Genomic DNA, 455,504 nt, shown 5'->3' with positions numbered 1-455,504 from the left:
GACGTGGACGACGCCGACGATGTGATCCTTGTCCTCATCGGCGACCGGGAACCGGGAGAAGCCGGTGTCGCGTGCCTGCTCGATGATTCGGCGTGCCGTGGTGTCCTTCTCCACCGTCGACATGCGGGTGCGCGGCGTCATGACATCCTCGGCGGTGCGTTCGGAGAAGCTCAGAGTCCGCTCCAGCAGATCCGCCGTCTGCTCATCGAGGGCGCCCTCTTCCGCTGAATGGCGCACCAGTGAGGTCAGCTCCTCCGGGGAACGACCGACCGAGCCCTCCTCTTGGGGTTCGATGCCCATGGACAGGAGGATCTTGTTGGCCGTGCCGTTGAGCACCGCGATGACGGGTCTGAACACGATCGAGAAGCCGTACTGCAGCGGCGCGGCGATCCGTCCGGCACCGAGGGGCACCGCGATCGCCAGGTTCTTCGGGACGAGCTCGCCGAAGATCATCGACGCGATCGTGGAGAAGATGAGTGCGATGGCCAGGGCCAGGGACGCGGAGAGACCGGGCCCCACACCCCAAGCCTCGAAGACCGGGGCCAACAGGCGACCCAAGGACGGCTCCATGAGGTAGCCTGTCAGCAGCGTGGTGATCGTGATGCCCACCTGGGCCGCAGAGAGCTGAGTGGACAGGTGGGTCATCGAGGCGCGCAGGGTCTTTGCCCCGAACACGCCGTCCTCGACGGCTTTGTCGGCCGTGTGACGATCGATGGTGAGCAGTGAGAACTCGGCCGCGACGAAGACGCCGGTGCCGAGGATGAGGACCAGGGCAAGAGCGAGGAACAGCCATTCCATCAGCGACTGACCCCGCCCTTCGGCGACCGAAGTTCAGGACATATGAAGTGACGGACCCTCACGGGGTGAGGGTCATCATCTGGGGCGCCGGCTTCCCGCCGGCCGGGACTGTCACTGTGCATGAGGTGATCTTACCAACTTCCCGACAGCGGTCGGCCCTCGTCGTAGCCCGCGGCGCTCTGCACTCCGACGGCGGCCACACGCGAGAATTCCGCGAGATCCGCGGCCCCGGCGTAGGTGAAGGAGCTGCGCACGCCCGAGGTGATTCCGTCGAGCAGGTCCTCGACTCCAGGAGATTCGGGGTCGATGTACATCGTCGACGAGGAGATCCCCTCTTCGAACAGGCCCTTGCGGGCACGGGCGAAGGCGGATTCCGTCCGGGTGCGGTTGGCCACGGCCCGCGCCGATGCCATGCCGAAGCTCTCCTTGTACTTCCGGCCTTCGCCGTCGACGAGGAGGTCGCCCGGCGACTCGTGCGTGCCGGCGAACCACGAGCCGACCATCACCTGCGAGGCTCCGGCGGCAAGTGCCAGAGCGACATCGCGGGGGTAGCGGACTCCCCCGTCGGCCCAGACATGGGCTCCGAGCTCACGAGCCGCCTCGGCGCATTCGAGCACGGCGGAGAACTGGGGACGGCCGACGGCCGTCATCATGCGAGTCGTGCACATCGCACCCGGGCCGACGCCGACCTTGACTATCTGAGCACCGGCGGCGACGAGATCGCGGACTCCGTCAGCGGTGACGACGTTGCCGGCGACGATGGGGACCCCGAGGTCCGCCGCGGCGATCGCGGAGAGCGTATCGAGCATCTTCACCTGGTGTCCGTGGGCGGTGTCGACGACGAGGACGTCGGCTCCGGCTTCGACCAGGGCGCTGGCGCGTTCGACCGCGGCACCGTTGACGCCGATGGCCACGGCGATCTTGAGCCGACCCTGTTCGTCGACGTTCGGCGCATAGATCGACGACCGCAGCAGCGACTTCGGCGTGAGCGAGCCCAGCACTGTGCCGGAATCATCGACGACGGCGGCGAATTCGGCCCGCGACTCCGTCATGGATTCGAACAGCGCCTCCAGCTGCGCATCGTCGGACCAGTCGATCTCAGAGGCGCGGACGACGAGGGCAGAGGAGTCGAGGAGTTCGGCGACCGAGGTGAACCGGTCGACGCCGCGCAGGTCGGCGGCGTTGATGACGCCTTCGAGTCGCCCCGAGGAGTCGACGACGACGCCGAAGCCGTGGGGGCGCTTCGCCAGCACATGGAGTGCATTGAGCACGGTGTCATCCGGTGCGAAGCGCAGAGCCGACTCGAAGATCGTGTCCCGGCTCTTGACCCACGAGATGGTGTCTTGGGCGGCGGTGAGGGGAATGTCCTGGGGCAGGACGGCCAGACCGCCTCGGCGGGCCATCGTCTCGGCCATCCGACGACCGGACACAGCGGTCATATTCGCGGCCACCAGCGGGGTCGTCGACCCCGTCGGATCGGTCGTGGTCAGGTCGACTTCGAACCGGGAGGTCAGGGACGAGGAATTGGGGACGAGGAAGACATCGGAGTAGGTCAGGTCACTGTTCGGGTCATTTGAGATGAAACGCATAACACTATTGTCCCTTATGTGCACATTGCAGGGCACATCGCGTTAGGCTGGGTGTTGTCGTTAAGCAGCAAGTCTTGAATCAGGAAGTAGGCGATCAACGCCGTGTCCATCAATACTCCGAACCGCACCGTTGAAGACTTCGGGTCGAACGAGTGGCTGGTCGAGGAATTGTATGAGCAGTACAAGTCAGATAAGAACTCGGTCGACAAATCCTGGTGGCCGTTCTTCGACAAGTACGAGAAGAACAGCGGCGGCGCGAAGCCGACTGCTGAGAAGCCCGCTGCGAAGCCGAACGCGAAGAAGTCGGAGCCGAAGAAATCGGACGCGAAGTCCTCTGCTCCTGCAGCGTCGCGTGAGACCTCACGTGAGACCTCCCGCGGAGTCTCGCCGTCCTCGGCCGAGTCCGAGACGCTGAAGGCCGAAACGAAGTCCGTGCCTCAGGTCGCGGTCAAGGACACCACCCCCAAGCCCGCGCCGGAGGAGACGATCACTCCGCTGCGCGGCCCTGCGAAGCTCATCGCCAAGAACATGGATGAGTCGCTCGAAGTCCCGACGGCCACCTCGGTCCGGGCACTGCCTGCCAAGGCGCTCATCGACAACCGCATCGTCATCAACTCGCACCTCAAGCGCACCCGTGGTGGAAAGGTCTCCTTCACCCACCTCATCGGTTACGCCGTCATCCGGGCGCTGCAGAACTTCCCGTCGCAGAATGTCTCCTACGACATCCGCGACGGCAAGCCCGTCATGGTCTCCCCGGCCCACATCAACTTCGGCCTGGCCATCGACGTGCCGAAGAAGGACGGCTCCCGCACGCTGCTGGTGCCCAACGTCAAGAAGGCCGAGACGCTGACCTTCCGTCAGTTCGTCGATGCCTACGACGGACTCGTCGACAAGGCGCGCAAGGGCAAGCTCACCGCTGACGACTTCGCCGGCACCACCGTCTCCCTGACCAACCCCGGCGGCATCGGCACCGTGCACTCCGTGCCCCGCCTGACCAAGGGACAGGGCTGCATCATCGGCGTCGGCGCACTCGACTACCCCGCCGAGTTCCAGGGCGCGAGCCAGCAGACCATCAACTCCCTGGCCGTGTCCAAGGTGCTGACCCTGACCTCGACGTATGACCACCGCGTCATCCAGGGCGCCGGTTCCGGCGAGTTCCTCAAGCTCGTCCACGGCTACCTGCTGGGCGAGGACGGCTTCTACGACGACGTCTTCGAGTCCCTGCGCCTGCCGTATGAGCCTGTGCGCTGGGTTCCCGACGTCTCGGCAGAGGACCAGGACGACGTCAACAAGACCGCGCGCGTCATCGAACTCATCGACGCCTACCGCACCCGCGGTCACCTCATGGCCAATATCGACCCCCTGGTCTACCGTCAGCGCTCCCACCCGGACCTCGACATCAACCAGCACGGTCTGACCCTGTGGGACCTCGAACGTGAGTTCCCCACCGGCGGCTTCGGCGCGAAGGCCATGATGCCCTTCCGCAGCATCCTCGGACTGCTGCGCGAAAGCTACTGCCGGACCATCGGCTTCGAATACATGCACATCGCCGATCCGGTGCAGCGGCGCTGGTTCCAGTCGAAGATCGAGGTGCCCCATCAGGAGCTGACCCGCTCCGAACAGGGCCACATCCTCGGTCGCCTCAATGCCGCCGAAGCCTTCGAGACCTTCCTGCAGACGAAGTACATCGGACAGAAGCGCTTCAGCCTCGAAGGCGGCGAGTCCGCGATCGTCCTGCTCGACGAGATCCTCAACCAGTCCGCCGACACCGGACTCGACGAAGTCGCGATCGGCATGGCTCACCGCGGTCGCCTCAACGTGCTCACGAACATCGCCGGCAAGTCCTATGCGCAGATCTTCCGGGAGTTCGACGGCACGATGTCGCCCGACAGCGTGCAGGGATCCGGTGACGTCAAGTACCACCTCGGCACCCAGGGCTCCTTCACCTCGCCATCGGGCAACACCACCGGCGTCTACGTCGCGGCGAACCCCAGCCACCTCGAGACCGTCGACCCGGTCCTCGAAGGTATCGTCCGCGCCAAGCAGGACCTCGTCGATCAGGGTGAGGCCGGCTTCACCGTGCTGCCGGTCCTCGTCCACGGCGATGCCGCCTTCGCCGGTCAGGGCGTGGTCACCGAGACGCTCAACCTCTCCGAGCTGCGCGGCTACCGCACCGGCGGCACCGTCCATGTGATCATCAACAACCAGGTCGGGTTCACCACTCCCCCCGCCTCGGCGCGTTCGTCGTTCTACTGCACCGACGTGGCCAAGTCGATCAACGCCCCGATCTTCCACGTCAACGGTGATGACCCCGAGGCGGTCGTGCGCGCCGCACGGCTGGCCTTCGAATACCGCCAGGAATTCAACCGTGACGTCGTCATCGACCTCGTGTGCTACCGCCGCCGCGGCCACAACGAGGGCGACGATCCGTCGATGACCCAGCCGACGATGTACTCCCTCATCGAGAAGAAGGGTTCGGTGCGCAAGCTCTACACCGAATCGCTGGTGGGCAGGAAGTGCATCACCGACGAAGAGGCCGCCGAGGCGCTCAAGGACTACCAGTCGAAGCTGGAATCGGCCTTCGCCGAGACCAAGGAAGCCGAGACCGGTCCGTACGACGGCGAAGCGTTCAACGCCCCCTACGAGCCCAGCGACATCGAGACCTTCAACGATGCCGAGACGGCCATCAGCCCCGAGACGCTCCAGCGCATCGGCGAGGCCTTCGCCGAGGTGCCCGAGGGCTTCACGGTGCACAAGAAGCTGCGGGCGCTGCTCGAGAAGCGCAAGGAGATGTCGCTGTCCGGCGGCATCGACTGGGGCTTCGCGGAGCTCATCGCCTTCGGTTCGCTGCTCATGGACGGTGTGCCTGTGCGTCTGGCCGGTCAGGACTCGCGCCGCGGCACCTTCGTCCAGCGTCACTCCGTGCTCATCGACTCGACCAACGGCAACGAGTGGACGCCGCTGCAGAACCTCACCGAGGATCAGGCCCGCTTCTGGGTCTACGACTCCCTGCTCAGCGAGTATGCGGCCGTCGGCTTCGAATACGGCTATTCCGTGCAGCGCAAGGACGCCCTCGTGGCGTGGGAGGCGCAGTTCGGCGACTTCGCGCAAGGTGCGCAGACGGTCATCGACGAGTTCATCTCCTCTTCCGAGCAGAAGTGGCAGCAGAACTCCGGTGTCGTCATGCTCCTGCCCCACGGCTACGAGGGACAGGGACCCGACCACTCCTCGGGCCGCATCGAGCGCTACCTGCAGCTGTGTGCGGAGTCCAATATGACGGTCGCCTATCCGTCGTCGGGCGCTTCGTACTTCCACCTGCTGCGGCGCCACGCCGCGACGACGAACAAGCGTCCGCTCATCGTCTTCACCCCGAAGTCGATGCTGCGTCTCAAGGCCGCGGCGAACTCGCCGGAGGAATTCACCTCGGGCAAGTTCCAGACCGTCATCGACGACACGGACGTCGATTCTTCGCAGGTCGAGCGTGTCGTCCTCGTCTCCGCCAAGCTCTACTGGGAGCTCAAGGCCAAACGGGAGAAGGACAACGATACGAAGCTGGCACTGGTGCGCCTCGAGCAGCTCTACCCGCTCGACGAGGCCGCCATCACCGCCGTCCTCGACCGTTTCCCGGCCGACGCCGAGATCGTCTGGGCTCAGGAGGAGCCGGAGAACCAGGGCGCATGGCCGTTCATGGCTCTCCACCTGCCGCAGCTCCTCGGCGGCCGTGAGGTCAGTGTCCTCTCACGTCCGGCTTCTGCCGCCACCTCGACAGGCCTCAAGCACATCCACGAGGTGCAGCAGAAGGAACTCGTCGAGCGGATCTTCAGCCGGTGAGCAGCGACGTTCCTACGACGATCGCCGTGGTCGGCGGCCCCCTGGTCGCCGGCCACGGCGATGGTCGTGGCCTCGGGTGGGTCGGTCGGGTCACGGCCAGGACGCTGCCGAGCCTGCCGGGGCTGAAGGTCTATCCGCTTGCCGTGCCCGCCGAGGATTCTGCCGGGCTCCACGCCCGCACCATCGCCGAGGCGTCGCTGCGGTTCACCCCTGAGGGTGACAACCGTCTGGTGCTGGCTCTGAGTTCGGGAGATCTCGACACCGGCCGTTCCGTGGCTCGGGCTCGTCTCGATGTGGCCAATATCCTCGATGAGGCTCTGGCCAGGAAGGTCTCGACGTTCGTCCTCGGGCCGCCGCCTGAGCACGATGGGGACCGCAACCGGCGCATCGCCGAACTCAATGCGAGCTTCTCCGACGTGGCCAAGCGGCGGGGAATCACCTATGTCGACACCTTCACTCCCCTGCTCGGCCATCCGGTGTGGCAGCGTGAGGTCGCCTCCTCACACGATCACCTGCCGGCGCAGGAAGGTTACGGCCTCCTCGCCTGGCTCGTTCTGCATCGCGGCTGGTTCTCCTGGCTGGGTGTCCAGGACGTCCTCGGCGACAGCTGAAATTCCACTTCCGACCAGTCTGAGGCAGCGCGCTGACGAGGGCTGTCGCCTCGCAGCGACTTTGCCCTGCCCCGACGATCATGAGATAATGAACCGTCTATTTAAAGGAGATCACTATGAGCAAGCGTGGCCGTAAGCGTCGCGATCGCCGCCGTAACAAAGCTAACCACGGCAAGCGTCCGAACAGCTGATATGCACTGATTCGTTCAGTGAATGACGAGGGCGGGAAGAGATTCTGATCTCTTCCCGCCCTCGTCGTCTGCAGGCTCAGACCTCAGATGCCCGGCATCGTGTTCTGCTCGAGCGCAATCCTCTGGCGGATCTTCTCGCGCAGACCCATCGGTGCCCGATCGTGGCTGCATGAGCGACGGACGAGCTCCTTGAGCAGAGCCTCGATCTCATACTCGTCGTGGCATGAGGGACACTGTTCCAGGTGCACGGAGATCTCACGGATCTCAGTTGTCGTCAGTTCGCCGTCAAGGTAGTGGTAGATGCGCATCAGAGACTCGGTCCTGACGCTTTCGCAGCACTCTTCGTCACTCATTTCGCACCTCCCTCCGGGCTCACGAACCCGCGTTCGGCAGCGTAGTCGGCAAGCATCTCCCGCAGCTGCCGACGCCCACGGTGCAGACGCGACATCACGGTGCCGATCGGGGTCTCCATGATCTCGGCGATCTCCTTGTAGGGCAGACCTTCGACGTCGGCATAGTAGACGACCATGCGGAAGTCTTCGGGCAGTGCCGACAGCGCTTCCTTCACATCGTTGTCAGGCAGATGATCGAGCGCTTCGAGTTCAGCGGAGCGACCCCCGGACGACGAGTGGCTGTTCGCCTGCGCGATCTGCCAGTCCTCGATGTCCTCGCTGCCGTGCTCCTTCGGCTGACGCTGCTTCTTGCGATAGCTGTTGATGAAGGTGTTCGTCAGGATCCGGTACAGCCAGGCTTTGAGGTTGGTGCCCGGCTTGTACTGATGGAACGCCGCATATGCCTTGGCGTAGGCTTCCTGCACGAGATCTTCGGCGTCAGCCGGATTCCGGGTCATGCGCAGAGCAGCAGCATAGAGCTGATTGACATATTCCAGAGCATCCCGCTCGAAACGCTGCGATCTCTCCGCAGCGGTTTCGGGGACTTCTTTGACTGATTCGGTCATCGCAGTCAATGGTACGCCCGTTCTCTCCAGGACGGCAGTGGCGCTCATAGACCTTCCCTTCTGCCTGTCGATTCGCGACGGGTACGGCCCGTCGAATGCCTTCACCCCTTCCAACATCGGAAGCAGGTCCCACTATTCCCCGATCAGCAGTTATGCTTGCCATTGAGATGCCCGCCACTGAAGGAAGGACCACAGTGTCTCCTATTCGCCTCATCGCACGGCCCATGTTGGCCGCCGGCTACATCCTCAACGGCGTCGACCGTCTGCGCAGGCCCGATGCCGCCGCGGCTTCGGTCGGTCCGCTGCTCAACCAGGCCCGTAAGCAGGTCGACGTCCCCATCGACGCCGTCACCCTGGCTCGGGCGACCGGTGTCGCCCAGGTCGCGGCCGGTTCGCTGCTGGCCATCGGCCGGTTCCCCCGCGTGAGCGCCACGATCCTCGTCGGCACCTACCTTCTGGACACCGTCGGCGAGCGTCTGTCGGCTGAGAAGGCAACGACGAAGGAGGAGAAGAAGGCGCGCAACGAACGCACCGTCCTCCGCACCTCTCTGCTCGGCGGTGCCCTCCTGGCCAGCGTCGACACTGCAGGGCGACCTGGCCTGTGGTGGCGCACCCAGCACGCTGCCGAAGATCTGTGGTCGAGCGTCGAAGACACGTCGAAGCAGGCCCTGAACGCCCTCGGAGTTGACTGACATCACTACGCACACTCCCCCGGTGACCGGCGACTGGCAACCGCCGGTCGCCGGTTCCGGTGTCTCTGCCTCTGTCTCCGTGCCCGGTTCGAAGTCCCTGACGAATCGCTACCTGATCCTCGCCGCGCTTGCGCGCTCCGGCTCTGATCTCAAGGGCTGGCTGCGCAGCCGCGACACGCTGCTGATGATCGAAGCGCTGCGCCGCCTCGGTGCCGTCATCGACGAAGACGGCGATCTGCTCCACATCGAACCCGTCTCTCTGCCCGGCACCGCAACCGCAGCGGACTCGCCCACCGCCGCCGAGGATCTTCCGCCGACCGCCATCGACTGCGGACTGGCCGGAACCGTCATGCGCTTCATCCCCCCGGTCGCAGCACTGACCGGCCGTGAGGTCGTCCTCGACGGCGACGAACAGGCCCGGGTGCGCCCGATGTCGGTGACCGTCGAGTCGCTGAGACGCCTCGGCGGCCAAGTCACCTCCGCCGACGGCATGCTGCCGGTGACCGTCCACGCCTCCTCACAGCTGCGCGGCGGGCACCTCGAGATCGATGCCAGCGCATCGAGCCAGTTCGTCTCCGGTCTGCTGCTGGCCGGCGCGGTCATGCCGCTGGGCCTCGAACTCGTCAACACCGGAGCGACGGTGCCCAGCCGCACCCATGTCGACATGACCCTGGAGGTCCTCCGTGACGCCGGGGTCGACGTCAGCGAACCCGAACCCGAACGGTGGATCGTCGAACCGGGTCAGCCGCGCGGACTCGACGTCCAGGTCGAACCCGACCTGTCGAACGCGGCCGCGTTCGCCGCTGCGGCGATCGCCGCCGGCGGAACCGTGACCATCGCGGACTGGCCGGCACACACCACACAGGCCGGTGACGGATTCCGGGACATCGCCGAAGCCTTCGGCGCGCAGGTCGTCCTCGACCGGCAGGGACTGCATGTCACCGGCCCCGAGGTGATCTCCGCCGTCGATCTCGACCTGTCCGCCGTCGGCGAGCTGACACCAGTGGTCTCTGCCCTCGCCGCCTTGGCCGACGGAACCTCGCAGCTGCGCGGCATCGGACACCTGCGCGGCCACGAGACCGACCGCCTGGCCGCTCTCACCCGGGAATACACAGGAATCGGCGTCGACGTCATCGAACACTCGGACGCCCTGACGATCACAGGCACCAGCGATCTGCGTCCTGCGCTGTGGCACACGTATCGCGACCATCGCATGGTCATGGCCGGAGCCATCCTCGCGCTGCGCAACGACGGGATGGTCATCGAAGACGCCGGCACCGTGGCCAAGACCCTGCCGGAATTCACCCACCTGTGGGAAGCCATGCTCACCCCCGGAGCCTGAGATGGCGAAGATCTACCGCGACGAGGACTACCGTCCCCGACCGAACCGACGCGGCTCACGTCCCCGGACGAAGACCCGCCCCGACCACAAGGACGCCGTGTCCGGACTGGTCACCGAGGTCGATCGGGGACGATACCGCGTCGTACTCGCCGATGACGACGGGAAGTTTCCGTCCTCCGCCCACCGGCAGAAGACGGCCGGGAAGACGGGACGGCGAGCCTCCTCGGTGACGGCCGTGCGCGCCTCGCATCTGCGCCGTCAGGCGATCGTGCCCGGTGATGTCGTCAGGCTCGTCGGCGACACCTCAGGCAACGAGGGCACTCTTGCTCGGCTGGTCGAGATCACCGAACGCACGACCCTGCTGCGCCGCAGCGCCGATGACACCGACCCGACCGAACGGGTCCTCGTCGCCAACGTCGACGTCCTCGGAATCGTCACGGCCACCATGGACCCCGACCCCTCCTTCGGGCTCATCGACCGCGCTCTCGTCGCGGCCTTCGACGCGGGAATCACTCCTCTGCTCATCGTCACCAAGACCGACCTGCGCTCTGCCGACGAGATCCGACAGCGGTTCTCCGCCTGCGAAGTCGACATCGTCGAATCGGCCATCGGTCCGGACCCGGGAGCAGTGGAATCCGGTACGGAGATCATGGACCGCCTCGGCGGGCGCATCAGCGTCCTCGTCGGACACTCCGGAGTCGGCAAATCCACCCTGACGAATCTGCTGGTCCCTGCCGCCGAACGCGCCACCGGGCACGTCAACGACGTCACGGGACGGGGACGGCACACCTCCTCGTCCGCCGTCTGCCTGCCGCTGGAGCACGACGGCTGGCTCATCGACACCCCAGGGGTGCGCAGCTTCGGTCTGGCCCATGTCGACCGAGAGACCCTGATCTCAGCGTTCCCCGAACTCGTCGAGGCCACCGCCGAGTGCCCCCGCGGGTGCACTCACCTGGCCGACGCGCCCGGCTGCCGCCTCGATGACTGGGTCGCCGAAGGCAAGGGGGGTCCGGGCGGAGTCTCACGTCTGGAGTCGCTGCGAAGGCTCCTGCCCACGACTGGATAGGCTATGGGCATGAACGACCTCGACTTGGCGAAAGAACTCGCCGATCTCGCCGATGCCATCAGCTTCCCGCATTTCACGGACCAGGACTTCTCCGTCGAAACCAAGCCGGACCTGACTCCCGTCACCGAATGCGACCGAGCGGTCGAGCGGGCAATTGTGAACCGCCTCGGTGAGCTCCGTCCGGATGACAGCGTCCTCGGTGAGGAATTCGGCTCTCACGGCGAGTCGTCCCGTCGCTGGATCATCGACCCCATCGACGGGACGAAGAACTTCGTCCGCGGTGTGCCCGTCTGGGCGACGCTCATCTCCCTCTACGACGGCGACCGGCCTCTGGTCGGGGTGGTCTCCGCTCCGGCTCTCGGGCGACGCTGGTGGGCGGAAACCGGTCACGGAGCGTTCGTCGAAGCATTGGGATCTGCGGCGAAGCAGATCTCCGTGTCCGAGGTCGACAGCCTCGCCGATGCATCGCTGTCGTACTCTTCCCTCTCGGGTTGGAAGGACCTCGGCATCTTCGAGGAGTTCCTCGGGCTCTGCGCATCGCTGTGGCGGACCCGCGGCTACGGCGACTTCTACTCCTATATGCTCCTGGCCGAAGGGGCGGTCGACCTCGCCTGCGAACCGGAGCTCGCCCTCTACGATATGGGCGCTCTCGTACCGATCGTGCTCGAGGCCGGAGGCACCTTCACGAACACGGCCGGAATCCCCGGGCCCTTCGGCGGAAATGCCTTGGCCAGCAACTCCCTCCTTCACGAAGCCGCGCTCGATCAGCTCGGTCGGGTTGCTCCGGAGGTGACCGCCTGATGCCGGACATCCACCGCAGCGAACTCTGGTATGACATGGCCGCTGCCGCCGGACTGACCAACGCCGACGGATCGATCGGCGAAACCATCTACGGGCAGATGACGAAGCGGGCCGCCGAACTCGGCGCGGTCAATCTCGGCCAGGGGGCGCCCGGCACGGAACCGCCCGAGGAACTCATCGCCGCGACCGCTGCGGCGATGCGCGCCGGGTTCAATCAGTACGCTCCGGGCCAAGGCTTCCCTCAGCTGCTGGAAGCCGTCGCACAGCAGCGGCAGCGGGACTTCGGACAACAGGTCGATCCAGCAGAAGTCCTCTACACCGCAGGTGCCACCGAAGGACTGACTGCCGCGACCCTCGCTCTGCTGCCCAGAGGCGGCACGGTCGTGGCCTTCGAACCGTTCTACGACTCCTACCCGGCTGCGATCACAGCGGCTGGCGGAAGCCTGCACACCGTGGCGATCCTGCCCGATGGTCGGGGCGGATTCGCCCCCGATTGGGCCGAGTTCGACCCCCTCGTCGCCGAAGTGCGCCCAGCGATCATCCTCATCAACACCCCGCACAATCCGACCGGGCACATCTTCTCGACCGAGGAGCTCGCCCACATCGGTCGGGCCGCCGAATCCGTCGATGCCTGGGTCCTCACCGACGAGGTGTACGAACAGCTGGTCCTCACTGAGTCGGCGCATGTTCCACCGGCCGTCGCCATCGACGATGCCGAGCGCGTCGTCACCGTCTCCTCTGCGGGCAAGTCGTGGAACACCACCGGGTGGAAGGTCGGCTGGGTCATCGCCTCCCCCACAGTGCGGCAGGCAATCCAGACGGTCAAACAGTTCCTCACGTTCACGGCCAGCGGCCCGATGCAGATCGGAATGGCTGAGATGCTTTCAGGTGACTCCCGGTTCGTCGCGGAGAACCGTGCCTCACTGCGCGACCGCGCCGAGGTGCTCGTTCCGGCGTGTCGCAGCGTTCCCGGTGCGGTGGTGTCGACGCCCCAGGCCGGGTATTTCACCGTGATGGACTTCGCGGAACTCACGGATCTCGATGCTTTCGAACTCAATGACCTCCTTGGCCGTGAGTTCGGCCTGATCGGAATTCCCGTACCAGCCCTGTGCCGGCCCGGCAGCCCTGCCTACGACGCCTATCGGTCCTCGATCAGATACTCGTTCTGCAAGTCAGCCTCCGACGTCAGCAAGGGCGCCGAGCTGTTCACCGCTCTCGGCAGCCAGTTGCGAGAGAATCCGGACGCGCTTCGTCGCGCGAGCTGACGGATCTGGCTGACGGACCGAACCGGTTGGCTGACGCATCTGGCTGACGGACCTGGCGAAATGGCGGATTCGGTGCGCTGACGGATTTCGGCAGCAGATCGACTGCGCGCATCGGAGCCGGTTCGACAATGACGCAAGGGGCGAACCGCGTAAACGCGGTTCGCCCCTTCGTGCGTCAGTACCCGGTCAGCTCGGCGTTGAGTGTGCTCTGCACTCTGCCGACGCAGTGGCCGAGACCGACCGTGGTGGCCGGTTCAGGCCTTGTGGTAGCTGGTTCAGGCCTGGTCGCGGCCCGTTCAGGCCTTGACGAGCTCGAGTTCGAGTTCGATCTTGATCTTGTCGGAGACGAGGAGCTCGCCACCGCCCAGAACGGCGTCGAAGGACATTCCGAAGTCCTTGCGGTTGACCGTGGCGGTTGCCGAGAGGCCGGCGACCTGATTTCCGTTGGGGTCGGTGGCGGCGCCGCCGAACTCGGTCTTGAAGGCGACTTCCTTGGTCACGCCGCGCATGGTCAGTTCGCCGACGGTCTCGAACTCTTCGGAATCGGAGGCCTTGATCTCGGTGGACTTGAAGGTGAGCTTGGGGTGCTCCTCGGCGAGGAAGAAGTCACCGCTCTTCAGGTGACCGTCACGCTGCTCCTGGCGAGTGGTGATCGAGTCGACGACAGCCTCAGCAGAGACCGAGCTGTCTTCGAGAGTCTCGGCGACGTTGACGCTGCCGCCGATCTCTTCGAAGAGGCCCCGGACCTTCGAAACGCCTGCGTGGCGTGCAGTGAAGGTGAACTCCGAGTGGATGGGGTCGATGTTCCAGGTTCCGGCGGTGAGTCCCTGAGGCAGTGCAGTCATGATGTCTCCTTTTGGTTGAAATTTGAAGTACAAGAATGACTATAGTTCAACTTTCAACCATGCGCAAGCCCTGCGGATGAATAGCAAGTGACCATGTGGCGGAGGTCACCTGTATTCGGTTTGGCCGCCAGGTAACCCCTCGTGTAGAGTTAAGAACACGCCGCGGGGTGGAGCAGTTCGGTAGCTCGCCGGGCTCATAACCCGGAGGTCGAGGGTTCAAATCCCTCCCCCGCCACGAAAGCGGCAGAACCCCCAGTCAGTTCATCTGGCTGGGGGTTCTTCTCATTCAACAACGCCTCAACTCCGGGTTATAAGGGATGTATGCCCGGTGCTCCCCTCGATGCTGTGACCACTGAAGCCCTCCGCGCCCGATCTTTTGCGTTCGACGGCCGGCCCGGACTCTCTTTCGCCCCGCGCCTGCAGCGCATCCATCATGCTCACCTGAGCTTCATACCGTTGGCGGAAGCCCCTACCCTCAGCGGCTCCTCCTACAGGCGCCCCGGCATCCCGCACCGTCAGCGGCAATTCCATCCGTTGCACCGGGGTGTTCTGCGGGCAACGGTGTCGGATGCTTCGGTCACAGCAGCGGACAGCACCCGGAGCGGCCGCTCACTGGTCTGCCGGCGGAGGACCCCGGGGACGACGAACGCCCCTGGGCGGTCCCAGGGGCGTTCGCATCAGTCGGTGCAGACTCTAGTTGCCCGAGTCGCCTCCGTTGTCGGCAGGCTCCGAAGCCGGGGCGGAGGAATCGCTGCTCGCTCCGTCCTCAGCGATCGAAGGATCAGCCTCAACCGCGTCATCGATCGCATTCTTCAGGCGTTCCTGGGCCTTTCCGTACTCCGCGAAGTCGCCGTCCTTCAGCGCTGCGTCGGAGTCCTCCATGGCCTTCCGGGCTTCCTGCAGCGCATCGTTGAGCGCCTTGTCTCCCGAGCCGGAGCCTCCCGACTTATCATCCGAGCTGGACGATGCACCGGACTGGCCGTCTTCGCTCTCTTCAGTGCCGGCATCTCCGGCGGTCGCACCGGAGTCGCCGCCGAACACCTGGTCGAGCGCCTCGTCGAGGGTCGGCGCGAAGCCGATGTCCTCACCGAAAGCGACGAGCACGTGCTGGAGCAGCGGGTAGGAGGTCTCGCCGGCCGACCGGACGTAGACCGGCTGCACGTAGAGCAGACCGCCGCCGATGGGCAAGGTCAGCAGGTTGCCGTTCTCTACCTCGGACTCGCCCTGACGCAGCAGGTTGAGGCTGCGCTGGACGTCGGGCGCGGTGTTGAAGTTGTTCTGCGCCTGGCCCGGTCCGGGCACCGTCGTATTGCGCGGAAGCTGCAGCAGCCTGAGCTTGCCGTAGCCTTCGGCGGTCTCACCCTTCTTGTTGCCTGCGTCGGCGTCGGCCGACAGGAATCCGGTGAGGTTGTTGCGCGACTGTCCCTCGGACGAACGAGCAGGGATGTAGGAGCTCGTCAGCGAGAAGGACGGTGACTGCTGACCAGGCATCTGCAGCGTCATGTAGAACGGAGGCTGCGTCAGTCCGCTGCTGGCCTTCTTCGTCGGGTCCGTCGGCAGGGCCCAGAAGTCCTGTCCGGTGTAGAACTCGCTTGCCGTGCTCACGTGATACTTCGTGAGCAGATCGCGCTGAACCTTGAACATGTCCTCCGGGTAGCGGACGTGGCTCATCAGGTCGCCGGACATCTCCGAGGAGGACTTGATGAGACCGGGGAAGACCTTCATCCAGGTTTTGAGGACCGGATCTTCCTTGTCCCACTGATACATGTCGACCGAGCCGTCGTAGGCATCGACGGTGACCTTCACGGAGTTCCGGATGTAGTTGACCTCGTCATCGGGCAAGGTGGCCACGTTGTTCGGAGCCGTCGCCGTGGTCGAGTCCTCGGTGGCCTGCTGGAGAGGCTGCGGTGTCGAATACGGGTAGTCCTCTGCCGTCGTGTAGGCATCGAGGATCCATTTGATCTTGCCATCGACGACGGCCGGGTACGGATCGCCGTCGACCTTGAGGAACGGAGCGAGCTTCTCCACACGCTCACGCGGGTGACGCTCGTAGAGGATCTGAGATTCCTCGTTGAGCGCGTCAGAGAGCAGAATCTGCTCGTCCTGGAACTTCAGTGCGTAGGCCAAACGGTTGAACAGATTGCCCACCGAGGGGCCGCCTTCACCGGTGAAGGTGCTGTTGACCTGACCGGAGCCTTCCTTCTCGTCAGAGGGGTAGTCGAGCTCGCGCGGAGTCGCACCCTTCGGAGCGCCGACGATCGAGTAGTCAGGTGACGATTCACCGAAGTAGACACGCGGTTCGTACTCTGGGAAGTCGCCCTTCGGCGGGATGTCCGACTCCATGAACGTCGGTTCTCCGTCGGGATTGCGCTGGTTGCCGTTGGCCGCGACCACACCGAAACCGTGGGTGTAGACGATCGCGCGGTTGAACCAGCTCTGGTTGTTCACCGAGCTCGGAGCGAGCTCGCGCACAGAGATGACAGTGTCGCGCATTTCGCCGTCGATGTTGTAGCGGTCGACGTCGAGCTTCTGCGGGAATGAGTAGTACGGTCGCACCTGCTGCAGCTGACGGAACGTATCGGAGACGAGGTTCGGGTCGAGCAGTCGGATCGATGCCGCGGTCTCTGCGTCCTTGCGCAGAGCGCCCTTCTTGCCCGAGGTGCTCGGCTCGTAGGGCGTCACCTCGATATCGTCGAAGTCGAAGGCATCGCGGGTGGCGTCGATGTTGTGCTGGATGTAATCCGACTCCAGGCTCTGCTGCGACGGGTTGACCTGGAACTGCTGGATCAGCGCCGGGTAGGCGATGATCGAGACCCCGCCGAGGACGATGAGCGTGAGCGTGGCGATGATCGAGATCCGCCAGTTGCCCTTCCACGCGGTGTAGACGAACAGCAGCGCGACCAGCACTGCGGCGACCGCGACGATCGCCATCGCCGGAAGTGCCGCATGATCATCGACATAGGTGACACCGGGGACGATCCCGCCGGCCGCCGTCATGCGATCGTAGCGAGCCAGCCACAGACGCCCAGCCTGCACGATGACGAGCAGGGCCACCGTGATGCCCAGCTGCCACTGAGCCGTCTTCGTCAGGATCACGCCTTTGTTCTCCCCCGGACGGATTCCGCCGAAGAGGTAGTGGGCCACGACCGCTGCGATGAGCGAGAGCAGCAGAACCATGCCGAGCTGATTGCCGATGAGGCGCAGCCCCGGCAGAACGAACACGAAGAACGACTTGTCGAGTCCGAACTGCGGATCGGTCGAGCCGAAGGAAGTGGAGTTGATCCATTCGAGGACCGTGTTCCAGTTCGCCGAGGCGGTGATGCCCGCAAGCGCACCGACGACGGCGGGAATCGCGATCGTCGCGACCCGGCGCAGCGGTTCGATGGCCTCACGGTAGCGGTCGAGGTTCTCCTGCCGCGGTGTCGTCGGAGCATAGACCGGGCGGTTGCGGTAGGCCAGGTGAAGGCTGAACCACACCGGCACGGCCATGAGGATGAACCCGGCGATGAATGTCAGTCCGCGGGTGACCCACACGGTGCGGAAGACCTGCGAGGCATCGATCTGACGGAACCACAGCACCTCGGTGTAGACCTGGGTGAAGGAGATGAAGGCGACCAGCAGGATCGCCACTGATACGAGGGTGAGCAGCAGCGGCGAACGTCTGGGCCGATTCGCCGGCATGCGTGCGGAGGTGGGTGAGGACGAGGTGCTCACTACTGCCCTTTCTCATTGTTGTCGGCACCATCGGCAGGACACTTCGGAAGGTCCGAAGTGTTGCCGGCGGCGTACTGCTCCACAGTGGTCTGCGCGTCATCGAGAGTGTCGATGCGCGCCACCGTGATCTTGGATTGGTCTGCAGCGGAGAGGACCTCCGCACAGTTGTCGGCGGGCGAAAGGAACAGCGTTGCTCCCTTCTCAGTGGCGGCAGCCACCTTCTGGCGGGCACCGCCGATCGGGCCGACCGTTCCGTCAGGGGTGATCTCCCCGGTGCCGGCCACATGCTTGCCGCCGGTCATCGCTCCGGGGGTGAGCTCATCGATGATAGCCAGAGCGAACATCGTCCCCGCCGAGGGGCCGCCGACGCCGTCGACGTTGAACTTCACGTCGACGGGGAATTCGAAGTCCTGCTTCATGGTGACGCCGATGGCTTTGTTGCCGTCGATGTCACCCGGAGTCAGAGAGATGTCCTCGGACTTGCCATCACGGTCGATAGTGACATCGACGGTGTTCGACTCTCGCACTGTCGCGCTCATGATCTGAGCGGCGTCCGGATCGGAGTCGAGTTTCTTGCCGTTGACCGACATGAGTCGGTCGCCTTTGCGCAGCTTGCCTTCGGCCGGCGACTTCGCCACGACGTCGTCGACGAGCAGATGCACGGAATAGGGTTTGTCCAGCTGCTCCATGGCTGCGGCGACCGCGACGTCCTGGCTCGAGGACATCTCCACGGCGTTCGACGCGGTCACATCGTCGCGAGTCGTGTCGAGCGGGTAGTAGGCCTCGGTGGGGATCACAGTCTCTTTGCCGTTGAGCAGCGCACCGAGGGCCTGGGATGCGAAGGTGTCGCGTCCCGGTCCGCCGCTGACGGCGACAGTGAGCATATCGATGCGTCCGTCTGTCGGGTACGTCTTCGCTCCCGAGACACTGATCATCGGGTCGCCCTGGTAGTCGCCGAGAGTGTTGAAAACCGGTCCCGGCAGCTGAAGCATGTACGGGACCGGCAGCAGAACGGCCAATGCGATGAAGACGTAGGTGAGGACACCCGAAGTCGCGGCCAGACGTGGAGTCCGTCGGCGTCTGGTGCCGCGAGGTGGTTCCGCTGGCACCGGCACGGCCCGAGGGGCGTTCTCTGTCATGTATTCCTTTCACTGCACCGCCCCACCAGTCTAGTTGAAACCTGGGGGTCCGATTCACAGACTCCTTTCGCCCGGTGCGAACATCCTGCGAAACCTCGACGAATTGGGAAGCTTCGCACATTCGGAACCGTTAACGTGGGTGTCAAACCAATTCATGGGGGCTGTAGAACAATGACCGATGACAACAACAACGAGCAGAATCCGTTCGAGCAGATCTTCGGAATGCTCTTCGGCGCCAATGGTCCCGGTGCCGGTCAGGGCGATGACAAGAACGAGTCGGGAATGCCGCAGGGCTTCCAGATCGATCCGGCCATGATGTCGACGATCATGAATCAGATGCAGGGACTGTTCGGCCAGGGCGCCGACTCGCAGGCGCAGGCGGTGTCGATCGCCCAGAAGGCCGTGCCGACCCCCGACCCTGCGGTCACCGATGACGCCGAACGAGCCACCGCCGATGCCTTCCGCTTGGCGGAGCTGTGGCTGGCCGAGGTCACTGACTTCTCCGTCGCCAATCGCTCCGCCCGTCCGCTGCGCCGTGCCGACTGGGTGAAGGAGACGATGCCCGGGTGGCAGAAGTTCGTTCTGCCGATCAAAGAGAACATGTCGAGCGCACTGACCGAGACTCTCGAGTCGCAGGTGCCGGCGGAGATGAAGGGCATCCTCGCCGGAGCCTCATCGATGTTCGGATCGATGAGCGATTCGATGTTCGCCATGCAGATCGGCCAGGCCGTCGGCGCACTCTCCGAGAGCGTCCTCACCGGCACCGAGGTGGGACTCCCCCTGCTCCCACACGACTCCGCCGTCCTCGTAGAGACCAATGTGTCATCCTTCGCCGCCGATCTCGACGTCGATGTCTCCGAAGTGCGCATCTACCTCGCTGCTCAGGAGCTCGCCCACCTCGCCCTGTTCGAACGCGCTCCGTGGCTGAGCGCCCAGGTCGAGACCGCACTGACCCGGTATGCGCAGGGACTCAAGGTCGACACCTCACAGATCGAGGACATGGCGACGAACATCGATCCCTCGAACATCTCCGACCTCAGCGACAACATCCGCCAGGGTCTGTTCAATCCGCCGACGACGGAAGACCAGAAGAAGGCACTGACCTCTCTGGAGAACCTGCTCGCCGTCATCGCTGGGTGGGTCGACGTCGTCGTCTACGAAGCGTGCAAGCATCTTCCCGGTCGTGACCAGATCAGAGAAGCGCTGCGCCGTCGTCGGGCGACTGCGGGACCGGCGGAGAAGACGTTCTCCACACTCGTCGGCCTTGAGTTCAATCCCCGCCGCCTGCGTGACGCCGCTGCACTGTTCGCCTACCTCGAGACCCAAGGCGGCGCCGAGTCCAGGGACAAGGTGTTCTCTCACCCCGACCTGCTGCCGACGACGCAGGACCTCGATGACCCCCTCGGATATTCCGAGCGTCGTCACGCCGAGTGGACCAATGAGTCGAGCATCGACGAAGCTCTCAGCCGAATCCTCGCCGAAGGTCTCGACGGTGCCGGTGGCACCGATGAAGCCGGACCGGAGTCCCCGAGCTCCGAAGCGGACTCCGCCGCCGACAATGATTCCGAGACGGATTCGAGCACAGGATCGGACGCGGGCGATGACGACTCCGACTCCTCCGACGATCGCTGAATGATCGATCTCGAAACGGCCCGCGGGGAAGTCTTCCAGGCTCCCTCCGGGCCGTTCTCTGCAGACTTCGTCGACCTCTTCGGTCGGCTGGGGGCGAACTCTCTGCGCCGTGACGGAGGACCCCACCACGTCACTGCCAGTTGTCTTGTCGTCGACCCCGACACCGAGTCTGTCCTGCTCAATCACCACCGCAAGGCTGGGCTGTGGGGTCAGTTCGGCGGCCATCTCGAACCCGAGGATGAGTCAGTGCGTGCCGCCGCCCGCCGAGAGGCCGAGGAAGAGAGCGGCCTGCAACCGCTCTCCGTCTCCCCCGCTCCCATCGACCTGCACGTCCATGATCTGTCATCGGCGTTCGGCAGCTGCACGCGGCATTTCGATGTCGTCTTCGCCGCATACGCTTCGGTGAAGGCTGTCCCGAGTGTGTCCTCGGAGTCTCTCGACGTCGCCTGGTTCTCCCTGCAGGATCTGCCGGCAGCGCTCATGCCGGACCTGCCCGCACGCCTCCCGGGCCTCTACAGCGCTGCGCTCCGGGCTCTCAGCGCCCGTCGCTGACGCGTCCCAGGATCTCGGCTGACTCGGTGTCTCAGCCCCTGCGAGCGAATCGCTCGCCGTCGCTGAAGCCTTCGAGATAGAGCTTCGCGTCCGCCTGCCTGGGGTGCCTGTTCGCCAAGGTGTGGAACTCCTTCGAATGGGGACCGATCTGCAGATGAACGAGTTCGTGCACGACCACCGTCTCAAGCACCCAGCGCGGCACGGCCTGCAAGCGGTGAGAGATGCGAATATCTCCGGTCGAGGTAGTCGTCGAGGCCCACCTGCTGAGATTCTGGTTCGTCACCCACCGAATCGACGCCGGGCGGAACCGTCCTGCGAAGTAGCGTCGGCTCATTTCGTCGGCCAGTTCGACGAGATCGGCCGCAGAGGAGTGATCGCGCGCGGAGAGACGATTGAACAGGTCCGTCAGGGACCGGATGTTGTTCTCGACGCTGTAGCGCACAGGAGTGCGCAGCACATAGGTCTCGATCTCCTTCGACACGGCGACGGTCTTCTTGCGTTTGGCCGATCGGCGCACTTCGATCTCACCGCGGGCAATCGCCCGCAGGACCTCTTCTTCGCTCCACCGCTGTCCTCTGGTCACTGCTCCATCATAGGAAACGCCACTGACGCAGACCCGCGCGGCCCTGTACCCCGCTCCTCAGTTTGTGAGTTTCCTGAGTATCGGGGATCTTCTGCCCTCGATTCGGTCGTCCACAGCCGCCTCGGGGACCCGATCGCGCCTCAGCGCGGAGTTGCCACCGCCCGATGGATGGCTTATCAACAGCTCCGCCCACCTTCAAGGCACCTTTCCTCCACAGCCTGACTGGCGATTCCCACAGGTTATCCACAGGCTGTTGACGTGTCTGTGCATGACCGTCCATTGACGCGACGCCGAATGCGGAATAAGTTCTATGCTTGACCCCGGAAAACCCGAAGATGCGTGCGGAAGGGGAAGCCGCACGAGTCTTCGCGAGCGCCTGGGGCATCATGCGGTTGAGGGCAAGCCCGAACACGTCTTCCGGCTTGTCCTCAACCGTTTCCCACAGGGTTATCCACAGTTTCGTCTCTGCCATGGCTATTCGTCGCTCGCTTCACTACCGTGGAAGTCCAGTGAGTTGCCGAGGCGAGGATGCCGAGATGTTCAGGATCTTTCCCAGTGTTCCCATCACATGGCGTTCGTCCTCCTGTGTTCAGTTCGGCGCCGAAGACCCCGTGCTCATCGACGGACTCCTTCCGGCCGATGTCAGCCTCATCGAGGATCTGCGGCTGGGCATCGGCTCCGCCCAGTACTATTCGCGCGCCCAAGAGCTCGGAGCTGATCTCAGTCGGGCCGGTTCCCTCATCACACTGCTCAGCGAAGGAGGTGTGCTCATCCCTGAAGGGGCGGACTCCGGTGTCGTGCGGAAGGGTTCGCCCGTCTTCGCCGCCGCGCGTGCCTTCGGCCTGTCCCCCGATCGGGTCTCCCGAATCCTCGGGTCCCGCCCGGTGCTGGTCACCGGTCCGCTGCGCGCTCAAACCGAGGGACAGCTGGCCGCCATCGGCTTCGCTGTCTCCTCGGCCCGACGCATCGAGGAGCTGGATCCGATGAACGCTCCGCTCGTCATCTGCAGTTCGCATCTGGTGCCGGATCTCCATGCGTCCATGTGGTTGAACGACCGTGAGATCGACCATTGTCAGGTGGTCCTCGGTGAGCAGACTGTGGAGATCACCGGGCTCATCCGTCCAGGTCGAACCCCGTGCACTATGTGCTCCTGCCTGCACCGCAAGGACAGTGATAACGGATGGTTGGACCAATATCCGCTCCTCCAGGCTCTGCCGGATCGGGAAGACCTGTGCGATCCGGCCGCACGAATCCTTGGTTCGGCACATGTCGTCCAACTGCTCCGACAGTCTCTTCTGCGTCCTGAGCTCGCGCCGGTGGCCCGAATCGTATCGGTCGAGACAGGAGAGCTCGAGGAGCAGGGTCTGACATTTCACGACCGCTGTCGATGTCGGGCGCCTGTGCCCGACTTCGGCTCACTCGGAGAGCAGGCTCAATAGTGCCTTGCCGTACAGTTCGAGTTTCGTCGCTCCGACACCAGGGACTCGGGCGAGTTCTGCCAGGTCACGCGGACGGACTTCAGCGATGACCGACAATGAGGTGTCGGTGAGCACCAGGTAGGGCGGGAGCCCCTGTTCCATCCCGACCCTGACTCTCCATTGCCTGAGGCGGTCGAGAAGGTCGAGGTCGACCTCTGCGGGACAGTCCGAGCACCGTCCCACGGACCGGTCCACCTGCGACACCAATGCTCGTCCGCACCGACGGCAGCGGTTGAGCGTCGCCGACTTCGCAGTTCTGCTTCCATCGCCCATGGTGTGGTCGACCTGCCCGAGTTCGGAGAGGAACCGGGAGGATTGACGAGGCCTCTGCTTCGACTCGAAGCGGGCCAACGACCAGCTCATCCGCAGCTCCCTGCCGGCTCGTGTCAGCGCCACATAGAACAGGCGCCGCTCCTCGGCGATCGCCCTCGGCGTCTGCGCATAGCTGATCGGCAGCAGTCCCTCGCTGAGACCGACCAAGTGGACGCTGTCCCATTCCAGGCCCTTGGCCGCGTGGAAGGACGCCAAGGTGACTCCTTCGATATCGGGGGCGAATTGATGTTCGGCCCGATCGGCCAGATCGTCGATGAAAGTCGCCATCGGCACGGGCAGCTCCTGGCCTGCTTGGTGCTCTTCGGCGAGATCGACGAGTGCTTTGAGTGACTCCCACCGCTGACGGCTCGCACCAGGACCGGGTGGTTCTCGGGTGAAGCCCAGTGAACCGAGCACCTCCATGACTGCTTCGGGCAGTCGCTGTCCGCTCGAGGTCGCCCGAGCGGCTTTGAGCATGAGGACCGCTTCCTTGACTTCCTTGCGCGCGAAGAAGCGTTCGCCTCCGCGTAGGACGTAGGGGATTCCCGCAGCGGCCAGAGCCTGCTCGTAGGCGGGACTCTGCCCGTTCGTGCGGAAGAGCACCGCGATATTGCGGGGGCGGCGTCCCGCCCGGATCTCAGCGGAGATCGCTTGGACGACACCGGTCGCTTCGGCCTCGTCGCTCGGGTATTCGGCCATGCTCGGCGGCCTGCCGTCGGGATTGTCCGTGCGCAGAGTCAGAGCGGTCTTCGCAGTGTGCCTGAGCAGACTGTTCGCGGTCGCCACAATCGACTTCGACGACCTGTAGTTGCGCACCAGCCGGATCGTCCTGGCTTCGGGCATCGCGGTGCCCAAAGTACCGAGCAGGCTCGCATCGGCCCCGGCGAACGAATAGATCGTCTGTGCGGGGTCGCCGACCACGCACAGATTGTCTCGTGGGCCCAACCATCGGGAGAGCACATCGAACTGCAGCGGAGAGACGTCCTGGAACTCGTCGACGACGAAGTGTCGGTACTGATCACGGATCTCCGCAGCGATCGCGGGATATTCGGCCAGGACACCCGAGAGGACGAGCAGCACATCGTCGAAGTCGAGCAGGCGTCCGCGAGTCTTCGCTTCGCCGTAGGCTTCGAAGATGCGAACCATATCGTCGACGTGCAGCTGACCGGGCAGGTCACGGGCGGCGGCCTTCGTCGCATAGTCCTCGACGCCGAGCAGCGACGCTGCGGCGAACTCGATCTCCGAGGCCACGTCTCTCGTCAGTTCCCGGCTGGTCTCCATACCGAGACTCTGCATCACCGAACCGATGATGCCGGCCTTGTTGTCGATGATCCGAGGAAAGTCGCCGTCGGCGAACCGGTCCCAGAAGAAGCGCAGCTGGCGAAGCGCCGCCGAGTGGAAGGTGCGAGCCTGCACCGCGGGCACCCCGAGGCCGCGCAGCCGTGACCGCATCTCACCGGCCGCCTTCGCGGTGAATGTCAGTGCGAGGACGTGGTTGGGAGGGAACACCTCGGTGGCGATTCCGTAGGCGATGCGATGTGTCATGGCGCGAGTCTTGCCCGTGCCGGCACCGGCGAGCACGATCACCGGGGAGTCGAAGTGAGTGGCGACTTCACGCTGCTCCTCGTCCAGGGCCTCCAAGAGGGCCGTGGCCGAAGCATTCATCCGTTGTCCAACCAGCTGTGCAGAAGCTGCCCGGCGATGGAGATCGTCGAGGGGGCACGGACCGTCTTATCGGCGATGGCTGCGCGCAGTTCGTCGCGGGTGAACCAGCGCAGCGAAGCGATCTCGGCTTCGTCCGCGGCGAATTCCCGGCTCGGTGCCTCTGCGGAGAAGCCGAGCATGAGCGAACAGGGGAACGGCCAGGGCTGAGAGCCGAGGTACCGCGGGGCCGTGACCTCGAGGTGAGCTTCCTCCCAGATCTCACGGATCACCGCATGTTCGAGCGTCTCCCCCGGTTCGACGAATCCGGCCAGGAGCGAATACCGGTCGGCTTCCCATGCGGCGTTGTTGCCCAGCAGCACCCGTTCGACCCCGTCTTCATCCGTGTTGACGATGACGACGATGACAGCCGGGTCGGTGCGGGGAAAGTGTTCGCTCCCGTCCTCCGGATCCCGACGCACCCACCCGCCCAGGGCCGGTACTGTCGGAGTGCCGGTGCGCGGAGAGAACTGGTGAGCCCGATGCCAGTTGCCGACGCCGACGACCTCGACGGCCAGCGACACCTGCACTTCGTCGAGCGTCTCGGCCAAGTGCCGCAGCGGCAGCCACACCGGCTCCGAGCTGTCGAGGCCCTCCCCCGGTGCGGTGAGAAGGTCGCTGGCATCGCGGGCACGAGAGGTCTCCAGGACGGAGTCGAGGCGGCTGCGCCCCTCATCGTCCAAGGACACCCCGATATACCGGATGCCTTCAGGATCCCGCCCGAGATAGATCTCCGTCTGCCCTGCCGGCACCAGGGTGCGGTCGCCGAGGAAGAGTCCGCCGGCAGCCACGAGCAGACTGCCGCGATGTTCGAAGACCGGCACGGCTCCCGCCGCCCAGATCTCGCGCAGATCTCCGTCCGCACCTCGGGTGAGGTGGTCGCGATCGATTCCGTGACGGGCGAGGCTGGTCGGCTCCACGAAGGGCAAGGGCTTCATGTCGTCCACGATAACGCAATGCTCTGACACCGACGGCCGAGTCCTCAGACGATGGCAGACACGCTCGACGGCGAGTCCCGTGTCTCAGCGGGAGGCAGACGGTAGATTGGGAAAGGTGGATACCAAGGCGCTCAAGTTGGCTGCGATCGCGTCGACGATGCTCGACGGCTTCGCCCCGACGAAATGGACACCCCTGCCGCCCCTCGACGCCGGAGTCCGGGTGCTCCTCGGCGATGACCGGCAGGAGCTCGTCGCGACGGCCCAGACCCAGCTCGACCGCACGGCGGACATCGGTTCCGCCGCCGAGGCGGGGCGCATCTACGATTCCATGTACCCGCATGCCGGCTTCACCTGGCCGCACCTGCGCGCCATCACCGAGGTGGAGGCTGAGTACTTCGAGACCTCGACACCGACGACGGTGACCTTGGTCGATCCTCTGCCCGGGGCGCCGCTGGGCGATGTGCCCATCGCCGATACGGCCCGAGCGAGCTCTCTCGCACAAGCGCTGGCGACCGTGCATTCAGCGGCTCCGGAACCGGTGTCCGAGGCCGGTTTCCCTGTCGAGGATCCATCACGTTCGCAGTTCCTCATCCTGGAGCGACTCGATCAGGCGGCGAGCACCGGACGGGTGCCCGCAGCACTGCTCCAGCATTGGGAAGAGGAGTTCGAGAAGGTGGCCCTCTGGCATTTCCTGGCCACACCGATCCATGGCTCCATCGATGAGTCGAGCGTCTACACGGATCAGGAGCGAGTGCTGGCTCTGTCCGAGATCGGCCGACTGCGTGTCGCTGATCCCGCGATCGACCTGGCGGCAGCCTCGGCGCTCATCGACCCGGCCGCATTGCCGACGTTCTATGAGGAGTACCGCAACTCCCGTCCCCGTGCCGACGACCATGTCATCGCACGCGCCGAGCTGCTCGCCGAGTTCGCGGTCCTCGACTGGCTGCTCGAAGCCGTCGACTCCGGGGACGAAGCCGCCATTCAAGACGCAGCCGACCTGCTCACCTCGTTCAACGAGGTGCTCTTCGCCGGGCCTGGAGAGCCTGCCGGGCCTGCGGAGTCGGCCGATTCCGGCCGGACCGGAGCCTCCGCGGCGACGGACGAGGGAGTCGCGGACGACACAGCGCCGGCCGCTGGATCCGAGGCAGCCGAGAACGCGGACGAACCGAATGTCGAAGCCGCCATCACCGAACACGAACCTGCCGCTGTGTTCATCCCCCACGCACGGCCGACCGGGTCGACGCCTGACGACGCCACAGACTCCGATTCCATACCGGGATCCGGTGTCAGCACCGAACCCACCTCGGGTTCGGACGACGGTGACGAAACCGGACCGATCTCACGGTCGAACCGCTCCTGATCCGCTGCGGGTCTGCCCTGCCTTCGAGGGGACCTGTCCGACCCTTGAGCGGGTGACCGGCAGCACGGTGTGGATCAGCGAAGGTCGTTGGCTTCCAGCCACTGGATCACTTCGTCCTCGTCGGGCAGCTCGGTGAAGCGCACGACGTCGTCGCTGCCGACGAAATAGAACGTCCCGGTCACCTCGGTGATCTGCGGATGAGCGCGCAGGATCGCGAAGCGGTAGAGAGCGAGCTGCCACTTCATCACTTCGAGCACGTCCCCATCGGGCTTCTTCGACGTCTTCCAGTCGACGACCTCGGCATGGCCGTCGGTGATGAAGACGGCGTCGATCTTTCCCGGCACCCGGAACCGTCCGAGGATGAGTTCGAAGGACATTTCGACGTGGTCTGCGCGTCGAGTGGCGAACTCCGAGGCGAGGAAAGTGGCCTGCAGCCGTTCGATCGTGGCGGCATCGATCGGGCGAGTCGCGTTGTCTTCATCGATGTCGATGCTGGACTGGCCGAAGTGCTGCTCGACCCAGGAGTGGAAGTTCGTGCCGATCTCCGCCGCCCGGCTCGGCGGGGTGGGAATCGGGCGCAGCACCTGCGTGCGGAACTTCTGCGGGTCTCGTCTCCAGGAGACCAGAGCGGTCGCCGACAGTCGGTCGGGCATGCCGGCTGCAAGGCTCGACTCCGGTCGGGAACCGATCCGCAGCGCTTGTGCAGCGTAGTCGCCGACGTCGCCCGGAGCCTCGGCGAGGGTCTCCAAGCTGACCTCGAGACTGGTCTCGACCCAGTCGGCGGCCTGTTGGGCCGCTGCTACCTGACGTGTGCGAGGAACCGGCCATTCGGTGGTTTCGATCCGATCTTCCGCGGACTCATCAGCCGGCTCCGGGATATCGACCGTCAGTCCCAGCGCTTCGACCGCCTCTGTGAGGAACGGCGAGAGCTCATCGGGTTCTGTCCGGGCACCCATCAGTTCCGCACCGAGCCACAGGTGGCGTTTGGCGCGGGTGAAGGCGACATAGGCCAGTCGTCGCTCCTCGGCCACATGCGCATCGGCGATATGTGGGCGGATGAAGTCTGCGATCCATTCGTCGAGTGCCTTCTTCGTGTCGAATTGTGCGTCCCTCAGATCGAAGTCGACGAGGTGTGCCCGGTCTCCCCGCAGCGGGTAGGGCAGCGCGGTGCGGTCCATCCAGCCTTCTTTGTCCCGCGGTTCCGTCGGAAAGTCTTTGACCACCAGTGACGGCACGGCGACTGCGTCGAATTCGAGTCCCTTCGACGCATGCACGGTCATGATGTTGATCGCATCTGCCGCGGCCGTCGGTTCCGCCGTGCTCAGCGCGTCGTGGGCTTCCATGAGGCTCAGCCAGGACAGGAACCCGGTGATCGAGGGGCGGTCGTCGGCGGCCGAATATTGGCTGGCCGCGGACAGGAACGCGTCGAGAGACGATCGGTGCAGGTTGCGCAGCGAATCGCTCAGTCCCCAGACGTCGGAGTCGATGCCGGTTTCCGCCAGGGCGGTGCGGATGATCGAGGAGATGGTGCCGGTGCCCGATCGGACGGTGCGCAGCGCGCGGGCGAGCCGCACCAGCCGCTGCAGCGCCTCGGTGCTCATGCCTGAACTCCGGTAGTCGGCCATCAGTGCCTTGTCGGTCGCCGAACGCGGCCCGTGGTCGAGCACCCGGGCGACCTCGATGAGTTCATCGATGCCTTCGACGATCGTCGCCTGGTCGATGGCTTCGACGATGACGTCGTCGGCATCGGCACCGGTCTCGGCGCGGTCTTCCTGCCGCCGTTCCGTCTGTCTGCGCGTGAAGGTCTGCAGTCCCGCGATATCGCCGGCGCCGAGCCCGAGCATGCGGCCGCTGATGAGACGCATGACTTCGTCCCCGGCCATGGGATCGATCGCGGCGGTGAGGACCGCCCTCACATCGGCGACGAAGGGGTCGCTGAGGAGTCCTGAGGAGCCGTGGACATGGACCGCGAAGCCGGCGGCTTCGAGGGCGGCCGCGACCGGTGGGAAATGGGCGCGTTTGCGGCAGAGCACGGCCTTCGTCGCACCCTCGGGGATGGTGCGGAACCAGTCGGTCAGCGCTCTCAGGCCGTTGCTCAGGTAGTCCGGGTCGTGGGCGCCCGAGCTGATCTCGACACTCACCTCTCCGTCGCCTGCTCCGTCCCGGGCCGACAGCGGGGATTCACGGCTGTCGGTGAGGCCATCGGCGATGCGATTGGCGGCCTGCAGAATCGTGCGGTCGTTTCTCCAACTCGTGCTCAGAGTCAGCGATTGAACGTCGTGGAAGTCTGCGGAGAATCGGAACATGTTGTCGGCACTGGCGCCGCGCCAGCCGTAGATGGCCTGCCGCGGATCGCCGACGGCGGTCACGGCCGTGGAATGGTAGAGGTCACGCAGAAGTTTGAGCTGGGCGACCGAGGTGTCTTGGAACTCGTCGAGCAGGACGATCTTCCACCGGGCCCGTTCGGCTGCGGCGGCCGCCGGGACCTGATCGATGATGCGTTGGGCGAACCGCACCTGGTCGGAGAAGTCCATCGCCAGGTTGCGTCGCTTCGCCCGCATATAGGCGTCGGCCAGACGGGCCGTGCGGATCTTCGCCTCGAGCTTCGCCCGTCGCCCGTTCGGGTCGACGGGTTTGCCTTTGCTCGAGACGAGCGCGGCCAGGCACTGTTCGAGGTACGTGGTGACTTCGTCGACATCGCGTCCGTGGTCGTTCATCGCCCCGGCGAACGCGATGACATCGGAGATCATCGTTTCGCGGGAGAAGCTGCCGGGGATCTCATCTGCGGAAGTGGAATCGATGAGATCCCCGGCGATGGTGTGCGCGGCAGCATCGTCGAGGAGCACCGTTTCGGGTTCGATGCCGATGCTCACCCCGTGTTCGCTGACAATCGAGGCCGCATAGGAGTTGTAGGTCGACACCGTCGGGTTGTCGAGCCCGGGCAGAGACAGCTCTCGTCCCATGCCGAGGTTGTGGCGCAGCCGTGACAGGAGCACGCGGATGCGCCCGCCCAGTTCGCCGACGGCCTTGCGGGTGAAGGTGAGTCCGAGTATCTCCTCCGGTGAGACATGTCCGTTGGCGACCAGCCACACCACGCGTTGGGAGATGACGGTGGTCTTGCCCGATCCGGCACCGGCGGTGACCTTCATCGACTGTGCCGGATCGGCTTCGATGATGACCTGCTGCTCCGGGCTGGGAGGGAACGCTTGGGCAGGGTCGGCCGCAGTCAGTCGTGCCAGCTCCTCGGCGCTGTAGCGCATCAGTTCTCCTCCAGCATCTTCGGACCGATGGCCGGGCAGGACGAACGCACCGGGCAGGATTTGCACTTCTGCTGCTCGACGCGGGCGGGGAAGCTCGCCGCCCGCATCCGGCCGGACACGTCGTCGATGAGTTCACGGGCCCATTTCGGGTTGTCGTCGACGTCGAGGGCCGGCTGCTCGCGGACGGTGCGGGCGGAATTGCGGAGGAAGACGAGTTCGGCGCCGTAGGCCTGCGCATCGAGTTCCCTGTCCTCGCCGACTCTGATGGTGCCGGAGTTGATTGCCTCCTGATACACACCGAGCTGCGCGTGGCGATCCATCTCTTTGCCTGCGACGACGTTGCGTCCCGTCTTGAAATCGACGATGCGCAGTCCTCCGGCGACTTCCTCGACTCGGTCGAGGCGACCGGTCACTTTCCATTGACGTCCGTTCTCATCGACCCCGACAGCGTAGACCTGCGCTTCGACGCCGATGAGGCTGCCGGGAGCGTTCGTGATGTACTCGCCGAGGCGGTCGGCCATTTTCATGGCCACGTCGAATTCGCGTTCGCGCTCCCATTCTGCGTCGAACTCGAGGGAGGAGAATTCCTCTTCGACGAAGCTGCGAATCGCCGAGGTCGGTCCTTCGGGGTAGTTCTCGGCGGCCGCGTGGATGATGGTGCCCAGATTCTGCGCTGTCGAGCTCGCACGGTCTCCGCCGTTGCGGGTGAGGAACCAGCGCAGAGAGCAGTCCGTGAAGGACTCGACCTGTGAAGGTGAGACGCGGACGGTGTCGGAATCGGTGAACAGCGGATCGAATGTGGTGATGTCTTCGGCCTCACGCCAGCTGCTCGGCGCGACGACGGCCGGGCTGGCTGCAGACAGCGCACGCATCAGCTGTGCCCAGCTCTGTGTCTCTGAGTCCGGCGAGGCTGTCGGCTCAGCTGCGGCCGTCTGCAGCAGATGCGCCCTGGCGTGGGCGGCCATCTCCGGCAGGGTCAGCGGCGGCAGCTCGTCCTCGTGGGTGATCGCATAGCCGTCGGCCGCCTCGGTGCCCTTGGCGGTTCCCGCCGCCAGCACGTCGAAGAACGGTGAGGGTTCGGTCTCGGCGTCGGTCACGGCTGTGACGATGACCTGCTGTTGAGCGCGGCTGAGAGCGGTGTAGAAGAGTTCGCCCTCTTCGCGCAGGTTCGTCTTCTTCGCATGCGCGTGGTAACCGGGGTCGGCGGTGACGGTCTCACCTGTGGACAGTACGGATGCGAGGTCGGTTAGTCCGAGGATGCCTCCGCGCAGTTTCGGGTTCGGCCACACCCCCTCGTTGACTTCGGCGATGATGACCAGCGGCACCCGCACGTGAGCCAGGGACGAGGGTGTGCCGACGCGGACATGGTCGGAGAAACCGGCGGTGTCTGCCAGGGAATCCTGGGCGATGTCCTGTTCGGCAACGATTCCGGCGAACGACTTCGCGGTGAAGCCGCCGCGGTCGGCGATCTTCTCCGCCAATGCGAACAGACGCAGCACCGAGTCGAGATAGCCGTTCGTCACTGACTCCGGGTTGTGCAGCGCCTCGGCCTGCCATTTCTCAGCCACACCGGATGCCTCCCAGATCGTCCACAGTGCCTGGTGTGGGTCCTCTGTGCCGACCGCGGCGGCAGCGTGGAGCATACGCGAGACCGTCGCCAGTCCCTGCGGCAACGACTCGTCGATGGGGCTGCGCAGCGCCAGCGCCAAGGAAGCGGTGCTGCTGGGTGCAGGGAATCGACGGCGGACGGTACGGCGGAAGCGGCGGATCTGCACGGGGTCGAGCCGGACGTAGATGCTGCCGGCCAGGGACAGTGCGAGTTCGGCGATGGACTCATCGTCGTCGAAGTCAGGGGTCGTCGACAGCAGCTCCAAAAGCGGAGCGGTGGCCGGGTCGACGTTGAGCGGCTGCATCAGGGTGGCGATCGAGACGCCGGAGGCCCGCAGCTCATTGGCGATCGCCCGAGCACTGTTCGCATTTCTGCAGATGAGTGCGACATCGGACCATGCATGTCCGTCTTCGACGAAGTTCGTGATCCGTCGCGCCAGGTAGCGGGTCCCCGAGGCGCTGCCCTCGAAGACGTGCGTCTCCAGCCGGGACCCACGGGTGAGTTCGGACGACGTCTCCACGGTGGGGTCGGTGGTCTCCTCTGCTGTGGAGTCAGCGGCCGCCTCCGTGGTGAGGTCTGTGGTCGCCGCTGCGGTGGATTCGGTGGTCTCCGCCGTGTTCGCCGGAGTCGCCGTCAGGTCAGCGGGTGCGGCGGCAGGGGCCTGCGCAGGGCGCGGTCTGGGCATATGACCCACTGACCAGCGGGTGGTGATTCGAGCGCCGAACCCGTCGATGACGTCGGCCAGGGCCGGGGCGACGTCCCATTGACGGTCGAGGACGATGTCGTCGAACCCCGAATCCGCAACGGCCCGGTCGATGATGGAAGCGTCGGCTCCGTGGAAACGGCCGGTCACCGTCTCCGGTGTCCCGAAGAGCGCGATCGCGCTGCCGCGATCGCGCAGCTGTTCGAGGATGCCCCAACTGGCGGCAGGGAAATCCTGCACACCGTCGGCGAGCACCACGGTGGGAACCTGATCGGGCGCGAACGACCAGGTTCTGCCCGCGACCGCCTCGGCGGGTTCCCTGAAGATCTCGAAGGCCGCCAACGCGAGCACAGTGGCGGAGTCGACTCCGCCGTAGCCGGGCATGGACATGATGCCGAGGTATTCGTCGAGGATCTCTGCGATGGCTTCCCACCGCGGATCGGGGTTTCGGCTGAGGGCACGAGCCAGAGCCGAGCGACCAAAGTCGAAGACGTGCTCCCCCGCGTGTGCACCGGTCGATGACGCTTCGGGCATCCGGATTCCGAAGTCGAACTCCATCACTCTGTTGAGCGCATCACGGACTTCGGTGCGGAAGGCCGAGGTCGAGCGCACCTCGGCGGTGATCTCCGTGGGCCACGTCGGGCCCAGCGACCGACCGAGTTCATGCCCGGCGAGAAGATCGGCGAGGAAGACGTCCTGGTCTGCACCGGAGATGAACTCCAGGTCCTCACCGGTCCGTGTCGTGTGTGCGGCCCGTGCGATTCCGTAGGCATAGGAGGCGAGGCTGCGGGCAGGGGCGCCGGTGAGCACCGCGTCAGCAGGTGGCCGCAGTCGGTTGCGGAGGACATCGGCATGATCGCGGTCGGGGGTGAGAACGAGAACCGAGGCAGGGTCGACCTGGGTGACCAGATCGGCGTAGACGGTTTCGAGCAGCGTCGTCTTGCCGGTGCCCGGCCGTCCGATGATGTTCAGGCAGCTGCCCGAGAGCAGAGCGCTGCCCATTCGCTCGGTCATCTCATCCATACTCGTATTCCATCACGAGCCGCTGACACGAGAGGATCGACTCTGGCCTCGGCGCGTCGTCGAACCGGTCAGCGGCACTGATCCGACGACCGGTGCCCGGCCGATGCCGACCTGATACCCGGTGTGAGGGCGATCGTCGCGTAGCATTGAAGAATGTCGAGTCCACAACAGAGATTGCCCCGTGATCAACGACGCAACCAACTGGTAGCCGTCGCGCGCTCCGTCTTCGCCACCCGTGGATACCGAACGACTTCGATGGACATGATCGCCGAGGCCGCCGGCGTGTCCAAACCCGTGCTCTACCAGCACTTCGATTCGAAGCAGGACCTCTACCTCGCGCTCATCGATTCATCTGCCGCGCATCTGGACTCACGACTCGCGGAGGCATTGGAATCGACAGACGATCCCGAAGAGCAGATCCGCGCGACCTACCGCGCCTACTTCGACTTCGTGGTGTCTCATCGCGAAGAGTTCGTCATCATCTTCAATTCGGATGTCTATGAGACCAAGGCTGAGCAGAGACTCCGCGCTCTGCGGGAGAGCGCCGCTTCACGCGTCGTCGCGGCTCTGCAGAACTACGCCCGACTCAGCGACGACGAGGCCCGCCTCCTGTGCCGGGCGCTCATCGGCACGGCCGAGGTCGTCGTCAAACAGCTCGACTCCCAGCACGGCGTCGATGTCGATTCGGCCGTCTCGCTGCTCACGCAGATGAGCTGGGGCGGGCTGAAGTCCTTCGGCGAACGCTGACGGCAATGCACCGGGCCGTCCGCCGACAGCGGAATCCGTGAGGGAAGAAACCCCTCCGGCCTGACGTTAAGCTGAACACAGTACAGATCCATCAACCGCCACCGAGAATCCGCACAAGGAGCACCATGGAAATCAAGATCGGCGTCAAGCAGACACAGCGTGAGATCACCCTCGAAACCGATGAGGATTCGAAGACACTCGCCGCCCGCGTCGAGGAGAAGATCCAGTCCGAGGGGCTGCTGACGTTCACGGACACGAAGGGCCGTCAGATCTTTGTTCCCTCGGCGTCGCTCGGCTACATCGAACTCGGTACGGAAACCACGCGTCGCGTCGGCTTCAGCGCCTGAGCACGCCGCAGCGCCTCAGTGCTGCGCAAGCGAAGAGGCCCCGGTCGCCATGACCGGGGCCTCTTCGCATGCACTGACTCGCGCGACCTCACTCCTCACCCGCTCACGCGACGAGGCCGAGAGCCGACATCCGCTTCGAGTGATTCGAGGTCACCGCAGGGATCAGATCGACGACGACGTCTTCGTCGAGGCCGAGGAACGGGTCGGTGAGCAGACTGCGTGCCCGCCCCAAGGTCTCGGCGACGAGCTTGCGTCCCCACAGCGCCAGACGCGATGCCAGCTGTGTGTCGACGGACACCTCGGATGTCAGTCGATTGCGCGCATAATCGCTGGCCCGTGTATCATCGAGAATTGCAATAGCCAGGCTGTATCCGGGCTCCGCGAGTTCGTCCACCGCCGTGCGGTAGAAATCGTTCATGATTCCGTCGAAGACGAATCCCTTCATGAGGCTTTCGTACCAGTCGCGAGGACGAGTCCTTTCAGCCAGTGTGTTGAAGGTCGGCTCGAAGTGCTGACAGAGCTCGATCGCATCCTGGCCCATCTGATCGATGTGCTGTGAGAGCTGTTCGAAGTTCGCGAAGGACTGAGAGGCCAACCGCGCCAGGGTGACCTTGTCATCCAGATCGGCTGCGGTCGTCGCGTTGATGGCCATACGTTCGAAACCGGTCAGCTCGCCGAACGCAAGAAGAGCGAGCGTCGCAGCATCATTACCGGCCAATGGGACAGAATCGGGCATAGTTCAAGACTACCGGTTCTGGACCATGACAAGCGCAGAGGCGCTAAAAGGAGTTTGGAATATGGCGGAGACAGAAGCGGATTTCGCGGACCTGGGAGTCGCCGGACCGATCGTGGCCTCGCTGGCCGCAGCAGGGATCACCCATCCCTTCCCGATTCAGGCGCTGACGCTGCCCGTGGCGCTGTCGGGAGCCGACATCATCGGACAGGCCAAGACGGGCACCGGAAAGACCCTGGGCTTCGGCATCCCCCTGCTCCAGCGCGTCGTCGGCAAGACCGAGGACTCCTCGGTGACCACCGACCCCGAGGCGACTCCCGACAGCCTGGGTGACGCCAAGGAGCAGCGCCTGCCGCAGGCTCTCGTCGTGGTGCCCACCCGAGAACTGGCGAAGCAGGTCGCCGCCGACCTTGTGACCGCCTCGGTGCAGCGCGATATCGACATCATGACGATCTACGGCGGCATGGACTTCGATCCGCAGATCAACCGGCTCAAGGCCGGTGTCGATGTCGTCGTCGGCACTCCCGGACGGCTTCTCGACCTCTATGGGCGCAAGATCCTCAAGCTCCACCGGGTCCGCACCGTCGTCCTGGACGAAGCCGATGAGATGCTCGACCTCGGCTTCCTGCCCGATGTCGAGAAGATCATCAACGCTGTGCCCGCACACCGTCAGACCATGCTGTTCTCGGCAACCATGCCCGGCGCGGTCATCACCCTGGCCCGCCGCTACATGAGCCAGCCCACGCACATCCGCGCCCAGGACCATGAGGACCTGTCACTGACGGGCAAGAACACCACTCAGTACATCTACCGGGCGCACTCGATGGACAAGTCGGAACTCGTCGCCCGCATGCTTCAGGCCGAGGGCCGGGGCCGCACCATCATCTTCACCCGCACCAAACGCACCGCCGACAAGCTCGCCGCCGAACTCGGCGATCGCGGATTCGACGTCAAGGCGCTGCACGGCGACCTCGGTCAGTCACAGCGTGAGAAGGCACTGAAGTCCTTCCGCGACGGAAAGGTCGACGTACTCGTCGCCACCGATGTCGCCGCCCGCGGAATCGACATCGACGATGTCACACACGTCGTCAACTACCAGTGCCCCGAGGACGAGAAGACCTACGTCCACCGGATCGGCCGCACCGGCCGCGCCGGGCACACCGGCATCGCCGTGACCCTTGTGGACTGGGACGACATGCCCCGCTGGCGACTCATCAACAAGGCTCTCGGCCTCGACTTCGACGAACCGGCCGAAACGTATTCGACCTCCCCGCACTTCTTCGCCGACCTCGGCATCCCGAAGGGCACGAAGGGCCGTCTGCCCCGCCAGCACCCCGAAGGCGACGAAGAGACGAGCGGAGAGAAGAAGAGCCGCGGATCAGATCGCCGAGGCGGCTCCTCCGACCGTTCGTCCGCCGACGCCGGCGAGGAGAACCGCAAACCGCGCCGCCAGCGCAATCGTCGCCGCACCCGCGGCGGAAAGCCGGTCAACCGCGGTCAGACCGGCCAGGGCGGACAGAGCGGACACCAGGCCTCCGACGCCGGCGAGAACTGAGCCGACTCCTCCGCACAGCCGCTCTCACATGCAGGGCCCCGACCGTTCGGTCGGGGCCCTGTGCCGTGCCCGTCCGAATCGCCCGTTCACGTTCATCCTGCGTTCAACCCGACCTCCGAAGCCGTTCAAATGGGCACCTCATACAGACAGATGCCCTGTCTCCGATGACGAACGAGAGCGATTCATTGTTCGGTTCCCGCCGTATGGCTGCCCAAGCCCCCACAGCGTCTGCTCCGGTCCCGGATCTCGCCCGGAACGGGGACCTGACCCCGAACGGGCAGTCCTCGGTCTCCGACTCCGCGGATCAGGGTTCCACGACTGAGACGGCGTCGGTCCGCACCATGAGCGGCTCCTCCCCCGGCACGCGCCCCCGCAGAGCCCATCGGCATGATGTCGATGTCATGCGTGTCCTCGCCGGGCTGACTGTGATGGTCGGTCACTCCGGGGGTGTGCTCATCGGTTGCAGCGAGGAAGGCAGCGACGCCTGGTGGCTCGGTCACCTCGCCGAGGCGGTCAACCCCTGGGCCGTGCCCATGTTCTTCATGATCGCCGGCTGGGCCGTGCTCGCCGGTGCGCCGCCGCGCACTGAGGCGAAGATGTGGGATAGGATCATCCGCCACCTGGTTCCGCTGGCCGCGTGGTCGGTGATCTTCGTCCTGGGCTTCAATCTCTTCGACACCGATGAGGTGAATGTCCGCCATGACCTTGCGCGCAGCTTCCTCGAGGCGGGCCGCCCGGCCTTCCACCTCTGGTACCTCTATGCCTACATCCCCTTCATCCTCGTCTTCGGCACACTCGTCCTGTTCTGGAAGAACCAGCGCCCCTGGAAGCTTGCCGCCCTGGCTCTCCTGCTTGCGGGGTCGACGGTGTGGGCACCGTTTCTGCTCGGCCTCATCGGATCCGAGCAGGACGCGTGGAAGTGGGGATTCGCCACCTATCAGGTCGCGTACTTCGTCATCGGCGCCTTCATCATCCACCACGCCGAGGAGCTGCGCCCGCCGATCTGGTCGCTGTGCCTGCTCTTCGCCGCCTCGGCCCTCGGCGTCCTCTGGTGGGAATCGCAGAAGTCCTACCCCATCGAGAACGCGAATCCGCTCATCGTGGGGCTGGCGGTCAGCGTGATCCTCCTCGTCTCGCGCCTGCGCCTCGGCGAGCGGACGAAGAAGGTCTTCACACGTCTGGCCTCAGCATCGTTCGGGGCGTTCCTGTGCCATGTGTTCTTCCTCGAACTCTTCTTCGAACGCCTCTACGACGTCGACACAGGACCGATCCTCCTGGTCGCCCAGTACCTCGGATTCCTCATCGCCATGGCCGCCGCATCCTATGCGCTCAGCCTGACGTGGGGGAAGCTGCATCTGCGCCGAATCCTCGGCTGAGGTCGGCCATGGGAAGGGTCGGCTGCGTTCAGCCCCTCTGCCGGGGGTGCTGCGGTCGGCCGTCGGACAGGCGCGCTGCGTTCAGCCCTGGATGTAGCCGACGCCGCCCGGACGGGAGGAGGCTCGGTCGAGGAGTTTGGCGAGCATGTGGTCGGACGTGGTGTGCTCGCCGAGGCGGTTGGGTTTGCCCGTGCCGTGGTAGTCGCTCGATCCGGTGATGATGAGGTCGTGCTCGTGGGCGAGCCGACGCATCGACTCGCGTTCCTGCGGCGGATTGTCCCGGTGATCGACTTCGAGACCGTCGAGGCCGGCCGCGATGAACTCGGTCATCGCGGTATCAGGTACGACTCTGCCCCGCATGGCGGCACGAGGATGGGCGAAGACCGAAACCCCTCCCGCTTCGCGGATGAGGCCGATCGCAGTGATCGGATCGATCGTCGGCAGCGCCACATGATATTTTCCGCGGCTGGAGAGGATCGAGGAGAACGCTTCGGTGCGATTCTCCACGACACCGGCGGCGACGAGGGCATCGGCGATGTGCGGTCGCCCGATCGTCGCGTCCTCACCGGACACCGACAGGACCGCATCCATGTCGATGGGATAGTCCTCGGCGAGACGGTCGATGATGAGATGCGTGCGGTGCAGGCGTGCTCGTCTCGTCTCCTGCACCACCTCGGCCAGTCCCGTGTCGTAGGGGTCGTGAAGGTACGACAGCAGATGCACGCTGATGCCTTCGTAGCGACAGGAGATCTCCATTCCCCGGACCAGCCCGAGCCCGTAGACGCGGGCGGCATCCTCGGCCAGCGTCCACCCTGCGGTGGTGTCGTGATCGGTGAGGCCGACGACGTCGATGCCCTCCATCGAGGCTTCGGAGATGAGTTCGGATGGGGTCTGGGTCCCGTCCGAGAATGCCGTGTGCACATGGAGATCGATGACCATGGTCACAGTGTATCTGCAACTGTCGTCTCCCCTTCCACGAGTACCGGCTCTGTCAGCCGCGACGCCTAGACTGGGAGACATGACAGAGCAGAATTCAGATTCTTCAGACACGACTCAGGCCCTTTCCGACCGCGTCAACAACCGCTCGCATCGACCCAACTCTCAGGCCTTCCGCGATTTCGTCGCCTCCGGTTGGGACCGCACTCCACTCGACGCCGAAGCTCTGACCGCGGCCGGCTTCACCCCGGCGCGTCGGGCGCAGGTCTCCGCGGCGTTCCCCGGTGAGCGCCTCGTCATTCCCGCCGGCGGTCTCAAGGTCCGTTCGAACGACACCGACTACCGCTTCCGCGCACATTCGGCGTTCATCCACCTCACGGGTCTCGAAGCCGATTCCGAACCCGATGCCGTGCTAGTCTTCGAACCCGAGGACGACGGCCACGATGTGACCCTGTACTTCCGCCCCCGCGCCGGATCCGACACGGAGGAGTTCTTCTCCGACTCCCGCTACGGCGAATACTGGGTCGGCCCCCGGGCGGACCTCGAGGCCATGTCGACGATGACCGGAATCGCCGCGGCGAACTCCGCCGTCGTCGATGACGTCATCACGAAGGACCTCGGTGCCATCTCCGTGCGCCTCGTGCGCCAGGCCGACACTCGCATCGACGGTGTCGTCGACCTCGCCCGCACTCAGGTCCAGGCTGATCTCGAGACATCCGAGGCAGGCGATGCCGAACTCGCTCAGATGCTGTCCGAACTGCGCCTGATCAAGGATGACCATGAGATCGCGGCCCTGCGTGAGGCCGTCGCGATCACTCGTGCCGGCTTCGACAACGTCGTCGCCTCTCTGCCGACGGCTCTGGGCCACCGTCGTGGTGAGCGCATCATCGAAACCGCCTTCGAGACCGCTGCCCGCTCCGACGGAAACGGCGTCGGCTATGACACGATCGCTGCCTCGGGCAACAACGCCTGCACCCTGCACTGGATCCGCAATGACGGTCAGGTCAGGGACGGAGATCTCGTCCTCGTCGACGCCGGTGCCGAGGCCGATTCCCTCTACACTGCGGACATCACCCGCACCCTTCCCGTTTCGGGCACCTTCACCGAGGTGCAGGCGAAGATCTACGACGCCGTGCTCGCGGCCTCCGACGCAGCGTTCGCCGTCGCCGCCGACCATGCGAACCGGCCGGTGAGGTTCCGTGAGGTCCACGAGGCGGCCATGGAGGTCATCGCCGAACGTCTCGAGCAGTTCGGCGTCCTGCCGGTCTCCGCCGCCGAATCACTCTCCCCCGAAGGTCAGCATCACCGTCGCTGGATGGTCCACGGCACCAGCCACCACCTCGGCCTCGACGTCCACGACTGTGCTCAGGCACGGGCGGAGATGTATCTCGATGCGACCCTCGAACCGGGAATGGTCTTCACGATCGAACCGGGCCTGTATTTCAAGGCCGACGACCTGCTCCTGCCCGAGGAGTTCCGCGGCATCGGTGTGCGCATCGAGGATGACGTCCTCGTCACCGACGCGGGCGTGGAGAATCTCTCCGCCGACTTCCCCCGCACTCGCGCCGAGGTCGAGGCCTGGGTCCAGGGACGATGACCGACGCGGGAGAATCCACCGGACGGGGGCTCAGCGGCCCGCGGCTGATCCGCGGGCGGGGGATCCTCGAGGTGCCCGGAATCCGGCTGGGCCACGCGAGCGGATTCTCCCGCACACGGCTGACCGGGCTCAGCGTCGTGGTGCCCCCGACAGGGTCCTCCGTCGGCGTCGACGTTCGCGGGGGTGGGCCGGCCACCCGTGAGACCGATGTCATCGCCCCCGGCACGCATTCCTATGGTGCCGATGCCATCGTCCTCACCGGCGGTTCCGCGTTCGGTCTTGGTGCCGTCAGCGGAGTCGTCGACGCGCTCGCCGAGGCGGGACTCGGCTTCCCCGCTCCCGGACTGTCGGATACCGTCATTCCCATCGTCCCCGCGGCCGCGATCTATGATCTCGGCCGCGGGGACGGAAACGCTGCCCCGCCGACACCGGATGAGGGTGCGGAGGCCGCACGTGCCGCGCTGACGGAGGCGACGACCGGGGTCAGGGGCAGCATCGGTGTTGGAACCGGTGCGCGTTCGGGGTTCCAGAGTCTGCGCAGCGGACTCGGATCCTGCGCGATCCGACTGCCCGACGGCGTCACTGTCGCAGCGCTCGTGGCTGCGAACTCGCTGGGCACGATCGGCACTCCCGCCGGCGGACTGTGGTTGGATCCGCTGCTGCGGTCATACTCGCTCGACCTTCCGCCCGTGAACGGCCTTCCCTCGGCTCCCGTGCCCGATGCGCAGACGGCCGCGAAGAATACGACGATTGCGATCGTCGCCACCGATGCTCGCCTCGCTCCAGCCCAGGTGACGCGGATGGCGTCGGGCGCTCATGCCGGCATCGCCCGTGCCGTGCAGCCCTCACACACCCTCTATGACGGTGACACGGTCTTCGGCATCGCCACCGGATCGCACGAGCTGCCTGCCGACTACGACGCAGCCACCCGCGAACTCGTGTCGATCACTGCGGCCGCGGCCGATGCTCTGAGCCTGGCGATCCTCGATGCCCATGCTTCCGCGGCACCAGCGGACGACGCATGGCGGCAGCCGCCGACGCTGGGCGATCTCGCACCGGATTTCACCGCCGCGTTCACATCGCTCTGAGCAGCACGGGGCCCGCCATCAGGCGGGCCCCGTGCTGCTCAGACGAGCTGTGCGTCAGTCGTTGCGAGCCGACTGAGCCTCGTCGGAGTCAAGGCCCTTCGGCTCCCTGATCTCCTTCTTCTGCTGAGTGTCGAAGCCGTCCTGACGCAGCAGCTTCTGCGATTCGGACTGCGCCGCGGACTCGTCCTCGACCACGGTGAACCGGACCGTTTCGGTGAAGTCACGGCCGTAGCGGTCGGTTCCGGTCACCTCGGCGGTGTGAGTTCCCAGGTCGAGGTTCGACGGGATCTCCGTCCGCCACAGGTGGGAGCTCGACTGTCCGACATTTCCGGAGGTGCGCAGGTTCTGCGAGGCGGTGTACGGGTCGGTGTACTCCCAGCCCTTCGCCAGTGCTTCGCCCTTGCCCGGCTGCGTGTGCTCGGACTGCTTCGGGGCCTTGCCGTCGAAGCTGACTTCGACCCGGGCGTCGGAAGTTCCGGCCAGGAAGCTCGAGGTCAGCCACGTCTCGCCCTGCTTGAGATCATCGCGGGTGACGACACGTTCGGACACGGCCTTCGGCTCAGTGCCCTTCTTGTCCGCATCCTGCCAGTCCTGGGCCTTCTGCGCCCAGTCGCGCCACTCCGGAGAGTTCACACCGAGCAGCAGCTGATGATCGTCGGACTCATTGCGCACTGTGTAGCGTTCGCTGCGCGAGGCTCCGTCGAATTCGAGGGTGAGCACACCCGGCTCCGACGCGTCCTGCGTGAACGAGTACGGCAGTCCGTCGGCGTTGAGCCCGCCCGAGTACCAGTCACCGGAGACGGCGCCCGCGACGATCTGCGTGTTCGGCAGCTTCTCGATTCCGGCATCGGCCCATTCCTTGCGGGTCTCCCCGGCCACGAGGTTCTCCTGCGTATGCGTGTGGCCGCCGATGGTCACGGCATTCGGGTAGTCGGCGATAACGTCGTAGAAGTCCTTCGCATTGTCGACGACGACCTGTTTGTGCGTGAGGATCGGTGCGTGCGTGGCGATGACGACCTGGGCGTTCTTCGGCACGTTCTTCAGGTCGTTCTCCAGCCAGGTCAGCTGCTCGTCGGTGATGTTCTCCTTGTACTTCTTCGCATTCGCCTTGCCCTCGTATTCGATGCTGTCGAGGACGACGAAGTGGGTCTTGCCCACATCGTAGGAGAAGTACGACGGGCCGAACTGGTCACGGAACGTGTCGAGGGCGTGATCGTCGTCGACGGCGTCGTAGTCCTGGTCGTGATTGCCCGGGGCAACGCGAACGGGGCCGTTCATCTGCGAGTAGACGTCGCGCAGTTCGTCGTTGAGGCTGAGATCGTCACCGACGTTGTCTCCCAGCAGCAGCACACCGCAGGCACCGTAGTCGCTGCGGTCGGCGAGGTCGCCCACGGCACCGTCGCGGGCGTAGCCCATCTCGGTCTTGTCATAGGCCTGCGTATCGGAGGCGATCGGGCAGTTCTGCTTCGAATCCGCCGAAGCCTTCGACTCGACCATCGGGAAGTTCACGGCCTTCGGGGTGTCCCCTGTGGGTTTGATGCCGCCGTATTTGAGGTCCCCGGAGCCTTCCGGCAGGTGGTTGTAGCTGAACTGCGCGACCTTGTCCTCATCGACGGGCACCTGCCAGCCGGCCGGCTGGGTGACGGAAACGGTCATATTGTCCCGGACCGGCAGCTCATAACGGCCCTCGCCGTCGGTCTGGACGACGTCGACCCCGTTGGACACGGCGACTCCGGCCACACCCTTCTCGTCGCCGTCGAGCTTCGAGTTCTCGTTGACGTCGTCGAAGACCTGGCCCTTGAGCGTCTCCGGGTCATCGGCCTTGCCGCGATCGACCTGGACGTGGCCTTCGTAGAGCTCGGCGGGCGCATTCGCCGCCAACGCCGCTGTGGGCGAGAGCAGCGGAGCAAAGAGCGCGAGTGCGGCGCAGGCACCGAGGCCTGCGACGGTGGTGCGGGATCGGAATCGTCGTGTCTGCATGGATTTCTCCTGTTGTCGACTCTGGCTGGATATGCCGGGAGACGACGCTATGCAGGCTGAACGACAATGGAGTGAAGCCGACAGGACCACTTGATGAATAGGAGAAGTGCCCGCATTGAACTCGGCTTCTCGACCGCCGGGACACAGGACGGTCAGTGCAGCGGTCAGTGCAGCGGTCAGTGCGACGGTCATCAGGCGCTCACACATCGCAGCGCAGAATGTGATCTGGGTTCAATTCGCCGAGGCGGCCCCGCAGAAGTCCGCCCACCACGTAGTCTGAGACTATGAGTGGTCCACCGAAAAGAGTCTTCGTCGCCCGGCTCGTCTCCGCGCCAGTCTTCGACCCTCTCGGCGATCAGGTCGGGCGGGTCCGTGACGCGGTCATCGTCTACCGTGCGACCATGCGACAGTCCCCACGCGTCATCGGACTCGTCGTCGAGGTTCCCGGCCGACGCCGCGTCTTCGTCCCCATGGGCCGGGTCACCGCCATCGATTCCGGTCAGGTCATCACCACGGGCCTGGTGAACATGCGCCGTTTCGAACAGCGCGAATCGGAGACCCTGGTGATGAATGACCTCCTCGACCGCCGGCTTCGTCTGCGCGAAGACAACTCCCCTGTGCTCGTCGAAGACGTCGGCATCGAACAGCAGGTGAACAAGGACTGGGAGGTCACCCGCCTGTTCGTGCGGCGAGTCCCCGAACGCACCGCATTCGCCGCGTTCCGCAGGCGCGGTGAGACGAAGCAGATCGACTGGTCCGATGCCGACCATCCTGCCGACTCCGAGGTCGACCAGGAAGCCACCCAGCTCATCGCCGCCTACCAGGACACGAAGCCTGCCGACCTCGCCGATGTGCTCTTCGAGATGAACCCGGCCCGGCGACTCCAAGTGGCCCGCGCCCTCGATGACGAGCGCCTCGCCGACGTCGTCGAAGAGCTGCCGGCCGAGACCCAGGTCGAGATCCTCGTCGGCCTCGACACCGAACGGGCCGTGACGGTTCTCGAGGAGATGGAGCCCGATGACGCCGCCGACCTCCTCGGTGAGTTCAGCGACGAACAGGCCGAACGCTTCCTCGCCCTGATGGAACCCGATGACGCCGAAGACGTGCGCACGCTGCTGGCCTACGACGATGACACCGCTGGTGGCCTGATGACGACCGAGCCCGTCATCCTCACCCCGGAGACCACCGTCGCCGAGGCGCTGGCCCATGTCCGCCGAGAAGATCTGCCCGCAGCCCTGGCCGCAGCGGTCTTCGTGTGCCGCCAACCGGTGGAGACGCCGACGGGAAAGTACCTCGGACTCGTCCACATTCAGGAGATGCTGCGCCATCCGCCGCACGAGGCGGTGGGCATCATGCTCGACACCGAGGTCGAACCGCTGCCGCCTGAGGCTCCCCTCGGTGAGGTGTCGAAGCTGCTGGCCGCGTACAATCTGGTGTCGGTGCCGATCACGGATGAGAACGACCGCCTCATCGGTGTGGTCACCGTCGATGACGTCCTCGACGAGCTTCTGCCCGAGGACTGGCGGACCACCGGCCGTGACGAACGCAGGAGGGGGTAGACATGGCTGTCGACGATTTCGAGATCCCACGGTCGAGCAAACGCAAGCTGCCCAGCGTCACCGTCTCCCCTGAGACCTTCGGTCGCGGCGCCGAGGCGTTCGCCCGATTCATGGGCACCCCGGCGTTCCTCGTCGGGATGACCGTCTTCTGTGCGGTCTGGCTGCTGTGGAACACGCTGCTGCCCGAGTCCTGGCAGTTCGACCCGCGGTCGCTGAACTTCACTCTGCTCACGCTCATCCTGTCGCTGCAGGCCTCGTACGCCGCTCCGCTGATCCTGCTCGCGGAGAACCGCAGCACCGACCGCGACCGCGTCGAATTCGAACATGATCGGCAGCGTGCCGAACGCAATCTCGCTGACACCGAGTACCTGGCCCGTGAGGTCGCGGCGCTGCGCATCGCGATGCGAGAGGTCGCGACTCGCGACTTCATCCGGTCCGAGCTCAAGGACCTGCTCAAGGAACTCGACGAGGAGAGCAGAGAGGCGAAAGCCGAGGCCAAACGGCCGGCCGCAGCGTCGGATGAGCTCGGACACAAGTCCCGGAAGCCGGATGACGGCGCCGAATCCTAAGGGGTAGGCTGGAGGCCCCAAGAGCATCTGACTGGGGAGGAAAGGACGTGGGCATGACTGGTCCCGATGTGGACGCGGTGAGAGAGGCACTGACCGGCGTCATCGACCCGGAGATCCGCCGCAACATCGTCGAACTCGATATGGTCGACGACATCAGCATCCACGGCGGAGAAGTCACCGTCACAGTCCTGCTCACCATCGCCGGATGCCCGCTCAAGGACACCATCACCAAGGACACGAAGGCCGCGGTCGCCCGGGTCGACGGAGTCACCGAGGTCAATGTCGTCCTCGGGACGATGACACCCGAGCAGCGCAAGGAGATGAAGGAGAAGCTGCAGGGCAGCGGGACCCGTGAGATCCCCTTCAACCGCCCCGACTCCCTCACCAAGGTCTATGCGATCGCCTCCGGAAAGGGCGGGGTCGGCAAGTCCTCTGTCACGGCGAATCTCGCGGTCTCCCTGGCAGCCAAGGGGCTGCGCGTTGGCCTCGTCGACGCCGATATCTACGGCTTCTCGATCCCGGGCATGCTGGGACTCTCCGGCAAGCCGACTCGGGTCGATGAGATGATCCTGCCGCAGATCGCCCATGACGTGAAGGTCATGAGCATCGGCATGTTCGTCCCTCCCAGCCAGGCCGTCGTCTGGCGCGGCCCGATGCTCCACCGGGCCCTGCAGCAGTTCCTCACCGACGTGTTCTGGGGCGATCTGGACGTGCTCCTGCTCGACCTGCCGCCCGGCACCGGTGACATTGCGATCTCCGTCGCACAGCTGCTGCCCGGTTCGGAGCTGCTCGTCGTGACCACCCCGCAGGCGGCAGCGGCGCAGGTCGCCGAACGCGCCGGCTCCATCGCCACCCAGACGAAGCAGTCGCTGTCAGGAGTGATCGAGAATATGTCCTGGATGGAGATGCCCGACGGCACCCGAATGGATGTCTTCGGCACCGGCGGCGGAGCCAGCGTGGCAGAGAACCTTTCGCGCACGCTCGAGACTCAGGTTCCGCTGCTCGCGCAGATCCCCCTCGACACGCTCGTGAGAGAAGGCTCGGACGCCGGTGCTCCCGTCGTCCTCAGCAGCCCGAAGTCCCCCGCGGCTCAGGCCTTCGACGCTTTGGCCGAGTCCCTGCGCAGACGCACCCGAGGTCTGTCCGGCAGGTCCCTGGGTCTCAGCCCGGTCTGACAGCGTGCGGCTGCCTGTCCGTGGAGACGCTCTCGTCTACACGGTGTTCACCTGCGCTCTGGCGCTCACCATCCTCATGCTCCTGCCGGGAGCCGTCGTCACCGCGAAGCGAGACGCCGGTCCCAGCGCGGAAGAGATCACAGCAGCACGGCATCGGTCCACTGCCGAGGACAATCGAACCCTCCTGACCGCCTCGATGCGCAGCTATGCGATCGTCGCCGGGAAACGGGATCCGGGCCTGAATATCCACGTCTTCGGTCTCCCCGGAGCACCCTCACTCAACTCGGCAGTCGAGGCGCGACTGCTGGCGATGATCGAGAAGTCCGGCGGATTCGGCGGCAGAGCCGCTTTCTCTCCTCCCCAGACGTCTCCGGTTCACCGGTGGCCGACGACGACGTTCGCTCCGCCCATGGCCGCGGGGGCCGAGGCGGCCACGGAACCGCCCGGGTCGAGGGCCCCCGATCCGCGCTCGCTGAACATCGACAGCTCGGTCCTCACCGCCGGCGGGCGATTCCTTCTGACGACGCTTGACCGCCGCTCCCCGCAACCGCACTCAGCAGTGCTGCTCACCGATCTCGATGCGGAGACCACTGTCGATGCACGCAGACTCTTCACCGCGAGCGTGGACCCTGCCGCCATCTCCGCCGATGATTCCGGTGCACTGACGATCGACGGTCGACCGGTGCGCGAATCAGAGCTCACCCCGCTGGGGGCTCAGGTCGCCGACGAGCTGCATTCTCCGCTCCGACTGCCCCAGCCGGCCGATCAGAGGTCCCCCGACTTCTCCTGCGGACTGCTGCCCTGTGTGGCGCTGACCTATGACGACGGGCCGGGAGACGAGAAGACCGAACAGGCCATTCTCGATGCCGCTGCAGATGCGGACATCCGGGTCACCTACTTCTTCCTCGGCAGCGCCGTCGACCACTCCCCCGAGGCGGCGCGGAAGATCATCGACGCCGGTCACGAGGTCGACAACCATACCTACGGGCATCCGCGTCTCAATCGGATCCCGTCCGAGAAGGTCCGGAAGGAGATCCGCCGGACCAGGAAGTCCCTCCAGTCGGTCGGGATCGGTGCTCAACCTCTGCTCCGGCCGCCCTACGGCGCGCTCGACAAACGGTCCGCCCACGCCGTGAACGGTCCCTCGATCATCTGGGACGTCGACACCGGCGACTGGCAGAGCAAGGACCCGAAGAAGATCGTCAAGCAAGTGAGTGCACATACCCGTCCCGGTTCGGTCGCCCTCATGCACTCCATCCACCCGTCGACCGCCCAGGCTGCACCGGCTGTCTTCGAGACCGTTGCCGACAAAGGACTGTATGCGGTCACTGTGCGTGAGCTCTTCGCCGGAATCGCCTGGGAGAAGGGCGGATCCTATTTCTGCCGCGGATATTCCGATCCGCTGTGTTCGAACCCGGAGCACCCGTCGGTGCAGAAGAACTGACCGCTGAGGGCTCAGAACGAGTGCTCGGTCATTGGCCCTTTGATGAGCTGAAGTCGAAGCCTCAGGTGGCTTCGGAATCGAACGGAGCGGCCGCGGAACGGTCGCGCAGATCGACCTGCGCCTGGAATCGTTCGATCGGGGATCGCTCGGCCACGGCCGCCTCGGTGACGGTGTTCTCTGTCGCGTTCGCCGAGTCCTCGGCCTCCGCTGCGGGAGCCTCGATCGCGGTGCGCTCACGACGTTTGGATTCGCGGATCGCGGCATCCTCTTCGACGAGGGCCTCGCGCACGATGCGCCGCGGATCATACTGCCGCGGATCGAGCTTCTGCCAGTCGACGTCCTTGAAGTCGTCGCCGAAGTCACGACGGACGCTGTCCTTCGCCCCTTCGGCCATCCGTCGCATCTGGCGAACCAACTCACGCAGCTTCTGCGCGTATTCGGGCAGGCGCTTGGGTCCGATGACGACCAAGGCCACAACGATGAGGATCACCATTTCGGTGCCGTTGATACCCAACATGACATCAAGTCTACCGTGGACGGCGGTAGCATCGACTCATGGTCAGCACAGGTTCGGCGACTGAAGGTCGGAGGAGCGCCGATGGATGAGACAGCGGTCGAACGCGTGCTGCGCATCGTCGAACTCGTCCCCGAAGCACGTGTCGTCGCCTATGGCACCGTGGGCGCCGTGGCCGGCTGCTCACCCCGCTACGTCGGGCGGGTGATGAGGGAATTCGGGTCGAACGTCACCTGGTGGAGAGTCATCAATGCCGCCGGTGCCCTGCCGGCGGAGATCTTCGCCCGCGCCCGCACCCACTGGGCCGACGAAGGCACTCCGCATACACACGCCAAGGTCGACCGCAGCGCATTCCTCGACATCGATGAGCTGGATGAGCTGTGGCGCACCCACGGAATCGATCCCGAATGCGGTTAGACTTGGGAAGACTCAGCAACGGAAGGAGGGGGCCGATTGTCCCGTGATCTTGCAGGTGATCTCACCTTCTCCGAACAGTACAACGGCCCCGATCCCCTGCTCGACGCGGCACGGACCCACTCCCACGAATTCGGTCTGGCACCGGTGTCGCAGACGACGGCGAAGACGCTGACGCTCCTCGCCCGGCTCCTCACCCCGGTCGCTGCCGTCGAAGTCGGGACCGGTGTGGGCACCTCGACCCTGGCTCTGCTGCGCGGCATGCCCACCGCAGGGATACTCACCTCCATCGACACGAATTCGACGGCACAGGGCGCGGCCCGTGACCTCGTCGATATGGCAGGCATCCGCCCGGGTCGACTGCGCCTGATGAGCGGACGGGCCGAAGAGGTGCTCAAGAAGCTCGCTCCGGCCGCGTATGACATGGTCTTCATCGACTCGGAGCCGAGCAATCTCGAACGCATGATCCAGCCGTCGCTGCGCCTGCTCGATGCCCACGGCCTCCTCGTCATCCACCAGACGATGCTCAAGGGTGCAGTCGCCGATCCCGTCGATCGCAGTCCGCGGACCCAAGCCGCCCGCGGCATGCTCAACCGGATCGCTCAGCAGGAGAACCTCGAGCGTGTGCTGCTGCCCATCGGCCAAGGGCTGCTGCTGCTGCAGAAGAGCGGGTGAATACGACAACAGCAGAGACTTCCGAGAAGTCTCTGCTGTTCGGGCGGTTCGTTCCGGCCGCTTGAGCGGCCGGCGGCTCAGAGTCCCAGAGTCTTAGCCAGAGTGTCGTGCAGTCCGGTGGCTTCGTCTCTGCTGAGCTCGATCACCAGACGACCTCCGCCTTCGACTGGAAGCCGCATCACCATGCTTCGGCCTTCTTCGGTCACTTCCAGAGGTCCGTCGCCGGTGCGGGGTTTCTGGGCTGCCATGTGGGCTCTTCCTTCCGTTGTCATGCAAAGACGGTCCACACCAGGTGTACCGAATGTTGTACTTCGATTATTCCATGATCCGGACGATCCGGGTAACTTTCTCGTCCATGAATGCTCACGGCGGCAGATCTGCCGGCGGGGTGAAGTGCCACAGGTAGCCCACCCAGATGATCTGGAACAGGATGAACGCGACCAGAATCACGGCCCGGTAGCCGCGCGAACGCACCAGAGACAGCGTCAGTGCGACTGGGAACAGCGGCAGCAGCAGCCGCAGGGTCGACGTCTGCGGGTTGAAGAAGATGAGCAGGTAGGCGCCGTAGCCGAGGCAGAACAGCTGCAGCGTGCGGCCCATCCGCGCGCCGGCCGGGGAGAAGATCAGCGCGATCATCCCGGCCACGACGATGATGAGCAGCACGGGACCCAGCGGGCCGATGAGATTGATCGACTGCGCCACCCACTGCACGACGAACGTCGTCTCTCCGGTGTGCCAGGCCGCCTCGGTGTCGGTGTAGGCGGTCAGGGAGCCCGTCGCCCACCAGGCTTGGATGGGGTGGATGAGTGCCGCCGCGCACGACAGCACACCCAGAGTCCAGGACCGGACCACCTCGGCGGTGGGATAGGGGTCCTGGCGACGTCGGACGAACCGGTCGATGAGGTGGAAGAGCATGAAGAACGAGAACGCCACCCCGATCGGTCGGGACAGATCCATGAAGACGACGACCGGCAGCGCCATGAGGTAGCGGCGTTCGACGATGAGGAACAGCGCGGTGGCCTGCAACAGCAGGGTCAGGGATTCGGCGTATCCGGTGGAGAAGATCGCCGCCGGTGGGAAGAACATGACCAGTGCCAGGCCCATGAGCGCCTGGTCAGGACCGACGTATCTGCGGAAGAGGTGGAGGATGACGATGGCTGCGAGCCCGGCGGCCACCGTGGAGACGATCGGCGAGATGATGTTGTAGCTGATCCCGGTGAGGTCGGACAGGGTGCCGACCACGGAGGGGTGGAGAGGATAGAAGGCCCATTGGTTCTCGGCGACGGCGCCGGTGTCATCGTGTGGGAGGACGCGCGGGTAGCCCTCTTCGGCGACTCGTGCGTACCAGCCGCTGTCCCAGAAGTTGAGGAAGTCGTTGAGCGTCGTCGTCACCGGCGAAGATGACCAGTTCGCGGGGTCCTGCCGTTTGAGGACTGCAGCGAAGATCGACATGCTCACAACTCGCGAGACGAAGTACACAGCCACGGCCTGCAGCCACACCGGCAGTGCGATGAACAGGGCGCCGAGGCGGGAGAACCGGGAGGAGTCGAAGGCTTCGGGGGCGAGGGTGATTCCGGGCAGGTCGGACGGACGGCTCATCGTGGTCGGGCAGCCGTTTCCGACGCCTCATCGGAAGCGTCGGCGGGGACCGGGGCTCCGGCGGAAGTGGTGGCGGAATCGTCGGCGGGAGTGGCGGCTGGAGTGGTGGTGGGAGTGACGTCGGCCGAAGAGGCGGCGGAAGTGACGGCACCCGGAGAGACAGCGGCGGGAGAGACAGCGGCCGATTCGAGGGCGCGCAGGCGCTCCTGCAGAATCTGCATGGCCTCGTCGACATCCTCCATCCGGTAGCCGCGCAGAGCGGGCCTGAAACTCACCGCATCGAGATCCGCGCTGGTGAATCCTTCGGGCAGGCCGGTCCACCGTTCCTGCGCTTCATCACCGGTTTCGGCGGAGAAGACGTTGAAGCTGGCCGCGACGACGATCACAAGGACGAAGACCGCGGCCGCGACACCGATCACAATCCACAGAGGCATGGGTCCATTTTCGCACAGACCCGTGCCTCGGACGCTCAGCGGAGGCCGCGCACGGTGTGTTTCGGGTCGGCTTCTCCGGTGATCGCAAGAGCCACAGCGATCGCGTCGGCCGTGGCGCGGACGTCATGGGTGCGGATCATCGACGCGCCCCTCTCCACAGCCAGAGCAGTGGCCGCGATGGTCCCGTGCAGCCGGTCTTCAGGGGAGACATCGCCGATGGTCTCGCCGATGAAGTCCTTCCGCGAGATCGCCAGGAGCACCGCGAATCCGGTCGCGGTGAAACGGGAGAGGTCGCGCAGCAGGCGCAGCGAATGGTAGGTGTTCTTCCCGAAGTCGGGGGTCGGATCGATGATGATCCGCTCGTCGGGGACACCGGCGGCACGCGCCGCCTCGGCGAGTTCGATGACTCCGCTCTCGGTGGCGTCGACGACGTCCCCGGCGTGGAGTCCGTACCTGTTGCGGTGGGCGTCGGTGCGTGGGTCCAGTCCCCCGGTGTGTGAGCACACGATGCCGACCTCGTGTCGGGCGGCGACTGCGGCCAGCTGGGGATCCACTCCGGCCCACGTGTCGTTGAGAAGTCCCGCACCGGCCCGGCAGGCTGCCTCGGCGACCTCATGGCGCCAGGTGTCGACGCTGATGAGCACGTCCGGGTGGGCGTCGGCGACGGCTTCGATGGTTGGGCACACGCGGTCGATCTCCTCGGCGACGGAGATCTCCCGGCCGCGACCTGCACGCACTCCCCCGATGTCGACGATCTGGGCGCCTTCGGCGGTGGCCGCGGCGACGGCGGAAATCGCCTCGTCGAGGGTGGCGGCGGATTCGTAGAACGAATCGGTGGTGCGGTTGATCACCGCCATGATCGCCGGCGAACCGGGTCGAGCCTGGCTGAGGTCGAATCGGGAGGTCTCGGCTGCGGAGTCTGTCCGGTCTTTCATGCTGGACTGCCGGGTCCGATCGCGGTCACGACCTCGTCGATGTCATCGGTGAGAGTGAACAGGGAGAAGTCCTTATCGCTGATGGTGCCGCTGGCGAGCAGGGTATCGCGCATCCAGTCGACGAGTCCCCGCCAGTAAGCGGTGCCGAAGAGGACGATCGGGAACGATGTGACCTTGCCGGTCTGGACCATGGTGAACGCTTCGAAGAGTTCGTCGAGGGTGCCGAAACCGCCGGGCATGACGACGAAACCGCGCGAGTACTTGAGGAACATCGTCTTGCGCACGAAGAAGTAGCGGAAGTTCACGCCGAGTTCGACATGCTCGTTCAGGCCCGACTCGAAAGGCAGTTCGATGCCCAGGCCGATGGACACCCCTCCGCCTTCGACCGCGCCGAGGTTGCCGGCTTCCATGATCCCCGGTCCTCCGCCGGTGATCACGGCATTGCCCGATTCGGCGAGGCGACGAGCGATCTCGCGGGTATCGGCATAGGCCTGGGTTCCGGCGTGGAGGCGAGCCGAGCCGAAGATCGAGACCGCCGGACCGATTTCGGCGAGGGAGCCGAATCCTTCGACGAATTCGGCTTGGATGCGCATGACCCGCCACGGATCTTCGTGCACCCAATCGGAACTCGATCCCGCTTCGAGCAGGCGCTGGTCCGTCGTCGTCTCCGGCACCTGGTCGCCGCGCAGCTGCAGCGGCCCCTTGTTGTAGACCCCGGGCTCAGTGCTGCTGGAGGGCTCGGTCTCGGCGGCGCTGTGGGATTCGGGCCCAACGCCGCTGGGCGCGGGCTCGGGCTCAGCGCCGCTGGGCGCGGGTTCGTCTCTGTCGTTCATCGTGGTCACCGGCCTTCGAGGTAGCTGCGCAGGGTACGGGTGGCCTGCTCCACCTCGGCGACTCTCACATGCTCGTCCGACTTATGAGCGTACAGCGGGTTGCCGGGACCGAAATTCACGGCCGGAACGCCGAGCGCGCTGAATCGGGACACGTCGGTCCATCCCAGCTTCGGGGCAGGCGACAGACCGAGGGTGTCGATGAAGTCCTGCGCGATCGCACGGTCGAGACCGGGTCGGGCACCTTCAGCGGCATCGGTGACGACGACGTCGAAGCCGGTGAAGAACTCGCGCAGGAACGCTTCGGCCTCGGCCGCCGACTTGCTCGGAGCGAACCGGTAGTTCACGGACACGACGCATTCGTCGGGAACGACGTTGCCGGCGACTCCCCCGCGGATGTTCACCGCGGACAGTGATTCGCGGTAGTCGAGGCCATCGACGGTGACAGTGTCCGTTTCGTGCTCGGCGAGCCGGGTGAGCACTTCGGCGGCGGCATGGATGGCGTTGACTCCCATGAATGCGCGCGCCGAATGGGCGCGCACGCCCGTGGTGGTGACATCGACGCGGATCGTGCCGTTGCAGCCGCCTTCGACCGAGGCGTTCGAGGGTTCGCCGAGGATCGCGAAGTCGCCGGCCAGCCAGTCAGGGTGGTTTCGGGCGACCCGCCCGAGGCCGTTGAGGGAGGCGTCGACCTCCTCATGATCGTAGAAGACCCAACTGACATCGCGATTCGGGTTTTCGAGCGCAGCGGCCGTGGACAGCTGCATAGCCACTCCGGCCTTCATATCGCAGGCACCGCGACCCCAGATCACGGCGTCGTCGGGATAGTCCTCACCGGTCATCGTGGTGCGCACCGGCGGCAGATTGTCTTCGACGGGAACGGTGTCGAGGTGCCCGGCGATGACGATTCGCTCAGCCAGGCCCAGATGGGTGCGGGCGACGATCGTGTCACCGTCACGGAGGATCTCGAGCGTGGGTCCGGCACCGGCGCTGATGCGTTCGAGCACGGCGACGACGGCATCGGCCAGTGTGGTCTCATTGCCCGAGACCGACTCGACGGCGCACAGTCGTCCGGTGAGCTCGGCCGGATCGTCGAGAGCGGCGAACAGGTAGTCCCCGAGGTCGGAACTCGGCGCGAATGTGGACTCGGTCTCAGCAGATGGATCGACAGTCATGTCTCTTAGCCTAGTACTGCCCCCACCGTCTAGGCTTGGGGGCATGACAGAACGCATCGTATCCGCACGTGGGCTCGCCACGATCCATTCCGACATCGTCCTCTCCGTCTGGTACCCCGCCCTGAGCACGGGCGACACCCACGAATCCGCCGAGGCGGCCGCCACCGCTCGAGCGGCCGACGACGGTCTCGACGCTCTGGTGGGAACCGACGACGCTCGCGGCACCCGTGCCGAAGTCGTGACCACCACGATCGATCTGGACGCCGGTCCCGCCTCGGCGGCGGATGCGTACCTGCGTCTGCACGCACTGTCCCACCGTCTGGTGACACCCAATGACGTCAACCTCGACGGGATCTTCGGTCATATCGCCAACGTCGTGTGGACCTCGTTCGGAGCCTGCTCGCCCGAAGACTTCGAAGCCACCCGCGCGAAGCTTCTGGCACGCGGACCTGTCGCCGTCTACGGGCTGGATAAGTTCCCCCGCATGACCGACTTCGTCATTCCCTCAGGTGTGCGCATCGCCGATGCCGACCGTGTCCGCCTCGGCGCGCACCTCGCATCCGGAACCACAGTCATGCACGAGGGCTTCGTGAACTTCAACGCCGGCACGCTCGGTTCGGCCATGGTCGAGGGACGCATCTCGCAGGGCGTCGTCGTCGGCGACGGTTCGGACATCGGCGGCGGCGCATCGATCATGGGCACGCTCTCCGGCGGCGGCACCCACCGGATCTCCATCGGCGCGGGCAGCCTCCTGGGCGCCAACGCCGGTGTGGGCATCTCGATCGGAGATGACTGCATCGTCGAGGCTGGCCTCTACATCACCGCCGGCACACGCGTGACGGTTCCCGGCGAGGACAATGCCGTGGTCAAGGCCGCCGAGCTCAGCGGGAAGAACAACATCCTCTTCCGCCGCAACTCGGTGTCCGGCACGGTCGAGGCCATCGCCCGCGATTCCAAGGGCATCGAACTCAACCCCGAGCTGCACTGATCGTCCGCTGACGACAGCCGTCTCGGATTCCTGCAGCCTTCCAGCTGCGCAGGGTTCCTACGGGGCGACGTGCGAGGGCGCGTTCACTTCATGTGAGCGCGCCCTCGTCGCATTCACACCAAAGGAGGGCACTCCGTCTTCTCCTCCAGTCAGCTGCACAACGCACTGGTCCTGCGGGAGGATTTGCGGCTGCCGGTGACTGATGCTGACGCGCCTGTAGGAGAAGCCGTCGGAGGTGAGGGGTGCTTTGAGGCCCGACGAGTCGCTGCACCACACTGGCTGGCTACAGAGGCGTGACGAGTGGTGGCTTCTTGCGGAGGCGTCGTCGGGCTGAGACGCAGGCATCACCCACCGCTGGCAGCTCAACACCGTGGTCCTGCAGGGTGTTATGCCGCCAGCGGTGACGGGTGCGTTGCAGGCTGTAGGAATAGTCGCTAACGGTGAGGGATGCGGCACGCGGACGCGCGGTGAATAGGCGACGGCGCCGGGCAGAGGATTCTGCTCCGGCGCCGTCCTGCGCTGACTGAGGCGACTGAGCAGTCAACTAAGCCGCAGGCTCAGCAACGGACTCAGCGGTCGCCGATGTCCTTGTAGTCGCGCGAGTGCGCTCCCGTGTAGATCTGGCGCGGGCGGCCGATCTTGGTCTCGGGGTCCTTGATCATCTCTCGCCACTGAGCAATCCAGCCGGGCAGACGACCGACGGAGAAGAGCACGGTGAACATGTTCGTCGGGAATCCGAGAGCCTTGTAGATGAGACCCGTGTAGAAGTCGACGTTCGGGTAGAGCTTGCGCTCGACGAAGTAGTCGTCCGCCAGCGCGATCTCCTCGAGCTGCTGCGCCAATTCGAGCAGCGGATCGCCGCCGGACCGTGCAAGCACCTCATCGGCGGTCTTCTTGATGATCTTCGCGCGCGGATCGTAGTTCTTATACACGCGGTGTCCGAAGCCCATGAGACGGACGCCGTCTTCCTTGTTCTTCACCCGTTCCATGAACTTCTTCGGGCCGTCATCAGATGCCGCAATCTGCTCGAGCATTTCGAGCACCGCGGAGTTCGCGCCGCCGTGCAGGGGCCCGGCCAGAGCATTGACCCCGGCCGAGATCGACTGGAACACATTGGCCTGCGACGAACCGACGAGACGCACGGTCGAGGTCGAGCAGTTCTGCTCGTGGTCGGCGTGGAGGATGAAGAGCTGATCCATGGCCTTCACAGCCAGCGGGTCCGGCTCGTACTCCTCAGCGGGAACACCGAAGTTCACGCGGAGGAAGTTCTCGACCAGACTCAGCGAGTTGTCGGGGTGGATGACCGGCAGACCCATGTTCTTCCGGTGAGCCAGAGCGGCGATGGTCGGCATCTTCGCGAGCAGGCGGAACGAGGAGGTGTCGATCTGTCCCTCGTCAAAGACATCGAGGTCATCTTGGTAGAACGTCGACAAAGCCGCGACTGCTGCTGCAACCATAGGCATCGGATGCGCATCGTAGGGGAACGCACGGAAGAAGCGACGCAGGTCCTCGTGGACGATCGTGTGTCCGCGCAGACGGGAGTCGAAAGCGTCGTACTGTTCCTGCGTCGGAAGCTCGCCATAGATGAGGAGGTAGCAGACTTCGACGAAGTTCGACTGCTCAGCGAGCTGTTCGATCGGGTACCCGCGGTACTGCAGCACACCTTCGTCACCGTCGATGAAGGTGATCGACGACGAGGTGGATGCGGTGTTGGCAAACCCTGGATCGTAGGTGACCGAGCCGGTCTCTTTCAGCAGAGAGCCGATACGGTATCCGTTGTTGCCCGCTGACGCCGACACCTCTGGCAGTGTCAGCTCCGTATCAGCGATCCTGAGGTTCGCCTCCGAAGTCATTCGATCTCCTCACCGTTGACGTACCTCAAGAACTTCCTGAGGTGTCTTGCACAGTTCTTTCAAAGACTACCGACAAGTGCGGGAATGAGAAAATCAGTTCACCCCGCATCTACCGGTCGGTAATACGGTTGATCTCGCCTGATGCGAGATTTTTCGCCCTGAATGCCGCCTTGGCACGACCTTGGCGGAACTTAAGAATTCAGGGATCGTCGCCTGTCCGGATCCGGCGCCGAGGCGGACCGACGTTGCCGTCGTCCGATGCCGAATCCCATGGCTCAGGCTGCAGCGAGCCGAAGCCTCTCCGCTGCGGCGGCGATGCGCTCATCGGTCGCCGTCAACGCGATCCGCACATGGTCATCGGCGGCCTCCCCGTAGAACTCTCCCGGTCCTGCGACGATGCCCAGCTCGGCGAGATCGGCTAGGGAGTCCCAGCAGCTCTTGCCCGCCGTCGACCACAGGTAGAGGCCGGCGGACGAGTGATCGATGCGGAATCCGAAGTCCTCGAGCCCCGATCGCAGCGTTTCACGTCGCTGCCGGTAGGTCTCCTTCTGTGCGAGCACGTGTGCGGTGTCGCGGAGCCCGGCGATCATGGCCGCCTGGATCGGGAAAGGAACGATCATTCCTGCGTGTTTGCGCGATTTGGTCAGATCCGCGATGAGCTCACCGTCTCCGGCGACGAATGCGGCGCGGTAGCCTGCAAGGTTCGACTGCTTTGACATCGAGTACACACTCAGCACGCCTGCGCATCCTTCCCCTGCCACCGAGAGCACACTGGGGGCCGGTTCGTCGGCTTCCCAGTTGAGCAGTCCATAGCATTCGTCGGAGGCGAGGACGACTCCGGCGGCGCGTGCGCGGCGGACCACCTCGGCGAGGGTTTCGGCGTCGAGCACTTCACCGGTCGGGTTGCTCGGAGTGTTGATCCACAGCAGGCCGATGCCCTCGAGCGGGGCTCCGGCGATGATATCGGCGGCATCGATGCGTTGGCACTCGACTCCCGCGATCGTCGCACCCATCTCATAGGTCGGGTATGCCGCGGATGGACAGGCCACGGCCAGTCCCCGCTGTCGCAGACCCAGAAGCGTCGGCAGCCAGGCTACGAGCTCCTTCGACCCGACGGTCGGCAGAATCTCCGAGGCGGGGTCGAGCTGGACGGAATGCCAGTGCTCGTACCACCAGGCGATCGCTTCGCGCAGTCCGGCGGTGCCCGCAGTCGTCGGATATCCGTGTGCGTCCGACGCCTCGGCCAGGGCCCGACGGATCACGTCAGGGGTGGGGTCGACAGGTGTGCCGATCGAGAGATCGCAGACTCCGTCGGGGTGTTCGGCAGCTCGGCTGCGGAATTCGGTGAGCCGGTCCCAAGGGTAATCTGGCAGGTCAAGTCCGTAGGAGTTCGGCATTGCTCAGACGTCGTGGCTCTGCGGCGGTAGGGCCGAGATGATCGGGTGGTCCTTGTGGGTGTTGCCGAGCTTGGCGGCGCCGCCGGGCGATCCGAGGTCGTCGAAGAATTCGACATTCGCCTTGTAGTATTCTTCCCATTCCTCCGGCACATCGTCTTCGTAGAAGATCGCTTCCACCGGGCAGACGGGTTCGCAGGCTCCGCAGTCGACGCACTCGTCGGGATGGATGTAGAGGCTGCGTTCGCCCTCGTAGATGCAGTCGACCGGGCATTCGTCGATGCAGGCCTTGTCCTTGAGATCGACACAGGGCTGGGCAATGATGTACGTCACTGGACTGACTCCTCGCAAGACTTACTGATGGTGCGCATATGCATCCCACAATACGCCTTCGCCGCAAACCTGTGACCATCCGTCTCAGGTGATCCGCGTTGCATCTGCCCCCGACCGCGATGATCTCCGACGGCAGGTCGACATGGTGTCATAGGCTGGGAGAACACAGTTCCGGCGGAGGAAGGCGAGAAGTGGACGATCTGCAGCCCGGCAGACGAGTGGTCGTGCGGTATGCGCTCGACCCCGGCGATACCCATTCGACGTCCGATGCGCTCGGTGTCGTCACCGCTGTGCACGAGGCCGGTGTCGAGATCGATACGAAGCGCGGTCCGCTGCGCATCGCCCGTGACCAGATCCTGCTCGTCCACGAAGTGCCGCCGGCGCCGACGAAGGCCGGACGGACCCATGAGATCGTCTCCGCCGTCGATCTGCGGCGCATCTCTGCCGCGGCCTGGCTGCCGCAGGATGTGTCCTGGCTGCACGTGGAGAACCTGCGCAACGAAGGAACCGAGTCCGGTGCAGATGTGGACCTGCTGCAGAAGGGCTGGCTGCTGCGCAGCTCCGAATCCGCGACCCGGCGGGCCAACAGCTGCCTGCCCGTGACCGATTCCGGCCTGGGCTGGGAACAGGCACTTGACGCAGTCGAGGAATGGTACCGAACCAGGGAGAAGCCCAGCCGGATCCAGATCTTCTCCGCCGATGATTCGACGGCGTTGGCGCCCGAATGCGAGGGGCTCGCTCCTCTGCTCTCAACCCGCTCCTACACCCCATCCGCAGCCGTGCTCCTGCTCACCGGTGCCACCGCGGAGGCCGCATCAGGTGCGTCCTCCCCCGCCGAGGCGGCCGCCCCCGGACTTGCCATCGACGTCTCCGATGCGCCGACCCCGGAGCATTTCGCAGCGTGGACGAGTCAGCGCAGCCCCGGTGAAGCACCCGGTTCGGCCGACGCCTTCCGAGCACTCGTCACCGCTGACCAGCCGTGTGAGTTCGTCACCGCCTACGCTCAGCACCCCGACGGGTCCCGATCGATGGTTGCCGCCTGCCGAGTCGTGGAGCGCAGCAAATGGGGTGTCATCACGAACCTGATCACCCGCCCCGACCTGCGTCGCCGTGGGGCGGGCCGGTCGGTCGTCCAGGCGGCCGCGGCACTGCTGTCCCAGCGTGGGGTGCGCTCCTACCTCGTCGATATCGACGTCGGCAACGAGGCTTCGATCAACCTGTTCACCTCACTCGGTGCGACGGTTCGCCACCGGTCCTGGTACGCCGAGCAGAGCTGAGAGCAGAACAGGGCTGAGCGCCGAACAGCGCTGAGTTCAGCCCTTGCACTCGACCTTGTTCACCGGCCGGTAGACGGTGGTGAAGTCATCCTTCGTCGTTCGCCCGGTGCTGACGTCCTTGAGGGTGCGAGTGATCTTGATCGACCAACCGCCCTTGGGTGCCTGCGGGGTGCATGACGATCCGCTCTCGGTGACGGTTCCCGGCGAGGTGTGATTGAAACGGTCGGAGGCGTCGGCGGAGACGTCGTACTTCTTGACGCCGAAGACCTTCGCGTGGACTTCCCCGCCCTTGAGGTACATGTCGAGGACGACCGGTGACTTCGTGGTGTTCGTGAACTTCAGGTCGATCGAGGACCAGTCGAGCGTCGTCTCACGGCCTTCGGGATAGCGAGAGATATAGCGCGAATGCGCCTGATGCTCGTCGAGGTCGAATCCGGCGAAGAATGCAGCGTTGAACAGAGTCGTCGACACCTGCGAGACTCCCCCGCCGAAGTCTTCCTTCATCTGCCCGTCCGAGATCACACCGGCCGGTTTGTACCCGTTCGCTGCGGTGCGCTGACCCAGGGCCTCGTTGAGGGAGAACTGCTCACCGGGCTGCAGCACGGTGCCGGAGACCTTCTTCGAGGCCACCCGCAGATTGTTGTCGCGGTTGGGTTCGGAGTTGTATCCGGTGGAGAAATGCGAAACGGTCGAGGACACATCGGCCTTCTCCGCCTCCTTCGTCGTGAAGTCCGGTTTCACCGAGGCCAGAGTCACGGTGGGCTTGTCGTCCTTGCCCTCGATCACATCGGTGACGGCGGTGCTCAGTTCCTTCGCCTTGATTCCGATGCCGTTTTCGGCGGGCACGACCTCAGGCTTTCCGTCCTTGATGGTGAAGCTCGCGTCCTTCGCAGGTTTCCCGATGTCCTTGTTCGCAGCCAGCACCGACTCCTGGAGTGCGTCCTGGTCGAAGACCGGCACGAGTTTGGAGTCCTCGGCCTTGAACGTCAGCGTCTTCGCGATGATCTTCGGGGAGACGCTGAGCTCTCCGCCCTTCACGGACGAATCAGCGTCCTTGCCGGGCTTCGCGGTGATCGTCACGTCTCCGCTCACCGCATCGGTGGCGAAGCCGTCGGCCGTCTCCTTCGCCTCGGCCGTGGTGATATCCGGTTCGACTGCGCTTGGCTTCACGGGCAGAGCATCGTCGTGGCGCAGCCAGTGCTTGTCGATGGCTGTGCGCACCTGTTCGGCGTCGACGGACTGTCCGTCTGCGCCGTCTTTGACCTTCGGAGCGGTCTTCTCGAAGCTCAGTTCGGCGTTCGTCGGTTCGACGGCCAGGGATTCTGTGACCTTCGCGGTGGCGGAGTCGAACTTCTTCTCATCGACCTCGATGACCGGGGCGACATCGTCTTTGCCGAAGAGTCGATGCCAGATGACGGTGGGGTCGAGGGAGAATCCGGTGACGCGGTCGACGGTCGCCTCGGCGTCGAAGGTGATGCCGGCCTTGGACGGATCGAGTTTTGCGGTCGATTCGCCGGCTTGGAGAACAATGGTCTTCTCCGCGGGCTCCCGCAGATCGTTGCGCAGGGTGTTCTCCGCCTCGGTGGCGCTCTTGCCGCCGATGTCGATGCCGGCGACGGTGGTGCCGGCCCCCAGCACTCGTCCGCTGAAGAATCCGAGAGCAATATAGATTGCCGCGAGCACGATGACGATGAGGAGGACGACGAAGGGCCAGATCTTCTTCTTCGGTTCGTCGTCACCGGCCGGGTTGCGCCGGCTGGGGTACGAGTTTCCGTCGGATAGTGTCTGAGTCGGCATCATTCTCCCGAGAGTGTCGAAGACGACTGGTTCGGCTGTGTGCGAACGAGTCTAGCGAGTCCCTTTCCGTCCGTACACGCTGATGAACGAGAACACTGCGGCCAACAGCATCGGGCCCAGCAGCCACGCGACGGAACGCAGCATCCCGGTGACGATCATGTCCGCACCAGGCAGCCAGTTCGTCTGTGCGAGCACGTAGGTGAGCACCGCGATGACGATGGCGGCCACGAGCATCGGACCGCTGCTGCGATACATCGTCTTCAGATGCCACAGGCCCGCCGCCGCCAACAGCAGAGACAGTACGAGTCCCCAGGGCAGGATGAGCGGAACATCGCCGAGGTTGACCACCGTGGCGTTGAGGTGCTGCATGGCGCCGAGGAAGGCGATGAGCACGGCGAGCACCGCGGCATGCAGGTAGGCGAAGATGCCGGGCTTCTTCGGTTCGCGGCGACGACGCAGCGGAGCAGCGCCTGCGGCCTGCTCCTGAGCTTCGACGGCTGAGAGATCGAGGCCGGTGAGCACGTGCGGGGCCGGCCCCTCCCGCAGCGCCTCGGCAGGAATGTCGGCTCCGGCTCCGATGGAGAAGTATTCGTGATCGCCGATGGCCTGACCGACGCCGTTCGACAGGGCGAAGAACCTGCCGGAGACGCTGACCTGGGTGCGGTGGGCCTCCAGGGCGGATCGCTTCGCTGCGAGAACGGAGCTCACGTCCTGATCGACGACGATCCGGCCGACAGGAGGTTTGGCTGGGATCGTCTCGGCGGCGGCGAATCCGGTGGCCGAGAATCCGTCCTGGGTGGGGTCGAAGTTTCGGCGGGCCACCTCGGTGGGGGTGTCGACGCAGAGCAGTCGACCGGTCCGCCACTCGGCGAGGTCGATCGCAGCCTTCGTCGCCTCATGCACCCGGACGTGGTCGGGGTGGCCGTAGCCGCCGTTCGCGGCGTAGGTGATGACTGCGTGCGGTGTCACGGCATCGATGACTGCAGCGATGTGGCGGCCAGCAGTCGTGATGTCCGCCGCGCACAGCGCATCGTCGGGCATCGAGGAGGCCGGCCGGGCATGCCCGTCAGGTCCCCATTCCATCCCCGAGTCTTCGAAGGTGCGGGTGGTTCCGCCGAGGAAGGCGTGCATCCTCACTCCGAGGGCACGCATCGCCTCGGCGATCTCCTGTTCGCGCACCTTCGCTAGGCCCGCGCGATCACCTTCGAGGTGCCGCAGTTCGGCCGGGATGACCTCGCCGCCCTCACCGCGCGTGGCGGTGAGGACGGTCACCTCGGCACCCTCGGAGACCAATGCCGCGATCGTGCCGCCCGTCGTGATCGTCTCATCGTCGGGATGAGCGTGCACGAAGAGGACGCGTGGGGTGATGGTCATCTGTTCCTGGGTGCTCATACGGTGGGAGGGATCAGGCGTTCTGGCGGCGCAGCTTGGCGTAGAGCTTCGCGCGTTCCTTCTGATCGAGTTCGACCTTGCGGATGCGGATCGCGCCCGGGGTGACCTCGACGCATTCGTCCTCGCGGGCGAATTCGAGGCTCTCCTCCAGGGTGAGCCTGCGCGGCGGGGTGAGGTTCTCGAAGCTGTCCGCCGATGCCGAGCGCATGTTCGTCAGCTTCTTCTCCTTCGTGATGTTGACGTCCATATCGTCGGCACGCGAGTTCTCGCCGACGATCTGTCCCTCATACACCTCGGAGGTGGGTTCGACGAAGAAGGTGCCGCGATCCTGCAGGTTGATCATCGCATACGGGGTGACGACGCCGGGGCGGTCGGCCACGAGCGAACCGTTGATGCGGAACTCGATGTTGCCGGCCCAGGGACCGTAGCCTGCCGAGATCGTGTTCACGATGCCGGTGCCGCGGGTCTCGGTGAGGAACCGGGTGCGGAACCCGATGAGACCGCGGGCGGGGACCTTGAATTCCATGCGCACCCAGCCGGTGCCGTGGTTCGTCATCGTCGCCATGACGCCCTTGCGGGCGGCGAACAGCTGCGTGACGGCGCCGAGGTAGTCCTCCGGAACGTCGATCGTGACGTCTTCGAAGGGCTCATGGAGCTTGCCGTCGACCTGCTTGGTCACGACCTGCGGCTTGCCGACGGTGAGCTCGAAGCCCTCACGGCGCATCTGCTCGACGAGGATGGCCAGTGCCAGCTCGCCGCGGCCCTGCACCTCCCATGCGTCGGGGCGCTCGGTCGGGACGACCTTGAGCGAGACGTTGCCGACGAGTTCCTGGTCGAGGCGGTCCTTGACCATGCGGGCGGTGACCTTGGTGCCCTTCTCACGGCCGGCCAGCGGCGAGGTGTTGATGCCCACGGTCATCGAGATCGCCGGATCGTCGATGATGATCGCCGGCAGCGGCTTCGGGTTGTTCATATCGGTGAGCGTGTCACCGATCATGATGTCCGGGATGCCGGCGACGGCGACGATGTCACCGGCCGAGGCCTCGGTAGCCGGAACACGATCGAGACCCTGGGTCTCGAGCAGTTCGGTGATCTTCACCGAGCTGATGTCGTCGCCGCGGGCCCAGGCGACCTGCTGGCCCTTCTTCAGCGTGCCGCCGAAGATGCGCAGCAGTGCCAGACGGCCGAGGAACGGCGAGGCGTCGAGGTTGGTGACATGGGCCTGGAGGATTCCGTCGGAGTTGATCTCCGGTGCCGGGATCGTCTCGAGGATCGTCTTGAACAGCGGTTCGAGGTCAGGGTTGTCCGGGACCTCTCCGTCGGCGGGCTGTTCGAGGGAGGCGGCACCTGCCTTCGCGGCGGCGTAGACGACGGGGACGTCGAGGACGGCGTCGACGTCGAGGTCGGGGACCTCATCGGCGAGATCGGAGGCCAGACCCAGGAGGAGGTCCTGAGCTTCCTCGACGACTCCGTCGATGCGGGCATCGGCACGGTCGGTCTTGTTGATGAGCAGGATCACCGGCAGCTTCGCGGCCAGGGCCTTGCGCAGCACGAAGCGCGTCTGCGGCAGCGGACCTTCGGAGGCGTCGACGAGGAGGACGACTCCGTCGACCATGGACAGTCCGCGTTCGACCTCGCCGCCGAAGTCGGCGTGGCCGGGGGTGTCGATGACGTTGATGACGATGGGGTCGTCGCCGGCCGACGGTCCGTTGTAGAGGACCGAGGTGTTCTTCGCGAGGATGGTGATGCCCTTCTCGCGTTCGAGATCGCCTGAGTCCATGACGCGTTCGGCGAAGTCGCCGTGTTCGCTGAACACACCGGTCTGCCGGAGCATGGCATCGACCAGCGTGGTCTTGCCGTGGTCGACGTGAGCGACGATTGCTACGTTGCGGCGGTTTTCCCGTCGTGTGATGGCTTCAGTCATCAAGAACCTTTTGAGATAGAGAGATCGGTCCAGCCCGGACCCAACAGACAATTATACGGCCACCCGCACACTCTCGCGTGCAGGTGGCCGTAAGGGCGAGTGAACTCAGGCGTTCATCGTGGCTTCGAGGACCGCGTCGCGGGCCTCACGGCGCTTGCGCTGCTCCTTCGGATCCGGCACCGGAACCGCGGACAGCAGCCGCTGGGTGTACGGGTGAACCGGATTCGACACGACCTGCGAGGACCTGCCGATCTCGACGAGGTAGCCGTGCCGCATCACCGCGATGCGTTCGGCGATCCGCTCGACCACAGCCAGGTCGTGGCTGATGAACAGGCATGCGAAGCCGTACTCCTGCTGCAGCCCCTCGAACAGGTCGAGCACCTTCGCCTGCACGGACACGTCGAGTGCCGAGGTGGGCTCATCGGCGATGAGCAGCTTCGGACGCAGCGTCAGCGCCCGAGCGATGCCGATGCGCTGGCGCTGACCGCCGGAGAGTTCGTGCGGGTACCGGTTGCGCATCGACGTCGGCAGCTCGACCGCGGTCAGCAGCTCCTCGACTCGACGACTGAGCTTCGGACCCTTCATCCCCTCGTGGAGATACAGGGGCTCGCCGATCGACTCACCGACGGGCAGGCGCGGGTTGAGCGACGACCCCGGATCCTGGAACACGATTCCGACCTCTTTGCGCAGAGGACGCATCTGCTTATTGCTCAGGCCCTTGATGCTCTTGCCGTTGACGACCATATCGCCTTCGACGGTGGGCAGCAGGCCGAGAGCGGCACGGCCGATCGTGGTCTTGCCCGAACCGGACTCACCGACCAGACCCACGACTTCTCCGGGAGCGATCATGAGGTTGATGTGGTGAGCGGCGCGGAAGGCCTTCTTCCGACCCGAAGCGGGATACTCGATCGCGGCGTCGCGCAGCTGCAGCGCCGATGGCTTCGAGAAGTCGGCCTGCGAACCGGGATGGTAGTACGTCTCCGTCGAATCCATCTCGATGTCGGGTCGCGTGGTCTCTGTGGCCTCGGCACGTGCCTCGGCCACTGCCATGTCCGCGCTGCCCGCCTCGGTGAGACCGTCACCGCCGAGTCCGGAGTCGGGCTGTCCGACCGGATCCGCAGCGTGATCGGCCTGATCGGAGCTGATATCGCTCAATGACGATTCGACGTCGCTGATGCTTGCGCCGAACGCTTCGCCTTCGGTTCCCGCACCGAGGTGGGGCACCGCTTCGAGCAGCTGCTTCGTGTACGGGTGCTGCGCTTTGTAGAAGATGTCCTCCGCAGTGCCCGCCTCGACGACCTTGCCGGCGCGCATGACGATGATGGCATCGGCCATATCGGCTACGACGCCCATATCGTGGGTGATGAGGATGATTCCCGCGTCGAGCTTCGACTTCAGCTCACGCATGAGCTTGAGGATCTCAGCCTGCACCGTGACGTCGAGAGCCGTGGTCGGCTCGTCTGCGATGAGCAGCTTCGGCTGACACGCCAGGGCCTGCGCGATCATGATGCGCTGACGCTGACCGCCGGAGAGCTGGTGCGGGAACGAGTGGAATCGATCCTCCGGGTCCGGGATCTCGACGAGGCGCATGAGCTCGAGGGCCCGTTCCTTGGCCTCGCGAGGTCCGATGTCGAGGTGGACTCGCAGCGTCTCGACGATCTGATAGCCGGCGGTGTAGACCGGATTGAGCGCTGTCATCGGCTCCTGGAAGATCACCGAGATGTCATTGCCGCGGACGTGCTGCATCTTCTCAGGCGGCATGCCGATGAGCTCGCGGCCGTTGAGTACGGCCGAACCGGAGGCTCGACCATTGGACGGCAGCAGGCCGAGCAGAGACATGCTCGACTGTGACTTTCCGGATCCCGACTCACCGACGATGGCCAGCACCTCACCGGCGTTGACGGTGTAGTTCAGATGTTCGGCGGCCATCCACCATTCATCGCTGACCCAGAACTTCACGCCGAGGTCTTTGACCTCGAGGATCGGCGTTCCCTTTGCGGATTCGGTGGTCGAAGGTGTGGACTGTTCAGTCATCACTTCGCCCCTTTCTGCGCCATGCGCTCGGCCTTCTTCATCTTCCTCCAGCTCGGGATGGTCTTCATCCGCGGGTCGAAGGCGTCACGCAGACCGTCGCCGATGAAGTTCACGCACAGTGCGATGACGATGATGAACAGGCCGGGCCACCAGAACAGCCACGGACGGGTGGCGAACGACGTCTGGTATTCGCTGATGAGCTGACCCAACGAGATGCCGGGCGGTTTGATGCCGAAGCCGAGGTAGCTCAGCGACGCCTCGAGCACGATGGCCTGGCTCATGATCAGCGTGGTGTTGACGATGATGACGCCCATGGCGTTGGGCAGCATGTGCTTGAACATGATCCGGAAGTCACTCGCCCCGGCGACGCGCGCCGAATCGACGAATTCGCGTTCGCGCAGGGACATGAAGTCACCGCGGACGAGACGTGCGAGGCCGACCCAGAGGATGCAGCCCAGCGCCACACCGAGCAGCGGGCCGCTTGCTCCGCCGACGAGGACGCCGAGGATCGAACCGACGACGATGACCGGCAGGATGATGAAGCCGTCGGTGATGCGCATCAGAACCGAGTCGACCCAACCGCGGTAGTAGCCTGCCACGGCGCCGACGATCGTGCCGATGATCAGGCACACGATGCCGATGATGAACATGACGATGAGGGAGATCTGCGTCCCCTTCATCACCCGGGCGAAGTTGTCGCGGCCGATCTCGTCCTGCCCGAAGGGATGGTCACCCAGCGAGAAGAGGTTCGAGAACGACCAGGTCGGTGCGCCGCCGGGGTTGAGGACGGGTCCCGACGCAGTGTGGCTGAACTTCCACCAGCCGGGCACAACGCCGAAGCCCTGGGCGCTGAAGGCGAAGATCGCCACGAGGACGAGGACGACGATGGAGATCATCGCGCCCTTGTGCCGGAGGAACTTGCGCAGGACGATCTTGCCCTGCGACAGACCTTCGGTTTCCTTCGACTCGATCGCGTTGTCCCCGACTTCGTCGAGAGCGAGAGCCTTCTGATTGTCGTTGTTGGTACTCATGCATTCACTCGGATTCTCGGGTCGAGGACGGCGTAGAGGAAGTCCGCGACCAGGTTGGCGATGATGGCGAGCAGCCCCGTGATCAGGATGTATGCCATGACCGGATCGAGCTCGGCGTTGCGCATCGAGTCGATGAAGAGCTTGCCCATGCCGTTCCAGCCGAAGATCGTCTCCGTGATCACGGCGCCGCCGATCATCGTGATGATGTCGACGGGGACGATCGACGCCAGCGGCAGCAGCGCATTGCGCATCGCATGGCGCATGATCACCGTGCGTTCATTGAGACCCTTGGCACGTGCTGTGCGGATGTAGTCCTGCCCCATCACCTCGAGCATCGAACCACGCGTATAACGGGTGTACGAGGCGAAGGAGATGAGAACCAGGGCGATCGAGGGCAGCAGCAGGTGGGTGAACGAATCGAGGTTCGTGATCCAGAAGTCCCCGTCGATGTTCGGTGCCGACGCTCCGATCGTCGCAATCGGACGATTGTTGATCGCCGGATCGTCGGAATACTCCTGCCAGCCCTGGAGCACGCGGTCGGCGAAGATGAGGACGGCCACGATGACTGCGGTGAAGCTGGTCGTGCGAGCGGTGTCCCAGGGGTCGGGCCCGCGGAAGGCGAGGCCGACGCCGATGGCCACGGCGATCGCGACGATGAGCAGGCCGAACATCCACAGCCAGTTCATCTCGACGTAGTAGAAGAGGTACTGCAGAGGCATGTAGAGCAGGGCGCCGATGACGGCGATGCTCAGCGAGGCGTAGAGGACTCTTCTGTTCTTCAGTCCCGTCGACAGATAGGTCATGACGACGGCGGCTCCGAGGCCGATGACGATGACGCCGACGACTCCGATGCTCGGGTGCTGCATCCAACCGCTGGCGAGGATGTAGTAGATCGTCGCGAAGGTGATCAGCGCGGCGGCACCGAAGGTGATGACGCGCCGTTTCGCGCCGCCGCCCAGCGCACCCATCCAGAACAGGCCCATGGCCACGCAGAAGATGATGATCGGCCACCAGGAATCCAATGTCGGATCATTGATGAAGTTGTTGATGTCGATCGCTCCGTACTGCTTGAGCAGCACCGCCACCCAGAACACGGGAAGCGAGTAGAGAAGGAACGAGACGAAGGTGATGAAGTAGTCGAAGCCCGAGTATTGGCGGATGGCTGAGATCATGCCGACGGCGATGCCGAGGATGATGGCCACGATCGTCGAAGCGGTGATGAGCTTGATCGTGTTGATGATCGCGCCCTGCAGCTGATCGGTGACCTCTTGGCCGGACTTCCAGGCGATGCCGAAATCACATTGGCCGATGGCGCATCCGCCGACGCCTGCCAGCCACTTGAAGTAGCGGACGACTGCGGGAGTGTCGAGATCAAGGAGCCGTCGACGCGACTCGTAGAGAGCTTCGATGTTCGGGGAGGTGCTCGCGCGCAGGTCCCAGAAGAAGTCCAGGGCGACGTTGAGCAGCAGGTAGAGGACGAAGGTGACGACGAGGAGCACAAGTGCCGTCGACAGCAATCGTCGAAGGATGAATCTGATCATAATGGGGGTTCCGTTTCAATCTTCCGAAAACGCCGCTGTGGGGACCACACAGTGATCCCCACAGAAGGCTTGGGTGGAGAAGAACCGATCGCGTCAGACGCTGATCAGTTCACTTCCCACTCCCAGTAGTTCCAGAACATCGTCGGCGACACGGCGGTCGACTTCACGTTCTTGACGCTGTCGCGATAGATCGTCAGTTCGGGGAACTGGAAGATCGGCGCGCCGAAGGCGTCCTCGGTCAGCTGCTTCTCCATCTGGATGAGCAGATCCTGCTGCTGGTCCTCCTTGGACACGAGCAGCTTGTCGAGGATCTTGTCCATCTTCTCGTTCGAGTAGCCGCCGTAGTTGTTCTGAGCGCCGGTGCGGAAGTTCGCATCGTTCTCGGTCACACCGGTGCCCTCGGACTGCCAGCCGAACAGCGAGACGTCGTAGGTGCCGTCGCCGAGGCGGGTGCCCCAGTTGACGTCGCCGACGTCCTTGATCTTGAAACCGGCCTTTTCGGCCGACTCCTTGATCAGCTGGAACTCCTGCTGACGACGCGAGTTCGTGTTGTCGTACATGACGCGCACGGTCGGGGCGTCCACTCCGGCTTCCTTGAGCAGCTTCTTCGCGGCCGCGACATCACCGTCAGCGGCGTCGGCGACGCCGTTGACCTTCGTGATCGCGTCGTACATCGGCGAACCGGGCACCTGCGAGTACGAATCGCGGGTGGTTGCCTTGTCGTTGAGCGGCTTGATGATCTTCTCGACGATGTCCTCGCGGGGCAGAGCCTTGAGGAACGCCTGACGGACCTTCTTCGCCTTCTCTTCGTCGCCGCCGTTGGCAGCGGGATCGAACGGACCCTTGTTGTCGAAGGTGAAGTCGACGTGCTCGTAGGTCGCACCATCGGCCGCATCGACGTTGACGCCTTCGATGTCTTCGGCGGCGGAGAGGACGTCGGCGGTCGCCTGCGGCTGGGTCATGTCGACCTCGCCGTTCTCGATCGCCTGGATCATGGCCATCGGGTCGCCGTTGTAGCGGACCGTGACGGTCTTGACCTTCGGCTTGATGGGACCGGTGTACTTGTCGTCGAGTTCGAGGGTCACGTACTGGCCCTCTTCGAACTTCGTCATCTTGTACGGGCCGTTGTGGACCAGCAGGTCCTCGTCCTTCGGCATCGAGGTGAAGTCGAACCCGGTGTTCCACATGTTCGAGATCTTCGACAGGGCGGCAGTGTCCTTGTCCTTGATGGCCTTGAGGATCGCGTCCTTGCCCTTCTGGGGGTCGTCGACGCCCAGAGCCTTCTTCGCCACGATGTGTGCGGGAACGCCGACGCCGTCGGCGCCGGTGCCGAACTCCGTCTGCCAGTCCGCGTACGGCTTCGAGTACTCGAGGGTGATCTCCTTGCCGTCCTCGGAGATCTCCGGGAACTTCTTGACCAAGGCCGAACCTGCGGTCGACGAGTCGAAGTAGACGGTCTTTCCGTCGTTCTTCTTCACCGAACCGTCGTCGTTGTTGTTCGACTCGACGGTGTTGAAGTTCGCCGAGGTGCCGGCCCAGGTCAGCGCGAGGTCAGCGGCATCGACGGGGGTTCCGTCCGACCACTTGGCATCGTCGTTGAAGGTGTACTTGACCTTGAGCGGATCGTCGGAGACCTTTTCGATCTTGCCGAGAGAGCCTTCCTGCACCTCGAGCTTGTCGTCGTAGTAGCCGAAGTTGTCATTCATCATGTAGGTGAGAATGGCGTTCGACGTCGCGTTGCCGTTGGCGGTCAGAGTGTTCATCGACCGGAAGGATTCGTTCCATCCGATGTTGACTGCGGTGTCCTTCGATGCCTCTTCGTCATCGCCGCCGCCAGGGGGTGTGCAGGCGGTGAGCACCATTGCAGCGGCAGCCACGGAGGCGCCGGCCGCGAGGAAGCGCTTGTTCACGTTCTCTCCTTGTTGTCTTAGGGCGAGTCACCCTCGTACGTGCACCCCAAGGCCGGGGTGCATTCCGATCACTGAATCCGGGCAGGCGGTGCCGCCCCGATTGTGATCGCGTTCATGCTTTTCACATGGATTGCATCAAAGTTAATTCACCGGCGACTGTGACGGAGTCCACATATTGAGCAAATTTCCGAATCGTTACCGTTTCGAGACCAATAGAACAGACAAGTTTTGCCCAGTCTCAATGGATAGGATGATCAGGTGGCTAGCAGTGAGATAGATCGCAATCAGACCGAACCGACGATCGTGCGGACGACGAGCTCGACCGTCCTGTTCTTCACCGTCGCCGGTCTCTGTGCGCTCGGGGTGATCTCGATCGTCATCGGCGATTTCACCCTGCGCGGACTCGCCGCCGCCGGCATCCCCTCGGCGGTCGGAACCTTGGTCTATGTCTTCTACCGATTTCCGCGGGTGGAGCTGCACCGACACCAGCTCGTGCTGGTGAATCCGCTGCAGACTGTGACGATCCCGTGGAACCACGTCGACGGCTTCGAGACGCACTTCGGGCTGAGCGTACGCACGCATGAGAAGACGTTCTCGTCGTGGCCGCTGGCGGGCAAAGGCAAGAAATGGGAGAAGGACGAGCACGGCATGCGTCGACTCGTCGAGGACCCGAGCCCCGCTGTCGATACCGTGCTCGACCGCTGCGCAGGCCTCAGCGACGAGGAACTGGCCAACCCCGGCGGGAAGCGCACGATCGACAGGCGATGGAACCTCGGCATCATCGCCGCAGGCGTCGTCGCCGTGGCCTGGGCACTGGTGGGATTGGCCGCACTGCCCAGCTGATCACCAGCCCCGTTCGCGCCACTCCCCCAGCTTCGGGCGCTCCTGACCCAGAGTCGTCGAATCCCCATGCCCCGGCAGCACGAGCGTGTCATCGGGAAGTTCACCGAACACGCGCTCGTCGAGATCGTCCATGAGCGAGGAGAAGTCTTCGCTCGACCAGGTCTTGCCGGGGCCTCCCGGGAACAGCGAATCACCGGAGAACAGGATCGTCTTGCCCCCGTCGCGCAGCAGCAGAGCGATCGAACCGGGAGTGTGTCCGCGCAGGCTGATCGCCTGGAGGACGAATCCGCCGAAGTCCCCGACGTCGAGGTGGTCGACCGAATGCGCGATCTCCACGCCTTCCGCCTCGGTGATGGCGGCCGCGTCTGCGGCTCCGGCGATGGTCATCGCCTCGGGAAACTTCGCCGAGGCGGCCGGCAGAGCCCGGATATGATCCCAATGCTGATGAGTGGTGATGATCGCCCGCAGCGTCGGTTCCGCCTCGGTGTCCTGGGCACCGGAACCGATGAGTTCCGTGATCGCGTCCGCATCATCGGCGGCGTCGATGAGCACCTGAGAGCCGGTTTCTCTGGCCGTCAGCAGGTACACGTTGTTCGCCATCTCGGAGACCGCGATGGATCGGATGACGACGTGCTCGGTGTCGATGGTGTTCATTTGCCTGCTCCTCTGTGTCTTGTCTCTGCAAACGTTTCGGTGCTGATGGTGCAAACGGTTCGGTATCGGCAGTGCGGACGGTTCGGGCGCTGAGGCACCCGCAGGGATCAGCGGTGGGTCACCACGCTCCGCGGGTGTACTGCGGCGGATAGGGACCGGGATCGACGCCGAGGACATGGGCGGCGCGCTGCGGCCACGACGGTTCGCGCAGAGCGGCACGGGCCATGAAGATCGCATCGGCCTGGCCGGTGCTCAGGATGGTCTCTGCCTGCTTCGGGTCGGTGATGAGGCCGACTGCCCCGGTCGGCACTCCTTCGGCGCGGATGGCGGCGGCCAGCGACACCTGATATCCGGGACCGATGGGGATCCGCACCGGGCAGTTGCCCCCGGAGGAGACGTCGATGAGATCGACTCCGGCTACGGACAGGCCACGTGAGACCTCGGCGGCCTCGGCGATGTCGAAGCCCCCTTCTGTCCATTCGCTGGCCGAGATCCGGACGAACACCGGAACCTGTTCACCGACTTCGCCGCGCACGGCGGCATAGACCTCGTGCAGGAGCCGAGACCGACCGGCGAGGTCGCCTCCGTAGTCGTCCCCACGCTGGTTCGACAGCGGAGACAGGAAGGAATGGAGCAGATAGCCGTGCGCGGCATGGATCTCGACGAGGTCGAACCCGGCGTCGATCGAGCGGCGGGCCGCGGACGCGAACGCGGCGACCACCTCGGCGATATCGTCTTTCGTCATCTCCGCAGGCTCCGCGAGCTTCGGGTAGGCGATGGGACTGGCGCCGAGGGTCGGCCAGCCTCCCTCAGATTCGGCGACGCTGCCCTTCGGCTCACCGGTGAAGGGACGATAGGTGCTGGCCTTGCGGCCGGCGTGAGCGAGCTGGATGCCGATGACGCTTCCCTGGGAGTGGACGAAATCGACGACTGCCGACCACGATTCGGCCTGCTCGTCGTTCCAGATCCCGGCGTCCTGAGGAGAGATGCGTCCTTCCGGGACGACGGCGGAGGCCTCGGTGAGGATGAGACCGAAACCGCCCTGCGCCCTGGCTCCGAGGTGAACGAGGTGCCACGGGCCGGGCATACCGTCCTCGGCTTCGCAGGAGTATTGGCACATCGGGGCGAGCCAGATGCGGTTGGGAATCTCGATGCTGCGCAGGGTCAGCGGCGTGAAGAGCTCGGTCATGGCTCCAGTCTGCCAGTTCGAGCCGGACTCAGACAGGGAGACCGGGGACCGAAACGGCCCGCGCCCGCGCAGACTCAGAGCCCGCCGCAGAACTCCTGGATGTGATCGACGACGATGTCCGGGTGTTCGACCATGAGCAGATGCGCGGAATCGGGAACCGTGACGAAGCGTGAGCCGTCGACCTGACCGGCCATGGCCTCCATCGCCTCCGGGGTGCACCCGGGATCCTGAGCCCCTGCCATGAACAGAGTCGGGGTCGTGATCGAGGTGAGCGCACCGGTCAGGTCATAGGTTCGCAGCGCCGAGGCGGTCGCGATGTAGGCCTCGTCGTCGACGAGAGCAAGGTCGGCGAGCACGATGTGCCCGGTGGCGATGTCCTCACCGAGGAATCCCGCGGCGAACCACCGGTCGGCAGTGTCGTCGACGAGACCGCGGGTGCCCGAGGCCTGCACTTCACCGATCCGCTCATCCCAGGATTCCGGGGTCCCGAACTTCTCTGCGGTCGCACACGCGATGAGCCCGGTCAGTACCTCGGGATGGTTGCGCGCAAGCGTCAGACCGATCGCACCGGAGATCGACACTCCGCAATAGGCGAACGACGTCACGCCTTCGGCGACCATGGACTCGACCAGACCGGAAGCCAGCTCGTCGATCGTCACCGCCGGCGTCGCCTCGGCGAGGGTGTCGGGGCCGGGAACGGTGTGTCCGGGCAGATCGGCGACATAGATCTGGAAATCATCGGCCAGGCGGGCGGCCACGGACGACCACAGCGTCATCCGCGTGCCCAGGGCACTGCCGAAGACGAGGACAGGGGAACCGGAATTGTCATTGAAGGCACGGACGGCGATGCGCATGGGAGGCTCCTCGTGAGAAGTGATGCGAAAAGGATGTCGACGGGACTGAGTCGTCGGGATCGGTCAGGAGTCTGTCGAGGTCAGCCTACCGCCGGAGAACTCGAGATAACAGCGTGGACACAGCGACTCATAGGTCACGGCATTGCCGTCGATGGCGACCTGATCTCCGGCGAAGATGAACTCCCCGTCGACGAGGCGACCGTTGAACATCGCCTTGCGTCCGCAGCGGCAGATCGTCTTGAGCTCTTCGAGGGTATGGGCGATCTCGAGCAGCCGAGCAGACCCTGGGAAGGCCTTCGTCTGGAAGTCGGTGCGGATTCCGTAGCACATGACCGGCACCGAGGCGTTCGTTGCGATGCGCATGAGCGAATCGACCTGAACGGGGGTGAGGAACTGCGCTTCGTCGATGAGCAGGCAGGCGACGGGGACCTTCGGGGCGTCGATCGATTCGAGCAGAGCATCGTGGTCGACGTAGTCTGCGTGTTCGGCATAGATCGTCTCGACGTCTCCGCCCGCGGGGATGAGGAAGTCGACTTCGCGGGTGACGCCCAAGCGGGACACGATCTCAGAAGCGCCCTTCGTGTCGATGACCGGTTTGGCCAACAGAACCCGCTGTCCGCGCTCCTCGTAGTTGAACGCGGCCTGCAGCAGGGCGGTCGACTTGCCGGAATTCATCGCTCCGTACCGGAAGTAGAGTTTGGCCACTGTCGTCCTCTTTCTGTTGTCCGTGCCGACACAGAAGACTACCGGGTGCCGCGATGAGGTGTGAGCACCGTCATCGGCCCGCACCGACTACCGAAATCGTCCAGAAGGTAAGATGGAGGGCGACAAACCCCAAGAAGATGCGGAGTAGTCCATAACTATGGCTAAAATCATTTACACGCGCACGGATGAAGCACCGCTTCTGGCGACCTACTCGCTCAAACCGATCATCGAAGCCTTCGCCACATCGGCCGGTGTCGAGGTCGAGACGCGAGACATCTCACTTGCCGCGCGCGTGCTGGCCCAGTTCAGCGACCGCCTGCCCGAAGATCAGCAGGTCGGTGACGCCCTGGCCGAACTGGGCGCCCTGGCTCAGACCCCCGATGCCAACATCATCAAGCTGCCCAACATCTCGGCTTCCGTGCCGCAGCTCAAGGCCACCATCACCGAGCTGCAGGGACAGGGCTACGACCTGCCCGACTACCCGGAAGAGCCTGCGAACGACGAAGAGAAGGACGTCCGGGCGCGGTATGACAAGGTCAAGGGTTCGGCCGTCAACCCGGTGCTGCGCGAAGGCAACTCCGACCGCCGTGCGCCCGAGGCCGTGAAGAACTTCGCCAAGGCTCACCCGCACTCGATGGGCGAATGGTCCAAGGATTCGAAGACCCGCGTGGCGACCATGGCCTCCGGGGACTTCCGCGACAACGAGAAGTCCGTCATCATCGACGCCGACGACACCCTGACCATCCGTCTGCGCACCGCAGCCGGTGAGACCCAGGTCCTCAAGGAGTCGCTGCCCGTCCTGGCCGGTGAGATCGTCGATTCGACGAAGATGAACGCCGCCGCCCTCGACGAGTTCGTCAAGGAGCAGATCGCCCAGGCCAAGGCCGACGGGGTCCTCTTCTCCGTCCACCTCAAGGCCACGATGATGAAGGTCTCCGACCCGATCCTCTTCGGCAAGGTCATCGAGGCCTTCTTCCCCGGCGTCTTCGCCGAATACGGCAACGTCCTCGCCGAGGCGGGGCTGACCTCCGACAACGGACTCGCCGCGATCCTCGCCGGCCTCGACACCCTGCCGGCCGATGCCGCGGCCGGCATCAAGTCCGGAATCGAGCAGGGCCTGACCGACGGACCCGACCTGGCCATGGTCAACTCGCACAAGGGCATCACGAACCTCCACGTGCCCTCCGACGTCATCGTCGACGCCTCGATGCCCGCGATGATCCGCGTCGGCGGCAAGATGTGGAACAAGGACGACCAGACTCAGGACACCCTGGCGGTCATCCCCGACTCCTCCTACGCCGGCGTCTACCAGACCGTCATCGAGGACTGCAAGGCCAAGGGCGCCTTCGACCCGCGCACCATGGGCACCGTGCCCAACGTCGGTCTCATGGCGCAGAAGGCCGAGGAATACGGCAGCCACGACAAGACCTTCGAGATCGCCGAGGCCGGTGTCGTCGAGGTCGTCGATTCCGCCGGTGAGGTGCTCATGAGCCACGAGGTCGCCACCGGTGACATCTGGCGCGCCTGCCAGACCAAGGACATCCCGGTCCGCGACTGGGTCAAGCTCGCCGTCACCCGTGCCCGCCTGTCGGACACTCCAGCCGTGTTCTGGCTCGACGAGACCCGGGCGCATGACAACAACATCCGCGCGAAGGTCGAGGAATACCTCAAGGATCACGACACCGAGGGCCTCGACATCCGGATCATGAACCCGGTGGAGGCCACGCAGTTCTCCATCGACCGCATCCGCGAGGGCAAGGACACCATCTCGGTGACCGGCAACGTGCTCCGCGACTACAACACGGACCTGTTCCCGATCCTCGAGCTGGGCACCTCGGCGAAGATGCTCTCCGTGGTTCCGCTCATCGCGGGCGGCGGACTCTTCGAGACCGGTGCCGGCGGTTCGGCTCCCAAGCACGTCCAGCAGCTCGTGGAGGAGAACCACCTGCGTTGGGACTCCCTCGGTGAGTTCCTCGCCCTGGCCGAGTCCTTCCGCCACGAGTTCAACGTCCACGGCAATGAACGCGCCGGCGTGCTCGCCGATACGCTCGACGCCGCCACGGGCCGGTTCCTCGAGGAGAACAAGTCCCCGTCGCGCAAGGTCGGCGAGATCGACAACCGCGGAAGCCACTTCTACCTCACCCTCTTCTGGGCGCAGAACCTGGCTGAGCAGACCTCCGACGAAGCGCTGGCCGAGGCCATCACTCCCGTCGCGAAGGCACTGACCGAAAAGGAAGAGACCATCGCGGCCGAACTCCTCGAGGTTCAGGGCAGCCCGGTCGACCTGGGCGGCTACTACTACCCGAACGAAGAGAAGATCACTGCGGCCATGCGCCCCTCGACCACCCTCAACGAGATCATCTCCTCGCTGAGCAAGACCGTCTGATCCTCTGATCGTCATCATGTGAGAAGTGTCCCGGCAACGGTTTCCGAACACATGCCTCACACCCCGACTCATGCGCCCCATCAGCAGATATGATGGGGCGCATGAGTACTCAAGACCCCCGCGGCGAATCGCAGACACCCGAAGAGCTCCTTGCCGAGACCGACTCCGTGCTCGGGGACGAGACTCCCACTCAGGCTGATCCCACTGCAGGCGACACCCGTGAGATCTCCCCACACGGGCAGACTCAGCCGCCCGAGCAGACGCCTCCCGAACAGACGCCGGCCGGGCACGACGATAGACTGCCCTCGACGAAGGGCGGGGCCGGGATGTCAGCGGGCATGTGGATCTCCCTCATCATCGGGGCGATCATCGTCATCCTGCTCCTCATCTTCATCCTGCAGAACAATGTCCCTGCCGAGTTCAAGTACTTCGGCTGGCAGTTCGAGCTTCCCCTGGGAGTCGCCATGCTCTTCGCCGCCATCGGCGGCATCCTCATCGCCGGGCTGATCGGATCGGTGCGGATCTTCGTCCTCAGCCGCAAGCTCAAGAAGATCAACAAGGCGCTGGGCCGCTGAGCGATGGCGTTCCACCCCAGCTTCACCGAACTGCCCACCGATCTGCCCGTGACACTCATCCTCGCCGATACATCGGCTGCGGCTGCGTGGGCACGCGAAGACGATTCCGTGCTCACCGAGCAGGAACGCAACTATGCCCGCGAATTCGGCGCCGAGGCCGCCGCCACCTGGTCGGCCGGCCGCGTCGTCCTCCGCCACGTGCTCGGCTCCCACCTGGGCCAGGACCCGGCCACGATTGAGATCCGACTCGATTCGGCCGGCAAACCGCGCCATGATGACTGCGAGTTCTCCGTATCTCGGTCGCGTCGGCTCGTCCTCGTCGCCGTGGCCGAGGACCCGGTCGGACTCGACATCGAAGCGGTCCCCGACCGCGATGTCGCCCTCGAGGCGATGCAGATGCTCCATGCGAGTGAACGCGCCGAGCTCGAAGCGCTTCCCGACGACGAGGTGGCCGCCGGTTTCGTCCGCGTATGGGCACGCACCGAAGCGTTCCTCAAGGCATTGAGCACCGGGCTGGCCCGCGATCCCGGCCTCGACTACATCGGCGCCGGCACACGCCCGCAGTCACCGCATCCTGATGTCGACATCCACGACCTCGAGGCGGGCATTCCAGCCGGGCACTGCGCTGCTGTCGCCTTCAATCGCTGAGCTCGTTCAGTCTCTGAACGGACTCACTCTCTGAACTGCGGCCCGTTCTCTCCGGTGGTGAAGAGCACGGCGATTCCCAACGACCCCAGAGCCACCAAGCCGAAGAGGATCCAGGCACCGGCGGGGTTGGCGGCCGCGACGAGGACGAGACCGATGACGATTGCCAGGACGATCAGAGCGTCGAAGATCATCGGGAACTTCAGGTAGTGCTTCTCACCCTTGCCCACGGCGTAGGAGATCTGTGTCGCGGCGCTGAGGAAGAGCAGCACCATAGCGGTGATGACCAGCCAGCGCGGGCCCAGGAAGAATTCGGAGACGCTGCTCGAGAACACCCCGCCGAGGACGGCGAGGACCATCTTGATCGTGCCGTCGACGGCGAATCCGGATTTCCTCATGACTGCATCCTACTCAACAGCTTCTGCACCGTTCCCAGTGCCTCACGCAGCACCGAGGCCTCGACGTTCGAGTGGGCGATGACGACCCCGTGACGCACTTCGTCGCCTCCGGTCCACCCCCTGGCCAGGGAGGCGACGAGGATGCCCTGATCGGACAGATCCCGCAGAAGGTGCTGGGCATCGGCCTCCGTTGTTTCGATGACGAGAGTGCGACCGTCATGGACCAGTCCGGGGATCGGTCCGATATCGGCGACGACCTCCTCGGCGGCTCGCAGTCGTCGCCGGCCGCGAGAGATGCGCCGGCGCAGTCCCCCGGAACCGAGATAGGACGCGATGGCCATCTGCAGGATCGGCGAGTAGGCCGGCCCCAGCGCGGTGCGCAATGCCATCAGCCTCCCGGCGATCTCTCCCCGGGCGATGAGGTAGCCGGTCGACACGGCCGAGGTCAGCAGCGTGGAGAAGGTTCCGATGTGGACGACCTCGGCAGCGCCGCCGGTCGTCGAAGCGAGGTCGAAGAGCGTCGGCAGCACCGTGCGCGTGAAGCGAGCTTCACTGTCGTAGTCGTCTTCGACGAGGATGATGCCGGACTCTGACGCCCATGACAGCAGCCGCACTCTCTGGTCGACGGGCATGGGGGTGCCGTGCGGGAATTGGTGGTTCGGAGTCACGACCGCTGCAGACACGTGGCTGGGGATCGGTGCTCCCTGAGTGATGTCCAGCGGCACGAGCTCCTGATCGGTCATCGCCTGCCGGAGACCGGGGAATCCCGGGTTCTCCACAGCGATCCTGCCATCGATGCCGAGACTCAGCAGCAGACGCAGACCATCACGGGATCCGCTGGTGAGGATGATTTCGTCGGGATCGACGGCCATGCCCCGGCTCAGGCGCAGATAGTCGGCGATGGCCCAGCGGGCGTCCGGCTGACCCAACGGGTCGACGGGGCCGGGATCCACGTCGAGTGAGTCTCTCCAGGCTCGTCGGAATGCCGGTTCCCGCAACGGGTCGTCACCGCCGAAGCCGGGCCGCAGATCGACGTAGTTTCGCAGGCGCCGCCGCGGCGAATCCGGCACGCGAGGCCGTCGATGAGCTGCCTCCGGGGCGGTCGGCAGGTCCGGATTGATGCGCGTCGTCGAGCGTTCGGCCGTGACGAGGAAGCCTTCGACGGCGAGCTGGGCATAGGCTGTCTCCACGCTGCCGCGTGAGATGCCGAGGTGCTTGGCCAGTCGGCGGCTCGAGGGCACCACATCCCCGGGACGCAGTGCGCCCTCGGAGATGAGGCGTCGCAGCTCCTGGGTGAGCTGGTCGGGCAGAGAGGTCGACCGGGTCTTGTCGACCGACAGCGGCAGGGCGATGCCCTCGGCGCTCGATGCGTGTCCGGTCGCAGCGGTCCCGGCAGGCACCTGTCCGGTCGCAGCGCTCCCGGCTGGCCCAGCGGGCGCCTGCCCAGTCGCAATGGCCCCAGCGGCCGTCTGTCCGCCCCGTGCACTCGTGTCCATCAGTCGATCGTAGTTCTCCACCTGCCATCTGGCCTAAAATTCTTCTGCAGTTCTGGCTCTCCTGTTGAGCCACTTCGGTGTTTAGGCTGGAGCGGAACGGCCGTTCACCTGTTAAGAGTTCTGCTCATCGACGCGAATGCTCACCGCGGCGCACTGCGTACGCTTGCCTTCGGTCGACCCGAATCGCACCCACAACAGTGAATGGACACCTACTGCAATGACCGAAACACAGACCCTGCTCAACACCGGACTGGCGCAGATGCTCAAGGGCGGCGTCATCATGGACGTCGTCAATGAAGAGCAGGCCCGCATCGCGGAGGCCGCTGGAGCCTCGGCCGTTATGGCGCTCGAGCGCGTTCCCGCCGATATCCGCGCGCAGGGCGGGGTCGCCCGCATGAGCGATCCCGACCTCATCGATTCGATCATCAGCGCCGTGTCCATTCCGGTCATGGCCAAGGCCCGCATCGGCCACTTCGTCGAAGCCCAGATCCTCGAGACCCTCGGTGTCGACTACATCGACGAGTCCGAGGTCCTCTCCCCCGCCGACTACGTCAACCACATCGACAAGTCGGTCTTCCAGGTTCCTTTCGTCTGTGGAGCGACCAACCTCGGTGAGGCCCTCCGCCGGATCACCGAGGGAGCGTCGATGATCCGGTCGAAGGGCGAAGCCGGCACCGGGGACGTCTCCGAGGCGATGCGTCACCTGCGGACCATCAACTCCGAGATCCGCGCCCTGGGTGCAAAGAGCGAAGACGAGCTCTACGTCGCTGCGAAGGAGATCGCCGCTCCGTACCACCTGGTCAAGCAGGTCGCGAGCCTCGGACGTCTGCCCGTTGTCACGTTCGTCGCCGGCGGAATCGCCACCCCGGCGGATGCGGCGATGATGATGCAGCTCGGCGCCGACGGTGTGTTCGTCGGCTCGGGCATCTTCAAGTCCGGCAATCCCGAGGCCCGGGCCAAGGCCATCGTCGAAGCCACCACCCACTTCGATGACGCGGCGGCTGTGGCGGCGGCCTCACGGGGACTCGGCGATGCGATGGTCGGCATCAACGTCGCCGATGTTCCCGCCCCGCACCGTCTGGCCGAACGCGGATGGTGAGAGTCGGCGTCCTCGCCCTCCAGGGAGCCTTCCGTGAGCACCTGCTCATGCTCGGTTCCCTGGGGGTCGAGTCGCGTAAGGTCACCCGGTCCGAGCATCTCGCCGACCTCGACGGTCTCATCCTGCCGGGCGGAGAATCCACGGCCATGGTCCGCATCGCCTCCGGCACCGACCTCTTCGCTCGTCTGCGTGAGCTGATGGCGGCCGGTCTGCCGGTCTTCGGCACCTGCGCCGGCCTCATCCTCTTGGCCGATCGGCTCAGCGACGATTCGCTGGGCGGCTACGAGCGCCTCGGCGGTCTCGATGTCACGGTGGCCCGGAACGCCTATGGACGGCAACGTGATTCGTTCACTGCACCGATCGACGTGGCAGGGCTGAGCGACCCCTTCCAGGCGACCTTCATCCGTGCCCCGCAGATCCTCGACGCCGGTCCGGGCACCGAGGTGCTCGCCGCCCATGAGGGCCGGGCCGTTCTGGTGCGGCAGAACAATGTCTGGGGCGGCAGCTTTCACCCCGAGTTGGGGCAGGACCTGCGAATCCATGCAGAATTCCTCCACCGCCTCGGTGTTGCTGTGTAGAGTTTGCGTCATGACAGCTGAGGCACTGCAGACACTCAAAGACGGCTACACATTCGATGGTGAGACTCTCGAACTCGGGGTCGCGCTCGACGGGGAAGAGCTCTCGAAGGAGACGCCGATCTCCATCCCCCTGTCCATGCTCAACCGGCACGGCCTCGTAGCAGGTGCCACAGGCACCGGCAAGACCGTGACCCTGCAGGTGCTCGCCGAGCAGCTCTCCCGCGCAGGTGTGCCGGTCTTCGCCTCCGATATCAAGGGTGACCTGTCAGGAATCGGCGCTCCCGGCGTCGAATCCGACAAACTGCGCAAGCGTCTCGACGCTGCGGGCCAGGACTGGGAGCCGAAGGCCAACCCGACCGAGTTCTATACGCTCGGTGACTCGGGTCTCGGCACTCCCATGCGCGCGACCGTCACCTCTTTCGGCCCGATCCTGCTGGCCAAGGTCCTCGAGCTCAATGACACGCAGGAATCCGTGCTTTCGCTGGTCTTCCACTATGCGGATCAGGCGGGACTGGCTCTGCTCGACCTCTCCGATCTCAAGGCCGTGCTCACCTTCCTCACCTCTGCCGAAGGCAAAGCCGATCTCGAGGGCATCGGCGGGGCATCGAAGGCGACAGTCGGCGTCATCCTGCGCAAGATCTCCGAACTCGCCGCTCAGGGCGGAGATGTCTTCTTCGGGGAACCCGAGTTCGACACCGCAGATCTGCTGCGCACCGATGACAACGGGGCGGGCATCGTCTCCGTGCTCGAACTGCAGAAGCTCAGCCAGTCCCCCGCTCTGTTCTCCACGTTCCTCATGTGGCTGCTCGCCGACCTGTTCCAGGACCTGCCGGAGGTCGGCGATCCTGACAAGCCCACACTCGTGTTCTTCTTCGACGAGGCACATCTGCTCTTCGCCGATGCGTCGAAGGCGTTCTTACAGTCGGTGACGCAGACGGTGCGTCTCATCCGGTCCAAGGGTGTCGGCATCTTCTTCGTCACGCAGACCCCGAAGGATGTGCCCGATGATGTGCTCGCCCAGCTCGGCTCGCGCATCCAGCATCAGCTGCGGGCGCACACCCCGAATGATGCGAAGGCGCTGAAGGCCACTGTGCAGACGTTTCCGAAGTCTGATTACGATCTCGAGGAGCTGCTCACCTCGTTGGGCACCGGCGAGGCTGTGGTCACGGTGATGGATCCCGACGGAGCGCCGACCCCGGTCGCCCCGACGCGGATGCGCGCCCCGGAGTCGAAGATGGGGCCGATGAGTGAGGACGAGATCACGTCCGCCGTCGCCGCCTCCCCGCAGCAGCAGAAGTACGGCACTGCGATCGACAACGAGTCGGCTCGGGAGATCCTCGCGAAGCGGCTCGAAGGCGGTTCCGAGGCGCATGCCGAAGAGCAGCGCACCGCGACCACCGATTCTCTCGGCGATCAGTCGGCCGGGAATGACAACGGGTCTGCGGACAGGATCGACTTCCCCGAGGAGTCCGATGGTTCCCGACGGAAACCTGCGGAGAAGGACGATGGGAATCTCTTCACTCAGGTGGTGAAGTCTTCAGCCTTCAAGCAGTTCACGCGCACCGCCGCCCGCGAGATCGCCCGCGGAATCTTCGGCACTTCACGACGCAGGCGCTGATACCCTCAATCGGTGCTCACCGGCGTTCACTCGCAATCCGAGGCAGTCACCGATGAGGTCCCCGTCGAGTTGTGCAGGGGCAGGTTCAGTGAGTTCGATCGACGCCGAGGTGGCCCTGCGGTAGTGCATGAGACGGTGGTCTGAGGGGGTACCCCGCAGGCAGGCCGCGGCGATGCCGCGCCAGGCCCGAAGCCGCGCAGCGATTCTTCGCGGCAGGGGTCCGACGGTGAGCACGGAGAATTCGCGTCCGGCGATGTCAGCGTCCGGAAAGACCGTGACCGGCCCGGCCGGACGCGCCGCTTTCGAGGCCATCAGGGACCAGATCCGCTTGGGTTCGCGCCGAGGTGGGTCCTCCCGCTCCGTCACTGCCGACAGGTCTGCGGCGAAGAGGGCCCGGCCGGCACCGAGCATGTATCCGAGCAGTCCCGGCGCCAGATGGTGGTGGGCCACGGCACGGGCGTCGCCTCCGACTCCGGCCAGGCTGAGAAACGCCTGCTGGGACCATTGCCCCGCAGCGTCTCGGACCTCCGCGGTGTTGACCGGGACAAGCCTTTCCTGCGACTGCCCAAGCGCCGTCGGGGAGCTCGAGAGCTGTTGCACGGTCTCGATGCAGTGGTCGATCGCTTGTCGGGCGGAGCTGAACCCCAGGTGTCGGCTGAGCACATTCGCAGTCCCCGTAGGCACGATGAATGTCAGCACCCCGGCCTCGGCAAGGATAGGTGCAGCGGCCCGGATGGTTCCGTCACCGCCGAGGATGATGATGCTCGCGGCTCCCCAGTCCAGCAGCTGCTCGGCCTGCCACCGACCGGATCGAACTGGGGTCGTCGACATGGTCCGATAGTCGATTCCGCTGCTGTTCAGCCCGGTGACAAGGGCGAAATAGGCACGGTGCGTGGAGACATGTTTCGGGTTGACGATGATGCCGATACCGCTCATCGGACGCGCACGCTTCCACCGCTCTTCCATCGGCGCTGGTGCATTCAGGCGAATGCCGGATGGTCGGCGGCGACGGATTCGACGGCTGCGGTGTCGACCGTGTGACCGGGGAAGGCGACGACGATGACGCGCGGGCCGGTCTTGCGCGGTGAGCGTTTCCAGGTGCCTTGGGCGCGGGTGCCGGTGACGACAGTGTTCTTGAACATTCCGTTGCCTCCGGGCACGACGAGTTTCTCGTGCTCAGCGTCAAGGGTGGCAGTGCGGTCCTTGTATCCGAGGATGATCTCGTCGAATCCCGGCAGCAGCATGGTCTCGTGAGCAGCCGACTCCCATTCTGAGAGCCGGTCCTCGAGGTCGGGCGCCTGAACATGGTCGATTTCGCCGATCCGCACGCTGACGATCTCACCGGCGTCGACGCAGGAGCGGACGGCGTTCCTGACCTGCGTCTTCGGCAGTCCTGTCCACCTGGTCGCGTCATCGATCGTCACCGGTCCATGGCTGAGGACGAAGCGTCTCATCCATTCGCGGAGGGCCGCCTCGGCGTCCAATTCTGTGGGCGTCGGCACCCAGTCAGCCGTGAGCACGTATTTCATATCGTCTTTGCCCTCGATCATGGGCGCTTGGACGATGAGGTTCTGCAGTGCCAGGGAGGTGATGAGGTATCGTGCGTGTCCGTATTCGTCTCCGGCACCCAGCGGTGCGAAGGCTTCGAGCAGTTCTTCCCGGGTCAAGGCCCCGTGTTCGCGGAGCGCCGCGACGGCCAGCTCGGCTGCCGCGTCGAGCATCGGATCGGTGATGCCGAAGAATTCGCGTCGTTTTGCGGTGGATCGCATCGTCCGGGCGCCGGTCAGGCTGAGCACCCAGCCGATGTCCTTCGCTGTGGTCAGGTGGATCGTGCCGCGTTGAGTCCAGGAGCGGACGATCTCGCCCGCGTCGATGGCCGCCCGGACGGCGGCCACACCGTCAGTCGCGTCGGCACCGAGGCGCAGCGCAACCGAAGTCAGGGCTCCTCCGAGAGCTTGGGCTTGAACGCAGCCGAGGTGTTCGACGACAGCGCCTGCGGGCGAGAGACTGCTGCCCGTCGGAGACTCGGGTGGTGGCCCGACGAGACCTTGGGAGAGCAGACGTGCGGCCGAGATCTGGTGAGCGTCCATGATCCAACGGTAGTCGACGCCGGTGACACGATGGTTGTGAAATCACGACACCAGGACCGATGCGCCGCCGGTGCACCATTGGTGCAGCAGTTCAAGGCACCGGTTCAGCCCATGATGTCGACGAGGCCGGGCACTGGCACACGGGGCAATGCCCCGGAGACGGCGAACCGGCCCCAGATCTTCCGCAGCTCAGGTCCGGCGATGGCGGTGGTCTCACCGTAGTCGAGGAACGAGTCGTGCCAGATCTCTCCGGGAAAGATCAGCGGCAGGTCGCCTGAATGCGCTGCGTCGAAGAAGCTGCCGTCGCCGCGGGAGACGATGAGCAGACGTGCCCCTTGTCCGCCGGACATGCGGTGACGGTCGTAGAATTCGCGCCCGGCGCGGGTGTACACCGCCGAGGTGATGCCGGAGATGAGCGATTCGAGCATGGGCGAGGTCAGGTGTCGGTCGTGGAGGCGGCGAAAGGTGGGCACGAACCCGGCGAAGAACGCGATCTCGCGTTCTGTCCGGGTCATGAGCACATCGTATTTCGGTGCGACTTCGGCCCAGGCAGCCGCTGCCTGCGAACGGGTCGGCAGCGGATACCGACCGTAGTGGACGCCGAAGCACATTCCCGCGTGCAGGCCTCCAACGAGGGCAGCCTTGTGGACCTCTTCCTGAGCTTGGAGGATGTCATCGACGCCGGCTTCGGGGTCCATCTTCTCCGCGACCTTCGCCATCGCCCAGTTCATCGTGTCAGTTCCGCCGGCCAGTCCCAATGGGGCTGAGGCCATGAGCACCCGGTGGAAGAGACCGTCGGTGCCGTCGGCGATCATCAGGTGGGCACAGGCGTCTGCTCCGGCGCTCTGTCCGGCGATCGTGACATTGTCCGGGTTCCCGCCGAAGGAGGAGATGTTCGTTCGCACCCAGCGCAGCGCGGAGATCTGGTCGAGCACACCGAGGTTCGAATGTTCGGGTCTGCCGGTGCCGAGGTAGCCGAGGACGCCGAGGCGGTAGGTCACGGAGACGACGATGATGTGCTGTTCGGAGGCCAAGGTGTGCGGATCGTAGATCTCGGCGTCACCGGCCCCGGCGACGTAGGCTCCGCCGTGGATCCACACGAGGACGGGAAGTCCAGCCTCGGTGTCGGTGCCCTCCGGCATTGTCACGCTCAGTCGCAGGCAGTCCTCGCTGATGGGCAGGCCGCCGAGCTGGTCGAAGGTCATACCGGCGTTCGGGTCCCGACGCAGCTGCGGGCTCGCCGGCCCCGGATCGCTGCCGTCGATGAATTCGACGGGCGGTTCGTCGATGGGCGGGTGGAAGCGCTCGGCGCGGGCATAGCGGATTCCCCGTGCTCGGATCACATCGTCGTGAGCGTAGGCGCGGACCCGTCCGCACGGGGCGAGGAAGTCCCGTGACTGCTGACTCATACGGTCAGCTTACTTGCTGGGCTCCACCGGGGGTTCGGCCGACCACGGGAAGACGATCCACTGATCGGTGCGCTTCCACACGAAGTCCGGGTCGACGATCGACGCGGACTTCGCGTAGATGACGGCTGACTGGGCCTCGGCGCCGTGCTTGCGCAGCAGTTCGAGGACGAGAGCCAACGTACGGCCGGAGTCGGCGACATCATAAACGACGAGCAGCTTCTTGCCCTTGATCGCGTCGATGTCGAGCATCGGGGCGAGCAGGATGGGATCGGGCAGAGTCTCGTGCACGTCGGTGTAGAACTCGACGTTGATCGCGTCCGAGAGCTTGAGACCGAGAGCGTATGCCAGCGCTCCGGCGGGCAGCAGACCGCCACGGGCCACGGCGATGACGATCTCGGGATCGTAGTCGGAGTCCGCGATGGTCTGGGCCATCTCACGCGCCGATCGGCCGAACATGTCCCAACTGAGAATCTCTTTTTCTTCGAGATCGGTCGAATCGGCGTGATAGGCCATGGATGCTCCTTGTGTCTGCCCGGTGGTGGCTCGAGCTTCAAGGATACGCCGTCGCCGACTCAGCGCAGAAATGCCGCGAGGCCGGCCATCTCCTGCGCTTGTGAACCGGAGTATGTCGGCGGGTTCGGATTCACCCAGTACCGCCCGGTGTGGGCGTCTCGTTCGAGTAGGCGGTAGTCGATGAGTTCCCGCCGAAGGAGCGCGAAGTCCGGGTGGAATTCGGCGAGGAGGGCATTGAGCTGCTTCTCCTCGTAGATTCGATCGGCGTCCACGGCTGCGAGCACCTCGATGAGGAGGACGGCGAGGGCCCTGCGTTTGGTGGGGATGGCTGTGATGCGCCTGTTCGGCATGAACGTTTTGAGTGTCTTCGTCCGGAATCGTTCGATGCTCGGTTCAGCCGGTTCGATGCTTGATTCAACGGACTCCGCCGGTTCGGATGCAATCGCAGCTGCGGTGGGCGTCATCGCGCGGGTGTTCGTATCAAGCAATGCCCGGCGGGCGGCGGTGAAGTTCTCACCGGTCGTCGTCATCCGCGAACGAACGAGCTTCTTGAAGTCTTTGTCCTTGGTCATGGTGTCGTGTTCCTCTGCGACCAAGCCTCCCCCAGCGCGAAACCTGGTCAGGAAGTCACCGTGCCGGTTTCGTCCGAGGATTCTCTCCCCTTCGCCATGGGGTCGATGCGCTGGGATCATGACCTCGGCTGGGCGTTGGATGCGTCGAAGCACAGTATAGGCACAGTCGCGTTCAGTTCTCGAGCGCTTCGAGGTACATCCAGCGACCGGCGCGACGGACGAAGGAGGAGTTCTCCTCGAGATCATGGTCGCCGAGGTGGTCCCGGAATCGCGCACGGAAGTGCACCGTTCCGGTGGCGTCGTCGACTCCCCCGCCGGAGGTGTCCAGGATTTCGAGGCCGAGCCATTCGGTGTCTTCGTCGACTCCGAGATCGGTGGGGCGGGTGCGGGCATGCCACGTGCGGAAGAGGTGGTTCTCGTCCTTGCGGACGAACGCGGTGTAGCGGGAGCGCATGAGCGCCTCGGCGGTGGTCGGCCAGATCTCACCGTCGAGCGCGGGCCGACAGCAGTGGTCGAAGTCGGTGCCAGGGGGCATTCCGGAACAGGAACAGATCATTCGACGATGATATCCGTGGATGATCGGCGGGCGCTTGCGTGCGAAGATGGAGTCATGAGTTCAGTGTTCCTTTCAGGAGATCCGAAGGCCGATGCGCTGTTGGCCGAAGACCGCTTCGCTCTGCTTGTCGGCATGTTGCTCGACCAGCAGGTGACGATGGAGAGTGCCTTCGCGGGGCCCGCGAAATTGGCTGAGCGTTTGGGGACTCTCGACGTCGAGGAGATCGCCGAGATGAACCCTGACGACTTCCTTGACGCTTTCGCGCAGACCCCAGCGGTGCACCGGTTCCCGAAGTCGATGGCGGCACGGGTGCAGAAGTTGGCCGCGGCCATCGTCGATGACTATGACGGTGATGCCGAGGCCATCTGGACCGATGGTGATCCGAGCGGCGCCGATGTGCTCAAACGGTTGAAGAAGCTGCCTGGGTTCGGCGATCAGAAGGCGAAGATCTTCCTCGCTCTCCTGGGCAAACAGTTCCGGCTGAACGCCGAGGGCTGGCAAGAGGCTGCCGGTGATTACGGGGCTGATGGAGCACGGCGCTCTATCGCCGATGTCGTCGACGAGGGGACCCTTCAGGAAGTGCGTGCTTTCAAGAAGCAGCAGAAGGCCGCGGCGAAGGCTGCCAAGGCGGCGAAGAACTAGGGCGGCGTTTTCTGTCCCGTGAGTTATCCACAGATTTGACTTCGCCTGTTCTAAAAAGCGTTCCTGTCGAATAATGTAGGGGTTTCCGGGTGTCGGCCGAGGTGCCGCACCGCAGTTGCAGACCACAGAGGCGTGGAATGAGAACTGGAACGACCCGAACCTGCCGTCGACCGACCCTGCTGTTGTCGGCGCTCTGTACCGCATTGAGCCTGATAACGCTGGCAGGGTGTGCCGACAGCTCCCCTGTTGCAGTGCCGACGTCGACGTTGCCCGAACAACAGCCCGATACTGGCTCGATGGGTGACGCAGGCGAGGTGGACATCCCCGAATACGAGACGGACCTCGACCTGACAGACGACGAGAAGAAGGCAGTCGACGGGGCTCTTGTAGCCCTGGATGGTTACGTCGCCAACCTAAATCAAGCGTATTCAAGCGGCGGAACGAAAACAGACAAAATTCGCGACTTTTCGACCGGAGAAGCTTTAAAAGTTCTGGTAGCCGATTCGAAAGAGCTCAAACAGAGCGACAAATATATGGCTGGCAAATTCACAATTGACGATCGAACGATTCAGAAGATCGATTCGAACCTTGACGAAGTCACGATTCTTACCTGCGTGGACAATTCTCAATTTGCAACCGTTGATAACGGGGAATCCTTACCCACAGGTTCTCCCGAGCTCTTGCGCGTCGTGTTTATGGCTCAGCGAACTGAAGAGGTCTGGAAAATTGATTCTCAAAGTCTATGGAGCGAGTCTTGCGACGAATAGTCCTACTAGCTTCGCTGCTTTGCGGAATCATGCTGACTGGCTTCGGCCCGCCGACAGACGTCCATACTGCCCCTGGATGCAGCGCACTAAGTCTTAAGAAGTGCAAGGTCGTGAATCCGCCACCCCCGCCACCACCTCCAGGCGGAGGAGGCTCTGGCGGTGGATCAGGAGGAGGCGGCTCAGGTGGCGGCGGCTCTGGCGGCGGAGGGTCAGGGGGCGGCTCCGGAGGTGGCGGAGGCGGCGCCGCATTGCCCGACTGCCCTGTCGAAGTATTCGGCCACATCTGTGCCATCGAACCCGGCCCCGGCGGTGGAGGCGGGGGTGGCGGAGGCGGCGGGGCCCCTGCTCGTCCCGATCCGCCGACTCGGATCCCCGAGTCTCAATTCCAAAGCTTCGACATTCCGGCTCCAGCAATCTACGCCTGGCCGAAAGACTGGGCTGTTGTCGGCAAACCCACTGCCTTCTGGACCGACACCGAAGTCAGCTATATCGATATGACGTTGTTGACCTACGCGGTCACCGTGAAAGTCACTCCGGAGAAGTTCAACTGGGACTTCGGCGATGACACGGGCACGACCACCTCGGCGAAGGGAGCGAAGCCATTGCCCGGCGGAAGTCCCCAGATCGGGCACGAATACCAGAAGTCGGGGAAGGTTTCGGTCTCGATGACGGCAACGTTCAGCGGGGAGTTCTCCGTCGATGGCGGGCCCTGGCTGCCGATCGACGGATTCGCCCACGTCGCCAGCAACGACATCAGCATCGATGTCTACCGCTACCACCGCTACCTCGTCGATGAAGACTGCTATGCGAACCCGGGCGGACCCGACTGCGCGAGCGCGGCCCGCTGACACCGACACAGCCGACCACCTCGGCGATGTCTTCATGACCGCTGTCACCGCCGACCTGAGCCCGCTGCGCAGTCAGCTGCGCACGCGCGGCTTCGGTCGTTCGAAGAACATGACTGCAGCGAATCCGATGATCACCAAGCTCGCCGGGACCCACAACGACTGCCCCATCGCATGAGCGAATCCAGTGGCGATCGCATCCGGCATGCCTGCCGCCGCCGCTCCAGACGCATCGGCCCCGCCTTGCCCCGCCTCGGCGCCGGAGTCTCCGACCATGCCGCTCGAGGAACCGATGTTCGCTTCCAAACGCGCCTCCATCGCCACCGCGATCGCAGCACTGCCGAGCACAGCACCCACCTGCCGAACTGTGTTGTACACCCCGGATCCCGCTCCGGCATGATGCAGAGGCAGATTCCTCGTCGCCGTCGAGCTGATCGGTGCCCACATGAAACCGTTGGCCACGCCCAGCAGCAGAATCGGTGGGATGAGAGCCCACAGCGAGGTATGGACATCGAGAATCGCTCCCAGCCAGAACAGAGCCGCCGCAAACGAACCCAGCCCGATTCCGGCCAACACTCGCGGGCTCCCATGGTCAACGAGGCGACCCACGAATGGAGCGAGCACACCGGAGAGGATCGCCATCGGTGCCAACAGAAGCGCCGACTGGGTAGGCGAATAGCCGAGCACGGTCTGTGCCCACAACATGATCGGGAACGCCATCGCCGTCACCCCGAACCCGACCGTGATCATCGCGATTGCAGCGATCGTGAAATTCCGGTCCTTGAACAGCGACAACGGCACGAGCACCTCGGCGCGGTTGACCTTCTGCCACCACACGAAGGCTGCGAGGAACACCACCCCACCTGCGAGCACGAACGGCACAGTGACAGGGCCGATGAGCGGGCCCCAGTTCACCCCGTGAGCCTGCTGGATCCCGTAGACCAGCAGGAACATGCCGCATGCAGAGAGCACGACACCGAACCAGTCGAAGCGGTGAGGATGCGTCTCCAGCCGCGGCACCAACCAGATCGCCATGGCCAAGGCGACGATGCCGACCGGGACATTGATGAAGAAGATCCATTCCCACCCCAGTGCGTCGACGAGCACCCCGCCGAGGATCGGCCCGACTAAGGTCGCGACGCCGGCCACGGCGCCCCACATGCCCATCGCCGCTCCCCGACGGTCGGGCGGGAAGATGCGAGTGATCACGGCCATCGTCTGCGGCGTCATCGCCGAAGCACCCAGGCCCTGAACGATTCGGGCGACGATGAGTGCCCCGACCGTCGTCGTCATTCCGCACCACAGGGAGCTGAGCGTGAACACGACGAGCCCGACGAGGTAGACACGTTTGGGACCGAACCGATCACCGAGGCGACCGGTGATGAGAAGCGGCACGACGTAAGCGAGCAGATACGCTGAAGTCACCCAGATAACGGCGTTGATGTCCGCATCGAGGGAGGTCATGATCTCGCGGATGGCCACGGAGACGATCGTCGAATCGACGAGGATCATGAAGAAGCCGAGGCACAGCGCCCACAATGCTCGCCACGGATTGGATACAGCGTTCGGTTCAGTGCTCACTGCATCATCCTTCTCCCATTTCAGGACCCGGTCAATCCGATCCGCGACCGTTCCACTCCCCCTGAGACATGGCGATGGGAACCTGAAACAATGGTGCCATGGTGTGCCGAATCAATGAGCTCCTCGTCGACTCTCACTGGCCCGTCGTGATCATCGGCGCCGGTCAGGCGGGCCTGTCGGCCGCGCACTACCTCTGGCGCGACGGTCTGGTTCCGGGACGGGACTTCATCGTCCTCGACGCCGGAGAGGGGCCCGGTGGGGCGTGGCGCGAACGGTGGGACTCCCTGACCCTGGGTTCGACGAACCACGTCTCCGATCTGCCCGGCTTTCCGCTCGGTCGTCCGAACCCGGACGTGCCCGCTTCTGAAATCGTCTCCGACTACTACGGCCAGTTCGAGCGTGAACTCGAACTCTGCGTCGTCCGTCCCGCCGATGTCTCCTCCGTGACGTCCGACGAACCTGGGGCCGGACGTCTCCACATCACGGCCGACATCGACGGCGAACGGGTGCGGCTCTCGAGCGATTTCCTCATCAACGCCACCGGTACATGGACTCAGCCGTACGTTCCCTTCGTTCCGGGTATCGCCGATTTCGAGGGCCACCAGCTGCATACGGTGAATTTCCGTGATGTCGAGGACTTCCGCGGGCTGCGCACTCTCGTCGTCGGCGGCGGCATCTCCGCCACCCAGTTCCTCCTCGAACTCGCCGAGGTGACCGACACTCTCTGGGCCACGCGCCGTCCCCCGAACTTCACCAAGAGGGAGTTCGACGGACAGTGGGGCCTCGAGGTCGAACGTGCAGTGCGCGAGAGGACTCTGTCGGGACAGGCACCGGCCAGCGTCGTGCGGACCACCGGTCTGCCGATCCGGAGAGAGTTCCGTGACGGAGTCGACTCAGGGGTGCTCGTGTCCCGCGGCATGTTCGACCGCGTCCTCCCCCACGGTGTGCACTTCCCGGGTACTGCCGATTCCTCGCAGCCGACCACCTCGGATGGTTTGGGTCCCTCAGCCGCCGATGGTCTGGCCGTTCCGGAATCCTGGGCACCGTTTGCGTCCGAACGTGTTGAGGACGTTGACGTGATCTTTTGGAATACCGGTTTCCGTGCCGCACTGAAACATCTCGCGCCCTTGCATCTGCGCACCCCGGAAGGCGGCATTTCCATGGACACCGAGGTGGCCGTCAAGGATGATCCCCGGCTCTTCCTCGTCGGCTACGGTTCGGCCAGTTCGACTGTCGGAGCAACCCGTGCGGGCAGGATCGCAGGCCGGGAGCTGCTCAAACGGATGTCCCGTGGACGAGGCTCGCCAGTGTCTGTCCGCACGGATGCCGCGTACAGGCCGCGCTCCGAAGCCACAGGTAACGCGGCTGAGGCCTGAGGCCCTCAGGTGAAGGTGGGAGCCTTGAGTTCCTCATCGTCGAGGCGAACCGTCGGCAGCATCTGCCGGAACTCTTCGGCGGCTTTCGCATCATCAGCAGGGGCCAGCATGTCGACGCTGACTTTGAACAGCGTCCCGTCGACTGAGACACCTGCGACAACGCCGAAGAACACCGATTCCTGCTTGTTCACCGCACGCATGTCGTCACCGGAGAGGCGACCGTGGACTGTCCAATATTCGCCGCCCTCAAGTGCTCCCGTGGCGTCGCTGACTTTGGTCGACCCCGAGGTGCTGAACATTCGCTCCCGCGCTTTGTCGATCAGATCTTTCGCCGATGATTCATCGTCTTCGAAGCAGTTGACCGTGATGATTGCGTCCGTGTCGCTGGAGAAGAGCCGGTAACCGTCGTACCCGGACTCGTCCATCCACTCCGGACCCATGGCGAGGCTGACGTCGACAGGGCACTCGTCACCGAGCTCGACGGGCGTCTCTGCCATCCCATCAGGGATCTGCGCCTGCGTCGGAGTCGCCGAGGCGGTGGACGACCCGTCATCGATCCCCACCTGGGCCGGTTTCGATCCGGCCTCCTCGGAGCTGGTGACCTTCAATGCCGAACATCCGCTGAGCATCATCGCCAACGCCACCGTTGCCGTTACGATCACGCTGTTCTTCATCGGCTGCCTTCGGTCGGTCAGAGGTTCCACCACATCGTACCCACAAACACGCTCAGGCATCGCCACAGTGACCGCGAGAGTGCCTCTGGCGGAACGTCACCCGGCCACATAGCCTGGAGGCATGACTGAACTCCCGCGCTTCGATGACTCCGACGTCGACCGGATCCTGTGCGTCGTCGCCCACCCCGACGATATGGAATACGGCGGTTCGGCGGCCGTGGCCAAATGGACCGACGAGGGGAAGGAGGTGTCCTACCTGTTGCTCACCCGCGGTGAGGCCGGCATCCGAAACATGTCTCCGGATGAGGTTGCTGCGCTCCGAGCCGAGGAGCAGCGCAAGGCCTGCACCATCGTCGGAGTCGATGACTTGGAGATCCTCGACTTCCCCGATGGGCTCCTCGAAGCCGACCACGAGCTCCGCCGCGCGATCGCCCGCACGATCCGCCGCTTCCGACCCAATGCGGTGGTGATCACGAACTTCGACCTCAAGGTCGGATGGGGGCTCAACCACGTCGATCACCGCAACGCCGGCATCGCCACCGTCGACGCGATCCGCGACGCCGACAATCCGTGGGTGTTCACCGAACTCAAGGACGATGAGGGCCTTGAAGCGTGGAAAGCGGACCGTCTGCTCATCAATGGTGCGGAACCCACTCACGCAGTGGCGCTGACAGCTGAGCACGTTGACCGCGGCGTGCGGTCGCTCGAAGCGCACAAGGCCTATCTTGAGGCTCTTCCCGATCACCCCGCGCCGAAGGACATGATTCCGGACATCACCACCGCCGGCGGTGAGGCCGCCGGGGTGGACTACGCTCTGCCGATCACAGTCGTGGGCATGTGAGGGCAGGTCGCAATACGAGAACCGGGCGGGACGCTGGAATGCGTCCCGCCCGGTTCTGTTGCCACTGGGCTCATCGACCTATGGGGCGATCGACGGTCTCGACTGTGTCGGTTCAGGCTCCCAGAGCGGCAATCGCTGCGTCATAGTCGGGTTCAGTGGTGATCTCATCGACGAGCTGCGTGTGTGTCACGGTGCCCTTGTCGTCGAGAACGACCACGGACCGAGCCAGGAGGCCGGCGAGCGGACCATCGACCATGGTCACTCCGAAGTCCTTGCCGAACGAGCTGCGGAATCCCGAAGCGGCAACGACGTTCTCGATGCCCTCGGCACCGCAGAAGCGGCCCTGGGCGAAGGGAAGATCGTTGGAGACGCAGAGCACGGTGGTGTTCTCCAATCCCGCTGCCAGCTCGTTGAATTTGCGCACCGAGGCGGCGCAGACTCCCGTGTCGAGGCTCGGGAAGATGTTGAGCACGACGCGCTTGCCCGCGTTGTCCTGCGAGTTCACTTCGCCGAGGTCGGTGCCGACGAGGCTGAAGGCCGGAGCCTGCTCACCCTTGCCCGGCAGATCGCCGACAGTCTTGACCGGAGATCCCTGGAATGCTGTGTTGGCCATGCTTGTCTTTCTCCTTCTTCAGAGTTGACTGCTGTCCCTCTCACTGTACGTGAGAAGCAACCGGAACAGTCCAGACGTTCGTTCCGCGGCCCGAAGCGCCCCCACGGTCGTGCGATAGCGGTTGAAATTCCAGCTCGGTTCAGTGTCGACGGCGCCGAGAGAACAGGATGAGAGCTGCGCCGAGCGCAATTGCACCGGCCGCCAGACCGATTCCAGTGGCGATTTCGACGCCGGTGCGCGGCAGATGTCCACCGCCGTCGGCATCCGCAGAGTCTGCGCCGCCGCTGCTGTCGGAGTTTCCACCGGCTTCATCTGCGGAGGTGGCATCGGCTTCGGCGCGTGTCGTGCCCGCAGCGTCATCGTCGGCGTTGTCGCTGCTGCCGGCGCTGCCACCATCCGCAGTGTCGCCTCCGCCGGAGCTGTCGTCGCCTTCAGTGTCGGATACCCCACCGCTGTCAGCGTCGGAATCGCTGCCGTCTGCATCTGCTTCGGCATCTGCTTCAGCAGAGTCTGTTCCCGAGGAGTCCGCATCCGCATCGTCTCCGGGGGCCCGGCTGCTCGTGACGACCTGCCAGTTCTCGTCGAAGAAGTCAGCGGGGTCGACGACCTTTTCGTCTTGGACCCAGTCGATGAGCGCCTGCCGCACTTCGACTTGCTCGTTGTAGACCTCTTTGAGGCCGTCGACCGGATAGGCACCGCCACCGGACTGTCGGTAGTTGTTGATGGCGAGAACGAATCGATCGTCATCGCGGACTTCTGCACCGTCGGACTGTCGGAGGTCTTCGATCCTCTCCCCCACTGGCTTCGACACATTGATGTCGTAGTCGATTCCTGACAAGGCGTCATAGTTGTAGTCGGGAATCGGTGCATCTGTGGCTTCGTCAATGGCATTGGTGCCGTTGGCGGGGTCGAAGTCGGCGCCTTCGTCCGTCCGTTTGAAGTATCGGGCGGAGAACTCGAGGTAGTCCTTCAGTTGCGAACCGTTGATTTCGACACCGGAGAGAGTGTTGTCGAAGACGTAGAGTCCGGCAACATCGCGGATGGTGATGTCACCAGCGGGAAATTCTGCGGTGCGGCTGAACGGTGATGCCTGGGAGATCACCGGAACATCTGCGTAGTCGGTCCCTTTGAGTCCGTCTCGCACGGTCTGCGACTGGACGTGTGAGATGAAATCGAGGATTGCGGTGTCTTCGTAGTAGGACGTCTTCGCCGACAGCGTCTCGGTGACCGAACCGATCTTCGTGTTCACGTAGTCGATCGTCTTCTGGTGCTGCTCGTCGACGAGATCTCTGATCTCCTGGTCTTCGGCAACGTCGCCCTGAGTGGCCAACGGTCGAGCCGCGGGGTCCATCGTCCCCCAGTCGACGTGGTGGGTGTCCAGATTGATGGGCAGATCCACCTCAGAGACCGAACGGGCCCAATAGTTGGGCTGGGTGATGAGGGCCTTGCTGCCGTCGTCACGGGTCACGACCTGACTGGGTTCGTTCTGGTGGGTGTGCCCGGCCACGAGCACGTCGACCCCCGGCACTTTCGCCACCGATGTGCTCACGTTCTCCTGCAGCTTGGCCGGATCCCAGTTCTGTCCTTTGGGGTCTTTGCCCGAATGGGAGAGAACGACGATGACGTCGGCCCCCTTGCTCTTCATCTCGGGCACGTACTTCTGTGTGGTTTCGACCGGATCGTCGAAGTGAACCTTCCCTGACAAGTTGTTCTTGTCCCAGATCCGACTGCCGGGCGTCGTCACGCCGAGCACCCCGACGGTGACAGTTTCACCGTCGACCTGTTTGTCAATCATGGTGTACGGGTCAAGGTGGGGCTGTCCGTCATCGTCGTCGATGACATTGGCACCGAGGAGCGGGAAGTCCACTTGGTCTTCGTAGGTCGAGAGAAGATCAAGACCTTAGTTGAATTCGTGATTGCCGACCACCTGCGCGTCGTAGCCTAGGTGGTTGTAGGTTTTGGCCAGCGGGTGTGTCGCGCCGCTGTCGGTGATCGGTTCCTGCTTCGCGTAGTAGTAGGCCAAGGGAGTGCCCTGGATTGTGTCGCCGTTGTCGACGAGCATGACCGAGTCCGCGCCCTTGTCCTTGCGGACTCCCTGATGAGAGATGAGGCACGTGACATGCCCAACTCTTCACCATCCGGGTAGGGCTTGTTCGCGAAGTAGTCCCAATTGAGGACATTCCCGTGCACGTCAGTGGTAGCCAGCAGAGTGAGCTCCCCGACGTCTGCAGCCTCAGGGTCCGCTGAGGACGAAGCGTCTGCAAGGCCGGCAGCTGTCGCCGCGGACGGTCCGGAGACTATAAGAGTGAGTGCAAGTGTCGATGAGGCGAGTGTGCGCAGGCGCATGAGTCTCCAGAGATTCGATCAGCGTGGATAGAAGTGATCCAGATCTCTCACCCTAGCGGCCGCTGACCTTTTCCTGGGTATATCTTGAGCGAAATTTGCACAAATTCTCTTGTGCCCACTCGGCCTTCTTCGCAGCCGATGTGATGTCGCTCGTTCATCAGTCGACGTCCACGCTCTCCTTTGCTGCGCCGGAATCTGCGGTGGAGAACTTCGCCTCGACGATGATGAGGGCCACCACAACAACCGCCCCGAGCGCAGCCAGCAGGATCGGTCCCAGTACCGGGTCACCGGGTGCGAGCAGGCTTCCGGCACCATGTGCTTCACCGTCAGCACCGATTTCGCCCTCGGACTGCCAGGGCCACAGTGCCCGCAGAGAGCCGAGCATCAGCCCAGCCATGACGACGAGAGTCCACCACCGATGGTTGTGGAGGAAGTACCGGAGGATGTTGACGAAGACGGCCAGACCGAGAACAGCGCCGAGCATGAAGATCCCGAGATAGCCGAAATCGCGTCCGTCCACCGCACGCAGAGTCGTCGAATACATGCCGACGGCAAGGAGGAAGAAGGATCCGGACACGCCGGGCACGACGAGTGCACAGATCGCGATCGAGGCGACGAAGAAGACGGCGATGAGCGGAGGATTCTCCACATCAGTACCGCCGGCCAGACCGGTCATCCAGAAGGCGAGGGCTGCCGCGGCCAGGAAGGCAAGGAGTCCGAGCAGGATCGGCTGGCGGAAGGTACGTGCGGGCAGCATCCGCAGCGGAACGGCGATGCTGGCTGCAACGAGGCCGAAGAACAGTCCCCGCGACAGCTCGGGGTTGGAGCTGACAAAGGATTCCATGACGCCGGCGATGGTGAACACGGCAGCGGCCATCCCGATGAGGACGGGGATGACGAGGAACCAGTCCGTGCGGCGCAGCTCGGCTAAGGCCCCAGATACTCGGTTGGGTCCGGTCACCAGTGTCTTCGCGGCGGAGACGACGTGCGCCGCAGAATCGATGAGCTGGTCGTAGACTCCGGTGACGAGCGCAATCGTGCCTCCTGAGACACCGGGAACGAGTTCGGCGCTGCCGATGAGGAAACCACGGATGAGATCGAGCGGAATGAGTGCTCTGGATCGATTCGGGGCGGTTTCGGTATCGGCCGGCGAAGAATTCGTCATGTTGTCAACCCTAGGCGACAACCGATTCGGCAGTCGACTGCGGGCTCAGCCGTCCGTCCGAAGCCTCAGTCATCCGTCTGTCCGTCGATGTCCTCTCGGATGAGATCGGCGTGCCCGGCATGGCGGGCGTATTCCTCGATGAGATGGATGAGGATCCAACGGACATTGAATTTCGCACCGCCGCTGTCTCCCCGCGCGGTCAGCGCGTCGAGGTCGTCCACCTCGGCGAGGATCCTGCGGGAGTGCTCACACGAACGAGCGTGCGCTTCCAACAGCTCCTCCGCGGTTGCGCCGGCAGCACTGTCGAAGTCCCAGTCGGGCTCGGATCGCCAATCGACGCTGGCCCACGGATCGCTGAGATCCTTGCCCTGCAGCACCTCGACGAACCAGGACTCCTCGACGAGGGTGAGGTGACGGACGATGCCGCCGATCGTCAGCGATGACGAAGCGACCTTGTGTGTCAGCTGCTCAGGCGTCAGCCCATCGGCCTTCCTTCTCACCACCTGGCGGAAGTAATCGAGGAACTCTTCGAGCCCCTGTCTTTCGGTCGGGGTGATTGACGGGTCGGTCAATGGAAGTGCCACACTGAGCCTCTCTGATCATGCGGACCTCGGTGAGCTTCGGACGAAACACCGGAGTTTTCAGGTTACCGTGCGGCGACCGATGTCGAAGACGTTTCCTTCGGGGTCTTTCAGCGTGGTCCATTCGATCCCGTACTCGGAGAAGGAGCCCAGCCTCTCCGCGCCCAGCTCCACTGCTCGCTCGACATCCGCCGGGTAGCTCGGGTCGTCGAGATCGATGTGCACGGGGTTTTTCCCTTCGATGCGATCGTCGACCTTGAGGAAGAGCATGCCCGGAGTCGGTGATTCGGAATTGTGCACGCCTCCGATGCTGGCGACGAATTCGTTCGCGCCCGGATCGAGTTCTGCGCGCAGGAGTTCGGCCCAGAAGATCGATTGCGCTTCGACATCGTGGCAATCGAAGGTGATGCTCAGTGATGACAGTGACGCCATTGGGGTGGTCCTTTCACTGCGAGTGCTGGATGGCTCCGACTCTAGCCCTGACCCCTGACACAGCACATCGGGCAAGTCATCAACGGCAATCCAGCGTCATCTTCGCTTCAGCCGCGCGGCTGGCGAGCCAGTTGGCGTGATTGCGCGACGAGGCGGCCGGTGGAGTCCCACAGTTCACAGTCCTCTTCGAACATTCCCCCGGCGATGTTCCGGGTGAACAGGCGGGCGCGGATCCAGCCGGAGGCGGGCAGGGCGCGTACGTGTGCGGTCAGTTCCATGGTCGGCGCCCAGTTGAAACGCCCGAGGTCGAACATCACCGGCGGGAATGAGTCGAGGAAGGTCAGCAGCGACAGCGGTTCCGGGTCCGTTCCGTCGATGAATCGTATCCAGCCCTGCAGCTCTCCGCGCCCGCTGGGTTTGCCGACCGCGAATCCCGCGGTGGCCGGGTCCAGGCGCATATCGAAACGTGAGATGAGCGGTGCGGCCTTCTTGAAGTCCTCACTGGCCTCGGCGACGCTGACGCACTCTTCCGGTGGCGGCAGCTGCGGCGGGGTGGCTGTGGTGGCGACGTCATCAGGAAGTTCACCGAGGCTGCCCATCGTTGCCATCGCCGAAATCGTCGGCGCCCCGTTCTGGGTGAGTTCGATGCCGTAGCTCGCCGTTGATCGACCTTCGCGCAGGGTGCGCGTCGTGATGTCCACGGTTCCCTCTGTACTCGGACCGAGGTAGAAGGTAGAGATCACCAGGGGGTCAGGTGTGGTCGGGTTGAGGTTTCGCAGGGCCCGACCGGCGACGCCAAGGAGGTATCCGCCGTTTATGGCACCGGCGACTTTCCATCCGGCGTCGAGTTCGGCGGTGAAGCTGTGATCGCCGGTCCGCTCGACTGCGGTGGCGCGGGCGAATTCGCTGGATGTGTCGTCAGTCATAGCGCAAGGATACCAACCGCTGAACGAACGTCCAGCTAGGGAAGATTTCAACGAGACTGTCTTTCGTTTCCGTGCCGGTAGTTTCCCGTCGCACGAGCCAGCAGCTGCTGGTCGGAATCGGCGTCTCGGCCGAGCTTGGGGATGAGTGCGGCAGCCTTCTTTCCGCCGAGTTCCATGATGGTTCGGCCGCCTCGGCGAATGAGAAGCAGTCCGGATTTGGTGATCTGGTAGTCGAACGGATCGCCTTCGAGGCTCATGCACGGACTCCTTCGTCGTGTGGATCGACCATCTTCTCGTAGTCGGACGATCTGCTCTGCTGGGATTCGCTGAGAAGTCCGCTGGCAGAGACGTTCCTGCCGATCTTAGTCGGAGAAGATGAAAGTGCCCCTGACCAACTGGTCAGGGGCACTTTCGCTCACGCGGTCAGCGGATGACCATCAGAGCTGGTTTCAGTTGTTCTTCTTGCGACGCATCGTCAGAACAACGGCGGCTCCACCGACGAGGAGGAGTCCGGCTCCGGCCGCGAGGCCAGTCAGCTCGGCACCGGTGCGAGGCAGATCGGATCCACCGTCACCGTTTCCGTCGTCGTTGCCGTTGTCGTCACCATCGTTGCCGCCGCCGTTGCCGTCTTCGTCGGCAACGACCTGGAACGAACCGGTCAGAGCGGACTCGTCCTCGGTGTCGTTGTCGCCGGTGACCTCGAGGTCGTACTTGCCGAGGTAGGCCTCGGCGTCTTCAGCACTGGTGCCGTAGATCGAGAATCCGACGACTCCGTCAGCATTGGCGGTCTCCTCGAGGGTGATGCCCTCGACGTTTTCCGGACCGGCAACAACCTCGAGGGTGACGTTCTCGCCCTCTTCGAAGCCTTCAGCGGTGACCTGCACGCCCTTGTCCTTCTGGACGAAGTCCGAAGCAGAGATCTCCTTCGGGTCGACAGTCAGCTTGCGCTCGGCAGCCTGGACGGTCACCGTGAAGTTGGTGGCCTCCGAGGTCTGTCCGTTTGCGGTCACCGTGGCGGAGTAGGCGTAGTCGCCAGCCTCGGCAGGAGCCTCGGCTGAGAAGTTTCCGTCAGCATCGGTCTTGACCGTGGCGGTGCCCTCGGCCGGTGCGGCCTGAGCGGAACCGGCGTTGGCGCCGACAGGCTTCCAGGTCAGGTTCACTTCAGCGTTCGGAGCGGCCTTACCGGTGATCTTTCCGCCTTCGACGACGGTCTGGTCGCCGACCTGGGGCGCTTCGGGCTTCTCGTCACCGTCAGCGTCGGAATCGGCTTCGTCATCCTTGCCGTCTGCGGCAGCGGATGCGTCAGCGTCGTCGCCATCGGCAGCGGCCGAAGCGTCGTCGTCCTTGCCGTCGGCGTCGGCCGAAGCTTCAGCGTCGTCGCCTTCGGCGGCAGCGGATGCATCTGCATCCTTGCCATCTGCAGCCGCGGAGGCGTCAGCATCTTTACCGTCGGCGGCGGCAGAAGCATCTGCGTCATCGCCATCGGCAGCGGCCGAAGCGTCTGCATCCTTGTCGTCGTCGCCTGGGGGTTCCTCTGTGGGATCTTCGAAGTTGATCGACTGGCCCGACTGTTCGAGCGAATAATCAAGGTCAGCAACCCAGCCGAGCTGGAAGGGGGTGCCGTCGCTCCATTCAGCAGGTCCGCCACCGGAGATCACGCCGACGGCTGTTTCTCCCTGGAAGACTGCGCCGCCGGAGTCACCCGGCTGTGAGAACGGATCGTCGACAGACGACTCAACGGCAAATCCATGCACCCAACGCTCACTGACGTTCATGTAGTCGAACGGCGCCCGCTCGCGAGGGATGACCTTGCCTTCGGTGAGTCCGGTCGTGCGACCGGACTTCTCCACAGTGCCCTCAGTGTGAGCTCCGACCTTGGTGATGTCGGTGGCGAGTTTCGCGCCGAGGTCATCACTGTCGGCGGACGTCCAGTCCGTCACTCCGGTCTTGACGTTGTACTTCGAATCATCGACATTGATGACGGCGAAGTCGATGTCGCCTTCACTGCCGGTCTCGTCTCCGGGCTCGACGGGGCTGCCGTACTTGTTGTATCCCCAGGAGCCGATGGAGCCGATTCCGGCAGGTTCGCCGCCCTCGCCGCCGACTGCAGGAGCAGATTTGGGACGCTCGGTATCGGCGATCTCGGTCGAGCCGAGGTCTTCCCCGGACTCCGCCGTGTCCTCGGCACAGTGGCCGGCAGTCAGCACGACTGGATCGCCCTGATCGTTCCATCCTGAGAATCCGGTCGAGCAGGCACCGAGTCCGCCACTGCTCGGGACGTTCATGAGGTAGCCAGCGCCACCGACCAGATCGCCAGCGGCGTGGGCCTTGACTTCGGAGATTCCGGCCTGGACGACGACGTTGTCAGCACCATACTTTTTCTGGAGCTTCTCGATCTCTGCCGAATCGATATCTTCTTCGTTTTCGACACCGAGGTGAAGAGTGCCGTTGTCGAATCCGAAGGCGTTGACTACGGAAATGGACTTCGCGGCCTTCTGCGCAGTCTGCTGGGTGAGCTCCGGCGAATCCGCCGCTGCGGGAGCAGCGACGAATGCGCCGCCGAGGCCGAGTGCTGTCGCTGCTGCCAGCGCCAGCGAACTCTGCACGAGTTTCTTCTGCATAAGTAGTTGTCTCTCTTGTCTGAGGGATCAATGTCACGAAACGATGACCTAAGTCACGATAAGGTTACGGGCCTTACCCAGCGACTACCAAGAAAGTCCTCAAAAACTGTGAACTAAATGAACGAAACTTCAGGCGATGTAGACAAGATCAGTTGGCAGAATGTGGACTTCGAGCTCGGTTGAATTGACAATGCCCCCGGTCACAGGACCGGGGGCATCATCTTAGAGCTGCTCAGCAGACCGTCAGACGGTCGACCTCACTGTGGCTCAGTTGTTCTTCTTGCGACGCATGGTCAGAACGACCGCGGTTCCACCGACGAGGAGGAGTCCGGCTCCGGCCGCGAGGCCGGTGAGCTCGGCACCGGTGCGAGGCAGATCGGATCCACCGTCACCGTTTCCGTCAGCGTCGTCTCCATCGCCGGATCCGCCGTCAGCATTGCCGCCGTCGTTTCCGCCGTCAGCGTTGCCGTCGTCATCTCCGCCGGATCCACCGCCGTTGCCGTCTTCATCGGCAACAACCTGGAACGAACCGGTCAGTACCGACTCGTCCTCGGTGTCATTGGCACCGGTGACCTCGAGATCATACTTGCCGAGGTAGGCCTCAGGATCCGACGCGCTGGTGCCGTACACGGAGAAAGCGGCGGCGCCGTTCTCGTTCGCGGTCTCATCCATCTCGAAGTCGTCGACACCCTCGGGGCCGTTGGCGACCTTGAGGGTCACCTTCTCACCCTCGTCGAAGCCCTTGACCGTGATCGTCACGCCCTTGTCTTCCTGAACGAAGTCAGAGGCAGCGATCTCCTTGGGGTCGACGCTGATCTCACGCTCGACCGGGGCAGGAGTCTCGGACTCGTCCTTCTCAACGGTCACGTCGAACTCTGCTGTCTTGGACTTCTGTCCGTCGACGATTGCGGTCGCAGTGAAGTTGTAGTCGCCTTCAGCCTTCGGGCCTTCGACGGAGAAGTTGCCGTCCTTGTCAGCCTTGACCTTCTCAGAGCCGTCCTCGGCGCCCTTTGCGGCTTCCCACTTGACCTCGACCTGGGCACCGGCTTCAGCCTTGCCCTTGATCTTGCCCTCGGGCTCGACGGTCTGGTCCTCGACCTTGGGAGCGGCAGGAGCCTCAGGGGTCTCCTCGCCCGGCTTCTCGAGGTTGAAGTCCGTGCCGGACTCCTCGAGCGAGTGGTCCAGGTCGGCAACCCAGGTGAAGGACGTGTTCGCGTCGAGGTCGCCGCCACCGGAGATGACACCGACAGCGGTGCTGCCCTGGTAGACGCCGCCACCGGAGTCGCCCGGCTGCGAGAAGGGCTTGTCGGCCGGTGCGGTCACGCCGAATCCGTGGACCCAGCGGCCACCGACGTTCTGGTAGTCGAAGTCGTACTCCGAGCGAGGCAGAACCTTGCCTTCGGTCTTGCCCGTGGTCCGACCCGACTTGCTGATCGCACCTTCCTTGTGCTCTCCGACCTCGGTGATCTCGGTAGTCGACTTGGCCAGATCGTCCGAATCGGCGGTCGACCAGTCGGTGATGCCGTTCTTGACGTTGTACTTCGACTCGTCGACGTTGATCACGGCGAAGTCGATGTCCGACTCGCTCGGCTCGGGCCACTTGTTCTGATCGGCGCCTTCGAGCAGGTCGCCGCCGAAGTTCGCGAAGCCCCACTTGCCGATGACGCCGTTGCCGGAGGCCTGGAAGCCTTCGCCGCCGTTGGCCTGCGAGATCGAGGGCTTCTCGGTCTGATCGACGGTGGTGTCGCCTTCGAACTCGTTGCTCTGCTCGTTGATGATCTTCGAGCAGTGTCCTGCAGTCAGGACGACGGGCTTGCCGTCTCCGTCCCAGCCGGAGAAGCCGGTCGAACAGGCTCCGCCGCTCTCGCCGGCCTTGACGAGGTAACCGGCACCGCCGACGAGATCCTTGCTCGCGTAGGGCTTGAGTTCCTTGACGCCCTCAGTGACGTTGATGTTGTCGTACTGCTTCTCAAGATCCTTGATCTCGGAGGTCTTCTTGGCAACGCCGATGTTGAGCTCGCCGCTGTCGGCACCATAGGCGTTGACGCCCTCGATTCCGGACAGTGCCTTCTGGATCTGCGCTTCGCTCTGAAGGTCCAGCTTCTGCGGGGCTTTGTCGGCCATCGCCGGTGTGGCGACGAACGCGCTGCCCAGGCTCAGCGCCGCAGCGGCGCTCAGAGCCAGTGAACTCTGCACGAGTTTCTTCTGCATACTGTTGTTTCCCTTGATCGTTGTCGGTGCTTCGATTGTCCGGCCCTCGACTCGGTCCGCCGTCACCGGCAGTCGCGTCTCTGGTGTCAGATTTTCAACCGTGTGAAAGATTACGGTTTGGTCACGACGGAGTGCAAAAACAATGTGTGTTGCAGGTGAACACAACTTACAGAAGTCGCCGACTCCCCTGCCGTCAGCGTTCTGACAGGTCATGCCGAATCCAGGCCGTTATGATCGGGGCATGCCGAAACACACACTGCTTCGACCGTTGCCGACTTCGCGCATGGCTGCCCGCCTCGCGCTGGGAGTGGGGGCATTCGCGCTCACGTTCTCCCTTGCCGCCTGCGATACCGGAGTCGATCCGCGCAATCCCGATACCCCCTCGCCGAGCGAATCCGCTTCCTCGGAATCGCCGAGCGAAGGCGCCGATTCCCTCGATCCGGTCGGCAAATGGACCTCCCCCGAGGCGGGTGACCCGTTCCTCGAATTCGCTGAGGACGGTTCCCTTGAAGGTTCGGACGGCTGCAACGCGATCGTGACCACGTGGAAGGCCGAGAACGAGGAGATCGTCATCGACTCATTCATGTCCACGCAGAAGGCCTGCGCAGGAGTCGACACCTGGCTGAGCAAGGCATCGACAGCAACGATTGAAGGCGATGTCATGAAGGTCAAGGACAGCAACGGAAAAGTCATCGGCGGACTGGAGAAGGAAGACAAATGACACACGCAGTCATCGGCCGCTGGACGGCTGAGAACAACGACCGGGCCTTCCTCGAATTCCACGAGGACGGCACATTGCGCGGCAGCGATGGCGCCAACGGCCTCGCCACATCCTGGTCCGACGAATCCGCAGGGGTCACGGTCAAGCCGTCGATGACGACTCTCAAAGCGGCCCCCGGAATGATCACTTGGGTCACGAAGGCCCGGCGGGTCGAAGCCGACGGGGATCGCCTGGCGCTCTTCGACGCGGCCGAGAACCACCTCGGCGATCTCCATCGTCAGCCGCCGGGCACCACCTACAAACTCGGCGGTCGGTAGATGGCCGGGGGTCTGATAGCGCTGCTCGACGACGTGGCCGCACTCGTCAAACTCTCTGCCGCCAGCCTCGACGATGTGGCCGCAGGTGCCTCACGAGCAGGAGCGAAAGCTGCGGGCGTCGTCATCGATGATGCGGCGGTGACGCCGAAGTTCGTCGAAGGGGTGGATCCCAAACGTGAGCTGCCGATCATTCAGCGCATTGCTTTGGGCTCGCTGTTCAACAAGATCGTCATCATTCTGCCGATCATCCTGCTGCTCAGCCAGTTCCTGCCCTGGCTCCTCACACCGCTGCTCATGATCGGCGGCACCTATCTGTGTTTTGAGGGCGCTGAGAAGGTCGCCGAGAAGTTCGGCTGGATCGCCCATCATGAGAAGGAGACCCCGGCCGCGGAGAAGTCGTCCGATGGTGCTGCGGCGGAGAAGAAGGTCGTCCGCTCGGCCATCACCACCGACTTCGTGCTCAGCTGCGAGATCATGGTCATCGCCCTCAACGAGGTGGCCGCTGAGTCCCTGACAAGCCGCGCCATCATCCTCGGCGTCGTCGCCCTGGCGATCACACTGGGTGTCTACGGTGTCGTCGCGCTCATCGTGAAGATGGATGACATCGGTCTGCATCTGGCGAAGAAAGATGCGCCCGGGCCACAGAGATTCGGTCGGTTCCTCGTCGAGGCCATGCCCAAGCTGCTCGCGCTTCTGTCCGTCGTCGGGACTTTCGCCATGCTGTGGGTCGGTGGGCACATCATCCTCGTCGGCACCGACGAGCTCGGCTTCCACGCCCTCTACGGTTTCGTCCACCACCTCGAGGAACCGGCCGCAGCAGTCGCAGCGGTCGGCGGCCTCCTCGGATGGCTGGTCAACACCTTCTTCTCCCTCATCCTCGGCGCGATCTGGGGCGGGATCGTCGTCGCAGCCGTCTTCGGGGTCAAGGCGCTCTTCGGCTCGGGCAACCGGCACGAGACGACAGACGCGACCGCGGGCAACGACAGCGCTGAATCCTGAGCTTCAGGAGATTCTTGAGCTTCAGGAGATAAGGCCGAGCCTCAGACGAAAGGCTGACGCTTCAGACGAAAAGCCTGTGCCTCAGACGAAAAGCCTGTGCCTCAGGCGAAGGTCTTCTTCGGCATTCCGGCCACGATCATCGGCGCTCCCGTCACAGGATCGTCGATGACCCGGCAGCCGATGCCGAAGACCTCGTCGACGAGCTCGGCGGTGATGATCTGCTCAGGCGGTCCCTGGGCGACGATCGCTCCGTCCTTCATAGCGATGATCTCGTCGGCGTACCGGCAGGCCTGATTGAGATCGTGGAGCACAGCCACCAGCGTGTGCCCGTATTCGTTGTTCAGCTGTGCGAACAGATCGAGCAGCTCGATCTGGAAGGCGACGTCGAGGAATGTCGTCGGCTCGTCGAGCAGCAGCAGCGACGTCTCCTGAGCCAAGACCATCGCCACCCACACCCGCTGCCGCTGCCCGCCGGAGAGCTCGTCGACGAGTCGGGACGACAGTGATTCGGTATTCGTGGCGCGCAGCGCGGACAGGACGGCCTTCTCATCGACGTCGGTCCATTGCCGCAGGAACGACTGGTGCGGATGGCGACCGCGGGAGACGAGCTCGGCGACGGAGATCCCCTCCGGGGCGATGGATGACTGTGGAAGCAGACCCAGGCGCTGAGCGATCTTCTTCGTCTTCATCTGCGCGATATTGTGTCCGTCGAGCAGCACCGACCCCTTGGCCGGGGACAGCAGCCGTGCCAGGGCTCGCAGCAGCGTCGACTTGCCGCAGGCGTTGGGTCCCACGATGATGGAGAACTTCCCGTCGGGAATCTCCACATCGAGGTCGGTCACGATCTGCCGATGATCATAGGCGAGGTCGAGATGTCGGGCGACCAGCGGCGAGTTGCCTGCGTCTGAGTTGAGAGAGCTCATGATGCCTTCCGAGCTTCTTGGATGAGGAGCCAGATGAGATAGATGCCGCCGATGACCACGGTGATGACGCCCACGGGCAGTTGGATGTCGCCGAAGGCGTGCTGGGCGACGAGGTCGGCGGCGACGAGCAGCAGGGCACCGACAGCCGCTGAGGTCAGCAGGCTCGTCCCCTGTGCTCTGGCGATGCGCCGCCCGATCTGGGGAGCGGCCAAGGCGACGAAAGCGATCGGACCCGCTGCTGCGGTGACCACTGCGACGAGGGCGACGGCGATGACGATGAGCACCGCGCGCACCAGCTCATTGCGGACGCCCAAGGCCTTCCCCGTGTCATCGCCGAGTTCCAGGGTTCCCAGGTCACGGGCGAAGAGTCCGCACGCAAGTCCCAGCACAACCGTGGCGATGGCCGCCGGGGTGATCGTCGACCAGCCCATTCCGTTGAGTGTGCCCGCGCCCCACGTGGCTGCGGCCATGGCGAGGTCGAGATCGGCCCGCATGATCAGCCAGGTGTTGAACGCATTGAGCATGGCGGTCAGTGCGATGCCGACGATGATGAGTCGGAAGCCTTGGACCCCGCCTTTCCACGTCAGCAGGTACACGATCACTGCTGTGAGCAGACCGCCGATGATCGCACCGGCCGCGGTCGAGACGAAGCTCGTGCCGAAGACGATGATCGTGACGATGCCGCCGGTGTACGCCCCGGTGGAGAACCCGATGATGTCCGGGGATCCCAGCGGGTTGCGCGTGAGTGATTGGAACACCGCGCCTGACACGCCGAGGCCCGCCCCGAGGACGATGCCGGCGATGATGCGCGGGGCCCGCCACTCCCCGACCACGGTGTTGACGATGCGTTTGTCCGCAGCGCCGAACAGGCCTTGGAACACCTCTGCGGGCGTGAGCGAGAATTTGCCCATCATCAGACCGGCGAACCCGCAGGCCAGGGCGAGAAGAGTGATGATCCCGGCGCTGGTGACGACGCGCATATCGATGCGGAACCCGAACATCCGCAGCATCGGGCGGCCGAAGTCGACCTTCTCCCCCGGCAGAGCGCGCGGATGAGGCGTGAGTGTGCGGTCGTGCACCGCCGAGTCAGTGCTTCTCACAGTCCGCTCGCCTTCTTCCGGCGCACCAGCGCAATGAGGACGGGAGCGCCGACGAACGCGGTCACGACACCGACCTGGAGTTCACCCGGCTTCATCACGACTCGGCCGATGACGTCGGAGGCCAACAGCAGAATCGGTGAGAGCACCAGGGAATAGCCGAGGATCCAGCGCTGATCGGGACCGACGATCCACCGAGCGATGTGCGGGATCATCAGCCCGATGAACCCGATCGGCCCAGCGGCCGCAGTAGCGGCACCGGCAAGCAGGGTGACGGCGAGGATGGACAGGACGCGGGTGCGATTGACCGAGGTGCCCAAGCTCGCGGCGAGGTCATCGCCGAGGGCGACAGCGTTGAGCGAATGGGACACCCCCAGTGCCAGGACCACGCCGATGATCAGAAACGGCAGGATCGCGGTGACGGTGTCGAAATCGCGTCCGGCGATGGCGCCGACATCCCAGGAGCGGAACGAGTCGAAGGCACGTTCGTTGGTCAGCAGGATGCCCTTGGTCAGTCCGGTGAGCACGGCGGCCACGGCGACACCGGCCAGGGTGAGTCGGATCGGGTCGACGGAGCGGCTGCGCCCCGAGGAGCCGATGATGTAGACGCCGACTGTGGCGATGAGCGCTCCGGCGAACGCGAACCAGATGTAGCCGGTGATCGAGTGGATGCCGAAGAAGGCGACTCCGATGGTGATCGCCAGCGATGCTCCGGCATTGACGCCGAGGATGCCCGGATCGGCAAGCGGATTGCGGGTCAGAGCTTGGATGAGTCCGCCGGCGAGTCCGAGCCCCATGCCGACCAGGACGCCGAGCACCGTGCGCGGCAGACGGAGTTCGAGGACGACGAGCTGGTCATCGCTGCCGGAGGGATTGAAGAATGCCCCGATGACTTCGGAGACCGGCATGTCGCGGGCACCGATGGCCAGCGAGGCCGTCACCACTGCAATGAGCGCGATGACCGCCGCCGCCAGCCCGACCACTCGCTTGAGCCACAGACTCCGACCGATCGCCTGCGGGTTCTCGGTGTGCGGTTCCGCCGAGGCGGTGGTGGCAGAACCGGTCATCGAGGTGGTCCTTCGCGGTGGGGTGATGGTCAGTGGACTAAGGGCAGGCTAACCACACTGTAACCCACTGTCCCACCTCAGCCAAGCGAAGTCGGTCTCACGCGACTGTGATCTTGCCGATCCTCTCGGACACCTGACGCTGGATCCGTGAGAGCATGCCGCTCATTCCGCGCAGACGCAGCGGACTGACGATATCGGACAGCGACAGCCGCAGGGGCAGGTCCGCGGGGACCGAGAGGATCGCCGCGGCGGTGGAGCCGTCGAGACCTTCGTGGAGGATTCCCGCGAATCCGCGGGTCGTCGGCGCTTCCGGCGGTGCGGAGAAGTGCAGTCTCACTTCGGCCTGCTCCCCCGCCTCGGGGGATTCGATCTCGGTGACGAGGAAGATCGGCGACTGGCACTCGGGCACGGGCTCGAGCAGCTCGGGATGATCGGTGTACTTCTCCGGCAGGTCCGGAAGATCCGTGGCGAGTTCGAGCAGCAGCTGCAGACGGTCATCTGCCGGCGTCTCAGCGAAGTCGGTGACGATCTCGGCCAGGCCCTCGGGCAGGTCCGCCGTCTCAGGTGTGGGGGTCTCTGCCATCAGCGTCCGGGCACCTCCCCCGGCTCGGCTCCGGTGACGATCGGCACGCCCACGACATTGCCCCATTCGGTCCAGGACCCGTCGTAGTTGCGGACGTTGTCGTAGCCGAGCAGGTGCTTGAGCACGAACCAGGTGTGGCTGGAGCGTTCGCCGATGCGGCAGTAGGCGATGACCTCTTCGCTTTCACCCAGTCCGGCCTGCTCAGTGTAGAGCTCGCGCAGTTCGGCGGCAGACTTGAAGGTTCCGTCCTCATTGGCAGCCTTGCCCCAGGGCATCGACTGCGCGCCGGGGATGTGGCCGCCGCGCAGTGCACCCTCTTCCGGGTAGGCGGGCATGTGCGTGCGCTCACCGGAGTACTCTTCGGGGCTGCGCACGTCGATGAGCGGCAGGTCGCCGAGGCTGTCGCGGACCTCGGGGAGGAACGCGCGAATGGTCGAATCGTCACGGTCGACGACCGGGTATTCGGTGGGTTCGGGCTGCGGCTTCTCCGTGGTCATCTCACGGCCTTCGGCCTGCCACTTGGCGCGTCCGCCGTCCATGAGGCGGACGTCTTCGTGGCCGAAGAGGGTGAAGACCCACAGAGCGTAGGCGGCCCACCAGTTGGATTTGTCGCCGTAGACGACGATCGTGTCTTCACGGGAGATTCCCTTGCGGGACATGAGCGCAGCGAAGCCTTCCCCGTCGACATAGTCGCGGGTGACGGAATCGTTGAGCTCGGTGTGCCAATCGACCTTGACCGCACCTGGGATGTGACCGGTCTCGTAGAGCAGCACATCCTCGTCGCTTTCGACGATGACGAGTCCGGGGTCACCAGCATGTTCAGCCACCCAATCGGTGCTCACCAGTCGGGCTCCGTCCGCATATTCGGCGAACTTCGGTGCGGGATCGGCCGGGATCGAAGTGCTCACGCATTCCTCCTGAAATATAGTCACGGTGACGTGCTCGCTGGGGGGCAACGTCGTACTCGACCAGCATATTCCCCTCTCAGGGTCTGCCGAGAAATGCCTTCAGCGACGAGACGAAAGCCTCCGGCTTCTCCGAATGCACCCAGTGCCCGGAGCCTTTGACGGTGAGCAGCGTGGCGCGCGGGAACAGCGCCCGCATCTGCGGAAGGTCGTCGCGGCTGACGTAGTCGGATTCCGCCCCGGCCACCCACAGAACCGGGCCGTCGAATTCGGAATCGCCCATATCGGGAAAATCTCCGATGATGTCAAGACTCGAGTGCAGCAGGGTGAGGTTGGGCTGCCAGGCGAAGCCCGCCGAGGTGGGGCGCAGGTTCTGCAGCAGGAAGCCCCTGATCGCCGCTTCCGGGATGGGTTCGCGCAATGCGGCGTCGGCGTCCTTGCGTGAGTCCAGCTGGTCGAGGTCGAGCACGGCGAGGCTGGAGAGCAGGTGGTCGAAGACCCCTGTCGATCCCCCGGCGTTGGGTCCGATGTCGACGATGACGAGTCGGCTGATCAGCTGGGGGTGGCGCAGGGCCAGCACCATGGCGACCTTCCCACCCAGGGAATGTCCGACCAGATGCACAGGTTTCCGGTCGGTCTCGGTCACCTCGGAGATGTGCTCGGCCACGGCATCGGCGATGGCGATGTAGTCGAAGGTCTCCGTCCAGTCGGAGTCCCCGTGGTTGGGCAGATCGACGAGCAGGCTCGAATATTCGGGTTCGAGCGCCTTCGCGATCTGGGTGAAGTTCTTGCCCCGGCCGAAGAGTCCGTGGAGGAAGACGATGCGCGGACCGGAGTCACCGACGAGTCTGCTGTTGATGGTAGTCACCCCTCCAGACTATCGGGTGCCGGTTTCACTCGGCCCGGGTCACAGCACGCTCGAGGCTTGCCAGGGATTCTTCGAGGAACTCAGCGGGGAAGGGAGGGAAGCCGCCGAAGGCCTGCCGGGTCTCCTCGCTCGTGGCGGACCAGTCGTAGGTCAGGGTCACCTCGGTGCCGGTCTCTCCCTCATCGAGGTCGTAGCGCCATCGCCAGCCGCCGGGGGTCAATGTTCCGGTGTCGTCGGTCTGGCCGGGGTCCCACGCGATAGCACGCAGCGGTTCGTATGCGGTGACGGTGTTGTCGATGCGGTAGGCACCGCCCGCGGCGTCGAGGAACATATTCATCGAGAACACCTGTCCGACTCCGGTCAGCGGAGCGTCGTCGATGGCATCGCGGACCCAATCTCCGGGTTCGGTCTCGCGGTGTCGCTGCGGATCGGTCAGAAGGGTGAAGATCGCCTCCGCCGGAGCCGGTATGTGGCGGCGGCGGACGAGTCTGGTCTCGGCCTGTGCTGTCTGCTCGGTCATGGCATCAGACTATTCACCCGTACGCCGAGGCGGCAAGGGGACGGCAGCAACCACCGTCGTCGTCACGACGATCGGGCGCGGGTAGGGTGAGGTCATGCACTTCTCCGAATATGACACTCGCCTTGCCGGTTACGCGGTCATCGTCAACGATGACGACGAAATCCTCCTCAGCTGGTTCAACGGCGGGCGGGACCGCGCCCACGCTATCTGGACGCTGCCCGGCGGCGGGATCGAATTCTTCGAGACGATCGAAGAGGGAACGATCCGCGAGATCAAAGAGGAGACCGGCTACGATGCGCAGCTCCTTCGCCCGTTGACGACGCATTCGTTCACGGACTCGCGGCGCAATCCCGCTTTCGGGGAATCGACCGACCGGCCGTTCAAAGGGGTCCGTGTCGTCTACGAAGCTCGGATCACGGGCGGGACCCTGGGCACTCTCGAGGTCGACGGGACGACGGATCGTGCCGAATGGCTGGCGATCGACTCGCTCGCCGATACTCACCATGCCCGCATCATCGACGTCGGTCTGGATGCGCTGCGCGGCAGCCGCCGCTGAGCGTCACTTCAGCCGGTCGGCGATGAGCCCGGGCATCTTGTCAGCTGCATAGGAAGCTGAAAGCACCGAGTTGAGCGAGAAGGCCTGGCGCACATCATTGAGGTCTTCTGTCAGCACCAGGTCACGACCGTCTTCGACCGCGGGGATGCGCTTGAAGGCGGGGTCGTTCGTGACCTCTGAGTCTCCGATGTAGATGGGGAAGACAACGAGCAGGTCGGCATCGAGCTGGTCGAGCTTCTCTTCGGAGATGCTGACGCTGAAGCCTTCGGGTTTGAGGGCCTCGATCTTCTCTGACTGCTCGAATCCGAGCTTCTTCATGAACTCCACTCGCTCGGAGCCGCCGACATAGGCTCCCCAGCCTTCCGAGGTCTTCGATCCCACGGTCACGGACTTTCCGTCGAACTCCGGATGGTCCTTGCGCACGGACGCGAACTTCTCGTCGAGGTCGCTGAGCAGCTTCTCGCCCTCGTCTTCTCTGCCCAGAGCCTGGGCGACGAGGTCGACCTGCTGGTCCATCGTCGTCAGGTAGTTGTCGCCGCCTTCCGGCGAGCCGACGGTCGGTGCGATCTCGGAGAGACGGTCGTAGCGCTTCTTCTCACCGGAGCTCTTGGTGTCGAGGATGAGGTCGGGTTCGAGTGCGGCAATCGCCTCGTAGTCGGGTTCCATGGTGGCGATGATCTCGGGGGCTTCATCGTAGAGGTCTTCGGCCCAGGGGCCGACGCCCTTGCCTCCGAATTCGACCCAATCGGAGGCGCCGACCGGCTGCACTCCCAGGGCCAGGGCCGTTTCGGCGTCTCCCCATCCCAGCGCGACAACGCGCTGCGGATCGGCGGGGACTTCGACGGAACCGAACTTCGTCTCGACGCTGGGCCCGGAGGCCTCCTCGGCGGCGCCTCCCCCACCGCAGCCGGCGAGAACGAGAACAGAGGCGAACAGTGGGGCGAGAATACGACGCATGGAATCCTTCTTGAGTAGTTAGGCGAGCCTAGCTTAACCTACGATTCCGGGCTTGGCGACTTCGCCCCACGCCGCTATTCAGGAAGCCGTCGCCTCATCGTCCTCAACCGCTTGAGTACGGCCTCATCACCCTCGACATCGAGGACACCCTCGACGTCGAGTGAGAGCAGCCTGCCGAGCGTCTGGGCGACCAGGTCGAGCGAGTCCGCGCTGACGTGTACGTCACAGCCGCCGTCGGCTCGATCAATCACCTCTCCCACGATGGTTCCGTAGTACAGTCTCCCCAGCTCAACAGCGCTGATCCCGAAGGAGACTGTGGCATTGAATCTGTAGCGGGCCGCAGCAAATGAGCGCTGCAGGAAATCCACCGCGTCGATGGCAGCAGGCTCGAAGCGATGATGTCCCACCTTGACCCTGTTGATCCGGTCGACCCGAAACGAGCGCCAGTCATTTCGATCGCAGTCGAAGGCTACGAGGTACCAGCGGCCCGAAAGTGTCGCGAGCCTGTGAGGCTGAACCTGACGCATGCTTAGGCCGCCGTCCCGCCTCTCATGCATGAATGACACCTGGCGATGTTCCGTTGCGGCATCGGCGAGTTCGATGAGTGTATCGGCGTCGGGTATGGATTGTTCAATCGGTCCTTGCCACACATCGATCGAGTCGGCGAGGCGACGATAGGTGCCGCGCAGCCGGGCAGGGAGCAGTCGTTCGATCTTGATCCGCGCACTGTCGATCCCCGCTTCAGCCGCACCTCCCCCGTACGAGGCAAGGGCGATGGCGACAGCGACAGCTTCTTCGTCGGCGAGTTGAAGAGGCGGCAGTTTCGTTCCTCCCCCGAGTGAATAGCCCCCCTCGGGTCCTGTGCGACTGCGGACGGGATAGTCGAGAGCACGCAGGCGGTCGATGTCGCGTCGCAGAGTTCGTCGACCGACACCGAGGCGGTCGCTGAGTTCCTCGGCCGACCATCGTCCGCGGGTCTGGAGGAGGGTGAGGAGCCGGAGCAGTCGCCCCGGCATCTCACTGCTCTTCGCCCTGTCGCTCACGGGCCCACTCTATTGCGGTCACGTTCTGGCCACAACCAGATCTACGGTGGAGGCATGAACTCGCTTACAGGATTTCAACTCGCCCATCCGCACACCCCTGCCCGGGCCGTTCGCGCCGAGTCGGTCGCCGATGTCATCGCGGCCGTCACCAACGAGAAACTGTCACCATCACCACTCATCGCCGTTCAGGCCACCGGCCATGGACGGACCCGCGGCATGAGTGACGGCACTCTCATTGACACCTCCGGACTCGACGATGTCACGGTCGACTCCGTTTCGCGTACGGTCACAGTGGGAGCGGGTACGCGATTCTCCGCTGTCATCGCAGCCGCGGCACAACACGGGCTCGCTCCCCTATCGGGCAGCTTCCCCGCGGTAGGAGTCGTCGGCTACTGCCTGTCAGGCGGTTTCGGGCTGTTGTCGCGGGCCTACGGTTTCGGTGCCGACTCCGTCACCGAGGTCGAGCTGGTCACCCCTGATGCTCGACGGCTCACGGCGAGTCCGACCGAGAACCCCGAACTGTTCTGGGGAGTGCGCGGGGCCGGATCCAATTTCGGAATCGTCACGTCTCTGACTATGCGGCTCTTCCCGGTCACCGAGCTGATCGCCGGTTCACTCTCAATCGATCTCCTCGCCAACCCCGGGGCCCTGCAGGTGTGGCGAGACTGGGCCGAGACTCAGAGTCCGGACATGATGACGGCAGCCACATTGATGGCGGCACCGACCGATGCAGAAGATCTGCCCCCGTTCCTCCGCGGTGCCCACCGGATGCAGATCCAGGTCTCTTGGTCGGGCGAGCCACAGCGCGGACTCGCCGTGATCGATGATCTGAAGAGCTCACTGCACTGGGCGGGAATCGACTTCGAGCCCACGGTCGACCGTCTGCCGTTCTCTCGGTCCGGCGAAATCTTCGCCGAACCCGCCGACCCCCATGGCTACACCAGCGAGGCTTTTCTGCTCTCCGACCTCGACGACGCATCGCTCGAGCGGATGCGCATCGCCGGTGCTCCGAGCCAGGTTCCCACGTTCACGGTCACTGGAATCCGCATCCTCGGTGGCAAGTTGGCGCAGCCGGCGTCCTCGCCCAACGCGATCGGACACCGGAATGCACGGTGGTTGCTGTCGGTTCTCTCACCTCTGGAGCCATCCGAACAGACCGGCCAGACATCATCACAGCTACGCCATCTCAAACACATCTCCGGGGCTCTGGATAAGCCCGACGGGTCCACGATCTTAGGCAGAGCATTGAACTTCACATTCCGTGAACTCGATTCGGCTGAAGTCGCCTCTGCGTTCGAACCGGAGGACTACGGTCGGCTATGTCGACTTCGAGACATCTACGATCCCGACCGAGTGCTCATGCCTCAGTTTCCGCTGTGATCTCGAGTCCGTCGACGTCCATCTCCGACAATCCGACCATGCGTGAGCGTCGGCCGGTGACGATGCGATGGATGAGCCACAGCAGCAGGAATGCGGGAAGCCCGGCATAGGCGCTGGCGACTTGGACCAGCTGCCCGTTGACGATGGCCTGCACGTTCTGGCCGATGATGACGATGATGAGCATGATGAGTGCGATGACCGGACCGATCGGAAACAGCGGCGCACGGTACGGCAGATCATCGATGCTGTTGCCCTGGCGCACATAGGCACGACGGAACCTGAAGTGGCACCAGGCGATGCCGACCCAGACGATGAAGCCGGACAGGCCCGAGACGTTCATCAGCCACGTATACGCTCCGCCGTCACCCATGATCTCCGTGAGGAAGCCGAACAGACCGATGACGGCGGTGGCCAACAGAGCCGTGACGGGGACGCCGCGCGCATTGAGCCGGGCGAACAGCCTCGGCGCGGTGCCCTCTTCAGCCATGGCGTAGAGCATGCGGGTCGAGGCGTAGAGTCCGGAGTTGCCGGCGGAGAGGATGGCGGTGAGGATGACGGCGTTCATCACTCCTGCGGCGATGGCGATCCCGGCCCGTTCGAAGACGAGGGTGAATGGTGAGGCCGTGATGTCCTCATTGTTCGCCGAGGCCAGCAGCGACGGGTCGGTATAGGGCAGGAGGAAGCCGATGATGACGATGGCGCCGATGTAGAAGAGCATGATCCGCCAGAACACTGTGCGGATGGCCCGGGGCATGTCCCTGCGCGGGTTCTCCGACTCACCGGCGGTGACGCCGACGAGTTCGGTGCCTTGGAAGGAGAAGCCGGCGATCATGAACACGCTGATGACCGACATCCAGCCGCCGACGAACGGGGCATCGCCGGTGGTCCAGTTGTCCACCCCCGGTGAGGTGCCGCCGATGATGCCGACGATCATGAGCACGCCGAGGACGAGGAATGCGATGACGGCAGTGACCTTGATCGCAGCGAACCAGAATTCGCCTTCGCCGAAGGCCTTGGCGGAGAGGAAGTTGAGTCCGGCCAAGAGAAGGAGGAAGCTCGCCGCCCAGATCCATGAGGGCACATCGGGGAACCAGAAGGACATGATGACACCGGCGGCCACGAGTTCCGCGGCGAGCGTGATGGCCCAGTTGAACCAATAATTCCACCCCATGGCGAACCCGAAAGACGGACTGACGTATTTCGTGCCGTAGGTGTGGAACGAACCGGCCACGGGAAGATGCGTCGACATCTCCCCCAGCGACTGCATGACGAAGAGGACCATGACGCCGATGGCCGCATAGGCCAGGAGTGCACCGCCGGGTCCGGCCTGGGAGATCGTGCCTCCGGAGCCGAGGAAGAGTCCGGTGCCGATGGCTCCGCCGATGGCGATCATCTGCAGATGCCGTGATTTCAGTCCTCTGTGCAGGTGGCGCTCTTCGCTCACCGAGGCGGCTGGTGTTCTCATGGTCGTCCTCGCTCGTGGATCCTCAGGTCCACGCACGAGGACCCTGGCCATTCCTACCACATGCGCAGGTGGTGCAGGCAGCGACCCCACGAGAGTGCAAGCAGGGTCACATCCGGCCGACCGGAGCCTTCAGCAGCTTGACGATCGGTCCCAGTGCGATCTTGAGACTCACGAACCGAAACACCTGGTCGCGGACGGCTGCGACGATCCGCGACCGGTCGAACATCATCCTGGCCAGCGAACGGGAATTGTCATGGGCGGCTTCGACGCGCGGGCGCTGCCGTGATTCGAACCGCTTCAGCACGGCATCCGGGTCGAAGGACGCCGCAGCACTGACGGTGCTGCTCGAGTCTGTGTGCCCATCGGCGAACGTCCGGAGTTCGGCCGCGAGCACTCCTGCCGCTTCCATCGCCATGCCGGCACCGATTCCTGCGGTCGGCAGGAATCCGGCCGCAGCATCTCCGAGCAGCACTGTCCGACCGTGGACCCAGCGCTGTGTTCGTGAGTCGCGCAGAGGCCAGAAGAACGGGTCCCCTGCCGCCGCGATCGCATCGAGACAGGCGTCGATCCGCGGTGTGGTCTCCCTCAGCCTGCCGCGGACCTCATCGGCGAAACGGCGGGGCCCGAGCGGCTGTCGGGAGTCGGGACAGCCGAGGAAGACTCCGATGCCGTCCTTGACCGGGTACATGCCGAGGAAGAACCCATCTCCCCAGACCTCATCGACGGCGTCGACGTCGGCATCCGCGTCGGCCCAGCAGACCCATCCGCCCCACGCCGTGTCCACGGCATCCGCGCAGGCAGGGTTCGCCTCTTCGGGCCCTCCCGAGACGAGGCCCCGCGTCCGGGAATTCATTCCGTCAGCGATGACGACGACATCGAAATCGTCTCCGGGCGACCGTTCTTCACGCGGATGGTCCTCCGCCCAAGTCACGCTCACCGACTCGCCGTCGTCGGACAGCCGTCCCACAGCTGTGTCGAAGGCGATCGGGCAATCGCTGCCGGTGAGTACGGTGAGCAGTGCAGCTCGGGAGATTCCGCGATAGTCGCCGTATTCGGCCAACAGAGCGCCGAGATGGTCCTGTCGGAGGACTCTGCCGGTGTGCGCATGTGCGATGTAGCGGTCGATGCCGACGCTGGCCTCGAGGTAGCTCTCCCTGCACCCGAGCTCGTCGATGACAGGGTCGACCATGGGCATGAGGGCGAGCATGTATCCGGCCCTGTTGTCACCGATCATCCGCTCGGCGTCGGCGGAGCGGTCGATGAGAACAGGGTGCAGACCGTGAGCCCGGAGCAGCTGAGCCACGGTGATGCCGGCGATCCCGGCTCCGACGATGAGGATGCGCGGCTCGTCCGAAGTCACTGCTTTCAGCTGTTCGTCGACGGTGGCTGCAGTGATCATTCTCGACTCCATTCGATGCATCGACTCGATTGTGGACCAGGTGGTCCAATCACGGTAGCACCTCGTGGACCGGGCGGTCCAGAGGTGGGTGGAATATTGCTACACTGACCTCGTGTCCGAGACTGCGCTGGCGCGCATGCGCCCCGAGAGGAGAGCCGCACTCGTTCGGGCTGCCGCGCAGGAATTCGCCACACGGACGTTCGACGAAGCCTCGCTCAATCGCATCATCTCCGCTTGCGGGATGAGCAAGAGCTCCTTCTATCACGTCGTCGATTCGAAAGACGACCTCTTCTCCCTCGTCGTCGCCGAGCTGGCTGCTGCAGCGCGGAGTCATTGGACTCCGCCTGCGCCCGACAGCTTCGCGGACGAGTTCTGGGGGCGTGCGCGCTCGGTTTGGGCCGACGTCACACAGAGTTGGCCCGACAGTCGCGAACTCACCCTGCTGTGGCATATCGTCTATGCGAATCCCGACAACTCCGCTGTGCGAGAGCTCGCCGAAAACGTCGAAGAATGGGTGAGCGCGGTGCTCGCCGTCGGGCGTGAGACCGGAGCGGTCGACGATGAGTGTCCGCTCGAGCTTCAGTCCGTGACGGTGTTCTCGCTCCTGCGCACCTTCGATGAGTGGGCTCTGAAGCTGACCGACGATGATCGTGCAATGGCATCCTCCGCTCAGGTCATCGACCCGGCCGAGGCCGGCGCCCATCAGTTCCGTCTGCTCACACGGCTGCTGCGAGCCTGACCGGATCTCAGACTGCGTCGACTGGGATCTCGCTGCCTGAGGCCGGTGGTCGCGGCAGGTTGCGGGCGAGATCGGGGCCGAGGTCCGCGATGCTGCGCGCACCCATGAGACCCATGGCAGTGAGGATCTCCTGTCGGATGAGGTCGATCGCCCGTTCGACTCCCCGCTGGCCGCCGGCCATGAGTCCGTAGAGATAGGCGCGGCCGATGAGCACGAAATCGGCTCCGGCGCACAGTGCGGCGACGACGTCGGTGCCCGACATGATTCCGGAGTCGAAGATGACTTCCATGTCCGTGCCCACCTCGGCGCGGACCTCGGCCAGGGAGGTCAGCGAGTCCGGAGCCCGATCGAGCTGCCTGCCTCCGTGATTGGAGACGACGAGTCCGTCTGCTCCCGCTGACTGAGCTCGCCTGGCGTCGTCGGCGGTGAGAATGCCCTTGACGAAGAGCGTGCCCGGCCACTGCTCACGAATCCACCGCAGGTCGTCGAGGTCGAGTGTGGGGTCGAACATCGTCTGCGTCAACTCGGCCAATGACTGGGAGGTGTTCGACAGGGAGGCGTATTTCGGCGGTTCTGTGGTGAGGAAGTTGAACCACCAGCCGGGCCGGTACGACGCGTCGAGGATCGTCCCCAGATTCAGTCGGGGAGGAATCGACAGTCCATTGCGGTGGTCGCGCAGCCGCTGACCGGTGATCGGGGTGTCGACGGTCACCAGCAGAGTCTCGTAACCGCTGGCGTGGGCACGTCTGAGCAGTTCGAGGCTGCGCTGACGGTCCTTCCACAGATAGAGCTGGAACCACCGCGTCGAATCCGGTGCCGCCTGGGCGACTTCTTCGACGGATGTTGTGCCCATCGTCGACAGGGAGAACGGGATGCCGGCCTTCGTCGCCGCTCGCACACCGGCGACCTCTCCGGCGGAGTGCATCATCCGCGTGTAGCCGGTCGGGGCGATGCCGAAGGGCAGGCGGGTCTTCGCACCGGCGATGGTCGTCGACGTGTCGGGAGCGTCGACACCGTGGAGGATGCGCGGCAGCAGCTCGACCTGGCCGAGGGCCTCACGGTTCTTCCGCAGGGTCCTCTCGTCCAGTGCCGCCCCGTCGACGTAGTCGAAGGGGGCTCGCGGCGTGACCCGTTTGGCGATGCGGCGCAGGTCCCAGATATCGGCCGCGGATTCGAGCCTCGCCGCGACTCGGTCGAACCGGGGCGGTTCGAACTGCAGCAGCGGTGCGAGTTCTCTGATGTCGGGGAAACGACGCTTCATCTCTCTCCTTGCGCATTGTCCCGAGATAGTTCTCGGACCGGACAACGCCAGTCTATGGACGCGGCCGCGCCTCCCGTTCGAGAGCCCATCATGCAAACATCGTGCGAGAGCCCGTCATGCAGACGATCAGGACCGGTCGAGGAACGATTCAGGATCGGTCGAGGTAGGCGAGCACCGCTGCGACTCGGCGGCTCGTCGTCTCCCCCGCGTGCAGGCCGAGTTTGTCGAAGATCGCACTGATCGCCTTCTCCACGGAGCTGATGGAGACGAAGAGTCGTTCGGCGATGCCCCGGTTCGACAGTCCCTCGGCCATGGCTTCGAGCACCTCGGCTTCCCGCGGTGTCAGTGACGAGAGGGTGTTCTGCTTTTCCGAGGTGCTCAGCAGCTGTCGGACGACCTCAGGATCGATGACGGTTCCGCCTGCGGCGATCCGGTTGACGGAGTCGAGGAACCGGTCGATATCGGTCACTCGGTTCTTCAGCAGGTAGCCGACGCCCACGGATTCGGTGCTCAGCAGCTCCGTCGCGTATTCCCGGAGCACGTACTGGCTGAGCACGAGCACTCCGATGTCAGGGAAGCGCCGTTTGATCGCCAGAGCGGCTTCGAGGCCCTCCGTCGTGTGGGTCGGCGGCATCCGCACATCGACGATCGCAAGATCAGGGTGGAGCTCTGCGACAGTGCGCAGCAGTTCGTGTCCGTCGCCGACGGAGGCGACGACGCTGATCCCCTCGTCCTCGAGCAGACTGCGGACTCCTTCACGCAGCAGCACAGCATCATCGGCCAGAACGACGCGCATTCCGGTCTCATCAGGTGTTTCGGTCATGGTCACCTCTCGACGGTCTCGGTTTCAGGGGCGATCCCGTGCGGGATCCGAGCACTCACTGTGGTGCCTGCACCGGCGGGTGAGTCGATGCTCAGCGCTCCGTCGAGGGCTCCGACACGTCGTGCGAGTCCTTGCAGTCCGCCCCCGTTCGGGTCGGCTCCGCCGCACCCGTCATCGACGACTGTGACGGTCAGCATCGCCTCGTCGTCGATGATGGCGACGGTGACGGATTCCGCCTCGGCGTGTTTGACGACGTTGGTCACCGCCTCGCGGATGAGGAAATAGGTCGCGGATTCGATGGCAAGGGGAAATCTGCGGTCCGGCACCTCGGTCACGGTCAACGGCACGGGACTGCGGTCTGCGATCCTCACGAGCACGGGACCGAGCCCATGGTCGTCCAACGCTGTCGGGTAGACCCGCCACGCCACTTCCCGCATTTCGTCGATGAGGTCCTGGGACTGGACGAGCGCATCGTCGAGCAGCCTGCGAGCCTTGACCGGATCCGTGGCGCGCTGGGCTCGGGCGAGGAGCACGGACAGGGACACGACGTTCTGCTGCACTCCGTCGTGCAGATCCCGTTCGATGCGGCGTCGTTCCTCGTCGATGGCCAGGACGACTCCGCGCCTGGTCGTCAGCAGCTCACCGATCCGGGTGTTGAGAGCGTGAGGACGGGTCACCTCGGCGAATGTCGCGTCGATGCGGCCGTGCGCCCAGTTCGCCGCCTCGGCGATCACGACGGCACCGATGAGGTTGGCCGCGCCGTAGAGGACGCCGACGAAGAGGGTGGGCTGGGAGATCGTCCACATATCGAAGCCGATGTCGATGGCTCCGCCGATGAAGAGTCCCTGGATCAGGGAGCCGATGGTGACGACGATGAACCCGCCGAGGAGGTTGAGAGTCGGTGCGATGGCGATCCCGGCGACGAGTCCGCTGCAGAGAAGAAACCGGCGCTGGTGCGGAGGGGTCGAGAGGACGAGGCCGAAGCCGCGGGAGTGCCGGGACAGTTCCCAATTCCGCACCCGCTCGGCCCACGGTGAGGCAGGTGAGAGCACGGATGTCACGAGGAGCGGCAGGAAGAGCAGACCGCCCCAGAGGACGGCGAGGAGGGAGCGGCCCCACCGGGCGGCGAACATCCGGGTCTCGGGTGGGATCCGGGTGGTCAGCGAACTCGGCCAGGGCATGGATCGATCGTAGCAACGCGCACCGCCGGTCCACAGGGGTTCGCCCGCAGTCTCTGGTTCCGGTTTTCCGCATCACGCCTGCCGGCCGACCGCTCACATCATGCGCTCGACCGCGTTCTCGCACCTCGACCGGGTCTCTAACGTGGATGAGCATGGACCTCGCACTCGAGCTGCTCACCGCCGTACTCACCTCCCCGTGGGTCTACCTGCTCATCGCCGTGGCCGCGAGCCTCGATTCTCTGGTGCCCGTCGTGCCTTCGGAGACGCTGCTCATCAGCGCCGCCGCCTTCTCCGCTTCCGGGATCCCCCATCCGGCCGGCCTCGTGCTCGCGGCCGTGCTCGGGGCGCTTGCCGGTGATCTGGCCGCTCACGGGGTCGGTCGATTCGCCCGGTCGCGACTGGCACGGTCACGAACGCGACGGTCACGGACACGGCCGTCACGTCAGCGCGCCTCGCGGCTGGGACGGTCACAGACCAGCCCTTCGCGACTGCGAACCTCGTGGCTGCGACAGGTCGCCTGCCGGCTGCGGCAGCGCACCTCGGGAGTCGTCGATTCCGCCTGTTCCGCCTTCGCTCGGCGAGGCGCGTCCGCCCTCGTCGCCGGTCGCTTCATTCCCGGGGGTCGCACGCTGACGACGATCGGTTCGGGGATGCTCAGGTTTCCCGTGCGTCGGTTCCTTCTCTGGGACGCGATCGGCAGCCTGGCCTGGGCACTCTATTCGACGGGGATCGGGCTGATCGGCGGCGCTGTGTTCGACGACCGGCCGCTGCTCGGAGTGGCCGTCGGCATCGGCATCGCACTGTTCATCACCGGGGCGGCCGAATTCGTCCGACGCCTCCGCCGCACGGCCTGGGTCTCCGGGGCGCGAATCGGCAAGGCCCCGACCGGCAAGTTCCCGACGGACAAGTTCCGCGACGCCGGGCCCCGCGTCGACACGTCGCGGGGCCGAAGTGGCATCATGGAGACGATGTCGAATACGCACGTATGGTATGTCAGCTACGGATCGAACATGGCTCGCGACCGGCTCGCCTGCTATCTGCAGGGTGGTCGACCGCCCGGCGCGCATGTCACCTATCCGGGAGCGCGGGATGGCACTCCGCCCCGCGCAGAAGCCGGAATCGAACTGCCCGGCGCGATCTACTTCGCCGGAGCCTCGAAGGTGTGGGGCGGAGGAATGGCGTTCTACGACCATCACATTCCCGGCCCCACTCCGGCCAAGGCCTACCTCATCACCGCCGCACAGTTCGCCGATGTCGCAGCCCAGGAGATGCATCGGCGGCCGGCCGCCGATTCACCGCTGGAGCGCCTCGTCTTCGACCTGCCCGCGGGATCCTCGCATTCGGTGGGGCCCGGCGGGTACGAAACGCTTCTCGTCCTCGACGTCGCTGACGGCGTTCCGGTGGTCACGTTCACCGCCCCGCACGGTTCGGCCGACATCGAACACACCCAGCCGAGCGCACCCTATCTGGCGATGCTGCGCACGGGCGCGGCGGAAGTCAGCGCTGCTTCTGGGCAGCTCCTGCACGCAGCTGCACGAGTGTGAGGTCGAGCAGCGGAGTCTGCACTCCCAGCCCGGCGGCCTTCGTCGACAGATCGCCGAGGATGTGCTCGGCTTCGCTGGGCAGCCCGGCGGTGACATCCCGGTAGAGGGACGAGGTGAACGCCGAACCGTCCTCGGTGAGCATCTTCACCGACATGGCATGCGACTTCTCGGACACCGGATGGCCTGCCGCTGCCGCCACGGCTTCGACTTCGGCGATGATCTGCAGCACGTGATCGTGACCACCGGCGGTCATGATCGCCCCCACCGGGGCACGGAACAGGCAGGTGACGACCCCGGCGGCGGCGATGAACGCCCATTTCTCCCACAGCCCGCCGGTGATGTCGTCGATGACCTGCAGTCCGAAACCGGGGACGTCGAGTGCGGCGGCGATCGGCGCGGGAACCTCTCGGCCGTCGAGGTCGCCGATCGTCATCACCGACAGTCCGGTGAGCTGATGGACCGCATCGCCTTTGATGGTGCCGACGATCTTGACGAATCCGCCGAGCACCTGTCCCGGATAGCTCTCCTGCAGCAGGTCGATCTGGGCCATGCCGTTGAGGAATGGGATGATCGTCGTCTTCGGTCCGATGGCGGGGCGGATATCGCCGAGCACCGAATCCAAGCCGTTCGCTTTGACCGCGACGATGACGAGGTCGAATGTGCGTGGGTTCGCCTCCAGTTCGGGCGCGGTGATCACGTCGACGGTGTTCGTCCGGTCGGCATCGGGAGACACGAAGCGCAGCCCGTCGGTGCGGACCCGCTGCGCTTTGGCCTCACGGAGTAAGAAGGTGACGTCCCGACCGGCTTCGAGCAGGTAGGTGCCGAAGGCTCCGCCGGTGGCGCCGGCCCCGGCGATGAGGATCGTGAGTCCGTTTCCCTCAGCTGTTGGGTGCGTGGTCTCTGTCATCCGAGTTCCTCCTTCAACGCCCGTGCGGCTGCGCCGGGATCCTCGGCCGAGGCTATCGCACGGACGACGACGGCGCGGGAGGCGCCCGCGTCTCGGACCTCATCGAGTCTGGCACCGGCGGCGATCCCACCGATGGCGAACCAGGGTTTGTTCGCCGCCGAGGCGGCCACCTCGGTGAGCAGCTGTGTGCCCACGGCGGGACGGCCGGGTTTCGTCGGCGTCTCCCACACGGGACCGACGCAGAAATAGTCGATCTCCGGGTCCGCCTCGGCGGCGAGCGCCTGGTCCAGGGAATGGGTGGAGCGGCCGAGGATGACCTCGGGGCCGAGCACGGCCCTGGCCTGGGCGCTGGTGAGATCTCCCTGCCCGACGTGGAAGACGTCGGCGCCGGTGAGCAGTGCGATATCGGCACGGTCATTGACGGAGAACAGTTTCCCGTGCTCGGCGGCGACGTCGCGAAGCACTTCGAGGACGGCGATCTCGGCTCTGGCTTCCAACGATTTGTCGCGCAGTTGGATGATGTCGACTCCCCCGGAGTAGGCGGCGTGGAGGAACTCGGGAAGATCGCCCTGGGCGCTCCTGGCGTCGGTGCACAGGTAGAGGTCGGCTGCGGCCAATCGGTCGTGCCGCTGGGCACGGAGCGTGCCGGGCACCTCGGTGTGCGGTGGCATATCTGTGGTCATGGTCATAGAGTAGAGGAAGTTCGCGGGAGCCTCACAACGAGGCTGAGAGGGCGTAGGAGCCGACCGTCAGACCTGATGCGGATCATGCCGCCGGAGGGAGAATCCATGCACGTCATCGTCGTCGGGGCCGGAATCATCGGCCTCTCGACCGCGTGGCATCTGCGCCGCCTCAGTGCCGAAGTCACCATCATCGATCCCACCCCGGGCCAGGGGGCGACCCACGCTGCGGCAGGGATGATCGCTCCGGCTGCCGAAGTGGTGTGGGGGCAGACTCCCCTGTACCCGCTGATGCAGACCTCGGCCCGGCTGTACCCGGATTTCGCTGCAGAGGTGGCGAGCGCAACCGGTGCCGATCTCGGCCTCACCGACACAGGCACACTCGTCTGTGCCGGGGACCGTGCCGATCTGCAGGCGCTGCGGGAGCTGCGAGAGAACCAGGACGAGGCCGGCTTCACGACCGAACTGCTCACCGGCTCGCGCGCCAGGAGTCTGGAACCGGCCCTGTCACCGTCGGTGGCCGGGGCCGTCCGCATTCCCGGGGATCATTCCATCGACCCCCGGCGGATCACCTCGGCGCTGCTGACTTCCTTCGCCTCCGGTCTGCTGAGACGACGGGTGACAGGACTCGTCCGGGACGGCGGTGCCACTGTGGGTGTCGAGGTCGAGGACGGCAGTCATCTGTCGGCCGATCAGGTCATCATCGCCGCCGGCACCGAGGCGAACGGCATCACCGGCGTACCTGTCCTGCCATTGCGGCACGTGTGGGGTGATGTCCTGCGACTCCGTGCCCCGGCGGAACTGGACCCCCTCCTCACCTCGACCATCCGTGGATTGGTCAACGGTCGGCCCGTCTATCTCGTTCCCCGTCCCGACGGTGAGATCGTACTCGGGGCCAGTTCCCGTGAGGACGGCCGGTCCGGCATCTCCGCCGGGGCGATGCACCGGCTCCTCCAGGACGGTCAGCGGCTGGTCCCTGGCGTCCTCGACTGTGAGGTCACCGATGTCACCACTCGCGCCCGCCCCGGCTCCCCCGATGATCTTCCGCTCATCGGCCGAGTCGATGACGGCTGCATCGTGAGCACCGGGTACTTCCGCCACGGAATTCTTCTCGCCCCTCTCGGGGGACGCCTCAGCGCCGAGCTCGCGTTGGGTCTTCGCTCGGACTGGCTGCCCGACGGTGCCCTCGACTCCGTGGACCTCCAGCGATTCTCTGCCGACGCCACGATGCCTGCCTCCACCTATGACCCTGCTGATGATCCGCTGCCCACCACCGACTCCCAGAGGAGCCTGTTATGACTCGCACAACATCCGCACCAGCTCAGTCACCGGCCATCGTGCTCAACGGCGAGTCCCGCGCCCTGCCCGCCGCCACCTCGGCGCTCGAGCTCGTCGCCGAGGTCACCGGGCGTCAGCTCCGTGAGGACGGAACCCCGGCCGACGGAGGGCGGCTGGGTGTCGCCCTGGCCGTCGACGGTGAGGTGATCCGCCGCGGCGCCTGGTCCGATTTCACCCTCGCCGACGGGCACACCGTCGACATCGTCACCGCAGTGCAGGGAGGCTGAGATGACCTGGACGATCGATGATGTGGAACTGTCCTCCCGACTCGTGATGGGCACCGGTGGGGCGAGCTCATTGAGCATCCTCGATGCGGCTCTGCAGGCATCGGGCACGGAGCTGACGACCGTAGCGATGCGCCGCTTCGATGCCGAGTCCCGCGATTCTGTGTTCATGCTGCTCGACCGTCTGGGCATCCGCATTCTGCCGAACACCGCCGGATGCTATACCGCTCGGGATGCCGTGCTCACTGCACGGCTGGCCAGGGAGGCGCTCGAGACGAACTGGGTGAAGCTCGAAGTCATCGCCGATGAGGACACCTTGCTGCCGGACCCGATCGAACTCTTCGCCGCAGCCGAGGAACTCGTCCTCGACGGGTTCACCGTCTTCGCGTACACGAACGACGACCCCGCTCTGGCGAAGCGACTCGAAGACGCCGGCGTGGCAGCAGTGATGCCCGCCGGGGCACCCATCGGCAGCGGACTGGGCATCCTCAATCCGCACAACATCGAAACCATCGTCGCCCGAGCACAGGTGCCGATCATCCTCGACGCCGGTGTCGGCACCGCCTCCGATGCGGCGCTGGCGATGGAACTCGGATGCACCGCGGTGCTGTTGGCCTCGGCGGTCACCCGCGCCCATGATGCGCAGGCCATGGCTCGGGCGATGGCGCTGGCCGTCGAAGCCGGACACCTGGCGGCCGGTGCCGGCCGCATTCCGAAACGGCCCCTGGCGCTGGCGTCGTCGACCTTCGACGGAATGGTCAGCACGTCATGACCACGGTCAACGCCACCCCAACACCGGACACCGGACTGGCCCCACTCGTCGCCCCCGGTCCACCGCTGGCACAGGAGGAGATCGCACGCTACGCCCGCCACCTCAGCCTGCCGGGATTCGGACTCGAGGGGCAGCGGCGGCTGCGGGCCGCCTCGGTGCTCGTCATCGGGGCCGGGGGTCTCGGGTCCCCTGTGCTCAACTATCTGGCGGCCGCCGGGGTCGGGTCTCTGACGATCATCGACGATGACGCGGTCGAGACGTCGAACCTGCAGCGCCAGATCATCCACCGCACTGCTGATGTGGGCCGGTCGAAGGTCGAATCGGCTGCTGCCGCGCTGCACCGCCTCGATCCGCACCTCGAGGTCCGGACCATCAACGGGCGGCTGAGCCCCGACAATGCCCTCGAACTGTTCGCTGACCATGATGTGGTGCTCGACGGGGCCGACAACTTCGCCACCCGGTACCTGTCCAATGATGCCGCCGAACTCACCGGCACCCCGCTCGTGTGGGGCACGATCTTCCGGTTCGCCGGCCAGGTGAGCACCTTCGTCCCCGGTCACGGACCGATGCTGCGCGACCTGTTCCCCGATATCCCCGAACCCGATTCTGTGCCCAACTGCGCCGAGGGCGGAGTGCTCGGCGTGCTGTGCGGGACCGTCGGTTCGGCCATGGCCACCGAGGCGATCAAACTCATCTGCGGCATCGGCACCCCGTTCATCGGCAGGCTGCTGCGCTACGACGCTTTGGCCGGTGAGTATTCGACCCTGCGCTTCTCCCCCGATCCCGACCGGCCGGCCGTCACCGACCTCACCGAGGTGGCCGCCGCCTGCGCCGTCGCCTCTTCTGCTGCCGTCGGCGGTTCCGGGGACCGTGGGCCCGCAGATGGGGTGGATGAGATCGATCCGGCCGGGCTGGTGAGGCTCGGGGATGCTGCGGTGGTTCTCGACGTCCGTGAGGAGTGGGAACGTGCCCTGGCGATGATTCCGGGCTCTGTGCATCTGCCCTTGGATCGGATCCGCGCACACGGTTGGGAGGCCGTCGCCGAGGCGGTGGATCATGCTGAGGGCGGGCAGGATCGGACCGAGGTCGTCCTCCACTGCAAGTCCGGTGCCCGGTCGGCGGAGGCGGTGTCTCTGCTCACCGAGGCGGCCCCGCCCGGGGTGCGGCTGCGGTCGCTGGCCGGCGGCATCGACGCGTGGCCCGGGCAGGTCCGAGAGTTCAGCGGTGCTGCTGTGCGCTGAGCCGTGTGTCAGTCGCCGGCGGTGCCGGAGAGTCGCCGGCGGAGTCCGCGTTCACCGGCTGCCATCACCAGCGCATGCATGATTCCCGACACCGGCCGCATCATCGTGATGAGCGCACGGATCGTCGTCACACACCACTGTGCGTCGATGCGGGTGGCTCCGCGCTCACGAGTGAGTGTCCAGATGCCTTCGCCTCGCAGGTCGCCGGAGGCACTGAAGCGGATGTATCGCGGTGAGTCCACCTCTTGGAGTGTGATGACGAACCGCAGGGTGACGCCGATGGGTGTGCGCACGAGGATGCGTGCGCGTGCTCCCGGGACGAGCGACTCCCCGAAGCGGTGTGCCTCGGTGAGACCCGGCCACCACCGGGACCATTCTTCGACGTCCTCGAGCACCGCCCACACAGTCTCAGGCTCGGCCTCGACGATCCACCGGTCGGCGAAATGGAACGGTGCGGATTCGCCGGCTCGCCGACTCACATGTTCGTGGCTCATGGTACGACGGTAGTGTGAAAGATGTGAGTGAGGAAAACAATGTCAGCAGCCGCAGGCCCTCCCCCTTGGGCGGTCGCAAACCCACGAAGGACGACCTCGCGGCGTTCGCCACGGATGACCCGAATGCGATCGACGACATTCTGCCCCCAGACTCCGAGGGGCTGAAGCTGCTCATCGTCGGCATCAATCCCGGACTGTGGACGGCCGCGGTCAATGCTCCGTTCGCTCGACCCGGCAACCGGTTCTGGCCGTCTCTGCATCAGGCGGGTCTGACCGATCACCTCGTCGATGCTTCCCGTGGGCTCGATCCGGCCGACGAACAGCAGCTGCTCAGACGTGGAATCGGGTTGACCAACCTCATCGGTCGGGCCACCGTCCGAGCCGATGAGCTCTCCCGGCAGGAGCTGCGTGATGCGGCCGCCCATCTCATCGACCGACTGCCGGTCATCCGTCCGAGGGCAGTGGCGATCGCCGGAATCACGTCATTTCGGGTCGGCTATCGCCAGCCGAAGGCCCAGTTCGGCGAGCAGGACACCTCGCTCATCGATGGATGGCCGCCCGAGGTGGCCCTGCATGTGGTGCCTCAGCCCAGCGGACTCAATGCCCACTATCAGGTCGCCGACCTCGCTCGGATCTGGCGAGAGGTCTGGGACAGCATCGAGGAGTGAGTGCCCTGCGGGCTATTGCCGCGCGCTGGTGAAGTGTTCGCGGCATCGGGCGACATACGTGTCGAGTCCGCCGATATGGCGGGCGTCGATGGTGGTTGCTGCGAGGTCCGAATGGTCTGTGCGCTGGTGGAAGACGGCGTCACGGCCGCAGATCGTGCACACTGCGGTGAGTCTGAGGACCTCTTCGGCCACGGCCATCAGACTCGGCAGCGGTTCGAACGGCTGTCCGTCGAAGGTCACGCACAGACCTTCGACGATGACGTCGATGCCTCTGCCGAGGAGGTCGTCGACGACGGGGATGAGGTCGGGGCCGAAGAACTGTGCCTCATCGATGGCGATGAGGCCGTAGTCGGAGGTCTGGGCCGCCTCGGCGAGGGAAGGGGCGTCGCTGAGGGGAACCGCCGGGATATTCATCCCGACGTGCGAGGTGATCGTGGCGATATCGGCTCGGGTGTCGAGGGAATGAGAGACGACGAGCACGTTGATCCCGGCAATCGTGGCTCGCCGGACTCGACGCATGAGCTCTTCGGATTTCCCGGAGAACATGGGGCCGGCGATGACCACGAGTCGACCGAAAGTGGTCATCGATTCAGTCATCGACGGAGACGCGCTTGCTGTCGGTGTCGACGGTGGCTTCCATCTCTTCGCCGTCCTTGTCGAAGTCGAACTGGTACTCCTGCTTGTCGTCATCGTATTCGAGCTTCCAGCTGACGAGCTTCCCGGAGGCCTTCTCACCGGCGAGCTCGAGTGCTTCGTCGAAGGTCATCGGATCATTGAGATCGATGTTCCTCTCCTTGTCATCGCTGTCGTCCTGGTCGTCATTGACGATCTTGCCGGAGTTCGCGTCGATCTCGATGTCATGGTCGGTGTTGCCGTCGAGGACGGACACCTCGTATTGCCAGGCCTGATCGTCATCGTCCCAATCGAGTTCGATGTCGTGGACGATTCCGTTCCCGGCCTTCTTCTTCGCCGTCTTGATTGCGTCTTCGGCGCTGGTCGCCGGCGATTCCCTGCTCAGGTCGGCGTCGGCGGACAGGCCTGACCCGGATGCGTCTTGGGTGGAGTCCTTCGCGTCGTCCGTCTTATCGTCCTTGCCGTCGTCGGCGTTGTCAGCCTGGTCGTCGGCCGTGCCGGCCGGCGCCGATTCGCTTGCTTCCGGTGAGCTCTGAGCCTCGTCGGCTTCGTTTCCGGAATCATTTCCGCCGCACCCGGCCAGGCCGAGAGCGAGCGCCGCCAGTCCTGCCACTGTGCTCATTGCCATGCGATTCGTCTTCATGGTTCTCACGCTAGCAAGCAACCGCACCTCACCTGGGGTTTCTGAGAAGAATCTCATCTCGTCTGAGAAGTCTCTCATCTGGTCGTCGGCCAGAGTTGTCCGGCGCTCAGTCGAGGCAGAACTCGTTGCCTTCGGGGTCGGTCATGACGATGAACCCGGCTTCCATGGGCGGGTCGGGGTCGACTCTCCGAAGCCGACTCCCTCCGAGGGCCGTCAGCCGGGCGCATTCGGCTTCGAGCGTGTCCATCCGCTCATCGCCGTCGAGTCCGGGCGCGGCACGGATATCGAGGTGCACTCTGTTCTTCACCGTTTTGTCCTCGGGCACTGTTTGGAAGAAGACGCGTGGGCCTGTCCCTTCGGGGTCTTCGATGGCGGCGACCATATTCTCCGGACCCAGTTCGATTCCGAGTCCGGCGGCGAATTCCTTCCAGGCGGCGATGGGATCGTCGTCCTCGCCCAGCTCGATCCCGGGCGGGCCCGGCACGATGTAGCCGAGTGCTTCGGCCCAGAACCGGGCGAGCCGTTCGGGGTCGTGGCTGTCGAAGGTGACTTGGACTGTTCTGCTCATCGGTGATCCTCTGCGTTGAGGTGGGTTTGTCTCTGTCGTCGATGTGGATTGGTCTGTGGCGATGAGGCTATTGCCCGGTTCTGCCGTCGATGCATTCGCGCAGCAGGTCAGCGTGCCCGCAGTGGCGGGCGTATTCTTCGATCCGGTGGACGTGGAGTTCTCGCACCGCGATCGCCGCGCGGCCCAGCCGTGTGCCCAGATCGTCGTGTCTGCTGATTTCAGTGTCGGTTGCGTCCTGTTCCCGTCTGAGCAGATCGAAGGTCGCCGTGAGGGTCGAATCGTCGTCGGTGGTCACTTCGCTGAGGTCGAACGCCTTGTCCAGGCTGCCGTAGAGGGCTGGTTCGGGTTCGTTATCGGTGATCCAGTTCCTCCAGTCCCGTTCGACGTCGGTCATGTGGCGGATCAGGCCGAGCAGCGACATCGTCGACGGCGGAACGGACTTCAGTGCCAGCTGCTCCAATGACAGTCCGTGGCATTTCATCACCAACGTCAGTCTGTAGTCGCGGATGAAGTCGAGCAGGGTTGCCAGCTCACCGTCGGGACTGCGTCCGTCTGTGTTGCGCGGGTCGTCTGCGGGATCGATCCACATGTTCGGGTAGACGGTGGCTGCGGTCCAGCGCTGCGGTGGGGTCGGCATAGGGTTCATTGTGCTCTCATCGGGCGTTGAGCACCAGGGTTCGATCGGAGTTGATGAGGCTCGGCGCGGAACGTTCAGACGGCCAGACTGTCGTCGAGCTCGAACAGGCTGGGCACCTCATGACGCACCGTTTCCCCGAATACGAGCGCCCCGCCGAAGAGATGCTCGATCGCATCGACTGTGTGCAGGACACGATCGCGTGAGAATGCAGGAATGAGCTCACCGTGTTTGAGGTAGCCCTTGAGCGTTCCTGTCGCGGCGGCCCTCAGCCCGAGTCGACCGGCGATGAGCCAGGTGATGCATTCGGTTTCGAAGCGCAACGCAGCGGCATCCGTGTGTGCTGTGGCTGCCGCGATCCCGAGTTCGGGCCGCGCTCCTCGACGACCGGTGAGGATGAGGGCGAGTTCGTCGAGGAGACGAGTGAGCATGACGGTGGCGCTGCGGGTCTGCGGCAGGTGCTGTGGCAGCAGGTTCTTCTGCCGCAGCACCTGGAGGATTCGGTGCAGACCGTCCCACGTGGGTGCTCCCGCCGCGGTGACGGGACTGAGCGCTTCGGTGTCGACGACTGTGGCGTCCGGCCGCTGGTGGGCGATGAGAGCCGCATCGACTGCGGCCAGCTGAGGGAACCGGCGGATGAAGGCGAGCAGCTCATCCCATGGCATGAGCGGACGATGGTCATGCGCTTCGTCGTCGAGGGCGTCGAACGTGTTCGAGTTCTGATCCATGTCCTCACGGTAGGTTCCGCCACTGACATGAGATTCAGTTCTGATCGGCGCTCTGGGCCCGGCCGCGGCAGTAGGCTCGCTCACAGAAGGAATCAATGTGAGAGGACGGTGCGATGGCTGAGGGCAATTACGACATTCATCTGCGGATCGGACGCGAGGAACTCGTCATCCGGCAGCGCTACCAGGTCATCAGCATCGCCAATGACGTGCTCATCGGCCTGTGGTTCCTCGTCGGCAGCTTCATGTTCTTCTCCGAGACCTTGACGTTTACGGGAACGTGGCTGTTCGTCATCGGCAGCGTGGAGATGCTCATCCGCCCCGTCATCCGGCTCATCAGGCACCTGCATCTGCAGAGGCTGCGCAGCCCTGCAGCCGCCGGGGACGACTCCTTCGACTTCTGAGCACGTTCGTCCAGTCGATGCGCACCGTGAGTTGGGCGGCCGCAGCGATTCATCTCGTCATATCCTCACGATTGAAGCCGACCGTTCGCCAGCTGCAGGCTCCGGTGCGCCGCCTCACTCGCCCAGCGCCGGTCATGGGTGGTCGCCAGAACGGCACCGCCGCGTCCGAGGAAGCGTTCGATGATCGCATTCAGCCGGTTCATCCCCGCCAGGTCACGCCCGATCGTCGGTTCGTCGAGCAGCAGCACAGGTGAACCGGTCATCAGTGCTGAGGCGATGACGACGTCTTTGCGTCGAGGCGCGTCGAGGTCGAACGGGTGTTCGTCGGCGACCTCAGTCAGTTCGACCTCGGCAAGCACGGTGTCCACATCTGACCGGCGTTGGTCCCGCACTCGCCCCCGATCACGCCATCGATGCGCCGGCAGCGGAGAGGCGTGCAGCAGTTCGTCTGCCACCGTGGCTGCGGAGAGCTGCAGTCCCGGATCCTGCCCGACCCAGCCGAGGTGGGTGCTCCGTGCGTGGGCGGGCAGCGCATCAACTCGTGTCATCTCGCCGAGGCGACTGACCGCAATCGTGCCCGTCATCCTCGCAGACCGGTCGAGCAGTCCGATCATGCCGCGCAGCAGTGTGGACTTCCCGACCCCGTTGTCTCCTGTCACGGTGACGAGTTCGCCGGGCCGCAGGTCGAGGTCGAGGCCGTCGAGGATGCGTCTGCTCCCACGGTCGACTCGCAGTCCGGCCACCGTGAGCCGCGGATCGGGCCGGTTGATCGACGCGTGCTCGACGGCCGTGGCAGCAGCGGGCAGACAGTCCCAGATGCCGATGGACTGCGTTGTGTCTGTCGTTGGTCGCAGACGTCCGGAGTCGAGGAGATGCACCGGCTCGCAGGCTTGGGTCAGTTCGTCGATCTGGTGTCCGGTGATGAGCACAGTGCCGCCCCGGGCGCAGAACTCCTGCAGCACAGCTGCCAGGCGGATCCGCATCGCAGGGTCCAGGGACTGAGCGGGCTGGTCGAGGATGAGCAGATCGGGATCTGCGGCGAGGAGCCGTGCCAAGGCGACCAGCTGTCTCTGACCGCCGGAGAGCGTGTCCACTCGTCGTGCCCACAGTCCGGCGATGCCCAGCCGTTCCAACATGTGCCTGGCCCGCGCCTGGGCATCAGCCGGATCGCGGCCGTGCAGCCGGCATGCCAGCTGGGCCTCATCGCCGAGGTAGCTGGTCATTCCGCTCAGCTGCGCTTCCGGATCGTCACCGAGGAGCGCGACCGTGCCGCCTGGGTCGACGGTGCCGGTCGCTGTGCCGCGAGAGGTGAGCTGCCCGGCCAGCAGTCGGCACAGCGTCGAGGTGCCCGACCCGACTGCTCCGAGCACCGCGGTCATGGTGCCGTCGGCGAGTTCGAGGCTGATGCCCGTCAACGCGGGAGCGTCGTCTCCTCGATACGTGAATCCGACATCTGTGAGAACGAACGTCATCTCAGGCACCCCCGATCAGGTGTGAGGTCTCCGGCAGCGGCAGGAGTCCTGCCACGGAGGCGGCGATGAGCCCGAGGGTGACGAGCGGGGTGAGGATGCGCAGAACTCTCTGTCCTGTTCCGTCTCTGTGGTCCTGCAGAGAGGCCGTGGTCGGGCCCATATTCAGTCCGCTCTGCTCGAGCACGTCGTGACGCTGGTCGACGGTGATGAGGATCGCAGTGATGAGTCCGACGACGATCCCGGGCAGCAGGCGCATCCGCACCGTCCACCGATCGGTCGCCCATCCGCGCGCTTTCCGGGCATCGATGATCTCTCGGGTGCGTGCCCCGATGAGAGGAATGAGCCCGATGGCCGAAGCACACACATAGGCCAGTCCCGCAGGCAGACGGAGTCGGCGCAGCCCGTCGAAGAGTCGAGCGGAGTCCGCGCCGAGCCCGAACAGTGCGCACAGACCGATCAGTGCGCTCACACGCAGCCAGATCTGCACGGCGATGCTCAGCCCTTCGACGCTCAGGCGGGCGGGTCCGGCCTCCCAGAGCACGTGGACCTCCACACCGGGGTAGAACAGTCCCTGCACGATGATGAGCACGAGCAGTGTCGGCAGGCACAGAATTCCCACTGCCAGCGACCACGAGCGCAGGCGGACGGTCCGGGAATTCACGACGGTCACGATCGTGCCGGTCAGCACGGCTGCCGGCACGATCGGGGACGGAAGGCCGAAGATGAGCAGCAGGCCGCAGGCCAAGATGACCAACTCTGTGGCCGGGTGCAGACGACTGGACGTTCTATCGGCTTCGACGGTGCTCGCCTCAAGATCCCGGAGACCGGAATCGGGTGAAGCGCTGCTCATTCAGCAGTCTGTGCAGACTCGACCGAAGACGCAGACGTGGACTCTCTCGCCTTCGTCGGCCCGGTTCGAGAGGTCGAGCGGGGCCGACTGTGGGAGGCGAACTCGTAGCGATCGATGATGCGTTTGGGCAGCGATCGGATGACGACATAGGCCAGAGCGAAGATGAGCGCCTTGTCGACGATGTCGGAGATCATGCTCTGGGCGAAGGTGGCGTTGAACATCTCCAATCCTGCGGCTTGGAGGATGGCGACGACTCCCCCGGTTCCGGCACCCAGGCCTCCGCCGAAGACGTAGGCGGCAACGGGTGCGCCGATGGCACCGGCCGGAACACCGGCGATAGCGCCGACGATGATCGCGGTCCACGGTGTGCGGAAGACGCCGAGCCGTGCGGCCCAGCCTGCAGCGGCGCCGATGAAGGCGGCCCCGGAGCTGAACGCGATGACACTGGGGCTCAGGGTCACACCCCAGATGAGGTTCGAGATGATGCCGGTGAACGCTCCTGCGGCAGGTCCGGCGAGGACGCCGATGAGCACGGTTCCGATCGAGTCGAGGTAGAGCGGGACGGGCGTGTAGTTGCCGATGATCTGCCCGATGACGATGTTGAGCGCAATGGCGACGGGAATGAGCGCGAGGACGCTGCGGGGAATGAGTGGGAGTGTGCCGGCGGCGAGCAGGATACCTCCGCCGAGATAGCCGAGCATGACCCACAAGGTGGTGTGGCCGAGGTCGACGCCGAGGTTGGCCGGTTGGGTCAGCAGCACCGCAACGTAGGTGCCGATGACGACGAGGGTGCCGAGAAGTGTGAGGGTGAGGGGAAGGGCGAGGTTGCGGTTTTGTCCGGGACCGACCGTGGTGGTCGGCCCCTGCCCAGACCCTCTGGAGTGTGCGCTCATGCTTGTGGTCCTTTCATCAGGGTGGTGCTGAGGTGGTCGAGGAATGTGGGGGCGTCGAGGGTGCGGATGATCTCTGCGTTCACGGGCCGGCCCCACCGTCCGAGCCAATCGGCGACGGTTTCGCCTCGTGTGAGTGTACCTGTGAGTTCGACGTCGACCGGCGCCCACAGCGTTGTCGCCCAGGGAAGCACGCCTGCTGTTCCTCTGACAGGCTCTGATGAGGGGGCCGGCACCGAGGAGGCTGCCGGTTCCGCGTGCGTGCCCGGTTCCCCATCCGCTTGGTCGGTGGGTCCCGTGGCATCGTGTCGCGCCCAGGTCAGGGCACAGGCGAGCACGAAGGGATCGTGGATATGGGCGAGATAGCCGAGTCCGTCGGATTCGTGGAACTCGAAGTAGAACCGCAGCGCTTCTGACAGTTGGGTCACCATCCCTTGCCACCGTGGTCCGGCAGAGGCAGCGCCGTCGATGATGCGGGTCAGTCGTTCGGGAGTCATCTCCACGGCCTCGGTGGCTTCGATCGGGGCGATCACCGGAAGGTGCTCGAGGTGGCCGTCTGTATGCGCCTCTCCGAAGGCCGCGAGGACCCGGGAGGTGGATTCCGGGTCGAAGGTGACGTTCCATTCCGTCGTCGGATGAGTGTTGCCCCGGTAGTTGAAGGCCCCGCCCATGATGAACAGCCGCTTGAACAGCCGGGGCAGCTCCGGGTCGATGTCGAGGGCCAGGGCGAGGTTCGTGGCCGGTCCGATGACCACGCCGACCAGCTGTCCGGGATAAGCGTGGGCCGCGTTCACCCAGGCGTGGGCGGCCGACACAGAGCTGACCGGGGCCGGCGATTCCGGCAGCCGTGCGTATCCGCGTCCGGTCTGTCCGTGGGTGAGGTCGGCGTATTCGAGCGCTTCGTCCGGTGCTGTCGCCGGGGTCTGCCGCGCCAACGGAAGGTCATGTCCCGAGTGGACGGGAATATCGCTGCGTCCGGCCAGTGCCAGCCATCCACGAGTGTTCTCAAGGACCTGGGTGGTAGCGACGTTGCCTCCTGAGGCTGCGATGCCGACGACGTCGATATCGTTCTGGCAGCACAGGTAGGCCAGGGCGAGCGCATCGTCGATCCCGGGATCGCAGTCGAGAAACAGCGGCAGAGTGGAATACATAGTCCCATTCTGCCGGAAGCGTGTGCTCACCACCGTCGGATGCGGGCCCAGTTTCCGCAGGCTTGGGTGGACCCCCGCCGCACCAGTCGACAGCAGAGGTAGAGCTTCGTCGAGGGAGGTTCGTCGATTCCGAACCTTTCTCTCATGTCGATGGCTTCCTCGCTGCCGAAGGCAGTGCCGATGAGCTCGCCGAACGGCATGCTGGTGATCCACGGTTTGGCTGCAGGAGTGAAGGCGTTGAGGAACATTTCGCAGTCACAGCAGCAGGCACCCATGCTGCTCAATCGCGCAAGCAGCGCCGTGGCACGTGGAGCCGTGCGGTCGCGGAAGCTTTCTGCGAAGCGGTGAGTGCCATTGCAGCCGAATTCGCCGAGCTGGCGGAACACATAGCAAGCCAGGCATTCGCCCGGCCGAGGGGCGAAGACACGGGCTGTCTCCTCGTCGATGATCGTTCTGACGTCGTTGTCAATGGTGTTCTTGTCCATGACCACACGCTCCCAGACGGCACTGACACGAAATGACGTCGATTCGCTGTAATCACCGATTTGCGAGCTATTTCTGCACCTCGCGGCCGGTGGAAGCGTTTCACCTTAGAATCGTGCCCATGAACATTCTGGTCATCGGTGAAGCCCTCATCGACATCGTCAGCACTCCCGGGGCCCGGGACCGGTACGCACCGGGCGGTGCCCCGGCGAATGTCGCTCTCGGATTGGGCCGCCTCGGCGATGATGTCGAGTTCCTCACCGATGTCGGTGATGACTTCCACGGCGGGTTCCTGCTGGCGCATCTGCGGGAGTCTCACGTCTCCGTTCTCGCGTCCCCGCACGGTGCCACGTCCACGGCGCTGGCCCGCCTCGCTCAAGACGGTTCGGCCGAGTACGAGTTCCAGCTGCGGTGGGATCCCGATTCCTCGCTTCTCGAGGACAGCGCACCGTCCGTTCTGCACTTCGGCTCGATCGCGGCATTTCTCACCCCGGGGTCTGCCGTGATCGACAGGCTCCTCGACACCATCACGGCGCAGTCGGGACCGCAGACGCACGGATCACTCATCAGCTTCGATCCGAATATTCGGCCGTCGATCATCGGCTCCCGCGAGGAGGTCCTGCCGCGCTTCGAGGACCTCGCCGGACGTGTCGACGTCCTCAAACTCAGCGATGTCGACGCCGCTTGGCTCTACCCCGAACTCGATGTCGACGCTCAGATCGACTGCCTGCTCGGCCTCGGTGCGGATCTGGTGGCGATGACGCGAGGAGGTGAGGGCGCGATCATGTCGACCGCCTCGGCGCGGGCTGCGGTGTCCTCGACCCCGGTTGAGGTCGTGGACACGATCGGTGCCGGTGACACGTTCATGGTCTCCCTCATCCACGACCTGCGGGCCCGGGCGACGGCACTGTCCGACCTCACGACGGCAGAGCTCAGGGCTCTGGGCGAACGGGCGACCGCCTTGGCGGGAATCACCGTCAGTCGCGAAGGCGCAGATCTCCCCTGGGCTGCCGACCTCAGGAGCTGAGGAACTCTCCGAGCTGTCGCAGGCAGATCTCGTGGCCGTTGCGGTGGCCGTCGATCATCCCCTGTCCGACGAACGACACGACCTGGTCGACGAGGTCCACCCGAGTGCCGGTCGATGTCGCGGTGAATGTCCAGGTGATGATCGCGCTCGAGAGCGTCCCGCCATCCTTGGTCAGGGTCTCGGTGGTCACGATGAAGTGCTCGTCCTCGATGGCGCAGTACTGTCCGGACGAGTCGAATTCCAGGGCTCCCGGAGATCCGCAGCGGGCGCGGATGGATCCGCCGGTCCGGAACTCGTCGATGTCACAGACCATCGCCTCGCCCGCGGGGACGCCCCAGCGCACCCGCTGATCGGTGTCGGCGAAAGCGTTCCACACCGCTGAGATCGAGTGGTCGATATCGGCGCTGAGGCTGATCGTCGCAGTCATCGGGGTGGGCTTTTCTGCTGCAGGGCCATCCGGGGCGGGCAGCTCATTCACCGAAGAACACCACCTGGTTTCCATCCGGGTCAGTGACCGGGAGGATGCGCTGTCCGCCACCGGGGCTCGGCTCGTCGTGGTCGATTCCGGCCGCACGCAGACGCTCAGCCACCTTGTCGAGGTCGTCCACGTCGATGACCACATTGGAGCCTCCGGCCCGCTGCGGGTCTTCCCAGATCTGGATGCCGAACTTCTCGTCGAAGCACCATTGGGCCAGGCCCGCCATCGGTGTGCCGTCCGGCTGTCTTTCGAAGAGTCGGGAATACCATTCGGTCGCTTCCTTCTCGCCGGTGACAACGATATTGGCCATGAGTCCTGTGAACATGATCGCTCCTTCGGGATCAGTGCTGCGGGAAAGTAGTTGCTTTTCGCAATCACTTAATCCATGGAACCACAGACGGCAGGGGCGCACAAGAGTGCTGTCGAAGCCGTGTTCAGCTGTCGGCGACCTCCGCTTCGAAGGCTGCCTGCAGTCGCTCGGAGGCGCGCGGCGATTGCGGGTCGGGGCGCGGAACGCCGAGGTGGATCTCCCGCAGCTCGTCCATGAGCTCGGCGACGAGCTGAGGGTCCTCGGCCATCAGCCGGGATCGGATCGTCAGTTCCGGGGAGGTCTCCCTGTGGGTCATTCCCCAGGTCCCGAGGGCGACCATGACCGGCAGGGTCTGGATGCCCGCCTCGGTGAGGGAATATTCGGCCCTCTGCCCACGCACGGCCTCCGCCTTGGTCAGAAGCCCTTCATCAACGAGCTTCTTCAGCCTGCTGGCAAGCACGTTCGAGGCGATGCCCTCATCATTGAGTGTGAGGAGCTCGCGGAAATGCCGCCGATTGCCGAAGATGATGTCGCGCAGGACGATGAGCGACCAGTTGTCCCCCAGAACTTCGACAGCGGCATTGATGGCACACCCCGAGCGCGGTTCAGCAGGCATCGATCCACCTCCAGTGATTGCACTCTACAACTACTCGATCGTACACTGAGTCCACTGTGCGTACTGCACCGTTGACAGACACCGCCGCACCACCACACTGGAGTGATCATGGCCAAATCATGTGTCAACAATCTCTTCGTCTCTCTCGACGGCTTCGCGGCCGGAGAGTTCGTCACTCTCGACCAGCCCATCGGCAAGGCGCAGGCACTGTTCTCGTTCTTCGACGGGCGCGGAATCGAGGGCGTCGACAAGGTCGATGCTCCCGTGACCGCGGATCGCGCGCTGTTCGCGATGTGGGGGCAGGGCATCGGCGCCGAGATCATGGGTCGGAAGAAGTTCGGACCCCAGACGGGGCCCTGGACCGACGACGGGTGGCGCGGCTGGTGGGGTGAGGAACCGCCGTTCAAGACTCCCTGCTTCGTCCTCACCCATCACCCCCGCGAACCCATGGAGTTCGACAACGGGACGAGCTTCCATTTCATCGATGCCTCCCCCGCCGAGGCTCTCGCCGAGGCGACCGCCGCGGCTGACGGTCTCAACGTGCGCATCGGCGGTGGCCCTTCGATGGTCAAGCAGTTCCTGGCCGCCGGTCTCATCGATTTCCTGCACATCGTGGTCGTCCCGGTCACTCTCGGGCGCGGGGTCTCCCTCTGGGAGGGTCTTGACGGGGTGGAGGAGGGCTTCACGATCGAATCGCTGACCACGGCGAGCGGCTTGACCCATCAGCTGTGGAATCGCCGAGGCTGAACCACCCGAGTAGGCGAGCGTCGGTCACCGCCGGTGGGATAGCACGATGGTCCGCCGTTCCTGTTCGGAACGGTGGACCATCGTTCGGTGGGCTGCTCAGGGCTCGGTGAATACTCGGACCGTTGAGACTCTGATCGTTTGAACTCTGGTCAGCGGATCGCCTCGGCGATGGGAGTCTGCCCGTCGTAGAAATTCACCGTCTCACGCACCGCCGCCGATTCGGAGATGACGTGGGTGATGACATCGGCGACGAGGTCACGGGACGTCACCCGCACATCGTCTGCCGGCTTCTGTCCGTCGAGGTCACCCGCGGCATCGGCGACGAGGACCTTGCCGCTGGACGGTTCGAGGGTCAGTCCGCCGGGTCCGAGGATCGTGAAGTCGAGTCCGCTGGCCCGCAGGTGCTCGTCGGCACCGTGCTTGGCCTGCACGTACGGATAGAACGAGCTCTCGGGATCGACCCGGTCGAGGTCCACGCTCGCGCTGGCATAGGAGACCATGACGAAGCGCTTGACCCCTGCCTGACCGGCGGCGTCGACGGAGCGCTTGGCGGCTTCGAGGTCGACGGCCTTCGTCCGCTCCGGATTGCCGCCGCCGGCACCGGCGGAGAACACGACAGCCTGGGCTCCGGCGAAGGTGTCGGCGAGCGCCTGGGTATCGGCAGTCTCGATGTCGAGGACAACCGGGTTCGCTCCGGCGGCCTCGATATCGGCCGACTGGTCGGGGTTGCGGATCACGGAGTCGACCGCGAATCCTGCGGTCTTGAGCTTGGGTGCGGCCAGGAGGGCGATCTTCCCATGGCCGCCGAGAATGACTACACGAGCTGAATCAGACATATCTTCCTCTGCTGTTGGTGATGGTCGTACTACGCACAGCGATCAACCTGGCCCGATTATTCCCACCGCCCGAGCTCAGCTTCCCAAGGCCATGGCCTCAGCGCCTGCTGCCTGCCGCCGGTATCCTGATGCCTATGCTCGAGGACCTCTCGCCCGCCGCCGTGGTGCGTCGGCTCGACCGTGGACAGCAGGTCACCATTCCCTCATCGACTCGGCACATCATCTTCACCCTGGCCGTCGCACTCATCGTCGGGCTCGGGCTGCTCGCCGCCTTCGTCTGGATCGTTACCGCCACGATCAGCGACGGCCGCAGCTGGTGGCTGATCATCGTCAATCTGCGCATGTGGGCGTTCGTCATCGGCATCATCGGCTGCCTCATCGTCGCTCCGATCGGTGTGGTCATGCGCTTGCGCCGTCGTGAGTCCCTCGTCCTCTCCCCTACGGGCGTCGCGTTGGCCCGCAACGGACGGATACTTCCCACCACGCTGCTGCCCTGGCACGACATCGACGCTGTCGTGTTCGAACGTGCTGTCTCCCGCGGGCCGAAGGTGCTCGCTTATATCCTCACCGAGGAGGCGACCCGGCGTCTGCGCGGACGGAGCCTCAACCCGCGGCAGATCGTGCGCAACGGGTTCGCCCTCAGCCACCGTCGGCTCTACCCGGTGCTGAAAGCCGCCCATGACCGGTTTTCGGCACGACCCCAGCGTCGTTGACAAGCTCACCCATTCGCGTACTCTACCGTTGAGTTCATGATCCGACGCCTCCTCGCCCGCGCCTTCTGGACTTTCAGCAAGTGGAAGCTCGTCACCGAGCCCGCACCGAACCGACCGACCATCCTCATCGGGGCACCGCACACCTCGAATTGGGATTTCGCGGTCATGCTCGCGATCGCCTGGCGCCTGCGCGTCGACGTCCACTGGCTGGGCAAGCATTCGCTGTTCACCGGGTGGCGCGGACCGATCATGCGCGGCCTCGGAGGGATCCCCGTCGACCGAACCGATCCCAGCAAGATCGTCGCCGAGGTGGTCGACCGTGTCCGTGCCGGTGAGGTCTTCGCCCTCGTCATCACCCCCGACGGCACCCGCGGCGGGCACACGCATTGGAAGTCCGGGTTCCATCGCATCGCTATGTCGACCGGAATGCCTGTGACCTTCGGGTATCTGGATTCCGTCACCCGCACGACGGGGCTGGGCCCGACCGTGGAGATGACCGGGGACATCGGCGCCGATATGGACCGGATCCGCGAGTTCTATGCCGATAAGCACGGCATCCGTCCGCAGCAGCAGATCACGCCGAGGCTGCGCGAAGAGGGTGCTGCCGGTGACGATCGCGAAGGCGAAACGGAGCAGAGCTGAGATGGACGGCGATCTGCGTGTCCCGGCGGGGCCCGGGATCCCTGCCGGACTCATCGTGCCCGCCGCCGAACTCACCGAACAGTTCTCCCGCTCATCGGGCCCAGGCGGCCAACATGTCAACACCTCGGATTCCCGAGTGCAGCTGAGCCTGGATCTGGCGACGGCTTCGTTCCTCTCCGAGACTCAGCGCGAGCGCGTCATACAAGCCTTGGCGCCGAGGCTATCCGGCACGGTGCTCACCGTGGCCTCGGAGAAGCAGCGATCACAGCTGAAGAACCGACAGGACGCGCGTATCCGCCTGGCGCAGCTGCTCCGAGACGCGCTCGCGCCCCCGACTCCACGGCGAGCGACGAAACCCTCGCGCAATTCCCGCCGTCGCCGCGTCCGAACCGAGCAGCGCCGGTCGGAGATCAAACGCAATCGGCGCAAGCCCCGTCCTGACTGAACCCCCCGGGGTGACACGGCTTGCCTCGAAGAGCAGAATGGGCGGCATGAACAGCATCGAGATTCTCACCGACCTGGCCCAGCGTCCCGGGCAGGCGGCCGACGCGCTGCCCAAACTCTCCGCAGACCAGCTCAACGACCACCTCGGCGGTCATCCGAATTCGGTGGCCTGGCTGCTGTGGCACAGCGGACGTGAAGTCGACGTCCAGCTGACCGACCTCACGGGACAGCCTGAGCAATGGGAGCGATTCCGGGACCGCTTCGACCTGGGCGAGGCAGGTGACGGCTTCGGTCTCGGGCACACTCCGGAGCAGGCGGCGCAGATCCGTGTCGAGAATCAGCAGCTGCTCGTCGACTATCTCAAGGCCACCTTGAACGCGTTCACCGAATACCTGAATACCCTCACCGAGGCGGACCTCGACGAGGTCATCGACGAGAACTGGACTCCGGTGGTCACTCGCGGCGTCCGTCTGGTCTCGATCATCGACGATGCCGCCCAGCACGTCGGACAGGCGGCGTTCGTCGCCGGGGCGTTCACCTGATCCGCTCGGACCGAATATGGTCAGGACGGCGGAAGTCCATGACCTCGCCGAGGATGCTCATCCCGGCCGACCGATATGCGGCGACGGCGGCGGTGTTCGATGATGGGGTGGCCACGGTGATGCTCGAGGCTCCCATGTCGCGCAGCGCAGCGGCGGCGGCGCGCGCCATGTCGACGCCGAAGCCGAGCCCCCTGTGGTCGCTGTGCACGCCCAGGGGTTCGATGATGCCGGGCCGACCAGGTCCAGCTGACCAGACGGTCGTCGCTCCGGCCGCTTCGCCGTCACTGGTGTACCCGACGAGGCATCGCGCCTGCCGATAGGCGCAACCGGCGGCCATGTCCTGCCAGCGGTCGTGAGTCAGTGAGGCGCCGGGGAACGCGGAGGCTTCGACTGTGATGCGGTCGTCGATGTTCCCTGGTTCGACGACGTCGATCGTCAGGGACACAGGCGGGATCGGGTCGTCCAACGATCGGTGCAGCAGGGTCCACGGTTCGTCGGATGTCCATCCCGCCTCGGCGAGGGCGGTCTGCAGGGCCGGCCCGAAACGGGCTTCGGCGATGCCTGTGCCGGCAGGGAGCAGATCGGACAGATCGCCGACGAGGTCGGACACGATAGCGTCGGCGATCGTCTTATCATCGGCGTGGTCGGGGGCAATGGCCATGCGGATGAGTTCGGTTTCGTCGAGGAACCCGATGGCGGCGATCTCATCACCGATCGTCCACACACGCAGTGCGCCGGCCAGGGCGTCGGCGCCGAATCGCTGGTACCACCCCAGGTCGCCGGGGTGGACCTGCACTGGAAGTCCTTCGCGCTGCCAGGAGGCTGTCGTGGCGATGATGTCAGGCAGGTCGGCTGTGGAAGGTGTCAGCATCGTCATCATCTCTGTCGCATGGCGACTGTTCAGCGGTTCGAGGAGGAGACGTTCGGATCTCCGTTGCGGCGGGCCAGTCCATCGGGGGACCTTCTCATTCATTGTCGAGCTGTGACTCGGGTGGCGAAATCGACGGTCTCTGCCTCCGCCTCGTCGCGGGTGGTCGGTTCGTTGTGCACTTCGTGGCGGACTCCGGTGAAGACGCGTGTGCGCACATCACTATGGCCGGTCGTTCGGAGTCGATTGGCGACGTGATAGGCGCCTTCACCGTAGTTCGCCACGGGGTCCTGATCTCCGGCGAGGATGAGCACGGGCAGGCCGGTCGGGATCGTCTGGTACCAGTCGTCGGCGTTGGCTGCATCGTAGACGTCGACGAACCCCTGGAGGAATCGGGCGCTCATCGGCGCGCCGAAGTTGTTGAACGGGTCGCGCCCATGGTCGGCGACGACATCGTCGTCGAGGGCCACCCACGCGGTGGGACCGGCGTCCGGGCCGAAGCGTTCGATGAATCCGTCGAAGAGCTGGCCCACCAGATGTTCGGCTGCCGGTTCTGCACGACGGTCGCCGGTGGCCGCCTCGGCGAGTTCGTCCCGGTCGATGGTCTGGTCGATCCCGCGCATCTGCGCGGCGACTCCGCACAGGGCGAGCCCGTCGAGGCGACTCGCCGGGTCGGAGGCCATGACTCGGGCGATCATCGATCCCCAGCTGTGGCCGAACACGACATACGGCAGGTCGGGCAGGATCTCACGGGCCTTGCGCTGCAGCGTCAGTTCGTCGGCGACGACGACTCGGGCAGCCTCGTCGCCGGCATCGACCCAGATTCCTGACTGCATGGCCGTCCGGCCGTGACCGGAATGGTCATCGGCGACGACCGCGAATCCGGCGTCGAGGAGGGCGGTGATGAGGTGGAGGTAGCGGCGGGAGTGCTCGCCGAGGCCATGGATGATGTGGACGACGGCGTGTGGTTCGGTGGTCGGCGTATGGAGCCAGCCGAAGATCGTGTCGCGGTCGTTGTGGGAGGTGAACTCGATTTCGTACAGGGCCAAGACTGGACTCCTCTGTGGGCACCGTCATCGGTGGTCGGGATGGACAGCGGCTCAGTTGCCGATCACTCTAGCTCAGTGTTCAGGGTTCGACCCCGTGCAGCCGAGCCTGCAGGGCTCGCACGCGTTCGCTGAGTTCCGGGTCGGGTCCGGCGACTTCGATTCCGGGTGCGACCGCGCGGATCGGCAACGGGAGAACCGGGCCGGCTGCGATACCCCATTCCTGCTGCCAAGCGGTGAGCTGTTCGCTGCTGCTGGCAAAGACGATGCGCCCGAGTCCGACCCAGGCGTGGGCGGCCGAGCACATCGGGCAGTGTTCGCCCGAGGTGTACACGGTCGATTCCGACCGCTCATTCGGGGCCAGGTGCGCTGCCGCCCAGCGCGCGATTTCGAACTCGGGATGGCGGGTGTGGTCGCCTCCTGCGACGCGGTTGCGATCGGCGAAGAGTTCGCGGCCGTCGGCGGAGACGAGCACGGAGCCGAAGGGTTCGTCACCGGCATCGAGTGCAATGCGTGCCAGATCCACACAGCGTTCGAGGTGTCTGCGGTCATCATCATTGAGATCGAGGTGTGCCATGGTCATCATCCAACCACATCGGGCCTATTCTTATCCCATGCCAATCGATGCTGTGTCATTCACCGACGTCACCACCGAAGGTCTCGAGTCCTCCCCCGTCGCCGAGGCGCTCGCCGGCCTGCGTGCCAACGAGTCGCGGTACTTCTCCACCAAGTACAAGCACACGTTCACCGTCGCCCCGGCTGCTGAGTCCCCGGAGGCACTGGCGTGGGTTGAGGAGATCCTCGCCTCCGAACGAGACATCGTTCCCACTTCGCCGGCCCTCGAGGTCAGCATCAACGATGTGGACGGCATCTTCTGGGTGCACGTCTTCTACGAATCGGGGCTGGCGATCAACGTGCTCTGGACCCGCGCGGACGACGGAAAACGCGCAGTCGGCTTCAAACTTTCGCAAGGTATGGATGTGCCGCCCGAGCTCTCAGCATTCAAGTTCGCCCGTCAGAAGTCGAAGCTCGCAGGAGAGATCCGCGGTTCGTTCTTCAAGATCAAGGGAGACCATCCCCTGCCGTCGTGAGCCGGTCAGGCTGTGAGAACGTAGCGCAGAGTCTCGACCACCTGATCGGTCGTCTGGCACCAGGCCTTTGCTTCGGCATCGACTTCCTTGAGCGGGTGAACGATGTCAGCATCGTGGAGAGTCACATAAGGAGTGCCGAGCGCCGCACAGTATCCGGCGTCGAAGGCGGCGTTCCACTGTTTGTACTTGTCACCGAAGCGCACGACGACCACATCGGCCTTTTCGATCAGGGTCCGCGTGCGGATGGCGTTGATCTTCGCCGACTGGTGGTCTCGCCAGAATGAGCTGCCGTTCTCCCCGAGGTGATCACCGGCCGCATCGCTGGCGGGATGGTCGGTCACGGGTGCGGTGAATTCGATATCCAGGCCGGCCGCCTCGGCGCCGCGCTCGATTTCTTCGCGCCACTCGGTATGGATCTCACCGGACAGGTAGACGGAGAAACTCATGTCGATCATTCCTCTTTCTGATGGCAGGTGGGACCGTTTCGTCCCCTCTGCCCCCACCATAGCCAATCGGAGGTCAGACATTCAGAGCCGACCACGCGGCTGAGTCCTGAGCACAGACATCGCACGAAGTGTCGTCTGCCGGACTCAGCCGCGTCGGGTCGTCACCGTCAGGAGGTGGCCGTCCTGACGATCTCCGCAATGCGGTCCTCGGCGGCTTCGTCGATGGTCTCGAAATACCAGGCGGCGGGCATCAGCGTTCCGTCGGAACCGCCGGCCGGGGTGAGTTCGACCTTCTCGGTGAGGGCGAGGTTGACGCGCTCGTCATTGCGCAGTGTCACCAGCGCAGGAGTGCTCGCGGATAGGGCGTAGGCCGGCATGCCGTACCAGATCCGCGGCTTGAGACCAGGGGCGACGGTCACGATGATCTCGTGCACTCGCTGCATGAGCGATCGTTCCGGTTCGTCCATCTTTGCGATCTTGTCGATCACCTGGGACAGGTTCTTCTCGTCTTTGGTCGTCATGTCATGTCCTTACGTCAGCCGGTGTGTCGCACCGGCGGTTGAAGACGGCGCCTGAATGCGCCGCACCCCATTTGGACATGTTCCGGGCCGACCGGAGCTCTCCGCAATGATTCAGGCGTATATACCTGGAAGTGCCGGCAACTGTACGTGCTGCCGATTCCCACGATACCGGCATCGACGTCGGACCGCCAGGAGAATCGAGAGCGCCGACGACTGCATGACTAGCGAAGTCGCTCGGAAAGATAAGCCTCTGCGATGCTCAGGTGTCCCTGGCTGCCGATGGAGTTCTTCGCCGGCTGCGGATACGCATGATTCGACAGTGGGATCTCCACGGTCTCCACGTCGACCCCGCGGTCGCGGGCGGCGTCAGCCCATGCGAGCTGGTCGGCGGGTGTGATGACGTCATCACGCATCGCCGTCATCACCAACATCGGCGGAGCGGAGGCAGAGAGGTGGGAGAGGGGATTCACCGCGGCGTAGCGCTTCGGGAATTCCTCGGGAGTGCCGCCCGTGAAACTGGTCGCAAAGATGCGCGTGCCGGTGCCTGCACCCGGGCCGGCGGGGGCGTTCTCGTAGAGACCAGTCACGTCGAACGCCGGGTAGTCGGCGACGACCGCCGCCGGAACAGGAACTTTCCCACCACACGACGACTCGGCGACGCCTTCGGCAGCGGCGCCGGCAGTGTTGGCGACCATGTTGCCTCCGGAGCTCTCAGCCCAGAATGCGAGTCGTTCCATATCGGCACCGAGTGTGTCTGCGTGGTCCTGTATCCACGTCGCCGCACACGCTACCTGTGAAGGCGCGCTCTGCCAGGTCGCGTTGTTCTGGGTGGCGAGTTCGTACTCGACCGACACGACCACGTAGCCGTGGTCGGCGAGCTCACGAAGCTCGGAGCTCGATGCGTCCGGGTCGCCTGCGATCCAGCCGCCTCCATGGACGAACATGATCGTCGGTGCGGGGCCACTGACCCCCTCGGGTTCGTAGATGGACAGGGACAGATCGTCCCCGGACTCGGTCGTCTCGTACACTTCCTGACGATCGGGCTTCGCCGCGTCCATCGCGGAGAGCCAGAATGTTGCGGTGAAGAGGTTCACCGCTCCACCGGCCGAAGTGATTGCGCTGATGAGAATCATGACGACCGCGATATTCGCGACCATGCCGATTCCACCGAGCGAGGCTGCAATGGTGCCGGTGCGTCGATAGCCTCTCCGTGCTGCCAGGATTCCGACGACGAGCACGATGATTCCCGCCAGAGCAACGATCGGTGCCACGGTGGGCGCAAACTTAGACGCAGCGGCGCTGAGGGGACCAAGCCCGGGAATAAGCGATGCGAGTCCGATGATCACGGCGATCGCGCCGAGGGCAAGGACAAGGACGAGCACGACCGTCCAGAGCATCTTCGCGGCGCCCCCTGGTATCGGGTGACGTTGCGAACTCGTGCTGTCGGTCATCTTCAATCCTCAACTTTCGATCTTTCAGAAGGACATGTCATCTTCACCAGATCTCATCGTTGCGATCATCAGCTCACGCCAGCGCTCACTATAGTGCACACGCGCGGCATATATGGGGACGACGGATTGCGACCGACGTCAGGGAGCGATCGCGCGCAGCGCTTCCTCTGCCTGATCCTGCGTCGGTGCGCCGGCAAACCCGTCCCCTGTGGCATAGACGCGGCATGCCAGCGAGCGAACCGGTGTCGTGGGGAACAGGTCGACACCGTCGACGAGGATCGTGGGCGACCCGCCGAACGGTGTGCTCGTCGCCTCGACCTCGTTGCGGATCGTGACCAGTCTGATCGGCACGTCGCTGAGTCCGTGAGCATCCAGTGCGGCACGCACGTTGGCTTCGGCGATACCTGTGTTCGGGCAGTCGAGGATGTGCAGCAGTTCGACCTTCATGTGTGCTGTTCCTTTCGGGTCCGTGCAGCGCGCAGGCCGTTGAGAATCACGATCACCTCTGCGATCTCGTGGACGAACACCACAGCGGCAAGCCCCAGGACACCGAAGAGTGCGAGCGGCAGCAAGGCTGTGATGATCAGGAGCGACAGAATGATGTTCTGGTTGATGATGCGGCGTCCTCGGCGGGCATGGTCGAACGCGCGCGGGATCAGGTGCAGGTCGTGGCCGGTGAAGGCGAGGTCCGCGGACTCGATCGCGGCGTCGGAGCCTGTCGCGCCCATCGCGATGCCGACATCCGCCGCGGCGAGGGCCGGGGCGTCATTGATCCCGTCACCGATCATCGCCACTGCTCCCTTCCGGCCGAGTTCTCTGATCGCTGCGGCTTTGTCCTCGGGCCGCAGTTCGGCACGCACGTCGCCGATCCCGGCCTGCGCTGCCAGGGCGCGAGCGGTGCGGGGGTTGTCTCCGGTGAGCATCGTGACCCCGATGCCCTGGGCGGCGAGCGTGTGGACGACCTCACGGACCCCGGGGCGCAGCTCGTCGCGGACGCCTATTGCGGCGACCGGGACGTCGTCGCGATGGACGATCACCACGGTCATGCCCTGCTCTTCCAGGCCCGTGATCTGGTCGCCGAGCATGCCGGAGTCGAGCCAACGGGGACTGCCCACTGTGATTCGTGCCCCGTCGACCGTGCCTTCGACGCCGTGACCTGCCTGTTCGGTCACGTCCTCGGCTGCCGGAACCCCCGGCGCGGCGGCGGTGATCGCGGACGCGAGAGGATGTGTGCTGTGCTGCTCGAGCGCCGCAGCCCACGCCAGAACTTGTGCTTCGGTTACGCCATCCGCGGTGAGGACCGCGGTCACGGTGGGCTCGTTGCGGGTCAGTGTGCCGGTCTTGTCCAGGGCCACGTGGCGGATTGTCCCGAATCGTTCGAACGCAGCGCCGGACTTGATGATCACGCCGAACTTGCTCGCGGAACCGATCGCGGCCACCACGGTCAGCGGCACCGCGATGGCCAATGCGCACGGGGACGCCGCGACGAGCACAACCAGCGCGCGGGTGATCCACAGCTGCGGGACGCCGAGCAGCGCCCCGATCACAGCGACGAGAGCCGCGAGGATGAGTACCCCGGGCACCAGCGGTCGGGCGATGCGGTCGGCAAGGCGAGCGCGGTTCCCCTTCTCCGTCTGCGCCCGCTCCACCAGTTCGACGATCGTGGTCAGCGAGTTGTCAGTGCCCGCCGCGCTCGCCTCGACCTCCAGCGCACCTGCCGTGTTGATCGCTCCGGCCGACACGGCATCGCCGGGCTCGACTTCGACCGGGATCGACTCACCGGTGATCGCGGACGTGTCGAGACTGGAGCGTCCTGTTCGAACGATGCCGTCTGTCGCGATTCGCTCCCCCGGGCGTATGAGCATGAGGTGCCCGATGGTCAAGTCCTCCGCGGCGATTTCAACCGATTCGCCGCCTCGGCGGATGGTGGAGGTTTCTGGGACGAGGCTGAGCAGCGCCCGCAGCCCTACGCGGGCACGGTCCATCGCTTTGTCTTCCAACGCCTCGGCGATCGAATAGAGGAATGCCAAGGCAGCGGCCTCCTCGACATAGCCGAGGATCACCGCTCCGACCGCGCTGATCGTCATCAGCAGGCTGATTCCCAGCTTGCCCTTGAACAGCTTGCGGATCGCTCCAGGGGTGAAGGTCGACGCGCCAAGCAGCAGACCGATCCAGAACACCACCAGCGCTGGCGTCTCCGCGCCCGTCCATTCGAGAGCAAGGCCGATGCCCAAAGCGACACCGGAGCAGACGGGGATCATGATCTCACGGTCTCGCCACCACGGGCGTTCGTGCTCCTGCTCTGCTGCTTCACCGACGATGGTCTCAGGGTCGCCGCAGCCGCAGGCCGCGCTCATGCACTCGTCTCCGTGTCACAGCAGCCGGGAACGGCACATTTGGAGTCCACGCACGGCGCGTGATCGTCAACAGCCAGCGTCACGTCCACGAGTGCCGTGAGTGCCGCCGCGAGGTGCGGGTCGGCGATCTCGTAGCGCGTCTGCCGCCCCTCGGGCTCGGCGACCACGATGCCGCAGTCGCGCAGGCACGTCAGATGGTTCGACACGTTCGAACGGGTCAGTTCCAGCTCGCGCGAGAGCACCGCGGGGTAGCTCGGGCCATCGAGCAGGGTCATCAGGATACGGGAACGCGTCGGGTCGGCCATGGCCCGACCGAGTCGGTTCATGACGTCGAGGCGAGAAGCAATGGTCAGCATACACTGAACTATACAGTGTCCGCTGACTTATTTTCGCCGACCCGACCCGTCCCGCTCCAGCCTCCCGCAACCGCGCCGTTGATCTTCGTCCATCCGGCCAGCAGCTCCACGCACGACATCCTTCCAACACAGTGTGTTACTTTATTACCGAGCCGCACCAACACAGTGTGTTACCACGGAGCGTGAGGAGATAACCGTGTTTCAGCGTTGGCAGCACCGTCGTGCCGTGAGGCGCGTCGAGCCGGGCGACGGCCCGGAACTGCAGCGGTTCCGCTGGTGGCAATTCCCCGGCGGCGCGCACTTCCACCTGAAATACAGAGAGGCTCGGGGTGAACCTCGCAGGTACTCGGATGACGTGCGCCACTGGGTGAATCAGTCGTCCAGCGAGGTCAAAGCACAACTATACGAATCGGGCATCCAGGCGGCCGCTGGGAGAATCCCGAACGCCTTCCCTGTCAAAGGCGGAGTCATCGAGGGAGCCATGAGTGGCTCCGACATGGAGCGCTGCCACCATGCCGCCGGCAACTGATCACAACCACCGAGAGGGGACCACGATGGCGAACGATCCGCAGATCAACCGACCGTACGGTGCTCACCTGCACCTGGCGCGGTGGAGATCAGCGCTGCTCGTCGTAGGCATCCTGATTCTGTTCTTCGCCCTGCAGTTCGCCTTCTACGCCGCGTCCTCCCTCATCGACGGGCGGGAGGACCTGTTCACCCCGGCGATGACTCCGACGACCCAGCTGGCGAACAACCTCAGCGTTGCCGCAACCGCGCTGATCGCGCTCCTTCTGACTGCACGGACCGCTCGGGTGCCCTGGCGCAGACTGCTCACCCATCCACGCGGCATCGACCTGCGCCGCCTCGGCCGCTACGGAGTCCTCTCCCTCACACTCGTCGCGGCCGGTGCGGGTGCCACGGCGCTGCTTGCTCCCGAGGCGACGGGATGGGTGGGGTTCGGCATCACCGGGACGACGGTCGCACTTCTGGCGGTGTCGGTCCTGACCGCGCCGCTGCAATCCGCGGGTGAGGAGCTGATCTTCCGCGGCTCGCTGATGCCCGCGATCGCGTCATGGGTTCGACCGGCTCGGCCAGCACTCATCGCTGGGATCGCCGGCTCCACCATCCTGTTCGCCCTCGTGCACGTCTCGTTCGACCCGTGGCTGTTCGCCTACTATCTCGTCTTGGGTCTCGGAACTGCGGTCATGGCCGTGGTCAGCCGCGGCCTCGAAGCATCGATCGCGTTCCATGTCGCCAACAACCTCGTCACTTCGACGTTGAACACCGTGCTCGCCGGCGGCGAGACGCCCGCTTTCGATCGCGACGTCGGTGCTGGCGGACCTTCTTACCTCATACTTATGGCCGTGAACGTTGCCGTCGTCGCGGTGGTGTGGTGGCGGGAACGCGCGGCCCGACCACGTCGATGATCGCTGATAGCGGACCAGACCTCATCGAGCGACAGTGACCGATCGTTCTTCTCGAGGCAGCTCAGGCACTTTCGCCGACCCTCAACGAGGTTCGACGGCTCGCTGGATGAGATTCTCCCCGCTGGTGCCCCTGCTCTGATCATCTCGACGCCCGATGCTGGACGTTGAACAAGCACATCAGCAATGCGCTGGGAGGGATCGCGGCTCACAGTGCGACAGCATCGACGAGCGCTGAGGCCGAGATCGGGCGTTTGATCAGCTGGGCTGGGAAGACGTCGATATCGTCGCGGCCGAACAACTCTCGAGCCTCCTCCATGAGCCCGGACGCCCGCATGAGCAGGTTCCCATCCGCGGGGTCCATCTCGACGAGGATGTCGATGTCCGAACCCGTGTGCGCTGTTCCGCGAGCGACGGATCCGAAGAGCTTCGGGTTCGTCGCGCCGTACCGGTCGAGGAGCACCTGGAACTCATCGCGACGCACGGCGAGAAGCTCGCGCAGGGCGAGAGTCTCTGGTGTCACTGTGGCCTCAGACATGCTCTCAGGATACCGGTCGACCGAGGGATTGGTTACGACTCAGCAGGCTGGCCGGCAGAAGCTCGTGGACTTCGCCGGTCGTGACGAATCCGGCAGCCTGATACGAGGCAACCACAGCAGGGTTCGACGACGGCGTGGCCTCCGCGGCGCTCGATCAGCTCAGGGCAGCCGGGGCCAGCCGACCAGAACGTCGTCTCGGCCACGCGCGCTCACGCGCGGGTCCCTGCTCGAGCACGGCCGCAGTCCGGACCGTCGGATCCGCCGGTCGCGGCAAACTTGTGGTCGTGCGGGGCCGGCTCACACGTTGAAGCGGAACTCCACAACGTTCCGTCACGTAGGACCATCTCAGTCAACCAACGCTCGAGCCATCACTGCCTGTTGAACAGGCAGGAGAAAACGCTTGAACTCGTAGCCGACAAAGGCGCTGTGCACCACGGCATCCGGACTGACCTCTCGCCCTCGAATGAACGGAGGGCAAGGCACCAATCGCACTCCTCGTGGAGCGGTATCGAGCAGTTCGGCTGTCACACGATACGGAACGAGCGCCTCGGCGTGGGGACCGGGACCATCCGTGATCACCACGTCGGCAGTCAGCATGGCACTGCGCAGGCTCTCCTCCCAGAGCATGCCGGGGACGCGCAAATCAGGTGGGCAACTCTGCCTTATGTCGAGGCCGAATGCCTGGGCGGCCTCCCACCACGCTCTGGCGATGTTTCCATCAGCGCCCACGAACAGGTACCGCAACTGCGCGATGTCGGCATCGCGCGAGAGCGCGTAGAGATCCGAAATCACTTCGCACGGATGGTTCACGTTCGTCATCGCGTTGATGACTGGCAACGCATCCCCTGATGCCAGCCCCTCCAGCACTCCGATGTCAGGATGCCGCACGACGACGAGGTCGACCCATTGCGCGAGATACCCCGCGACGTCCGCTAGGTCTTCTGCCTTGTCGAGAGACTCAGGCGGAAACGCAATCGGCTGGATCCCCATGAGGTTGGCACCGCGCTCGAAGGAGACGCGCGTGCGCAGACTCGACGGCGGAAAGAACACAGCCGCCGCTGCGTCGAATCGCGGGCCCACCCCCGCCACATATCGGTCGGTTAATGCAAAGAGTTCTTTGAGTTCCTTGGAATCCCAATCACGCAGCGAGAGCAGGTGCCGCCCGTTGACGGCATCCTCACTCACGCAACCTACAGCGGAGTGATTGCGGCGATCTGCTCAGACACTCGATCTTCAGCGAGTTCCAGCTCATAGTGCGCCTGCAGGTTGAGCCAGAACTGAGGGTCAATTCCGAAGTAGCGCCCGAGACGCAAAGCCGTGTCAGCCGTGATCGCTCGCTTGCCGTGCACGATCTCATTGATGCGGCGTGGCGGCACGCCGATCGAGACCGCGAGCTTGTTCTGAGTGATCCCGAAGCCCTTGATGAAGTCCTCCATGAGCACCTCACCCGGGTGCACTGGATCCCACCGCTCAGTGGTAGTCGACGAGTTCGACATCTTCTGCACCTCCTTCTGTCCAGGTGAAACAGATCCGCCACTGATCGTTCACACGGATACTGTGCTGCCCCGTACGGTCACCCTTGAGCAGCTCCAACCAATTTCCGGGAGGCACACGCAAGGAGTCAATGAACCTAGCAGCGTGAATCTGCGCCAGCTTTCGGATGGCGGCCTTCTGAACACAGGGATCGATCGACGGCACCTTGTCGCGGTGCCATAGCCGCTCGGTCGCCTTGTCAGCAAAGGACCTGATCACATTTAAAGCATGCCACGCTTAACGCGCCGCGCCAATAACGCTAGACGTTAAATCGGAACTCCACCACGTCACCATCGACCATGATGTAGTCTTTGCCTTCCATCCGGACCTTGCCGGCGGACTTCGCGGCAGCCATCGAACCGTTCGCATCGAGATCATCGAAGGACACGATCTCGGCCTTGATGAAGCCCTTCTGGAAGTCGGTATGGATGACTCCGGCCGCCTCGGGGGCGGTGGCTCCCTTCGGGATCGTCCACGCACGCGATTCCTTCGGCCCCGCGGTCAGGTAGGTCTGCAGGCCGAGGGTGTCGAAGCCGACTCGGGCGAGCTGGTCGAGTCCGCTCTCCTCCTGGCCGGTCGATTCGAGCATCTCCCGGGCTTCGTCCTCGTCGAGTTCGGCGAGTTCGGATTCGAACTTCGCGTCGAGGAAGATCGCCTCGACCGGCGCCACGAGGGCCCGCATCTCGTCCTTCTTGCCTTCATCGGCGAGCACGTCGTCGTCGACGTTGAACACGTAGAGGAAGGGCTTGACAGTCATGAGCTGCAGCTCACGCAGGTCGCTGACGTCGAACTTGTCGGCCTGCATCGCCTGGTACAGCGTCTTGCCGCCTTCGAGGATCTCGGTGGCGGCGTCGATCGCGGTCAGCTGTTCGGCGGGAGCGCGCTTGCCTTTGACTTCCTTCTCGATCCTGGGCCGTGCTTTCTCCAAGGTCTGGAGGTCGGCGAGGATGAGTTCGGTGTTGATCGTGTCGATGTCATCGGCCGGGCTGATCTCGCCGTCGACGTGGACGACATCGTCATCGACGAATCCACGGATCACCTGGCAGATCGCGTCGGCTTCGCGGATATTGGCCAGGAACTGGTTGCCCAGGCCCTCACCTTCGGAGGCGCCGCGGACGATTCCGGCAATATCGACGAAGTCCACGGTGGCGTTGAGGATCCGCTCGGAGCCGAAGATCTCCGCCAACCGCGTCAGCCGGGCGTCCGGCAGCGGGACCACGCCCACGTTCGGTTCGATCGTCGCGAACGGGTAGTTCGCCGCGAGAACTTGGTTCTTGGTCAGTGCGTTAAACATGGTCGACTTGCCGACATTGGGCAGTCCCACGATTCCGATAGTCAAAGCCACGGTACCCAAGTCTAGCCGTCGCCGAGGTGGTCCTCGAATTCTCGTGTCCGTGCCCTCTGTCACCCTGGAGTCATGAATGCTTTCCCCGCATCCGCAGTCATCATCGCCTTCGTCGTGGCGATCGTCCTCGCCACCGTCCTCGGGTTCCTCCTCGGACGCTCGCTCACCCGTTCCCGCTATCTCGAGAGGCTCACTCGAGCGGAGACGACCTCGCGCATCCTGTCCGAACGGACGGAGGACCTCGAAGCAGATGCGCAGATGGCCGGTGAGATCACCGCAGCCATCGGCCCATTGGCCGCAAGCGTGAAGAACCTGCAGGAGAATCTCCATGCTCAAGACCGCACACAGGTCCAGCAGATCACTCGACTGAACTCGCAGATCGGCCATCTCAGCCAGCAGAACCTCCGCCTCCAGGAATCGACCGGGTCCTTGGCCAACGCCCTGAACTCGACGACTCACCGCGGCGACTGGGGCGAGGTCCAGCTCAAGCGCATCGTCGAATATGCGGGGCTCCTCCCCCACGTCGACTTCGACACCCAGGTCAGTGCGAACCGGGACGGCCAGCGCCACCGCCCCGACATGGTCGTCCACCTGCCCGGCGGCGGCACGATTGTCATCGATGCGAAGACGCCTCTGTCTGCGCGCATGAACGCAGAATCCGCCGAGGCGACCGGCAGTGACTCGGACGGTCACGACCATGCCCGAGCGCTGCTGCGACATGTCGATGCGCTGGCGTCGAAGGAGTATTGGAAGTCCTTCGACTCCTCCCCCGATTTCGTCGTCTGCTTCGTGCCCACCGATGGCCTGCTCTCCTCGGCCGCCGCGAGCTACCCGAAGATGATCGATCATGCTCTGGGGAAGAACGTGGTCCTTGCGTCCCCGGCGACGCTGCTGGTGCTGCTCAAGACCGTGGCCCTCAATTGGAGACAGGCCGATATGTCGACCTCTGCTGCTGAGGTGCTGCGACTGGGCACTGAGCTGTACGAGCGCATCGGCACGCTCGTGAGTCATGTGTCGCGGATGGGGGCGAGCCTCGATCGGTCGGTGGAGGACTACAACAGGTTCGTCTCGTCCTTGGAATCCCGGTTCCTCGTCACCGCCAGGAAGTTCCCGTCGACGGGAATCGTCGCCGATGAACTTGACGCTGTCGCCGAACTCGATAGGCGTGCAAGAGGCATCAGTGCCGAGGAACTCACCCGCGGACGCTCGGCGGGCTTCGACGACGGCGGTCCGACCGATATTCGCAATCGCCAGACGGGAACGAGCTGAGATCGGCGGCCGGCCTCAGCGGAGGTGATACGAATCGCTCACATCTCAGCGGTTCGCTCACGCACCAACTGGATCAGCTGAGCTTACGCAGTTCCTTCGGCAGGGAGAAGATGAGGTCCTCTTCGGCGGTGACGACCTCGTCGACCGCACCGAAACCGTAGTCGGCCAGGAGCCCGAGAACGTCCTGGACGAGGTTGTCCGGAACGCTTGCACCCGAGGTGACTCCGACGGTGGCGACGTCATGGAACCAGGTCTCGTCGATCTCACGCGCGAAGTCGACGCGGTGGGCCGCCTTCGCCCCATGCTCGAGAGCGACCTCGACGAGGCGCACAGAATTCGAGGAGTTCGCCGAACCGACGACGAGGACGAGGTCCGCCTCGGGGGCGATCTTCTTCACCGCGACCTGCCGGTTCTGGGTGGCATAGCAGATGTCATCGCTGGGCGGGTTCTTCAGGTGCGGGAAGCGTTCGCGCAGGATCTCGACCGTTTCCATCGTCTCGTCCACACTCAATGTCGTCTGGGAGATCCACACCAGCTTCTCGGCGTCAGGCACTTCGACCGTGCGCGCATCCTCGGGACTCTGCACCAGGGTGATGTCATCCGGGGCCTCTCCCATGGTGCCTTCGACTTCCTCGTGGCCGGCATGGCCGACGAGCAGGATCCGAAAGCCGTCGCGAGCGAACCGGACCGCTTCTTTGTGCACCTTCGTCACCAGGGGGCACGTGGCGTCGATCGTGGACAGGGACCGTTCGGCCGCCTCGGCGTGGACGGTCGGTGAGACTCCGTGCGCGGAGAATACGACTCGTGCGCCCTCGGGCACTTCGTCGGTCTCGTCGACGAAGACGGCGCCGCGTTCGGACAGGGTCTCGACGACATGACGATTGTGCACGATCTCCTTGCGCACGTAGATCGGGGCACCGAAGTGTTCGAGGGCACGTTCGACGGCGATGACCGCTCGGTCGACCCCGGCACAGTAGCCTCGCGGAGCGGCGAGCAGCACCCGCTGCTCAGCTCCTGCGGGAGTGCGGATCTCGCTGGCGGGCACACGCCTGCGCGGAATCGTCGGGGTCGGTACGGAAACGGCAGTCACTCTGACAGTCTAAGCCGGAGGCACCGATCGCGGCCAGGAATGGGCTGTGTCCGTGCCGTTCGCTAGGCTTGGGGTTCGGAAGGGGACTTACCATGGCGCAACGAATTTCCGGCACTCCCGGCACGCTCGGCGAGACCGTCGAGCCGAAGGAGCTCGCGGCCACCGCGGCGGAGACCACCGCGGAGAACCCGTGGCCGCTGAGTCTTCTCTCCTCGAAGATGAAGTCCTATATCGACCGCATGTCGAGCGTGTGGATCGAAGGTCAGGTCGTCGAGCTCAATCACCGCGGCAAGGCCAGCTACCTCACTCTGCGTGACACCGATGTCGAGATGTCCCTGCCGGTTCAGATCTGGAAGAACGTCCTCGACCGCACGGGTGCGCCGCTGACCGAGGGCAGCCATGTCGTCGCCAATCTCAAAGCCGACTTCTGGACGAAGACCGGACGCCTGACCATGCGCGCCAACGACATTCGCGCCGTGGGCCTCGGGGAGCTCCTCGCCCGTCTGGAGCGGCTGAAGAAGCAGCTGGCCGCGGAAGGACTCTTCGACCCCGCCCGCAAACTGCGGCTGCCGTTCCTGCCCAACCGGATCGGACTCATCACCGGTCGGGACTCCGACGCGCAGAAAGATGTCGTGCGCAATGTGCATCTGCGGTGGCCGGCCGCGGAGTTCGAGATCCGCAATTGCGCGGTCCAGGGCCCCGACGCGGTGCCCGGCGTGATGAAGAACCTCGCGGAACTCGACGAGGACCCGGAGATCGACGTCATCGTCATCGCACGCGGCGGCGGCAGCATGGAGGATCTTCTGCCGTTCTCCAACGAGGCTCTCGTGCGCGCCGTGTCCGCAGCCCGGACCCCGGTGGTCTCAGCGATCGGGCATGAAGCCGACCGTCCCATCCTCGACGAAGTCGCCGATATGCGCGCTTCGACCCCGACGGATGCGGCCAAGCGGATCGTGCCCGATGTCGCCGAGGAGGGCATGAACCTGCTGCGCGCTCGGGCGGAGCTCGAGGCCGCCGTCCACCGCATCCTCGACCGCGAGCAGGAGATGCTCACCGCCGTGCGCTCCCGTCCGGTGCTGGCCGAGCCGCAGACGCTGATCACTGCGCATGAGAACGAACTGGCGATGGTCCGCCGCCGCAGTCTGCAGGCGACGACCGGACTGGTCAATCAGGCGCAGAACGAAATCCACCATCTGCGTTCACAGGCTCGTTCGCTCTCTCCCCTGCGCACCCTCGAACGCGGGTATGCCGTTGTGCAGACAGATGCCGGTCAGGCCGTGCGCAGCGCTGCCGAAATCGAGACCGGCGATACGGTGCATGTGCGCGTCGCCGACGGCCGCTTCGATGCCGCTGTCACCGAGGTCGCCCCCGATGCCGATTCCCCAGACGCAGCGCCGGATTCCGACGACGGCGCCGAGGGCTGACGACGCGGGGAACCGACGGCTCACCGGAGGGTCCCAGTTCCCTGAACCTGTCTCGGGCCCACCCCAACAGACCACCACCGATCCGCCGATTCTATGGAGGAGACACCGATGACCGAACCGACCACACAGCAGGATCAGCCCGACATCACCGCTCTCAGCTATGAGCAGGCTCGCGAAGAGCTCGTCATGACCGTCAAACGACTCGAGACGGGAAATCTGCCGTTGGAAGAGTCTCTGCGACTGTGGGAGCGCGGTGAGGCGCTGGCCGATCGCTGCCAGTCATGGCTCGACGGGGCCAAGGAGCGGCTCGACAAGGCGCGCAAGGAAACCGCCGCCGACGATTGAGCACCAACTGGCGGTTTCCCTCCGGCAGAGCGCACGGGCGCGGGGCTCAACACCTGTCCCGGCGGTATGGCCCGACGCTAGCCGAGCCGACGCCTCACTTGAGCTGTGCGGCGATCTGGTCGGCGAAGGAGTTGACCGTGTCGGGCGCGGCGGTCGCAGTCAGGACGACATAGACATCGCCCTTGTTGGTGATCCAGAATTCCTTCGCCTCATCGGTGCGGTAGATCTGGAAGTCGGCGCCCCCGACGGTGACCTTTTCGGCGGCCACGGCGTCATCGGTCTTCTTCTTCGCCCAGTTCTCACTCGCTCGGGCCTGCTCGATGCTCACCCACTGGTCCTCGGAACCGATGAACGACATGTACCACGAGGTGTACTCGGAGTCCTCGAAACGCTCGAGGCTGGCTTCGTTCGACGTCCAGCCGCGCGGAATCTGCGGCACGATGAGATCGAAGTCAGCGTTGCCTTGCGACTGTTCGGCGATTCCCTGGTAGTCGACGACTCGATCGGCGTCGACTTCGGGCTGGGGCGCGAGGAACAGAATTCCCAGCACGACCGCAAGACAGGCGAGGATCGCGATGACCATGTTGACCCAGTTCGAGTTCCTGCGCAGGAAGCGCATCTCTTCCCGGGAACCCGGCAGCATCACTCCGGACTCGTCAGCCATGGACTCTCCCTCAGGGACCCGCGTCGCATCGTCGGCGACTGTTCGGGCGCCCGTCTCGTCGGCAGCATTTCGGACATTCACATCGCCATTGTCCTCGTCCCGCGCGCGAAGAGCCAATTCCCGCTTCGTGAAGTGATCGCGACCACAACACGGTGCCACTGTCGCGACGCCGATCACAGGGGTGGCACAATTGGACGCATGAGTGACTCCAAAGATTCTGTTGACGTGAAATCCCACCATGACCGGGGACGAGTCGACGAGGAGACTCCCCCGGTTGCTGTGACCGACTCCTGGTCGCAGAAGGCACAGGTCAGCGAGGATGCTCCCGACCGCAACCTCGCCCTCGAACTCGTCCGAGTCACCGAGGCTGCGGCCATCGCCGCGGCTCCCTGGGTCGGCCGCGGCGATAAGAACGCCGCCGACGGAGCGGCCGTGGCCGCCATGCGCAATGTCATCTCCACCGTCCGTATGGCCGGCACCGTCGTCATCGGCGAAGGAGAGAAGGACGAAGCACCGATGCTGTTCAACGGCGAACAGGTCGGAGACGGCACCGGCCCGCACTGCGACGTCGCCGTCGACCCCATCGACGGCACCCGTTTGACCGCTCTCGGAATGCCCAACGCGATCTCGGTCATGGCGGTCACCGAGGACGGCGCCATGTACGACCCCTCCGCCGTGTTCTACATGGAGAAGCTCGTCACCGGTCCCGAGGCCGCCGATGCTGTGGATCTGCGGCTGCCGATCGCCGAGAACATCCGCCGGGTCGCCAAGGCGAAGGGAACGAAGGATCCCGCCTCGGTGACGGTGATGATCCTCGACCGCCCCCGGCACCAGCAGATGATCGACGAGATCCGAGCTGCCGGAGCCCGCATCCAGCTGATCACCGACGGAGACGTCGCCGGAGCCATCGCTGCCTGCCGCCCCGGCACCGGAGTCGATATGCTCATGGGCATCGGCGGCACCCCGGAAGGCATCATCACAGCATGCGCGATCAAGGCGCTGGGCGGAGTCATCCAGGGCCGCCTGTGGCCGCAGGATGACTCCGAGCGGAAAGCCGCTGCCGCAGCCGGGCTCGACGTCAACCAGGTGCTCAACACCGATGACCTCGTCACCGGCGACAACAGCTACTTCGTCGCCACCGGCATCACCAACGGCGACCTGCTCGACGGAGTGAAATTCCAAGGCGGACACGTCACCACTCACTCCCTTGTCATGCGATCGAAGTCGGGCACCGTCCGACAGGTCTTCGCCGAGCATCAGGCTGCAAAGACCCACTCCTATGTGGAGGCCGCTGAGGAAGCGGCAAGGCGCGGGCTCATCTGATCTCCCCCTGCCGGACCCGGCCCCGGGTGCGACGAAACCATCTCGACAACGGAAGCAGGTGCGAAAGCGATGCCCAATGAAGCCTGGAATCAACTTCTGGAGGGCAATCGGCGCTTCGTCGACGACGTCCCCCAGCATCCCAATCAGGACACAGCGCGACGAGAAGCCCTGTCGAGTGATCAGAAGCCCTTCGTCACCCTCTTCGGGTGCTCGGACTCACGCGTCGCCGCCGAGATGATCTTCGATGTCGGCCTCGGGGACATGTTCGTCGTGCGCAACGCCGGCCAGGTCGTCGACCCCGTCACGCTCGGGTCCCTTGAGTACGGTGTCGAAATGCTCGGCACTCCCCTGCTCGTCGTGCTCGGCCACGACAGCTGCGGGGCCGTGACCGCGGCCTACAACGCCTACGACACTGGAGAGACTCCCCCGGGATTCATCTCCGACGTCGTCTCGCGCATCCTGCCCACGGTGGCCCGAGCGCGAAAGAACAATCGCACCACCGTCAACGAAACCGTCGCTCAGAACACCATGGACACGGTCGACAAGATCATGCAGCTCTCGACGATCATCAAGACCGCAGTCGAGGAAGGCCGCCTCATCATCGTCGGTCTCACCTATCAGCTCCACGACGGGCGCACGACCGTCGTCGCCCAATACGGCGGCGACGAGGACGCAGTGTCCAGTTACGCTTCCTGAGGTTCGGCCACCTCGGTGGTCGACTTCATCGACATCATCCACACAGCCCACAGGAAAGGAAAAGCATGAGCGAAGAATTCCGCATCGAACACGACACCATGGGTGAGGTCAAGGTCCCGAAGGACGCCCTCTACAGCGCCCAGACCCAGCGCGCCGTCGAGAACTTCCCGATCTCCGGAAAGACCCTCGAATCGGCTCACATCGCCGCTCTCGCCCAGGTGAAGAAGGCCGCAGCAAAGGCCAACCTGGAACTCGGAGTCCTCGACGAGGCTCGCTCCACGGCGATCCAGAATGCCGCAGACAAGGTCATCACCGGTGAGTACGACGCACATTTCCCCATCGACGTCTTCCAGACCGGTTCGGGAACCTCCTCGAACATGAACACCAACGAGGTGCTCGCCTCCCTGGCAACGAAGGCTCTTGAGGCCGACGGCATCAGCGTGCACCCGAACGATCACGTCAACGCCTCGCAGTCCTCGAACGACGTCTTCCCCACCTCGGTGCACGTGGCCGTGACGAAGGCCCTGGTCAACACACTCATCCCGGCCATGAAGACGCTGGCGACCTCGCTGGAGAAGAAGGCCGAGGAGTTCTCCTCCGTCGTCAAGTCCGGCCGCACCCACCTCATGGACGCCACTCCGGTCACGCTCGGCCAGGAGTTCGGCGGATATGCCGCACAGGTCCGGTACGGCATCGAACGCATCGAGGCCTCCCTGCCCCGTGTCGCAGAGGTCCCCCAGGGCGGAACCGCGGTGGGCACCGGAATCAACACCCCCGACGGATTCTCCTCCCGCGTGGTCGAGATCCTCGCCGAGGAGACCGGACTGCCCATCACCGAGGCACGCAACCACTTCGAAGCGCAGGCCAACCGTGACGGACTCGTCGAAGCCTCCGGCCAGCTGCGAACCATCGCCTACGGCTATATGAAGATCTGCAACGATCTGCGCTGGATGGGTTCGGGACCGAACACCGGTCTCGGCGAGATCGCGATCCCCGACCTGCAGCCCGGATCGTCGATCATGCCCGGCAAGGTCAACCCAGTCATCTGCGAAGCCACCATCCAGGTCGCGGCTCAGGTCATCGGCAACGACACCGCTGTGTCGCTGTCGTCGACCAACGGGGCCTTCGAGCTCAACGTCGGCATTCCCGTCATGGCCTCGAACCTGCTCGAGTCCATTCGCCTGCTCGCGAATTCCTCGACCGTCATGGCCGAGAAGATGATCAACGGCCTCACCGCGAATGAGGAGCGTGCCCGCTTCCTCGCCGAGGCGAGCCCCTCCATCGTCACCCCGCTGAACAAGGTGATCGGCTACGAGGCTGCGGCGAAGATCGCCAAGCACGCCGTGGCCAACAAGATGACCGTCAAGGAAGCGACGATCACCCTCGGCTTCGTCGAAGACGGCTCCATCACCGAGGCGGACCTCGACAAGGCCCTCGACGTCACCACGATGATCGGCAACTACAAGTAAGCACCAGAGCTGCCTGATCAGCACATGGCGCCCGGACGGATCCGTCCGGGCGCCATTGCGTGGAGCGTCATGCCGTCTGTGGTCACAGACTCGAGGAAAGCTCGCTGTTTTCGCGGATTCGCCGCGGCGCAGTGACCACCAACGCCTGCCCCGGCTGCCGACCGCTCAGGTTGCCGCCGACCGCTCAGCGCATACCGCGATACGGCGGCGGCAACCTGAGCGGTCGGCGACAAGAGCGCTGGAACTCAGGAGCGGAACGGGTCGAACTCCTCGAGCACGTCGGTGACCAGAGCCGCGATCTCCGAACGTTCGGACCGTGTCAGAGTGATGTGGGCGAAGAGGTCGTGTCCCTTGAGCTTTTCGATCACCGCCGCGATTCCGTCGTGCCGGCCGACCCGCAGATTGTCCCTCTGCGCGACGTCGTGGGTGAGCACCACCTTCGAGTGCATCCCGATGCGCGAGAGCACGGTCAGCAGCACATTGCGCTCCAAGGACTGCGCCTCGTCGACGATGACGAAGGCGTCGTGGAGCGACCGCCCTCTGATGTGCGTCAGCGGCAGCACCTCAAGGATGCCTCGGTTGACCACCTCGTCGATGACGTTCTTGCTCACCAGCGCGCTCAGGGTGTCGAAGACCGCCTCGGCCCAGGGATTCATCTTCTCCCCTTCGCTTCCAGGCAGGTATCCGAGGTTCTGCCCGCCCACCGCGTAGAGCGGCCGGAACACCATGATCTTCGAGTGTTTGTTCTCTTCGAGCACCTTCTGCAGACCTGCCATGAGCGCCAGCGCAGACTTCCCCGTTCCGGCTCGCCCTCCCATCGAGACGATTCCCAGTGCGTCGTCGAGGAGCATGTCGATGGCGATCCGCTGCTCCGCCGAGCGTCCGTGGACTCCGAAGATGTCGCGGTCCCCTCGGACCACGGACACCCGGTTGCCCGCCTGGACACGGCCGAGGCCCGAACCCCTCGGTGAGGTGATGACGACTCCGGTGTTGACGACTTCCTCGGACACCGCCTCGGTGACGATTGCTCCCGAGTCGTAGAACTCGCTCATCTGCTCCTCGTCGAGAGCGAGCTCGCTCATTCCTGTGAAGCCCGAATCTGCGGCGAGCTCCGCAAGGTACTCTTCGGCGTGGAGTCCCAGCGCGGAGGCCTTCACCCGCATCGGCACGTCCTTTGTCACGACGACGACGGAGTTGCCTTCAGCCGAGAGGTTTCGGGCAACCGCCAGAATGCGGGTGTCGTTCTCTGTGCGATCGAATCCGACCGGCATCGTCGAAGCGTCGATGTGATTGAGCTCGACACGCAGCGTCCCACCCGCGTCGCCGACAGGAATCGGCTGATCCAGACGATCGAATTCCGATCGGAAGTCGTCGAGGATGTGCAGGGCTTTGCGGGCAGTGAACCCGAGCTCAGGATGGTTGCGTTTGCCTTCGAGCTCGGAGACGACGATGAGCGGGATGACGACGTGGTGTTCGGCGAAGCGCAGAAGCGCTCCCGGATCCGAGAGCAGCACCGAGGTGTCGAGAACGTAAGTGTTGACATTTTCAGCCATGAGGACCTCTGTGGCGTGAGTTCCGCCGAGATCCGGTTCTGACATCCCCCGATCTCGGGTTGGTGTCGACCAACTACTGCCAACCTATCCCGGATCTGGAGTGTTTCGTCTCCGGCACGCGCGTTCGGGCACGGCGAGGTTGTGAACTTCGTGTGAATGCGAGATGCCCGGGTTCAGGAACAGCCGCAGCAGCGCAGGCTATTTGCCGAACCGGCGTTGGCGCAGCCCGTAGTCACGGACGGCGCGGAGGAAGTCCGTGCGCCGGAAGTCCGGCCAGTAGGCTTCGCAGAAATAGAACTCGGAGTAGGCGCTCTGCCACATGAGGAATCCGGAGAGACGCTGTTCGCCCGAGGAACGGATGATGAGATCCGGATCGGGCTGTCCCTTGGTGTAGAGGTGCTCGCCGATCTGCTCCGGTGACAGTTCGGAGATGATCGTCTCGAGTTCCAGCCCTTCATCGGCGCGCGTGCGCAGCAGGGACTTCACAGCATTGACGATCTCCTGACGGCCGCCGTAGCCGACGGCGACATTCACTCGCATTCCGCACTCATCGGTGTCCATGGCCACAGCTTCCAAGCGTGCCCGCAGGTCGGTCGGCAGGATGTCGAGATCACCGACGAGCTGCACTCCGACACCGTCGAGGGCGGCGATCTTCTCCACCAGGTCGGAGATGATCTCGATGAGGATCGACACCTCTTCGGCCGACCGAGCAAGGTTCTCCTTGGACAGAACGTAGAGGGTGACGATCTCCACGTCGATCTCGAAACACCAACCGAGGAACTCGACGATCTTCGCCGCACCCGCCCGATGACCGTCAGCGGTCGTGGCCCCGAACTCCTTCGCCCACCGGCGGTTTCCGTCGGTGATGACACCGACATGGCGCGGAACCGGCACCGACTTGTCGAGCTCACGCTTGAGCCGCTGCTCGTACAGCCGATAGAGCAGGTTCACTGGTCGCGCCACAGCTGTCCTCTTTCGCATTGGTCGTCGGTGGGTTCGAACACTGTACAGACTACTAGGCGCGTCTGCTGAATGAGGCTTCAGACTCACTGGCTACGATGGTGGTATGAATGCTCCGGTCACTGATCCGTCCACTGCCGGTCCCGACGCCGCCCGACCCCGTGGCGCCTCTTCTGCGAACTCTGCTTCGCCCGGCGAACACCAGCGCATAGCCCGTCGTCGGTCGGCGCTGCGCACCGAACTGTCCAAGCTCGCCGGCCAGGTGAAGCCGAAGCTGCGCGGTTGGTTCCACGCCGGCGCGTTCCCGCTGGCGATGCTCGGCGGACTCGCGCTCGTGATCATCTCCCCCACGATCGAGTCGCGCATCGCCGCTGCGATCTTCGCCATCACCGGAATGCTGCTCTTCGGCACTTCCGCCGTGTACCACCGCGGCCGCTGGCGCACCCGCGCCCGACTCATTCTGCGCCGGCTCGACCACGCGAACATCTTCCTCATCACGGCCGGCACCTACACTCCCCTGGCCGTGCTCATGCTCCGCACTGATCAGGCCGTCCTGCTGCTGTCGGTGCTCTGGGGAGCGGCCGCGCTCGGCGCTGCCTTCCGCACGATCTTCATCACCGCACCGAGGTGGCTCTTCGTACCGATCTACGTCGGCTTCGGAGTCGCCGGAGTCGGCTATATTCCGCAGATCTGGGCGGCGAATCTCGCTGTCGGCCTCCTCGTCGTCCTCGGTGGCGTCTGCTACATCGCCGGTGCCGTCATCTACGGCATCAAACGTCCGAACCCTTCACCGAAGTGGCTGGGCTTCCACGAGATCTTCCATATCCTCACGATCTTCGGCTACGGCTGTCACCTCGCGGCACTCATCGTCGCAGCGGTCGCCGCTTACTGACCGACGATAACGGCGAGGGCGCGACCTGTTGGTCGCGCCCTCGCCGTATCTGCGAATCTGTTGGGCTGCCCTTCGGCTGCCCGGATCTGCCTCTGCCGAAGATCGGCGAAGGCAGATCCTCAGGACCGTCTGTCTGAGTCCCCGTTCGGTGCGTCTGCGTCCGTCGGAGTCTCCTGCGTGGATTCCGAGGCTGCGGACTCTTCCTCTGTCGGCTCGTCCTCACCAGATTTCTGCTCTGCCGCGTCGGCCGGCTCAGGGTCTTCCGGGCCGGAGAGCTTCGACTGGTTAGGTACTACGTGCCGACGCAGCGGAATCGGGTAGGCGTCTGTGGTTCCCGAGCGTGCTCGGACCCTGCGGACTCGGCGCAGAGCATCCCGGATGAGGAAGATCGCCACGACGATCACGGCAAAGGTCGCGAGAAAACCAATCGTGCCGGGAGTCACCAGATCCGGGTCGGGAGTGCCGCCATCGGTGGACGGAGCTGGTGTTGAGGCAAGGATGATCATGCGGGGGTTTCGCTTTCAGTATGGGCAGTGTCTTCTGCAGGTGTGTCCTCGCCTGTCGGCGAATCCGGGAGCATTCCCTCGGCCGGGACACGGCGTCCATCATCGAAAGTCACACTCGCGAAGAGGTCGTGTTCCTGGAAGTCGACGTCCGGGGTCAAAGGCTCACGCTCGGTGAGGTCAACGGCAAGTTCGAACTCCTCGGTGGGCCAGTAGGTGCGAGCGGCTTTCCGGGAGGCGGAGAAGAAGCCGCCTTCGGGGTCGATCTGCGTGGCATGTGAGAGCAGAGCTCGGTCTCTGGCGGGGAAGAACTCCGAGCACGCGATGCGGGTGCTCAGCCAGTTGCGGCGCGCGTTGTCACGCTTCTTGAAATCCTCGAGATGATCGGCGAACGGGGACTCGAGTCCTGCTTCCGTCATCTTCTCGTGGATGGTGATCCACTTCTTCGCCGAGAGGTCCTGGTTGTAGTAGACCTTCTGCACCTGCCAGGGCTCACCGAGCTCGGGATGCGAATCCGCATCGGCCGCAGCCTTGAGCGCCGCCATCGTCACGGCATGGGTCTTGATGTGGTCCGGGTGCGGGTATCCGCCGAGCTCGTCATAGGTGGTCACCACCTGCGGGCGGAAGGTGCGGATGATGTGGACCACCGGGAGCATCGCCACTTCGTCCGGCACCCGGTAGAAGCATCCGGGCGGAGTCTGATTGTCGAAGTCACCATCGGGCAGGCCGGAATCGACGTGGCCGACCCACACGTGATCGGCGCCGAGCGCGGCGGCTGCTGCGGCCATCTCCTCACGTCGGAGTCCGGCGATGTCACGGCTGGCCTTCGGGCTCTGCAGCAGCGCCGGGTTGAGGATATCGCCGGCTTCGCCGCCGGTCATCGTGGCGATGAGGACACGTGCACCCAAGGAAGCGTACTTCGCGTTCGTCGCCGCACCCTTGGAAGACTCGTCGTCGGGGTGGGCGTGAACCGCAAGCAGTCGCAGCCCATGGTACGGAAGCGAAGTCATAACGTAGATGTCCCTTTCGAATCAGCCTGGTCGCCACTTTCCGCCGACGCTGTGGCTGACATGATCGCCGGCAGAGGATCGACTACTCTAGGTTAGTGTGCGAAGTACTTAAAGAGGAATTCAATGACTGAGGTAACAGTGGCCGAGCCGTTGCACGAAGACCGCTACGGGCGTACCCGCAAACCCACGCGCGGCCTGGGCCGCCGCGCCAGGATCGTCGCCGCTATCGTCCTTGTCGTCGCGATCGCGGCCATCGCGTTGTGGGCGTTCCGTCCGCAGACGAATCCCACGACACCGCGAACCCTCAACTATTCGGTTGTCGACTCCTCTGCAACGCATGTCACCGTCGGAATATTTCCCGACCGTGACCGCGACGTCCACTGCATCGTCCAGGCGACGAACAAAGACGAAGCGATCGTCGGCTTCACCGAGGTGACCGTCCCCGCTGCGCCGGACAACGACCCGAATTCGCCGAAGCGCCTCGACGTCGAACTGGCGACGACCCAGCTGGCTGCATCGGGACACGTTGACTCCTGCTGGTTCGAATAGCAGCTGCAGATTCGAAGAGTGCCTGCTGGGCCCGAACAGCGCGCCAGTTCGCATAGTGCGAACACCTTCGAATAGGACTCGCACGCATCGGCCTTCTGCCGCCCCGACAGCAGACTCGACCACGGGGACGTGACTCAGCTCATCGTTTTCGACAGCAGATGCGTTACACTGTAGTTTCATTCAACTTCCGGGCGTGCCCATACGCCCGGTTTTTTCGTTGCCTGACACGCCCGTCAGCGCACCGAACCGAAGAAGGAGTAGTCATGACCGAGGAAGTCACCCAGGAAGAGACATGGTTGACCCAGGAAGCCTTTGACCGTCTGTCGAAGGAACTCGAGCATCTCTCCGGACCGGGTCGTGCAGAGATTGCTGAGAAGATCGAAGCCGCCCGCGACGAGGGTGACTTGAAGGAGAACAGCGGTTACCACGCTGCGCGTGATGAACAGGGCAAACAGGAAGCACGCATCCGCCAGCTCGAGGTGCTGCTGCGCAATGCGAAGGTCGGCTCCAGCGACAGCGACGGCAAGACCGTTGCCCCTGGAACCGTCGTGACCGCCAGCGTCGCCGGCAACTCGATGCGGTTCCTGCTGGGCAACCGCGAGATCGCCGGAGACTCCGACATCGACGTGTTCTCGGAGAAGTCACCGCTCGGTGCCGCCGTCCTCGGCGTCAAGGCCGGAGACAAGAGCTCCTATGAGGCGCCCAACGGCAAGACCATCGAGGTCAAGGTCGAATCCGTGGAGGCCTTCACCGGCTGAACCGGTGTGAATGCAGTCGGGGGCGGGTGTGATCACACCCGTCCCCGACTGCATTCACTTCACTTCCTGCGGCCGCCGGCTCCGCGGGAACCGCCGTCGTCGCCACCTGTGGAGTCAGGAGCAGACGCATCGGAACCGGCCGCTCCGGCCGCAGACGCATCGTCGTCCGCTGCGTCATGGACCGCCTCGGTGAGTCGATCCTCCGCCCTCTCCAGCACGGCCGTCGCCTCACGGTCCTTCGGATCGTCCGGGCTCGGATCGTCCGAGGAATCTTTCTCGTGATCGCCGCTGTCGGCGCGGACGATGTAGCTGACCACACTGTTGAGGACCGCGACAGCCGGCACAGCGAAGAGCGCTCCGACGATGCCGAAGAGGAAACCGCCGCCGGTGACTGCCAGGATCACGGCCAGAGGATGGACCGAGACGGCCTTGCCCATGAGGAAGGGCTGGAGGACCTGGCTCTCGATCTGCTGAACGGCGATGACCACGGCCAGCATGATGACGGCGCTGACCAGGCCGTTGGACACCAACGCGACGAGGACGGCCACGGCACCCGACGCGATCGCACCGACGACGGGGACGAACGACGTCAGGAACACGAGCACGGTCATGGGGATGACCAGCGGAATGCCCAAGAAGGCCGCACCGATGCCGATGCCGATCGCGTCGACGGCGGCGACGAGGATCTGCACCCGCACGTACTGGACGAGGGTGGTCCACCCCTTGAGTGCGGCTCCGGTGGCGACGGGGCGGGCGGGGATCGGCAGCAGGCCCATCACCCATTTGAAGATGTTCTGCCCGTCGTAGAGGAAGAAGAACGTCGTGAACAGGCACACGACCAGGCCGGTGAGGAAGGTGCCGACCGAGGAGGTGGCTTCCAGGGCACCGCCGAGGAGCTGGCTGCTGTTGTTCTGGAAGAAGTTCGTCGCGGTCTTGATGCCGTTGTCGATATAGCTCGAGATCGTGGACGAATCGATGCCGAAGGGACTCGTGGCCAACCAGCTGCTGATTCCGGACACACCGGCGATGACCTGTTTGACCAGATCGGGCATTCCCGAATAGATCTGCTGACCGACGAGGGCGAAGAGGCCGAGCACGACGACGATGAATCCGATGAACGCGATCGCCGCGGCCCCGCCTCGGGGCAGGCCCTTCTTCACCATCCACCCGGTGAAGGGCGCCAGCAGAGCTGCAAGCAGCAGCGCGATGAGCACCGGCAGGACGACGCTGGAGATCTTCGACAGCAGCCAGAAGGCGACGCCGATGGCGATGAGGACGACGATCGACCTCCACGACCAGGCCGCTGCGAGCTTCAGCCCCGGCGACACATACGGTTTCGCTTCGGCTTCGATGCGGCTGAGGGCGATCTCCTCAGGACTGACGCTGCGCGACGGGGTGACTTCGGCTTCGGGCTGGGAGCGGGAGGAGTCACGTCCTCGCCGGAACGCCTCCCAGGCCCCACGAAAACGGTTCGGGGATTGCGGCTGCTCGTTATCGGTCATGCTCCAACAATAGTTGTTGATGGACTCACTAAGGTGGAATGATGACGCCTGAGGAGGGAAATCAGTGGGAAGACGCATGATCTTTACCCTGGCGAGCATGGGGGCGACCGCGCTCGGTGCCGGGGCATCGGTGGCGGGGCTCCTCCGCCATCAGGCGGGTTCGCTGCGTCGAGCCTTCGATGAGGACGAGAATCGACCTCACTCCACCTTCGCCGAGGCGATCGCCGCCCCACGTGATCATGACGATGACGATTCCGCCGCTTTGGCCATCATCGGCGACTCCTGGCTGTGCGGTGTCGACGTCGATGCCGAACACGCCCCACCCACGCTCATCGGACGCGGACTGGCCCGCATGCTCGGCACCACGGTGCGGGTGCAGACCACCGCACGACCGTCCGCGCTCTCCGAGGACCTCGGCCGCCAGGTCGACGAAGTGCTGCGCTCACCGTGGCTGTCACGCCAGCTGTCGGATCGCTGGAGCGAAGATCGCCGCTTCGCGATCATCTCGATCGGCACCGGCGACATCATCCATCCGATCCAGGCGACGATCGGCGTGCCGATCCTCAACCAGGCGATCAACCGGCTCCAACGCGAAGGCCGCTACACCGTCTTCGTCCTCGTCTGCCCCAACCTCGGCGGGCTGCCGGGACTGCGCGATCCGCTCAAGACCTCGCTGCGCCGGACGTCTCGAGTCCTCGCCGGGTCCCAGTGGCTGGCGGCTCTGGCCGCCCGCGCAGTTCCGCTGCGGTCGACCGGGTCGCTGAGCGGCACCACACGCAGGTCTCTGCTCAACGAGTCGGGGCGCTTCCCCAGCGAGCTCGGCTATGCCCAGCTGTCATCGACCCTGCTCGCTGCGATCGCCGAACGCATCGAGGCCCCGATCATCGTCGACCGCAGCCTCGATATTCCGGAGAAGGGCGAAGACGCCCGCCGCGAGGAGCTCGTCCCCGACCAGCAGGCTGACCCGCAGGCAGCCGTCTCATGATCCCGGTCGTCCTCGCCTCACAGTCCCCCGCCCGCCGCCAGATCCTCACCTCAGCGGGCATCGATCCGCTCATCATCGTCTCCGAGGTCGATGAACGCGCCATCGAGGACGATTTCACCGGTTCCGTCGGCGATCTCACTCTCGCTCTGTCGCAGGCGAAGGCCCGGGCCGTCATCGACCGGATCATCTCCTCTCCGCCGTCGACGCTGCCGCAGACGGAGACCGTCATCGTCATCGCCGGGGACTCGCTGCTCGAATTCGACGGACAGGCCATCGGCAAACCCGGCACCGCCGAACGCACCCGCACCGTGTGGTCGGCGATCGCCGGACAGTGGACGCAGCTGCATTCGGGACACACGGTCGCCGTGCTCAGACGCACCCCCGGAACCGGCCCCGAGGCGGCGCGCCTCGAACTCAGCGATCTGCGGTCGAAGCGGTCGACCACCTCGGTGCTCATCGGCTCCCCCAGCCCCGCGGAGCTGGAAGCCTATATCGCCACCGAAGAGCCTTTCCACGTGGCCGGTGCGCTGACGATCGACGGCTATGGCGGTGCTTTCGTCGATTCGCTCGACGGCGACCATCTCACGGTGCTCGGCCTCAGCCTGCCGGTGCTGCGCGAATTGGTCACCGACATCGGCCTGTTCTGGCCCGATCTCTGGTCACAGAGGCACTAGACTCGATTCCGACAGGGTGACACGCCCGAAGCCATTGAAGTTCTCGCCCGTATTTTTTATCGGTGATCTACAAGTCGTTGGTGTCCTTCTCTAAATTGTTCTGTGATCATACAAAGGAGCGCCATGACCACAGTCCTCCCCGACGCCGCGACCACGGTTCTCAGCACCACCGTGCCGACCGGGGCCGTCCGCCGAGTCCTCATCGCCAACCGCGGTGAGATCGCTCTGCGCATCATCCGAGCCGCACACGACCTCGGCATCAAGGCCGTCGCCGTGTACACCCGCGCCGACTCCGACGCCGACTTCGTCGAACTCGCCGACGACGCCTGGCTGCTCGACGGCGCCGGAGCCGGGGAGACCTACCTCGACGTCGACAAGATCCTCGCCTTGGCCAAGCGCTCAGGGGCCGATGCCATCCACCCCGGCTACGGATATCTGGCCGAGAACGCGCACTTCGCGCAGGCGGTCATCGACGCGGGTCTGATCTGGATCGGCCCTCCCCCGGCCGCCATCGAACTCCTCGGCGACAAGTCCGGCGCCCGTGCCGTCGCCGAGGCCGTCGATGCCCCGGTGGCACCCGGTTCCGACGGTGCCGTGGCCGATCTGGCCGAAGCCGCCGCGGTCGCCGAGCGCATCGGCTTCCCCGTCGTCGTCAAGGCCGTCCACGGCGGCGGCGGGCGCGGCTTCCGCGCCTGCGGCTCTGCCGACGACCTCGAGGGTGCCTACACCGCCGCGACGCGTGAGGCCCAGTCAGCCTTCGGTCGTGGAGAATGCCTCATCGAGAAGCAGATCGTGCGTCCCCGACACCTCGAGACGCAGTGCCTGGCCGATGCTCACGGCAACGTCCGAATCGTGTCCACCCGCGACTGCACGCTGCAGCGCCGCAACCAGAAGATCGTCGAAGAGGCACCCGCCCCGTTCCTCACGCCTGAGCAGGAGCGCATCGTCTCCGAAGCCTCGGCGAGGCTGCTGGCCCACGTCGGCTACGTCGGCGCCGCCACCTGCGAATACCTGCTCGGTGAAGACGGCACGATCATCTTCATGGAGGCCAATGCGCGCATCCAGGTCGAGCACACCGTCACCGAGGAGATCACCGGAGTCGATCTCGTCGGCTGGCAGGTGCGCATCGCCTCGGGCGAGACCCTTCCCGATGAGTTCCCCGCGGTGCGCGGACATTCCTTCCAGTTCCGGATCAACGCGGAGGATCCCTCCACGTTCTTCCCCGCCACCGGCACGGTGAAGAACTACCGGGCCCCGTCCGGTCCCGGTGTGCGTCTGGATTCGGGCATCGGCGAAGGCAGCGTCGTCGGTACGGACTTCGACCCGATGCTGGCCAAGCTCGTCGTCACCGGTTCCACCCGTGACGAGGCACTGGCTCGCGCCCGCCGTGCACTGTCGGAATACCGGATCGACGGTGTCTCGACGCTGCTGCCGCTGCACCGAGTCCTCGCGTCCGAACCGGCCTTCGCCACCGATTTCAAGGTCTGGACCAACTGGCTCGAAACCGCTTTCGCCAATCCTCTCGCCGATTCCCAATCAGGAGAACTCATGAGTGCCGCAACCGACAGTTTCAGTGTGGTCGTCGAGGTCGACGGTCGGCGGATGACCGTGTCTGTCCCCAAGGACGTCATCTCCGATCTCGGACATGTGCCGAGCCCCAGCGTGCCGCGCCGGAAACGCGGGCTCAGCAGCCGCAAGGGTGCGAAGATCGCCGACGATTCGAACGCGCTCAATGCTCCTATGCAGGGCACCATCGTCTCCGTCTCCGTCAGTCCAGGTGACAGCGTCGAAGCCGGAGACACTCTCGCCGTCATCGAAGCGATGAAGATGGAGCAGCCGCTCAAGGCCGGGCACTCGGGCACCGTCTCCGAGGTCCTCGTCGATGCCGGAGCCTCAGTGAAGTCCGGTGAGGCGATCATCCGCTTCGCCGCCTGAGTCGCGGCGCCGCAAGGGCGCCCCTCTGCGGAGCTCCCGTCACCGCCTGCGGAGGTCCCGTCACCCTCTGCGGAGCTCCCGTCACCGCCTGCCGTCCGTTCATCCTGAACCGACGGCAGGCGTCATAGTATGGCGTCCCTGCCCGGTTTATAACTTCTCTGCCCGGGTCACCGATCGAGGTCGGTGACCCGGGCAGAGATGAATTCGGACTCGGCGTCGTTGCCGGGGCAGGCCAGTCCTGCGGCATAGGCGTCTTCGGCCTCGTCGCTGCGTCCGAGTTCGTCGAGCGTGATGGCCCGCGCAATGTGGTAGGGCCGGTGGCGCAGGAGCTGCGGCTCGTCGGCCAGCTCATCCAGTGCCCTCATCGCCGCTGCGGGTCCGTGCACCCGGCCGAGGGTGATCGCGATGTTGAGCGCGATCACCGGGGACGGGTCGCGGTCGAACAGCATCCGGTAGAGAATGAGGATCTGGCGCCAGTCTGTGTCGTCGAAGCTCACGGCTTCCGCGTGGAGGGCCGCGATCGCCGCCTGGATGGTGTACGGACCGGCCCCCGGTTCTCCGGCGGCTGTGCTCACCAGTCCGGTCCCCTCGGCGATGAGGAGGGAGTCCCACAGGCCCCGGTCCTGCTCGGCCAGCGGCACCGGTCTGCCGTCGGGACCCACTCGTGCGGGGTCGCGTGCCGAGCTCAGCAGGAGCAGCGCCAACAGGCCGCGCACCTCGGTTTCGTCCGGCAGATAGCCGACCAGCTGTCGGGTCAGCCTGATCGATTCCTGCTGGAGGTCCACGCGGGTATGAGCGGGTCCCGAACTCGCGTTGATGCCCTGGGTGAAGATGAGGCAGAGGACGCGCAGCACTCCGGGCAGCCGGTCGAGCAGGTCGTCGGGTCCGGGACGCCCGAAGGGGATCCCGGTCTTGAGGATCCGCTGTTTGGCGCGCACGATCCGCTGCTGCATCGTCGCCGTTTCGACGAGGAACCCGGCGGCGACCTCGGCGGTGGTCAGCCCCGAGAGGAAGCGCAGGATGAGGACGATGCGTTCGTCTTCGCGCAGAGTGGGGTGTGAACAGGTGAAGAACAGTCCGAGGCGTTCGTCGGGGATGTCCGCGGCGTCCATCTCCTCGCCGAGGCGGTCCGCGTGGTCGTCGTGGTCCCCTGAGCGCAGTTCGTCCTCGATGCGCAGCCGGGCGAGGTGGCGGGTGCGCACCTCGTCGGCGCGGATGAGATCGATCGCACGGTTCTTCGCCGTGGTCATCAGCCACGCCTGCGGCCGCTCGGGCACTCCTCTGACCGGCCACGTCTCGACCGCACGGAGCACCGCATCGTGCAGCGCCTCCTCGGCGAGGTCGAAATCCCGGAACCGGGTGACCAGCGCTGCGAGCAGCCGCCCGAAGTCCTCCTCGCCGATGGCGGTGAGGACTCGGGCGGCCGAGCCGGGAGCAGGGTCCATCAGTAGTCGGCGACCGGCCGGATCTCGATGTGACCGGCCTTCGCACCGGGACTCTTCTTCGCCCAGGCGATCGCCTCGTCGATGTCGGCGACCTCGATGACGTAGCTGCCGCCGACGAACTCGTTCGATTCGGCGAAGGGCCCCGAGGTGACGAGGGCTTCTCCGCCGGATTCGCTGACCCGCACCCCGAGTTCGGGGCCTTCGAGAGCGAAGCCGCCGACGACGATCCCCGCCTCGGTGATCTCCTTGTCGAAGGCCATGAACTCGCTCGGGTCCGCGCCTCCGGTCTCTCCGCACTCGGGGTCCTCTGTGCGTCCCATGAGCAGAAGTGCGTATTTCATGTCGATCTCCTCTGTCGTTTCCGATGTCATGCCGGGCGGCCTGACACCATGATGACGGCCGAGGACGACCGAGATCGACAGCTGCGCAGAAAAATCTTCAGTGCAGCCGCCGCGCAGTGGGATCAGAGGTGGCGGTGGAGCTTTCTGGCCGCCTCGGTGAGCGAACCGCTCACCGAGGGGTAGACGACGAAACTCGCCGCGAGCTGGTCGACGGTGAGTCGGTTCTCCACGGCCATCGTGATCGGCAGAATGAGTTCGCTGGCCCGAGGGCCGACGACGACGCCGCCGAGGATCGACCCGGATCCCCTGCGGGCGAAGATCTTGACGAAGCCGTCCTCGATCTCGAGCATCTTCGCACGCGGGTTCGTGTCCAGCGGCAGCATCACCGTGTCGATATCGGTCGGGTTCTCCCGGTAGTTCTGCTGGGTGAAGCCGACGGTGGCGATCTCGGGGGCGGTGAACACGTTCGATGCGACGTTGCGCAGCTTGAGCGGCTGGACCGCGTCGCCGAGGGCGTGGTTCATCGCGATCCGTCCCTGCATCGCGGCCACGGACGCCAGCGGCAGCACACCGGTGCAGTCACCGGCAGCATAGATGCCTGGGCGGGAGGTGCGGGAGACGCCGTCGACGACGATATGGCCGGATTCGCTGGTGCGCACACCGGCCTTCTCGAGGCCGAGGCCCTCGGTGTTCGGGATCGAGCCGACGGCCATGAGGCAGTGGGAGCCCTCGACGCGACGACCGTCGGCGAGCACGACCTCGACGCCGGATTCGGTGCGGGTCACCGAGGCGGCACGGGAGCGGGAGAGGACGTTCATGCCCTTGTTGCGGAAGACGAATTCGAGCACATCGGCGGCGTCCTCGTCCTGCCCGGGCAGAACCTTCTCGCGCGAGGACACGAGGGTCACCTCGGTGCCCAGCGCACGGTAGGCCGAGGCGAATTCGGCACCGGTGACACCGGAACCCACGACGATGAGGTGCTCGGGCAGCTCGTCGAGGTCGTAGAGCTGCGTCCAGGTCAGGATCCGCTCACCGTCGGGCTGCGCGGTCGGCAGCTCACGCGGGTGGGCACCCACGGACAGCAGGATCGTCGAGGCGTCGAGCGTGTATTCGGTGCCGCCGGACTCGACCACGTGCACCTGATCGCGACCGGCCAAGGTCGCCTTGCCCTGGATCGCCTTGACGCCGGCCCGGATGAGGCCTTCGTAGATGTCGTTGGCCTGAGCGTCGGCCAGCGAGAGGATGCGCTTGTTGACGGCCTCGAGGTCTGCGGTCACCCGGCGGACATTGCTCGCGGTCTCGTCGTCGTGCTCGATCCGGATCCCGAGGCTGTCGGACCGTTCGATCTCGTCCATCATCTCCGCTGTGGCGATGAGGGACTTCGACGGAACCACGTCGGTGAGCACCGCTGAGCCTCCGCAGCGGTTCTGCTCGATGAGCATGACATCGGCGCCCAGCTGAGCGGCTACGAGTGCGGCCTCGTATCCTCCGGGGCCGCCGCCGATGATGACGACGCGATCTGCAGTGGAATCAAATTCTGTGTTCACTCTCAGATTGTCTCAAATCGCCACGGTCCTTGCGAACGGCGCTCCGGGGCGTCGATCCGATATCCCAAAGGCGCACACTCTGTCGGCACGGATCCGATCAGGACGGGTCGGATCCGGTCCGACGACTGTCTCTCAGGGAAGGACAGGTCCGACGGATCCGCTCAGGACGGATCGACCACCTCGGCGGTGTCCTTGTGCAGGGTCGAGAGTTCGACGTATGACTGCGCGTTCCGCCGCACCTTCTCCACTCCGTCATCGTCCATCTCCCGCCGCACCTTCGCCGGGACTCCTGCCACGAGAGAGCGCGGCGGGATCACCGTGCCTTCGAGGACGACAGCTCCGGCGGCGACGAGGGATTCGGTGCCGATGTGCGCGTCATTGAGCACTGTGGAGTGCATGCCGATGAGCACATCGTCGTCGACGACGGCGCCGTGGACGAGAGCCTGGTGGCCGATCGAAACGCGGGCACCGATGACGACGGGCTTGCCTGCGTCGGTGTGCATGACAGTGTTGTCCTGGACGTTCGAGTCCTCACCGATCGTGATCGGCGCGGCCTCGGCCCGCAGCACGCAGCCGTAGAAGACGCTGGCCCCCTTCTTCACATGCACATCGCCGACGAGGGTGGCGCCGGCGGCGATGAAGGCGCCCGGATCGATCTGCGGGGTGTGCCCTCCGACGGAGACGATGCGGGGGCCGGCGAGGTCGTTGGTCATGAGTCCTCCATTGGTTCACGAACTGTCTGCTTTCGCCTGTCAGTCTAGACGGAGTGGGCTGAGACGACGGCTCCGGACGCATATCGGACCGATTTGCGCGAACGCCTGCATAGCAGGACAATAGGGAAAATATTTGTCAGAAATTTCACACTGCCGGACCCTTGTGCGCCCAATTGCGTTATGTGAACCTTGACTGAGAGAGTTGCGCGCCCGGAATTACGGGCGTGATCAACCGCGTTCACTGAATTCGTCGAAAGGTCACCATGGATTGGCGACACCGTGCAGCATGCCTCAATGAGGATCCGGAGCTCTTCTTCCCGATCGGCAACACCGGACCCGCGCTGCTCCAGATTGAGGAAGCGAAGACCGTCTGTCGCCGCTGTGAAGTAGCCGAGACCTGCCTGCAGTGGGCTCTCGAGTCCGGTCAGGATGCCGGAGTCTGGGGTGGGCTGAGCGAAGACGAGCGTCGCGCACTCAAACGCCGCGCAGCTCGCGCCCGTCGCGCCGGCTGAACCGACCGACGCAGTCGCCTTCGGCGCTGCACACTGAGTCCCTTGTACCGATGACGAATCATCGTCGTCAGCACAAGGGACTCAGTCGTTTCTGCGCCGTCTCTGCGCCCTCATCGCCTCGGCGCTGTCCACAACCGCTGCCCGCGGTCGCGCCGCAGCGGGCTGCTCAGTCGTAGGAGTCCGGGCGCAGCGGAACGTCGAGGATCGCCACGGTTCCGCCGCCTTCGCGGACTTCCCATTGGATCGACCCGGCCAGGTCGGCAGACACCAGAGTGCGCACGATCTGCGTGCCCAGCCCGTTGCCCGGGCTCTGGGATTCGCCGAGGCCGACACCGTCATCGGCGATCGTGACCCGCAGGTGGTCGCCGTTGCGTTCCGGAGTCACCCACACATGTCCGTTGAGCGTCTCCCCCGGTGCCAGATCCTCCTGCTGTTCGGCAGGGAAGCCATGTTCGATGGCGTTCGTGATCAGCTCGGTGATCGCCAGCGCCAAAGAGGTCGCATCTGCGGAGGAGATCGCTCCGAAGCTGCCGCACCGTTTGAGCTCGATGTGCACCAGCGGACTGGTCAGTTCAGGTGTCAGACGCAGTCCCTTGTCGACGACCTCATCGAAGTCGACCTCGGATTCGACTCCTTGGCTGAGCACGTCGTGGACGACGGCGATGATCGAGACTCGACGCATCGCCTCGGTCAGTGCGCTCTTCGCCTCGGGGCTGTCGATGCGCCGGGTCTGCAGTCGCAGCAGCGCTGAGACGGTCTGCAGGTTGTTCTTCACCCGATGGTGCATCTCCTTGATCATCGCGTCACGTGAGAGCAGCTCGCGTTTGCGCCGTCGGATCTCCGAGACGTCACGCGCCAAGACGATCGCCCCGACCCGCTCTCCCGCATCGGTCAGCGGGATGGCGCGCAGGGAGATGCTCGTGCGTCCGACCTCGAGTTCGGTCCTCCACGGCGCCCGCCCCGTGAGCACCAGCGGCAGGGTCTCATCGACCTGGCGCAGTTCGGCACCCAGACTCGAGACCACCTCGGCGAGGTAGCTGCCTTCGATCTCTCCCCCGTGCCCGAGCCTGTGCATGAGCGACACTGCGTTCGGGGACGCGTATTGGACGTGTGAATCGCGATCGAGGATGAAGATGCCGTCGCCGACACGCGGTTCTCCGTGCCGGACCCCGCTCGGCGCGGCCCGGTCGGGGAACGTGCCTTGCACGATCATCCGCATGAGAGCCATCGCCGTTTCGCGATAGTACTTCTCCAACCGCGACGATCCGCGGCGGCGGACCTCTTCGGAGTAGCGGACGACGATCGCAATGGCCGCACCGTTGCGCACGATCGGGACCGCCTCGGCGAGGATGTCGACATCGGCCGCTCCTGCGCTCACCCCGAGGTCACGGGCCGTCTCGACCTGGGTGACGAACGTCTGGGTGGCGCTGGCCTCGTCGAGCAGCTCCTTCTCCATCCCGGTCGCCCGGGCACCGATGAGGTCCCGATTGAACAGGGTCGCCCCGGTCGTCGATCGGGCGTGGGCCACCACGGTGTACGCGCCGCTGGGCGAGGGCACCCACAGCACGAGGTCGGCGAAGGAGAGATCAGCCAGCAGCTGCCAGTCCCCGACGAGCAGATGGATGTGTTCGACGTCCAACTCATCCGTGAGGCCCTCGGCCGCCAGCAGTTCGTTGAGCACGATAGTTCCTCCCAGGTGAGATCAGCAGACCCGGGTTCCCCTCGGGTCTGCTGATGAGTCGATGATCAGACGCTACCACTTAATCGGCGCCCGCCCGGACTCGTCGAACGAGCCGGTGGGGGTTCAGGAGCTGTGTTCGCTCTCCCACGCCGAAGAGCGGACCATCGACCGCAGCGAGCGCAGCAGCACCGACAGCGGAGCCTGGGTCACGTGGTCGAGTCCGAGGATCGTCTCCGTCGTCTCGAGCACACGCGAGACCACGGTGTCGTTGCGATCGAGCCATTCGGCCAACCGCTGCTTCGCCCTCTCATCCGGGGTGCCCGAGATCGGCGAATCCGTGGCCGCCAACACCGTTCCCGCGACGGAGAGGATGACGGAGTAGAAGTCGTCGCGCATCGAACCGCGCGCCAACGCCGACCAGCGGTCGCTGCGATCGAGCCCGCCGATGAGAGTGAGCACCTGAGAACCGGAGAAGCGTTCGTTCACCGCATAGTAGACCTCGGCGACATCCTCGGCGGATTCGTTCGCCCGTGCCGCGAGCTGCGTGATGTCCAGAAGCACGAACTCGTCGAGCAGAGCAGCCGCCCGCCAGGCCAGATCGCTGGGCACACCGGAATCGATGTAGTCCTGCGCCTTCGCCTGCATGGCCTCCGCATCGTAGCCGTCGACGAGTTCGGGGACACGGGAGCGCAGCGCCTCGACGACCTTGCCGTACATCTCGATGCCGGAATCCACGTCGAGGCTGTCCGGGGCCTGCTGCACGAGCCAGCGCGAAGACCGGTCGAGCAGACGGACATAGTCGTGCTGGAGCTTCACCTGCACCTCGGTGGGCACCTGATTGTCGAGGGCGCACACCGCTTCGAAGTAGTCGTCGAGACCGAAGATCTCGGAGACGACGACGAACACGCGCGCAATCTGCGGCACCGAGGCCGGTGTCTCCTCGAGCATCCGGTAGATGTAGGTCAGGCCGCCGCGATCGACGAGCCGGTTGACCAGCTTCGCCGTCGCAATCTCACGATGCAGCGGGTGTTCGGGGATGAGCTGCCCGTACTTCTCCTGCAGCGACTCCGGGAAGTAGGAGACGAGCTCGCGACGCATCCAGGTCTCATCGGGCACGACGCTGCCGAGGATCTCGTTCGCGGCGTGCATCTTCACATAGGCCAGCAGCACGGCCAGCTCAGGTGAGACGTAGTAGCCGAATTCGCGCTTCGCCAGTTCGTCGGCGTTGGGCAGGAATTCGACGGCCCGATCGAGATCGGCGTGCTTCTCGAGATAGCTCAGCATCCGCCCATAGGTGCCGGACATCGATTCGGTCTGTGCCCTGGCCTCGCCGAGGACGACGTTCTGCGCATAGTTGTTCGACAGCACCCGGTCTGCGACCTGGTCGGTGAACGAGTGCAGAACCTGTTCCCGTTCCTCGGCGGCGAAGGCGCCCTTGTGCAGCAGAGTGCGCAGGAGCAGCTTGATGTTGACCTCGTGATCGGAGCTGTCGACGCCGGCGGAGTTGTCCACGGCGTCGGTGTTGATCTCGACCCCGTTCAGTGCCGCTTCGACGCGCCCGAGCTGGGTCACACCGAGGTTGCCGCCCTCACCGACGACCCGTGCCCGAACATCGGCACCGTCGATGCGGATGCCGTCGTTCGACTTGTCCCCGACCTCTGCGTGGGACTCCGTCGAGGCCTTGATGTAGGTGCCGATGCCGCCGTTGTAGACGAGATCGACGGGAGCCTTGAGGATCTCGGACATCAGTTCCGCAGGGCTGCGCCTGCCGGGTTCGATGCCGAGCACCGAGGCGGCCTCTGCGCTGAGATCGATCGACTTCGCCGACCGGGGGAAGACTCCGCCGCCGTCCGAGATGAGTTCCCGGTCGTAGTCCTGCCAGCTCGAACGCGGCAGGTCGAAGAGCCGCTGGCGCTCGACGAAGCTGCGTGCGGCATCGGGGTTCGGATCGAGGAAGATGTCACGGTGGTCGAAGGCCGCGACGAGGCGGATGTGTTCGCTGCGCAGCATTCCGTTGCCGAACACGTCGCCGCTCATATCGCCGATGCCCACGACAGTGAAGTCCTCGGCAGCGGTGTTGAGTCCGAGTTCGCGGAAATGGCGTTCCACGGACTTCCAGGCACCGCGGGAGGTGATGGCCATCTTCTTGTGGTCGTATCCGACCGAACCGCCGGAGGCGAAGGCGTCTCCGAGCCAGAATCCGCGGCGTTCGGCGATCGCATTGGCCACATCCGAGAAGCGTGCGGTGCCCTTGTCGGCGGCGACGACGAGGTAGTAGTCGTCACCGTCGTGGCGGACCACACGGTCGGGGTGGACGACGACCGAGGAGTCATCAGCACCGTAGGTGAGGTCGTCGGTGACCTCGAGCATGCTTTCGATGAACACTTCGTAGGCAGCCTGACCAGCCGCCATCCACGCGTCCCGCTCGCTCATCGGCGGCAGCTGCTTGGGGAAGAACCCGCCCTTGGCGCCGGTGGGCACGATGAGGGCGTTCTTGACCATCTGCGCCTTGACGAGACCGAGGACCTCGGTGCGGAAGTCATCGCGACGGTCCGACCAGCGCAGACCGCCGCGGGCGACGGTGCCGAAGCGCAGGTGCACGCCTTCGACCTGCGGCGAATACACCCACATCTCCAGAGCTGGCTTGGGTTTGGGCACGAAGCTGAGTTCCGTGGGCCGGATCTTCAGGACGAGAGCAGTCGGCAGCTCACCGGACTCATTGATGTAGTAGTTCGTGCGCAGGGTCGCTCTCAGCAGTTCGAGCGAGGAGCGCAGCACCCTGTCGGCGTCGAGGCTCGCGACCTCGGACAGAGCGGATTCGATCGCTTCGTCAAGGTTCGCCACCGCATCATCGCGACCGGCGTCGTCTGCGGCCGGGTCGAACTTCGCGGCGAAGTACTCGACGAGCTGCTTCGAGATCTCCGGGTGATCGCTGTAGACCTCGCCGACATAGGCGTCGGAGTAGGTGAACCCGGCCTGGCGCAGATACTTGCCCAGTGCGCGGATGATCGTCACATGCGGCCAGGACAGACCGGTGACGACGAGGCGGTCGAAGACACCGGCCTCCTTCTTGCCTTCCCAGCCGGCCATGAATGCATCCGAGACGCGTTCACAGTCGTCATCGCCGAGCTCGTCTGCGAAGCTGAGGCCGAAGTCGTAGATGTAACGGTGGCTGCCGTCGGCGAGGTCGAGTTCGTGCGGACGCTCGTCGACGACGGTCGCGCCGAAGGCCGTGAGGTAGGGCAGCACTTCGGACAGGCCGACCCGTTCGCAGCGGTAGAGGACGAGACGCACGGAGGCGTCGGCCGATCGATCGGGACGGTACAGGCGCACTGCCGGACCCTGCCCTGAGTCCAGGGCTTCGAACCTGGCCACGTCGGCGACCGCCTCGGCGGGGGTGTGATGCTCACCGTAGCTGGGAGGGAACGCCTTCGACCACAGGTCGGCGCGGGCATGCGTCGTCCCGCTGTCGCCGTGTTCGGCGGGGATGAGGAAGGCATGGACGTCCTCGGACCAGGAGCGGACGGCACCGACAATGCGGGCCTCGACCTCCTCGGCGCTGATCTGGGGAAGTTCGGAATCGCGGGCGACGCGGGCGACGAAGTGGATGCGGGCCAGCGCCGATTCGCTCAGCAGCACGTCGAAGTCGACGCTGTCGGCGTTGTAGAACTCGCGCAGAACCTCCTGCACACGCACGCGGGCGTCCGTGTTGTAGAGGTCGCGGGGCAGGTAGAGGATGACGGAGACGAAGCGCTGGTAGGGGTCGGCGCGGACGAAGACCCGCGACTCCCGCCTCTCCTGCATATCGACGATCTCCATGACCACGTCGAAGATCTCCTCGGTGTCCTCGTGGAGGAGATCCTCGCGAGGGTAGTTCTCGAGCACGCCGAGGAGTTCATTGGCCGAGTGCGAGCCGGCGGGGAAGCCGCTGGCGGAGAGGATCTTCGCCACCTTCCGGTCGATGACCGGGATGTTGAGGACGCTGTCGTTGTAGAACTCGGGTTTGAATACGCCGACGAAGCGACGTTCGCCGACGATCTCGCCCGCGGCGTCGAAGGTCTTCACCCCGATGTAGTCCATGAACGAGGAGCGGATGACGCGTGAGCGGGAGTTCGCCTTCGTCAGCACCAGCACGTGCGGTTCGAGCGCCTTCTCGGCCACCGCACGGCTGAGCGGAGACTTCACGAGGGGACGCAGAGCGGAGATGCCCAAGGAAGTGTCCTCGATGGGCTCGAGGCTGCTGTGCTCAGCATCGTGGGTGTAGTCGTATTCGCGGTAGCCGAGGAAGGTGAAGTGGCCGTCGAGCCAGTCGAGCAGGGACGCCGCGGCTTCGGCCTCCGAGGACAGCTCGGGCCGTGGGGCGTGAGCGGTGAGTTCGGCTGCGATGTCCTTGGCCTTGCGCGCCATCGCCTGGGCATCACGAGCGGCCGCGGCGACATAGTCGAGAACTTCACGCAGCCGCTTCTCGAACTCGGGGAAGTCGTCTTCGGGGATCCGGTCGATTTCGAGACGGATCCACGACTGCTGCTGCAGGGCTTCCGAGGACTGCGGGGACGGTGACTCGGAGACCAGTGGGAGACTCGCCGTATCGGCAGTCAGTGCGGGCGCCTCGGCCGGGGACACGATCGATTCGCCTGCCCCGGAACCGGAGACGGTGATGATCGGGTGATGGACGCGGCGGATGGCGCGACCGCTGGCAGCCAGATCGCTGACGATCGAAGACACCAGATGCGGCATATCGGCCAGGACGAGCGCGACGACCGTGTGGTTGTCACGGAACTCAGGAGAGTCGGGCGCGGGATTGTAGATCGCTATCGCCGGGGTCTGTCCGTCGTATTCGGTGCCGACGGCGAAGTGTCGGGCAGCTGCCGCGGCATAGGCCTCGGGGTCGCTCGCCCCTGATTCGAATCGCGGATAGTACGCATCGAGGAAGTTCTCGGGGGCACTCTGCCCTCTCAGCTTCCTCCACTCTTCTGCAACGTCCGAAATTGAGACCTGAGTCACTGTGTCACCTCTATGATCACCGAGCATTCGTCAAGCGGCACGTCCTCGAACCGCCATCCCCCACACTATGCTCAAATATCGAGAAAGGCACGCCGAGGGGTCGGGTGTGGTGTAGCGTTCATTCGCTGGCAAACTGGAGCTATGCGAACTCTGACCCTCAGCCACGACTATTCGGTCGACCTGCAGACGTTTCTGGCCACACTCGCCGATTGCGAAGTCTGGGAGAAACTCGGATCCGAGGCCAGCTCGGAGCACATCGATCCCGACACGGAGATGACCGTGCGGACGCCGATGCCCAAATCGGACCTGCCGTCCGCCTTGGCTTCCCGGCTGCCGAACGAGACCGAGCTCGTCGAGGTCTACATGATCCCCGGGGACGTCTTGGGCGATGACGCCGAGATCCGAATGTCCGCGCGCGCAGCGGGGGTCCCTGTGGAGATCGACGCTGTGATCGAACTCCACCAGGTGGGTTCTCAGACGAAGCTGACAGCGCACGCCGAGATCAGCTCATCGATCCCGATGTTCGGGGCGATGATCGAACAGGCAGTGGTCCCGATCCTGGACAAGCGACTGAGCGAGCGCCTCCGCCGCTTCGAGACTCTCTGAGGACCGCACTCCCTGAGGACCGCGGCCGGCTCAGCTCCTGTCGCCGAGGAGGTGGTCGAGTTCCGTTGCGTCGTACCACAGCAGATCCGACTCACCGAGGAGGCTCTCTGCCGCTGCGGCACCATCGGTCCGGCCGAGCTCCACGGCTTCGTCCCAGACGGCTTCCTCGTCGAGGTGGAAGCTGGCCACCGCGGCCATGTCGATGGCTGCGATGCTGATGAGTTCGAAGCCGTCGCTGAGTGGTCGGCGCGGGCTGGACTCGGGCGCGTCGTAGGCGACGATGACACGCGGGGCGGGGCCCGCCTCGGCGAGGGACTCCGCGGCGACGGCACCTTCATCCGGCCGTTCCGCGGGCACGGTCCCCGAGCCCGCAGGCTCGAACGCCGCGTCGGCGGCGAGGGCGGCAGCGATGCACATGGCGTCGAATTCTGCGGTCTCGAGCTCTTCGCCGCGCAGGCTGCGGCCGTGTTCGTCGGGAGCGACGGCGCGGGCCTCGGTCAGTCCCGTGCGCAAGGCGGTCAGGGTGGTCGGGATGTAGCAGCGGATGGCCATGCCCCTCATCCTAGTCTCGTCGTCCCTGCACCGTGACGCTGCCGCCGCGGCGGCCCGAGCCCTGCTCAGGGACGCTGCGCCGCCTGCGTCCGCCCCCGGATCTTCGCGACCGCCTGCGGCCGGGCAGCAGGTCTTCGGCCATGGCGGCGATCTCCTGGCAGAGCACTGAGCGCGGATTCTGTTCGTGCAGGGTCCTGCCCGCCAGCATTGCGGCGTCGGCGGTGACCCGATCATCACTGAGCACGTAGTCGGGGGTGACGCGGACGAAGCGATCGAGGACCTCGCGGACTCTCGCTTCGGGCGGAGAGCCCACCGCCCCGGCGCGCATCTTCGTGATCACCAATCGCATCTTCTCCCGCAGCTCTTCGGCTCGCGGCGTGCTCAGCAGCTTGACCAGCCGCTGCAGACCGATCGGCTCCCCCGCGGCGAGCACGAGAACGACGTCGGCGGCTTCGAGCGCGGCCCGTGTCGCACAGTGCCGGTCGTAGAAGGGATCGGCCATCTCATCATCGGGGTCGATGCGGTCGCTGACATCGACGACGACGAGATCGTAGATCTTCACCAGTCGGCGCAGCACGGTCTCGAGCACCGAGGCCCGGATCTCCGGCCACCGTTCAGGCTTCGTCAGTCCCGTGATCACGTGGAGGTCCTGGCTGACCACCGCATGGGGAACCGCATGCGCGTCGAGGTGACCGGATCTGTCGGTCTGCGCCCGACACAGGCTGGCCAGATGTGAGGACTCCTCGGTCAGACCCAGCGTCGCCGCGACCATCCCGGAGACCGTGTCGGCGTCGACGATGACGCTGCGCCGGCCGAGCCGAGCGGCCTCGTCTGCGAGGTTGACCGCAGTGAGTGTGCGCCCCGGGGACGAACCGGTCCCCCACACAGTGACCGTCATGCCCTGGCCGCCCACCGGTCCGGGTGGTGCCGATGGCCGCGGCGGAACGACTGTCGAGGCTCGGAGGTCGTCGAGGGCCGTGGCCACTTCGTCCGCATCGGCGTCGGTGCCGACCCATGCGGTGATGCCGAGCCCGGCGAGCACTTCGCCGTCGTCGCCGAAGCCGAGCACCTTCGCTCCGGCAGCGCTGACCGCGGCGACGACCTCGGCATCGAGTCCGGGGAAATAGCGGCCGATGATGACGACCTCGGCGCTGCCCGTCCGGCAATGGGCCAAGAGCTCCACCTCGTCGGCGGGACGGGCGACGATGGTGACATCGTCGATGTCGCTGAGCAGCTCGAAGAGGATGAGGTCGTATTCGAAGTCGACGGCGAGCAGGACCTGAGTCATCACCGACCGCCATCTGCCTGTGCGGCAGAGGGTGCACCGACCACGGACAGCACGCTGCGGCCGTCGAGGGCGGCCAGCACATCGGCCAGCTCCCCCGTTCCGACGAAGACCTCGATCCGCGCCCCGTCTCCGACCCCGAAGCTCCCGACGTCTCGCGTGATGTGAGCGACCGGTGCGGAGTCGACGAGCTGACGCGGCTTGGTCCCGTCATCGTCGAGACCGTTCTGCTCCGGCTGCGCCCACACGTCGACGAGGCTTCCCGCGTCGACGACGCTGGGGACGGAGCCGGCGACGTCGATGGCGACGACGCGTCCCTCGAGCTCCGTCAACGGCGCCACCGCAGAAGCGGCGAGCAGCTCGCCAGCGGCGACCACGCTGCGCACGCTCGTCCCGGAGGGCAGTTCCTCATCCGCCGACAGGTATTTGCCGCCGATGTCCGCGAGGTTGACCTCGGCGACCGTGAGGTCTGCCGTCTCAAGGGCCTCGCCGGGGACGAGCGCGCGAGCACTCGCCCAGACCCGGGTGGTGGAGTTCGCCGAAGTGATGAGCAGGTAGGTCCCGATCACAGCGAGAACGACGAGCATCGCGCCCACGAGGAGCCTCGTGTCGGTCCATTTGGGGCGGCGGATTCGTTTCGAGAGCTCCATTGCGTCTCCAGGTTCGCGAAAATTTTCTCTGACAGAAACTGTTTCTCAGTGATAGTATTGAGCATCAAATGATGCCAAAGCAATGTTTTCGGCAAAACGCATCACCAAGCACACTGACCTTTGGAATGGGAGAAGTCACCTCATGGTCGTCGAAAGCCGCTTCCTGCCACTGACTGATGTGGCCGAACTGCTCAATGTCTCGATCGCCCAGGCCAGGGCCTTGGTCCGCTCGGGCGACCTCCGTGCGATCAAGGTCGGCGGACGCGGCCAGTGGCGCGTCGAGAAGTCGGAGATCGAAGCCTATATTCAGCGCATGTACGAGCGCACCGAGTACCAGATCAAGACCGGTTCCATCGAGGACTGAGTCCGCCGCTTCCCGTGTGCTCGATTCCATCGCGGACTCACCCGAAGGGGTTGGACCGGGCGTGGGCGGATACGATCGCCGCGAACGGGATGATCCGTCCTGCGATCTCGACATAGTCGGCTCCGACCAGAGCGCACAGACCGCGCACGGGCGCGGGCCGATCGGCGACGTCGATCGAGACTTCCACGTGCATCGCCGCCCATCGACGCAGCGCCGACCCCAGACCCAGACGTTCCAGCCCACCGGCTTCGAAACGGTGGGCTCGCGAGTCCGACCGCAGCCCGCGGATCCAACTGGTCGCGATGACGGAGAATTCGGGACCGTCGACGACGATGATGCCCCGACCGAGGAAGCAGGCCAGACCGATGACCTCTCGCCCCGGCAGAACCACATGAACCCTGTGCCCGAGCGAACCTCGCAGCCGTTCCCGCAGTGTGAGCTCGGAGGCCTGAGCGGCCACCTCGTCACCGAGCTCTCCCCTTCTGGCATGCCGCCCAGCGGCGGCCTCGGCGGCTTCGACGTCCGCCAGGAGTGCATCGATGCGATCATCCATAATCGCTAAGCCTGCCCCAGCTGTAGTCGACTTTCAAGACCCGAAGCGAAACACATGAGAACTACACGGGTGTAGTTGTCATCGATCTATTGACAACAAATAACATCTAACAGCATCATTGGATTCTATATCCAACGGAGGATGTCTAGATGTATCTCTTGATCGCATGCGCAGGTTCCTGGCTGGTTCTGCTCGGGTCGTTCGGCGCCGCCTGGGCACAGCTTCCGCAGCCGTGGACGACGAGCGATCTCGTCGTCATCGCCGTCATCGGAACCGCTGTACTGGCATTCTCACGCCTCGGGCTCGTCTCACTTCTCGCTCTTCTTCTGAGGCTTCTGCCCTCCGGTCGACTCAGATCGCGCCTGGCGGGGTGCGTCCTCAGGGTCACACCGAGGCTGCTGGCCTCGAGCGTGCTCGCCGTCGCATCGACGGGAGTCGCCCTCCAGGCCGTTCACGCCGTTCCGGTCTCAGACGTCGACGGAACCACCGCTGCCCATTCGGAAGTGCTTCGCCCGGTGGCGGTCGCGCCCGCAGATCCCGGGTGGCCGACCCTCGAGGATGATGCGCCCTCCGGATCCGGATTGCCCGATCCCGCCTGGCCCACCGAACCGCCGCCGGGAGAACCGCCCCCGGAGGACGCATCTGACCCGCCGAAGCACGACCAGCGGGAACCTGACGACGACCACGCCGGTGCACCGGAGAACCCGGACAGTGCAGAGTCCCACCCGGACCCCGCGGTTCCCCCGAATACCGTGCACGTCGTCGAAGACGGAGAGAGCCTGTGGTCGATCGCGGCCTCACTGGCCGAGTCCCCCGACGACACCCCGCAGCTCGTCGACGAAGTCTATACCGCCAACCGCGAGATCATCGGCCCCGATCCCAGCCTCATCATCGCGGGTCAGAGATTGGAGATTCAGCCATGACCGCCCCGCTCATCCTCACCCGTCCGCAGGCTCCGACGACACCGCCTCGGCGACGGGCCACCCCATTGTCGACCTCATCGGCGGGGCCATCGGCGACCGCTCGGGTCATCGGGCTCAGCGGTGAGGCCGCTGACGAACGACAGCGGATCGCGGCCACGGCCGCCTCGTTGGCCGTCGCTTGCCTCGAAGTCCTCTCCGGAGTCCGACGCAGCGACACGATCGCCCGGTGGGTCGACCCGGAGCTGTTGGCCAAGATCGATCACCGTGCGCAGCTGCGCGCCGAGGTGGCACCGCGTCGGCCGGCTAGCGAGCTCGGCAGCCAGCGGGCGGTGCAGCCTGGTCGGACGCAGGTGTGTCGAGTGAGTTCGGGGGTCGCCGAGGTCACGGTCATCGTGCGCACCCCGAACCGAATCCGGGCGGTGGCAGTCCGTTTGGAGCTGCTCACCACCCGGTGGACGCTGACGGCGCTGCAGACCATGTGAGGGCTGCGCGCCGTCGGTTTCAGTTCCTGGCCTTCTTCTTCGCCCGTCGCTGAGCACGGTTGGCCGGAGCCGGTTCGTCGTCGTCCTCGGATTCGGAGATCGAAGAGGAGCCGTCTTCCGAAGGGGCTGAGAGCTGCATCTTCGGAGTCGTGTGCCGCAGCTCCTCTGCATCGACTTCGACTTCGGAATCCTCGCCGGACTCTGCCGCCGAGGAGCTCACCTGGACCTGCAGAGTATTCGTCAGGCGAACGACGTCCTCCTTGATCCCATCCTGCATGGTCTTGAACATCTCGAAGCCCTCACGCTGGTACTCCACCAGCGGATCCTTCTGCGCCATCGCACGCAGTCCGATGCCGTTCTTGAGGTAGTCCATCTCGTAGAGGTGCTCACGCCAGCGTTTATCGATGACGGAGAGCACAACCCGGCGTTCGAGTTCGCGGGTGGCGTCCTCACCGAGTTCCTCTTCACGCTGGGAGTAGAACACTGCGATATCGGACTGGATCTCTTGGTTGAGGCGGTTCTTCGTGAGATTGCCGAGCCCGCCGAGCTCCTCGGCGAGGTCCTCGGAGGTGATCGAGGGAGTGTAGATCTTATCGAGGGCTTCGAAGAGTTCGTCGATCTGCCAGTCTTCGACCGGGCCCGTCGTCGCCTCGGCGACATAGGCGTCGATGACCTCTTCGCGGAAGTTCGCGACCTGCTCTTCGAGGTCGGCTCCGTCGAGGACGCGGCGACGCTCATCGTAGATGACGGTGCGCTGCCGGTTGAGCACGTCATCGTATTTGAGGACGTTCTTGCGCTGCTCAGCGTTGCGCTGTTCGATCTGGGACTGGGCGGAGAGGATGGCGCGGCTGACCATCTTCGATTCCAGCGGCACATCATCGGGCACGTTCGCCGTGGCCATGATGCGTTCGGCGGCACCCGAGCCGAACAGGCGCATGAGGTCATCGGTCAGAGACAGGTAGAACCGGGATTCACCGGGATCTCCCTGGCGACCGGAACGTCCGCGCAGCTGGTTGTCGATGCGCCGGGATTCGTGGCGTTCGGTGCCGAGGACGTAGAGACCGCCGAGTTCGACGACCTCCTCGGCGTCGGCCTTGACCTTCTTTTCGGCATCTTTGAGCACGTCCTGCCATTCGGCCTCGTACTGGTCCTCGTTCTCGACCGGGTCGAGTCCGCGCTTCTCCATTTCGGCGACGGCGAGGAATTCGGCATTGCCGCCGAGCATGATGTCGGTGCCGCGACCGGCCATGTTCGTGGCCACGGTGACCGAGCCCTTGCGTCCGGCCATCGCGACGATCGACGCCTCACGAGCATGGTTCTTCGCGTTGAGGACTTCGTGCTTGACGCCGCGCTTGGCCAGGTGCTTGGAGAGGTATTCGCTCTTCTCCACGCTGGTCGTGCCGACGAGGACCGGCTGGCCGCTCTCGTGTCGTTCGACGATGTCGTCGACGACGGCGGCGAACTTCGCGACCTCGTTCTTGTAGACGAAGTCAGACTGGTCGACGCGCTGCATCGGCTTGTTCGTCGGAATCGGGACCACGCCGAGTTTGTAGGTCGACATGAATTCCGCGGCTTCGGTCTCGGCCGTACCGGTCATGCCTGAGAGCTTGTCGTAGAGGCGGAAGAAGTTCTGCAGGGTGATCGTGGCCAGCGTCTGGTTCTCCGCCTGGACCTTCACCCCTTCCTTCGCCTCGATGGCCTGGTGGAGGCCTTCGTTGTAGCGGCGGCCCTTGAGCACACGTCCGGTGTGCTCGTCGACGATGAGGACTTCGCCGTCGAGGACGACGTAGTCCTTGTCCTTCTTGAACAGCTCCTTGGCGCGGATGGCGTTGTTGAGGAAGCTGATGAGCGGAGTGTTCTCGGCGTCGTAGAGGTTGCCGATGCCCAGGTAGTCCTCGACGCGTTCGATGCCGGGCTCGAGCACACCGACGGTGCGCTTCTTCTCATCGACTTCGTAGTCGCGGTCGGTCTTCAGCCTCTTGACGACCTTCGCGAACTCTCCGTACCAGCGGTTCGAATCTCCTTCGGCCGGACCGGAGATGATGAGCGGGGTGCGTGCCTCATCGATGAGGATCGAGTCGACCTCATCGACGATGGCGAAGGCGTGTCCGCGCTGGACGAGCTCATCGGCGGACCAGGCCATGTTGTCGCGCAGGTAGTCGAAGCCGAATTCGTTGTTCGTGCCATAGGTGATGTCCGCGGCGTACTGCTTGCGGCGCAGATCAGACGGCATGTTCGCCTGGATGCAGCCGGTCTCCATACCGAGGAAGCGGAACACGCGTCCCATGAGCTCGGACTGGTAGGTGGCCAGATAGTCGTTGACCGTGATGATGTGGACCGGGTCACCGGTCAGTGCGTTGAGATACGCCGGAGCGGTGGCGACGAGGGTCTTGCCTTCACCGGTCTTCATCTCCGCGATATTGCCCATGTGCAGGGCCGCCCCGCCCATGAGCTGGACGTCGAAGTGGCGCAGGCCCAGGGTGCGGCTCGATGCCTCGCGCACGGTGGCGAACGCTTCGGGCAGGAGGGAGTCGAGGCTCTCTCCGTCCTTGTAGCGCTCCTTGAACCGGCCGGTTTCCTCACGCAGCTCAGTGTCGGTCATCTCACTGAACTCATCGGACAGCGCATTGATGGCGTCCGTGTATCGGCGGAGCTTCTTCAGAGTTCTGCCTTCGCCTGTGCGCAGAAGCTTCTCGAGGAAATTAGCCACTTTTCTCCTAATCGGCATGACTGCCGGACAACAACTCGAACGACTGTATAGTCTCTAGCTTAATGGCAGGTGAGTGCCTTCGAGGTCCACGCCGGTCAGGCCCAGCCATCCGGCCATCGTGGAGAGCTCTGCGAGGAGTTCCTCGGTGTGCTCCTCCCCCGGTTCCCATGTCACCCGGTGTGCGCGCAGGATCCCCGCCGCACGGTCCCGGTGCAGATCGACACGTCCGACGATCCGATCGCCGAGGAGGAACGGCGTCACGTAGTACCCGTGCACACGCTTCGGTGCCGGGGTGTAGATCTCGATGCGGTAGTGGAAGTCGAAGAGCCATTCGAGGCGCGGGCGGTGGAAGACGAGCGGATCGAATGGCGCCAGCAGTGCCCGAGCCTTCACCGTTCGCGGGGTGCGCGCCGCGTGCCAGCGCAGAGCGGGAACGCCGTCGACCTCGACGTCGCGCAGCTCCCCGGTCGCAAGCAGTTCGGTGATGGCAGCATCGGTGGGTGCGCGCAGCTGTCGGAAGTAGTCGGCGATGTCGTCGGGGCGGGCGATGCCCAGTGCGCGTGCAGCGGTGCGGGTCAGGGCGAGGACGTCATTGTCGACGCCGGAGACTCCCCGGTGCCTGGGGGCGGCAGGATCGAGTCCCAGCTGCGGCTCGTCCGCGGCGCCGAAGGCCAGAGGCGTCTCGGGCAGATCTGGCGACACCTGGTGCGTGAGCGCGTAGATGCGTTCGAAGTGATCATTGCGGCCGGCGCTGCTGACGATGCCTCCGGCGAACAGTGCTTCGAGGGCGAGTTTCACCTGGCTCGGGTTCCATCCCCAATGCCCGCGGTGACGTTCGGGCAGATCGTGGTCGACGAGTTCGCCGACCTCACGTGCCGTCTTCGGGCGCTCGGCCAGCACCTCGAGGACGGCGGCCTGCAGTTCGCGGAAGGCCGGCCCGGACTCGGGGTGGCGCTGTCCGTAGTCGTTGCGCCACCATTCGGTGCGGCTGCCCGCGAAGTGCTTCCACGTCTGTGGGGGCACGAACGCCGCGGCATGTGCCCAGTATTCGACGCCCATCCTCGGCGAGCGGTAGAACAGCCGGTCGAGCGTCTCCCGCGGATACGGTCCCAGGCGGGAGAAGAAGGGCAGGTAATGGGAGCGGACGACGCGTGCCACGGAATCGATCTGGGTCAGCCCCATGGTCTCGAACACAGATTTCAGGTGGCGAGCAGTCACGCGCTCCGGTCGCGGCCGATCGAGCCCGGTCGCCGCGATGGCCGTCCTGCGCGCCTGGGCGCGTGTCATCTTCTGCATAACCCCACGCTACACACTCCCCTTACTACCTGACGGCGCCCCAGCAACCTAGCGATGGAGTGGTCCCCGAAAGTTGGACTGTGATCAACACAAGACAACTTGAAGGGACCACTCCATGCGTAAGGACTGTCTGATCACAGACGAACAAGCCAGGGCCGCGATCGACCTCTTCGACAAAGGGCACGGCTATGCCGCGACAGCCACGAAGCTCGACGTGCATAAACCCACGCTCAAACTCCTCCACGACCGGTGGCTGGTGCGTGGAACAATATCGGTCATGGAACCGCACCAGCCCCGCCGCATACCGGCAGAGACGAAGATCGCGACTGCGAAACGGTACCTCGACGGCGAACACAAAGTCGTCCTGGCTCAAGAGCTCGGTTTGGCGTCCTCGCGTACCGTGGTTGATTGGGCGAAGAAATACCGGGACAAGGGCGAAGACGCGTTCGTGACACCGCCGCCGGCCAAAGGCAAGACAGCACGAATACGAGCCCTCGACAACGGTCAGGACCCCGATGCTGATCCGGCACCGTCGAAGCCAGACCTGATGGCGAAGAAGACGCATGTCGAGGACATCAGCCTGGCCGAGTATCGGCAGCTGCAAGACCGGCTGCTGCGGGCTGAAGCGGAGAACGCTTACTTGAAAAAACTGCGGGCCTTGAGGCAAAAAGGGCAGCTGTGAAAGCACGCATTGTTGCCAGTCTCAAGGCAGACTGAGTGTGACAGTCTGAAATGGCCCCACTTGGAGCAAAAATGATCCTCTGATTTGGCCCCACCCCCGACCTACCAGCCGTACCGTTCGTGATGTCGACCAAGACGTTCACGAAGAGGTGGGGCATATGAAGGAGATGTCGAGAGTGGAGCAATTCGAGAATATCCGACGAGACCACAGAGACCATGAGATGTCGATTCGACAGTTAGCCCAAAAGTACAAGGTCCACCGCAGGACGGTACGTCAGGCGTTGGCGGATGCGGTACCACCGCGGCGGAAGACTCCGGAGAGGGTAGCACCAGTCCTCGGTGAGCACGTTGCCACCGTCCGGGCTTGGTTAGTTGCTGACAAAGAGGTCCCTCGGAAGCAGCGTCATACCGCCCGGCGGGTCTGGCAGCGCCTCGTCGAGGAGGAAGGAGTCGAGGTTGCGGAGTCGAGTGTGCGAACCCTGGTCGCGAAGCTGCGCCGGGACATTTTCGATCAGTCGTTGGAGGTCAAGGTTCCTCAAACCCATGCCCCGGCGGCTGAAGCCGAGGTCGACTTCGGGGAGTTCTACGCCCTCATCGGTGGGGTGTGGTTGAAGCTGTGGATGTTCATTCTGCGCCTATCGCATTCGGGTAAAGCCGTGCACATTGCTTACGCCAACCAGGCTCAGGAGTCGTTTCTCGACGGTCATGTGAAGGCCTTCGACCGGCTCGGTGGAGTCCCGACGGGCATGATCCGGTATGACAACCTGACTCCGGCGGTGGTGCGGGTGCTGCTGGGTCGGGAACGGGAGGAGAATCCCCGGTTTGTCGCCCTGAGGTCGCATTACGGGTTCGATAGCTTCTTCTGCCAGCCCGGGATCAAGGGTGCTCATGAGAAGGGTGGCGTCGAGGGGGAGGTCGGTCGGTTCCGGCGCCGTCATCTGGTGCCGGTGCCCGAGTTCGCCTCCTTAGCCGAGCTCAACGCTTTCATGGTCGCTGCCGATGCTGGTGATGACGACCGAAAGATCACCGGCCGGGTCGAGACGGTCGGGGCCGCGGCGGCCCGGGAGCTGCCTGGCCTGCGGGGTTTGCCCGATGAGGTCTTCGATGCCGCGCAGACCCTGTCGTGTCGGGTCGATGCGAGAGCCAGAGTGTGCGTACGTCAGTCCTATTACTCGGTGCCGGCCCGGTTGGCTGGCAGACGCCTCCAGGTGCGTTTGGGGGCCACGACGGTGACCGTGATCGCTGAGTCGGGGGTGGTCGCTGTCCATACCCGGTCGCTGCATAAGTACACCGAAGATTTGGTCCTCGATCACTACCTGGAAGTCCTCATACGCAAGCCCGGAGCATTCGCCGGGGCCACCGCGCTGGCGGCTGCCCGGAAGTCCGGGATGTTCACGAACGCTCATCAACGGTTCTGGGATGCTGCGCGTGGGCAACTCGGCGACACGGCCGGGACCCGGGCGCTCATCGGTGTGCTGCTACTGCACCGCAGCCTGCCCAACGGTGACATTGTCACCGCATTGACAACCGCGACCGGGTTGGGATGCTTCGATGCTGATGTGGTCGCGGTCGAGGCCCGCCGGGCCGGTCAGGCGATGACTGCGCCACCGGCGGTGGTCGTCCCGGCCCACGTCGGACCAGTCGGGGAGAGGCCGGTGCCGGGCCTGGGCGCCTATGACGAACTGGTCTCGGTGGTGGGAGCATGAACGCGAAAACCATCCCGGCATCGACGCCGGCAGTGACTGCTCTGGGTGATCAGGCGGCTGAGGCCGCGATCGCCACGGCTTGTCGGACCCTGTTCATGCCCACGATCCGTGACCAGGCCTCACCGATGGCCGAGGCAGCAGCCCGAGAACGGCTCTCGCACAAGGCCTACCTGGCTGAGGTGTTGGCCGCGGAGTGTGATGATCGTGATGCCCGCCGTCGGATCCGGCGGATCAAGGAAGCGAAGTTTCCTCGCACCAAGCACCTGTCCGACTTCGATACCGCCGCCATCGAGGATTTGCCGCCGGCCCGGTTGGCGACTCTGGCCACCGGAGCGTGGATCGATGCCGGTGAGCCGTTGGTGCTACTCGGTGATTCCGGGACAGGGAAGACGCATCTGCTGATCGGTCTGGGGACCGCCGCGGCCGAGCAGGGCCGCAGAGTCCGCTACGTCACGACGGCGGCCCTGGTCAACGAGCTCACCGAGGCCGCCGATGCCAAGCAGCTCTCCCGGGTAGTGGGCCGCTATGCTCGCCTGGACCTGCTGTGCCTGGATGAGTTGGGGTATGTCAGCCTCGATTCTCGTGGAGCTGAGTTACTCTTCCAGATCATCACCGAACGTGAGGAACGAGCCTCGATTGCGACAGCCTCGAACGCCTCGTTCAGCGAGTGGGGGCAGACATTCACCGACCCGCGGCTGGCCGCGGCCGTTGTCGATCGGTTGACGTTTAACGCCCACATCATCAACACCGGCACCAGCTCTTACCGGCTGCGCACCACCCGGGCCAGGAGCGAAGAGGCCACTTTGCAGGAAGGAGATCAACCATGATCACCACCGAGGATCAGGAACCAGCCAGCGGAAATGCCATCGATGCCACCGAGGACTGGGTCGCCTACATCAGCCAACGCCTCAATGACGCCCAGGATCTCCTGGACGGGATCAGTGTCACCATCGAGTCTGTTCAGCCCAGTGGCCGCGAGCATGCCGCCGATCTGATCGATTCGGCTATTGAGGACCTTCAGCGACTGCGTCGCCGATTCGGACCAACCGAACCCGACTACGGCCCTGGCGATCCGCCGTTCTGACCACACTGGAACCTGAGAGGCCCGGCCACTCCTGTGGCCGGAGAAAGGCTCGCAACACAACACCGCCCGACCCCGCTGGGCCGCGACTGTTACCAACGCGCGGCGAGCACGACCACACATGCTGGGGTGGGGCCAAATCAAAGCATCACAGTGGGGCCAAATGGGGTTGACACACTCAGCAGACTATCCACTGCCATTGCTGCTGCAGGTCGCGGGTTTGGCCCGGTCGACGTTCTTCTACCACCAGAAACGATTCGACGTGAGACCCGACCCATACGCGCAGGTGAGAACCCTCATCGAGGACATCTTCGAGAAGAGTCACAAACGCTACGGGCACCGCAAGATCTGGGCTGTCTTGGTCAAACAGGGCATCACGATCGCGAAGAAGACCGTACTGCGATTAATGCGTGACATGGGTCTGCAGACCGAGGTGCGGAAGAAGAAATTCGACTCCCATCGCGGCACGGTCGGAGCCGTTGCTGACAACGTACTCAATCGGGAGTTCACCGCTGATGAACCGAACGAGAAATGGGTTTCCGACGTCACGGAATTCGCTGTTGAAGACAAGAAACTGTATCTGTCACCAGTGATCGATCTGTTCGATGCCGGTGTGGTGTCGTACTCGATGTCGACGTCACCGAACACGGCATTGACGAACGAGTCGCTGATGCGAGCCTGTCAGGGACTGCGTCCCGGGCAGACACCGCTGGTGCACACGGACCAGGGGTTTCAGTACCAGCACGTGTCCTGGGCGTCGATTCTAGCTAAGCATGGTGCTACACCGTCGATGTCGCGGAAGGGAAACTGCTGGGATAACGCGATGGCGGAGAACTTCTTCGGGCAGTTGAAGTCCGAGATGTTCTATCTGCAGAAGTTCGACACGGTCGAGGACCTCAAAGCCGCGATCAATGAGTACATTCATTGGTATAACTACGAAAGGATCTCGACACGACTTGGCGATCTTGCCCCGATGGAATATCGGAACAAGACCGCCAAGGATGGTGAGCCTATTTACGAACTATGCTGACCTCACAGCAGTCCAACTTTTGGGGACCAGTCCACGAGGGGTTGCTGGGGCGCCGTCAGGTAGCAATAAGGGTTATTCGGTGGCTTCTTGGAGTTCGTGGTCGAGGGCGATGACTCCGTAGCTCCAGCCCTTGCGGCGGTAGACGACGGAGGGTTTGCTCGATTCCTCATCGATGAACAGGTAGAAGTCGTGACCGACGAGCTCCATCCTGTTGAGGGCCTCTTCGATGCCGATCGGTGCGGCGTTGAAGGTCTTCTCCCTCAGCACCACCGGCGAATCTCCCTCGGCCTTGATCCGACCGTTCGTCCGATCGACGCCGGTCGTCTGCTCGCCTGCAGCACTCGAGGAATCTGCGTCGGCGTCGGGCACCATCGGTTCTGCGACGGGCATCTTCGCGAGCACTTCGGCGGTGGATTCCTTCCGGTGATGTCCCGAACGCGGCACCTTGTGCCGGTCTCTGGCGCGCCTGAGTCGTTCGACGAGTTTCGCCCATGCCAGATCGAGTGCCGCATATTTGTCGCTGGCCATGGCCTCTGCTCGGATCGCCGGTCCCTTCGCCACCACGGTGAGCTCAACCCGTTCGCTCGTTTCGGGCTGGCGGGAGTTCTTCTCGTGAGTGACGTGCACTTCAACGCGCTGAGCTCGGGGAGCAAGCTGTTCGACCTTCGCGATCTTGTCTTCGATGTGAGCTCTGAAGCTGTCGGAGATGGTCAGCTGACGGCCGTTGACAACGATGTCCATGATGTGTCCTTAGCGACTCGCTTGTCGGATTCATCCGATCCCATGCCCTTGGATGGGTAAACACCGTTATACAGTAAAGGGAGAGACAAATCGAGTGCCCCCACGGCCGAGACCGAGAACAGCTCCGGCAGCGGGTCTGATCTGCACCGATGTCAGTAATCGTGCGCTTTCTGCCAGTGTCGCACCGGTCGTGGAGAAATCATCGACGAGGATGTCCGCCGAGGCGGTCCGTCCACGGTCTCGCGTATCGGACGACCGAATGATCTCCAGTCCCGCCGCGTCGAGATGCTGCGTGCGCGCCGCATTGTTCGCCCGCTCTTTCGCACCGAGTCCGACTTGGTCGCGGGACCGTTCGGCACGCAGCACATCGTGGACCTCCAAGGGCAGCCCCGGGGCCAGTTCCATCGCCCTGCGAGCCAACGCTGCGGTGTGCGAACCGCCTCGACGGCGCCGGGCGCGAGCCGAGCTCGGAGCAGGGAAGAGCCGGATCCCCCCTCCCCGGTAGTCGATGAGGTCGAGAGTCGCGACGACCGACCGGGTCAATGCGAGGGCCAGCGGGTCGAGGATGTCGCGGCGGCCCTCGTCCTTGAACCCGATGACCATCCGTGAGATGCGTGAGTTGTATTCGCAGACGCCGACGATCGGGATCTGACCGTACCGCGGTTCCATCGCTCGTGGGATTCCGCCGAGCATCTGCAGGCAGGCCGTGCACAGAGAGACATTCTCCCGCCCGCATCCGGCACACCGTCGGGGCAGGAGCAGTTCGCTGAACTCCCCGAGCAGCCCCATGGAAGCAATCTACTATGTGCAGGCGCTGCCCTGCTCGATCTGTATCGGTCCGGGCACGATCTGTCGGCCCTACACGTGCGGTCATTCCCCGCGCCGTTCGGTCAGCCCGGGTAGGACGGATCCTTCGCGGCGACGTCGACGAGTTTCTGCCACGCATTCGAGTTGTACGAGTACAGCGCGCCCTTGGAGCTGGTCACCAGGATCGAGCGACCATCGGCGCCGCCTGCGATGCGGCTTCCGCCGGTGACCTCGCCGAGCTGTTCCGAGGGACCAGTGACACCGATGCGGAATGGCTGAACGGTGTCGCCCTCCTCTGCCGCTAGTGCCACCAGGCTGGTCGAACCGGCCCAGGAGACGTCTTTGACCTCGTCGAAGTTCGCCCCGACCGAGATCGGAGTCTCGGAGACCCGTCCGGCGGGATTGCCGGCCTTGTCTCGCGGTACTCCGACGACGTCGATGCGGTCCGGTTCCCCCTTGTGCCGACTGAGCAGGGCGACACGCGTGCCGTCGCGCGACACCTCGACATCAACGAGCTGTCGGCCGGAGAGGAAGTCGGCGGTCACTGTGAAGACCTTGCCGTCGCGTCCCACTGCCTTGAGTTCGCCCTTGTTCTCGGCCTCTCCCGTCCAGATCGTATTGAACCTGTCGATACTCGGACGCACGAGACGCTTGCCCTTGAGGATCGGGGTGGCGTCGACCGCATCGGACTTCAACCGCATGAGTTCCCTGCGTTCGTTCTGCAGGTACACGTACAGCGAGTCGTCGAGGGAGACCGCGGGATCACTGGCCTTCTTCCCCTTGAGGTTCGGGCTGTTCTCGACCTTGGCCACAGTGGTGCCCGAGACGCGGGAGATCCGGTTGTCGGCGAGCACCACAGGAGGGCCGTCGACCTGAATGGAGGAATCGGTCTTCGACTGCAGATTCGCTGAGACGGTCTGTCCGCCGATGCTCAGTTCGATGCTCGAGATAGACGGGATGACCTGCAGAGTCGTCGAGATCTGCTGTCGGATGAGCCCTTTCTCCCTGTCGGAGGGGGCGGGAGTCTGTGCTCCCAGCGACACACGCGCGACACCGTTTTCGATTGTGACCACGTTCGAATCGCTGAGTTTCGCGCCGTCCGGGATCGCGGTGATCACCGCGCCGGAGAGGTACGGGGCCGGTCCGCTGAGCAGTTCGTTCATCAGCGCGGTCGGAGTCGACGAGGAGCGGAGGAACCAGCGGGAATCAGGGACGAGATACGAGTAGTCGGAGGTGTAGAACTGCAGCGAGTAGTTGAGGAAGATCGTGCGGAAATCCGACTGGCTGATGAGCAGACCGTCGGGAGCCGAGGAGATCCGCCATTCGCCGTTCTCCTGCCGCAGTGAGAACTCCAACGTCGACTGGGTGCCGGGTTTCGTCGAGTTGTACACGCCAGAGGAGTCGACGAGGCCGACCACTGGGGCCGATAGACTCAGGGTCTTCTGGTCAGAGGTGAGGTCCTGGTTCAACGAGTCGATGTCCGTGTCATTGGGCAGCACCGACACTGATTCCTGCGGACTCCATTCCTGCGCTTCGGCCTCGGTGAGGAAGGATCTGGCGACGGAGAAGTTGTTGCCGGCTCCCGCACCTGCGGCGAGGAATCCGCGCACGATCTCCGAGACGTTGTCTCCGGGTTCGGGCCCGTCGGGGATGCGCGCGTTGCTGGCCCCGGTATCACCCGAATCGTCCTCGATGTGCCCGACCGGCGAAGACGTCGGGATCGACGAGCACCCGACGAGAACGAACGCGGCGAACACGGAGACCAGGAGCGTGCGGACGCGGACCCGCCGTGAACGGATCCCCCGTGACTTCATCGATGTCATGATCGGCCTCCTTCGTTCTCGTCCTCGGTCTCGGCGGCGCTTTCCGGCTGGTCGAGGTCGTTGTCGTCTTCGAGCGTCTCGATCGTTTCGACGTGCTGCTGCGGATCGTCGGTGAGCACCTGCTGATCGGTTTCGACGACGATCGGAATCGACCCGGTCTGAATCCGCACGGACCCGTCGGACGACAGCGGGCCGGCCACGAGTGCGGCGCCCTGGATCTGTGCGTCCCGAGGCGGCAGCGGCAGCGGTGAGGAGGTGATCTCCTGATCCGGGCGGCGCGGAATCGTCAGCCGGAAGCAGGAGCCCTCGCCGATCTTGCCCCACACCTGCAGCCAGCCGCTGTGCAGATGGGCATCCTCGAGCGAGATCGCCAGACCCAGCCCGGAACCGCCGAGGGTCCGTTTGCGGGCCGGATCGGCGCGCCAGAACCGGTCGAAGACGTGCTCGACCTGGTCTTCGTTCATTCCCACGCCGTGGTCGCGCACACTCACGGCCACCGCCTCGGCGTTGGAGGCGACATAGATGTCGATCGGGTTGCCTTCACCGTGTTCGATCGCGTTGACCACGAGGTTGCGCACGATGCGGGTGATGCGCACACGGTCGACCTCGGCCATGACTGGCGACGACGGGGCGTGGACGACGATGCCCGTCGACATCTGCTCGGCGACCATCGACACAGTTTCGATGACGGAGGTGACGATTGCGCCGATATCGACGGGTTTGGCCACGAGAGCGGCGGCACCCGCGTCGTAGCGAGAGATCTCCAGCAGGTCGGAGAGCAGATTGTCGAACCGTTCGGCCTGCGAGTTCAGCAGCTCCGCGCTGCGGGCGGTGACGGGATCGAGTTCGTCCCGGGAATCGTAGATGAGGTCCGCGGCGGCGCGGATCGTCGTCAATGGGGTGCGCAGCTCGTGGGAGACGTCGGAGACGAACTGGCGCTGCAGCACCGAGAGCCGCTCCATCTGCTCGATCTGGTGCTGCAGGGTGTCGGCCATGTCATTGAAGCTCTCGCCGAGCACAGCGATCTCATCATTGCCGTGCACGGGCATGCGTTCGTCGAGGTCGCCGTCGGCGATGAGTCGGGCCACCTCGGCGCCCGTGCGCACCGGGGTGACGACGAGGCGGGTGACGATCCAGGCCACAGCACCGACGAGGACGACGAGGACGAGCGCGGCGACGAACATCGACCGCTGCACGAAGTTCAGGGTGTCCTGCTGTTCCGAGAGATCGCCGAGGTAGTACAGCTGGAACTGGCCGGCGCCGGGGATCTGGAGTTCCTGGGTGATGAGCAGTCCGGGGCCCGTGCCGTCGGGCAGGCTCACCGACTGATAGAGCTTGTCATCGGTCGGGGCCTTGCGGATGGCTTCGCGCAGCTCCTCGCTGATGGGCACCTTCGCAGTCTCTCCGTCCTCTGCGGCATCGCCCGCGGTGATCGTGGTGAACGAGGAGTTCGGGTCCTTCGGCTCCAAGGTCAGCGAATAAACCGAACCGGCCGAACGGTTGTAGATCGATGACAGCTGCGATGACAGGGTGTCCTGGGTCACCGCCTGACCGTCGACGGGGGCCAGGGACCGCAGTTCGGCGAGGATCGACCGCGTCTGTGAGGACAGGGAGTCCAAGCGGGTGTCGAAGAGGCCGCGCGCGATCTGCTGAGACATATAGGTGCCGACGCCGAAGATCGCCACCGAGGTGAGCACGATGGTGAGGACGACGATCCTGACCTGCAGGGAGTGGCTGAACGATCGGAGGATGAAGTTCCAGAACGTTCGCAGTGCCGAGGCGGCGGTGCGGACGGGTCCGCCCGCCGCCGAGTCGGGGCTCACGCGGCTCTGCCGGCCTTATAGCCGACGCCGCGGACGGTGACGATGATGTCGGGCTTCTCGGGGTCGCGTTCGATCTTCGACCGCAGCCGCTGCACGTGGACGTTGACCAGCCGGGTATCGGCGGCGTGACGGTAGCCCCAGACCTCTTCGAGGAGGGTCTCACGGGAGAACACCTGCCAGGGCTTGCGGGCCAGGGCCACGAGCAGATCGAATTCGAGTGGAGTCAGCGACACCGGGGAACCGCCCTTGGTCACGGTGTGGCCGGCCACATCGACGACGACATCGCCGACGGTCAGCAGCTCCGGGGCCTGCGGTTCGGAGATCCGCAGTCGGGCGCGGACTCGAGCGATGAGCTCCTTGGGTTTGAACGGCTTGGGAACGTAGTCGTCGGCACCGGATTCGAGGCCGAGCACGACGTCGACGGTGTCGGACTTCGCCGTGAGCATGATGATCGGCACCGAGGAGATCTCGCGGATCTCCCGGCAGACCTCGAGACCGTCTTTGCCGGGCAGCATCAGATCGAGGAGGACGAGGTCCGGGCTGACCTTCTGGAACTCCTCGAAAGCCTGGTCGCCGGTGGCGCAGAAGAAGGGCTCGAAGCCTTCGCTTTTGAGCACAATTCCAATCATTTCGGCCAAAGCCGTGTCATCATCAACTACGAGGATTCGAGCATTCATGCTCCCATTGTCCCTTATATTGGCTTGTTCTTTCGTTCCCGACACTCCTACCCTATCGGGCTGGATCGTCAGTCTCGGGAACTGAGTGCCCTCTGCTCGGCATGATGAGGACAATCATGGCAGGATTGGCGGTGATGGGACAGACGAATGCATGGACCTCGGAGGTCGACTGGCGCACCGGTCAGTGGCAGCGGCGTTCACCGTCCCCACCCTCACGCGGCTGGCGCCCGCCTCCACCGCGCGGACTCCTGCCCAAGCGCCCGCTGACGTTCATCGAGGCCCTGGACTCCGGATTCCGCCTGCTGCGCTTCATCCCGACCCTGTCCGTGGGCTCCTCGCTCATCGTGTTCACACTGTGGAGTCTGCTGCTCACCGCCGGCGGCGCCCTCATCGCCGTTCAGTTCCTGCCGTTCTTCACCGACCTCAGCGGCAACGAGGATGCCCTCTCCGGGTTCCTCGTCCTCGCCCAGCTGGGATCGGCGGGGCTGAGCCTGCTCAGCCTGGGCTTGGCGCATCTGCTCTCCGGGCTCGTCGCCACCGGCACCCGCGCTTCCTTCGGCGCCCGCAGAACCACTCTGTCCCAAGCGTGGGCATCCCTGTCCGGGCGCCGCTGGCGGCTCATTCTGGCCACACTGCTCATGTGCGGAATCAACCTCGGCCTGCTGCTGGCTCTCACCGCTCCCACGCTGCTGTTCGCCACCGCAGATTCGGTGATCCTCGCCTTCGTCTGGGCGGGCCTGGCCGGACTGCTGTGGTTCCTCGCGCTCATCTGGATCAACCTGCGCCTGGCGTTCCTCGGATCGGCGATCGCGGTCGAGGGACTGAGCGTGCGCGCCGGGATCAAACGCTCCTGGAGCCTGACGGGACGCGGTTTCTGGCGCATGCTCGGCCAACTCGCGCTGGGATATTTCCTGTCCAATCAGCTCGTCCAGCTCATCATCACCCCGTTGGTCTTCATCATCTCGCTCGCCATGGGCATCGGCATGGCCACGACCACCGATTCCGAGACTGCGCAGGCTGCCATCGGCATCGCCGCCGCCGGCCTGCTGCTGGGACTCACGCTCGTGTCTTCGGCCGTCCTCTTCGCCTATTTCGCCTGCCTCGTCACGGTCTGCTTCTTCGACCAGCAGATGCGCACCGAGGGTCTCGACCTCGTCCTCATCCGCGCTGAGGAGGACCGATGATCCCTCTCCCCCTCACCGAGGCGGCCGCGCAGCTCCGCACCGCTGTGTCCTCCCAGCTGAGCCAGGCACAGCTCGTCGCCGCGTCCGGCATCGACCGGGACACCGGTCGCGAATGGGTCGAACGCGAACTCTCGAAGTCCGAATACGCCGCCAACGACCTCACCCCCTTGGAGCAGATCGGCCGGTGGCTGTCCTCGCTGTGGGATTCGCTCGTCAGGGCCGCCCTGGGCGCGAATTCCCCCTGGCTGCTGATCTTCGTCGTCCTCGGACTCGCCGCGATCATCGCCCTCATCGTCTGGCGGGTCCGCCGGGCCGGGTTCCGCCGCGTCGGGGTGCCCCTGTCGGCCTTCGATCCCGTCGTGTCCCTGCCGGAGCCGGGTCCGTGGCGCGAGAGCGCCGCCAGGGCCGCCCGTGCGGGGGACTTCGAGACCGCTGTCATCGACGAATCCCGCGCGATCTTCGCTGTCCTCTCGGTCAAGCAGATCGTCTCGCTCGAGTCCTCGGCCACTGCCAGTGAGCTCGCCCATGCCGCCGAGGCGGCCCTGCCCGAGCACGGACCCGCCGTCCACAGCGTGGCCGAGGTCTTCAACGACCTCCGCTACGGGGAGGAATCGGCACGGTCGGCGCGCGTCGACCGCGACCTCGGTGAGGTCTATGCGGATCTGTGTGCCCTCGATCGCAGCCTGAGCAGCCTGCCGGTCCACCGCCAGGAGGCACCGGCATGAGCGCACAGTTGGACGTCGCCGCCCGCGGCACACGGTCGAGCACGCGGATCCCGCTGCGCGCCCGCCTGCGTTCGGCGTCGGTGTGGATCGTCGCGGCCTTCGTCATCCTCATCACCGTGATCGCTCTCGTGCTGCTGACCGGCGACGATGAGTCCGATGCTCCCCTGCACTATGACTCGACCGCGCGCACCGGCACGAAGGCCCTCGTCGAGACCCTGCGCACCCACGATGTCGACGTCACCACCACCGAGGATCAGGAGCAGGCGCGCACGGCAGCTGCCCGCCCCGACACCACGCTGCTCATCCCCACGAACACCGAGGCCCTGTCGCCCGGGGACATCGCCGGCCTCCAGTACGCTCTGCGCACCCACGGCAACCGGCTCGTCCTCGCCGATCCGGGACCGAGTGTCGCGGAGTTCACCGACCGGATCACCGTCAATGACAACCTCAGTCCGCTGGCCAACCCGGATGCCGTGTCCCCACCTGGATGCGACTCGCGAAGCTCCCGCGCCGCCGGGCTCGTGACCACCGGTGAGGTCGAGTACGCGGAGGCGAAGAAGGGCACCGACGGGATCACTGCCTGCTATCCGTTCACCGGGCCCGGGGTCGATGAGATCGACGACACCGAGGTGGCTCCCGGCTCTGCGCGCGGACAGCTCGTCACCGATTCCGGCGGTTCGGTGCCGCTGACCGTGCTCGGCAATTCCGACTGGCTGACCAATGAACACATCGATGAGGAGGGCAACGCCTCCCTCGTGCTCTCTCAGCTGTCCCAGACTGAGCACCTCGTCGTCTACTACCCGACCTTCGGCGCTGCCGAGGCGCAGCAGTCGCCGCCGTCGACGATCGATTTCGTGCCCGGCTGGTTCCTCGCCGGCGTCCTGTGGCTGATCCCCTGCGTGCTCGTCCTCCTGCTCGTCATCGGACGCCGGTTCGGGCCTCTGGCTCTCGAACGTCTGCCGGTCATCGTGCCGGCGGTGGAGACGGTGCACGGTCGAGCGGCTCTGAGCTCGCGCAGCCACGACCGGGACGGGGCCCTGCACACTCTGCGAACAGGTGCCCTGCTGCGCATCGCCAAACGCCTGAGTCTCAGCCCTGATGCCCGCAGCTCGGACATCATCGCCCGCATCGCGGCGACCACGGGAGCCGACCCCGAGTACGTCCACCACGTCTTCGTCTCTGCCTCGGCACGCACAGATGCCGAACTCACCGCACTCGTCCATCAGCTCACCCAGTTAGAAAGTGAGATCCCATGACCCAGTCTCCCCAAGACCCCACCACACCTCAGGAACCGACCGCACCGCAGGCTCCGGCCCAGCCTCAGGAACCGGCCCACGAACCGGCCGCGCCGCAGGCTCCAGCCGCCCCTGCTCAGCAGACCCCGCCGGCGGAACCGGATCCGGTGCGTGAGGCGTTCGCCGGGGTGCGCACGGAGATCGCCAAGGCCGTCGTCGGCCAGGACCAAGCGGTGACCGGGATGCTCATCGCACTGCTGTGCCAGGGCCATGTCCTCCTCGAAGGGGTTCCCGGGGTGGCGAAGACCCTGCTCGTGCGCAGCTTCGCGGCCGCGGTCAGCCTGGAGAGCTCACGCGTGCAGTTCACTCCCGACCTCATGCCCGGCGATGTCACGGGTTCGCTGGTCTACGATGCCTCGACCTCCGACTTCACCTTCCGTCCCGGCCCGGTGTTCACGAACATCCTCATCGCCGATGAGATCAACCGCACTCCGCCGAAGACCCAGTCGGCTCTGCTCGAAGCCATGGAAGAACATCAGGTGTCGGTCGGCGGACGCTCCCAGAAGCTGCCCGAGCCGTTCCTCGTCGCAGCCACACAGAACCCGGTCGAATACGAAGGCACCTATCCGCTGCCGGAGGCGCAGCTCGACCGGTTCCTGTTCAAACTCGTCCTCGACCTGCCCGAACGGGACCACGAATTCGAGATCCTCGACCGGCATGCTCGCGGCTTCGATGCCGGAGCCCTGTCGGCAGCGGGCCTGCGTCCGGTGGCAGATGCCGCACTCATCGGCCGAGCGCGTGAGGCGGTCGCGAAGATCTACATCGCCCCGCAGATCATCACCTATATCGTCGACCTCGCCCGGGCCACCCGCCAGACACCGTCCCTGGCGTTGGGCGTCTCGCCCCGCGGGGCAGCGCGGATGCTCGGTGCAGCGCGTGCCCATGCGTGGCTCAGCGGTCGACACTATGTCACCCCCGATGATGTCAAGGCATTGGCCCATATGTCGCTGTCGCACCGTGTCATCCTGCGCCCCGAGGCGCAGATGGACGGTCTCAACGTCGGACAGGTCCTCGATTCGATCATCGCCACCACCGAAGTGCCCCGCTGAATGACCGCCCGACTGTTCCTGCTCACTCTCCTCGGCCTCGTGCCCATCATGCTGGTGCCCTCGTGGCCGACGGCGCTGATCGTGGCCGGTGTGATCGTCATCGCCGCGTTTGTCGACTTCTTCCTCGTCCCCCGCGTGCACGGGCTGGAACTCCAACGCACACCGGGACCGATGGTCCGCCTCGGCGATGGCACCCACAGCACGCTGACACTGCTCAACGGGTCGACCCGCCGGATGCGGATCCACGTACGAGATGCCTGGGTGCCGAGTGCCGGTGCGGTCGAGACCCGCTCTCACCATGTGCTCGAACCGGGTGAGCAGACCGAGGTCCGCACCGAGCTGCTGCCGGTGCGCCGAGGCGCGCTGCCCGGCGATCTGGTCACGGTGCGCAGCCGCAGCGTGCTCGGGCTCATCGCCCGGCAGAAGAGCATCGACGTTCCCGCCTCCGTGCGGGTGCTGCCTCCGTTCGTGTCCCGTCGGGAACTGCCGTCGAAGACGCAGAAGCTGCGTGAGCTCGAAGGACGGTCTGCGGTGATGATCCGCGGAATGGGCACCGAGTTCGATTCGCTGCGCGACTATGTCGAAGGCGACGATGTCCGCTCCATCGATTGGCGGGCCAGTGCCAGGGCTCAGGACCTCGTGGTCAAGACGTGGCGACCGGAGAAGGATCGCAGGGTCGTCATCGTCGTCGATTCCTCTCGGTTCTCCGCCCGCCGCTGTGGTGAAGGCACGGTCTTCGATGCCGCCCTCGAGGCGTCGCTGCTGCTGACGGCTCTGGCCACGGGTGCCGGTGACCGTGTCGATGTCATCGTCGCCGATGCGCGCGTGCGGGCGATCGCGTCGAGCCACCGGGCCCACGACCCGGTCCATGACCTGTCGGTGGCGCTGACACCGGTGGACCCGGAGCTCTATGAGGCGAACTGGGAGTCGATCGCCGCCTCCGTTCTCCAGACGTCCAGGCAGCAGGCGCTCGTGGTGTTGGTCACGCAGCTCGACGAATCGACCGTCGCCGAGGATCTTCTGCCGGTGCTGCCCACGCTGACGGCTCACCACCGCGTGGTCGTCGCCGGAGTCGAAGATCCGACCCTGAGAGATCTGGCTGCCGAGCGCGGCGACGTCGAAGAGATCTATACGGCTGCGGCCGCCGAGGCGGAGACGTTGGCGACGGCGTCGCTGCAGACACGGCTGCGCGGGCTCGGCGTCTCGTCGGTCCACGCTCTGCCGGAGAAGCTTCCCGGAGCGTTGGCCGATCTCTACATCCGACTCAAGGTCACCGGCGGACTGTGATTTCGCTGCTGGTCAGCGATCGGTGGAGATGACCGAATAGCCAGCCTGATGCTCATCGAGGTCGGCGCTGAGTCCGGCTGCCGCGGCACGCCTGCCGAAGTGCCAGGCGTAGACGACGACTCCTGCGGTGTAGAGGACTCCGATGGCGATCTTCAGCGCCGGTGGAATCGGATTCGGAGTCACGAAGCCTTCGATGAGGCCCGAACCGAACAGCAGCAGGACGAGGCCGCCGGCGACGATGAGCAGTGACCGGGCCTCGCTGGCGAGCTTGTCCCGGCGCAGTCGCGGTCCCGGCACCACCCAGGCGAAGAACAGCCGCAGGCCTGCGGCCGCGGCGAGGATGATGCAGCTGATCTCCGGGATCCCGTGGGGAAGGATGTAGAGGAAGAAGTCAGAGGCCCTGTCGAACTCGAACATCATCGCCCCGGAGAAGCCGACGTTGACCGCATTCGAGAACAGCCCGACGATGACATAGCCGCCGGTGATCCCGAGGAGGACGAATTGGACGGCGATCCACGCGTTGTTCGTCCACACGCCGACGGCGAAGAACCCGTTCGGGTTCTCCTTGTAGTAGTCGACGAAATCGTGTTCGGCGAACTGCTGCCTGAAGTCGCGGCTGCCGAAGGTCTCAAGCACCTCCGGATGCGTTCCCGCCCAGATGCCTGAGAGCACGGCGACGGCGAGGAAGCCGGCGGCCACGATGACGAAGTCCCAGCGAAGTCGGTACAGCGACAGGGGCAGGCTGATGACGAAGAAGCGTGCGAGTCCCGACAGTCCCCCGCTGGGAACGGACGAGAGATGGTTGCGGGAGCGGTGGACGATGGCCGAGAGCCTGGCGGCTTCGAGCGAGTCGGGAGCCACTGTGGTGATCCGCGACAGATCCTTCGATGCCGCTCGGTAGAGGTTGAGGAAACGCGTCGTCTGCTCGGGTGTCAGCGTATTCCTCTTCGCCAACGCCGACAGCTCCAGCCAGTCATCGCCGTGCAGCTGGGCCAGCAGGTTCGGATCCATGCCTCCACCCTATCGGAGACCGCATCCGTCCACCGGTGCCCGGCAGGTGATGACACGGTCGCATTCGCCGAGTCTCGCTCACATCGGCGCAGCCGGATATGACACGATGGTCGGGTGAGTACTCTGATCACCGGTGAAGCCGTCGAACTCAATATCCAGCCGGCCGCTCTGGCGGCCCGGGCGCTGAGCTGTCTCATCGACTACATCGTCTATTCGCTGGTGAATATCGGCCTGCTCATCGCCATGTTCTGGCTGATGCTCGCCGTCCTCGATCTCAACGGGCTGCTGCTCGGATCGCTGATGACCGTCATGACAGTCTTCGTGTTCGTGCTGCTGCCGCTGCTCGTCGAGGTGCTCAGCCACGGTCGGTCGCTGGGCAAGCTCATCCTCGGACTGCGTGTGGTCCGCGATGACGGTGGTGCGGTGCGGCTGCGACACTCTTTCATCCGGGCCCTGCTGTGGCCGTTTGAGGTCGTCTCCTCAGGCGGCGGCATCGCGGCCCTGTCCGGACTGCTCTCGCCGCAGGCCAAACGCCTCGGCGACTACTTGGCCGGGACCCTGGCCGTGAGCGAACGCAGCCGGCCTCTGCCGCCCATGCACACTCATGTGGCCCCGCAGCTGCACGACTGGCTGGGCCGCACCGACGTGACCACGATCCCCGACGGTCTGCATCGGCGCATCGTCCAGTTCCTCGCCATGGCGCCGCAGCTCGGGGCCGAGTCGAGGTGGCAGCGAGCGATCGAACTCGCCACCGAACTCAACCCGTATGTGGCTCCGGCACCGCCGGAGGGGACGTTTCCCGAACAGTTCCTCTCCGCGGTCATCCACCGCCAGCGCGGGGTCGAGATCGACAAACAGCAGCGGCGTGCTGCCCGCGCTGATGCGTTCCGTTCCGAGGTCGACACCCTCCCCTACGGTCTCACCCTCACCCGCCGCTGATCAGTACCGGTAGTGTTCGGGCTTAAACGGTCCGGCCACGTCGACGCCGATGTACTCGGCCTGTTCCTTCGTCAGCTCTGAGAGCTTCGCTCCGAGCGCGGGCAGGTGCAGGCGCGCGACCTTCTCATCGAGGTCCTTCGCCAGCCGGTGCACCGCATCGTCATAGCGATCGTGGGCGGTCCACAGTTCGATCTGGGCGAGGACCTGGTTGGCGAATGAGGCGCTCATGACGAACGACGGGTGGCCGGTGGCATTGCCGAGGTTGAGCAGGCGGCCTTCGGAGAGGACGAGGAAGTCCGTGCGCTCTCGGTCGAGACCGGAATCGGCCGGCACCGGCACGGACCATTCGTGGACCTGCGGTTTGATCTCGATCTTCTCCACCCCGGGCAGTCGGGACAGTCCGGCCAGGTCGATCTCGTCATCGAAATGACCGACATTGCCGACGATGGCACCAGGTTTGAGGGTCTGCAGCACCTCGACGCTGACGACCCGGGTGTTTCCGGTCGTGGTGATGATGATGTCCGCCTGAGGAGCCACCTCGGCGAGGTGAGCGACCTGGTAGCCGTCCATCGTCGCCTGCAGGGCGCAGATCGGATCGATCTCGATGACGATGACGCGCGCTCCCTGACCGCGGAGGGCCTCGGCAGCGCCCTTGCCGACATCGCCGTAGCCGACGACGACGGCGATCTTGCCGCCGATGAGGACATCGGTGGCGCGGTTGAGGCCGTCGGGCAGGGAGTGCCGGATCCCGTACCGGTTGTCGAACTTCGACTTCGTCACCGAATCATTGACGTTGATGGCGGGGAACGGCAGCTCTCCCTGTTCGGCGAGGCGGTAGAGGCGGTTGACTCCGGTCGTGGTCTCCTCGCTCACGCCCTTGATGCCTGCTGCCAACCGAGCGAAGCGTCCCGGGTTCGCCTCCATCGCCGCAGCGATCTGGCCGAGCAGGACCTTGTACTCCTCCGGGTCGTCCTCGGCTGCCGTGGGGACTCCCCCGGCGGCTTCGAATTCGCGCCCCTTGAGCACGTACATGGTGGCGTCGCCGCCGTCGTCGAGGATGAGGTTCGGACCGTCGGAGAAGTCGAAGATCTTGTCCGCGGCCCACCAGTACTCTTCGAGCGTCTCACCCTTCCACGCGAAGACCGGGACACCGGCCGGGGCCTCAGGCGTGCCGGAGCCGACGACGACGGCGGCCGCGGCTTCGTCCTGGGTGGAGAAGATATTGCAGCTGGCCCAGCGGACGTCGGCACCGAGTGCGACGAGGGTTTCGATGAGCACCGCGGTCTGCACGGTCATGTGCAGGCTGCCGGAGATGCGGGCACCGGCCAGAGGCGCGGACGAGGCGAATTCCTCACGCAGGGCGATCAGCCCGGGCATCTCCCTCTCTGCCAGGCGGATCTGGTGTCGACCGGCCTCGGCGAGAGACAGATCGGCGACCTTGAAATCGGTGGAATCGAGCACGGTACCTCCATGGGGGCGGACTGTCGGATCGGGTTCGAGTCTATTGCCGAAGCAGCCGGCTTGTCCCACCCTGACCGGTCTGCGGACAGCTCTGCGCGACCGCAGACGGCCTTCGCCTCCGGCGAGACTCACTCGTGGGGTGGAAGGTCCGCTTCAGGCAGGGGCGTGCTTCAGGCACGGGCAGTGACGAAGTCCGTGACCTGGCGCGTCAGCGACTCCATCTGCGCCCGGTCGGCGGCTTCGACATTGAGCCGGACCAGGGGTTCGGTGTTGGACTTGCGCAGGTTGACCCACCAGTCCGCGCCTTGGAGTCCGATGCCGTCGAGGTCGTCGACCGTGTTCGTCGGGAAGTCCCCGGCACGCGCGGCGAAGTCGGCGAGCACGGCGTCGGGGTCAGTCACGGTGAAGTTGATCTCCCCGGACTGCACGAACAGGTCGTAGGAGTCCACGAGGCGGGAGGCCGGCGCCCCGGATCCGGCGAGAGCGGCGATGAGGTGGCAGGCGGCGAGCATGCCCGAGTCCGCTCCGAAGAACTCGTCGAAATAGAAGTGCGCGGAGTGTTCGCAGGCGAAGACCGCCCCGGTTTCGCGCATGAGCGTCTTGATGCCCGAATGTCCGACCTTCGATCGCAGCGCGCGTCCGCCGGCTGCGGTGATCGTCTCGGCCACGCTGCGGGAGGTGATGAGGTTGTGGATGACGGTCGGGCGATCATCGCCCTGTGCCCGTGCGCGGGCGATCTCGCGTTCGGCGACGAGGGCGCCGACGGCCGAAGCCGACATCGTCGCTCCGGTCTCGTCGATGAAGAAGCAGCGATCGGCGTCTCCGTCGAAGACGAGACCGAGATCGGCTCCGGTCTCCACGACGGCACGGGCGGCGTCGACGAGGTTCTCGGGTTTGAGGGGGTTCGCTTCGTGGTTGGGGAAGGTGCCGTCGAGCTCGGTGAAGAGCCCGATCACGTCGAAGGGCACCGAGGCGGCTCCCGCGTCGGTGCCGAAGACCTCCCCGAGGAGCCTGCCGGCCATGCCGTTGCCGGCGTCGAGAACGATCTTGAGCCCGGTCACCTCATCGACGTGGGTGAGTTCGCGCACCCGAGCCACGTACTGCCGGCGCATCGTCTCTGCGGCCTCATCGTCGACGGGGACCGTGCTGCCGTCGCTGACCGGGGCCGTGACGGCGAGCTCCCTGACTCGGGACAGGCCGGAGGCGAGACTGACTCCGGCTGCGCGGGGGCCGCAGATCTTGATCCCGTTGTAGTCGGCGGGATTGTGGCTGGCGGTGATCATCGCACCGGGGACATCGAAGATGCCCGAGGCGAAGTAGAGCTGATCGGTCGAGCACAGCCCGAGCAGCACCGCACGGGACCCTGCGGCTTCGATTCCGGCGGCGAAGGCATGGGCGAATCCGGGGGAACTCGGACGCATATCGTGACCGACGACCACCTCGGTGGTGGTGTGCAGTTCGGTCATCGTGGCAGCGGTGGCGAAGCCGAGAGCGAAGAGGACGTCCTCGTCGAGCTGGTCGGGGATGCGCCCGCGGATGTCATAGGCTCCCACCGCCTCGGCGAGGGCGACTGTGCGGTGCATCCCGAGCTCCGAATCAGCATCGACAGGACTCGGGCGGTCCGGAGAGGGTGCGGACGGGGACGAGCCGGTGGGGCTCATGAGTCGCCGATGATGCGCAGGTGGCCGTGTCTGCGACCGGTGTGCGGGGAATCGTTCGCGCCGGTCGATTCGGCACGGGCAGGGGTCCGATCGGCGCGGTCGGCAGCTTCACGGACGGCATCGGCGATGGCCAGCAGGTCATCGCGGCTGCGCTCGGGCGGGGCCTGACCGGAATCGATGCGGATGAGCTGCCAGTCCACAGGCGGGGTCAGCTTCGCCGCATGCTCAGCGCACAGGTCATGGGCGCCCGGTTCTGCTCGCCTGCCCAGCGGCCCGATGACGACGGTCGCATCAGCGTGCACGTACGTCATGGTGGCGGCGGCGGGGCGCGAGCAGCTGACTTTTGAACACATTCTCACGGCTGACACAGTCCCACACTCTACACGCCGGAATCGCCTCATTCGCTCAGGCGCGACGGCCCCGCACGTAGAATGGCGTGCTATGAGATCAAGGCGACATCGCGACCGCCACGGCAGGGGCCTGCGCTCACCGCTGCACCGGGCCGCGGTTCCTGCCAAGCTGAGTCGGTCCGAGAGCTTCGCCCAGGCGGCCGCTGCCGAATTCGCGCGGATGCGCACTCGCGAACCGGGGCTCCTCGCCGAGGTGGTGCTTGCCGTCGATGCGGTTCCACCGGCGAGTTCGACCGAGCCGAGCTTCGGCCGCGTGTTCCCGGCGACGACGAACCGTCTGACCCATATCGTCCTCTACCGGCGGGTCGTCGAAGATCACGCAGGCCCGGAGAACAGGGATGCGCTCATCGCCGAGGTGATCGCCGACCAGGTCGACATCCTCCGTCGCACCTGAGCGCTCACCGGGTCGAAGGACTTCAGCTGGGCGTTCTCAGCCGAGCCGGATGTCGCGGTAGGCCACGCCGGCAGGGGCCGGTGCAGGAGCGACGGTCGAGATCCCGTTCTCGGTGGTCACGACGAGGGTCGCGTGGACTCCGTCGGCGCGTGTTCCCGTGGCCTGCGAACCCTTGAGCACCAGGGCCCGCACCGAGTCATCGGAGACGGAACTCGGGTCGACGACGGTCGTTCCCGACGGGTTGAGGTCGATCGACTGCGGATCGGTCAGCGAACCGTCATCGAGCATTCCCTGCACCTGCACACGTCCCTGACCAGGTGAGAGGTGAAGTGAGCTGTCGCCGGTGCGCGGCAGCGCCATGATCTGGGTCTCGGCCAATGATTCGGTAGCTTGGACGCTGCCGAAGTCGGAGGCGCCCTTCTTCCCGTCCTGGCCGATGAATGCTCCGGCCTGGACCCGCTGGTCGGCGTCGACGACGACGCTGGTGGCTTCGAGGTCGCCGAGGTCGGCTTCGGCGACTCCCTGTCCGACCACAGTCATCGACTGACGGGGAATGTCGATCTCGCCCTCGGGTCCGTAGGCCTTGAGCCCGACCTCGGCCAGGTCCTTGCCCGGGTTGGCCACGCGCACGCGGACGTCTTTTCCGCTCAGACCGGTGAGCACCTGTTGGCGATCGGCATCGGCGCCGGCAGCGGCGAGGTCGATGCCTTGGGGCTTGAGCCCGTCGAGGACGGTCTCCTGCACGGATCCGGCGAGGACTCCCCCGTCGACGGTGACATCGACGGCCAGGGATTCAGCGCCGACTGCGAGTCCGGCCAGACGCACGGCACGCTGCTGTCCGGCTTTGATGCTCAGTTCGGTCGGTTCGGCCGATTGCCCTCCGGGGGTCATGACCGAGACCTTCGCCTGGACGGGGACGTCGCCGGGGTTGCTCAGCAGCAGCTGCGAGTTCGATCCGGTGGCACCGGAACCGGCGAGGATGCGGAAGCTGCTCGAGGCCTGTGCGCACGTGAGTGCGGCCAGGCCGGTGAGGTCGCCGGAGCTGCCTTCGACGGTTTCGAGGCCGGTCGTCAGGGCGGGGGCGCCGGGTCGGGCGAAGCCGGTGACGAGTTTCGTCGAGTCGATGCTGTCATCGCCGGAGACGAAACCCTGACCGGCGGGGTTGTCGAAGTCGACGGAACCTCCGAGGTCCGCGACCTGCAGCCGCGCCGAGGAGGTGGATCCGTCGGCGGCCCCGATCGGCGCCGAGGCGGAGACCACACGCGTCGAGACCTTCGAATCGTCGACGAACTCAGCATCCGTGCCTTCGGCTGTCCCGTCGGTGAGCAGCGGTCCGGGGCATACGACGCGCATATCGGCGGTGGGCATGCGCACCTGTTCGGGGCTGCGGTCGAGGGTGCCCGGAGTCAGCGGGGTGAGGAACGAGGTCGTGGCCACGAGCACTCCGGGCACGGCGATGGCCCCGAAGGTCACGATGCTGCGCAGGTGCTTCATGCTCTCGTCTCCTTGCTGCTGACCCGTTCGTCCGCGCCGCGAGCCCGCCCGGTCGAACCGGCCGTCCGCTTCCGGGGCCGGCCGGGCGTCTGACCGTTCGCGCCGGTCGCCTGCCGCCCGGATCCGCCGAAGGGGATGGCGACGATGATGCTCAGCGCACCGAGCACCCATCCGGCGATGACGCCGACCGGATAGGCCGCCGAGTTCAGCGAGAGTTCGACTCGACCACCCGATGCCGGCAGGTCGAATTCGCTGCCCCACGTCTCATCGGCCTTCGCCGGCAGGGGCAGCGCCTCACCGTTGAGTCGGGCGCTGATCCCCTGTGCGGCATCGGCAACGATGAGGGTGCGACCCTCTTCACCGGCGGGCACCGTCACGGTGGTTCCATGCACCGGCGCGGTGCTCAGCTTCCCGTCAGCATCCTCGATGAGGAACCGTCCGCTGTAGTCCTTGTCGACTCTCCACAGCTGTCCGGATTCGGTCGGGCCGACAGGAACGAGTCCCTGCGACACGGACACGGAGTTCTGGAGCGCTCCCGCATCGGCGTCGACGATGACGAAGTCGACACCGAGTTCGCCGAGGATGTCGCTGACGTCGCCTGCATCGTCGGCCGACAGGGCTGACGCCGCCTGTGCCACGAGCACCTGGTCAGCGGAGATCGGCAGCGGTCGCCGCTGCCACGGCCATCCCCCGACGGTCTCGGCCGCAGTCACTGTCGAGGTGCCCAGCACGGTTCCGTCTGCCGATGACCGCAGCGTCGCCAGCACTTCCCCGTCGACATTGTCCAAACGCAGGGTCCGAGCCTTCGCATCGCCCTCGGCCCGGTCGGCGGCCAGGGCCGGGACCGTGCTGTCCTCTGTGGCGGTGACCGCATCGGATGAGGAGGTGGCACGTCCGGCGCCGATGGCGATGAGACCGATGGAGGCGACGATGACCAGACCGACGAGACCGCGCATGGGCAGCCTGCCGTTTCCGGACCGGCCCGCAGCCGTGCGATCGGCACCCAGCGACAGGAGCAGAATCGACCCGAGGCTGACCAGGGTCAGACCGGCGGCCGGGTAGGAGCCGATGAGGTGGAAGGGACCGGTCTGCGCGGGCAGATGCACCTGAACCGCGGCGAGGATGAGCCCACCGAGGTACAGGCCCACCGCCCACGTCAGTCGGGTGAGTTCGAGCCTGGCCTCGATGAGGGTGAAGAAGGCGAGGATGAGCATGGGCAGGACGAGAGCGGGCGCCCACAGCTGGAGCGTGCCCGGATTGAGTCCGCCGACACCGAGGTTCGCGGCGAGCTTCGCCAGCCAGGACAGATCGAGCGGTGCCGGGAACCCGACGGCCAGCAGATAGGTCGGTGCGGACTCGACGGCCAGGGTCTGTCCGGGCATGGTCAGCAGCGCCCCGGGCTCCCGGACGACCGCCGCCAGCCAGGGCCAAGCGAAGAACAGGGTCGGCGCCAGCAGCCATAGCTGACGCAGTCCGCGCCCGGCTACGAGAAGTGCCGCTGTGCCGAGGATCGCCACCGGCAGCAGCAGCGGGATGCCGGAGATGACGACGAAGATCAGCAGTCCGCTGCCGGCCGCGGCGGCAATCGACCCGGTCCGCAGGCTGCGGCGCAGGGTCACTGCCAGCAGAGGCGCGCAGATCCAGACGAGCACCACACCGAGGCGGCCGTCGGAGAGCGCCGAGGTGAACAGCGGAGCGGCGATCCACAGCAGGGCCGCGAATCCGCGGGCCCAGCGGCGAGGCAGCACACTTGACGCGCCTGCATAGGCGGTGACGGCAGCGACGATCGGCGCGGCGAGCAGCAGTGTGCGGACCATGATGTCGACATGGCCGAAGAAGAGGAGGGAGAGAACGCCGAGGACCAGGTGGTAGGGGTCCGCAGCGACCGCTGCGCCGGTCGAGACGTCGAGGTGACGACCGAGCAGGCGGGAGAAGATCTCCCCCAGGCCGACATCTGTGGTGCCGAGGGCGCCGCCGGAGAGATGGCCGGGCCCGAAGAGGCGAAAGCTGATGAACCCGCTCATCACCACGGCGGCGAGGATGACATAGGTCAAGGGGGCGCGCAGCAGACTGGATCCGCCGGTGATCTCGAGCCGGGAGAAGGAGTCGATGGCCTCCTCGGTGTCACCGATCGGGTTGAGTTCGGCATCCGCGTCGGGCCCGCCGGTGGGAATCTCGGCGGGTTCGGCCTCGACACCGTCCCCGCTCATCGTCCGGCGTTGGACGGCGAGTTCATCGGCGTCGGCGTAGAGCGCGGCGACGTGGGAGGTGCTGGTCCGTTTGGCGGTCCGACTGCGGCGGCCGTTGGCGCGGCGCAGCGGGGCGGTGGTGGCGATGTCCGCGGGCAGACCGAAGAGGGCGCCGAGGTGCCACCCGGCGGAGCGGAAGTTGTTCGACAGCAGCCCGCCGAGGATATGTCCGAGGTTGGCGAACACGAGCCGGAAGAGCAGAGACCCTGCCCCCTGGCCGGCGAGGCTGAGCCGGTAGCGCTGCTCGGTCCTGATCTGGAGCTTCGAGGCAGGCGGCTGCGGGGAGGACCCGAGCTGAGCGGCCGCCTCGGCGGAGATCTCCATCCGGGCGCGCGGCGCCAGCAGCACGCGACGCCCGAGGTCACGCAGTCGGCGGGAGTATTCGATGCCGCGGTACGCGGGTCCCAGCACGCGGGAGGGTGCGCCGATGCGGGCAAGTTCGGGGGTGGCCATGAGCAGGCCGGGCAGGTCGAGGCCGAGCGTTTCGGTGCTGCTGTCGCGCTGCCCCTGATCGATTTCGCCCGCGCCCACGGGGTTGAAGCGCTCACCCGCCGAGGTGGTGCTCACTCCGGCGGAGACGATGCGGTCACCGCGCATGAGCTTCGGGCCCACGGCTGCGATGGATTCGGTTTCCCCGATGGCGTCGAGCAGCTCATCGAGGCAGTCGGGTTCCGGTCGGGAATCAGGGGTGAGGAACCACAGGAAGTCCGAGTCGGCGACGGCGGGATCCTCGGCTGCCTCGCGAACCGATTGTCCCCCGAGATCCACGACTGGGATATCGGGGAAGAGCGGACGCAGAGCTGTTTCGAGCTCGACCCTGCCGGCGTCGTCGCCGGAGGCGACAACGACGGTGACGGCTGGACTCACACGACCTTTTTCTTGAGCCGGCGGCGTTCACGTTCGGACATGCCGCCCCAGATGCCGAACCGCTCATCGTTGGCCAGAGCGTATTCGAGGCATTCGGAACGGACGTCGCATGACGCGCAGACGCGCTTGGCCTCACGAGTCGATCCGCCCTTCTCAGGGAAGAACGCCTCAGGGTCGGTCTGGGCGCAGAGGGCCTGGTCCTGCCAGGACAGTTCGCCGTCTTCCGCGGCGCCGAGCAGCAGCGACAGCGGTGAGACGGCGGAGTTGTCCGGCTGCAGCGGCGTCAGATCGCTCGGATCGACGGCCAGCGGATCAGGCAGCGTCTCAGGTGTGCGTGCTCCCGGTTCGATGAACCAGTCTTCGGCACGGCGGGAGGTGACTCCCGGTGCGGCGGTGAAGTCTTCTCTCTCCCGCCATTCTCTCTGTGCGCTTTGCACGGTTTTCCCCTTTCTCACGCTCGAGCAGGTCCTTCACCGTGACTGAGCCGATCAGTCCGATGTACGGTCGAATCCTGAGATCCATGCTCGGCGCGTTCCCCTTTAGGTATAAATTACACGCGTGTCATTACCGCTCCGTCAAGCCCTCATGGAGTAATGGGACAGCACTTGAGACGCGAATCGAACACACGTTCACATGCACACGCGCCCCGAACCCCACATATAGGGAGGACCCCTGCAGTCCGACACAACCTGTGGGATCCGCCTGAGCAAACCTGGAGAATTTAGAAAGAAGGCGCCGTCGATGGGATTATGGAGGAATGAGAGTGGAATCACCGGCGGCCGAGCATGAATGACCGACTCCTCACCGTCTACGCCCCTCCCGTGGAAGAGGACATCGGCCCGGGTTCCGACCTCGCCGCGATCCTCATCAACGCCCTGCGGCGCAATCGGATCGACCTCAAGGACGGTGACATCCTCGTCGTCGCCTCGAAGGTCGTGTCCAAGGCCGAGGGCCGTCTGCGCACTGTCGCCGACCGCGCCGAATTCGAAGAGCTCGTCGCAGCGATCGGAACTCATCTCGTCGCCGAACGCTCCTACGGCTCCGGCACCACCGTCCAGGTCGTGCGCACGCCGGCCGGAACAGTGCAGGCGGCGGCCGGACTCGACCAGTCGAATTCGGCTGGAGCCGTCGTGCTGCACCCCCTCGACAGCGATCGCTCAGCCGATGCGCTGCGGCGAAGAGTCGAACAGGCGTTCTCCGTGCGCATCGGCCTCGTCGTCTCCGATACGAGCTCTCGACCGTGGAGGGTCGGCGTCGGCGACATCGCCCTCGGACTCTCCGGCTTCTCCGGACTCGACGATCAGCGGGGACGACCGGACGATGACGGACGCGTCCAGACCGTGACTGTGCGCGCCGTCGCCGATGAGATCGCAGCCGCAGCCGATCTCGTCAAAGGCTCCTCACGCGGACTGCCGATGGCTCTCGTGCGCGGCGCCGGCGGGTATCTCGACAACGGCCGCGACGGTGCGCAGGCTCTGTCCCGCGAGCTCGGCGACGACTGGTTCCGCTACGGGCATGTCGAAGCCATCCAGCGCAGCCTCGGCGTCACCGAACTGCCCGGCAGCGCCCCGGCCGGTGACAACGGCGATGACATCCTCGAACGCGTCTCTCGAGCGATCCGGGTGGTGCGTGCCGGACAGTCCCGGACTCCCGGTCACGCAGCGTGGCGGATGCGCATCGAAGGGGCCGGTTCCCGGATCACCCTCAACCCCTCGGACTCGCCGGCCACTGCACAGTCAGGAGGTCCCCCGCTGCTCGAGGCGATGGTCGGGCTCGGCTCCTTGGTCGAGCGCCTCCACACAGCACTGTTCGCCGAGGACCTCAGCGCAGCCACCCAATACCACTGGGTCGACGGTGAGCTCGGCGCATTTCCGCGCGGAGTGACCATCGACATCGGACTCATCGTTCCCTGACCCACAGGCCCAGCACCACCGAACGAACAATCATGGAAGCGGATATGGATCTCTCAGTCATCACCCACACCGGCGGGCCCGTCCTTATCTGGCGCGGAGACGACTTCGACCGTCTCGACCTCACCGGCCCGGTCGTCGCGAACTGGGTGAATAAGGGAGTCGGCCTCTTCGGCGACTATGATCTCGGACCGGACTTCACCCTCTTCGCTCCCCTGCCGCAGGGACTGCACTGGCGCGAACTCGTCGCAATCCTCAGCGTCCTGCTGGCCGGCGGCCGTGTGGTCATCGACAGCGAACCCCCGGAGGCGGACTTCATGGCCATCGTTCCCCTCGGCCACGAGACCGATGACTCCGTCGCCGACGCCGAGGAGGTCTTCGTCTTCAACCCGCCGGCGCTAGCCCTGAGCACTCCGGTCGATGAAGACTTCATCGACGTCAATTCCGCCATCCGGTCCTATCCCGATGTCACCAACCGCCGCCTTCGCGCCACCGGAATCCTCGACATCGACGGACAGGAGATCCCCTGGACACAGCCGGACCCGTCTGCCGGTGCCGGGCCGCAGGGACTGCTCGTCTCGAACTCGACCCCGTTGCCGGCCGAGTGGCCGCGCTTTCTCCAGCACCTCCTCGGCGGGGGTGAGATCCTGCTCACCAGCAGAGTCGACGATGCCCGCATCACGGACCTCGCCCACGGGCTCGGCGTGGTCCATGGCACACTGGGCACATGGACAAAGTAGTTGAAACCCCCGCTGCAGCGGTGGCCGACATTGCAGATGGATCATCGATCGCCGTAGGCGGCTTCGGTGTCGTGGGTGTTCCGGAATTCCTCATCCGGGCGCTTCAGGACCAGGGAGCCAAAGACCTCGAGGTGATCTCGAACAACGCCGGCGTCGACGGCCGTGGTCTGGGCATTCTGCTCGCCGACGGCAGGCTCCGCCGCATCATCGCCTCGTACGTGGGCGAGAACAAGGAATTCGCCCGCCAGTACCTCTCCGGTGAGCTTGAGGTCGAACTCACCCCGCAGGGCACTCTGGCCGAGAAGCTGCGGGCCGGAGGCGCCGGAATCCCGGGCTTCTACACCATCACAGGTGCGGGAACGCAGGTCGCCGAGGGCGGAATGCCGTGGAAGTATGACACTGACGGCAATGTCGTCAAGGAGTCTCCCGCCAAGGAGACGAAGGTCTTCGACACCTTCGGCGAAGACAAGGAATACGTCCTCGAGAAGTCGCTGGCGCCGGACTACGCGCTCGTGCGTGCCGCGGTCGGCGATCGACACGGCAACCTCGTCTTCCATTCCTCTGCCCGCAACTTCAATCCCCCGGCCGCCCAGTCGGCCCGCATCACCATCGCCGAGGTCGAGAAGCTCGTCGAACCCGGTGAGATCGATCCGGATCACGTCCATGTGCCCGGCGTCTTCGTCCACCGTGTGGTGCCGCTGACGCCCGAGCAGGTGGCGGACAAGCCCATCGAGAAGCGCACCGTACGAGAAGCCTGAGGAGACACAGCAATGTCATTGACACGCAATCAGATGGCGGCCCGTGCCGCCCAGGAACTCGAAGACGGCAGCTACGTCAACCTCGGCATCGGCATGCCCACCCTGGTTCCGAACTTCCTGCCCGAGGGTGTCCACCTCGTCCTCCAGTCCGAGAACGGGCTGCTGGGCGTCGGCCCCTACCCCACCGAAGATGAGATCGATCCCGACCTCATCAACGCGGGCAAGGAGATCGTCACGATGAACCCGGGCGCCGCCTACTTCGATTCGGCGGCGAGCTTCGGCATGATCCGCGGTGGAAAGATCAACGCCGCGATCCTCGGCGCCATGCAGGTGGCCACGAACGGCGACATCGCGAACTGGATGATCCCGGGCAAGATGGTCAAGGGCATGGGCGGTGCCATGGACCTCGTCCACGGTGCCCAGCGCGTCATCGTCATCATGGATCATGTGGCCAAGGACGGTTCGCACAAGCTGCTGAAGTCCTGCGATCTGCCGCTGACCGGAAAAGGCGTCGTCGAGCGCATCATCACCGACATCGCGGTTCTCGACGTCTCCGGTGATTCGTTCACCCTCGTCGAGCTCGCCCCCGGGGTGACCGTCGACGAGGTCAAGGAGAAGACCGGCGCCGAGGTGGTCGTCCCCGACGACGTGCCCACCATCGAGGTCGCCGCCTGAGTCACCTGCCGATTCCGCCGGGTCCACGGCCGTCGCCGTGACCGGAGGAATGGCGGGAGAAGCCGCCGTACCGTCGAGCTCGCAGGGACGGATGCCCCGGCCCTCCCTCACACAGCGGCGGTCACAGCTCGAAACACATTGTCCGGTCGACCCGCGTCGTTCCCTTCGGGGAATTCGACGTGGATCGACCGGACATTGTGGGTTCAGGGAGTCTGACCAGAGGTCGGATCCTGCCTGCTGAGGTGCTCAGCGAAGCGCCGGGGTAGACTCCAGACCGGTTGTCGCGACGAACAGATCGCCGTGGCCCTCAGCTGTCACAGTCGGCTCGTTGGCCGCGATGAACGCGCTCTCCCCGCGGTCGAGTGTGATCGTCGAGCCGAGCGAGTTCAGCGTGACTGTCCCCGCCGTGCACAGTGCGATCGCGGCACCCCGGCGTTCGATGGGCGTCTGTCGCGGGCACCGCAGCGCCTGCAGGGCGAAGTCGTCCGTGGCACCGCGCAGGACGCCGGCGCGGTCGGGTTCGACCATGCGCGGCCTGCCGGCACGGAAGTCGGCGATCGTCGTCAGTTCTTCGATATCGACGTGCTTCGAAGTCAGACCACCGCGCAGCACATTGTCACTCGACGCCATGATCTCGATGCCGGTGCCGAAGAGGTAGGCATGCAGGACTCCGGCTTCCATCGCCAGCGCTTCTCCCGGCTGCAGGTGCACACGGTTGAGCATGAGCCCCACGAGCACACCGGGATCGTGCGGATAGTCATCGACGAGTTCGCAGAAGGTCTGGGCCGGGTCGACAGCGCTGCCGAGGCGGCTGACATGCCGTTCCGGAAGCTCGTCCATTCCGTGAGCGGCCACCTCGTCGACAAGTCCGGCAGCACGCGGGTCCCCGAGGATCAGTTCGACGGCGCGTGAGAAGGCCTTGCCCTCGCCGAAGGACTTCAGCGAACCGATGACGGCTCCGAGGAAGTCCAGCGAGGACGGCGTCAGCGGTTGGGACAGCATTCGCTCGAAGGTCGCACGAACGGCCTTGCGCGGGCGGAAACCTGTGAGCGCATGGAAGTCGGTGAGGGCGCAGATGAGTTCGGGCTTCGCCGAGGCGTCCTTGTAGTTGCGGTCCGGGGCGTCCAGCGCCGGCCCGACTGCCTCTTCGGCGGCGAACCCGTTCCGAGCCTGGTCCTTGTTCGGGTGCACCTGGATCGACAGGGCCTTCGATGCCGACAGCACCTTGAGCAGGAACGGCAGTCGAGCACCGAATGCCTCGACGGAGTCGTGACCGAGCAGACCCATCGGGTCGCCGGCAAGATACTCGATGAGGTTGGGGCCGAGCTTGCGCTCCGTCGCCACGGCCCCCGTCGAGTCCGTCCCGCCGAGGCGACCGCGGCGTTTGCGCTCAGCCGCGGTGTGCTCCTGGTGCACATCGAGCTGGGAGGGGCTCATCGGATGGGCTCCGAGCCACAGTTCCGCGCAGGGGGTGCCGTCGGGAGTGGTGCCCAGAAGCGCGGGAATCGCGTCCGTGCTGCCCCATGCGAAGTTCTTGACCGTGTTGTGCAGACGATGCACTGTAGGCCCCCTAGGATGGATCGGTGTCGAAACCACATCCGGCTGTTCCGGGTGTGCACTGTCCACGATAGCGGCCACAGTGCGCCACGGCCGGGCACTTCACTCACTGTTCAGCCGAAGTCACACACTATTCACCGCCTTGACCTGGAAGAACACATTCTGCTCCGAGGCGGAGGCGCAGAATCTGAGGGAAAACCCGAAAGTGCCCCCGTGGGTGATCCGGAATCGGATCCCCATGGGGGCACTCTCGGTGAGGCCGTCTCAGCCCTGCCGTCTCGGCAGCAGGTCAGCCGATGACGCGGATGACCTTCGCTCCTCGATTGAGCATCCAGCTGTAGCTGCGCTTCGTGGTGTTCGTCCGGGTCGAGCCTGCATCGTACATCTGACCCTTGGTCTCGGAGATGATCCCGATGTGGCCGGGGATCCAGATCAGGTCGCCTGGCTTCGCATCCTTGATCGAGACCTCCTTGCCCGCATAGCGCTGCTGGCTGGTTGTCCGCGGCAGCTTGATGCCGTTCTTGCCGTAGACGTACTGGGTGTAGCCCGAGCAGTCCCAGCCGTTCTTCGGCGAGGTTCCGCCCCAGACATATTTGACGCCGAGGTTGGCCTTGGCATCCTTGATCACTGACGCACGCTGGGCAGCGATCTTCTCTGCCTTGCTCGCCTCGTCCTTCTTCTTGTCGTCCTTCTTCTTGGAGTCGTCCTTGGACTTATCGTCCTTCTTGGAGTCGTCCTTCTTGGAGTCATCCTTGGACTTATCGTCCTTCTTGGAGTCGTCCTTGGACTTGTCGTCCTTCGAGTCTTTGCCGTCTGCAGAACCTTCCCCGGAGTCTGCAGGCGACTTGTCATCGGTCGACTTGTCTCCTGGCGGTGTCGAGCCGCCCGGACTGTTGTCGTCCGTCACGCCGCCGGAGATCGACCCCTTGGCGGAGAATTCGGTGGTGCCGTAGCCCTCGGCCCAGACGAGTCGGGCTCCCTGGAAGAGCTGCTCGCCGCGACCGTTCTTATAGACCACGTCGGACGTGGGGTAACCCAGGTGCCCCTTGACGGTCCCCTTGTCACCCCAGTACTTCATGATCACACCGGAGGTGTAGTGAGCGCCGGTGGCCTTCGACCAGTAGAAGGACCCCTTTTCGAAGCGCTGTGCGACACCCCCGGCCTTGAGGCCGCCCTTCTCCGCAGAGGTGGGCAGCCCCAAGCGGGTGATCGCATCGCCCTTGTACGACGAGGCGATCGCTCCGGACAGGTGGTAGGCGCCGGTCTTCTTGGACCAGTAGACGACACCCTTTTCGAACTTCTGAGCCTTGGCACCGGAAATGCCCTTGACCGCGTATTCCTTGCCGACAGCCTTGCCGAGCTTGTTCTTCTCGGCGTACTTCTCGATCGCAGTCTTCGCCTTCGGCGTCTCAGACTTCTTTGAGTCGTCCTTCTTGGAGTCATCCTTGGACTTGTCGTCCTTCTTGGAGTCGTCCTTCTTGGAGTCGGGCTGCTCGCCGGTCTTCATGATCGAGTTGACGGTCGAGCGCATCTCGCCCATCTTCGCGTAGAAGGCATCACCGGGGCAGTCGGTCTGTCCCAGGTCGCGGTGTCCGACCATGTTCGACTTCGTCGCCTTCGAGATTCCGTTGATGGAGAACTTCCAGGCGATCGCCGAGGCCACGGCGTCACGGGTCTTCTTCGGCGGGGCCGCACCGTTGTAGGTACCCAGCACGGAGATGCCGAACGTTCCGGAGTTGTGTCCGGTCACGTGCGCACCGATGACAGCCTTCGAGACGTCACCGCCGCGGGCCTGCCAGAGGCGACCGTACTTATCCGCGACGACGTTGTAGCCGATGTCGTTCCAGCCACGTCCGTCCTGGTGGTAGGCCTGGATACCGCGGATGATTCCGGGGACGTCCTCGGCCGAGTAGCTGTTCGAACCAGAGGTGTGGTGGACGACTGCCTGTTTGATCCCGCTGGCGTAGTCCGGGCTGCCGCGGTAGGCCTTAGCGCCCCACGAGCTGCGCGAACCGATCTTCGGCTTCGAGACCTTCTTCGCAACGGTGTCCACCGATGACGAACCCGGCACGTAGTTCTGGTTGCTCACGGTCCCACCCGCGGCGGCGCTGACGTTCTCGGCCTCGGCCGACTCGGTGCCGATCGACTCATCGGTTGCGGCATCGGAACCCTCCGCGCCGTCGGCGGACTGCTGGCCGAGATCGACGGGAGCATTCTCGGAAACTGCCTGTGCGTCGCCGGCTGCGCGCTTGGGATCCACGAGCACGAGCTCGGCATCGCTCGGCGCGGAATCACCGAGGATGCGCATCTGCACTCCTGAGGCGTTCGTCACCGTCATCGGCTCCGAACCTTTGTTCTGAGCTTCCTCCTGCTGCTCCTCGTCGAGAGTGTCCCAGCTGCCCCACTCGGATCCGTGCTTGATGCGGACCTGAATGCGGATATTGGACTTCGACTCAGAGAACGTGAAGCCGACGAGGCTCGGATTGTTCGTCGGCACATCGAGGACGTCGGAGATGAGCGCGATGTTCACGCCGTCTTCGGTCTTCTGACGAACCGAACCGGAGATGTCCTCGTCGTCCTTGGTCTCTGACTCCTCAGCGGAGTCCTGAGAACCTTTGTCCTCGGCATCTTCGGACTTCTCGTCCTCGGCCGGAGCCTGTTCCGTCTTGGACGGGGCGGACCCCTCGGACGACACAGCCTCATCGGACTCGGAGGTGAGTCCGGCAGACGTGGTGTTGACCGAACCGGTCACAGCGGAGGCGTTGACAGCCGACCCAGTCGATGTCGAGGCGTTGACGAACTCCGGCACCTTGGTCGCAGCCAATGCGGTCTGCGACTTGAAGATGTTCGGCAGATTGCTCGTCGCACTCTGGTTGGCGGCGGTGGCAGTGGAATCACTGGAATCGCGAGCACCGGGGACGTTGAGTCCCTCTTCGCTGACGCTCAGCTCCTCTTTGGACACATCGGGCGACGACGTGGCCGCGAAGGCCGTCGGTGCCGAGACCGCTAAGGTGCCGACGAGTGCGACAGAAGCGCAGCCCGCGACAGTGGGCAATAGATATTTCATCGTTACAGCCTTTTCGAGGAAGACAGGGAAGTTCAGGCCTCGGGGACCCCTGCACCGTTGGCAGTACGGCGGGAAACCCCAACATCTCAAAATTGTTACACATTTTCGGCGTGTCAGACTAGCCACAGACTGGAATATTCTAATTACACGAGTGTGGTTCCCAGTATTGGCAAGGGACACACCGAGCAAAAGTTTTTCCCGGAATCGTCTTCGGTCAGACGGTTTCGGTCATTGAGCCGCTACCGTCAGGCCCGCCTCAGATGCCTCAGGGCACGTAGCAGATCGCCTTTGCGTCGGCTTCATCGCCGTTGTCAGCAGAGCTGTCGCCGGCGCCCTGCGCCAGCAGCTGCGGCCCGGAACCGGGGTCCGGATCGAGTCCCGCATCGACTCCGGCGGCGGCTGACAGGTCGCGTTCGGAAGCCGAGAATGCGTCCTTGTCCCCTTTCGAGGACTTCGACGCCTCCTCGATCTTATCGGCTACGAGCATCTGTGCCACATCGAAGTCAGGATTCGACGGAGTGACGCGCGGCGGAGTGAGGTCGAGGGATTCGATCTTCTGCGACTTCACCTTGAGCGCAAGGTCGACGAAGGAGTCCACCTGAGAGGAGGGGATGTTCGTGGCCACGGCCCCGGGGGTGGCTTTGGCGATCGCCTGATAACGAGTGAGCACAGTAGCCGGATCGAGCTGCTTGACCATCGCCGTCTGCACACAGCGCTGCCGGATCATCCGCTCGTAGTCGCTGGAGAACTCTCGGGAACGTGCGAACCACAGCGCGTGGAATCCGTCGAGCTTCTGCTTGCCCGGTTCGATCCACCCCTTGACCGGCCCATGCTGCCCCGTGGTCGGGTCGACCTTCGACGAGATCGGGACCCGCTTGCCCGAGACAAGAGTGATGCCGCCGAGGGAGTCGATGAGATTCTCGAATCCCTTGAGGTTGATCATCGCGTAGTACTGAACCGCGAGCCCGGTGATCGCCGAGACCGCGTCCATGGTGGCCTGCTCGCCGGCCTGCTTCGGGTCCTCGAATTCGTCCTTGTGCTGTTCGCCCTGCTGGAAGACGGCGTTGAGCAGGCATTCGTCACCGCAGTTGTATCCCTGCGGATAGTGCTTGTACAGCGGTGAGTCCTCGGTGAATGGCACGTTCTCCATATTGCGGGGCAGACCGACGATCACGGACTTGCCCGTCTTCGCATCGATCGAGACCAGGGACAGGGAGTCCGGCCGGATGCCCGTTCGCCCCTTGCCGGCATCGGATCCCAGCAGGAGGACGTTGTAGCGGCCGTCGACGGGTTTGAGAGCTTTGCCGGAGGCGAAGAGGTCGCTCATCAGACCGCGCTGAGAGTTCAGGATCGACGCCCCCCAGGCCAGCGGGCCGACGACGACGAGGATAAGGGCGCAGAAGGCCGCGACGAAGCGCTTGCGGGCCTTGCGCGAGATCGTGACGAGCCGGATCCGGCGCAGCGAGTCGAACAGGCAGACGACCCAGTTGACCGCAATGACGGGAACCCAGATCGTGAGGAACGTGAGGATGATCGGGTTCGTGCCGATGGTGAACAGGAAGGTCCGGTCGATGAGGACGACGATTCCGGCGAGGATCAGCAGTATCCAACTGAGGGCAGTGATCGACAGGGAGATCTTCGCCCACCTGCGGTGGCCGAAGAGGAGCTGGACTCCGCCGGGGATGAGGACGGTGACGAGGAGCAGCAGCCAGGCGCGAACGTCACGCGTCGGCTGCGAGGCATACGACGGGTGGCGGATCGGGTCCACGTATCTCGTTTCGGCCACTGACTTCCCTTCGCTTCGCGCTCTGTTCACGGACTGATGCTGGTTTCGACATCCGCCGGTGACCACGCGCGGTTCGCTTCTCTCCACCGAATGCCACCGCAGACCACTGTGCCAAAAACAGTTCAGAGTCCACTGTGTTCACCTATTGTGTCGCGTGAGAACCGTCGATTCCGGCACATCCGCGCCGCGCATGTCGGATTCTGAGCATGTGCGATTCTTCACAGGCAGAGCAACGGGCACTGCAGACTCCCCCGAGCGGGAGAATCTGCAGTGCCCGTGTCACACGCCCCGGCCGGCGCTGTGCGCGCCTCAGGGTGAAAGCCGTGCCCGCCCCGGGAAGAGGGGACGGAACCGGCCTCAGGCGATGAGCTTGCGGCCCATCACCATCCGCTGGATCTGGTTCGTGCCCTCATAGATCTGGGTGATCTTCGCATCGCGCATCATCCGCTCGACCGGGTGGTCGACGACGTAGCCGGCACCGCCGAGCAGCTGCACAGCGTCAGTGGTGATCTCCATGGCAGCATCCGAGGCGAAGGCCTTCGCTGCCGCGCCGAAGTACGTGAGATCGTCGTCCATCCGCTCGCTCTTTGCGGCAGCGGTGTAGGTCAGCTGACGTGCGGCCTCGAGCTTCATGCCCATATCGGCGAGCATGAACTGGATGGCCTGGTTCTCGGCGATGTTCTTGCCGAACTGCTGACGCTCCTTGACGTAGGCCAGGGCGTAGTCGAGGGCACCCTGAGCGATGCCGACGGCTTGCGATGCGATCGTCACACGCGTGTGGTCGAGGGTGCGCAGGGCGATCTTGAGCCCCTCTCCGGGTTTGCCGACGATCCGGTCCCCCGGCAGGCGGACGTTGTCGAAGAGCAGCTCACGAGTAGGTGAGCCCTTGATGCCCAGCTTGCGCTCCTTCTCACCGAAGGTGAAGCCCTCGTCGGACTTCTCGACGACGAAGGCCGAGATATTGCGGCCGCGCGCTCCGTCGGGGTCGGTCACGGCCATCACCGTGTAGTACTCGGATTCCCCGGCGTTCGTGATCCAGGTCTTCACACCGTTGAGGATCCAGTCATCGCCATCGGCGACGGCGCGGGTCTTCATGGATGCAGTATCCGAACCCGCCTCGCGCTCGGACAGTCCATAGGAGAATCCGGCTTCGCCGGAGGCGACCGAGGGGAAGTACTTCTTCTTGATCTCTTCGCTGCCGCCGAGCTGAACGGGCAGACTGCCGAGTTTGTTCACGGCCGGGATGAGTGAGGACGAAGCGCAGCCGCGTGCCACCTCTTCGATGATGATCGCCACTGCCAGTGCGTCGGCTCCCATGCCCCCGTACTCCTCAGGGATGTGGGCGGCGAAGAAATCAGTCTCCACGAGGGCGTCGTGGGCCTCGCGCGGGTAACGGGAATCCGCATCGACCTCCGCCGCGTACGGAGTGATCCTCTTCTCGACGATATCGCGCACGGCTGCACGGATCTCTTCATGCTCTTCGGCAGGTTGGTAGAGGTCGAACATCATTCTCCTAAGACTTATCGTACGTTCAGCAAGATCTATTATTCCTGCAGAGCCCTGCCTTTGTCGAGAGCAACCTGCCGCAGCTCCTGTCGATAGGTGTCCAGACGCTGCCTCACCGCGGCAGCCTCCTCATCCGCTCCTGCGCCGAGGATGCGGGCGGCGAGGAGGCCCGCGTTCTTCGCTCCGCCGATCGACACGGTCGCCACCGGCACTCCCCCGGGCATCTGCACGATCGACAGCAGAGAGTCCATGCCGTCGAGGTATTTCAGCGGCACGGGAACGCCGATGACCGGCAGAGAGGTCATCGAGGCGATCATGCCGGGCAGGTGGGCCGCTCCCCCGGCCCCCGCGATGATCACCCTCAGCCCGCGGTCGGCTGCGGATTTCGCCCATTCCACCATGTCTTCGGGCATGCGATGGGCGGAGACCACCTCGGCGGTGGATGCGATGCCGAGCTCCTCGAGCGCCTCGGCGGCCGCGCGCATCGTCGGCCAGTCCGAATCCGAGCCCATGACGATTCCGACCGGAGCCGCTGTCACTGTGGTCTCGTGTGCTGTGGTCATCTGTGCTTCCTTCGTCGCAGACGGTGCAGGATGGGCAGTTCGGTGCAGGCTCAGAGTTCGGTGCCGGCGTCGGAGTCGGCCAGGAGGTTCTCCGGTGCGGGCATCTGCGGGTGCGGGTCGACATCGACGCCGGCGATGAAGTCAGCGGCATGGCGAGCCCGCGCCACCACGTGCGCGCGGTCCTCCCCGTAGGCGTTGACATGGCCGACCTTGCGTCCGGGACGCACGGATTTGCCGTAGAGGTGGACCTTGACGGCCGGGTCGTGGGCCATGACATGCAGATACGGCTGGTAGAGGTCCTCGTGATCGGCACCGAGGATGTTGACCATCACGGACACTTCCTCCCGGGCCGCGGGGCTGCCCAGCGGCAGATCGAGGACGGCACGCAGATGCTGCTCGAACTGACTCGTCACCGCCCCGTCCTGGGTCCAGTGCCCAGTGTTGTGGGGGCGCATCGCGAACTCGTTGATGAGGAATCCATCGGCGGTCTCGAACATCTCCATCGCCATCACACCGGTGACGTCGAGGGTGCCCGCGACGGTGAGGATCGCCTCGGTGATGGTCCGTGCCTTCTCCGCTGACAGATCGGGTGCCGGCGCGATGGCCTCCTTGCAGATGCCGTTCTCCTGCCAGGTCTCGACGACCGGCCACACTGCTGTCTGCCCCATCGGGGAGCGTGCGACCATGACCGCCAGCTCACGGGTGAAGTCGACCTTCTCCTCGGCGAGCAGCTGCGGGACCTCGGAGAGCCATTCGACGGCCTCATCGAGGCGTTCGATGACACGCACGCCCTTGCCGTCGTAGCCGCCGCGCGGCGTCTTGAGGATGAAGGGGTATCCGACGCGATCGGCGAAGGCCGTGATGTCGGCCTCGGAGGTGATCTCCGCCCAGGCCGGGTTCGGCAGTCCCAGCTCATCCATCTTCGTGCGCATCCGGATCTTGTCCTGCGCGAAGATGAGCGCCTGCGGTCCCGGGCGCACGGCGTGGCCGGCCGCGACGAGGGCTTCGAGGTGCTCGGGCGGGACGTGTTCGTGGTCGAAGGTCACGACATCGACGGTCTCGGCGAAGGCCTTGAGGCTCGGATAGTCCGTATAGTCGCCGACGGTCACCTCATTGATGACCTGAGTGGCGGGAGCATCGGCGGTCTCCGCGAACACGGAGAAGCGGATGCCGAGGGCTTCTGCGGCGGGAGCGAGCATACGTGCCAGCTGACCGCCGCCGATGACACCGATTCGAGGAAAAGTCACGTCAGTCATCCTAACTGTCGTTCTCAGACGACGAGGAGCGGGATCTGCAGTTCGCGTTCGGTCGTCGAGCCGTGGTGACCGACGAGGGCCAGCGCCGAGGCGGATTCCACGTCCGAATCGACGACGGCGAATCCGTCGGAGCAGATGACGATGAGGTCTCCGATCCGCGGGTTGACGTGCGCTGCGACGGGTCCGAAGTATCCGCGGGCGATGGCTTCCGTCTTCGGGAGAACGAGGCCGCGGTCCCCGAGCGTCTCGGTCCATGCGGACTCGACGTCCGCCTCGGCGCCGGCATCGGCATAGAGATGCAGAGCCCGCGGTTCCCCGCCGACGTGGCGCAGCCCGGACTTGAGTTCGGGGGCTGCGGCGAGGTCGAGGCGCCGGTCGTGGTCGATGTCGACCATCCCGTGGTCGGCGGTGACGATCATCGTCGCATCATGAGGCAGATCCGAGGCGAGCCGAGACAGGGCGAGGTCGACGTGCTCGAGCTCCTCGGTCCAGGCCGCCGAATCGGAACCGTGCACATGACCGGTCTTGTCCAGGTTTCCCCAGTAGAGGTAGACGAGCCGCCGGCCAGGGGCCTTCGCTTCGGCCAGGGCCTGCGCGCAGCGCTCCTCGAGGGTCTTCGAATCACGGAACCTGCCACCACGCAGCGATGCGCGGTTGAGTCCGCGTCCGGCGAACTTCTTCTCTCCGAGGCTGACCACGTCGACCGAGGCATCGGTGAGCCGCTCGAACAGTGTGGCATCGGGCACCCATGCGAGCGGATCGACGTCGAGGTTCCAGGTCAGCTGGTTAAAGACGGCGTCCTTCTCCGGGTCGAGGACACGGTAGCCGACGACCCCGTGCGCGCCGGGCAGACGGCCCGTGGCCAGGGAGGACAGCGAGTTCGCCGTCGTCGAGGGGAACCCGGCCGACAGCGTCTTGCGGGCTGCGGCCTGCGACCGGAAGAACGGGGTGTAGCCGCTGTAGCGGCGCAGCTGCTGCTCCCCGAGCCCGTCGATGAGCACGACGATCGTGGTCCGAGAATCCCGGTCGAGTCCGAGCGCCTGTGCCCGCTCCCGCATCTCGGCGTCGAAGATGTCGCCTGCGCCGAGGCTGAGCGCCGCGGCAGGGACGACATCGGAGAGGATGGGACTCGCATAGTCCGGTGGTCCCAGCGGCTCGGAGTCTTCCGGGGTCTGCGGTGCTGCCTCGCTCATCAGCGGCGTGACCGCAGGCGGGCGTGGAAGACCGCGGCCCGCAGCTTGCCGGAGAATTCGGCGATGCGGTCGACGGCGGCCTGCCCTTCTGCCTGGGCGGAGACCCGGATCATGACGTCTTCGGCGAACACCGATCCGCCGTAGCCGTGATCTCCCATGCAGTTAGGGTCGCCACAGGTCTCGGGGAATGCCTCGATCCGCTTCGATGCGCCCCAGGACAGTGTGAGAGAGACCTCCACGGGCTTGTCGCCGGGCTGAAAGGCGGCAGGATCGGCGAAGGTCCGGCCGACCATCACGGTGCCCAATCGGTCGAGCTCGATGTCCTCACTGCTGGTGACCGCCCGCGGTTTCGAACCCGGTTCGGCATTCGGATCGTCGTCGACGTGGGCCAGCAGCAGACGGGTCTCTGTGAGCACGAAGGCCGTGACGTGACGGTGGATCGATTCGATGTCGACATGGGTGTCGATGTGGACGAAGTGTGCCAGTACCGGTTCGTCGAAGAGCGAGTCGGCGAGTATGCCCTGAGTCAGCTGCGGATAGTAGCCGGCCGACTGCAGATCGTGAACGAGAACCTCGGGTAATGCCATGCCCACCATTGTGCCCCACTCCCCTGACACTTCCCAGCGGAGCCGGCACTGCCCGCACACGGTCGGCCACAAACGTGAGCAGACGCATATGCTGGGACCATGGAAAATTATCCTGCCGGGTGGGAAGCCGATGTCGTCCTCCGTGACGGCGGCACCGCCCATCTGCGTCCGATCACCCCTGCCGATGCCGATGCCCTGGCCAGGATGCATGAGGCCCAGTCACCGGAGTCCGTGTACCTGCGCTTCTTCGCCCCGCTGCCGCGGCTGCCGAAACGCGATCTCGAACGCTTCGTCAACGTCGACCACCGCGACCGGGTCGCCCTCATCATGCTCATCGGCGACGACATCATCGGCGTGGGCCGGTTCGACAAGATCTCCGACACCGACGCCGAGGTGGCCTTCAACATCGCCGACGCCCACCAGGGTCGCGGCATCGGCTCGATTCTCCTCGAGCACCTCGCCGCGGCCGCCAGAGAGGCCGGTATCCAGAGATTCACCGCCGAGGTGCTGCCGCAGAATCGTTCGATGCTCCAGGTCTTCCAGGCCGCCGGCTACGAAGTCTCCCGCGGTTTCGACGACGGCGTGGTGGCCGTGAACTTCGACATCGACCCGACGGCACGGTCGATCGAGGTCCAGGCCTCTCGGGAGCACAGGGCCGAGGCCCTGAGCGTGCGCACGGTCCTCCACCCCACCTCGGTGGCGGTCATCGGCGCCAGCCGCAAACGCAATTCCACCGGTCATCTGCTCATCCGCAACATCACGGCCGCGAAGTTCACCGGCGATCTCTGGGTCGTCCACCCCGAAGCCGATCAGATCGCCGGGGTCCAGGCCTACCCGAGCTTGGCGGACCTGCCCGGCAAGGCCGACCTCGCCGTCATCGCGGTCCCGGCCGAATCCGTCACCGAGGTGGTCAAGGACTGCGCCGTGCACGGAGTCAAGGCCGTGCTCGTCATCTCCTCCGGATTCGCCGAGACCGGACCCGAGGGCGCCGAGCTGCAGCGGCGGATGGTCGCGACCTCACGCGCCTACGGCATGCGCGTCGTCGGACCGAACTCCTTCGGCCTGGTCAATGAGGCCGAGGACATCTCTCTCAACGCCTCGCTGGCACCGTTCCTGCCCGCCTCCGGGACTCTCGGCCTCTTCAGCCAGTCCGGAGCCTTGGGCACCGCGCTGCTGGCAGCGGCGAAGAACCGCGGCCTGGGCATCTCGACCTTCGTCTCCGCGGGCAATCGCGCGGACCTCTCGGGCAATGACCTGCTGCAGTACTGGGAGGAGGACCCGGCCACGCAGACCGTCGGCCTCTATCTCGAGTCCATCGGCAATCCGCGGAAGTTCTCCCGCATCGCCCGCCGGGTGTCACGGGTCAAACCGGTCATCGTCATCAAATCCGACCTCACAGGCAGGGAGCTGCCGCCCGGTCACATCGTGCGCACCTCGTCCCTGGCTCCGCACACCCTCGACCAGGTGCTCGAACAGGCGGGCGTGATCCGTGCCGACACCATCCACCGCCTCTTCGACCTCGCTCAGGTGTTCTCCTCTCAGAAGCTGCCCGCCGGTCGACGGGTCGGAGTGATCGGCAACTCCGCGGCGATGGGGACTCTGATCATGCAGCGGGCCCGGTCCGAGGGTCTGCACGTGGGCACGGATCCGGTCTCGCTGCACCCGGAGGTCGATACGCAGACCTTCCGTGCCGAACTCGATGCGATGTACGCCCGCAACGACGTCGATTCGGTCATCGTCACCTTCACCCCCTCCGCCGGAGCCGAAGAGGCGGAGATCGCGGCGCTGCTGTCCGAGTCCGCGGCACGGTCGGGCAAGACCACGGTCGCGTGCTTCCTCGGCATCCAGGGCGTCCACGAAGAGCTCACCACCTTCCTCACCGATGAGCACGGCAATCGCGTCTCCCGCACAGTGCCCAGCTACATCGGCCCCGAGGATGCGGTGTGGGCACTCGCCCGAGCCACGGACTATGCGCGGTGGCGGGCCGCCGACCACGGCACATACGTCGAGCTCGACGACATCGATGACAAGAAGGTGCGGTCGATCATCGATTCGGCACTCGACGGAGCGGAGCCGGGCAGCCCCGTCCGGCTCGAACGCGACGACACCCGCGCCCTGCTCAACGCCTACGGCATCGATGTGCTCCCGTACTTCGCGGCGTCCACCGTCGAAGAGGGGCTCGCGGCCGCGGAGAAGATCGGCTACCCCGTCGCGCTCAAGGCCGTGACGAATGTGCTGCGGCACCGGATGGAGCTCGGTGGCGTGCGCTTGAACATCGACTCACCCGAAGAGCTCGCCGAGGACTTCACCGCCGTCCAGAACACCATCCGACAGCTCACCGATGAGGACGAGCCTCTCGTCGATGTGCAGGCGATGGCCCCGCATGGTGTGCCGTGTGTCATCCGCGCCGGGGAGGACCCGCTGCTCGGCCCGCTGCTGGCCTTCTCTCTGGCCGGCGACTCGACGGAGCTGCTCGGCGATGTCGAACACAGGGTCGCGCCGGTCACGGACAATGAGGCCGAGGACATGATCCGTTCGATCAAGGCCTCCCCCCGACTCTTCGGCTACCGAGGACTGCCGCCGATGAACATCGAACCGCTGCGCAGAGTGCTCGAGCGGCTGTCCGTGATGGTGGAGAACCATCCGCAGATCCTCGAACTCGTCATCCACCCCATCGTCGCCACGGAGACCGAGTCCCATGTGCTCAGCGCCCATGTCGACCTGCTCCCGGACGCCACGCGCATCGACGGCACCCGTCGACTGCTCAGCTGAGGCCCTTTGAGCTGACGCTTCCGGGGTGAGGCCTCTGAGGTGACGGCTGTGAGCTGACAGCTGTGAGGTGGCCCCCTTTCAGCGGCGGAGCTCAAAGGGGACTCAGCGTCGGCTTGCCACCCGCGCAGAATTTTGGGAACCGACTGTCAGGTTGGCGAGTCCTATACCAATTCGCAGACTTGCGGGGTAGTGTCTGTATCCGTTCGACACGAAAAGTTATGAATTCGTGTTTTCAATGAGTGGCCGCTCCGGCGGCCACTGTCTGTGGCCGGCATCCTGGCCACCCACCGTCCAAGGCACCGGCGACCTGCGGGTGTCCCATGAGAGCGAGGCCTCACAGTCATGATTTCGCGCAAAGACGTCGTCACCGATTCCGCCATCGCCGTAGTCGCCGAACAAGGTGTCCGCGGACTCACTCACCGGGCAGTCGACGCATTGGCTGAGCTGCCGGTGGGCTCGACCTCGAATGTCTACCGCACCCGCGATGCCCTGATCACCGGAATCATGGAACGCATCGGGTACCTGAACACGCAGCAGCTCGAACGCATCCCGGAGCTGGTGCGCGCCCAGGACGCCGACCCGATCGAGATCGCCATCGACTTCTGCATGAACTGGCTGACGACCGACCGCAACCGGTTCTACACGATGATGATGCTCAGCCTCGACCCGGCGCTGCCGCCGGAGGCCGTGGTCGCCAAGGAGAAGAACCTCCGCGCGATCCAGGACTTCATCATGCGCTTCGCCGGAATCGACGCCGACTACGCGCGTCGGGTCAACAGCTCGGTCGCCGGCATGATGATCAGCGAACTCATCAACGGAACCGCTGAACGCGCCCATATCGAGGCCTACCTCAAGGAGTTCTTCGTCTGGCTGCGCAGCTCACGCGAAAACGCCTGAACTTCCGACACGAAACCTCCCGGAACTCCCGATTGAGCCGGAGATCGCAAATCGAACGTTAGAATCGACGGGTGCACGCCCACGCTGAGGCACGGCTTCGGAGCGGGCAGGTGGCCGAATCGAACAGTTCGTGCGTCAAAGGAGTTCCATGCCCGAAGGCAGAGTCATCGATGTCGACGTCTCTTCAGAGATGGAGAGCTCGTACCTCGAGTATGCGTATTCGGTCATCTACTCACGCGCACTGCCCGACGCCCGCGATGGTCTCAAACCCGTCCAGCGGCGCATCGTCTACCAGATGGGCGATATGGGGCTGCGCCCCGAACGCGGTCATGTGAAGTCTTCCCGCATCGTCGGTGATGTCATGGGCAAGCTCCACCCCCACGGCGATTCGGCGATCTATGACGCGCTGGTGCGTCTGAGCCAGGACTTCATCATGCGGGTGCCGCTGGTCGACGGGCACGGCAACTTCGGTTCCCTCGATGACGGACCTGCCGCACCCCGCTACACCGAGGCCCGGCTGACCACGGCGTCGATGCAGATGATCGCCGGCCTCGACGAAGACGTCGTCGACTTCATCCCGAACTACGACAACACGCTGACCCAACCAGAAGTCCTGCCGAGCGCCTTCCCGAACCTGCTCATCAATGGGGCCTCGGGCATCGCGGTCGGCATGGCCACGAATATGGCCCCGCACAATCCCGGCGAGGTCATCACCGCCTGTGCCCACCTCATCCGCAACCCGGATGCGAGTCTCAATGAGCTCATGCGCTTCATTCCCGGACCCGATCTGCCCACGGGCGGTCGGATCATCGGCCTCGACGGTGTGCGCGAGGCCTATGAGACGGGGCGCGGCACGTTCCGCACCCGCGCCACAGTGTCGATCGAGAACATCAGTGCCCGCCGCAAGGGCATCGTCGTCACCGAGCTGCCCTACCTGGTCGGTCCGGAGAAGGTGGTCTCGAAGGTCAAGGACGCCGTCGGTGCGAAGAAGCTGACCGGAATCGCGTCGATCGATGACTACTCCGACCGCAAGAACGGCATGCGCCTGGTGATCGGGATCAAGAACGGCTTCAACCCCGAAGCGGTGCTCGCCGAACTCTACCGGCAGACCCCTCTCGAGGAGTCCTTCGGCATCAACAACGTCTGCCTCGTCGAAGGCCAGCCCTCGACGTTGGGGCTGCGGGACCTGCTCATGGTCTATCTCAGCCATCGCATCGACGTCGTGCGCCGGCGCACCGTCTTCCAGCTGCGCAAGGCCAAGGACCGGCTCCACCTCGTCGAAGGTCTGCTCATTGCGATCCTCGACATCGACGAGGTCATCCAGCTCATCCGCTCCTCCGATGATGCGGCCACCGCACGCACCCGGCTGATGGACGTCTTCGAGCTCTCCGAGCTGCAGGCGACCTACATCCTCGACCTGCAGCTGCGCAGGCTCACGAAGTTCTCCCGGCTCGAACTCGAAGCTGAGCGGGACGAACTGAAGAAGCGCATCGACTACCTCGAATCGCTGCTGGCCGATGAGGCGAAGCTGCGTGAACTCGTCGCCGCCGAACTCGAAGCGACCGCAGAGATCATCGGTTCGCCACGGCGCACCGTGCTCATCGAAGGATCGATGAAGGAGCTCACGGCCAAGGGCAAGAAGGCTCCGACAAACCTTAAGATCGCCGACTCCCCCTGCCGAGTGCTCCTGTCGACGTCCGGGCGCATCGCCCGCACCTCGGACGCTGCACCGCTGGCCCGCGACGGCAAGCGCTCCAGCCATGATGCGCTGACGTCGGAGATCGTGACCACGACACAGGGCAAGGTCGGCGCAGTGACCACGACCGGACGACTGCACATGGTCGATGTCGTCGACCTCCCGGCACTGCCTCCGGCCGCCGCGCGACCCAATGTCGCCGGAGGGGTGAAGATCGCCGAGTACGCGGCGCTGGAGAAGAACGAGAAGATCCTCGGGCTCATCGACCTCGATCGTGAGTTCGTCATCGGCACCGCCCAGGGCGTGGTCAAGCGGGTGTCGGTGACCGGGCGACCGAACAAAAACGAATGGGAGGCGATCACCCTCAAGGGCAAGGACACGGTCGTCGGCGTCGCACAGCCCGAAGATATCGACGATTCCCTGGCCGTGTTCGTGACCTCGAACGCTCAGCTGCTCGCCTTCGACGCCTCGGGCCTGCGCGCCCAGGGCTGGAATGCTTCGGGTGTGGCCGGAATCAAGGTCGCCGCCGATGCGCGAGTCGTGTTCTTCGGAATGACGCCGAAAGCCGCGAAGACCGATGAGGACGGAGACGCAGATGCCGAACTCGGCAGCTTCGCCGTCGTCACCATCGCCAGCGGTGAGAACTTCTACGGTGCCCCGTCATCGTCGATCAAGGTCAGCGAATTCTCCGAGTTCCCGACCAAGGGCCGAGCCACCTCGGGGGTGCGCGCCCACAAATTCCTCAAGGGAGAGACCGAACTGTCTCTGGCCTGGGTCGGAGATTCGCCGCAGGCGGCTGCGTCAGCCGGCGGAGCCAGGATCCTGCCGGCGGAACTGTCGCGACGTGACGGGACGGGATCGCCGTTGGAGTCGAAGATCGACGTCATCGGAACTCTGCCCCGCCTCGGTGGGGCCGAAAGCATCGACCACACCGCTGCGGCGACGGCAGACGACGCAGATGCCGGCGACGAGTACGCTGCCGAGCCCGAAGACTCGAGCGCCGAAGCGGATGCGGGTTCTGCCCGCGGCACCGGCAAGGGCAGGTCTGCTGGGAAGGCGTCTGCCGGGAAGAAGTCGGCAGGCAAGCGTCGCGGCGGTGAGCAGGGGCTGGCCACCAGCTTCGATGGGCTCGACCTCGACCTCGATGATGCGAAGGATGAGATCGCCCGGTCGAAGTTCGACGACGAGGATGCCGTCATCGTCTCCCACGACGATGATGACGACGATTCAGCACTGTTCTGAGTTCGGCTCGGTGCCGCGCCCGGTCTGCTGAGCAGAGCCCCGGGAGCGGCCCCGCTCGTCGATCGGCCGGGCACCGACCTGCTGAGCGGGTCTCAGCTCTCGGATTCGTCGTCGAGGTCGAGGCGCATCTGGGCCGCGGTGCCGCGCTTCATCTCGCCGATAGCGGTCTCTCCGAGGCCGTGCAGGGAGATCGAATCACGCGGTTCGTAGACGTAGGCGTCGGAGGCCGAGAGCACCCTGGCCGTCTCCTCATCGGTGAAGATCGTTCCCGGTTCGGCGACCGCGGTCAGTCGTGCCGCGAGGTTGACGCTGGAGCCGAAGATATCGCCGAGACGGGAGAGCACGCGTCCCCAGACGAAGCCGACTCGCGCCTGCGGCAGATCCTCGGCCGCAGTGACCCGCTCCATGAGCGTCATCGCGATCTCGGCTCCGGCCAAGGGCGTGGACGCGGCGAAGAACACCTCATCGCCGACCGTCTTGATGACGCGGCCGCCGCCGGTGGCGACGATGTTGTAGGCCATGCCCTGGAACTCCTGGACCATGTCCGCAAGCTGACGGGGCTCCATCTTCTGCGACAGGCGGGTGAACGACACGAGGTCGATGAATCCGACGGCCCTGGCCAACGGCATCGATGAATCGTACCAGCCCTGCCTGTTGTCCATGGCCAGCCCATCGGAGACGTTGACGTTGAGACGTCCCATGACATCGGCGAGGTTGCGCCGCCACGAATACGTGAGCATCTTCTGCAGCGGGTCGACCATGTCCTCGACGACCTGCAGGGCATCGCGTCGGGCCTCCGGATCGGTCAGCCCCTTCTCCTCGGTGAGGAACTCCACGAGCGTCTCCATCTGCCAGACGACGAGGCGGTCAGTCGTCTGCCCGATCGCCCGGGCCAGCGACAGCGCAGTGGTCTGATCGATGAGGCCGTCGGCGACGGGTTTCGCCCAGATCCGCAGCGCATGGGCGTCGCTGACCGTGTAGGCCTTGTCCGTCTCTCCTGCCTGCGACATTCCCAGTGCGCGCCACATCTTGCGCGCCGACACGGTCGAGATTCCCCCGAGCTTCGCTGCCTCGCGGCGATCGAGGACGCGTTTGCCGTCGAGGAGGATCTCCTCCAGACGTTCGGCCGCCGTCCGGGTCTCGTAGATCGTCTCGTCGAAGTCCGGCGCATCGACGCCATCGGCGTCATCGGCGTTCTCCTCGTCGACGATCTGCATCGCCGAGGTGCGCGGATCCTCACGGAGGCCTCCGAAGAAGTCTTCGCCATCATCGTCTGCGGATTCGGCTCCGGATTCGCGCGGGTCGGCATCCTGCTCGGACGAATCGTCCCGGGCGTCTGTGCCGGGACGGCCCGGAGAGGTCCGATCGTCTGTGGTGCCGTGTCCGTCTGTGGTCTCGAGTCCGCGGACGAGGTCATCATCGCCGTATTCGATGCCCGGCACCGAGGCGGCAGGTGCTGCGTCGTGCGCCGGTGCAGGTTCCTCAGTCGGCTGGGTCTGCATCCGTTCGGCTGTGCTGCCGCCATTCGAGTTCGGCTCCGCCGGTGGTCCTGGGGCGGTCTCCGGCTCTCGGGTCCCAGGCTCCCGAGTCTCAGGCTCCCGGACGTGCTCAGCGGCGACTGTGTCCGGCTCGCCGGTGCGCTGCTCGACATCGGCGGAACCGCCGTCTCGGCGCTCCTTGTCGTCCCCGACCTCGGCTGTGCCGATCTGCTCTGGCCGGACGATGTCGAAGCCGGCGGTGAAATCAGAGACCGCCATCACCGCGCACCCCCGTCCGGAGTCGTCGCGGGACGCAGGTGGTGGACGTCGCCGGCACTGACGGAGACCCGATCGTCGATGATGAGGTCAGCGCCGGAGTCGAGGCCGGTGGCGATGCCGATGATGTCCGAACCGTCGGGCTTCTCCACGCGGACCCTGGTCCCGAGCGTCACCATGTGCTCACGCACTCTCTGCGCGACGGCGCTGGTTCGGAAATCCTTCTCGCCATACTCAGTCAGCTCTCTGAAACTGGGAATCAAGGTGCTCAGGCTCGAGACTAACAACGCTTCATGATCAATTTCTGAACCGTCGCGCCCGGTTTCGATCGCGATCGAACTCGCATCGGCACGCGGCAGGTCAGCGGGCTCCAACCGGGTGTTCACCCCCATCCCCAGCACGATCTGTGCGCCGCCGGCCAAGGGTTCGACGCGGGCGAGGATTCCGCACAGCTTCTTGCCCTCATCGGTGAGCACATCGTTGGGCCACTTGATGACGGCGGGCACACCCGCCTCGGCGACGGCTGCGCGCACGGCTTCCCCGGCGATGAGCGGAATCCAGCCCCAGTGGGAGAATCCGGCTGGGGGCGTGAGCAGGATCGACCACGTCAGACTGCGTCGATTCGGCACCGTCCAAGTCCGTCCGAGCCGACCGTGCCCCGAGTTCTGGAAATCGGTGCCGCGGATCGTGAACTCGGCCAAGGGCGTGTCGGCGTTCGCGTTCTCACGGACCAGCCGGGCGAGATCGTCGTTCGTCGACGCGCAGGTGTCGTCCCAGATCAGAGGCGGAAGCGAAAGACCTCGTTCCGCCGCTGCGCGGAGCACGGAGTCGGCGTCGACGAGGAGAGGAAGGTGTTGGCTGTTCACCAGTCCACTCTAGATTCTTTTGGTGAGAGTACACAATGAATGTCTCATCCATCGTTATTGTGGAGGCATGACGGATACCCCACGGACTACAGCCGAGCGCATCGACGCTTTCACCCAGCGCCGGGACGCCGCTCACACCGGCAATCAGCGCTCGGTGGACAACCAGCACAAGCGCGGCAAGCAGACCGCCCGTGAACGCATCGACGCTCTCCTCGATGCCGAATCCTTCCAGGAGATCGACGAATTCGCCCGCCACCACAATCACCAGTTCGGGATGGAGAACAATCGTCCCGACGGTGACGGCGTGGTCTGCGGACTGGGCACGATCGAAGGCAAGACCGTCGCGGTCTTCGCTCACGACTTCACGGTCCTCGGCGGGTCGCTCGCCGAGGCGAACGGACGCAAGATCGTCAAGGTGCAGAAGCTTGCGCTCAAGCTCGGCTGCCCGATCATCGGCATCAACGACTCCGGCGGCGCCCGCATTCAGGAGGGTGTCGGATCGATCGCCCTCTTCGCCGAGATCTTCCGCCTCAACGTCGCCTCCTCCGGCGTCATCCCGCAGATCTCGCTGATCATGGGCCCCTCTGCCGGCGGCGCGGTCTACTCCCCCGCCCTGACCGATGTCACGATCATGGTCGACCAGATCAGCCACATGTACATCACCGGTCCCGATGTCATCAAAACCGTCACCGGTGAGTCGGTCGGGCACGAAGAGCTCGGCGGCGGGCGGACGAACAACACCGTCTCCGGCAACGCCCACTACCTCGCCAGCGACGAAGACGACGCGCTCAACTATGTGCGCGATCTGCTCTCGTTCCTGCCGCAGAACAACCTCGACCCCGCCGATGCCGACGAGTTCGAATCCGACCTGTCGCTGACTCCCGAGGACGAGGGTCTGGACACGCTGATGCCGGACTCACCGTCTCAGCCCTACGACATCCTCGACGTCGTGACCACGGTCCTCGACGACAGCGAGTTCCTGCAGGTCTCCGAGCTCTTCGCCCCCAATGTCGTCACCGGCTTCGGCCGGGTCGAGGGGGTCAGCGTCGGCGTCATCGCCAACCAGCCGATGCAGCTGGCCGGCACCCTCGACATCGACGCCTCGGAGAAGGCCGCCCGCTTCGTCCGCCTCTGCGACGCCTTCAACATCCCGATCCTCACCTTCGTCGACGTGCCCGGGTTCCTGCCCGGCACCGACCAGGAGTTCAGCGGCATCATCCGCCGCGGAGCCAAGCTCATCTACGCCTACGGTGAGGCCACCGTCCCGCTCGTCACGCTCATCACCCGCAAGGCCTACGGCGGTGCGTACTGCGTGATGGGGTCGAAGCAGCTCGGCGCCGATATCAACCTCGCGTGGCCGAGCGCGCAGATCGCGGTGATGGGCGCCCAGGGTGCGGCGAACATCGTCTACCGTCGCAAGCTCAAGGCTGTCGAGGAGGCCGGTGAGGATGTCGACGCCGCCCGTGCCGAACTCATCCAGGACTACGAAGACGCGCTGCTCAACCCGTACTTGGCCGCCGAAGAAGGCTATATCGACGCTGTCATCAAACCGAGCGAGACCCGCAATCGGATCGTGCGCTCCCTGCGGGCGCTGAAGAACAAGCACGTCGACGCACCTGCGCGCAAGCACGGTAATATCCCCCTATGAGTGAGGACGCGAAGACCGACACCGAGGAGAACGTGCCGAACGGTGTCGACGCTGAGATCGCCGGCGCCGGGTCTTACGGCTCCGAGTCTCACGGCGCCGAGGCGGGCGTGTCGACGGGTGAGTCGACGGGCGTGTCGACGGGTGCGGATCCCGGGCTCGTCGATGATGCGCTGAGAGTGCCCTCCGTCGAGGGACGATCCCAGGTGCACTCCGATGACGGTGAGCCGATCAGCGACGAGATGGCCAGCGCCGCGGCCGTGGCCGCCGTCGTCGCGATCCGCCAGGTCGCGATCGCCTATGCCGCGCAGCAGGCCGAAGCCGCCGCCGAGTCCGAGACCCGCAAGGGTGATCGGGCCGGCTTCCGGGCACCGCGGCGCAACGTCCGCAAGCGGCTGCCGCAGACCTGGGACCAGCACCTGGGACGCTGAGCTCATCCGGAGCGCTGAGCTCAGGTTGAGTGCTGCGCTCAGGTTGAGCGTGGGCCTCGGGTTGAGCGTTGAGCTCAGGCGGAGCGCTGGCCTCAGGCCGAGCTCTCGTCGAAGATCACACGCAGTTCGTCGAAGAGCTCTTTCATCACAGGTTCGGGCTCGCCGCCGAACCTCCGCAGTCGGGTGAACGCCAGATTCAGAGCCATCATCGCCATGGCCGCGACGGCCTCGGCCCGCAGTGAGACCGCTTCCTCGTCCTCGGCTACAGGCGTCGCGTCGTTCACCGACGTCACGTCAGTCCCGAATCGGTGGGACTCTGCCGCCGAGGCGGGACCGGCCCTGCCGTCGAGGCGACGTTGGACGATCTGCCGGAAGCGTCGTTCGTTATTGCCCATCCGCGCCATCTGCAGCTGCAGCAGCGAAGGGTCCTGTTTGAGCATGAGGTGATGCTGATGCATCTCCTCGTGCCGACTCATCCGCGTGGTGACGATGAAGGCCAACAGGTACTCGAGGTCGTCGACGAGATCTCCGTGGGGACCGCCTGCTTCGAATTCCTCGATGGCAGGCTGGTCCTCTTCGTCGAAGACGGTGTCGGCGCGACCGAGCAGTGCCTCTTCCTTCGAGGAGTAGTAGTTGAAGAAGGTCCGGCGGGAGACACCGCAGCGTTCGCAGATGTCTTCGACGGTGACGTGGTGGTACCCCTTCTCCAGGGCGAGTTCGATCGCCGCACGGCGCAGAGCCTGCCGGCGTTCGCGTTTCTTGCGTTCGCGCAGCCCTTCGCCCGGTGCCGCAGATTCATTCTCCACGTTCGACCTCATGACCTGATTATCGCGCTCGGAGCGCGATCACCTCAACACGGGTCGATGTGTTCTCCGGCATGCCCTGCTGTTCAGTAACCGAGCTTCGCATTCGCCAGCACAGGGACCGCCTCGGCGGCGGAGTCGGCAGCGTTGAGGTCGAGGTCGACGATTTCGAGGCGTTCGGCGCCGTCGAGGGAGTGGAGGACCTTGCCCAACGGGTCCGAGACGAGACTGTGCCCGACCCCGGTGGGTCCCTTCTTCGGCACGTCGACTCCGGTGACTTCGGGATCGGCCTGGCCGAGAGCGGCGATGAACATGTTCGAGTCCAGTGCCCTGGCACGGGCGAGGATCTCCCACTGTTCGACCTTGCGCTCTCCCGCTCCCCAGGAGGCGGCGACGACTGCCAGGCGAGCTCCCCGACGGCTGAGCTCGGCGAACAGCTTGGGGAACCGGATGTCATAGCACAGGGCCAGGCCGATGGTCTCGTCGTCGATGTCGATGACAAGCGGGTCCTCTCCGGCTTCCACGGTGTCGGATTCCTTGAAGCCGAAGGCGTCGTAGAGGTGGATCTTCGCATATTCGCGACGCTCGCCGGTCGGCGCATACACGCCCAGCAGATTGATGACCTTGTCCGCTGTCGCAGCGAATTCGCCGACGATGATGGTGATGCCGGTTTCGGCGGCGAGATCCTGCAGCGCGGCCCTCCAGGACTCTGCGTGCTCCTCGGCGATGGTGCGCAGTCCCGAACCGAAGGCCGACATCGTGGCCTCGGGGAAGACGATGAAACGGGCTCCGGATTCGGCCGCCTCGCCGGTATAGGTGCGGACCTTCTCGAGGTTGTCGGGCACCGTGGTGGTCGAGTTGATCTGAGCAAGCGCGAACTTCATTCTCATCCTCCAGGCGTTGGGCACGACCTTCTGCAGCGTTCCTCCCAGGCTATCCCGATCCCGCCCAACCCAAAACGGCTCATCGTAATTGAGAGTGTAGAACCGGTCTGAAGCCACCGGACTCGAGCAGACACCTGGCGATGTAGTGGGTGAGGTTTCGGAACCCCAGAGCAGACCCCCGCAGATGCTCGAGCCTGCCGTTGATCGCTTCCGTCGGCCCGTTCGACGTTCCCGGTCGAGTGAAGAACGCCAGCACATCATCAGCGCGACGCTTCAGAGTCCGTCCCAACCGTTTGAGTTCAATTAGCTCAGAAGGCAGGTTCGTTGTCAGGGCATCGATGACCCTCTGCAAGAGTTTCTTACCCTCGTTGCCGTCGGCGGTTCGGTAGGCGGTCACAATGTCTTGGTAGACGGCCCAGGTCACTTCAACCGCGGTGAAGTTCGGGTCAGCGAAGAGGCCCACGATCCTCTCCTGCTGCTTGGTCGTGAGCAGATCAGCCCCGGTGTGCAGAGTCTGAGTGTGTCAACCCCATTTGGCCCCACTGTGATGCTTTGATTTGGCCCCACCCCAGCATGTGTGGTCGTGCTCGCCGCGCGTTGGTAACAGTCGCGGCCCAGCGGGGTCGGGCGGTGTTGTGTTGCGAGCCTTTCTCCGGCCACAGGAGTGGCCGGGCCTCTCAGGTTCCAGTGTGGTCAGAACGGCGGATCGCCAGGGCCGTAGTCGGGTTCGGTTGGTCCGAATCGGCGACGCAGTCGCTGAAGGTCCTCAATAGCCGAATCGATCAGATCGGCGGCATGCTCGCGGCCACTGGGCTGAACAGACTCGATGGTGACACTGATCCCGTCCAGGAGATCCTGGGCGTCATTGAGGCGTTGGCTGATGTAGGCGACCCAGTCCTCGGTGGCATCGATGGCATTTCCGCTGGCTGGTTCCTGATCCTCGGTGGTGATCATGGTTGATCTCCTTCCTGCAAAGTGGCCTCTTCGCTCCTGGCCCGGGTGGTGCGCAGCCGGTAAGAGCTGGTGCCGGTGTTGATGATGTGGGCGTTAAACGTCAACCGATCGACAACGGCCGCGGCCAGCCGCGGGTCGGTGAATGTCTGCCCCCACTCGCTGAACGAGGCGTTCGAGGCTGTCGCAATCGAGGCTCGTTCCTCACGTTCGGTGATGATCTGGAAGAGTAACTCAGCTCCACGAGAATCGAGGCTGACATACCCCAACTCATCCAGGCACAGCAGGTCCAGGCGAGCATAGCGGCCCACTACCCGGGAGAGCTGCTTGGCATCGGCGGCCTCGGTGAGCTCGTTGACCAGGGCCGCCGTCGTGACGTAGCGGACTCTGCGGCCCTGCTCGGCCGCGGCGGTCCCCAGACCGATCAGCAGATGCGTCTTCCCTGTCCCGGAATCACCGAGTAGCACCAACGGCTCACCGGCATCGATCCACGCTCCGGTGGCCAGAGTCGCCAACCGGGCCGGCGGCAAATCCTCGATGGCGGCGGTATCGAAGTCGGACAGGTGCTTGGTGCGAGGAAACTTCGCTTCCTTGATCCGCCGGATCCGACGGCGGGCATCACGATCATCACACTCCGCGGCCAACACCTCAGCCAGGTAGGCCTTGTGCGAGAGCCGTTCTCGGGCTGCTGCCTCGGCCATCGGTGAGGCCTGGTCACGGATCGTGGGCATGAACAGGGTCCGACAAGCCGTGGCGATCGCGGCCTCAGCCGCCTGATCACCCAGAGCAGTCACTGCCGGCGTCGATGCCGGGATGGTTTTCGCGTTCATGCTCCCACCACCGAGACCAGTTCGTCATAGGCGCCCAGGCCCGGCACCGGCCTCTCCCCGACTGGTCCGACGTGGGCCGGGACGACCACCGCCGGTGGCGCAGTCATCGCCTGACCGGCCCGGCGGGCCTCGACCGCGACCACATCAGCATCGAAGCATCCCAACCCGGTCGCGGTTGTCAATGCGGTGACAATGTCACCGTTGGGCAGGCTGCGGTGCAGTAGCAGCACACCGATGAGCGCCCGGGTCCCGGCCGTGTCGCCGAGTTGCCCACGCGCAGCATCCCAGAACCGTTGATGAGCGTTCGTGAACATCCCGGACTTCCGGGCAGCCGCCAGCGCGGTGGCCCCGGCGAATGCTCCGGGCTTGCGTATGAGGACTTCCAGGTAGTGATCGAGGACCAAATCTTCGGTGTACTTATGCAGCGACCGGGTATGGACAGCGACCACCCCCGACTCAGCGATCACGGTCACCGTCGTGGCCCCCAAACGCACCTGGAGGCGTCTGCCAGCCAACCGGGCCGGCACCGAGTAATAGGACTGACGTACGCACACTCTGGCTCTCGCATCGACCCGACACGACAGGGTCTGCGCGGCATCGAAGACCTCATCGGGCAAACCCCGCAGGCCAGGCAGCTCCCGGGCCGCCGCGGCCCCGACCGTCTCGACCCGGCCGGTGATCTTTCGGTCGTCATCACCAGCATCGGCAGCGACCATGAAAGCGTTGAGCTCGGCTAAGGAGGCGAACTCGGGCACCGGCACCAGATGACGGCGCCGGAACCGACCGACCTCCCCCTCGACGCCACCCTTCTCATGAGCACCCTTGATCCCGGGCTGGCAGAAGAAGCTATCGAACCCGTAATGCGACCTCAGGGCGACAAACCGGGGATTCTCCTCCCGTTCCCGACCCAGCAGCACCCGCACCACCGCCGGAGTCAGGTTGTCATACCGGATCATGCCCGTCGGGACTCCACCGAGCCGGTCGAAGGCCTTCACATGACCGTCGAGAAACGACTCCTGAGCCTGGTTGGCGTAAGCAATGTGCACGGCTTTACCCGAATGCGATAGGCGCAGAATGAACATCCACAGCTTCAACCACACCCCACCGATGAGGGCGTAGAACTCCCCGAAGTCGACCTCGGCTTCAGCCGCCGGGGCATGGGTTTGAGGAACCTTGACCTCCAACGACTGATCGAAAATGTCCCGGCGCAGCTTCGCGACCAGGGTTCGCACACTCGACTCCGCAACCTCGACTCCTTCCTCCTCGACGAGGCGCTGCCAGACCCGCCGGGCGGTATGACGCTGCTTCCGAGGGACCTCTTTGTCAGCAACTAACCAAGCCCGGACGGTGGCAACGTGCTCACCGAGGACTGGTGCTACCCTCTCCGGAGTCTTCCGCCGCGGTGGTACCGCATCCGCCAACGCCTGACGTACCGTCCTGCGGTGGACCTTGTACTTTTGGGCTAACTGTCGAATCGACATCTCATGGTCTCTGTGGTCTCGTCGGATATTCTCGAATTGCTCCACTCTCGACATCTCCTTCATATGCCCCACCTCTTCGTGAACGTCTTGGTCGACATCACGAACGGTACGGCTGGTAGGTCGGGGGTGGGGCCAAATCAGAGGATCATTTTTGCTCCAAGTGGGGCCATTTCAGACTGTCACACTCAAGAGTCCTCCTCGCCCGATACAAGGGGTCTTTCGCTCGGCCACGGTGGCCAGTTGTCTCCTGTTGAACACGGCGGCGTACCTCGTCGAGTGCATCACCGGCGAGCTTGACGACGTGGAAGGGGTCCATGACTTCGATGGCTTCTGGCAGTTCCTCGACCGAGGCTGTTTTGAAGCCGGAGAACCCGTCCATCGCGACGACGTCGATGCCATCACGCCAAACCTTGGGTCGGGCTTTCAACCACTCCTTGAACACCTGCTTCGACCGGCCGGGCACCATATCGAGCAGGCGTGCCGGTCCCGTTCCTGCACTGATGGGGGTGAGGTCGATGATGACGGTGACGTACTTGTCACCACGACGCGTGTGCCGCCATACATGCTCGTCGACACCGATGACGCTGACCCCGTCGAAACGGTTCGGGTCGTTGATCAACAGCCTGTGGCCTTCAGAGAGGATTGCAGAGTTCGCGGTATGCCAGGACACGGCGAGTTTCGCAGCGATCACGGACACGGTGTCGTGGTCGATGACGAGGGCACGCAGCGCCCAGTCAAGGCCGGTTCGCGAGACCTTCGCTCGTGGTGGTGCCGCAGCAGTGGTGTCTTGACGCCATACGTGGCCGCACTCGACGCATTTGTACCGGCGGAGGCGAATATGAAGCGTGGTCGGTCGGTGGCCGAAGGGTTCGTGTGCCAGACGGCGGACGACGGTATCGCGAACGAACCCGTGGCCACCACACCGACGGCACCAGTCATCGGCAGTGTTGGGCTGACATTCCAGGATGGTTTTGTGCCTGGTGATGTGTTGGCCGATACAGGTCAGGTCGAGGGAGTCGAGTCGGCAGAATGTCGTGAGGTCAGGGGTCGAGAAAGTAGGCTTGGCCACGTCGAGGTCTTTCGGATGGACTGTGTGAGAACTTCCATCATCGGAAGACCTCGATGTCTATCCGGGCTACGCCACGCCGTGTCCTGAAATCACCGGTGTACACCCTCAATTACGAAGAGCCCCCAAAACCGCCGTATTACTACCCGACGGGTCCCCAGCACCCTGGCGCCAGGGTGCTGGGGCGCCGTCAGGTAGTTCTGGGGTACGGCAGGGGCTCAGGCGAGGTATTCTCGGCCGGGTCGGCCGCCTCGGCGACGCCCGTGGACCATCACGTAGACGACGATCGCCGCGACAACGAGGCCCGCGCAGACGAGGAACATGCCGTTTCCTCCGGTGAGCGAATAGAGGAATCCGAGGACCACTGGGCCGATGCCCGATCCCGCATCCAGGAGCAGGAAGAACGACGCCGTCGCCACCGGGACCCGACTCATCGGCACGGAATTGACCGTGATGGCCTGCATGCACGGCATCAGCGAACCGAAGCCCAAGCCGATGAGCACACCGGCCAGAACGATTCCCGTCATCGTCGGCCACAGGGCCAGGAGGACGTTGCCGGCGATATCACAGATGAAGACCGGGAAGATCACCGCATTGTCGCCGAAGACGTCCTGCAGACGGCCGACGAAGAGCCGCGCGATGAGTGAGGACACAGCGAAGGCGACGAAGAACAGGGATGCCGCCGAGGCGACACCGTGTTCGGCCGCGTAGCCGGCGAGGAACACGAGCGCCGCGGCATAGGCGGTGCCGGCCAGCAGCATGACCGAACCGATGCGCAGACCGTCCCGGTCGACGAGTGTGCCGAGTTTGAGGTGCCATTTCGTCCGCCGCTGATAGTCGCTGAGCTCCTGGGTCGGCAGACGGATGAGAACACAGGCGATGAGGGCGATGACGGACATGATCGCCGAGGCGATGAAGAGCATCGCGAAGTCGAATTCGCGTGGGATGATCACACCCAGATAGGGGCCGAGCGCCGTCGACAGAGTCGTCGCGGTCCCGAAGTACCCGGTCCCCTCGCCTCGGCGGGAGGAGGGGATGATGCTCTGAATGGCGGTCATGATCGCGGTGTTCCCGGCGCCGAAGGCGATGCCGTGGATGATGCGCAGGACGATCAGGAGGGTGAGGCCGTCAGCGGCCAGGTACGCCAGCGAGGCGAGCACGGAGACGGCCATGGTGATGATGAGCAGAGTGCGGCGGCCGATGAAGTCGAGGTACTTGCCCGTGAGCACACGTGCGATGACGGCTCCGATGACGAATGACGAGGAGGCGAAGCCTGCAGCGGCCTCTCCCGCGGAGAAGCGGGCGACGGCGTATCCGGCCATCGAGGTCATGAGCAGGTAGAAGACCATCGACATGGACAGGTTGAGACCGATCCCGACGATGAAGTCCTTCGTCCACAGCTTCGCTTGTGCCACGGGAGATCGGTCTCTCTTTCTGCTCTGCGATCGGAACACAGTCACATTACCGGTTCCGGCAAGACGGCTTCGTCCGCGTCCACCACAGATGTGACCCAGCTCGCGATAAGGTGGAGGGCATGACTTCGAAGAGAACCCCCTCCGCAGTCGACGCGGTCGCTGAAGACTACGTCGATGACATGCTCGCCCTCTCCCCCTCCCTCGCCCTCTACCTCGGAATCGAGGGGAAGGAAGGACTCGACGACTTCTCCCCCGCAGGGCTGTCCGCGCTCAACGATGTCACCGTCTCCACCCTGGCCCGACTCGACGAGGCAGCGACCGGAGACGGTCTCGACGATGTCGACCTCGTGACCATCGACGCGATGCGTGATCGCCTCGGCGTCGACCGGGACTACTTCGAGGCCGGGATCAAGCATGGGAGCCTCAACGTCATCGAGTCACCCCTGCAACAGGTCCGCGACGTCTTCGATCTCATGCCCACCGACACCGTCGCAAACTGGGAGGCCATCGCCACCACTCTGGCCGCAGTGCCGAACTCGCTCGCCGGCTATCAGGAGTCGCTGTTGATGGCCCGGGACAACGGTCGCGTCGCCGCTCGGATCCAGATCGAGAAGGTCATCGAGCAGGCGCGCACCCTCGCCGAGCCCGGCAGCAGCTTCGACCGGCTCGTCAGCGCAGCGAACGACGTCCCCGAGGCGCTGCAGAGACAACTGCACACCCACGCCGAGGCGGCCCGCGAAGCCTCCGCCGGACTGGCCGACTTCCTCGGCGAACAGGTTCTTCCCGCAGGGGCGGAGAACGAAGCGTGCGGACGTGAGGCCTACGCTCTGTACTCGAGGGACTTCCTCGGCGCCGAGGTCGACTTCGACGAAACCTACGCCTGGGGACTCGACGAGCTTGCCCGCATCGACGCCGAACAGCGCGAGGTCGCAGCGAAGATCATGCCCGGTGCGGACCTGTTCGAGGTCATGGAGGCGCTGAACAATGATCCCGACCGCACCCTCCACGGTGCCGATGCCCTGCGCGAGTGGATGCAGGGAGTGGCCGACGAAGCGATCAGCGAGCTCGGCAAGTCCCATTTCGACATTCCCGAACCCGTGCGCACGATCGAATGCATGATCGCCCCTTCGGCCACCGGCGGCATCTACTACACGGGTCCCACCGATGACTTCTCCCGGCCGGGCCGCATGTGGTGGTCGGTGCCCGAAGGCGTCACGGAGTTCGCCACGTGGCAGGAGAAGACGACGGTCTACCACGAGGGTGTGCCCGGTCACCATCTGCAGGTCGGTCAGGCCACCTACGTCTCAGACACTCTCAATCGCTGGCGCCGACTCATGTGCTGGGTGTCCGGGCACGGTGAGGGCTGGGCTCTGTACGCGGAGAAGCTCATGGCCGACCTCGGTTTCCTCGACGATCCCGGCGACTACCTCGGCATGCTCGATTCACAGCGACTGCGGGCCGCCCGTGTCGTCCTCGACATCGGCTTCCACCTGGAGCTCGAGGCTCCCGAGAGCCTCGGCGGTGGGATCTGGAACCGGGAGAAGGCCTGGCAGTTCCTCACCGACAACGTCGCCATGGACCGGTCCTTCCTCGCCTTCGAACTCGATCGCTACCTCGGTTGGCCGGGGCAGGCTCCCAGCTACAAGATCGGCCAGCGCCTGTGGGAGCAGTACCGGGACGAGGCGAAGGCCGCCGCCGGCGCCGACTTCGACCTCAAGGACTTCCACACGCGCGCGCTGGGTCTCGGTTCGGTCGGACTCGACACCCTCGGCCGTGCGATGAAACGCATTCAGTGAGAAGAGGGTGAGTATGACGTCCGCTGAGATGCCGCGTTCGGAGACCGTCAGGGTCACCGAGGTGCTGCGCAATGAGATCATCGACGGCGACCGGGCACCGGGCGAACGGCTCGTCGAACGGAACCTCGCCACCGAACTCGGGGTCTCACGTGTGCCGATCCGGGAGGCGCTGAAGAAGCTCGCCTCCGAAGGGCTGGTGACGAATCGGCCCAACACCTGGTCGACGGTCAGGGAGTTCTCCCCCAGCGACATCGCCGACCTCAATGAGGTGCGCACGGTCTTCGACGTGCTCTCCTTCGAACTCGCCGCGCAGAGGCACACGCGGGAGGGGCTGGCCCGTCTCGAGGCCACGATGCTCAAGGGCCGTGAGCTCTCGGAGACCGGCGACGCCGTCGGAGCCCACCGGTGCGCGGCCGAATTCCACGCCATCGTCATCGAGCTCTCCGGCAATGAGCTGCTGGCCGAGATCGGGTCCCTGCTCGATTCTCGGATGCGATGGCAGCTGAGCCAGCACGACGACTTGGCCGTCGTCGCCACCGAGCATGCGGAACTCTACGATGCCATCGCCCGCCGGGACCAGGCTCTGGCCGGCGCCTTGGCCGCCCGCCATCTGGGCACGAGCCAGGAGCAGCACGACAAGCACTCGAGACGGCTCGCGCAGACCGGAAGCAGCGCTTCGCGTACCGGCGAGTCCGCCTCGCCGCGTACCGACCAGTCCGCAGACGAGCCTGCCGGCAAGTCCGCCTCGCCGAGTACCGACGAGCCCACCGACCAGCCCGCCGGCGTGCCGAACGACAGCAGCCCGGAGACCGGCGACACTCAGTCGGCGTCGGCGGCTGCGGACTGACCGAAGGGCCAACCGCTCAGGCGCTTCTGCCGGGGCGGGGCGTAGGTGCGCACCTTCGAGGTGCTCAAGCCCAGCCCGACGAGGGATTCGGCCAGGCGCACTGCCGCGGCTACACCGTCGACGACGGGAACTGCGCAGCGTCTGCGGATGATCTCACCGAGATCGGCCATTCCGCCGCACCCTAAGACGATGGTCTCCGCACGATCCTGCTCGACCGCCTCGGCGGCCTGCTCGACGATCGCTGCGACTGCGGCGTCGGGATTCTCCTCGAGCTCGAGCACTGCCATCCCCGAAGCACGCACGGACACGCAGTGCGCATCGAGCCCGGCCAGCAGCAGGCGGTCCTCGATGAGCGGAACGGTCCGATCGAGCGTCGTGACGACGGAGAAGCGGCGGCCGAGGAGCAGCGCCAGGGCCGCGCCCGCCTCGGTGATGTCGACGACGGGAACGTCGAGGAGCTCCTGCAGACCTTCGCGGCCGTGCTCCCCGTAGCCGGCCTGGATCACGGCATCGAACTGGCCGGGATACTTGAGCACCGCGTCCATGACACCGAGCGCGGCAAGGTAGCTTTCGACATTGCCTTCGCAGGACTCGGCCCCGAACTCCGGGGTCAGGCCGATGATCTCGGTTCCCGCCGAGGCGGCTTGCCGGGCCGCGTGGGCGATGCCCTCGGTCATGGCCCGCGTCGTATTCACGTTGACGACGAGGATTCTCATTGCGCTCCGTTCGGTGCAGTTCAGGGACTTCGGTGCGGTCCCGCGACTTCAGTGGTGGGTGGGGACGGCGATCTCTTCGCCGTCGACTTCGCGGAACGTGAAGTCGCGCCGGGCGATGACGAAGTAGATGAGGGCCGCGATCGCGGCGCCGGAGAACCAGGAGAACTCGGAGAGCCCGACGAAGGCCGGCACGAGGGCGAAGACCAGCGAGATCGCCGAGGCGGGGATGAACGCTCCGATCGCCCTCCAGTTGACGCCGCGGTGGTAGAAGTACTCTCCGTCGCCGGCGTCCGTGTACAGCTGCGGGACGTTGACTCGGGTCTTGCGGATGACCCAGTAGTCGACCATGATGACGCCGAACAGCGGTCCGAGCAGCGCGCCGAGTCCGCCGAGGAAGTAGACGATGACCACCGGCGAATCGTAGAGGTTCCACGGCAGGATGACGAAGCCGATGATCGCGGAGATGATCGCGGCGCGGCGGAAGTTCAGGTGCCGTGGGAAGAGGTTCGTCAGCGCGTAGGTCGGGGCGACGAAGTTCGCCATGAGGTTGACCGCGACTGTGAGCAGGAGCAGCGACAGCGAGGCCAGGGCGAGCAGAATGGGGTTGCCGATCGATTGCACGATATCGGCCGGTGAGGTGATGACGGTGCCGTCGATCTTGTATTGGGCTCCGGCCAGCGAGATGACGACGAGCCCGAAGACGAGCATGTTCACCGGGATGCCCCAGAAGTTGCCGACGACGATCGAGCCCTTCTTCTTGGCAGCACGGGTGAAGTCGGAGAAGTTGAGCACGAAGGTCCCGTAGATGGCCACCCACAGTGAACCGCCGCCGAGGATGTGCATCCACATCTCCCAACCTGACAGGGCGTCGTCGGTCGACCAGGCGATGGAGAAGTCGACGCGGATGAGCATCCAGATCGCCAGGGCCAGGAAGGTGACGAGGATGATGGGCCCGGCGATGGCCTCGTATCGGCGGATCATCTCCATTCCGCAGCTGACGATGATGACCTGGACGATCCACAGCAGAGTGAAGGAGAACCAGCCCAGCCCGGACAGGCCGAGGAACTCGGCATCGGCCCAGGGCTGCAGTCCGGGGAAGAGCGTGAGCAGCAGGACGTTGAGCACGCTCGAGGCCAGATAGGTCTGGATGCCGAACCAGGCGATGGCGACGATTCCCCGCACCGAGGCGGCCAGCTGGGCGCCGTGGATGCCGAAGGAGATCCGACTCATCACCGGGTAGGGAACGCCGGTCTTGTAGCCCATGAATCCGGAGAGCGTGAGCAGGAAGAAGAGCAGTGCGGCACCGACGAGCAGAGCGACGAGGATCTGCCAGGCGCCGAGGCCGAGGGCGAAGAGTCCGAGTGCGAAACCGTAGTTGCCCAGCGAGTGGACGTCGTTGGCCCACAGGGTGAAGACGCTGTAGGCGGTCCAGCTGCGTCCCTCCTTGCGCGCCGGGGCGAGGTCGGCGTTGTAGAACCGTGGGCTGATCCTGTGCGCCGCCAGCTGATCGGGGCTGGGCCCCAGGCGCGTCGGCTTCACCGTCGCCGCCGTCTCGGTATTCCTCATACAGTCCGCTCCTCGGGGCCCGGACACCACGCTGGGATACCAAACGAGGAACACAGCTCTGTGGCGTCGAAATCTGACCACCTCAGCGTAACCTGCGTCACAGTGCGTTGGCAACGGACATCGCGGATTATTCGCGCGTCGCCGAATCAGAAGAATGGCATACCATTCATCCGATTCGGCGACGTGGGCCGGAATCAGTCTTCGTGTTCGACGTCCTTGGCCGTGGGATCCCAGACGACGATGCCGACGGCGATCGCGCCGGCGGCAGGCGCACAGGCGACGATCCAGAACACTCCGGTGCCCAGGGACGCCGCGAGGATCGGGAACATGATGAGCGAGACGATCGAGAAGGCACGCAGCACTGACTGGTTGAAGCCGATGCCGATTCCGCGCAGCCTCGTCGGATACGACAGAGTCGCGTAGTTCATGAGGTTCGCTCCCGGACCGCCTGCCTGAGCGAAGACGAAGGCCGAGAGCATGGCCACGGAGACGAGGACCAGTGCCCCGCTCGGAATGCCCACGATCGCCAGCAGACCCAGTGATGCCGCCTGGATGATGAACCCGACAAGAGTGATCCTGCGGGTGCCGAAGCGGTTGACGATGCTCATTCCCACCAGTCCGCCGATCGTGCCGAATCCGAGGTTGATGATCAGCGAGGAGACGATCGTGATCAGCGGCGTCTGGTGGAACAGCGTGGTGATGATGAGCGGGGTGCCGTAGGCGACGGCGTTGTAGCCGAAGGTCGAGAACACTGACACGCAGAGGGCGACGATGGTGCGCACACGGTAGCGGGGTGAGAAGAGTTCGGCGAAGCCGCTCCACCGTCCGCCGGCGGCAGTTTCGGTCACGTCCTGGTTCGCGGTCTCGCGTTCCTTCGCGGGGGCGAGTTCGACGTTGAGGTTGTGGTGGCTGCGCATGACCTCGACGGCGCCTTTGAGGTCTCCCTGGTTGGCCAGCCATTCGGGTGATTCGGCCAGATAGCGGCGACGAACGAGGAGCACGATGAGGGCCGGCACTGCCCCGAAGCCGACGACGATGCGCCACAGGATCGCGTGCTGCTCATACGGCAGGGTGAGGAAGATGATGAGCACGATGAGGTAGCCGACTCCGGTGGCGAAGTACCACGCCGGCGACCAGGCGTTGACACGCTGTGAGCGGTTGCCCTTTCCCTTGAGTTTGGAGAATTCAGCGAGGAACGCCATCGCCACCGGCAGGTCGAGTCCGACACCGATGCCCATGACGAAGCGGAAGGCGATGAGCACCCATTCGTTCGGTGCCACCGCACAGCCGATCGCGGCGATGACGAAGAAGACCATATCGGCCATGAACAGCTTGTAGCGTCCGAACCTGTCGACGAGGTAACCGCCGAAGAGCGCACCGAAGACGGCACCGACCATGATCGAGGCGTTGACGAGACCGGTCATGAATCCGCTGAGGCCGAACTGCTCCTTGATCGCCGTGATGCCGAAGGCCAGGGAGGAGAAGTCGTAGGCGTCCATGAAGATGCCGCCGAGGGCGAGGATGATGACCGCTGTCGTCTTCGTGCCCTGGGACCCGAATTCGGCGAGGACCGAGTGGATGTCGGCGGCGGAGGACACGATGCGCGGCGTCTGCGAGCCCGAAGGTGCCTGAGCGGCTGCTGATGTCTGAGCCGCTTCGGCGGCAGGATCTGGTGAAGTCACAATCGACAAGTATCGGACTCTCGTCGCCGCTCACCGTGTCCGGTTGTCACACTTCGTCACTGACGCTTCCTCGGTCGGCCGCCTGCGCTTCCTCGTTCGCTCACTGACGGCGCCTCATTCGAGAGCGTGCCCGCGCTTCTCCGGCAGGAGGAACATCGCGAGGAACTGGATGACGTAGATGGCCGGCAGGAGCGCGAGTGCGAACCCGAAGCCGAGCGACCCGGCCAGCAGAGCAATGACGACCGGAGCCAGGCCGCCGATGGCGCGGCCGATGTTGAAGATGACGTTCTGGGCCGTGGCACGGACCTCGGTCGGGTACATCTCGGCCAGCAGCGCTCCGTGACCGCCGAGCATGCCGTTGGCGAAGGCACCCATGAAGAACCCTCCGGCCAGCAGCGCCGTCGGGTCGCCGAGCTGGCTGTAGACGAGGATGGTGATGATCGCCCCGGCCTGGAAGATCCAGAATGCCGGTCGCCGTCCGAGACGGTCTGCGACCTGCCCGAAGATGAGGATTCCCGCGAGCATGCCCATCACGGTCACGGCAGTCCACAGCGAGCCCTTCGTGACCCCAAGCCCCATCTGCGAAGAGAGGTAGTTCGGCAGCCACGTGATGACGCCGAAGTAGCCGAAGTTCTGCACAGTGGTGAGGACCGTCAGGGCGAAGGTGATCTTCGCCGTCTCCCGATCTTTGACGAGAGAGCCGATCTTCGCGGCGAAGGACTCCCCCGCTCCGGTTCCCGCCTCCTCACCGGCGGACGGCCCGGGGGTCTCACCCTGCGCTCGGACGAAGGCCTCGGGCTCGTCGACGCCGCAGCGGACGAAGAAGGCGTACACGGCAGGGACGAGGCCGATGACGAACAGTGCCCGCCAGCCCCAGAGTGCGATGACGGGAGCAGAGATCAGGGCTGCCGCGAAGACGCCGAGCTGAAATCCCACTCCCACCCATGAGGTGGCCCGGGCGCGCTGGTCGGCCCGCACCGCCTCGGCGGCCAATGCCATGCCGATCCCGAACTCACCGCCGATGCCGATCCCGGCGATGAACCGGTAGGCCGCGAGGTCCCAGTAGCCTTGGGCGAAGGCCGAAAGGCCTGTGAACACGGCGAAGATCAGCACCGTCCACGTGAGCACCTTGATGCGCCCGTGGCGGTCGGCGAGCGCCCCGAAGACGATGCCTCCGACCACCGCTCCGAGCAGGGTGATCGTAGACAGCGAACCGGCCTCGACGTCGCTGAGTCCGAAGGACGCGATGATGCCCGAGAGAGCGAAGCTGAGGATGAGGAGGTCGAAGCCGTCGAGCCCATAGCCGACCGCGGCGGCGAACAGCGCCTTGCGCCGGTACCAGCGATCCTCGGTGGAGTCGGTCGTGGTCAGCGGCGTCGGGGCACTCATACGGTCTCTGTTCGGTCGGCGGATCGGAAAACGGCCGCAGACCATTATGCCCCACGGCCGTCTCCCGATCCCGGCTCACGCCGTGCGGATCAGACGCGTGCGCCCTCGCCGAGGCGGTAGCGGGCACCCGTATGATCGTCGGCCAGGCGCGGTCCGGCCCCGGTGAGCTGTTCGCGCACCGTGGCTCCGGCGACGGGTTCGGGCAGAAGTCCGCGGCGCCGCAGTTCGGGCGAGACGTACTTCGTGAACCGTTCGGCATCGGCCGGGCGCACTGCGGCGGCGATGTTGAAGCCGTCGATGTCCGCTTCGTCCATCCAGCGCTGGAATTCGTCGGCGACCGTGGCAGGCGATCCGGTGATGACGGGCCCGCGGCCGCCGAGGGCGACGAACTCCGCGAGATCGCGGATGGTCCACGGCGCGTCTCCGGCCATGGTGGTGAAGGAGGCGAGCGCGGACTGGTTGGCCTCGGTGGCGACGTATTCGAGCGTGTCGTCGGGAGCAGCACCGGAGAGGTCGACTCCGGTCCACCCACCGAAGAGCGAGAGCGCGGATTCGGTGTCGACGTACTTCCGGTAATCGGCCAGCCGCGCCTCGGCGGCCTCGTCGGTGTCATCGACGATGACGGTGGCCAGGGCGAAGATCTTCACGGAATTGCGATCACGGCCGCGCTCCTCGAGCCCCTCGCGGACCTTGTCGACCCAACTGCGCAGGATCTGCGGGGTCGGACCGGAGAAGAAGATCGCCTCGGCGTGGTCGAGGGCGAACTCCTGCCCGCGCTTCGAGGCGCCGGCCTGGAACAGCAGCGGGGTCCCCTGGGGCCCCGGGACGGCGAGTGCCTGACCGGGCACGGTGAAGAACTTGCCCTCGTGGCCGATGTCGTGGACCTCGTCCGGGTCGACGAAGACGTTGGCATCGGCGTCGGCCTTGAGCGCCTCGGGAGTGATCGAGCCCTCGAAGAGCTTGTACATGACCTCCATGAACTCATCGGCCCGGTCATAGCGTTCGTCATGGGGGATCTGGCCCTTGAGTCCGAGGTTGCGGGCAGCCGAATCGACGTAGCTGGTGACGATGTTCCAGGCGACGCGACCGTTCGTGAAGTGGTCGAGGGTGGTCAGTGTGCGAGCGAGCAGGTAGGGCTTCTCATAGGTCACCGAGGCGGTGACGCCGAAGCCCAGCGTCGTCGTCGCTGCGGCCATCGCCGGCACCGCGACCAGCGGGTCGAGCAGCGGGAACTGCACTCCCCCGCGATTGGTGACATCGGCATTGCCCCCGTACACGTCGTAGACGCCGAGGATGTCGGCGAGGAACAGGGACGAGAACCCGCCGTCTTCGAGGGTCTTGGCCAGATCGGTCCAGAAGGAGAGCTTGGTGAAGTCCTCGACACGGGATTCCGGGTGTCGCCACAGTCCGGGCGACTGGTGGACCGGGGTCATCATGTCGAAGGCGTTGAGCAGGATCGGTTTGGTCATCGGGGTACTCCTCTTTCAGCAGTGAGTGGTGCGGGGTTGAGTGGGCGGCTGTCTGCTCAGGCAGCGGTGCGCGCAAGTGACCTGGCCGGGTCCTTGGCAGCCACTGCGGCGATGAGCGAGAGCACGCACAGAAGGGTGAGGTAGCCGCAGATGAGCCAGGGCGAATAGCCGCCGGCGACGTAGAGCAGGGCGGCGATCATCGGCATGATGCCGCCGCCGATGACGGTGCCCAGCTGGTAGCCCATATTCACTCCCGAGTAGCGGACCTCGATGGGGAACTGCTCGGCGAACCACGCCGCCTGCGGTCCGTAGACGGCGTCGTGGGCGAGGTTCATGCCGAGGATGACGACGATGGGCAGGAAAGCCAGCGGTCCGTTGTCGAGGAAGGCGAAGAAGATCCAACCGAAGACGGCGATGCCGATGAAGCCGAAGACCGTCACGGGCTTGCGGCCGACGCGATCGGAGACCCATCCCCAGGCCGGGCCGGTGACCAGGCCGACCGCTGAGGCGATCATCACCGCGGTGACTCCGGAGGTGGAGTCATCGCGGTTCTCAGCCAGGTAGCTGAGCATGTAGACGGTGATGAGGTAGAAGACGCTGTTCTGTGCCAGGCGCAGCCCGATCGTGATGAGCAGGACCTTCGGGTGTTCTGTGATGACCTCGCGCAGCGGAGCCTTCGCAACCTTCCCGGAGTCTTTGAGCTCCTGGAATTCGGGCGCATCGGAGACTCCGAGGCGGATCCACAGCCCCAGGGCGACGAGCAGAGAGGAGGCGAGGAACGGGATCCGCCAGCCGAAGGATTCGAACGCTTCGGCACTCATCGAATTCTGGACGAGGAAGAAGGCGCTGGTGGCCAACAGCATGCCCGCAGCGGATCCGATCTGCGTGAACGAACCGAACAGCCCCCGCTTGCGAGCGGGCGCATGCTCAACCGACAGCAGCGCCGATCCGCCCCATTCGGCGCCGGCCGAGAGTCCCTGGACGATGCGCAGAACGACGAGGGAGGCCGCAGCCCACCAGCCGATGGCCTCGAAGTTCGGGACCAGGCCGATGAGCGTCGAGGCGATCCCCATCGACAGCAGGGATACGACGAGCAGCGCTTTGCGGCCGACCCGATCACCGAGGTGACCGGCGATGATTCCGCCGAGCGGGCGGGCGAAGAAGCCGACGGCCAGGGTGGCGAAGGCAGCCAGGCGGCTGCCGAGCTCGCTGTCGGAGGGGAAGAACTGGACGTTGAAGATCAGGGCGGCAGCTGTTCCGTAGAGGTAGAAGTCGTACCATTCGATCGTCGTACCGGCGAAGGCCGAGGCCAGTACCCGCTTCTTGCCCGCCAAGAGCCCCCGAGGAGGATCCTGGGTGATCGGCGCTGTGGCCGAGGTCTGTGTCATGGGCTGCTCCTGTGTGACTGTCCGAGGGAAATTGCCGAGTGAGAGATTCGCTGAGCAATCTATGTCGCCCAGCGACGTCATAGATGCGAATGTCGTCACGACCCGACTTCGTCCGTCACATGAGGTCACACGACGTCGTCATATGACTTCGACCGCTGCAGTTCGCTGTCCGATTTGCAATGATCGAGATCAACGGCCCGACACAGCGGCCGCCGTCACAGAACCGACCGACGACGCCACAGGACCGACCGACAGAGGAACGACCCGGACCGGCTCAACCGCCCGAGCGGGAGTCCGGTCCATTTCGCTCAACAGATCTTCAGAGGTGAAGGAATGACGCTCTTGGCAGACCCCACCACCGCACCAACGCCTGCGGCGAGCCCGGCCACACCGGAGGCGCTCCGCGAGACGTTCTCCCACTTCCCCCAGGGAGTGGCTTTCCTGGGTGCCGAGATCGACGGAGCTCCGCTCGGCCTCGTTGCCTCGACCCTGACGGTCGGGGTGTCCCTCGATCCGCCGCTGGTCAGTGTCGCAGTGCAGAAGTCGTCGACCACCTGGCCCTCCCTGCGGCAGGTACCCGAGCTGGGCATCTCTCTGCTGGGCACGGACCAGGAGTCACTGGCCCGCCAGTTGGCGGCGAAGGACCGCAGTCGCCGCTTCGCCGGAATCACGCCTGCGGTGACCGCCGCCGGCGGCCTGACGATCCCGGACAGCTCCGCCTACCTGTGGACTCGCCTGTACAACGAAGTCGAGGCCGGCGATCACACCGTGGCGCTGCTGGAGATCCTCGGCACCACCAGCGAAGTCGGCCCGGAGGCGCTCGTCTTCCATCGCAGCGCCTTCAAGGGGATGCGCGTCTCCTGACCACTCCCACGCCCTCCCGCTGACCGCCCGTTCACCACCCCTTGACTCGTATTCGAACTCATGTTCGAATGAGTTCATGAGGTGGAACGAGCTGACCGATGACGCAGGTCCTGAGACTCCGGATCTGTTCGGTCTCAAGGGGCTGATCCGAACTGTGCGCACGCCGGAGTTCTCCGGCATCACCTTTCATGAGGTGCTTGCGAAGTCGGCCCTCAACAAGGTCCCACAGGCGAGCTCGATGCCGTTCTCCTGGACGGTGAACCCCTACCGCGGCTGCTCACATGCCTGCGTCTACTGCTTCGCCCGCAGCACCCACCGCTATCTCGACTTCGACTCCGGCACGGACTTCGACAGGCAGGTCATCGTCAAGGTCAACATCGCCGAGGTGCTCGCCGCCGAGGCATCGCGCCCGAAGTGGGCACACGACCACGTCGCCCTGGGCACGAACACCGACCCGTACCAGCGGGCGGAGGGCCGTTACGGCCTCATGCCGGGCATCATCAGCGCCCTGGCCGAGAATGAGACGCCGATGTCGATCCTGACGAAGGGCACACTGCTTCGCCGCGACCTCCCGCTCCTGGCTCGAGCCGCCGAGGACGTCCCGGTCGAGATCAGCATGTCGATCGCCGTCCACGACGACGCCCTCCAACAGAGCATCGAACCGGGCACCCCGACGACGAAGTCCCGACTCGGCGCCGTTCGCGCCGCGGCCGAACTCGGATTCGACGTCACGGTCTTCATGATGCCGATCATGCCGAAGCTCACCGACTCCCGTGATCACCTCGAGGCGGCTCTTGCCGCGATCAAGAGCGCCGGAGCCGCCCGAGTCGTCTACGGAGCGCTGCATCTGCGGCCCGGTGCACGCGAATGGTTCTTCACCTGGCTCGAGCGCGAACACCCCGAACTCCTCCCCCGCTACCGGCGAATGTACGCCCGTTCGCCCTATGCCTCGAAGGAGTACCGGAAGTGGCTCGGCGAGCGCATCAACCCTCTCATCGACCGCTTCGAACTGCGCGCTCGCAGCGATGACGACTACCCGCAGACCTCACGGATGCGCGGCAGGCAGCGGCCGGCCGATGTCGGACCGCAGAGCCCGCCCGCGGCCTCGTTCGCCGCCCCGGCGCAGCAGGCCCTGTTCTGAGGCGTCGCCCGGAATAAGCATGACGCGGAGGCGGTTGACGCAGGTATGAAGATTGAGATCTGGTCGGACATCGCATGTCCATGGTGTTTCATCGGCAAACGTCGCTTCGAAGCGGCCCTCGACGGCTTCGACCACAAGAACGAGGTCGACGTGCAGTGGCGCAGCTTCCAGCTCGACCCGAGCCTGCCCGACCACTTCGACGGCACCGAGACCGAGTACCTCAGCCAGATGAAGGGCATGCCGACAGAGCAGGTGCGGCAGATGTTCGACCATGTCACCGAACAGGCCGCCGGAGTCGGTCTGAGCTACGACTTCGATGCGGTCGTCGTGGCCAACAGCTTCACCGCACACCGCTTCCTCCATTTTGCGAAGACGCAGGGAGTGATGTCGGAGGCGAAGGAAGCCCTGCTGTCGGGCCATTTCGAGAAGGGACGCGACATCGGCGACATCGCCTACCTCAGTGAGGTCAGCAGCGAACTCGGCCTCGATGCCGCTGAGGTCCGGCGCGTCCTCGACTCCGAGGAATTCTCCGCTGAGGTCCGAGCCGATATCAGCGAGGCCCATTCCCTGGGTGCCAACGGCGTCCCGTTCTTCGTCATCGACCGCAAGTACGGCATCTCCGGCGCCCAACCCGCAGAGGTCTTCGCCCAGGCGCTCGACACCGCATGGGAGGAGAGCCAGAAGCTGACGGTGCTCGCGGGACCCGGACAGTCTGCCGACGGCGCACCTGCCGACGAGTATGCCGACGGCGCGGTCTGCGGGCCTGACGGCTGCAGCTGACCAAGACAAACCCCCTCTATTGCTACCTGACGGCGCCCCAGCAACCTTTCGCCGGGTTGCTGGGGCGCCGTCAGGTAGCAATAGAAGGTCCGGGCAGAGCCGCCTGTTGATCAGATCAGGGGGACGTTCGGATAGCGCACCGCACCGTCCGGATCGGTGACGGGCGCCCCGAGCATCCCCGAGGCGGCATCGATGAGGAACCGTCCGACCTGCTCCCAGCTGCCCTTGTTGGCATCGTCGTTCATCTTCGCCTCCTGGTCGGCGCACACGCCCACGACCATCGACCCCAGCAGATAGGCGCGGCCGCGCAGCACTCCTGCGGGAATCCCGTTGACGCCGCAGTTGATGAATCGCAGCTCATCGGGCACACCGGCATCTCCGATCACCTCTTTGGCGATCTCGACAGCAGAGGGCACCGCCGCCATCTGCGACATGAACTGAGCCCGCCAGCTCGGCCTCGGGAGACTGTCGAGCAGTTCGATTAGCGGCCGCAGTCGGCAGGTGACGAGCTCATGGATATTGGGTTCGGTGCTCAGGCCGGCCATGAGCTCACGCCTGCGCTCGATCATCTCGCTCTGATGCCGGGCCACCAGAGCCCGCAGCAGCCCATCGCGGCCACCGAAATGGTAGGCGATGGCCGAATGGTTCGCAGCTCCGGCATGCTCGACGATGCGACGGTTGGACACCGCGTCGATCCCATTGCGTGCAAAGAGCTCTTCTGCCGCGTCGAGGAGCACCTCACGCGCCCGGTCACTCTGGGTCTTCATTCCCTCATCTTTCCATGTGTCTCAGAGATCACCATACCGTGATTTTACGATTTTAAGTCACGTGTCTTAAACTGCTTGAGTACATGGTGGTCGACGAAGATCACAGGATTTCGAAACCATCAGGAGGACGGCGATGGCCGAACGACCGCCACGCACCAGAAGAGAGGCCCGCGACCTGGGCACAGACGAGACCGAGGAACCGTCGACCGATCAGGCGGCTGCCGCCAAACGGGCCAAGGCCGAGTTCATCGGCCGGACTGTTGCGATCTTCATCATGCCGCTCGTCTTCGTGGGCATGATGATCACGAGCTACTTGGGGACCATGCACTCCCCCACCGCCAATGACATGCCCATCGTCGTGTCCGGCTCCTCGGCCAAGGCCGACGACGCAAGGTTCGCGATCAACGGCTCCGAACCGGACGCGTTCGATATCGAGGTCACCGACGATGCCTACTCGGCCCGGGAGAAGGTCTACGACCGGGAGGCCTCAGCAGCCGTCATCGTCAAGGGCGATACCGCCACGATCGTCACCGCCAGCGGTGCAGGCGTCCAGCAGTCGACCACGGTCGAGCAGCTGATCACCCCTGCCCTCCAGGACGAGGGACTCAAGGTCACCACCGATGACATCGTGCCGCTTCCGGACAACGACCCCACGGGAATGGCGGCGATGTTCCTCATGACGGCCATCGTCATGGCCGGCTATATGCCCTTCAGCGTGCTGCGGACGAACTCGCCCGAGCTGCTGAAGTTCAAACGCATCGTGCCGATCCTCGCCGGCTGGTCGACGGCCATCGCCGCCCTGGTGTGGACCGTGGCGTGTCCGATCCTCGATGTCGTCGATGTCAAGGACACGGTGGCGGTGCTCGGCATCGCCTGGCTGGGCATCTTCGCCATCTCCTCCGTGCAGCTGTTCATCACCCGCCTCGTCGGGGCGATGGGCGTGATCATCGGCATCCTCTTCCTCATGGCCCTCGGCATGCCGTCGTCGAATATGGCGATGCCCGTATACACGATGCCGAAGTTCTTCCGCTTCACCCACGAGTTCCTCCCCATGCCCGCGATCGGCGAATCGCTGCGCTCGGTCCTCTACTTCAACGGCGACGGGGTCACCGGACACCTGCTCGTGCTCGCCCTCGGAGCGGTCGCCGGACTGCTGCTGACGAAGGTCTATGACCACTTCTACGCCAAGCGCAACTCCCACCCCGTGCCGCTCGACGTCAACGTGCCCGCCATCCACGGCGGACGCCGCCCGGATTCGAAGGTCATCCGCTACATCTCACTGACCCTCTTCCCGCTGGCCATGGTGACGATGATGATCACGTTCATGCTCGGAGCCATGCATTCTCCGACTCCGAAGGACATGCCCGTCGCCGTCGTCGGCGCCTCGACCGAGCAGGCCGAAGACACGATCAAGCAGCTCGATGAGCAGATGGACGGCAAGTTCGAGTTCACGGCACTCGGTGACAAGGGCGAGGCGAAGCGCCTCGTGGAGAATCGCGATGAGGTCGCCGCCCTCGTCCTGCCCAGTGAGAAGAACTCGGACTTCGAGCTTCTGGCCAACCAGGCCGGCAACAATGCCTCCTACCGAGTGGCCGTGCAGGTCTTCGAACAGGTCGCCTCGGCGCAGGACGCCGAGCTCACCGTCGACAACCTCGCGCCGCTGCCCGACCGAGACAAGAACGGCGTCGTCGTGATGTACGTGGCGATGGGGTGGATCCTCGCCGGCTTCATGGTCGTCATCGTCGCCGCGAACGCCAATCCGTGGACCAGACCGCTGAAGCGGATGCTGCCGATCATCGTCGCCTACGCACCGTTCATGTCCCTGGTCGTCGCACTCATCGCCGGCCCGATCACCGGTGCCGTCGACGGGCACTTCGCCGCCCTCTGGGGTGCAGGGACCCTCGCGATCGCCTGTATCTCGATGTTTGCGATGGTCTTCGAAAGACTCATCGGCATGTTCGCGATCATCCCGGTCATCGGCACGCTCATGTTCGCAGGTGTGCCCTCGTCGAACGGCGCGCTTTCGCAGTACATGGTGCCGAAGTTCTTCTCCACCCTGCATGACTTCCTGCCGATGGCAGCCTCGGTGGAGACGATCCGGTCGATCCTCTACTTCGACGGCGACGTCGTCACCGAGCATCTGCAGGTCCTCGGCCTGTGGGGTCTGGTATCGCTGGCCCTGGTCTTCCTCATCGATGGGATCAAGCCGCCGCGCACCGAGCACGATTTCGGCAATCTCCATCTCGAACGCGAGCGTGAGATCGCCAAGGAACAGCGCAAGCAGGCACTGGCGCTGGGCATGTCGCCCTCGGCGCAGAACCCCGACGACGAGGAGGCCGCTGAGGACTCATCGCATAGCCGTGGTTCGCATCAGACTGTGCAGGGCACCATCGTCAACGACGAGCCCGGGGCACAGCAGTCCGAGCGACGGGCCCCGACAGCCGGCGACGGACAGACCCGCAGCCGCGAGTCCGCAGAGGATGAGATCCCCTCAACCGTCTGACCCAGAGCTACCTGACGGCGCCCCAGCCACCTGGCGTGGAGTGGTCCCCGAAAGTTGGACTGTGATCAACACAAGACAACTTGAAGGGACCACTCCATGCGTAAGGACTGTCTGATCACAGACGAACAAGCCAGGGCCGCGATCGACCTCTTCGACAAAGGGCACGGCTATGCCGCGACAGCCACGAAGCTCGACGTGCATAAACCCACGCTCAAACTCCTCCACGACCGGTGGCTGGTGCGTGGAACAATATCGGTCATGGAACCGCACCAGCCCCGCCGCATACCGGCAGAGACGAAGATCGCGACTGCGAAACGGTACCTCGACGGCGAACACAAAGTCGTCCTGGCTCAAGAGCTCGGTTTGGCGTCCTCGCGTACCGTGGTTGATTGGGCGAAGAAATACCGGGACAAGGGCGAAGACGCGTTCGTGACACCGCCGCCGGCCAAAGGCAAGACAGCACGAATACGAGCCCTCGACAACGGTCAGGACCCCGATGCTGATCCGGCACCGTCGAAGCCAGACCTGATGGCGAAGAAGACGCATGTCGAGGACATCAGCCTGGCCGAGTATCGGCAGCTGCAAGACCGGCTGCTGCGGGCTGAAGCGGAGAACGCTTACTTGAAAAAACTGCGGGCCTTGAGGCAAAAAGGGCAGCTGTGAAAGCACGCATTGTTGCCAGTCTCAAGGCAGACTATCCACTGCCATTGCTGCTGCAGGTCGCGGGTTTGGCCCGGTCGACGTTCTTCTACCACCAGAAACGATTCGACGTGAGACCCGACCCATACGCGCAGGTGAGAACCCTCATCGAGGACATCTTCGAGAAGAGTCACAAACGCTTGAGTGTGTCAACCCCATTTGGCCCCACTGTGATGCTTTGATTTGGCCCCACCCCAGCATGTGTGGTCGTGCTCGCCGCGCGTTGGTAACAGTCGCGGCCCAGCGGGGTCGGGCGGTGTTGTGTTGCGAGCCTTTCTCCGGCCACAGGAGTGGCCGGGCCTCTCAGGTTCCAGTGTGGTCAGAACGGCGGATCGCCAGGGCCGTAGTCGGGTTCGGTTGGTCCGAATCGGCGACGCAGTCGCTGAAGGTCCTCAATAGCCGAATCGATCAGATCGGCGGCATGCTCGCGGCCACTGGGCTGAACAGACTCGATGGTGACACTGATCCCGTCCAGGAGATCCTGGGCGTCATTGAGGCGTTGGCTGATGTAGGCGACCCAGTCCTCGGTGGCATCGATGGCATTTCCGCTGGCTGGTTCCTGATCCTCGGTGGTGATCATGGTTGATCTCCTTCCTGCAAAGTGGCCTCTTCGCTCCTGGCCCGGGTGGTGCGCAGCCGGTAAGAGCTGGTGCCGGTGTTGATGATGTGGGCGTTAAACGTCAACCGATCGACAACGGCCGCGGCCAGCCGCGGGTCGGTGAATGTCTGCCCCCACTCGCTGAACGAGGCGTTCGAGGCTGTCGCAATCGAGGCTCGTTCCTCACGTTCGGTGATGATCTGGAAGAGTAACTCAGCTCCACGAGAATCGAGGCTGACATACCCCAACTCATCCAGGCACAGCAGGTCCAGGCGAGCATAGCGGCCCACTACCCGGGAGAGCTGCTTGGCATCGGCGGCCTCGGTGAGCTCGTTGACCAGGGCCGCCGTCGTGACGTAGCGGACTCTGCGGCCCTGCTCGGCCGCGGCGGTCCCCAGACCGATCAGCAGATGCGTCTTCCCTGTCCCGGAATCACCGAGTAGCACCAACGGCTCACCGGCATCGATCCACGCTCCGGTGGCCAGAGTCGCCAACCGGGCCGGCGGCAAATCCTCGATGGCGGCGGTATCGAAGTCGGACAGGTGCTTGGTGCGAGGAAACTTCGCTTCCTTGATCCGCCGGATCCGACGGCGGGCATCACGATCATCACACTCCGCGGCCAACACCTCAGCCAGGTAGGCCTTGTGCGAGAGCCGTTCTCGGGCTGCTGCCTCGGCCATCGGTGAGGCCTGGTCACGGATCGTGGGCATGAACAGGGTCCGACAAGCCGTGGCGATCGCGGCCTCAGCCGCCTGATCACCCAGAGCAGTCACTGCCGGCGTCGATGCCGGGATGGTTTTCGCGTTCATGCTCCCACCACCGAGACCAGTTCGTCATAGGCGCCCAGGCCCGGCACCGGCCTCTCCCCGACTGGTCCGACGTGGGCCGGGACGACCACCGCCGGTGGCGCAGTCATCGCCTGACCGGCCCGGCGGGCCTCGACCGCGACCACATCAGCATCGAAGCATCCCAACCCGGTCGCGGTTGTCAATGCGGTGACAATGTCACCGTTGGGCAGGCTGCGGTGCAGTAGCAGCACACCGATGAGCGCCCGGGTCCCGGCCGTGTCGCCGAGTTGCCCACGCGCAGCATCCCAGAACCGTTGATGAGCGTTCGTGAACATCCCGGACTTCCGGGCAGCCGCCAGCGCGGTGGCCCCGGCGAATGCTCCGGGCTTGCGTATGAGGACTTCCAGGTAGTGATCGAGGACCAAATCTTCGGTGTACTTATGCAGCGACCGGGTATGGACAGCGACCACCCCCGACTCAGCGATCACGGTCACCGTCGTGGCCCCCAAACGCACCTGGAGGCGTCTGCCAGCCAACCGGGCCGGCACCGAGTAATAGGACTGACGTACGCACACTCTGGCTCTCGCATCGACCCGACACGACAGGGTCTGCGCGGCATCGAAGACCTCATCGGGCAAACCCCGCAGGCCAGGCAGCTCCCGGGCCGCCGCGGCCCCGACCGTCTCGACCCGGCCGGTGATCTTTCGGTCGTCATCACCAGCATCGGCAGCGACCATGAAAGCGTTGAGCTCGGCTAAGGAGGCGAACTCGGGCACCGGCACCAGATGACGGCGCCGGAACCGACCGACCTCCCCCTCGACGCCACCCTTCTCATGAGCACCCTTGATCCCGGGCTGGCAGAAGAAGCTATCGAACCCGTAATGCGACCTCAGGGCGACAAACCGGGGATTCTCCTCCCGTTCCCGACCCAGCAGCACCCGCACCACCGCCGGAGTCAGGTTGTCATACCGGATCATGCCCGTCGGGACTCCACCGAGCCGGTCGAAGGCCTTCACATGACCGTCGAGAAACGACTCCTGAGCCTGGTTGGCGTAAGCAATGTGCACGGCTTTACCCGAATGCGATAGGCGCAGAATGAACATCCACAGCTTCAACCACACCCCACCGATGAGGGCGTAGAACTCCCCGAAGTCGACCTCGGCTTCAGCCGCCGGGGCATGGGTTTGAGGAACCTTGACCTCCAACGACTGATCGAAAATGTCCCGGCGCAGCTTCGCGACCAGGGTTCGCACACTCGACTCCGCAACCTCGACTCCTTCCTCCTCGACGAGGCGCTGCCAGACCCGCCGGGCGGTATGACGCTGCTTCCGAGGGACCTCTTTGTCAGCAACTAACCAAGCCCGGACGGTGGCAACGTGCTCACCGAGGACTGGTGCTACCCTCTCCGGAGTCTTCCGCCGCGGTGGTACCGCATCCGCCAACGCCTGACGTACCGTCCTGCGGTGGACCTTGTACTTTTGGGCTAACTGTCGAATCGACATCTCATGGTCTCTGTGGTCTCGTCGGATATTCTCGAATTGCTCCACTCTCGACATCTCCTTCATATGCCCCACCTCTTCGTGAACGTCTTGGTCGACATCACGAACGGTACGGCTGGTAGGTCGGGGGTGGGGCCAAATCAGAGGATCATTTTTGCTCCAAGTGGGGCCATTTCAGACTGTCACACTCAAACGCTACGGGCACCGCAAGATCTGGGCTGTCTTGGTCAAACAGGGCATCACGATCGCGAAGAAGACCGTACTGCGATTAATGCGTGACATGGGTCTGCAGACCGAGGTGCGGAAGAAGAAATTCGACTCCCATCGCGGCACGGTCGGAGCCGTTGCTGACAACGTACTCAATCGGGAGTTCACCGCTGATGAACCGAACGAGAAATGGGTTTCCGACGTCACGGAATTCGCTGTTGAAGACAAGAAACTGTATCTGTCACCAGTGATCGATCTGTTCGATGCCGGTGTGGTGTCGTACTCGATGTCGACGTCACCGAACACGGCATTGACGAACGAGTCGCTGATGCGAGCCTGTCAGGGACTGCGTCCCGGGCAGACACCGCTGGTGCACACGGACCAGGGGTTTCAGTACCAGCACGTGTCCTGGGCGTCGATTCTAGCTAAGCATGGTGCTACACCGTCGATGTCGCGGAAGGGAAACTGCTGGGATAACGCGATGGCGGAGAACTTCTTCGGGCAGTTGAAGTCCGAGATGTTCTATCTGCAGAAGTTCGACACGGTCGAGGACCTCAAAGCCGCGATCAATGAGTACATTCATTGGTATAACTACGAAAGGATCTCGACACGACTTGGCGATCTTGCCCCGATGGAATATCGGAACAAGACCGCCAAGGATGGTGAGCCTATTTACGAACTATGCTGACCTCACAGCAGTCCAACTTTTGGGGACCAGTCCAGCGCCAGGTGGCTGGGGGCCCGTCGGGTAGCAAGGGGGACTTTTTTGGGGTGTGGTGCGGGGCTAAGGTGAAGTCACTATGGACGGTTCATCGGTCTCGTTCGGCGACGCACTCAGCAGTCCCGGCCTGCAGCAGGCAGTCCTGCTGCTGGCCAGCTTCGTGCTGTGCTCGCTCATCGGCTTCGAACGTCAGTTCAGGCAGAAAGCCGCCGGGTATCGCACGCATGTGCTCGTGGGCATCGGCACCTGCGCCTTCACCCTCATCTCTGCCTACGGCTTCGCCGGTGTGCTGGACGCCGATACCCGACTCGATCCCTCGCGCATCTCAGCGCAGATCGTCTCCGGCATCGGCTTCCTCGGCGCCGGAGTGATCTTCAAAGGTCGGAACATGGTCCGCGGCCTGACCACGGCCGCGACGATCTGGGTCACCGCCGCCGTCGGCATGGCCTGCGGAGCCGGAATGCTTCTTCTGGCGACAATGCTCACCGCCCTGCACCTGTTCACGCTCTTCGCCATCGCCCCGCTGGTCCGCAAGATCCCCAACAGCGACCACCGCAAACTGCTGCGCATCGCCTACCGGGACGGCTCCGGCGTGCTCCGCGACATCTTGGCCCTGGCCAGCCGGATGGGGTTCTCGAACTCCATTCTCGATTCGCGTCGCTTCGAGGCCGGGTCCGGTTCGCGGATGGTCCAGATCGATGTGCGGTTCGAGGGCAGGCGACCGCTGCACCTCCTCGTCGCCCCGCTCATGGATCTGCCCGGGGTCGACACCGTGAGCATGCGCGAGGACCGAGTACATTCGGTCGACGACGACGGTGACTCCGTCTGAGCCTCAAGCGCCCGCGGCACCCGCTCAGAAGTCGACGCGAGTGAGCAGCTCTTCGATTCCGGCCCGGACACGCATCCGAGAGGACTCCCCGAATATCGACGTCTGCACGACGGCACCTTGGAACATGGCGAGCAGCCCGGGGACCATCACCCTCGCCTGTGCGTGAGCGTCGTCCGCTTCCAGTCCTCGATGCTCGTGCAGGTAGGTGGCCAGATAGGCGGCGAATTCGTCGATGAGGGACTCGAAGATGCCGCTGGCGAACTCCGCGAACTCGGCATCGTAGGAGGCCTCACCCCACACCTGCACCATCACAGAGGAGATCGGGTTGTCGATGAGCAGAGAATCGATCAGCTCGAGGAACACTGTCGCCGGGGCAGTGACCTCGGTTGCCGCCTTCGCCGTTTCGAGCACCGCGATGCGCGGTTCCATCACTCGCCGCGAGACATCGATCATCAGCTCGGTCTTGGATGCGTAATAGACGTAGACCGCCCCAGCCGAGAGGCCGGCCTCTTTGACGATATTCGCCATCGACGCACCGGCGAACCCCTTCTGCGCAAAGCAGGTCAGAGCCGCATCCTGGATCCTGCGGCGCATCGCACTCTTATGCTCCTCGGTGACCTTCGGCACATCTCCCCCAAAAAAACGAATGACCATTCTTGATTTATCTTAGCCCACAGTTTCATAATGAACGAGTATTCGTTTTCGATGATTGGACCGACATGACCACGAAGATCCTCAGCACGGGTGCGGGTTCGCCGAACTCGCACCCGGAGAACCAGGACACACACGCGGACACCGCGGACGCAGAATCACGCGCTTCCTCCCTGCAGCTGCCCCGTGCCATCTTGATCGCGGTCTTCGCCGCCGCAATCGTCACCCTCATCCTGCTCGCGTTCAGCTGGCCGACGGTGACCTCCGACCCCAAGGACCTGCCGATCGCCGCCGTCGGCGATGAGCAGCAGATCGACCAGATCACGGACAACGCTCCCGAGGGCATGCTCGACGTCCGAGAAGTCGACTCGCGTGAAGAGGCGGTGAAGCTCATCGAAGAACGCGAAGTCTATGGGGCGTTCATCCTCGGCGACGAACCGGAGATCCTCACCGCCAAGGCCGCATCGCCGGCCGTGGCACAGCAGCTGTCAGGCATCGGAGACCAGATGCAGCACGCGATCGATGCACAGGCGATCTCCGGGCTGCAGAAGGGAAACGAGAAGATGGCGGAGGAGATGCAGAAGGCACTCACCGCCGCAGCCTCCGGACAATCCCCCGCACAGGGCAATCCGGCAGGACAGTCCGGCGGTCCCGCCGCCTCGGCGATGGACGTGCCCCAGGTCGAGGTCACCGATGTCGTGCCGCTGTCCGATGATGACCCCTCAGGGGCCGGTCTGGCGATCGCCGGCCTGCCGCTGACCATCGGCGGCATCGTCGGCGGTGTGCTCACCAGCATGGCGATCCGCTCCCGCCGAATGCGGGGCCTGGCAACCATCGTCTACGGCACTGTCGGCGGACTGGCACTGGCGCTGATCATGCAGAGCTGGTTCGGCATCCTCCAGGGCAGCTTCGGGCTCAATGCGCTCGCGATCGGGCTCGCGATCGCGGCCACTGCGGGCCTCATCAACGGCTTCGTCTCCCTCATCGGACCGGCCGGGATCGCCGTCGGTGCAGTGCTGACGATGTTCATCGGCAACCCGATCGCCTCTCTCAACCAGCCCAAGGAGTTCCTCGCAGGCTCGTGGGGCGAGATCGGGCAGTTCTTCGTTCCCGGCGCTGCGGGGACTCTGCTGCGCGATCTCTCGTACTTCCCCGATGCCGCCGTGGGACTGCAGTGGTGGGTGCTCGTCGCCTGGTTCTCCGTCGGCATCGCGCTCATCCTCGTCGGACACCTCATCGCGCACAGGAAGCAGCACGCCGCGACTCACTGACAAGCCGCCTCACCTGTTGGACTCCCATCGACCCTGGTCATCGCTTCCCCCGAGGACTAGGCTCGGTGGGAGTCTGTCGTCTCACCGGTCGGCAGACGCACCGGTCGAGAGGCTCACCGTGCGAGGCCAGGGAGGATGCCGTCATGCAGCTGGAGAACGTGACGATCTGCCGCACCTGCGGTGTGGAGACCTCCACACCCCCGCCGCAGCTGTGCCCGATCTGCGATGACGACAGGCAGTGGGTGCCCACCGACGGTCAGCAGTGGACGACGCGGGAGGAGCTCGAGGCCGAAGGCCACTGCCTGACTGTTGAGGAGAAGGAGCCCGGGCTCTTCGCCCTGCGCGTGAAGCCGCGGCTCGGGATCGGACAGACCTGCTATCTGGCATGCACGGATTCAGGGAACCTGCTCTTCGACGTGCCTCCGTACATCGACGCCGAGGCGGTCGCCCAGGTGCGCGAGCTCGGCGGCGTCGCAGCGATCGCTGCCAGTCATCCGCACATGTTCGGCACTCAGCTGGAGTGGAGTGCGGCGTTCGACGATGCTCCGGTCTACGTCTGCCGCGCAGACATCGATTGGGTGCAGCGCCGCAGCAGCCGTTTGGCCGCCTACTTCCACGAGGCGGCGCCTCTGCCGGGCATCACCCTCCACCGCACCGGCGGTCACTTCGCCGGCAGCGCCGTGGCCGTGTGGACCGGCGCTGACGGCACCGGGGTGATGCTCAGCGGCGATTCCATCGGGCCGGTCGCCCGACAGGGCTGGGTGACGTTCATGCGCAGCTTCCCGAACTATCTGCCGCTTTCAGCCGCCGTCGTCCGGCGCATCGCCGCCTCGGTAGCTGTCCTCGACTTCGACCGGATGTACGGCAACTTCGGGCAGGTCATTTCGGCAGGGGCACATTCAGCGGTGCAGACCTCGGCCGAGCGCTATGCCGAATGGGTCTCCGGCAAACACGACGATCTCACCTGAGCCAATTGTTCCACGAAGACCGCACCTGAACCCGTCGTCCATGGCAGGAGCTCTTGCGGGGAACTGCTCAGCGGGACCGGAACTGTGCGGTGACCGGGCAGTCGAAGGGATCGGCTTCGCCGAGTCCCACACGGTTGAGATAGGCGATGATGATCTTGAAGGACTCGAGCAGAGTCGTCTCGGTGTAGGTGATGTCCTTCTGCCGGCAGTATTCGCGGACCATCGGCTGGACCTTGTGCAGGTTGACGCTCGGCATGCTCGGGAACAGGTGGTGTTCGATCTGATAGTTCAGTCCGCCCATGAGGAAGCCCATCGGACGACCGCCGGAGATATTGCGCGACATGAGGGTCTGGCGGCGGAGGAAGTCGATCTTCACGTCCTTGGGAACGATCGGCTGGCCCTTGTGGTTGGGTGCGAACGAACCGCCCATGTGGACGCCGAAGACGGCGAGCTGCACCAGGAAGAAGACACTGCCGATGACGGGCCCGGCCGCCCAGATGGCGAGGACCGGAAACCCGATGAGTCGGATGCCGATGAAGATGCCCTCGATCCAGCGGCGTTTGATCGATGACTGTCCGCGGATGATCGCCTTCACAGATTCGACGTGAAGCTGAACACCGGCCAGCGTGAGGAGGGGAAGGAAGAACCAGCCCTGGCGGGCGGCGAACCATTTGGCGATTCCGGTGCGCTCACGGGCATCCTCTGCGGTGAAGACCAGGGCACCGGGCGCAATGTCACCGTCGACTCCGGCCTTGTTCGGGTTCGCATGGTGGAGAGCGTTGTGCTTCTTCAGCCACCAGCCGTAGCTGAGACCGATGAACAGGTTGCCGATGATCGTCGACACCCACTCCCCCGTCTTGCCGTTGGTGAAGATCTGGCGATGCGCCGCATCGTGGGCGACGTAGGCCGTCTGCGTGAAGAGTGCGCCGAAGACGACGGCGGTCGCCATCTGCCACCAGCTCTCACCGATGAGGAAGAGCATGGAGAAGGCAGCCACATAGCCGAGCCCGAGGAGGCAGAAGCGCAGCAGATTCCACCCGGGGCGCCTGGCCAGCAGTCCGGCTTCTTTGACCTGAGCCATCAGCGCGCTGAAATCGCTGGTGAATTCCTGTTGGGCGGTGCCTCGGGTGGCTCGCCTCCGTTCGAGCACCTCGGCGCGGGCGGCTGGGTCCGCGGCCGGGGTCGGCAGGGCAGTGGTGAGCGTCTCAGCGGGAGTCATGCTCTCAACGCTAGGGCGCGGGACTCCGATGCGCGTCACCCCACGGTGCCGTTTTCGCCCCCTACCCGGGTAGGGGCACGGCAGCCGCAGGGCCGTAGGCGAGGCGGCTGCAGGGCCGTAGGCGAGGCAGCCGCAGGGCCGTAGGCGAGGCAGCTGCAAGGCCGAATCGGACTCAGGCTCCGGGGATGACGAGCCCGGATTCGTAGGCTGCGATGACGGCTTGAGCGCGGTCCCGGGCATCGAGCTTGTACAGGATCCGGGAGACGTGGGTCTTCACGGTCTGCACGGCGATGAAGAGCGCGCCTGCGATCTCCGTATTGGATTCTCCGCGGGCGACGCGGACGAGTATCTCCCGCTCGCGGTCCGTCAGGTCCGGCAGTTCGGTGAGGTTCGCCGGCTGAGGTGTCTGTGGCACCGAGGCGAAGTGTTCAATGACCCGTTTGGTCACGCTCGGGGCGAGCAGACCGTCGCCCGAGGCGACGATGCGGACCGCCTCGGCGAGCTCATCGGGTGGGGCATCCTTGAGCAGGAACCCGCTGGCTCCGGCTCGGATCGCATCGAAGACGTAGTCATCGATGTCGAAGGTGGTGAGCATGATGATCCGCGGCCCCGTCGCCGAGGCGGCTGCCGAGTCCGCGACGATCGTGCGGGTGGCTTCGATGCCGTCCATCGTCGGCATCCGCACATCCATGAGGACGATATCCGGCTGCTGCTCGGCCACCAGGGCGACGCATTCGCGACCGTCCTGAGCCTGGCCGACGACGTCGAGGTCGGAGTGGGCGTCGAGCAGGGCGGCGAACCCGGCACGAACCATGGCCTGGTCGTCGGCGATGATGATGCGGATCAAGTGAGTTCCTGTCTGTCGTCGGCAGTGGGTTCGGTCAGGCTCAGCGGCAGCACCGCTTCCACCTCGAAGCCTCCCGAGATTGTTCGTCCGCTGCGGATCTCACCGCCGACGGATCCGGCGCGTTCGCGCATCCCGACCAGGCCCTGCCCGCGATGTGATTCGCTCTGGGCCGCCGCGGTGGGACCATCGCCGCGAGTGTTGGTCACGGAGATCCACACAGAACCGCCGCCGCAGCGGATCCTGATGGCGATGTCCGAGTTGCGGGCGTGCCGGATGGCGTTGCTCAGCGCTTCCTGGATGATGCGGTATCCTGCGAGTCCGGTGCTTTCGCGCAGCTGAGGTTCGACCGGTTCGCCGCTGCGCTCGAGGGTGACGTGGACTCCGGCCTGGCGTGCCTGATCGACAAGCGCCTCGACATCGGAGAGCTTCGGCTGCGGGGCGAGCTCGGAGCTCGCCTCGTCATTGCGCAGCACGCTGAGCAGGCCGCGCATCTCGGTCAGAGCCGTGCGGGCCGAGGTCGAGATGTCTTCGAACTCCTTCGCCACTTCCGCGTCGACCCCGGGGTGCCGGAAGGGTGCGCTCGAGGCCTGGATGTTGATGATGGACATGCTGTGGGCGACGATGTCGTGCAGCTCGCGGGCGATCCTGGCCCTCTCCTCGATCGTGACGCGCTTCGAGTGCTCCTCGGCCGTATTCTCCTTCTCCTGCAGAAGCTGGGAGCGGATGAGCTGCCCCTGCTGAACGACCACTGCGGCGACGTAGATTCCCCCGGCCACGCAGGCGTAGATCATGATGTTGATGACCGGGGATTCGGAGGGCCTGTGGTCGAGCAGCCACCGTCCGAGCACCACCGCGAGGACCGATCCGCCGATGCTGCCGAGGACGGCGGAGAGGGCGATGCCCCAGTGCGCGCGCAATCCGATGATGAGGACGACGAAGACCTGGGTGATCAGTGCCGGCACCATCCACGGCCACGTCCCACCGGAGGTGTGGGACACGATCGCTGGGGACACGATCAGCGGCAGGGCGGCGCAGACGAAGGACGAGAGGATGGCGCCGAAGAGCGGACGGAGCATCGACAGCGGCATGGTTCCGACATGGATGAGGCTGAGGCCGAATGCCAGCGCCACGGGAGCGCCGTAGACGCTGACTGCGATCGAGGACTCGATCGCGAGCATGCCGATCGCCGCGATGACCACGACGATCCACGCCAGGGCAGCAGGGTTGAGCCTGCGGTCCGGCGGCAGGAACCGTCCGAGCATCCGATTGACGACCATAGGCAGCGACTCCCTTCGGACTTCCGGTCGACTGCGGTGATCATCGAACCTCGTGTGCTGGTGCCACTGACAGTAGCAAACAGTCCCGCTCAGTCGCTGATGCGTGCCAGATGTCCCGCCTCGGCTGCGGCAAATCGGCTGCGGCTCCTCCACGACAGTGCCAGGTAGAGGAGGAAGGAGATGAAGAACGAGGGAATGGTCGCCCCGATCGGGCTCGGGTAGGCGTAGGTGAGCAGGTAGGACACGAAGGCCCCGGCCACCCACACGCCGACGGCCGCCCAGTTGACGCCGCGGGCATAGGCGTAGAGCCCGCCGGAGTCGCGGAGGATGTCGCGGGTGTAGACGCCGCGTTTGATGACGTAGTAGTCGGCGATGAGGATCGCGAACACGGGAACGAAGAACGCGCCGATCATGGTCAGGAAGTCCGTGTACTGGTCGAGCAGCGCCAGCCAGGTCGAACCGATGATGGAGATCGCGCCGAGGATGAGCGCCACGGGAAGGAACTTCACCGTCGTTCTCCGCTGCGCCCCGACCACGGAATTGACCATTCCGTAGACGACCATCGTGTTCGTCGCCATGACCGAGAGGAAAATGACGATGGCCAGGGCCCAACCGAACTCAGCGGCGAGCGCCGTGGGATCGAATGGCTCCGGGGATCCTCCGTCGAGCAGGATGAAGCTGAAGGCAGTGAGACCCAACAGCATCGCCAGCACTGTCGACGTGATGTAGCCCAGGCCCGAACCGACGATTCCCGAGCGTTGGCTGCGCGCGAGTCGGTTGAGATCTCCGGAGAGGACTGTCCACGAGATCGCAGTGGAGATCACCATGTCGAGGGCGAGGACCGGAGTGAATCCGAGGCTCGGATCCTTCGCGATCTGGCCGAACTCCGTGGCCGAATGTCCGGTGAGTGCGACGGCGAAGACGTAGGCCATGACGAGGAGGATGAGGAGGGCGAACCAGGGTTCGGCCTTCTCGATGCCTTCATGTCCGAGGATCGCCAGCCCCACCACGAGGGCCTGGCAGAGGACGGAGAAGAGGATCGGGTTCGAAAAGCCCGTCGTCTGGGCGACGACGTAGTTGACGCTGATGCCCGCGAGCATCGCCTGCACCCAGCTCCAGCCCATGAGGATGATGACGTTCGCCGCGACCGGCAGATAGCTGCCCTTGGCGCCGAAGGCTCCCCTGGTGATCGCCATCGTGGCGAGTCCTGTGCGTGTGCCGATGTTGCCGATGAGCGTGAGCACGACCGTCCCGAGGACAGTGCCCAGGACGATGACGACCACCGCCGTTGCGAAGTCGACGCCGGGGACGAAGAGCGTGCCGGTGAGCATCGTCGTGACGACGAGGTTCGCGGCGAGCCAGATCATGAACATCCGTCGTCCGCTCAGCGTGCCGCGCATGACGCCTGAGTCCTGCTCGGACTCCAACCGGTTCTCGAGCCTGCGGTACCAGTTCACTGTGCGGCCGCCTCGGTGCCGGCGGATGAGGCATCTGACGGTGCCTCCCGGACGGTCGAGGGACAGGGGACGAACTGAGCGTCCGAGAGCACATCGTGTTCATTCATGGTCGACGGCGACCTTTCGCTGGCGAGGAGACGAGATCGGGAGGCTGCACACCGACCACGGGCGAGTGCTTCGTGACGGCGCTCACCAAGACACTAGTGGGTCTGAGAACAAGCGCACTATCCGCAGCGGACGATTTCCATGTGCCTTTGTCCGGAGCGGATACCGTCCGTCGGGCTCCTCACCGCGTCGGCACAGCCTCGGCGGCCACCGACCTTTCAATGTCTGAGATGCTGTGACCGAGTTCTGAGACCTCAGCTATTTTGGCACCTGTGCCTTTCAGCGCATCGAGCCTTGAGCGGAGGAGTGGGAATGAGTGCTGAGCTGATCTGTGTGATCGTCCTCGGACTGATGTTCGTCATCGGAACCTGGCGCGATATCAATATGGGGCTGCTCGGGTTCATTGCGGCGGCGGGAGTCGGCGGCCTCGTGCTCCATCAGGCTCCCGAGGAGTTCCTCTCCGGGTTCCCTGTGGACCTGTTTCTCACTCTCGTGGGGCTCACCTATCTCTTCGGCTTCGCCCAGAACAACGGCGTCATCGAAGTCATCGTCCACTGGTGCGTGAAACTGGTCGGCGGCAGGACTGCCGTGATGCCCTGGATCTTCTTCGCGCTCACAGCGATCCTCATCGCCCTCGGAGCGCTCTTCGCTGTGGCCATCATCGCTCCCCTGGCACTGACCTTCGCGCGACGCAACGGCGTCAACCAATTCATGACGGGACTGCTCGTCGTGCACGGCGCTTTGGCCGGGGCGTTCTCACCCATCAGCGTCTACGGCATCTTCATCAACGACTATCTGGCCAAGAGCGGACTCACCCCCACGCCGGTGTCGCTGTTCCTGGCCCCGTTCCTGTTCAATCTCGTCTTCGCCCTCGTCGTCTATCTCGTCCTCCGCAATCGATCCGGGCTGCGGGCCGCGGAGGACACAGCACTGTCGACCTCGGAGTCCGAGCCGGAAGAGAGCCCCCGACTCTCCCGGAATCAGATTCCGACACTGGTCGGTCTCGTCGCGATGGCGGTGTCCGTGGTCGTCTTCGGCTGGGACGTGGGGCTCGTGACCATCACGATCTCGATCGTGCTCGCGGCGATCAGCCCGTCAGCCGGCAAGGCGGCGATGTCGAGGGTCTCGTGGTCGGTCGTCATCCTCATCACCGGTGTCCTGACCTATATCGCCGTGCTGGAAGAGGCCGGAACGGTCGAATGGGTCTCGGCGGGCATCTCGGCGATCGGCATTCCGCTGTTGGCCGCTCTGCTGCTGTTCTACATGTCGGGTCTCATCTCGGCGCTGGCCTCGTCCCTGGCGATCATCGGCGTCGTCATCGCTCTGGCCGTGCCGTTCCTCGAATCCGGGGACGTCCACGTCGGCGGGTTCGTCGCTGCCTTGGCGATCGCCGCCACCATCGTCGACATCAGCCCGTTCTCGACGAACGGAGCCATGCTGCTCGCCAACGTGCACCCGACGGTCCGTGACCGCTATTACCGGCAGATGATCGGCTATGCCGGTCTCATGTGCCTCATCGGCCCTGGGCTCGCCTGGGTGGTGGCGGCAGTCCCGACGTGGGTCACTGCCTGACCGAGCGCCGTCTCATCGGGTGGGCCCGATGCCGGCTCCCTGCACGTCGGTCGGTCCCGCCGGAGCGGCCGCGCCGGCCCCGGCGGTCCGACTCACATGGCTCCGGTCGCCTGGAAGTTTCCGTGCCAGGACAGCGCCTCGCCGAGGATGTGCGGAGTGTGCCGACCGCTCGGGTTCGCGGCGATCGCCCGCTCGAGGTAGTCCGAGAGCCGGTCCCGATAGTCCGGGTGGGCGCAGTTGGCGATGATCCTGCGCGCCCTGGCCACGGGCGGCAGTCCGCGCAGGTCGGCCAGCCCCTGTTCGGTGACGAGGATCTGCGTGTCGTGCTCGGTGTGGTCGATATGGCTGGCGAACGGCACGATCGCGGAGATCGCTCCGTCCTTGGCCTGCGAGTTCGATACGAAGAAGTTGAGGTAGGCGTTGCGGGCGAAGTCGCCGGAACCGCCGATGCCGTTGATGATCGATGAGCCGCTCACGTGTGTGGAGTTCACGTTGCCGTAGATATCGGCTTCGACCATCCCGTTGATCGCGATGATCCCGAGGCGGCGGATGGCTTCGGGATGATTCGACATCTCCTGCGTGCGCAGCAGGATCCGGCCCTTGTACGACTCGATCCTGTCATTGAAGTCCGCGGCCCGCTCGGCAGAGAGTGAGAACGCCGTCGCCGAGACGGAGGCGAGTTTGCCGCTGTCGATGAGATCGAGCATGCCGTCCTGGATGACCTCGGTATACGCCGTGAGACCCTCGAATTCGCTCTCGGCGAGGTTGCCCATCACCGCGTTCGCGACATTGCCGACCCCCGATTGCAGCGGCAGCAGCTCCGGAGGCAGGCGATCGGCGGCGATCTCATGCCGGAGGAAGTCGACGAGGTGGCTCGCTATGGCCTTCGAATCCTCGTCGGCGGGTTTGAACGGCAGATTCCTGTCAGGAGCATTCGTCTCCACGACCGCGACGACCTTGGCCGGGTCGACGCGCAGATACGGGTCGCCGATGCGCTGCATGGGTTCGAGCAGCTGGATCGGCAGACGCTCGGGCGGGCGACGGGTTCCGTAATAGACATCGTGGAAGCCTTCATAGCCGCGCGGATGCCACTCATTGACTTCGAGGATCACCTTGTCGGCCAGGTCCAGCCAGGTCTTCGAATTGCCGACCGAGCTGCCGGGCACGAGCAGTCCGTTGGGCAGAATCGCTGCGACTTCGACGACCGCGACGTCGAGGTTGCCGTAGAAGCCGAACCACGCCTGCTGGGCCGAATGGCTGAGGTGCGTGTCGACGTAGGCGGTGTCGCCGGAATTGATCGAAGCCCGCATCGCCGGATCGGACTGGAACGGCAGCCGTTTGCTCACCGCCTGCACCTCGGCGAGCACACCGTCGAGTTCCGGAGCGGTCGATGCACCGGTCCACAGTTCGATGCTGAAGTCGTCTCCGCGTTCGTGGGCAGTTCGGGCCCGGTCGGCGACCGCACCGGGCACCGCTTTCGGGTACCCCGACCCGGTGAATCCGCTCATCGCCACCCGGTGGCCGTTGTCGATATGGCGGGCCGCCTCCTCGGCGGTGACGGTCTTCGCATTCAGTTCGGGGCAGGTGATTCTCGACATGGCCTGCAGTCTATCGGGCGGCTGTGTGCCTGGCCGAGGCGGTCCCACTCCGGCCGCTGTCACTGCGGACGGTGTCGGTGTGCCCGGCCTCGCTGCGGCCGGCCTTCGATTGTCGGATCACGGTCTGGGACAGGCTGGGCACCGGAATGGTGACGATCGTCGCCAGCAGCAGTGCCAATGTGAAGATCATCGTGCCCGTGACCAGCGGCATGACCAGCGCCAGGGCTCCGACGATGACGGCCGGTGCTCCGGCCCCGGCGTAGAAGGCGAGATAGAGCGCCGCAGAGATGCCGGCCCGGTTCCGAGGCGGAGTGAGAACATCGATCTCACGATTGGCTCCCCAATAGCTCAATCCGTGCCCGATCCCCGTGGCCGTCGCCGCGAACACCATGATGACCTTGACCGCCATGGGGCTGATCGCCGGCAGATTCGAGCTCAGCAGCAGGGCCGCACCGAGGCCCATGAGCGTCAGCCCCAGAGTCTGTGCGGCTCGAGGCTGAAACTTCGGTGCCACGAGCTGGCTCGCGGCCGACACAACCAGCACCGAACCGACGATGAGTCCCGAAGTCAGAGTTCCCGAGGCCGGAATGATCGACTGCGCCATCGACGGCAGCAGTGCGAGGAAGAGCCCCAGAGCCGTCCACCCGACGAAGCCGGTCAGCGCAGCGATGTTGAAGCTTATGCGCATGGCTCCCGGCACCGACGGCCATGTCGGACGCCACCGCTGACGCGTGATCGGTCGCTGCAGCGGCATCATCGCGATGAGGACCATAACGATGGCGATCAAGACCACCATGACGAGGAACGGCAGGACGAGCGGCGAGGAGGACAGCGATGAGACCACTCCGGCGAGGATCGGACCGATTCCCGACCCCAGGACGAATGAGATCGTCGCCAGCGTCGATCCCAACCACACCCTCCGCGCGGGCGAGGCCTCGACCATCAGTGCGATTCCGGCCCCCGTGCCGAGACCGAGCCCGACGCCGACCAGCGCCCTGCCGGCGAACAGGCCCAGCATTCCAGCAGTGTCGATCCCGAAGACCGCGGTGCCGAATCCCACCAGGGCGATCGCGGCCAGCAGCACCGGCTTGCGGCCGAAGGCGTCGGCCGCCGAACCGAACAGCAGCAGCGACGGCACACAGCTGAACACGTAGGTCGCGTAGAGCGCGGTCATCATCGACTCGGACATCCCATGGGCCTCTTGCAACAGCGGATACAGAGGGCTGGCCATGTTCGCGGCGGCCGAGAGGATGAGCAGCACCAGCGCACCGAACCACAGCTGCCGCCTCGTCCCTCTGATACGTGCGTTCTCGGCCAAACGGAACCTCCATCTTCCTGCGTCGACTGCTGTGCGCTCGGCGCGTGAATCGCGCTCACGAGGCAGGTCTGCGGGGCTGCGTCGTCGCTTCGGCCAGCCCCTTCGGTTCCATGATGGAGCCGACAGAGTATTGTTGTCTATCGTAAGAACTTCCACGAATCCATTCGATGAGGTCGCATGATTGACGGTCGACTCACGATGTTGAGCATGATCCACAGGCACGGCACAGTCACTGCCGCGGCACATTCCCTCCGCTATTCGCCATCAACGGTGTCCCACCAGGTCAAACAGCTCGCCGCAGAACTCGGTGTGCCCCTGCTCGAACAGCACGGGCGCAACGTCAGACTCACTCCTGCAGCCGAGGCCTTGCTGCGCCACGTCGATGTCATGTCGGCGGAATGGGAGATGGCGTTGGCCGATCTCGGTCGGTACTCAGAGACGGTGTCCGGGTCGTTGGGTCTGTGCGGCTTCTCCACCGCCGCAAGCCTGCTCCTGCCTCCGACCATGCGGGCTCTCAATGGGAAGTTCCCGCATCTGCAGACCCAGACGATCGAGGCCGAGCCCGCCGAGTGCTTCGACTACCTGCTCTCCGGGGATGCCGACGTCGGCATCGTCGTCGCCGCGCCTGACATCCCAGCCGGCGGCGATGACCGCTTCAGCCATCACTTCCTCATCGATGATCCGCTCGACCTCATGGTCCCCCTCGACCACCCGTTGGCAGAGCGCGCGTCGGTCACGATCGCCGACACAGCCGATGAGACGTGGATTCTGGGCAGGCCGGGCACCGGCTACCACCAGCTCCTGATGGCCAGCTGCGCGGCGGCCGGGTTCGCCCCGCGCATCGGTCACTACGCCGATGACTGGAACACCGGAACCGCCCTGGTCCACGGCGGGTTCGGGGTCTGTGTGGCCTCCCGGATGTCGAGGTCTCAGGATCTCCACCCGGTGCGCCGAATCCCGATCAGCGGTGACTACGCTCCGTCGCGACACATCACGGCAGTCACACGGACCGGGGCGGACGCTCGTGAGACCGTGGCCTTCACCCTTGAGACCCTGACTGCGGAGACGAACCGTCTGATGAGCAGCCTCGGTGACGAACTCACGGACTGATCTCCGGCCTCAGGCTGGGTCCCGGGCCACGCGGAAGCCGATGTTCGAGGCCGAGGAGTCCGGAGTGTTCGATGACCGTGCGGCGACACGGTAGCGATTGCAGTAGGAGTCGTGGCAGAGGAACGAGCCTCCGCGCATGATCCTCGTCTCCCCGTGGTCCGGACCATGCGGATCGGTCTGGGGCGAGTGCTGGTAGTAGTCGCGGGCGAACCAGTCGGCACACCATTCCCAGACGTTTCCGACGGTGTTGAACAGTCCCAGCCCATTGGGTTCGAAGTGGCGGGCGGGCGCGGTGCCGATGAATCCGTCGTCGAGCGTGTTCGTACGGGGAAAGTCGCCCTGCCAGATGTTGCACATCCACTCCCCCTCTGCGAGGAGGCGGTTTCCCCAGGGATAGCGCCGGCCCTTGAGGCCGCCGCGGGCGGCGCACTCCCATTCGGCCTCACTCGGCAGTCGGGTGCCCGACCACATGCAGTATGCCTGGGCATCGTCCCAGCTGATGTGGACGACCGGGTGGTCCCGGCGGTCCGCGATATCGGAGCCCGGGCCTTCGGGAGCCGCCCAGTTCGCGCCGGAGACCTCGACCCACCAGGGCACGCCCGGCGCCTGTCCGAGGACACTGCCGTGTGCCTGCGGGTTCGCCTCAAGGAGCATGGCGAAGACGGCCGAGGAGCCCAGCCGTTCCGCGGTGGTGGCATAGCCGGTGTCGGAAACGAAGCGGGCGAAGTCGTCATTCGTCACGCTCGTCGCTGCGATCTGATACTCGCGCAGACTCACTCGGTGTCGTGGACCCTCCCCATCGGCCGGGTGTCCGTCGCCGTAGGGATCTCCCATATCGAAGTCGCCGCCGACGGTCACGAAATCGAAGCTGAAATCGGGTCCCACTCCGGGATCTGCGGCAGACTTCACTGCAGACGTCACTGCGGAATTCGCAGCCGGACTGGCGACCGCCTCGGTGCGGGTGGACGCCGGGGCGCAGCACGAATGACCGTTCTGCACCCCGGCGGTGTTCAGATCTGCGCTCTTCGTCACGTGCGGGTGCCCCTTTCGTCCGGGACCGCCGCTGTGCGCGGCGGGCTCTCGGAACACCCTATGACGTCAGCCCACGCCGAGCACAGTCCGGAGTCTTCCGGTCAGGCGAAGAGGCTGACTCCGCCGGGGCCGACGAGGCAGCCGACGACGATGAGGACGATTCCCCACAGCAGCTGCTTGCGGAAGATCGCGAAGATGCCGGAGACGACGAGAATCGCTGCGATGATCCAGAGGATGATAGCCATGATGAGCTCCTGTTTCTGTTGAGTCACCTCATTCGAGGTACATTCATCTTCGCACGACACCTGGCGGCACAGGGAGTCATTCCTGACAACACGCCGTGTCGAACCACATGATGACCTGTGTATGTCCGTGCAGTGTTCCACCAATGATTCGCGGCTGACTTGCCGGGTCTCGCCGCTGATGCTGTACTCGCCGTGGCCAATGCGAGACAGTGGGCAGATGAATGCCTTCGCTTCGTCTGAACCGCAGCTGCACGCCGCTCTCAACGGTGACCGCGATCATCCGGGCACTCCTCGCAGTCCGCAGACCATTGCCGCCGAGGCGAGGGCCGCCGTGGATGCGGGAGCTCAGGTCGTCCACCTCCACCCCTTCGCTGTCTCGGGTCGGCAGACCTTCGACGCCGAGGCGGTCGCGGAGACGCTCCGTGAGGTGCGTATCGCGTGCCCGGAGATTCCGATCTCTGTGAGCACCGCGGCCGAGATCGAGCCCGATCCTCAGCGGCGTCTGGCTCTCATCGCGGAATGGACGCAGCTGCCCGATCTCGTCAGCGCCAATCAGGGCGAGGCGGGAATCCGCGAGGTATGCGAACTGCTCCTCGGCCGCGGCGTCGCAATCGAGGCGGGTCTGCTCAGCGTCGATGATGCAGCGGCCTTCGTCGATTCGGGACTGGCCGATCGCTGCCGACGGGTGCTCGTCGAACCCACCGTGACCGATCCGGATGGAGCCCTGGCACAGGCCGCTGCGATCGAGCGGGTCCTGGCCGAGGCGGGCATCGACCTGCCGCAGGTCCATCATGGGGAGGGCATCGCCTCCTGGGTCGTCAACGCCCGCGCCGTTCGGCGCGGCCACGGCATCCGCACAGGTTTGGAGGACACCCCGGTGCTCATCGACGGCACGCAGGCCGCGGGCAATGGTGAGCTCATCGCCGTGGCGGCCGGTCTCCTCGCCGAACTTCGGCCGTGAGCCGTGTACTCCCGTTACCCTGGGACCATGACTTCCGACTTCGTCAAACACCGCGCCGGAGCCCCTGCCGGCTTCTTCTCCGCCGAATCCGCCGGACTCCGGTGGTTGGCCGAGCCCGGCGTCGTCCCCGTCGTCGAGGTCCTCGACCAGGGTGAGGACTGGCTGAGCCTCGAACGCTTCGAAGAGACCGGGCCGAGTGCTGCCGCAGCTGTCGAATTCGGGCGTCGCCTGGCCGCGCTGCATGATGCCGGGGCTCCCGGCTTCGGGTGGTCGCCGTCTGCTTCTGCCTTCTTCGGCCCGCTTGACGCGCCCTTCGAGGTGTCAGCGAAATCCGGTTCGTCATTCGCCGAGTTCTGGGCCGTTCGGCGGCTTCACCCTCTGCTGTCCTCGCTTGCCGGTGAGCTGACCGAGGACGAGGAAGCGGTGATCGCCTCGGCGGTGGACACGATCGGTGAAGGCGGCTTCGACGGGATCTGCGGTCACGGAGCCGAGGAACCCGCCCGCGTCCACGGTGACCTGTGGGCGGGCAACCTCATGTGGACCGCCGACGGAGTCACCTTGATCGATCCGGCCGCCCATGGCGGACACCGGCTGGAAGATCTCGCTCTCCTCGCGCTCTTCGGCACCGCCCATCTCGGTGAGATCTTCTCCGGATATGAGCAGGCCCATCCGCTGCCTGAGGGATGGCGTGAGGATCTGCCTGCACACAGCTTCTTCGCGCTTCTCGCCCATGTCCGCCTCTTCGGTCGAGGTTTCCTCGGCCAGACCATGAGCGCGGCCCGGGCGATCACCGCGCGGGGGCGGGCCCTGCGCGGCTAGCCCGAGAGGTCACTGCAGGGAGATCTCCACCGGGTCGGAGAAGAGTCCCCCGGCGAAGGTGAGCCGGTTCGCGTCGACGTCTTCGGGGACGTCGAAGACGAGGACGCCCTTGGCTGTGTTTCCAGGATTGATCTCTTCGAGGAAGAGGATGTTGTCTTCGGCCGCGTAGATGCCGGCTTCGGAATCCGCCGAGTAGGTATTGCCGTTGTCGTCGCCGAGTTTGATGTCGTCTTCGAAGAAGTAGTTCGGCTCCGATCCGGTGTTCTTCACGGAGAGTTCGATCTGCACGAACTGTCCCTGTGCTTCGACGCCGAGATACTCGTCGCCGACCTTTGACACCCCGTCTTTGACCGATGCGACGGTGACCTCCCAATCATCGGCGGACACTGTGTCGCCGATTCCGTACGCAGCTTCCTCTGCTGGCTCCGCGGCCTTCTTCTCATCGGCAGATGTTCCCGACGGCTGGGCGTCGGCCGCGTTCTCCTCTGAGGAGCCGGTGGCTTCGTCCCCGCCGCCTCCGAGAGCGCTGCCGATGGCGATGACGACGATGATGACCAGCAGCCAGAACCACCATCGCTTCAACAGCGGCTTCTTCTGCTTCGGGGGTTTCTGTCCATAAGGCTGCTTGGGCGGAAGGCTCCCGTCGCCATAGGCGGGGCCGGTGCGTGCAGGTGCGGCCTGAGCGGGCGCCCACTGCTGTGGGTCGTGATGCTGGGGCGCCTGCTGATCATGGGGACTGTAAGGGGGCTGATGCTGCGAGGACCATTGGGGTTGGACCTGCGGGGATTGCGGCTGCTGTGGGGAATTCTGGGGGTTCTGCGGGTGGGACATGACGCTCCTTCGAGGCTGTTTCTGACTGACGGCTCCAGCCTCGCCTCTTACGCCCTCTCGCACGTCCGCAATCGGGCTGGACCCTGCCAGCCGAACGGTTGACTGCCTCCAGCCTGATGATGGACTACGTGTGTCAGTGCCCGCGGTTACGATTCATCTGTGTCAGAACATTCCGTCCCTCGCCGCAGGATCCCGCGCGGCGTGCGCATCGCCGGCAGCATCCTCGTCGGCGTCATTGTCTATCTCATCGGGATCTTCACCTCTTCGATGGCAGTGACGGCCAACCCCTGGGCCTTCAGCGACGGCGAGCTCAACGACACCGGTCTCGTGGCCGTCCTGCTGCTGTTTCTCGCGTGGGGGCTGGTCTTCCTCCGGCACCGGTGGCCGTGGGTCCCGTTCGTCGTGGGCGGCCTGCTCACTGCGGCGTGGGGCGATGCTCTCATGCTCCTCATCGCGGTCTTCCACCTTGTCATCCGGGCTCCGAAGCGGCAGGCGATCACTGCCTCGGCGGTGAGCACCGGCTTGGTCGTGTTCTCCACTGTGCGGATGTGTCTGGCGCAGCCTGAGCACAATCCGTTCAGCATCTTCTTCCTGCCCGACCCGGCGCAGGTCACGGGGGTCGAAGCGACGATTCCGCCGGACGATTCTCACCTGGCGATCAGGGTCATCACGGTGGCGGCTTGCCTCATCGGCCTGGGCACAGCGCTGGGAGTCGGGGCGCTTCTGCGCAGGACGAGGAGGATGAGGGCTGTCGAGTCGATCGCTGAACGAGAGACTCTGCGGAATGAATCGCTCTCGGCCGAGATTGCCAGGCAGTCCGAACGCGAGCTGCTGGCTCGCGAACTCCACGACACGCTGTCCCACCGCCTGTCGGTGATCTCTCTGCACACTGGCGCATTGGAGGTGGCGGCGCAGACAGATCCTGAGGTCGCTTCGACGGCCTCGGCTCTGCGGGAGGAGGCGCGTGCCTCGTTGGAGGATCTGCGCCATCTGGTGGGAGGTGTGAGAAACGGCAACTTGGCCGATCCGCACCATTCTCGCGCGTCCTCGGCGCCGCCGAGCCGTGCGACCATGTCGGCGATTCCGGAGCTCATCGCCTCGGTGGCGTCGACCGGAACGATCGTGCGTCCGCTCATCGTCATTCAGGACGTCGACTCCTGCCCGCCCGCTCTCGACCGTGCGGTCTATCGCATTGTCCAGGAGGCCCTGACGAATGCGATGAAGCATGCGCCGAACTCGCCGGTCACGGTGGATATCGGAGTCTCGGCCGCCCGCGGAGTGCAGCTCTCGGTGAGCAATCCGCTTCCGCGCACACCGGGCCCGATCGATGTTCCGCCGCGCCCTCGCTATGCTCCGGATTCGGTGCGGACCCTCGGTCCCGATGCCGCGGCTCACGGCTGGGCTCCTGATGGTTCCGGTGAGGCCTCGTACGATTCTCCTTTGGCGTCGACCGGATCGGGTACCGGTCTGGTGGGCATCCGCGAACGCAGCGAGATGTTCGGCGGCGAAGCCTCGATCGGTGTGTTCGGTGAGGAGTTCCGGGTGCAGGTGAGCTTTCCTCCGTTCCGTCCGCAGACCTGAGACACAGTTCTGTGAGGCGCACTGAGAGGTGAGCCGCGCACGTGAACGAGGAACCGCGGCACGGAAGCATCAGTGCCGTGCCGGGCCGTGTCATGGGCCTCGGGTAATGTGACGCACATGAGCCTATCCGCCCCGATCCGCGTCATCATCGTCGATGACGACCCGATGGTCATCACCGGCATCCGCGGAATCCTGCAGGCGGCCGATGATATCGAAGTCGTCGGTTCGGCGATGAGCGGCGAAGAGGCCATAGAAGCCGTGTCCCTGCACTATCCCGATCTCGTGCTCATGGACATCAGGATGCCGGGAATCGGCGGGATCGAAGCCACCCAGCGTCTGCTCAACAGCGTGCGAGCACCGAAGGTGGTGGCTCTGACGAGCATGAACAGCGACGATCACCTCTTCCGAGCACTCGAAGCCGGAGCCTCCGGATACCTGCTCAAGGACATCGGCCCGGTGGATCTCGCCGTTGCGGTCCGCAAGGTCCATGCCGGGGAACCGATTCTCGCCCCGCAGTCCATGCGGCAGATGATCGCCAAGGTCACGTCGAATTCCGACCAGCGTCTGCAGCGTGAAGCTGTGACACTGCTGGCCGCACTCACCGACCGCGAACGGCAGATCGCAGAACTCGTGGCCGAGGGGCTGTCGAACCAGGAGATCGCGGAGCAGACGTTCATGAGTCTGGCCACGGTCAAGACCCACCTCAATCGGATCAACATCAAGCTCGATACGAACAATCGCGTGCGCATTGCGACGATGGTGGTGCGGGGCAGAGGGTTTTGAACAGAATTCACCGTTTCTTTATCACCCACAGCAGAAGTGATTGTCTCCGCCGACTAAACTCATAGCTGATGGTTGCTGAGTCATATGTCGAATCCGAGAAGCTGATCAGCAGCCCCTCAGATCGTGGTCCCTGGACGACTCGAATACGGGGGCTGCTGCCTCTGGCAACCTCGATCTGGTTCCTGACGGCCAATTTCATCGTGCTGACCCTGCTTGCCATGGGACCGTTGCGTGTCTGGGACTACAAGCTCAATCGTCGGTGGATCTACCTCATTGAACCGGACATCGTCTGGTTCTTCCAGCAAATCCTCGACCCCATTGCCGGCCAGGCCGTCTGCCTGCCGGTGCTCGCGATCACGGCGATCGTCCTGTCCCGCAAGCGACGATCGTGGCGACCCATCGTCTTCGCCGCCGCCGCTGAAGCCGCCTTCTACCTCGGCGTCGGCTCACTCAAAGTGCTGTTCGCCCGCCCATCGACGACGCTTCACGACCCGAGGTTCTTCCAAGGCGGCCTCATCGACATCGGCGGCCGCGGAATCAGCTATCCTTCCGGCCACGCCGCTGAGGCCGTGCTCATCTACGGTGCGGTCGCCTACCTCATCGCGACCTACAGCAGCACCTCCACGCGTACAGTGCGACTGCTCTGGTGGGGTGTCGCCGCGATCAGCGTGAACTCCGTCGTGGTGTCCTTCGCACTCGGCTGGCATTGGGCCACCGACCTCATAGGCGGACTGATCGCCGGCGGTCTGTTCCTGCGCATCATCACGACGCTGGACCAGCGTGTGCCGGACTTCCGGACCTGAGCGGCGCCCCGCTCAACAGCCGAAGTCATGCGACGAGTCGGAATGCAGCCGATTCGACTGCGTCCGACATGCAACACCCGACGGGCACACGATCACAGCCAGGATTCATCGAGGTCTGAAAACGTCGTCGACCTGCTCTCGACGAGGTCGAACCACGGACCGGTCAACGGGAGCTCATGGGTGAAGAAATACCGCGCAGTCGCGATCTTGCCCCGCAGGAACGATGAGTGCCCTCGGTCGCGAACCACCTCCTCGGCGGCCATGCCCTGCTGCAGCCACAGCCAGGCAAGCACAGTGTGACCGACCGCCTCGAGATAGGTCCAAGCGTTCTCCAGCACCACCTCCGGATCACCACGTGACCACACCGCTGCGGTCACGGATTCGATCCGATCGACCGCGGCACTCAGTGCCGCGGCCTCGTCGTTCCATTCGGAGGTCCCGGCCGCCTCGGCGAGGGTCGACCGCATCTGCTCGAGCAGGACCTTGAGACCCTCTCCCCCGGACATGACGACCTTGCGGCCGAGCAGATCCTTCGCCTGGATGCCGTGCGTGCCTTCGTGGATCGGGTTGAGCCGGTTGTCGCGGTAGAGCTGCTCGACATCGTGGTCGCGTGTGTACCCCGCGCCGCCGAGCACCTGGATGGCGTGATCGTTGGCCTTGAGACACCACACGCTCGGCCAGGTCTTGACGATCGGGGTGAGCACGTCGAGCAGCAGTGCGGCCCGGTCACGCTCGGCCTGTGTCTCGGCAGTCTCGGACTCGTCGAGGAGTCGGGCGGCGTAGAGGACGAGGCCGAGTCCGCCCTCGACGTAGCTCTTCGAGGCCATGAGCATGCGCCGGATGTCCGCGTGCCCGGAGATCGGAATCTGCGGGGAGTCGGAGCCCTTGGCGCCGTCGGGGCGGCCCTGCCTGCGATCGCGGGCGTAGCGCAGGGCATCGAGGTAGGCATGGTAGCCGAGGGCGACAGCGCCGGCCCCGACGCCGATGCGAGCCTCGTTCATCATGTGGAACATACAGGCCAGACCCTGTCCCCGCTCCCCCACGAGCCAGCCGACCGCACCAGCGGCACCAGCCGGAGTGTGCGCGCCTTCGCCGAAGTTGAGCAGAGTATTCGTCGTCCCCCGCCACCCCATCTTGTGGTTGAGTCCGGACAGGACGACGTCATTGCGCTCGCCGAGGCTGCCATCGTCGTTGACCAGGTGCTTCGGCACGAGGAACAGGCTCAGCCCCTTGGTGCCGGGGCGGTCGCCTTCGGCACGGGCGAGGACCAGGTGGACGATGTTCTCCGAGAGTTCGTGATCGCCGCCGGAGATCCACATCTTCGTCCCGTGGATGCGGTAGGCACCGTCCCCACCGTCGGGGTCAGGCACGGCCTTCGTCGTGACGTCGCCGAGCGACGAACCGACGTCCGGCTCGGACAGGCACATGGTGCCGAAGAAGCGACCGTCGAGTTCGGGCAGCGCGTACTTCTGAATCTGGTCCTCGGTTCCGTATTCGAGCAGCAGATTGGCATTGGCCATGGTCAGCATCGGGTAGCTGGCGGTGGCGATGTTCGCGGCCTGGAACCAGGCGAAGCAGGCCTTCGCCACCGTCTGCGGCAGCTGAATGCCGCCGACGGACTCATCCATCGTCGACGACAGCAGCCCGATGCCGGCGAACTGATCGAGTGCGGACTTGATCTCGGGAATCAGCGAGACCGCTGTGCCGTCGAAGGTCGGTTCGTTGAGATCGGATTTCCGCGCATGCGGAGCGAACTGCTCCTTGGCAAGCTCTTCGCTGGCCGAAAGCACCGAGTCGAAGACGTCGCGGGAGTGGTCGGAGAAGCGCTGCCGGCTGCAGAGCTCGTCGACCTTGAGCCAGTCGTAGAGGAGGAAGTCGATGTCCTTGGCCGAGAGGACGGACTCCGTGATGGTCTGCTGGGCACCATTGCCTGTGTTCTCGTCAGTCACGCACCCAGTCTAGACTAATCGTTCGTTCAGGAAAGGCTATCGCGGTTGAACGATCAGGCAGGACCGCGGGCCCTGGGATTCGGGAGCGAGGAGAGATATAGTTCTCCACACCATCTGCGTGGGAATGGGGCGAAGGATCATGACCGCAGAAATGAATCGTCCGACCAAGTTGGCCGACACGATCGAGCACATCTCCAAGGCGTTCAGGAGCGCAAACATCGGCCAGGGCCAGAAGGTCGGCTACCGGGAGGACAGTTCCGAGGAGCGCCTGCAGGCCACCGCCGAGCAGGAAGGGGTGAAGCTCTACCGCAATGCCGACGGCTCTCATTTCGCCGTCGACGAATCCCACTCGAGCTACGAGGACTGAACCTCTGCAACTGCATCCATGATGCTGCCGCCCCTGGACGAATCCACAAAAGCAGCTAAGGTCGCTGGTAAGACGTCTTCGAGTCAGTGAGGTGTTGAAACATGAGTGACCGCAATGACCCACAGAACAAGAAGGATCCCCAGAACAAGATCGACAGGGTCCACGAGAAGCTCGACGAATTCGCGTCGAAGGCAAGCGGACCTGATGTCGCGTATGGCTCGACTCCCGGATACGACGAAAAGCCGACCGAGGACGAGCTGAAGAAGGCTGCCGAGGCGGAAGGTGTGACTCTCCACCGCCGCCCCGACGGCTCGCACGAGGCGATCGACGAGTCCGCGGCGACGCCGACATCGGACGCTGAGGATTCCGAGAGATCCGATACGTCGCGTGAGGCCTGATTCGCCTCTTCGAGCGAACTCCTGAAACCCGGTACACGGTCATCCGTGTGCCGGGTTTCATGGTGTCCCGGGTAGTATCGCCAGGGCCATGACGCCCCGCCGTGCAGACGGCGGAGCAACGTTGCTGATACGAAAGGCAGGGCCCCATGTCCTCCCCCGCTGCCTCGGATGCGCAGACCACGAACTCGAAGACGCAAGGCTCGAGGTTTCTCCGGATCCTCCGGAACTATCGGTTCCCGCTCTTCATCCTCGCCGGAGTCGCCATCGGCGCGATCATCGGCCTCGTCTTCGGCGAGCGTGCCACCGTCATCAAACCCTTCGGCACGCTCTTCATCAACATGATGTTCACCCTCGTCGTGCCGCTCGTCTTCTTCTCCATCGCCTCCGCGGTCTCCGGCATGTCCTCGGCTGCCCGACTGGGCAAGATCATGGGCGGCATGCTCGCAGTCTTCGCCATCACCGGAGTCATCGCCTCGATCGTCATGGTGGCAGCTCTGGGCATCTTCAACGCCACGGACGGAGTGCACGTGGAGATGAAGGAGCCGGAGAACGTCGAAGAAGTCGGCTCCATCGGCGAACAGCTGGTGCAGACCGTCGTCGTCGATGACTTCTCGAAGATCCTGTCCGCTGAGCATATGCTCGCCCTCATCGTCTTCGCCGTCATCGTCGGCTTCGCGACGAGCAGGATCGGAGACGCCGGCAAACCGTTCGCGCAGTTCCTCGCGTCCGGTACCGAGGTGTTCCTCAAGTTCACATCGATCATCATGTACTACGCTCCGATCGGGCTCGGCGCCTACTTCGCGGCCCTCATCGGTGAACTCGGTTCGCAGCTCGTCGGCGACTATGTCCGTGCCTTCCTCGTCTACTACCCGGTGGCGATCGTCTACTTCATCGTTGCGTTCACGTTCTATGCCTTCTTCGCCGGCGGTCGCCGCGGACTCGCTCGATTCTGGGGCAACATCCTCGAACCGACGACGATCTCTCTGGGCACGTCCTCCTCGGTGGCGGCGATCCCGGCGAACCTGCGGGCGGGCGAGCGCATCGGAGTCCCCCGCGACATCCGGGAGACGATCGTTCCGATCGGCGCGACGATCCACATGGAGGGGTCGAGCCTGTCGGCGATCCTCAAGATCGCGTTCCTCTTCGCCGTCTTCCAGCGTGACTTCTTCACGGTGGAGAACATCCTCATCGCCATCGGGGTCGCCCTGCTGGCCGGGATGGTCATGGCGGGCATCCCCTCCGGCGGATTCATCGGGGAGCTCATGATCATCACTCTCTACGGCTTCCCCGCCGCAGCCCTGCCGATCATCCAGATCATCGGCACAGTCATCGATCCCCCTGCGACGACTGTCAATTCGGTCGGTGACCAAGCGAGCTCGATGATGGTCGCACGCATCCTCGACGGCAAGGACTGGATGGACAAGACTGAAGACGAGGCCGAACACGACGGCCAAGACAGCGCCCACGCCGAGGCGGCCGACACAGCGCCCGCGTCAGAACGATGATCACGATTTGATTCCGTAAGGACCCTTGTTTTTGTGATACTCGTCTAAGGACACCGCGCTCGGATACCTGGAACCGCTGAATATCTCCGAGATGTCGCATGAATGCAACAGAACATTCGCATTCATGTGCCCGCCTCCAAGCGATCACTCAGACTTCGCGTATCGGCTCTCACTTCGGCTGACGATACTCGTCTCCAGAAATGACCGTGTTCTGGAAGAGGAGAAGTCACCATGCCCACCACCATCCACAGTCGCGTTGCCGCATTGGGAATCGCCGCAGTCGCCGGTTTCGCCGCACTGGGAATGTCTGCCGGGCCGGCATCGGCATCCCCCGAAGCCCAATCCGCCGCCGGCACCGTCCAGGCACCACAGAGTTCGGGCTATCCCGCAGCGGCCTCGGACTATGCCGATGAACTCGTGCAGGCATGGGGCAACGGAGATGACATCGACGTCGGGGAGCTTGCCGCACCGAGCGTCGTCGATGGCCTGGCCGACCATGGTGATGAGCATGCGACCCATTGGGCTCGCATCGCCGCCGACGGGGACTCGATCTGGACCGATGTGGTCTACGAGAATTCCGTCTCCCATGAGGTGATGGCCCTGACCGTCGCGAACAAGACGGCCGAGGTCGACGAAGAGCAGGCCGTTCAGGACATCAGCTTCCATGGCTGAGTCCCATGACTGAGGACCGCTCTTCGTCCGGGGGCGGGTGCACGGCCGCACCCAGGTTCGCGGTCGCATCACCGGGTGGACTCGCGAACGGTGGTCAGTAGACTCAGGAACTATGGTCGCCCTCAACCCATTCCCCCGTCGCAGCTACACCGATGGACCGACACCGCTCGAGCATCTGCCCAGACTCTCGGCCGAACTCGGCGGGCCTCAGATCTGGATCAAACGCGACGATCGGCTGGGCCTGGCCCAGGGCGGGAACAAGACTCGCAAGCTCGAGTTCCTCGTCGCCGATGCGCTGAGCAAAGGAGCCGACGCCCTCATCACCGTCGGCGGGGTCCAGTCCAACCACTGCCGTCTCACCCTGGCCGCGGCCCGCGCCGAAGGTCTCGACTGCCACCTCATCGTCGAGGAGGACCTCGGCCCTGAGGGCGTCGGACTCGGCCCGGCCGGGGCGAACCCACCGGAGTTCACGGGCAATTTCCTGCTCTTCGACCTCCTCGGCGCTGATTCGGTGAGGGTGCTCGGCAACGGCAGCGACCTCCTCGGCGAGGCTGAGGCTCTTGCCGAATCGCTGCGGGCGCAGGGGAAGAGCCCCTATGTCATCCCCGTGGGCGGTTCGAATCCGATCGGAGCTCTCGGCTACGTCGACTGCGCTCATGAGATGCTCACCCAATTCGCCGAGGCGGTGCTCCAGCCGACGAATATCGTCACGCCCAGCGGCTCGGCCGGCATGCAGGCGGGTCTCATCGTGGGACTCCATGCGGCCGGCAGCGATATCCCTGTGGTCGGCATCAACGTCAGCCGTTCACGCGTGGATCAGGAACCGAAGATCAGCGACCTCGTCGACTCGACCGCGCACCTGCTCGATCTCACCCCTGTCCCAAGAGAACGCACTGTGGCGCTCGGTGACTATGTCGGCACAGGGTACGCACTGCCGACCCCGGGTATGACCGAGGCGGTCAGGCTCATCGCCCGCACCGAAGGCATCCTGCTCGACCCGGTGTACACCGGCAAGGCAGCCGCCGGCCTGATCGACCTCGTTCGACAGGGCAGGTTCGGAACCGACGACACGGTCGTCTTCATCCACTCGGGCGGGGTGCCCGGACTCTATGCTCGGACGCAGGCATTCGCCTGAGGACATCGCACTCTCTCACCTATTCGACGGAAGGCAAGCTCATGACAGTTTCAACGGCAGACCTCTGGGACGAGCGCGGCGATGAGCTGTACTCGATCGCACTGAACTTCGGTGATTTCGGAGCCAAAACCTCCTTCTCCGGCCCAGCTCGGACAATCCGCTGCTACCAGGACAACGGCCTCGTCAAGAAGACCCTCAATCAAGCCGGTGACGGGGCGATCCTCGTCATCGACGGCGACGGATCGATCGCCACCGCGCTCATGGGCGACATGATCGCCGAGGCGGGGGTCCGCAACGGCTGGTCCGGAGTCGTCATCAGCGGGGCCGTCCGCGACCGCGAGGCGCTGGCCGACATGGATTTCGGGATAAAGGCGCTGGCCAGCAATCCGCGCAAGAGCGCGAAGGACGGGGCCGGGGAAATCGATGTGCCCGTCGAGATCGGTGGGGCGACGATTCGTCCCGGAGCAATGGTCTTCGCCGATGCCGATGGTGTCGTTGTCGAGAGGTAGACGCACGAGACCCTGACTGGTATCAGCTGACGCAGGCGGTCAGTATGACTGCCGCCGACTCACCGGTGGATTGTGTCGAAGTCCTGTTCGGCAGCATCCCACACCTCGGCGACTGTGATCGTTCCGCTCGCGGTGAGTTCCTCGCCCGTGCTCTTGTCGTAGAGGTACGACCATTTGCCGGCGGAGACGTCTCCGGTGACCATGAGGATGTCATCGTCGAAGGCTACCTGCGACACCGTCTGGACGATCTCCGCCGTCGCTTCCAGGTCTGCGGCCTCCTGCCCGCCGGAATCGAAGTCGACATAGAGGCGATCGGCGTCGCGTTCTTCGTCGAAGTCGGGGGGTCGACTCCGATTCCAACCGAACTTGGACGCCGTCCAATCTCTCGGCCAGGTGGGCGGAAAGACCCTCGGTCGAGTCGAACCCCTGTGCCACGACCGGCAGAGTTTAAGCCAGGGCGGACTCTGACTGCGGTTCTTCTGCCTGCTCGCTGCTGCACCCGCTGAGCCCGAAGAGCGCAGCTGCGAGCACACCGACGGTCAGGGCGACAGGGGCGGATTAGACACGAACCTCATGCGACCTGCCTATCGGCGGCACGTCGTGAGTTCCTCATCGCCTCCGACCTCCGCCGGTTGAGGGGCGGCGACCCGCCGAGACCGGCTCACCGATCCTGACCTGCCGTGCCGGACTCACCGCTTTCGGTGAATCGATTGGTAGGTGATGTACTGGCTGAGCCCCTCGACGCCGTATTCGACCCCGAGTCCGGAATCGTGGCGTCCGCCGAACGGAGCCGAATGATTCGAACCGAAGAAGTTCACTCCCACAGATCCGGAATCGACCCGTTCGGCCACCGCCTGCGCCGCCTCGGCATCGGCGCCGAAGACGATCCCGCCGAGACCGAATTCGGTGTTGTTCGCCAGTTCGATCGCTTCGTCGCTTCCCTGCGCATCGTCATAGCGCAGGATGGAGATGACAGGTCCGAAGATCTCTTCCCTGGCGATGCGCATCTGTGGGGTCACCTCGGTGAAGACGCTCGGTTGGATGAAGCGGCCCGAGCGGCCGTCGATGTCGATCGACGCGGCTCTTCCCCCGGTCACGGCGCTCGCACCTTCGGCGTGTGCCGAATCGATGAACTCCATGACGGTTTCGTACTGAGACTGCGAGGCCACGGGACCGAACACGGTCTCCGCATCCAATGGGTCGCCCTGGGGCCCTCCGGCGATGGTCGCCGCGACCATGTCGACGACCTCGTCATAACGGGAGGTCGGGGCGATGATCCGCGTGGAGATGTAACAGGTCTGTCCGGTATTGCGCATGCATGAGCGCACGAGCACCCGCTTCATCGCCTCGAGATCGGCGTCGGGCAGGACGATCGCCGAGGATTTGCCGCCGAGTTCCAACGTCACCGGTCGCAGCAGCTCACCGCAGGCCGAGGCGATGCGGCGACCCACCGGGGTCGAACCGGTGAATGCCACCTTGCTGATTCCCGGGTGCCGAACGAGGGCGTCGCCGAAACGTCCGGGACCGGTGAGCAGATTGACCACACCGGCAGGCACTCCCGCAGCGGCCACCGCATCGATGATGAAGCGGATCGACAGCGGGGTCACCGAGGCGGGTTTGATGACGACGGCGCATCCGGCAAGCAGCGCCGGAGCGAGTTTGACGACGACGAGGTTGATCGGAAAATTCCAGGGCGCGATGAGGGCGCACACACCGATCGGGTCCTTGCGCACCACCGAATAGGAGTCGGGGGCGGCCGGGAAGTCACGGATGTCTTCGTCATCGATCCACCCGGACAGGGTGGCGAAGTGTCGGAAGATCCCTGCCGCATTGGCCGCGGCTCCTCGGGTCTCGGAGATCGGGGTGCCGTTCTCCAAAGTGTTCGTCCGTGCCAGGTCCTCGGCACGCGCCTCGATCTCATCGGCGATCCGCAGCAGATACTGCGCGCGCTGCCCGGCAGTCAGAGCCGACCATTCGACGAGGGAGCGCTGCGCGGCTGCCACCGCACGATCAAGTTCCGCCGAGGTGGCAGCTGGGACCGAACCCCATTCGTCGTCTGTGGCCGGATCGGTGACGGGATTGCGGGTGGCATCTTCCGCCGGCGTCCAGGCACCGTCGATGAAGTGGTCATCGACGTGAATGTAGGGAAGCTCCCGATGCAGCTGGGCACGATTCAGCCTCGTCATCGACGTCTCGACTGTGGGCGTGGTCGAAGGTTCGGTGCTCATGGTGCTCATCGGATGACCTCGGTGCGCAGCAGATCCCGCTGACGGCGCAGGTCTTCTCGGGCCATGCTCACAGCGGCAGCGGTGATGAGTTCGGGAATGATCTCTCGCTGCAGCCGGTCGGTGTATGTGGCCATGTCCATGTCGAACCATGAGGCGGAGAGTGCGATGCCGGCCCGGTCGAACCGCCACAGACGATCGGCGTCACGGACGAGGGCGTCTTCGAGGCTGAACGCGACCGGTCGCGTGTCGTGGCCGTCGATGATCTCGCAGACCCGGTCGATGAATTCCTGCGAATAGCCGAGGCCCGGCAGAACCCGTTCGGCGACGCGGCAGCCTTCGCGTTCATGTTCGAACCGGATCGTCGCCTTTCGCCAATCACCGCCGAAGCCCTCGGAGATGATCCGAGATTCGTCGACGTGGGCCCAGCCGGTGTCGTGGAGGATGATCGTGACGAGCACGAGCTCACGGTCGACTGCCGGGTAGGCGTCGCAGAGCCTCTCGGCGTAGGCGGCGGAGATGGGCAGGTGCACATCGTTGCCGCGGGTGCGGGTCTCGGGTTCGATGGCCTTCCACAGGGCGTTGAACCCGGTTGTCGGGCTCGAGCAGATCGGCTTCGTGTCGACCTGTCCTTCGGACGGGATCGGCCGGATCGGGAAGTTGGAGGCGAAGCGGACGGCACGCGGGTCCGTCTCGAACTCGCCGGTCTCCGCTGCGGCCCAGTTCGGGTAGTCCTGTTCGCGGCGGCTGCTGTCGGTCTGGGTGTTCATCGGGGGTCCTCTCGGTCGACGGCGATGGACTTGAGCATCACGCTCATATCGCCGGCCTGATCGGCGGGGATCTGCTGGTTCTTGGCCAGGGCGGAACGGACGGCCATGAAGTCCAAGGGTGCGTTCACACAGTCGGCGGCGATGATCTGCCCGTCGCGGTAGTACAGAACGCTGAACTTGCCCTTCTCGTCATCGCGACGCACAACGGTGGAGTCGAACCCCATGGACAATCCTGCGATCTGCAGCTTCATGTCCGCCTGATTCGACCAGAACCAGGGAATGCCTGCGTATTCCTCGCGCCGGCCGGAGACCGAATAGGCGGCGACCTTCGCATGCTCGATCGCATTGTTCACGCTCTCGAGGCGAATCCGCTCACCCTCCGGGGCGTCCGGCAGCGGGTTGGGCATATTCGCGACATCGCCGACGACAATGGTCGTGCCGTCGGAGGCGAGCGCATAGCGGTCGACGACGATGCCGTTGTCGATCTCCAGTCCCATCTGCTCGGCCAGTCCCGTATTCGGGATGACGCCGATGCCGACGATGACGAGCTGGGCGGGCACCTCGGTGCCATCGGCGAGCTTCACCCCGGCCACGGAGCCATTCCCGTCGTCGATGAGTGATTCGACCCGGGAGTTGAGGATGATGTCGAGGTCGCGCTTGCGATGGGCCTGGTAGAAGTAGTCGGAAGTCTCCTCCCCCACTGCACGGCCGATGAGGCGGGGCCCGTGTTCTAACACGGTGGCGTTCTTGCCCATCCCGTGCAGCGAGCAGGCGACTTCGAGGCCGATGAATCCGCCGCCGATGACGACGACGTCGGTGAAGTCATCGAGGCTGCCTTTGAGCGAGAGCGCATCGTCGGCGCTGCGCAGATACGTCACCCCGACCAGATCGGCACCGGGGACTTCGAGAGGTCGGGCCCGGGCCCCGACAGCCAGGGCGACCCGGGCGAAGGGGTATTCGGTGCCGTCGGTGGCAAAGGCAACGCCGGAGCCGTCCGCGTTCTTCTCGATCGTCGCGATGCGCGTGTTCTTCACGAGTTCGATGTCGTGCTCGTCCCAGTACTCGGCACTGCGGAAGATGAGGTTCTCCTTGTCGACGGTGCCTTGGAGGAACTCCTTCGACAGAGCCGGGCGCTGATACGGCCGGTGGTCCTCCTCGCCGAGGAGGGTGATCGATTCGGTGAATCCGGTCCCCCGCAGCGAGATCGCCAGCTGCACGCCGGCTTGGGAGGCGCCGATGATGAGCATCCCGGTCTGGGTGCGGGTGGTCGGGCCGTCTGCGCCTGCAAGCAGGGTCTGTGCTGTCGTGGTCATGTCACACCTGGGTTTCGGGAGTGGTCACGTGCAGATCGGTGTCCTCGGTGACCTTGAGCTGGCAGGACAGGCGGGAGTTGTCCTCGCGGTCCTCGGTCGTGCCCCACAGCATCTCGTCTTCCATCTCCGACATCTCGGGCAGATTGTCGAGTTCGGATTCGTCGACGAAGACGTGGCAGGTGGCGCATGAGAGGGATCCGCCGCATTCGGCGACGATGCCGGGCACGCCGTTGCGCACAGCGGTCTCCATCACGGAGTCGCCGACGTTGGCGTCGATGTCGCGGGTGGTGCCTTCGGAATCGGTGAAATGTACGGTCGGCATGTCATTCCCTTTCCTACAGTGGTGTCGGTGGTCGGTCTGAAGAGTTGGTGGGTGGCGGCGTGGTTCAGGTCAAGAGCGCTCAGATGAACTGTCGGCCGCCGTCGACGACGAGCGTCTGACCGGTGATGTATCCGGCCTCGGGTGAGGCGAGGAACATCGTGGCGCCGACGATGTCATCGGGGTGGCTGGCGCGTTTGATGGCTCCGCGGTCGACGCCGTAGGTCGCGGCATCGTCCATGAGTCCAAAGCTGGCGTCGGTGAGGGTGAAGCCCGGGGCGATCGCGTTGACCGTGATCTCCCTGGTTCCCAGTTCCTTCGCGAGCACTCGGGTCAGGGCGATGACTCCGCCCTTCGAGGCCACGTAGTGGGCCCACTGGGCCGATCCGGACATCACCGTCGCCGAGGAGAGGTTGACGATTCTCCCTCCGGCCGGCAGGTAGGGGCTGGCCGCGCGCGTCACCTGCCAGGGGCCCTTGAGGTTGACTCCCATGACGAGGTCCCATTCGTCGTCGCCGATGTCCTCGAACGGTGACCGGGTGATGCCGGCATAGATCGCGGCGTTGTTGATGACCACGTCGATGCTGCCTCCTCCGAAGTCGGCGGCCGCCTCGGCGAGGGCCTGCGTCGATGCGCGGTCGGTGACGTCGACCTCGCAGGCCAGGGCCTCCGCCGAGGTGGCCCGCAGAGCCGTGGCCGTTTCCTCCGCGCCGGTGAGGTTGATATCGGCGACGATCACTCGGTCGCCGGCCGTGGCGAAGCCTTCGGCGAAGGCTCGCCCGAGTCCTCCGGCGGCGCCGGTGATGAGCACGGTGCGCGCTGCGGCCATCGCTCAGCTCACCGCCGTGGCGTGTTCGTGGCTGTGCGCTCCGGGCCCTGCCACCTCGGGCACGGTGTCCTCGAGGTCGAGGATCTCCACGGTGCCGCGGGTGCCGTCGACGCGCAGACGCTGTCCCGTCTGAATCGTCGTCGAGGCGTTGCCGGTGCCGGTCACGGCCGGCAGAGCGTATTCGCGGCAGACGATCGCGGCGTGGCTCATCATGCCCCCGATGTCGGTGACGGTGGCCTTGAGTTTGCCGAAGATCGGCCCCCAGCTGGGTGCGGTGACCGGGGCCACGAGGATCTCGTCCTGTTCGATCTCGTGGATCTGGGAGGCGTCCATGACGACGCGGGCCACGCCCTCGACGACGCCCGGTGAGGCGGCCATTCCGCGCAGTCCGGTGACGTTGTCGGTATCGGCCTCGAGCCAGGACTGGACCTGTTCGGTGGTGATTCCCCACAGCATGCGGGTGAAGGGTTCGGTGATCGCCTCGGGCGGAGTGTTCAGTGCCGGCTGCGGGCGTGCGGTCTTGAGCGCTGCGACGATCTGCTTGCGCTCTTCGATGATCGGCGGCCAGTAGGCCGGGGCGATGGGCCCCTGCGGGGCACCCACTCCCCAGGAGGTGACGAGGTCGAAGAGGACATCGCGGACCTCGTTGCGGTTGAGGTAGAGGAGGTCGCCCGCCTCGGCGAAGACGCCGTGGTCGACGAGGGTGGCGGCGAGTTCGCGGACCTTGCGCCAGAACACGCCCATCGTCCAGTGTTCGATGTAGAAGTTGTGGTTCTCCACATACGGGTAGGCGGTGGCTGCCAGCTGACGTTTGGCTTCGAAGATCGCGCCCTGCTCCTCGTCGAGGAGTTCACGGTATTCGGCGACGATGCGGTCCTTCTCGGCGATGAGCTCCTCGGTCGGACGCGTGATCGTCTGTCCCTCGTCGAGGCGGCGGATGTAGTCGGCGATGAAGCCGAGGGGAATGGAGAAGTTCTCCTTCCAGTACTCGTCGTGGGCGTAGAAGCCGTTGCCGGTGGTGAAGTTGAACCACGGGTCCTGGGCCTTCTCCCACTGGGCGAGCCAACGGTCGCCGCCGGGGGCTGCCGCGATCTGCTCCAGGGTCGCCTCGGCGTCGTCGGTGTTGGCAAAGGCCGACTGCAGGCCGAGCTCGACGGCCAGGGCAGCCAGCTGTTTGAGCTCGTCGTCGGGGCGGAAGAGCTCCATATCGACGCCTTGGACCATCGTCGCGATCGACTGGTCGGGAATATCGGGGAAGATCTCCTTGCAGTAGTTGAAGAAGTCGAGGTAGGCGATGTATCCGAGGTTGAGGAACTCGAAGTGGTACTGCCAGTTCTGGTAGGCCAGCTGGATGAGCCTGTCGTAGTTCTCCATGAGACGTTCGGATCCGTCCATCGCCTTGCCGGAGAAGATGTCGTCCATGGGCACCATGTCGGGCAGCCGATCGAAGTTCAGCGTCTCCATCTCGTCGATGGTGCCCCTCACCTTGGTCCGCCACTGGTCGAGGAGGGAGTCCCAGTTCTCGAAGTAGTGGCCGATGCGGGCCTGGAATTCGGGCAGTCGGGCTGCGATCTGGTCTTCGGGGACCGGGATCGGCGACATGTAGAGGTAGCCGTGGTGGATCCGGAAGTCGATGCCGTTGGCGTTGGGGATCATCAGGTGGCGGGCGTTGTACTGGCCCAGGCATTTGACGGCGAACTCCCCACCGATGGTTTCGAAGGGTTTGAACACGGTCGGCCAGTGCTGCGAATCGCAGAACCAGAACTTCTCGTCCTCGATCTCCTTGAGGCTGTCCTGGAAGACGAGGTAGTAGGGGTAGATCTTCTCCCAACCTTCGGCCCCTGCGGGAACGGGGAGGTCAGAGGGGCGAGGAAATGACTTCATTGACATTGTCGGCTCCATTGCGTTGGTGGTGCGTTCGTTGCGTGCGTGGTTCGGGTGTGAGGCGGAGGGCGGGTCTCAGCCGCTCTTCTTCATCAGGGAGGCGGTGATGGATCCGAGGTCGATGCCGCCGGTGGATGCGGCCGCTGGTGCTGCCGGCTTCGCCGCTGCGGCAGGGTCCTTCTCGGTCTTCTTCTCGGCAGAGGAATGCACCGTCTCCGGTCGGGATTGCAGCAGGAGCAGGTTCTCTCCGTCCGGCAGGTCTCGGTCGAGTGCCCATTCGATGTCCTGCGGGCACTTGTAGTGCTTCTCTGCGCGTTTGGCCAGTCCTGCCACGGCCGCCATCTCCTCATCGGACAGGCACCGGATCTCTGCACGGTCGGCTGGGACGTCGCGTTCGGTCAGTTCACCGTCGGCGGGCACGAGTTCGATGTGCTTCTCTCCGATGTGCTCGCTGACGACCTGGAGGGTGATCTTGTCCATGAGGATGTTGTCGGGAGTGACGAGTCCGGACACGACCGTCTCCCCCACTCCCCAGGAGGCGTCGATGGCGATCTTCGACCGGTCCCCGTTGGCGGGGTTCATGGTGATCGCCACGCCCGCGGTCTTCGCGTTCACCATCTTCTGCACGACGACGGCCATGGACAGGCCCTCATCGGGGATGTTGTTCTTCAGTCGATAGATGATGGCGCGTGACGTGTAGAGCGAGGCCCAGCAGCGGCGGATATGTTCGGTCACTGCCGCGTAGCCGTTGAGCCACAGGTAGGTGTCCTGCTGGCCGGCGAAGCTCGCGTCGGGAAGGTCCTCTGCGGTGGCCGAGGACCGTACGGCCATGGGCACTTCCCCACCGCAGGTGGTGACGAGGTCGTCGAAGGCGACCTTCGTCGCCGTACGGACGGCTTCGGGAACTGCGGCGTCGGTGAGACGCCCGCGGATCCGAGCGGAGATCTCGTCCACCTCGGCGACGTCATCGGGGTTGAGTCGGGCCAGTTCGGAGGCGATCTCGTCAGCGATCCCGGATTCGGAGAGGAAGGCGTCGAAGGATTCCGTGGTGACGACGAATCCGGGTGGCACGGGCATTCCGGCCTGCGTCATGGTCACCAGCGAGGCGCCTTTGCCGCCGAGGTCGTCGAGCTTGGGTTCGGCGGTGGAGTCGAAAGGTTGGATGAGGCTCATGGTCTTCTCCTTCACCAGGTCACGGGAACTGTCTTGGGCACGCGGAACGACAGGTTCTCCCGGAAGTCGATGTCCGCGCCGTCGGCCAGTTTGAGGTTCGGTGCCAGTCGGGTGATCTCCTGCAGACAGATCTTCGCCTGGAGTTTGGCGAGCATATTGCCCAGGCAGTAGTGGATGCCGAAGCCGAACGACAGGTGTTCACGAGCATTGGAGCGGGAGATGTCGAACTCTTCACCACCGTCGAACCTGGATTCGTCGCGGTTGGCCGATCCCATGAGCAGCAGGAGCTCATCTCCTTCGGCGATCTTCGTGCCTCCCACCTCGGTGTCTTTGAGGGCTTTGCGACGCCAGCCGACGATGGATCCGGAGTACCGGAGCACCTCGTCGACGGCGGCGGGGATCTTCTTCGGGGCGTCGATGATCGCCTGCCACTGGTCCGGGTGGGCCAGCAGCACCCGCAGGGTGTTGCCGATGAGCGTCGTCGTGGTTTCGTGGCCGGCGAAGAGGAGGGAGTAGAGGACCGAGGCGATCTCATGATCGCTGATCTCTGCACCTTCGGATTGCACTTTCACGAGGTCGGCGGTCATCGAATCGCCGCCGTTCTCATGAGCGTCGGCGACGATGCTCAGGCATTCCTGCCAGTACTCCACGAGGTTGTGGGCATGGGGGATCTGTTCTTCGTCGCTGAGGTCGCCCCATGTCATTGCCGCCCGTGAGTCCGACCAGCGTTTGTACGTGTCGACCTTGCTGATGTCTGCGCCGATGAGGGTGAGGATGGTGATGGTCGGGATGTCATAGGCAAGGTCGCGGATGATCTCACCGTCCTTATCGGGACGGTCAAGCATCGTTTCGATGCGGGAGACGACGTTGTCGCGGATCTCAGGTTCGAGCTTTTTGAACCGTCGCGGGGTGAAGGCCTTCTGCACGATCTCGCGGATGCGGGTGTGCTCGGGCGGGATCCGGGCCGAGAGACCCGAGTAGGCGGTGAAGCCTCCGTCGTTCATGATCTTCGTCGCCTGTGGGCCGCGCTTGCGCACGGGTGCCTGGGCGTTCTCGGAGGAGAAGGTCTCCCAATCCTCGAAGACGGCTTTGATGTCGTCGTAGCGTGTCACGACCCAGTAGCCGACTCGTTCGTCGAACATCACGGGTTCTTCCTTGCGCATTTCGGCGTACGCGGGGAAGGGATTCTTCATATCGAAGGGTTCGTACCCGTGGTGGTCGTCGGCCGGTCCCTTCGCTGCGCCGCTGTAGGGGCAGCCGCCGGTCTCTGCTGCGGATTGCAAAGTCATTCCATCTCCTGTGATGCGGGTCACTGCTGACAGTGATGATCACACTACAGGTCAGAGCATGCTTCTCAATGGCCGGACTTCCATTGAGCGGAAGCGACTTGAGAGTCCCGGAACAGAGAACGCACGCCGCAATCGACTGTCTTATTCGAGGTCAGCCGACTACAGCGGCATTGACCGAAGCTCTCTCAGACGACAGGCGATGCCTCCGTCACTGCCTTTCCCTCCCGTCACCGGTGAGAGCCGAGAAGCGTCTCCAACGGGATGCGCGCGGTCGCTGCTTCGATGCGTTCGCTGATTCCCTGCAGGGCCGGCAGATGACGTGTCAGGGTTCCGGCCTTCTCCGAAGCGACGACGAGCCCGATGCTCGAGCCGATCCGACCGGTATGAAATACAGGAACGGCGATGGAGCAGGCACCGGGACGCTGCTCTTCGTTCGTGATCGCATATCCGTTCTCGCGGATCTGTTCGAGCTGCTCGGACAGCAGTGCCGGATTCGTCACCGTGCGCGGTGCCACCTGATCCATCGGCTGCCGCAGATACGCTGCGGACAGCCACTCCTCGTCAAAGGCCAACAGCACCTTGCCGACCGCGGTGGAATGCATCGGAAGGCGCCCGCCGACTCGGGAGGCTCGCGGGACCCGCTCGGTGCCGTAGACGCGGTCGATGTAGAGGACCTCTCGTCCGTCGCGGATCGCCAACTGGGAGGTCTCTCCGGTGAACGAATAGAGGTCTTGGATGAAGGGGCTGGCTGTTTCGCGCAGCTGCCTGCCCACGTTCTGGCCCATCTCCCAGATCCGCAGACCGAGCTGGTAGCGCCCCTGCGGGGTACGGGAGAGGAACTCCCATTCCACGAGCTCATTGATCAATCGGTGCGCCGTGGACAGCGGAACATCAGCCGCCGCGGCGAGCTCGGTGAGAGTGAAGCTGCGCCGCGGCTCCTCAAAGGTCGTCAGCAGACTGAGGACCTTGTGTGTGACGGTCCGGCCCGCAGCTGGAGTCGCCGGGCGCTGAATGTGCTCCATGACCGAGAATCTATCCGATCTGTCAATGCCTCCAGCAGCAGTCCTCCGCACGGTCAACGGCCTCGACATGGGACGGGAATATATCCACAGTCCGTTTAGTTGAAGTTTAAACCATCTTGATCTACACTGTAGTCAACAGCCCTTCCGCTCAGGAGAACACCATGACCACCACCCCCGCACCGATCTCCACAGACCTGCAGGCACCTGCTGTCAACGACACCACACTCAGCCCGTCCACCGGCATGGACGCCGTCACCCTGCGCGTCGGTGACCTCGAGAAGATGTCGGCCTACTATTCGAATGCCCTGGCGATGGAACCGCTCGAGGAATCCGCTCGCGGAGCCGAGGTCCACCGGGTGCTTGGCCGGGGCACCACTCCCCTGGTCAAGCTGGTGTCGACCCCGGATCTGCCCGGCGTCGACCGCACTCAGGCCGGCTTGTTCCACACGGCCTTCCTCTTCGAGGACAAGACGTCGCTGGCGGCCACCGTCGCCCACGCTGCGCAGAATACGAACAGCACCTTCGTCGGTTCGAGCGACCACCTCGTCAGCCAGGCCTTCTACTTCACCGATCCCGAGGGCAATGGAATCGAGCTCTACGTCGACCGCGCGCGGTCGGAGTGGACCCATTCGGTCGACGGTGAGGTGCAGATGGACACGATCTACCTCGACCCGAACAAGTTCCTCGAGCGCCACCTCAAGCAGGACGTCCTGGCCGATACAGCGTTCGAACCCGGCATCGTCGGCCACGTTCACCTTCAGGTCGGCAACATTCCCCAGGCCCGCGAGTTCTATGTCGATGCCCTCGGTTTCGAGCCCTCGCTGTCATCGATGCCCGGTGTCCTCTTCGCCGCGGCCGGCGGATATCACCACCACGTCGCAATGAACACATGGAACAGCCGCGGCGCCGGCCCGCGGGCGGCCAGCCTGGGCCTCGGCGATGTCGCGATCACCGTTCCGGGACGTGAGGACCTCGACGCCCTCGTCGCTCGACTGAGCAACCGCGGACTCGATTACGCCGATGACGGTCGCTCGGTCCGCCTCTCCGATCCCTGGGGAACTCAGGTCACCCTGGCGATCGGCACGAGCTCGATCGACGAGACCCTGGCTCGCTGAGACCTGCGTCGGCAGCGAAGCGGCCCTGGCCAGAACCGAAATTCTGACCAGGGCCGCTTCGCTATTCAACTTCTCTATTCAACGGTCACTTTCCTCTCCTGGACCCCCTGCCACGCCCAAGGCACTTTCATACCGCAGCCTCGCGGCTGATGCGAGCATCACCCCGGCAGCGGCACCACGCGAACGGGACAAGAATCGCACGGTCTCACGACGAGGCGGAGGTCTCCGGCCGCAGGTCCAACCGACGCAGCAGCTGGGCGTTGAGTGCGACGACGATCGTCGAGATCGACATAAGGATCGCGCCGACGCTCATCGGCAGGACGAAGCCGATCGGTGCCAGAACACCGGCAGCCAGGGGCACGGACAGCAGGTTGTATCCGGCAGCCCACCACAGGTTCTCCTTCATCTTCCGATAGGTCGCTCGCGAGAGCTCCACGATCGAGAGCACGGATCGAGGATCATCCGAGGCGAGGATGACTCCGGCGGATCCGATGGCGACGTCCGTGCCCGCGCCGATGGCGATGCCGACATCGGCCTGGGCCAGAGCAGGAGCATCGTTGACACCGTCGCCGACCATCGCCACGCGACGGCCCTCGCTCTGCAGCTCCGAGACCTTCGCTGCCTTGTCGGCCGGGTGGACCCCGGCATAGACCCGGTCGATGCCGAGTTCGGAGGCAACGGATTTCGCAACCGCCTCGGCGTCACCGGTGATCATCACCACCTGCATGCCTCGAGCGTGCAGAGCGTCGACGGCGTCTCGCGATTCAGGCCGGATCTCATCGGCCAAGCGAAGGGCGCCGACGACCTCACCGTCGATGAGGACGTGGAGGATGATCGCGCCCTCTTCTCGCCATGTCTGCGCGGCGGGCACCTCAGCAACGTCGTGTTTCTCAAGCAGCCTGGGCCCACCGACCTCGACCACAGCCCCGTCGACGGTCGCCTTGACCCCGACCGCAGGTGAGGAGGAAAAGTCAGAGACGGCCGGAATCGTCAGTTCACGATCCTGCGCAGCCCGGACGATCGCCCGGGCCAACGGGTGTTCGCTGTCGGATTCGGCGGCCGCGGCCAGGCGCAGAATCTCCGCATCGGACCGGGCAGAGCTGGCCCCATCCGCGACCTCGACGCCCGTGACGGTCGGCTCTCCCTTTGTCAGCGTGCCGGTCTTGTCGAAGAGCACCGAATCGACAGTGCGCATGGTCTCCAAGGCAAGCCGGTCCTTGATGAGCACTCCCGCACGAGCAGCACGCTCGGTGGCGATGGAGACGACGAGTGGAATCGCCAGACCCAGGGCGTGCGGACAGGCGATGACGAGCACCGTGATCGTGCGCACCACCGCCGAGTCCGGCATCCCGATGAGCGACCACGCGAGCGCAGTGATCACGGCCGCACCGAGGGCGAACCAGAACAGCCATGCCGAGGCCCTGTCCGCGATGCGCTGGGCTCGGGACGACGAGTTCTGGGCATCGGCGACGAGCTTCTGGATTCCGGCGAGCGCAGTGTCATCGCCGATGGCCGTGATCTCCACGCGCAGCCCGGAATCGGTGGCGACCGTTCCCGCGACAACGGACTCCCCTTCGACGCGGCGCACCGTCGTCGATTCCCCTGTGACCATGGATTCGTCCATGTTCGCGGAACCCCCGATGACGCGACCATCGGCGGGCACCGAAGACCCGGGTCGCACGAGGACGACGTCACCGACAGCGAGTTCGTCCGGCGAGACCGTCACCGTCTCATCACCGACGACCTTCTCGGCTTCGTCGGGCAGAAGCGCAGCCAGACTGTCCAGCGCCGAGGAGGTCTGCGCCAGAGACCGCATCTCCATCCAATGGCCGGCGAGCATGATGACGATGAGCAGCGCCAGCTCCCACCAGAAGTCGAGCTGCGGATCGAGAATGCCGAGCGACGAACCCCACGAGGAGATGAACGCCACGGTGATCGCCAGAGCGATGAGCAGCATCATCCCGGGGCTGCGGCCTTTGATCTCCGCGAGTCCGCCGCTGAGGAACGGCTTGCCGCCCCAGACATACATGACGGTGCCGAGGATCGGTGAGAGCCAGCGGAGCACGCCGAGGATACCGGTCTCGGGGACCTCGTAGCCGAGGAGGTGGCCGAACATCGGGCTGAACGCAACGACGGGGACGGCGAAGATGAGCATGATCCAGAACAGTCGCCGGAATTGCGCCACATGGTCTCCATGTCCGCCGTGACCACCGTGTCCGTCGTGGCTGCCATGGCCGGTGTGCCCCGCATGCCCGCCGTGGTCGGCATGCTGATCGTGCCCTGCGTGAACGCTGTGTTCGCCGTGGTCCGCATGATCACCGTGCTGATGATGAACATGGTCGGACTGATCCATAGGGCCCGCTTCAACAGGCTCCACATCGTGATGCTGATGATTACGCTGCTTATCCATACCTTCAATGTATACCCCTAGGGGGTATCAATCAAGGGTGATTCGCCCCACTATGCAATTGCCTGCAACGCTCGATCACCGACCGCTCCGGACCTTAGCGTTCAAGAACACAGCAACGAAGGATGACACCGACGAAGGGATTGCCATGAGGGCAGCACGGTTCTACGACCGCAAAGACATCCGCATAGAAGACATTCCGGAACCGCAGCTCCTGCCAGGCACAGTCGCCATCGACGTGGCTTGGTGCGGAATCTGCGGCACCGATCTCCACGAATACCTTGAGGGACCGATCTTCGTCCCACCGACGGGTCACCCGCATCCGATCTCAGGCGAATCAGCTCCAGTGACCATGGGGCACGAATTCTCCGGGACGATCACTGCCCTCGGTGAAGGCGTCGATGACTTGAGCATCGGTCAAAACGTCGTCGTCGAGCCGTACATCATCGCCGACGACGTCGACACCAGCCCCGGCCAGAGCTATCAGCTGTCGAAAGACATGAATTTCATCGGACTCGGCGGAAGAGGCGGCGGCCTGGCGGAGAAGATCGTCGTCCAACGTCGATGGGTGCATCCGATCGGGGACATCCCGCTCGACCAAGCGGCCCTCATCGAACCGCTCTCGGTCGCCCACCACGCAGTGACGCGCTCGGGCGCCCAGGCCGGGCAGGTCGCGATCGTCGGCGGCGCAGGGCCCATCGGGCTCCTCACCGCGGCCGTCCTCAAAGCGCAGGGAATGAGAGTCTACGTCTCCGAACTCTCGGAGGCCCGAAAGGCGATGGCCCTGTCGACCGGCGTCGCCGACGAGGTACTCGATCCACGAGAAGTCGACGTCGCCGAGGCTGTCCGTGAGCGCACCGACGGCACCGGTGCCGACGTCGGTTTCGAATGCTCATCGGCCCCCGTTGTCCTCGACATGCTTCTCGATGCAACCCGCCCCGGAGGCGTCATCGTCAATGTCTCGATCTGGGGGCACAAACCGGAGGTGGACATGCCCAAACTCGTCCTCAAGGAGATCGACCTGCGAGGCACAATCGGCTACTCAGGAGACCATCCTGCGACCATCGCGCTGGCCGAAAGCGGCAGAATCGACCTCTCGTCATTCATCACGGCAAGGATCGGACTCGACGAGCTCATCCCCGGCGGCTTCGATGAGCTCATCGACAACAACGAGCAGCATGTGAAGATCATCGTCGACCCCCGCGCCTGACCATCACCACTCCCCTCAGTGCCTCCTCCCGACCCACAGATCCCCAGGTGAAGGTCCATACGTACATTGCATAAATGCGCAGTTATGACACATACTTGCTCATACTGTTCAACTTCGCTGATCGGGAGCTGCCGTGCCGGCCGCGACCGATCAGACGATGTCAATGCGAACCACCCACCCTGGCTCGACCTCGAGCCGGCCTCACTGCGGAGGACCCCATGGACCTGCAACTCATACTGGCGCTCGCCGCCGGGATCGCGACAATCGTCATCATCGTGCTCGCGACCCGACTCGACGCCTTCATCGCCCTGCTCCTGGCCGCCATCGTCACCGGCATCGTCGCCGGCCAGGATCTGCTCTCGATCGTCGACTCGATCACCACCGGCTTCGGCGACACCCTTGCCAGCATCGGCATCGTCATCGGGCTCGGTGTCGGCATCGGCAAGATCCTCGAAGTTTCCGGAGCCGCCGACTCCCTCGCTCGCGCCTTCCTCCGTGCCTTCGGCAAGGGCCGCGAGCCCTGGGCGATGGGCACTGTCGGTTCCCTCGTGTCCATCCCGGTCTTCTGCGACTCCGGGTACGTCATCATGAACCCGCTGGCCCGCTCGATCGCCCGCGTGAAGAAGGGCGGTTACGTCACCCTCGCACTGGCGCTGGGCTGCGGAATGACCCTGACCCACCACATGGTTCCCCCGACTCCGGGTCCGCTGGCAGCGACCGGCATCCTCGGCGCCGATATCGGCTCCGTCATCCTCGCCGGCCTCGTCTTCACCGTCATCCTTCTGCCCGTGGTCGTCGTCTATGCCCGGTGGGTCGGACCGAAGCTCGAACCCGTGCTCAACACCCAGGTCAAGCACGACGTCTACGCCGAAGTCTCGGCCACCTCGGCGGAGGCCTCCCCCGAAGGAGCGGGCGGGGTATCCACCCTCACCGGCGACCGTGAGTCGACCGGCGCGGACTCTGCGGCTTCGCAGGCTGCAAACGACACGGACACGACCGGCCCGGGCACGGGCAGCGGGAAGAAGCCCGGCGCCTTCCTCGGCTTCCTCCCCCTCATCGTGCCGCTGCTGCTTATCGTCGCCAACACCGTCGGCACCGCCATCGACAAGGACGCGCAGGGCGAGCTCGCCGGCGACGCGTACGAACCCTCAGCCTGGGTCGCACCCTTGGCGTTCCTCGGCAACCCCGTGGTCGCCCTCATCATCGGCCTCGTCCTCGCCGTCTACACGCTCCTGCCGCGCATGACCTCGCGGAACTCGGTGCAGGGCTGGCTGGCCGACGGTGCCGCCTCGGCCGGACTCATCCTCCTCATCACCGGTGCCGGCGGCAGCTTCGGACTGGTGCTCCGCGAATCAGGCGTCGGTGACGCCCTCGCCGCGGCAATCGCCTCAATCAGCCTGCCCGCCCTCCTCGTGCCCTTCCTCATCGCCTCCCTCGTCCGTCTGGCTCAGGGGTCGGGAACGGTCGCGATGATCACCGCCGCCTCGGTGACGGCTCCGCTCATCGCCCCGCTGGAACTCGATCCGCTCGTGGCCGTCATGGCCTGCACCGCCGGTTCGATGGTCTTCTCCTACTTCAACGACTCCTATTTCTGGGTCGTCACGAAGTTCACCGGACTCGACGGGATCCACGCCATCAAGGGCTGGTCGGGAATCACCACTGCGGTGTGGATCTGTTCCCTTCCGCTGCTGTTCGTGCTCGACTTGGTCGTATGAGCAGCGCACCCATGCCACGTCCTCACGCCACCGCCTCGGCGCAGGCGAGCCCGCGGATCCTCATCGTCGCCGACGATCTCACCGGCGGCAATGCCTGCGGTGCCCTGTTCGCCGAGGCGGGGCTGCGCACGATCACGCTGAGCGCGGCCGAACGGAGTGCAGGACTCAGCCGCTTCCTCGACGATTACGATGCGGTCGTGGTCAACGCGGATTCTCGTCATCTGCCGCCGCGTGAGGCGGCCGACCTCACGTCAGGGATCATCGCCGCAGCCGGCCAGGTCGACCTCGTCGCCTGCCGGATCGACACCACCCTGCGCGGCAATGTCGGCCCCACCGCCGAGGCGGCACTGCGTTCCCATCGCACGGCGCCAGCATCTGCCGGCGGGCACCGACGGCACGTCGTGGGCCTGTGCGTACCGGCCTTCCCTGCCGCCGGACGCACCACGGTCCAAGGCCAACAGCTGCTCGGCGGACGTCGGCTCGAGGACACCGAGCTGGCCCGCGACGTCCGCTCCCCCATGCACACCTCCGAAGTCGAGACCATTCTTGGTGAGGGCACCCGATTGAGCTGCCGCCGCATCGAGATCTCAACCATCCTCTCCGGGCCGACAGCGATCCGTGAGCAGCTGTGCGAGGCGATCGCAGCAGGAGCCGACGTCGTCATCGCCGACGCTCTGACCACCGAGCACATCGACCTCATCGGAGCCGTCGCCGCCGAGCTGACGCAGGAGATCGCCGACGCCCCGGCCGGTGACGACACCGTCCGCGCGCTCACCGGACTCCACGCCGGCGAGCTGCTCGACTGGGTGACGATCGATCCGGGTCCGGGCAGCCTGGCACTGGCTCGGTCTCTGTTGCCGACACGCCCCCAGGGTGTCCTCTTGGGCATCTCCGGTTCGGCGACCGAGGTCACCCGATCACAGCTGTCCGCCCTCGCCGAGGACCCCGGCGTCACGCTCATCCGCACCGTCCTCGACGAGGAGAACCTGCCCGATGTGCAGGCCACACTCGCACGAGTGGAGGAAGCCGCCTCGGCGCGGGCGATCATCGTCGCCACCGTCCTCGACTCTCACGATCTGCTCGAACTCGACGACGACGAGTCACAACGCACGACCCAGCGCCTGGCCCGAATCGCCGCAGCCGTGGTCGACTCGATGACCGTGACCGGCCTCTACACCACAGGCGGCGACGTCACCGCCGAGGTCATGCGCGCCCTCGACGCCGTCGGCATGGCCATCGACAAGGAGATCATCCCCCTGGCCGTGGGCGGCCGCCTCGTCGGAGGAGCCGCCGACGGACTGCCGATCGTCACCAAGGGCGGGCTCATCGGCGACGCCGGCACGGCGGCACAGTGCCTCGACCACCTCAGCACCGCATCTGCACAAGCTCACCCCAGCAAAGGAGATTGACATGACCTCACCAGCATTGGCCGTCACCGTCGGCGACCCGGTCGGAATCGGACCCGAGATCACCGCCCAGGTGCTCGCGGAGTTCTCAGGACGTGACGACCAGCACGGCATCGCCGTCGCCGATATCGCAGTGATGAAGCGCGCGGTCGAGGTCCTCGGCCTCGACGTCGAGCTGCGCACGATCACCGACTGGGCGACCCCGTCAGCCGGTGAAGGCGTCATCGACGTCTTCGACATCGGTGTGCTCGGGAAGGACCTGCCGGACTGGGGCGTCGTCGATGCCCGTGCCGGTCAGGCTGCGGTCACCGCGATCGAGGTCGCCGCGAAGGCCGCCATGGACCAGCGGATCGCCGGAATCGTCACCGGACCGATCAACAAGGAAGCCGTGTGGGAATCCGGGTCGAAGCACCTCGGGCACACGGAGATGCTCGGCGAGCTCACCGGGGTGACGAAGCAGGACACGATGTTCGTCGTGGAGAACACGAAGACCCCCGACCACAAACTCCAGATCTTCTTCGCCACCCGGCATATGTCGCTGCGCAGGGCCATCGATGCCCTCACGGTCGACACCCAGGTCGATTCGATCGAACGTGCTCACCGTGCCCTGCAGCTCTACGGCGTGAGTGCGCCGCGGCTCGCCGTCGCCGCACTCAACCCGCACGGTGGGGAGAACGGGGCATTCGGAGACGAGGAGATCGAGATCCTCCGGCCCGCAGTCGAGCAGGTCAATGCCGCCGGCAGCTTCGACGTCGCCGGGCCGATCCCCGCGGACTCGGTCTTCCATCAGGGGCTGTCCGGCCGCTTCGACGGCATCCTCTCCCAGTACCACGACCAGGGACACATCGCCTCGAAGACCTTCGACTTCGACGGCACGATCTCGGTCACCGTGGGGCTGCCGATCCTGCGCACCTCGGTCGACCACGGAACTGCCTTCGACATCGCAGGTCAGGGCCTCGCGGACGCGGGCACGATGCGCTCGGCATATCGGGCAGCGATCGGCTATGCTCCGTTCGTCGACGGCATCCGCGCGGAGTACCTGCCGCGCTGAGACCGGGTTGAGTCCAGACCGACTCCGGGCCGAACCCGGGCCGGCTCCGGGGAGTCGTCGGCTCTCCGGTCGATCGAGTGAAAGGATCCGTCCGTGGCCATCCGCACCGGCACGCAGAAACGCCGAGACGACATTCTGTCTCTGCTAAAGACGGGGACGTGGACGATCGCCCGACTGGCCGAAGACCTCGAGACCTCCGAATCGACGATCCGACGTGATCTGCGCGATCTCGCCGAGGCAGGCGAGGTCATCCGCACCATCGGCGGAGCCACGGCGGCCGGGTTCGTCGAACGGCCGCTGGGCCAGCGGATGGATACGAACGCTGAGGCCAAGGATGCGATCGCCACACGCGCGCTATCCCACCTCGACGATCCGGGCGTGCGAACGATCTTCCTCGATGCCGGGTCGACTACCCTGCGTCTGGCAGAACGGATTCGTGACCGCGATGACCTGACCGTCGTCACCCGCGGCCTCGAGATCGCCCTGGCGCTGGCCCACCCCGCGGGCCCGAAGGTGATTATGGTCGGCGGCGAGGTCTCGACGATGTCCCACGGCACGACCGGCGCGCTGAGCGATCATGCGCTCGGTCGCCTCCACGTCGACGTCGCCTTCCTCGGCGCCGATGCCGTCGATCCTCAGGCTGGCCTCGGCGAACCCACCCTCGACGAGGCGCGGACGAAGGAACTCATCGCCGAACGCGCCCGGAGCGTCGTCGTGCTCGCCGACAGCTCGAAGTCCGGACGTGAGGTCGCCGCGTGGGCGCCGATGCCGCCTGAATGGGTCCACATCGACGAACACGCCTCCCACGAACACGTCTGAGGCACGCTGGGCAGGCGTCCCGCCCACCAGCCACGGTGTGATCAGCGACATCTGATTCCTGCGACTTTTGTGTAGAATCCCGGAGGCAGTTTCAACAGGGGCTGCCTGGAGGCTCGGCCCCAGCGCGGAATCCGAGCCCTGGTCTCACAAGGAGATTGCTCCATGAGCAAACCACACAATGCGAGCGCAGACTCATCCGATGCCGGTGAACGCGGCAAACTGCGCAACAGGCACATCACCATGATCACCCTCGGCGGCATCATCGGCGCGAGCCTCTTCGTCGGATCCGGCAACGTCATCCGCTCGACCGGACCGGCCGCGATCCTGTCCTACCTCATCGGCGGACTTCTCGTCTTCCTCGCTATGCGGATGCTCGGCGAGATGTCGGCACGCCGACCTGCCGTCGGTTCCTTCATGGAGTACGCGAACGAATCCATGGGCGGATGGGCCGCCTACCTCGTCGGCTGGCTCTACTGGTACTTCTGGGTCGGCGTCATCGCCTACGAAGCCGTCGTCGGCGGCGGCATCCTCGCAGGATGGTTCCCCGCGATTCCGACGTGGCTGTGGTCGCTCCTCCTCGTCCTCGTCTTCATCGGCACGAACATCCTCTCGGTCCGCGTCTTCGGCGAGGTCGAGTTCTGGCTCGCGAGCGTCAAGGTCATCACGATCGTCGTCTTCCTCGTCGTCGGTGCGCTCTTCGCTCTCGGCCTCTGGCCGAACGCGACGAACTCCGTGTCGAACCTGTGGAATCACGGCGGCTTCATGCCGATGGGCTTCAGCGCCGTGATGATCGGCGTGGCCACCGTGATCTTCAGCTACTTCGGCACCGAGATCGCCGTCATGGCCTCGGCCGAGTCCGTCGATCCGGCCCGCGGCATCAACCAAGCCACACGGACCGTCATCTGGCGCATCATGCTCTTCTTCGTCGGCGGCGTGCTCATCATCGTCACTGCTGTGCCCTGGGATGAGCTGCCCGACCCCGATACGATCGCGCCGTTCGCTCACGTCTACGGCCTCTTCGGTCTGCCGGGCGCTTCGGCGGTCATGACGATCGTGCTCTTCACCGCCGTCATCTCGGTACTCAACTCCGGTCTCTACTCGGCTTCCCGGATGTTCGCCTCCCTGGCTGACAAAGGCTATGCGCCCGCACTCATCCGCAAGCGCTCGAAGACGAACGTCCCCGTGGCAGCGCTCATCGCCTCCAGCCTCGGAGCACTGGCGGCGGTCGTCGCGAACTTCACCGTCCCGGCTTCGGGCATCTTCGACTTCATCATGAACTCAGGCGGCCTCGTCGCTCTCTTCGTGTACGTCTTCATCGCCCTCACGCAGTGGCGCATGCGCGTCAAGCTCAGCCCCGCCGAGCGGGCGGCGCTCACCTTGAAGTCGTGGCTGACGCCGATTCTCAACATCCTGCTCATCGCCGTCGTCATCGGCGTCGTCATCATCATGCTGCTCAGCGAAGACGGCCGCGCGCAGGTGTGGACCAGCCTGGTCGCCACTGCCGTGCTCTTCGCTGTGTGGCCGTTGGTCAAGCGTCGGCTCAACGCTCGCGGGATCGACACCTCCCCGGCAATGGATCAGCGCGCGGCCACCGAGACAGTGGAACCGTCGGCGCTCTGATCCGCCCCGGGCCCCGGGTGTCCGACCCGGTCTGCCCGAACCGAATGAGCGGAGGGTCCGTGCACATGCACGGGCCTTCCGCTCTTTCGGCAAACGGGGGTGAGCGATACCTTCGGCTGATGCGAACGAGGATAATACTCTCCTCATGAGTGCAGACAAATTCGGTCATCGATTTCATTTTCTGTCAACCGGATTTCCGTAACGATTACTTCACTGTTCACTGTGAAGAAAGCTTGCTGGTTCAAATGTGAATGAAATCAACATCCTCCCAGGTCACGGAGGGTGCTGTTGATCTGATCGCTAATGACACGCCGCTGATTTGACACGAATTCTCCATTGAGAGTCTGAACGCATGCTCGTAACGTGGGTTCGGTTCGAACGAAGGGCCACCACAACGGTGGTCCGCATGAATGGAGGAATTCATGAGCACCCCCGATACCCCAGAATCCGCATCACCGGCGTCCCCAACCGAGCCTGACCTCAAGACCGTGCGCAAAGCCGTGGCCGCCTCGGCGCTGGGCAATGCGACCGAGTGGTTCGACTACGGCCTCTTTGCCGTGTCGGTCACCTACCTCTCCCACCACTTCTTCCCCGGCGAGCATGCGCAGCTGATGACGCTGCTGACCTTCGCCGTGTCTTTCGTCTTCCGTCCTCTCGGCGGAATCGTCTGGGGGCCGATGGGCGACCGCCTCGGCCGCAAGAAGGTCCTGGCACTGACGATTCTGCTCATGGCCGGATCGACGTTCTGCATCGCTCTGGTGCCGAGCTACGCGACGATCGGCGTCGCCGCACCGATCATCCTCGTTCTCCTCCGCGTCATTCAGGGATTCTCCTCGGGTGGCGAGTACGGCGGTGCCGCCACCTTCATGGCCGAGTACGCCCCCGACAAGCGCCGCGGATTCTTCGGCAGCTTCCTCGAATTCGGCACCCTGGCCGGAATGGCCGCCGGTTCGCTCTTCGTCCTGCTCCTCCAGCTGGGCCTCGGAGAGCAGGCGATGACGGACTGGGCGTGGAGGATTCCGTTCGTCTTCGCCGGAGTCCTCGGCGTCGTGGGCCTTTACCTGCGTTCGCAGCTCGATGAGTCTCCTGTCTATGAGGAACTCGACAGCGGTGATAACGACAAGTCGGTCAAGGAAGTCTTCGCGACTCTGTTCACCAGCTACAAGAAGCAGCTGCTCGTCCTCGGCGGCATGGTCGTCGCCGTCAACGTCGTCAACTACACACTGCTGTCCTACATGCCGACCTACCTGCAGAATCCGGTGGGTATGAGCGCGAACGCCTCGCTGACCGTGATGTTCCTCGCCCAGGCATTCATGATGATCCTCATCCCGTTCGGCGGCATGCTCTCGGACAAGGTCGGGCGCAAGCCTGTCTGGTACTTCTCGCTCATCGGACTCTTCGTCGCGGCGATTCCGATGTTCATGCTCATGGCCAACGGCTTCGTCTGGGCACTCATCGGACTGGCTGTGCTCGGTCTCCTCTACATCCCGCAGATCTCGACGATTTCGGCGACCTTCCCGGCGATGTTCCCCGGACCCGTGCGCTTTGCGGGCTTCGCGATCTCGTACAACGTCTCGACCGCACTGTTCGGCGGCACCGCGCCGTCGATCGGCGAAGGCCTCATCGGGGTGACAGGCAATACGATCATCCCCGCCTACATGATTATGGCCGCCTGCGCGGTCGGCTTCGTCGCCACGATCTTCATGAAGGAGACGAACGGTGCCTCGCTGCGCGGCTGCGGTCTTCCCGAGACCGGAGCAGACGTCGTCCTCGACGAATCCGAACTGGTCGACGACGCGAAGTGATCCTCCCAGCCTTCGTGTGAGGACTCGTCCGACGTGACGTCTCCTCGCGGTCCGGACTGACCGAGGGCACTGACCGACGGCACTGCCGACTGCAAAATCCGCTCTGCAGTGCCGTCGGACTTCTGCGTCCGAGCCTGCGGACTTCTGCGTCCGATTCTGCGTTAGTCTCAGACCATGGTCACGTTGATTCCCGAACAGCCTGATTTCAATGAGTCCACCGCCGAGGAGCTCGTGTGGAATGCGCTGCGCGATCAGCTTCCCGACGGGGCGACGGTCATCCACGGGCAGCGGCTGACCGGCGATGACAAGGACGTCGAGATCGATTTCCTCATCCTCTGGCCGGGCGCCGGCATCGCCGTCGTCGAAGTCAAGGGCGGGCGCGTCGATGTCGTCGACGGCAGCTGGTTCACCTCTGGCTCCCACGGCAAGCGCAGTCATCTGGCCACGCCGCCGCTCGAGCAGGCGATGGTCGCCAAGCACACCCTCGTTGACTATCTGCGTCCGCGGCTGTCCCGTCTCCCCGGTCCGATCAGCCACCTCGCGGTCCTCCCCTACACAGAGCTGCCGAACAGCTGGGATCAGCCCGATGCGCCGAAGCGCCAGCTCGTCGACGGTACGGAGATCGACTCCCTGGCGGCGAAGGTCGCCGCTCAGCTGCGGTATGACTTCGACCCTCAGCGCCATGACCTCACGGTCGGGCACGAATTCGTGCTGAAGAACCTGCGCAGAACCCACCAGGCGGTGGAGAACGTCGCCCTCAAGGCCGCTGAGATCTCCGACCGAGCCGACGCTCTCAGCCGTGAGCAGGCGAAGCTCATCCGCATCCTCCGTCACCAGAATCGGGCCGAGATCAGCGGCGGAGCAGGATCGGGCAAGACCTACCTCGCGCTGCGCAAAGCCAGAGCGCTGACGCAGGAGGGCAAGAAGGTCGCGCTCATGTGCTATTCGCGGGGTCTCGGACGCTTCCTCCAGCTCCACACCGCACAATGGCCCGACGAAGACCGCCCTTCGTTCGTCGGCCTCTTCCACGACCTGCCCATCAGCTGGGGTGCGCCGGGCGGCAGCGACGACGACTCTGAGTATTGGGAGCAGCGCCTGCCGACGATGCTCAAGGACCTCGCCGATGATCGTCCTCGCAAACGTCTCTTCGACGCGATCGTCATCGACGAAGGCCAGGACTTCAGCCTGCTGTGGTGGGAGGCCGTGCAGTCATGCCTGCGCAATCAGCTGGCCGGCACGCTCTACGTCTTCACCGATGAGCGCCAGCGGATCTTCGACCGCCACGGCGAATCACCGATCACGATGAATCCCATCCAGCTCGACGAGAATCTGCGCAACTCCGAGCAGATCGTCGCCGGCATCGCCGACCTCGCGTTCGAGGAGCCGATCGCCCGCAACGGCCCCGGCGAGGAGATCGAATGGATCGACGTCGACACGGAATCAGCCCTCGCCGAGGCGGACGGACAGGTGGAATCGCTCATGGACGGCGGCTGGGCGGCCGGGCAGATCGCCCTGCTGACCACCGGGTCGAGGCATCCAGTGCAGAAGGAGGTCGTCGAGACCGAGGGGATCGCGGCCTACTGGGATCAGTTCTTCGCCGACGAAGCTGTCTTCTACGGCCATGTGCTCGGCTTCAAGGGACTTGAAAGGCCCGCCGTGGTGCTCTGCATCAACGGATTCAGAGATCCACAGCGGGCCATCGACATGCTCTACGTCGGGATGTCTCGGGCGACGACGAAGCTCATCGTCGTCGGAGACCTCAGCATCTTCGACGACGTCTACGGAGACTGACAGCGTTACCCACGGCCGTCGCCGTCACTCGTCGGCGATTCATTCTCCCGCGACTTCAAGGAGCACCTTTCCCATCACGGTGCGTTCGTCAAGTTCCCTGATCGCCGCCGCCGTCCGCTCGAGCGGGTAGGTCGCGTGGATGCGCGGATTGAGCCGACCGGCCGCCACGTGCTCGCGCACCGTCTCCCACTGCTCGGTGATGTAGGTGGGATGACCGAAGGCGGCGGCGCCCCAGGCGACACCGTCGACGGAGATGTTCTTGAGCAGCAGCCGGTTGACCTTGATCGAGGGGATCTCGCCGGCGGTGAAGCCGAGAACGAGCAGCCGACCGAATGGGGCGAGGACACGCGTGGAGTCGGTGAAGCGGTCACCGCCGACCGGGTCGAAGACGAAGTCGACACCGTTCGCGAAGATCTCCTTCGTCGCATCCTTGAAGCCGTTCGCGAAGACCACGTGGGTCGCACCGAGCTCACGCACCGCTTCGGCTTTCGCGTCGGTCGAGACGACGGCGATGACCTCGAGCCCCATAGCCAGGCCCATCTGCACCGCGGCCGAACCGAGGCCGCCGGCGGCCCCGTGGACGAGCAGACTCTGCCCCGGCTGCGCATTCGCGCGCACTCGCAGCGCGAAGTCGGCGGTGAGCACGTTCATCGGCATGCCCGCGGCGTCGGCCAGGCTCACCGAATCCGGCACCGGCACCGTGGCTTCGTCTCCGGCGACGAGGTATTCGGCGAAGGTTCCGGAGCCTGTGATCGCAGCGACCCGGTCACCGATGGAATAGCGGGAATCCGGTCCTGCCTCGGCGACGACTCCGGAGGCCTCGGACCCGAGGGTGAAAGGCAGATCGTGCTTGACCTGGTACAGGCCCCGGGTCTGCAGCAGCTCGGGGAAGGTCACCCCGGCGTAGGCGACCTTGATGAGCACCTGGCCCGGTCCCGGCACCGGACGCTCCACCTCGGCGAGCTCGACATCATCGGGGCCGGTCAGAGCGGTGACGCGAATGGCTTTCATAGTGTCCTCACTTACGTTGGTCGCACCCGGAGCCACGCGGCTCCGGTGTCGATGATCTCTTCAGAACTATCACATCGGGCGTGGTGAGCGCGGTCACTTTCACGGCTTGACTCCCCCGCCCGGGTTGAATACTGTGAACTCTACTGAACGATTGTTCACTCGGGAAGGTCAAGGATGACGCAGGCACCGGCAGGATTCGATGCGCACAGCATCGGCAGATGGATCGAGCAGAGATTCGGAATCAGTGATTTCGGCGTCGAGGTGATGTCCGTCGGCCGTTCGAACCTCACGTTCACGATCACTGTCGACGGTTCTCCTCGCTGGGTGCTGCGCCGTCCGCCGCTGGGCCATGAAGGCGGCAGTGCGCACAACGTCGCACGGGAGGGCCGGATCATGGCCGCGCTCAGCGGCAGCGGCGTTCCGGTGCCGAACGTCCTCGAGATCGTCGACGACCCGGAAGTCCTCGACGTTCCCTTCGTCTTCATGGACCACTGCCCGGGACTGCCGATCCATACACCGACCGACTGGGAATCGATTCCGGCCGAGAACCGACGCGACTGCGCATTCGGCATGGTCGATGCCCTGGCCGCCATCCACGCCGTCGACGTCGACGCGGTGGGGCTGTCGGATCTGCGCCGGCCCGGCGGGCTCATCGAACGTCAGCTGAGACGCTGGATCGGCCAAGTCGAGCAGATCTCCATGCGCGAAACGCCCATGATCCACGAAGTCCACGACGTTCTGGCCCAGGCGATGCCGGATCCGGCGGGCAGCCCCGTGGGAATCGCACACGGGGACTTCAAACCGAACAACATGATCTTCGCGCCCGACGGGACGGTCAACGCGGTCGTCGACTGGGAGCTCACCGCTGTCGGCGAGGTGCTCACCGACCTCGGCTACTTCATCGCCATGCTCACTGTGCCCGAGGAGTTCACGAGCATCTGGGTGCCCCGCCCCGAAGACGGATTCCCCACGAGCGCCGAACTCATCGATCGGTACCAGGCCGTCAGCGGTCACGAGGTCCACGACGTCGACTATTATTCGGCCTTCGCAATGTGGAAGCTGGCCTGCATCCGCGAGGGTGTGTACACCCGCTTGGCGACAGGGAAGATGGGCGACCTCGACCTCGACCCCGAGGCGGCCGGCGAAGGCGTCGAAGACCTTGCCCGCCAAGCCCTCGAACTGTTGGAGAAGCCATGACGGCCACGGTCGCGGGCAGACGGGCAGTCGTCACAGGGGCGGCCGGCGGCATCGGAGCCGCCCTCGCTGCAGAGCTGCTCGAGCGCGGGGCATCGGTCGTCCTCGCCGACCTCGCGCCAACGGTCGCAGCCACCGCAGCCGGCCTCGGCGATGGTGCCCACGCCTGGACCGGGGATGTGTCCTCGGTGGCAGGGGTCGGTGAACTCATCGCCTTCGCCGACGACCGCCTCGGCGAGGTGGACATGTACTTCGCAAATGCCGGGATCATCGGACCCGCGATGCTCGGTGAGACCGATGCGGACTGGGACGCCATCATCGACGTCAACATGCGCGCTCATATCCGCGCCGCTCAGGCCCTCGTCCCCCGCTGGCAGAAGGCCGGTTCCGGATACTTCGTGGCGACCGCCTCGGCGGCGGGTCTGCTCACACAGATCGGTTCGGCCGCGTATTCGGTGACCAAGCACGCCTCTGTCGGCTTCGCCGAATGGCTGGCGATGACCTACCGCGATGACGGAATCCGCGCCTCGGTGGTCTGCCCGATGGGAGTGAACACGAATCTGCATGATGCCGCCGGCGCTGACGACGGCGCGGCACAGCAGGCTGTGACCTCGGCCGGCGCCGTCCTCGAACCCGCCGAAGTGGCCGCCATCGTCCTCGACGCGGTCGAAGCCGAGCAGTTCCTCATCCTGCCCCACCCGGAAGTCCTCGAGATGTACCGCATGAAGGGCAGCGACTACGACCGCTGGCTGCGCGGCATGTCCCGATACCAAGCACGCCTGAACGACCACTGACCCCGATCGAGCACAAGGAGCCCAAGTGTTGGAAACGACCGAACGCGGACGCGACTATCAGAACCGCCTCAACACGTTCATGGACGAATTCGTCTACCCCGCTGAACGCGTCTATGCCGAGCAGATGGCGGAGGCCGCCAGCCCGCACACGCAGCCCCAGGTCCTCGAGGATCTCAAGGCCGAAGCGAAGCGGCAGGGACTGTGGAATCTGTTCCACCCTCATTCCGATTGGGGCCCGGGACTGACGAACCTCGAATACGCGCCCCTGGCCGAGATCACCGGCCGCAGCATCGAGATCGCTCCGGAGGCGATCAACTGCAACGCCCCGGACACGGGCAACATGGAGGTCTTCACCCTCTTCGGCACCGATGAGCACAAGGAGAAGTACCTGCGCCCGCTGCTCGAAGGGCGGATGGCCTCGGCGTTCGCGATGACCGAACCTGCGGTGGCCAGCTCCGACGCCACGAACGTGGAGATGCGCATGGAGCGCACCGCCGACGGGTTCGTGCTCAACGGACGCAAATGGTTCGCCTCCAACGGCATGCACCCGAACTGCCGGGTCCTCATCGTCATGGGCAAGACCGACCCGACCGCCGAGGTGCACCGGCAGCAGTCGATGCTCGTCGTGCCCATCGACGCTCCCGGCCTCACCGTGGTGCGCAATCTGCCCGTCTTCGGCTACGCCGATCGGGAAGGGCACGCCGAGATCGTCTTCGAGGACGTGTTCGTGCCGTTCAAGGACATCCTCAAGGGCGAAGGCGAGGGCTTCGCCATCAGCCAGGCCAGGCTGGGGCCCGGCCGCATCCACCACTGCATGCGCGCCATCGGTGCCGCCGAACGCGCCCTCGAACTCATGGTCAGACGCGCCGAGGAGCGGGTGACGTTCGGTGAGAAGCTCTCCAATCGTGCGAATATCCAGGACTGGATCGCCGAGTCCCGGATCGAGATCGACCAGGCCCGCCTGCTCACCCTGCATGCCGCGGACATGATGGACAAGCACGGCAACAAAGTGGCGAAGAACGAGATCGCAGAGATCAAGGTCGTCGCTCCGTCGATGGCGCTCAAGGTCATCGACCGGGCGATACAGGTCCATGGCGGCGGTGGAGTCACCGATGACTTCCCGCTGGCGAGGCTGTGGGCGCACATGCGCACCCTGCGCCTGGCAGACGGGCCCGATGAGGTGCACAAACGTTCCATCGCCCGCAATGAGATCAAGAAGTACCGGGCCTGAGACCGCTCCGGCCTGCGCGATACTGTGAAACCCACCGGGTCCGACTGATGATGCGCGGGCCCACCGAGAAAGGATGTTCAATGACGAACAGTTGGTTCGACTCCCGGCCCTGGCTCACCACCTTGGGCGATGTGGTTCAGGAACCGCTCGTGCTGCCCGACTCCACTCCGCTGGCCGATCTGGCGGCCACCGTGGCAGCACATGGCGATGCCGAAGGAATCACCTACTACGGCTTCTCTCTCACCTGGGCTGAGTTCGACCGGTGGTCCACTGCCTTCGCCGCGTTCCTCACGCCTCAGGGCATCCAACGCGGCGACCGCATCGGCATCTATGACCAGAACACCCCGGCGTTCGTCATTGCGACCTATGGGATCTGGAAGGCCGGCGGCACTGTCGTCCCGCTGAACCCGATGTATCGCGGGGAGCTCGAACACATCTTCGCCGACTCCGCTGTCAAGGGACTCGTCGTCTCCCAGGCGGCCTACCTCGACCGCGTCAAGGATTTCACCGCCGGAATCCCCCTCGTCGTGCTCAACGACGACCGGAACTTCCAGACGGAGGGTCCCGACGCGATCTTCGCGATGTTCGACACGATGCCGCGCTTCGACGAGCTGCCCGCGGTCGAGGGACGATTCGAGTTCGCGGCCGCGGTCGCCGACAATCTCGATACCGATTTCACCCCGCACTCCCCCGAACCCTCCGACCTCGGGCTCATCGCCTACACCTCGGGAACCTCGGGGCGCTCCAAGGGAGCCGCAGCCACGCAGGCGAACATTTCGAGCAATTCCCGCTACTGTCTGCGCAACGCCGACTTCGTTCCCGGCGACGGCTTCGTCTCGCTCGCCCCGCTGTTCCACATCACCGGCTTCATCTGCCAATTCCTCGCAGGGGTTGCCGGAGGCGCCCGGCTCATCCTCAACTACCGGTTCGACCCGGGTTCCCTCATCGAACTGTGCGACCAGGAGAAACCGACGTATATGGCAGGACCCGCGACCATCTACACGGCGATGCTGGCACACCCGAATTTCAGCGCTGAGAAGTTCGCCTCGTTCAAGTCCCTCATGTCCGGTGGTGCACCCCTTCCGGAGGGCCTAGTCAACAAGTTCGAGGATCGCGCGAACATCTACGTCGGGCAGGGGTACGGACTGTCCGAAACCTGTGCACAGGTCGCCACCGTGCCCCGCGGTTTCAAAGCGCCGGTCGACCCGGACAGCGGCAACCTCGCGTGCGGTCTTCCCCAGGCAGACGTGATGATCCGCATCCTCGACGATGACGGTCAGCCGGTGGGGCCCGGCGAGGTCGGTGAGGTCGCGATCTCCGGACCGCAGGTCGTCTCAAGCTACCTCAACAATCCGCAGGCCACGGCCGAACAGATCCCGAACGGCGAATTGCACACCGGTGACGTCGGCTTCATGCGTGAGGACGGCTGGCTGTTCATCGTCGACCGGAAGAAGGACATGATCAATGCCTCCGGATTCAAGGTGTGGCCGCGTGAGGTCGAGGATGTTCTCTATACGCATCCGGCCGTGCAGGAAGCCGCCGTCGTCGGCATTCCCGACGACTATCGTGGGGAGGACGTCGCCGCGTTCGTCACTCTGCAGCCCGGCGCCGAGGCGACCGCCCAGGAGATCATGACCTTCTGCCGTGAGAAGCTCGCCTCCTACAAGGCACCGCATCAGGTGACGTTCATCGATCAGCTGCCCAAGACGAGTTCGGGCAAGATCCTCCGCCGAACCATCCGCGCCGATGCCGTCGAAGCCGCTCAAGCGGCACGCGCGGCGGCCACCGCCACGGAGTAGTAGGTGGGGTTGCTTGTCTGAGGCGCCGTCGGCGAGCTGCGGATGATGTGCCTCCCTCACGGCATGTGGGAGGTTCCCTCAGGGGATGCGGGAGGCCGGGTATCTGTCGGCTTCGGCCCTAATCTCGGTGGTGAGGTCCTCGTCGTCGACGATCCCCGCCAGTTCCCAGCGGTCATGGACCGGGCAGCGCTGGAACCGATAGGCGCCGAACCGAATGGATTTGAAAGACACGAAGGGGATCCATCGTGTCCGGTAGTACCCGTCGCCTGAGCAGTGGACGATGACTTCGTCCTTGTAAGTCCTTGCAGCCATGGCTTCAGGCTAACGCATGGTGACTTGCCGGTTGATTTCCCGATCACCGAGCCGGCGCGGGCTGCGCCGCCGCCTGCGGTGCACATGCCATCGCTCGGTCCTCAGGCCAGGCTGACGGTCTCCGCTCCGCCGATCGCACCGAAGCGGCCCGGCTGACAGGTGAGCAGGATGACCTGCGCGTTGCGTCCGACGTTGCCGAGGATGACGTTGAGGGCGGCCAGACGCTTCTCGTCGGCGAAGCCGAAGGCGTCGTCGAGGATCACCGGTGCACCCGAGGTCTCATCGACCAGTGTCGCCACGGCGAGCCGGCCGAGGAGTGCCAGCTGCTCTTTCGTTCCGCCCGACAGTGATTCGAAGCCCACGGTTCTGCCGTCCAGTGTGCGGGAGACGATCTCGAGGTCCTCGGAGATCTCCACCGACAGCCCCTGCCCGAAGATCACGCGCCCCAACCGTTCGATCTGTTCCTTGAACGGTGCCACGTACTTCCGCTGGGCCTCTTCCTTGTGTGTGCGCACGGTCTCTCGCAGCAGGCTGATCGCGTTCGCCTGACGGCGCAGACGTGCGAGCTTCGTCTGCAGGGTCTCGAGAGCTTCCTGAGCCGCTTTGAGCTTGTCGTAGATGCCCTCGCCTGCCCGGTCGTCGATGAGCGCGGAGAGCCGGTCGACCTCCTGCCGATCCGCCTCCTGCTGCCTCTGCTTGCTGTCGACGAGCTGGAGTGCGTTCTGCAGCCGCATCTCCAAGGTCTCCGGGTCGGCGGCCGCATAGCGTTCACGGGCCGCGGTCGCGTCTGCTGCCAGCGTCTCCGTCCGCTCCTGGGCACCGGCGAGCGCTGACTCCAATTCCTCATCGGACTGCGCTTCTCGGTCAGCGGCAAGTCGCGCTGTGAGGTTCTCAAGTGTCATCGTCGACTGCTCATGCTGAGCCTGCGATCGCACGGATGCGACTCTCGTCTCATCCCGGCCGTTCCGCGCCGAATCGAGCGTGAGACGGGCGGATTCGACGGCGTCCTGTGCGGTCTCGACGGCTGCTGCAGTCTCCTCGACAGCGGCTTCGAGCTCCTCGATCATCGTCGAGCTGACTTCCGAGCTGACTTCCGAGCCGACGTCCGAGTCATCTTCCGAATCCACGTCCAAGTCAACGTCCGATCCAGCCTCGTCGGTGTCCCCGGCTCCGGGTTGGGTGCCATTTCGGTTCGACTCCCCCGACTCATCGGCCAGATGTTCTGCCCGCGACAAAGCTGCGTCGAGTCCGGCGCGGTCGTCATTGCCGATGAGCGCACGCAGGGTCGATGTCGCCTCGGCGAGAATCGCTTCAGCACTGGTGCGCACATCTGCGCGCTCTCTGGCCTGGTCGAGTGAGGTCACCCCGAGACGTTCGAGCTCGGAGTCGAGTTCGGACTCGGCTTCGTCGACGGCTCGGTCGAGTTCGGCCGGAGACTGGCCGGGTCGCACAGTGATGTCGACGACGGAATCGATGAGGATCCGCGTGTCCTTGACGACGGCGAACTCTTCACGGTCGTCGGCGGCCAGCTGCACTCCGTCGATGCTCACGTCCGTGTCCCCGAGCCGTCGGGCGATGATCTGCGCGGCCGCCGCGGTCTTCGCCTTGGTCGCGATGCGCACCTCGGTGACGAGACCGGAGAGGTGTTCGACGTCTTTCGCCGTGACCGCGATCGCTCCGATCGTCGCCTTCGCTTCGGCTGCTCTGCGCTCCTGTTCGCGGACGCTCGTCAGCCGCTTGCGCAGGTCTCTGACTTCGCGGCGGGCGCGGGCCCGTGCGAGGTTCGCGGACGCGGACTTCGCAGCGGTGCGCGCGGTATCGAGTTCGGCCTGCTTGTCCTCAAGGGCCTTCTGCGCCCGGCCGAATTCTGCATCCTGTTCGTGTTCTCGATCTGCGAGCTTGTCACGGTCGGCGGCGGTCGCCTGCACGGTCTTCTCCGCCGCTGCAGCTTCGGCGATCAGTTCCCGTCGCCGATTCCAGGCTTCTTCTGTCCTCTGCTCTTCGCGCCGCCCCGTCTCTGCGGCCTCCTGCGCCCGCTCGAGTTCGGCCTTGAGTCCGGACAGCTCCTGCGCCGCCTCCTGCGCCTCGTCTCGTTCGTTCATGGCCTGCCCCAGCTGCTCTCGCACCGTCTGCAGCCGTTCGGCGGCACGAGCGTGGCGATCAACGAGTGCGTCCATGTCCTCACTGCGTGCAACGAGGGCCGTGTACTGCTCTTCAGCAGCGGGGAGCTCTTCGGTGAGTCTGCGGAGGTCTCCGGTCTCTTTGCCTTTGGCCGTGAAGAATCTCAGATATTCGGATTCGATCCGATCGAGGAACGCATCGTGGTCAGCGGGCGCCTCGCCCGATTCGCTGAGTGCTCCGTGCAGCGCTTTGATCTCAGCCAACGAGGCCTGAGCAAGACTTCTGCCCTGAGCGACGTCGAGCGCGTCGAGCAGATCGACGTCGACCGTTTCGTCGAGGATGGACAGAAATCGCTCATGGGCTTCGTCGCCGCTGAGCTGCTCGGGAACAGGGCGCAGGATGTTCAGTTCCGTGAAGGGCTGTTTGAGCCAGCGTTTGCCGTATCGGAGTTCGAAGTCTCCGGTGCTCAGATGCAGTTCGACCTGAGGGCCGACATCGGAGCCGACCGGCTGGGTGTCCTTGACGCTGGCCTTGCGGGAGCTGGCTTTGTCCTCGCGCAGCTGGGTGATGGCCTGGTGGATCGAGGACTTTCCGATCTCGTTCGGCCCTTCGACGATCGTCACGCCGGGACCGAATTCGACAGTGGCATCGGTGATCCCGCGGTAGTCGACAAGGCGGATGGAATGGAGTCTCATGAGGTGCTCCTGGCGAATCGGAAGAGCAGGCCGAGGGCGTCCTGGGCGGCGATCGCAGAGTCGTCATCGGCGGCGGCACGGGCAGAGAGCTCGTCGAGCGTCTCCTGCAGGTACCCACTGAGTCCGAGATCGGCGAAGTCCTCATCAGCGGCGATGACCGCGAGGTCCGTGTGCCTCTCCCACAGAGACACGAGGGCGAACAGGTCGGCGAAGTGGTCGAGGAGCTCATCCAGTCTGGCCTTCGCCGCCGTCGGCAGGGTGCCGCGCAGGATCAGCCACACCGCAGTGCGGTCCTTGTCGGCCAAGCCGTTCATCCGCTGTTCGAAATCGGCGACGTCGTCGGCCGAATTGAGATCGGCCTCGATGACGGTGAAGCTCCAGGCGCCGACGTGGATCTTCTCGACCTCGGTCCGATGAGTGTCGGCGTCGATGTCGACGAGAAGGACGTTGCCGGGATCGTCCTCTCGCCTGGAGGTCACCTCGGGCGCACCGGGATACCAGATGCGGTCGGCGACTTCGAAGGTGGCGTGCCGGTCACCGAGGGCGACGAATTGGGCCCGGTCCTCGCGCAGCAGCGTCCGGAGATGGTCGGTGTCGATCGTGGCCAGCGATTCCCGGTCCGGGTCGAGGACGCTCACCGCACCGTGGCCGGCGATGATGCGCACAGAACCGGGAGCCGCCTCGGCGAGGTCTTTCGTCGCAGCGGCGACGAGGTCCCCCTGGGGGCGTTTGGAGAACCACGGGGCGCCGACGATCTCAGCACCGGGCACGACGGCGAAGGGTGCGCTGTCGCGCAGCACGTGGACATGGGACGGCACCCGTGAGGTGAAGGCAGGTGAGTCATAGATCGACGAGGCATCCAGGGGGTCGTGGTTGCCCGGAAGGAGGACGACGGGGACGGTGAAGGAGTTGAGGACTTCGAAGGTGCGGGCGATGATCGCCCGGTCGAGCTGGTTGGTCTCGAAGACGTCACCGCAGACGAGGACGAACTCTGCGTCCTTCTCGGCTGCCAGCTCACCGATGCGCGCGACCGCGTCGAGCCGGGCGCGATGGAATCGCGGGCGCGCCTCGTCGCTGAGGAAATGCGCTGTCATGCCCAGCTGCCAGTCCCCCGTGGCGATGAATCTCATCTGCTCCTCCTCGTCTCGGTCCCATCCTACGGTCGCGAACCCACCATATCCGTCGCCTCTGACATAAGTGACGCACGGCACAGAAGGACCTGAGTTCAGCGCTCCCACCTGGGCGGACATGCCGCTGAAGGCGGCGCCCCGGACCACGAGCACACGACCGGCTCGGGAATCAGTGCACCACCACGACCCAACCTTAGGTTAGGCTAAGCAATTGTGAATTCGATTGCATTGACCGCGGTCGGTCTGACTCTCGGTTACGAGCGGACCGAGGTCGTCCACGACGTGAGCCTGTCGATCGCCCCGGGACGGGTGACGGCTCTGCTCGGGCCCAATGGCTCGGGCAAGTCGACAGTCCTGCGCTCCCTGGCTCGCCTCCACCCGATCGCCTCCGGCGACGTCACGGTCACCGTCGACGGAGCTGACGAACAGTCCGGTGCCCTGAGCGCCAAGGAGTTCGCGCGGGTCGTCACGCTCCTGTCACAGTCTCGCCCGCACCCGTCGGGGCTGAGCGTCCGCGAGGTCGTCGCCTTCGGCCGCCACCCGCACCGCAGGCGCTTCGCCGGGCTCACCGCGGATGATCGCAGTGCCATCGACCGTGCTCTCGGACTCACGGGCACCACGCCGATGGCCGACCGGCCGGTGGATCAGCTCTCCGGCGGTGAACTCCAGCGCGTCTGGCTGGCCACCTGCCTGGCCCAGGACACCGGCGTGCTGCTGCTCGACGAGCCGACGAACCATCTCGATCTGCGTTTCCAGGCCGAAATCCTCGACCTCATGCGCGAACTCGCCGATGATCACGGCATCGCCGTCGGCGTCGTCCTCCACGACCTCGGACATGCGGCCACCGTCGCCGATCACGTGGTCCTGCTTGACCACGGCCGCATCCGTTCGACCGGCACCTGCGAGGAGGTCTTCACCGCCGAGGTCCTCAGCGAGGTCTACGGCCTGCCCATCTCCACCCGCATCGATGCGGAGACGGGACTGGTCAAGGTCGAGCCGGTGCACCGCCGACAGCGCCGACCCGCCGTCCCCCACTGATTCCACCGCTCGCACCATCACCGAGCCATCACTGCACCTGACACAACCCGATCACCCGCCGATCGCGAATCGGCCCAGCAGAAAGATCACCATGACCCGAACAGCACTGCCGCGCACCGCTCTCACCTTCGCTTCGGCGACGGCGATCTGCGCCCTCGCCCTCACCGGATGCGGGACTACGAACACCGAGGCGCCCGCCGATGCGAAGTCGCAGACCTCCGCCTCGTGCGCGGACGACTCGAGCAGCACCTCGGCGGGGCCGGTGACCGTCACGGACGACACCGGCCACGAGATCTCGCTCGATGAGCCGGCCGCGAAGGTCGTCTCGCTCGAGTGGCAGTACACCGAGGATCTCCTGTCCCTGTGCGTCGATCCGACGGCCGTGGCCGATGCGAAGGGCTTCACCACCTGGGACACCGCGGAGACGCTGCCCGAGGACGTCACCGATGTCGGCACCCGCCAGGAGCCCAATGTCGAATCGATCCTCTCAGCCGACCCCGACCTCGTCATCATCGAGCGTGCCGACCGCAAGGACAAGATCGTCGGCCAACTCGAGGACCAGGGCATCCCGGTCATGGCGATGGCCGGAGCGAACGGCGAGGACCCCGTGAAGTACATGAAGGACACCTTCACCACAGTGGCGCAGGCGACCGGCCGCACCGAACGCGCCGAGTCCGTGCTCAGCGACTTCGATGCGAAGCTCGAGGAGTCGAAGAAGGCCATCGCCGAGGCGGACCCCGCCTCCAAGGAATTCGTCTACTTCGACGGCTGGGTCAATGGGTCGAACGTCGCCATCCGCCCGTTCGGGCAGGGTTCGCTCATCGGTGAGCTCGGCGAGGAGCTGGGATTGAAGAACGCATGGACCGGCGAGGTCGATCCCGCCTATGGCCTCGGCCAGACCGACATCGAAGGAATTTCGAAGGTCGGCGACGCGAACTTCTTCTACACCGGCACCGAAGATCCGGAGTCCGAGGATTATGTCGAGCTGCTGAAGAAGAACGACATCTGGGCGAACATCCCGGCTGTCGAGGACGACCGCACCTTCGCATTCCCGGCCGGCATCTGGACCTTCGGCGGCCCCAAGTCCTCCGAACAGGTCCTCGACGCCTATGTCGATGCACTGACGAAGTAATCGATGACCGCGCCCACGACCGCCCCGACCGCGGCTGAGGAGACGATGGAGACGGCTGCCGCGGATCGTCGCGGCGGCGGGATCGTCGGTGCGCTCTCGGGAGCGGGAGTGCTGCTCGCCCTCGTCGTCGCTCTCGCCGTCCTCTCTGCCTGGCACATCACGCAGGGCACCTCGGGGATCGGTGTCCGTGATCTGCTGGCTTCCGTCGTCGGTGCGGACTCCTCCCTCGCCGAGGCGGGTCCCGGTGCCCGTGACATCCTCTTGGGGTCGCGGCTGCCGCGCGTGGGCGCGGGGATCCTCGTCGGTGTCGCGCTCGGTGTCGCCGGGGTTCTGTTCCAGTCTCTGGCGCGCAACCCCTTGGCCTCGCCGGACACGCTCGCCGTCACGGGCGGCGCGTACTTCGCTGTCACTGTGGTCACGGCCTTCGGTATCGGGATCCCGATGTGGGCCTCCGGTGGTGTCGCATTCGTCGGCGGTCTGCTGGCCGCGGCGCTCGTGCTCGGCCTCGCGGGAGGCGCGGCCGCCTCGACGACCCGCCTGGTCCTTGCGGGTACTGCCACGGCCATGGCTCTGCAGGCCGGAACGTCGACGCTGCTCATCCTCTTCGCCGAAGAGACGACGAGCCTCTTCTCCTGGGGTTCGGGCACCCTCAATCAGCTCGATGGCACGGCCGCCATCCGCAGCGTCCCCGTCATCGGCGCCGTCACCGTCGGAGCGATCCTGTTGTCCCGGCGTCTGGATCTGCTCGGCCTCGGCGATGATGCGGCGTCGGTGCTCGGTGTCCCGATCCGTTCGACGCGGGCGATCGGCGTTCTCTTCGCCGTCGTCCTCACCGCCACGGCGGTGACGCTGGCCGGGCCGATCGGCTTCGTCGGGCTCTGCGCTCCGGTCATCGCCCGCCTGCTGGCCCGGGTGGTTCCGGTGCTCGGCAGACATGCGGTGATGATCCCGGCCACGGGTCTCATCGGGGCGATCATCGTCATCCTCGCCGATGCCGTGTTGCGGGCGATCGTCGGCGCCACCGAGGCGATCACGCTGCCGTCGGGTGTGACGACGACGATCCTCGGAGCGATCGCGCTCGTCCTCCTCGCCAGATCGATGCGGACCGCCGGGCCGGCGCAGGCAACCTCGGCGGCGAGGTCGACGCTGATCGGTTCGCGGCGGACGGGCATGACCATCGGTCTCGGACTTGTGGTCCTCATCTGTGTTGCAGTGCTCGGTCTGCTCACCGGGGAACGGTTCTACCTCCTCGGCGATGTGCTGCTCTGGTTCCAGGATCGGGCAGCCCCGGTCATCGACTTCGCGTTCGACTCCCGTGCTCCACGTGTCGCCGCAGCGCTGGCGGCCGGTGCCGCGCTGGGACTCTCGGGCACCCTCGTCCAGGCCAGTGCGCGCAATCCTCTGGCCGAACCCGGACTGCTCGGCATCACCGGCGGGGCGGGTCTCGGCGCGGTCATCGTCGTCACACTGATCCCGGGCGCAGGGATCGGTCTCGTCTCCACCGTCGGCATCCTCGGCGCGCTCATCGCTTTCGCCATCGTCTACGGACTGTCCTGGCGCGGCGGGATGAATACCGACCGGCTCGTCCTCATCGGCATCGGACTGTGGTTCGGATTCACCTCCCTGACCACTCTGTTCCTCGTCCGCGCGAACCCGTGGGACACCCCTGCCCTGTTCACGTGGCTGTCCGGGTCCACCTATGGTCGGGTGTGGGCCGATGTCGCCCCGGTCGCTCTCGTGTTGCTCGTCGCCGTTCCCGCGGCCTTCGTCTGGACGCGTGAGCTCGACCTGCTCGCCCTCGATGACGATACGCCGAGGCTCGTCGGCATTCCGCGCGAACCGGTGCGATTGGCCGTGCTCATCATCGCCGCCGTGCTCGCGGCGGTGAGTGTCTCGGCTGTCGGCGTCGTCGGCTTCATCGGCCTCGTCGCCCCACATGCCGCCCGCGCATTGGTCGGCGGCAGACACCTGCGGGTGGTGCCGACGGCGATGATTCTCGGTGCCGTGGGCCTCGTCGCCGCCGATGCCGTGGGGCGCACCGTCATCGCCCCGGCGCAGATTCCGGCTGGGCTCATCGTCGCTCTCATTGGTGCGCCGTACTTCGTCTACCTGCTGGCGCGTTCGCGGGCGTAAGCGGCAGCGTGAACGACTGCGTGAACGTCTGACCGGCGGTGCGCACGGACGTACCTGCCCGCCGAAGCGCTATCGAGGTCGATGCGGCGACGTTCCCCATGCGGGGCTGTGCTCTGCGATGTAATCGCGCAGCCTCTGGACGACGCGGCTGGACCTGCGCACGGCCGTGCACAGAGCGATCTCACGGACGTAGCCGGGCCCCCGCAGCTCCACCTCGGCGATCGAGTCCATCGGGCGCACCGCGCGCGGGATGAGAGCCACACCCATCCCCCTGCCGACGAATTCGCGGATCGTGGGAAACTCCGTGACTTCGATCGTGACGTGCGGGACGAAGCCGGCGGCCTCGCACCAGCGGTCGGTCAGCTCCCGCAGGTTGTACGTCGCCGGGGTGGAGATGAAATCCTCGTCTGCCAGCTGCGCCACGGTGACCTCGGTCTGATCGGCGAGCCGATGGTCGGCGGGCACGGCCGCGACGATCGTCTGGCTCGCGAGGATGTCGTGCGGGACCTCCGGCGAGGGCGGGATGATGATCGCCAGATCGAGGACGCCTCGCTGCAGATCGTCGACGAGTTCGGCACCGTGAGCCTGTTTGAGATCGAGGCGTATGCCCGGATGCTCGCTCCTGAAGGCGGCCAGCAGGTCGGGGACCTCGCCGGCGCCCATCGTCAGCGGGAACCCGAACCGGATGGTTCCGTGTTCGGGGTCGGCCGCCTCGGTGATGTCTGTCAGCGCGGTGTGGATCTCGCGCAGGGGCGTGCGCACCGCCGCGACGAGATCCCGGGCCGTATCCGTCAGCCCGATGGCCCGTCCGCGTGGGACGGTCAGCGGCACGCCGAGGTGGCTCTCGAGTCCGTGGATGCGCCGGCTCATCGTCGACTGGGGAATGCCGAGCGCCGCTGCCGCGTCGGTCAGGTGCCCGTCCTCATCGGCCAGGGCAACGAGTTCCCTCAGTCCCGTCAGCGAAGCGCCCCTGGGCTCGGATGACTGTTCCATATTCGGATCATACAGTTCCATTCGCTCATTGGACGGATTGTTTGTCGAGGCGCATGGTGAGACCATGACGACGCACACCGCACAAACCACGCACCTTCCCGACGCCGATGTCGTGCTCATCGGCGGCGGCATCATGTCGGCGACCCTGGGCTCGATGCTTGCTCTGCTCGAACCGCAGTGGCGCATCCTCATGCTGGAGAGCGCCGAGGACCTCGCCTCGGAGAGCAGCGACCCGTGGAACAACGCCGGCACCGGGCATTCGGGATTCTGCGAACTCAACTACATGCCCGACCCCGGCAACGGATCGAAGGCGTCCTCGATCGCTGCGCAGTTCCACCTCTGCCGCCAGTGGTGGGCGCATCTGGTGCGGGAGGGACTGCTCGATCCGGACGATTTCATCCATTCGGCCGCGCACATGAATCTCGTCTTCGGCGCCGAGGATGTCGCGTACCTGCGCACGCGTGTGGACACGCTGAGTGCGGATCCGCTGTTCGCCGAGATGGAGTACACCGAGGACCCAGAGACCATTGCGCAGTGGGCACCGCTGACGATGGAAGGACGCCCGGCCACCGGAGAACCGGTGGCCGCCGCCCGCCATCCCCGCGGCACGGACATCGACTTCGGTGCGCTGACCCGAGCACTGACGACGATCATCACCGAGGCGGCCGGTGAAGTGTGCACCGGCCACACCGTGACCGGACTCAACCGCACGAAGGAAGGCTGGCAGGTCAGCGGTTCATCAGCCGTCGGACGATTCGCGGTGCGGGCGAATACCGTCTTCGTCGGCGCCGGCGGATTCGCGCTCAGGCTTCTGCAGAAGGCGAAGGTCCCCGAAGTCCGCGGCTATGCGGTGCTGCCGGTCGGTGCGGCGTTCTATCGGTGCTCCACTCCGGCCGTGACCTCCCGGCATCGAGCGAAGGTCTACGGCCAAGCCGATGTGGGCGCCCCACCGATGTCGGTGCCACACCTCGACCGACGGATCGTCGACGGGCGGGAGCACCTGCTCTTCGGCCCCTATGCGACCTTCAGCACGAAGCTGCTCAAACGCGGTCGGCTCACCGACTTCTTCACGACACTTCGGCCGGACAATCTGCACATCATCGCGGCCGCCGGCCTGCAGAGCCTCGACCTCGTCACCTTCCTCATCAAGGAGCTGGCCGCCGGCCCTGCCCGGAAGTTCGCCCAACTGCAGCGGTACTTCCCACAGGCACGGCGGAACGAGTGGACGCTCATCCTGGCAGGGCAGAGAGCACAGCTGGTGAAACCGGATCCCAAGAAGATCGGCGTCCTGCAGCAGGGAACTGAGCTCATCGTCTCCTCCGATGGGTCGATCTCGGGGCTGCTCGGCGCCTCCCCCGGGGCATCGACTGCGGTGCCGATCATGCTCGACCTGCTCGAACGCGCATTTCCCGCACAGTGGCACGACCGTTGGAAGGCCGAGTTGACCGAGGCCATCCCCGACTGCGAGCGCACACTCTGGGACGCCGAGGCGGTCGCACGCACCCAGGCCGACACCGACGCCGTTCTCGGACTGGAGCGGGTCAGCATGTGATCAGCGGGGAGGCGGTGGACTTCGCACACCGATCGCGCGCACCGACCCCTCGCATCAGGCAGTGCGACAGACTGCCGGGACCTGCCCTGTTTCGACACATGAGACATTGTCGGAAGCCCACAGCAGAAAACTCCCAATGTTGTGGCACGTTGAATTGCACAGGGCAGATTTCGTCTCTAGTGTGACCCACAACACTTACTGTTAGGGAGATCACAATGAGGCGTCTGACCCGGTCTTTCGTGGCCATCTGTTCGACTATTGCGCTGACGGCGGGTCTTGCCGCATGCAGCGGAAGCTCCGATGAAGCCGGGGGTTCCGGCGACACGATCGTGGCGGAGACCGCATTCAATCTCAAGACCATCGACCCGCATCGTCAGTTCGAGTTCACCGGATCGACCATCGACAATGCCGTCTATCAGACGGCCCTCGAGTTCGAGGACGGCGACCTGACCAAACCGACCGACGGCCTCTGCTCCTTCGAGATGTCCGATGATGACAAGGAGATGACGCTCACTCTCAAACAGAAGGACGCGAAGTTCTCCAACGGAGACCCCGTCACCGTCGACGACATCGTCTTCTCGTTCGAACGGCTCCAGGGGATCAAAGGCAATCCTTCGTTCTTCCTCGATGGGGTGACCGTCAAGAAGGTCGACGACGAAACCGTGAAGCTCATCAGCAAGGACCCCAATCCGGCATTGCCCTATATTCTTCCGAACGCATCGATCGGGATCGTGAACTCGAAGGTGGTCAAGGAGAACGAAGGGACCACCGATGAGAACGACGGTGCCGAACAGTTCCTCAACGAGAACTCCCAGGGCTCCGGTCCCTACAAGGTGGAGAAGTACGATGCCGACAGCCAGGTCGTGCTGACCGCGAACGAGCACTACAACGGCCCGGAACCGAAGTACAAGCGTGTGGTCCTGCGCAATGTCTCCGCCGAGACGCAGCTGACCGACATCCAGTCCGGTCAGGCTCAGGTCGCCTACGACCTCAACTCCGATCAGGCGAAGCAGATCGACGAGTCGATGGGCAAGATCTCGAGCCTGCCCTCGACCCGCAGCCTCTACATCTTCAACAACACCGACGAGAAGATCGGCGGCCCCGCAGCCGACCCGAACTTCCGCAAGGCCGTGATGGCAGCGATCGACTACGACAAGCTCATCGATCTCGCCGGCGAGGGATCCCAGCGCATGGCCAGCCTCGTGCCCAACGAATTCGTCGGCGCTGTGCCCAAGGATGAGGCACCGGAGCGTGATCTCGCAGAAGCGAAGAAGCTCTTGAAGAAGGCCGGTTACGACGGCGAGAAGATCCCCTTCCACTACTCGAGCGATCAGGCCGTCAACGGTGTCGATCTCGCACAGCTGGCCGAGACCCTGCAGGCCCAGCTGAAGGAAGCGAACATCAATCTCGACCTCAAACCCGCACCGAGTTCGACTCAGCTCGACGGCTTCCGCTCGGCCAAGCAGCCGATGGGCATCGGCACCTGGGGTGCCGACTTCCCGGATCCGACGAACTACAACGTCTTCATCCCCGGCGGCAGCGTGGCCGAACGCGTCAACTGGGGCAAGGACGCCGATCCCGAGCTGACGAAGCTGGCCGCCGAGGCGGCGAAGGCGAAAGACGACAAGCGTGACTCCGCTTATGCGAAGCTGTACAAAGCGACCACGGACACCGGCGTATGGATCCCCTTGGTCCAGCCCGTCGACACTGTCGCCGTCGGCTCCGGCATCACGAAGTTCGTCTCCAACGCTGACACCTCGTTCGACTTCGCGAAGGCCGAGTGAGGATGGCGGAAGCTTCCCCCGCAGCACACGAGGTCGCCGCGTCCGACCGACCCGAGTCGGACGCGGCCCAGAGGATCGAACCTCCGAAGCTTCACCCGCTGCTGCGCTTCATCCTCATCAGGATCGGAATATCGATCCTCCTGATCTGGGGCGTGACCGTGGTGACCTTCCTGCTCACCAACCTCGTTCCCACCGACCCTGTCGCCGCCATCCTCGGCGACAGGGCGGCTGCGGATCCGGAGATCGTCGCCCAGACGCGGGCGAAGCTCGGACTCGATCAGCCGCTCATCGTCCAGTACTTCACCTACCTCGGCAACCTCCTGCAGGGTGATCTGGGTGTGTCCAACCAGACGCGCACACCGGTGCTCGCCTCCATCGGGCAGGTCTTTCCCGCCTCGATCGAACTCGGCATCGGGGCCATCCTCATCTCCGTCATCCTCGGTCTGCTGCTCGGACTCCTCAGCGCATTGAAGCAGAACACGATCGTCGACCACGCGATCCGCACGCTCAGCCTCATCGGCATCTCCGCACCGACCTTCTGGATCGCAACCGTCGCCTACTTCGTATTCTTCTTCAAACTCCGGGTCGTGCCCGGCGCCGGTCGCCTCGACCCGTGGATCACACCTCCCCCGAAGGTGACCGGACTCTATACCGTCGATTCTCTCCTCGCCGGACAGATGGCGACCTTCACGAACGCGCTCGGACATCTCATCCTCCCGTCCTGCGTGCTCGCACTGTTCACGATCGGACTGCTCACCCGCTTCAGCCGCTCCAGCGTCCTCGACATCATCCGATTCGACTACGTCACCGCGGCGAAGGCCAAAGGGCTGCCGAGCAGGACCGTGGTGTTCAAGTACATCTTCCGCGGCGCTCTGGTCCCGATCATCACCGTCGTCGGACTCGCGTTCGGCTCCCTGCTCTCCGGAGCCGTCCTCACAGAGACGGTGTTCGCCTGGAACGGGCTGGGCCAATATGCCTACCGAGGGGCGACGACACTTGATCTGCCGGTCATCATGGGCGTCGGCCTGGTCATCGGCATCGTCTACATCCTCGTGAACTTCATCGTCGACCTGATCTACGGCTTCGTGGATCCGAGAGTGAGGGTGAGATGAGCATCGGCTCCTCCAATCGCGTTGCCAACGGTTCCACCAGCGCCGAGGCGGTCGTCCGCGACCCGGTCGAGCCCGGTGTGAAACGGTGGCAGTTCCGGTTCCCGAGATCTCTGCGCACCCCGCTCGGATTCGTCGGCGCGGCCATCCTTCTCATCTGGCTGATCGTGGCGATCTTCGCCCCGCTCATCGCCCCTTTCGACCCCCTGGCGCAGGACTTCGCACGACTCAGGGCGCCGGGTGGCGACAACCTGCTGGGCACAGATACCTTGGGCCGCGACGTGTTCTCACGAATCGTCGTGGCCGCACGCACCACATTGCCTGCCGCCGTGTTCGTCGTCATCTGCTCGGCAGTGCTCGGTTCGGTCCTCGGCGCCATCGCCGGCTACTTCGGCCGTGCAGTCGACGAGATCATCATGCGCATCGCCGACCTCGTCTTCGCCTTCCCCACGATCATCCTCGCCATGGTCATCGCCGCGGCCCTCGGCCCCGGACTGAAGAACGCGATCATCGCCATCCTGCTCGTGTCCTGGCCCTCGTACGCCCGCGTCACCCGGTCACTGGTGATGACCGCGCGCAGCAGCGAATACGTCATCGCCGGTCGGCTCCTGGGATTCAGTGCCGGCAGATCGCTGGTCCGTGAGATCGCGCCCAACGTCATCTCCCCGGTCGTCGTCCTCGCCACCCTCGATGTCGGATCCGCGATCCTCACGATGGCCGGTCTGTCATTCCTGTCCTTGGGTGCGGTGCCGCCGACACCCGATTGGGGCGCCATGATCAGCGAGGGAGTCTCCCAGTTCGCCGCCTGGTGGATCGCGTTCTTCCCCGGACTGTGCATCCTCACCATCGTCATGGCGTTCAACTTCATCGGCGACAGTCTGCGCGACACGCTCGATCCGCATACCGCACAGGAAGTGGGTGAGACGACGTCATGAGCACGATCAGCATCAGAGACCTCAACCTCTCAGTGACCACGGGCAAAGACACCACGCACATCCTCCGTGATGTCTCATTCGACCTCGAAGCCGGCCGCATCACCGGGGTGGCCGGCGCCTCAGGGTCCGGCAAGACCCAGACCGGCCTGGCCATCATGGGGCTCTCCCCTGACGGTTCGCAGCTGAGCGGAAGCATCGACTTCGACGGAGTCGAACTCGTCGGGATGCCTGCCAAAGTCCACAACCGCCTCCGCGGGGCACAGTTGTCCATGGTGTTCCAGGATCCGGCTTCGGCTTTCCACCCGATGCTCACCGTCGGCGACCAGATCACCGATCATCTCCGGCACCACCAGAAGGTCTCGAAGAAGAAGGCGCTGGCGAAGGCCATCGATATCCTCGGCCGCACGAAGGTTCCGCATCCGGACGAGGCCGTCCACAAGTATCCCCACCAGTTCTCGGGTGGTCAGCTGCAGAGAATTGCCTTCGCCTCGGCGATCATCTGCGATCCAAAGGTCCTCATCGCCGACGAACCGACCACGGCACTCGATGTCACGGTGCAGGCGGGAATCCTCCGCCTGCTCCGAGAACTCTGCGACGACCTCGATCTCGCAGTCCTTCTCGTCACTCACGATTTCGGGGTGCTTTCATCGGTGGCCGACACAATCGTGGTGATGAAGAACGGAGTCGTCGTCGAGACCGGAGATCGAGAGACGGTCATCACCGCGCCCGAGCACGAATACACACGTTCGCTCATCGAATCACTGCCGGGAGCAGAGGTCGCACAATGACATCGGTTGACTACACACGGGCCGCGGTACGCGAAGAACCCGCTGCCTCCGAAACACCCCTGCTCTCCCTCGACTCAGTGTCGTGCGAATACAAACTCGACGGCGGGGGACGCTTCCGCGCCGTCGACGGAGTATCTCTGCAGCTGGGCCATTCCGAAGTCCTCGGGCTCGTCGGCGAATCCGGCTGCGGAAAGTCCACATTGGCCAAACTCATCTGCGGCCTGGAGAAACCGGCCGGTGGACAGATCTCCTTCGCTGGCAGCCCCGTCAGAGCATTGGGACTGAAGAAGCGTGCGAAGAGCCTGTTGGGCATTCAGATGGTCTTCCAGAATCCCTATGCGTCGCTGAACCCTCGGCGGAGGATTCGCGAACAGCTCGAGGATGCGCTGGCCCTGGATCCGTCCGGACGCTGGAGCGTCGAATCCCTCCTCGACGCCGTCGACCTGCCGGCCAACGCTGCACAGCGCTACTCGCATTCGTTCTCCGGCGGACAGCGTCAGCGCATCGCGATTGCTCGTGCACTGGCCGCGGGACCGAAAGTGCTCGTCGGTGATGAGCCGATCGCCTCTCTCGACGCCTTTCTGCAGGCCCGCATCGCACGCATGATGCGCGACCTGGCCATCAATTCCGGAGCGTCGATGATCTTCATCAGCCATGACCTCTCGGTCGTCCGTGACATCGCCGACCGCGTCGCCGTCATGGAAGCCGGGCGCATCGTCGAAGTTGCTCCGACCGAACAGATCTGGAGCAGCCCCGAGCATCCGTACACGAAGAAACTGTTGGCCGCCATCCCGAAGGTCGACGGCAAGGGGATCATTCCCGGATGAGCGATCCGCGGTCTCGAACGGACCGACGGCGCACAGAGCCTGTGCGGAAAGGAGCCTCGGCATGGTCACACTGATCCGCGGGGCGGAGATCTTCGCTCCGGAGCCCCTGGGAGTCCGCGACATCCTCGTCGAAGGCGAGCGCATCGCCTTCATCGGTCAGCTGGATCCTGCCGCGGTCGCCGAGTTGCCGGGTGCTGTGGTCATCGATGCCACGGGCCTCACCGCCACACCCGGTCTCATCGACCCGCACGTTCACATCACCGGCGGTGGCGGAGAAGGAGGCTACGCGACTCGCACCCCGGAGATCAGCGTCACCGACATCATCCGCGCAGGTGTGACAACCGTCGTCGGCTGCCTCGGCACCGATTCCGTCACCCGCTCGCACGGTGGTCTTCTCGCCAAGGCTCGGGGTCTTGAGGAAGAGGGAATCACAACATTCGTCTATACCGGAAGCTATCAGCTCCCAGCGCGGACGATCACCGGTTCGGTCGTCGACGACATCGTGCTCATCGACAAGGTGATCGGAGCCGGTGAGATCGCCATCTCCGAACGACGGTCGTTCCAACCGACGATCGAGGCACTCGCCGATATCGTCAGCCAATGCCATGTCGGCGGACTGCTCAGCGGCAAGGCCGGTGTCACTCACTTCCACGTCGGGGCGCATGAGTCTCGGCTCGGTCCTCTTCATCGTCTCCTCGACGACTACCCGATTGCGCCGCCGGCCGTCTATGCCACGCATATCACCAGGGACGATGAGCTCTTGGTCGATGCTGTCGCGCTGGCGGCGAAGGGAGCATTCGTCGACATGACAGCTGGTGCCTCGACCGTGGAGTCGGTGCGGAGGTACGTTGAGCTCGGTGGAGATCTCGACCATCTCACGCTGTCCTCGGATGCCAACGGCAGCCTGCCCAGATTCGATGCTCACGGACGGCTGATCGAGTTACAGGTCGCCGATCAGTCGACGCTGTATGAGCAGGTGTGGGCCTGCGTCGAATCCAGCGGACTCGACCTCCACCAGGTTCTCGCCTTCGTCACAGCCAATACCGCCGATGCTCTGAAGCTGTTCCGCAAGGGCCGCCTTGCCGCCGGAAAGGATGCCGACCTGCTGCTGGTCGACGAGGACCGCACGATCCGGCACGGGTTCGCCCTGGGGCGTCAGACCATCGGCGACGGACACCTGCGTATTCGCGGTACATTCGATTCCCCGTCCGCTCGGCCGGAAACAGGTCGGAGTCGCTGAACTGCGGCTCGGTCTGATTCCCATCCGGCCATCAGCTGCGCCCTCTTCTCGCCGACTTCCTCTGCGCGTACTCCCCAGGACTGAAACCCGTGACGTTGAGGAAGTCGGCGCTGAAATGGGATTGGTCGAACCAGCCGAAGCGCACCGCAAGATCGGCCAGTGAGCCGTCCCACCCACGGTCGATGGCGCCGACGGCATCGATGATCCGGGCCCGTGCGAGGACTTTCTTCACGCCGACCCCGCAGTATCGGCTGAACATCCTCTGCACCGTGCGTTCGGTGACTCCGGCACGAGCGGACAGCATTCCCAGGCTGACGACCTCCGGATCATCAAGGATGCCGAGCAGGTGTTTGAGCTTCATATATCCCCCGGACATCTGCGGACGTCGGGACAGCAGCCAGCTCTCGACCGCCTCGGCGAGCGCCGCGATATCGGGTTCGTTCGACTGGCGGAAGAACGACTCGTCGAGGCCCAGGTCGCGTTCGAGTGCGGGGAACCACTGTGCGGCGGGAACGGTGGAGTCGCGGATGTCTGCCGGCATCTCGCCGGAGAACGCCTGGGTGGCGCCGAGGTGGAAGTTCACCCCGAACACCCCGCCGCGACCGAAGATGGCCACGTCGAAGCGCCGCTGAGTCACGGGACCGGTCACCCACGCTCCCGGCCCGTCGGTCCCTGACCGTCGACTGGTTCCGAATTCGAAGGTGAGGTTGATCGTCGACTCGGACACCGTCGACGACTGATAGGCCTCCCCCGCCGGCAGATCCCAATCGACGGCCCAATAGCGTCTGACGAAGGGACGCAGACGCTCGGCCACCACCCGCACCGAGGAATAGCGGGCATGGTCGAGCAGCTCACCCGGCTTGAGAACGCGCCCGTAGAAATGATCGGGCGCCGGTGACGCTTTTCTCCTAGTGACCTCTTCGTCCATGGCACCAGAATGTCAGACATGACTGACACACTGAACACTGCAGACCCCACCGACCCCGATTCGACCACCTCGGGCAGCGCGACCGCACCCGTGGCCACGCTGGCGATGGTCACCCTCGACGCCCCGGACGCCGCAGCCCTCGGCGAGTTCTACTCGGCCGTGCTCGGCTGGCCGATCGTCCATTCGGATGAGAACTATGCGATGCTCACCGGACCCAGCCATGCCCTGGGCATCGGCACGATCCCCGATCACACACCGCCGAGGTGGCCCGACGACGGGCACAAACAGTTCCACTTCGATCTGGCCGCCGATGACATCCAGGCCGCGGCCGACCGCTGCGTGGAGCTCGGCGCCACGCGCGCCGATCCGCAGCCGGGAGAGACCTGGATCGTGCTCATCGACCCGGCCGGTCACCCGTTCTGCATCACCGACGCGAAGAACTGGGGCTGAGCTTCTCCACCTCGACGATGTAGTGCGAGGAGTCGAGACCGTCGACGAGAATCGTCGCCGCATACTTCTCGTTCCCACCGGTGAGGTCGCCTTCCCCGAGCGGTCAGGCGCTCGGCCGCCCGCGGCTTCATACGCCGAGATGGCCCGGTCAGGCCACGGTGAATTGGCGATCGTGGAGTCCGGTTGCGGCTCCCGGGATCGCTGGGCGCCGCTGGGAGGTCTGCACCGTGCCTTCGGCGTCGATGGCGCGCACCGACACCGTGTGTGTTCCAGCGCCCAGGCCGGTGAACTCGCAGCGCCACTGCCGCCAGGTGTCGTCGGTCAGCTCTTCGCTCAGCTCCGCCTCGTGCCAATCGCCGTTGTCGATGCGCACCTGCACCGTCCCGATCCCTGTGTGCTGAGCCCAGGCCATGCCTGCCGTGACGACTCGGTCGCCGTCCTTCGGGGTGACCGTGGCGCCGGGCCGGGGCACCTCGATGCGGGAGGCGACGAGCACGGGCCCGTGCGTCGACCAGCCGCGAGTCGTCCAATAGGCTTCCTTGTCGGCGAAGCGGGTGACTTCGAGATCGGTCACCCATTTCGTGGCCGAGACGTACCCGTAGAGTCCTGGGACGACGAGGCGGGCCGGGTATCCGTGGTCGCGCGGCAGGGCGTGCCCGTTCATCCCCACGGCCAGCAGTGCCGCCCGGTGAGGACTTCGAGCGGGGTCGAGGCGGTGAATCCGTCGTCGGAGCCCGAGAGCACCATGTCAGCACCGTTCTTCGGCTGCGCTCGGGCGAGCAGCTCCCGGATCGGGTAGCCCAACCATTTCGCATTGCCGACGAGGTCCCCGCCGACTTCGTTGGACACGCACGCCAAGGACACGTAGTGCTCTTCCAGAGGCAGGTCGAGCAGTTCGGCCATGGTGATCGTGACTTCCTGCTCGACCCGGCCGTGGATGCGCAGCTGCCAGGTCTCGCTGTCGATCGATGGCGGGATCAGTGCGGTGTCGATGCGGTAGAAATCCTCGTTGGCGGTGACCAATGGGGTGAGTCCGGCGACGGCGAGTTCGGCTCCCGCCGGGATCGCCGGCACCGAGGCGGCCGGTCGTGGGAGCACGAGTTTCGTCACCGTCCCTGCCGCACTGCGAGCCAGCGCAGCCGCGGACTGTCCGGCCGCGACGGCGGCGATCCCGACCACGCTCAGACCGGCTGCCAGACCGAAGAAGGCCCGCCGATCCGGTGGTGCAGGCTCACCGAGTCCTCCGGCAGACGGACCGTCATCCGGCAGTCCGGCGTCGATTGCTGTGCTCGTCGTCGCATCGGCGATGCGGAGGAGGATGAGGAAGACGGCAGTTCCTGCTGCGACGCCGCCGAGGCTCGGCAATGTGGAGGTGACAGCAGACCCTGTGGTCAGTGTGAGCACCGCCGGCAGCAGCCCGACGCCGATGAGGAGGACGAGGGCGAGGCCGCGCCGACGCGCACCGATCCAGCCGATGAGCGCTCCGAGACCGGCACCTCCGGCGATGATCGTGATGATGAGGGCGAGTTTGTCCTGCGTGCCGAAGAGGGCGATCGCCGATTTGATGAGCACGGTCGGCAGCAGCGGAATGAGTGCCTGACCGAGGATGAGCGCCGGTGCCGAAGCCTCTCCCATGGCACGTGCGATGAACTCGGCGGTGCCGAAGTAGATGAGTGTGGCGACGACGCCGGCGAGGACTGCCGTTCCGGTTCGGTGTGCGCTCATCTCCACTCCCCTCAGCCGCGCCTTCAGGCGAGCGTGCGCCGCAGGCCCACGGCCGCCTCGGTCAGTGTGCGGATCTGTTCGCCGCGCTGAGGTTCCGGCAGGGTCGAGGCTGCGTGCAGTCCGTGCTCGAGGAGCACGACGACCTGATCGGCGAGGTTCTGGTCGCCCAGCCGCGGAACCGGGCGCGCCCCGGATCCGATCCGTGAGAATTCGTCGAGCGCGGCGTGGATGGTCTCCCGGCGACTTCGTGCCGGTGGGGCCGCCTCGTCGAGGTGGGCGGTGGTGAGCGAGATGATGCGGATGCGCAGTCGGCGCACCTCGGTCTCGAGTTCCGCCGCTGCTGTGGTCATGGACTCATGATAGTCCTCGTCCCCTCCCGCAGCGGCGGAGCTCGGATGTTCAGGCGTCGGCCACCCAGACGGTCATGGTCTCCTGATAGGTCTCCAGCGCCTCGGGGCCGTTGTCGCGGCCCCAGAAACCGGACTGCCGCATCCCGCCGAACGGGGTCGCCTCGGTGCCTTCGCTGTAGCCGTTGACGGCGAGGGTGCCCACGCGGATCCGACTTGCCCACCACCGCACCTGTGCGATGTCCTCGCACCATACGCTCGAGGCCAGTCCGTAGGGTTCGCCGTTGATGAGTTCGACGGCGTCCTCACGACTGGTGCGCCGCAGCAGCTGGGTGACGGGGCCGAAGATCTCTCCGTGGCCGAGCTCGCTGTCATCGGGCACGCCTGCGATGACTGTCGGCGGGTACCAGCTGCCGGTCTCTGGGACCTCCGCGCGGGTGTTGAGGATCTGCGCGCCCTTGTCCACTGCTTCATCGACCCAGGAGGTGATGCGTTCGTGGGCGCGGGCGTTGATCACCGGTCCGATGTCCGTGTCCGCGTCGAACGGATCACCGACGGTGAGTGCCTCGGTCGCGTCGATGAGCGCGGTGCGGAATTCGGCGAATCGCTCGTCATCGTCGCCGACGTAGATCACGCGGGACGCCGCGGTGCAGTTCTGGCCGCTGGTGCCGAAGGCGGCTCCTGCGATGTCGGCGGCGATGGCGGGGAAGTCAGTGGCGTGCGCGGAATCGACGATGTAGCCGGCGCGACCGCCGAGTTCCAGCGACACCTTCTTGAGGTTCGACCGTGCCGAGGACTCGAGGAAGGACCTGCCGACGGGTCCGGACCCGGTGAAGGTGAGCACGTCGATATCGTGGTGCAGTCCCATGGCGGCGCCGATGCCTGGACCGGTGCCGGTGAGGACGTTGAGGATGCCGTCGGGCACCCCAGCCTCGGTGGCGAGCTTCGCGAGGTGGAGGGCGCTGAGCGTCGAGTCCTCGGAAGTCTTGACGACCATCGCATTGCCGGCGGCCAGGGCTGGGGCGATCTTCCAGCCGAGCATGGCCACGGGGTAGTTCCACGGCAGGATCGCTCCGACGATCCCGCTGGGCACCTTCGTCACCCATCCCCAGCCATCAGGGCTGCGCAGATACCGTCCGTCGTCGCGGGAGATGAGATCGGCGCTGAGCCTGAGATTCGCGGCGACGTCGGGCACGTCTTCGTCGACGCTGCCTTGGGCGACTTTGCCGGCTTCGATGCCGTCGAGATAGGCGATCTCTTCGGCATCGGCGTCGACGAGGTCGGCGAGGCGGCGCAGCACACGGGCCCGCAGCTTCGCGTCCTCGGCCCAGTCGGATTCGGTGAAGGCGGCGCGTGCTGTGGCCACCGTGTCATCGAGCTGCGCCTCGCTTGCCGCGGTCAGGCTGCCGATGACCGTTCCGTCGCTCGGGTTGATCAGACCGATTTCGTCGCCGTCACCGGTGACGGCTCGGCCGCCGATCCACTGTCCGACGTTGCCGTCGATGATGGCCCGCAGTGCGGTTCGGCCGCGGTCGACGAGGCTGTTCTCGGCTGTTGTCGTGGTGCTCATGGTGTGTGTTTCCTCTCCAGTTCGGCGATCGCGTCAAGCAGCGTCGCCAGCGCTTCGGGGTCGGCGGTCGGCAGGGGCGGACGTACGGGGCCCTGTTCATATCCGAATCGGCCGAGCGCCTGTTTGATGAGTGAGATGAAGGCCGAGTTGTCTTCGATGAGTCCGAGCACCCGCCCGAGGCTTCTCCACAGGTCGACGGCTCCGGCCCAGTCACCGCGGGCGGCGAGTTCCCACAGCGTCTGGCACTGTTCGGGCAGCAGCCAAGCGGAGGCCGCCACCCATCCGCTGGCGCCCTGAGCGAAGCCCTCGAGCGCGATCCCGTCGGCGCCGACGAAGATCTCGATATCCTCGCCGAGGCGCTCGCGCAGCTCCCGGATGCGGGTCGCCGCACCGGAGGTCTCTTTGACGCTCCAGAGTCGGCCGGTGTCTGTGAGCGAGGCGAGGTGGACCGGGAGCAGGTCAGTGCCCGTGGAATGCGGGTTGTTGTAGACCATCACCGGCACTTCGGATGCGGAGAGCACCGGGTGCAGGGCGGCGATGACGGCTTCGGGGTCGAGGCCGCCGTAGAAGGGCGGGGTGACCATGACGGCGTCGGCGCCCCAGCCGGCGGCAGCGGTGATCTGGGCCGACATCTCCGATGGGGTGTAGGCCATGCAGCCGATGACCACGTGAGCCCGACCATCGACGGCGGAGACGATGGTCTTGATCTGCGCCTCACGCTCCGCGGCGCTCAGCGCCAGCGCCTCCCCCGTGGCGCCGAGGCCGAGGATGCCGGTCACCCCGGAGGCGAGCACCTGATCGATTCGACCGGCCACGGCGTCGAGGTTCTGGTCTCCGTCCTCGGTGTAGGGGGTCGTCGGAACGGCGAAGACACCGCGCATCGGATTCGTCATCGAATCGTCCTCTCTGGCAATGAGAATTCCGGTCCGGCCTTCAACGATGAAGCCGGTCCGCCGACGATGTTCGTCGGTATCTCAGACGATAGGCAGAAAAGTGATCACAAGCAATGGGCGTCTCGAAACGGACACTCAACGCGGCCGTGTATGAGGGCACGGCCGCCTCGGCGAGGACGACGAAGGGCGGATCCCCCAGTGTCGGGGATCCGCCCTTCGTTCAGTGCCCGGCTGCAGCTGACTGTGCACCTGCGGCCGGCGCTGCTCTCAGTCTCTGAAGTAGGAGATGAGGCGCAGGATTTCGATGTAGAGCCACACAAGGGTGACCATGAGCGAGAACGCGCACATCCAGGAGTACTTCTCCGGGATCTTGTGCTTCACGCCCTCTTCGATCATCTGGAAGTCCATGATCAGAGTCATCGCGGCGAGCACGGTGGCGACGATGCCGATGATGACACCGAGGGGGAACGTCATTCCGAACAACGAGATTTCGACGCTGCGAGCACCACCGGAGCCGGTGAACATGGCGAAGAAGAAGTTGATGATCGAGAAGACCGCGTAACCGCCGACGGCGATCATCATGAACTTCATCATCTTCGAGCCGTAGCGCACACCCTTGAACTTGAAGAGGGCGAGCATGACGCCGAAGACGCAGAGGGTGGCGAGCACGGCCTGGACGACGATGCCGGGGTACATGGTCTCGAACAGCGAGGAGATGCCGCCGAGGAAGACACCTTCGAATGCGGCATAGCCGATGATCAGAGCCTTGCTCGGCTCCCTCTTGAAGGCATTGACGAGGCCGAGCACGAGCGCGATGAGCGCCGCAGGCAGAGCGAGGACGGGCACGAGCCAACCGACGACAGCACCGGCGAGGAGGATGGCGAAGAGCACGCCGGTCTTCATCATCACGTCGTCATACGTCATCGCACGGTCGGCGACCTGGGGGCCGGCGTTGCGATTCTCAGCGGCCGGCTGGTTGAAGAGGTTGTTGAGTTCCTGATCGGACATGACCGGCTGGTTGCGGCCGGCCTGGGCGCCTTGGTTGATCGCCCGGTTCATCATGGGGTTACTCACGGTCGAGATCCTTTCGATCTGAGCAGAATGCGCACAGCTGCAAGGCTGCACGGAGGTCGTTCACGGTCACAGTCTAACCGGACGGTCTGGACGGGAACTGAGGATTCCAGCCAGTGAGTTCCGACGTTGCGCGATCGTGATCTTGTGGTGGACAACACCGGCGACGGCTGGGGAATTCCCGCTTCATGCGGCTGGTTTCGGCACTCGCACCCGGTCCGGCGACTCAGCCCATCTGATAGTGAGTGGCCGCGCCCGGGCCCCACGGAATGCCGGTGGCCCACCAGATGAAGAACAGCAGACCCCAGAGGACGAACATGGCGAACGACAGCGGGATCGTGAATGAGAGCACCGTGCCGATGCCGGCATCCTTCTTGTACCGCTGGACGAAGCCGAGGACGACGACGAAGTAGGGGCTCATCGGGGAGATGATGTTCGTCGTCGAGTCGCCGATGCGGTAGAGCGCCTGAGTGGTCTCCGGGGCGATGGACAGGAGCATGAACATCGGCACGAGCACCGGGGCCATGAGCGTCCACAGTCCCGATCCGGACGTGAGGAACAGGGCGCCCAGCGCCACGAGCAGCCAACCGCCGAGCAGGATGATGAACGGTCCGGTGTTGAGAGCTCCGAAGACGTCGGCGCCCTTGATCGCGAGGATCTCACCGAGGTTGGACATCTTGAACAGGGCGAGGAACTGGCTGGCTGCGAAGAACAGCACGATGACCGGGACGAAGGGCAGCAGTCCTTTGCCCATCATCTCCGGGATGTCGGCGGTCTTCTTGATCGATCCGGTCGCGTAGCCGTAGACGATGCCGACGATGAAGAAGCCGAAGCCGATGATGGCGGCGATGCCGGCCATGAGTCCGGATTCGGGGCCGAAGCCGCCAGCTTCGTCGCGGAGGAACGATCCGGCGGGCCAGGCGAGTGCGAACAGCAGACCCGCGCAGATGACGATGCTGATGACGGCGATGACCATTCCGCGCTTCTCATTGGCGTCGAGGGCCATCTTCACGTCGAAGTGGTCGTCGTCGACCTCCTCGTCGAGTTCGATCTGATCGGCTCGTTTGGACAGGAGGAGCTCGGTCACCAGGGTCACGGCCGCAGCGACGACGAACATCGAGACGAAGTTGAAGTAGAAGTTCGCGACCGGGCTGACCGTGTAGTCGGCGTCGATGATCTGTGCCGCCGATGTCGACAGTCCGCCGAGGATGGTGTCGAGCGAGTTGACCATGGGTGCCGCCGAATATCCGCCGGAGGTCGCCGCGTAGGCGACGAGGCAGCCGAGCAGCGGATTGCGGCCGACGGCTTTGAAGGCGAGTCCGCCGAGCGGAATCATGATCATGTACGAGGCGTCGGAGGCGATCGACGAGGCGGTTCCGGCCAGGGCGACGATGAAGGTGATCCACTTCGGTGAGGCACCGGCGATGGTCCCGCGCAGCATCGCGGGGATGAGCCCGGACTGTTCGGCCACGGCAACGCCGATGAGCACGATGAGCACGAGTCCCAGAGGTGGGAAGGTGACGAAGTTGTTCGTGGCTCCCGCGACGATCTCGCGCAGCGAATCGGTGGCGAGGAGGTTCGTCACCGTCACCTTCTCGTCCGTGGCCGGGTTGACGGCGCTGAGTCCTGAGGCGGAGAAGATCGACGAGAGGATCATGACGATGACGGCCAGGGACAGGAACAGCCAGAAGGGATGGGGCAGTTTGTTGCCGGCCTTCTCGATGATGACGAGCAGGCGCATCAGCCAGTTGAGCTCTGATTTGCCGCTCTGCTTCTCGTCAGTGGCAGCGGAGGTGCTCGCCATGGGGGTCTCCTCGGTCGTCTCGGCACCGGTCGGTGCGCTGGGCCGTGTGCCGCACATGTGAGTGCGATCACGTCGAAGAGACAAGTGTCGTGGACAATCGCCGTTGTGTCACGGCGGTCTCAAATACCGGATGCGCCGAGGTGGGGCGTGACCTCTCCCCCGCCGAGGCGGTCGTGTGCCTGCCTCGCCCACCGAGGTGGGGATGAATGGCGCAGGGCGTCGACCGCATCGACTGCGGTCGGCGCCCTGCCGGCCCATCGGCGGCTCAGCACTCGAAAGTGAGGAGGGGCCGCCTCGGCGATATCAGCGTTCGAGGTCGCCCCGGATGAACGCTTCGACCGCCTCGTGGGCGGCGTCGTCGTCCTGCTGCTCAGGGGGCGACTTCATGAAGTACGAGGAGGCGGAGATGAGCGCTCCGCCGATGCCGCGGTCGAGGCCGATCTTCGCGGCACGCACGGCGTCGATGATGACGCCGGCGGAGTTCGGCGAGTCCCACACCTCGAGCTTGTACTCCAGGGATACTGGCGCATCGCCGAAGTTGCGGCCTTCGAGGCGGACGAAGGCCCACTTGCGGTCATCGAGCCATTCGACGTAGTCGCTGGGTCCGATGTGCACGTCGCGGTCGGCCAGCTGAGCCGAGGTGTTCGAGGTCACGGCCTGGGTCTTCGAGATCTTCTTCGACTCGAGGCGCTGGCGCTCGAGCATGTTCTTGAAGTCCATGTTGCCGCCGACGTTGAGCTGGTAGGTCCGGTCGAGGACGACTCCGCGGTCTTCGAACAGCTTCGCCATCACACGGTGGGTGATGGTCGCACCGATCTGGGATTTGATGTCGTCACCGACGATCGGGACACCGGCGGCACGGAACTTCTCGTCCCATTCCTTGGTTCCGGCGATGAAGACGGGCAGCGCGTTGACGAAGGCGACCTTCGCATCGATGGCCGCCTGGGCGTAGAACTCGACGGCTTCCTGCGAGCCGACGGGCAGGTAGCACACGAGGACATCCGCCTCCGCGTCCTTGAGCGCCTTGACGACGTCGACGGCTTCACGGTCGGATTCGACGATCGTGTCGCGGTAGTACTCACCGAGGCCGTCGAGCGTGGGTCCGCGCAGGACCTCGATGCCGGTCGGCTCCACATCGGCGAGTTTGATGGTGTTGTTCTCACTGGCGGTGATCGCCTCGGCGATGTCGACGCCGACCTTCTTGCCGTCGACGTCGAAGGCGGCAACGAAATCGATGTCACCGACGTGATAGTCCCCGAACTCCACGTGCATGAGACCGGGCACCTTCGTCCCCGCGGCCGCGTTCCGGTAGTACTCCACACCTTGGATCAGGGACGAGGCGCAGTTGCCCAATCCGGCAATCGCGACTCGTATCGATTTCGTTGCCACATCTCTCCTTTGTCTGTTCGGGTCTCACCGAGCGGCGGCATTGTCACCGCGGGCGGCTTCCCCAAGCGGGTCCTCATGATTTCAGGCCCACCTATCCATAATAATGACCCCGTCAAAATGCCGGGCATCGGCCTCCGACCATGGCCGTTGTCTGGCTGCCGTCTCAGCTGACGACCAGCGGTTCGAGCACCAGATCCGGATGGTTCTTCTGCACACCCTGCAGGCGCCACCGGTCGGAGAACAGCGCGAGCAGCTCTCCGTCCGATCGGTGGAGGACCTCGACGGACCGCTCCCTGGCCAGCGTCGGCACGCACTCGGGGGTGGTTCGACGCGCCAGCGAGAAGTTGAGGCGCTCGAGGGTGCAGGGGGCGTTGAACTCGTTGGTCATCCGGTCTTCGGCGACCTCGAACTGCATGGGACCGACCGCACCGAGCACAGGTGCCTGATCACCGCGCAGCTCCGAGCGCAGCACCTGGATGACGCCCTCGTGGTCGAGCTGTTCGATGCCGCGGCGGAACTGCTTGTACTTCGAGGAGTCCTTGGCCCGGATGACCATGAAGTGCTCGGGCGAGAACGTCGGGATGCCCGGGAACTCGACCTTCTTGTCGAGGTAGAGCGAGTCGCCGACGCGCAGCGCGGAGGCATTGACGAGGCCGACGACATCGCCGGGGAAGGCTTCGTCGACGACATCGCGGTCGCGGCCGAAGACCTGCTGAGCGTACTTCGTGGCGAAGGGCTTGCCGGTGCTCGCATGGGTGAGCACGGTTCCGCGTTCGAACACTCCGGAGCACACACGGATATAGGCGAGACGGTCGCGGTGGTTCGAATCCATGCCGGCCTGGACCTTGAAGACGAATCCGGAGAACGGATCGTCGACGGGACGGGGCTGATCGTCCTTGTCCGGGCGCGCCTCGGCGGCGGGGGCGAAGTCGACGAGCATGTCGAGGAGTTTGTGGATGCCGAAGTTGAGCACGGCGGAGGCGAACATCACCGGGGTCGTCTTCCCCGCGAGGAAGGTCTCCTGGTCGTGGTTCTGGTCTTCCATCTCCAGCAGATCCGATTCGTCGACGGCCGTCGTCCAGGCATCGCCTTCGAGGTCTTCGGCTGCCTCGGCGGGGAAGGTCTCCTCACCGGCGATGGTCGCACCGCCGTCGGTGCGGGTGTACTTCGTGTACTCACCGCTGCTGCGATCGAGGACGCCGCGGAAATCTCCCGACTGGCCGACCGGCCAGGTGATCGGGGTCGGCAGGAGGCCGGTGCGCTGTTGGACTTCGTCCATGAGTTCGAGGGCGTCGAGGCCCGGACGGTCCCACTTGTTGATGACCGTGATGATCGGAATATTGCGGTGGGCGCAGACTTCGAAGAGCTTCATCGTCTGCGCCTCGAGGCCCTTGGCGGCGTCGATGAGCATGACGGCGCAGTCGACGGCGGAGAGTACACGGTAGGTGTCCTCGGAGAAGTCGGCGTGGCCCGGGGTGTCGACGAGGTTGAACACTGCATCGCGGTACTCGAACTGCAGCGCAGCCGAGGAGATGGAGATGCCGCGGTCCTGCTCCATCTGCATCCAGTCGGAGACGGTGGCGCGGCGGCCCGCTTTGCCGTGGGTGGCTCCTGCCTGGCCGATGGCGCGTGCGTGCAGGGCGAGCGCCTCGGTGGTCGTCGACTTGCCCGCGTCGGGGTGGGAGATGACAGCGAACGTGCGGCGGCGGGCCGCCTCGTGTCGGATGTCCTTATCGGAATAATGGCCAGAAGTCACCGCAATATCCTATCGTTCTTCGTCTCGTTCCCGCGTGTCCGTTCAGTCACAGTCTCACGCGGGCAGTTGGGCGGGCGGGCGTTGCGTCCAGCGTGTTGTCGGATTCGGCTCATATGCTGGTGAGCGATGTCTGAGGAATTCGTCGAATACGCCGGCCGTTCGGAGCCGAAGGAGCGTTGGCTCAAGGCTCTGCCGCTCATCGTCGCGGGCGTGCTCGGGGTACCGCTGCTCGCGTTCGCCATCATGTTCTCTCTGCAGATCGCCCAAGTGACGAAGTACATCTTCGATCTAGGCACATCCGGATGGGAAGCCGCCAGCTTCGTGCTGCTCAGCCTCTCCGGAGCGTTCTGCGTGATCTTCTGGATCGCGTTCCTCTTCATCGGCACTCGTCGCCGCACCTGGAGGTGGCGCTGCTGGTGGGCGGCCGCCGCGTTCCTCGCCGCTGCCGCCTTGCCGCTCTGGGCACTGTTGGACGCACTGATCCACCCAGCAGCCTGACCGCCGTCGAGCACTGCAAGTCATACACTTCGCGGCAAGTCCTACACTCCGCGGCGAGCCCTACACCTCGAATCACCTCCTACAGGTACCGCGCCATCCGTCACCACGACCGCCACAACCACCCGTTGCACCGGGGCGTTTTGGCGCTAAAGGTGAGGGATGCTCGCGGTGGGCTCGCGAAAACGCCGCTTCGCTCCAGGTGAGGGATGCTCGCGGTGGCCCCGCCGAAACGCCGACCCGATCCAGTCTCGGCGGTTCGAGCTGGTATCTGCGCTGCTCCGACCACGTGTCAGAGCCCAGCGAGCGCCTTCGCGATGCGCTTCTCCGACACCGGGTGCGCGGTCCCGAGCGAATTCGCAAACAGTGACACTCGCAGCTCTTCGATCATGAGCACCATGTCGACCCACGCGGTCGGCAGCGAGACGAGCAGCTGCGGCCATTCGGCCTTCGCCAGGCTCGGGAAGCGGTTGCCGATCTTCTTGACCACGTCATCACTGCAGTTGGTGACTCGGTCCATGAGCTGCTTGTCGCGGATCGGCGAATCCTGCATTCCGCCGATGCGCACGACCTCCGCCTGCACCCACCTCGGCAGTTCGCGCAGCATCTGCGGAGTCATCGCGGCCACCGCCTCGGCGCTCGTGTGCGAAGCCCTCCACGTCTTCACGTCGGCGAGGTTGGACAGGATCGCCAACGAGGATGCCTTCGACACGCGTTTGTCGAGCTCAGTCGCCGTTTTGAGCGCCTTCATCAGGGACGGCAGCAGCGCCGTGCAGCTCACCGGAAGCTGAGCGTGGATGTCTGTGCGCAGTCGAGCGAATTCGTCGGCGGTGGCCACCCATGCCGATTCCGCGTCGCCCAAGCGTTCGGAGACGAGCCCGCGGATGCCTACCCGGATGAGCCCGGCGAGCAGTGCGTCGGCGGACTTCTGCGCTCCGGCGAGGAGGAGCTTCTCCTCGGTCGTCAGCCCGTCCTGGAGGTATTTCAGCGTCTCTCCGGTGTGCAGTCCCAGCAGAGTGATGAGCGCTTCTCGGCTGGCGAGCCTCGCCTCGAGAGCGGTGTCGAAGGACACGAGGTCAACGGACGTCGACCTGTCGGCCAGGCCCGGGACCACACCGGCTGAGGCCTGATCCGGGTCGGCCAGCTCCCCGAACGACCAGTCCGTCAGACCTTTCTTCGGCGTGAAGGAGGACTGTTTCTGCCGAGCCTTGCGCACCTGCGGTGTGGCTTGGGTGCGCAATGCCGCGAGGTCGTCACCGAGGCCGACGGTCTTCTTGCCGTCGACGACGCGGAAGGTCAGGCGCAGATGAGCAGGGATCCGCTCCCGGTCGAAGTCGGAGGCGGTGACCGTGATCGGCACCAGGTCGTGCAGCCCTCCCCCGCCGGCGCGTTCGCTCAGATGCGCCGCGAGCACCTCGGGCAGGCTCCCCTGGTATGGGGTCAGGGCCGGCAGAATGTCTCGGGCCACATCGGGCGCAGGAACGAAGTAGCGGCGCTTGTTCTTCGGCAGCGAACGGATATAGGCGGCGACGAGCTCCTCGCGCAGCCCCGGCACCTGCCAGCTGAACTCATCCGTGTCGACGGCGGGCACCGCCTCGGCGGGGATTTCGACGGTCACTCCGTCGTCGGTGCTGCCGGGGTCGAAGGAGTAGCGCAGCTTGGCTCGGGTTCCGTCGGACAGTTCCCATTCCATCGGGAAGTCCGCGGCCACCGAGGCGGTGAGCTCCTCGCTGTCATCGCTGAGCAGCACCGATGTGGTGAGGTCGAGCAGGTGGGAGTCCTGCCGTTTCTGCTTCTTCCACCACGATCGGAAATCCGCCGCCGAGGTGACTCCCTCCGGAATCCGAGCATCGAAGAATTCGAAGAGGGCATCGTCCTGGTCGAGCACGCGTCGGTTGCGTGTGCGGGATGCGAGTTCTTCGGCTTCGTCGATGACTGCGGCATTGTGGTCGAGGAATCCGAAGCGTTCGTGCCAGTCGCCTTCGATGAGTCCCTTGCGGATGAACATGTCGCGGGCGGCTTCACGATCGAACTGTCCGTATCCGACGCGGCGGTCGCTGACGAGTGTGACTCCGTAGAGCGAGATCTTCTCGTAGACCATCGATGTTCCGGCCTTCGTCGACCAGTGCGGGTCCGAATGCTGCCTCGTCACCAGATCGCCGGCAGCCTCGACCACCCAGTCCGGATCGATCGCCGCGACCGTGCGGGCCCACAGGCGGGAGGTTTCGACGAGCTCTGCGGCCATGACGAAGTCCGGGTTGACCTTGAACAGCCCGGAACCGGGGAAGATCGCGAAACGAGTGCCGCGAGCGCCTTGGTAGTCCTTGTGGCGTTCGGAGCGGGATCCGACCATCGTGAGCAGACCGGTGAGCAGTGAACGGTGGATCGCCGCGGCGTGCGGGTCGAGTCTCACTGCGGCCACCTGTTTGCCGGTCTCCCCCGCCCGACCGGACGCACCGTGCTTCTTCGCGCTGCGTTTGGCCGCGCTGAGTTCGGCGAAACCGATCTTGCCCGTCCCGGCTGGGTTGCTGCCCGGATGGCGCCCGCCCGTCGAATGGTCGGTGGAACCGTCGGCCGTGCCGGCGGGACCGTCTGCCCGTCCACCGGCGGAACCTCCAGCCGAAGCGGCGGAACCGTTGGCCCGCCCACCGGCCGAACCCTCAGCCGGTCCGGCGGCAGAGTCGTCGGAGAGAGCTTCGCCCGTCGGCTGCCAGACGGACTTGTCGATGCGGATCCCAGCGGAGCCGAGCAGTGACCGCAGCTGGCCGACGAGGTCCTGCCATTCGCGGATGCGCACGAAGTTGAGGAACTCGGACTTGCACCGGCGGCGGAACTTCGACGACCCCATGTCCGCCTGCAGGCTCTGCAGGTAGTTCCACAGGTTGAGGTAGGACAGGAAGTCGCTGCCGCGGTGGGTGAACCGGGCATGCTTCTCATCAGCGGCGGCACGGACTTCGGCGGGACGTTCCCGCGGGTCCTGGATGGACAGTGCGGCGACGATGACGGTGACCTCTCCCCCGCACCCGGCCTCCGCGCCTGCGATGACCATCCGGGCCAGGCGGGGGTCGATCGGCAGGACGGTGAGTTTCCGACCGATCTCGGTGACACGGATCTTCCCAGCAGAATCACTGGTCAGCGCCCCGAGTTCGGTGAGCAGGGTCCGGCCGTCTCGGACAGCTCTGGCTTCCGGAGGAGTGAGGAACGGGAAGTCGAGGATCTCCTCGTCGCTGGAGGCGAAACCGAGGGAAGCCATCTGCAGGATGACGCTGGCGAGGTTCGTGCGCAGGATCTCCGGGTCGGTGAACTCCGGTCGGGACTCGAAGTCCTCTTCCGAATACAGCCGGATGCAGATGCCTTCGCTCGTCCGCCCTGACCGGCCCTTGCGCTGGTTGGCGCTGGCCTGGGAGATCCGCTCGATCGGCAGCCTCTGCACCCGGGTGCGATTGGAATAGCGGGAGATGCGGGCGGTGCCGACATCGATGACGTACTTGATCCCGGGCACCGTCAGTGAGGTTTCCGCGACGTTGGTGGCCAGCACGATGCGCGGCCGCGAATGCGCTTGGAAGACCTTCTGCTGTTCACCGGCCGAGAGCCGGGCGAACAGCGGCACGACTTCCCAATTGCTCAGCTTCGGTCGTCGCCGCAGGTGATCGTGCAGCGCATCCGCGGTGTCGCGGATCTCGCGTTCGCCGGAGAGGAAGACGAGGATGTCGCCGGGGGCTTCGGAGCTGAGTTCGTCGACGGCGGAGATGATGCCCTCGATCTGCTCCTCGACCCCGGTCTCGTAGTTGCCCGAATCGCCGGGTCCGTCGACATCGTCATCGTCGATATCGTCCCCGAGCGGACGGTACCGGACCTCGACGGGATAGGTGCGGCCTTCGACGGAGATGATGGGCGCATCGTCGAAGTGGGTGGAGAACGACCCTGGGTCGATCGTCGCCGAGGTGATGATGACCTTGAGCTCGGGACGCTTGTCGAGGACTTCCTTGAGGTAGCCGAGGAGGAAGTCGATGTTGAGGCTGCGTTCGTGGGCCTCGTCGATGATGATGACTTCGTAGTCGCGCAGCAGCTTGTCGCGGGAGAGTTCGGACAGCAGAATGCCGTCGGTCATCACCTTCACCCGTGTGGAGTCGGCGACCTGCGCGGTGAAGCGCACCTGATAGCCGATGGTGTTGCCGAGCTCCTCGCCGAGTTCGTCGGCGATGCGTTCGGCGACTGTGCGTGCGGCGATCCGTCGGGGCTGGGTGTGACCGATGAGCCCGTCGACGCCGAGGCCGAGGTCGAGGCAGATCTTCGGCAGCTGAGTGGTCTTGCCCGATCCCGTCTCACCGGCGATGATGACGACCTGGTTGTCCCTGATCGCCGCGGCGATCTCGTCCTTCGCACCGGTGACCGGCAGGTCTTGAGGATAGGTGACGGTGACCGGGTGGGCCGCGCGGGCGTCCTTGAGCCGGGCGCGACGCTGCTGGTGGTGGGCTGCCGTGGACTTCCGACGCTGCTGCGAGCGTCCGCGTCCGTTCTTCCGGCGCCGAGGCGGCTGTTGGGCCTGCGTGTCCGTTGGCCTGGTCGACGGGGTCGGGTTCTCTTCTGCCATTGCGTCTCCCAGCTTAGCGGCAACGCTGCGGGACTGCCCCGTCGCGGAGGGCGCAGTCCCGCACCGTTGACAGGCTCAGCCGCCCCAGAGCGGGGCGAGTGCCGAGTAGAGCTGTTGGACGCCGAGGATGATGAACAGCAGTGCTGTGATCGCCAGTGCGATGTTCGTGTGCAGCTTGTTCGCCCATTCCTTCGGGATCTTCTTGCCGTTGAGCAGGCCGAGGAGGGTGACGGCGAGGAACGGCATGAACAGTGATCCGAGGACTCCGTAGGCGAGGATCAGGCCGATCGGCTTGCCGAGGATGAACAGCAGCATCGGCGGGAACGTCAGCCACAGGACATAGAACTTGAAGTACTTTCCACCGGTCAGGGTGTCGGGGTGGCCGCCTGGCTTCTTGCGCATGTGTCCCCAGAAATCGGCGAACATCAGCGACACTCCGTTCCATACTCCGATGATCGAGGAGAACGAAGCGGCCCAGAAGCCGATGAGGAATCCGATGCCGACGACGTCGCCGTAGCGGGCTTTGAGGACGTCGGCGAGTTCGAGCAGTCCCTTGTCGTCGGCGGAGATCGACACACCGGCGGCACGCACGACCTCGGCACCGACGATGAGCATGGCGATGACGAAGATGCCGGTCATCACATAGGCCATCGAGTTGTCGATGCGCATCACGCGCATCCACTTCGGGGTGTGCCACCCCTTCTCACGCAGCCAGTAGCCGTAGGCGGCCAGGGTGATGGTGCCGCCGACACCGCCGGCGAGCGCGAGGGTGTAGACCACTCCGCCTTCGGGGATGAGCGGGATGAGGCCGGTGAGCATGTCGGGAACGTTCGGGACGGCGATGATCGCCAGCCCCACGACGGTGATGAACATGATGCCCACGAGCACCGCGGTGATCTTCTCGAACACCGCGTAACGGCCGAACCACACCATGGCGAACCCGGCCAGCCCCATGAGCACCGACCAGACGGTGAGGTTGAGCCCCGGGAACAGCGCCGCCAGAGGCAGTGCCGCGGAGCTCATCGCCGTCGCCCCGTAGACGAAGCCCCAGATGATGATGTAGGGACCGAAGTACCAGGTGGTCCACCGGCCCAGTGATCGCCAGCCTTCGAAGATCGTCTTGCCGGTTGCCAGGCTGAATCTGCCGGCGCCTTCGACGAGGACGATCTTGAGGATGACTCCGACGATGACCGCCCACAGCAGTCCGTAGCCGAACTGACTTCCGGCCACGAGGGTCGCGACCATATCGGCGGCACCGACACCAGTGGCCGCGACGACGAGGCCGGGTCCGACCACTTTCCATTTGGCCAGCCCGGAGGCCTCTTCGATTCCGGATACGGTCTCGGCATCGGCGGCGTCGCCTGGGCCCGTCCCGTTCGAATGCTCACTCATGCCGTTTCCACTTTCGCTCTCGGCCGCGCACGACCTCGCCGGGTGGACGGGAACCGTGTGCGGGTTCCCGTGGGCATCGGCGGCGCAGCGGTCTCCGTGTGTCCACCGCAATGATATTCGACATGGTCTCTTCCTGTGTGACAGGCCTCACCGGATCGGGAATCGGGCCGCCGGTTCAGAACCGGTCGGCGATGCGCTGCAGCCTCTCGAGGTAGGCCGCCCGGTCGAATCCGCGCGGCAGGTTCGGTGCCGACTCGGACAGGCCCGCGGCGCCGTCGATGCCCTCGCGGACGATATCGATCTGACCCAAATGCCTGGTGAGGTCGTTGAGGACGTGGACCATCATGCCTCCCAACGTCGTCTCGTCGCGTCCGCTGGGCCAATGCGGCACTCGCCCCTGGGCGGCGAGGCCGAAGCCGTCGATGGTCTCATCGGCGAAGGCCGCGACTCGGGCGTAGAAGTCGAGCAGATACCCGGCCGTTTCCGTTTCGGAGGCGCACCAGTCGGCCTGCGGGTCGAGGGTGATGTCGGCGTCGGTGACGACTTCCTCGGGGTGCGGCCAGGAGCGTCCGAAGGTGTCACCGAAGTAGACGATCTCCACTTGGGCCATGTGTTTGACGACACCGAGGAGGGTGAATCCCGTCGGTGTGCGCGGCAGCCGCAGCGTCCTCTCGTCGAGGCCGGACAGCTTCCAGGCCAACGTGTCTCTCCCACGGTGCAGCGACCGTCGCAGACTGGACTTCATCGTCTCGTCCTCGCTCATGCCGTCAGCCTTCCACACCCGCGATCGACCGTCTAGAGATATCCTCGAGGTGTGAGTGACGACTATTCCACCGAGGATTCCCGCAGCCGCATCGCCCGTCGGGTCTTCCCCAACGGGGAGGACCCGGACCCGCGTTTCACCCTGGCCAACGAACGGACCTTCCTGTCCTGGATCCGGACTGCGCTGGCCTTCATCGGAGGCGGCATCGCGGTTGAGGCCTTCACCTCAGAGGTCTTCTCCTCAGGGCTGCGCGCCACCTTGTCGATCGTGCTCATGGTCATCGGATTCATCCTCGCCCTCGGCGCCGCCTTCCGGTGGCATCGCATCGAATCGGCGATGCGCCGCAAGACCTCGCTGCCGCTGCCGCTCATCATCCCCATCGTCAGTCTCGCCTCGGCGCTGGGTGCCGGTCTGCTCGTTCTGGTGTTCGCCGGCCTGCTCTGATGCCTTCCCGCCCGCCCAGACCTCCCCGCCCGCAGCCGCACTCGGATCCGGCTCTGCAGCCGGAGCGCACCGTCCAGTCGTGGCTGCGCACGAGCCTGACGATGACGGTCGTCAGTCTCCTCTTCATGCGGTTCATCAACGTCTTCCAGGGGTGGTCGGTGGCGATCTTCGTCGTCTGCATGGGATTGGCGATCGGCGCGATCGCGATGCAGGTCAGGCGCTACCGTCTGGGGGCGGTCTCGATCCGCGCGGAACGCGGCCGCCCCTCCCCTTGGGCTGTCGTCTTCCTCACCACCTCGGTGTGTCTCATCGCAGTGCTGAGCATCGCCTCGGTCATCAAGATCTCCCTGAACTGAGCGTGGTGCTCCTCCGGTTCAGTCAGTCCTCGTTGTGAGACCGCCGTTCGGGCAGCGCACCCTCATGCATAGAATTGAGGCCATGAAGGATGCACGCGAAGTCTCCACCGCCCCACTCGTCGCCGTCGGTCTCATCGGCGGGTTCCTCACTGCTCGTGAGACCGGGATCCGCCCCCTCGGCGGCGTGGTCCTCGCAGCGGCCGGCGCCTATGCCGCGCGCTCCTGGTACGTGAAGAAGGGGTGGCCGGCAGCGACCGCGCTCGGTCTGACCTACCTCGGCGGGTTCGGTGCCTCGCATCCTCTGGCGAAGAAGATCGGCCCCTGGCCGTCGGTGTTCGCCGTCAGCGCCGTGAGCGCGGCAGCATCGTACTTCGTCTCCGATATCGCCGAGGATCGCTGAGCGAACGTCCGCACTGAGCGGCCGTCCGCGCTGAACGACCACCCGTACTGAGCTGTCGTCCGGCCGTCGTCGACAGCCCACCCCCACTGACCGACCGACTCACCGACCTGCGGGTCGTCAGGAAGCGAGGACCCCGAGTAGCCCATGCTGGCTGTGTTCGAAGGTTTCGCCGTCATCGCCGGAGTCATCCTCACCGGATTCGCTCTCGGGCGCTCCGGCGTCCTCGGACCCCACGGGCAGCAGGTCATCGCGAAGCTCGTCTTCTACGCGGGCACCCCGGCCCTGCTCTACGTCACCGTCGCCGACACCGACCTCGGGCTGATCTTCAACACCGCCCTGTTCGCCACCGGCGGCTCCGCCCTCATCGTCGGCGCCCTCCTCTTCGTCCTCACCCGCTGGATCAGGAAGCGCAGCACCGGGGAGGCGATGTTCTCCGCCTGGGCGACCAGCTACGTCAACATCGGCAACCTCGGCATCCCGATCGCCGCGTACGTCCTCCACGACATCGGCTATGTCGCTCCGGTGCTGCTGTTCCAGCTGCTCGTCCTCGCCCCGATCGGCATGGCCGTCCTCGACGGCGCGGGGAAGAAGAAGCACGACTCGCATTGGTACTCCGCGGTCCTCCAAGTCCTCAAGAACCCGATCGTGCTCGGCGCCGCGGCCGGTGTGGCCGCCTCGGCGACGGGATTCGAACTGCCGCGCTTCATCTTCGAACCCATCGACATGATCGGGGCCATCGCGGTCCCCGGTGCGCTGCTGGCCTTCGGCATCTCGCTCAAGGACGGGTGGGCGCTGCCGGTGAAGGGCACCCGGGCACAGCTGAGCTACATCACGGTCGCCAAGCTCGTCATCCAACCTCTCATCGCCTGGGTCATCGGGGGCCCTCTGCTCGGCTACGACGGGGTCGACCTCTTCGCCATCGTCGTCACCTCGGCCCTGCCGACGGCACAGAACGTCTACATCTACTCCATGCAGTACCGCCAGTCCGAGGCCCTCATCCGCGACGCGGTGTTCATCACCACCGTCCTGGCCGTGCCCGCCCTCGTCATCGTCGCCGCCCTCCTCGGCTGAGGATCTCTGCCGGCTGCTGTGAAATCGGGCCCCGTGGCGTGTCCTCCCGGACTCAGCCACCCGGGTCGCTGACAATGGGGATGTGTCCAGAGACGAGAAGAACGAGACCGAAGACCTCCTGAGCAGGCGGATGAGTTCAGGGTCTGCCAGTGCTGCCGACAAGCAGTCGCAGACCCCTCTGGAGGCGGCCAACGACCCCTCGACCGACACCGAGGCGTTCGATCCGATCACGGATCCCATCGCCGAGGATGCCCCCAAGCATTCCGCGGACGCCAAGCCCTCGACGGGCCCGGTGAGGGTGGCTCCCGCCCATTCGACGAATCCGCATTCTCAGCCTGCCACGGCGAGCACACGGGCGGCCGATCGCAGCACAGCGGCGACCACCGCCTCGGCGACCCCGTCGTCGACCGACACCGGCGCCACACGTGAGGTGCCGCAGAACGCCCGCACCTCGGTGATGAGCGAAGCCGATTGGGCTGCTGTGTCGAAGGCGGCGACCTCGACCGATGCCCGCGACCCCGAGGTACCTGAACGCCGTCGCTCGGTCCTCGACGTCATCGGCACGATCTGGATCATGCTCGCCACCCCCTTCGTCCTCTTGGCGTTGGCGGTCCGCTTCGTGGCATCGGGCCTCTTCCTCAAGATCGAATACTTCCGTCCCGGGTTCCCGGGCGACCAGTTCGGCTTCAGCGCCGCCGACCGCGAGCACTACGGGACCTACGTCGTCGACTACCTGCACAACTTCGACTCACGGCGCTACCTCGCCGATATCGTCATGCCCAATGGTGAACCGGTATTCATCTCCGATGAGCTCAGCCATATGGCCGACGTCAAGGGTCTGATCTCGCTGCTCTACCTCGTGGCGCTCGTCGGGATCATCGGGTCCATCCTCTTCGGCATCTACATGTGCCGCCGCAACGGGATGGGCATCCACGCCGGAGTCCGCCTCGGATCGATCTTCAGCATCATCTTCATGGCCGCCGTCGCTGTCGTCGCAGTCCTCGGCTGGGACAGGTTCTTCCGCGGCTTCCACAAGGTCTTCTTCGCCGACGGCACGTGGGAGTTCTACGCTGATGACTCGCTCATCCGGCTGTTCCCACCGCAGTTCTGGGTCGATGCGGGAATCGTCGGCGGAGGGCTGTTCGTCCTCCTGGCGATCATCCTGTTCTTCTCAAGCTTCGCCGGTCACAAGAAGCGCCGGGCGCTGCGCAAGGCACGCAAGGATGTCGCAGAGGCCTGAGTCGCAGCCTAGGGGCTTTCAGCTTCTGAGTCTTCTCTGCGTCGCAATCTCTGCGATTGAGTGCGGGTGAGTGTCCCGCTCCACGGTTCCGGCCGGGTGGTCTTTCCCCTTCCACCCGGCCGAATTTCTGCCCGGATCCGGTGACCCTGCCCGGATCAGTCGTCGACGGCGTCGCGCCCGCGGCGCACGAGCAGCGGATCGGCCTCATAGACGACCGAGGCGTCCTTGTCCTCGTAGTCGAACTGATTGAGGAAGTAGCGCATCGCGTTGAGTCGAGCGCGCTTCTTGTCGTTGCTCTTGATCGTGATCCACGGCGCATGGTCGGTGTCCGTGCGGCGGAACATCTCCTCTTTCGCCTGCGTGTAGTCGTCCCAGCGGTCGAGGGATTCGAGGTCCATGGGTGAGAGTTTCCACCGCCGCACCGGGTCGATCTGCCGGATCGCGAACCGGGTGCGCTGCTCGCGTTGGGTCACTGAGAACCAGAATTTGGTGACATGGACCCCGGAGTCGATGAGCATCTTCTCGAACAGCGGAGCCTGCTCCATGAAGGTCTCGTATTCGTCGTCGGTGCAGAAGCCCATGACGCGTTCGACATTGGCGCGGTTGTACCAGGAGCGGTCGAACATGACGATCTCCCCGCTCGTGGGCAGGTGGGAGATGTAGCGCTGGAAGTACCACTGTCCGGATTCCCGATCAGAGGGTTTGTTCAATGCCACGACACGGGCGGCGCGGGGGTTGAGGTGTTCGGTGAAGCGTTTGATCGTCCCGCCCTTGCCGGCGGCGTCACGGCCTTCGAAGACGATCACGTGTTTGGCGTCGGTGTCCTGGCCCCAGTACTGGAACTTCAGCAGCTCGATCTGGAGTCTGTACTTCTCGAGCTCGTAGGTCTCACGGTCCATCTGCTCGTCATATGGGTATCCTTCACGCCAGGTCTCGACTGCGCGGCCCATCGGGTCGATGAGGTGAGGATCCGTGGTCTGACCGTCCTCGACGGTATAGCCTTCGATTCGGAGTTTGTCGATGTACTCCCGCAGATTCTCTTGGAACAGATTGTTCACGAGACCCTTCCCTTTCGATCACGACACGGTGGCGTGCCTCGTGCACGCTAGCGTGCTCAGGTGAATATCAGGTTATGCGATCGATGTCCCGTTTGGGGATGATGCCGATGCTCAGCAGCGGCGCGAGGGCGATGAGTCCGAAGGACAGCGGATAGCCGAAGACGGTGATGAGTGCGCCGAACCCGGGCCCGAGCAGCGCCGACATGACGAACTGACCGGTGTTCTGAGCTCCCAGCGCCTTGCCGGACCAGCGGGGGCCGGCCGCCTCGGCGACGGAGGCGAACGCGAGTCCGTTGTCGGCCACGGACACGGCCGAGGCGAGGATGAAGACGACGGCGGCGGCGACGGGCAGTTCCTCAAGCGAGAGGAGAGCGATGGCGACGACGAAGATCACGGCGGCGATGGCGACGATGCGCATGAGACCGACTCGGGAGCTGGTGCGGTCGGAGAGTCCGCCGACGACCATGCGCCCGATCGCGCCGACGATCTGCGCGGCCGCGACGATCGCTCCGGCGGTGCCGGCTCCGATGCCTTGAACGGCGATGAGCCAGACGAGACCGTAGGTGGAGAACGCGAACTGCGGGACGACGAGGAGCGCGGAGACCGCGTGGATGCGCCACAGGAAGGAATCGCTGCGGTAAGGATTGAGCGCCGAGGCGGCCCCCGCCTTCCCCTCCCCCGCCGAGGTGGTGCCCGGTTCGGTTTCACCGTTGCGTTCCGTCTCCGGTTCGGTGGCAGGGTCGAGGTCGGCCACCTCGGTGCGGGTGGGAACCTGCAGCGGCGGGTTGCGGACGACGGCGAAGCAGATGATCGCGAGGACGCCGGTGACGATCGCGACGTACCAGAGGTAGGCGGGGAAGCCGCCGGCAGCGGCGATCGGCGGGATGGTCACGGCCGCGATGCTCGTGCCCAGGGGCTGGGACATCTGTCGGATGCCCATCGCGAGTCCCCGGCGGTGGCGGGGGAACCAGCCCATGACCACTCGTCCGCTGGCCGAATTCACCGAGGCGGCGGCCGCACCGGAGGCGGCGATGACGACGACCATCCAGATCGGCGAGTCGACGACGAGGACCGCTGCGGCCGAGAACACGGCGGTCAGGCCTATCCCCAAGGTCATGGCCAGCCGCTCGCCGTACCGGTCGGCGAAGGCTCCCCAGGCGATGAGGGTGAGGATGAGGCCGAAGCTGGGTGCGGCGGCGACGGTGCCGGCTTGGGTGAGGGTGAACCCGAGATCGGTGTGCATGTACGGGATGAGGAACGCGGGTCCGGCGATCGCGATGGTCGCCGCCATCTGGGTGAGAACGCCGATGACGAGAATCACCCAGGCCTGCCGACTCGGTGCGCTGCTCGTCATCGTCCCAGGCTAGCCGCGTGCGCTCTCTGTTCGCGGAATGTCTCAGATCGCGGTGACCCGGGTTTGCCGATAAAGTGTGTTCTGAGCATTCCCCCTATAGCCCAATCGGCAGAGGCAGTCGACTTAAAATCGATTCAGTGTGGGTTCGAGTCCCACTGGGGGGACCATGGTTCTCGCCGCACCGTCGGGCTGTCGGAATCGCCGATCTCAGCGATGTGCGGCATGATCGTCTTATGCCCTACCTTTTGCTCACCTCCGACCGAGTCCCGCAGCAGATCTCTTCCGTCGACGACGATGTCGTACGCACACAGCCGGGTCCCGCCGTCATCATCTCCTCCCCCGAGGCAGTCGCTGCCGCAGCAGACGAATCGACCGACAAGACGGTCACCCCTGCCGATGCACCCATCGCCGAGGCGGGACCTCCGCGCGGTCGCCCGCTCGCCTTCCGCGAGGCCGGCGGTGAATGGCAGGAGGTCGGCTTCGAAGCCGCCGATCATTGGGAGCAGATGACCGACGAGCTCCGCAGCCGCCTCGTCGCCGATCATCTGGCGACGCTCGACGTCGCCGAGTTCAAGATTGCCACGAACGGCGGCAGCGCCTCGATCATCACGAACAACTGGGTGTACTCAGGTTCGCCTCGGACTTATCGGGTGGCCGGGCAGCTGCGCGACTTCGTCACCGTCCTCGGCGAGCTGAGCAGGGATTCGGCGAGCTGAGCCGGGGTTCGTCGGCCTGAGCCGGGGTTCGTCGGCCTGAGCCGGGGTCCCGAGATGCCGCACGACTACTCGCTCACTGCGTGGGCCGAGCGCTCAGGCACGGTCGGCCTGCCCGGCTTCTGCATGACGGTCACGATTGCCCGTGATCGCTGCGACATTGGCCTCGGCCCATCGTCGCAGCGCCGCCACGGGCTCCTGCAGGGACCGTCCCAGATCGGTCAGTGAGTACTCCACCCGCGGCGGCACCTCGGCGAACACCTCCCGATCGACAAGTCCGTCGGCAACGAGGGAGCGCAGGGTCGAGGTGAGCACCTTCGGGGTGATCCCGCCGATCGCCAAGCGGATCTCGTTGAACCGTTTGGGTCCCCCGTCGAGGACGTCGACGATGAGCACCGTCCATTTGTCCCCGACCCGATCGAGCACGATCCGAGTCGGACATTCAGGGTCGAAGGCGTCGCCTTCCCAGTGAGTTCTCATGCTCATGATCCAATAGTATCTTTGAGGTACTCGGTATCCAAACGATACTTTAGGACTGTCAGACGACGAACACTCCCTCGGCATCTGCGATGCCGGACGAAAGGACTCACATGAAGATCGCACTCTTCGGAGCATCCGGAATGATCGGTTCCCGCGTCACCGCCGAGGCGGCTGCTCGAGGCCACGATGTCACCGCCATCACCCGCTCGGGCGCCGAGGTGGCCGGAGCCGCCCGCACGCTCACCGGTGATATGGCTGACGCCGGATTCGATGCGCGCATGGCCGCCGAGCATGACGTCATCGTCTCCACCACCGGGCCCAGCCGCACCGGCGGAGACCACCAGGAGTGGCTCGACGCGTTGTCGGCCCTCGCCGAGGCCAGCGGCGATACCCGCCTCTTCGTCGTCGGCGGCGCAGGTTCTCTGTTCGTCGGGGACACGATGCTCAAGGACACAGAGGGATTCCCAGCCGCGTACAAGGCCGAGTCCGAGACCGGCACGAAGGCACTCGAGCTGCTGCGTGCGGCCAACCCCTCACCGTGGACGCTCATCTCCCCCGCCCCGGAGATCGCTCCCGGTGAGCGCACCGGCAGCTACAACGTCGAACTCGAAGTTCCCGCCGGTGACGCGGTCTCTGCCGAGGACTTCGCCGTGGCGATGGTCGACGAGATCGAAGAGCCCAAGCACATCGATGCCCGGTTCACCGTCGCGAACTGAGCACGAGGCCCCCGCAGCAACGTCTGCAGATATGACTGACGCCGAGGATGCAGAACTGCATCCCCGGCGTCAGTCGTCTCATCAGGGCTTGTGACCGGATGGCACCGGCCGCCTCAGATCAGGCCTTGGCGGGTTCCTTCTTCGGAGCCGGCTTCGAGTTTGCGGCCTCGACGAAGTTCTTGCGCGGAACATCGAGGTCGGCCAGCGGCATGGCGTCGCGGCCGAGCACGGCGTTGAAGAACCAGTTGCCGAAGACCCTGACCTTACGGTCCATGGTCGGGATCGCGTAGCCGTGGTAGGCGCGGTGCATGAGCCAAGCGAGGAGTCCGCGGGCTTCGAAATCGCCCATCTGCGAAACGCCCTTGTACAGGCCCAGACCTGCCACCGTGCCGATGGTCTTGTGGAAGTACTGCTTGAACTCGGTCTCACCGCGCAGTGCGGCGAGCACGTTGGCAGCGAGCACCGGAGCCTGACGCACGGCATGCTGGGCGTTGGGCACGCAGAAGCCTGCCACGCCGCCGCCGGAGAGGTCGGGAACCGCGGCGTTGTCGCCGGCTGCCCAAGCACCCTCGACGACTCCGTCATCGCCCTCGACGCGCAGATCGGCGCGAACGGTGACATTGCCGCGTTCGTTGATCGGCAGGTCGGAGTCGATGAGCATCGGGTTGGCCTTGACGCCGGCGGACCACACGATGGTGTCGGCGTCGAACTCTTCGCCGTTCGAGAGCTTGACGTGCTTGTCGGTGCAGTCCTGGAGGAAGGTCTCGAGGTACACATCGATACCGCGCTCGCGCATGTGCTCGACGACCCAGCGGGCCTGAGCCTCGCCGACCTCGGGCATGACACGGCCCAGGGCCTCGACGAGGACGAAGCGGACATCCGCTTCGGTCAGCGTCTCGTACTGAGCGATGGCCGAACGGACCATGTCCTCGAGTTCGGTGAGGAGCTCGATGCCGGCGAAGCCTCCGCCGACGAAGACGAAAGTCAGGGCCTTGCGGCGCTCTTCATCGTCTTCCATCAGCGCGGCGTCGGCCAGGCGGGAGAGAAGGTGGTCGCGCAGGGCGACGGCTTCTTCGATGCGCTTGAGCGCGATCGCGTTCTCCTTCAGGCCCGGAATCGGAAGCGCGCGTGCGACCGAACCGGAGGCGAGGACGATGTGATCGTAGTCGAGCTCGAATGCCTCATCGTTCTCGGGTTCGATGGTGGCGAACTTCTCGGCGTGGTTGATCGAGGTGACCTTCGCGGTGATGACCTCTGCACCCGGCAGGTTGCGACGCAGCGGCACAACAGCGTGACGGGCTTCGATCGAACCGGCTGCCACCTCGGGAAGGAACGGCAGGTAGGTCATGTACGGGTTGGGATCGACCACGGTGACGGTGGCTTCGCCCCGTCCGAGGTTCTTCAGCAGATTCTGAGCGGTGAGCAGGCCGACCGAGCCGCCACCGACAACGAGGATACGTGGACGCAGTTTCGAGTTTCTGATGAGTGCCATATTCCCATGCTAGACCCTTGTGAAAACTTTCACTAATTGTTTCTTCCGAGGTCCGGAACTCCCCAGATCAGAGCCGTTTCGCCTGCCTGAGTCGGCGACGACGGCGAGCGAAGGAGACGACCGAAGCAACCAGGAGGACGAGCGCAAGCAGCCCTCCGATTCCGAGGGCGGCGAAGCCGAAGGTCGGGGTCGACTGCGAGGCCGCGATGTCGGTCGGTGCCACGGCCTGCGGACTCTCACTCGCGTTCGGAGCGGCCGTCTCGGTCTCTTGGGCCTTTTCCTCCCCGCGACGGTGCATCTTCACCCAGTCCGCCAGTTCATCCTCGGCGGAGGGGACCGTCTTCGGGACTTTCGCCTTGAGCGCTGCCTGCGGGTCGAGCCGCCCCCAGCCGATGATCGGATCGGGCTTTCCCGCCTTCGATGCGCCCTTGTGCCCGTCGACGGGCTTTGCACTCGACTGCAGCTTCGCGCGGACCTCGTCTGCGGTGAGGTCAGGATCTTCGGCGCGGATGAGCGCCGCCGCTCCGGACACGATCGGGGAGGCGAAGGAGCATCCCTGGCCTTCTGCGTAGCCGCCGCTGTAGTACGGGATCGGGATGTCCTTGGCCGGACCCATGAGATCCACTGCGGTGCCGGGTGCGGTGGAGTCCTCGAGGACGCGGCCCTTCTTGTCGAGGCCTCCGACTCCGATGACTCCGGGGACTGTCGACGGGGACCAGGCCTGGGTCGCGCCCTGTGAGGCGTTGCCGACGCAGGCGACGATGAGCACGTCCTTCTTGTAGGCATAGGAGAAGGCTTCGTCCCAGCTCTCCGGCCAGCCCGGATCATCCCAGCCCAATGACATGTTGATGACCTTGGCTCCGGAGTCGACGGCCCACCGGATGGCTTTGTCGGCCTGCTCTCGAGTCGAACCGGATTCCTTCGGACGGTCGGGTCCCAGCCACATCGAGGCGGAGAGGATCTTTGCGTCAGGAGCGACTCCGGTCGGACCGGCTCCGGTGCCCTGACCGGCGATGACTCCGGCGACGGCGGTGCCGTGGTGGATGGTGGTCTTGCCGCCGATGGGCGTCTTGCCGTCCTTGCCGAGGCCGCTGAAGTCCTTCGACGAGGTCACGACCCCTTCGAGATCTTCATGGTCGGCGTTGACGCCGGAGTCGATGACGGCGACCTTGACGCCTTTGCCGGTGGACTTCTTCCAGACCTTGTCGATGCCGTAGTCCTTGATGAACCACTGGCCGGGTCCGGCCTTCGGTGCGGCGATGACCGGCTGAGTGGTGCCGACGACGAGTCCGAGGATCAGGGTGGTGACGGCGAGGAGCCTGGCGGTGGCCCTCACGAGCTCGTCTGCGCGAGATCGAGCGCAGTTCCGTCGAGGATGTCGGTCTCTGAGATGCGGATGTCGAGCTGCCCTCCGGCTGCCGTGACAGCCTCGTCGAAGCGAGCGACGATGCGGGCGAAGAGCAGAGATCCTGCACCGATGACGTCGACACGTCCCGGATGCATATACGGCAGGTCTGTACGCGACTGGCGGTCCATGGCCAGCAGCTTCTCGGATTCGGCTTCGATGTCGGCGACGCTGATGTGGGCGCCGTGGATGGCATCGCGCTGGTAGCTGTCGAGTCCGAGCACGCCTGCGGTGATGGTCGTGACGGTTCCGGCGACACCGATGAAGGTGCGCGGAGCCGAGAAGTCGACGACCTGTGCCGCCTGATCGAGCTGAGCGTCGATTTCGGTGATCGCCGAACGGATCTGATTCTCGTCGGGAGTTTCGACCGGCATGTGACGTTCGGTCAGGCGCACCGATCCGATGTCCATGCTCACCGCCGCGTCCACATCGTCCTGGCCGAGAACGAGCTCGGTCGATCCGCCGCCGAGGTCCATGACGACGAACGGTCCGTCCGCGGCTCCGAGGTTCGCGGTGGCACCGAGGAAAGACAGTCGTGCCTCTTCCTCGCCGGCGATGACGTCGGGAACGATGCCGAGGATCGAGAAGATGCCGGCGAAGAACTCATCGCGGTTCTTCACATCGCGGCTGGCCGAGGTCGCCACGAATCTCAGCTTCTCCGGCTGGTAGTCGGCGGCCACCTCGGCGAATTCCCGGGCGACGGCGAAGGTGCGCTCCAGCGCCTCGGGCGCGAACTCGCCGGTGGCATCGACACCTTGGCCGAGGCGGACGATGCGGGTCTCACGACGAAGATCGGTGAGAGTGCCGTCGGCGGCGACATCGGCGATGAGCAGGCGCAGGGAGTTCGTCCCGCAATCGAAGGCAGCAACACGCATACTGTGATCCTAGTCAGTCGGTTCGGCAGCGGGGGTCGGTTCGGTGGAGGGATCCGCCGCAGCGGTGGGTGTCGGTTTCGCAGTGGGGGTTGGCTCAGCGGTGGGTGTCGCCTCAGCGTCGGGTGTTTTGGCGGCGTCGGGCGTCGCGACCGGGGGTACGTCGTTCATGAACGACAGTGCCCGGTCACCGATCGGGTTGACTCCGGGCCCGGCTGAGAGCGCATGGCCGACGAGAGCGTGGAGACATTTGACGCGGTTCGGCATTCCTCCAGCCGAATAGTCCTTGATCTCCTCGACCTCGGCGATGCCGGCGGCGGCACCGATTTCGGAGCGGACGGAGAGGTAGGCCCGGTGGGCGGCGGCGTAGGCGGCAGCGAGGTCTTCGTCCTCGCCGACCTCAGCGGTCCATTCGGCCATGATTCCGGAGGCTTCCAACCGTGAGCACTCGGCGACGTAGGCGGGGTGGGTGAGGTAGAAGGTCGTCGGGAACGGGGTGCCGTCCTCGAGCCTGGGGGCCGTGGCCACGACGAGCGGTTCACCGGCGGTGCTGCGGGCCGCGATGCCGACGACTCCGCGGGGAATGCGCCCGAGTTGGTCTTGAAGGATTGCGAAATCCGCCTCGGTGCACTCTGTGATCATCAGTTCTTCTCCACGGTATTGCCGGTCTCCTGAATGGACTCCAGCAACTCAAGGTACCAGGCCTGCTTGCGAGTCGGCCGTTCAGCCTCGGACTCCGCGTCGCCGGATTCCTGGTTGGTCACGATGACCGCGTTCTTGCCTTCCTCCACGTAGTACTGGTCCTCGCGGGCCTTGCGCTTGATGTAGTCGGCGTCTTTGAGGTTCTCGTTCTTCTCCTCGAGGCTCTTGACCTCGGCTTTTGTGGTTTCGATCTCATTGTTCAGAGCCGCGATCTGCTGGGCCTGCTTGAGCGCGGAGTTCAACGGCGAGAGGAAGGCGAAGAGGACGATCGCAATGACGAGAAGAAACAGCCCGGTGCGCCAGGACATGCGGCGGCCGCGCGCCTCTGAGGTGGCGTCGGCTTCGATGACAGGTTTCGGGCGTCGACGTGGGGCGGCCTTACCAGGAGCCGATTTCGGGGCACTGCGTCTGGGTTTGCTCGGGACCATGCTTCTTTCCTCTGCGACCGGGGATTGGGGAAGGATGTCGCAACATCTCCAAGTCTGCCGTGTCCGCACACTTCTCGCGAGGATTTCGGACCCGTGGCGTGTTCGATTCCGCGGGGCAGCGTCACACACCGGGACTGCCGCTTACTCCCCGCAGCGTCATCTCCTACAGGCAGTGAAGCATCCGACACCGGCAGCCCGACATCACACCGGTCCTGCAGGGTGTTGTGCCGCCAGCGGTGCATGATGCCCGCGTCCGCCGGCCGAACCTCACCCACTCGACACCCACTCCCCCGCGAAACACCGCCACTGTCCACAGAGTTATCCACATATCAACAGTTCTCCATTGTCATTTGCAGCGGTTTAGTGCACTTTGAATGCATGTACAAACTGATGGATACTCAAGAACTCACCCGCCTCGGCTTCAACCACAGCGACATCAAACGTGCCCGTCGCTGTTGCCTCCGAAGACTCTCGCGCGGTGTCTACGTTGTCAGACATGTCTGTGACCAAGACTCCCATCGACCGCTGTGGGCCAGCCTCGTGGAGAAGTTCCATAAGGCGTTCGTCGATAACGGCGATATTCGCGACGAGACCAACGCGCTCAATGCACTGGTGATGGCGCGCTACGCTCAGCAGTCGGACCTGCGAGCCGACGCTTCGAAGCCGAATCCGCCGCCCGAGGTCTTCTCCCACATTTCCGCAGCCCTTATGCACACCCTGCCGGTCGCCTACCCCGTCACCCACCAGGTCGAAGTCGTCCGGCCCGGCACCAACCGCCGCTTCAAGAGCATCCATGTCCGCGGCAACCACATTCCGTCGAACCACCGAACCGAAATCGCTGGCGCCGCGGTTACCACCATCGAACGCACCCTCATCGACGTCGCCCGCAGCTACAACCTCGACATCTCGGTGGCGATGCTCGACGATGCGCTGCGTCGAGGGCTGACCACGAAGGACGACATCCTCGCGGTCCTCGACCAATGCCTGGAGAAGCGCAATATCAGCAAAGTGCAGTTGGCCATCTCTCTCGCTGATTCTCGTCGTGAGTCCCCCGCCGAGGCGGTTGCCGCGGTCCGATTCTTCCAGTACGGCATCACGGGGCTGGATCCGCAGGTCGCTTTCCACGCCGAAGACCTCCGACGCAATATCCGCGTCGACTTCTGCCACCGTGAAGCACGACTGATCGTCGAGATCGACGGTATCGGCAAGCTCTATCTCGGTTCAGGTGTTCCGCGGCAGGAGCTCGAGGAGGAACGTCGCAGGGAGCAGTGGCTGCGCGATCGCGGTTGGCAGGTGGTTCGGATCAGCTGGAAAGAGCTGTTTCAGGAGGCGAAGTTCGAAGAGATCCGCCGCGCCATCCGCCGATCACAGGCCGCGTCGGCATGATCAGACACCTCTGGCGCTATCTCCTACCGGTCCGCCGGTGCAATTCACCGGCCCCTGGAGGATTTGCGGCTGCATGTGCGAAGCGACGCTAATGGTGTGGGATGGTTTCGCCGAAACTCGCCGAGGCGGTGCTCCCGGTGCGAAGCGACGCTAATGGTGTGGGATAGTTTCGCCGAAACTCGCCGAGGCGGTGCTCCCGGTGCGAAGCGACGCTTAATGGTGGCGGGTAAGCACTGAGGCGGGAGCACCCCAAAGCACCGAGGCGGGGTCGGACGATCGATGATCGATCGTCCGACCCCGCCTCGGGGAGTTCTGCCTGGTTCGCTCAGGCTTCGAAGCGCGGGAAGGCTCCGCGACCGGCATAGCGGGCGCCATCACCGAGCTGCTCTTCGATGCGCAGCAGCTGGTTGTACTTCGCGACGCGCTCCGACCGCGCCGGAGCTCCGGCCTTGATCTGACCGGCGTTCGTGGCCACAGCGAGGTCGGCGATCGTCGTATCCTCGGTCTCACCCGAACGGTGCGAGATCATCGTCGTGTACCCGTTCGTCTGTGCCAGGGACACTGCGTCGAGGGTTTCGGTGAGGGTGCCGATCTGGTTGACCTTGACCAGCAGCGAGTTCGCAGTCGAGTTGTCGATTCCGCGCTGCAGACGCTCGGGGTTGGTCACGAACAGGTCGTCGCCGACGAGCTGGACCTTCGAACCGATCGCCTCGGTCAGCGTTGCCCATCCGTCCCAGTCGTTCTCGTCGAGGGGGTCCTCGATGGACACGAGCGGGTACTTCGCGAGCAGCTCCTCGTAGTAGGCGGCCATCTCTGCGGCGGTCTTCTTCCCGCCTTCGAATTCGTAGACCCCGTCGTTGTAGAACTCCGAAGAGGCGACGTCGAGGGCGACGGCGATGTCACGTCCGGGACGGTGGCCGGCGATGTCGATGGCCTCGAGGATGAGGTCGAGTGCAGCGGCGTTCGAGTCGAGGTTCGGGGCGAATCCGCCCTCGTCACCGAGCCCAGTCGACAGTCCGCGTTCTTTGAGCACGCCCTTGAGTGCGTGGTAGACCTCGACGCTCCACTGCAGAGCCTCGTGGAAGCTGGCGGCACCGATCGGGGCGATCATGAATTCCTGGATGTCGACGTTCGAGTCGGCATGGGATCCGCCGTTGAGGATGTTCATCATCGGCACCGGCATGACGTGCGCGTTCGGTCCCCCGAGGTACCGGTAGAGGGGCAGGTCCGCGGAGACTGCTGCCGCGCGGGCGACGGCCAGTGAGGTGCCGAGCATCGCGTTCGCGCCGAGGCGGGACTTGTTGTCGGTTCCGTCGAGTTCGATGAGCGCCTGGTCGACCAGTCGCTGATCGTCGCTTTCGAGCCCGACGATGGCTTCGTGGATCTCGTCGACGACGGCATCGACGGCCTGGGTGACACCCTTGCCCAGATAGCGCTCCGGGTCTCCGTCGCGCAGTTCGACGGCTTCGAACTCTCCCGTGGAGGCGCCGGACGGGACACCGGCACGGCCGACGGACTCATCGGCCAACAGCACTTCCACCTCGACGGTGGGGTTTCCCCGGGAATCCAGGATTTCGCGGGCATTTGCGGCAACGATCTCAGCCACTGAGTACTCCTTAGCTTTTGGTTTCACATGGGGAACATGTGCCTGCAGGACAGCTTAATGCAACGCGCGACCTGGCTCACTCTCGGTTCGCCATGTCACGCACGGGAGACGCAGAGTCGCACACGGGCGAAGCCGTCTCACACACGCTAGACGCCGTGTCACGACCAAGAGACTCGGTGCCGCACAGCCAGGTCATCGCTCGGCGGTGGTCTCAGACGGCCGCTGAGACCTCGGTCGCGGGTTCGAGCAGGCAGTCACGCAGCCGCTGCGGTGTGGCCTCGTCCATCCCGTGGGCGAGCAGATACGCTTCGACTCCCCCGTGATCGGTCTCGACGCGATCGAGGACTTCATGCATGAGTTCGGCAGGGGCGGCGGTGGCAGTCACGGCGAGGTTGCCGGAGATGCCGGCATCGGCGAAGTTCCTGGTGATCGAGTCAAGGAAGCCGTCGGCGAGGTGGGTGGAGGTGACCGTGTACTCGTCGATGATCGTCTCCCTGCCCACACCGAGGAGGTCGAGCACGAACGCTCCCACCACACCGGTCCGGTCCTTGCCGGCAGAGCAGTGGAAGACGACTCCGGTGCCGCAATGCTCGGCGATCGAGTCGACGACTGCGGCCAGGCGGTGCCCGAAGTGAGTGATCATGAGGTCGTAGATGCGTTCGAGCGAACGGTCGCTGAGGTCCATTCCGGTCGCCTTCGCAGCGGCTTTCATCTCTTTGACGCTCATCGGTCGGCTGGGGAAGAAGTGATCGTCGAAGACGGGAAGTTCGATGTGGGTCACGTCGAGTCCGTCGAGGGCATCGGGCAGCTTCGACCGTTCGCCGATATCGCGCAGGTCGATGACCGTGCCGATTCCGAGTTCGCGCATAGCGGTGCGTGACCGGTCGGTCAGCTGCGCCAGACCATCGGCGCGAAACACCTGCCCCAGTCGCACCGCGCGCTCGCCCGACTGTGTGCTGGCGCCGCCGAGGTCACGGAAGTTGAAGGTGCCCTCAACAGCGAGACGCTCCAGGCTCATCGGTCGTCTTCCTCTCTGTGCCGTGCGGATTTCTCGTCCGCTTTGATCCGCCGGTATTCGCGTTCGACGTCTTCCAACGAGGCCATCTCGTCCCCGGCGTCGTCGCCGAAGGCCAGCGGATGGCGGCGGATGAGCTTCTCCTCGAGACCGTCGATGATGGCTCCCAGGCTGTGACCGTAGTCGTGTCCGCCGCTTTCGTCGAGCAGGGCTGAGTGGAAGAGCACCTGGTAGAACACGTCGCCGAGTTCTTCGACCACCGCGGCCCGGTGGTCCGGTGTCGGTGAGGCATTGAATTCCTCGAGGGCCTCGATGAGCTCATCGGTCTCTTCGCGGGCGTACTTCTCGAGGCTGCGGTGGTCCTGTCGGCTCGACCAGGGGCAGCGCCGGCGCAGGGTCGCCATCGCCTCAACCACCGGCTGGGTGACGGGTCCCCGTGGGGTTCCGGGCTCATCCACGCGCGCTCCTCCTGCTGACGCGAAAAGCCCCCACCACCGAGGCGGTGAGGGCCGTTCCTGCGGTCACTTCGAGAATTTGTCCTTGACCGATGCGCCGAGGTCCTTGACGGACTCGCCGACGTCCTTGGCCTTGGCCTTGAGCTGATCGGTTGCGCCTTCGGCCTTGAGCTCGTCGTCACCGGTGGCGTCACCGATGGACTCCTTGGCCCGTCCGCCGAGGTCTTCTGCCTTGTTCTGGAACTTGTCGTCAACGCCCATGGCGATTCTCCTTCGTCGAGTGGTGTCTCGCGTACAGCGGATTGCTCCGCTCTTCGCACTCTACGCCACTGCTGCCGCAGGTGGGCCGGCGGTGAGAGAACAGTCGGTGAGTTCTCAACCGTTCGTGACGGCCTCCGACTTCTCCGTGGCTTCGGATTCGACGACGGGCAGGATCGCGTCGAGGAACTGGTGGGCCCAGCGGAGGATGTCCGAATCGGTCATCTCCTTCGCATCGAACCCGGTTCCGGCCATCGGTTTGGGCACGAGGACGGAGCGCAGCGCCGGTTTGAGCAGCGACTTCGGGTACAGGCGCTTGAGCCTGACCACTTGCGAGTCGGCGAGTTCGACCGGCCCGAAGCGGATGAAGTTGCCCTGCATGACGATGTCGCTGACGCCGGAGGCGCGGGCGCGGATGCGCAGCCGGGCCACATCAGCGAGCACTCCGACCGGTGCCGGGTAGGGCCCGTAGCGGTCGACGAGTTCGTCGAGGACTTCCTTGAGTTCGTCTTCGTTCGCTGCCGCAGCGAGCTTTCGGTACGCCTCGAGGCGCAGCCGCTCGTGGTCGACGTAGTCGGCGGGCAGGTGGGCGTCGACGGGCAGTTCGATGCGCATATCCGCTTCGGGTTCGGTGTCCTCCCCGCGGAACTTCGCCACAGCTTCGCCGACGAGACGGACGTAGAGGTCGAATCCGACCCCTTCGATGTGTCCGGACTGCTGACCGCCGAGGAGGTTGCCGGCGCCGCGGATCTCGAGGTCCTTCATCGCCACCTGCATACCGGCACCCAGCTCCGTGTGTGCCGCCAGCGTCGTCAGCCTGTCGTGTGCGGTTTCGGTCAGCTGAGTGTCCGGCGGGTAGAGGAAGTAGGCGTAGGCGCGTTCGCGTCCGCGGCCCACTCGCCCGCGCAGCTGGTGGAGCTGAGAGAGACCGTACCGGTCTGCGTTGTCGATGATGAGCGTGTTCGCGTTCGCGATGTCGATGCCTGTCTCGACGATCGTCGTGCACACGAGCACGTCGTACTTCTTCTCCCAGAAGTCGACGATGACCTGCTCCAGGCGGGTTTCGTTCATTTTGCCGTGGGCGATGGCGATCCGGGCTTCGGGCACCATCTCGGCGATGTGACCGGCCACCGCTTCGATGTCGCGGACCCGGTTGTGGATGTAGAAGACCTGACCTTCCCGCATGAGCTCACGGCGGATCGCAGCTTTGATCTGCTTGTCTTCGCGCTTGCCGACGTAGGTCAGAACCGGGTGCCGTTCCTCGGGAGGCGTCGCCAGGGTCGACATCTCGCGGATGCCGGTGACGGCCATCTCCAGTGTGCGCGGAATCGGCGTCGCCGACATCGCGAGGACATCGACGTTGGTGCGCAGCGCCTTGAGCGTCTCCTTGTGCTCGACGCCGAAACGCTGCTCCTCATCGATGATGACCAGACCGAGGTCTTTGAACCTCACCTCGCCGCTGAGCAGCCGGTGGGTGCCGATGACGAGGTCGAGTGTGCCTGCGCCCAAGGCTTCCTTGACCTTCTCGGACTCCTGCTTCGACTGGAAGCGCGAGAGTGCCCCGACGGTGACGGGGAATCCCGAATACCGTTCGGCGAAGGTCTCATAGTGCTGTTGGACGAGCAGGGTCGTCGGCACGAGCACCGCGACCTGCTTGCCCTCCTGAATTGCTTTGAATGCGGCTCGGACCGCGATCTCCGTCTTTCCGTAGCCGACGTCTCCGCAGATCAGACGGTCCATCGGCACCGTCTTCTCCATATCGGACTTGACCTCGTCGATGGTGGTGAGCTGGTCGGCGGTCTCGACGTAGTGGAAGGCGTCCTCGAGTTCGCGCTGCCAGGGGGTGTCCGGACCGTACGCATGACCGACCGTGGCCTGCCGGGCCGAATAGAGGCGGATGAGTTCCCCGGCGATCTCCTTGACGGCCTTGCGCGCCTTGGCCTTCGTCGTCTGCCAGTCCGCGCCGCCCATCTTGTTGAGACTCGGGCTCTCTCCGCCGACATACCGGGTGACCTGGTCGAGCGCGTCGGACGGGACGTAAAGACGGTCGCCGGGCTGCCCGCGCTTGGCCGGGGCGTATTCGATGATGAGATATTCGCGGGTGTGCTTGTTCGCTCCCCGTCCGGTGGTCCGCTGCGTCATTTCGACGAAGCGACCGACACCGTGTTGGTCGTGGACGACATAGTCGCCGGGCGCTAGGTTGAGCGGGTCGACCTGGTTGCGGCGCCGTCGGGTGGGCAGCCGGCGCATGTCCCTCGTCGAGGTGGCCGCCGCCCGGCCGAGCACATCGGCTTCGGTGAGCACGGCAAGTTTGAGATCGTCGAAGACGAACCCGCCGAAGGAGGCCGCAGTGGTCACCGTCACGAGCGCTTCGGGAAGGTCCGTGGGGTCATCGACGAAGGTCGCGGGCACACCGGCTTCGGAGAACACTTCGACCATCCGGCGGCCCGGTCCGGGCCCCTCGGTGAGCACCAGGATCCGCCATCTGTCGTGGATGAGGCCCTTGACGTCGGCGAGAATCGCTTCGACATCACCGGCGTAGCCCTTCGGGATGCGGGCAGGCACTGAGAAGATGTTCTCTTCCGGGGCGGCGAGTTCCTCATCGTGGGCGAAACCGCCGATCTCCCACCAGGCCAGCCCGATGAGACGCGCACCGTCCTCCATCTCCGCAACGGTGCGGAAGCTGGCCGCGGACAGGTCGATCGGGGACTCTCCCCCGGCGGCGGCTCCGGCCCATGCGGCCTCGAGGAACTCGTTCGTCGTCTCCACGAGGTCCGCGGCACGGGCTTCGACCCGTTCGGGTTCGGTGATGATGATCTTCGAGTCCGCGGGCAGCAGCGCGATGATCGGCTCCATCCCGTCGGCGAGGACGGCCGAGAGGGATTCCATGCCTTCGACGGCGACTCCGCCGGCGATCTTCTCGAGCATGTCCGCGGCGCCGGGAACCTCCTCGGCGAGCTTCGCTGCGCGTGCGCGGACCGAATCGGTCAGGAGCAGCTCCCGGCACGGGGGTGCGGACAGGGTCAGCGGTGCTTCGCCTTCGGCGGCGGGGATGGAACGCTGGTCGCTGACGGAGAATTCGCGGATCTCGTCGACCTCGTCGCCGAAGAACTCCACACGCAGCGCCCGCTCCGCGGTGGCCGGGAAGATGTCGACGATGCCGCCGCGGACGGCGAACTCGCCCCGCCGCGAGACCATGTCGACACGAGAGTAGGCGAGTTCGGTCAGGCGTGCGGCCAGATCGTCGATGTCGTATTCGTCTCCGACGGCGAGCTCTGCCGGAGCGATGTCGCCGAGTCCCTTCGCCAGGGGCTGGAGGAACGCGCGCACGGGCATGATGATGAAGGTCAGCTCCCGCCCGGGCGCAGGGTGAGTCAGACGGCGCAGCACCTCGAGGCGCTGGCCGACGGTGTCCGAACGCGGCGAGAGCTTCTCATGCGGCAGGGTCTCCCAGCTGGGGAAGATCGCGATCGAGTCCGCAGGCACCCAGTCGGCGAGCGCCTGGGTGAGGTCCTCGGCTTCGCGGGTCGTGGCGGTGACGATGAGCTGCGGCGCCGAGGCGGCTGCGCCGTCTCCTGCGGCGCCGGCATTGACGGTCCGCCGCAGGATCGACGGCCACAGTCCCTTGATCGCGTCGATCGTGCCCCCACCCTCATTCGGGTCGTTGAATGCGGCGACGAGTCCGGTGATGGTGGGATTCCGGCGGGTGAGATCGAGTCCGTTGAGCACCCGAACAGTCTAGGCCACGCTCCTGACACGGCCCATCCGGGACTCCCTGGGGACGCCTCCCAGCGGGTTCTCACGCAATTCATCAAAACGTGTGAGGATGAGCATATGGCCAAGTTGAGATTCGTCCTGGCAGGGTTGACTGCCACCACGTTGCTGCTCATGGGCTGCACCGCCGATGCCGATGAGGACATCCCGGTCGCCGAACGCTGGGACTTCCATTCCCGCCCTGATCTCTCACCGCCGAAGGTCGACATCGACTCCACAGAGTTCCCCGCCGACGACGGTGACCTGGCGACAGTGCTGGCGCCGAAGGGTCAGACTGCGGCCGACGACAAGTCGTGGGTCGGTGGACTCATCCTCGATGCCGCCGGGGATCCGCTGTGGATCAGAGAAGACGGAGACTCCCTGTGGGACCTGCGGGTCCAGGAGTATCGGGATGAGCCGGTGCTCACCTGGTGGGAGGGTCTGGCCGAGACCCCGCACACGGCCGGAGAGGTCGTCATCCTCGACACCTCGTATCAGGAGATCGCCCGCGTCGGCATGGGCGGCGAACTGCCCAAGGGCACCTCGGACCTCCACGAGACGACGATCACCGACGACGACACGATGCTCCTCCTCTCCTACGTCAAGACGCAGACCGATCTCAGTTCCGTCGGCGGAGAGAAGGACGGTTGGGCATGGGAGGGAGTCGTCCAGGAGGTCGACATCGCCACAGGCGAGCCCCTGTTCGAATGGCGCTCGCTCGACGCCGTCCCCGTCGACCAGTCCGAAGCCGAACTCAAGGACGGTGAGGGCACGGAGGACGAACCCTACGACTACATCCATCTCAACTCCATCAGCGAAGACGACGACGGGAAGTCCTTCCTCGTCTCCGCCCGGAATACGCATGCCGTCTACCAGCTCGACCGGGACTCAGGCGAACTCAACTGGACTCTCGGCGGCAAGGCCTCGGACTTCGAGATGGGTGAGGGTGCGACCTTCGCGTGGCAGCACGACGCCCACCGCCGCTCCGATGGGACGGTGACGATGTTCGACAACCACGCCGCGCCCCGCCTCGGCGATTCCCGCGGTCTGCGCCTCGACGTCGATGAGAAGAAGAAGCGCGCCGAGGTGGTCACCGAGTACCCGGCTCCCGACGATCGGTCGTCGGGCAGTCAGGGAAATATGCAGGAACTCGACAACGGCAATGTCGTCGTCGGTTGGGGTTCGGAACCCTATGTCTCGGAATTCACGAAGGACGGGAAGCTGCTCACCGACCTCACGTTCGTGGGCGGGTCGAACTACCGGGCGTACCGGTCCGAGTGGCATGCTCAGCCCGTCGCCCCGCCGACGGCGACGAAGTCCGAGCCGCAGGCCGGGCTCACCCGCATCCACATGAGTTGGAACGGCGCCACCGAGGTGGAATCGTGGCGGGTGCTCAGTGGTGACGACGAAGACCACCTCAGCGAGAACGATGTCGTGCAGCGCACCGGGTTCGAAACCGCAGCCGACATCACCCCGCACGGGTCGAAGATCGTCGTCGAAGCCCTCGATGAGGACGGCCAGACGCTCGCATCGACTCGAGTGGCGCCGCGATCACAGTGAGGCGAGGTCGACGCCGGGCGCCGGGACCGCACCGAGCCGGTGCCACGCGGGAACCCGACGTCTGAGAACATTGCGAGGCGATAACGGGACTAACGGAACGATCACGATTGCGCAAGTTCCCCGGATATTCGGGGTTCTCCAATCTTCATCGCTCACAATTGAGATATGAGTTCCGACCCCTCCCCTCGTTTCACCGCTGAGGAATCCCGCATGCTCTTCGGCACCGACTCCGCCGGTTCCGGGTCTCCCCGCCCCGACCGCTCTTCGAATCCCCCGGTGGCACACCTGCCCACCAGCGTCGACCGCGATCACCATCTCGCGCGGTTCGTGCCGGTGATCGCTGTTCTGGCGGTGATGTGGGTCATCGAGATCGTCGATGCGCTCCTCCCGTTCGACCTCGATGCCTTCAGCCTGCAGTCGTGGAATCCGCTCTCCCTCTACGGGCTGATCACCTCACCGCTGCTGCATTCGGGATTCGGCCACCTCACGGCCAATACGTTCCCGTTCCTCGTCCTCGGCATCGTCATCGCCTTCGGAGGATCACGTCGCTTCTGGCAGGTCACGGCGATCACAGCCCTGAGTTCGGGCCTTGGTGCCTGGCTGACGACCTGGCCGGGCCAGCACATCATCGGTGCCTCGGGCATCGTCTTCGGCTTCTTCGGCTACCTTGCGGTGCGCACGTGGTTCACCGAAGACGTGCTGCGCAAGATCGTCTACTTCGCGATCGGACTCTTCATCTTCATCACCTACGGGGCATCGATGATCTTCGGCATGCTGCCGCAGACCAATGACATCTCCTGGCAGGGGCACCTCTTCGGCTTCGCCGGCGGCATCTTCGCCGCGTGGCTGCTGCATCGTCGGCGACAGGGTGACGCCCCTGCGAAGTGAGGCCGTCTGCTCCCGCGATGACGTCTCGGCCGCCCCGGCGGGTCCGATCAGCGGGAATGGAACTTCTGCTGCACTGCGTCCAGACCGTCATTGATGAGCGTCTCGACGGCGTCTGCGAGGTCGGAGACGAAGATCGGCAGAGTGGTCCGTTCGTCCTTGGAGAAGGGACGCAGCACATAGTCGGCGGTGTCCTGGCGTCCCGGTGGCCGTCCCACTCCGGCTCGCACCCGCAGATAGTCCTTCGTTCCCAGCACCGAGGTCATCGACCGGAGGCCGTTGTGGCCGCCTTCGCCCCCACCGCGTTTGGCCTTGATGGCGTCGAACGGAATGTCCACATCGTCATGGACGGCGATGATCCGCTCGGTGTCGATGCCGTAGAAATCGGCCAGCTGCCGCACCGGACCGCCTGACTCGTTCATAAAGCCGGTGGAGGTTCCCAGCACCACGCGCGGTCCGGGCAGGCCGGGCACGCTGCCGGTGGGCAGACGGCCGGTGCCGACATTGGACCTCAGCTTCGTCCGGGTCAGCCCGGTGCCGATGCGTGAGGCGAGTTCGGCGATGACCATCTGTCCGATGTTGTGACGGGTCGCTTCGTATTTCGGACCGGGGTTGCCCAGTCCGAAGACCAACCACGCCTCGTTCGTCATTGCCGTCCTCCGTATGTCTGCTGCCCGCTGATCCGGCACCCAGCGTACCCGCTGGGCAGGGGTGATGAGCTGTTCGTCCGGCTCTGGGCGTGCGGGCTTCCGGAATGGTCCAGGAGCCGAGACGAGTTCGGTGGGCCGCCCTCAGGGCGACCCACCGAACAGCGTCGTCGTTCTGCACTCGTCTCACAGCATCAAGGCGCTGTGAGACGTGAGATCACTCCTCTTCGGAGGCCTCTTCTGCATCGGAGGACTCATCGGCCGACTCTTCCTCGGTCGACTCTTCAGCAGCCTCTTCCTCTGCATCCGACTCGGTGTCCATCTCGATCTCTTCGGAGACGTTGACGATGAGCTGTTCCTCATCGGCGATGAGCTCGACGCCCTCAGGCAGTTCGACCTGACCGGCCAGCACGTGCTCGCCGGCGGGACGGCCTTCGATGGAGACCTCGATGAGCTCGGGCAGCTTGGTCGCATCGGCCTTGACGGCGATGGTCGACTCTTCCTGCGAGACCATGGTCCCGGGTGCGGCTTCTCCGACGACGTGCACGGGCACGTCGACCTCGATCTTCTCACCGCGCTTGACGATGATGAGGTCGAGGTGTTCGATCTCGCGGCGGACGGGCTCGATCTGCACGTCGCGGGCGATGGCCAGGACGTTCTTGGAACCGTCGGTGCTTTCGATCTCGAGCAGCGCGTTGGCGTGCTTGAGCGCCATCATGGTGGCGTGGCCCTCGAGCGAGATGTGCACGGGGTCTCCGCCGTGACCGTAGACGACAGCGGGGATGCGACCCGCGCGACGGATGCGGCGCGCTGCGCCCTTGCCGAACTCATTGCGAGCTTCGGCCAGAAGTTTGAAGTCAGCCATTTTCTCTCCTTCGTGGTGAACTTACCTTCGAGCACCACGGCGAAACAGCCTGAATCCGAAGCGAATCTCGAACCGATCGGTTCTTGGGTGTTCGTCGGACAGGACCGCGTCGATAACGGAGACACCAGTCTCCCTCGCCGAGGCAACCTGATCATTCTACGGCACTGTCGGCAACGGTACCAAGTCGGCCGTTGACCGCATCGGCACAGGCGTCGATGCCGGTTTCGGTGAGCAGGATGTCATAGTGGTTCGTGCCCTGGACGTCGATGACGCTCATCTGCGGCCACTTGTGCGTGTAGTCGGTGACGAGTTCAGGTGGGTAGAGTCCCGGCTCCGAAGCCACGAGGTCCCGTTCGGCGTAGAGGAAGACGACCTCGGCCTGACTCTCTGCGTCGCCCATCACCGCTTCGAGTGCTTCCTGATACGCCGAGCCCGTGTACATATCGGACGAGTCGGCCTGCATCGCCTCGATCGAGGTCGAGGGTTGGAAGGAGTGATCGTCCTTGGCCGCGAGGTCGTAGACGAAGCTCTCGGTGGCCACGGTGTCGAGTCCGTCGACGAAGGCCGGATGTGCGGCGAAGAAGGCGAGGTACTCTTCGACGGTGCCGAAGCTCATCGACAGTCGTTCAGCGGCGGGACCGAGCACGGCGGCGATGAGGTCGTCGGTGTCGAGGTCTTCGTCGTTGAGGTCATCGACCGGGCCAGCCCCGGTGTGCTGCCCGACGGGAAGGGGCAGTCCTCCGTCGATGAGGACGGGGCCGCGGAATCGGTCAGCCGCCTCGGTGCCGGTGGTCCGGGAGATCCCGGCCAGGGTCATCGCGACGAACCCGCCCATCGAATGTCCGACGAGGGTCACGGGGCCCTCGGGAGCGAAGGCGGCGATCGCGGCGCTGACGTCAGCGGCATGCGCGGCCATCCCGAACGGGCCGGGCAGAGTCCGGGAATCGGCGCGTCCACGCAGGTCGGGGCCGATGACGCGGACTCCGGGCAGGGCGGAGACGAGGCCCGCGAAGAAGAGATGGTTCGAGGTGATGCCGTGGATGACGCACACGGTGGGCACATGGCCCGGGCCCGCGGCGACAGGCTCCCACACCCCTACGGACAGCTTTCCGCCGTCCACGTCCACGCGGTAGCGGTTGTAATCGTGTGACGACATCGTCGCGGGTCCCTTCGCTTAGGCGTTGCTACCAGTGTAGATCCTCAGGTGCGCGGAGACGATGGGCGCACCTGGGCCAGGGACCATGCGATCGTCCCGGCAGCGGAGACGATGAGCCGCAGCCATGGCAGAACCCCGAACCGATGATCGGTTCGGGGTTCTGATGTTCGCTGCGGTGCTCGCCGCGGTCGGGGGCCTCAGACCTCGAAGAGGCTGGTGACCGATCCGTCCTCGAAGACCTCGTGCACGGCACGGGCGATGAGCGGGGCGATCGAGAGCACGGTGAGCTTGTCGAAGATCTTGTCCTCGCTCAGCGGCAGGGTGTTGGTGACGATGACCTCTTCAGCCACGGAGTTCGACAGGCGTTCGACGGCCGGGCCGGAGAACACAGCGTGGGTGGACACGACGATGACGCCCTTGGCGCCGGCGGCCATGCAGGCGTCGGCGGCCTGGACGATGGTGCCGCCGGTGTCGATCATGTCGTCGACGAGGACGCAGGTGCGGCCTTCGACCTCACCGACGACCCGGTTGGCCTTCGTCTCGTTCGGGCGGGTGATGTCGCGGGTCTTGTGGATGAACGCCAGCGGCACTCCGCCGAGCGAGTTCGACCAGTTCTCTGCGACCTTGATGCGACCGGCGTCGGGGGAGACCACGGCGAGATCGCCGGGGTACTTGTCCTTGACGTAGCCGGCGAGGATCGGCATCGCGATGAGGTGGTCGACGGGGCCATCGAAGTAGCCCTGGATCTGCGCGGTGTGCAGGTCGACGGTGATGATGCGGTCGGCGCCGGCGGTCTTGTACAGATCGGCGACGAGGCGGGCCGAGATGGGCTCACGTCCGCGGTGCTTCTTGTCCTGCCGGGCGTAGGGGAAGAACGGTGCGATGACGGTGATCCGCTTGGCCGAGGCGCGCTTGAGGGCGTCGACCATGATCAGCTGCTCCATCAGCCATTCGTTGATCGGAGCGCAGTGCGACTGGAGGACGAAGACGTCGCTGCCGCGCACGGACTCGGAGTAGCGGACGTAGATCTCGCCGTTCGCGAAGTTGTAGATGTCGGTGGGGAGGAGTTCAGTCCCCAGGTTCTCCGCGACTTGTTCGGCGAGTTCGGGGTTCGCCCGACCGCTGACCAGGACGAGCTTCTTATCGCCCGCCGTCGTTATCTCATTCACTGAGCCGTTCCCCTTCGGATGCGTTTTCGGCCGCCTGTGCTGCGGGCGTGCCGGGACGGTTTGTCTGAACCCAGCCCTCCAGGTTGCGCTGCGGGGCCACCGAAATGGCCAGCGCTCCTGCAGGGACATCCTTGCGCACCGTCGTGCTTGCACCCGAATAGGCGCCGTCGCCCACGGTGACAGGGGCGACATACATATTGTCCGAGCCCATGCGTGCATGCTTTCCGATGACGGTGCGGTGCTTGTTGACGCCGTCATAGTTGACGAACACCGAGGCGGCGCCGATGTTCGAGCCTTCCCCGATCTCGGCGTCGCCGACGTAGGAGAGGTGAGGGACCTTCGCGCCCTTGCCGATCTCGGCGTTCTTCGTCTCCACGAAGGTGCCGATCTTTCCGGATTCGCCGAGGTTGGTCCCCGGTCGCAGGTAGGCGAACGGTCCGACCTTGGCGTCGGGGCCGACGACGGCGAGTTCGCCGTGGGTGCGCACGACATGGGCACCGGCGCCCACCTCGGTGTCCTTGAGGGTGGTGTCGGGTCCGACGACGGCGTTCGCGGCGATGTCGGTGGCGCCGAGCAGCTGGGTGCCCGGCAGGATCGTCGCATCCGCGGCGATCGAGACGTCGACGTCGATCCACGTGGTGTCGGGGTCGATGATGGAGACTCCGGCGCGCATGAACTTCTCGCACTGGCGGCGGTTGAGCTCCTTGCCCAGGTTCGCCAGCTGCACGCGGTCGTTCACGCCTTCGACCTGCCACAGGTCGTCGGTGGCGGTGGCAGCGACCGAACGTCCGGCCTCGCGGGAGTATCCGATGACGTCGGTGAGGTACTTCTCGCCCTGGGCGTTGTCGGTCGTCAGCGAGGCCAACCCGTCCTTGAGCGCCGCGGCGTCGAAGGCGTAGATGCCGGAGTTGATCTCACGGATGGCGCGTTCGGTCTCGTCTGCGTCCTTCTGCTCGACGATGCGCAGCAGGGAACCGTTCGCGTCGCGGACGATGCGTCCGTACCCGCCGGGGTCGTCCACCTCGGCGGACAGGACGGTCACGGCATTGGAGGAGGACTCATGGACCTCGACGAGGCCGTTGATCGTCTCGGTCGTCAGCAGCGGCACATCACCGTAGGTGACGACGACGGTGCCGGTGAGGTCGTCGGGCAGCTGGGTGAGCGCGCATTCGGTGGCACGACCAGTGCCGGGCACTTCGTCCTGATCGGCGATGAGCAGGGTGCGCTGAGAGGCGATCGGCAGGGCGTCGAGGTGGGCGACGAGCTGATCGCGTTCGTGCCGGACGACGACGATGAGGTGTTCGGGCGAGGTGCCGGCCGCAGCGGAGACGGCGTGATGGAGCAGGGAGCGCCCGCCGATGGGATGCATCACCTTGGGAAGAGCCGACTTCATTCGGGTTCCTTGGCCCGCTGCCAGTACGATGACGGCGGTCGGACGAGTCTGCGACATAGTTGAATCCTTCGCATGTCGGATTGGGCCAGCTCCGCCCATAGGATTCGAACCTATACTGCACGGCTCCAAAGGCCGGCGTGCTGCCATTACACCAGGGCGGAACAGCGTGCACCAGTAGAGGGGCCCGCGCTCACGAGACACCATCATGCCACTAGGATTAACTGTATGGAAATTCTACGAGAGATTCTTCTGACCCTGCATCTGCTGGGTATGGCGATCATTGTCGGTGGATATTTCACCGTCATCCGCTCCCCCAGGGTGATGCCCGGAATGCTGCACGGTTCCTATCTGCAGCTCATCACGGGGCTCCTGCTCGTGGGGCTCGCGGAGATGGGCGACGGTGAGGTCAACCAGATGAAGATCGGGATCAAGCTGGTCGTGGCGATCCTCGTCACGGTCTTCGCCTTCATCGGTAACAAGAGGCAGAAGGCCTTCGCCGCAGCTGGCCCAGTCGAGGGCGGTGCTGCGGCGAAGAACCCGTCGGCGAGCATGGCGCACCTGACGTTCGCGTTCGCGGTCATCAACGTCATCGTGGCCGTCTTCGTCCACTGACCCCCTGCTACTTACTACCTGACGGCGCCCCAGCAACCCCTCGCCGGGTTGCTGGGGCGCCGTCAGGTAGTAATGGAGGGGAATCGTGCCGTGTCCGACCCGGGCGGTATCGTTATGGGCGACATGACTGCTGCAGCTGAACACACCGACCATGCCGCCGGCGCCGACTCCCGAGCGGCCGAACTCCTCACCGGGCTCAACCCGAGACAGCGCGAGGCTGTGATCCATACCGGGTCCCCGCTGCTCATCGTCGCCGGGGCCGGATCGGGCAAGACCACTGTGCTCACCCGGCGCATCGCCTATGCCCTGGCCACGGGTCGCGCACATCCGGGCGAAGTCCTGGCGATCACGTTCACGAACAAGGCCGCCAAAGAGATGGCCGAACGCGTGTCCTCCATCGTCGGCCCGGCCTCCCGCGCCATGTGGGTCTCGACGTTCCACTCCTCCTGTGTCCGGATTCTCCGCCGCGAGGCGAAGGTCCTGGGCATGAAGTCGAATTTCACGATCTACGACGCACAGGACGCGCAGCGCCTCGTCGCTCAGATCCTCAAGGAGCTCGGCCTCGATACGAAGAAGTACGCGCCGCGCGCGATCCTGCACCGGATCTCGAACCTCAAGAACGAGCTGCAGACCCCGGACGACTTCATCCCCCGGCCGAACAATCCCGCCGACGAGGTGCTCGCCGACGTCTTCAAGCGCTACACCGCGCGGCTGCGCCTGGCCAACGCCTTCGACTTCGATGACCTCATCGCCGAGACAGTCCACCTCTTCGGGGCCTTCCCCGAGGTGGCCGATTCCTACCGTCGCCGGTTCCGCCATATCCTCGTCGACGAGTACCAGGACACGAACCCGGCCCAGTATGCGCTGATCAAGGCGCTGGCCGGAGACGGAGCCGGCGGTGCCACCGGAGCCGAGCTCACCGTCGTCGGTGACGCCGACCAGTCGATCTATGCTTTCCGCGGTGCCACGGTCCGCAACATCGTCGAATTCGAGAAGGACTTCCCGAACGCGGACACCATCCTGCTCGAGCAGAACTATCGGTCGACGCAGAACATCCTCGACGCGGCGAACGCCGTCATCGCCAACAACGATGACCGCAGGGAGAAGAAGCTGTGGACCTCGGAGGGTTCGGGCGAGCAGATCGTCGGCTGGGTCGCTGAGAACGAGCAAGGCGAGGCACGTTTCATCGTCGATCGCATCGACGATCTCATCGATGAGGAGAAGTACACGTACGGCGATTTCGCCGTCTTCTACCGCACCAACGCCCAGTCCCGTGCGATCGAGGATGCCTTGGTCCGCTCCGGCATTCCGTACAAGGTCGTCGGCGGCACCCGCTTCTACGAGCGCAAGGAGATCAAGGACGCCCTCGCGTACCTGCGTGTGGTCGCAAATCCCGATGACGACGTGAATCTGCGCCGCATCCTCAATGTGCCCAAGCGGTCCATCGGCGACCGCACGGAGGGCCTCATCGCGGATTTCGCCGACCGCGAGAGCATCAGCTTCTATACCGCTTTGGGTCGGCTCGACGAGATCCCTCACCTGAGTTCCCGTGCGCTGACTTCGGTGCAGAAGTTCTATGACCTCATGCAGGATCTGCGCGCGACTGCAGAATCCTCACCACTCTCACGCGTCATCGAAGCGATCCTCGAGCAGTCCGGGTACCTCGAATCGCTGCAGAAGAGCACGGACCCTCAGGATGAGTCCCGCGTCGACAACCTCGCCGAACTCGTCGCGGTCGCCGAGGATTTCGTCGCCACTCGTGAGTCCGCCGCCGTCGCTGAGGCGGATTCCTCGGACGAGACAGAAGCCGGCACCGAGGTGGCCGCCTCCACCGATGACACCGTCACCGAGGCGACCGCCTCCACGGAGGAGGCCGAGACCGAGGAATCCGCGCCCGGTGTCGGACCGGCCGCGATCGACCAGTTCCTCGAACAGGTGGCTCTGGCTTCGGACACCGATCAGATCCCCGATGCCGAGCTGGGACAGGTCACGCTCATGACCTTGCATACGGCCAAGGGACTGGAGTTCCCGGTCGTGTTCCTCACCGGCCTCGAGGACGGCGGCTTCCCACATTCGAGGTCGTTCGAGAATCCGCAGGAGCTGTCCGAGGAACGCCGTCTGGCGTATGTCGGACTCACGCGTGCCAGGCAGCGGCTGCTCGTCTCCCGCGCCGAGACCCGCAGCATGTGGGGTCAGCCTCAGTACAATCCACCGAGCCGGTTCCTGGCCGAGATCCCGGAGAGCCTCATCAATTGGGAGAACACCGGAAGCTTCTCCGGCGGGTTCTCCGGTGGCTTCGGTTCAGGCGGCTTCGGCGGCTCGACATCCGGATATTCGGGTGGTTCACGCAGCTTCGGTTCATCCCGACCTTCGGGCGGTTCCTCACGGTCTCGCTCCGGTGCCAGCTCCTCGTCGCCGGTCGCAGGGTTCCCCAACCGGATCCGCCCCAATCGTGAGGTCATCTCCGTCGAGGTCGGAGAGAAGGTCTCGCATGAGTCCTTCGGTCTCGGCACGGTCACCGAGGTCAATGGCGTCGGCGACAAGACTGTGGCCGTCGTCGACTTCGGTTCGGCAGGTTCGAAGCGTCTGCTGCTGCGATACGCACCGATCGAGAAGCTCGGCTGACGCACGGGCGTCTGGACGCAGCAGGTGGGCGGCCGGTTGCCCGGTGGCGGGGCCGCGCCGACGACGGATCCTGACCCGGCCCGAGAACAGAGAAAGCGCCGAGGAGAACGTGAGTTCTCCTCGGCGCTCATCCATGCCGGACGCGGCTATGGATTAAAGATCATTCATTGCCGAACTTGCCGTCGGCTCCTTCGCGACCCTTGTTGATCTGGTCTTCGAATTTTCCACCGGAGGCGTTGTTGGCGGCGTCAGCAGCCTTGTCCAGGCCCTGGTCGCTGATCTCTTCACCCTTATCGCTATTCATGGCGTCCTTGGCTTTGTTTGTCAGATCGTCCAGTCCCATGCTGTCTCCTTTCATCGGAAAAGGTTCTTGCGAACCTCTTGACGTCTTTCACCCTGCCACTTATTCCGTGGTCGCGACACCGGTGCGTCTCGTTTCCCAGCGAATGCACATAGTCCTTGTCATCTGGAGGTCGGCACGATGAAGGCCAGGACGACGAGCAGCGCTGCGAACAGGAGGCACGTGGTGATGTCGACGACCTTCGACCTGTTGGTCCACGCCTCGTTCCACGGCGCGGGCATCGCCCGCATCACGGCAAGGCTCGTCGGCACGACCGCCAGCACCACGGCTCCCACACGGAAGTCGATGAAGGAGCAGGCCGCGGCCGCTATGGCGCCGAGGAGGCAGCCGAGCAGCACCCAATCGCGCCTGGTCGGATGTGCATACCGTCGCTTCCAGTAGATCCACCGTTTCGCGATCGGCCCTCTCCCCCGCCGTGCATGACGGGGGTGAGGTCGCTTCGTCTCAGTGGAAGAAATGGCGGCTCCCGGTCAGGTACATCGTGATGCCGGCCTCTTCGGCCGCCGCGATGACCTCCTCGTCGCGGATCGATCCGCCTGGCTGCACGACAGCGGTGACTCCGGCGTCGATGAGGATCTGCAGACCGTCAGGGAACGGGAAGAAGGCGTCTGAGGATGACACGGCACCGGCGGCGCGTTCGGCACCGGCACGCTCGACGGCCAGCTTCGCCGAATCGACCCGGTTGACCTGTCCCATACCCACGCCCACGGATGCGCCGTCCTTGGCCAGCAGGATCGCGTTGGACTTCACTGCTCGTCCTGCCTTCCACGCGAACTCGAGGTCGGCGAGGACCTCCGGACTCGCTGCGGGACCGGCTGCCAGCGTCCAGTTCTGCGACGAATCCCCGTCGGCTTGGAACGCATCACGGTCCTGGACGAGGAAGCCTCCGCTGATCGGTTTGATCTCGGTCTCGGCCACGTCGATGTCTCCGAGTTCGAGCAGACGCAGGTTCTTCTTCGCCGACAGGATTTCGAGTGCTTCGGCACTGAAGGATGGTGCGGCCAGACATTCGGTGAAGATCGGCTTGATCGATGCGGCCAGGTCGGCGTCGACTTCCCGGTTCGTGGCGATCACACCGCCGTAGGCCGAAAGCGGATCACAGTCGTGGGCGGCCCGGTGGGCGGCAGCAGCGGAATCCGCGACGGCGATGCCGCACGGGTTCGCGTGCTTGATGATGGCCACGGCAGGCTGATCGAAGTCGAAGGCGGCACGGATCGCGGCATCGGTGTCGGTGTAGTTGTTGTACGACATCGCCTTGCCGCCGAGCAGCTTGGCCCCGGCGATGCCGCGGGTGCCGTCGGAGTAGACGGCGGCTGCCTGGTGCGGGTTCTCGCCGTAGCGCAGGTCCGCGATCTTCTCACCGGTGAGACCGGCGAATGCGGGGTTCTCGTCGGTGGCGAGTTCTGCGGCGAACCACGACGCCACGGCCGAGTCATACGCGGCGGTGTGTGCGAACGCACGCGCGGCGAAGGACCGTCGAGCGGTGAGGTCGAATCCCTCACCGGCGGCGGCTTCGAGCACCGCAGAGTAGTCGGCCGGATCGGTGACGACGGTGACGGTGGGGTGGTTCTTTGCCGCTGCTCGGACCATCGAGGGTCCGCCGATGTCGATCTGCTCGATGCAGTCGTCGAAGCCGGCACCGCTGGCGACAGTGTCTGCGAAGGGATAGAGGTTGACGACGACGAGGTCGAAGGGTTCGATCTCGAGTTCGCTGAGCTGCTCCAGGTGCTCAGGTTTGCGGGAATCGGCGAGGATTCCCGCGTGCACCCGCGGATGGAGGGTCTTCACGCGGCCTTCGAGGCATTCGGGAAACCCTGTCAGCTCCTCGACCTTCGTCACCTCGGCACCCGCCTCGGCGATCTTCGCGGCCGTTGAGCCGGTCGACACGATCTGGACTCCGGCATCGTGGAGTCCGCGGGCCAGCTCGGCCAACCCGGTCTTGTCATAGACGCTGATGAGCGCCCTCTTGATCGCGCGGGTTCCTGTCACTGATCCTCCTTGAGGTTCGGTCGCCGGTCGGTTGTTCTCACGGCTGGGGGTCAAATGGCGGTCATCGCCGAGGCGGCATATCCGCGGACATGCCGACCGTCGACGACGAGGTCGGTGTGGGCCAGGTGCGCAAGCAGCCGCACCAGCTCTTCGCGTTCACGGGCCTTGATGCGCTCGTGCACGGTCTCTTCGGTGTCGTCGTCTCCGATCGGCACTGCATATTGGGTGATGATCGGTCCGGTATCGACGCCGGTATCGACGAGGTGGATGGTGCCGCCGGTCAGCTTCACTCCGTGCGCGAGGGCGTCGCGGACGCCGTGGGCGCCGGGAAACGACGGCAGCAGCGCCGGGTGCGTATTGATGATTCGGGACGGGAACGCTGCGACGAAGCTCTCGCCGAGGATGCGCATGAACCCCGCCGAGACCACCCAGTCGGGTGCGAGTTCGGCGACGGTGTCCCGCAGCGCTGAGTCCCACGCCTCGCGGTCGGCGAAGTCCTTGGGACGGACGACGAACGTGGAGATATTGTGCGCCCGGGCCCGTTCCAGCACACCGGCCGTGGGCGAATCCGAGCCGACGGCGAGGATGTCGATGTCGCGCTTCCCGTCGGCGAAGGCGTCGATGACTGCCTGGGTGAGGGTACCGGATCCTGAGGCCAGAAGAACGATGCGCACCCGACCAGTCTAACGTCTGGGGCAGGGCCCGGTCTCCTCGCCGTCATCATGTGCAGACGGCCCGCCGAGGCATTTGTCAGATGACTATGACAAACTGGCGGGGTGACGTCACCACACAGCACTGAAGAGAAGAAGGCGCCGACTCCTGAAGAGGAGAAGCAGGCCGCACCGGCACGACACGGGCTCGTCCTGATCCTGCTGATCCTCGCGTCAGTTCTGACGTTCACCTATCAGCTGCCGTTCAAGCTCGCGGCCATCGGCTTCTCCATCGCCGCGATCGTATGGTCGGTGAAGTACATCGTCGCCGTGGTCAAGACCAAGCAGCGTCGGAACATGTCGTTGGGCATCCTCGGCGGTCTGCTCAGCCTCTATCTCATCTTCTCGACGGCGTCGTCGATCATCCTCTGGCCGGTGCAGTCGAAGTACGAGGAGTGCCTGCGGGATGCGATCACGCAGCAGGCACAGCTCTCCTGCAGCAGCGAATACCAGTCGGGACTCGGTGACTGGTTCAAGCAGATCACCGGGCAGGATCTCGACCTGCCCGGCACCAACTGAACCCAGCATTTTCCTGACCTGATCGACTGCCCGCGCGTGCGGTTCGGCTTCCCGCGCTTGCGGTCCTATCGCGACAACGGTCTTATCGCAGGTCTGCTCTCACCGCAGGTCCTCTTCGCCTCCGGTGCTCTCACGGTCTGAGGCATCCGGTTCGGCTTCGCTGAGATCCACATCGCTGTGATCCGCGTCCTCGTGGTCGAATCCTGCGAAGTCATCGCCGAAGTCAGCATCACCGTCGGCAGTTTCCTGCTGCAGACTCGACAGACGGATGAGCAGAAGCCCGGCGGCCAGGCCCACCGCGATCCATGCCGTCATCGCCGTTGCCGACAGCAGCGGCGTAGGGCCGAAGCCCGAGAGGCCGACCGGTCCCAGAGCTCCACGTGAGAAGAGCCCGAAGACGACGAACGCGGCAAAGACGAAACCTGCGGCGACGCCGAGGCCCGACCACGAACTGTCTGCGACCTCGCGGGCCCGATTCCGCCCGAGGATCGTGCACAGCAGACCCAGGAGGACGAGCACCGCCGGAGCCGCGACCGTCCAGGCGGGATACTCGCCGCTGAGCAGCTGCAGCACCGGCACATCGGGCACCTGCGAGGACGTCGCCCGGAAAGCCGAGCTGACGTCGCCTCCCCCGACGACGACTCCCGTGCCGGCGCTCCATGACAGCGCCGAATAGAGGATTCCCGGGGCGAAGAGGATCTGCACGATGAGCAGCCCGATGCCGGCGGCCAGCGGTGAGCTGTAGGCCTGCATGGAGTCGGTCGCTGCGTCCCAGCGGAGCACGAAGCCGCCGGCGATCACGAGCGCTGCCACCGCCAGTGCACCCCACAGCAGGCGACGAGCCAGGCGGATTCCGCTGGCCCACACTTCGTCGTCGAGGATGCGCAGGCCGGGAATGTCGCCGATGCCGCGGACACGGAGGAAGCCGCATCCCACGGCAGTGAGGAGGAAGAGGAGGAGGCGCAGGAACCCGAACGGAGTGAAGTCCGCGTTTCCGACGATGATGGCGAACGCGAGCAGGGGGCCGGCGTAGGCGACGACGAAGGTGCCCAGTGCTGCCGTCATCAGGCCCCACCACCGACCGGGTTCGTCCTCATCGGGTTCAGGGGCGTCAACGGCGGTGCCCTCGACCAGCCGTTTCGCAGCCCCTGCCACGAGGAACCACAGCCCGATGGTGACGAGGGTGGGTGCGATGGAGAACTCGAAGCCGAGGGTGGACACGCTCAGCCCGGTGACCGCGGCCCACAGCGCGAATGCCCATTCGGGAATCGCCGAATAGGGCAGCTGTGAGCCGAGTCCGATGATCCAGAAGGCGATGGCCGCGACGAAGCCGGCGGGGACGACGATGAGGTCGATCTTCACGACTTCGAGCAGGGCTGCCAGAATCGCGCGACGGTAGGGCTGGGGGTGAGGAGAAGTGTGCATCACGACCATTTTCGCTGACTTCGGGGCGGCTTCCTGGTATTGACCACGCGATTCCCTGTTCTGGGAAGTACAATTGCGCCAGGACAGGCTTGTACACGCAAAGGATGAACCCAACGATGAGCAACGGGAACGATCACCCCAATTTCCCGCCACCACCCAACGAGCCTCCGGAGACGGGCGGACCGAAGCCGAATTCGGATCCGCGAACTGATGAAGGCGCCAAGGGTTCGGCAGCGGCCGACGAAGTGACATCGTCGGAGTCGACTCGACCCGAGCAGACCGGCGACCCTGCGGCGAACTCCGCAGATGACTCGCCACACCCCTCGGACCCCTCACCGACCGAGGCGCAGGGTTCCCCCGACGACTCGAAGCCTGCGGAGACCGCGGCGGGTTCGGACTCCTCCGAGGCGACCCAGGCTATGCCAGCACCTGGCTTCGGTGACGACTCTTCCGCTCAGGCTGCCGGTTCTGCGCAAGACACACCATCGGCACAGAACGGCTCATCCGAGAGCAGCTCAACCGGACCGTCGGATTCCTCCGCACCGCCGGAGTCGGCGGCGTCTGCATTCTCCGACGACAAGGCGCCTCCTCTGGGACAGCCCGGGAATGAGCCCACGGCACGACCGACCGTGGCCCCGGCCTCTCCGCAGTCGAACCAGGCCCCTCAGCACTCGAACCCCGGTGCCCAGAACGGATCGAGCGGACCGAACACTCAGTACCAGAGCGGACCGAACGCGCCGTTCCAGAACGGGCAGAACCAGGGTGCGCCGAGCCCGTCAGGGCAGTACCCGGGCAGCCAGCCGCAAGGTGGTCAGTACCCGGGCGCTGCACCGTACCCCGGAGCGCAGAATCAAGCCGGCCCCAACCAGCCGGGGCAGCCCAACCAGCCGGGCCGATACCAGCAGAACCAGTACCAGACCGGTTCGGGACCGAACACCCAACGGACCGGATCCGGTCCCGGCCAGTCGCAGGCCATTCCGCAACCGGCGCCGGCTCCGGGATTCGCGGGTTCGCAGGCCGCGGCGACACGAGCCGATTCTCGCCCCGAGAAGACCAAGAAGAGCAAGCTTCCGCTCTTCATCACTCTCGGTGCCGTGGCGCTCGTCGCCATCCTCGTTCTCGTCGGCTTCCTCGTCGTCGGCAGCGTGAACAAGAACAACTACGGCCCCGACAAGGTGGCCGAGGACTACATCGCCGCACTGAATAAGGGTGACTTCGCTGCCGCGGAGAAGATCGCGCCGTCACCGCGTCCCGAGGGAACGAACCTCGATCTGCTGTCGAAGAACTTCACCGAGGCATCCTCGGCGAAGATCGAGAAGGCCAAGGTCGAATCCTCCAAGGTCGACGGCGACAAGGGCAAAGTCATCGTGTCCTACGAACTCGACGGCAGCCAGTACAACGTCGAGTTGGCGGCGAAGAAGGACGGCAAACAGGATCTGTTCTTCGACAAATGGAAGCTGACCGGCCCCGAACTCAACGTCATCTCGCTCGACGTCCCCGCCGCTGACGGCCTCACTGTCAACGGGCAGGACTACACGGCGAAGTCGGGAACCACCTCGTTCGCCGTCTACCCCGGCAACTACGACTTCAAGATTCCCAAGAGCAAGTGGGTCTCGGAGGCCTCTGACACCGCAGGTGTGAACTTCCCGAAGGCCTTCGCTCCGGGCGGCCAGCCGAACGAGGGCCAGGTCTCGCCCACGACGCTCAACCTCGATCTGTCGCCGACGAGCGCGTTCCAGGACGAAGTGCAGAAGCAGGTCGACAAAGAGATCAAGAAGTGCTTCGACAATAAGAGCATCAAGCCCAAGTGCAAGTTCATCAAGTTCGACCCGACCGAGATCCCGGTCAGCGGTTCGGACAAGGAACTCGATGATCTGGCGAAGGACGGAACCGCGAAGTGGAGCCTCAAGGACAAGCCCAAGGTGAAGGCCAGCTTCGGTGCCGGCGATACGAACACCGGTTCGTTCTTCACTGAGAAGCCCGGCAAGTTCGACTTCTCCGTCGACGGCACGAAGGCCGGATCCTCGTACTTCTCCAACGGCAATTCGCTGTCGGTGTCGGGAAGCGTGAAGATCGACGGGGACAAGCTCACGGTCGAATTCTTCGACTTCTGACCGACGCAGAGGCCCGGCCACCTCGCCGAGGCGGTCGGGCCGCTGTGTCCGTCACCTCGCCGAGGTTCTGAGCCCCTCCCCGAGGAGGCCACCTCCCCAGGCCACCGAGTGCACGAAGGCGGGCCCGCAGCAGCCGATTCCGGTTGCTGCGGGCCCGCCTTCGTCGGCGAGACGGCTCAGCCCATCGCGGCCCTCACCGGGCGCTCGATTCCTGCGGCGGCTTCGAACCAGGTGCCGGCGGCCATGACGAATTCGTCGGCGAAGCGCTTCCCGGCGATCTGCACGCCTATGGTGCGGCCGTCGTCCGTGTATCCGCCCAGCACCGTCGCGGCCGGCTGTTCGGACATGTTGAAGGGCATGGTGAATCCGATGTGCCCCATCGGTTCGTGCGCCCGCGGATAGGGCATCGGCTGTTCGGCCGGGAACGCCGCCTCCGGTGAGGTCGGCGTGATGACCAGATCGAACCCGGCGGTGGCGGTGATGGTGCGGCGGCGGATCTCCTGCACGCTGTGATAGCAGCGCATGAGTTCGACTCCGCTGACGTCGGCTCCGTCCTGCGCCCACTGCTGGATATAGGGCAGGATGAGCGCCTGCTCCTCGACCGGCAGCGCCTTGAGGTCGCCCCAGGACCGCACTCTCCAGAACCGGTCCATATCGTGGAGCAGTGCGTCGTCGATGTACGGGTCGAGGGTGACGACCTCAGCACCGGCAGCAGCGAAACGGTCAGCCGCCTCGGTGATGGTCTTGACCACCTGGGCATCGGGAGCCACACCGCAGCCGGCGTCGAGTTGCAGCCCGATGCGCAGTCCGCGGGGATCGAACTCGGGCACAGCGTTTCCCGGCAGGGACTGCGTCTCATCGGCGGCGAACCGCGGCAGCCGCGAATAGTCCCGGTCATCGGGTGCGGAGATGATGTCCATGGCCGCTTTCACATCAGCCATGGATCGTGCGAGCGGTCCGGCGCACCGGCCGAGGTATGGGGCGTCGAGCGGTACCCGGCCGAAGCTGGGTTTGAGGCCGGCCAGCCCGAGCCATGTGCACGGCAGGCGTATCGATCCGCCGATGTCCGAACCGATGTGGATGGGCCCGTATCCGGCGGCCGCGGCCGCTCCGGCACCGGCGCTCGAGCCGCCGGTGGTGAGTGCGGGGTCGAGCGGTGAGCGGGTGACGCCGTGCAGCGAGGACACGCCCGAGGACAGCATGCCCCAGTCGGGCATCGTCGTGGAGCCGAGGATGACGGCACCGGCCTCTTCGAGACGCTGTGTGATCGGCGCGTCATGGGCAGACATCGGCATCTCCACCCAAGCGTGGCCGCTGGGCAGGGGCACACCGCGGCGAGCGATGTTCTCCTTGATGGTCACCGGCACACCGTCGAGATCGCTCAGCGGTCGCCCTTCCCTCCACCGGGCGGCGCTGGCCACGGCAGCGGTCCGGGAGCGTTCGTCATCGCGGTGGAAGAGCGCGTTGATCGTCGGTTCGCAGTCGTCCATGCGGTCCACGACCGCGCTGTGGACCTCGATCGGATCGAAGTCCCCGTTGGCGAAGCCGACGGCCATGTCGGATGCGGTGTGATCGGCAAGCGTCGTGCTGTCCATATCCTGCCCTTTCTCTCGATGGTGAAACCGTGTCCCGCAGCTCCGGTGGGTGCATGCACGACTGCGTGTCATGCACCCGACCGGTCTCCGTCGTCCCGGCCGCCTCAGCCGCTGGAGGCGAGCGCGTCGGTCAGGTTCGGAGTCGCCGCGATGAGCTTTCGCGTGTACTCCTGCTGCGGGTTGGCATAGATGTCCTCGGTCGCCCCGGATTCGACGATCCGACCGTCCTTCATGACGATGAGCTGCGAGCACAGGTGCTTGACCACGCCGAGGTCGTGGGAGACGAAGAGGAGGGTGAGCGCGTAGTCGTCGACGAGGTCCGTGAGCAGGTTGAGCACCTGTGCACGCACAGACACGTCGAGGGCCGAGACCGGTTCGTCGGCGATGAGGATCTGCGGTCTGGTCACCAGCGCCCGGGCGATCGAGATCCGCTGCCGCTGTCCGCCGGAGAACTGATGCGGGTAACGGCCCAGGGAGTGCGCGTCGAGGTCGACGGCTGCGATCATCTCCTCGACACGGCTCATCCGTTCGTCCTTGTCGACTCCGGCGGCGATGAGCGGTTCGGCGACGATGTCGGCGACACGCATGCGCGGGTCCAGAGACGCGAAGGGGTCCTGGAAGACGATCTGCAGGTTCTCCCGCAGAGTGCGCAGCGCCTGCGAGCTTGCTGCCTCGACGCGGATGTCGCCGACGCGCACATGCCCGGTGGTGGGCCGGTCGAGCCCGGAGAGGATATTCAGCAGCGTCGACTTCCCCGATCCGGATTCGCCGACGATGCCCAGCCGCTCCCCGGCGGCGACGCTGAAGTCGACGCCGCCGAGCGCGGTGACATCGGCTCGACGCCTGCCGAGCAGTCCCCGACCCTTGAATACTCGGGTCACATCGGTCACGTCGATGAGAGGCACGGAATCCTTCGCCGAGGCGGCTCCACCGTCATCGTCGGTCGCGACGTTCCCGGAAGCACCGTTCCCGTGTGCGGTGTTCCCGGGCGCGGTGACTTCCCCTGCGGGTCGGCGCGCGTCGTTCTGGTTGGTCGCACCTGCCTCGCCGGCAGCACCGGCGTGTGCAGCCTTCGAGTCCGCCTCCCCCGGCGATGCGACCGGACCGGCATAGGAGAGTGCGGTCCTGAGGGTGAAGAGGCGACCGTTGTCGTCGGTGGCCTCCAGATCCGAGGAAGCCAGGAGCCCGCGCGTGTATTCGTGCTGCGGGTCGGTGAAGATCTCGGTCACTGTGCCGGTCTCGACGATGCGTCCCTGGTACATGACGATGACCCGGTCGCAGACTCCGGCGACGACGGCGAGGTCGTGGGTGATGAAGAGCAGCCCGGCGTGCACGGCCGCCACCCGTTCGGCGATGAGGTCGAGCATGTGCCGCTGCACGGTGACGTCGAGGGCGGTGGTCGGTTCGTCGCAGATGAGCAGCTGCGGCGAGTTCGCCAGCGCGATCGCCAGCATCACCCGCTGTCGCTGTCCCCCGGACATCTGATGCGGATAGGCGAAGCGGGCGCTGTCGGGGTCGGGCATGCGCACATCGGTGAGCAGCGCACCCACCCGGGCCGGGATCTGTGCGCGCGGAGCCTTGCCGTGGATGCGCAGCACCTCGGCGATCTGGTCGCCGATGCGCATGAGCGGGTTGAGTGCGCTCATGGGTTCTTGGAAGACCATGGACACGATGTCCGATCGCAGTCCGGCCAGGGTCTTCTCGTTCGCGTCGAGGAGGTTTCCGTGGTGGCCCTGCAGCTGCACGTGCCCGCGTGCGTGCAGCTCGTCGGGCAGGAGCCCCATCACGGACTGGGCGGTCAGCGACTTGCCGGACCCTGATTCGCCGATCAGCCCGACCCGCTCCCCCGGTGCCAGGGACAGGCTGACGTCGTGGAGCACGGGGGTTTCGGCACCGGCGGGGGTGATGGTGAGGCCGTCGACCTCGAGCAGGTTCTCAGGCACGCTTGGCCTCCATCTTCGGATCGAACCGGTCGCGCAGCCCATCGCCGAGGAGGTTGAACCCGAGCACGGCGAGTGCGATGAAAACGCCCGGCCACAGGGCGAGTTCGGGATGGGTGGACAGGAACTGCTGGGACTCCTGGAGCATCCGTCCCCAGGAGGGCACCGGGGCTTGGGTGCCGAGCCCGAGGAAGGACAGCCCCGCCTCGGCGAGGACGGAGATCGCGAACGCCACGGAGGCTTGGACGATGACCATGCCGGCGATGTTCGGCAGCACGTGGACGGCCGCGATCGCCGGGACCCGCCGATTCGACGCCCGTGCCGCCCGCACATATTCGGATCCGAGCACCTGCAGCGTCCCGGACCTCGCCACACGGGCGAATCCGGGGATCGCGGCGATGCCCACGGCGATCATCGCCGGTCCCGTTCCCGGTGAGAACACGGCGGCGAAGATGATGGCCAGCAGCAGCGCCGGGAATGCCAGCAGGATGTCGTTGGCGCGCATGATCACCGCGTCGATCCACACACCCCACGGCTGTTTGGCGAAGAGGGCCGCGATGATGCCGATGGGGGTGCCGATGAGCTGAGCGATGGCGACGGCGACGACCCCGACGAGGAGGGTGATCCGGGCGCCGTACATCACCCAGGTCAGCGTGTCACGACCGAACCTGTCCGTGCCGAACGGGTGGGCGAGGCTGCCCGACTGCAGGCGTGCGGCCGGGTCGATCTCGCTCGGGTCGTAGGGCGTCCAGATGAAGGAGACGAGCGCCAGTCCGAGGATGAGGAGGACAAGACAGGCGCCGATGATCATCGAGGCGTTGAGCCGCAGCGACTTCCGTGAGGTGCCCGCGGCACCCCTCGCCGAGGCGGTCGCTGCGTGGATGTCGACCGCGGCCTCGTCGCGGGGATTGGTGGGGGTCTGACTCATGCGGCGTTCCTGATCCGGGGGTCGACGACGGGCACGAGGATGTCGACGATGAGGTTGATGATGAGCACGAGCAGGACGAGGACCATGACGATGCCCTGAACGGCGACGAGGTCGCGGTTCGCCACGGCGCGCACGAGCTCGGACCCGATCCCGGGCAGGACGAAGATCTGTTCGATGATCACGGCCCCGACGAGCAGGGTGGCCAGTTGGACGCCGGCGACGGTGATGACCGGAATCGCCGCATTCCGCAGACCGTGCGCGAACAGCGCCTTCGTCCTCGTCAGCCCCTTCGCGCGGGCGGTGCGGATATAGTCTTCGCGCATGACATCGAGCACAGCCGAACGCACATATCGGGTGAGGATCGCCGCCTGCACGAGTGCCAGGGACACCACGGGCAGGACGAGGCGCAGGAAGAACCCGCCGATCCCTTCGACCGGGGCCATCCAGCCCTGCGATGGGAACCAGCCGAGGGTGAGGGAGAAGATGATGACGAGGATGATCGCGGCCAGGAAGTTCGGGATCGCAATCCCGATCTGGCTGGCTGCCGAGATCGTCACACCGATCCAGCTGCGCTGTTCGAGTGCGGCGAAGGTGCCCAGGGGCACGGCGATGAGGATCGACAGGAGGATGGCGGCGATGACGAGGATCGCGGTGACCTGGACGCTGTCGATGATGACGGGAGTGATCGCGGCCCCGGTGACGTAGGAGGTGCCGAAGTCACCGCCGAGCATGCCGCCCACCCAGTCGAAGTATCGGATGACGGGTGGGCGATCAAGCCCGTACTGGGCTTCCAACGCCGCAACCGCCTCGGGGGTGGCGTTCGTGCCCAGCGCCACCTGCGCGGCATTGCCGGGCAGCAGGCTCATCAGAGCGAAGACCACCACCGAGGCGACGAGGAGGGAGAGCGCGAACTGGATCGCGCGGCTGAGTGCATAGTTGAGCATGGAGCAGAGGTGTCAGTTCCAGCTCAGATCGGCGATCTTGAACGCATCGGAGACCCTGTTGGCGGGGATGCCCTCGATGTCGGACTTGGCGATCACGAGGTTCGGGAAGAGGAACAGGAAGTCCGAGGCGGCATCCTCGGTGATCGTCTTCGCGATCTCCTTCATCCCGGAGATGTACTCCTCCTCCGTGCCGGTGTCGGCCTTCTCCGCGATCTTCTTGGTCGTCGAATCGTCGTAGCCGATGTAGTAGTCGTTGGAGAACACAGTGAGGATGTCGCGGGGTTCGGCGTGGTTGATCACCGACATGTCGAAGTCGTGTTCGGTGAACGTCTTGTCCAACCACACGGCCGGGAATTCCTGGGTCTCGATATTCGCTTTGAGTCCGACCTCCTCGAGCTGGGCGGAGACGATTTCGGAGATCGCCTTGGCATACGGCAGGTTCGGCACGGTGAAGGAGAATTCCTCGCCCTTGATGCCGGCGTCGGCGACCAGCTGCTTGGCCTTCTCCGGGTCGTGCTTCCACACCCCGGTGAGGTCTTCGTAGTACGGGTCGGTGGGTGGGACCATCGAACCGATGAGCTCGCCGTAGCCGGCCCAGGCGGTGTCGAGGACGGCCTTGCGGTCGATGGCGTACATGACGGCCTCACGGGCCTTCTTGTCCTTGAAGATGCCGTCCGCGTTGTTCATCGACAGCACGACTTCGCCGTTCGTGGTGCCGGAGACGATCTGATAGTCGTCGCTTTGGAACTCACCCGCCAGTTCAGGTGCCTGCAGATTGGAGACGAGGTCGATCTCTCCGGACTTCAGTGCGTTCGAGGCTGAGACCGCGTCCTTGAAGTATTTGAACTGGACCGTCTTCAGTGCCGGCTTCTCGCCCCAGTAGTCGTCCCTGGCGGCGAAGTCGATCGTCTGTCCGCGGGTGAATTTCTCGATCTCGAAGGGACCGGTGCCGATCGCTTCGTTGGCCAGGTCCTTCGTGCCTTCGGTGTCGAAGACGGCGCCCACGAGGCTGGTGAGGTTGAACAGCCACGTGTTCGATGGCTTCTTCAGCTCGATCGTGACGGTGGAGTCGTCCGGGGTGTCGATGGATTTGACGATGTCCATCTTCGATTTCAGCGCGTTCTTCCAGTCCTTCTGCACCCGCTCATACGAGAATTTCACGTCTTCGCTGGTGAGGTCGGCGCCGTTGGAGAACTTCACGCCGTCCTGCAGTTGGAAGGTGTAGGTCTTGCGGTCGTCGGACAGTGTCCAGTCCTTGGCCAGCGCCGGCTGGATCTCCCCGTCTCCGTCGAGGCGGACGAGGGACTCGTAGACGTTCTCCATCAGAGCCTCGGGGATGGCCACACCGGAGGTGGAGGTGAAATCGAGGTTGACGGGCTCGGCGGTGAAGGCGACGCTCATCGAATCCTTCTGCTCAGCGTCGTCGCCGGAGTCGGAGGCTCCGGCCGAACACGCGGTCAGCAGCAGGCTCGTGGCCACCGCTGCGGCCACCCACGACATGATGCGCGGAGTCTTCATTGTTCTCCTCGAATTCGCCGACCGTGAAAGGGGTCGTTGACCAACACTCAAGCATCGTCAGTGTATCCGAAACTCTCACCAGGTGAGGCGCCTGAGACCACATCCTGGATTCGGCGGGAGGGTTCAGCAGGCCGGGTTCAGCAGGCCGGACCCGTCAGACCAGGTTCGTCAGACCCGGAGGCGTCTGACTGTCAGACCGGGAGGCGTCCGTCTGTCAGGCCGGGTTCGTCAGACCGGGAGGCGTCCGTCTGTCAGAGGTTCGGTTCGGCGGCGAGGATCTCGGCCAGAGCGTCGAAGGCTGCGCGGCGGTGTGAACGGGAGTTCTTCTCCTCGGGGCTCATCTGTGCGGCGCTGAGCGTCGACCCGTCGGGAACGAAGATCGGGTCGTAGCCGAATCCGTTCTCACCCGCCGGGGCCGTCGCCAAGCGTCCGGGCATGATGCCTTCGGTGGTGAATTCGCGTCCGTCGGCGGTCACTGCGGCTGCCGCGCACCGGAACTGCGCGCTCCGGTGTTCGGCGGAGATGTCGCTCAGCTGCGCGAGCAGGAGTTCGAGGTTGGCCTGGTCGTCGCCGTGGGTCCCGGACCAGCGGGCGGAGAAGATGCCCGGTGCCCCGCCGAGCACGTCGACGCTGATGCCCGAGTCATCAGCGATCGCAGTGTGTCCGGTGGCTGCTGCGGCGGCACGTGCCTTGATGAGGGCGTTCTCGGTGAACGTCACTCCGGTCTCGGCGACATCGGCCAGTCCCGCCTCGCCGGCGGTCAGCACCTGGGTGCGTGCGCCGAGGGCGGGTCCGAGGATCGCCAACAGCTCCCGCTTCTTGCCCTCATTGTGGGTGGCGAGGACGAAGGTCGTCATCCCTTCAGCACCTCGGACTGGATGCGTGTGAGTTCGGTGCAGCCGTGGGCCGCCAGGTCGAGGAGCTTGCCCAGCTCGTCCCGGTCGAACGGTGCACCTTCGGCGGTGCCTTGGACCTCGACGAACTTGCCCGAACCGGTCATCACCACGTTCATATCGGTTTCGGCGCGCGAGTCTTCGACGTAGGGCAGATCGAGCAGGGGCTGTCCGTCGATGATGCCGACGCTGATGGCGGAGATGGAGTCGACGATCGGATTGTGAGCGGCCGGGATGAGACCGGTCGACCGTCCCTTGTCGATGGCCTTGGCCAGCGCCACATAGGCACCGGTGATGGAAGCGGTGCGAGTGCCGCCGTCGGCTTGGAGGACGTCGCAGTCGAGGACGAGGGTGTTCTCTCCGAGCTTCTCCATGTCGATGACCGCGCGCAGGCTGCGGCCGATGAGGCGCGAGATCTCGTGAGTGCGTCCGCCCTGCTTGCCCTTGACGGATTCGCGGGTGCTGCGGGAGTCCGTGGCGCGCGGCAGCATCGCGTATTCGGCGGTGACCCAACCGCGGCCCTGGCCCTTGAGCCAGCGGGGCACGCCTTCGGTCAGGGAGGCGGCGCAGAGGACGCGGGTGTTGCCGAACTCGATCAGTGCCGAACCTTCGGCGGTGTTGATCCAGTCGGGGGTGATCCTGACTTCACGGAGTTCGTCTGCCTGACGGCCGTCTGCTCGCACGTTCTGCCTCTTTCGTGTCTCGTTGTCTGGGTGGTCTGCTGTGTTCTCGGTCGTCCGGGCGGAGCTCACACTGTCCAGGTGGCTCCGGGTTTCGCCAGTTCGATGGGACCGCGGTATTCACCGGCTGCCTCACCGCGGACGATGGAGCAGTCTGTCCAGATCGGAATGTGGGTGAGCACGAGCGAAGCCGCCTCCGCGTTCTGCGCCACCCGTCCGGCACGTCTGCCTGTGAGGTGGATCCCGCGGGCGGTGTCGCGGTCTTCCTGGAACGCGGCTTCGCAGAGGAAGAGGTCGGCGTCCTTGGCCGCGGCGACGAGGTTGTCGCATTCGTCGCTGTCACCGGAGTAGGTGATGACGCTGCCCTTGGCATCGGTGATGCGCAGTGCATACGCCTCGACAGGGTGGTCGACGAGGAAGGACTCGACTGTCAGCGATCCGATCTGGTGCCGGGAGCCGTGGTCGATGTCGGTGAAGTCGAAGGCATTGTCGAAGTTCGAATCGTCGCCGCCGTTGGCGACCGGCGACTTGCCCGGATCGGTGTAGTACGCCCGCATCAGCCGCTCCTTCGCGCCGGCGGGGGCGAAGACCGGGGTGCGGGTGCGAATGGTGCCCGTGTCGGAGATGTCGCCGTTGAAGAACTTCGGGTCGAAGCAGTGTTTGACGTAGAGCCCGGTCATGTCCATGCAGTGGTCCGGATGCAGATGGCTGAGGACGATGCCGGAGAGCCGGTCGGTGTCCACTGTCTGCTGCAGGGGGCTGAGCGCTCCGGAACCGAGGTCGAGGATGATGCGGGTGGGAGAGTCCTCATCCGTTTCGATGAGGTAGCAGCTGGCGAGGGCACCGCGTCCGGGGAAGGAGCCTGCGGTGCCGATGGCGGTGAGTTTCATGTCTCGTCATCCCCTTGCATCCGGGTGAGCAAGGTCGTTGTCAGTCGGTCCTGAATCCAGGTCAGGAAGTCGTACAGGGTCAGGGTGAGGTCCTCGGATTCGGAGAGCTGTTCACGGCGTGCGTACTTCTCCTCCTGCGCTTCCTCGGTGTCGATGCCGAGCCGGACGGCGAGCACGAGCCGAAGATCGTTCAGACCCTTCATCCACGCCAGGGACTCATCATGAGTCAGAGTGATGTCGTTGCCCTTGCTCAGTCCCAGCAGAACCATGCGCACATTGTGTGCTTTGGCCTGTTTGAGATCGAATTCCGTGAGCCGGCGGAACTCCGCCGATCTCTCCTCGTCGTCCGGGTCGGCGTCCGGCAGCAGCCGCAGCAGGGCCGGATCCTCGGGACGGGGACGGTCGACCATGCCGAGGCGGGCCTCCCAGTTCTCCGAATCCGGTCGGTCCTCTCCCCCGGTGTCGTCGTCTTCGGACAGCAGGGCGGCGAGGTCGGTGAAGACCGTGAGCATGAGGGAGCGTTCGTTGTCTTCGAGTCGGAGGACGACGTCGTCCCCACGGGCGTCGATGGCGGCCATAGGTCAGTTGGGTCCTGAATCGGGTTGGCACGCGGCCCACAGACCGTATTCGTGCATCGCTTGGGTGTCTCTCTCCATGGCTTCGCGTCCACCTGTGGCGACCACGGAGCGACCGTTCTGATGGACTTCGAGCATGAGGGCGTCGGCTTTGTCCTCGGAGTATCCGAAGTACGTCTGGAACACGAAGCTGACATAGCTCATGAGATTGACCGGGTCATTGAAGACCACGGTCCTCCAGGGCTTGGCCAGGTCTTCGGCCGGTCGCACGTCGACGTCCGGCTCGAGCACTGGTGTCGTTGGATTGCTCACGTTTCCAGCTTACGGCAGAACACTGACGCTGTCGTGACGTAAGATCGCGCCTATGAGTGATCTCACACGGACCGATTCGACGGCGTTCTTCACGGATCAGTACGAATTGACGATGGTGCAGGCAGCCTTGGAATCCGGCGCCGCCCACCGCAAGAGCATCTTCGAGGTGTTCGGTCGCACCCTTCCCGCAGGTCGCCGCTACGGGGTCGTGGCCGGCACTGGTCGGATCCTCGAAATGATCCGCGACTTCCGCTTCGATGATGCGGAGCTGTCGTTCCTCAGCCGCGAGAACATCGTCGATGCACGGACGATCGACTGGTTGGCGAACTACCGTTTCACCGGAAATATCCGCGGCTATGCCGAAGGGGAGATCTACTTCCCGGGTTCGCCGCTGCTCACGATCGAATCGACCTTCGCGGAGGGTGTCATTCTGGAAACGCTCATTCTCTCCGCGATGAACTACGACTGTGCGGTCGCCTCGGCGGCGTCGCGGATGGCGCAGGCGGCCGGGGACCGGCCGTGCGCGGAGATGGGCGGACGCCGCACGAACGAGCACGCTGCTGTCGCGGCGGCGCGAGCCGCGGTGATCGGCGGATTCGCGTCGACGTCGAACCTGGCAGCCGGACTCAAGTACGGTCTGCGCACGATCGGCACCTCGGCCCACTCCTTCACCTTGCTCCACGATTCCGAGCGTGAGGCCTTCGCCGCGCAGCTGAAGTCGCTGGGCACCGATACGACCCTGCTGCTCGACACCTACGACGTCGAGGATGCTCTGGCGACCGCCGTCGAGCTGGCCGGCACCGAGCTCGGCGGGGTCCGGATCGACTCCGGTGACCTCATCGAACAGGCTCGGGAGGTCCGGGACGGCCTGGACCGCCTCGGCGCTCATGATACGACGATCACTGTGACCAGCGATCTCGACGAGTATGCGATCGCTGCGCTGGCCGCGTCCCCGGTCGATTCCTACGGTGTCGGCACTCGCGTCGTCACCGGTTCCGGTGCTCCGGCGGCGGGGCTGGTGTACAAGCTCGTCGCCCGCGCCGATGAGGCCGGCGAATGGACCTCGGTGGCGAAGCATTCCTCGGGCAAACCCTCGCGGGGCGGGCACAAGGAGGCGCTGCGGCTCATCGACGGCGCGATCGCTGTCGAGGAGGCCGTCGGCATCCCTTCGCTGCCCGATGATCTCGGTGAGGGCCGTCGTCTCAGCGTCGACCTCGTGCGCGGCGGTGAAGTGGATGATGCCTATATCGGTGCTGCGGGTGTGAAGAAGGCCTGTGCCCGTCATGATGAGTCCTTGGCGGAGCTGCCGCGCTCGGCTCGCCGGCTGCAGGACGGCGAGCCTGCGATTCCCACGGTCTTCTACTCGGCATAATCACGCGTCGCAGTCACACAGCGCAGTCACTCGGTATAACCACACTGCTCAGTCACTCGCCGAGATCACTTCTTGCCGATGAACCAGCCCTGCAGCTTCTTGATCCGCGCCTGGATCTGCTCACGGGTGGCCTGAGCCACCGCCGGTCCCCCGCAGGCCTTGCGCAGGGCGACGTGGACGTTCTGATGCGGCTCACCGGTCCGACGTGACCAGGCTCCGACGAGGCTCTGAAGCTGATTGCGCTCTTCCTTCATCGCCCGGTGCTCGAGCTCATCGGTGGCCGGTTCGGCGGCCGGTGCCGCCGCGGTCTTGCGTTTGGCCTGGCGGGCCTGCTGGGTGCTCAGCAGCTCACGGACCTGGTCGGGTTCGAGCAGTCCGGGAATGCCGATGAAATCGAGTTCGTCTTCGGAGCCGATGGCGCCGCCGGTGCCGAATTCGCCTCCGTCATAGAGGACCCGGTCGAACAGGGCTTCGGCGCCGAGGGCTTCGAAGGATCCGAGCTGGTCCGACGAGGCGCCTTCGTTCCGGTTCGCCTGTTCCATGGCCTCATCGTCGAAGACGACGACATCGTTCTCGTCGTCGTTCTTCGGTCGGTCCAGGGCGTGGTCGCGTTCGGCCTCCATCGAGTTCGCCAGGGCCAGCAGCACCGGCACCGAAGGCAGGAACACCGAGGCGGTCTCACCGCGTTTGCGGGCACGGACGAAGCGTCCGATGGCCTGGGCGAAGAACAGCGGGGTCGAGGACGAGGTCGCGTAGACGCCGACGCACAGGCGCGGGACGTCGACGCCTTCGGAGACCATGCGCACGGCGACCATCCACCGGTCGGTGGAGTTCTGGAACTGCTCGATGCGCTCGGAGGCTCCGGCTTCGTCGGAGAGGACCACTGTCGGCTTCTCACCGGTGATCTCGTGGAGGCGTTTGGCGTAGGCGCGTGCGGCGTCCTGGTCGGTGGCGATGACGAGCCCGCCGGCGTCGGGGACGGTGCGACGGACTTCCGTCAGGCGGATGTCGGCGGCCTTGAGCACCGCGGGGATCCAGTCGCCCTTCGGGTCGAGGGCTGTGCGCCAGGCCTGGGAGTTGATGTCCTTCGTCGTCTCCTCACCGAGGACGTGCGACATCTCGTCGCCGGCCTTGGTCCGCCAGGTCATCGCACCTGCGTAGGCGAGGAACAGCACGGGACGGACGACCGAATCCTTCAGGGCGCGTCCGTAGCCGTAGGAGTAGTCCGCCACCGAGGTGCGGATGCCGTTCTCGTCGGGAGCATAGGTGACGAACGGGATCGGCGAGGTGTCCGATCGGAACGGTGTTCCGGTCAGAGAGAGTCGGCGAACGGCCGGTCCGAACGCTTCGCGTACGGCATCACCCCAGGACAGGGCGTCACCGCCGTGGTGGACCTCATCGAGGATGACGAGGGTGCGTCCGGCTGCGGTCCGGTTGTGGTGGAGGACGGGCTTCGCGGCCACCTGTGCGTAGGTCAGCGCCACACCGTGGTATCCGGGTGCATGTTTGCCCTGCGAATTCTTGAAGTGAGGGTCGAGCTTGATTCCCACGCGGGCGGCGGAGTCGGCCCACTGCACCTTGAGGTGTTCGGTGGGCGCGACGACCGTGACACGGTTGACGACACGTTGGGCCAGCAATTCCGCGGCCAGACGCAGAGCGAAGGTGGTCTTACCTGCTCCGGGGGTCGCGACGGCGAGGAAGTCCTTGGGCTGGTTCTGAAAGTAGAGCTCGAGAGCCTCCGCCTGCCAGGCACGCAACTTTCCGGCTGTTCCCCATGCTGCACGCTCGGGAAAAGCCGGTGGAAGTTGTTCAGCCGCGGAGGTCCCTGGCGCTCCAGGGAGTCGTTCCGCGGACATCTACTCCTGAGGTCCTTCGGACATCGTTTCGTAGATCTCTTTGCATTTGGGGCAGATCGGGAACCGCTCGGGATCGCGCGTGGGCACCCACACCTTTCCGCACAAGGCGATCAGCGGAGTCCCGGTCACCATGGACTCCATGATCTTGTCCTTGGGCGCGTAGTGGCTGAAGCGCTCGTGATCTCCGGGCTCGGCAAGCTGCTCGGACTGCTCGCGCTCGATCGTTGCTGAACCGCCTGAAGCTGGAATGGTCATGGCTCCATTGTAGTTCCCTAGAATGAGAGTCATGGAACTGGCCAACGACGATTCCCTCACAGAACGCTATCGGGAGCTCAGCGATGACATCGCCGCCGCTGTCGCCATCGTGTCCGCCACCCGCGGAAGCGCGCTGCATGCCATCACCGTCGATTCGTTTCTCGACGTGTCCTACGATCCGCCGACAATGGCGGTGAGCATCTACTCCGGGTCGCGGATGATGGAGACCCTGGAGGTGAGTTCACACTTCGCGATCTCGCTGCTGAACTCTGAGCAGCGCGATATCTCCGAGCGCCTCGGCGCTTCGGGCCAGCCGTTGTACGGATCGCTCAAAGGCGTGGACACGTTCCCCGGTCCGCAGGCGGGTCAGCCTGTGCTCACCGAGGCGATCGCCTGGTTCGAACTCGAACTCACCGAGGTGCTCGAGGTCGCCACACACAACCTCGTCGTCGGTGAGGTCGTGGCTCTGGGTGCGGGAAGGAATGCCGGAACGAATCGCCCGCTGCTGCGGTGGCGCAAAGGCTATGGCACGATCGGGCAGCGCTGACTCGCGCCGTTTCTGTGCAGTGAAGAGGCCCCGCCAGGGTCGACACGATTCCGTGGGAATCGTGTCGACCCTGGCGGGGCCTTGTCGTCAGCGGGAGTGATCGTCCCTCAGCCTGGGGCCGTTGCCCTCACACTCATGGGTGACGTTCACCGGCTCGCGACTCTGGCACAGTCATCGAACGCTCAGACGACACCTTGGGCGAGCATGGCTTCGGAGACGCGGATGAAACCGGCGATGTTCGCACCGGCGACATAGTCTCCCGGCTGTCCGAACTCGTCGGCTGCGGCTGCACAGCTGTCATGGACATCGCCCATGATCTCGGCGAGCCGCGCCTCGGTGAAGTCGAAGTCCCAGGAGTCGCGGCTGGCATTCTGCTGCATTTCGAGGGCGCTGGTCGCAACACCTCCGGCGTTGGCGGCCTTGCCGGGGGCGAAGAGCACACCGGCGTCGGAGAAGATCTTCACGGCTTCGGGGGTGCAGGGCATGTTCGCCCCTTCGGCGAGGGCGATGAGGCCGTTCTTGACCAGAGTGGCGGCCGAGTCTGCGTCGAGTTCGTTCTGGGTCGCGCAGGGAAGTGCCACGTCGACCTCCACGTCCCAGACGTTGCCGCCCTCGTGGTAGGTCGCCCGTCCGCCGCGCGCGTCGACGTATTCGGAGATGCGGCCGCGCTCTTCGAACTTGATGCGTTTGACGAGTTCGGTGTCGATGCCGTCCGGGTCATGGATGAATCCTGCGGAGTCGGACATCGTAATGACGGTTCCACCGAAGGCGGCGACCTTCTCAGCCGCAAACACAGCGACGTTGCCCGATCCGGAGATCGAGACGGTCCGACCGTCGATGTTCTTCTTGGCTGCGGCGAGCATGTCCTTGAGGAAGTAGACGACGCCGAAGCCGGTGGCTTCCGTGCGGACCATCGATCCGCCGTAGGACAGGCCCTTGCCGGTGAGCACACCTGCTTCGTAGGAGTTCGTCATTCGCTTGTACTGCCCGAACAGGTAGCCGATCTCTCGGCCGCCGACCCCGATGTCTCCGGCGGGAACGTCTCGGTATTCACCGATGTGCCGCGAAAGCTCTGTCATCAGAGACTGGCAGAAGCGCATGACCTCTCGGTCGCTGCGTCCCTTGGGGTCGAAGTCTGCTCCGCCCTTGCCGCCGCCGATGGGCAGGCCGGTGATCGCGTTCTTGAAGATCTGCTCGAAGCCGAGGAATTTGACGATGCCGAGATTCACGGAGGGATGGAATCGCAGGCCGCCCTTGTAGGGTCCGAGAGCCGAGTTGAACTGCACGCGGAATGCACGGTTGATCTGGACCACGCCGTCATCGTCGATCCAGGGGACCCGGAAGATGATCTGGCGTTCGGGTTCGCAGAGACGCTCGAGAGCGGAGAGCTCCAGGTACTCGGGATGCTTGTCCACGACGGGGCCCAGGGAATAGAGGACTTCCTGTACCGCTTGGTGAAACTCCGACTCTCCCGGATTGCGCTGGAGCACCGTGTCGAAGATTGGCTGCAGTGATGGATGTAGGCTCATACGCACAAACATACCGTGACCCGCATAACATGACGCCTGGCGACCAGATTATGGACATGACTGTCTGGCGACTTCATTTGGGATATATGGCTGAAACGGCCCGGTTCGGCGCAGATAAGGGGAAGAAGGAAGAACGCAGGCATGAATATCGAATTGATCTGGCCGCCCTATTCACTGCATCTGCGGTCAGGCGATATGGAGCTGTCTCCGGTACGGGAAGGCGACCTTCCAGAACTTGCGCAGATCGCAAAAGGCGGTGTGCGTCGGGACGGGATCGAAGCGTTCCTCATCGATTGGGACAGCGGCAGTGATGAGGAGGTCGCCCGCAGCCTCGCTCAATATCACTGGGCGACGCGAGCGAATTTCACTGTCGATGAGTGGACGATCGAGTTCACTGTCCGTGTGGGTGGGCGCGTGGTCGGAATTCAGGGAGTGAATGGGAGTCGGTATCCGCTCACCCGGACGGTGTCTACCGGATCGTGGCTGGCGAAGAAGGAGCAGGGCCGAGGCTTCGGCACGAAGATGCGCTCGATGGTCGTGAGCACATTCATCGAACACTTCGGTGCAGGCCGGTTCGAGACTGCTTACATCGCGGGAAATGATGCCAGTAGGCGTGTGTCGGAGAAGCTCGGGTACTCCCCCAACGGGGATCACGTCATCATTGCGCAGCAAGGGCGGCCGAGGACAGAGAACAAGATGGTCCTCAGAGCCGAAGACTTTCGCAGCAGCGTGGGTGAGGTTCAGGTGGCCGGCGCAGAGGCTGTCCGCAGCTTTCTCGGCATCGAAACCTGAGGGCGGGCCTGCACTGTGGGCGGACCTGTACTGTTCAGCCATCCGCCGCAGTCTCCGGGTTGACAGGCTCATCACTTCCCAGGCATAGCCGTCCGGGAATGCACGGAAGGCCATCCCCGAAACCGGGAATGGCCTTCCGTCAAAGAATATTGCGGCAGTCACTTACTCTCCCACAACCACCAAGTTGCAGTACCATCAGCGCGCATGGGCTTAGCTACCGGGATCGGAACGGTTAACCGGGCGTTTCCCCACCACTATCACCACCGCAAAACCACACAGACCACCACCACACACCCCACAAGAGGGGTTATGGGCGGTAATGGTCCAAGAACCGCACAGCGAACGCGAACACCAAACAAAAGGCTACATAACACGCACCCCGTCAGGGGTGAAACAATCTTGTCAACACTCTCTTATATGTGTGACCACAAACAAACTCCACGCACACCACCCCAACCAAATAGTTAGAGTGAGTGAGTGATCGGTGTATTAGTACCAGTCAACTCCACACCTCACAGTGCTTCCATACCCGGCCTATCAACCCCATCATCTATAGGACACCTCTCCCGTGCAAAACACGGATGGAAATCTCATCTCGGAGCAGGCTTCCCGCTTAGATGCTTTCAGCGGTTATCCATCCCGAACGTAGCCAACCAGCCATGCTCCTGGCGGAACAACTGGCACACCAGAGGTTCGTCCGTCCCGGTCCTCTCGTACTAAGGACAGACCTCCACAAATTTCCTACGCACGCAGCGGATAGGGACCGAACTGTCTCACGACGTTCTAAACCCAGCTCGCGTACCGCTTTAATGGGCGAACAGCCCAACCCTTGGGACCGACTCCAGCCCCAGGATGCGACGAGCCGACATCGAGGTGCCAAACCATGCCGTCGATATGGACTCTTGGGCAAGATCAGCCTGTTATCCCCGAGGTACCTTTTATCCGTTGAGCGACCACGCTTCCACAAGCCATGGCCGGGTCACTAGTCCCAGCTTTCGCTCCTGCTCGACACGTCCGTCTCACAGTCAAGCTCCCTTGTGCACTTACACTCGACACCTGATTGCCAACCAGGCTGAGGGAACCTTTGGGCGCCTCCGTTACTCTTTAGGAGGCAACCGCCCCAGTTAAACTACCCATCAGGCACTGTCCCTGAACCCGATCAGGGTCCGAAGTTAAGGAATCCACTATGGTCAGAGTGGTATTTCACCGATCGACTCCACATGATCTAGCGACCACGCTTCAACGTCTCCCACCTATCCTACACAAACCACACCGAACACCAATACCAAACTATAGTGAAGGTCTCGGGGTCTTTCCGTCCTGCTGCGCGTAACGAGCATCTTTACTCGTAATGCAATTTCGCCGAGTTCGTGGTTGAGACAGCAGAGAAGTCGTTACGCCATTCGTGCAGGTCGGAACTTACCCGACAAGGAATTTCGCTACCTTAGGATGGTTATAGTTACCACCGCCGTTTACTGGGGCTTAAATTCTCCGCTTCACCCACAAGTGGGTTAACAGGTCCTCTTAACCTTCCAGCACCGGGCAGGCGTCAGTCCGTATACATCGACTTACATCTTCGCACGGACCTGTGTTTTTAATAAACAGTCGCTTCTCTCTGGCCTCTGCGACCACCACCAGCACATCCCCAAGCAAGTTGGGTTCACCGGGATGGTCCCCCTTCTCCCGAAGTTACGGGGGCATTTTGCCGAGTTCCTTAACCACGATTCTCTCGATCACCTTAGTATTCTCTACTCGACCACCTGTGTCGGTTATAGGGTACGGGCAACACACACCCTCACGTCGATGCTTTTCTCGGCAGCAGAGGATCACCAGATCACCCCACCAATGTGGGGCGCCCATCAGCTCTCACACTATTGTGGGGACGGATTTGCCTACCCCCACGTGCTACAACCTTAGACCGTGACTACCATCGCACGGCCTGGCTACCTTTCTGCGTCACACCTCACGCTTACCGACTCCACACTCAGGTCCCCCACTCAGTCCCAACCACAGACCCGAAGGTCTGACGGGGACATCACAGGGTTAGTATCGTGTGTTTTGGTACTGTCGGTTGTGTGTCGGTACCAGAATATCAACTGGTTGTCCATCGACTACGCCTGTCGGCCTCGCCTTAGGTCCCGACTTACCCAGGGCGGATTAGCCTAGCCCTGGAACCCTTGGTCATCCGGTGGACGGGTTTCTCACCCGTCTTTCGCTACTCATGCCTGCATTCTCACTCGAATCGCCTCCACCACTAGTTCACACTGCAGCTTCACCGGCAACTCGACGCTCCCCTACCCAACACCACACCATTACGGCTATTCGTGGTGCTGCCACAACTTCGGCGGTGTACTTAGCCCCGCTACATTATCGGCGCTCAATCACTTGACCAGTGAGCTATTACGCACTCTTTCAAGGGTGGCTGCTTCTAAGCCAACCTCCTGGTTGTCTTCGCAACTGAACATCCTTTCCCACTGAGCACACGCTTAGGGGCCTTAGTTGATGGTCTGGGCTGTTTCCCTCTCGACAATGAAGCTTATCCCCCACTGTCTCACTGCCACGCTGAACCTTGACTGGCATTCGGAGTTTAGTTGACGTCAGTAACCCGGTGGGGCCCATCAGCCATCCAGTAGCTCTACCTCCAGCAAGAACCACGCAACGCTGCACCTAAATGCATTTCGGGGAGAACCAGCTATCACAGAGTTTGATTGGCCTTTCACCCCTAACCACAGGTCATCCCCTCCATTTTCAACTGAAGTGGGTGCGGGCCTCCACGCGCTCTTACACACGCTTCACCCTGCCCATGGCTAGATCACTCCGCTTCGGGTCTAGGACACGCGACTCATACGCCCTATTCGGACTCGCTTTCGCTACGGCTACCCCACACGGGTTAACCTCGCCACGCACCGCTAACTCGCAGGCTCATTCTTCAAAAGGCACGCCATCACAGTCATCTAGATACTGCTCTGACGGATTGTAAGCACATGGTTTCAGGTACTCTTTCACTCCCCTCCCGGGGTACTTTTCACCATTCCCTCACGGTACTATTCCGCTATCGGTCATCAGGAAGTATTTAGCCTTACCAGGTGGTCCTGGCAGATTCACACGAAATTCCACGAGTTCCGTGCTACTCGGGCACACGCACACTGACAGTCGATCGATGTTTCGTCTACGGGACTCTCACCCACTCCGGTCCTGTTTCCCACCAGGTTCGACTACACCCACACACTGACAGACTGGCCATGCTGGACCAGACCATGCGAACCCCACAACACCGTGTACACAACACCAGCACGCTTGACACGCACACGGTTTAGGCTCATCCAGTTTCGCTCGCCACTACTCCCGGAATCATTGTTATTTTCTCTTCCTGCGGGTACTGAGATGTTTCACTTCCCCGCGTTCCCCCCACATGCCCTATATATTCAGACACGGGTCACCACCCTCACGAGTGGCGGGGTTCCCCCATTCGGACACCCTCGGATCAACGCCTGTTTATCGGCTCCCCGAGGCTTATCGCAGATTTCCACGTCCTTCATCGGCTCCTGATGCCAAGGCATCCACCATGCGCTCTTAGACACTCACCACACCCCTACACAAAGGTCGGGTTGATGGGCGTGCGCGAAACAATTGTCTTTCAATCACACAAGATGATGACAAGAAAAATCACATTACATAACACCACAACCCACAAGAGGGTTGCAGCATTGATGCTCGCGTCCACTATACGATTCTCAAACCACTACCAAACACCCACCACCCGCGCCAGCATTCCTGCTGCACGGATCCTGGGGTTGGTCCTGTTGGTTGAAACCACACCCAACACATATGTGTTGGGGTTTGTGATTCCAGGACCCAATAACGTGTTCGTTCTAGCCCACCCGAAAACCACAACCGCACCCGGGGCATTGACCCCAGCCAGGCTGTGTGGGCGAGCGAAGAAAAGTGATGTTCCACCCTTGAGCTCCCAACCGGAAACACGTTCGGCTTCCGCTGTTGGGGTTCTGATGTGTGCTCCTTAGAAAGGAGGTGATCCAGCCGCACCTTCCGGTACGGCTACCTTGTTACGACTTAGTCCCAATCACCAGTCCCACCTTAGACGGCCCCCTCCCCATAAGGGGTTGGGCCACCGGCTTCGGGTGTTACCGACTTTCGTGACTTGACGGGCGGTGTGTACAAGGCCCGGGAACGTATTCACCGCAGCGTTGCTGATCTGCGATTACTAGCGACTCCGACTTCACGTAGTCGAATTGCAGACTACGATCCGAACTGAGACTGGCTTTAAGGGATTCGCTTACCCTCACGGGCTCGCCTCTCTCTGTACCAGCCATTGTAGCATGCGTGAAGCCCAAGACATAAAGGGCATGATGATTTGACGTCATCCCCACCTTCCTCCGAGTTGACCCCGGCAGTCTCCTATGAGTTCCCACCATCACGTGCTGGCAACATAGAACGAGGGTTGCGCTCGTTGCGGGACTTAACCCAACATCTCACGACACGAGCTGACGACAACCATGCACCACCTGTACACCAGCTCCAAAGAGAAGAACTGTTTCCAGAACGGTCCAGTGTATGTCAAGCCTTGGTAAGGTTCTTCGCGTTGCATCGAATTAATCCGCATGCTCCGCCGCTTGTGCGGGCCCCCGTCAATTCCTTTGAGTTTTAGCCTTGCGACCGTACTCCCCAGGCGGGGCACTTAATGCGTTAGCTACGGCGCGGAGAACGTGGAATGTCCCCCACACCTAGTGCCCAACGTTTACGGCATGGACTACCAGGGTATCTAATCCTGTTCGCTCCCCATGCTTTCGCTCCTCAGTGTCAGTTACAGCCCAGAGTCCCGCCTTCGCCACCGGTGTTCCTCCTGATATCTGCGCATTTCACCGCTACACCAGGAATTCCAGACTCCCCTACTGCACTCTAGTCAGCCCGTACCCACTGCCCGCGCAACGTTAAGCGTTGCGTTTCCACAGCAGACGTGACCAACCACCTACGAGCTCTTTACGCCCAATAATTCCGGACAACGCTCGTACCCTACGTATTACCGCGGCTGCTGGCACGTAGTTAGCCGGTACTTCTTCTGCAGGTACCGTCACTTTCGCTTCTTCCCTGCTGAAAGCGGTTTACAACCCGAAGGCCGTCATCCCGCACGCTGCGTCGCTGCATCAGGGTTTCCCCCATTGTGCAATATTCCCCACTGCTGCCTCCCGTAGGAGTCTGGGCCGTGTCTCAGTCCCAGTGTGGCCGGTCGCCCTCTCAGGCCGGCTACCCGTCGTCGCCTTGGTAGGCCATTACCCCACCAACAAGCTGATAGGCCGCGAGCCCATCCCCGATCGAAAAACTTTCCACCAGAACAGATGCCTGTACTGGTCGTATCCGGTATTAGACCCAGTTTCCCAGGCTTATCCCGAAATCAGGGGCAGGTTACTCACGTGTTACTCACCCGTTCGCCACTCATCCACCCACAGCAAGCTGCGGGCTTCAGCGTTCGACTTGCATGTGTTAAGCACGCAGCCAGCGTTCGTCCTGAGCCAGGATCAAACTCTCCATAAAAAAATTATGTTACGAATGAATCCCAGCAAGACAGTCAACCCACTTCACGGGGTGAAGAAGGTTGACCAAATAAATAACAGACCCGAACACACAATTCGGGCAACCAGCCGGCGAGGGCTGCCACCCGAGTGTTCGAACCTGTCGGTTGTCTTACCAGAAAAAATTATCTGGCATCACTTATTGTTCAAACAAACACGCTATTGGATTCTCAAACCACAAACACTCACCCATCACCACAACCCACATTTTGGGCGTGTTCACTGGGGGCGCCAGTTTCAGTTAGTGCACTTTTTGTCTTGCGACTCGCTGTGCCAGCGGATGTCCACTCTACCTGGTTGTTTCGATCCGTGCAACTCGAAGTTCATCTTCGTTTCACCCGAATCACTCCCGGTGAGAGCGACTGTCGCCGTTCCTTGCGGCCTGGCAACCTGGACTACATTACACACATCTTCGAGCGTGTGCAAAACGGCTTCATTCACCCCGTCCTCACCGTGCCCCCGACAGCGGATTCGAGCCTCGATATCGGCGTTCACACGACCGGAAAGAGTCCCGGCAGCCGTGGCCTCAAGCGACAGGCTCGATGAGTTCCGGGGAATCGTTGCGGACATTGCCGACGGCTTTGCCGACCTTGTGCCGGGTCACACTCGCCGGGTCGACCTGGTCGACAGTGGCGCCGAGAAGATTCGGGACGTCGCTGCTGAGCACTCCAGGATCGATCCAGTCATCGATCTGGTCGCGGCCGAGGAAGACCGGCATCCGATGGTGGACGTCACTGAGGTGTCCGGCCGATTCCATGGTGAGGATCGTCGTCGACACCAACCAAGTCTCGTCGGGCTGCTTCCAGAATTCGAAGAGACCCGCCATGAACAGCGGGTCCTTTCCGGCGGCGCTCATCATCCACGGCTGCTTGCCGTCCTCGGTGGTCTCCCACTCGTAGTAACCGGGAATCGGCAGTGCGCAGCGGCGGCGTTTGATCGCCTGTCGGAACATCGGTTTCTCGAGCACCGTCTCCGAACGCGCGTTGAAGGCCTTGAAGCCGATCTTCACATCCTTGGCCCACCCGGGAACCAAACCCCAGGAGGCCGTTTCGAGTCGGCGGTGCAGCTGCCCCTCCTCGTCGAGTCGTTCCACGACGATCGGAACGAATGCGCCCGGAGGTACGTTGTAGCGCGGGGTGTAGTCATAGGAGACCACGTCCAGCCGGAGCTCATCGGCGAGATCAGCCGGATCGAGCGACATATTGAGTCGACCACACATGCGTCCATCCTCTCATTTCACTACACTGTCGACAATGGCGGCAGAAAAGAATACAGGCAGCAGACTCGACCCGATCGACGAGTCCCGTCGGCAATGGCTGGCCCACGGGTGGGACGATGCCGCCGACGGCATGACCACCGTGATCTCGGTGATGAGGATCCACCAGCTGTTTCTGGCTCGCGTCGATGCCGCGCTGCGGCCCTTCGCCCTCACCTTCTCCCGCTACGAGGTCCTCGCCCTCCTGTCCTTCACACGGGCCGGGACTCTGCCGATGTCGAAGATCTCTGCTCGCATGCAAGTGCATGCGACCTCGACGACGAACTCCGTCGACCGCCTCGAGAAGGCCGGCCTCGTTGCCCGGCGCAGCCATCCGGATGATCGTCGCACGACTCTCGTCGACCTCACCGACGCAGGGCGGGACCTCGCCGCTCAGGCGACCACAGCGCTGAACTCCGAGGTCTTCGCCTCACCCGACTTCTCAGGGATCGACCTCGACTCCCTCCTCCCCCACCTCAAGAGCCTGCGTTCCGGACTCGAAAACAGGGGCTGAGCGGCCACCGCACCCACTGCCATTGTCAGATTCTGCGCTGGGCCGCCTCGGCGAAATTAGTTGGACGTCCAAGTAATTTGGACGTATCGTGGTGTCCATCACCATCAAGGTGTCCGATCTTTGGAGGAATCATGTCACGCAGTACAGCCGCTGCACTTCCCTTCGGTCTCACCGACGAACAGCAGACCATCTCCGGGATGGTCCGCGAATTCGCCGACACGGAGATCGCTCCGCACGCCCTCGAATGGGACGCCGAGCATTTCTTCCCCGTCGACGTCATCAAGAAGTCGGCTGAACTCGGGATGGGCGGCATCTACGTCAGCGAGGAAGCCGGCGGAACCGGAATGGGGCGCATAGACGCAGCGCTGATCTTCGAAGCGATGTCGACCGGATGTCCCTCGGTGGCTGCCTACATCTCCATCCACAATATGGTCGCGTGGATGATCGACCAGTTCGGCAATGACGAGCAGAAGGCAAGATACCTCTCTTCGCTCGTCGCCATGGACCACCTGGGCAGCTACTGCCTGACCGAGCCCAATGCCGGCTCCGATGCCGCAGCGCTGCGCACCTCTGCCCGCGAAGACGGTGACGCCTACGTCCTCAACGGCGTCAAACAGTTCATCTCCGGGGCCGGGACTTCCGAGACCTATCTCGTCATGGCCCGCACCGGTCAGGACGGCGCGCGGGGAATCTCCGCGTTCATCCTCGAAAAGGGCATGGAGGGTCTGAGCTTCGGCCCCAATGAGCAGAAGATGGGCTGGCGTGCCCAGCCGACCCGCCAGGTGATCATGGAGAACGTGCGCGTTCCCAAGGAGAACATGCTCGGTGCACCCGGTCAGGGCTTCAAGATCGCGATGTCCGGACTCGACGGCGGACGTCTCAATATCGGTGCGTGCTCGCTCGGCGGCGGTCAGGCCGCTCTGGAGAAGGCGATCGCCTATATGGGTGAGCGTCAGGCCTTCGGCACCGAGCTCTCCGGTTTCCAGGCGCTGCGCTTCGAAGTCGCTCAGATGCAGGCCGATCTGGAGGGCGCCCGCTCCCTCCTGTGGCGTGCCGCGAACGCCTACGATTCCGGGGATGCCAACACCTCGCTCCTGTCCGCGATGGCCAAGCTCAAGGCCACCGACACCGGCTTCGACATCGCCAACCGGGCACTCCAGCTGCACGGCGGCTACGGCTATCTGACAGAGTATGGAATTGAGAAGCTGGTCCGTGACCTGCGCGTCCACCAGATTCTGGAAGGCACCAACGAAATCATGCGCGTGATCATCTCGCGCAAGAGCACAGGAGTGGGCTGATATGACAGAACCTTCGACAGCGGCGGCGGACGAGTCCGTCGTCACCTCGGTCTCCAACGGGGTGGGCCGCATCGACCTCAACCGGCCGAAGCTGATCAATGCGCTCAGCCAGGACATGGTCGCACGCATCGACGAGGCCCTCAACGCATGGCGCGATGACGACGCGGTCTCCCTCGTCCTCGTCACCGGACGCGGCGAACGCGGTCTGTGCGCCGGCGGAGACATCAAGGCCGTGTACAACGACATCGTGGCCGGCAGCGACGAGAACGCGAAGTTCTGGAACCGCGAATACAAGATGAACTTCGCGATCTCCGAATTCCCCAAGCCCTATGTCGTCATCATGAACGGCATCACGATGGGCGGCGGAGTCGGCATCTCCGGTCACGGATCGCACCGCATCGTCACCGATTCGACGAAGGTCGGAATGCCCGAGACCGGGATCGGGCTCTTCCCCGACGTCGGCGGCACGCATCTTCTGGCCAATGGTCCGGGAGAACTCGGCACCCATCTCGCACTCACCGGACAGCCCGTCGGCGCCGGTGCCGCGATCGCCCTGGGACTGGCCGACCACTTCGTTCCCGATACGCAGATCCCCGACCTCATCGCCGATCTGACCTCCGGTGAGGACCTCGACACCGTCATCGGCAAGTACGCGGCCAAGGCCCCGGAGAACGAACTCGCCGAGGCGGCGGACTGGATCGACGAATGCTACGCCGGCGATGACGCCGAGGCCATCGTCGCGGCACTGGCCGCGCATGAGAACCCCGAGGCTCAGGCCACTGCGGAGCTCATCGGCACCAAGGCCCCCACCTCGGTGAAGGTGACCCTGGCCGCGGTCCGCAACGCTGCGACGATGACCTTGGCCGACGTCCTCGAACAGGACTACCGGGTCGCGGTCACGCTCACGGAGCTGCCGGACCTCAAGGAAGGCATCCGCGCCCAGGTCATCGACAAGGACCGCAATCCGAAGTGGAACCCAGCGACTCTGGCCGAGGTCAGCGACGAACAGGTTCAATCCATCCTCACCACCGATCACGCAGAGAAGGTGTTCTCATGACCGACTTCGAAACCATCCTCACCGACGTCTCCGACGGCGTCGCCACGATCACGATCAACCGCCCCAAGGCGCTCAACGCGCTCAACATGCAGGTGCTCACCGACATCACCGAGGCGGCTGCCGCGTTCGATGCCGACGACGCCGTCAAGGCGATCATCATCACCGGCAGCGGTAAGGCCTTCGCCGCCGGTGCCGACATCAAGGAGATGTCGAGCCTCGACTTCGCCACCGCCTTCAAGGCCGACTGGTTCGCCGGTTGGACCCGACTGACCGACGTCCGCAAGCCGGTCATCACCGCGGTGAACGGCTTCGCCCTCGGCGGCGGCTGCGAACTGGCGATGATGGGCGACATCCTCATCGCCTCGACGAAGGCGAAGTTCGGCCAGCCCGAGATCAACCTCGGCGTGCTGCCGGGCATGGGCGGATCGCAGCGTCTGACCCGTGCGATCGGCAAGGCGAAGTCGATGGACATGTGCCTGACCGGTCGGATGATGGACGCCGAGGAGGCCGAACGCTCCGGTCTCGTCGCCCGCGTCGTCGAGCCCGACGAGCTTCTCAACACTGCCAACGAGATCGCGCAGACGATCGCGTCGAAGTCGAGGGTCGCCTCGGCGATGGTCAAGGAAGCGGTGAACACCGCGTTCGAGACGACCCTGGAGCAGGGACTGCGCTATGAGCGTCGCCTCTTCCACTCCTCCCTGGCCACGAACGACCAGTCCGAGGGCATGGCCGCGTTCGTCGAGAAGCGGGACCCGAACTTCACGGACTCCTGAGCGTCGCAGGGGCGCACGGGCTTCACCGGCCGCGCCGCACGAGGGCGCAGACTCCTCCTCGGGGTCTGCGCCTTCGTCGTCTCCGCAGTCTGCGCCCTCGCCGACTGCGTACACGGCCGAGAAACGGCGACTCTTCCCATCGAGGGGAATCGGATGTGTCCCATATCGCATTTAACAATCGTTCGGTTAGAGTGAGAGCATGCATTCAATCTCATCAGGAAGCTCCATGACCTCATTCACTGACCTGCGTTCCCAGCTGCGCCTGCCCGTGGTCGGTTCCCCGATGTTCATCGCTTCGGGACCCGAACTCGTCAAGGCCCAGTGCCAGTCCGGAATCGTCGGTTCCTTCCCCAGCCTCAACGCGCGGCCCGCGTCACAGCTGACCGATTGGCTCGATGAGATCAGCGAATCGAATGCGGCCTTCACCGAGGCGAACCCGGAGACCCCGGCTGCCCCGTTCGCGGTCAACCTCATCGTCCACCGCTCGAACAACCGCATCGAGGCCGACCTCGCCGAGGTGGTCCGCCACCAGGTGCCCATCGTCATCACCTCGCTGGGCGCGCGTGAGGAAGTCAACGAAGCCGTCCACTCCTACGGCGGCATCGTCCTCCACGACGTCATCAACAATCGGTTCGCACGCAAGGCCGTGGAGAAGGGCGCCGACGGCGTCATCGCCGTGGCAGCCGGAGCCGGCGGCCACGCGGGTGCGCTCTCACCCTTCGCGCTGGTCCAGGAGATCCGCTCCTGGTTCGACGGACCGGTCCTGCTCTCGGGCGCGATCGCCCACGGCCGTTCGATCCTGGCCGCCCTGGCCGCCGGAGCGGACTTCGCCTATGTCGGTTCCGCGTTCCTCTCCACGCCCGAGGCCAACGTCGTCGACGACTACCGTCAGATGGTCGTCGACTCCGCCGCCGACGACGTCGTGTATTCGAACTACTTCACCGGTGTCAAGGGCAACTACCTGCGCGGGTCCATCACCGCCTCGGGCCTGGATCCGGACAATCTGCCCGACGCGGACCCCTCGAAGATGGACTTCGGTTCGGACCCGGATTCTGATTCGAAGGCCTGGCGCGACATCTGGGGCTCAGGTCAGGGCATCGGCGCCCTCGGCGTCCAGCAGACGACGGCCGAACTCGTCGCGAGCTTCACAGCCCAGTTCGAAGCCGCGAAGCAGGAGCTCAAGGGCCGACTCGGCTGACCCTCAAAACCACTTCACCTCAATTGCTACGTGACGGCGCCCCAGCAACCTTGCGCCTGGTTGCTGGGGCGCCGTCAGGTAGTGGTGAGGGTCCGGTCAGATGGTGGAGATGATTCCGCGTTCGGTCAGGCGGGAAGCCAGCCCAGCACCGTCGGGAGCGTAGATCCACGGCACTCCTTGGCCGCGACCGTGCCGTTTCGACCGTCCGCCGGCCCACACAGCCTCGCCGACGGTCAGCTGTCGGATGGCCACCGCGGCGACGTTCTGCGGATGGTTCTCCACGAACTCGCCGTAGACCTCTTCATCCTTCTGCCCGTCATCACCGATGAGCAGCCATTTCATCCACGGGAACTCTCGCGACAGACGCTCGAGCGTATTGCGCTTATGCTCCTTGCCCGACCGGAAGACCCGTGTCGTCGTCGGCCCCCAGTCCGTGAGCAGCAGCGGGCCCATCGGATACAGGTTGCGGGAGAGGAAGCGTTTGATCGTCAGCGCCGAATTCCAGGCGCCCGTGGACAGATAGATCATCGGAGTCGCCGGGCGCATGAACGTGATCCGGTCGTAGAGGACCGCCATGCCCGCCACCGGCGAGCGCGCATGCTCGCTGAGCACGAAGGTGTTCCAGGCGGCGAGGAACGGCCTGGGCAACGAGGTGACCATGACCGTGTCGTCGATATCGGAGATGATGCCGAAGGTCGAGTCTTCGCCGATGATCCGCACAGCCGCAGAGTCGACGAGGGATCCATCGGTCCACAGTTCGATCTCCGTCTCCCCCGGCTCGAAGTCGCCGGGGATGACGGTGTCGATGATGCCGCCTCGGTCGGAGGTGACCATATGCTCTTCGTCGTTGACCCGCACCCATGCAGTGTCATTGGGCAGGGGCACGTTGACGAAGGACTTCCAGCCGCGGATGCTGGCATGGACGTCCGCCGCCGGCTGCCCGTTGGGGGTGAGCACGAGGCGTCCGAGCACCCGCACCCATCCGGTGCCGCCGTAGGTGTCGTAGGCGATGACGGTCCGCTGATAGCTGTGATCGGTGGCCCGGTTCTGGATCCACTCGTTGAAACGATCCTCCACCCGCGCAGCGGTATGGAGCATGTCCGGGGTGAGATTGAGCGGGCCCTCCTCGGGCTTCTTCTTCGCCACGATCAGATGAATCCGATCTTGTCATAGACCTCGCGCAGGGTCGCCTCGGCGATCACGCTGGCCTTCTCCGCCCCGCGATCGAGGATGGACTGCAGCTGGGCCCGGTCCTCGAGGAGCTCGAGCGTGCGCTCCCGCACCGGCGTGAGCTTCTCCACGGCCACCTCGGCGAGGTCGACCTTGAGGTGTCCGTACATCTTGCCCTCGTAGTCGGCGACGATGTCGTCGACCGGGCGGGAGGTCAGGGAGGAGTAGATGGTCAGCAGATTCGAGACGCCGGGCTTGTTCTCCGGGTCGAAGGCGATCTGCGTGCCGTCATCGGTCACCGCGGACTTGATCTTCTTCGTCAGCGACTTCGCATCGTCGAGGATGTCGATGCGGCCCTGCGGGCTCGGCTGGGACTTCGACATCTTCGCGCCCGGGTTCTGCAGATCAAAGATCTTCGCGGTCGCCTTGAGGATCTGCGCCTCGGGGACGGTGAACGTCTCACCGAACCGGTAGTTGAAGCGTTCGGCGAGGTTGCGGGTCAGCTCGAGGTGCTGCCGCTGGTCTTCGCCGACGGGCACGAGCTGCGGGTTGTAGAGGAGGATGTCGGCGGCCATGAGCGCCGGATAGGTGAGCAGACCCAAGGACACGTGCTGCTGCTTCGTCGATTTGTCCTTGAACTGGGTCATCCTCGTCGCCTCGCCCATCGAGGTGGTGCATTCGAGCACCCAGGACAGCTGCGGGTGGGCCGGCACCTGGGATTGGACGAAGATCGTCGACTTCTCCGGATCGATGCCGGCAGCGATGAACTGGGCGGCGGTGCGCAGCGTCCGCTCCCGCAGATCGGCCGGATCCTGCTCGACGGTGATCGCGTGCATATTCGCGATGAAGTAGAAGGCGTCGTGCGACTCCTGGTGTGTCACGAACTGCTGCAGGGCTCCGATGTAGTTGCCGAGATGGAGAGAATCGGACGTGGCTTGGATACCGGAAACCGTGCGCGGCTGTGAAGAGTTCGTCATAATCCCATGATGCCACCTTCGCCCGCAGCGGCCGGAATCGTGGTGGCCGTCCCTCGGCGTGCGTGCCGCAACGGGACCTGCCATGGCACATGACCCGCCCACACGATGGGTCCACACGGTGCGGCACCGCCGATTCGCAACGTGACCGATGGCACTCAACGGCGCAGACCAACGGTATAGTGACTGTGCAGATCACATGATTTCTCAAGGTGCCTCACATCTCTCGGTCAATAACCGGACGGTGGCGGCAGGAGAACGATCATGCAGACAACTCAATGATGCGCAGACATCTCTCAAGGAGGAGGACCATGTCGGTCGAATACGTCAAGACCGGGGACGACCTTCCGCCGGTCGCCGTGGTCGAAAAGCCACGCTGGACGCCGGCGAAGATCATACTCTGGGTGGCCATCGCCCTCATCGCCGGCGCTGGCTGGTCGATGATCGCGTTCGTACGAGGTGAGGAGCTGTCGGCCAGCTGGTTCGTCGCCGCCGCCGTCGGCAGCTACCTCATCGGCTTCCGCTTCTACGCGAAGCTCATCGAGTGGAAGATCTGCCGTCCCGACCCGAAGCGAGCCACCCCGGCGGAGCTCAACGACAACGGCCGCGACTTCGCGCCGACCGATCGCCGGGTCCTGTTCGGCCACCACTTCGCTGCGATTTCCGGTGCCGGCCCGCTGGTGGGACCGATCCTCGCCGCACAGATGGGCTACCTGCCCGGCACCCTGTGGATCGTCTTCGGCGTCATCCTCGCCGGCGGCGTCCAGGACTACATGGTGCTGTTCTTCTCCATGCGCCGCAACGGCCGCTCCCTGGGACAGATGACCCGTGACGAGCTCGGCCGCACCGGCGGGATCATCGCCTCCATCGGCATCATCCTCATCATGGTCATCCTCATCGCCGTCCTCGGCGTCGTCATCATCAACGCCCTGGCCGAAAGCCCGTGGGGCGTGTTCTCCATCGCCATGACCATCCCGATCGCCGTGTTCATGGGCATCTACATGCGCTACCTGCGTCCCGGCAAGGTCATCGAGACCTCGGTCATCGGCATCGTCCTGCTCGTCATCGCGATCATCGCCGGCGGCTGGGTCCACAACTCGCCGTTCTGGTCCGAGGTCTTCCACCTCGACAAGGTGACACTTGCCTGGTGCCTGATGATCTACGGCTTCCTCGCCGCAGTTCTGCCGGTGTGGGTGCTGCTGGCCCCGCGCGACTACCTGTCGACGTTCATGAAGATCGGCACGATCGTGCTGCTGGCCGTGGGCATCCTCATCGTCAACCCGACCGTGCAGATGCCGGCTCTCACCGAGTTCGCCTTCAACACCGCCGGACCCGCATTCGCCGGTGCGCTGTTCCCGTTCCTCTTCATCACGATCGCCTGCGGGGCGTTATCGGGCTTTCACGCCCTCATCTCGTCGGGCACCACCCCGAAGCTCATGGAGAAGGAGACGCAGGCCCGTCTCATCGGCTACGGCGGAATGCTCATGGAATCCTTCGTCGCGATCATGGCTCTTGTCGCCGCGATCTGCCTCGACAAGGGACTGTACTTCGCGATGAACGCCGCCGAACCGCTCACCGGCGGAACCGTGCAGGGAGCCTCGGACTTCATCAACAACTCCCTGGGCATGTCCGGAGTCGAGACGAGTCCCGAGGTGCTCGATCAGGCGGCCAAGGACGTCGGTGAGGAGAGCATCGTCTCCCGCACCGGCGGTGCCCCGACCCTGGCCATGGGCATGGCGCACATCCTCCACAACGTCTTCGGCGGACCCGCCTGGATGTCGTTCTGGTACCACTTCGCCGTGATGTTCGAGGCTCTGTTCATCCTGACCACGATCGATGCCGGAACCCGTGTGGCCCGGTTCATGCTCTCCGATGCACTCGGCAACTTCTCCAAGCGCTTCCGGGACCCCTCGTGGACGCCGGGAGCCTGGCTGACGACCGCGATCATGGTCGCCGCGTGGGGATCGATCCTGCTCATGGGTGTCACCGACCCCCTCGGCGGCATCAACACTCTGTTCCCGCTGTTCGGCATCTCGAACCAGCTGCTGGCGGCGATCGCTCTGGCCGTCATCTTCGCCATCGTGTGCAAGATGGGCTTGGCCAAATGGGCGTGGATCCCCGGAATCCCACTCGTCTGGGACCTGCTGGTGACCATGGTCGCCTCGTGGCAGAAGATCTTCTCCTCCGACCCGAAGCTCGGATACTGGGCTCAGCACTTCGCCTACAAGGACGCGCTGGCAGCCGGAGAGACCTCGTTGGGCAACACCGAGGGCGTCGCGGCGATGAGCGCCGTCGTGCGCAACACCTTCGTCCAGGGCACCCTGTCGATCGTCTTCGCGCTCCTTGTCGCGATGGTCGTCGTCATGGCAGTCTGGAAGTCCATCGAAGCCGTGAAGAAGGGGTCGCTGCCGACATCGGAAGAGCCCTACACCGAAACGAAGATGTTCGCCCCGGCCGGTCTCATCGCCCGCAAGCACGAACGTGAGCTGCAGGCTCAGTGGGACGAGCACAACGCAGGAAGGCAGAAGGAATGAGCACCGCGCATCCGCTCAGCCGCATCGCCAGCGATCCCTGGGGGTCCCTGCGCCGAGGCGTCGCCGGGCTGCACTGGTACCTCAAGGAGATCATGGGCGAGAACGCCTACCTCCACTACATCGAATCCTACGAGCGCCGTCACGGCACCCGCGAAGGAGCGATGGAGGAGAAGGCGTTCTGGCGCGATCTCACCGATGAGCAGGACCGCAACCCCAAGGCGCGATGCTGCTGAGACGCTGAAACCTCAGCGACTCTGAAGCGCCGCCGCTGAGCGGCGGCCAGCCGACGAAGAGCCCGGGTGCCCAGGACATATGTCCTGGGCACCCGGGCTCTTCGTCTGTTGCGGGGCCTGCCTGTTACGGACCTGCACGGTCCTGCCTGTCACGGAACCGGCTCGGCACCTCCGTCGGTGCTCAGATCTCGGTGAGCCGCCTCGGTGAGTATCTGCCTGCAGTCAGGCCTTCGCGGCCGGCAGATCGTAGTCGATGACGAGAGGGGCGTGGTCGGACCATCGTTCGGCCCAGCTGTCCGCCTTGTCCACGGTCGCCTGGACCGCTGCCTCGGCGAGTGCGGGAGTCGCCATCTGATAGTCGATGCGCCAGCCGGTGTCGTTGTCGAAGGCCTTTCCGCGCATCGACCACCAGGTGTAAGGGCCGTCGATGTCCCCGCTGAGCTTGCGGTGCACGTCGACATAGCCCACCTCACCGAAGAAGCCGTCGAAGTAGGCGCGCTCCTCAGGCAGGAAGCCCGCCTTCTTCCGGTTGGCCTTCCAATTCTTCAGGTCCCGTTCGGTGTGGCAGACATTGAGGTCACCGGTGACGAGCACATGGTCCGAGGCTTTCGCCAGCGCCGGCATCCGCTCGGTCATGCGGTCGAGGAAACGGTATTTGTCCTC

At 64.8% G+C, this 455,504-nt stretch carries 407 protein-coding genes, 3 tRNA genes, 3 rRNA genes, 4 pseudogenes and 1 riboswitch (2 of these 418 cut by a window edge); of the genes and pseudogenes, 174 read left to right on the top strand and 243 right to left on the bottom strand.

The features are described from left to right. Together L1F31_RS08260 and guaB1 are read right to left on the bottom strand one after the other, a co-directional pair. A protein-coding gene (locus tag L1F31_RS08260) for a hemolysin family protein (RefSeq protein WP_265420166.1) crosses the window boundary here: on the bottom strand, positions 1–798 show its 5' portion. It extends 534 nt beyond the left edge of the window; only the first 798 of its 1,332 coding nucleotides appear in the window; its start codon is at positions 796–798; its stop codon lies beyond the left edge, outside the window. A gap of 131 nt (positions 799–929) precedes the next feature. After that, on the bottom strand, positions 930–2,387 hold the full coding sequence (guaB1, locus tag L1F31_RS08255) for a GMP reductase (protein WP_265420165.1): 1,458 nt from the start codon (positions 2,385–2,387) through the stop codon (positions 930–932). Between the two features lie 102 nt (positions 2,388–2,489). Between guaB1 and L1F31_RS08250 the strand changes: the two genes are divergently transcribed. From L1F31_RS08250 to L1F31_RS19050, 3 genes are all read left to right on the top strand, one after another. Further along, positions 2,490–6,218 (top strand): multifunctional oxoglutarate decarboxylase/oxoglutarate dehydrogenase thiamine pyrophosphate-binding subunit/dihydrolipoyllysine-residue succinyltransferase subunit, encoded by a 3,729-nt coding sequence (locus L1F31_RS08250; RefSeq protein ID WP_265420164.1) that lies wholly within the window; start codon positions 2,490–2,492, stop codon positions 6,216–6,218. Next, the gene (locus tag L1F31_RS08245; RefSeq protein WP_265420163.1) at positions 6,215–6,829 is read left to right on the top strand and encodes a GDSL-type esterase/lipase family protein; all 615 of its coding nucleotides are present in this window, start codon (positions 6,215–6,217) and stop codon (positions 6,827–6,829) included. Before L1F31_RS08250 ends, L1F31_RS08245 begins: the two co-directional genes overlap by 4 nt. A 116-nt stretch (positions 6,830–6,945) precedes the next feature. Then, a complete protein-coding gene (locus tag L1F31_RS19050; RefSeq protein ID WP_135538853.1) occupies positions 6,946–7,020 on the top strand; it encodes a 50S ribosomal protein bL37 in 75 nt (24 codons plus the stop codon). Positions 7,021–7,103: 83 nt separating this feature from the next. On the opposite strand, the gene rsrA is transcribed toward L1F31_RS19050, so the two are convergent. Then, a complete protein-coding gene (gene rsrA / locus L1F31_RS08240; RefSeq protein ID WP_265420162.1) occupies positions 7,104–7,373 on the bottom strand; it encodes a mycothiol system anti-sigma-R factor in 270 nt (89 codons plus the stop codon). Beyond that, entirely contained in the window at positions 7,370–8,026 is a 657-nt protein-coding gene (locus L1F31_RS08235) for a sigma-70 family RNA polymerase sigma factor (protein ID WP_429860952.1), read from the bottom strand. Before L1F31_RS08235 ends, rsrA begins: the two co-directional genes overlap by 4 nt. 146 nt (positions 8,027–8,172) lie before the next feature. Between L1F31_RS08235 and L1F31_RS08230 the strand changes: the two genes are divergently transcribed. Genes L1F31_RS08230 through L1F31_RS08210 form a run of 5 tightly spaced genes read left to right on the top strand, consistent with a single transcriptional unit; the run spans position 8,173 to position 13,144 of the window. Then, entirely contained in the window at positions 8,173–8,670 is a 498-nt protein-coding gene (locus L1F31_RS08230) for a DoxX family protein (RefSeq protein WP_265420160.1), read from the top strand. 22 nt (positions 8,671–8,692) lie between these two features. Next, positions 8,693–10,012 carry a 3-phosphoshikimate 1-carboxyvinyltransferase gene (gene aroA, locus L1F31_RS08225; protein WP_265420159.1) on the top strand — a complete coding sequence of 440 codons (1,320 nt, stop codon included), beginning with the start codon at positions 8,693–8,695 and terminating at the stop codon, positions 10,010–10,012. 1 nt (position 10,013) lies between these two features. Further along, positions 10,014–11,078, top strand: coding sequence for a ribosome small subunit-dependent GTPase A (rsgA, locus tag L1F31_RS08220; RefSeq protein ID WP_265420158.1), 1,065 nt, complete (start codon positions 10,014–10,016; stop codon positions 11,076–11,078). Between the two features lie 9 nt (positions 11,079–11,087). Continuing rightward, positions 11,088–11,879, top strand: a complete 792-nt coding sequence (gene hisN, locus L1F31_RS08215) for a histidinol-phosphatase (RefSeq protein WP_265420157.1) — start codon at positions 11,088–11,090, stop codon at positions 11,877–11,879. Further along, positions 11,879–13,144, top strand: a complete 1,266-nt coding sequence (locus L1F31_RS08210; RefSeq protein WP_265420156.1) for an aminotransferase class I/II-fold pyridoxal phosphate-dependent enzyme — start codon at positions 11,879–11,881, stop codon at positions 13,142–13,144. Before hisN ends, L1F31_RS08210 begins: the two co-directional genes overlap by 1 nt. A 296-nt stretch (positions 13,145–13,440) precedes the next feature. Here L1F31_RS08210 and L1F31_RS08205 read toward each other — a convergent pair whose 3' ends face one another. Next, positions 13,441–13,989: a YceI family protein gene (locus L1F31_RS08205; RefSeq protein ID WP_265420155.1), complete on the bottom strand. Its 549-nt coding sequence runs from the start codon at positions 13,987–13,989 to the stop codon at positions 13,441–13,443. 161 nt (positions 13,990–14,150) lie between these two features. Between L1F31_RS08205 and L1F31_RS08200 the strand changes: the two genes are divergently transcribed. After that, positions 14,151–14,224: transfer RNA gene (locus L1F31_RS08200), tRNA-Met, on the top strand. A gap of 458 nt (positions 14,225–14,682) precedes the next feature. On the opposite strand, the gene L1F31_RS08195 is transcribed toward L1F31_RS08200, so the two are convergent. Both L1F31_RS08195 and L1F31_RS08190 read right to left on the bottom strand, forming a co-directional pair. Next, positions 14,683–17,703 carry a UPF0182 family membrane protein gene (locus L1F31_RS08195; protein WP_265420154.1) on the bottom strand — a complete coding sequence of 1,007 codons (3,021 nt, stop codon included), beginning with the start codon at positions 17,701–17,703 and terminating at the stop codon, positions 14,683–14,685. Next, positions 17,703–18,842 (bottom strand): YlbL family protein, encoded by a 1,140-nt coding sequence (locus L1F31_RS08190; RefSeq protein ID WP_265420153.1) that lies wholly within the window; start codon positions 18,840–18,842, stop codon positions 17,703–17,705. Before L1F31_RS08190 ends, L1F31_RS08195 begins: the two co-directional genes overlap by 1 nt. Before the next feature lie 171 nt (positions 18,843–19,013). Between L1F31_RS08190 and L1F31_RS08185 the strand changes: the two genes are divergently transcribed. Further along, positions 19,014–20,474, top strand: a complete 1,461-nt coding sequence (locus tag L1F31_RS08185; protein WP_265420152.1) for a zinc-dependent metalloprotease — start codon at positions 19,014–19,016, stop codon at positions 20,472–20,474. After that, a complete protein-coding gene (locus tag L1F31_RS08180; RefSeq protein ID WP_265420151.1) occupies positions 20,475–21,026 on the top strand; it encodes an NUDIX hydrolase in 552 nt (183 codons plus the stop codon). Between the two features lie 31 nt (positions 21,027–21,057). On the opposite strand, the gene L1F31_RS08175 is transcribed toward L1F31_RS08180, so the two are convergent. Further along, complete coding sequence (locus tag L1F31_RS08175) at positions 21,058–21,609, bottom strand: M48 metallopeptidase family protein (RefSeq protein ID WP_265420150.1); 552 nt, start codon at positions 21,607–21,609, stop codon at positions 21,058–21,060. Between the two features lie 536 nt (positions 21,610–22,145). Here L1F31_RS08175 and L1F31_RS08170 point away from each other — a divergent pair. Further along, complete coding sequence (locus L1F31_RS08170; protein WP_265420149.1) at positions 22,146–23,048, top strand: hypothetical protein; 903 nt, start codon at positions 22,146–22,148, stop codon at positions 23,046–23,048. On the opposite strand, the gene L1F31_RS08165 is transcribed toward L1F31_RS08170, so the two are convergent. Together L1F31_RS08165 and nudC are read right to left on the bottom strand one after the other, a co-directional pair. Continuing rightward, complete coding sequence (locus L1F31_RS08165) at positions 23,025–25,064, bottom strand: ATP-dependent DNA helicase UvrD2 (RefSeq protein ID WP_265420148.1); 2,040 nt, start codon at positions 25,062–25,064, stop codon at positions 23,025–23,027. The two genes, L1F31_RS08170 and L1F31_RS08165, sit on opposite strands and share 24 nt — an antisense overlap. Next, positions 25,061–26,038, bottom strand: coding sequence for an NAD(+) diphosphatase (nudC, locus tag L1F31_RS08160; RefSeq protein ID WP_265420147.1), 978 nt, complete (start codon positions 26,036–26,038; stop codon positions 25,061–25,063). The genes L1F31_RS08165 and nudC overlap by 4 nt, the downstream gene beginning before the upstream one ends. A gap of 115 nt (positions 26,039–26,153) precedes the next feature. Between nudC and L1F31_RS08155 the strand changes: the two genes are divergently transcribed. Further along, positions 26,154–27,398: an aminoglycoside phosphotransferase gene (locus L1F31_RS08155; protein WP_265420146.1), complete on the top strand. Its 1,245-nt coding sequence runs from the start codon at positions 26,154–26,156 to the stop codon at positions 27,396–27,398. A gap of 74 nt (positions 27,399–27,472) precedes the next feature. On the opposite strand, the gene L1F31_RS08150 is transcribed toward L1F31_RS08155, so the two are convergent. Both L1F31_RS08150 and L1F31_RS08145 read right to left on the bottom strand, forming a co-directional pair. Further along, the gene (locus L1F31_RS08150) at positions 27,473–30,658 is read right to left on the bottom strand and encodes an ATP-dependent helicase (protein WP_265420145.1); all 3,186 of its coding nucleotides are present in this window, start codon (positions 30,656–30,658) and stop codon (positions 27,473–27,475) included. Next, on the bottom strand, positions 30,658–33,993 hold the full coding sequence (locus L1F31_RS08145; RefSeq protein WP_265420144.1) for a UrvD/REP family ATP-dependent DNA helicase: 3,336 nt from the start codon (positions 33,991–33,993) through the stop codon (positions 30,658–30,660). Before L1F31_RS08145 ends, L1F31_RS08150 begins: the two co-directional genes overlap by 1 nt. Before the next feature lie 153 nt (positions 33,994–34,146). On the opposite strand from L1F31_RS08145, the gene L1F31_RS08140 reads away from it, so the two are divergent. After that, the gene (locus L1F31_RS08140; RefSeq protein WP_265420143.1) at positions 34,147–34,740 is read left to right on the top strand and encodes a TetR/AcrR family transcriptional regulator; all 594 of its coding nucleotides are present in this window, start codon (positions 34,147–34,149) and stop codon (positions 34,738–34,740) included. Between the two features lie 125 nt (positions 34,741–34,865). Next, complete coding sequence (locus L1F31_RS08135) at positions 34,866–35,087, top strand: DUF3107 domain-containing protein (RefSeq protein WP_265420142.1); 222 nt, start codon at positions 34,866–34,868, stop codon at positions 35,085–35,087. Positions 35,088–35,190: 103 nt separating this feature from the next. Here the strand turns inward: L1F31_RS08135 and L1F31_RS08130 are convergent, their stop codons facing one another. Then, the gene (locus L1F31_RS08130) at positions 35,191–35,823 is read right to left on the bottom strand and encodes a ferritin-like fold-containing protein (RefSeq protein ID WP_265420141.1); all 633 of its coding nucleotides are present in this window, start codon (positions 35,821–35,823) and stop codon (positions 35,191–35,193) included. A 61-nt stretch (positions 35,824–35,884) separates the two neighbouring features. Here L1F31_RS08130 and L1F31_RS08125 point away from each other — a divergent pair, with 61 nt between their 5' ends. Together L1F31_RS08125 and L1F31_RS08120 are read left to right on the top strand one after the other, a co-directional pair. Further along, the gene (locus tag L1F31_RS08125; RefSeq protein WP_265420140.1) at positions 35,885–37,375 is read left to right on the top strand and encodes a DEAD/DEAH box helicase; all 1,491 of its coding nucleotides are present in this window, start codon (positions 35,885–35,887) and stop codon (positions 37,373–37,375) included. Positions 37,376–37,539: 164 nt separating this feature from the next. Beyond that, positions 37,540–38,751 (top strand): acyltransferase, encoded by a 1,212-nt coding sequence (locus L1F31_RS08120; RefSeq protein WP_265420139.1) that lies wholly within the window; start codon positions 37,540–37,542, stop codon positions 38,749–38,751. Positions 38,752–38,832: 81 nt separating this feature from the next. Here L1F31_RS08120 and L1F31_RS08115 read toward each other — a convergent pair whose 3' ends face one another. Next, entirely contained in the window at positions 38,833–39,690 is an 858-nt protein-coding gene (locus L1F31_RS08115; protein ID WP_265420138.1) for a PHP domain-containing protein, read from the bottom strand. Positions 39,691–39,769: 79 nt separating this feature from the next. On the opposite strand from L1F31_RS08115, the gene L1F31_RS08110 reads away from it, so the two are divergent. Together L1F31_RS08110 and L1F31_RS08105 are read left to right on the top strand one after the other, a co-directional pair. Further along, positions 39,770–41,284, top strand: coding sequence for an aminopeptidase P family protein (locus L1F31_RS08110; protein WP_265420137.1), 1,515 nt, complete (start codon positions 39,770–39,772; stop codon positions 41,282–41,284). After that, on the top strand, positions 41,281–42,372 hold the full coding sequence (locus L1F31_RS08105; RefSeq protein WP_265420136.1) for a P1 family peptidase: 1,092 nt from the start codon (positions 41,281–41,283) through the stop codon (positions 42,370–42,372). Before L1F31_RS08110 ends, L1F31_RS08105 begins: the two co-directional genes overlap by 4 nt. Positions 42,373–42,426: 54 nt before the next feature. Here the strand turns inward: L1F31_RS08105 and L1F31_RS08100 are convergent, their stop codons facing one another. After that, positions 42,427–44,352 (bottom strand): calcineurin-like phosphoesterase family protein, encoded by a 1,926-nt coding sequence (locus L1F31_RS08100; protein ID WP_265420135.1) that lies wholly within the window; start codon positions 44,350–44,352, stop codon positions 42,427–42,429. Between the two features lie 284 nt (positions 44,353–44,636). Here L1F31_RS08100 and L1F31_RS08095 point away from each other — a divergent pair, with 284 nt between their 5' ends. The 4 genes from L1F31_RS08095 to L1F31_RS08080 are packed head-to-tail and all read left to right on the top strand — an operon-like array spanning position 44,637 to position 49,099. Continuing rightward, the gene (locus tag L1F31_RS08095; protein WP_265420134.1) at positions 44,637–45,911 is read left to right on the top strand and encodes a magnesium transporter MgtE N-terminal domain-containing protein; all 1,275 of its coding nucleotides are present in this window, start codon (positions 44,637–44,639) and stop codon (positions 45,909–45,911) included. A gap of 2 nt (positions 45,912–45,913) precedes the next feature. Further along, positions 45,914–46,480, top strand: a complete 567-nt coding sequence (locus L1F31_RS08090) for a DUF1003 domain-containing protein (protein WP_265420133.1) — start codon at positions 45,914–45,916, stop codon at positions 46,478–46,480. A gap of 53 nt (positions 46,481–46,533) precedes the next feature. After that, a complete protein-coding gene (locus L1F31_RS08085; RefSeq protein ID WP_265420132.1) occupies positions 46,534–47,655 on the top strand; it encodes an Mrp/NBP35 family ATP-binding protein in 1,122 nt (373 codons plus the stop codon). Between the two features lie 4 nt (positions 47,656–47,659). Then, the gene (locus tag L1F31_RS08080; RefSeq protein ID WP_265420131.1) at positions 47,660–49,099 is read left to right on the top strand and encodes a polysaccharide deacetylase family protein; all 1,440 of its coding nucleotides are present in this window, start codon (positions 47,660–47,662) and stop codon (positions 49,097–49,099) included. A 61-nt stretch (positions 49,100–49,160) separates the two neighbouring features. On the opposite strand, the gene L1F31_RS08075 is transcribed toward L1F31_RS08080, so the two are convergent. Continuing rightward, the gene (locus L1F31_RS08075; RefSeq protein WP_265420130.1) at positions 49,161–49,616 is read right to left on the bottom strand and encodes a twin-arginine translocase TatA/TatE family subunit; all 456 of its coding nucleotides are present in this window, start codon (positions 49,614–49,616) and stop codon (positions 49,161–49,163) included. 81 nt (positions 49,617–49,697) lie between these two features. On the opposite strand from L1F31_RS08075, the gene L1F31_RS08070 reads away from it, so the two are divergent. Both L1F31_RS08070 and L1F31_RS08065 read left to right on the top strand, forming a co-directional pair. Next, entirely contained in the window at positions 49,698–50,030 is a 333-nt protein-coding gene (locus tag L1F31_RS08070) for an MGMT family protein (protein ID WP_265420129.1), read from the top strand. Between the two features lie 36 nt (positions 50,031–50,066). Then, the gene (locus tag L1F31_RS08065; RefSeq protein WP_265420128.1) at positions 50,067–50,702 is read left to right on the top strand and encodes an O-methyltransferase; all 636 of its coding nucleotides are present in this window, start codon (positions 50,067–50,069) and stop codon (positions 50,700–50,702) included. Between the two features lie 77 nt (positions 50,703–50,779). Here L1F31_RS08065 and L1F31_RS08060 read toward each other — a convergent pair whose 3' ends face one another. The 6 genes from L1F31_RS08060 to dapE form a co-directional block, all read right to left on the bottom strand. Continuing rightward, positions 50,780–50,950, bottom strand: a complete 171-nt coding sequence (locus L1F31_RS08060) for a DUF3117 domain-containing protein (protein ID WP_169252065.1) — start codon at positions 50,948–50,950, stop codon at positions 50,780–50,782. A gap of 115 nt (positions 50,951–51,065) precedes the next feature. Next, the gene (locus L1F31_RS08055) at positions 51,066–52,301 is read right to left on the bottom strand and encodes a hypothetical protein (RefSeq protein ID WP_265420127.1); all 1,236 of its coding nucleotides are present in this window, start codon (positions 52,299–52,301) and stop codon (positions 51,066–51,068) included. Further along, the gene (locus tag L1F31_RS08050; protein ID WP_265420126.1) at positions 52,298–52,735 is read right to left on the bottom strand and encodes a DivIVA domain-containing protein; all 438 of its coding nucleotides are present in this window, start codon (positions 52,733–52,735) and stop codon (positions 52,298–52,300) included. The genes L1F31_RS08055 and L1F31_RS08050 overlap by 4 nt, the downstream gene beginning before the upstream one ends. Positions 52,736–52,770: 35 nt before the next feature. Then, positions 52,771–53,670 (bottom strand): dihydropteroate synthase, encoded by a 900-nt coding sequence (gene folP, locus L1F31_RS08045; protein ID WP_265420125.1) that lies wholly within the window; start codon positions 53,668–53,670, stop codon positions 52,771–52,773. Then, positions 53,667–54,503 (bottom strand): LOG family protein, encoded by an 837-nt coding sequence (locus tag L1F31_RS08040; RefSeq protein WP_265420124.1) that lies wholly within the window; start codon positions 54,501–54,503, stop codon positions 53,667–53,669. The genes folP and L1F31_RS08040 overlap by 4 nt, the downstream gene beginning before the upstream one ends. Positions 54,504–54,508: 5 nt before the next feature. Then, positions 54,509–55,675, bottom strand: a complete 1,167-nt coding sequence (dapE, locus tag L1F31_RS08035) for a succinyl-diaminopimelate desuccinylase (RefSeq protein ID WP_265420123.1) — start codon at positions 55,673–55,675, stop codon at positions 54,509–54,511. 43 nt (positions 55,676–55,718) lie between these two features. Between dapE and dapD the strand changes: the two genes are divergently transcribed. After that, positions 55,719–56,663, top strand: a complete 945-nt coding sequence (gene dapD, locus L1F31_RS08030) for a 2,3,4,5-tetrahydropyridine-2,6-dicarboxylate N-succinyltransferase (protein WP_265420122.1) — start codon at positions 55,719–55,721, stop codon at positions 56,661–56,663. Positions 56,664–57,232: 569 nt separating this feature from the next. Here dapD and L1F31_RS08025 read toward each other — a convergent pair. The 3 genes from L1F31_RS08025 to fdxA form a co-directional block, all read right to left on the bottom strand. Continuing rightward, positions 57,233–58,516 carry a citrate synthase gene (locus tag L1F31_RS08025; protein WP_265420121.1) on the bottom strand — a complete coding sequence of 428 codons (1,284 nt, stop codon included), beginning with the start codon at positions 58,514–58,516 and terminating at the stop codon, positions 57,233–57,235. 275 nt (positions 58,517–58,791) lie between these two features. Beyond that, complete coding sequence (gene dapC / locus L1F31_RS08020) at positions 58,792–59,913, bottom strand: succinyldiaminopimelate transaminase (protein ID WP_265420120.1); 1,122 nt, start codon at positions 59,911–59,913, stop codon at positions 58,792–58,794. A 3-nt stretch (positions 59,914–59,916) separates the two neighbouring features. Further along, positions 59,917–60,243: a ferredoxin gene (gene fdxA, locus L1F31_RS08015; protein ID WP_265420119.1), complete on the bottom strand. Its 327-nt coding sequence runs from the start codon at positions 60,241–60,243 to the stop codon at positions 59,917–59,919. Between the two features lie 191 nt (positions 60,244–60,434). On the opposite strand from fdxA, the gene L1F31_RS08010 reads away from it, so the two are divergent. Then, entirely contained in the window at positions 60,435–61,520 is a 1,086-nt protein-coding gene (locus L1F31_RS08010; protein WP_265420118.1) for a GNAT family N-acetyltransferase, read from the top strand. A 36-nt stretch (positions 61,521–61,556) separates the two neighbouring features. Here L1F31_RS08010 and L1F31_RS08005 read toward each other — a convergent pair whose 3' ends face one another. The 7 genes from L1F31_RS08005 to L1F31_RS07975 form a co-directional block, all read right to left on the bottom strand. Further along, complete coding sequence (locus tag L1F31_RS08005) at positions 61,557–63,320, bottom strand: VanW family protein (RefSeq protein ID WP_265420117.1); 1,764 nt, start codon at positions 63,318–63,320, stop codon at positions 61,557–61,559. Positions 63,321–63,368: 48 nt separating this feature from the next. After that, complete coding sequence (locus L1F31_RS08000; RefSeq protein WP_265420116.1) at positions 63,369–64,691, bottom strand: PIG-L family deacetylase; 1,323 nt, start codon at positions 64,689–64,691, stop codon at positions 63,369–63,371. 31 nt (positions 64,692–64,722) lie between these two features. Next, entirely contained in the window at positions 64,723–66,633 is a 1,911-nt protein-coding gene (gene typA, locus L1F31_RS07995) for a translational GTPase TypA (RefSeq protein ID WP_265420115.1), read from the bottom strand. Positions 66,634–66,738: 105 nt separating this feature from the next. Beyond that, positions 66,739–68,667 carry an ABC transporter ATP-binding protein gene (locus L1F31_RS07990; protein WP_265420114.1) on the bottom strand — a complete coding sequence of 643 codons (1,929 nt, stop codon included), beginning with the start codon at positions 68,665–68,667 and terminating at the stop codon, positions 66,739–66,741. Further along, on the bottom strand, positions 68,667–69,698 hold the full coding sequence (locus L1F31_RS07985) for an ABC transporter permease (protein ID WP_265420113.1): 1,032 nt from the start codon (positions 69,696–69,698) through the stop codon (positions 68,667–68,669). Before L1F31_RS07985 ends, L1F31_RS07990 begins: the two co-directional genes overlap by 1 nt. Next, complete coding sequence (locus tag L1F31_RS07980) at positions 69,695–71,239, bottom strand: ABC transporter permease (protein ID WP_265420112.1); 1,545 nt, start codon at positions 71,237–71,239, stop codon at positions 69,695–69,697. Before L1F31_RS07980 ends, L1F31_RS07985 begins: the two co-directional genes overlap by 4 nt. Positions 71,240–71,343: 104 nt before the next feature. After that, positions 71,344–73,149, bottom strand: coding sequence for an ABC transporter family substrate-binding protein (locus tag L1F31_RS07975; protein ID WP_265420111.1), 1,806 nt, complete (start codon positions 73,147–73,149; stop codon positions 71,344–71,346). A gap of 258 nt (positions 73,150–73,407) precedes the next feature. Between L1F31_RS07975 and L1F31_RS07970 the strand changes: the two genes are divergently transcribed. Next, positions 73,408–73,992, top strand: coding sequence for a hypothetical protein (locus tag L1F31_RS07970; protein ID WP_265420110.1), 585 nt, complete (start codon positions 73,408–73,410; stop codon positions 73,990–73,992). Here L1F31_RS07970 and L1F31_RS07965 read toward each other — a convergent pair whose 3' ends face one another. The 4 genes from L1F31_RS07965 to L1F31_RS07950 form a co-directional block, all read right to left on the bottom strand. Then, complete coding sequence (locus L1F31_RS07965) at positions 73,993–74,646, bottom strand: MBL fold metallo-hydrolase (RefSeq protein WP_265420109.1); 654 nt, start codon at positions 74,644–74,646, stop codon at positions 73,993–73,995. A 118-nt stretch (positions 74,647–74,764) separates the two neighbouring features. Next, complete coding sequence (locus L1F31_RS07960) at positions 74,765–75,835, bottom strand: NADH:flavin oxidoreductase/NADH oxidase (protein ID WP_265420108.1); 1,071 nt, start codon at positions 75,833–75,835, stop codon at positions 74,765–74,767. Between the two features lie 74 nt (positions 75,836–75,909). Then, entirely contained in the window at positions 75,910–76,689 is a 780-nt protein-coding gene (locus L1F31_RS07955; RefSeq protein WP_265420107.1) for an alpha/beta fold hydrolase, read from the bottom strand. Between the two features lie 63 nt (positions 76,690–76,752). After that, on the bottom strand, positions 76,753–77,394 hold the full coding sequence (locus L1F31_RS07950) for a thymidine kinase (protein WP_265420106.1): 642 nt from the start codon (positions 77,392–77,394) through the stop codon (positions 76,753–76,755). 157 nt (positions 77,395–77,551) lie between these two features. On the opposite strand from L1F31_RS07950, the gene L1F31_RS07945 reads away from it, so the two are divergent. From L1F31_RS07945 to L1F31_RS07935, 3 genes are all read left to right on the top strand, one after another. Further along, positions 77,552–79,780 (top strand): NADP-dependent isocitrate dehydrogenase, encoded by a 2,229-nt coding sequence (locus tag L1F31_RS07945; protein ID WP_265420105.1) that lies wholly within the window; start codon positions 77,552–77,554, stop codon positions 79,778–79,780. A 101-nt stretch (positions 79,781–79,881) separates the two neighbouring features. Next, positions 79,882–80,355, top strand: coding sequence for a LapA family protein (locus tag L1F31_RS07940; protein ID WP_265420104.1), 474 nt, complete (start codon positions 79,882–79,884; stop codon positions 80,353–80,355). 3 nt (positions 80,356–80,358) lie between these two features. Further along, positions 80,359–81,003 (top strand): 4'-phosphopantetheinyl transferase family protein, encoded by a 645-nt coding sequence (locus L1F31_RS07935; RefSeq protein WP_265420103.1) that lies wholly within the window; start codon positions 80,359–80,361, stop codon positions 81,001–81,003. A 23-nt stretch (positions 81,004–81,026) separates the two neighbouring features. Here the strand turns inward: L1F31_RS07935 and L1F31_RS07930 are convergent, their stop codons facing one another. Both L1F31_RS07930 and pdxR read right to left on the bottom strand, forming a co-directional pair. Next, positions 81,027–81,398: a hypothetical protein gene (locus L1F31_RS07930; protein ID WP_265420102.1), complete on the bottom strand. Its 372-nt coding sequence runs from the start codon at positions 81,396–81,398 to the stop codon at positions 81,027–81,029. After that, positions 81,395–82,894, bottom strand: a complete 1,500-nt coding sequence (gene pdxR / locus L1F31_RS07925; protein ID WP_265420101.1) for a MocR-like pyridoxine biosynthesis transcription factor PdxR — start codon at positions 82,892–82,894, stop codon at positions 81,395–81,397. The genes L1F31_RS07930 and pdxR overlap by 4 nt, the downstream gene beginning before the upstream one ends. Before the next feature lie 217 nt (positions 82,895–83,111). Between pdxR and pdxS the strand changes: the two genes are divergently transcribed. Genes pdxS through L1F31_RS07910 form a run of 3 tightly spaced genes read left to right on the top strand, consistent with a single transcriptional unit; the run spans position 83,112 to position 86,189 of the window. Further along, on the top strand, positions 83,112–83,993 hold the full coding sequence (pdxS, locus tag L1F31_RS07920) for a pyridoxal 5'-phosphate synthase lyase subunit PdxS (RefSeq protein WP_265420100.1): 882 nt from the start codon (positions 83,112–83,114) through the stop codon (positions 83,991–83,993). After that, positions 83,987–84,571 carry a pyridoxal 5'-phosphate synthase glutaminase subunit PdxT gene (gene pdxT / locus L1F31_RS07915; RefSeq protein ID WP_265420099.1) on the top strand — a complete coding sequence of 195 codons (585 nt, stop codon included), beginning with the start codon at positions 83,987–83,989 and terminating at the stop codon, positions 84,569–84,571. The genes pdxS and pdxT overlap by 7 nt, the downstream gene beginning before the upstream one ends. Positions 84,572–84,581: 10 nt before the next feature. Further along, positions 84,582–86,189, top strand: coding sequence for a helicase HerA-like domain-containing protein (locus L1F31_RS07910; RefSeq protein WP_265420098.1), 1,608 nt, complete (start codon positions 84,582–84,584; stop codon positions 86,187–86,189). On the opposite strand, the gene L1F31_RS07905 is transcribed toward L1F31_RS07910, so the two are convergent. The 6 genes from L1F31_RS07905 to L1F31_RS07880 form a co-directional block, all read right to left on the bottom strand. Then, positions 86,172–87,125, bottom strand: coding sequence for a diacylglycerol/lipid kinase family protein (locus tag L1F31_RS07905; protein ID WP_265420097.1), 954 nt, complete (start codon positions 87,123–87,125; stop codon positions 86,172–86,174). The two genes, L1F31_RS07910 and L1F31_RS07905, sit on opposite strands and share 18 nt — an antisense overlap. Positions 87,126–87,169: 44 nt before the next feature. Continuing rightward, entirely contained in the window at positions 87,170–88,279 is a 1,110-nt protein-coding gene (locus L1F31_RS07900) for a winged helix DNA-binding domain-containing protein (protein ID WP_265420096.1), read from the bottom strand. 104 nt (positions 88,280–88,383) lie between these two features. Beyond that, positions 88,384–89,688, bottom strand: a complete 1,305-nt coding sequence (locus L1F31_RS07895) for a carboxylesterase family protein (RefSeq protein ID WP_265420095.1) — start codon at positions 89,686–89,688, stop codon at positions 88,384–88,386. A gap of 9 nt (positions 89,689–89,697) precedes the next feature. Then, positions 89,698–90,201 carry a phosphoribosyltransferase gene (locus L1F31_RS07890; protein ID WP_265420094.1) on the bottom strand — a complete coding sequence of 168 codons (504 nt, stop codon included), beginning with the start codon at positions 90,199–90,201 and terminating at the stop codon, positions 89,698–89,700. Between the two features lie 59 nt (positions 90,202–90,260). Next, entirely contained in the window at positions 90,261–90,773 is a 513-nt protein-coding gene (locus tag L1F31_RS07885) for a DUF2087 domain-containing protein (RefSeq protein WP_265420093.1), read from the bottom strand. Positions 90,774–90,945: 172 nt separating this feature from the next. Continuing rightward, positions 90,946–91,329, bottom strand: a complete 384-nt coding sequence (locus L1F31_RS07880; protein WP_265420092.1) for a YchJ family protein — start codon at positions 91,327–91,329, stop codon at positions 90,946–90,948. Positions 91,330–91,383: 54 nt separating this feature from the next. On the opposite strand from L1F31_RS07880, the gene L1F31_RS07875 reads away from it, so the two are divergent. From L1F31_RS07875 to L1F31_RS07865, 3 genes are all read left to right on the top strand, one after another. Then, positions 91,384–91,971 carry an HhH-GPD-type base excision DNA repair protein gene (locus L1F31_RS07875; RefSeq protein WP_265420091.1) on the top strand — a complete coding sequence of 196 codons (588 nt, stop codon included), beginning with the start codon at positions 91,384–91,386 and terminating at the stop codon, positions 91,969–91,971. A gap of 137 nt (positions 91,972–92,108) precedes the next feature. Then, positions 92,109–92,738 carry a hypothetical protein gene (locus L1F31_RS07870; RefSeq protein WP_265420090.1) on the top strand — a complete coding sequence of 210 codons (630 nt, stop codon included), beginning with the start codon at positions 92,109–92,111 and terminating at the stop codon, positions 92,736–92,738. Between the two features lie 494 nt (positions 92,739–93,232). Further along, the gene (locus tag L1F31_RS07865; RefSeq protein ID WP_265420089.1) at positions 93,233–93,586 is read left to right on the top strand and encodes a hypothetical protein; all 354 of its coding nucleotides are present in this window, start codon (positions 93,233–93,235) and stop codon (positions 93,584–93,586) included. Positions 93,587–93,658: 72 nt separating this feature from the next. Here the strand turns inward: L1F31_RS07865 and L1F31_RS07860 are convergent, their stop codons facing one another. After that, on the bottom strand, positions 93,659–95,164 hold the full coding sequence (locus tag L1F31_RS07860; RefSeq protein ID WP_265420088.1) for a DHA2 family efflux MFS transporter permease subunit: 1,506 nt from the start codon (positions 95,162–95,164) through the stop codon (positions 93,659–93,661). Positions 95,165–95,262: 98 nt separating this feature from the next. Here L1F31_RS07860 and L1F31_RS07855 point away from each other — a divergent pair, with 98 nt between their 5' ends. Further along, positions 95,263–96,540 carry an FAD-dependent oxidoreductase gene (locus tag L1F31_RS07855; protein WP_265420087.1) on the top strand — a complete coding sequence of 426 codons (1,278 nt, stop codon included), beginning with the start codon at positions 95,263–95,265 and terminating at the stop codon, positions 96,538–96,540. Positions 96,541–96,545: 5 nt separating this feature from the next. Here L1F31_RS07855 and L1F31_RS07850 read toward each other — a convergent pair whose 3' ends face one another. Beyond that, entirely contained in the window at positions 96,546–97,214 is a 669-nt protein-coding gene (locus tag L1F31_RS07850; RefSeq protein WP_265420086.1) for a hypothetical protein, read from the bottom strand. Between the two features lie 121 nt (positions 97,215–97,335). Between L1F31_RS07850 and L1F31_RS07845 the strand changes: the two genes are divergently transcribed. Continuing rightward, positions 97,336–98,055, top strand: coding sequence for a PIG-L deacetylase family protein (locus L1F31_RS07845; RefSeq protein ID WP_265420085.1), 720 nt, complete (start codon positions 97,336–97,338; stop codon positions 98,053–98,055). Between the two features lie 112 nt (positions 98,056–98,167). Here L1F31_RS07845 and tpx read toward each other — a convergent pair whose 3' ends face one another. The 10 genes from tpx to L1F31_RS07795 form a co-directional block, all read right to left on the bottom strand. Next, a complete protein-coding gene (gene tpx, locus L1F31_RS07840) occupies positions 98,168–98,668 on the bottom strand; it encodes a thiol peroxidase (RefSeq protein ID WP_265420084.1) in 501 nt (166 codons plus the stop codon). Positions 98,669–98,807: 139 nt separating this feature from the next. Then, positions 98,808–100,535, bottom strand: coding sequence for a bifunctional metallophosphatase/5'-nucleotidase (locus L1F31_RS07835; RefSeq protein WP_265420083.1), 1,728 nt, complete (start codon positions 100,533–100,535; stop codon positions 98,808–98,810). 33 nt (positions 100,536–100,568) lie between these two features. Further along, positions 100,569–100,730 carry a hypothetical protein gene (locus L1F31_RS07830; RefSeq protein ID WP_265420082.1) on the bottom strand — a complete coding sequence of 54 codons (162 nt, stop codon included), beginning with the start codon at positions 100,728–100,730 and terminating at the stop codon, positions 100,569–100,571. A 441-nt stretch (positions 100,731–101,171) separates the two neighbouring features. Then, positions 101,172–102,179 carry a DUF368 domain-containing protein gene (locus L1F31_RS07825; RefSeq protein WP_265420081.1) on the bottom strand — a complete coding sequence of 336 codons (1,008 nt, stop codon included), beginning with the start codon at positions 102,177–102,179 and terminating at the stop codon, positions 101,172–101,174. A gap of 65 nt (positions 102,180–102,244) precedes the next feature. Next, positions 102,245–102,763, bottom strand: a complete 519-nt coding sequence (locus L1F31_RS07820; RefSeq protein ID WP_265420080.1) for a DinB family protein — start codon at positions 102,761–102,763, stop codon at positions 102,245–102,247. Positions 102,764–102,820: 57 nt separating this feature from the next. Beyond that, positions 102,821–103,192, bottom strand: coding sequence for a VOC family protein (locus L1F31_RS07815; RefSeq protein WP_265420079.1), 372 nt, complete (start codon positions 103,190–103,192; stop codon positions 102,821–102,823). Between the two features lie 107 nt (positions 103,193–103,299). Beyond that, on the bottom strand, positions 103,300–104,118 hold the full coding sequence (locus tag L1F31_RS07810; RefSeq protein WP_265420078.1) for a thioesterase family protein: 819 nt from the start codon (positions 104,116–104,118) through the stop codon (positions 103,300–103,302). A 47-nt stretch (positions 104,119–104,165) separates the two neighbouring features. Further along, the gene (locus L1F31_RS07805; RefSeq protein ID WP_265420077.1) at positions 104,166–104,375 is read right to left on the bottom strand and encodes a hypothetical protein; all 210 of its coding nucleotides are present in this window, start codon (positions 104,373–104,375) and stop codon (positions 104,166–104,168) included. A 192-nt stretch (positions 104,376–104,567) separates the two neighbouring features. Next, positions 104,568–106,739 (bottom strand): S1 family peptidase, encoded by a 2,172-nt coding sequence (locus L1F31_RS07800; RefSeq protein ID WP_265420076.1) that lies wholly within the window; start codon positions 106,737–106,739, stop codon positions 104,568–104,570. 267 nt (positions 106,740–107,006) lie between these two features. Then, positions 107,007–108,950: an LPXTG cell wall anchor domain-containing protein gene (locus L1F31_RS07795; RefSeq protein ID WP_265420075.1), complete on the bottom strand. Its 1,944-nt coding sequence runs from the start codon at positions 108,948–108,950 to the stop codon at positions 107,007–107,009. 241 nt (positions 108,951–109,191) lie between these two features. Here L1F31_RS07795 and L1F31_RS07790 point away from each other — a divergent pair, with 241 nt between their 5' ends. Genes L1F31_RS07790 through L1F31_RS07780 form a run of 3 tightly spaced genes read left to right on the top strand, consistent with a single transcriptional unit; the run spans position 109,192 to position 110,987 of the window. Then, on the top strand, positions 109,192–109,671 hold the full coding sequence (locus L1F31_RS07790; protein WP_265420074.1) for an META domain-containing protein: 480 nt from the start codon (positions 109,192–109,194) through the stop codon (positions 109,669–109,671). Further along, complete coding sequence (locus tag L1F31_RS07785) at positions 109,668–109,988, top strand: META domain-containing protein (protein WP_265420073.1); 321 nt, start codon at positions 109,668–109,670, stop codon at positions 109,986–109,988. The genes L1F31_RS07790 and L1F31_RS07785 overlap by 4 nt, the downstream gene beginning before the upstream one ends. Further along, on the top strand, positions 109,989–110,987 hold the full coding sequence (locus L1F31_RS07780; RefSeq protein WP_265420072.1) for a DUF808 domain-containing protein: 999 nt from the start codon (positions 109,989–109,991) through the stop codon (positions 110,985–110,987). 101 nt (positions 110,988–111,088) lie between these two features. Here L1F31_RS07780 and L1F31_RS07775 read toward each other — a convergent pair whose 3' ends face one another. The 7 genes from L1F31_RS07775 to L1F31_RS07745 all read right to left on the bottom strand — a co-directional run bounded on the left by L1F31_RS07775 (position 111,089) and on the right by L1F31_RS07745 (position 116,950). Then, the gene (locus L1F31_RS07775; RefSeq protein WP_265420071.1) at positions 111,089–111,910 is read right to left on the bottom strand and encodes an ABC transporter ATP-binding protein; all 822 of its coding nucleotides are present in this window, start codon (positions 111,908–111,910) and stop codon (positions 111,089–111,091) included. Next, positions 111,907–112,920, bottom strand: a complete 1,014-nt coding sequence (locus L1F31_RS07770; protein WP_429860961.1) for a FecCD family ABC transporter permease — start codon at positions 112,918–112,920, stop codon at positions 111,907–111,909. Before L1F31_RS07770 ends, L1F31_RS07775 begins: the two co-directional genes overlap by 4 nt. Positions 112,921–113,006: 86 nt before the next feature. Further along, positions 113,007–114,074 (bottom strand): iron chelate uptake ABC transporter family permease subunit, encoded by a 1,068-nt coding sequence (locus tag L1F31_RS07765; RefSeq protein ID WP_265420069.1) that lies wholly within the window; start codon positions 114,072–114,074, stop codon positions 113,007–113,009. A 97-nt stretch (positions 114,075–114,171) separates the two neighbouring features. Beyond that, complete coding sequence (locus L1F31_RS07760) at positions 114,172–114,657, bottom strand: SufE family protein (RefSeq protein WP_265420068.1); 486 nt, start codon at positions 114,655–114,657, stop codon at positions 114,172–114,174. Then, entirely contained in the window at positions 114,657–115,565 is a 909-nt protein-coding gene (locus L1F31_RS07755) for a sulfurtransferase (protein WP_265420067.1), read from the bottom strand. The genes L1F31_RS07760 and L1F31_RS07755 overlap by 1 nt, the downstream gene beginning before the upstream one ends. Before the next feature lie 76 nt (positions 115,566–115,641). Then, positions 115,642–116,430: an alpha/beta fold hydrolase gene (locus L1F31_RS07750; RefSeq protein WP_265420066.1), complete on the bottom strand. Its 789-nt coding sequence runs from the start codon at positions 116,428–116,430 to the stop codon at positions 115,642–115,644. A 25-nt stretch (positions 116,431–116,455) separates the two neighbouring features. Beyond that, positions 116,456–116,950 (bottom strand): SRPBCC family protein, encoded by a 495-nt coding sequence (locus tag L1F31_RS07745; protein ID WP_265420065.1) that lies wholly within the window; start codon positions 116,948–116,950, stop codon positions 116,456–116,458. Positions 116,951–117,044: 94 nt separating this feature from the next. Between L1F31_RS07745 and L1F31_RS07740 the strand changes: the two genes are divergently transcribed. Continuing rightward, entirely contained in the window at positions 117,045–117,506 is a 462-nt protein-coding gene (locus L1F31_RS07740) for an NUDIX hydrolase (RefSeq protein WP_265420064.1), read from the top strand. A gap of 3 nt (positions 117,507–117,509) precedes the next feature. Here the strand turns inward: L1F31_RS07740 and L1F31_RS07735 are convergent, their stop codons facing one another. After that, positions 117,510–118,463: an iron-siderophore ABC transporter substrate-binding protein gene (locus tag L1F31_RS07735; RefSeq protein WP_265420063.1), complete on the bottom strand. Its 954-nt coding sequence runs from the start codon at positions 118,461–118,463 to the stop codon at positions 117,510–117,512. A gap of 74 nt (positions 118,464–118,537) precedes the next feature. Continuing rightward, positions 118,538–119,506, bottom strand: coding sequence for a helix-turn-helix transcriptional regulator (locus L1F31_RS07730; protein ID WP_265420062.1), 969 nt, complete (start codon positions 119,504–119,506; stop codon positions 118,538–118,540). Between the two features lie 54 nt (positions 119,507–119,560). On the opposite strand from L1F31_RS07730, the gene L1F31_RS07725 reads away from it, so the two are divergent. Continuing rightward, on the top strand, positions 119,561–120,886 hold the full coding sequence (locus L1F31_RS07725; protein WP_265420061.1) for an FAD-binding oxidoreductase: 1,326 nt from the start codon (positions 119,561–119,563) through the stop codon (positions 120,884–120,886). On the opposite strand, the gene L1F31_RS07720 is transcribed toward L1F31_RS07725, so the two are convergent. Together L1F31_RS07720 and L1F31_RS07715 are read right to left on the bottom strand one after the other, a co-directional pair. Further along, positions 120,864–122,351 (bottom strand): amino acid permease, encoded by a 1,488-nt coding sequence (locus L1F31_RS07720; RefSeq protein WP_265420060.1) that lies wholly within the window; start codon positions 122,349–122,351, stop codon positions 120,864–120,866. The two genes, L1F31_RS07725 and L1F31_RS07720, sit on opposite strands and share 23 nt — an antisense overlap. 106 nt (positions 122,352–122,457) lie before the next feature. Beyond that, complete coding sequence (locus tag L1F31_RS07715) at positions 122,458–123,750, bottom strand: FAD-dependent oxidoreductase (RefSeq protein WP_265420059.1); 1,293 nt, start codon at positions 123,748–123,750, stop codon at positions 122,458–122,460. Between the two features lie 112 nt (positions 123,751–123,862). Between L1F31_RS07715 and L1F31_RS07710 the strand changes: the two genes are divergently transcribed. Continuing rightward, on the top strand, positions 123,863–124,489 hold the full coding sequence (locus L1F31_RS07710; protein WP_265420058.1) for a TetR/AcrR family transcriptional regulator: 627 nt from the start codon (positions 123,863–123,865) through the stop codon (positions 124,487–124,489). 7 nt (positions 124,490–124,496) lie between these two features. Here L1F31_RS07710 and L1F31_RS07705 read toward each other — a convergent pair whose 3' ends face one another. The 3 genes from L1F31_RS07705 to L1F31_RS07695 all read right to left on the bottom strand — a co-directional run bounded on the left by L1F31_RS07705 (position 124,497) and on the right by L1F31_RS07695 (position 127,754). Continuing rightward, on the bottom strand, positions 124,497–125,750 hold the full coding sequence (locus tag L1F31_RS07705) for an alpha-hydroxy acid oxidase (RefSeq protein ID WP_265420057.1): 1,254 nt from the start codon (positions 125,748–125,750) through the stop codon (positions 124,497–124,499). Between the two features lie 148 nt (positions 125,751–125,898). After that, complete coding sequence (locus tag L1F31_RS07700) at positions 125,899–126,573, bottom strand: response regulator transcription factor (RefSeq protein ID WP_265420056.1); 675 nt, start codon at positions 126,571–126,573, stop codon at positions 125,899–125,901. Between the two features lie 2 nt (positions 126,574–126,575). Next, on the bottom strand, positions 126,576–127,754 hold the full coding sequence (locus tag L1F31_RS07695; protein ID WP_265420055.1) for a sensor histidine kinase: 1,179 nt from the start codon (positions 127,752–127,754) through the stop codon (positions 126,576–126,578). Positions 127,755–127,906: 152 nt separating this feature from the next. Here L1F31_RS07695 and L1F31_RS07690 point away from each other — a divergent pair, with 152 nt between their 5' ends. After that, positions 127,907–129,298, top strand: a complete 1,392-nt coding sequence (locus L1F31_RS07690) for a DedA family protein (RefSeq protein WP_265420054.1) — start codon at positions 127,907–127,909, stop codon at positions 129,296–129,298. Here L1F31_RS07690 and L1F31_RS07685 read toward each other — a convergent pair. Together L1F31_RS07685 and thiE are read right to left on the bottom strand one after the other, a co-directional pair. Beyond that, a complete protein-coding gene (locus L1F31_RS07685) occupies positions 129,252–130,205 on the bottom strand; it encodes a ketopantoate reductase family protein (RefSeq protein WP_265420053.1) in 954 nt (317 codons plus the stop codon). The genes L1F31_RS07690 and L1F31_RS07685 overlap by 47 nt on opposite strands. Next, positions 130,202–130,888: a thiamine phosphate synthase gene (gene thiE / locus L1F31_RS07680; protein WP_429860951.1), complete on the bottom strand. Its 687-nt coding sequence runs from the start codon at positions 130,886–130,888 to the stop codon at positions 130,202–130,204. The genes L1F31_RS07685 and thiE overlap by 4 nt, the downstream gene beginning before the upstream one ends. 12 nt (positions 130,889–130,900) lie before the next feature. Then, positions 130,901–131,004: riboswitch (TPP riboswitch) on the top strand. Here thiE and thiO point away from each other — a divergent pair. The 4 genes from thiO (at position 130,994) to moeB (ending at position 134,460) form a co-directional block, all read left to right on the top strand. After that, positions 130,994–132,184 (top strand): glycine oxidase ThiO, encoded by a 1,191-nt coding sequence (thiO, locus tag L1F31_RS07675; protein WP_265420052.1) that lies wholly within the window; start codon positions 130,994–130,996, stop codon positions 132,182–132,184. It overlaps the preceding riboswitch by 11 nt. Next, on the top strand, positions 132,181–132,450 hold the full coding sequence (gene thiS / locus L1F31_RS07670) for a sulfur carrier protein ThiS (RefSeq protein WP_265420051.1): 270 nt from the start codon (positions 132,181–132,183) through the stop codon (positions 132,448–132,450). The genes thiO and thiS overlap by 4 nt, the downstream gene beginning before the upstream one ends. A 1-nt stretch (position 132,451) precedes the next feature. Further along, the gene (locus L1F31_RS07665) at positions 132,452–133,219 is read left to right on the top strand and encodes a thiazole synthase (protein ID WP_265420050.1); all 768 of its coding nucleotides are present in this window, start codon (positions 132,452–132,454) and stop codon (positions 133,217–133,219) included. Further along, complete coding sequence (gene moeB, locus L1F31_RS07660; RefSeq protein ID WP_265420049.1) at positions 133,216–134,460, top strand: molybdopterin-synthase adenylyltransferase MoeB; 1,245 nt, start codon at positions 133,216–133,218, stop codon at positions 134,458–134,460. Before L1F31_RS07665 ends, moeB begins: the two co-directional genes overlap by 4 nt. Positions 134,461–134,468: 8 nt before the next feature. Here moeB and L1F31_RS07655 read toward each other — a convergent pair whose 3' ends face one another. After that, entirely contained in the window at positions 134,469–134,954 is a 486-nt protein-coding gene (locus L1F31_RS07655) for an SRPBCC family protein (RefSeq protein WP_265420048.1), read from the bottom strand. Between the two features lie 23 nt (positions 134,955–134,977). Here L1F31_RS07655 and L1F31_RS07650 point away from each other — a divergent pair, with 23 nt between their 5' ends. Further along, the gene (locus L1F31_RS07650; protein ID WP_265420047.1) at positions 134,978–135,622 is read left to right on the top strand and encodes a mismatch-specific DNA-glycosylase; all 645 of its coding nucleotides are present in this window, start codon (positions 134,978–134,980) and stop codon (positions 135,620–135,622) included. Positions 135,623–135,634: 12 nt separating this feature from the next. Here the strand turns inward: L1F31_RS07650 and L1F31_RS07645 are convergent, their stop codons facing one another. The 5 genes from L1F31_RS07645 to L1F31_RS07625 form a co-directional block, all read right to left on the bottom strand. Beyond that, positions 135,635–136,207, bottom strand: coding sequence for a thymidine kinase (locus tag L1F31_RS07645; protein ID WP_265420046.1), 573 nt, complete (start codon positions 136,205–136,207; stop codon positions 135,635–135,637). A 4-nt stretch (positions 136,208–136,211) separates the two neighbouring features. Beyond that, complete coding sequence (locus L1F31_RS07640) at positions 136,212–136,898, bottom strand: PepSY domain-containing protein (RefSeq protein ID WP_265420045.1); 687 nt, start codon at positions 136,896–136,898, stop codon at positions 136,212–136,214. Between the two features lie 106 nt (positions 136,899–137,004). After that, positions 137,005–137,466, bottom strand: a complete 462-nt coding sequence (locus tag L1F31_RS07635; RefSeq protein WP_265420044.1) for a VOC family protein — start codon at positions 137,464–137,466, stop codon at positions 137,005–137,007. Positions 137,467–137,533: 67 nt separating this feature from the next. Then, on the bottom strand, positions 137,534–138,103 hold the full coding sequence (locus L1F31_RS07630; RefSeq protein ID WP_265420043.1) for a DinB family protein: 570 nt from the start codon (positions 138,101–138,103) through the stop codon (positions 137,534–137,536). Between the two features lie 74 nt (positions 138,104–138,177). After that, positions 138,178–138,828, bottom strand: coding sequence for a hypothetical protein (locus tag L1F31_RS07625; protein WP_265420042.1), 651 nt, complete (start codon positions 138,826–138,828; stop codon positions 138,178–138,180). 113 nt (positions 138,829–138,941) lie between these two features. Here L1F31_RS07625 and L1F31_RS07620 point away from each other — a divergent pair, with 113 nt between their 5' ends. Next, positions 138,942–139,229 (top strand): YrhK family protein, encoded by a 288-nt coding sequence (locus L1F31_RS07620; protein WP_265420041.1) that lies wholly within the window; start codon positions 138,942–138,944, stop codon positions 139,227–139,229. Between the two features lie 65 nt (positions 139,230–139,294). Here the strand turns inward: L1F31_RS07620 and L1F31_RS07615 are convergent, their stop codons facing one another. The 5 genes from L1F31_RS07615 to L1F31_RS07595 are packed head-to-tail and all read right to left on the bottom strand — an operon-like array spanning position 139,295 to position 144,077. Then, on the bottom strand, positions 139,295–140,701 hold the full coding sequence (locus L1F31_RS07615; RefSeq protein WP_265420040.1) for an ATP-binding cassette domain-containing protein: 1,407 nt from the start codon (positions 140,699–140,701) through the stop codon (positions 139,295–139,297). 1 nt (position 140,702) lies between these two features. Then, the gene (locus tag L1F31_RS07610) at positions 140,703–141,551 is read right to left on the bottom strand and encodes an energy-coupling factor transporter transmembrane component T family protein (protein ID WP_265420039.1); all 849 of its coding nucleotides are present in this window, start codon (positions 141,549–141,551) and stop codon (positions 140,703–140,705) included. Further along, the gene (locus L1F31_RS07605) at positions 141,548–142,444 is read right to left on the bottom strand and encodes a histidine kinase (protein ID WP_265420038.1); all 897 of its coding nucleotides are present in this window, start codon (positions 142,442–142,444) and stop codon (positions 141,548–141,550) included. The genes L1F31_RS07610 and L1F31_RS07605 overlap by 4 nt, the downstream gene beginning before the upstream one ends. After that, the gene (locus L1F31_RS07600; RefSeq protein WP_265420037.1) at positions 142,441–143,592 is read right to left on the bottom strand and encodes a nucleoside hydrolase; all 1,152 of its coding nucleotides are present in this window, start codon (positions 143,590–143,592) and stop codon (positions 142,441–142,443) included. The genes L1F31_RS07605 and L1F31_RS07600 overlap by 4 nt, the downstream gene beginning before the upstream one ends. Before the next feature lie 26 nt (positions 143,593–143,618). Continuing rightward, positions 143,619–144,077: a DUF2695 domain-containing protein gene (locus L1F31_RS07595; RefSeq protein WP_265420036.1), complete on the bottom strand. Its 459-nt coding sequence runs from the start codon at positions 144,075–144,077 to the stop codon at positions 143,619–143,621. Between the two features lie 119 nt (positions 144,078–144,196). Between L1F31_RS07595 and L1F31_RS07590 the strand changes: the two genes are divergently transcribed. Next, positions 144,197–145,102 carry a carbohydrate kinase family protein gene (locus L1F31_RS07590; RefSeq protein WP_265420035.1) on the top strand — a complete coding sequence of 302 codons (906 nt, stop codon included), beginning with the start codon at positions 144,197–144,199 and terminating at the stop codon, positions 145,100–145,102. Here L1F31_RS07590 and L1F31_RS07585 read toward each other — a convergent pair. The 3 genes from L1F31_RS07585 to L1F31_RS07575 form a co-directional block, all read right to left on the bottom strand. After that, a complete protein-coding gene (locus tag L1F31_RS07585; RefSeq protein ID WP_265420034.1) occupies positions 145,092–145,580 on the bottom strand; it encodes an SRPBCC domain-containing protein in 489 nt (162 codons plus the stop codon). The genes L1F31_RS07590 and L1F31_RS07585 overlap by 11 nt on opposite strands. Beyond that, positions 145,573–145,905, bottom strand: a complete 333-nt coding sequence (locus L1F31_RS07580) for a VOC family protein (protein WP_265420033.1) — start codon at positions 145,903–145,905, stop codon at positions 145,573–145,575. The genes L1F31_RS07585 and L1F31_RS07580 overlap by 8 nt, the downstream gene beginning before the upstream one ends. Before the next feature lie 109 nt (positions 145,906–146,014). After that, on the bottom strand, positions 146,015–146,506 hold the full coding sequence (locus tag L1F31_RS07575; RefSeq protein WP_265420032.1) for a winged helix-turn-helix transcriptional regulator: 492 nt from the start codon (positions 146,504–146,506) through the stop codon (positions 146,015–146,017). A 108-nt stretch (positions 146,507–146,614) separates the two neighbouring features. Here L1F31_RS07575 and L1F31_RS07570 point away from each other — a divergent pair, with 108 nt between their 5' ends. Beyond that, a complete protein-coding gene (locus L1F31_RS07570) occupies positions 146,615–147,253 on the top strand; it encodes a dihydrofolate reductase family protein (protein WP_265420031.1) in 639 nt (212 codons plus the stop codon). Between the two features lie 149 nt (positions 147,254–147,402). Here L1F31_RS07570 and L1F31_RS07565 read toward each other — a convergent pair whose 3' ends face one another. Continuing rightward, a complete protein-coding gene (locus L1F31_RS07565; protein WP_265420030.1) occupies positions 147,403–148,089 on the bottom strand; it encodes an SDR family oxidoreductase in 687 nt (228 codons plus the stop codon). Positions 148,090–148,223: 134 nt separating this feature from the next. On the opposite strand from L1F31_RS07565, the gene L1F31_RS07560 reads away from it, so the two are divergent. From L1F31_RS07560 to L1F31_RS07545, 4 genes are read left to right on the top strand one after another with little or no spacing between them, the layout of a single operon-like run. Continuing rightward, entirely contained in the window at positions 148,224–148,802 is a 579-nt protein-coding gene (locus tag L1F31_RS07560) for a hypothetical protein (RefSeq protein WP_265420029.1), read from the top strand. A gap of 36 nt (positions 148,803–148,838) precedes the next feature. After that, positions 148,839–149,444, top strand: coding sequence for a 1-acyl-sn-glycerol-3-phosphate acyltransferase (locus L1F31_RS07555; protein ID WP_265420028.1), 606 nt, complete (start codon positions 148,839–148,841; stop codon positions 149,442–149,444). Between the two features lies 1 nt (position 149,445). Next, positions 149,446–149,889, top strand: a complete 444-nt coding sequence (gene arfB, locus L1F31_RS07550; protein WP_265420027.1) for an alternative ribosome rescue aminoacyl-tRNA hydrolase ArfB — start codon at positions 149,446–149,448, stop codon at positions 149,887–149,889. 46 nt (positions 149,890–149,935) lie between these two features. Beyond that, a complete protein-coding gene (locus L1F31_RS07545; protein WP_265420026.1) occupies positions 149,936–150,430 on the top strand; it encodes a mycothiol transferase in 495 nt (164 codons plus the stop codon). Here the strand turns inward: L1F31_RS07545 and L1F31_RS07540 are convergent. The 3 genes from L1F31_RS07540 to L1F31_RS07530 form a co-directional block, all read right to left on the bottom strand. Next, positions 150,423–151,301, bottom strand: coding sequence for a GNAT family N-acetyltransferase (locus tag L1F31_RS07540; RefSeq protein ID WP_265420025.1), 879 nt, complete (start codon positions 151,299–151,301; stop codon positions 150,423–150,425). The two genes, L1F31_RS07545 and L1F31_RS07540, sit on opposite strands and share 8 nt — an antisense overlap. A gap of 98 nt (positions 151,302–151,399) precedes the next feature. Further along, positions 151,400–152,347 carry an alpha/beta fold hydrolase gene (locus L1F31_RS07535; RefSeq protein WP_265420024.1) on the bottom strand — a complete coding sequence of 316 codons (948 nt, stop codon included), beginning with the start codon at positions 152,345–152,347 and terminating at the stop codon, positions 151,400–151,402. A gap of 79 nt (positions 152,348–152,426) precedes the next feature. Then, entirely contained in the window at positions 152,427–152,930 is a 504-nt protein-coding gene (locus tag L1F31_RS07530) for a nucleoside deaminase (RefSeq protein ID WP_265420023.1), read from the bottom strand. Between the two features lie 28 nt (positions 152,931–152,958). On the opposite strand from L1F31_RS07530, the gene L1F31_RS07525 reads away from it, so the two are divergent. Then, on the top strand, positions 152,959–153,435 hold the full coding sequence (locus L1F31_RS07525; protein WP_265420022.1) for a phage tail protein: 477 nt from the start codon (positions 152,959–152,961) through the stop codon (positions 153,433–153,435). A gap of 5 nt (positions 153,436–153,440) precedes the next feature. On the opposite strand, the gene L1F31_RS07520 is transcribed toward L1F31_RS07525, so the two are convergent. The 6 genes from L1F31_RS07520 to cmtR all read right to left on the bottom strand — a co-directional run bounded on the left by L1F31_RS07520 (position 153,441) and on the right by cmtR (position 158,566). Continuing rightward, positions 153,441–153,881, bottom strand: a complete 441-nt coding sequence (locus L1F31_RS07520; RefSeq protein ID WP_265420021.1) for a YtoQ family protein — start codon at positions 153,879–153,881, stop codon at positions 153,441–153,443. Between the two features lie 167 nt (positions 153,882–154,048). Beyond that, complete coding sequence (locus tag L1F31_RS07515) at positions 154,049–154,402, bottom strand: DUF1801 domain-containing protein (protein ID WP_265420020.1); 354 nt, start codon at positions 154,400–154,402, stop codon at positions 154,049–154,051. A 221-nt stretch (positions 154,403–154,623) separates the two neighbouring features. Beyond that, the gene (locus L1F31_RS07510) at positions 154,624–155,853 is read right to left on the bottom strand and encodes an alpha/beta hydrolase (protein ID WP_265420019.1); all 1,230 of its coding nucleotides are present in this window, start codon (positions 155,851–155,853) and stop codon (positions 154,624–154,626) included. A 138-nt stretch (positions 155,854–155,991) separates the two neighbouring features. Continuing rightward, positions 155,992–156,300: a hypothetical protein gene (locus L1F31_RS07505; protein ID WP_265420018.1), complete on the bottom strand. Its 309-nt coding sequence runs from the start codon at positions 156,298–156,300 to the stop codon at positions 155,992–155,994. Continuing rightward, positions 156,297–158,210 (bottom strand): heavy metal translocating P-type ATPase, encoded by a 1,914-nt coding sequence (locus tag L1F31_RS07500; protein WP_265420017.1) that lies wholly within the window; start codon positions 158,208–158,210, stop codon positions 156,297–156,299. Before L1F31_RS07500 ends, L1F31_RS07505 begins: the two co-directional genes overlap by 4 nt. Further along, entirely contained in the window at positions 158,207–158,566 is a 360-nt protein-coding gene (cmtR, locus tag L1F31_RS07495) for a Cd(II)/Pb(II)-sensing metalloregulatory transcriptional regulator CmtR (protein WP_265420016.1), read from the bottom strand. Before cmtR ends, L1F31_RS07500 begins: the two co-directional genes overlap by 4 nt. 226 nt (positions 158,567–158,792) lie before the next feature. On the opposite strand from cmtR, the gene L1F31_RS07490 reads away from it, so the two are divergent. Continuing rightward, the gene (locus tag L1F31_RS07490; protein ID WP_265420015.1) at positions 158,793–159,095 is read left to right on the top strand and encodes a hypothetical protein; all 303 of its coding nucleotides are present in this window, start codon (positions 158,793–158,795) and stop codon (positions 159,093–159,095) included. A 25-nt stretch (positions 159,096–159,120) separates the two neighbouring features. Then, the gene (locus L1F31_RS07485) at positions 159,121–159,993 is read left to right on the top strand and encodes a CPBP family intramembrane glutamic endopeptidase (protein WP_265420014.1); all 873 of its coding nucleotides are present in this window, start codon (positions 159,121–159,123) and stop codon (positions 159,991–159,993) included. 205 nt (positions 159,994–160,198) lie between these two features. Here the strand turns inward: L1F31_RS07485 and L1F31_RS07480 are convergent, their stop codons facing one another. The 5 genes from L1F31_RS07480 to ychF form a co-directional block, all read right to left on the bottom strand. Continuing rightward, complete coding sequence (locus tag L1F31_RS07480) at positions 160,199–160,528, bottom strand: nucleotidyltransferase family protein (protein ID WP_265420013.1); 330 nt, start codon at positions 160,526–160,528, stop codon at positions 160,199–160,201. Positions 160,529–160,873: 345 nt separating this feature from the next. Further along, positions 160,874–161,713, bottom strand: coding sequence for an ornithine carbamoyltransferase (locus L1F31_RS07475; protein ID WP_265420012.1), 840 nt, complete (start codon positions 161,711–161,713; stop codon positions 160,874–160,876). Between the two features lie 5 nt (positions 161,714–161,718). After that, positions 161,719–162,024, bottom strand: a complete 306-nt coding sequence (locus L1F31_RS07470) for a HigA family addiction module antitoxin (protein WP_265420011.1) — start codon at positions 162,022–162,024, stop codon at positions 161,719–161,721. Continuing rightward, positions 161,999–162,280, bottom strand: a complete 282-nt coding sequence (locus L1F31_RS07465) for a type II toxin-antitoxin system RelE/ParE family toxin (RefSeq protein WP_265420010.1) — start codon at positions 162,278–162,280, stop codon at positions 161,999–162,001. The genes L1F31_RS07470 and L1F31_RS07465 overlap by 26 nt, the downstream gene beginning before the upstream one ends. A gap of 40 nt (positions 162,281–162,320) precedes the next feature. Next, positions 162,321–163,406, bottom strand: a complete 1,086-nt coding sequence (gene ychF / locus L1F31_RS07460) for a redox-regulated ATPase YchF (RefSeq protein ID WP_265420009.1) — start codon at positions 163,404–163,406, stop codon at positions 162,321–162,323. A 72-nt stretch (positions 163,407–163,478) separates the two neighbouring features. On the opposite strand from ychF, the gene L1F31_RS07455 reads away from it, so the two are divergent. Continuing rightward, positions 163,479–164,675 carry a DNA recombination protein RmuC gene (locus L1F31_RS07455; RefSeq protein ID WP_265420008.1) on the top strand — a complete coding sequence of 399 codons (1,197 nt, stop codon included), beginning with the start codon at positions 163,479–163,481 and terminating at the stop codon, positions 164,673–164,675. A 73-nt stretch (positions 164,676–164,748) separates the two neighbouring features. Here the strand turns inward: L1F31_RS07455 and L1F31_RS07450 are convergent, their stop codons facing one another. Then, positions 164,749–165,765: a 4-hydroxy-3-methylbut-2-enyl diphosphate reductase gene (locus L1F31_RS07450; protein ID WP_265420007.1), complete on the bottom strand. Its 1,017-nt coding sequence runs from the start codon at positions 165,763–165,765 to the stop codon at positions 164,749–164,751. 92 nt (positions 165,766–165,857) lie between these two features. Here L1F31_RS07450 and xseA point away from each other — a divergent pair, with 92 nt between their 5' ends. Next, complete coding sequence (gene xseA, locus L1F31_RS07445) at positions 165,858–167,189, top strand: exodeoxyribonuclease VII large subunit (protein WP_265420006.1); 1,332 nt, start codon at positions 165,858–165,860, stop codon at positions 167,187–167,189. A 108-nt stretch (positions 167,190–167,297) separates the two neighbouring features. Continuing rightward, positions 167,298–167,534, top strand: coding sequence for an exodeoxyribonuclease VII small subunit (locus L1F31_RS07440; RefSeq protein WP_265420005.1), 237 nt, complete (start codon positions 167,298–167,300; stop codon positions 167,532–167,534). Between the two features lie 94 nt (positions 167,535–167,628). On the opposite strand, the gene L1F31_RS07435 is transcribed toward L1F31_RS07440, so the two are convergent. After that, the gene (locus tag L1F31_RS07435; protein WP_265420004.1) at positions 167,629–168,198 is read right to left on the bottom strand and encodes a DUF4245 family protein; all 570 of its coding nucleotides are present in this window, start codon (positions 168,196–168,198) and stop codon (positions 167,629–167,631) included. 198 nt (positions 168,199–168,396) lie between these two features. Here L1F31_RS07435 and glpX point away from each other — a divergent pair, with 198 nt between their 5' ends. The 3 genes from glpX to L1F31_RS07420 all read left to right on the top strand — a co-directional run bounded on the left by glpX (position 168,397) and on the right by L1F31_RS07420 (position 171,686). Continuing rightward, the gene (gene glpX / locus L1F31_RS07430; RefSeq protein ID WP_265420003.1) at positions 168,397–169,521 is read left to right on the top strand and encodes a class II fructose-bisphosphatase; all 1,125 of its coding nucleotides are present in this window, start codon (positions 168,397–168,399) and stop codon (positions 169,519–169,521) included. Between the two features lie 69 nt (positions 169,522–169,590). After that, the gene (locus L1F31_RS07425) at positions 169,591–170,217 is read left to right on the top strand and encodes a carbonic anhydrase (protein WP_265420002.1); all 627 of its coding nucleotides are present in this window, start codon (positions 169,591–169,593) and stop codon (positions 170,215–170,217) included. A 65-nt stretch (positions 170,218–170,282) separates the two neighbouring features. Then, the gene (locus L1F31_RS07420) at positions 170,283–171,686 is read left to right on the top strand and encodes a class II fumarate hydratase (RefSeq protein ID WP_265420001.1); all 1,404 of its coding nucleotides are present in this window, start codon (positions 170,283–170,285) and stop codon (positions 171,684–171,686) included. A 245-nt stretch (positions 171,687–171,931) separates the two neighbouring features. Here L1F31_RS07420 and phoH2 read toward each other — a convergent pair whose 3' ends face one another. Next, a complete protein-coding gene (gene phoH2, locus L1F31_RS07415) occupies positions 171,932–173,239 on the bottom strand; it encodes an RNA 5'-3' helicase PhoH2 (protein ID WP_265420000.1) in 1,308 nt (435 codons plus the stop codon). Between the two features lie 198 nt (positions 173,240–173,437). Then, on the bottom strand, positions 173,438–174,202 hold the full coding sequence (locus L1F31_RS07410; protein ID WP_283255790.1) for an isoprenyl transferase: 765 nt from the start codon (positions 174,200–174,202) through the stop codon (positions 173,438–173,440). A 103-nt stretch (positions 174,203–174,305) separates the two neighbouring features. Here L1F31_RS07410 and trhA point away from each other — a divergent pair, with 103 nt between their 5' ends. Further along, positions 174,306–175,091 carry a PAQR family membrane homeostasis protein TrhA gene (trhA, locus tag L1F31_RS07405; RefSeq protein ID WP_265419998.1) on the top strand — a complete coding sequence of 262 codons (786 nt, stop codon included), beginning with the start codon at positions 174,306–174,308 and terminating at the stop codon, positions 175,089–175,091. Between the two features lie 119 nt (positions 175,092–175,210). Here the strand turns inward: trhA and L1F31_RS07400 are convergent, their stop codons facing one another. Then, positions 175,211–175,597, bottom strand: coding sequence for a hypothetical protein (locus L1F31_RS07400; RefSeq protein WP_265419997.1), 387 nt, complete (start codon positions 175,595–175,597; stop codon positions 175,211–175,213). Then, positions 175,594–176,604, bottom strand: a complete 1,011-nt coding sequence (mca, locus tag L1F31_RS07395; RefSeq protein ID WP_265419996.1) for a mycothiol conjugate amidase Mca — start codon at positions 176,602–176,604, stop codon at positions 175,594–175,596. Before mca ends, L1F31_RS07400 begins: the two co-directional genes overlap by 4 nt. A 123-nt stretch (positions 176,605–176,727) precedes the next feature. Between mca and L1F31_RS07390 the strand changes: the two genes are divergently transcribed. Continuing rightward, positions 176,728–177,153 carry a DUF4307 domain-containing protein gene (locus L1F31_RS07390; RefSeq protein ID WP_265419995.1) on the top strand — a complete coding sequence of 142 codons (426 nt, stop codon included), beginning with the start codon at positions 176,728–176,730 and terminating at the stop codon, positions 177,151–177,153. 263 nt (positions 177,154–177,416) lie between these two features. Beyond that, the gene (gene greA, locus L1F31_RS07385) at positions 177,417–177,911 is read left to right on the top strand and encodes a transcription elongation factor GreA (RefSeq protein WP_265419994.1); all 495 of its coding nucleotides are present in this window, start codon (positions 177,417–177,419) and stop codon (positions 177,909–177,911) included. A gap of 59 nt (positions 177,912–177,970) precedes the next feature. On the opposite strand, the gene L1F31_RS07380 is transcribed toward greA, so the two are convergent. Continuing rightward, entirely contained in the window at positions 177,971–179,413 is a 1,443-nt protein-coding gene (locus L1F31_RS07380) for an AI-2E family transporter (RefSeq protein ID WP_265419993.1), read from the bottom strand. A gap of 64 nt (positions 179,414–179,477) precedes the next feature. On the opposite strand from L1F31_RS07380, the gene L1F31_RS07375 reads away from it, so the two are divergent. The 3 genes from L1F31_RS07375 to L1F31_RS07365 all read left to right on the top strand — a co-directional run bounded on the left by L1F31_RS07375 (position 179,478) and on the right by L1F31_RS07365 (position 183,007). After that, positions 179,478–180,398, top strand: a complete 921-nt coding sequence (locus L1F31_RS07375; protein WP_265419992.1) for an SGNH/GDSL hydrolase family protein — start codon at positions 179,478–179,480, stop codon at positions 180,396–180,398. After that, positions 180,395–181,072, top strand: coding sequence for a Maf family protein (locus L1F31_RS07370; RefSeq protein WP_265419991.1), 678 nt, complete (start codon positions 180,395–180,397; stop codon positions 181,070–181,072). The genes L1F31_RS07375 and L1F31_RS07370 overlap by 4 nt, the downstream gene beginning before the upstream one ends. A 123-nt stretch (positions 181,073–181,195) precedes the next feature. Continuing rightward, positions 181,196–183,007: an acetyl/propionyl/methylcrotonyl-CoA carboxylase subunit alpha gene (locus tag L1F31_RS07365; protein ID WP_265419990.1), complete on the top strand. Its 1,812-nt coding sequence runs from the start codon at positions 181,196–181,198 to the stop codon at positions 183,005–183,007. Positions 183,008–183,174: 167 nt separating this feature from the next. Here the strand turns inward: L1F31_RS07365 and L1F31_RS07360 are convergent, their stop codons facing one another. The 4 genes from L1F31_RS07360 to L1F31_RS07345 all read right to left on the bottom strand — a co-directional run bounded on the left by L1F31_RS07360 (position 183,175) and on the right by L1F31_RS07345 (position 187,053). Beyond that, the gene (locus L1F31_RS07360) at positions 183,175–184,452 is read right to left on the bottom strand and encodes an RNA polymerase sigma factor (protein ID WP_265419989.1); all 1,278 of its coding nucleotides are present in this window, start codon (positions 184,450–184,452) and stop codon (positions 183,175–183,177) included. Next, positions 184,452–184,793: a YciI family protein gene (locus tag L1F31_RS07355; protein ID WP_265419988.1), complete on the bottom strand. Its 342-nt coding sequence runs from the start codon at positions 184,791–184,793 to the stop codon at positions 184,452–184,454. The genes L1F31_RS07360 and L1F31_RS07355 overlap by 1 nt, the downstream gene beginning before the upstream one ends. Positions 184,794–184,915: 122 nt before the next feature. Beyond that, positions 184,916–186,340, bottom strand: a complete 1,425-nt coding sequence (locus L1F31_RS07350) for an NAD(P)H-quinone dehydrogenase (RefSeq protein WP_265419987.1) — start codon at positions 186,338–186,340, stop codon at positions 184,916–184,918. 161 nt (positions 186,341–186,501) lie between these two features. Continuing rightward, positions 186,502–187,053 (bottom strand): gamma carbonic anhydrase family protein, encoded by a 552-nt coding sequence (locus tag L1F31_RS07345; RefSeq protein WP_265419986.1) that lies wholly within the window; start codon positions 187,051–187,053, stop codon positions 186,502–186,504. A gap of 263 nt (positions 187,054–187,316) precedes the next feature. Here L1F31_RS07345 and L1F31_RS07340 point away from each other — a divergent pair, with 263 nt between their 5' ends. Then, positions 187,317–187,565 carry a WhiB family transcriptional regulator gene (locus L1F31_RS07340; RefSeq protein WP_009374875.1) on the top strand — a complete coding sequence of 83 codons (249 nt, stop codon included), beginning with the start codon at positions 187,317–187,319 and terminating at the stop codon, positions 187,563–187,565. Between the two features lie 166 nt (positions 187,566–187,731). Here L1F31_RS07340 and L1F31_RS07335 read toward each other — a convergent pair whose 3' ends face one another. Together L1F31_RS07335 and L1F31_RS07330 are read right to left on the bottom strand one after the other, a co-directional pair. Further along, a complete protein-coding gene (locus L1F31_RS07335) occupies positions 187,732–189,246 on the bottom strand; it encodes a sensor histidine kinase (protein ID WP_265419985.1) in 1,515 nt (504 codons plus the stop codon). A 123-nt stretch (positions 189,247–189,369) separates the two neighbouring features. Continuing rightward, complete coding sequence (locus L1F31_RS07330) at positions 189,370–194,250, bottom strand: NAD-glutamate dehydrogenase (protein ID WP_265419984.1); 4,881 nt, start codon at positions 194,248–194,250, stop codon at positions 189,370–189,372. Positions 194,251–194,391: 141 nt separating this feature from the next. Here L1F31_RS07330 and L1F31_RS07325 point away from each other — a divergent pair, with 141 nt between their 5' ends. Next, the gene (locus L1F31_RS07325; protein ID WP_265419983.1) at positions 194,392–194,856 is read left to right on the top strand and encodes a DUF2505 domain-containing protein; all 465 of its coding nucleotides are present in this window, start codon (positions 194,392–194,394) and stop codon (positions 194,854–194,856) included. A gap of 30 nt (positions 194,857–194,886) precedes the next feature. Here the strand turns inward: L1F31_RS07325 and L1F31_RS07320 are convergent, their stop codons facing one another. The 3 genes from L1F31_RS07320 to L1F31_RS07310 are packed head-to-tail and all read right to left on the bottom strand — an operon-like array spanning position 194,887 to position 197,343. Beyond that, positions 194,887–195,408, bottom strand: coding sequence for a DUF6912 family protein (locus tag L1F31_RS07320; protein WP_265419982.1), 522 nt, complete (start codon positions 195,406–195,408; stop codon positions 194,887–194,889). A gap of 10 nt (positions 195,409–195,418) precedes the next feature. Beyond that, positions 195,419–196,696: a CpaE/TadZ family protein gene (locus tag L1F31_RS07315; RefSeq protein WP_265419981.1), complete on the bottom strand. Its 1,278-nt coding sequence runs from the start codon at positions 196,694–196,696 to the stop codon at positions 195,419–195,421. After that, a complete protein-coding gene (locus L1F31_RS07310; RefSeq protein ID WP_265419980.1) occupies positions 196,696–197,343 on the bottom strand; it encodes an SAF domain-containing protein in 648 nt (215 codons plus the stop codon). Before L1F31_RS07310 ends, L1F31_RS07315 begins: the two co-directional genes overlap by 1 nt. Before the next feature lie 142 nt (positions 197,344–197,485). On the opposite strand from L1F31_RS07310, the gene L1F31_RS07305 reads away from it, so the two are divergent. Next, positions 197,486–197,707, top strand: a complete 222-nt coding sequence (locus L1F31_RS07305) for a helix-turn-helix domain-containing protein (RefSeq protein WP_181275627.1) — start codon at positions 197,486–197,488, stop codon at positions 197,705–197,707. A gap of 37 nt (positions 197,708–197,744) precedes the next feature. On the opposite strand, the gene L1F31_RS07300 is transcribed toward L1F31_RS07305, so the two are convergent. Next, a complete protein-coding gene (locus L1F31_RS07300) occupies positions 197,745–198,260 on the bottom strand; it encodes a hypothetical protein (protein WP_265419979.1) in 516 nt (171 codons plus the stop codon). A 149-nt stretch (positions 198,261–198,409) separates the two neighbouring features. Between L1F31_RS07300 and L1F31_RS07295 the strand changes: the two genes are divergently transcribed. Both L1F31_RS07295 and L1F31_RS07290 read left to right on the top strand, forming a co-directional pair. After that, entirely contained in the window at positions 198,410–199,183 is a 774-nt protein-coding gene (locus L1F31_RS07295) for a LysM peptidoglycan-binding domain-containing protein (protein WP_265419978.1), read from the top strand. Beyond that, the gene (locus L1F31_RS07290) at positions 199,180–199,665 is read left to right on the top strand and encodes an Rv3235 family protein (RefSeq protein WP_265419977.1); all 486 of its coding nucleotides are present in this window, start codon (positions 199,180–199,182) and stop codon (positions 199,663–199,665) included. Before L1F31_RS07295 ends, L1F31_RS07290 begins: the two co-directional genes overlap by 4 nt. A gap of 19 nt (positions 199,666–199,684) precedes the next feature. On the opposite strand, the gene secA is transcribed toward L1F31_RS07290, so the two are convergent. Together secA and L1F31_RS07280 are read right to left on the bottom strand one after the other, a co-directional pair. After that, the gene (secA, locus tag L1F31_RS07285; RefSeq protein WP_265419976.1) at positions 199,685–202,375 is read right to left on the bottom strand and encodes a preprotein translocase subunit SecA; all 2,691 of its coding nucleotides are present in this window, start codon (positions 202,373–202,375) and stop codon (positions 199,685–199,687) included. Positions 202,376–202,429: 54 nt separating this feature from the next. Continuing rightward, positions 202,430–203,671 (bottom strand): winged helix-turn-helix domain-containing protein, encoded by a 1,242-nt coding sequence (locus L1F31_RS07280; protein ID WP_265419975.1) that lies wholly within the window; start codon positions 203,669–203,671, stop codon positions 202,430–202,432. A gap of 115 nt (positions 203,672–203,786) precedes the next feature. On the opposite strand from L1F31_RS07280, the gene L1F31_RS07275 reads away from it, so the two are divergent. The 5 genes from L1F31_RS07275 to L1F31_RS07255 all read left to right on the top strand — a co-directional run bounded on the left by L1F31_RS07275 (position 203,787) and on the right by L1F31_RS07255 (position 208,169). Beyond that, the gene (locus L1F31_RS07275) at positions 203,787–204,353 is read left to right on the top strand and encodes a helix-turn-helix domain-containing protein (protein WP_265419090.1); all 567 of its coding nucleotides are present in this window, start codon (positions 203,787–203,789) and stop codon (positions 204,351–204,353) included. A 166-nt stretch (positions 204,354–204,519) separates the two neighbouring features. After that, positions 204,520–206,058 carry an IS21 family transposase gene (gene istA / locus L1F31_RS07270; RefSeq protein WP_265420372.1) on the top strand — a complete coding sequence of 513 codons (1,539 nt, stop codon included), beginning with the start codon at positions 204,520–204,522 and terminating at the stop codon, positions 206,056–206,058. After that, a complete protein-coding gene (gene istB, locus L1F31_RS07265) occupies positions 206,055–206,885 on the top strand; it encodes an IS21-like element helper ATPase IstB (protein ID WP_265417432.1) in 831 nt (276 codons plus the stop codon). The genes istA (L1F31_RS07270) and istB (L1F31_RS07265) overlap by 4 nt, the downstream gene beginning before the upstream one ends. Next, positions 206,882–207,142 carry a hypothetical protein gene (locus L1F31_RS07260; RefSeq protein ID WP_265417433.1) on the top strand — a complete coding sequence of 87 codons (261 nt, stop codon included), beginning with the start codon at positions 206,882–206,884 and terminating at the stop codon, positions 207,140–207,142. Before istB (L1F31_RS07265) ends, L1F31_RS07260 begins: the two co-directional genes overlap by 4 nt. Before the next feature lie 118 nt (positions 207,143–207,260). Continuing rightward, complete coding sequence (locus L1F31_RS07255; protein ID WP_346732501.1) at positions 207,261–208,169, top strand: IS3 family transposase; 909 nt, start codon at positions 207,261–207,263, stop codon at positions 208,167–208,169. A gap of 72 nt (positions 208,170–208,241) precedes the next feature. On the opposite strand, the gene hpf is transcribed toward L1F31_RS07255, so the two are convergent. From hpf to mtrA, 5 genes are all read right to left on the bottom strand, one after another. Beyond that, positions 208,242–208,910: a ribosome hibernation-promoting factor, HPF/YfiA family gene (gene hpf, locus L1F31_RS07250; RefSeq protein WP_265419973.1), complete on the bottom strand. Its 669-nt coding sequence runs from the start codon at positions 208,908–208,910 to the stop codon at positions 208,242–208,244. Positions 208,911–208,976: 66 nt separating this feature from the next. Next, on the bottom strand, positions 208,977–209,699 hold the full coding sequence (locus tag L1F31_RS07245; protein WP_265419972.1) for a ComF family protein: 723 nt from the start codon (positions 209,697–209,699) through the stop codon (positions 208,977–208,979). Between the two features lie 101 nt (positions 209,700–209,800). Next, complete coding sequence (locus L1F31_RS07240) at positions 209,801–211,540, bottom strand: LpqB family beta-propeller domain-containing protein (RefSeq protein WP_265419971.1); 1,740 nt, start codon at positions 211,538–211,540, stop codon at positions 209,801–209,803. Beyond that, positions 211,537–213,363, bottom strand: a complete 1,827-nt coding sequence (mtrB, locus tag L1F31_RS07235) for an MtrAB system histidine kinase MtrB (protein ID WP_265419970.1) — start codon at positions 213,361–213,363, stop codon at positions 211,537–211,539. The genes L1F31_RS07240 and mtrB overlap by 4 nt, the downstream gene beginning before the upstream one ends. Then, complete coding sequence (gene mtrA, locus L1F31_RS07230) at positions 213,360–214,040, bottom strand: MtrAB system response regulator MtrA (RefSeq protein WP_265419969.1); 681 nt, start codon at positions 214,038–214,040, stop codon at positions 213,360–213,362. The genes mtrB and mtrA overlap by 4 nt, the downstream gene beginning before the upstream one ends. 116 nt (positions 214,041–214,156) lie before the next feature. Between mtrA and L1F31_RS07225 the strand changes: the two genes are divergently transcribed. The 5 genes from L1F31_RS07225 to L1F31_RS07205 are packed head-to-tail and all read left to right on the top strand — an operon-like array spanning position 214,157 to position 219,580. After that, positions 214,157–215,224 carry a DUF7847 domain-containing protein gene (locus L1F31_RS07225; RefSeq protein ID WP_265419968.1) on the top strand — a complete coding sequence of 356 codons (1,068 nt, stop codon included), beginning with the start codon at positions 214,157–214,159 and terminating at the stop codon, positions 215,222–215,224. Then, positions 215,221–215,949, top strand: coding sequence for a DUF4129 domain-containing protein (locus tag L1F31_RS07220; RefSeq protein ID WP_265419967.1), 729 nt, complete (start codon positions 215,221–215,223; stop codon positions 215,947–215,949). Before L1F31_RS07225 ends, L1F31_RS07220 begins: the two co-directional genes overlap by 4 nt. Further along, positions 215,946–217,205 (top strand): DUF4350 domain-containing protein, encoded by a 1,260-nt coding sequence (locus tag L1F31_RS07215; protein ID WP_265419966.1) that lies wholly within the window; start codon positions 215,946–215,948, stop codon positions 217,203–217,205. Before L1F31_RS07220 ends, L1F31_RS07215 begins: the two co-directional genes overlap by 4 nt. Next, entirely contained in the window at positions 217,202–218,293 is a 1,092-nt protein-coding gene (locus L1F31_RS07210) for an AAA family ATPase (protein ID WP_265419965.1), read from the top strand. Before L1F31_RS07215 ends, L1F31_RS07210 begins: the two co-directional genes overlap by 4 nt. Next, positions 218,294–219,580 (top strand): DUF58 domain-containing protein, encoded by a 1,287-nt coding sequence (locus L1F31_RS07205; protein ID WP_265419964.1) that lies wholly within the window; start codon positions 218,294–218,296, stop codon positions 219,578–219,580. Between the two features lie 12 nt (positions 219,581–219,592). Here the strand turns inward: L1F31_RS07205 and L1F31_RS07200 are convergent, their stop codons facing one another. After that, a complete protein-coding gene (locus L1F31_RS07200; protein ID WP_265419963.1) occupies positions 219,593–220,591 on the bottom strand; it encodes a stage II sporulation protein M in 999 nt (332 codons plus the stop codon). Between the two features lie 114 nt (positions 220,592–220,705). Between L1F31_RS07200 and L1F31_RS07195 the strand changes: the two genes are divergently transcribed. Then, a complete protein-coding gene (locus tag L1F31_RS07195; protein ID WP_265419962.1) occupies positions 220,706–221,530 on the top strand; it encodes an RDD family protein in 825 nt (274 codons plus the stop codon). Here L1F31_RS07195 and ahcY read toward each other — a convergent pair whose 3' ends face one another. The 3 genes from ahcY to L1F31_RS07180 form a co-directional block, all read right to left on the bottom strand. Then, positions 221,531–222,991, bottom strand: a complete 1,461-nt coding sequence (gene ahcY / locus L1F31_RS07190) for an adenosylhomocysteinase (RefSeq protein ID WP_265419961.1) — start codon at positions 222,989–222,991, stop codon at positions 221,531–221,533. It abuts the gene before it with no gap. A gap of 170 nt (positions 222,992–223,161) precedes the next feature. Further along, positions 223,162–224,574 (bottom strand): phosphohexomutase domain-containing protein, encoded by a 1,413-nt coding sequence (locus L1F31_RS07185; RefSeq protein WP_265419960.1) that lies wholly within the window; start codon positions 224,572–224,574, stop codon positions 223,162–223,164. Between the two features lie 74 nt (positions 224,575–224,648). Continuing rightward, positions 224,649–225,005, bottom strand: coding sequence for a DUF3499 domain-containing protein (locus L1F31_RS07180; RefSeq protein WP_265420407.1), 357 nt, complete (start codon positions 225,003–225,005; stop codon positions 224,649–224,651). An 88-nt stretch (positions 225,006–225,093) separates the two neighbouring features. Between L1F31_RS07180 and L1F31_RS07175 the strand changes: the two genes are divergently transcribed. After that, the gene (locus tag L1F31_RS07175; RefSeq protein WP_265419959.1) at positions 225,094–225,456 is read left to right on the top strand and encodes a hypothetical protein; all 363 of its coding nucleotides are present in this window, start codon (positions 225,094–225,096) and stop codon (positions 225,454–225,456) included. A 36-nt stretch (positions 225,457–225,492) separates the two neighbouring features. On the opposite strand, the gene L1F31_RS07170 is transcribed toward L1F31_RS07175, so the two are convergent. From L1F31_RS07170 to L1F31_RS19045, 3 genes are read right to left on the bottom strand one after another with little or no spacing between them, the layout of a single operon-like run. After that, complete coding sequence (locus L1F31_RS07170) at positions 225,493–226,950, bottom strand: DUF5719 family protein (RefSeq protein WP_265419958.1); 1,458 nt, start codon at positions 226,948–226,950, stop codon at positions 225,493–225,495. Beyond that, positions 226,947–230,066: a glycosyltransferase family 2 protein gene (locus L1F31_RS07165; protein WP_265419957.1), complete on the bottom strand. Its 3,120-nt coding sequence runs from the start codon at positions 230,064–230,066 to the stop codon at positions 226,947–226,949. Before L1F31_RS07165 ends, L1F31_RS07170 begins: the two co-directional genes overlap by 4 nt. Further along, positions 230,063–230,503, bottom strand: a complete 441-nt coding sequence (locus L1F31_RS19045; protein ID WP_283255789.1) for a WhiB family transcriptional regulator — start codon at positions 230,501–230,503, stop codon at positions 230,063–230,065. Before L1F31_RS19045 ends, L1F31_RS07165 begins: the two co-directional genes overlap by 4 nt. A 348-nt stretch (positions 230,504–230,851) precedes the next feature. On the opposite strand from L1F31_RS19045, the gene L1F31_RS07155 reads away from it, so the two are divergent. From L1F31_RS07155 to L1F31_RS07140, 4 genes are read left to right on the top strand one after another with little or no spacing between them, the layout of a single operon-like run. Further along, positions 230,852–231,979, top strand: coding sequence for a coenzyme F420-0:L-glutamate ligase (locus L1F31_RS07155; protein ID WP_265419956.1), 1,128 nt, complete (start codon positions 230,852–230,854; stop codon positions 231,977–231,979). A 44-nt stretch (positions 231,980–232,023) separates the two neighbouring features. Beyond that, positions 232,024–232,716 (top strand): hypothetical protein, encoded by a 693-nt coding sequence (locus L1F31_RS07150; RefSeq protein ID WP_265419955.1) that lies wholly within the window; start codon positions 232,024–232,026, stop codon positions 232,714–232,716. Then, positions 232,704–233,474: a CoA transferase subunit A gene (locus L1F31_RS07145; protein WP_265419954.1), complete on the top strand. Its 771-nt coding sequence runs from the start codon at positions 232,704–232,706 to the stop codon at positions 233,472–233,474. The genes L1F31_RS07150 and L1F31_RS07145 overlap by 13 nt, the downstream gene beginning before the upstream one ends. Before the next feature lie 12 nt (positions 233,475–233,486). Continuing rightward, positions 233,487–234,149 (top strand): 3-oxoacid CoA-transferase subunit B, encoded by a 663-nt coding sequence (locus L1F31_RS07140; RefSeq protein ID WP_265419953.1) that lies wholly within the window; start codon positions 233,487–233,489, stop codon positions 234,147–234,149. Positions 234,150–234,395: 246 nt separating this feature from the next. Here the strand turns inward: L1F31_RS07140 and manA are convergent, their stop codons facing one another. From manA to L1F31_RS07100, 8 genes are all read right to left on the bottom strand, one after another. Next, entirely contained in the window at positions 234,396–235,709 is a 1,314-nt protein-coding gene (gene manA / locus L1F31_RS07135) for a mannose-6-phosphate isomerase, class I (RefSeq protein ID WP_265419952.1), read from the bottom strand. A gap of 286 nt (positions 235,710–235,995) precedes the next feature. Continuing rightward, positions 235,996–238,773, bottom strand: a complete 2,778-nt coding sequence (locus L1F31_RS07130) for an NlpC/P60 family protein (RefSeq protein WP_265419951.1) — start codon at positions 238,771–238,773, stop codon at positions 235,996–235,998. A 265-nt stretch (positions 238,774–239,038) separates the two neighbouring features. Further along, on the bottom strand, positions 239,039–240,559 hold the full coding sequence (locus tag L1F31_RS07125; RefSeq protein ID WP_265419950.1) for an LCP family protein: 1,521 nt from the start codon (positions 240,557–240,559) through the stop codon (positions 239,039–239,041). A gap of 357 nt (positions 240,560–240,916) precedes the next feature. Next, entirely contained in the window at positions 240,917–242,065 is a 1,149-nt protein-coding gene (locus tag L1F31_RS07120) for an acyl-CoA dehydrogenase family protein (protein ID WP_283255791.1), read from the bottom strand. Positions 242,066–242,103: 38 nt separating this feature from the next. After that, positions 242,104–242,628 carry a 5-(carboxyamino)imidazole ribonucleotide mutase gene (gene purE, locus L1F31_RS07115; RefSeq protein WP_265419948.1) on the bottom strand — a complete coding sequence of 175 codons (525 nt, stop codon included), beginning with the start codon at positions 242,626–242,628 and terminating at the stop codon, positions 242,104–242,106. 50 nt (positions 242,629–242,678) lie between these two features. Next, positions 242,679–243,884, bottom strand: coding sequence for a 5-(carboxyamino)imidazole ribonucleotide synthase (locus tag L1F31_RS07110; RefSeq protein ID WP_429860950.1), 1,206 nt, complete (start codon positions 243,882–243,884; stop codon positions 242,679–242,681). A 14-nt stretch (positions 243,885–243,898) separates the two neighbouring features. Next, positions 243,899–245,077, bottom strand: coding sequence for an alkaline phosphatase family protein (locus L1F31_RS07105; protein WP_265419946.1), 1,179 nt, complete (start codon positions 245,075–245,077; stop codon positions 243,899–243,901). Next, positions 245,077–245,664, bottom strand: coding sequence for a DUF5998 family protein (locus tag L1F31_RS07100; protein WP_265419945.1), 588 nt, complete (start codon positions 245,662–245,664; stop codon positions 245,077–245,079). Before L1F31_RS07100 ends, L1F31_RS07105 begins: the two co-directional genes overlap by 1 nt. 99 nt (positions 245,665–245,763) lie before the next feature. On the opposite strand from L1F31_RS07100, the gene L1F31_RS07095 reads away from it, so the two are divergent. From L1F31_RS07095 to L1F31_RS07085, 3 genes are all read left to right on the top strand, one after another. Further along, on the top strand, positions 245,764–248,436 hold the full coding sequence (locus L1F31_RS07095) for a bifunctional acetate--CoA ligase family protein/GNAT family N-acetyltransferase (RefSeq protein WP_265419943.1): 2,673 nt from the start codon (positions 245,764–245,766) through the stop codon (positions 248,434–248,436). A gap of 342 nt (positions 248,437–248,778) precedes the next feature. Continuing rightward, positions 248,779–249,333, top strand: coding sequence for a TetR/AcrR family transcriptional regulator (locus L1F31_RS07090; RefSeq protein ID WP_265419942.1), 555 nt, complete (start codon positions 248,779–248,781; stop codon positions 249,331–249,333). A 148-nt stretch (positions 249,334–249,481) separates the two neighbouring features. Next, complete coding sequence (locus L1F31_RS07085) at positions 249,482–252,271, top strand: DNA gyrase/topoisomerase IV subunit A (protein WP_265419941.1); 2,790 nt, start codon at positions 249,482–249,484, stop codon at positions 252,269–252,271. Positions 252,272–252,363: 92 nt separating this feature from the next. Here L1F31_RS07085 and L1F31_RS07080 read toward each other — a convergent pair whose 3' ends face one another. Then, positions 252,364–254,028 (bottom strand): adenylate/guanylate cyclase domain-containing protein, encoded by a 1,665-nt coding sequence (locus L1F31_RS07080; RefSeq protein ID WP_265419940.1) that lies wholly within the window; start codon positions 254,026–254,028, stop codon positions 252,364–252,366. Beyond that, on the bottom strand, positions 254,028–254,891 hold the full coding sequence (locus L1F31_RS07075; protein ID WP_265419938.1) for a biotin--[acetyl-CoA-carboxylase] ligase: 864 nt from the start codon (positions 254,889–254,891) through the stop codon (positions 254,028–254,030). The genes L1F31_RS07080 and L1F31_RS07075 overlap by 1 nt, the downstream gene beginning before the upstream one ends. 67 nt (positions 254,892–254,958) lie before the next feature. Here L1F31_RS07075 and L1F31_RS07070 point away from each other — a divergent pair, with 67 nt between their 5' ends. Then, entirely contained in the window at positions 254,959–256,539 is a 1,581-nt protein-coding gene (locus L1F31_RS07070; RefSeq protein WP_265419937.1) for an acyl-CoA carboxylase subunit beta, read from the top strand. Further along, on the top strand, positions 256,536–256,967 hold the full coding sequence (locus tag L1F31_RS07065; protein WP_265419936.1) for a hypothetical protein: 432 nt from the start codon (positions 256,536–256,538) through the stop codon (positions 256,965–256,967). Before L1F31_RS07070 ends, L1F31_RS07065 begins: the two co-directional genes overlap by 4 nt. A gap of 92 nt (positions 256,968–257,059) precedes the next feature. On the opposite strand, the gene L1F31_RS07060 is transcribed toward L1F31_RS07065, so the two are convergent. The 8 genes and pseudogenes from L1F31_RS07060 to L1F31_RS07025 form a co-directional block, all read right to left on the bottom strand. After that, positions 257,060–257,785: a TetR/AcrR family transcriptional regulator gene (locus tag L1F31_RS07060; protein WP_265419935.1), complete on the bottom strand. Its 726-nt coding sequence runs from the start codon at positions 257,783–257,785 to the stop codon at positions 257,060–257,062. Between the two features lie 71 nt (positions 257,786–257,856). After that, positions 257,857–258,654 carry a carbon-nitrogen hydrolase family protein gene (locus tag L1F31_RS07055; protein ID WP_265419933.1) on the bottom strand — a complete coding sequence of 266 codons (798 nt, stop codon included), beginning with the start codon at positions 258,652–258,654 and terminating at the stop codon, positions 257,857–257,859. 79 nt (positions 258,655–258,733) lie between these two features. Beyond that, positions 258,734–259,171: pseudogene (locus tag L1F31_RS07050) on the bottom strand (transposase); the annotation flags it as partial. Between the two features lie 176 nt (positions 259,172–259,347). After that, positions 259,348–259,608, bottom strand: coding sequence for a hypothetical protein (locus L1F31_RS07045; protein ID WP_265417433.1), 261 nt, complete (start codon positions 259,606–259,608; stop codon positions 259,348–259,350). Then, the gene (gene istB / locus L1F31_RS07040; RefSeq protein ID WP_265417432.1) at positions 259,605–260,435 is read right to left on the bottom strand and encodes an IS21-like element helper ATPase IstB; all 831 of its coding nucleotides are present in this window, start codon (positions 260,433–260,435) and stop codon (positions 259,605–259,607) included. Before istB (L1F31_RS07040) ends, L1F31_RS07045 begins: the two co-directional genes overlap by 4 nt. Then, the gene (gene istA / locus L1F31_RS07035; RefSeq protein ID WP_265420372.1) at positions 260,432–261,970 is read right to left on the bottom strand and encodes an IS21 family transposase; all 1,539 of its coding nucleotides are present in this window, start codon (positions 261,968–261,970) and stop codon (positions 260,432–260,434) included. Before istA (L1F31_RS07035) ends, istB (L1F31_RS07040) begins: the two co-directional genes overlap by 4 nt. 133 nt (positions 261,971–262,103) lie before the next feature. Further along, a pseudogene (locus L1F31_RS07030) lies at positions 262,104–262,985 on the bottom strand (ISL3 family transposase); the annotation flags it as partial. Positions 262,986–263,200: 215 nt separating this feature from the next. After that, entirely contained in the window at positions 263,201–264,397 is a 1,197-nt protein-coding gene (locus L1F31_RS07025; RefSeq protein WP_265419931.1) for an MFS transporter, read from the bottom strand. A gap of 119 nt (positions 264,398–264,516) precedes the next feature. On the opposite strand from L1F31_RS07025, the gene L1F31_RS07020 reads away from it, so the two are divergent. Together L1F31_RS07020 and L1F31_RS07015 are read left to right on the top strand one after the other, a co-directional pair. Then, a complete protein-coding gene (locus L1F31_RS07020) occupies positions 264,517–266,193 on the top strand; it encodes a DUF885 domain-containing protein (RefSeq protein WP_265419929.1) in 1,677 nt (558 codons plus the stop codon). 13 nt (positions 266,194–266,206) lie between these two features. Further along, a complete protein-coding gene (locus L1F31_RS07015) occupies positions 266,207–267,040 on the top strand; it encodes a GntR family transcriptional regulator (RefSeq protein WP_265419928.1) in 834 nt (277 codons plus the stop codon). On the opposite strand, the gene L1F31_RS07010 is transcribed toward L1F31_RS07015, so the two are convergent. The 6 genes from L1F31_RS07010 to L1F31_RS06985 all read right to left on the bottom strand — a co-directional run bounded on the left by L1F31_RS07010 (position 267,013) and on the right by L1F31_RS06985 (position 275,250). Continuing rightward, entirely contained in the window at positions 267,013–267,756 is a 744-nt protein-coding gene (locus tag L1F31_RS07010) for an aspartate/glutamate racemase family protein (RefSeq protein ID WP_265419927.1), read from the bottom strand. The genes L1F31_RS07015 and L1F31_RS07010 overlap by 28 nt on opposite strands. Positions 267,757–267,804: 48 nt before the next feature. Further along, positions 267,805–269,322 (bottom strand): NCS1 family nucleobase:cation symporter-1, encoded by a 1,518-nt coding sequence (locus tag L1F31_RS07005; RefSeq protein ID WP_265419926.1) that lies wholly within the window; start codon positions 269,320–269,322, stop codon positions 267,805–267,807. A 194-nt stretch (positions 269,323–269,516) separates the two neighbouring features. Beyond that, on the bottom strand, positions 269,517–271,004 hold the full coding sequence (locus L1F31_RS07000) for an MFS transporter (RefSeq protein ID WP_265419924.1): 1,488 nt from the start codon (positions 271,002–271,004) through the stop codon (positions 269,517–269,519). Between the two features lie 114 nt (positions 271,005–271,118). Next, the gene (locus L1F31_RS06995; protein WP_265419923.1) at positions 271,119–272,393 is read right to left on the bottom strand and encodes an MFS transporter; all 1,275 of its coding nucleotides are present in this window, start codon (positions 272,391–272,393) and stop codon (positions 271,119–271,121) included. An 89-nt stretch (positions 272,394–272,482) separates the two neighbouring features. Next, on the bottom strand, positions 272,483–273,862 hold the full coding sequence (locus L1F31_RS06990; protein ID WP_265419922.1) for an LLM class flavin-dependent oxidoreductase: 1,380 nt from the start codon (positions 273,860–273,862) through the stop codon (positions 272,483–272,485). Between the two features lie 56 nt (positions 273,863–273,918). Continuing rightward, a complete protein-coding gene (locus L1F31_RS06985) occupies positions 273,919–275,250 on the bottom strand; it encodes an MFS transporter (RefSeq protein ID WP_265419921.1) in 1,332 nt (443 codons plus the stop codon). A 333-nt stretch (positions 275,251–275,583) separates the two neighbouring features. On the opposite strand from L1F31_RS06985, the gene L1F31_RS06980 reads away from it, so the two are divergent. The 3 genes from L1F31_RS06980 (at position 275,584) to L1F31_RS06970 (ending at position 278,035) form a co-directional block, all read left to right on the top strand. Then, a complete protein-coding gene (locus L1F31_RS06980; RefSeq protein WP_265419920.1) occupies positions 275,584–276,114 on the top strand; it encodes a flavin reductase family protein in 531 nt (176 codons plus the stop codon). 76 nt (positions 276,115–276,190) lie between these two features. Next, entirely contained in the window at positions 276,191–277,255 is a 1,065-nt protein-coding gene (locus L1F31_RS06975) for an Rv2578c family radical SAM protein (protein WP_265419919.1), read from the top strand. Positions 277,256–277,300: 45 nt separating this feature from the next. Then, positions 277,301–278,035: a DsbA family oxidoreductase gene (locus L1F31_RS06970; RefSeq protein WP_265419918.1), complete on the top strand. Its 735-nt coding sequence runs from the start codon at positions 277,301–277,303 to the stop codon at positions 278,033–278,035. Positions 278,036–278,145: 110 nt separating this feature from the next. Here the strand turns inward: L1F31_RS06970 and L1F31_RS06965 are convergent, their stop codons facing one another. After that, positions 278,146–278,802, bottom strand: a complete 657-nt coding sequence (locus tag L1F31_RS06965; protein WP_265419917.1) for a TetR/AcrR family transcriptional regulator — start codon at positions 278,800–278,802, stop codon at positions 278,146–278,148. A 133-nt stretch (positions 278,803–278,935) separates the two neighbouring features. On the opposite strand from L1F31_RS06965, the gene L1F31_RS06960 reads away from it, so the two are divergent. Together L1F31_RS06960 and L1F31_RS06955 are read left to right on the top strand one after the other, a co-directional pair. Continuing rightward, on the top strand, positions 278,936–281,305 hold the full coding sequence (locus tag L1F31_RS06960; RefSeq protein ID WP_265419916.1) for an ABC transporter permease: 2,370 nt from the start codon (positions 278,936–278,938) through the stop codon (positions 281,303–281,305). Positions 281,306–281,401: 96 nt separating this feature from the next. Next, a complete protein-coding gene (locus L1F31_RS06955; RefSeq protein WP_265419090.1) occupies positions 281,402–281,968 on the top strand; it encodes a helix-turn-helix domain-containing protein in 567 nt (188 codons plus the stop codon). A gap of 355 nt (positions 281,969–282,323) precedes the next feature. Here the strand turns inward: L1F31_RS06955 and L1F31_RS06950 are convergent, their stop codons facing one another. From L1F31_RS06950 to istA (L1F31_RS06940), 3 genes are read right to left on the bottom strand one after another with little or no spacing between them, the layout of a single operon-like run. After that, on the bottom strand, positions 282,324–282,584 hold the full coding sequence (locus L1F31_RS06950) for a hypothetical protein (RefSeq protein WP_265417433.1): 261 nt from the start codon (positions 282,582–282,584) through the stop codon (positions 282,324–282,326). After that, entirely contained in the window at positions 282,581–283,411 is an 831-nt protein-coding gene (gene istB, locus L1F31_RS06945; protein ID WP_265417432.1) for an IS21-like element helper ATPase IstB, read from the bottom strand. Before istB (L1F31_RS06945) ends, L1F31_RS06950 begins: the two co-directional genes overlap by 4 nt. Continuing rightward, complete coding sequence (istA, locus tag L1F31_RS06940; RefSeq protein ID WP_265420372.1) at positions 283,408–284,946, bottom strand: IS21 family transposase; 1,539 nt, start codon at positions 284,944–284,946, stop codon at positions 283,408–283,410. The genes istB (L1F31_RS06945) and istA (L1F31_RS06940) overlap by 4 nt, the downstream gene beginning before the upstream one ends. Before the next feature lie 106 nt (positions 284,947–285,052). Between istA (L1F31_RS06940) and L1F31_RS06935 the strand changes: the two genes are divergently transcribed. Together L1F31_RS06935 and L1F31_RS06930 are read left to right on the top strand one after the other, a co-directional pair. Next, complete coding sequence (locus L1F31_RS06935; protein WP_265419915.1) at positions 285,053–285,784, top strand: IS3 family transposase; 732 nt, start codon at positions 285,053–285,055, stop codon at positions 285,782–285,784. Between the two features lie 112 nt (positions 285,785–285,896). After that, a complete protein-coding gene (locus L1F31_RS06930) occupies positions 285,897–286,646 on the top strand; it encodes an MgtC/SapB family protein (protein ID WP_265419914.1) in 750 nt (249 codons plus the stop codon). A gap of 24 nt (positions 286,647–286,670) precedes the next feature. Here L1F31_RS06930 and L1F31_RS06925 read toward each other — a convergent pair whose 3' ends face one another. Next, positions 286,671–287,300, bottom strand: coding sequence for a TetR/AcrR family transcriptional regulator (locus L1F31_RS06925; RefSeq protein WP_265419913.1), 630 nt, complete (start codon positions 287,298–287,300; stop codon positions 286,671–286,673). A 65-nt stretch (positions 287,301–287,365) separates the two neighbouring features. On the opposite strand from L1F31_RS06925, the gene L1F31_RS06920 reads away from it, so the two are divergent. After that, complete coding sequence (locus tag L1F31_RS06920) at positions 287,366–288,568, top strand: ABC transporter permease (protein ID WP_265419912.1); 1,203 nt, start codon at positions 287,366–287,368, stop codon at positions 288,566–288,568. 143 nt (positions 288,569–288,711) lie between these two features. After that, positions 288,712–289,536, top strand: coding sequence for an MBL fold metallo-hydrolase (locus L1F31_RS06915; RefSeq protein WP_265419911.1), 825 nt, complete (start codon positions 288,712–288,714; stop codon positions 289,534–289,536). A 67-nt stretch (positions 289,537–289,603) separates the two neighbouring features. On the opposite strand, the gene L1F31_RS06910 is transcribed toward L1F31_RS06915, so the two are convergent. From L1F31_RS06910 to L1F31_RS06895, 4 genes are all read right to left on the bottom strand, one after another. After that, complete coding sequence (locus L1F31_RS06910) at positions 289,604–290,755, bottom strand: fatty acid desaturase family protein (protein ID WP_265419910.1); 1,152 nt, start codon at positions 290,753–290,755, stop codon at positions 289,604–289,606. A gap of 172 nt (positions 290,756–290,927) precedes the next feature. After that, the gene (locus L1F31_RS06905) at positions 290,928–291,602 is read right to left on the bottom strand and encodes a response regulator (RefSeq protein ID WP_265419909.1); all 675 of its coding nucleotides are present in this window, start codon (positions 291,600–291,602) and stop codon (positions 290,928–290,930) included. Then, complete coding sequence (locus L1F31_RS06900) at positions 291,599–292,879, bottom strand: sensor histidine kinase (RefSeq protein ID WP_265419908.1); 1,281 nt, start codon at positions 292,877–292,879, stop codon at positions 291,599–291,601. Before L1F31_RS06900 ends, L1F31_RS06905 begins: the two co-directional genes overlap by 4 nt. 89 nt (positions 292,880–292,968) lie before the next feature. Then, on the bottom strand, positions 292,969–294,336 hold the full coding sequence (locus tag L1F31_RS06895) for a purine-cytosine permease family protein (protein ID WP_346732500.1): 1,368 nt from the start codon (positions 294,334–294,336) through the stop codon (positions 292,969–292,971). 417 nt (positions 294,337–294,753) lie between these two features. Here L1F31_RS06895 and L1F31_RS06890 point away from each other — a divergent pair, with 417 nt between their 5' ends. Next, the gene (locus L1F31_RS06890; RefSeq protein WP_265419907.1) at positions 294,754–296,013 is read left to right on the top strand and encodes an SLC13 family permease; all 1,260 of its coding nucleotides are present in this window, start codon (positions 294,754–294,756) and stop codon (positions 296,011–296,013) included. Positions 296,014–296,105: 92 nt separating this feature from the next. Here L1F31_RS06890 and scpC read toward each other — a convergent pair whose 3' ends face one another. Continuing rightward, complete coding sequence (gene scpC / locus L1F31_RS06885) at positions 296,106–297,611, bottom strand: succinyl-CoA:acetate CoA-transferase ScpC (RefSeq protein WP_265419905.1); 1,506 nt, start codon at positions 297,609–297,611, stop codon at positions 296,106–296,108. 10 nt (positions 297,612–297,621) lie between these two features. Beyond that, positions 297,622–298,929, bottom strand: a complete 1,308-nt coding sequence (locus L1F31_RS06880) for an MFS transporter (RefSeq protein WP_265419904.1) — start codon at positions 298,927–298,929, stop codon at positions 297,622–297,624. 177 nt (positions 298,930–299,106) lie between these two features. On the opposite strand from L1F31_RS06880, the gene L1F31_RS06875 reads away from it, so the two are divergent. After that, a complete protein-coding gene (locus L1F31_RS06875) occupies positions 299,107–300,039 on the top strand; it encodes a LysR family transcriptional regulator (protein ID WP_265419903.1) in 933 nt (310 codons plus the stop codon). Positions 300,040–300,048: 9 nt separating this feature from the next. On the opposite strand, the gene L1F31_RS06870 is transcribed toward L1F31_RS06875, so the two are convergent. Continuing rightward, positions 300,049–301,071: a formylglycine-generating enzyme family protein gene (locus tag L1F31_RS06870; protein ID WP_429860949.1), complete on the bottom strand. Its 1,023-nt coding sequence runs from the start codon at positions 301,069–301,071 to the stop codon at positions 300,049–300,051. Positions 301,072–301,172: 101 nt separating this feature from the next. Next, positions 301,173–301,316 carry a GPGG-motif small membrane protein gene (locus L1F31_RS06865; protein WP_265419902.1) on the bottom strand — a complete coding sequence of 48 codons (144 nt, stop codon included), beginning with the start codon at positions 301,314–301,316 and terminating at the stop codon, positions 301,173–301,175. A gap of 217 nt (positions 301,317–301,533) precedes the next feature. On the opposite strand from L1F31_RS06865, the gene L1F31_RS06860 reads away from it, so the two are divergent. Together L1F31_RS06860 and L1F31_RS06855 are read left to right on the top strand one after the other, a co-directional pair. Next, positions 301,534–302,277: a 3-keto-5-aminohexanoate cleavage protein gene (locus L1F31_RS06860; RefSeq protein WP_265419901.1), complete on the top strand. Its 744-nt coding sequence runs from the start codon at positions 301,534–301,536 to the stop codon at positions 302,275–302,277. Positions 302,278–302,304: 27 nt separating this feature from the next. Further along, the gene (locus L1F31_RS06855; RefSeq protein ID WP_265419900.1) at positions 302,305–303,096 is read left to right on the top strand and encodes a fructosamine kinase family protein; all 792 of its coding nucleotides are present in this window, start codon (positions 302,305–302,307) and stop codon (positions 303,094–303,096) included. A gap of 9 nt (positions 303,097–303,105) precedes the next feature. On the opposite strand, the gene L1F31_RS06850 is transcribed toward L1F31_RS06855, so the two are convergent. Next, positions 303,106–303,927, bottom strand: coding sequence for a DUF4352 domain-containing protein (locus L1F31_RS06850; RefSeq protein WP_265419899.1), 822 nt, complete (start codon positions 303,925–303,927; stop codon positions 303,106–303,108). A 159-nt stretch (positions 303,928–304,086) separates the two neighbouring features. On the opposite strand from L1F31_RS06850, the gene L1F31_RS06845 reads away from it, so the two are divergent. The 3 genes from L1F31_RS06845 (at position 304,087) to L1F31_RS06835 (ending at position 307,094) form a co-directional block, all read left to right on the top strand. Beyond that, entirely contained in the window at positions 304,087–305,508 is a 1,422-nt protein-coding gene (locus L1F31_RS06845) for a sensor histidine kinase (RefSeq protein ID WP_265419898.1), read from the top strand. A gap of 117 nt (positions 305,509–305,625) precedes the next feature. Beyond that, positions 305,626–306,291, top strand: a complete 666-nt coding sequence (locus tag L1F31_RS06840) for a response regulator (RefSeq protein ID WP_265419897.1) — start codon at positions 305,626–305,628, stop codon at positions 306,289–306,291. 68 nt (positions 306,292–306,359) lie between these two features. Next, a complete protein-coding gene (locus L1F31_RS06835; protein ID WP_265419896.1) occupies positions 306,360–307,094 on the top strand; it encodes a phosphatase PAP2 family protein in 735 nt (244 codons plus the stop codon). A gap of 92 nt (positions 307,095–307,186) precedes the next feature. On the opposite strand, the gene L1F31_RS06830 is transcribed toward L1F31_RS06835, so the two are convergent. Then, a complete protein-coding gene (locus L1F31_RS06830) occupies positions 307,187–309,043 on the bottom strand; it encodes an acyl-CoA dehydrogenase (protein ID WP_265419895.1) in 1,857 nt (618 codons plus the stop codon). Between the two features lie 151 nt (positions 309,044–309,194). Here L1F31_RS06830 and L1F31_RS06825 point away from each other — a divergent pair, with 151 nt between their 5' ends. The 6 genes from L1F31_RS06825 to rraA all read left to right on the top strand — a co-directional run bounded on the left by L1F31_RS06825 (position 309,195) and on the right by rraA (position 313,629). After that, positions 309,195–309,410 carry a hypothetical protein gene (locus L1F31_RS06825; RefSeq protein ID WP_265419894.1) on the top strand — a complete coding sequence of 72 codons (216 nt, stop codon included), beginning with the start codon at positions 309,195–309,197 and terminating at the stop codon, positions 309,408–309,410. 101 nt (positions 309,411–309,511) lie between these two features. Next, a complete protein-coding gene (locus L1F31_RS06820) occupies positions 309,512–309,808 on the top strand; it encodes a hypothetical protein (RefSeq protein ID WP_265419893.1) in 297 nt (98 codons plus the stop codon). 146 nt (positions 309,809–309,954) lie between these two features. Continuing rightward, positions 309,955–311,313: a dicarboxylate/amino acid:cation symporter gene (locus tag L1F31_RS06815; protein ID WP_265419892.1), complete on the top strand. Its 1,359-nt coding sequence runs from the start codon at positions 309,955–309,957 to the stop codon at positions 311,311–311,313. Positions 311,314–311,544: 231 nt separating this feature from the next. Beyond that, complete coding sequence (locus L1F31_RS06810; protein ID WP_265419891.1) at positions 311,545–311,985, top strand: hypothetical protein; 441 nt, start codon at positions 311,545–311,547, stop codon at positions 311,983–311,985. 112 nt (positions 311,986–312,097) lie between these two features. Then, the gene (locus tag L1F31_RS06805) at positions 312,098–313,120 is read left to right on the top strand and encodes a D-cysteine desulfhydrase family protein (RefSeq protein ID WP_265419890.1); all 1,023 of its coding nucleotides are present in this window, start codon (positions 312,098–312,100) and stop codon (positions 313,118–313,120) included. Positions 313,121–313,161: 41 nt separating this feature from the next. Next, on the top strand, positions 313,162–313,629 hold the full coding sequence (gene rraA / locus L1F31_RS06800; RefSeq protein WP_265419889.1) for a ribonuclease E activity regulator RraA: 468 nt from the start codon (positions 313,162–313,164) through the stop codon (positions 313,627–313,629). Between the two features lie 59 nt (positions 313,630–313,688). On the opposite strand, the gene L1F31_RS06795 is transcribed toward rraA, so the two are convergent. The 10 genes from L1F31_RS06795 to L1F31_RS06750 form a co-directional block, all read right to left on the bottom strand. Continuing rightward, positions 313,689–313,865: a hypothetical protein gene (locus L1F31_RS06795; protein WP_265419888.1), complete on the bottom strand. Its 177-nt coding sequence runs from the start codon at positions 313,863–313,865 to the stop codon at positions 313,689–313,691. A gap of 453 nt (positions 313,866–314,318) precedes the next feature. After that, entirely contained in the window at positions 314,319–315,857 is a 1,539-nt protein-coding gene (locus tag L1F31_RS06790; protein ID WP_265419887.1) for an aldehyde dehydrogenase family protein, read from the bottom strand. Positions 315,858–315,862: 5 nt separating this feature from the next. Beyond that, a complete protein-coding gene (locus tag L1F31_RS06785) occupies positions 315,863–316,624 on the bottom strand; it encodes an HD domain-containing protein (protein WP_265419886.1) in 762 nt (253 codons plus the stop codon). Further along, complete coding sequence (locus tag L1F31_RS06780) at positions 316,621–317,937, bottom strand: NAD(P)/FAD-dependent oxidoreductase (protein WP_265419885.1); 1,317 nt, start codon at positions 317,935–317,937, stop codon at positions 316,621–316,623. The genes L1F31_RS06785 and L1F31_RS06780 overlap by 4 nt, the downstream gene beginning before the upstream one ends. A 1-nt stretch (position 317,938) precedes the next feature. Next, positions 317,939–318,259: a 2Fe-2S iron-sulfur cluster-binding protein gene (locus tag L1F31_RS06775; RefSeq protein WP_265419884.1), complete on the bottom strand. Its 321-nt coding sequence runs from the start codon at positions 318,257–318,259 to the stop codon at positions 317,939–317,941. Positions 318,260–318,338: 79 nt separating this feature from the next. After that, positions 318,339–319,085, bottom strand: coding sequence for an SDR family NAD(P)-dependent oxidoreductase (locus tag L1F31_RS06770; RefSeq protein WP_265419883.1), 747 nt, complete (start codon positions 319,083–319,085; stop codon positions 318,339–318,341). A gap of 3 nt (positions 319,086–319,088) precedes the next feature. Next, positions 319,089–320,975, bottom strand: coding sequence for a PEP-utilizing enzyme (locus L1F31_RS06765; protein ID WP_265419882.1), 1,887 nt, complete (start codon positions 320,973–320,975; stop codon positions 319,089–319,091). A 69-nt stretch (positions 320,976–321,044) separates the two neighbouring features. After that, positions 321,045–322,142 carry a PEP/pyruvate-binding domain-containing protein gene (locus L1F31_RS06760; RefSeq protein ID WP_265419881.1) on the bottom strand — a complete coding sequence of 366 codons (1,098 nt, stop codon included), beginning with the start codon at positions 322,140–322,142 and terminating at the stop codon, positions 321,045–321,047. Between the two features lie 11 nt (positions 322,143–322,153). Beyond that, positions 322,154–323,431 carry a cytochrome P450 gene (locus tag L1F31_RS06755; RefSeq protein WP_265419880.1) on the bottom strand — a complete coding sequence of 426 codons (1,278 nt, stop codon included), beginning with the start codon at positions 323,429–323,431 and terminating at the stop codon, positions 322,154–322,156. 227 nt (positions 323,432–323,658) lie between these two features. Further along, complete coding sequence (locus L1F31_RS06750; protein WP_265419879.1) at positions 323,659–324,453, bottom strand: IclR family transcriptional regulator; 795 nt, start codon at positions 324,451–324,453, stop codon at positions 323,659–323,661. Between the two features lie 161 nt (positions 324,454–324,614). On the opposite strand from L1F31_RS06750, the gene L1F31_RS06745 reads away from it, so the two are divergent. After that, positions 324,615–325,568 carry a VOC family protein gene (locus L1F31_RS06745; RefSeq protein ID WP_265419878.1) on the top strand — a complete coding sequence of 318 codons (954 nt, stop codon included), beginning with the start codon at positions 324,615–324,617 and terminating at the stop codon, positions 325,566–325,568. 205 nt (positions 325,569–325,773) lie between these two features. Here L1F31_RS06745 and L1F31_RS06740 read toward each other — a convergent pair whose 3' ends face one another. Next, positions 325,774–327,753 carry a heavy metal translocating P-type ATPase gene (locus L1F31_RS06740; RefSeq protein ID WP_265419877.1) on the bottom strand — a complete coding sequence of 660 codons (1,980 nt, stop codon included), beginning with the start codon at positions 327,751–327,753 and terminating at the stop codon, positions 325,774–325,776. Between the two features lie 9 nt (positions 327,754–327,762). Between L1F31_RS06740 and L1F31_RS06735 the strand changes: the two genes are divergently transcribed. From L1F31_RS06735 to L1F31_RS06695, 9 genes are all read left to right on the top strand, one after another. After that, a complete protein-coding gene (locus L1F31_RS06735) occupies positions 327,763–327,999 on the top strand; it encodes a hypothetical protein (protein WP_265419876.1) in 237 nt (78 codons plus the stop codon). Positions 328,000–328,123: 124 nt separating this feature from the next. After that, entirely contained in the window at positions 328,124–329,185 is a 1,062-nt protein-coding gene (locus L1F31_RS06730) for a 2,3-butanediol dehydrogenase (RefSeq protein ID WP_265419875.1), read from the top strand. 218 nt (positions 329,186–329,403) lie between these two features. Then, positions 329,404–330,900 (top strand): GntP family permease, encoded by a 1,497-nt coding sequence (locus tag L1F31_RS06725; protein ID WP_265419874.1) that lies wholly within the window; start codon positions 329,404–329,406, stop codon positions 330,898–330,900. 11 nt (positions 330,901–330,911) lie between these two features. After that, complete coding sequence (locus L1F31_RS06720; RefSeq protein WP_265419873.1) at positions 330,912–332,309, top strand: four-carbon acid sugar kinase family protein; 1,398 nt, start codon at positions 330,912–330,914, stop codon at positions 332,307–332,309. 1 nt (position 332,310) lies between these two features. Beyond that, complete coding sequence (gene pdxA / locus L1F31_RS06715; protein ID WP_265419872.1) at positions 332,311–333,357, top strand: 4-hydroxythreonine-4-phosphate dehydrogenase PdxA; 1,047 nt, start codon at positions 332,311–332,313, stop codon at positions 333,355–333,357. A 93-nt stretch (positions 333,358–333,450) separates the two neighbouring features. Then, a complete protein-coding gene (locus tag L1F31_RS06710; protein WP_265419871.1) occupies positions 333,451–334,176 on the top strand; it encodes a DeoR/GlpR family DNA-binding transcription regulator in 726 nt (241 codons plus the stop codon). Between the two features lie 162 nt (positions 334,177–334,338). Continuing rightward, entirely contained in the window at positions 334,339–335,796 is a 1,458-nt protein-coding gene (locus L1F31_RS06705) for an amino acid permease (protein ID WP_265419870.1), read from the top strand. Between the two features lie 422 nt (positions 335,797–336,218). Continuing rightward, positions 336,219–337,601 (top strand): MFS transporter, encoded by a 1,383-nt coding sequence (locus L1F31_RS06700; RefSeq protein ID WP_265419869.1) that lies wholly within the window; start codon positions 336,219–336,221, stop codon positions 337,599–337,601. Between the two features lie 174 nt (positions 337,602–337,775). Further along, the gene (locus L1F31_RS06695; protein WP_265419868.1) at positions 337,776–339,392 is read left to right on the top strand and encodes a nuclease-related domain-containing DEAD/DEAH box helicase; all 1,617 of its coding nucleotides are present in this window, start codon (positions 337,776–337,778) and stop codon (positions 339,390–339,392) included. Positions 339,393–339,431: 39 nt separating this feature from the next. Here L1F31_RS06695 and L1F31_RS06690 read toward each other — a convergent pair whose 3' ends face one another. Further along, positions 339,432–340,403 carry an NADPH:quinone oxidoreductase family protein gene (locus L1F31_RS06690; protein WP_265419867.1) on the bottom strand — a complete coding sequence of 324 codons (972 nt, stop codon included), beginning with the start codon at positions 340,401–340,403 and terminating at the stop codon, positions 339,432–339,434. 174 nt (positions 340,404–340,577) lie between these two features. Here L1F31_RS06690 and L1F31_RS06685 point away from each other — a divergent pair, with 174 nt between their 5' ends. The 4 genes from L1F31_RS06685 (at position 340,578) to L1F31_RS06670 (ending at position 345,421) form a co-directional block, all read left to right on the top strand. Beyond that, positions 340,578–341,600 (top strand): phosphotransferase family protein, encoded by a 1,023-nt coding sequence (locus tag L1F31_RS06685; protein WP_265419866.1) that lies wholly within the window; start codon positions 340,578–340,580, stop codon positions 341,598–341,600. Beyond that, entirely contained in the window at positions 341,597–342,391 is a 795-nt protein-coding gene (locus tag L1F31_RS06680) for an SDR family oxidoreductase (protein WP_265419865.1), read from the top strand. The genes L1F31_RS06685 and L1F31_RS06680 overlap by 4 nt, the downstream gene beginning before the upstream one ends. A gap of 25 nt (positions 342,392–342,416) precedes the next feature. Further along, positions 342,417–343,622, top strand: a complete 1,206-nt coding sequence (locus L1F31_RS06675) for an acyl-CoA dehydrogenase family protein (protein WP_265419864.1) — start codon at positions 342,417–342,419, stop codon at positions 343,620–343,622. 80 nt (positions 343,623–343,702) lie between these two features. Further along, positions 343,703–345,421, top strand: coding sequence for a class I adenylate-forming enzyme family protein (locus L1F31_RS06670; RefSeq protein ID WP_265419863.1), 1,719 nt, complete (start codon positions 343,703–343,705; stop codon positions 345,419–345,421). A gap of 78 nt (positions 345,422–345,499) precedes the next feature. Here L1F31_RS06670 and L1F31_RS06665 read toward each other — a convergent pair whose 3' ends face one another. From L1F31_RS06665 to L1F31_RS06655, 3 genes are all read right to left on the bottom strand, one after another. Continuing rightward, a complete protein-coding gene (locus L1F31_RS06665) occupies positions 345,500–345,733 on the bottom strand; it encodes a hypothetical protein (RefSeq protein WP_265419862.1) in 234 nt (77 codons plus the stop codon). 101 nt (positions 345,734–345,834) lie between these two features. Next, the gene (locus L1F31_RS06660) at positions 345,835–348,549 is read right to left on the bottom strand and encodes an AAA family ATPase (protein WP_265419861.1); all 2,715 of its coding nucleotides are present in this window, start codon (positions 348,547–348,549) and stop codon (positions 345,835–345,837) included. Then, the gene (locus L1F31_RS06655) at positions 348,546–349,679 is read right to left on the bottom strand and encodes a metallophosphoesterase family protein (protein ID WP_265419860.1); all 1,134 of its coding nucleotides are present in this window, start codon (positions 349,677–349,679) and stop codon (positions 348,546–348,548) included. The genes L1F31_RS06660 and L1F31_RS06655 overlap by 4 nt, the downstream gene beginning before the upstream one ends. Positions 349,680–349,889: 210 nt before the next feature. On the opposite strand from L1F31_RS06655, the gene L1F31_RS06650 reads away from it, so the two are divergent. The 3 genes from L1F31_RS06650 to L1F31_RS06640 all read left to right on the top strand — a co-directional run bounded on the left by L1F31_RS06650 (position 349,890) and on the right by L1F31_RS06640 (position 353,982). Then, a complete protein-coding gene (locus L1F31_RS06650) occupies positions 349,890–350,717 on the top strand; it encodes an ABC transporter ATP-binding protein (protein ID WP_429860960.1) in 828 nt (275 codons plus the stop codon). Between the two features lie 91 nt (positions 350,718–350,808). Next, positions 350,809–351,849, top strand: coding sequence for an ABC transporter substrate-binding protein (locus L1F31_RS06645; RefSeq protein WP_265419858.1), 1,041 nt, complete (start codon positions 350,809–350,811; stop codon positions 351,847–351,849). Between the two features lie 3 nt (positions 351,850–351,852). After that, positions 351,853–353,982, top strand: coding sequence for an iron ABC transporter permease (locus L1F31_RS06640; RefSeq protein ID WP_265419857.1), 2,130 nt, complete (start codon positions 351,853–351,855; stop codon positions 353,980–353,982). Between the two features lie 69 nt (positions 353,983–354,051). Here the strand turns inward: L1F31_RS06640 and L1F31_RS06635 are convergent, their stop codons facing one another. Beyond that, positions 354,052–354,975 (bottom strand): LysR substrate-binding domain-containing protein, encoded by a 924-nt coding sequence (locus tag L1F31_RS06635; RefSeq protein WP_265419856.1) that lies wholly within the window; start codon positions 354,973–354,975, stop codon positions 354,052–354,054. Between the two features lie 64 nt (positions 354,976–355,039). Here L1F31_RS06635 and L1F31_RS06630 point away from each other — a divergent pair, with 64 nt between their 5' ends. The 7 genes from L1F31_RS06630 to iadA all read left to right on the top strand — a co-directional run bounded on the left by L1F31_RS06630 (position 355,040) and on the right by iadA (position 363,210). Further along, on the top strand, positions 355,040–356,527 hold the full coding sequence (locus L1F31_RS06630) for a malate:quinone oxidoreductase (protein WP_265419855.1): 1,488 nt from the start codon (positions 355,040–355,042) through the stop codon (positions 356,525–356,527). Between the two features lie 215 nt (positions 356,528–356,742). Then, complete coding sequence (locus L1F31_RS06625; protein WP_265419854.1) at positions 356,743–358,311, top strand: ABC transporter substrate-binding protein; 1,569 nt, start codon at positions 356,743–356,745, stop codon at positions 358,309–358,311. A 2-nt stretch (positions 358,312–358,313) separates the two neighbouring features. After that, on the top strand, positions 358,314–359,423 hold the full coding sequence (locus L1F31_RS06620) for an ABC transporter permease (protein WP_265419853.1): 1,110 nt from the start codon (positions 358,314–358,316) through the stop codon (positions 359,421–359,423). Beyond that, a complete protein-coding gene (locus L1F31_RS06615) occupies positions 359,420–360,355 on the top strand; it encodes an ABC transporter permease (RefSeq protein WP_265419852.1) in 936 nt (311 codons plus the stop codon). The genes L1F31_RS06620 and L1F31_RS06615 overlap by 4 nt, the downstream gene beginning before the upstream one ends. Beyond that, positions 360,352–361,143, top strand: a complete 792-nt coding sequence (locus L1F31_RS06610; RefSeq protein WP_265419851.1) for an ABC transporter ATP-binding protein — start codon at positions 360,352–360,354, stop codon at positions 361,141–361,143. The genes L1F31_RS06615 and L1F31_RS06610 overlap by 4 nt, the downstream gene beginning before the upstream one ends. Then, positions 361,140–361,970: an ABC transporter ATP-binding protein gene (locus L1F31_RS06605; RefSeq protein ID WP_265419850.1), complete on the top strand. Its 831-nt coding sequence runs from the start codon at positions 361,140–361,142 to the stop codon at positions 361,968–361,970. Before L1F31_RS06610 ends, L1F31_RS06605 begins: the two co-directional genes overlap by 4 nt. Positions 361,971–362,031: 61 nt before the next feature. Then, positions 362,032–363,210, top strand: a complete 1,179-nt coding sequence (iadA, locus tag L1F31_RS06600; RefSeq protein WP_265419849.1) for a beta-aspartyl-peptidase — start codon at positions 362,032–362,034, stop codon at positions 363,208–363,210. Between the two features lie 31 nt (positions 363,211–363,241). Here the strand turns inward: iadA and L1F31_RS06595 are convergent, their stop codons facing one another. Further along, on the bottom strand, positions 363,242–364,138 hold the full coding sequence (locus L1F31_RS06595; RefSeq protein WP_265419848.1) for a helix-turn-helix domain-containing protein: 897 nt from the start codon (positions 364,136–364,138) through the stop codon (positions 363,242–363,244). 18 nt (positions 364,139–364,156) lie between these two features. On the opposite strand from L1F31_RS06595, the gene L1F31_RS06590 reads away from it, so the two are divergent. Further along, the gene (locus tag L1F31_RS06590; RefSeq protein WP_265419847.1) at positions 364,157–364,588 is read left to right on the top strand and encodes a VOC family protein; all 432 of its coding nucleotides are present in this window, start codon (positions 364,157–364,159) and stop codon (positions 364,586–364,588) included. A gap of 148 nt (positions 364,589–364,736) precedes the next feature. Here the strand turns inward: L1F31_RS06590 and L1F31_RS06585 are convergent. The 8 genes and pseudogenes from L1F31_RS06585 to L1F31_RS06550 form a co-directional block, all read right to left on the bottom strand. Continuing rightward, positions 364,737–366,223 (bottom strand): annotated as a pseudogene (locus L1F31_RS06585) (molybdopterin-dependent oxidoreductase). Between the two features lie 113 nt (positions 366,224–366,336). Then, the gene (locus tag L1F31_RS06580; protein ID WP_265419846.1) at positions 366,337–366,663 is read right to left on the bottom strand and encodes a hypothetical protein; all 327 of its coding nucleotides are present in this window, start codon (positions 366,661–366,663) and stop codon (positions 366,337–366,339) included. A 49-nt stretch (positions 366,664–366,712) separates the two neighbouring features. After that, positions 366,713–368,230 carry an aldehyde dehydrogenase family protein gene (locus tag L1F31_RS06575; RefSeq protein WP_265419845.1) on the bottom strand — a complete coding sequence of 506 codons (1,518 nt, stop codon included), beginning with the start codon at positions 368,228–368,230 and terminating at the stop codon, positions 366,713–366,715. Further along, complete coding sequence (locus tag L1F31_RS06570) at positions 368,227–369,123, bottom strand: dihydrodipicolinate synthase family protein (RefSeq protein ID WP_265419844.1); 897 nt, start codon at positions 369,121–369,123, stop codon at positions 368,227–368,229. Before L1F31_RS06570 ends, L1F31_RS06575 begins: the two co-directional genes overlap by 4 nt. A 267-nt stretch (positions 369,124–369,390) precedes the next feature. Next, positions 369,391–370,185, bottom strand: coding sequence for a Bax inhibitor-1/YccA family protein (locus L1F31_RS06565; protein WP_265420404.1), 795 nt, complete (start codon positions 370,183–370,185; stop codon positions 369,391–369,393). 235 nt (positions 370,186–370,420) lie between these two features. Further along, positions 370,421–371,998: an AbgT family transporter gene (locus tag L1F31_RS06560; RefSeq protein WP_265419843.1), complete on the bottom strand. Its 1,578-nt coding sequence runs from the start codon at positions 371,996–371,998 to the stop codon at positions 370,421–370,423. Between the two features lie 303 nt (positions 371,999–372,301). Beyond that, a complete protein-coding gene (locus L1F31_RS06555) occupies positions 372,302–373,387 on the bottom strand; it encodes an inositol-3-phosphate synthase (RefSeq protein ID WP_265419842.1) in 1,086 nt (361 codons plus the stop codon). Between the two features lie 163 nt (positions 373,388–373,550). Then, on the bottom strand, positions 373,551–375,143 hold the full coding sequence (locus tag L1F31_RS06550; RefSeq protein WP_265419841.1) for a peptide chain release factor 3: 1,593 nt from the start codon (positions 375,141–375,143) through the stop codon (positions 373,551–373,553). A gap of 126 nt (positions 375,144–375,269) precedes the next feature. On the opposite strand from L1F31_RS06550, the gene L1F31_RS06545 reads away from it, so the two are divergent. After that, positions 375,270–375,641, top strand: coding sequence for a hypothetical protein (locus L1F31_RS06545; RefSeq protein WP_265419840.1), 372 nt, complete (start codon positions 375,270–375,272; stop codon positions 375,639–375,641). A 289-nt stretch (positions 375,642–375,930) separates the two neighbouring features. On the opposite strand, the gene hrpA is transcribed toward L1F31_RS06545, so the two are convergent. The 3 genes from hrpA to L1F31_RS06530 all read right to left on the bottom strand — a co-directional run bounded on the left by hrpA (position 375,931) and on the right by L1F31_RS06530 (position 382,387). Then, the gene (gene hrpA, locus L1F31_RS06540; protein ID WP_265419839.1) at positions 375,931–380,232 is read right to left on the bottom strand and encodes an ATP-dependent RNA helicase HrpA; all 4,302 of its coding nucleotides are present in this window, start codon (positions 380,230–380,232) and stop codon (positions 375,931–375,933) included. 75 nt (positions 380,233–380,307) lie between these two features. Beyond that, positions 380,308–381,624: an Nramp family divalent metal transporter gene (locus L1F31_RS06535; RefSeq protein WP_265419838.1), complete on the bottom strand. Its 1,317-nt coding sequence runs from the start codon at positions 381,622–381,624 to the stop codon at positions 380,308–380,310. Positions 381,625–381,799: 175 nt separating this feature from the next. After that, on the bottom strand, positions 381,800–382,387 hold the full coding sequence (locus tag L1F31_RS06530) for a DinB family protein (RefSeq protein WP_265419837.1): 588 nt from the start codon (positions 382,385–382,387) through the stop codon (positions 381,800–381,802). Positions 382,388–382,438: 51 nt separating this feature from the next. Between L1F31_RS06530 and L1F31_RS06525 the strand changes: the two genes are divergently transcribed. The 5 genes from L1F31_RS06525 (at position 382,439) to L1F31_RS06505 (ending at position 385,898) form a co-directional block, all read left to right on the top strand. Next, a complete protein-coding gene (locus L1F31_RS06525) occupies positions 382,439–382,831 on the top strand; it encodes a YidH family protein (RefSeq protein WP_265419836.1) in 393 nt (130 codons plus the stop codon). Continuing rightward, a complete protein-coding gene (locus L1F31_RS06520; RefSeq protein ID WP_265419835.1) occupies positions 382,831–383,187 on the top strand; it encodes a DUF202 domain-containing protein in 357 nt (118 codons plus the stop codon). Before L1F31_RS06525 ends, L1F31_RS06520 begins: the two co-directional genes overlap by 1 nt. 82 nt (positions 383,188–383,269) lie before the next feature. Next, complete coding sequence (locus L1F31_RS06515) at positions 383,270–383,587, top strand: hypothetical protein (protein ID WP_265419834.1); 318 nt, start codon at positions 383,270–383,272, stop codon at positions 383,585–383,587. A gap of 144 nt (positions 383,588–383,731) precedes the next feature. Further along, positions 383,732–384,658, top strand: a complete 927-nt coding sequence (locus L1F31_RS06510; protein WP_265419833.1) for an AEC family transporter — start codon at positions 383,732–383,734, stop codon at positions 384,656–384,658. Between the two features lie 82 nt (positions 384,659–384,740). Beyond that, on the top strand, positions 384,741–385,898 hold the full coding sequence (locus tag L1F31_RS06505; RefSeq protein ID WP_265419832.1) for a TIGR01906 family membrane protein: 1,158 nt from the start codon (positions 384,741–384,743) through the stop codon (positions 385,896–385,898). 155 nt (positions 385,899–386,053) lie between these two features. Here the strand turns inward: L1F31_RS06505 and ppk2 are convergent, their stop codons facing one another. Together ppk2 and L1F31_RS06495 are read right to left on the bottom strand one after the other, a co-directional pair. Then, complete coding sequence (ppk2, locus tag L1F31_RS06500) at positions 386,054–386,956, bottom strand: polyphosphate kinase 2 (RefSeq protein ID WP_265419831.1); 903 nt, start codon at positions 386,954–386,956, stop codon at positions 386,054–386,056. A 67-nt stretch (positions 386,957–387,023) separates the two neighbouring features. Then, positions 387,024–388,310 carry an MFS transporter gene (locus tag L1F31_RS06495; RefSeq protein WP_265419830.1) on the bottom strand — a complete coding sequence of 429 codons (1,287 nt, stop codon included), beginning with the start codon at positions 388,308–388,310 and terminating at the stop codon, positions 387,024–387,026. 90 nt (positions 388,311–388,400) lie between these two features. Here L1F31_RS06495 and L1F31_RS06490 point away from each other — a divergent pair. Next, positions 388,401–388,477 (top strand) — tRNA-Leu (locus tag L1F31_RS06490). A 66-nt stretch (positions 388,478–388,543) separates the two neighbouring features. Further along, positions 388,544–389,026: a hypothetical protein gene (locus tag L1F31_RS06485; protein WP_265419829.1), complete on the top strand. Its 483-nt coding sequence runs from the start codon at positions 388,544–388,546 to the stop codon at positions 389,024–389,026. Between the two features lie 93 nt (positions 389,027–389,119). Here L1F31_RS06485 and L1F31_RS06480 read toward each other — a convergent pair whose 3' ends face one another. Continuing rightward, positions 389,120–389,503: a winged helix-turn-helix transcriptional regulator gene (locus tag L1F31_RS06480; RefSeq protein WP_429860959.1), complete on the bottom strand. Its 384-nt coding sequence runs from the start codon at positions 389,501–389,503 to the stop codon at positions 389,120–389,122. A gap of 110 nt (positions 389,504–389,613) precedes the next feature. Here L1F31_RS06480 and L1F31_RS06475 point away from each other — a divergent pair, with 110 nt between their 5' ends. Then, entirely contained in the window at positions 389,614–390,219 is a 606-nt protein-coding gene (locus L1F31_RS06475; RefSeq protein WP_265419827.1) for an NAD(P)-dependent oxidoreductase, read from the top strand. Between the two features lie 118 nt (positions 390,220–390,337). Here the strand turns inward: L1F31_RS06475 and L1F31_RS06470 are convergent, their stop codons facing one another. From L1F31_RS06470 to L1F31_RS06450, 5 genes and pseudogenes are all read right to left on the bottom strand, one after another. Beyond that, the gene (locus L1F31_RS06470) at positions 390,338–391,711 is read right to left on the bottom strand and encodes an NAD(P)/FAD-dependent oxidoreductase (protein WP_265419826.1); all 1,374 of its coding nucleotides are present in this window, start codon (positions 391,709–391,711) and stop codon (positions 390,338–390,340) included. A gap of 67 nt (positions 391,712–391,778) precedes the next feature. Next, positions 391,779–393,047: a S8 family peptidase gene (locus L1F31_RS06465; RefSeq protein WP_265419825.1), complete on the bottom strand. Its 1,269-nt coding sequence runs from the start codon at positions 393,045–393,047 to the stop codon at positions 391,779–391,781. Beyond that, the gene (locus tag L1F31_RS06460; protein ID WP_265419824.1) at positions 393,044–393,991 is read right to left on the bottom strand and encodes a Ppx/GppA phosphatase family protein; all 948 of its coding nucleotides are present in this window, start codon (positions 393,989–393,991) and stop codon (positions 393,044–393,046) included. Before L1F31_RS06460 ends, L1F31_RS06465 begins: the two co-directional genes overlap by 4 nt. A gap of 147 nt (positions 393,992–394,138) precedes the next feature. After that, positions 394,139–394,630, bottom strand: a pseudogene (locus L1F31_RS06455) (DUF501 domain-containing protein); the annotation flags it as partial. Continuing rightward, on the bottom strand, positions 394,630–395,118 hold the full coding sequence (locus L1F31_RS06450; protein ID WP_265419823.1) for an FtsB family cell division protein: 489 nt from the start codon (positions 395,116–395,118) through the stop codon (positions 394,630–394,632). The pseudogene L1F31_RS06455 and the gene L1F31_RS06450, both read right to left, overlap by 1 nt. A 390-nt stretch (positions 395,119–395,508) precedes the next feature. Between L1F31_RS06450 and L1F31_RS06445 the strand changes: the two genes are divergently transcribed. Beyond that, positions 395,509–396,504, top strand: coding sequence for a DUF559 domain-containing protein (locus tag L1F31_RS06445; RefSeq protein WP_265419822.1), 996 nt, complete (start codon positions 395,509–395,511; stop codon positions 396,502–396,504). A gap of 325 nt (positions 396,505–396,829) precedes the next feature. Here the strand turns inward: L1F31_RS06445 and eno are convergent, their stop codons facing one another. From eno to mfd, 5 genes are all read right to left on the bottom strand, one after another. Further along, entirely contained in the window at positions 396,830–398,110 is a 1,281-nt protein-coding gene (gene eno, locus L1F31_RS06440) for a phosphopyruvate hydratase (RefSeq protein ID WP_265419821.1), read from the bottom strand. A 211-nt stretch (positions 398,111–398,321) separates the two neighbouring features. Then, positions 398,322–399,128 carry a tyrosine-protein phosphatase gene (locus L1F31_RS06435; protein WP_265419820.1) on the bottom strand — a complete coding sequence of 269 codons (807 nt, stop codon included), beginning with the start codon at positions 399,126–399,128 and terminating at the stop codon, positions 398,322–398,324. Continuing rightward, entirely contained in the window at positions 399,125–399,583 is a 459-nt protein-coding gene (locus L1F31_RS06430) for a MazG nucleotide pyrophosphohydrolase domain-containing protein (RefSeq protein ID WP_265419819.1), read from the bottom strand. The genes L1F31_RS06435 and L1F31_RS06430 overlap by 4 nt, the downstream gene beginning before the upstream one ends. 63 nt (positions 399,584–399,646) lie before the next feature. Beyond that, positions 399,647–399,841, bottom strand: coding sequence for a CsbD family protein (locus L1F31_RS06425; RefSeq protein ID WP_265419818.1), 195 nt, complete (start codon positions 399,839–399,841; stop codon positions 399,647–399,649). 114 nt (positions 399,842–399,955) lie between these two features. Beyond that, positions 399,956–403,567: a transcription-repair coupling factor gene (mfd, locus tag L1F31_RS06420; RefSeq protein ID WP_265419817.1), complete on the bottom strand. Its 3,612-nt coding sequence runs from the start codon at positions 403,565–403,567 to the stop codon at positions 399,956–399,958. Positions 403,568–403,672: 105 nt separating this feature from the next. Here mfd and L1F31_RS06415 point away from each other — a divergent pair, with 105 nt between their 5' ends. Beyond that, positions 403,673–405,151: an arylsulfotransferase family protein gene (locus tag L1F31_RS06415; RefSeq protein ID WP_265419816.1), complete on the top strand. Its 1,479-nt coding sequence runs from the start codon at positions 403,673–403,675 to the stop codon at positions 405,149–405,151. A gap of 165 nt (positions 405,152–405,316) precedes the next feature. After that, entirely contained in the window at positions 405,317–406,039 is a 723-nt protein-coding gene (locus L1F31_RS06410; protein WP_265419815.1) for a rhomboid family intramembrane serine protease, read from the top strand. A gap of 47 nt (positions 406,040–406,086) precedes the next feature. Here L1F31_RS06410 and pth read toward each other — a convergent pair whose 3' ends face one another. The 6 genes from pth to L1F31_RS06380 all read right to left on the bottom strand — a co-directional run bounded on the left by pth (position 406,087) and on the right by L1F31_RS06380 (position 411,427). Beyond that, positions 406,087–406,686 carry an aminoacyl-tRNA hydrolase gene (gene pth, locus L1F31_RS06405; protein ID WP_265419814.1) on the bottom strand — a complete coding sequence of 200 codons (600 nt, stop codon included), beginning with the start codon at positions 406,684–406,686 and terminating at the stop codon, positions 406,087–406,089. Between the two features lie 214 nt (positions 406,687–406,900). Continuing rightward, positions 406,901–407,548 (bottom strand): 50S ribosomal protein L25/general stress protein Ctc, encoded by a 648-nt coding sequence (locus L1F31_RS06400; protein WP_265419813.1) that lies wholly within the window; start codon positions 407,546–407,548, stop codon positions 406,901–406,903. A 151-nt stretch (positions 407,549–407,699) separates the two neighbouring features. Next, positions 407,700–408,704 carry an alpha/beta hydrolase gene (locus L1F31_RS06395; protein ID WP_265419812.1) on the bottom strand — a complete coding sequence of 335 codons (1,005 nt, stop codon included), beginning with the start codon at positions 408,702–408,704 and terminating at the stop codon, positions 407,700–407,702. A gap of 197 nt (positions 408,705–408,901) precedes the next feature. Next, positions 408,902–409,873, bottom strand: coding sequence for a ribose-phosphate diphosphokinase (locus tag L1F31_RS06390; protein WP_025777652.1), 972 nt, complete (start codon positions 409,871–409,873; stop codon positions 408,902–408,904). Then, on the bottom strand, positions 409,866–411,323 hold the full coding sequence (gene glmU / locus L1F31_RS06385) for a bifunctional UDP-N-acetylglucosamine diphosphorylase/glucosamine-1-phosphate N-acetyltransferase GlmU (RefSeq protein WP_265419811.1): 1,458 nt from the start codon (positions 411,321–411,323) through the stop codon (positions 409,866–409,868). Before glmU ends, L1F31_RS06390 begins: the two co-directional genes overlap by 8 nt. Before the next feature lie 32 nt (positions 411,324–411,355). Continuing rightward, positions 411,356–411,427 (bottom strand) — tRNA-Gln (locus tag L1F31_RS06380). A gap of 64 nt (positions 411,428–411,491) precedes the next feature. Between L1F31_RS06380 and L1F31_RS06375 the strand changes: the two genes are divergently transcribed. Further along, positions 411,492–411,878 (top strand): hypothetical protein, encoded by a 387-nt coding sequence (locus L1F31_RS06375; protein WP_265419810.1) that lies wholly within the window; start codon positions 411,492–411,494, stop codon positions 411,876–411,878. Between the two features lie 123 nt (positions 411,879–412,001). Then, positions 412,002–414,503: a UvrD-helicase domain-containing protein gene (locus L1F31_RS06370; protein ID WP_265419809.1), complete on the top strand. Its 2,502-nt coding sequence runs from the start codon at positions 412,002–412,004 to the stop codon at positions 414,501–414,503. Positions 414,504–414,663: 160 nt separating this feature from the next. On the opposite strand, the gene L1F31_RS06365 is transcribed toward L1F31_RS06370, so the two are convergent. The 4 genes from L1F31_RS06365 to purN all read right to left on the bottom strand — a co-directional run bounded on the left by L1F31_RS06365 (position 414,664) and on the right by purN (position 417,527). Continuing rightward, on the bottom strand, positions 414,664–414,846 hold the full coding sequence (locus L1F31_RS06365; RefSeq protein ID WP_265419808.1) for an Rv0909 family putative TA system antitoxin: 183 nt from the start codon (positions 414,844–414,846) through the stop codon (positions 414,664–414,666). A 119-nt stretch (positions 414,847–414,965) separates the two neighbouring features. Continuing rightward, on the bottom strand, positions 414,966–415,202 hold the full coding sequence (locus L1F31_RS06360) for a DUF3017 domain-containing protein (RefSeq protein ID WP_265419807.1): 237 nt from the start codon (positions 415,200–415,202) through the stop codon (positions 414,966–414,968). Positions 415,203–415,308: 106 nt separating this feature from the next. Continuing rightward, a complete protein-coding gene (gene purH / locus L1F31_RS06355; RefSeq protein ID WP_265419806.1) occupies positions 415,309–416,853 on the bottom strand; it encodes a bifunctional phosphoribosylaminoimidazolecarboxamide formyltransferase/IMP cyclohydrolase in 1,545 nt (514 codons plus the stop codon). A gap of 50 nt (positions 416,854–416,903) precedes the next feature. After that, complete coding sequence (gene purN / locus L1F31_RS06350; RefSeq protein WP_265419805.1) at positions 416,904–417,527, bottom strand: phosphoribosylglycinamide formyltransferase; 624 nt, start codon at positions 417,525–417,527, stop codon at positions 416,904–416,906. A 102-nt stretch (positions 417,528–417,629) separates the two neighbouring features. Between purN and L1F31_RS06345 the strand changes: the two genes are divergently transcribed. Next, positions 417,630–418,082 carry a hypothetical protein gene (locus L1F31_RS06345; RefSeq protein ID WP_265419804.1) on the top strand — a complete coding sequence of 151 codons (453 nt, stop codon included), beginning with the start codon at positions 417,630–417,632 and terminating at the stop codon, positions 418,080–418,082. Between the two features lie 99 nt (positions 418,083–418,181). Here L1F31_RS06345 and L1F31_RS06340 read toward each other — a convergent pair whose 3' ends face one another. Then, positions 418,182–419,507: a cell division protein PerM gene (locus L1F31_RS06340; RefSeq protein ID WP_265419803.1), complete on the bottom strand. Its 1,326-nt coding sequence runs from the start codon at positions 419,505–419,507 to the stop codon at positions 418,182–418,184. Positions 419,508–419,623: 116 nt separating this feature from the next. On the opposite strand from L1F31_RS06340, the gene L1F31_RS06335 reads away from it, so the two are divergent. Continuing rightward, a complete protein-coding gene (locus L1F31_RS06335; protein ID WP_265419802.1) occupies positions 419,624–421,621 on the top strand; it encodes a zinc ribbon domain-containing protein in 1,998 nt (665 codons plus the stop codon). Between the two features lie 176 nt (positions 421,622–421,797). Here the strand turns inward: L1F31_RS06335 and L1F31_RS06330 are convergent, their stop codons facing one another. From L1F31_RS06330 to clpS, 10 genes are all read right to left on the bottom strand, one after another. Continuing rightward, the gene (locus L1F31_RS06330; protein ID WP_265419801.1) at positions 421,798–423,216 is read right to left on the bottom strand and encodes an amidase; all 1,419 of its coding nucleotides are present in this window, start codon (positions 423,214–423,216) and stop codon (positions 421,798–421,800) included. 104 nt (positions 423,217–423,320) lie between these two features. After that, on the bottom strand, positions 423,321–425,159 hold the full coding sequence (locus tag L1F31_RS06325) for a dipeptide ABC transporter ATP-binding protein (RefSeq protein WP_265419800.1): 1,839 nt from the start codon (positions 425,157–425,159) through the stop codon (positions 423,321–423,323). Further along, positions 425,152–425,967 carry an ABC transporter permease gene (locus L1F31_RS06320; protein WP_265420403.1) on the bottom strand — a complete coding sequence of 272 codons (816 nt, stop codon included), beginning with the start codon at positions 425,965–425,967 and terminating at the stop codon, positions 425,152–425,154. The genes L1F31_RS06325 and L1F31_RS06320 overlap by 8 nt, the downstream gene beginning before the upstream one ends. Positions 425,968–426,080: 113 nt before the next feature. Continuing rightward, positions 426,081–427,028 carry an ABC transporter permease gene (locus L1F31_RS06315; RefSeq protein WP_265419799.1) on the bottom strand — a complete coding sequence of 316 codons (948 nt, stop codon included), beginning with the start codon at positions 427,026–427,028 and terminating at the stop codon, positions 426,081–426,083. 12 nt (positions 427,029–427,040) lie between these two features. Beyond that, positions 427,041–428,546, bottom strand: coding sequence for an ABC transporter substrate-binding protein (locus L1F31_RS06310; protein WP_265419798.1), 1,506 nt, complete (start codon positions 428,544–428,546; stop codon positions 427,041–427,043). 251 nt (positions 428,547–428,797) lie between these two features. Continuing rightward, entirely contained in the window at positions 428,798–429,403 is a 606-nt protein-coding gene (gene rdgB / locus L1F31_RS06305) for an RdgB/HAM1 family non-canonical purine NTP pyrophosphatase (protein ID WP_265419797.1), read from the bottom strand. Further along, positions 429,400–430,122 (bottom strand): ribonuclease PH, encoded by a 723-nt coding sequence (rph, locus tag L1F31_RS06300; protein WP_265419796.1) that lies wholly within the window; start codon positions 430,120–430,122, stop codon positions 429,400–429,402. Before rph ends, rdgB begins: the two co-directional genes overlap by 4 nt. Positions 430,123–430,187: 65 nt before the next feature. Continuing rightward, positions 430,188–431,009 carry an MBL fold metallo-hydrolase gene (locus L1F31_RS06295; protein WP_265419795.1) on the bottom strand — a complete coding sequence of 274 codons (822 nt, stop codon included), beginning with the start codon at positions 431,007–431,009 and terminating at the stop codon, positions 430,188–430,190. Continuing rightward, positions 431,006–431,587 carry a DUF2017 family protein gene (locus L1F31_RS06290; RefSeq protein ID WP_265419794.1) on the bottom strand — a complete coding sequence of 194 codons (582 nt, stop codon included), beginning with the start codon at positions 431,585–431,587 and terminating at the stop codon, positions 431,006–431,008. Before L1F31_RS06290 ends, L1F31_RS06295 begins: the two co-directional genes overlap by 4 nt. Positions 431,588–431,590: 3 nt before the next feature. After that, complete coding sequence (clpS, locus tag L1F31_RS06285) at positions 431,591–431,896, bottom strand: ATP-dependent Clp protease adapter ClpS (RefSeq protein ID WP_265419793.1); 306 nt, start codon at positions 431,894–431,896, stop codon at positions 431,591–431,593. 52 nt (positions 431,897–431,948) lie between these two features. On the opposite strand from clpS, the gene L1F31_RS06280 reads away from it, so the two are divergent. Then, positions 431,949–433,268 (top strand): nicotinate phosphoribosyltransferase, encoded by a 1,320-nt coding sequence (locus tag L1F31_RS06280; protein WP_265419792.1) that lies wholly within the window; start codon positions 431,949–431,951, stop codon positions 433,266–433,268. Between the two features lie 65 nt (positions 433,269–433,333). On the opposite strand, the gene L1F31_RS06275 is transcribed toward L1F31_RS06280, so the two are convergent. Further along, the gene (locus tag L1F31_RS06275; RefSeq protein WP_265419791.1) at positions 433,334–435,124 is read right to left on the bottom strand and encodes a DEAD/DEAH box helicase; all 1,791 of its coding nucleotides are present in this window, start codon (positions 435,122–435,124) and stop codon (positions 433,334–433,336) included. After that, the gene (locus L1F31_RS06270; RefSeq protein ID WP_265420402.1) at positions 435,125–435,412 is read right to left on the bottom strand and encodes a DUF3039 domain-containing protein; all 288 of its coding nucleotides are present in this window, start codon (positions 435,410–435,412) and stop codon (positions 435,125–435,127) included. Here L1F31_RS06270 and L1F31_RS06265 point away from each other — a divergent pair. Further along, positions 435,411–435,926, top strand: a complete 516-nt coding sequence (locus tag L1F31_RS06265) for a flavin reductase family protein (RefSeq protein ID WP_265419790.1) — start codon at positions 435,411–435,413, stop codon at positions 435,924–435,926. The two genes, L1F31_RS06270 and L1F31_RS06265, sit on opposite strands and share 2 nt — an antisense overlap. A gap of 182 nt (positions 435,927–436,108) precedes the next feature. On the opposite strand, the gene gdhA is transcribed toward L1F31_RS06265, so the two are convergent. After that, on the bottom strand, positions 436,109–437,455 hold the full coding sequence (gene gdhA, locus L1F31_RS06260) for an NADP-specific glutamate dehydrogenase (RefSeq protein ID WP_265419788.1): 1,347 nt from the start codon (positions 437,453–437,455) through the stop codon (positions 436,109–436,111). 141 nt (positions 437,456–437,596) lie between these two features. Here gdhA and L1F31_RS06255 point away from each other — a divergent pair, with 141 nt between their 5' ends. Next, on the top strand, positions 437,597–438,247 hold the full coding sequence (locus L1F31_RS06255; RefSeq protein WP_265419787.1) for a GNAT family N-acetyltransferase: 651 nt from the start codon (positions 437,597–437,599) through the stop codon (positions 438,245–438,247). 149 nt (positions 438,248–438,396) lie between these two features. Here L1F31_RS06255 and rrf read toward each other — a convergent pair. The 4 genes from rrf to L1F31_RS06235 form a co-directional block, all read right to left on the bottom strand. Continuing rightward, positions 438,397–438,515 (bottom strand): 5S ribosomal RNA (gene rrf / locus L1F31_RS06250). A 201-nt stretch (positions 438,516–438,716) separates the two neighbouring features. Next, positions 438,717–441,834: ribosomal RNA gene (locus L1F31_RS06245) — 23S ribosomal RNA — on the bottom strand. Between the two features lie 435 nt (positions 441,835–442,269). Next, positions 442,270–443,797 (bottom strand): 16S ribosomal RNA (locus L1F31_RS06240). The 16S, 23S and 5S rRNA genes sit together here, the layout of an rRNA operon. 564 nt (positions 443,798–444,361) lie before the next feature. Beyond that, positions 444,362–445,036 (bottom strand): SOS response-associated peptidase, encoded by a 675-nt coding sequence (locus L1F31_RS06235; RefSeq protein WP_429860948.1) that lies wholly within the window; start codon positions 445,034–445,036, stop codon positions 444,362–444,364. A gap of 52 nt (positions 445,037–445,088) precedes the next feature. Between L1F31_RS06235 and L1F31_RS06230 the strand changes: the two genes are divergently transcribed. From L1F31_RS06230 to L1F31_RS06210, 5 genes are all read left to right on the top strand, one after another. Continuing rightward, the gene (locus tag L1F31_RS06230; RefSeq protein WP_265419785.1) at positions 445,089–445,604 is read left to right on the top strand and encodes a MarR family winged helix-turn-helix transcriptional regulator; all 516 of its coding nucleotides are present in this window, start codon (positions 445,089–445,091) and stop codon (positions 445,602–445,604) included. Between the two features lie 131 nt (positions 445,605–445,735). Continuing rightward, the gene (locus L1F31_RS06225; protein ID WP_265419784.1) at positions 445,736–446,902 is read left to right on the top strand and encodes an acyl-CoA dehydrogenase family protein; all 1,167 of its coding nucleotides are present in this window, start codon (positions 445,736–445,738) and stop codon (positions 446,900–446,902) included. Between the two features lies 1 nt (position 446,903). Continuing rightward, the gene (locus L1F31_RS06220; protein WP_265419783.1) at positions 446,904–447,959 is read left to right on the top strand and encodes an enoyl-CoA hydratase/isomerase family protein; all 1,056 of its coding nucleotides are present in this window, start codon (positions 446,904–446,906) and stop codon (positions 447,957–447,959) included. Continuing rightward, positions 447,956–448,732: an enoyl-CoA hydratase gene (locus tag L1F31_RS06215; protein ID WP_265419782.1), complete on the top strand. Its 777-nt coding sequence runs from the start codon at positions 447,956–447,958 to the stop codon at positions 448,730–448,732. The genes L1F31_RS06220 and L1F31_RS06215 overlap by 4 nt, the downstream gene beginning before the upstream one ends. Before the next feature lie 226 nt (positions 448,733–448,958). Further along, on the top strand, positions 448,959–449,930 hold the full coding sequence (locus L1F31_RS06210) for an NAD(P)H-dependent flavin oxidoreductase (RefSeq protein WP_265419781.1): 972 nt from the start codon (positions 448,959–448,961) through the stop codon (positions 449,928–449,930). Positions 449,931–450,026: 96 nt separating this feature from the next. Here the strand turns inward: L1F31_RS06210 and L1F31_RS06205 are convergent, their stop codons facing one another. Next, positions 450,027–451,076, bottom strand: a complete 1,050-nt coding sequence (locus L1F31_RS06205) for an App1 family protein phosphatidate phosphatase (protein ID WP_265419780.1) — start codon at positions 451,074–451,076, stop codon at positions 450,027–450,029. 2 nt (positions 451,077–451,078) lie between these two features. Then, a complete protein-coding gene (gene trpS, locus L1F31_RS06200) occupies positions 451,079–452,077 on the bottom strand; it encodes a tryptophan--tRNA ligase (protein ID WP_265419779.1) in 999 nt (332 codons plus the stop codon). A 308-nt stretch (positions 452,078–452,385) separates the two neighbouring features. Here trpS and L1F31_RS06195 point away from each other — a divergent pair, with 308 nt between their 5' ends. After that, entirely contained in the window at positions 452,386–454,608 is a 2,223-nt protein-coding gene (locus tag L1F31_RS06195; RefSeq protein WP_265419778.1) for a carbon starvation CstA family protein, read from the top strand. Continuing rightward, positions 454,605–454,841: a YbdD/YjiX family protein gene (locus L1F31_RS06190; protein WP_265419776.1), complete on the top strand. Its 237-nt coding sequence runs from the start codon at positions 454,605–454,607 to the stop codon at positions 454,839–454,841. Before L1F31_RS06195 ends, L1F31_RS06190 begins: the two co-directional genes overlap by 4 nt. A 222-nt stretch (positions 454,842–455,063) precedes the next feature. Here L1F31_RS06190 and L1F31_RS06185 read toward each other — a convergent pair whose 3' ends face one another. After that, on the bottom strand, positions 455,064–455,504 hold the 3' portion of the coding sequence (locus L1F31_RS06185; RefSeq protein WP_265419775.1) for an exodeoxyribonuclease III. 375 nt of this gene lie beyond the right edge of the window; 441 of the gene's 816 nt are visible here — the last part of the coding sequence; its start codon lies beyond the right edge, outside the window — the gene reads right to left on this strand; its stop codon occupies positions 455,064–455,066.

The sequence above is a fragment of the Brevibacterium spongiae genome, assembly GCF_026168515.1.
GTDB classification, from domain to species: domain Bacteria; phylum Actinomycetota; class Actinomycetes; order Actinomycetales; family Brevibacteriaceae; genus Brevibacterium; species Brevibacterium spongiae.
The sequence above is the reverse complement of the archived record's forward strand: the minus strand, read 5'-3'. Positions and strand labels throughout refer to the sequence as shown.

Excerpts from the sequence above, each read along its gene's own strand:
- guaB1 (WP_265420165.1), bottom strand. The coding sequence starts at position 2,387 with ATGCGTTTCATCTCAAATGACCCGAACAGTGACCTGACCTACTCCGAT.
- rsrA (WP_265420162.1), bottom strand. The coding sequence starts at position 7,373 with ATGAGTGACGAAGAGTGCTGCGAAAGCGTCAGGACCGAGTCTCTGATG.
- L1F31_RS08235 (WP_429860952.1), bottom strand. The coding sequence starts at position 8,026 with ATGAGCGCCACTGCCGTCCTGGAGAGAACGGGCGTACCATTGACTGCG.
- rsgA (WP_265420158.1), top strand. The coding sequence starts at position 10,014 with ATGGCGAAGATCTACCGCGACGAGGACTACCGTCCCCGACCGAACCGA.
- hisN (WP_265420157.1), top strand. The coding sequence starts at position 11,088 with ATGAACGACCTCGACTTGGCGAAAGAACTCGCCGATCTCGCCGATGCC.
- L1F31_RS08210 (WP_265420156.1), top strand. The coding sequence starts at position 11,879 with ATGCCGGACATCCACCGCAGCGAACTCTGGTATGACATGGCCGCTGCC.
- L1F31_RS08205 (WP_265420155.1), bottom strand. The coding sequence starts at position 13,989 with ATGACTGCACTGCCTCAGGGACTCACCGCCGGAACCTGGAACATCGAC.
- L1F31_RS08190 (WP_265420153.1), bottom strand. The coding sequence starts at position 18,842 with ATGACAGAGAACGCCCCTCGGGCCGTGCCGGTGCCAGCGGAACCACCT.
- L1F31_RS08185 (WP_265420152.1), top strand. The coding sequence starts at position 19,014 with ATGACCGATGACAACAACAACGAGCAGAATCCGTTCGAGCAGATCTTC.
- L1F31_RS08180 (WP_265420151.1), top strand. The coding sequence starts at position 20,475 with ATGATCGATCTCGAAACGGCCCGCGGGGAAGTCTTCCAGGCTCCCTCC.
- L1F31_RS08170 (WP_265420149.1), top strand. The coding sequence starts at position 22,146 with ATGTTCAGGATCTTTCCCAGTGTTCCCATCACATGGCGTTCGTCCTCC.
- L1F31_RS08165 (WP_265420148.1), bottom strand. The coding sequence starts at position 25,064 with ATGAATGCTTCGGCCACGGCCCTCTTGGAGGCCCTGGACGAGGAGCAG.
- nudC (WP_265420147.1), bottom strand. The coding sequence starts at position 26,038 with ATGAAGCCCTTGCCCTTCGTGGAGCCGACCAGCCTCGCCCGTCACGGA.
- L1F31_RS08150 (WP_265420145.1), bottom strand. The coding sequence starts at position 30,658 with ATGCGCTACAGCGCCGAGGAGCTGGCACGACTGACTGCGGCCGACCCT.
- L1F31_RS08145 (WP_265420144.1), bottom strand. The coding sequence starts at position 33,993 with ATGGATGAGATGACCGAGCGAATGGGCAGCGCTCTGCTCTCGGGCAGC.
- L1F31_RS08140 (WP_265420143.1), top strand. The coding sequence starts at position 34,147 with ATGTCGAGTCCACAACAGAGATTGCCCCGTGATCAACGACGCAACCAA.
- L1F31_RS08135 (WP_265420142.1), top strand. The coding sequence starts at position 34,866 with ATGGAAATCAAGATCGGCGTCAAGCAGACACAGCGTGAGATCACCCTC.
- L1F31_RS08130 (WP_265420141.1), bottom strand. The coding sequence starts at position 35,823 with ATGCCCGATTCTGTCCCATTGGCCGGTAATGATGCTGCGACGCTCGCT.
- L1F31_RS08125 (WP_265420140.1), top strand. The coding sequence starts at position 35,885 with ATGGCGGAGACAGAAGCGGATTTCGCGGACCTGGGAGTCGCCGGACCG.
- L1F31_RS08120 (WP_265420139.1), top strand. The coding sequence starts at position 37,540 with ATGACGAACGAGAGCGATTCATTGTTCGGTTCCCGCCGTATGGCTGCC.
- L1F31_RS08115 (WP_265420138.1), bottom strand. The coding sequence starts at position 39,690 with ATGGTCATCGATCTCCATGTGCACACGGCATTCTCGGACGGGACCCAG.
- L1F31_RS08110 (WP_265420137.1), top strand. The coding sequence starts at position 39,770 with ATGACAGAGCAGAATTCAGATTCTTCAGACACGACTCAGGCCCTTTCC.
- L1F31_RS08105 (WP_265420136.1), top strand. The coding sequence starts at position 41,281 with ATGACCGACGCGGGAGAATCCACCGGACGGGGGCTCAGCGGCCCGCGG.
- L1F31_RS08100 (WP_265420135.1), bottom strand. The coding sequence starts at position 44,352 with ATGCAGACACGACGATTCCGATCCCGCACCACCGTCGCAGGCCTCGGT.
- L1F31_RS08095 (WP_265420134.1), top strand. The coding sequence starts at position 44,637 with ATGAGTGGTCCACCGAAAAGAGTCTTCGTCGCCCGGCTCGTCTCCGCG.
- L1F31_RS08090 (WP_265420133.1), top strand. The coding sequence starts at position 45,914 with ATGGCTGTCGACGATTTCGAGATCCCACGGTCGAGCAAACGCAAGCTG.
- L1F31_RS08085 (WP_265420132.1), top strand. The coding sequence starts at position 46,534 with ATGACTGGTCCCGATGTGGACGCGGTGAGAGAGGCACTGACCGGCGTC.
- L1F31_RS08075 (WP_265420130.1), bottom strand. The coding sequence starts at position 49,616 with ATGTTGGGTATCAACGGCACCGAAATGGTGATCCTCATCGTTGTGGCC.
- L1F31_RS08070 (WP_265420129.1), top strand. The coding sequence starts at position 49,698 with ATGGATGAGACAGCGGTCGAACGCGTGCTGCGCATCGTCGAACTCGTC.
- L1F31_RS08060 (WP_169252065.1), bottom strand. The coding sequence starts at position 50,950 with ATGGCAGCCCAGAAACCCCGCACCGGCGACGGACCTCTGGAAGTGACC.
- L1F31_RS08055 (WP_265420127.1), bottom strand. The coding sequence starts at position 52,301 with ATGAGCCGTCCGTCCGACCTGCCCGGAATCACCCTCGCCCCCGAAGCC.
- L1F31_RS08050 (WP_265420126.1), bottom strand. The coding sequence starts at position 52,735 with ATGCCTCTGTGGATTGTGATCGGTGTCGCGGCCGCGGTCTTCGTCCTT.
- folP (WP_265420125.1), bottom strand. The coding sequence starts at position 53,670 with ATGAAAGACCGGACAGACTCCGCAGCCGAGACCTCCCGATTCGACCTC.
- L1F31_RS08040 (WP_265420124.1), bottom strand. The coding sequence starts at position 54,503 with ATGAACGACAGAGACGAACCCGCGCCCAGCGGCGCTGAGCCCGAGCCC.
- dapE (WP_265420123.1), bottom strand. The coding sequence starts at position 55,675 with ATGACTGTCGATCCATCTGCTGAGACCGAGTCCACATTCGCGCCGAGT.
- dapD (WP_265420122.1), top strand. The coding sequence starts at position 55,719 with ATGACAGAACGCATCGTATCCGCACGTGGGCTCGCCACGATCCATTCC.
- L1F31_RS08025 (WP_265420121.1), bottom strand. The coding sequence starts at position 58,516 with ATGACTTCGGAGGCGAACCTCAGGATCGCTGATACGGAGCTGACACTG.
- dapC (WP_265420120.1), bottom strand. The coding sequence starts at position 59,913 with ATGCCGAACTCCTACGGACTTGACCTGCCAGATTACCCTTGGGACCGG.
- L1F31_RS08005 (WP_265420117.1), bottom strand. The coding sequence starts at position 63,320 with ATGATGCCGACTCAGACACTATCCGACGGAAACTCGTACCCCAGCCGG.
- L1F31_RS08000 (WP_265420116.1), bottom strand. The coding sequence starts at position 64,691 with ATGACCATCACCCCACGCGTCCTCTTCGTGCACGCTCATCCCGACGAT.
- typA (WP_265420115.1), bottom strand. The coding sequence starts at position 66,633 with ATGACTGAAGCCATCACACGACGGGAAAACCGCCGCAACGTAGCAATC.
- L1F31_RS07990 (WP_265420114.1), bottom strand. The coding sequence starts at position 68,667 with ATGACTGAACAGTCCACACCTTCGACCACCGAATCCGCAAAGGGAACG.
- L1F31_RS07985 (WP_265420113.1), bottom strand. The coding sequence starts at position 69,698 with ATGAGTACCAACAACGACAATCAGAAGGCTCTCGCTCTCGACGAAGTC.
- L1F31_RS07980 (WP_265420112.1), bottom strand. The coding sequence starts at position 71,239 with ATGATCAGATTCATCCTTCGACGATTGCTGTCGACGGCACTTGTGCTC.
- L1F31_RS07965 (WP_265420109.1), bottom strand. The coding sequence starts at position 74,646 with ATGAACACCATCGACACCGAGCACGTCGTCATCCGATCCATCGCGGTC.
- L1F31_RS07960 (WP_265420108.1), bottom strand. The coding sequence starts at position 75,835 with ATGACCGAGCTCTTCACGCCGCTGACCCTGCGCAGCATCGAGATTCCC.
- L1F31_RS07955 (WP_265420107.1), bottom strand. The coding sequence starts at position 76,689 with ATGCGCATCGCCGTCCGTGCCTTCAATGACAATTCCGGTTCCCCTGTC.
- L1F31_RS07945 (WP_265420105.1), top strand. The coding sequence starts at position 77,552 with ATGGCTAAAATCATTTACACGCGCACGGATGAAGCACCGCTTCTGGCG.
- L1F31_RS07940 (WP_265420104.1), top strand. The coding sequence starts at position 79,882 with ATGAGTACTCAAGACCCCCGCGGCGAATCGCAGACACCCGAAGAGCTC.
- L1F31_RS07935 (WP_265420103.1), top strand. The coding sequence starts at position 80,359 with ATGGCGTTCCACCCCAGCTTCACCGAACTGCCCACCGATCTGCCCGTG.
- L1F31_RS07930 (WP_265420102.1), bottom strand. The coding sequence starts at position 81,398 with ATGAGGAAATCCGGATTCGCCGTCGACGGCACGATCAAGATGGTCCTC.
- pdxR (WP_265420101.1), bottom strand. The coding sequence starts at position 82,894 with ATGGACACGAGTGCACGGGGCGGACAGACGGCCGCTGGGGCCATTGCG.
- pdxS (WP_265420100.1), top strand. The coding sequence starts at position 83,112 with ATGACCGAAACACAGACCCTGCTCAACACCGGACTGGCGCAGATGCTC.
- pdxT (WP_265420099.1), top strand. The coding sequence starts at position 83,987 with ATGGTGAGAGTCGGCGTCCTCGCCCTCCAGGGAGCCTTCCGTGAGCAC.
- L1F31_RS07910 (WP_265420098.1), top strand. The coding sequence starts at position 84,582 with ATGACAGCTGAGGCACTGCAGACACTCAAAGACGGCTACACATTCGAT.
- L1F31_RS07905 (WP_265420097.1), bottom strand. The coding sequence starts at position 87,125 with ATGAGCGGTATCGGCATCATCGTCAACCCGAAACATGTCTCCACGCAC.
- L1F31_RS07900 (WP_265420096.1), bottom strand. The coding sequence starts at position 88,279 with ATGGACGCTCACCAGATCTCGGCCGCACGTCTGCTCTCCCAAGGTCTC.
- L1F31_RS07895 (WP_265420095.1), bottom strand. The coding sequence starts at position 89,688 with ATGAGTCAGCAGTCACGGGACTTCCTCGCCCCGTGCGGACGGGTCCGC.
- L1F31_RS07890 (WP_265420094.1), bottom strand. The coding sequence starts at position 90,201 with ATGGCCTATCACGCCGATTCGACCGATCTCGAAGAAAAAGAGATTCTC.
- L1F31_RS07885 (WP_265420093.1), bottom strand. The coding sequence starts at position 90,773 with ATGACCAAGGACAAAGACTTCAAGAAGCTCGTTCGTTCGCGGATGACG.
- L1F31_RS07880 (WP_265420092.1), bottom strand. The coding sequence starts at position 91,329 with ATGATCTGTTCCTGTTCCGGAATGCCCCCTGGCACCGACTTCGACCAC.
- L1F31_RS07875 (WP_265420091.1), top strand. The coding sequence starts at position 91,384 with ATGAGTTCAGTGTTCCTTTCAGGAGATCCGAAGGCCGATGCGCTGTTG.
- L1F31_RS07870 (WP_265420090.1), top strand. The coding sequence starts at position 92,109 with ATGAGAACTGGAACGACCCGAACCTGCCGTCGACCGACCCTGCTGTTG.
- L1F31_RS07865 (WP_265420089.1), top strand. The coding sequence starts at position 93,233 with ATGACGTTGTTGACCTACGCGGTCACCGTGAAAGTCACTCCGGAGAAG.
- L1F31_RS07855 (WP_265420087.1), top strand. The coding sequence starts at position 95,263 with ATGGTGTGCCGAATCAATGAGCTCCTCGTCGACTCTCACTGGCCCGTC.
- L1F31_RS07850 (WP_265420086.1), bottom strand. The coding sequence starts at position 97,214 with ATGAAGAACAGCGTGATCGTAACGGCAACGGTGGCGTTGGCGATGATG.
- L1F31_RS07845 (WP_265420085.1), top strand. The coding sequence starts at position 97,336 with ATGACTGAACTCCCGCGCTTCGATGACTCCGACGTCGACCGGATCCTG.
- tpx (WP_265420084.1), bottom strand. The coding sequence starts at position 98,668 with ATGGCCAACACAGCATTCCAGGGATCTCCGGTCAAGACTGTCGGCGAT.
- L1F31_RS07830 (WP_265420082.1), bottom strand. The coding sequence starts at position 100,730 with ATGCTCGTCGACAACGGCGACACAATCCAGGGCACTCCCTTGGCCTAC.
- L1F31_RS07825 (WP_265420081.1), bottom strand. The coding sequence starts at position 102,179 with ATGACGAATTCTTCGCCGGCCGATACCGAAACCGCCCCGAATCGATCC.
- L1F31_RS07815 (WP_265420079.1), bottom strand. The coding sequence starts at position 103,192 with ATGGCGTCACTGTCATCACTGAGCATCACCTTCGATTGCCACGATGTC.
- L1F31_RS07810 (WP_265420078.1), bottom strand. The coding sequence starts at position 104,118 with ATGACTGACGACACATCCAGCGAATTCGCCCGCGCCACCGCAGTCGAG.
- L1F31_RS07805 (WP_265420077.1), bottom strand. The coding sequence starts at position 104,375 with ATGAGCCTCGAAGGCGATCCGTTCGACTACCAGATCACCAAATCCGGA.
- L1F31_RS07800 (WP_265420076.1), bottom strand. The coding sequence starts at position 106,739 with ATGCAGAAGAAACTCGTGCAGAGTTCGCTGGCGCTGGCAGCAGCGACA.
- L1F31_RS07795 (WP_265420075.1), bottom strand. The coding sequence starts at position 108,950 with ATGCAGAAGAAACTCGTGCAGAGTTCACTGGCTCTGAGCGCCGCTGCG.
- L1F31_RS07790 (WP_265420074.1), top strand. The coding sequence starts at position 109,192 with ATGCCGAAACACACACTGCTTCGACCGTTGCCGACTTCGCGCATGGCT.
- L1F31_RS07785 (WP_265420073.1), top strand. The coding sequence starts at position 109,668 with ATGACACACGCAGTCATCGGCCGCTGGACGGCTGAGAACAACGACCGG.
- L1F31_RS07780 (WP_265420072.1), top strand. The coding sequence starts at position 109,989 with ATGGCCGGGGGTCTGATAGCGCTGCTCGACGACGTGGCCGCACTCGTC.
- L1F31_RS07775 (WP_265420071.1), bottom strand. The coding sequence starts at position 111,910 with ATGAGCTCTCTCAACTCAGACGCAGGCAACTCGCCGCTGGTCGCCCGA.
- L1F31_RS07770 (WP_429860961.1), bottom strand. The coding sequence starts at position 112,920 with ATGCTGCGGATGTTCGGGTTCCGCATCGATATGCGCGTCGTCACCAGC.
- L1F31_RS07765 (WP_265420069.1), bottom strand. The coding sequence starts at position 114,074 with ATGACCGGTTCTGCCACCACCGCCTCGGCGGAACCGCACACCGAGAAC.
- L1F31_RS07760 (WP_265420068.1), bottom strand. The coding sequence starts at position 114,657 with ATGGCAGAGACCCCCACACCTGAGACGGCGGACCTGCCCGAGGGCCTG.
- L1F31_RS07745 (WP_265420065.1), bottom strand. The coding sequence starts at position 116,950 with ATGACCGAGCAGACAGCACAGGCCGAGACCAGACTCGTCCGCCGCCGC.
- L1F31_RS07740 (WP_265420064.1), top strand. The coding sequence starts at position 117,045 with ATGCACTTCTCCGAATATGACACTCGCCTTGCCGGTTACGCGGTCATC.
- L1F31_RS07735 (WP_265420063.1), bottom strand. The coding sequence starts at position 118,463 with ATGCGTCGTATTCTCGCCCCACTGTTCGCCTCTGTTCTCGTTCTCGCC.
- L1F31_RS07725 (WP_265420061.1), top strand. The coding sequence starts at position 119,561 with ATGAACTCGCTTACAGGATTTCAACTCGCCCATCCGCACACCCCTGCC.
- L1F31_RS07720 (WP_265420060.1), bottom strand. The coding sequence starts at position 122,351 with ATGAGAACACCAGCCGCCTCGGTGAGCGAAGAGCGCCACCTGCACAGA.
- L1F31_RS07715 (WP_265420059.1), bottom strand. The coding sequence starts at position 123,750 with ATGATCACTGCAGCCACCGTCGACGAACAGCTGAAAGCAGTGACTTCG.
- L1F31_RS07705 (WP_265420057.1), bottom strand. The coding sequence starts at position 125,750 with ATGAAGCGTCGTTTCCCCGACATCAGAGAACTCGCACCGCTGCTGCAG.
- L1F31_RS07700 (WP_265420056.1), bottom strand. The coding sequence starts at position 126,573 with ATGACCGAAACACCTGATGAGACCGGAATGCGCGTCGTTCTGGCCGAT.
- L1F31_RS07695 (WP_265420055.1), bottom strand. The coding sequence starts at position 127,754 with ATGCCCTGGCCGAGTTCGCTGACCACCCGGATCCCACCCGAGACCCGG.
- L1F31_RS07690 (WP_265420054.1), top strand. The coding sequence starts at position 127,907 with ATGGACCTCGCACTCGAGCTGCTCACCGCCGTACTCACCTCCCCGTGG.
- L1F31_RS07685 (WP_265420053.1), bottom strand. The coding sequence starts at position 130,205 with ATGACAGAGACCACGCACCCAACAGCTGAGGGAAACGGACTCACGATC.
- thiE (WP_429860951.1), bottom strand. The coding sequence starts at position 130,888 with ATGACCACAGATATGCCACCGCACACCGAGGTGCCCGGCACGCTCCGT.
- thiO (WP_265420052.1), top strand. The coding sequence starts at position 130,994 with ATGCACGTCATCGTCGTCGGGGCCGGAATCATCGGCCTCTCGACCGCG.
- thiS (WP_265420051.1), top strand. The coding sequence starts at position 132,181 with ATGACTCGCACAACATCCGCACCAGCTCAGTCACCGGCCATCGTGCTC.
- L1F31_RS07665 (WP_265420050.1), top strand. The coding sequence starts at position 132,452 with ATGACCTGGACGATCGATGATGTGGAACTGTCCTCCCGACTCGTGATG.
- moeB (WP_265420049.1), top strand. The coding sequence starts at position 133,216 with ATGACCACGGTCAACGCCACCCCAACACCGGACACCGGACTGGCCCCA.
- L1F31_RS07655 (WP_265420048.1), bottom strand. The coding sequence starts at position 134,954 with ATGAGCCACGAACATGTGAGTCGGCGAGCCGGCGAATCCGCACCGTTC.
- L1F31_RS07645 (WP_265420046.1), bottom strand. The coding sequence starts at position 136,207 with ATGACCACTTTCGGTCGACTCGTGGTCATCGCCGGCCCCATGTTCTCC.
- L1F31_RS07640 (WP_265420045.1), bottom strand. The coding sequence starts at position 136,898 with ATGAAGACGAATCGCATGGCAATGAGCACAGTGGCAGGACTGGCGGCG.
- L1F31_RS07635 (WP_265420044.1), bottom strand. The coding sequence starts at position 137,466 with ATGAGCAGAACAGTCCAAGTCACCTTCGACAGCCACGACCCCGAACGG.
- L1F31_RS07630 (WP_265420043.1), bottom strand. The coding sequence starts at position 138,103 with ATGCCGACCCCACCGCAGCGCTGGACCGCAGCCACCGTCTACCCGAAC.
- L1F31_RS07625 (WP_265420042.1), bottom strand. The coding sequence starts at position 138,828 with ATGGATCAGAACTCGAACACGTTCGACGCCCTCGACGACGAAGCGCAT.
- L1F31_RS07620 (WP_265420041.1), top strand. The coding sequence starts at position 138,942 with ATGGCTGAGGGCAATTACGACATTCATCTGCGGATCGGACGCGAGGAA.
- L1F31_RS07615 (WP_265420040.1), bottom strand. The coding sequence starts at position 140,701 with ATGACGTTCGTTCTCACAGATGTCGGATTCACGTATCGAGGAGACGAC.
- L1F31_RS07610 (WP_265420039.1), bottom strand. The coding sequence starts at position 141,551 with ATGAGCAGCGCTTCACCCGATTCCGGTCTCCGGGATCTTGAGGCGAGC.
- L1F31_RS07605 (WP_265420038.1), bottom strand. The coding sequence starts at position 142,444 with ATGAGCGCACACTCCAGAGGGTCTGGGCAGGGGCCGACCACCACGGTC.
- L1F31_RS07600 (WP_265420037.1), bottom strand. The coding sequence starts at position 143,592 with ATGTATTCCACTCTGCCGCTGTTTCTCGACTGCGATCCCGGGATCGAC.
- L1F31_RS07595 (WP_265420036.1), bottom strand. The coding sequence starts at position 144,077 with ATGGACAAGAACACCATTGACAACGACGTCAGAACGATCATCGACGAG.
- L1F31_RS07590 (WP_265420035.1), top strand. The coding sequence starts at position 144,197 with ATGAACATTCTGGTCATCGGTGAAGCCCTCATCGACATCGTCAGCACT.
- L1F31_RS07580 (WP_265420033.1), bottom strand. The coding sequence starts at position 145,905 with ATGTTCACAGGACTCATGGCCAATATCGTTGTCACCGGCGAGAAGGAA.
- L1F31_RS07575 (WP_265420032.1), bottom strand. The coding sequence starts at position 146,506 with ATGCCTGCTGAACCGCGCTCGGGGTGTGCCATCAATGCCGCTGTCGAA.
- L1F31_RS07570 (WP_265420031.1), top strand. The coding sequence starts at position 146,615 with ATGGCCAAATCATGTGTCAACAATCTCTTCGTCTCTCTCGACGGCTTC.
- L1F31_RS07565 (WP_265420030.1), bottom strand. The coding sequence starts at position 148,089 with ATGTCTGATTCAGCTCGTGTAGTCATTCTCGGCGGCCATGGGAAGATC.
- L1F31_RS07560 (WP_265420029.1), top strand. The coding sequence starts at position 148,224 with ATGCTCGAGGACCTCTCGCCCGCCGCCGTGGTGCGTCGGCTCGACCGT.
- L1F31_RS07555 (WP_265420028.1), top strand. The coding sequence starts at position 148,839 with ATGATCCGACGCCTCCTCGCCCGCGCCTTCTGGACTTTCAGCAAGTGG.
- arfB (WP_265420027.1), top strand. The coding sequence starts at position 149,446 with ATGGACGGCGATCTGCGTGTCCCGGCGGGGCCCGGGATCCCTGCCGGA.
- L1F31_RS07545 (WP_265420026.1), top strand. The coding sequence starts at position 149,936 with ATGAACAGCATCGAGATTCTCACCGACCTGGCCCAGCGTCCCGGGCAG.
- L1F31_RS07540 (WP_265420025.1), bottom strand. The coding sequence starts at position 151,301 with ATGCTGACACCTTCCACAGCCGACCTGCCTGACATCATCGCCACGACA.
- L1F31_RS07530 (WP_265420023.1), bottom strand. The coding sequence starts at position 152,930 with ATGATGACCATGGCACACCTCGATCTCAATGATGATGACCGCAGACAC.
- L1F31_RS07525 (WP_265420022.1), top strand. The coding sequence starts at position 152,959 with ATGCCAATCGATGCTGTGTCATTCACCGACGTCACCACCGAAGGTCTC.
- L1F31_RS07520 (WP_265420021.1), bottom strand. The coding sequence starts at position 153,881 with ATGAGTTTCTCCGTCTACCTGTCCGGTGAGATCCATACCGAGTGGCGC.
- L1F31_RS07515 (WP_265420020.1), bottom strand. The coding sequence starts at position 154,402 with ATGACGACCAAAGACGAGAAGAACCTGTCCCAGGTGATCGACAAGATC.
- L1F31_RS07510 (WP_265420019.1), bottom strand. The coding sequence starts at position 155,853 with ATGACCGACAGCACGAGTTCGCAACGTCACCCGATACCAGGGGGCGCC.
- L1F31_RS07505 (WP_265420018.1), bottom strand. The coding sequence starts at position 156,300 with ATGAAGGTCGAACTGCTGCACATCCTCGACTGCCCGAACACAGGTATC.
- L1F31_RS07500 (WP_265420017.1), bottom strand. The coding sequence starts at position 158,210 with ATGAGCGCGGCCTGCGGCTGCGGCGACCCTGAGACCATCGTCGGTGAA.
- cmtR (WP_265420016.1), bottom strand. The coding sequence starts at position 158,566 with ATGCTGACCATTGCTTCTCGCCTCGACGTCATGAACCGACTCGGTCGG.
- L1F31_RS07485 (WP_265420014.1), top strand. The coding sequence starts at position 159,121 with ATGGCGAACGATCCGCAGATCAACCGACCGTACGGTGCTCACCTGCAC.
- L1F31_RS07480 (WP_265420013.1), bottom strand. The coding sequence starts at position 160,528 with ATGTCTGAGGCCACAGTGACACCAGAGACTCTCGCCCTGCGCGAGCTT.
- L1F31_RS07470 (WP_265420011.1), bottom strand. The coding sequence starts at position 162,024 with ATGTCGAACTCGTCGACTACCACTGAGCGGTGGGATCCAGTGCACCCG.
- L1F31_RS07455 (WP_265420008.1), top strand. The coding sequence starts at position 163,479 with ATGAATGCTTTCCCCGCATCCGCAGTCATCATCGCCTTCGTCGTGGCG.
- xseA (WP_265420006.1), top strand. The coding sequence starts at position 165,858 with ATGGCGCAACGAATTTCCGGCACTCCCGGCACGCTCGGCGAGACCGTC.
- L1F31_RS07440 (WP_265420005.1), top strand. The coding sequence starts at position 167,298 with ATGACCGAACCGACCACACAGCAGGATCAGCCCGACATCACCGCTCTC.
- L1F31_RS07435 (WP_265420004.1), bottom strand. The coding sequence starts at position 168,198 with ATGGCTGACGAGTCCGGAGTGATGCTGCCGGGTTCCCGGGAAGAGATG.
- glpX (WP_265420003.1), top strand. The coding sequence starts at position 168,397 with ATGAGTGACTCCAAAGATTCTGTTGACGTGAAATCCCACCATGACCGG.
- L1F31_RS07425 (WP_265420002.1), top strand. The coding sequence starts at position 169,591 with ATGCCCAATGAAGCCTGGAATCAACTTCTGGAGGGCAATCGGCGCTTC.
- L1F31_RS07420 (WP_265420001.1), top strand. The coding sequence starts at position 170,283 with ATGAGCGAAGAATTCCGCATCGAACACGACACCATGGGTGAGGTCAAG.
- phoH2 (WP_265420000.1), bottom strand. The coding sequence starts at position 173,239 with ATGGCTGAAAATGTCAACACTTACGTTCTCGACACCTCGGTGCTGCTC.
- trhA (WP_265419998.1), top strand. The coding sequence starts at position 174,306 with ATGAATGCTCCGGTCACTGATCCGTCCACTGCCGGTCCCGACGCCGCC.
- L1F31_RS07400 (WP_265419997.1), bottom strand. The coding sequence starts at position 175,597 with ATGATCATCCTTGCCTCAACACCAGCTCCGTCCACCGATGGCGGCACT.
- mca (WP_265419996.1), bottom strand. The coding sequence starts at position 176,604 with ATGACTTCGCTTCCGTACCATGGGCTGCGACTGCTTGCGGTTCACGCC.
- L1F31_RS07390 (WP_265419995.1), top strand. The coding sequence starts at position 176,728 with ATGACTGAGGTAACAGTGGCCGAGCCGTTGCACGAAGACCGCTACGGG.
- greA (WP_265419994.1), top strand. The coding sequence starts at position 177,417 with ATGACCGAGGAAGTCACCCAGGAAGAGACATGGTTGACCCAGGAAGCC.
- L1F31_RS07380 (WP_265419993.1), bottom strand. The coding sequence starts at position 179,413 with ATGACCGATAACGAGCAGCCGCAATCCCCGAACCGTTTTCGTGGGGCC.
- L1F31_RS07370 (WP_265419991.1), top strand. The coding sequence starts at position 180,395 with ATGATCCCGGTCGTCCTCGCCTCACAGTCCCCCGCCCGCCGCCAGATC.
- L1F31_RS07365 (WP_265419990.1), top strand. The coding sequence starts at position 181,196 with ATGACCACAGTCCTCCCCGACGCCGCGACCACGGTTCTCAGCACCACC.
- L1F31_RS07360 (WP_265419989.1), bottom strand. The coding sequence starts at position 184,452 with ATGGACCCTGCTCCCGGCTCGGCCGCCCGAGTCCTCACCGCCATCGGC.
- L1F31_RS07355 (WP_265419988.1), bottom strand. The coding sequence starts at position 184,793 with ATGAAATACGCACTTCTGCTCATGGGACGCACAGAGGACCCCGAGTGC.
- L1F31_RS07345 (WP_265419986.1), bottom strand. The coding sequence starts at position 187,053 with ATGACCAACGACCTCGCCGGCCCCCGCATCGTCTCCGTCGGAGGGCAC.
- L1F31_RS07340 (WP_009374875.1), top strand. The coding sequence starts at position 187,317 with ATGGATTGGCGACACCGTGCAGCATGCCTCAATGAGGATCCGGAGCTC.
- L1F31_RS07325 (WP_265419983.1), top strand. The coding sequence starts at position 194,392 with ATGCGAACTCTGACCCTCAGCCACGACTATTCGGTCGACCTGCAGACG.
- L1F31_RS07320 (WP_265419982.1), bottom strand. The coding sequence starts at position 195,408 with ATGGCCATCCGCTGCTACATCCCGACCACCCTGACCGCCTTGCGCACG.
- L1F31_RS07315 (WP_265419981.1), bottom strand. The coding sequence starts at position 196,696 with ATGACTCAGGTCCTGCTCGCCGTCGACTTCGAATACGACCTCATCCTC.
- L1F31_RS07310 (WP_265419980.1), bottom strand. The coding sequence starts at position 197,343 with ATGGAGCTCTCGAAACGAATCCGCCGCCCCAAATGGACCGACACGAGG.
- L1F31_RS07305 (WP_181275627.1), top strand. The coding sequence starts at position 197,486 with ATGGTCGTCGAAAGCCGCTTCCTGCCACTGACTGATGTGGCCGAACTG.
- L1F31_RS07300 (WP_265419979.1), bottom strand. The coding sequence starts at position 198,260 with ATGGATGATCGCATCGATGCACTCCTGGCGGACGTCGAAGCCGCCGAG.
- L1F31_RS07295 (WP_265419978.1), top strand. The coding sequence starts at position 198,410 with ATGTATCTCTTGATCGCATGCGCAGGTTCCTGGCTGGTTCTGCTCGGG.
- L1F31_RS07290 (WP_265419977.1), top strand. The coding sequence starts at position 199,180 with ATGACCGCCCCGCTCATCCTCACCCGTCCGCAGGCTCCGACGACACCG.
- L1F31_RS07280 (WP_265419975.1), bottom strand. The coding sequence starts at position 203,671 with ATGCAGAAGATGACACGCGCCCAGGCGCGCAGGACGGCCATCGCGGCG.
- L1F31_RS07275 (WP_265419090.1), top strand. The coding sequence starts at position 203,787 with ATGCGTAAGGACTGTCTGATCACAGACGAACAAGCCAGGGCCGCGATC.
- istA (WP_265420372.1), top strand. The coding sequence starts at position 204,520 with ATGTCGAGAGTGGAGCAATTCGAGAATATCCGACGAGACCACAGAGAC.
- istB (WP_265417432.1), top strand. The coding sequence starts at position 206,055 with ATGAACGCGAAAACCATCCCGGCATCGACGCCGGCAGTGACTGCTCTG.
- L1F31_RS07260 (WP_265417433.1), top strand. The coding sequence starts at position 206,882 with ATGATCACCACCGAGGATCAGGAACCAGCCAGCGGAAATGCCATCGAT.
- L1F31_RS07255 (WP_346732501.1), top strand. The coding sequence starts at position 207,261 with ATGCTGGGGTGGGGCCAAATCAAAGCATCACAGTGGGGCCAAATGGGG.
- hpf (WP_265419973.1), bottom strand. The coding sequence starts at position 208,910 with ATGGACATCGTTGTCAACGGCCGTCAGCTGACCATCTCCGACAGCTTC.
- L1F31_RS07245 (WP_265419972.1), bottom strand. The coding sequence starts at position 209,699 with ATGGGGCTGCTCGGGGAGTTCAGCGAACTGCTCCTGCCCCGACGGTGT.
- L1F31_RS07240 (WP_265419971.1), bottom strand. The coding sequence starts at position 211,540 with ATGACATCGATGAAGTCACGGGGGATCCGTTCACGGCGGGTCCGCGTC.
- mtrA (WP_265419969.1), bottom strand. The coding sequence starts at position 214,040 with ATGAATGCTCGAATCCTCGTAGTTGATGATGACACGGCTTTGGCCGAA.
- L1F31_RS07225 (WP_265419968.1), top strand. The coding sequence starts at position 214,157 with ATGGCAGGATTGGCGGTGATGGGACAGACGAATGCATGGACCTCGGAG.
- L1F31_RS07220 (WP_265419967.1), top strand. The coding sequence starts at position 215,221 with ATGATCCCTCTCCCCCTCACCGAGGCGGCCGCGCAGCTCCGCACCGCT.
- L1F31_RS07215 (WP_265419966.1), top strand. The coding sequence starts at position 215,946 with ATGAGCGCACAGTTGGACGTCGCCGCCCGCGGCACACGGTCGAGCACG.
- L1F31_RS07210 (WP_265419965.1), top strand. The coding sequence starts at position 217,202 with ATGACCCAGTCTCCCCAAGACCCCACCACACCTCAGGAACCGACCGCA.
- L1F31_RS07205 (WP_265419964.1), top strand. The coding sequence starts at position 218,294 with ATGACCGCCCGACTGTTCCTGCTCACTCTCCTCGGCCTCGTGCCCATC.
- L1F31_RS07200 (WP_265419963.1), bottom strand. The coding sequence starts at position 220,591 with ATGGATCCGAACCTGCTGGCCCAGCTGCACGGCGATGACTGGCTGGAG.
- L1F31_RS07185 (WP_265419960.1), bottom strand. The coding sequence starts at position 224,574 with ATGCACCGCACAGTCGCCCTCGCCGAGGCGGTGGGAGCCTATGACATC.
- L1F31_RS07180 (WP_265420407.1), bottom strand. The coding sequence starts at position 225,005 with ATGTGTTCAAAAGTCAGCTGCTCGCGCCCCGCCGCCGCCACCATGACG.
- L1F31_RS07175 (WP_265419959.1), top strand. The coding sequence starts at position 225,094 with ATGAGATCAAGGCGACATCGCGACCGCCACGGCAGGGGCCTGCGCTCA.
- L1F31_RS07170 (WP_265419958.1), bottom strand. The coding sequence starts at position 226,950 with ATGAAGCACCTGCGCAGCATCGTGACCTTCGGGGCCATCGCCGTGCCC.
- L1F31_RS07155 (WP_265419956.1), top strand. The coding sequence starts at position 230,852 with ATGAATGACCGACTCCTCACCGTCTACGCCCCTCCCGTGGAAGAGGAC.
- L1F31_RS07150 (WP_265419955.1), top strand. The coding sequence starts at position 232,024 with ATGGATCTCTCAGTCATCACCCACACCGGCGGGCCCGTCCTTATCTGG.
- L1F31_RS07145 (WP_265419954.1), top strand. The coding sequence starts at position 232,704 with ATGGACAAAGTAGTTGAAACCCCCGCTGCAGCGGTGGCCGACATTGCA.
- L1F31_RS07140 (WP_265419953.1), top strand. The coding sequence starts at position 233,487 with ATGTCATTGACACGCAATCAGATGGCGGCCCGTGCCGCCCAGGAACTC.
- L1F31_RS07130 (WP_265419951.1), bottom strand. The coding sequence starts at position 238,773 with ATGAAATATCTATTGCCCACTGTCGCGGGCTGCGCTTCTGTCGCACTC.
- L1F31_RS07120 (WP_283255791.1), bottom strand. The coding sequence starts at position 242,065 with ATGTTCGACCTCTACCAACCTGCCGAAGAGCATGAAGAGATCCGTGCA.
- purE (WP_265419948.1), bottom strand. The coding sequence starts at position 242,628 with ATGACCACAGCACACGAGACCACAGTGACAGCGGCTCCGGTCGGAATC.
- L1F31_RS07110 (WP_429860950.1), bottom strand. The coding sequence starts at position 243,884 with ATGACTGACGTGACTTTTCCTCGAATCGGTGTCATCGGCGGCGGTCAG.
- L1F31_RS07105 (WP_265419946.1), bottom strand. The coding sequence starts at position 245,077 with ATGAGCGAGGCAGCACCGCAGACCCCGGAAGACTCCGAGCCGCTGGGA.
- L1F31_RS07100 (WP_265419945.1), bottom strand. The coding sequence starts at position 245,664 with ATGGCATTACCCGAGGTTCTCGTTCACGATCTGCAGTCGGCCGGCTAC.
- L1F31_RS07095 (WP_265419943.1), top strand. The coding sequence starts at position 245,764 with ATGGAAAATTATCCTGCCGGGTGGGAAGCCGATGTCGTCCTCCGTGAC.
- L1F31_RS07090 (WP_265419942.1), top strand. The coding sequence starts at position 248,779 with ATGATTTCGCGCAAAGACGTCGTCACCGATTCCGCCATCGCCGTAGTC.
- L1F31_RS07085 (WP_265419941.1), top strand. The coding sequence starts at position 249,482 with ATGCCCGAAGGCAGAGTCATCGATGTCGACGTCTCTTCAGAGATGGAG.
- L1F31_RS07080 (WP_265419940.1), bottom strand. The coding sequence starts at position 254,028 with ATGGCGGTCTCTGATTTCACCGCCGGCTTCGACATCGTCCGGCCAGAG.
- L1F31_RS07070 (WP_265419937.1), top strand. The coding sequence starts at position 254,959 with ATGACGGATACCCCACGGACTACAGCCGAGCGCATCGACGCTTTCACC.
- L1F31_RS07065 (WP_265419936.1), top strand. The coding sequence starts at position 256,536 with ATGAGTGAGGACGCGAAGACCGACACCGAGGAGAACGTGCCGAACGGT.
- L1F31_RS07060 (WP_265419935.1), bottom strand. The coding sequence starts at position 257,785 with ATGAGGTCGAACGTGGAGAATGAATCTGCGGCACCGGGCGAAGGGCTG.
- L1F31_RS07055 (WP_265419933.1), bottom strand. The coding sequence starts at position 258,654 with ATGAAGTTCGCGCTTGCTCAGATCAACTCGACCACCACGGTGCCCGAC.
- L1F31_RS07045 (WP_265417433.1), bottom strand. The coding sequence starts at position 259,608 with ATGATCACCACCGAGGATCAGGAACCAGCCAGCGGAAATGCCATCGAT.
- istB (WP_265417432.1), bottom strand. The coding sequence starts at position 260,435 with ATGAACGCGAAAACCATCCCGGCATCGACGCCGGCAGTGACTGCTCTG.
- istA (WP_265420372.1), bottom strand. The coding sequence starts at position 261,970 with ATGTCGAGAGTGGAGCAATTCGAGAATATCCGACGAGACCACAGAGAC.
- L1F31_RS07020 (WP_265419929.1), top strand. The coding sequence starts at position 264,517 with ATGACTTCGAAGAGAACCCCCTCCGCAGTCGACGCGGTCGCTGAAGAC.
- L1F31_RS07015 (WP_265419928.1), top strand. The coding sequence starts at position 266,207 with ATGACGTCCGCTGAGATGCCGCGTTCGGAGACCGTCAGGGTCACCGAG.
- L1F31_RS07010 (WP_265419927.1), bottom strand. The coding sequence starts at position 267,756 with ATGAGAATCCTCGTCGTCAACGTGAATACGACGCGGGCCATGACCGAG.
- L1F31_RS07005 (WP_265419926.1), bottom strand. The coding sequence starts at position 269,322 with ATGAGGAATACCGAGACGGCGGCGACGGTGAAGCCGACGCGCCTGGGG.
- L1F31_RS06995 (WP_265419923.1), bottom strand. The coding sequence starts at position 272,393 with ATGAGTGCCCCGACGCCGCTGACCACGACCGACTCCACCGAGGATCGC.
- L1F31_RS06990 (WP_265419922.1), bottom strand. The coding sequence starts at position 273,862 with ATGACCAAACCGATCCTGCTCAACGCCTTCGACATGATGACCCCGGTC.
- L1F31_RS06985 (WP_265419921.1), bottom strand. The coding sequence starts at position 275,250 with ATGACACAGACCTCGGCCACAGCGCCGATCACCCAGGATCCTCCTCGG.
- L1F31_RS06980 (WP_265419920.1), top strand. The coding sequence starts at position 275,584 with ATGACGCTCTTGGCAGACCCCACCACCGCACCAACGCCTGCGGCGAGC.
- L1F31_RS06975 (WP_265419919.1), top strand. The coding sequence starts at position 276,191 with ATGAGGTGGAACGAGCTGACCGATGACGCAGGTCCTGAGACTCCGGAT.
- L1F31_RS06970 (WP_265419918.1), top strand. The coding sequence starts at position 277,301 with ATGAAGATTGAGATCTGGTCGGACATCGCATGTCCATGGTGTTTCATC.
- L1F31_RS06965 (WP_265419917.1), bottom strand. The coding sequence starts at position 278,802 with ATGAAGACCCAGAGTGACCGGGCGCGTGAGGTGCTCCTCGACGCGGCA.
- L1F31_RS06960 (WP_265419916.1), top strand. The coding sequence starts at position 278,936 with ATGGCCGAACGACCGCCACGCACCAGAAGAGAGGCCCGCGACCTGGGC.
- L1F31_RS06955 (WP_265419090.1), top strand. The coding sequence starts at position 281,402 with ATGCGTAAGGACTGTCTGATCACAGACGAACAAGCCAGGGCCGCGATC.
- L1F31_RS06950 (WP_265417433.1), bottom strand. The coding sequence starts at position 282,584 with ATGATCACCACCGAGGATCAGGAACCAGCCAGCGGAAATGCCATCGAT.
- istB (WP_265417432.1), bottom strand. The coding sequence starts at position 283,411 with ATGAACGCGAAAACCATCCCGGCATCGACGCCGGCAGTGACTGCTCTG.
- istA (WP_265420372.1), bottom strand. The coding sequence starts at position 284,946 with ATGTCGAGAGTGGAGCAATTCGAGAATATCCGACGAGACCACAGAGAC.
- L1F31_RS06930 (WP_265419914.1), top strand. The coding sequence starts at position 285,897 with ATGGACGGTTCATCGGTCTCGTTCGGCGACGCACTCAGCAGTCCCGGC.
- L1F31_RS06925 (WP_265419913.1), bottom strand. The coding sequence starts at position 287,300 with ATGGTCATTCGTTTTTTTGGGGGAGATGTGCCGAAGGTCACCGAGGAG.
- L1F31_RS06920 (WP_265419912.1), top strand. The coding sequence starts at position 287,366 with ATGACCACGAAGATCCTCAGCACGGGTGCGGGTTCGCCGAACTCGCAC.
- L1F31_RS06915 (WP_265419911.1), top strand. The coding sequence starts at position 288,712 with ATGCAGCTGGAGAACGTGACGATCTGCCGCACCTGCGGTGTGGAGACC.
- L1F31_RS06910 (WP_265419910.1), bottom strand. The coding sequence starts at position 290,755 with ATGACTCCCGCTGAGACGCTCACCACTGCCCTGCCGACCCCGGCCGCG.
- L1F31_RS06900 (WP_265419908.1), bottom strand. The coding sequence starts at position 292,879 with ATGGTCGTCAATCGGATGCTCGGACGGTTCCTGCCGCCGGACCGCAGG.
- L1F31_RS06890 (WP_265419907.1), top strand. The coding sequence starts at position 294,754 with ATGAGTGCTGAGCTGATCTGTGTGATCGTCCTCGGACTGATGTTCGTC.
- scpC (WP_265419905.1), bottom strand. The coding sequence starts at position 297,611 with ATGTCGAGAATCACCTGCCCCGAACTGAATGCGAAGACCGTCACCGCC.
- L1F31_RS06875 (WP_265419903.1), top strand. The coding sequence starts at position 299,107 with ATGATTGACGGTCGACTCACGATGTTGAGCATGATCCACAGGCACGGC.
- L1F31_RS06865 (WP_265419902.1), bottom strand. The coding sequence starts at position 301,316 with ATGGCTATCATCCTCTGGATCATCGCAGCGATTCTCGTCGTCTCCGGC.
- L1F31_RS06860 (WP_265419901.1), top strand. The coding sequence starts at position 301,534 with ATGAATGCCTTCGCTTCGTCTGAACCGCAGCTGCACGCCGCTCTCAAC.
- L1F31_RS06855 (WP_265419900.1), top strand. The coding sequence starts at position 302,305 with ATGACTTCCGACTTCGTCAAACACCGCGCCGGAGCCCCTGCCGGCTTC.
- L1F31_RS06850 (WP_265419899.1), bottom strand. The coding sequence starts at position 303,927 with ATGTCCCACCCGCAGAACCCCCAGAATTCCCCACAGCAGCCGCAATCC.
- L1F31_RS06840 (WP_265419897.1), top strand. The coding sequence starts at position 305,626 with ATGAGCCTATCCGCCCCGATCCGCGTCATCATCGTCGATGACGACCCG.
- L1F31_RS06835 (WP_265419896.1), top strand. The coding sequence starts at position 306,360 with ATGGTTGCTGAGTCATATGTCGAATCCGAGAAGCTGATCAGCAGCCCC.
- L1F31_RS06825 (WP_265419894.1), top strand. The coding sequence starts at position 309,195 with ATGAATCGTCCGACCAAGTTGGCCGACACGATCGAGCACATCTCCAAG.
- L1F31_RS06820 (WP_265419893.1), top strand. The coding sequence starts at position 309,512 with ATGAGTGACCGCAATGACCCACAGAACAAGAAGGATCCCCAGAACAAG.
- L1F31_RS06815 (WP_265419892.1), top strand. The coding sequence starts at position 309,955 with ATGTCCTCCCCCGCTGCCTCGGATGCGCAGACCACGAACTCGAAGACG.
- L1F31_RS06810 (WP_265419891.1), top strand. The coding sequence starts at position 311,545 with ATGCCCACCACCATCCACAGTCGCGTTGCCGCATTGGGAATCGCCGCA.
- L1F31_RS06805 (WP_265419890.1), top strand. The coding sequence starts at position 312,098 with ATGGTCGCCCTCAACCCATTCCCCCGTCGCAGCTACACCGATGGACCG.
- rraA (WP_265419889.1), top strand. The coding sequence starts at position 313,162 with ATGACAGTTTCAACGGCAGACCTCTGGGACGAGCGCGGCGATGAGCTG.
- L1F31_RS06790 (WP_265419887.1), bottom strand. The coding sequence starts at position 315,857 with ATGAGCACCGAACCTTCGACCACGCCCACAGTCGAGACGTCGATGACG.
- L1F31_RS06785 (WP_265419886.1), bottom strand. The coding sequence starts at position 316,624 with ATGAACACCCAGACCGACAGCAGCCGCCGCGAACAGGACTACCCGAAC.
- L1F31_RS06780 (WP_265419885.1), bottom strand. The coding sequence starts at position 317,937 with ATGACCACGACAGCACAGACCCTGCTTGCAGGCGCAGACGGCCCGACC.
- L1F31_RS06775 (WP_265419884.1), bottom strand. The coding sequence starts at position 318,259 with ATGCCGACCGTACATTTCACCGATTCCGAAGGCACCACCCGCGACATC.
- L1F31_RS06770 (WP_265419883.1), bottom strand. The coding sequence starts at position 319,085 with ATGGCCGCAGCGCGCACCGTGCTCATCACCGGCGCCGCCGGAGGACTC.
- L1F31_RS06765 (WP_265419882.1), bottom strand. The coding sequence starts at position 320,975 with ATGTCAATGAAGTCATTTCCTCGCCCCTCTGACCTCCCCGTTCCCGCA.
- L1F31_RS06760 (WP_265419881.1), bottom strand. The coding sequence starts at position 322,142 with ATGAGCCTCATCCAACCTTTCGACTCCACCGCCGAACCCAAGCTCGAC.
- L1F31_RS06755 (WP_265419880.1), bottom strand. The coding sequence starts at position 323,431 with ATGACTTTGCAATCCGCAGCAGAGACCGGCGGCTGCCCCTACAGCGGC.
- L1F31_RS06750 (WP_265419879.1), bottom strand. The coding sequence starts at position 324,453 with ATGGAGCACATTCAGCGCCCGGCGACTCCAGCTGCGGGCCGGACCGTC.
- L1F31_RS06745 (WP_265419878.1), top strand. The coding sequence starts at position 324,615 with ATGACCACCACCCCCGCACCGATCTCCACAGACCTGCAGGCACCTGCT.
- L1F31_RS06735 (WP_265419876.1), top strand. The coding sequence starts at position 327,763 with ATGTCCGCCGTGACCACCGTGTCCGTCGTGGCTGCCATGGCCGGTGTG.
- L1F31_RS06730 (WP_265419875.1), top strand. The coding sequence starts at position 328,124 with ATGAGGGCAGCACGGTTCTACGACCGCAAAGACATCCGCATAGAAGAC.
- L1F31_RS06725 (WP_265419874.1), top strand. The coding sequence starts at position 329,404 with ATGGACCTGCAACTCATACTGGCGCTCGCCGCCGGGATCGCGACAATC.
- L1F31_RS06720 (WP_265419873.1), top strand. The coding sequence starts at position 330,912 with ATGCCACGTCCTCACGCCACCGCCTCGGCGCAGGCGAGCCCGCGGATC.
- pdxA (WP_265419872.1), top strand. The coding sequence starts at position 332,311 with ATGACCTCACCAGCATTGGCCGTCACCGTCGGCGACCCGGTCGGAATC.
- L1F31_RS06705 (WP_265419870.1), top strand. The coding sequence starts at position 334,339 with ATGAGCAAACCACACAATGCGAGCGCAGACTCATCCGATGCCGGTGAA.
- L1F31_RS06700 (WP_265419869.1), top strand. The coding sequence starts at position 336,219 with ATGAGCACCCCCGATACCCCAGAATCCGCATCACCGGCGTCCCCAACC.
- L1F31_RS06695 (WP_265419868.1), top strand. The coding sequence starts at position 337,776 with ATGGTCACGTTGATTCCCGAACAGCCTGATTTCAATGAGTCCACCGCC.
- L1F31_RS06690 (WP_265419867.1), bottom strand. The coding sequence starts at position 340,403 with ATGAAAGCCATTCGCGTCACCGCTCTGACCGGCCCCGATGATGTCGAG.
- L1F31_RS06685 (WP_265419866.1), top strand. The coding sequence starts at position 340,578 with ATGACGCAGGCACCGGCAGGATTCGATGCGCACAGCATCGGCAGATGG.
- L1F31_RS06680 (WP_265419865.1), top strand. The coding sequence starts at position 341,597 with ATGACGGCCACGGTCGCGGGCAGACGGGCAGTCGTCACAGGGGCGGCC.
- L1F31_RS06670 (WP_265419863.1), top strand. The coding sequence starts at position 343,703 with ATGACGAACAGTTGGTTCGACTCCCGGCCCTGGCTCACCACCTTGGGC.
- L1F31_RS06665 (WP_265419862.1), bottom strand. The coding sequence starts at position 345,733 with ATGGCTGCAAGGACTTACAAGGACGAAGTCATCGTCCACTGCTCAGGC.
- L1F31_RS06660 (WP_265419861.1), bottom strand. The coding sequence starts at position 348,549 with ATGAGACTCCATTCCATCCGCCTTGTCGACTACCGCGGGATCACCGAT.
- L1F31_RS06655 (WP_265419860.1), bottom strand. The coding sequence starts at position 349,679 with ATGAGATTCATCGCCACGGGGGACTGGCAGCTGGGCATGACAGCGCAT.
- L1F31_RS06645 (WP_265419858.1), top strand. The coding sequence starts at position 350,809 with ATGACCCGAACAGCACTGCCGCGCACCGCTCTCACCTTCGCTTCGGCG.
- L1F31_RS06640 (WP_265419857.1), top strand. The coding sequence starts at position 351,853 with ATGACCGCGCCCACGACCGCCCCGACCGCGGCTGAGGAGACGATGGAG.
- L1F31_RS06635 (WP_265419856.1), bottom strand. The coding sequence starts at position 354,975 with ATGGAACAGTCATCCGAGCCCAGGGGCGCTTCGCTGACGGGACTGAGG.
- L1F31_RS06630 (WP_265419855.1), top strand. The coding sequence starts at position 355,040 with ATGACGACGCACACCGCACAAACCACGCACCTTCCCGACGCCGATGTC.
- L1F31_RS06625 (WP_265419854.1), top strand. The coding sequence starts at position 356,743 with ATGAGGCGTCTGACCCGGTCTTTCGTGGCCATCTGTTCGACTATTGCG.
- L1F31_RS06620 (WP_265419853.1), top strand. The coding sequence starts at position 358,314 with ATGGCGGAAGCTTCCCCCGCAGCACACGAGGTCGCCGCGTCCGACCGA.
- L1F31_RS06615 (WP_265419852.1), top strand. The coding sequence starts at position 359,420 with ATGAGCATCGGCTCCTCCAATCGCGTTGCCAACGGTTCCACCAGCGCC.
- L1F31_RS06610 (WP_265419851.1), top strand. The coding sequence starts at position 360,352 with ATGAGCACGATCAGCATCAGAGACCTCAACCTCTCAGTGACCACGGGC.
- L1F31_RS06605 (WP_265419850.1), top strand. The coding sequence starts at position 361,140 with ATGACATCGGTTGACTACACACGGGCCGCGGTACGCGAAGAACCCGCT.
- iadA (WP_265419849.1), top strand. The coding sequence starts at position 362,032 with ATGGTCACACTGATCCGCGGGGCGGAGATCTTCGCTCCGGAGCCCCTG.
- L1F31_RS06595 (WP_265419848.1), bottom strand. The coding sequence starts at position 364,138 with ATGGACGAAGAGGTCACTAGGAGAAAAGCGTCACCGGCGCCCGATCAT.
- L1F31_RS06590 (WP_265419847.1), top strand. The coding sequence starts at position 364,157 with ATGACTGACACACTGAACACTGCAGACCCCACCGACCCCGATTCGACC.
- L1F31_RS06580 (WP_265419846.1), bottom strand. The coding sequence starts at position 366,663 with ATGACCACAGCAGCGGCGGAACTCGAGACCGAGGTGCGCCGACTGCGC.
- L1F31_RS06575 (WP_265419845.1), bottom strand. The coding sequence starts at position 368,230 with ATGAGCACCACGACAACAGCCGAGAACAGCCTCGTCGACCGCGGCCGA.
- L1F31_RS06570 (WP_265419844.1), bottom strand. The coding sequence starts at position 369,123 with ATGACGAATCCGATGCGCGGTGTCTTCGCCGTTCCGACGACCCCCTAC.
- L1F31_RS06565 (WP_265420404.1), bottom strand. The coding sequence starts at position 370,185 with ATGATGAACCGGGCGATCAACCAAGGCGCCCAGGCCGGCCGCAACCAG.
- L1F31_RS06560 (WP_265419843.1), bottom strand. The coding sequence starts at position 371,998 with ATGGCGAGCACCTCCGCTGCCACTGACGAGAAGCAGAGCGGCAAATCA.
- L1F31_RS06545 (WP_265419840.1), top strand. The coding sequence starts at position 375,270 with ATGTCTGAGGAATTCGTCGAATACGCCGGCCGTTCGGAGCCGAAGGAG.
- hrpA (WP_265419839.1), bottom strand. The coding sequence starts at position 380,232 with ATGGCAGAAGAGAACCCGACCCCGTCGACCAGGCCAACGGACACGCAG.
- L1F31_RS06535 (WP_265419838.1), bottom strand. The coding sequence starts at position 381,624 with ATGAGTGAGCATTCGAACGGGACGGGCCCAGGCGACGCCGCCGATGCC.
- L1F31_RS06530 (WP_265419837.1), bottom strand. The coding sequence starts at position 382,387 with ATGAGCGAGGACGAGACGATGAAGTCCAGTCTGCGACGGTCGCTGCAC.
- L1F31_RS06520 (WP_265419835.1), top strand. The coding sequence starts at position 382,831 with ATGCCTTCCCGCCCGCCCAGACCTCCCCGCCCGCAGCCGCACTCGGAT.
- L1F31_RS06515 (WP_265419834.1), top strand. The coding sequence starts at position 383,270 with ATGAAGGATGCACGCGAAGTCTCCACCGCCCCACTCGTCGCCGTCGGT.
- L1F31_RS06510 (WP_265419833.1), top strand. The coding sequence starts at position 383,732 with ATGCTGGCTGTGTTCGAAGGTTTCGCCGTCATCGCCGGAGTCATCCTC.
- L1F31_RS06495 (WP_265419830.1), bottom strand. The coding sequence starts at position 388,310 with ATGACGAGCAGCGCACCGAGTCGGCAGGCCTGGGTGATTCTCGTCATC.
- L1F31_RS06485 (WP_265419829.1), top strand. The coding sequence starts at position 388,544 with ATGCCCTACCTTTTGCTCACCTCCGACCGAGTCCCGCAGCAGATCTCT.
- L1F31_RS06480 (WP_429860959.1), bottom strand. The coding sequence starts at position 389,503 with ATGAGAACTCACTGGGAAGGCGACGCCTTCGACCCTGAATGTCCGACT.
- L1F31_RS06475 (WP_265419827.1), top strand. The coding sequence starts at position 389,614 with ATGAAGATCGCACTCTTCGGAGCATCCGGAATGATCGGTTCCCGCGTC.
- L1F31_RS06470 (WP_265419826.1), bottom strand. The coding sequence starts at position 391,711 with ATGGCACTCATCAGAAACTCGAAACTGCGTCCACGTATCCTCGTTGTC.
- L1F31_RS06460 (WP_265419824.1), bottom strand. The coding sequence starts at position 393,991 with ATGCGTGTTGCTGCCTTCGATTGCGGGACGAACTCCCTGCGCCTGCTC.
- L1F31_RS06450 (WP_265419823.1), bottom strand. The coding sequence starts at position 395,118 with ATGGTCCCGAGCAAACCCAGACGCAGTGCCCCGAAATCGGCTCCTGGT.
- L1F31_RS06445 (WP_265419822.1), top strand. The coding sequence starts at position 395,509 with ATGGATACTCAAGAACTCACCCGCCTCGGCTTCAACCACAGCGACATC.
- L1F31_RS06435 (WP_265419820.1), bottom strand. The coding sequence starts at position 399,128 with ATGAGCCTGGAGCGTCTCGCTGTTGAGGGCACCTTCAACTTCCGTGAC.
- L1F31_RS06425 (WP_265419818.1), bottom strand. The coding sequence starts at position 399,841 with ATGGGCGTTGACGACAAGTTCCAGAACAAGGCAGAAGACCTCGGCGGA.
- L1F31_RS06415 (WP_265419816.1), top strand. The coding sequence starts at position 403,673 with ATGGCCAAGTTGAGATTCGTCCTGGCAGGGTTGACTGCCACCACGTTG.
- L1F31_RS06410 (WP_265419815.1), top strand. The coding sequence starts at position 405,317 with ATGAGTTCCGACCCCTCCCCTCGTTTCACCGCTGAGGAATCCCGCATG.
- pth (WP_265419814.1), bottom strand. The coding sequence starts at position 406,686 with ATGACGAACGAGGCGTGGTTGGTCTTCGGACTGGGCAACCCCGGTCCG.
- L1F31_RS06400 (WP_265419813.1), bottom strand. The coding sequence starts at position 407,548 with ATGGCTGACTTCAAACTTCTGGCCGAAGCTCGCAATGAGTTCGGCAAG.
- L1F31_RS06395 (WP_265419812.1), bottom strand. The coding sequence starts at position 408,704 with ATGTCGTCACACGATTACAACCGCTACCGCGTGGACGTGGACGGCGGA.
- glmU (WP_265419811.1), bottom strand. The coding sequence starts at position 411,323 with ATGTCGCAGACTCGTCCGACCGCCGTCATCGTACTGGCAGCGGGCCAA.
- L1F31_RS06375 (WP_265419810.1), top strand. The coding sequence starts at position 411,492 with ATGGAAATTCTACGAGAGATTCTTCTGACCCTGCATCTGCTGGGTATG.
- L1F31_RS06370 (WP_265419809.1), top strand. The coding sequence starts at position 412,002 with ATGACTGCTGCAGCTGAACACACCGACCATGCCGCCGGCGCCGACTCC.
- L1F31_RS06365 (WP_265419808.1), bottom strand. The coding sequence starts at position 414,846 with ATGGGACTGGACGATCTGACAAACAAAGCCAAGGACGCCATGAATAGC.
- L1F31_RS06340 (WP_265419803.1), bottom strand. The coding sequence starts at position 419,507 with ATGCACACTTCTCCTCACCCCCAGCCCTACCGTCGCGCGATTCTGGCA.
- L1F31_RS06335 (WP_265419802.1), top strand. The coding sequence starts at position 419,624 with ATGAGCAACGGGAACGATCACCCCAATTTCCCGCCACCACCCAACGAG.
- L1F31_RS06330 (WP_265419801.1), bottom strand. The coding sequence starts at position 423,216 with ATGGACAGCACGACGCTTGCCGATCACACCGCATCCGACATGGCCGTC.
- L1F31_RS06320 (WP_265420403.1), bottom strand. The coding sequence starts at position 425,967 with ATGATCATCGGCGCCTGTCTTGTCCTCCTCATCCTCGGACTGGCGCTC.
- L1F31_RS06315 (WP_265419799.1), bottom strand. The coding sequence starts at position 427,028 with ATGCTCAACTATGCACTCAGCCGCGCGATCCAGTTCGCGCTCTCCCTC.
- L1F31_RS06310 (WP_265419798.1), bottom strand. The coding sequence starts at position 428,546 with ATGAAGACTCCGCGCATCATGTCGTGGGTGGCCGCAGCGGTGGCCACG.
- rdgB (WP_265419797.1), bottom strand. The coding sequence starts at position 429,403 with ATGACGACCTTCGTCCTCGCCACCCACAATGAGGGCAAGAAGCGGGAG.
- L1F31_RS06295 (WP_265419795.1), bottom strand. The coding sequence starts at position 431,009 with ATGAAACTCACCGCCATCGGCACCGCAGGCTCCTTCCCCGGACGCGGT.
- L1F31_RS06290 (WP_265419794.1), bottom strand. The coding sequence starts at position 431,587 with ATGGCCGCCATCGACGCCCGTGGGGACGACGTCGTCCTCCGACTCGAA.
- L1F31_RS06280 (WP_265419792.1), top strand. The coding sequence starts at position 431,949 with ATGAGTGATCTCACACGGACCGATTCGACGGCGTTCTTCACGGATCAG.
- L1F31_RS06275 (WP_265419791.1), bottom strand. The coding sequence starts at position 435,124 with ATGTCCGCGGAACGACTCCCTGGAGCGCCAGGGACCTCCGCGGCTGAA.
- L1F31_RS06265 (WP_265419790.1), top strand. The coding sequence starts at position 435,411 with ATGGAACTGGCCAACGACGATTCCCTCACAGAACGCTATCGGGAGCTC.
- L1F31_RS06270 (WP_265420402.1), bottom strand. The coding sequence starts at position 435,412 with ATGACTCTCATTCTAGGGAACTACAATGGAGCCATGACCATTCCAGCT.
- gdhA (WP_265419788.1), bottom strand. The coding sequence starts at position 437,455 with ATGAGCCTACATCCATCACTGCAGCCAATCTTCGACACGGTGCTCCAG.
- L1F31_RS06255 (WP_265419787.1), top strand. The coding sequence starts at position 437,597 with ATGAATATCGAATTGATCTGGCCGCCCTATTCACTGCATCTGCGGTCA.
- L1F31_RS06235 (WP_429860948.1), bottom strand. The coding sequence starts at position 445,036 with ATGTCGCTCGATCCGGCTGATCTCGCCGATGAGCTCCGGCTGGACGTG.
- L1F31_RS06230 (WP_265419785.1), top strand. The coding sequence starts at position 445,089 with ATGGCGGCAGAAAAGAATACAGGCAGCAGACTCGACCCGATCGACGAG.
- L1F31_RS06225 (WP_265419784.1), top strand. The coding sequence starts at position 445,736 with ATGTCACGCAGTACAGCCGCTGCACTTCCCTTCGGTCTCACCGACGAA.
- L1F31_RS06220 (WP_265419783.1), top strand. The coding sequence starts at position 446,904 with ATGACAGAACCTTCGACAGCGGCGGCGGACGAGTCCGTCGTCACCTCG.
- L1F31_RS06215 (WP_265419782.1), top strand. The coding sequence starts at position 447,956 with ATGACCGACTTCGAAACCATCCTCACCGACGTCTCCGACGGCGTCGCC.
- L1F31_RS06210 (WP_265419781.1), top strand. The coding sequence starts at position 448,959 with ATGACCTCATTCACTGACCTGCGTTCCCAGCTGCGCCTGCCCGTGGTC.
- trpS (WP_265419779.1), bottom strand. The coding sequence starts at position 452,077 with ATGACGAACTCTTCACAGCCGCGCACGGTTTCCGGTATCCAAGCCACG.
- L1F31_RS06195 (WP_265419778.1), top strand. The coding sequence starts at position 452,386 with ATGTCGGTCGAATACGTCAAGACCGGGGACGACCTTCCGCCGGTCGCC.
- L1F31_RS06190 (WP_265419776.1), top strand. The coding sequence starts at position 454,605 with ATGAGCACCGCGCATCCGCTCAGCCGCATCGCCAGCGATCCCTGGGGG.